Here is a 335,315-nt window from a genome sequence, read left to right on the forward strand (position 1 = left end):
GCCGAAGCGCGGCGAGACCACGACGCGGAAGCCGTAGTTCTGCAGGGCCCACACGGCGTGCTCACGCGACGAGCCGGTGCCGAAGTCGGGCCCGGCGACGAGCACCGAGCCACCGGCGTACGCCGGGTCGTTGAGCACGAACGTCGGGTCGTTGCGCCACGCGGCGAACAGCCCGTCCTCGAACCCGTCGCGCGTGACGCGCTTGAGGTAGACCGCCGGGATGATCTGGTCGGTGTCGACGTTGCTGCGGCGCAGCGGCACGCCGACGCCGGTGTGGCTGGTGAACGCGTCCATCACAGGGCCTCCAAGTCAGCCGGCGAGGAGAGGGTGCCGCGGATGGCGGTGGCCGCCGCGACCGGGATCGAGACCAGGTGGGTGCGACCGCCCTTGCCCTGGCGTCCCTCGAAGTTGCGGTTCGACGTCGAGGCGCTGCGCTCGCCGGGGGCGAGGGTGTCGGGGTTCATGCCCAGGCACATCGAGCAGCCTGCTCCGCGCCACTCGGCGCCGGCGTCCTTGAAGATGACGTCGAGGCCCTCGTCCTCGGCCTGCAGGCGCACCCGCACCGAGCCGGGGACGACGAGCAGCCGGGTGCTCTCGTCGACCTGCCGGCCGCGGACGATCTCGGCGGCGAGCCGGAGGTCCTCGATGCGGCCGTTGGTGCACGAGCCGACGAAGACGGTGTCGACCTTGATCTCGCGCATCGGGGTGCCGGCCTCGAGGGCCATGTACTCCAGGGCCTTCTCGGCGGCGACGCGGTCCTGGTCGTCGTCGAAGTCCTCGGGGCTCGGCACGCTGGCGCCGAGCGGCACGCCCTGGCCGGGGTTGGTGCCCCAGGTGACGAAGGGGGTCATGGTCGAGGCGTCGAGCACGATCTCCTCGTCGAAGACCGCGTCGGGGTCGGTGCGCAGGCCGGTCCAGTGCTCGACGGCGGCGTCCCAGTCGGCGCCCTGCGGCGCCGACGGACGGCCCTGCAGGTAGTCGAACGTGGTCTGGTCGGGCGCGATGAGCCCGGCCTTGGCGCCCCACTCGATCGACATGTTGCAGACCGTCATCCGGCCCTCCATCGACAGCGCCTCGATGGCGGGGCCGCGATACTCCACGATGTAACCCTGGCCGCCGCCGGTGCCGGTGTGGGCGATGAGGGTGAGCACCAGGTCCTTGGCCGTGACGCCGTCGGGCAGGCTGCCCTCGACGGTGACAGCCATCATCTTCGGCCTCGCCTGCGGCAGCGTCTGCGTGGCGAGCACGTGCTCGACCTCGCTGGTGCCGATGCCGAAGGCGAGCGCGCCGAACGCGCCGTGGGTGCTGGTGTGGCTGTCGCCGCACACGATCGTCATGCCCGGCTGGGTCAGCCCCAGCTGCGGCCCGACGACGTGCACGATGCCCTGCTCGATGTCGCCGAGCGGGTGCAGCCGCACACCGAACTCCTCGGCGTTGCGGCGCAGCGTCTCGACCTGCGTGCGCGAGACCGGGTCGGCGATCGGCTTGTCCCAGTCGAGCGTCGGGACGTTGTGGTCCTCGGTGGCGAGGGTGAGGTCGGGACGCCGCACCCGGCGTCCGGCCAGCCGCAGGCCGTCGAAGGCCTGGGGGCTGGTCACCTCGTGCACGAGGTGGAGGTCGATGTAGAGCAGGTCGGGCCCGCCGTCGTCGCCGCCGGGTCGGACGACGTGCTCGTCCCAGACCTTCTCTGCCAGCGTCTTGCCCATCCGACGCGTTCCCTTCCGTGCGGTGGTTGGTCGAGGACACCCTACGTTTGCGTCCCGAGGAATGAGACGGCAGTATTGCCATATGGACAACTCCAGCGGCGTCGGCGTCCTCGACAAGGCGGCTCTCGTGCTCACGGCGCTTGAGTCCGGCCCGGCCACGCTGGCCGGTCTGGTGGCCGGCACCGGGCTGGCGCGGCCCACCGCACACCGCCTCGCGGTGGCCCTGGAGCACCACCGGCTCGTGGCCCGCGACCTGCAGGGCCGCTTCGTGCTGGGGCCCCGGCTGGCCGAGCTGTCGGCCGCCGCCGGCGAGGACCGGCTGCTCGCCACCGCCGGACCCGTGCTGGCCCGGCTGCGCGACATCACCGGCGAGTCCGCGCAGCTGTGGCGCCGTCAGGGCGACCACCGCGTGTGCGTGGCCGCCGCCGAGCGCCCCTCCGGCCTGCGCGACACCATCCCGGTCGGCTCGCAGCTGACCATGCGCGCCGGCTCCGCCGCGCAGGTGCTGCTCGCCTGGGAGGACCCCGAGCGCATGCACCGCGGCCTGCAGAACGCCGCCTTCTCCGCCGCCGCGCTGTCCGGCATCCGCCGCCGCGGCTGGGCGCAGTCGGTCGGCGAGCGCGAGCAGGGCGTCGCCTCCGTCAGCGCCCCCGTCCGCTCCCCCGGCGGCCGCATCGTCGCCGCCGTCTCCGTCTCCGGCCCCCTCGAGCGCCTCTCGCGCCAGCCCGGCCGCATGCACGCCCCCGCCGTCCTCGCCGCCGCCGACCGGCTCTCCGAGTCGCTCCGGCGGGCGGCGGCGGAGTAGTCGGCTCGCTCGTGCGCAGGAGTCACCGGATCACCGGTGACTCCTGACGTTCTCAGCCGTAGCAACGGCCGAGAACGTCAGTAACCGGCTGAGAAGGGTGCCGTCAGGCGGGCTTCCACCCGGCTGCGACCCGTCGCGCCGACTGCTCCCGCAGCACCTGGTTGATCATCGCCGCCGTCTGCGTCGGGCGCTCGAGCTCGGCCCAGATCAGGCGGATGCACCGCCAACCCGTGAGCCGGACGATCAGCTCCTCGCGCCGCTTCTCCCGGACGACGACATCGCTGGAGCGCTCACCCTTGCGCAGCAGCTTCTCGTACTTCACCTTGCCGTCGAACTCGAGGAAGACCCCGAGCTCGGGCCAGGCGAAGTCCACGATCGCGACGACCGCGCCGGTCTCGTCTCGCACCGCGTACTGCGGTTCGGGCATCGGCAGGCTGCCGCGGAAGAACAGGTGCCAACACCGCGACTCCCCGGGCGAGGCGATGCGCGCGTCCGCGAGCGTGAGAACCAGCTGGGTGCGCAAGGTCCCCGGCCAGTCCCGCATGGACGTCGCCCGCGCCGCGAGCGCGTCGGCCGTCGTCAGCTCGTGGTGCAGCAGGTGGTTGACCACGACCAGGCTGGACTCCAGGCCGGCCGCGGTCGTCACCTCCAGCGCTGTGCGCGTCGGACTCATGACCGACAGCCCGTTCAGCTCGACGACGTCGCCGTCCTCGATGAGACCGCAGTGCTGCGCGATGCCTCGCTCTCGGCGCCCGGCGCGGCCGTCGGTGCGCGTCAGGTGGACCTCGGAGAGGTCGAGTCCCCACGTCGGCACGTCGTGCTCGACGGCGGCCGAGAGGTGCGAGACGACGACGTCCGCGTTGGCCTGTCTCACCGCCGCGCGCGTGCGCAGGCCGTGCCGGCCGACATCGTCGAGCGAGGCCCAGGTCGGCCCGTCGACGTAGGCGCCCCACCGCACCCGGGCCAGGTCGCCCGACCCGAGCATGCGGGCGATCGATCGGTCGTTGTGGCCGACGGCCAGCAGCTCGCGTCGGAGCGCGATCGGCGCGTGGCGTGGGTCATCCGCGGCACGGCGCGGCGGTGTCGCGGTCATGCAGCTCGGGGTGCCCGAGGTCGGGCTGGGGACAAACCGGGGCGTCGACGGCCTGTGGACGACGGCCGGCCCGGGGCGGCCGACAGGCGCCGTCCGACCAGACGACGGCCGCGCGAACGTCGACCTTCTCAGCCGGCTCCTATCGTTCTCAGCCGGAGCATCGGCCGAGAACGTCAGGAGTCACCGGATCACCGGTGACTCCTGCCGCCGCCCCCGCGACGTCAGAACAGCGCATCCTGCTCGAGGCCGAGGAGGAGCTGCTTGCGCTCGAGGCCGCCGGCGTAGCCGGTGAGGGTGCCGTTGGCGCCGATGACGCGGTGGCACGGGACGACGATGGGGATCGGGTTGCTGCCGTTGGCCAGGCCGACGGCGCGGGAGGCGGCGTTGGTGCGGCCGAGGCGGTGGGCGACCTCGCCGTAGGTGGCGGTCTCGCCGTAGCCGATCCGACGCAGCTCGTGCCAGACCTGCTGCTGGAACGTCGAGCCGCTGGGGGCGAGCGGCAGGTCGAACTCCTTGAGGTCGCGGGCGAAGTAGGCCCGCAGCTGCCGGGCGGTCTCGACGAGCAGCGGGGCGTCGTCCCGGCGGACGCCGAGCGGGCGGCCGCGGTTGGCGGTGGCGTCGCGGAAGGGAGAGAACTCGATGGCGGTCAGGTGGCCGTCGAGCTCGACGAGGCGCAGCTCGCCGACGGGTGAGTCGATGACGGTCCACATGGTCAGGCTCCGATCGGGTCGGTCGAGGTGGCGGGCATGAGCGTGTTCCACAGGTGCATGAGGGCGTAGGAGCGCCAGGGCCGCCACGCGTCGGTGCGGGTGAGCACCTCGGCGGGGTCGTGACCGAGGTTGCGCAGGGCGTTGCGCACGCCGATGTCGGTGGGCAGGAAGACGTCGGGGTGGGCCAGGGCCCGCATGGCGACGTAGTCGGCGGTCCACGGTCCGATGCCGGGCAGCGCCAGCATCGCCGCGCGCACCTCGTCGCGGTCCGTGCCGCGGTCGAGGACGACGTCGCCGGCCGCCAGCGCGGCGGCGAGTCCCACCAGGGCGCGCCCGCGCGCCCGCGGCATCGGCAGCGTGGTCGGGTCGACCTCGGCGAGCGCGGCCGCGGTCGGGAACAGGTGGGTCAGGCCCGGGACGCCGGTCTCGACCGGTCGGCCGTGCGCGGCGACGACGCGTCCGGTCACGGTGCGGGCCCCCACGACGCTGACCTGCTGGCCGATCACGGTGCGCACCGCCGTCTCGTCGCCGTCGACCTGGCCGGGCAGCCGCAGGCCGGGGGTGCGTCGTCCGAGCGGGCCGAGGATGGGATCGCCCGCGACGTGGTCGGCGACCGCGAGCGGGTCGCAGTCGGCGTCGAGCAGCCGGCGGGTGCGCTCGACGGCGGCGGTGGTGTCGCGCAGGTCGGTGAGCCGGAACGCGGCGGTGACGAACGCCGTCTGGCCGGCCTCGAGCGCGTCGTCGATCTCGAGCCGCACCGTGCCCGGACCGTGGTGCAGGTCGAGGGTGCGGGCGTACCAGCCGTCGCCGGCCAGCTCGACTCCCGGCACCACGTGGTAGGCGAGGAAGTCGAGCAGCGCGCGCCCGGCGAACGGCGTGCGGACGGCGAGCCGCATCGTCACCGCGCCGGGGGTGCGGCGTCCGCCCCGGCGTCCGCGCAGCTCGGTCGGGCTGGCGGCGTAGACCTCGCGCACGGTGTCGTTGAACTGCCGCACGCTGCTGAACCCCGCCGCGAACGCGATCTCGGCGTACCCGAGCTCGGTGGTCTCGATGAGCACCCGGGCGGTCTGCGCGCGCCGCGACCGGGCGAGCGCGAGCGGCCCGGCGCCGAGCTCGGCGGTCAGGATGCGCGTCAGGTGCCGCGGCGTGTAGCCGATGCGGGCCGCCAGGCCTGGAACGCCGTCGCGGTCGACGACGCCGTCGGCGATCAGCCGCATCGCCCGCCCGGCGACGTCGGCGGCGACGTCCCAGTCGGGGCTGCCGGGGACGGCGTCCGGCAGGCACCGCTTGCACGCCCGGTAGCCGGCCGCCTGGGCGGAGGCGGCGGTCGGGTGGAAGGTGACGTTGCCGGGGGCCGGCGTGCGGGCCGGGCACGACGGCCGGCAGTAGATGCCGGTGGTGCGCACCGCGGTGTAGAAGACGCCGTCGAAGCGACGGTCGCGGGCCTTGACGGCCCGGTGGCAGGCCTCGGCGTCGAGCCAGGTGGCGCCCGTGGGGCTCGGGGCGTCGGGGGCGCTGGTGCTCACGACGTCCATCATGACGGCGGTCGGTCGCCGGTTCACGCGGAAAACGGACACCGGGCCGGGCAACCCGCGACCTGCGTCGTTCCGTCTCCCCCCTACCAGGTACCTGAGAGGATGAGGCCCGTGAGCGACCAGTCCCCCAGCGACACCCCTGCGCCGCGCCGGCCGACCACCCGCCGGCACCGGCGCGCGGTGTGGCTGACGATCGTGGCGACCCAGCTCGTCGTCGCGCTCGCGACCGTCAGCGTCGCGTACTTCGTGCACAAGGGCTGGAACGACAACATCGCGCCTGGCGAGACGATCGAGCACAAGGTCGAGAAGACGCTGCCGGCCGGCGTGAGCAAGAAGGCCGAGGACCAGCCGCTCAACATCCTCGTGATGGGCTCCGACACCCGCGTCGGCAAGGGCAACGGCATCGACGGCGAGAACCGCGACGGCAGCCAGCGCTCCGACACCGTCATCCTGCTCCACGTCTCGCAGGACCGCAGCCACGCCTACGGCGTCAGCCTGCCGCGCGACGCGATCATCGACCGGCCCGACTGCAAGATCGACGGCGAGAACGTGCCCGGCGAGGACGGCGTCCGCTTCAACACCGCGTTCCAGGTGGGCGGCGCGCAGTGCACGGTGCAGACCGTCGAGGCCCTCACCGGCGTCTACATCGACCACTTCCTGGTGCTCGACTTCAACGGCTTCAAGGACATGGTCGACGCGGTCGACGGCGTCGAGGTCTGCATCCCGGAGGAGGTCGACGACCCCAAGCACGACATCTACCTCGACGCCGGCACCCAGGTGCTCACCGGCCAGGACGCGCTCAACTACGTGCGCGAGCGCTACGTGCTCTCGGTGACCGGCGACATCGGCCGCATGAAGCGCCAGCAGGCCTTCATCGCCTCGATGATCAACAAGGTGTTCTCGGCCGACGTGCTCAGCCAGCCGGGGAAGGTCAACGCCTTCCTCAACGCCGTGACGTCCTCGATCCAGGTCGACGACAAGCTCGACAGCGTCGGCAAGCTGTTCGACCTCGCGATGGAGTTCCGCGACACCGGGCTCGACAAGATCAAGTTCATCACCGTGCCGATCGCCCCCGACCCGGCCAACCCGATGGTCACGCTGGTGTGGACCGACGCCGCCGACAAGCTGTGGCAGCGCATCATCGACGACGAGCAGCTCGGCAAGGACTTCACCGAGGGCAGCATCGCCGCCGACTCGGGCGTCGGCACCGAGAAGACCGACGACGACGACAAGAAGACCAAGCAGGACGACGCCGCCGATCGCGCCGCCGCCGGCCTCTGCGTCTGAGTTCCCGCCGTCTGCCGGCGCGTCACCCCACGGGTGAGGCCGGACGGATGGCGTGGGCCCTACCGTCCGCGCATGACGCTCCCCACGCGCGCCGCCGCCGGGCTCGCCGCGCTCCTCGCCGCCGTCCTGGCCGTCGCCGCTCTCGTCGCCGTGTCCGCGCCGGCGCAGGCGGCCACGATCCGTATCGACGACCCCGACCGTGACGGCACCCAGGGGCCGCGGCTCGACATCACCTCGGTGCGGGTGGCGAACAACGAGCGGGCGCTGGTCGTCGACGTCTCGATGCGTCGCGTCGTCACCGGCGACCTGGCGATCTGGGTGAAGCCGCAGGGCGCGTCGAAGCGGGAGATCTTCATCATCGCCAGCCAGCACCGGGCGGACGGCGACCGCAACCGGATCATCAGCAGCGACGACCGGCGACCGTGCCGCGCCCTGACGACCGACTGGAACGCGCGCCGCGACGTCGTCCGGGTGCGCCTGCCCTCCCGGTGCCTGCGCGGAGGTGACTACAGCGCCCTGCGGGTCCGCCTGATCACCGAGCGACGCGGCGGGGACGTCGACATCGCGCCGCAGACCGCCCGGGGCGACTGGCCCTGGAGCCGGCTCGTCGCCCGCGGCTGATCCCCGAGTCCGCGGCAGGTCGGCGCGGGTGCGTCAGGCCTCCCCGCGCGGCCGGGCCTCGGCGACCAGGCGGAAGGAGAGCCGTCCATCGGTGGCCGCGGTCTCGGTCAGGCCCAGGCGGCGCAGGACGGCGACGGATCGATGGTTGTCCGGGTCGGCCTGGGCGGTCACCTCGGTCAGACCAAGGACGTCGAAGGCGAGGTCGAGTGCGGCGGACGCCGCCGCGCGGCCGAGACCGTCGCCCCACCGCTCGCGCCCGCCGATCACGAAGCCCAGCTCGCGGCGGCCGGGCTCCTCGCCGTGCAGGTCGACATAGCCGACCAGGACGCCCTCGTGCTCCACCCCGAGCCGCAGCAGCGACGCCGGCGGCTCCGCGATCAGCCGGGCATGGAACTGCTCGAGGTCGGCCACGGTGCGCTCGCTCCCCCAATCGGCCGCACGCCGGAACTCCGGGTCGGCCGCCCACCCGGCGATGGTCACGGCGTCCGCGGCACGCAGCGGTCGCAGCCGGACGTCGGGCCGCGCACGGGTCACACCCCAGTCTGCCGAGGTAGGGCTCGCGTCTGCGTGAGGCCGTCGTCGAGAAGGTTCCCGTGGAGGGCCAGTGGTTTCTACGTCACTCGCTGGGGCTCGCTGCTCGACCACCGGCGGTCGAGCAGGCCGAGCGTCAGCGCGAGGCCGTCGTCGAGACCCCCGGAAGGTCGACGCGAACGTCCGCATCGACCGTCAGGGCCCTTCGACAAGCTCAGGGTGCGTGTGGCTGCGCTCGCCTTCGAAGGCCGGTGGTCGAGCAGGCCGAGCGTCTGCGCGAGGCCGTCGTCGAGACCCTGGGAGGCCAACGCGAACGTCCGCATCGACCGTCTGGGCCCTTCGACAAGCTCAGGGTCCGTGTCGCTGCGCTGGCCTCGGAGGGCCGGTGGTCGAGCAGGCCGAGCGCCTGCGCGAGGCCGTCGTCGAGACCCCGAGAGGTCAACGCGAACGTTCGCATCGACCGTCGGGGCCCTTCGACAAGCTCAGGGTCCGTGCGGCTGGGCTGGCCTCGAGGGCCGGTGGTCGAGCGGGCCGAGCGTCTGCGCGAGGCCGTCGTCGAGACCCCGGGAGGTCGACGCGACCGTCCGCATCGACCGTCGGGGCCATTCGACAAACTGAGGGTCCGTGCGGCTGGGCCGGCCTCGGACAGCCGGCCGTGGGGTCAGCCGACGGGCGAGCGTAGGACCTTCGCCATGGGGCGGCCCTTCGCGATCTCGTCGACGAGCTTGTCGAGGTAGCGGATGCGGCGCATGAGGGGGTCCTCGACCTCCTGGACCTTCACGCCGCACACCGAGCCGGTGATCTGGTCGACGGCGGGGTTGAGGGTGGCGGTATCGAAGAAGTCGGCGAACGTCGTGCCGGCCTCGAGGTGGTGGGTGAGCTGGGCGTCGTCGAAGCCGGTGAGCCACGTGATGGCCTGGTCGACCTCGGCCTGCGTCCGACACTTCCGCTCGGCCTTCGCGACGTAGTGCGGGTAGACCGAGGCCACGCTCGTGGTGAAGATGCGGTGCACCCACGACAGGGTAGTCACCGAGAAAGGTGTGGTACCCCCGACCGGATTCGAACCGGCGCTACCGCCTTGAGAGGGCGGCGTCCTAGGCCACTAGACGACGGGGGCTGGGAACGCACGTGAACCTACAGATCACGTTGGCCGGGCGACAAATCGCCACCCGTTCCGCTGGGATACAAGGACTCGAACCTTGACTAACTGGACCAGAACCAGTCGTGCTGCCAATTACACCATATCCCACTGAATTACTTCAGCATGATCCTCACCGACCGCCCGACGGGGCGGTCCGGAGAACCGACCACAGACGTTACACGCGAGCCACGGGGCCCACCAATTCGGTTCGGACCGCACGGGTCGTGAGGCCCATCGCGCGCGCCGCGCCGACGGCCATGAGCACGAACACCGCGGCCGAGACCACCGAGACGACGACGTCCCAGCCGTCACCACCGGTGGGGTTGAGCGCGGTCGTGATGTCGCCGAAGAACAGCGTCACGAGGAACGCGATCCAGTTGTTCGCGACGTGGAAGGCGATCGCGGCCTCGAGCCCGCCGGTGGCGATGGCGAGGATGCCGGCGGCGACGCCGAACGCCAGGCGGTCGATGAAGACCGGCACGCTCTGGCTGCCGTGGAACAGCGCGAACACGACGGCGGGCACCACGACCGCGACCACCTTCGACACCACCGCGTTCGCGACCAACGTGCCACAGCCCTGCAGCATCAGGCCGCGGAAGACGTACTCCTCGGCCGCGGCCTGCAGCGGCACGAACAGCACGATGACGACCAGGAACGCCACGGTGGTGCGGGTGACGTCGTTCGCCGACGTCGTCTCGGTGGTCGACAGGTCGCCCGCCGGGACGACGGCCGCCAGCACGATCTTGAAGACGAGCGCGGCCACGCCGACCCCGAGCGAGACGAGCAGCCACCGCCAGCGCATCCGCCGGGCCACCGACATCAGCCAGCCCACCGGCAGCCCGATGACGAGGCGGTAGGCCACCATCATGAACGGGATGGCGGCGGTGATGGCCAGCAGCACGAAGGCCAGGCCGGCCGGCGTCAGGGCGTCGGTGTCGAGCAGGGCGTCGAAGGAGTCACGCACGTCGGCGCCGGTGACGGCGTAGTAGACCTGGAAGCCCGTGGCCACCACGAGCTGCGCGACGAGGAACCCGACGACGGCCGCGACGATCGCCAGCACGCCCCAGCCCGGGCCGCTGCGGCCGGCCGTGGGCAGCCGGTGGTACTCGACGCCGTCCGGACCGTCAGGCTCCCCGCCGCTCACGTGCTCACGCCAGCGCACCCGCCAACCGCGCGAGGCCGCGCTCGCGGCCCAGCAGCTCGAGGGACTCGAACAGCGGCGGCGAGACGCGTCGTCCGGTCACCGCGACCCGCACCGGCCCGAATGCCACCCGCGGCTTGAGGCCGCGCTCCTCGACCAGCGCGGTCTGCAGCGCGGTCTGGATGGCGTCGGTCGACCACGTCTCGAGCCCGGCCAGCGCGTCGTGGGCGGCGCGGACGACGTCGCGCCCGGCGCCGTCGTCGGCGTCCAGCAGCTTCTCGACGTCGGCGGGGTCGCGGGTGAAGTCGGCCTCGTCGACGAAGAGGAAGCCGAGCATGTCGACGGCCTCGGTGAGCTTGTTGATGCGCTCGGCCACCAGCGGCATCGCCAGCTCGAGCAGCTGCGCGTCGGCGTCGGAGACCGGGTCGGAGACGACGCCGGCGGCCTTGAGGAACGGCAGCGCCCGGTGGGTGATCTCCTCGGTGGAGAGCAGCCGCATGTGGGCGGCGTTGATGGCGTCGGCCTTCTTGAGGTCGAAGCGCGCCGGGTTGGGGTTCACGTCGGCGATGTCGAAGGCCTCGACCATCTCGGCCATCGTGAACACGTCGCGGTCGGGGGCGATGGCCCAGCCGAGCAGGGCGAGGTAGTTGAGCAGCCCCTCGGGCAGGTAGCCCTGGTCGCGGTAGGCCAGCGCGTGCGCCTCGGGGTCGCGCTTGGAGAGCTTCTTGTTGCCCTGGCCCATCACGTAGGGCAGGTGGCCGTAGATCGGCGGGCCGGTGCCGATGCCGACCTGCTGCAGCGCCTCGAACAAGGGCACCTGGCGCGGGGTGCTCGAGAGCAGGTCCTCGCCGCGCAGCACGTGGGTGATCTCCATCAGCGCGTCGTCGACGGGGTTGACCAGCGTGTAGAGCGGGTCGCCGTTGGCGCGGGCGAGGGCGGGGTCGGGCACGTGGTCGGAGTGGAACGAGACGCGGCCGCGCACGAGGTCGTCGAAGGCGATCTCGCCGTCGGGCATCTTGAACCGGACGACGGGCGCGCGACCCTCGGCCTCGAACGCGGCGACCTGCTCGTCGCTGAGCTCGCGGCAGAACCGGTCGTAGCCCATGTCCTTCGAGCCGGACGCCTGGCGACGCGCGGCGACCTCGTCGGTGGTGCAGTAGCAGCGGTAGGTGTGGCCGCCCTCGGCGAGCCGGGCCAGCGCGTCGCGGTAGATCTCGCCGCGCTCGGACTGGCGGTAGGGCGCGTGCGGGCCGCCGACGTCCGGGCCCTCGTCCCAGTCGAGGCCGAGCCAGCCGAACAGGTCGAACAGGCCGTCGTAGGACTCCTGCGTGTTGCGGGCGACGTCGGTGTCCTCGACGCGCAGCACCAGCTGCCCGCCGTGGTGGCGGGCGAAGGCCCAGTTGAACAGCAGGCTGCGCACCAGGCCGACGTGCGGGCTGCCGGTGGGCGAGGGTGGGAAGCGGACGCGGACGGGGGTCTCAGTCACGGGAGACGACCCTATTCGCGAGCGAGCCGAGCCCCTCGATCGCCACCTCGACCTCGTCGCCGACCTGCATCGGCCCGACGCCCTCGGGCGTGCCGGTGAGGATGACGTCGCCCGGCAGCAGCGTCATCACGCTCGAGACGTGGGCCACCAGCGTCGGGACGTCGAAGATGAGGTCGGAGGTCGAGCCGTCCTGCACGACGTCCCCGTTGAGGAAGGTGCGCACCGACAGGCCGTCGGCGAAGGCCTGCGGGTCGAGGTCGGTCTCGATCCAGGGCCCGAGCGGGCAGAAGGAGTCGAAGCCCTTGGCGCGGGTGAACTGGCCGTCGCTGCGCTGCAGGTCGCGGGCGGTGACGTCGTTGGCGATGGTGTAGCCGTGGATGACGTCGGTGGCCTGCTCGGCCGGGACGTCGCGGCAGATGCGCCCGATCACCACGGCGAGCTCGCCCTCGTAGTGCACCTCGTGGCTCTGCCGCGGGTAGAAGACCGGGTCGCCGGGGCCGACCACGCTGGTGTTGGGCTTGAGGAACATCAGCGGCTCGCTGGGCACCTCGTTGCCCAGCTCGGCGGCGTGGGCGGCGTAGTTGCGGCCGATGCCGACGATCTTGCTGCGCGGCAGGACGGGCGCGAGCAGCCGGACGTCGGCCAGCCGGTGCTCCTCGTCGCGCGGCGTGACGCCGGCGTACAGCGGGTCGCCGGCGATGGCGACGATCCTGGCGTCGTCGTCCGGCTCCCCGTTCTCGTCGAGCTCGCCCGTGACGACGCCGTACTGCGGCTCGCCACCCGTCGTGAACCTCGCGATGCGCACACCGCGAGCCTAGGGCGTGGCCGGTGCGCGGCCCGGCCTCAGGCGGGGACGTCGGCCGGGACGCCGGCGCGGCGCTCGGCCTTCTCGCGGTCCCAGGCGCGGCGGGCCACCTCGGCCACCAAACTGATCCAGACGACGATCAAGGTGGCGTCGAGCCAGCCGGGGAGGTCGCCGACCACGGCGGCGACGACGGTGACGGCGTTGACCAGGATCACCAGGCCGCCGACCATGACGCCCATCGGGGCGTGGGGCAGCCGGCCGGCCAGCTTGGCGGCGAACGGGGCGACCACGACGCCGCCGGCGACCAGGCCGAGCACCGGCAGCCACGGGATGTCCTGGTGGGCGGTGCCGAAGACGAAGCCGAGCGAGACCGAGACCGCGACGACGAACTCGGCGGCGTTGACGGTGCCGACGACGCGCCGGGGCTCGTGCCGGGTGACGGTCATCAGGCTCGGGGTGAGCACGGGGCCCCAGCCACCGCCGCCGGTGGCGTCGACGAAGCCGCCGAGCAGGCCGATGGGCGAGAGCACCTTGGCGCTGTTGCCGCCGGGGATCGCGGGCACGAGGCGCATGCCGGCGCCGAAGCGCACCAGGATCACCAGGCCGAAGAAGATGAGCAGCCCCGCCATCCACGACTTGGCCGACTCGAGGCTGATGTTGGTGAGCACGACCGCACCGAGGAAGCCGCCGACCGCGCCGGGCACCGCGATGCGGAGCAGGATGCGCGGGTCGACGTTGCCCTCACGCCAGTGCGCGAGGCCCGAGATGAGCGTGGTGGGCAGCTTGGCCGCGTGGGTGGCCGCGCTGGCCGCGGCCGGCGCGACGCCGAGCGCGAGCAGCACGGTGGCCGAGGTGACCCCGAACCCCATGCCGAGCGTGCCGTCGACGAGCTGGGCGAGTCCGCCGGCGAGGGCGAAGGCGGCGACGAGCCACATGCGGGGTTCCTCCGTCAGGTCGATGCAGGTGCGTAAGAAGACTAGATCACTATGATAGGCAGAAGTTATCACCTCGATTGCTTCATGTGTCCAGTTCTCGCGACCCCCGGCGCGTCTCGTCGCCAGCGACGCTGACCCGTCAGACATGTCTGACGGGTCAGCGTGCGGGACACCTACGCTGGCGGGCGTGCGCACCGCCGATCCGCTCGCCCCGACCCGCCTGACGCGGGCGGCGTGGCAGGCGCGGCGGACGGCGCACGAGGCGCGGGTCCACGCGCTGGTCGGCGACCACCTGGCCCGGCGACGTGCCGGCGTGAAGCACCCGGTGCACGACTTCCTGTTCGGCTACTACTCCCACCGGCCCGCGCACCTGCGGCGCTGGTCGCCCGGCTTCGGGGTGGTCTGCGAGGGCGACGACGCGCCGGCCGTGGCCTCGCTCGACGACGTCGTCGCGCGACGTCCGCTCGTCGAGGCGACCGCGCGGCTGCTGGCCGCCACGGCGTCCCGGCCGGCGAACCTCGGCTGCTTCGGGCTGCACGAGTGGGCGATGGTCTACCGGCTCGGCGACGACCCCACCCGCCACGCGGCCTGGCCGCTGCGGCTCGGCGCGGCCGGCACCGACGAGGTGGTCGAGGGGCACCGCATCGCCTGCTCGCACTTCGACGCCTACCGCTTCTTCACCGACGCCGCGCGCCCACGCAACGCCCTCTCCCCCGGCCCCGGCGACCGTCCGGCCTTCGAGCAGCCGGGGTGCCTGCACGCCGGCATGGACCTCTACAAGCACGCCTTCCGGCTCGGTCCGTTGGTCGCCTCCGAGCTGGTGGCCGACTGCTTCGAGCTCGCGCGCGACATCCGGGTGCTCGACATGCGCGCCTCGCCCTACGACCTCGCCGACCTCGACGACGGCGCGTTCGCACCGGTGCGCATCGAGACCGCCGACGGCAAGCGCGAGTACGCCGCCGCGCAGGCCGGGTTCGCCGAGCGGGGCGCACCGCTGCGGACGCGGCTGCTCGCGGCCTGCGAGCGGCTGCTCGACGCGGTCGAGACCGCCGACGAGGACATCGCGTGAGCGACATCCCGCTGACCCACCGATTCGTCGCCGACGCCGACTACCGCCGACGCGTCTCGTGGGCCTCGGCGCGCTTCGCCCTGGTCTCGCGCGGCCACCTTCTCTTCTACGCCGCCATCGTCGCGTTCGCGCTGCTCGATCGCGAGCTGACCCGGGGCTGGACCCCGCTCGGCGACGCGATCCGCGGCGTCGCGCTGGTCGTCGTCGTCCTGCTGGCCTTCACCGTCCTGTTCACGGTGGCGGTGGGCTACCGGCAGGCCTACGTCTCGGCCCGCCTGCGCTACCCCGACGACGCCGTCCTCGAGTCGGGCTTCGGCGACGACGAGCTCGTGCTGCGGACGCCGGTCGGCGAGACCCGGGTGGCCTACCGCGACCTGCGCAAGGCCCGCGCCCGCGGCGAGTTCGTCTTCCTGGCCACCGACGGCCTCGGCGGCCAGGCGGTCTTCCCGCGCGCACTGTTCCCCGACGAGGCCGTCGCCCGGATCAACGCCTCCTGAGCCGGGCGGCCTACGACGCGCGGTGTCCGAGATCGCCGATGCGGCCCGGCTCGTCGGTCCGACTCCGAGCGCGCCCCGCGCGACATGGTGGTCGTTCGCTCTCCGGGGGTAGGCCGACCCGTCGCGCTGCCTCGCGAGCTCGTCGGCGCCGGTGACCTCGCCCGAGTCGAGGCCACCGTCGCGGGTCGGCGCTGAGCTACACCGCGACCGGCACCCGCTCCTCGACGGGAGCGGCGACGACCGGCGGGGTCGTCCCGGCCCGCACCGCCCGCAGCGCCAGCGGCGCGAGCGCCGCGGCGGTGACGAGGATCGAGGCGACGACCGCCCAGACCGGCAGCGGCTCGCCGAGCAGGTAGACGAAGGCCGGCACGGTGCAGGTGGTGAACGACATCACCAGCGTCAGCCAGGCGGTCACGGTGGTGAACTGTGCGCGCCCGAGGCCGATGACGACGAAGAACATCGCCCACAGCACGGCCCACTGGAACCACAGCAGCCCGCCCGCGACGTCGTCGAAGCGCACCACGCTGGTCGCGCCGAAGCCGACGGCCATGACCGCCACCCACGCCGAGTACCAGCCGAAGCCCGGGCCGTCGAAGCCGGCGAGGTTGTTGATGCCGATCCAGAGGTAGGTGAAGCCGAACATGAACACGCCGGCCGCCCCGAGCACCGCGTCGGGAGTGTCGGCGGTGGCGATCACGTAGAAGGGGATCGCGGTCTGCAGCGCACCGACGAAGAGGTTGAACACGCCGGCCGTCTTGGCGTCGACGCGGCCGAGCAGCAGCAGACCGTTGACGAACAGCACCGCGCCGACGAAGAGGAGTCCTACCGAAGACATGTGGGGGCTCCTGCTCAGAAGTAGGCGTTGTTGGGGAACGACGCGCCGTTGACGGCGTGGTCGCCGATCGCGGAGGCCTTGAGGAACGTCGGGTTGTGCGTGGACGCCGTCCGCGCGTTGCGCCAGTGCCGGTCGAGGTTGTGGATGCGCTGGGTCGCCGAGGCGCCGCCGACGTCGAACAGCTTGGCCGCGGTGGCGTAGGAGAACCGGTCGATCGCGACCTTGGCCTGGGCGGCGGCGAGCTGCGCGGCCTCGGTGGCCTCGGGGGTGGGGGCACCGTCGACCACGGAGTCGTAGGCGTCCTGGATGACGTCGGCCGCAGCGAGCACGATGGCCTCGGCCGCGAACGCGTCGGCCGAGATCTCGCCGACCACCTGCAGCACCTGGCGGTCCTCGGCGGCCGAGCCGGCGCCGGCGTGTGCGAAGTTGCGGGCGCGGCGCTGCACCCAGGTGACGGCGTCGTTGCGCACGCTGCGCAGGATGCCCGCGGTCACGGCCTGCAGGTACAGCTGCAGGAAGGCGCCGTTGTAGCCGGGGTCGAGCTCGGCCGGGTCGCCGAGGTCGAAGAACTCCTCCTCGCGCACGTGGACGTCGTCCAGGCGGGTCGTGCCGGTGCCGGTGAGGCGCTGGCCGAAGCCGTCCCAGTCGTCCTCGACGGTGACGCCGTCGCGGTCGAGGGGGATGACGGCGCCGGCGATGGTGCCGTCGGGCACCGAGGCCCAGATCTGGGTGTAGTCGGAGTAGAGCGTGCCGGTGGAGTAGAACTTCTCGCCCCGCAGCCGGTAGCCGCCGGCGGGGTCGCGCTCGATCGTGGTGTCGAACGACAGGCCGACCGCGCGGCGGCTCTGCTCGCTGAAGCCGTTGCCGACCAGCTGGTCGGCGGTGATCAGCGCGAGCCCGCGGGCGCGGGCCTCGGGGTCGGTGGCCACGAGCTGCTGCTCGACGAACCAGTAGTGCGTGCGCAGGATGTGCGCGACGTTCGAGTCGGCCTCGGCGAGCTGGATCAGCGTCGCGAACAGCTCGCGGATGCTCGCGCCGGCGCCGCCCTCGGCGACCGGCACGCGCAGGCGGCCGAGCCCGGCCTGCTTGACCCACTCGATCTGCTCGAAGGGCGGGACGCGGTCGCGGTCGCGCACGTCGGCGTCGACCGAGATGCGGTCGAGCAGGGCCCGCAGCTCGGGCGAGCCGGGGCGGACCGGCGAGCCGGCGGAGGTGGAGCTCGGGACGGCGTCGGGCCGAGTCGGGGTGGTGGTCATGCTGCTCCTCTGGAACGGACGGATCATTCACTACCAAGTTAGTAGAGATAGTTGATGTCAACGCCCAGGCGGGTGATCGGTTCGGCCGATCCGGGGCTCGGCCGAACGGGTCATCCCGCACGACCAGCCGCACGATCGGCCGAAACCGGGGCGACGCGGGTCGGGCCGCCGTCCTAGGTTCGCGGGGTGCCCGACCAGCGCGACCCGCTCGACCCCGCCGTCGTCCTCCCCCGCTTCCTCAGCGCCGAGGGCCGGCTCATGGACATCCCCCGCAAGCACGCCAAGCTGCTGGTCGTGCTCGACCGTCTGGCGCAGGAGTTCGAGCTCGGGGTGACGTACCCCGAGCGCGAGGTGGTCGCCCGGCTGACCCGGTTCCACGACGACCACGCCGCGCTGCGCCGCTACCTCGTCGACGAGGGGTTCCTGACCCGCGAGGACGGCGTCTACTGGCGCACCGGCGGCACGGTGCGCCTCGACGACGTGTGAGCCGCGGCGGTCAGCGGCGCACGCGCACCGGGTTCGAGGTGGCCCTCGCGGTGCCGCCGACGCCGCGGGCGGTGACGACGACCGAGACCCGGCGGCCGGCGTCGGCCTTGGTGAGCCGGTAGGTCGCGCGGGTCGCGCCGACGACCGGGCGGCCGTCACGCAGCCAGCGGTAGGCGTACGACGTCGCGGCGGCCCAGGAGCCGGGCCTGGCACGCATCGTGGCGCCAGCCTTCGGCGTGCCGCTGACGGTGGGCCGCGCGACGAGCTCGGGCGCGGGCACGGTGTAGCGGGCGGCCGAGAAGGCCGGGTCGCTCGCGTTCGTCAGCCACACCCGCGGCTGGTGGTCGCAGCGCGACGGATCGGAGGTGGCCCACACGTCGCGGCCCTCCTGCCAGGCCAGCACGCCGCCGTCCGCGGAGAAGGTGGGGCTGCCGAGGCTGGGGTCGTCGCTGGTGGCGCACTTGATGGCCGGCGCGGACGGCGTCCCGCGGGTCGGGTCGGCGGTGAGGTCGTACCAGGCGATGTGGGTGCCGGCGCCGTAGCCGCGCACGGCGGCGTAGAGGCCGGCGGCGGTCGAGACGGCCGGGTCGTAGAGGTCGTCCCCTCCCCCGCCGGTCTCGACGTCGCTGAACCAGCGCACCGGGTCGCTGCCGAGGTCCTGCAGGTTGACCGTCACTCCCCCGCCGCCGCCCTGCACGGTGCGGGTGTCGCTGATCCACGCCGGGGCGTCGTAGTACGACTCGCCGTACTGGGCGGGGTCGGTGAGCCGGTCGGCGCGGGTGAAGCCGGTGACCGAGCGGTAGTAGCAGCCGGCGCCGGGCGCGCAGGAGTGGTGGGCGTAGGTGTAGGCGACGTGGCGGCCGTCGGGCGAGACCGCGGTGTCGGTCAGGTTGGTCTTCAGCGGGTAGCCGGTCGAGTCCTCGATCGCGGGCGGGTCGAGGCGGTTGAGCACGCGGCCGGCGGGCGTCATCCGCACGATGACCGAGCCGCGCGCCGCGACGATGGTGCCGTCGTCGGCCTGGGTCGGGGTGCGGTACGCCGACGACGCGGTGCCGTCGGCGGTGACGGCGCGGGCGCCGGTGCCGTCGGCGCGGGCGATCCACACGTCGTGGTCGCGCACGAACAGCAGGCTGCCGGGCACGGCGGCCGCCTGCACCGACGGGGCTGCCTCAGCGGGGCCGGCAGTGGGCGCCGGGGCGGCGTGCGCCGTCCCGGAGAGGGCACTGGTGGCGGCGAGGGCGACGCCGAGGGCGGAGAGGGCGGCGGGGCGGCGGGCGGGACGGGCGTTCACGGTGGGCTCCTGGCTGGCTGGCGGTCGGTTGCGGCGAGCCGGACGCTAGGGAGCCCGCCGTCCCGGGCCCCAGGGACGACCACCCGCGAGGGCCGGGACTCTGCGGTGGCGGGCGGACACCGAGCGGACCCGTCCGGGCGGGTCGGCATACTGACGCGCATGACCTCGCGGTTCGACCAGCTCGCCGACCAGGTCCTCGCCGGCAAGCCGGCCACCGAGGACGACGCGCTCGCGGTGCTGCGGGCCCACGACGACGAGCTGCTCGACGTCGTCGCGGCCGCCGCCCGGCTGCGGCGCGAGCACTTCGGCAACACCGTCAAGGTCAACTACCTGGTCAACCTGAAGTCGGGCCTGTGCCCGGAGAACTGCAACTACTGCAGCCAGGCGCTGGGCTCGACGGCCGACATCCTGAAGTACAAGTGGCTCTCGACCGAGGAGGCGCTCGAGCAGGCGGCGGCGGGCCTCAAGGGCGGCGCCACCCGCGTGTGCATGGTCTCGAGCGGCCGCGGCCCCACGAACAAGGACGTCGAGCGCGTCGCCGACATGGTCGGCACCCTCAAGACCGAGCACCCCGAGGTCGAGGTGTGCGCCTGCCTCGGGCTGCTCAAGGACGGCCAGGCCGAGCGGCTGCGCGACGCCGGCGTCGACGCCTACAACCACAACATCAACACCGCCGAGAGCCACCACGACCAGATCGTGCAGACCCACACCTACGCCGACCGCGTCGACACCGTCGCCAAGGCCAAGCAGGCCGGCCTGTCGCCGTGCAGCGGCCTGATCGCGGGTCTCGGCGAGACCGACGAGCAGCTGGTCGAGGCGCTGTTCGCGCTGCGCGAGCTCGAGTCGGACTCGATCCCGGTCAACTTCCTGATGCCCTTCGACGGCACCCCGTTCGAGAACACCTGGGAGCTCACGCCCGCGCGGTGCGTGCTGATCCTGGCGATGGCGCGGTTCGTGTGCCCCGACCGCGAGGTGCGCATCGCCGGCGGCCGCGAGATGCACCTGCGCTCGCTGCAGGGCCTGGCGCTGCACGTCGCCAACTCGATCTTCCTCGGCGACTACCTGACCTCGGAGGGCCAGGCCGCGCAGGCCGACCTCGAGCTGATCGCCGACCACGGGTTCGTCGTGCTCGGGTCGCAGGACGACGCCGACGGGGCGCGGGGCTCGGTCGACCCGGCCAAGCGTCGCCGCGGCGCCGGCACCGTGGTCGCGCCCAACGCGTGACCCACCCATGACGCTGCTCGACTACGACCGCGAGCACCTGTGGCACCCCTACGCGTCGATGACCGACCCGGCGCCGGTGCGGGTGGTCACCGGGGCGCGCGGCGTCCACCTCACGCTCGACGACGGGGGTAGGACCCGCGAGGTCGTCGACGGGATGTCGTCGTGGTGGGCGGCGGTGCACGGCTACGGCGTGCCCGAGCTGGACGCCGCGCTGCGGTCGGTCGACTTCGCCCACGTGATGTTCGGCGGGCTGACGCACGCGCCCGCCGTCCGCCTGGCCGAGCGGCTGGTGGCGCTGGCGCCGGCGGGGCTGGAGCGGGTCTTCCTGGCCGACTCGGGCTCGGTGAGCGTGGAGGTCGCGCTCAAGATGGCGCTGCAGGCCCAGCGCGGCCGCGGCCGGGCCGGGCGCACCCGGGTGCTCACGGTGCGCGGCGGCTACCACGGCGACACGTTCGGCGCGATGAGCGTGTGCGACCCCGACGGCGGCATGCACGCGATGTGGACGGGCGTGCTGGCGCAGCAGGTCTTCGCCCCGCGGCCGCCGGCGCCGGGCGGGGACGTCGCGGGCTGGGCCGCCGCGTTCGAGGCGCTCGCGGCCGCCCACGCCGACGAGGTGGCCGCGATCGTCGTCGAGCCGGTGCTGCAGGGCGCGGGCGGCATGTGGGTCTACGACCCGGCGTGCCTGCGAACGCTGCGTGAGACCGCCGACCGGCACGGCTTCCTGCTGGTGCTCGACGAGATCGCCACCGGGTTCGGACGCACCGGCGAGCTGTGGGCCGCCGACCACGCCGGCGTCGTGCCCGACGTGATGTGCGTCGGCAAGGCGCTCGGCGCGGGCTACCTGACGCTGGCGGCGGTGCTGTGCACGGCCGAGGTGGCCGCCGACGTCTCGGCCTCGGAGTCCGGGGCGCTCATGCACGGCCCGACCTTCATGGGCAACGCGCTGGCCTGCACCGTGGCGCTCGCCGGGCTCGACCTGCTCGAGGCGCGCGGCTGGCGCGACGACGTGCGACGCATCGAGCGCGGGCTCGCCGACGGGCTGGCCGGGCTGGCCGGGCTGGCCGGCGTCCGCACCCTCGGCGCGGTGGGCGTGGTGCAGCTCGACCACCCGGTCGACCTCGTCGCGGCGACCGACGCGGCGCTGGCCGAGGGCGTGTGGCTGCGCCCGTTCCGCGACCTCGTCTACACGATGCCGCCCTACGCGTGCAGTGACGACGACGTCGCCCGCATCTGCGCCGGCGTGCGGGCGGCGGTGGCGGCCGGATGACGGGCGCGTCCTGGGACGAGTGGCTGGCCGAGCAGGCCGCGGCGCGCGAGGCGGCGTCGCTGCGGCGGGTGCTGCGGCCGCGACCGCCGGACGACGACGCCGTCGACCTGGCGGGCAACGACTACCTCGGGCTGGCCCGGCACCCCGACGTCGTGGCGGGCGCGGTCGACGCGGCCCGCACCTGGGGCGGCGGGGCGGGCGCCTCGCGGTTGGTGACCGGCACGCTCGCGCTGCACGACGACCTCGAGCGCGAGCTGGCCGCCTACACCGGGCAGCCGACCGCGCTGGTGATGTCGACCGGCTACCACGCCAACCTCGCCGTGGTCACCGCGCTGGCCGACCGCGACACCCTCGTGGTCTCCGACGCCCACGTGCACGCCTCGCTGATCGACGCCGTCCGGCTCGCGCGGGCGAGCGTGACGGTGGTGCCGCACGGCGAGGTCGCCGCGGTGCGGCAGGCGCTCGCCGGGGCCGCCGGACGACGGGCGCTCGTCGTCGTCGAGTCGGTCTACTCCGTGCTCGGCGACGCCGCCCCCCTGCGCGAGCTGGCCGACGCCTGCGCGGCGGCAGGGGCGCTGCTGGTGGTCGACGAGGCGCACGGTCTCGGCGTCCACGGGCCCGGTCTGGTGGCGCGCGAGGGCCTCGCCGGCCGCGACGACGTCGTCGTCACGGCCACGCTGTCGAAGGCGCTCGGCAGCCAGGGCGGCGCGGTGCTGGGCTCGTCCGCGGTGCGCGAGCACCTGGTGAACCGGGCGCGGCCCTTCGTCTTCGACACCGGCCTCGCACCGGCCGCGGCGGGCGCGGCGCTCGCGGCCCTGCGGCTGCTGCGCGACTCCCCCGACCTGCCGGGCCGGGTGCGGCAGCGGGTCGACGACCTCGCCGCCTCGCTGGGCGTCGAGCCGCCGGCGGGCGCGGTGCTGTCGGTGCCGATGCCGTCACCGGACGCCGCCCTGGCGGCCCAGGCGGCCGCGCTCGGCCAGGGCGTGCGCGTCGGCTGCTTCCGCCCGCCGTCGGTGCCCGACGGCGTCTCGCGGCTGCGGGTCACGGTCAACGCCGGCCTGCCGGACGACGCCTGGGCCCGCGCGCTCGACGTGCTGGTCTCGGTGGTCAAGGAGCACGCCGGGGGCGTGGCGTGACGCGGTTCGTCGTGGTCACGGGCACCTCGACCGACGTGGGCAAGACGATCGTGACGGCGGCACTGGCCACCGTGCTGCCGGGACGCGTGCTCGTCGTGAAGCCGGTGCAGACCGGCGCCGCCGACGACCCGGGTGACGCCGCCACCGTCGCCCGGCTCGCCGGCGTCGACGTGCTCACCTTCACCACGCTCGACGAGCCGCTCGCACCCGACACCGCGGCGCGCCGGGCGGGCGTCGACGTCCCGCGCGTGGCGGCCCACGCCGCCCGGGTGCGCGAGGAGGCGGCCGGCTACGACGTGGTGGTCGTCGAGGGAGCGGGCGGGCTGCTGGTGCGGCTCGACGCCGACGGCGGCACCCTGCTCGACCTCGCCGCCGACCTCACGGCCACCCACCCCGACACCTCGGTGGTGCTGGTGTGCGCCGCCGGGCTCGGCACGCTCAACCACAGCGAGCTGACCGTGGGCGCGCTGCGGTCGCGGGGCCTCGACGCCGCCGGCCTGGTCATCGGGTCGTGGCCGGCCGAGCCCGGCCTCGCCGAGCGGTGCAACCGCGACGACCTGCCGCGGGTCACCGGCGTCCCGCTCGTCGGCGTGCTGCCGGCCGGTGCCGGCGTCCTCAGTCCCGCCTCGTTCACCGCGGCCGCGCCGGACTGGCTCGACCTGCCGCGATGAGTCGGGCCGGTCGAGCCGGTCGGAGCGGCATGACCCCCGACCACGTGCGGGCGGCCACGCGCGCCGAGCGCAGCGCCCTGGCCGACCTCGTCGAGACGTTCACGCCGCAGCAGTGGGCCACGCCGTCGCTGTGCGAGGCGTGGACCGTGCGCCACGTCGTCGCCCACCTCACCACCACCACGCGCACCGGCCTCGGCGGGCTGGTCGCGGAGGTCGTCCGCGCCCGCGGCAGCTTCGACCGCATGGAGCAGCGGCTCGCGCAGCGCCTCGTCGACCGCCACGACGACGCCGCGCTGGTCGCGCTGCTGCGCGGCAGCGCCTCGTCTGACCGGCGGGTGCCGATGAGCGGGGTGATGGACCCGCTCATGGACGTCGTCGTGCACGCCCAGGACGTCGCGCGCCCGCTCGGCCTCGTGCACGAGACGCCCCCGGAGGTCGTGGCGGCCTGCCTGGCCCACGTCGCGGGCAACCGGTTCATGGGCGGGCCGGCCCGGCTGGCCGGCGTCCGGCTCGAGTCTGACGACACCGGCTTGACCCACGGCGGCGGCGCGACGCTGCGGGGCCGCGACGTCGACCTGTTGCTGGTCGCGGCCGGACGCCGGGCCGGGCTCGACGCCCTCCGCGGCCCGGGTCGCGCGGTGCTCGGGGCGCGGCTGCCCGCTGCCGCTAGCCCGCCGGGCGGTTGAGGAACCAGCGGTGCCCGAACGGGTCGGTGAACACCGCGACCCGGCCGGCGGGCGGACTGTCCTCGGGCCCCCGCGTCATCGGTGTCCCGGCGGCGACGACGCGGGCGGCGAGGTCGTCGAGCCGGGCGTCGTCGGCCACGGAGAGGTGCAGCGAGACGCAGGCCCCGCGGTCGGGCGGCGGCGCGGCCACGCCGGCCGCGTCGAACTCGTCGCTCATCATCCAGCGGGCGCCGTCGACGGCCAGCTCGCAGTGGCCGACGCGGCCGTCGTCCATCAGGACGGGCGCGTAGACCACCTCGGCGCCGAGCACGTCGACGTACCAGGCGATGGCGGCGTGGGCGTCGGCCACGCAGAGGTAGGGGGTCAGCTCGCTCACGGGGTCTCCTCGTCGGTGGTGTCGAGCGGGTGGTGGAACGACCAGAGGTGGCCCTCGGGGTCGCGGGCGCTGTACTCGCGCACGCCGTACGGCCGGTCGACCGGCGGGTCGTCGATCTCCGCACCGGCGTCGCGCACGCGGGCGTGGTGGGCGTCGACGTCGTCGACCACCACCACGACGGAGGCGGTGACGGTGCCGCCGGTGGCCAGCGGGGAGGCCATCCGCGCCGGCGCCGACTCCGGGTGCAGCCACACGTCGCCGTCGCCGGCGTGGACGACGCCGTGGACGGCGCGGGTCGGGTCGGCCCGGTCGCGGGTGAGGGGGCCGGGCGCCAGCCCGAAGACGTCGACCAGCCAGGCGTGCGCGGCGACCAGGTCTCGGTAGACCAGCAGCGTGACACGGCGGGTCGGCACCGTCTCGTCGCCGCCGAGCCCGGCGAGCAGGTCGAGCAGGGCCTCGTCGGAGGGCCGGTCGCCGCCGAGCAGCCGGTCCTCCACGGCGCGCACCCGCTCGCGCTGGCGGGCCAGGTCGGCGAGGCGGGCGTCGAGGTCGGCGAGATGGCGTCGGGTCAGCGGGGCGAGCTCGGCGGCGTCCGGGTCGACGTCGGCGACCGGCGTCCCGAGCTCGCGGAGCAGCCGGATGCGGTAGAGCCGGTCGAGCGCGGCGCCGTCGTAGCGGCGCCGGCCGCCCGCGTCGCGGTCGGGGGCGAGCAGGCCGAGCTCCTCGTAGTAGCGCAGCGTGCGCTCGGTCAGCCCCGTGCGCCGGGCGACGTCGCCGATCGTCAGGTGCATGCGGCGACGCTAGGACCTCACGTGGCGTCAGGTGCAAGGGCGACGGGGATCCGCCTCGCGCCCCGATGTCTGACTTCGGTCAGCCAATCGCCCCTGGAGCGGATCGCGGCCGGAGCGGATCGCGGTCGGGCGTAGCCTCGGAGACGTGACCGAGACGCTGGAGCCCTCGACGGCCGGCGAGGTCTACCTGCTCGGCCTCGAGCCGCGGCGGCGCCGGCGTCTGGGCCGGTTCGTGGCCGGCGCGCTCGACCTGTGGTGCGCGACGTCCGGCGGCCGGTTCGAGCTGACCGGCGAGGGCGTCGTGGTGGTGCGCCGCCGTGAGGACGGCGTGGCCGAGCTGAGGCTGCCGGTGGGCGACGCCGAGGCGGGCGCAGTGCTGCTCGACCTGATCACCGGTCAGCTCGAGGAACTGGACCCCGAGGAGTTCCGCGGTGCCTGGGGCATCGCCTGACCGCTGGGGGGCGCACCGGCTACCAGACGTCGCCGTCCCGCCAGTCGCAGGCGATCGGGGCGTCGAGGTCGAGGCCGGGTCCGGACGGTCCGTCGAGCACGAAGATCGCGCCGTCGTCGTCCGGCGTCGGCTCGAGGCCGCCGGGAGCCATCACGGACGACGGGCCGCGCCAGAGCCGCCAGCCGCGGGCGGCGTAGAAGCCGGCCGCCCGCTCCGAGGCCGAGAGGGCGAGCAGGTCGTGGCCGGGGGCGAGGTCCTCGACCTCGGTCATGACCCGCGCACCGAGCCCCGTGCCCTGGTGGGCCGGGTCGACCGCGACCGCCTCGACGTAGCCGCAGCGCAGCGAGCGCCCCGACGCCCCGCCGACCAGCAGCCGGCGCTGCACGAGCGAGGCGTGCGCCACGACCCGTCCGTCGTGGACGACGACGGCGTGCAGGCCGCCGAGGGCGTGCGACCAGTCGTGGTCGGTGAAGTCGTCGAAGGCGGCGTCCATCAGGTCGCGGGCGCCGGCGAGCACCTCGGGGGCGAGGTGGGCGGTCGGGGTCACCACCTCCTCACAACCCCGGGGCGCGACGGTCGTGCCAGGACGCCGCCCGCTCGACCTGCGCGGCCAGCGAGACCAGCAGCTCGTCCTCGGCGGGGCGGGCGGCGAGCATGACGCCGACGGGCAGCGGCGGGTGGTCGTCGGTGGCCGGCGTCCAGTGCAGCGGCAGCGAGACTGCGGGCATGCCGGTGACGTTCCAGGCCGACGTCCAGGGCGTGAAGGCCTTCTGGTTCTCGAAGTCGCGGGCCGGGTCGGCGTCGTCGCGGATGGCGCCGACCGGCAGCGGCGGCTGCGCGACGGTCGGGGTGAGCACGGCGTCGTAGGGCGCGAGCGCCCGCAGCGCGGCGGCGGCGTGACGCCGCATCGAGCCGATGGCCAGGCCGAGCCCGGGACCGGTGACGGCGTGGCCGCGCTCGGCGAGCCAGCGGGTCAGCGGACGCAGCAGGTGGGCGCGGTCGGGCGGCACCGGCGACAGGGCGGTGAGCACCGCCCAGCACGTCTCGAAGACCGGCACGGCCTCCGGCGGCAGCGGGACGGCGACGTCGACGACCTCGTGCCCGAGGCTCTCGAGCAGCCGCGAGGCGTTCTCGTAGGCGAGCAGCACCTCGCTGTGGACGAGCTCGCCGCCGTCGGGACGGCTGTCGGTGATGACGGGTTCGATGAACCGCGCGACCCGCAGCCGGCCCGGCTCGCGGTCGCACGCCGACACGAAGCTCGCCGACGGAGGTGGCGCCCACGACGGATCCCCGACCCGATGACCGGCCATGACGTCGAGCAGCGCCGCGGTGTCCGCGACGGTGCGCCCGATGGAGCCGGCCGTGGCGAGCCCCACCGGGTCGCCGTACAGCGGGGCCCCGCTGACGCGACCGCGCGAGGGCTTGAGGCCGACCAGGCCGCAGCACGACGCCGGGATGCGGATCGAGCCGCCGCCGTCGGAGCCCTGCGCCAGCGGCACCAGTCCGGCGGCCACCGCCGCGGCGGCACCGCCCGAGCTGCCGCCGGCCATCCGGGTGCGGTCCCACGGGGTCACCGCGGGCGGCGCGCCCTCGGGCTCGGTGTAGCAGGGCGAGCCGAGCTCGGGCGTGCTGGTCTTGCCCAGGCTGGGCAGGCCGGCGTCCTCGAGCGAGAGCACGACCGCGTCGGAGACGTCGGGCACGTAGCCGTCGTAGACCGGCGAGCCGAACCGAGTGACGACGCCGGCGGTGGCGTTGAGGTCCTTGATCGCGGTCGGGACGCCGTGCAGCGGGCCGACCGGCCGCTCCGCGTCGCGCTCGGCGTCGACCCGGCGGGCGTGCTCGCGGGCGAGGTCGGGCGTCGTGGTCACGAACGCGCCCACGTCGTCGAGCCGGTCGACGCGGTCGAGGTAGTGCTCGACGAGCTCGAGCGAGGAGACCTCGCCGCGCCGGAGCAGGTCTCCCTGCTCCAGCGCGGTCAGGTCGTGCAGGTCGGCCATCGGCCGAACCTAGCCGGTGAGCCGACCGGGCCGACTGGTCCGACTGGTCCGACTGGTCCGACTCGTCCGGTTGGTCCGACTGGTCCGGCTGGGGTCAGGCGGCGACCGGCTGGTGCGCGGCGAGCGCCTGCACCACGCTGAGGAAGCGGTCGATCACCTCGTCGTCGGCGAGCACGTCGACCTCGAGGGCCGACTGCGACACGATGCCGCCGTCGACGGCGACCGCACCGGCGATGCCGGCCGAGCGGACGGCGTCCTCGTGGGCCCACTTGCCGCCGTAGGGGGTCGGGGTGGTGCCGAGCACGCCGAACGGCTTGCGGGTGATGGCGCCCTGGCCGTAGGGCCGCGAGAGCCAGTCGATGGCGTTGTTGAGCACGGCCGGCATGGTGCCGTTGTACTCGGGCGTGACGGCCAGGACGGCGTCGGCGGCGGCGACGGTCTGGCGCAGCCGGGCGGCCGGGGCGGGCACGGTCTCGGCGTCGAGGCGCTCGTCGTAGAACGGCACCTCGGCGAGTCCGTCGACGATCTGGAGGACGACGCCCTCCGGGGCGCGGTCGACGAGCAGCTCGGCGACGCGGCGGTTGAGGGAGTCGGGACGCAGGCTCCCGACGAGGACGGCGATGCGGGTGACAGGCGTGACGGAGTTGTCGGTCATGGCGGTCGAAACGGACCCCGGTCCGTTTCTATTCCCACCCGGACTGACCCGTTCTGGTGGCTACCCTCGCGCCATGGACCCGGTGCGGCTGCTCCCGATGGCCGGGGAGCCAGCGCCCGAGCGGGCCGACGCGGCCCGCAACCGGGAGGCGCTGCTGCGGGCGGCGGCCGAGCTGATCGAGCACTGCTCGGTCGAGAACGTCACCATGGACGCCGTCGCCCAGCGCGCCGGGGTCGGCAAGGGCACCGTCTTCCGCCGCTTCGAGAGCCGCGAGGGCCTGATGGCGGCGCTGCTCGACCACACCGAGACGCTGTGGCAGCGTGGCGTCCTGTCCGGGCCGCCGCCGCTGGGGCCGGGCGCCCCGCCGCTCGATCGGCTGCGCGCCTTCGGCCACTCCCGCATCGACACCGTGCTGACCCACGCGGCGCTCATCCGGGCGGCGGGCCGCGAGGGCGCCCGCTCCTACGCCGCGGCGTCGTTCATCTCGATGCACGTGCGCTACCTGCTCGGCGAGCTCGGCGTCACCGGCGACCTCGGCTACCTGGCCACCGCCCTGCTCGCCCCCCTCGAGATCCCCATCCTCGAGCAGCAGCTCGGCCTCGAGCGGATGCCGCTCACCCAGGTCCGCCACGGCTGGGACGACCTCGTCGACCGCGTCCTGTCCCGCTGACCCCGCCGATCACGCTGACCCGTCAGACATGTCCGACGGGTCGACCCGGGATCCGCGCTGACCCGTCAGACATGTCCGACGGGTCGACCCGTCGCTCGTACGCGACGGGTCAGCCGGTGTGGTGCCGGCGGAGGCCGTAGGTGAGGCCGTCGACGAGGGCCTCCCAGCTGGCCTCGATGACGTTGTGGCCGACGCCGACGGTGACCCACGACGAGGCACCGTCGGTGGTCTCGATGAGCACCCGGGTGACGGCGTCGGTGCCGTGGCCCTGGTCGAGGATGCGCACCTTGTAGTCGATCAGCTCGAACTTGGCGACCTCGGGGAAGGCCTGCGTGATGGCCTCGCGCAGGGCGTGGTCGAGGGCGTTGACGGGTCCGTTGCCCTCACCGGTGACGACGTAGCGGACGCCGGCCGCGCGCAGCTTCACGGTGGCCTCGGAGACCGCCTCCTCGGCGGCCTCGCGGCGGGCGAGGGTCTCGGTGATGACGCGCCACGACTCGACGTCGAAGTAGACCGGGCGACCCTCGGCCTCCTCGACGAGCAGCAGCTCGAAGGAGGCGTCGGCGGCCTCGAAGGTGTAGCCGCGCTGCTCCATCTGCTTGACCCGGTCGGTCAGGCGGCCGACGAGGTCCTTGGTCGCGGGCGTGCCGTCGGAGAGGTCGTAGCCGAGCTCGCGGCCCTTGAGCTCGATCGAGGCGCGTCCGGCCATGTCGCTCACGAGCAGCCGCATGTCGTTGCCGACGCCGACCGGGTCCATGTGCTGGTAGAGGTCGGGGTCGACCTTGATCGCGCTGGCGTGCAGGCCGGCCTTGTGCGTGAACGCCGAGGTGCCGGTGTAGGGCTGGCGCGAGGCGGGCGGGAAGTTCGTGACGTCGGCGACGGCGTGGGCGATGCGGGTGGCCTCGCGCAGCAGCCCGTCGGGCAGCACCTCGCGACCGAGCTTGAGCTGCAGGTTGGCGACGGTGGTGACGAGGTCGGCGTTGCCGGTGCGCTCGCCGTAGCCGTTGAGGCAGCCCTGCACGTGGGTGGCGCCGGCCTCGACGGCGGCGAGGCTGTTGGCCACCGCGCAGCCGGTGTCGTTGTGGGCGTGGATGCCGACCCGCGCACCGGTGGTGGCGACGACGTCGGCCACGACCTCGCCCACCCACGGCGGCAGCATCCCGCCGTTGGTGTCGCACAGCGCGACGACGTCGGCCCCGGCCTCGGCGGCGGTGCGCACCACCTCGAGCGCGTAGGCGCGGTTGCGGCGGTGGCCGTCGAAGAAGTGCTCGGCGTCGAGGAAGACCTGCCGGCCCTCGGCCACCAGGTGCGCCACGGTGTCGCGCACCATGGCGAGGTTCTCCTCCAGCGTGGTGCGCAGCGCCAGCTCGACGTGGCGGTCGTGCGACTTCGCCACCAGCGTCACCGTGCCGGCGCCGCTGTCGCGCAGCGCGGCGACCTGCGGGTCGTCGGCCGCCTTGGTCCCGGCTCGGCGGGTGGAGCCGAACGCGGCGAGCCGGGCGTGGCGCAGGTCGAGCTCGGTCTGCGCCCGGCGGAAGAACTCGGTGTCCTTGGGCACCGCGCCCGGCCAGCCGCCCTCGATGTAGCCGACGCCGAGCCCGTCGATCAGCCGCGCGATGCTCAGCTTGTCGGCGACGGAGAGGTTCAGCCCCTCCTGCTGGGCGCCGTCGCGCAGGGTGGTGTCGTAGACGTGGAAGGCGCCGTGCAGGTCCATCGCGGGTTCCCGGTTCGGTCTCGTCGGTCGGCTGGTCGGTGCTGGCGTGCTCAGGCAACAAAAAACCTCCCGTGGGTGGCGGGAGGTGGCGCATCGAGCGGGGCTCGATGCGCTAGCGAATGATGATCTGGTGCCGGTGCACGCGCCCATCGTGCCACGGACGACGTCCGCGCAGCACCCGTTCCGGCCGGCGGACGGCGCGACGCTAGAGTTGGTTGAGCAACCGCTCAACCCCTCGCTCCCGCCGGAGGACTCGTGACCGACACCCGCACCAAGCTGCTCGCGGCGACCACCGAGTCGCTGCGCCACGACGGCATCGCGGGGCTCTCGGCCCGAGGCGTCGCCGCCCGTGCGGGGGTCAACCAGGCCCTGGTCTTCTACCACTTCGGCAGCGTCGGCGAGCTGGTGCAGGCCGCCGTCCGCACCAGCGTCGACGCCTCGGTCGGCTCCTACCGGGCCCGCTTCGACGAGATCGGCTCGCTCGCCGAGCTGCTCACGGTCGGCCGCGAGCTGCACGAGCGCGAGCGCGCCCTCGGCAACGTCGCCGTCATGGCCCAGCTCATGGCCGGCGCCCAGCAGGACCTCACCCTGGCCGAGGCCGCGCGCTACGCCATGGCGCGGTGGAACGACCAGATCGAGGACGTCGTGCGCCGCGTGCTCGGCGACAACCCGCTCGGCGACCTCGTCGACCCCGGCCGGCTCGCGCAGGCGATCAGCGCGGTCTTCATCGGCCTCGAGCTCTACGACGGCGTCGACCCGGTCGGCAGCTCGGCGGCCATCGAGGCGCTCGAGACGCTGGTGGCGATGCTGCAGGTCGCCGCCGAGCTCGGTCCGGTCTCCTCGCGGGCGCTGCGGGCCAAGCTGCGCCAGGTGAGCGCCCGCGCCGCGGGCTGAGCGGGCTGAGCGGGTGAGCGGGTGAGCGCCGCGTGATCGGCGACCGCTGGGGCGTCACCGACGCCGAGGTGGCGCGCCACTACGCGTGCGACGACGTCGTTCCCGACCCGGCGCTGCAGGCGTGGCGCGGCGTGACCGTGGCGGTCCCGCCCGAGCAGGTCTGGCCGTGGGTCGGGCAGGTGCGGGTGGCGCCGTACTCCTACGACTGGGTCGACAACCTCGGACGCCGCTCCCCCGCGACGCTGCAGGGCCTGCCCGAGCCGGTGCCGGGCGAGCCGTTCACCCGCTGCGCCGGCCGGCCGTTCGGCGAGATCGTCTCGGTGACGCCGGGTGAGCGCCTGACCGGCCGCATCCTGGGCGCGGTGATGTCCTACGAGCTCGTGCTCGACGCCACCGACTTCGCCGCCGACGCCGACGCCGACGGGCAGCCGGGCACGCGGCTGCTGCTCAAGGTCGTCATGGCCCGCCACCGCTGGCTGGCTCCGGCGGTCGCGGTGGGCGACCTGGTGATGGCGCGCCGCCAGCTGCTCAACCTCGCCCGCCTGGCCGAGCGTCACCCGGCCTGACCAGCCCGTGGTCGAAGGCGGTCACCACCGCCGCCGCCCGGTCGCGCAGGCCGAGCTTGGCGAACACGTGGCCGACGTGGGTCTTCACCGTGCCCTCGCCCAGCACCAGCTCGGCGGCGATCTCGCCGTTGCTCAGGCCGCTGCCGATGAGCACCAGCACCTCGCGCTCGCGCGCGGTGAGCACCTCAAGCGCGGTGGACGACGTCGCAGGCCCGGGCGCGCCGGTGCGGTACTGCGCCAGCACGCGCTGGGTCACGGCCGGGTCGAGCCACGCCTCCCCCGCCGCCACCGCGCGCACCGCGCGTTGCAGGTCGTCGGCCGGCACGCCCTTGAGCAGGAACCCGTCGGCGCCGGCCCGCAGCGCGCCGGCGAGCACCTCGTCGTCCTCGAAGGTGGTGAGCACCAGCACGGGCGGCGGGTCGTCGAGCGCGGCGAGCCGGCGGGTGGCCTCGACGCCGTCGACGCCCGGCATCCGCACGTCCATGACGACGACGTCGGGCGTGTGCTCGCGCACCGCCGCGACCACGGCGGCGCCGTCGCCGACCTCGCCGACGACGTCGAAGCCGTGCGAGGCGCGCAGGATGCCGCGCAGCCCGGCGCGGATCAGCTCCTGGTCGTCGACCAGCAGCACCCGCACGGCGCCGCCCTCGGGGTACATGGACATCAGGTCGACCTCCCGGCACCGGGCGCACGTCGACCCACGATCCACCTACCCCGGGGGCTCACGGCAGCACCGCCTCGACGCGCCAGCCAGGGGCGCCGGGGACGCCGTCCGCGGGCGGGCCGGCGGTGAGCCGGCCGCCGAGCGCCTCGGCCCGCTCGCGCATGCCGACCAGCCCGGCGCCGGCGCCGACCGGCTCGCGGGCGGGTGCGGGGGTGTCGACGACGACCCGGGTGCGGCCGGGCGCCACCTCGAGCAGCGCGCTCACGGCGGCGCCGGGGGCGTGGCGGACGGCGTTGGTGAGCGCCTCCTGCACGATGCGGTAGACGGTGAGCCCCTCGATCGCGGTGAGGCCCGCGACGTCGCCGACCACCTGCCAGTCGACGTCGGCGCCGGCCCGTCGGAACGAGGCGACCAGCTCGTCGAGCTGGTCGGCGCCCGGCAGCGGGGCCGAGCCGGCGGCGTCCCGCATGAGGCCGACGACGGCGCGCACCTCGGCCAGGCTCTGCTGGGCCAGGCGCTCGGCCTCGGCGAGCGAGGCGGCGGCCTCGGCGGGGTCCTCGTCGAGCGCGAGGCGGGCGCTGGTGACGTGCAGCAGCGAGACGGTGAGCGCGTGCCCGATGACGTCGTGCAGCTCGTGCGCGATGCGGGCCCGTTCGTCGACCCGCGCCCGGTCGGCGAGCCCGGCCTGCGCCTCGCGCAGCTGCTCGAGCAGGGCGCGCTCCCGGCGGGCCGACCAGCAGGCGGCCCCGGTGAACAGCGTGCCGGCCGTCCAGGCGATCCAGCCGGGGTCGGGGTGCCCGACGGCGCTGACGCCGATCACCACCAGGCTGACCGCGGGCACGACGACTCCGGGCCAGGCCGGCAGCCGCAGCAGCGCCCAGCCGGTGACGACGCAGAGCGCGAACAGTCCGATGTCGGCGGAGAAGGAGTCACAGGCGACCCCCACCAGCACCGCGACGGCCGACAGCAGCCCGACCAGCGGCCAGGCCCCGAACGAGCGCAGCGCGAGCAGGAGCGCCACCGCGACGGCGACGGCGGCCGCCGTCCACGACAGCGTCGCGCCGGTGCCGGTGGCCGCCCCGACCACGGCCAGCAGCGCGACACCGGCAGCCGCCGAGCGCCGCGCCACGTGGTCGTCCACGGGGGCAGCCTCTCAGAGCGAGGTGCGGCGGGCGGCGAAGCCGGCGGCCACCACGGCGATCAGTGCGACGACGGCCAGCGACCCGTCCGGGGTGCCGATGCCCAGCCAGGGCTCGCGGATCGCGTCGATCGCCAGGGTGAGCGGGAGGACGCCGGCGATCGAGCTCATCGCCTCGCCCATCACCTGCGGCGGCGGACCGCCGCCGCCCAGCAGGAACGAAGGGAAGTAGAGCATCAGGCCGACGGCCTGGGCGGCCCGCGCCGTGGGGAGCATCGTGCCGAGCAGCACGCCGATCGAGATGAACGCCAGCGTGGCCGCGGCGACGGCGGCGACGACCCGCACCGGGTCGACCACGGGCGGGAGACCGTAGACCGGCGCGGCCACGGCGAGCAGGGCGACCCCGCCGACGAGCACGGCCGCGACGCCGAGGACGAGCTCGGTGAGCGTGAAGGACCAGCGCGGGAAGCCGGAGGCGGCAAGGCGGCGCAGCACTCCGCGCTCGCGGTAGGTAGCGATGTGCACCGGCAGCATGATCAGCCCGGTCGCGCCGATGACGACGGCGAAGTACGACGCGATGTACCAGTGCGCCGGGTCGACCGGGAACACGTCGTCGGGCGCGCGACCGAACGAACCGCCGATGATGAGCATCGAGATCACCGGGAAGACCACCACGAAGCTGACGGTGAGCGGGTCGCGCAGCAATAGCCGCAGCTCGGCGGTGACCAGTCGCCGGGTGGCCGAGCGCGCGCGGGGCGCCGTCGGCGCGGCCGTGGTCGAGGTGAGGGTCGTGGTGGTCATCAGGCCACCTCCTGTCGGTCGTGGGCGGACGGCGGGGCGGGGGCGTCGAGCAGGGCGATCAGCGCGGCCTCGAGGTCGGGTTGGTCGACGGCGAGGTCGAACGGGACGCCGGCCTCTCCGCCGCGGGCGACGAGCCAGGCGCCCGCATGGGCGATGGCGGGACGGCGTCCGTGCAGCGCGACGGCGTCGCCGCGCCGCTCGACGCGGGTGACGCCGGGCAGCCGGCCGAGGTCGTCGACGTCGGCAGCCGGTCGGCCGGGCGGCAGGCTGAACCGCACCGTCACCTCGCCGCCGTGTCGGGCGACCAGGTCGGCCGGCGTCCCGCTGTCGACCACCCGGCCGTCGCGCATCACCACGACGCGGTCGCACAGCGCCTGGGCGTCCTCGAGCTCGTGGGTCACCAGCAGCACCGTCGTGCCGCCGTCGCGCAGGCGGGCGACCGAGCGCCACACGTCGCGGCGGGCCGCGGGGTCGAGGCCCTGGGTGAGCTCGTCGAGGACGACGAGCCGCGGCCGGTTGAGCAGGGCGAGCACCAGGAAGAGCCGCTGCCGCTCGCCGCCCGACAGCGTGCCGAACGCGAGGCGGCGGCGGTGGCCGAGGCCGAAGGTCTCGAGCAGCGGCCCGGGGTCGCCGGCCTGCGGCCCGGCGAACAGCCGGACGGCCTCCTCGACGCGCAGCCGGTCGGGCAGGCCGGAGTCCTGCAGCTGGCTGCCGACGAGGGCACGCACCCGCTCGGGGTGGCGCACCGGGTCCTCGCCGAGCACCCGCAGCCGGCCGGCGTCGGGGCGGCGCAGGCCCTGCAGGCACTCGACGGTCGTGGTCTTGCCGGCGCCGTTGGCACCGACCAGGCCGACGACCTGCCCGGCGTCGACGCGCAGGTCGACGCCGTCGACGACGGTGCGTCCGGAGTAGGCCTTGCGCAGGCCCTCGACGTGGATGGCGGGCTCGCCCGCTGCGGTGTTCGGCATGCCCCGAGCCTGGTCGAGCGGACGCCGCGTGCCATCGGCCCAGGAGCGGAACCGGGTCTCCCCCCACGGGCAGAGACGCGTGGTCGGGTCTGCGTCGGAGGGCCGGGGGTCTCGAGGCTCGTCGCCAGGGCTCCTCGCACCTCGACCACCGTCAGGGCGGCGTCACGATGGTCGAGGTGCGAGGCCGGCCACGGCCGAGCCTCGAGACCTCGCCGCGACCGCGCCGACCGACGCGGCGGCAGGTCAGCGGGTGGAGAACGGGTGGTCGGCGGCCGGCGTCCACGCCGTGCCGCTCGACTCGACCCACGCGCCGGTGAGCAGCGAGACGGCGAGCAGGAGGCCGACGGCGACGGCCCACGTGCCGACGCCGCGGCTCAGCGGGACGACGACCCGCCCGACCGGTCCGCGCAGCCGGCTGCCACCGGGCCCCCACCACAGGGCGGGGGCGAGCACGAGGCCGGTGACGAACAGCGTGACCGGGATTGGGGCGACCACGGCGTAGCAGACCAGCGCGGCGGCGAGCGCGAGCCCGCCGCCCCAGAGCAGCAGCATCGCCGCGCCGGGCACCGACTGCGCGAGGTGCCAGGGCGCGCGCAGCAGCAGCTGCGGCCCGTCGTGCCAGCGGCGGCCCCGCGCCTGACGCCGGGCGCTCGCCGCGCTGCCGGCCAGCGACCCGCTGCGCAGCAGCCACACGACGACCGTCACCACGGCCAGGGCGACCCACGGGGCGAGTGCGACGGCGGCGCCGACGGCGACCGCGCCCGCGCCGAGCAGGACGCCGCGGCGCACCCGCTCGGCCAGCGGGGCCGGCGGCGGCGCGGGCGGCGGGTAGGGGTAGGGCGGCGCGAACCCGGGGGCGGGCGCCGTCCACGCCGGGGCCGGCGGGTCCTCGGCCAGCACCCGGGTGGGGCGCGCCACCGGGAACGGGATCACCTCCGCGCGACGCTCGGGCTCGGACGCCGGCTCGACCCGGGTCGGCGTGGCGTCGTCGTTCCAATCGGGCGCCGGCGGCGGGACGGCGCGCGCCTGCGCGGCCAGGGCGAGCGGCGCCGCGAACGGGTCGGGCGGCTCGTGCACCGTCGGTGCGGAGTGCAAGGGCGCCGAGGGCACCGACGGGGCCGGACGGACGCCGGGCGCGCCGGGCCCACCGGTCGGCGGGGCCGACAGCAGCGGCGCCGGGCGGGTGGTCTGCGGCCGCAGCCAGGCCAGCACCTCGTCGAGGCTCGGCCGCCGCTCGGGCTCGGGGTCGAGGACGGCGGCCACCACGTCGTGCAGCGCCTGTCCGCCGGCCTCGGCGAGGCCGCGCAGGTCGTGCTCGCCGCGGCGGACGCGGTCCATGATCGCCATCGACGGGCCGCGGCCGAACGGCGCGGCGCCGGTGGCGGCGAAGGCGACCGTGGCGCCCCACGAGTGCAGGTCGGAGGCGGGCGTGGCGTCGTCGCCGTAGAGGATCTCGGGCGCGAGGTAGCCGGGCGTGCCGAGCAGCCAGCCGGTGTGGGTCAGCCGCGGGTCGTCGGCCACGCGGGCGAGGCCGAAGTCGATGAGGATGGGCGTGCGGCCCTCCATGAGCACGTTCGACGGCTTGACGTCGCGGTGCAGGACGCCGGCGGCGTGCACCGAGGCGAGGCCCTCGGCCAGCGCCCCGGCGAACCACAGCAGGTCGCCGCCGGTGACCGGCCCCTCCTCGACCACGTGGTCGTGCAGCGAGAGCCCGGGCACGTAGCGGGTGGCCACGTAGGGCACCGGGGCCCACGGGTCGGCGTCCACGATCTCGGCCACCCAGCGACTGCGGATGCGGCCCAGCGAGCTGACCTCGCGGGCCAGCCGGCGCCGCGCCTCGTCGTCACCGACGATGTGGGGCCGCAGCACCTTGAGCGCCACGCGCACCTCGGACCGGGTCGAGGGCGGTCCGGCGTCGCGGCGGGCGAGGTGCACGACCCCCATGCCGCCCTCGCCGATCTTGGCGAGCAGCGTGTAGGGGCCGACGGTCGCGCGACCGGTCGGCACCTCCCGCTGGCTCGGCTGGCTCGACACAGCGGCAGGCTACCCGCGAGGCGCGCGCCCGGCCGGTTCGCCGGGGCGCGCCACGCGGGCGGGTCGGAGCGTCGGGTGAGCGGTCAGCTCGCCGGGACGGCGCCGGCCAGCGCCTCGACGAAGGTGTCGAGGCTGTAGCCGAGCGACAGCGCGGTGGGCGGCGAGACCGAGGAGACGTTGGCCTCGCCGACGACGCTGGCCACGGTGCCGTCCTGGAACTGCTGCATCTTCTGGTAGGTCGGGTCGCTCGCGACGGCCTCGGCGGCCGCCTCGTCGTTGGAGTAGGACAGCAGCACGTCGGAGGTCAGCTGGTCGACGTTCTCGGTGGAGAGCGTGTAGTAGAAGCCGCCCTCGCCGGAGTCGAGCTCACCGACGCTGGGGGCGACCTCGAAGCCGAGGTCGCTGAGGAACTGCACCCGCGGGTCGGCCTCGGTGTAGACGTAGAACGCGCTGGGGTCGATGGCGACGGCCGCGACCGAGACGCCCTGGAACTCGGGGTGCGCGTCGGCGGCGGCGGCCACCTCGGCGTCGATGTCGGCGAGCACCTGGTCGGCCTTCTCGCTCTCGCCGAGCGCGGTGCCGGTGGTGGTGATGACCTCGCGCCACGGCGTCGACCACGGCTGGTCGGGGTAGGCCACGGTGTCGGCGATCTGGCTCAGCTTCTGGTAGTCGGCCTCGGTGATGCCGGAGTAGGTGGCCAGGATGATGTCGGGGTCGGCGGCGTCGATGGCCTGGAAGTCGGGCGACTCACCGGTCTTCAGCGTCTCGGGCAGCTCGCCGCCGGCGTCCTCGATGGCGGACTCGACCCACGGCATCAGGCCGTTCTCGGTGGCGCCGTAGCTCTGCTCGTCGAGCGCGACCGGGATGACGTCCATCGCGATGGCGGCGTCGGCGCTGCCCCAGCCGAGGGCCACGACGCGCTCGGGGCGCTCGTCGATCTCGGTGCTGCCGAAGGCGTGCTCGATGGTGACCGGCTCGAAGGCGGCCTCCTCGGTGCCGGCCGCGTCGGTCGCACCGTCGGCGCCGTCGGCGCCGTCGCTGGTCTCGCTGCTCTCGCTCGAGCTGTCGGAGCCGCTGTCGCTCTCGTCGTCGCTGAGGGCGCCGCAGGCGCCGAGCGGGAGGACGAGCAGGGTGGCGGTGGCTGCGGCGGCGGCCAGCCGTCGGGGGCGAAGGGACGTCACGTCCGGCTCCTCGGGTTCAGGTGGCCTCGGGACGAGACCGGTCGGGATAAGGCAAGGCTTACCTTAGCGGACGTCGCGCCCGTGCCGTCCGAGGGGCAGGACGAGCGGGCTGCCGCTGACCGGGTCGGCGATCACCCGCGAGGCCATGCCGAACGCCTCGTGCACGCACTCCTCGGTGAGCACCTCGCTCGGCGCGCCCTCCTGGACGACGCGCCCGCGCGCCATCACGACCAGGTGGTGGGCGTAGCGGGCGGCCAGGTTGAGGTCGTGCAGCACCATCACCACGGTGGTGCCGCGGCCCTCGTTGAGCTCGGCGAGCAGGTCGAGCAGGTCGACCTGGTGGGCGATGTCGAGGTAGGTGGTCGGCTCGTCGAGCAGCATCACCTGGGGGTCCTGGGCCAGCATCATCGCGACCCAGACGCGCTGGCGCTGGCCGCCCGAGAGCTCGTCGACGCGGCGTCCGGCCAGCTCGTGGGTGTCGGTGAGGGCGAGCGCGCGGGCCACGGCCTCGTCGTCGGTGGCCTGGTGGCGCCGGAAGGCGCCCTGGTGCGGATGACGCCCGCGGGCCACGAGCGCCGCGACGGTGATGCCCTCGGGTGCGGTCGGCTGCTGCGGCAGCAGCCCGAGCACCCGCGCGACCTGCTTGGGCCGCAGCCGGCGCAGGTCGGTGCCGTCGAGCTCGACCTGACCGTCGACGGGTCGCATGATGCGCCCCAGTCCGCGCAGCAGCGTCGACTTGCCGCAGCCGTTGGCGCCGACGATCGCGGTCACGCGGCCCGGCGGCACGCTGAGGTGCACGCCGTGCACCACGCGCTTGTGGTCGTAGGCCAGGTGGACGCCGCGCGCCACCAGCGAGACGGGCGCGTGCCGCTCCCCCTCGGGGTCGGCGCCGTCGTCCCGGGCGGCCTCGAGGGTCTGCTCGAGCGCGCGCTCGAGGGTGGTCTCGTCACTCATGACGGCTCCGTCCACTCACCATCAGCCAGATCAGGTAGGGCCCGCCGACGATGCCGGTGACGACGCCCACGGGCACCGCGACCGGCACCGGCAGCACGAACTGCGCCAGCGTGTCGGCGCCGACCACGAGGACGACGCCGACCAACGCGGCGGGCAGCAGCGCCAGGCCGCCGTCGCCCAGCAGGCGGCGGGCGACGGGCGCGGCCACCAGCGCGACGAACGCGATGGGGCCGGCAGCGGCGGTGGCGCAGCAGGCCAGCGCGGTGCCGAGCACGATCACCCACACCCGCACCAGCTCGGGCCGCACGCCGAGGGCGGCGGCCTGGTCGTCACCGAGCAGCAGCAGGTCGAGGCGGCGTGCGCTCAGCGCCACCAGCGGCACCAGCACGAGCAGCGCCACCGCGAGCGTGCCGACCAGCGGCCAGGTGTACTGCGACAGGCTGCCCGCGAGCCACTGCAGCGCGGTCTGCGCGCGCTGCACCTCGGCGCGCGTGAGCAGGTAGCCGGTGACGGCGGCGCCCACGTAGGCCACCCCGATGCCGGCGAGCACGAAGCGGTGGCCGGTCATGCCACCCCGCCAGGCGACAGCGTACAGCAGCGCCGCGACCGCCGCTCCCCCGGCGAGCGCCGCGAACGAGACCGGCCAGCCGGTGGCACCCACGCCGAGCACCACGACGACGGCGCCCGCGCTCGCGCCCTGGGCCACACCGATGACGTCGGGGCTGGCCAGCGGGTTGCCGAGCACCGACTGGAACAGCGCACCCGAGAGCGCGAACGCGACGCCGACGAGGATGCCGAGCGCCAGGCGGGGCAGCCGCAGGGTGTTGACGACGAAGTCGGCCTCGCCGGGGTCGGTGCTGAACAGCGCCCGCAGCACCGAGCGGACCGGGTAGCCGGAGTCGAGGGTCAGCGAGGCCACCGCGACCGCGAAGGCCGCGAGGGCCAGCGCCGCGGTGACGACGACCCAGCGCGCGCGCCGGCGGCGCCGGGTGCTGCGCAGGCTCCGGACGGCGACGGCCTGGCGCTCGGCCGCCGGGGCGGTGAGCGTGGCGCCGGCCGTGCTCGCCGTGCTCGACGCGCTCGCCGTGCTCATGACGCCACCGCCTTCGACTGCCGCACGATCAGCAGCAGCACCGGCGCGCCGATGACGGCGACCACCAGGCCGGCCTCGAGCTCGCCCGGCACGAGCAGCCGGCCGACGACGTCGGCGACGAGCAGGACGACGGGGCCTAGCAGCATCGAGAGCGCCACGATCCAGCGGTAGTCGGGCCCGGTCAGCAGCCGCGCCACGTGCGGGACGACGAGGCCGACGAAGGCGATCGGGCCGACCAGCGAGACCGCCGAGCCGCACAGCACGACGACGGCCAGCACGACCAGCAGGCGGCCGCGGGCGACGTCCTGGCCGAGCGAGCGGGCGACGTCGTCACCGAGCGAGAGGGCGTTGAGCACCCGGCCCGAGGCGAGGGCGAGCAGCAGTCCGACCACCACGAAGGGCAGCACGAACGGCACGACCGTGGTGAAGAAGGTAGTGGTGCGGTTGGCGAGCGACCCGACCTGCCAGAACCGGAACTCGTCGAGGGTGTTGGCGTCGCTGAGCAGCACGATGGTGATCAGCGAGGTGGCGGTGGCCGAGAACGCGGCGCCGACCAGGGCGAGCTTGACCGGCGTGACGCCCTCCCAGCCGAGCGACGAGGCGCCGTAGACCACCACCGCGGCGACGGCGGCGCCGAGGAAGGCGAACCAGAGGTAGCCCTGCACCGTGCTGACGCCGAAGCCGGCGATGGCCGTGATGACCCCGAGCGAGGCACCGGAGTTGAGGCCGAGCAGCCCCGGGTCGGCGATGGGGTTGCGGGTGACGCCCTGCATCAGCGCGCCCGCCGCACCCAGCGCGGCACCGCCGATGAGCCCGATGACCGTGCGCGGCAGCCGCTCGTCGCGCACCACCGCATGGTCGTTGTTGCCGGCGACGGGGTCGACGAGGGCGCGCCAGACCTCCGCGGCGGCCACGTCGCGGGCGCCCCACATCAGGCTCGCGACCACGACGACGAGCAGCAGGCCGAGCAGCCCGACGACCACGGCGCTGCGGGAGAGCGCACGGCGCTCGATCCGGGCAGCGGTGATCGTCATGAGGCAAGGCTAACCTCACCCGAGCCCGGGGCCGACTCCGCGCCCGGGTGGAGGCCGACGGCTCAGCAGGGACCCTCCCCCAGGATCCGCAGCCCCTCGAGGTCGCCGTTGCCGAAGGTGGTGAACCGGGTCCCGCTCGGGTGCATCAGCTGGCGCTCGTCGTCGACGTGGTCGAGGCCGACGAGGTGGGCGAGCTCGTGCATCACCACCGCGCGCTGCTGGTCGTCGCGGCCGGCGTCGGCCATGCGGTCGAAGGCGCCGGCGTCGAGGACGACGTCGCCGGTGATGTAGGGCGCGCGGCGTCCGGTCTGCCCGTAGGCCAGCCCGGTCGGGCCGGCGACGCCCACCACGTCGCCCTCCAGGGCCGGCACCTCCTCGGGCGTCGCCCACCCGATGAGCACCGGCAGCGGCCGGGCGCCGTCGAGCCGGTCGTCGAAGGCGCGGTCGTCGGTCGTGCCCCGGTCCTCGAACTCCAGGCCCGAGGCGTCGGTGACCTCGGCCATCGCCTCCGCGAGCGTGCGCCGCCAGCCGTCGGGGGCGCCGTCCGGGTTGACGACGTAGGGGATCGGCTTGCACGAGCTCCACGTCACCGGCTCGCCCGTGCGCGGCTGCACCTCGAGGAAGGCGTGGGACGACGCCGGCCCCCGGTCGGCCTCGCCGCCGAACAGGCCGCGCAGGCCGGCCAGCACCGGCGTCGTGTTCAGCACCAGGACCGTGCCGATCACCGCCAGGGTCAGGACGACGGTGAGCACCGTGCGGCGGCGCTCGGGCGGGCGGGCGCCGGGCTCGCGCTCCTGCCGGCCGCGCCTCGGACGCCGCGGGGGTGGCGGCAGCCGCCGCGGTGCCGGGGACACCGGGCCGCCGTCCGGGGTCTCGCCGTCGTAGGTCGGCAGGGCGTCGAGCTGCTCGGCGAGGGCGCGCTGCCACTCCCGCTCCTCGCGCGACCGTCCGATCCCCACCGCACCATGGTGCCGAACGGGTGGGACCGGACGGGGCGGATCACCCGACGGTCATCCGGGCCGCGGCCCGCTCGGCCGGGTCAGACGACGCGGTGCATCCAGCCGAAGGTGTCGTCGGCCCGGCCGTGCTGCACGTCGACCAGCGCCTGCCGGATGCGCATGGTGAGGTCGGTGCTCGCCGGCGCGGGCGCGCTGCCGCCGTCCCAGCGCAGCTCGCCGACCGGCGTGACGACGGCGGCGGTGCCGCAGGCGAAGACCTCGGTGATGCGGCCCGAGCGGACGCCGTCGCGCCACTCGTCGATCGAGAACGGGCGCTCCTCGACCTGGTGGCCGAGCTTGCCGGCCAGCTCGATGATGCTGGCGCGGGTGATGCCCTCGAGGATCGTGCCGAGGCCGGGGGTGACGATGCGGCCGTCGTCGTGCACGAAGTAGAGGTTCATGCCACCGAGCTCCTCGACGTAGCGGCCCTCCTGGGCGTCGAGGAAGACGACCTGGTCGCAGCCGTGGGCGGTCGCCTCCTGCTGCGCGACCAGCGAGGAGGCGTAGTTGCCGCCGGTCTTGGCCGCACCCATGCCGCCGCGGCCGGCGCGGGTGTACTCCTCGGTGAGCCACAGCGTCACGGGGCGGACGCCGCCCTTGAAGTAGGAGCCGGCCGGGCTGGCGATCACCATGAAGGTCACGTGCTGGGCGGGGCGGACGCCGAGGAAGGCCTCGCTGGCGAACATGAAGGGCCGCACGTAGAGGCTCTTCTCCCCGGCCTCCGAGGCCCCGGGCACCCACCGCTCGTCGGCGGTGACGAGGGCGTCGACGGCCTGCACGAAGTCGGCGGCGGGCAGCACCGGCAGCGCGAGCCGGTGGCTCGAGCGCTCCATGCGGGCGCCGTTCTCCTCGGGCCGGAACGTCCACACCGAGCCGTCGGCGTGGCGGTAGGCCTTCATGCCCTCGAAGGTCTCCTGGGCGTAGTGCAGCACCGCGGTGGCGGGGTCGAGGGTCAGCGGCGCGTAGGGCGTCACGCGGGCGTCGTGCCAGCCGGCGTCCGGCGTCCACTCCACCGTGAGCATGTGGTCGGTGAAGTGGGTGCCGAACCCGGGGTCGGCGTGGATCTCGGCCAGCCGCTCGTCGGAGGTGGGCGTGTCGGTGAGCGTGGTGCTGATGTGCAGTGACGGCGTGGACGGCGTGGACGGCATGGTCGGCAATGTAGTCGGGCTTCCTAGTAGTCGGGAGGGGTCACCACCGCCGTCCCGGTCCTCGTCCCGACGGGACGCGCGGGACTAGGCGAGACGCGCGGCGACGGCGTCGCCGACGGCGGTGGTGGAGCGCTTCGTGGCGGGGTCGCGCTCGGCGAGGTCGGCCAGGACGGCGGCCTCGAGCGCGGCGGCGGCGTCGGCGTGCCCGAGGTGGTCGAGCAGCAGGCCGGCCGAGAGGATGGCGGCGGTCGGGTCGGCGACGCCCTGGCCGGCGATGTCGGGCGCCGAGCCGTGCACGGGCTCGAACATCGACGGTGACGTGCGGTCGGGGTTGACGTTGCCGGACGCCGCGAGACCGATGCCGCCGGTGATGGCGGCGGCGAGGTCGGTGACGATGTCGCCGAAGAGGTTGTCGGTGACGATGACGTCGAAGCGGGTGGGGTCGGTGGCGAGGAAGATCATGGCGGCGTCGACGTGCATGTAGTCGACGGTGACCTCGGGGAACTCCTGCGCGACCTGCTGGGTCAGCCGCCACCACACGGCACCGGCGTTGACCAGCACGTTGGTCTTGTGGACCAGGGTCAGCAACTTGCGCTCGCGGCGCTGGGCGCGGCCGAAGGCGTCGCGCACGACCCGCTCGACGCCGTAGGCGGTGTTGACGGAGACCTCGGTGGCGATCTCGGCCGGGGTGCCGACCCGCAGCGCGCCACCGTTGCCGGTGTAGGGGCCCTCGGTGCCCTCGCGGACGACGACGAAGTCGATCTCGCGACCGCCGGTGACGTGGTCGGCCAGGGGCGTGGTGACGCCCGGGTAGGTGCGCGAGGGACGCAGGTTGACGTAGTGGTCGAGCTCGAACCGCAGTCGCAGCAGCAGCCCTCGCTCGAGGATGCCGGGCGGCAGGTTCGGGTCGCCGGGCTTGCCGCCCACGGCGCCGAGAAGGATCGCGTCGTGACCGCGGATCTCCTCGAGCACCGAGTCGGGCAGCACCTCGCCGGTCGCGAGGTAGCGCTCCGCGCCGAGGTCGTAGCGGGTCTGCTCGACCGTCACCGGCGCCACCGCCTCCAGCACCTTGAGGGCCTCGGCGGTGACCTCGGGCCCGATGCCGTCACCGGGGACGACGGCCAGCCGGATGCTGTTCTCGCTGCTCATGGGGCGAACGCTAGTGCTCTCTGTAGAGGGTGACTGACGAGGTCCGCGCAGACGGACCCTGAGCTCGTCGAAGGGCCCCGAGCCGTCACCACGCGGGATCCGAACCGAGCGCCAGCGAGACCGACCGGAGTGACGCAGGGCCACCCCGCATCGGGGTGCGACGACCCAGCAGGTGGCTGTGGCGGTGCTGAGCCTCAACGCAGCGGAGAACCCCGTTCGCGGCGCGCGACCGTGTGACCGACGAGCACGCAAGGGCGCAGCGAGGTACGAGCGAGCCCTTGCGCAGCGCAGGAGGGCACACGGTCGCCGATGGCGCCGCGAACACGCGCCAAAGCGACGAAGGAGCGGAGGCGCAATCAGGTACCACCGGCTCCTCGCACCTCGACCATCGTGCTCGCCGGCGCCCCGAGCCGAGCCGAGCCGACCACAGGGCGCACGGCGCGGAGGCCGCGCCCGGTGGCTGGGCGCCCGCCCGGCCCGAGCCGGCGGCAGCGAGCCCGCTGGTGGCGGGTGACAGCCACGGCGCGGCCGGAGCGCCCTGAAGACTCAGTTGTCGTCCGGGCGGTCCGTGCTGTCGCGCAGGTCGAGCGCGGTCTGCACCGCGCTGCTCAGGCGGGGGTCGTGCTGCTCGGTGCGGTTCTTGGCGGGGCCCCACTCGGGGTACATGTCGTACATCGGACTGCTCCTAGGGAAGACGAGGTGGTTCGGTCGGGGTGGTGGCCCACTCCGGCTGATGCCGCCGCGGTGGCGGCCCGTGGATCGCACGGGGCCTCGTCGTCTGCGAACGGATCGCGCTCGATGCTGACGGCACTGTCGGCAGGCCGCCGCGAAGGCATCAGCCGGTCGTGGACCGATCGTGAGGCCGAAGGCGCAATCTCAGCGCGCAGCACGTCCGCCGCGGCGAGGTGGCCTCACGCGCAGGTGGTGTCCTGCGGGGCCTCGCCGCGGCAGCCAATAAGTACGCGCCGGGTCAGCATGATGGGATCAGGCTAGGACGCCGACCGGCGTCCCGCACCGGACTTCGACGAAGTGCTCGCATCGCGAGACGATCGTCCCGCGATGAGAGACTCGAGCCCATGAGCGCCCGGCCCGACCTGCCCGACGTCGTGCAGCGCGCCTTCGACGTCTCGCGCCGGGCCGGCTACGTGTCGTTCTGCCGCAACGAGACCGGCCGCCTGCTGGCCACCCTGGCCGCCACCCGCGACGGCACGATGGCCGAGTTCGGCACCGGCTGCGGCGTCGGGACGGCGTGGCTGCGCTCCGGCGTGCGCGGCGAGAAGGCGCACATCGTCACCGCCGAGCTCGACCCCGACCTGGCCCGCGCCGCCGCCGAGATCTTCGTCGACGACCCGCTGGTCGAGGTGGTCGCGGCCGACTGGTCGACCCTGCTCGACAAGGGCCCGTTCTCGCTGCTGTTCCTCGACGCCGGCCAGGCCGACGCCGGCTGGTCGGGCGGCTGGTCGGGCGGCGCCACGGCCGAGGTCGACGTCGACGTCGTCGCCGACCTCGTCGAGGACGGCGGGGTCGTCGTCCTCGACGACTTCGTGCCGTGCGAGTCGTGGCCCCCGGTGGTCGGCGGCCGCGTCGACGTGCTGCGCGAGCGCTGGCTCACCGACGAGCGCTTCACCGCCGTCGAGGTCATGGTCGCCTCCGACGCCAGCACGATCATCGCCACCAAGCGCTGAGCCCAGCGCCGTTCGGTTCCGTTCCGTTCGATCGAACGATCCGTGCGGGCTCCCGGGCCCCACGGCGGTCCGAACCGTTCAATTGAACGGACGGGCGGTGTGGGTGACAGCGCGTGGTGGCCGGCCGCGCGGTGGTCAGGTCTGGTCGGGGCGGCGGACGATGGTCTCGTCGGCGCCCTCGAGGGGGTTGGGCTGGTCGGCCGGGGCCGGCGGCGGGGCGGGGCGGTCGGCCGAGGGGGCGGGCTGGCCGGGGCGGCGCACGACGGTCTGGTCGGCGCCCTCGAGCGGGTTGGCGCCGGCGTCGGGCCGCGGCCGGACGACGGTGGGGCGGTCGATCGGGTTGGCCGGCGGCTGCGCCGGGCCGGGCTCGGGCGGGCGCGGGGCGGTGGGCACCCGGGGCTCCTCCCCCGGCGGCGGCGTCCCGAACGATGGCGCTCCCGGCGGCGTCCCGAACCCGGGCTGCCCCGGCTGGCCGAACCCGCCCGCCGGCTGGCCGTACGGACCCGGCTGGCCCGGCTCGCCGAACTGACCCGGCTCGCCGAACTGACCGGGCTGACCCGGCTGGGGGTACTGCCCGTACTGACCGGGCGGCGCCCAGGCGGCGTCGCCGGGCCCCGGCGGGGGCTTGCGCCTCGACCGCAGCACCAGCACCACGACCACCGCGATCACGAGGACCACGGCGACCGCGATCAGGATCCACACCAGAGTCGACATCTCACACCTCTCCCGGGGTTGCCTTGCGGATGACGATGCGGGTCCAGGCACCGAGGTAGACCCGCTCGTCGGGGCGCACCTCGACCCGCTGGCCCTGCGGGACGGGCGCGCGCGGCAGCACCCCGAGCGCGCCGCCGACGTAGGTGCCGTTGCTGGAGCCGAGGTCCTCGACGAACCAGCGGGTGCCGTCGCCGGTCAGCTGCGCGTGGCGGCGGCTGATGCCGGGGTCGGAGCCGAGGTCGAGGTCGGGCAGGATGCCGCGACTGCGCGAGGCGCGGCCGATGAGCAGCGAGGACTGGCGCAGCGGCACGACCGTCGGCAGCCCCGGCGAGGGCAGTCGGTCGGTGCTCTGCTGGTCGGCGTACCAGTCGGGGTCGATCCACACCTCGGCCACCCACGGCTCGGCGAGCGCCGGCGAGGGGTTGGCGGACGCCGGCACGGGCGGCGGCGTCGTCGCGGCCGGTGACGGGGACGTCGCCCCGGTGGCCGGCGTCGGCGGCGGTACGGACGACGGCGTGCCGGACGGCGGCGACCCGGGCGACGCGGACGGCCCGGGCGGCGCGGACGGCGGTGGCATGACCGGCGTCGGGGGCCGCGGCATCGCACCGGTGGTGAAGTCGTAGCCGCAGTTCTCGCAGAACAGCGCGTCGGCCGGGTTGGCGGTCGAGCAGCTCGGGCAGACGGTGCCGGCCTCGGCGGCGTCGGCGCCCGGCGGGAGCAGCCCGGTGTCGTCGACGTGGGGGTCCTCGGCCGGCGACGGGGCGGCCGGCGGGGACGTCGCCGGCGGGGCGGCGTCCATCGCGACCCCGCAGGTGTCGCAGTAGTCGTCGGCGAGCGAGACGTGCCCGGCGGGGCACGTGCGCGGGGCACCGGTCACGAGCTCACCGCTTGACCCGGGTGGTCTTGGTGGAGGCGGTGTCGAGGGCCATCTCGTCGGCGCGGTCGACGCTGCGCTTGAGCTTCACGGTGCCGTCGCGCTCGCTCTCGACGTCGACCACCTTGCGCAGCTTCGAGGTGGCCTCGTCGTTGCCGGTGGCGGCGGCCAGCTGCACCGCGCGGCCGAGCTTGGTGGTGGCGGTGGCCTCGTCGCCGGCGGCCTTGGCGGCCAGCCCCTCCTGGATCATCGCGGCCAGCTCGGTCTGCCCGGTGTAGTGGGCGACCTGCCGGTCGATGGTGGCGGTCAGCTCGGAGTCGTTCGACCAGGTGGCCTTGACCAGCCCCTGCGCGAGGACGGTGTCGCCGACGACCAGCTGCACGCGCGCGGCCAGCTGCTCCTGCCCGATCGCCTTGGCCGCGACCCGCACCGCCACGTGGTAGTCACGGCTCTCGTCGGCCCAGGCGCCGGTGGGGTAGGCGCCGGTGAGCGGGTTGACCTCGGCGCGGCGCGAGGTGAGGTCCTCGACGGTGGGCGCGACCTGCCGCACGAAGAGCACCTGCGCGCCCTGCGGCGACCACACGCGCAGCTGCGCGTCGGCGACGCCGCGGGCCATCGAGGCGCGCATCATCTCGCGGAACTGGCCCTCCATCTGCTCGGGCGAGGGGATGATGTCGACGGTGCCGAGCAGCGCCTGCGCGATGCGGCGCACCTCCTCGACCTGCCAGTCGGTGCCGGCGCCGCGGCAGTCGCACTGGAAGTAGCCGGTGGCGCGGCCGAGCGCGGTGTCGAGCCGTCCGGCCGCCTCGCGGTTCTCGCCGTCGGTGAGCAGGATGGCGTGGCGCTGCGTGACCGACGGGACCGAGCCGAACAGCTGCACCGCGAGGTCGAGCCAGGTGCTCATCGCGGTGCCGCCGCTGCCGACGAAGCGCGCGACCGCGGCCTGTGCCTCCTGGCGGGTCTGCGGCGACATCGGCACCATGCCGGGCCCGGACTGCACGACCGGGTAGGCGAGCATCGCGCGGTCGGAGCCGGCGATGACGGCGAAGTAGGTGCCGTCGACGATCTCGTCGAGCGCGGTCTGCGCCGCGGCGCGTGCGGCCGCCATCGTCTGCGGGCCCATCGAGCCGGAGGTGTCGACGATGATGATCTCGCCCGCGGAGCCCGCGCCGGTCTGCCCGGCGGTGCCGGCCCCGGAGCAGGTGACGGTGACGATCGCGTTGACGTCGGTGCCACCGTCGGGCAGGAACTCGTTCTGGTAGACGGTCGCGCTGAACTCAGCCATCGGACTCCCTCTCCGGCCCGCGTGCGTGGTCAGGCGCATTGTGCCCCGGCGGCGGGCTCACGCGCGCGAGCGCCACGGTGATGTTGTCGTGCCCGCCGCTGGCGTTGGCGTGGGCCACGAGCGCCAGCGCCACCGCCATCGGGTCGGCGCCGGCGTCGGCGGCCGCCAGGCGCAGCCGCTCGGCGAGCGCCGCGGGCTCGGACAGGTAGTTCCACAGCCCGTCGGAGCAGGCGAGCAGCCAGCCCGGCCGGTCGAGGTCGAGCTCGCACAGTCGTGGCTCGAGGTCGGGGGCGTCGACGCCGAGCCAGCGGGTGATGGCGTGGCCCTGCGGCCCCTCCTCGGCCTCGCGGCGCGTCATCCCGGCCTCGATCTGCAGCTGCGCGACGGAGTCGTCGACGCTCAGCTGGGACGGCGTCCCGGCGTCGGGCAGCCAGTAGACGCGCGAGTCGCCGATGTTGCCGACGACGAGGCGGCCGCCCTCCAGGACGGCGGCCGCGAACGTCGCCGACGGCGGGTGCTCGGAGCCGTCGGGGGTCAGGTCGACGATGGCGGCCTGCGCGGCGTCGACGGCCTGCTGGAACAGCCGGGCGGCGGCGGCCGTGCGGCTCTGCGCGGTGCCGAGCCCGGCCGGGAGCGTGGCGCGCAGCACGTCGCGGGCGGCCCGGGCGCCGGCCAGCGAGGCCAGGTGCGAGTCGTCGGTGTTCGAGACGCCGTCGAGCACGACGAGGACGGCGCGCGGCCCGGCGGCGGTGTCGCCGGCGTGCAGCGCGAGCGCGTCCTCGTTGCGGGCGTGCACCAGGCCGCGGTCGCACACCCCGGCCACCCAGGGCGCCGGCTGCTCACGGAAGTGGTCGCGCTCGTCGGGCTGCTTGGTGCCGCACGAGTCGCAGTAGCCGTCGGGTCCGACCACTCCCCCGCACGCCAGGCACGGCCTCGGGCCGGACGGCGCACGGGCGCTGCCGGCGATGCGGGTCGGGAAGGTCGCGTCGAACGGCGCCGCCTCGCCGGCGACCACCGGCGGCTTCACGCCGCCCGGGCCGCCGGCCAGGTCGGCGTCGGCGGCGCCGACCTGGGCGCCGCACGCCTCGCAGAACGCCGCGGCGTCGGCCAGCTGCTCGCCGCAGGAGGGACAGGGTCGGGTCACGGGGTCGGCTCCTGGCTCGTCGGGGTGCTCACACCAGCGTCCAGGCGCGGACGGCGTTGGCGCGGTTGACCAGCTCGACGCGCTCGCGCACGTCGTCGGTGTCGCGGGCCAGCTGGCGGTAGGCGCGCTCGATGCCCTCGCGCAGCGCCCCCTCGCGGGCGGCGTACGAGCCGACCTGCCCACCGGACGACGGCCCGCCACCGCCGCCGGTGACGATCGCGAGCGCCTGCTCGAGGATGCGCACCGTGTAGCGGCCGACCGTGGCGGTGTCCATGGGCACCGACTCGACCGAGCGCATGGCCTCGTCGAGCAGGCGCACCCGCTCGGCCGGCGGCACCGAGACGGCGTCCGCGCCGAGCAGCACCTCGGCCCGCAGCTGGCGGCTCTCGGGGTAGCCGCGGCTGGTCTTCGGCACCAGGTCGAGCGCGGCCACGGCCCCGGCGGCGTCGCCGCGGGCGGCCCGCACCCGCGCCATGCCGAACGCGGCGGGCGCCACGTAGGCGGCGTCGGTGACGGCGCAGGTGGCGTAGAGGCCCTCGGCGACGCCGGGCAGCCCGCCCCGCTCGCAGGCCACGGCGAGCGCCAGCTTGGGGGCCAGCTCGCCGGGCACCTGCTGGTAGACGGCGTTGAAGGCGGCCTTGGCCTCCTCCCAGTCGTCGCGCGCCATCGCGGCCAGGCCCTCGACCCACAGCGCGCGCCACTCCCACGGGTCGTCGCGCAGCATCTCGGCCGCGACGTCGCCGGCGCGCTCGGCGTCGTCCAGCTCGAGGGCGGCGCGGGCGCGGGCGAGCCGCACCTCGGGCGACTGCTCGGGCGCCTGGTCGGTGAGGACGGCGAGCCGCTCGGCCGGGTCGGTGGTGCCGACGCCGCCGAGCCAGCCCACCTGGGGGTCGCCGGCGTCGACGCGCAGCTGCGGCAGCTGCGACCACTCCAGGACGCCGCGCGAGGTGGTGGGCGCCTCGAACAGCGGCGAGGCGGCCGAGGTGAGCGAGGTGCCGGTGGAGCGGCGGGCGACGGTCTCGCGCAGCACGCCGAGCAGCTGGGTGCGCAGCTCGTCGGCCGAGGCGAAGCGGTCGCTCGGGTCGGGCGCGCAGCACTTGGCGACCAGCCAGTAGAGCGAGTCGTTCTCGGCGAACAGCGGGGTGGCGTCGGGCGGCGGCAGCGAGTGCAGGTAGGTGCCCTGGTAGCCGCGGAACTCCATGCAGAGCACCACGATGGTGCGCCCGATCGTGTAGAGGTCGGAGGCGACCGACGTGCCGACCTCGGCGACCTCGGGCGCCTGGTAGCCGAGCGTGCCGTAGATGGCCGACTCCTGGTCGTCCATGCGGCGCACACCGCCGAGGTCGATCAGCTTGAGCGAGTCGCCGACCTGGATCATGTTGTCGGGCTTGAAGTCGCAGTAGGCCAGCCCGAGGTCGTGCAGGTAGGAGAAGGCCGGCAGCACCTCGAGCACGAAGGCCAGCGCCTGGTCGACCGGCAGCGGGTCGTAGGCGCCGCCGTTGGCCTTCATGCGGGCCTTGAGGATCTGCTTGAGCGACTGGCCGCCGACGTACTCCATGACGATGTAGCCCGCGCCCTCGTGGGTCACGAAGTTGTAGATCTCGACGATCAGCGGGTGCTCGACCTGGGCGAGGAACTGCTGCTCGGCGATGGCGGCGGCGAGCGCGTCGGGGTCACCGGAGTTGAGCAGGCCCTTGAGCACCACCCACCGGTTGCTGACGTTGCGGTCGCGGGCCAGGTAGATCCAGCCCAGACCGCCGTGGGCGATGGCGCCGGCCACCTCGTACTGGCCGGCCACGAGGTCGCCGGGCTGCAGCTTGGGGGTGAACGAGAACGGCTGGCCGCACTGCGGGCAGAACCCCTCGGTGCGTCCGGGTCGGCCGTCGCGCGAGCGGCCGATGTGGGTGCCGCACTTGGAGCAGACCCGCTTGTCCTCGGGCACCTCGGGGTGCGGGTTGATCGCGCCGGCCGGGTCGACCGGCGGCGCCGGCGGCACGCTGGTCAGGCCGGCGCCGAGGCGGGCGGCGCGCAGCCGCTGCGACCCCTCGCGCTGGCGGCGGGTGGCCACCGACTCGCCGCCGACGCGGGCCGAGCCGAAGCGGGCCGACTGCACCCGCGCGGACGACGACGACGTCGAGATGGCGGTCGACGGCGTCCCCCCGCCGATGGGCTCGGACTGACCGGCCGGCCCCGGCCCGGCCGCGGCACCGGTGGTGACGGCCATGCCGCAGGTGTCGCAGTAGCCGTCGGCCGCCGTGCCGCCGCAGCCGGGCTGGCCGCACGGCGTGCCATTGGGGGCGGCGGCACGCGCGGCGGCGACAGGGGCGGCCGGACCGGCGGTGCGCTTGGACGTCGGCGCGTCGCCCACGCCCGCCGGCGCGGCGGAGGCGGCGGCCGGGCTGGGCGCCATGCCGCAGGTGTCGCAGTAGCCGTCGGCGATGGTGCCGGCGCAGCCGGGCTGGGTGCAGGTCACGGCGTCCTCCCGGTGGTCTGGTGGGTCTGGAGCCAGGTCTGGTAAGTGGCGACGAGCTGGCGGCACACCGGCATCGGGGCCGGACGCCGCGCGAGCACGTCGCGCGCGAGCCGCTCGGACGCCGCGAGGTCGGGGTGGGCGGCGAGCCCGACGGCACCGGCCTTGACCACCCAGGCGTCGAGCAGCGCGCCGAGGTCGGCGTGCTCGGCCAGGGCGGCGGCGTAGCGCTCGCGGGCGTGCCCGAGCGCCTGCCCGACGCGGGCGAGCCGCTCGAGGTAGGGGCCGACGGCGGCGGGGTCGGTCTCGGGCACGGGGCCGAGGGCGTCGACGTCCGGGACGGCGTAGCGCGGGGCCGGCTCGACGGTGGCGACGCAGGTGGAGGCGAGCGTGGTCAGCTCGGCCTCGCGCTGCTCGAGCTCGGCGCGCAGGCGGTGCGCCTGCGCCACCTGCTCGCGGGCGTCGCGGCGCCGCTGGTTGCCGACGATGAGGTCGCGCTCGAAGACGGCGGCGTCCTGCTCGACGGGGGCGAGCAGCCCGTCGACGTCGGCGCCGCGTCCGGCCCGGTCGGCGATGTCGTTGGCGCGGGCCATCAGGGCGGCGAGCCGGTCGACCGCGGCGTCGCGGCCGGTGGCGGGCTCGAGGCCGACCTGGTCGCGGATGCGCTCGAGCTGGGCCCGCAGGCGGCGGATGCGGGCGGCCGCGGCGTCGGCGCCCGGCGTCAGGGCGAGTCGGGTGCGCAGCTGCCCGGTGAGGGCGTCGCACAGGCGGCAGGTCTCGGGCAGCGAGGTGCCCGAGCCGTCGAGGCGGGTCCAGATGAGCGAGGCCATCTGCTCGCGGTCCTGGGCGAGCACGCGGCCGCCGTCCCAGACCGTCCACAGCCGGCGGTGGCGCTCCTCGACGCCGTTCCACAGCGAGAGCGCCAGCGCCATGTCGGCGGCGACCTCGGCGCCCCGCCCGGCGGCGAGGGCGGCGTCGTCCAGCTCGTCGAGCTCGCTGCGCCGGGCGCGCAGCCAGACGTCGAGCTCGGCGAGGTAGCGCTGCAGCTCGGCCGGCTCGGGCGCGTGCCCGAGCGACCCCGGCGCGGTGGGCGCCGCGGTGGTGGGCGCGTCGGTGGTGGTCACCGGCCGTAGACCGGCTCCGGCTGGGTGGCCGGTCCGAGCACCTCGGCGAACCAGCGGTCGTAGGACTCCTCCCAGCCTCCGTCGCGGCGCAGGTCCTCCAGCGTGCGGTTGACCAGCTCGACGAGGTCGCGGTTCTCGGCACTGACGCCGATGCCGTAGGGCTCGTCGCTCAGCGGGTCGATCGGCAGGACCCTCGAGTAGGGATCCTGGGCGGCCAGGCCGGCGAGCACGGTGTCGTCGCCCGTGACGGCGTCGGCCTCGCCGTTCTGGAACCGGACCATGCAGGTGGAGTTGTCGGGCGCCGAGACCGGGATCGCCTCGGGGGCGATCTCTTGGATGTTGGCGATGCTGGTGGTCCCCGCGGAGGCGCAGACCCGGCGTCCGGCGAGGTCCGCGACGGAGTCGATGCCCGAGCCGACACCGGTGAGCACGCCCTGGCCGGCGTCGAAGTAGACCTGCGAGAAGGCGATCTGTTCCCAGCGGTCGCACGTGATGGTCATGTTGCGGGCGACGATGTCGATCTCGCCGCTCTGCAGCAGCGGGATGCGCTCGGCGGCGGTGATGACGCGGAAGGTGACCTTGTCCTGCGAGGTGCCGAAGATCTTGGCGGCGATGGCGTTGACCATGTCGATGTCGAAGCCCTGCAGCCGCTGCGGGTTCTGCGGGTCGCGCGAGGAGAGCAGGAAGACGTCGGCCGCCACCCCGGCCACCAGCCGGCCACGCTTGCGGATCGCCTCGACGCCCGGCAGCTGGGTGACGTCGCCCGTCGGCTCGAAGGAGCGCAGCTGGCTGCCGTCGTTCTCGCAGTCGGGCGGGTCGGCGGGGGCCGCGGACGACGCCGCCGGCTCGGGCACGACCGTGGGGTCGTAGCCGCCGCACCCGGCGAGCAGGACGACGAGGGCGGCAGCGCTTGCGGCGAGACGGCGGTTCACGCGTATTCCTTGCGTCGCTGGTCGATGCCCCGGGCGGCGGCACCGGCCGCGCCCAGACCGCCGAGCGCGGTGAGCACGATGAGGACCACCGAGATCGTGCCGCCGCCACGGAACCCGTCGGCGGCCTCGGCGCCCTCGGCCGCGACGACGTCGGCGGCCTGCGCGTCGAAGGCGTCGAGCAGCGCGGTGGCCGAGCCGTCCTGACGGTCGACGGCCAGCTGCACCGCGGCCGCCCACTCCCCGCGGTCGTCGCGCTCGCGCACGGCGTCGTGGGCGGCGACGTACTGCTGCCACAGCCCGAGGGTCTCGGGGGTGGCCAGCTCGTCGACCATCTCGGCCTGGGCGTCCCAGAGCGGCTCGTAGACCGTCGTGCCGGCGCCGCGGTTGATCAGTCCGCGGCTCTCGTTGGCCTTGGCGTCGTTGGCGGCGGTGCGGGCGGTGGCCTCGTCGATGGCGGTGCGGTAGGCACCGTCGCGGGTCTCGCCGTTGCCGATCGACTCGATCAGGGCGTGCGCGGTGGTGACGAGGGTGAGGAAGCCGATCGCGACGGCGGCCGCGGCGAGCCCGAGGTTGACCCGACGGTGGAAGCGCCGGGCAAGCGCACGGTTGAGCAGGTGAAGCGCGAACAGGGCGATCACGCCGACGCCGAGCAGCCACCACGGGTGCTGGCCGTCGAGCTCGCCCTCGGCGCGGTCGGTGTTCGCGTCGACGAGCGCCGCGACGATCGGCTGCGCCGTGCCACGCAACGTGCGGCCGGCGTCGTTGACGTAGGCGATGCCGATCGTCTTGTCCTGGCGGTTCAGCTCGCGGGCCTGGGCCACCGAGGTCGTGTACTGCGAGACGGTGGCGTTGAGGTCGGCCAGCGCCTCGCGGTCGGCGGGCTGCGCCTCGGCGGCGTCGGCGATCAGCCGCAGCACGTCGTCGACGGCCTGGTCGTACTCGGCGCGCGCGTCGGCCGGCTCGAGGCCGCCGGAGAGGTAGGAGTTGGTGGCCACGGCGTCGGCGCGCAGCAGCAGCGACTGGATCTGCTGCACCCGCACGACCTGCTCGGTGTTGTCGGCGGCACGGCCGTTGGCCTGCCACGACAGCACCTGCACCACCACGGCGACCACGGCGAAGGCGAGGCAGACGGCGACGGCGGCGCCCTGCAGCCGGCCGAGCAGCCGCGGGACGTCCTCGGTGAGGTCGCGGCCGTCGTCGGCGGCCGCGCCGGACGAGGAGGTGCGGGCCGGGGTGGTGGCGCGCCGCTTGCCCGGCGGCGAGGCGGGCGGCGCCGGCTGCGGCGCGGTCTGCGTCACGAGGTGGCCTCCTGCGCGGGCACGGGGTCGGGCACGGGGTCGGGCTCTGAGTCGGGCTCTGGGTCGGGCTCTGGGTCAGGCTCTGGGTCGGGCTGGATGTCGACGGTGGGGGGCACGGGGTCGAGGTCGTCGGGCTCGAGGGAGCGCAACTGTGTCACGGTCGGTGCCTCGACGTCGCGCAGCCGCCAGGCCTGGCGTCCGATGGCGGCCTCGAGCAGGTTGCGCACGTGGCGGGCGTTGCCGAACGAGGGCCCGCGCTCGACCCCGCCGAGCAGCGCCCGCAGCCGGTCGAGCACGTCGTCCCCGGCGTCGTAGTCGGCGGCGCCGACCATGCTCGCGAAGATCGCGACCAGCTCGTCGTCGGTGTAGTCGACGAAGTCGAGCATCGTGCGGAACCGGCTCTCGAGGCCGGGGTTCTCGGCGATGAAGTGCGCCATGGGCACGGGGTAGCCGGCGACGATGACGACGAGGTCGTCGCGGCGGTCCTCCATCTCCTTGACCAGCGTGTCGATGGCCTCGCGGCCGTACTGGTCGCCGGCCAGCGAGTAGGCCTCGTCGACGAACAGGACGCCGCCGACCGCCGACTCGACGACCGTGGACGTCTTCTCGGCGGTCTGGCCGAGGTAGCCCGCGACCAGCTCGGAGCGGTCGACCTCGACCAGCTGCCCCCGGCTGAGCAGCCCGAGCGCGCGGTAGATGCCGGCCACGAGCCGGGCCACGGTGGTCTTGCCGGTGCCGGGGTTGCCGTTGAAGACGAGGTGGCGGGTGATGGTCGCGCCCTTGAGCCCGGCCTCGGACCGCAGCTTCTCGACCCGCAGGACGGCGGCCTGCCGGTGCACCTCGTCCTTGACCGCGCGCAGCCCGATCAGCGCATCGAGCTCGGCCAGCAGCTCCTTGACGGTCTTCTCGGGCTCCTCAGGCTGGCGCGCTTCGACAGGCTCAGCGTCCGTCACCTCCGTCGGGAGGCCGACCACGGACCCTGAGCTTGTCGAAGGGCCCTGACCCGACTCCACGGACCCTGAGCCTGCGCCGTCCTGAGCCTGTCGAAGGGTCGAAGGGCCCTGACCCGAGTCCACGAGCTGCGCCCCCGCCACCCGCATCGCGTTGTCCTGGGCGCTCGCGGACGGCGTCCCGAGCAGCGCGGCGGCCAGCGCGACCTCGCGCAGGGCGGTGGCGTAGGACGCGCGGCCGGGGCCGGTGAGCGCGGCCAGCACGGGGGTCGGGGCGGCGCGGAAGACGTTGCCGCGCTTGGCGGCGAGGAAGAACGACTCGGTGGCGGTGGCCGGGCGGCCGGTGGCCGCGCACCACGCCGCGGCCGCGCCGAGGGAGCGCTCGGCGACCGTGGCCGCGAGGGCCTCCCCCTCGAGCCGGGCGACCGAGCCGTCGACGCCGGCGTCCTCGGCGGCGCGCGTCAGCGCGTCGAGCGCGGTGGTCAGCGCGGCGGTCGTCATCGCGTGGTCCTCACGGGGTGCCCAGGGTGAGCTGCGGCCCACCGTCGGCACCGTGCCCGAACTTCGCCTCGAGGAACATCCCGTGGGCGATCAGGGCCTGCGCGTCGGCCCGGTTGGCGGCGTCGGCGATCTTGTCCATCGTCGAGCCGAGCAGCTCGAGCTGCTCGACCAGCACCATCAGCGAGGTCTTGTAGCCGTCGATCGGGCGGGTGTCGGCCCAGTCGCGCGGCAGCCGCAGGTAGGCCGTGACCGCCTCGGGCAGGTAGGTGGTGGCGGTGGCCACGACCGAGTAGCCCTCCTGCGAGCCGAGGCCGAGGTTGCGCAGCCGCGGCAGCGTGTCGTTGATCGAGCGCGCGATGCGCACCACCCGCGCCGTCACCACCGGGGGCGCGTTGGCCTCGGTGAGCATCGCGTTGACCCGGTTGAGCGAGTCGCGCACGTCGGCCTCGGTGGGCGGTGCGGGCACCGGGGCGCGGTCGCCGTCGGCGTCCCCGCGCCGTCGCCGCAGCCACGACCTCAGCCCCACCCCGTCGGTCCCGGCTCAGCCGAGCGGCTGGTTCGACAGGTCGAGCGTGCCGGCGGCGTTGCGGGTGTCGTGGCGCTGCACCCGCTCGAGGTAGGAGCGCGACTTGAGCACCTCGTTCTCGAGGACGCCGATCGTGGTCGACATGCTGTCGAGCGCCTTGACCTTGAAGTCGTCGATGGAGTCCATCGTGGCGTAGATGTTGGCGAAGGCGGCCTGCAGCTGCTCGATGCCGATGGTCGACGAGGCGGCCTGCTCCTGGATGGCGGCGGAGTTGTCGCGCAGCATCTCGGACGTGCGCTGGATCATCCCGGACGTCGTGCTGTTGAGCGCGGTGATCTGGTCGAGCACCAGCTTCTGGTTGCCCAGCGCCTGCGCCACGATGACGGCGGTGCGCAGCGCCGAGACGGTGGTGGTGGTGGCGCGGTCGACGCCCTTGATGAGCTCGACGTTGTTCTTGATGACGACGTCCATGGCCAGGTAGCTCTGGATCGAGACGGCGAGCTGGGTGAGCAGGTCCTGGTGCTTCTGCCGCACGTAGAACAGCACGTCCTGGCTGAGCGCGCGGGCGGCGTCCGGGTCGGTCAGCTCGAGCTCGGCGATGCGCGCGGCCAGCTTGGCGTCGAGCCGCTCGGCGACGTAGACGTACTGGTTGAGCCGCCCCATGACCGCCCAGAGGTTGGTCTTCTCGAGGTTGAGGGCGACGTTGTCGCGCTGCAGCTCGTCCTGGCCGTTGCGCAGGCTGTGCAGGATGCCGTTGAGCTGGCTCTGCGCCGACTGGTACTTGCGGAAATAGTCGGTGATCTTGTCGCCGAACGGCAGGATGTCGAGCCAGCGGCGGGCGCCGGTGGCCTGGCTGGGGTCGAGGTCCTCGACGGTGCGGCGCAGCTCGAGCAGCGTCTTGCCGACCGAGGAGCCCTGGGCGATGCCGCCCTCGCGCAGCGCCCGCACCGGCCGCTCGAGCATCCGGTTGGACGTCTCGGCGGCCTGCCGGATGTCGGCGTCGCCCATCGTGCGCACGTTCTCGGCCTGGGCCGCGAACTCGGGGCTGCCGGCCTGCGTGCTCGTCAGCGCGGCGAGGAAGCCGTCGACCTTGGCGTCGAGCTCGGGCCGCGCCGTCTCGGTGACCTGCGGCGCCATCTTCGGCGCCGCGGTCTCGGCGACGGCGGCGGGCGGGGCGGGGGCGACCAGGGTGAGCACGGGGTCGGGCGGTGCCAGCGGCTGGACGGCGGCCTCGGCACCTGCGGTGGACGGCTGCTCGGGGGTCCCAGCGGTCATGGCGCGCAGTCTGTCACCTGGGCGCGCCTGCGTCGCGCGTCGTCGCGGGCCGTCACCACCACGTCACACCACGTCAGCACCGCGTCAGCACACGTCAGCACCGCGCCACGGCGCTCACGAGTAGCGGTGGCTCTTGGCGGTGTGGCCGGCCTCGCGGGTGCACGTGCGGCCGCCCATGTTGCGGTGACCGCACAGCGCGTCGGTGGCGGCCTCGGCGGCCGGCTCGTCGACGGCGCCCGACGCGGACGCCGGCGTCGCTGCCGGGGCGGGCCGGGCGGGCCGGGCGGTGGGCGGGGCGACCGGTGGCTGCGCCCGGGTCGCGGCACGTCGTCCGGGCGCCGTCGCGCCGCCCGAGGCCTGGTCGCGGGCGTACTTGGCCTCGCGCAGGGCGCGCAGCTGGTCGTTCTTGCTCATCGGCTCGTCACGTCCCCGACCCTAGGCGCGGCCACCGACAACCCGTGGGCGCCCCGCCCGTCGGCACCGCGGGAGTGGGCGTCCGCGCGCCCTGTCCGCGGTTCGGGAGGAGTGGTGGGCGGGGGCGTCAGGGATACCCGGTTCACCGGGTGTCCCCGACGTTCTGGGGCGATGCAACGCCCGAGAAGCGGGAGGAGAAGCCGAGAACCCTCGGCCCGAGCCGGCCGGGCTACCAGGCGACCGAGCCGGTCGCGCGCAGCGACCCCAGCGCCGAGGCCATCGGCAGGTCGAAGTCGACCGAGCGCTCGTGCACCTCGACGACGGGCGGCGGAGTGGCGCCGAGGTCGACGTACCAGGTGTCCTCGCCCTCCTCGGGGCGCGGCGCGAGGTGCAGGTCGAAGGGCTCCCACCAGCCGATCTCGCCGACCTCGCCGCGTCGGTGCTGCTCGGCGAGGTCGTAGCGGCCCCAGCCGGTGTAGCCCGGGACGGCGAGCGCGAGCGTGGTCAGCGCGGTGCTGCCGACCGGCACCGGGTCGGGCGCCTCGACCCGCACCCGCAGCCACGGCAGGGCCGGGTCGTCGTGGTCCTCCTCGGCCTCGCAGGGCAGCGTCAGCACGACCGAGGCCTCCTCGCCGCCGGTGAGGCCAAGCCGCAGCTCGGCGGTCTCGCCGGCCGCCGCGAGGTCGGCCAGCCGCTCGCGGCGCCGCTGCTCGTCGGCCGCCTCGGCCGCCGCGCGCCGGGCCTCCACGTTCTCGGGCCGCGCGGCGGTGACCCGGTCGGCCAGCGAGGTCGGCAGCACGCGCTCGAACGCCGAGGTGGCGGCCTCCTCGCGGGCGGCCCGCTCGGCGTCCTCGGCGCGCACCTCGGCGTCCTCGCGGGTGGTGCGGTCGGTGGTGACCAGCTCGGTGCGCCTGGCCTCCGCCCACGTCGTGGCCTGCTTGGCCAGCTCACGCCAGCCCATCAGCGCTCCACCCGGAACGTGACCGAGCGCGCGGCGCCCTGGCCGTAGACGTTGCGGGCGACGACTGCCGCCGAGCAGGTGGCCCGCCGTACCGACCCGGCGCGCCAGGTCAGCGACCGGGCGCCGGGGCCGACGTCCTTGCGCAGGCGCTCGACGCCACCGCAGCGGACGACGACCCGCTGGCCGCGCACGGGGGTGTCGGGGTTCGTGCCGGCCGCGGTCCACCGGATCGTGCGGGTCGCGGCGGAGCGCTGGCCGCCGACCGTCACCCGGCCCGGTCGGGCCGGCACGGCGTACGGACCGAGCGGCCGGTGCACGAGGACCCGGCTGGCCGGCGCGGGCGGCGCGGTCTCGGACGACGGCTCGTAGGCGACCGTCGCCAGACGGCCGTCGGGCAGCACGTCGACGGTCGCGGCGAACGCGCCCAGTCCGGTGCGCGGGCCGGCCAGCACCGCGGCGGGGGCGACGTCGCCGGTGGTGCCCGGGGCGAAGCGGGCCACGTTGGTGCCGCCCTCCCCGTAGCTGCCGACCCACACGTTGCCGGCCCGGTCGGTCGCCACCCCGGTCGGGTAGTCGATCAGACGCGTCCGCGGCCCGGTGAGGTAGCGCCGCGGGGCCACGTCGCCGTCGGCGCCGGGGGCGAACACCGCCACCCAGGGCCTCGGCCCGTCGCCGTCGACCTGGTAGCCGCCGACGACCAGCCGGCCGAGCTCGTCGGCGTCGACCACCGTGGGCTGCACCAAGCCGGTGCGTCCGCCGCCGGGAAGGCTGCGCACGGGCGTGGTGAGACCGCCGCGGAGGTCGAAGACGTCGATGCCGTTGGTGTTGTTGTCGACCACCGCCACCTCGTCGCCGACCGCAGCCATGGCGTTCGGCTGCTCGAGGCCGAGCTGCTCGGTCGTGAACGACGTCGTGGCCCCGTCGGTACGCACGACCACGACCGTCTCGTCCTGGACACCGTCGTAGATCGCGTCGAACGACTCGCCCCCGAGCACCGTGACCACCCCGTCGTCGGCGGCGGCCAGCAGCAGCCCGGTCTGGCCGACGGGCAGGTCGCGGCTGAGGTCGACGGTGCGCAGCGGCGTCGCGCTCCCCCGCGCACTGCTCGCGTAGACCTTCACCCGGTCGCCGTCGAGCACGTAGAGGCGCCCCGCGGCGTCGACGTCGAGGTCGTCGACCGGCGCGCCCGTGGCGAGCGAGCCCACCGGTGCGCGGTTGGCGACCACCACCGGGTCGGCGGCCGAGGCGGGCGCTCCGCTCAGCAGGGGGAAGGCGAGAACGAGGGGCACGAAGGGCGTGAGGGGCGTGAGGCGCACGGGCTCACGGTAGGAAGCCGAGGACGTCGTCCGCCGGGGTTTGGCCGAACTACTCGGGCTCGGTCGGGGGCCGCCGGCCGACGTCCACCACGAGCCACGGCATGGCGAGCTGGGTCAGCGGGCCGATCGCCAGCGCGAACAGCACCGTGCCGAGCCCGGCGACGCCGCCGAGCAGCAGGCCGAGCAGGACGACGGCCACCTCGATGCCGGTGCGCACCAGCCGGATCGAGAGCCCGGTGCGCCGGGCGAGCCCGGTCATCAGGCCGTCGCGCGGGCCGCGGCCGAGCTGCGCCCCGATGTAGAGCGCGGTGGCGAGCGCGCACAGCACGATGCCGCCGACCATCAGCGCGATCCGCGCGGCGAGGGGGTCGGGACGGTCGAGCAGCCACAGCGTGCCGTCGGCCGCAAACCCGACGACGAGGGCGTTGGCCACCGTCGCCAGGCCCGGCTTCTCGCGCAGCGGCAGCCACAGCAGCAGGACGACGAAGCTCATCACCACCACGGCCTGGCCGAGGGTGAGCGGCACGTGGTGGACGAGGCCGGAGTGCAGCACGTCCCACGGCGCCAGGCCGAGGTCGGCGCGCACCATGAGCGCCAGCGAGGCGCCGTAGAGCACCAGCCCGACCATCAGCCGCACCAGCCGCTCGGGCAGCCGGCCCGCCCGCAGCTGGGCGAGCGGACCGAGGTCGGTCAGGCCCGGCGAGCGGGGCGGGTCGAGCAGCGTCACGCCACCCAGCCTGCGCCAGATTGGCCTCCTCCGGCATAGCCAATCGTGGAACACTGGTCTGCATGCAGCGCACCGTCTCCGCCGCCCGCGTCGCCGTGCTGGTCGGCACGCTCGAACCCGGACGCCGTGGGGGCCGGCCCGCCTACGCCGTCCTCGCCGACCGGCTCACCGAGCTGGTCGGCGACGGCCGCGTCGGGCTCGACGTCCGGCTGCCCAGCGAGCGTGAGCTCACCGAGGCGCTCGGGGTCTCGCGCACCACGGTCACCCGCGCCTACGCGGTGCTGCGCGAGACCGGCTACGCCGTGGCCCGCCAGGGTGCCGGCACGTTCACGAGGGTGCCGGGCGGGCGACGCCGCGCCCACGACCGCGCGCTGCTCCCCCGGCCCGGCGACGGCGACGCCATCGACCTCAACTGCGCGGCGTCGTCGGCTCCCCCGGGCGTGGCCGCCGCCTTCGCCGAGGCCGCCGCCGAGCTGCCCGCGCACCTCGGCGGCCACGGCTACTTCCCGGCCGGGCTGCCGCGGCTTCAGGAGGCCATCGCGGCGACCTACGAGGCCCGCGGCCTGCCCACCGACCCGGGTCAGGTCATGGTGACGCCGGGCGCGCTCACCGCCGCCGCCATCGTCGCCCAGGCCCACACCGGCCCCGGTGACCGCGTGCTCGTCGAGTCGCCGGTCTACCCCAACGCCACGCAGGCGATCCGGCACAGCGGGGCGCGACTGGCCGGCGTCCCGGTCGACCCCGCCGGCTGGGACCTCGACGCCGTCGACCGCGCGCTGCGCGAGGTGCGGCCGGTGCTCTCGTACCTGATCCCCGACTTCCAGAACCCCACCGGGCTGCTGATGAGCGACGACGAGCGCGCGGCCTACGCCCGGCGGCTGCGGCGGTCGGGCACGGTGGCGGTGGTCGACGAGTCGCACCAGGCGCTGGCGCTCGACGGACAGGTCATGCCGCGGCCGTTCGCCGCCTTCGACGACCGCACCATCAGCCTCGGCAGCGCGAGCAAGGCGTTCTGGGGCGGGCTGCGGCTCGGCTGGATCCGCGCGCCCCGCGGCGGTATGGAGCGCCTCACCCGCGCCCGCCTGGGCCTCGACCTCGGCGCCCCGGTGATGGAGCAGCTGGTGCTGACCCGGCTGCTGCACGACGCGGATGACGTCGTCGGCCGCCACCGCGAGCGGCTCGCCGTCCAGCGCGACGCCCTGCTCACCGCGCTCGCCGAACGGCTGCCCGAGTGGCGGGTGCGACGTCCGGGTGGCGGACTGGCGGCGTGGTGCGAGCTGCCGTCGCACGGCTCGGGCACCGCCGTCGCCGAGGAGGCCGAGCGCCGCGGCCTCATCGTCGCCCCCGGCCCCGCGTTCGCCGTCGAAGGCGGCCTCGACCGCTACCTGCGGGTGCCCTGGACCCACCCCGCCGACGAGCTCGAGCTCGCCGTCACCCGCCTCGCCGAGGCCTGGGACGCCGTCGGCCACCGCACCCCCACCACCCCCCGCCCCCCGCGCCGGGTCATGGTCGCCTGACCCGCTGCTTGATTGCACCTCCGCTCCTTCGTCGCTTCGGCGCGTGTTCGCGGCGCCTTCACGCGACCCGGTTCGCTCCTGCGCACGGAGGGCTCGCTCCTCCGTCGCTGCGCCCTCCGTGCTCGTCACTCACCAGGTCGCGCGCCGCGAACGGGCATGACCGGCCGTGCTGCCCAGCACTGCCGTCGTCGCGCCCAGGAGATCGCGCCGTCCGTGCGGGCTGACCCTGCGTCGCTGCGGTCGGTCTCGCTGGCGCTCGGTCCGGAGCCTGCGTGTGGCGGGTCGGTGGTTGCGTCCGGGGCCCTTCGACAGGCTCAGGGTCCGTGCGGCGGGCCACCCTCGGGTCGGGGTCCCTCAGCTCAGGTCGACGGCGCGGGCGGAGGCGGCGTCCATGGCGGTCTCGATGTCCTGGAGGACCTCGGGGGCGATGGCGGAGTCGACCGAGAGCGCGACGAGGGCCTGGCCGCCCTTGGCGTTGCGGGAGACCTGCATGCCGGCGATGTTGACGCCGGCCTCGCCGAGGATGCGGCCGACGGTGCCGACCATGCCGGGGCGGTCGTGGTAGCTGACGAACGCGAGGTGGTCGGTGGGCTCGAGGTCGATGTCGTAGTCGTTGACGGCCACGATGCGCTCGCGCTGTGCGATGCCGACCAGGGTGCCGCTCACCGAGACCTGCGAGCCGTCGGCCAGGGTGCCGCGGATGGTGATCAGGTTGCGGTGGTCGGGGCTGTCGGCCTCGACGACCAGCCGGACGGCGGTGCCGCGCTCGGCGGCGAGCAGCGGCGCGTTGACGTAGGTGACGGCGTCCTCGACGACGTCGGTGAAGACGCCCTTGAGGGCGGCCAGCTGCAGCACCGAGACGTCGTGCTCGGTGATCTCGCCGCGCACCTCGACGTCGATCTGCTGGGCGAGCTCGCCGGCGACGCCGGTGAAGACCCGGCCGAGGCGCTCGGTGAGCGGGATGCCGGGGCGCACGTCCTCGGCGATGAGGCCGCCCTGCACGTTGACCGCGTCGGGCACCAGCTCGCCGGCCAGCGCGAGCCGCACCGAGCGGGCGACGGCGACGCCCGCCTTCTCCTGCGCCTCCTCGGTGGAGGCGCCGAGGTGGGGCGTGGCGACGACGTTCTCGAGGTCGAACAGCGGGCTGTCGGTGCACGGCTCGACGGCGAAGACGTCGAGGCCGGCGGCGGCGACCCGGCCGGACTCGAGCGCGTCGAAGAGCGCCGGCTCGTCGACGATGCCGCCCCGCGCGGCGTTGACCAGCACCAGCCCGGGCTTGACGACGGCGAGCTGCGCGGCGCCGATCAGCCCGACGGTCTCGGGGGTCTTGGGCAGGTGCACGCTCATGAAGTCGCTCTCGGCGAGCAGCGTGTCGAGGTCGACCAGCCGCACCCCGACCTGCGCGGCACGACCGGCCTGCACGTAGGGGTCGTAGGCGATGACGCTCATGCCGAACGCGGCCAGCCGCTGGGCCACCAGGACGCCGATGCGGCCGAGCCCCACGATGCCGACGGTCTTCTCGTACAGCTCGACGCCGGTGTAGCGCGAGCGCGACCACTCCCCCCGCCGCAGCGCGGCGTGGGCCGGCGAGACGTGGCGGGCGGCGGCAAGCATGAGCGCGACCGCGAGCTCGGCCGCCGAGACGATGTTCGACGTCGGGGCGTTGACCACCATCACGCCCGCCGCGGTCGCCGCGCGGACGTCGACGTTGTCGAGCCCGACGCCGGCGCGGGCCACCACCTTGAGCCGCCGGGCCGCGGCGAGCGCCTCGCCGTCGATGCGGGTCGCCGAGCGCACCAGGACGGCGTCCGCGTCGGCGATGGCCTCGAGCAGCGCGACGCGGTCGGCGCCGTCGCAGTGACGCACGTCGAAGTCGGGTCCGAGCGCCTCGACGGTGGCGGGGCTGAGCGGCTCGGCGATCAGCACGACGTCGCGGGTCTGACGGCTCACACGGGTCACGGTCGGCTTCCTCGCGGTGGGGGTGGACGACGGACGGGCGGGGCGCACGACGCTGTGCACGGGTGCGGCGCACGCTACCCCGCGGCGTCCGGTGGAAAAGCGGTCGCCCGGGGGCGCGGACGGCGGGTAGCGTCGCCGGTGTCCCGTCCCCGGCGAACGGCGTGTGTCTTGAAGCTCTGAGGTTGCCCTCACCGACCTCGATCCCGACAGGGAGCTTCCGCATGCCCACGACCCGTCCCACGTCCGCGCCCGTCGTCTCGCTCACGGGCGTCTCCTTCGCCTGGCCTGACGGCACCCCCGCCCTCCGCGGCCTCGACCTGCTCGTGCCGCCCGGTCGCTCCGCGCTGGTCGGCGCCAACGGCGCCGGCAAGTCGACCGTGCTGCGGCTCGTCGCCGGCGAGCTCGCGCCGTCGTCCGGCGTCGTGTCGGTGGCCGGCGAGGTCGGCTACCTGCCGCAGGACCTCACCCTCGACGCCGGCCGCGACGTCGCCGACTTCCTCGGCGTGGCCGCCACCCTCGACGCGCTGCGGGCCGTCGAGGCCGGCTCGGTCGACCCGGCGCACTACGACGCCGTCGGCGACGACTGGGACGTCGAGGAGCGCGCCACCGCGACCCTCGCCCGTCTCGGCCTGCCCGACGGCACGCTCGGACGACGGCTCGGCGAGCTGTCGGGCGGCGAGGTCGTGCAGCTCGGGCTGGCCCGGCTGCTGCTGGCCCGGCCCGAGGTCCTGCTGCTCGACGAGCCCACCAACAACCTCGACGCCGCCGCGCGGGCGCGTCTGTACGACGTCGTCGACGCCTGGGGCGGCGCGCTGCTCGTGGTCAGCCACGACCGCGAGCTGCTCGAGCGGGTCGACCGCGTCGGCGACCTGCACGACGGCGCGGTGCGCTGGTACGGCGGCGGCTACTCGGCCTACGTCGAGCAGGTCGAGGCCGAGCAGGAGGCGGCCGAGCGGGCCGTCACCGCCGCGCGCTCCGACGTGCGCCGCCAGCGCGCCGACCGGCAGGAGGCCGAGCGCCTGCTCGCGCAGCGCAAGCGGCAGGGGGCGCGCAACGCGGCGACGTCCAACATGGGCAAGGGCGCGCAGGACTTCTGGAAGAACCGCTCCGAGAAGCACGCCGCGAAGTACCGGCGCCTGCACGACGACCGGCTCGACGCCGCCCGCGAGCGCCTCGACGACGCCGAGGCCCGGCTGCGCGACGACCGGGTGGTCCGGGTCGACCTGCCGGCCACCGAGGTGCCGCGCGGGCGGGTGGTGCTGACGACGTCGGGGCTGGTGCTGCGCACCGGCGCCGAGGTGGACGACGGCGCCCTCGACGTGCACGGACCCGACCGCATCGCGGTCGTCGGGCCGAACGGGGCGGGCAAGACCACGCTGCTGCACACGGTGGCCGGGCGCCTCGCGCCGGCGGCCGGTGAAGTGTCGCTGCGGGTGCCGGCGGGCCTGCTGCCGCAGCGGCTCGACGTGCTGGACGACGCCCGGTCGGTCTACGAGAACGTGGCCGCGGCGGCGCCCGGGCGCGATCGCACCGAGGTGCGGGCGATGCTGGCGCGGTTCCTGTTCCGCGGCGCCCGGGCCGACGTCGCCGCGGGGGCGCTGTCGGGCGGCGAGCGGCTGCGGGCCACGCTGGCCGCCGTCCTGCTGGCCGACCCGGCGCCGCAGCTGCTGCTGCTCGACGAGCCCACCAACAACCTCGACTTCGCCGCCTACGACGCCCTGGTCTCGGCGCTCGCCGCCTACCGCGGCGCGCTGCTGGTGGTCAGCCACGACCCCGGCTTCCTCGACGACGTCGGCGTCGACCGGGTGCTCGAGCTCGGGTGACGACGGCCGGGGTGGTGGTCCGCGGCCGTTCCACTCGGCTACCTCACCGTCGGCTCCACTGACCCGCCCGTGCACGGGCGGGTCAGTGCACCTCACGGTGAGGCAGTCGCCCGCGGGCCCCACGGCCGCCGCGGGCGGGACCACACGCGGGTGGACGCCGAGCGGACTCGCGGTCCGCGGCCGGCTCACCGCGGCTACCTCACCGTCAATCCCACTCTCCCGCCCGTCTAGGGGCGGGAAGGTCGACGCAACGGTGAGGCAGTCGCCTCCGACCGGCCGCAGCACCAGGCAGTGCGACCGGTCAGCGCGGCGTCTTGGCCCGCTCGAGCACCATCACGACGGTCACCGCCACCACGACGACCACCGCGGGCACCAGCCACTCCCCCGGCGGGCTGTCGGTGCCGGGGAACCACGCGAGCCAGAACCCGGGGCCCCCGCCGAGCAGGACCTTCGCGAGCGGGACGACGCCGGCGGTGAGGCCGACGAAGGCCGCGAGTCCCTGGAGTCCGTCGACGCCTTTGTCCTCAGCCATGCCACCGACGGTGCCGGGCGGGGACGGCGGGCGCATCGGCCGTCGGTCGACGACGATCGCGACCAAGGTCGCGCCCCGGCGTGCGAAGGTTCTGGGGTGCAGACGACGCTGGCCGCGGGCGACCTCCGCGAGGAGGCCGAGGCGGTGCGGCTCGCCGACGGCCGGCTGGCGGTGGCGCCGAGCCCGGCGCTGCTGCGGCGTCTCGACGCCGGCGCCACGCTGCGGGTGGACGACGGCGCCGACGGCGCCGACGGTGCCGACGACGCCACGTGGGCCGTCGTCCGGTCGGGGCGCGCGCACGCCGAGGCGAGCCACCTCCTGCGGGCCGACCTCGGGCCGATCGCCCGTCGCCGCACCCCGCCACCGGACGCCGTCCTGGTCGTGGAGGCCTGACCTCTCAGGCGAACAGCGCCTGGCCGACGTGCTCGCCCTCGCCCACCCCCGGCGGGACGGCGAACAGCGCCGAGCCGGTGGTCTGCAGGTACTCCATGAGCGCGTCGCTGCGGGCCATCGCCATCTGCACCGGCACGAAGTGGGTGTCGGGATCGCGCACGAAGGCGAGGAAGAACAACCCGGCGTCGAGACCGCCGAGCGCGTTGCTGCCGTCGACGAAGTTGTAGCCGCGGCGCAGCATCCGCACGCCGCCGTGGGCGTCGGGGTGCACCACGCGCACGTGCGCGTCGGGCGCGATGGTGGTGACGGTGCCGGTGGCGGCGTTGAAGTCGGGGGCGTCGTGCTCGTCGGTGCCGGTCAGCGGCGCCCCGCTGCCCTTGGCGCGGCCGACGAACGCCTCCTGGTCGGCCAGCGGCTGGCGGTCCCAGGTCTCGATGCGCATCGCGATGCGGCGGGCGACGAGGTAGCTGCCGCCGGCGAGCCACCCGGCCGCGGGGTCGTCGTCCGCGCCGACCCACACGTGGTCGGCGAGCGCGGCGCCGTCCTCGGCCTTGACGTTCTCCGTGCCGTCCTTGAAGCCGAACAGGTTGCGCGGCGTCGACTGGCTGGTGCTGGTCGACGAGGTGCGCCCGAACCCGAGCTGCGACCAGCGCACCGACGCGCGACCGAAGGCGATGCGCGCCAGGTTGCGCACCGCGTGGACGGCGACCTGCGGGTCGTCGGCGCACGCCTGCACGCACAGGTCGCCGTCGCTGGTGGCCGGGTCGAGCGCGTCGGCCGGGAAGTGCGGCAGCCGCCGCAGCACGCCCGGACGGCGGTCGGCGAGGCCGAAGCGGTCGTCGAACAGCGACGGGCCGAACCCGAAGGTGATGGTCAGCCCGGACGGCGGCAGCCCGATCGCCTCGCCCGTGTCGTCGGGCGGCAGCAGCGGGTCGCCCTCGACCGGGCCGACCTCGCCGGCCGACCCGCCCTGCGTCATCCGGTCGGCGGCCTCGGTCCAGTCGCGCAGCAGCGCCACCAGCTCGTCGCGGTCGTCGGTGGTGACGTCGAAGGCGGCGAAGTGCAGCCGGTCCTGCGCGGGCGTGACGATGCCCGCCTGGTGCTCGCCGCGGAAGGCGTAGGACGCCGCCCGCGCGGCCTCGTCCGGCTCGCTCGCCGTGGCGCGACCGGCGGCGAAGGCGCCGGCCGCACCGGCGGCCGCGACGCTGCCGCCGAGCAGGCCGCGGCGCGAGAGACGGGGCTGGGTCATGGCTGGTTCATCGCAGGCTCAGGCCACCGTGGCGGTCAGGCGCGACAGCGGCTCGGAGAGCGCGTTGACGGCGTCGACGAGCGCGCCCACCTCGTCCTTCGACAGCTGGTCGTAGGTCACGAAGCCGTCGCCGGAGCGGTGGGTGTCGAGCAGCGCCTGCAGCTCGTCGAAGCGGGTGGTGAGGGTCTGGGCGAGCTCGGGGTCCTTCTCGGCGAGCACCGGCTGCAGGTTCTCGAAGGCGACGCGGGCGCCGTCCACGTTGGCCTGGAAGTCCCACAGGTCGGTGCGCGACCAGTACTCCTCCTCGCCGGTGACCTTGCCGCTGGCGACCTCCTCGAGCAGGCCGCGCGAGCCGTTGCCGAGGTCGACCACGGTGTAGTCGAGGCCCTGGATCTTCTGGTCGAGCTTCTTGGTGTTCGCGAGCAGGTCGTCGCCGTAGGTGACGCGCTCCTGCGGGGTCAGGGCCCGGTACTTCTCGGCGCGCGCGGGCCAGAGGTCCTTCTCGATGCGGTGCCAGCCGGTCCACTCCTCGCCGGCGACGACGTCGGCCTCGCGGGCGTCCATGAGCGGGTCGAGGTCACCGAACGACTCGGCCACGGTCTCGATGCGCTCCCAGTGCTGGCGGGCCACGGGGTAGAGCGCGCGGGCCTCGTCGTCCTGGTCGCCGGCCTCGTAGAGCTCGACGAAGCGGGTGGTCTGCTCGAGCAGCTGGGCCGACTGGTCGCGCACGTAGAGCTTGTAGGCGGCCAGCGCCTCCTGCACCTTCTGGTCGTCGGTGCCCTCGGCGAGCTGCTCCTTGCCCTCGTCGGACGCGGTGACGGTGAACGCGTTGCGGATGCCGTCGCCCTTCATGCCGGGGCGGCAGGAGGTGTAGTAGGTGCCCGCGGGCGCCTTGACGGTGAGCGTGCTGCTATCGCCCTCGCCGATGTTCTCGACCTCGCCGAGCACCCGCAGGCCGTCGTCGCCGAGCAGGTAGAACTCGGTGACTTCGCTGCCGGCGTTGCTCACCTCGAAGGTGAGCGTGCCCTCGGGCGCCTCGGCGCCCGAGACGTCGCAGGCGTCGTCGCTGGAGGTGACGGTGAGGGCGCGCCCGCCCTCGGCCTGGGCGGTGCTCTCGGTGCCGCAGGCCGACAGGCCGGCGACCAGTCCGAGCGAGGCGGCGGCGGCCAGGCCGGCGCGGCGGGCGCGGGTGGTGGTGCGGTTCACGCGGTGGGCTCCTTCTGCGGCTCGGCCGGGGCCGGGGCGGGGTCGGTGCTGGCGGTGCTGGCGGTGGGACGGGGCGCGGCCGAGCGACGCCGCACGGCCAGGAGGAACAGGGTCATCACGGGCACGAGGTAGGCCAGCCAGACGACGGCCTCGAGGACCGTCGGGGCGGGCGTGAAGTTGAACATCCCGGCGAGCAGCGAGCCGTACCAGGAGTTCACGTCGACGGTGCCGGAGATGTCGAACAGCGTGGTGCCGAGACCCGGCAGGACGTCGATCTCCTGCAGGTCGTGGACGCCGTACGACAGCACGCCGGCGGCCACCACGATGAGCGCGGCGCCGGTCCAGGTGAAGAACCGGCTGAGGTTGATCTGCAGCGCGCCGCGGTAGATGAGGTAGCCGATGACGACGGCGGCGAGGATGCCCAGCACCGCGCCGACGAGCGGCGTCGAGGACAGGACGGCGCCCTCGGGCTTGTCGCGGCCGGTGGCGGTCTGGGTCTTGGCCCAGAGGATCGCCCCGGTCTCCATGCCCTCGCGGCCGACGGCGAGGAAGCCGATCAGCAGCACGCCGAGCCGGCTCTCGGCGGCGGCGTCCAGGCGACCGCGCAGCTCACCGGCGATGGAGCGGGCCGCGCCCGCCATCCAGAAGACCATCCAGGTCACGAAGACCACGGCCACCAGCGACAGGACGCCGCCCAGCAGCTCTTGGGACCGGAAGTCGAGCTTGCGGGACTGCAGGCCGAGTCCGACGGTGAAGCCGGCCGAGACGAGCAGTGCGAGGCCGACGCCGAGCCAGATCCACTTCAGCTGGTCGCGCCGGTCGGACTTGACGAGGTAGGCGACGAGGATGCTGACGACGAGCGCCGCCTCGAGCCCCTCGCGCAGTCCGATGAGGAAGTTGCTGAGCACGAGCGACGAGCGTACGCCCTCAGGTTAGGCATGCCTACCCTGACCCGGTGTGATCTGGTCGGCTGCCGGTGGTCGAGCAGGCCGAGCGCCTGCGCGAGGCCGTCGTCGCGACCCGCACCGACCACGCGAACGTCCCCGTGGAGGGCCGGTGGCTTCGACGACGCTCGTACCTCGCTGCTCAACCACCGGAGTCGCCGTCCACGGTGTCCGAGGCGCGAGGCCGGCCACGGCCGAGCCTCGAGACCAGGCACCGTCCACGCGAACGTGCGCGTGGACGGTGCCGGGGTGACTCGGGGCTCAGCGGGCGGAGGTGCCCTCGACGTAGTCGGAGTCGTGGCTCTTGACCCAGGCCATCAGCTTGCGCAGCTCGCGGCCGGTGGTCTCGATGGGGTGCTTCTCGGACTCCTCGCGGAACCTGGTGAACTCCGGGCTGCCGGCGTCCTGGTCGTCGATGAAGCGCTGGGCGAAGGTGCCGTTCTTGATGTCCTCGAGCACCTCGACCATGTTGGCCTTCACCTGCGGGGTGATCACGCGCGGGCCGGAGACGTAGTCGCCGTACTCGGCGGTGTCGGAGACCGACCAGCGCTGCTTGGCGATACCGCCCTCGTACATGAGGTCGACGATCAGCTTGAGCTCGTGCAGGCACTCGAAGTAGGCGACCTCGGGCTGGTAGCCGGCCTCGGTGAGCACCTCGAAGCCGTACTGCACCAGCTGCGAGGCGCCGCCGCAGAGCACGGCCTGCTCGCCGAACAGGTCGGTCTCGGTCTCCTCGGTGAACGTGGTCTTGATGCCGCCGGCACGCAGGCCGCCGATCGCCTTGGCGTAGCTCAGCGCGAGCGGCCAGGCGTCGCCGGAGGCGTCCTTCTCGACGGCGACGAGCACCGGCACGCCGCGGCCGTCGACGTACTCGCGGCGCACGAGGTGGCCCGGGCCCTTGGGGGCGACCATGAACACGTCGACGCCCTCGGGCGGGGTGATGTAGCCGAAGCGGATGTTGAAGCCGTGGCCGAAGACGAGGGTGTCGCCCTCGGCGAGCTGCGGCTCGATCTCCTCGGCGTACAGCTTCCGCTGGTGCTGGTCGGGGGCGAGGATGACGATGAGGTCGGACTCCTCGGCGGCCTGCGCCGGCGTCACGACCCGCAGGCCCTCGGCCTCGGCCTTGGCGCGGCTCTTCGAGCCGGGCTGCAGACCGATGCGGACGTCGACGCCCGAGTCGCGCAGCGACAGCGCGTGGGCGTGACCCTGGCTGCCGTAGCCGATGACGGCCACGTTCTTGCCCTGGATCAGGGACAGGTCGGCGTCGTCGTCGTAGAACATCTCGGCCACGGGTGGGGCTCCTTCTGGTTCGGGTTCGGGGTTCGGGATCGGGAACGGGTGGGGTCAGGCGCTGACCGGCGGCACCGGCACGGTGACCGGGCGCAGGCTGCGCTCGGAGATCGAGCGCGAGCCGCGGCCGATGGCCACCTGGCCCGACTGCACGAGCTCGCGCACGCCGTAGGGCTCGAGCATGGTGAGGAAGTCGGCGATCTTCGAGGTGTTGCCGACCAGCTGCACGGTGACCGCGTCGGGGGCGACGTCGATGACCTTCGCGCGGAACGCCTGGACGACGTCCAGCACCTGGCCGCGGGTCTCACCGGTGGCGGCGATCTTGGCCAGCACCAGCTCGCGGTTGACCGACGCGTCGGGGTCGAGCTCGACGATCTTGATGACCTCGACCAGCTTGTTGAGCTGCTTGGTGACCTGCTCGAGCGGCGACTCGGCGACGTTGACCACGATCGTCATCCGCGAGATCTCGGCGTGCTCGGTGGGGCCGACAGCCAGCGAGTCGATGTTGAAGCCGCGGCGGCTGAACAGGCTCGCGATGCGGGCCAGGACGCCGGGCTTGTTCTCGACCAGGACGCTCAGGGTGTGGGTGCTCATGAGGGGCGGACCTCCCAGTCGTCCTCGACCTCGAAGTCGGGGGCGAGGTCGCGCGCGTACTTGATGTCGTCGTTGCTGGTGCCGGCGGCGACCATCGGCCACACCATCGCGTCACGGTGCACGCGGAAGTCGACCACGACGGGCACGTCGTTGATCTCCATGGCCTTCTCGATGGTCGCGTCGACGGCGTCCGGGGTCTCGCACGACAGGCCCACGCAGCCGTAGGCGTCGGCGAGCTTGACGAAGTCGGGGATCCGCTTGGAGTGCAGGTCGGTGTTGGAGTAGCGCTCGTTGTAGAACAGCGTCTGCCACTGCCGCACCATGCCGAGCGACTCGTTGTTGATGATCGCGACCTTGATCGGGATGTCGTTGATCGCGCAGGTGGCGAGCTCTTGGTTGGTCATCTGGAAGCAGCCGTCGCCGTCGATGGCCCACACCGTCTTGTCGGGCACGCCGACCTTGGCGCCCATCGCGGCGGGGACGGCGTACCCCATCGTGCCGAGGCCGCCGGAGTTGATCCACGAGTTCGGCTTCTCGTAGCCCACGAAGTGCGCGGCCCACATCTGGTGCTGGCCGACGCCGGAGGTGTAGACGGCGTCGGGGCCGGCGATGGCGCCGAGCCGCTCGATGACGTACTGCGGGGCCAGGCTGCCCTCGGGCTTGTCGTAGCCGAGCGGGTAGCGCGCCCGCAGCGCCGAGAGCTGCGCGACCCAGCCCTCGTAGTCACCGGTGTGGCCGGCGTCCGACTCGGTCTGCAGCGCGGCGGCGAGGTCGAGCAGCACCTCGCGGACGTCGCCCACGATCGGGACGTCGGCGTGGCGGTTCTTGCCGATCTCGGCGGGGTCGATGTCGGCGTGGATGATCTTCGCGCCGGGCGCGAAGGAGTCGAGGTTGCCGGTGACGCGGTCGTCGAAGCGGGCGCCGAGGCTGACGATCAGGTCGCTCTTCTGCAGCGCCGCGACCGCCGCCACCGTGCCGTGCATGCCGGGCATGCCGAGGTGCTGCACGTGGCTGTCGGGGAACGCGCCGCGGGCCATCAGCGTGGTGACGACGGGGATGCCGGTCAGCTCGGCCACCGCCAGCAGCTCGCGCGAGGCGCGGGCCCGGATGACGCCGCCGCCGACGTAGAGCACCGGACGGCGCGACTCGAGCAGCAGCCGGGTGGCCTCGCGGATCTGCTTGGCGTGCGGGCGGGTGACGGGCCGGTAGCCGGGCAGGTGCAGCTCGGTGGGCCACTCGAAGGTCGTCATCGCCTGCTGCGCCGACTTCGCGATGTCGACCAGCACCGGGCCGGGGCGACCCGTCGAGGCGATGTGGAAGGCCTCGGCGATGGTGCGCGGGATGTCGAGCGGGTCGGTGATCAGGTAGTTGTGCTTGGTGATCGGCATCGTGATGCCGCGGATGTCGGCCTCCTGGAAGGCGTCGGTGCCGATCATCGCGGCCGAGACCTGGCCGGTGACGGCCACCAGCGGCACGGAGTCCATGTGGGCGTCGGCGAGCGGCGTCACGAGGTTCGTGGCGCCCGGCCCGGACGTCGCCATGCACACCCCGACCTTGCCGGTGGCGGCCGCGTAGCCCTGGGCCGCGTGGCCCGCGCCCTGCTCGTGGCGCACCAGGATGTGACGGATGCTGGAGTCCATCAGCGGGTCGTAGGACGGCAGGATCGTGCCGCCCGGGATGCCGAAGATGTTCTCGGCGCCGGCCGCCTCCAGCGACCGGACCAGGCTCTGGGCTCCGGTGATCTGCTCGCTCATCGCGCTTCCTCTTCTCCGGCGACTCCGGACCTGCTGGATCCGGGTGCCCCTGTCTCGTGCTCGTGCTGACGGGTGGGCCCACTCATGAAGAAGCCCCTCGGTTGCTCGGCAACGAGGGGCGACGCGTCGGCGGGGCAGCCGGCGCGTCAGGTGAGTACGAGAAGGTGGTGCACGCCGACACCGTAGCCCGTCGTCCCACGATCCGGTACGGCGGTCTCACGGCTCGGTCATCCCACCGTCATGCACGGGGCCCGTCGTTCACCTCACCGTCACGCGCCGTCACGCGCCGTCACGCGCCGGCCCACCGCGCTTGGCCCGGCTCCCGGCCGTCGGCGGTGCACACGCAGACCTGGTTGCCGTGGGCGTCGGCGAGCACCCAGAACGCCGGCGCGTACTCGTCGGTGACGAGCCGGCCGCCGGCCTCGACCGCCGCCCGCACCCGCGGCTCGGCGGCCTCGCGGGCGACGACGATGTCGAGGTGGAAGCGCTGCGGCTGCTCGCCGGTCGCCTCGGGCGCGGTCTGGAACCACAGCGTGTTGTTGCGGCCACCGGGGTCGCGCACCTCGGGGTCGTCGTCGGTGGACTCGTAGCCGAGGACGGCGGCCCAGAACGGCCGCACCTCCTCGGCGTCCGGGACGTCGAGCGCGAGCTCGAGGCGGGAGGTCTCGGCCGGCGCGGCCTCGAGGCCGAGGTCGGCGGCGATGGCGGAGATCTCGCGGGCCAGGGCGAGGTCGCGGCTGGTGACGCCGCCGACGTCGTGGCTGGAGAGGTCGACGTCGACCTGCGGGTAGGTGAGCATCACGTCGGGGTGGTGGTTCGCTGCCTCGGCCGCCTCGGTGATGCGGGTGACGAGCTCGAGGCCCGTCGTGAAGCTGCCGGTGCGGAACCGGGCGTGCAGGCCGTTGAGGAAGTAGCGCCAGTCGTCGAGCCCGGCGGCGACCACCTGCGGGTAGCGCAGCACCTGCTTCGGGTCGGTGGTCTCGCTGGTCTCTCTGGTCTCTCTGGTCTCGCTCGGGTCGCTCATGGCAGCACCTTCTGTCCGATCGGTCCGGGGTTGAACGCGACCTCCCAGCGGAAGCCGTCGGGGTCGGCGAAGTAGCCGGTGTAGCCGCCCCACGCGCGCTCGGTGCCCTCGCCGAGCGCCTCGGCGCCGGCGGCGGCCGCCTCGGCGAGCACCCGGTCGACGTCCTCCGGGGTGGGCACGTTGTGGGCGAGGGTGAAGGGCGGGACGCCGGCGGCGGTCGACGGGGCGGCGATCGCGCCGACCTCCTCCTCGAACTGGTCGCGCGCCCACAGCGACAGCACGAGGTGCTCGCCGGCCATGAGCATCACCACCTCGCCCGGCTCGTCGAGCTCGGCGCGCCAGCCGAGGCCGTCGACGTAGAAGCGGCGGGAGACCTCGAGGTCGGCCACGGCCAGGGTCACGAAGCTGATCCGCTGGTCCACTCCCCCGACCCTGCCACGCCGAGTCGGGCGCTGGCGACCCCCGCCCCGTTCTCGGCCGGCTCCTGTCGTTCTCGGCCGTTGCACCGGCCGAGAACGTCGGGAGTCACCGGATCACCGGTGATTCCTGCCGCCCCTCCCCGGGCGGACGGAGCGGCGCCCGCTGGCGGCCGTCGGAGTCGAAGTTGGCCGGGTCGAGCCAGGCCTCGTGGGCGGCGCGGACGGCGGGCCACTCGGCGTCGGTGACCGAGAACCAGTCGGTGTCGCGGTTGCGGCCCTTGGTGATCATGTGGTGGCGGAACCGGCCCTCGTAGGTGAAGCCCAGCCGCGCGGCGGCGCGGCGCGAGGGCTCGTTGAGGCTGTCGCACTTCCACTCGAAGCGGCGGTAGCCGAGCGTCTCGAAGGCCCAGCGCATCAGCAGGTGCGTGGCCTCGGTGGTGGCCGGCGTCCGCTGCAGGTGGCGGGCGTAGAGCACCCCGGCCACCTCGACCTGCCCGTGCGCCGGCTCGATGCGCATGAACGAGGTGAGGCCCGACGGTCGTCCGCCCGCCGGCACCACGACCCACGTCTCCATGCCCGGGGCGGCGAGGTAGGCCTCGACCCAGGCGGTCATGGCCGGCACGTCGGCGGGCGGGTCGGTCGGACGGTAGGTCCACAGCGGCCGGCTCGCCTCGTCGCACAGCGCGGCGTGCAGGTCGGGCGCGTGGGCGACGTCCAGCGGCTCGAGGACGACGTGGCGCCCGGTCAGCGTGACCGGCGTGGGGTAGGGGCGCGGCGTCCACCCCGGGACGACGTCGCCGACCGGCAGGCCGTGGGCGTTCTGCTCGGGCACCCGACCAGTCAACCGGATCGGGCCCCTCCCGTCGGCACGCCCCGGTGCTTGCCACACGCAGCAGACTGGCCCCATGAGCGACGCCACGCGTGAGTTCCGCCCGGGCATCGACCCGGCCGTCCCGCCCAGCGGCCCCGGCTGTGCCGAGTGCGACGAGGTCGGCGGCTGGTGGGCCCACCTGCGCCGGTGCGCGATGTGCGGCCACGTCGGGTGCTGCGACTCCTCCCCCGCCCAGCACGCCACGGCCCACTTCCGCGAGACCGGCCACCCGATCGTGCAGAGCTTCGAGCCCGGCGAGGACTGGTTCTGGGACTACGGCAGCGAGTCGATGGCCGACGGCCCGCCCCTCGCGCCGCCCACGGCGCACCCCGACGACCAGCCCTCGCCCGGCCCGGCCGGCCGGGTGCCCGACGACTGGCGCTCGAAGCTCAACTGACCGGGTCGGGCACGCGGACGACGGCGGGGCCGGCATGACGCGCGCTCGCGCCTGGCACGCCGTGACCGCCGCGGTGGTGCTGGCGGCCCTGCTGCTCCAGCTGGTGCTGGTGCTGCAGGGCGGCCGCGTGCTCGACGAGCAGGAGGAGCCCGGCCTCGGCGTCCGGCTGGCTCGGCTGGTCGCCTACTTCACCATCCAGAGCAACGTGCTCGTCGCGGTCGCCGCCGTCGCCCTGGCCCGCGACCCGCGCCGCGACGGCCCGGTGTGGCGGGTGGTGCGACTGGCCGGCGTGGTCGGCATCGCGGTCACCGGCCTGGTGCACGTCGTGCTGCTGCGCCCGCTGCTCGACCTCGACGGCGCCGACTGGGTGGCCGACAAGCTGCTGCACGTGGCGGTGCCGCTGCTCGCGGTCGTCGGCTGGGCGGCCTTCGGCCCGCGGCCGCGGGTCACCGGGCGCGTCGTGGCCTGGGCGCTGGCGTGGCCGGTGGCGTGGCTGGCGGTGACGCTGCTGGTCGGCGCCACCAGCGGCTGGTACCCCTATCCGTTCCTCGACCCGGACGAGGACGGCGCGGGCGCGGTCGTCGTGAGCTGCGTCGGCGTCACCGTGCTGTTCCTGCTGCTGTTCGGCCTGGCCACGCTGGTCGACCGGCGCGCGCCGCAGGCCCCTCGTCGCCTCAGCCGCTGAGCCCGTCGAGCACCTCGCGCACGACCTCGAGGCCCCGCTCGACCTCGCCGAACGACGTCGAGAGCGGCGAGAGCCCGAGCCGCAGGCCGCCGGGGTCGCGGTAGTCGGGGATGACGTCGCGCCGCCACAGCTCGGCGGTCACCTCGCGCATCGCGGGGTGGGTGAACGTCACGTGCCCGCCGCGTCGGTCGGGGTCGCGCGGCGAGGCGAGCGCCGCCTCGGGCAGCAGCTCGGCCGCCCGCTCGACGGCGAACCCGGTGAGCACGCGCGACTTGGCGCGCACGGCGTCCATGCCGACGTCCTCGATCAGGTCGAGCATGTCCTGCATGGCCAGCATCCCGACCACCGGCGGCGTGCCCGACAGCATCCGGCGGATGCCCGCGGTGGGCGCGTAGGTGGGCCCCATCAGGAACGGGTCGGCCGCGCCCATCCACCCCTGGATCGGCTGGACGGCGGACCGCTCCCCCTCGAGCAGCCGCGCCGCGACGTAGACGAACGCCGGGGAGCCCGGGCCGCCGTTGAGGTACTTGTAGCTGCAGCCGACGGCGAGGTCGGCGCCCCACGCGTCGAGGGCGACCGGCACCGAGCCCACCGAGTGGGAGAGGTCCCAGAGCACCAGCGCGCCGGCGTCGTGGGCGATGCGCGTCAGCTCGGCCCCGTCGGCGAGGTGCGCCGAGCGGTAGGCGACGTGGCTGAGCGCGACGAGCGCCGTCCGCTCCCCCACCGCCTCGGTCAGCAGCTCGGGCGTCACGCCGGCCGCGGTGTCGACCTCGATCCACCGGAGGGTCAGGCCGCACTCGCGGGCCACGCCGTCGGCGACGTAGCGGTCGGTCGGGAAGTTGTCGCGGTCGATGACGATCTCGGTGCGGCCGGTGCCCTCCTGCAGGGCGGCCGCGGCGCGCATCGCCTTGTAGAGCAGCACGGTGGTCGAGTCGCCGACGGCGACCTGGCCGGGGGCGGCGCCGAGGCAGACCCGGCCGATGCGGTCGCCGAGCACGAGCGGCAGGTCGAACCAGCTCTCGTCCCAACCGCGGATCAGGCGGCCGGCCCACTCGTCGTCCACGAACGCGGCCAGGCGCGAGGCGGTGACCCGCAGCGGCCGGCCGAGCGAGTTGCCGTCGAGGTAGACCAGCGGGCTCTCGCTGCCGACGAAGCGGTCGCGGTGGCGGGCCAGCGGGTCGGCGGCGTCCAGCTCGGCCGCGGTCGGGGTCACGCTCGCGACAGTAGTGGGGCCATGCTGGTCGCATGAGCACCCCCGAGCCTCCGCCGCGACTCGAGCCCCTCGACGAGACCTGGGATCGGATGCTGTGCGTCGTCGCCCACCCCGACGACATGGAGTTCGGCGCGGCGGCCGCCGTCGCTCGCTGGACCGGCCAGGGCAGGACGGTCGGCTACTGCATGGTGACCAGCGGTGAGGCCGGCATCGACGGCCTGCACCCCGACCAGGCGCGCCCGCTGCGCGAGGCCGAGCAGGTCGACTCGGCGCGCATCGTCGGCGTCGAGCACGTCGAGTTCCTGGGCCTGCCCGACGGCGTCCTCGAGTACGGCGTGCCGCTGCGCGCCGCGATCGCCCGCTCGGTGCGCGCGTTCCGCCCCGACGTCGTGGTCACCGGCAACTTCCGCGACACGTGGGGCGGGCGCAGCCTGAACCAGGCCGACCACATCGCGGTCGGCAAGGCGGTGCTGGACGCCGTCCGCGACGCCGGCAACCGGTGGGTCTTCGCCGACCAGCTCACCGCCGGCCCCGACGGCGGGCTCGAGCCGTGGGGCGGGGTGCGCGAGGTGTGGGCCTTCGGCTCGCCCGAGGCCACCCACGGCGTCGACACCACCGAGACCTTCGACGCCGGCGTCGCCTCGCTCGAGGCCCACCGCGCCTACATCGACGGCCTCGGCTGGGAGCACTTCGACCCCCGCGAGATGCTTGAGGGCTTCGCCCGCCCCACCGGGCAGCGGCTCGGCGTCGCGTTCGGCGCGGCCTTCGAGGTCTTCCCGATGGGCTGGGGCGACTGAGTCGTCTGGTCGCTCCGGGGTGGTGGGTGCCGCCCCCTCGCGCCAGTCACGAGGGCTGCCGCTGCCGGCCCCGGCGAGGGGTCCGGCACACGCACCACCCCTTCGCTCCGTGCGCCGTGGGGTCGAGACCGGCTGTGGTCCGTGCGCATGCGACGGGGCACGGGGTGGTGGGTGCCGCCCCCTCGGGCTGCGGGTGACGTCCGTTCCGTTCGATTGAACGGATCACGCGCGCTTGGGGGCCTTCAGGCGGGTCGGACCGTTCAATTGAACAGATCAGGCGAGCTCTAAGGCCGCCCGCGCCGTCGGACCGTTCGATTGAACGGATCAGGCGAGCTCTGGGGCCGCCCGCGCCGTCAGACCGCTCAGTTGAACCGAACAGCACCGTTGACGCCCGCGAGGAGTGTGCCGTCAGCGGTGGGCACGCGCCGGCCGTCAGCGGTCGGGGTCGGGCGGGGGTGGCGCCGTCCGGTCGAGCGAGCCGAGGTTGGCCACGACCGCGGCGGCGGGCGGCAGGACGGCGGCCACGAGCGTCATCACCACCGCGGCGGTGGTGCTCCACAGCCGCACCACGTTCCAGGCCAGCACGATGAGCACCACGCAGGTGCCCATCATCGCGAAGTAGGCCCGCTGGCGGGTCGAGCGCTGCACCCTTCGAGGCTACGTCGGGCGCAGGGCTCCCGAGCCGCCCGCGGGCGCGCTCACCCGGGTGACGCATCAGCCGCGCCCGGACGCGACACGGCCCCCACCGGCCTGACTCGGTGGGGGCCGTGCACGATCAACGCGGTCGTGCAGCGCGGGTCAGAAGTTGATCAGGCCTCGCTGCCAGACGATGAGGTCGGTGACCTTGGCGACCAGCGTCTTGTCCGTCGTGCCCTTGGCGAGGTCGCGGGTCGTCTTGAGCAGCTCGACGGCGCGCTCGTGGCGACCGGCGTCGGCGGCCTCCTCGGCCCGCAGCAGGTACCGGGTCAGCGCGGGTGCGTTGCGCGGCTTCTTCAGGCCGTCGACGATCTCGCGGACCTCGGGGAACGTCACGCAGTTGCCACCGCCCTGCACCACGCCGGCGGTCCACTCGATGCCACCGAGCAGGTGGTCGAGGAACAGCGGGTCGGTGTAGGAGGCCTCGACGTGGCCGGCGCCCTCGTACCAGGAGCGGCCGCCCTCGAAGTTCTGGCACCACGAGATTGGGTGGTCGGCGCCCATCGCGTCGGGCCCGGGCTGGTAGGTCGACTCGTCGAGCGTCAGCAGGACGTGGACGTCCTCGCGCGGGTTGGCGGTGAAGTTGTACCACTCGTCGAAGCGCGACCACTCCTTCGGCAGCATGCGCGTCGAGGGGTGGTCGGGGCTCTCGACCCGCATCGTGGCCTGCTGCTGGGCGGGGTGGCTGCGGAAGCGCGCCGAGCCGCCGGTCAGGCGGCTGAACCACGGCTTGGCGTGCATCTCGTCGGTCGCGGCGTGCAGGCCGACGAAGCCGCCGCCACCGCGGATGTAGCCCTGGAGGGCGGCGAGCTCACGGTCGTCGAGGGTCCGCGGCTTGGCCGGGTCCTGGTTGTTGGTGCCGTCGACCGGCGAGGCGAACATGATGGTCGCGTAGCGCGAGAGCCGCTTGGCCGTGGTGAACGGCGTCTTCTCGAGGCTGATCTCGGGCTGGCCCGGCGAGACGGGCTGACCTGCGGCGTTGAACGTGGGCGGGTCCCACACGTCGACGGTGAAGCCGTTCTCCTCACCGAGCGCGATCACCGCGTTGGTGGTCTCGTCGATGTGGGAGTGGCGGAAGCCGAGGGTCTTGCCGACCACCAGCACCTTGTAGGGCTTGGCCTTCGCGTCGGGCTCGGCGGTGGGCTGGGCGGCCACCGCCGCGACGGCGCCGGCCTGCTGGTCGGCCGGGACGGCCGAGACCGCCGAGACCGGGGCGAGCGTGCTGGCGGTCAGCGCCAGGGACGTCGCCCCCAGGGCGAGGCCGCTGAGGAGCAGCGGGGCACGACGGCCCCGCGAGAGGTGTTGCGTCATCCGAGATTCGTCCAGTCTGTCGCACGGGGGCGACTTTGTCGGGAAGGAGGACAAAGAACACTCGTGACCGTAGTGACCGTCGTCACGCGCGTCAACGCCTGATCGGGCGACCGGTCTGCGACCATCGCGGCGTGACGCGGGAGCCGAGCCCTGACCGGGTCGCGGCCTCCGGCCGCCAGGGGGCGACCCCGTCGTCGGTGCGGCGGCACAACCTCGGCGTGCTGCTCGAGCGGCTCCACCTCGACGGTCCGACCTCGCGCTCGCGGCTCGGGGCGGCGACCGGCCTGACCCGCTCGACCATCGCCGAGCTCGTCGGCGAGCTCGGCGCGCTCGGGCTGGTCACCGAGACCGGCCGCGTGCAGTCGTCCGGCTTCGGGCGGCCGTCGTCGGTCGTCGACGTCGACGCGCCCGGGGCCGTGGTGCTGGCGGTCGAGCTCGCGGTGGAGTCGGTCGCGGTCGCCGTCGTCGGCCTGGGCGGCACGGTTCTCGCGTCCGAGCGGGTCGGCCTGCCGCGCGGCACCCTGACCGCGGCCGGGGCCGTGCGCCGGGTGACCACGATGGCCGGTCCCCTCCTGGCCGCGCACCGCGAGCGGCTCACCGGCGTGGGGGTCGCCGTCCCCGGACTGGTGCGCCGCTCCGACGGCTTCGTGCACGTCGCGCCGAACCTCGGGTGGGACGACGTGCCCCTCGGCCGGCTGCTCGGCGAGGCGCTGCGGGTGCCCGTGCGGATCGAGGTGGCGAACGAGGCCGACCTCGGCGCCCTGGGCGAGCACCGCCGCGGCGCGGGACGCGGCGCCGAGACCATGGTGTTCGTCTCCGGTGACGTCGGCATCGGCGCCGGGCTCGTCGTCGACGGCCGCCCCATGCTCGGCGCCGCCGGCTACGCCGGCGAGGCCGGCCACGTGCTCGTCGACCCCGACGGACGGCCGTGCACCTGCGGGTCGCGCGGCTGCTGGGAGACCGAGGCCGGAGAGGTCGCCCTGCTGCGCGCGGCGGGCCTCGACACCACCCACGGCCACGCCGCGCTGTCGCGGCTGCTCGTGCGCCTCGACTCCGGCGACCAGCAGGCGGCCCTCGCGGTGGCCGGCGTGGCCCGCTGGGTGGGCCTCGGCATCGGCAACCTGGTCAACCTCCTCAACCCCGAGGTGGTCGTGCTCGGCGGGTTCCTGCAGCAGTTCCACCGCCACATGGAGCCCGCCCTCGAGAGCGCCCTCGCCGCCCGGGCGCTGACCCAGCCCCGGCAGGTCGTCCGCGTCGTCCCCGGCAGCCTCGGCCCGCTGGCCCAGCTGCACGGCGCCGCCGAGCTCGCCCTGCGCGACCTCGTCCTCGACCCCTGGGCCGCGGGGGCGGGCTGATCCCTGCGAGGTCTCGAGGCTCGGCCGGCCCCGAAACCACCGGCCCGGTCAGTGGCCCCGGAACGCCTCGGCCAGCCACCACGAGCCGCCGTCGTCGGCGACCTTGGCGTCGACGACCATGACGCCGTGGGGGTCGCGGGCCCAGGCGGCGACGGGGTCGAGGTCGGCCACCGACCGCACCGTGACGCCGAGGGCGCCGTGGCCGCGGGCGAGGGCGGCGAGGTCGGTGTCGGGGAAGGTGACCGCGCCGAGGTCGGCTCCGTCGGTGAAGTGGTGCACCTCGGCGCCGTAGGCGGCGTCGTCGTAGACCACCACCAGCATCGGACGGCCGAGCCGGACGGCGGTGTCGAGCTCGGCCACCGCCATCAGGAACCCACCGTCACCCGTGCCGACGACGGCGAGCCGGTCGGGCTGGGCGAGGGCGGCGCCGATGCCGCTGGGCAGGCCGAGCCCGATCGACTGGAAGGCCTGGGTGAAGACGAAGCCGCGCTCGTCGGGCACCCGCAGGTAGGCGCTGGGGTAGCCCATGAAGTTGCCGGAGTCGACGGCGACGACCCGCTCGGCGGGCAGCAGCCGGTCGAGCGCCCTGCTGAGCTCGCGGGGGTCGACGCGCCCGTGTCCGGCCAGGTCGTCGGTGGGGTGGAGGTTCCACCAGGGGCCGTCGGCGAGCCGTGCGGCGACCTCGTCGGTGCGGTAGCCGCTGCGCGCGGCACCGCCGGGTCCGTCGGGTCCGTCGAGCGCGGCGAGTACGTCGCGGGCGGTGGCGGCGCAGTCGCCGTGGACGCCGAGGTGCACCGGCCGGTGGGCGCCGAGGGCCGCGGGGTCGTCGTCCACCTGCACCACCACCGTCTCGGGTCCGATGAGGGAGCCGTGGCGCATCGTCCACATGTTCAGCGCGCAGCCGAAGCCGACGATCAGGTCGGCGCCGGAGACGAGCTCGGCGGTGAGCGGTGAGGAGAAGCCGCCCGAGATGCCGAGGTCGAACCGGTCGCCGCGGAACAGGCCGTTGGCGACCGCCGAGGTGGCCAGCAGCGCACCCGAGCGTTCGGCGAGCGCCGCGATCTCGGGGCCGGCGCCGCGCCCGCCCCGCCCCGCCACGAACACCGGACGACGCGAGGCCGCGATCCGCCCGGCCAGCGCCTCGACGGCCGCCGGGTCGGGCCGCACCGGACCCGGCGCCGGCGGTGCGGTGACCGTCGGGACGTCGTCCACCCCGGCGGCCTGGACGTCGAGCGGCAGGTTGAGCACCACGGTGCGGCGTCCGTGGACGGCGGTGCGCCACGCGCGGGTGACGTCGGCGACCGCCGTGCCGGGGCCGTGCACGCGCTCCGCGACGGCGCCGACGCTGGCCGCGAGCGCGGCCTGGTCGATGCGGAAGTTCGAGCTCACCGCCCCGGCGGCGGTCTCGGCGGCCAGCACGATCATCGGGGTGCGGCTCTTGGCCGCCTCGGTGATGCCGGTGACGGCGTTGGTGAGCCCGCACCCCTGGTGCACGGTGAGCACGCCGGGCCGGTCGGCGAGCCGGGCGTAGCCGTCGGCCATCGACGCCGCACCGCCCTCGTGGCGTGCGGCGAGGTAGGGCACGCCCCGCTCGCGCAGGGCGTTGGTGACCTCGAAGTTGCCGCTGCCGACGACCCCGAAGGCGTGGCCGACGCCGAGGTCGGCCAGCACCGAGCCGACCAGGCGGGCGACGTTCGTGCTCATGACGGCGCGCGCTCCGCTCAGCGGGGCACGACGGCGAGGACGCGCGCGGGCGAGCCGGTGCCGCCCACGATCGGCAGCGGCGAGGCGATCACCATCGCGCCGGTGGCGGGCAGCCGGTCGAGGTTCTGCAGCTGGGTCAGGCCGTACTTGTCGGCGCCGAGCAGGAAGTAGTGGGTGGGGAACGCCGGGTCCATCCCCCCGGCCTGGCCGGCGTCGATGCCGACGGTCTCGACGCCGAAGCCGGTGATGGGCGACGCGGCGAGCCACTGCGAGCCGGCCACCGAGACGCCGGGCGTGTGCGGGCCGCTCTCGTCGGCGTTGGCGAAAGCGACCGGGTCGCCGCCGTGCCGGCTCCAGCCGGTGCGGAACAGCAGCCAGCAGCCCGCGGGCAGCGGACCGTGCTCGGCCACGTGGGCGTCGAGGTGCGCGGGCTCGAGCAGGAAGTCGGGGTCGGCCTCGGTCTCGGCGGTGAAGTCGAGGACGACGGCCGGCCCGACCAGCCGGCTCGGCGGGATCTGGTCGACCGACCGCCCGTCGCGCCCGGAGGCCCAGTGCACGGGGGCGTCGAGGTGGGTGCCGGTGTGCTCGCCGGTGTGGATGTTGTTCCAGCCCCAGAACGGCCCGTCGTCGTCGAAGTCGCTGACCTTCTCCAGCGACAGCGCGATGGTGTTCGCGAACGGCGGCGGCAGCTGGAGGATCGGCGTCTCGGGCGACAGCGGCGCGGTGAGGTCGAGGATCTCGGCCTCCCCGGTGGCGAGGGCGGCGAGCAGGGTGTCGACGGCGGTCATGACCGGATCCTCCCCGACCCGGGGCGCGGGCGGGTCGGGCGTCCGGGTCGGCGCAGCGGCCCGGGACAGCGAGAGGGCCCGACCAGTGCGGTCGGGCCCTCTCGGCCGTGCTCCCCCGGTTGGACTCGAACCAACAACCCTCCGGTTAACAGCCGAATGCTCTGCCAGTTGAGCTACAGGGGATCGGGTTGTGGTGTGAACCGTAGCAAGGCGTCTCGGGCGGTGGGTAATCAGATCCCTCCCCCGGCCCCCGTTCGGTTCAATCGAACGATCTGTGTGCCCGTCGGCCCCGATCCAGCCCGCGAACCGTTCAATTGAACGGTTCAGCGGTACGTCAGGCCGGGACCAGCCGTCGAACCGTTCGATCGAACGGGACGACGGGCGGCTCAGCCCAGCCCGACCTCGGCCCGCGCGGCGGCGAGGGCCTCGGCGGCGGCGAGGCGGACGGCGGGGTCGTCGGGGTCGACGCCGGCGTCGAACTCGTAGACCCACGCGAGGTCGTCGGGGCCGTCGAGACGGCCGGGGGCGCGGCGGGCGACGACGCGCAGGCCGCGGCGTCCGTCGACCGGCACGTGCCGCACCAGCACGACCGAGGCGGTGACCCGCTCGCGCACCAGCTGCAGCAGCCGGTCGGGGTCGTCGAGCTCGAGCCGGTGCCGGGGCCGCACCTCGCCCCAGCGGCCCACCTCGGTGACGGTGAGGGTGGTGGTGTCGACGTCCCAGTCGGCGGCCTCGACCTGCTCCCACGGCAGACGCTCGGGCAGGTAGAACGCGTCGCGGGTGCCGCCGACGGCGCCGCCGTCGGTGGTGTGCGCCCAGGCGAGCAGCCGCTCCCCCGATCCGACGGGCAGGTCGGGCCGCGGCGGACGCCGGGTGGGCCGCCTCACGTGTCGCCGACCAGGCGGTCGCGCAGCGTGCGGCGGTACTGCTCGAGGGCGGCGAGCTCGCCGAACATGCGGCCGTACTCCTCGGTCTGCTGCGGGTTGCTGCGCTGCATGCGGGCCTTGACCTCGGCGATGCGGCGCAGCGCCGTCAGCTCGAGCAGGCGCCACACGTAGTGCGAGATGTAGGCGGCGTCGGGTTCCTTCATCAGCGGCTCGACGGCGAGCGCGCCCACGGTGGCGACCAGGCCGGGGTGGTCGGTGGCCGACGCGGCCGTGCGCAGCCGCCCGGCCCAGCCGGGGTCGTCGGCGCCGGCCACGGTGCCCCCGGCGTCGGCCACGAGCTGCCAGACCGCGCGGTAGGTGGGGTGGGTGAAGTCGTTGGCGCCGATGTCGGCGGTGGTGCGGCCGATGGCCATGGGGTGCTGCAGCACCAGCTTGAGCGTCTCGCGCTCGATGGCGAAGCGGGGGTCGCGCGGGTCGGGCACCCGGGGCCGCGGCGCGGCCTCGGGGGCGGGCGCCGGCGCGCTGCCGGCCGGACGCCGCGCGGCCCGCTCGACCTCGGTCTGCACGTCGACCGGGTCGACGCCGGTGAGCGCGGCGATCTCGCGGGCGAACGAGCTGCGGGCGACGGCGGCGTCCCGGCTGCTGACCACCAGACCGGCCGCCTCGCGCACCGCGCCGATGCGGCCGTCGGCCCGGTCGAGGTCGTACTTCTCGACCACGTTGCGCAGCACGAAGCGGTAGAGCGGCTCGCGGCTCGCGATGAGGTCGCGGACGGCGACGTCGCCCTCCTTGATGCGCAGGTCGCACGGGTCGAGACCGTCGGGCTGCACGGCCACGTAGGTCTGGGCCACGAAGTTCTGGTCGCCCTTGAACGTCTTCAGGGCGGCCGCCTGGCCGGCGCTGTCGCCGTCGAAGGTGAAGATCACCTCGCCGCGGAACTCGTCGTGGTCCATGAGGAAGCGCCGCAGCACCCGGGTGTGCTCGTCGCCGAAGGCGGTGCCGCACGAGGCCACCGCGGTGGTGACGCCGGCGAGGTGGCAGGCCATGACGTCGGTGTAGCCCTCCACGACGACGGCCTGCGACGACTTGCCGATCGAGACGCGGGCGAGGTCGATGCCGTAGAGCACCTGGCTCTTCTTGTAGAGCGCGGTCTCGCCGGTGTTGAGGTACTTCGCCTCGACGCGGTCGTCGTCGAAGAGCCGGCGGGCGCCGAAGCCGAGCACCGCGCCGCTGGTGTCGCGGATCGGCCACAGCAGCCGCCCCCGGAACGTGTCGTAGGCCGAGCGTCCCGAGGTCTGGCTGGCCTTGACCAGGCCGGCGGCCAGCAGGATGCCGTCGTCGAAGCCGCGGCCGCGCAGGTGCTGGCGCAGCGCCCCGCCGTCACGCGGGGCGAAGCCGATGCCGAAGTGGGCGGCGGAGTCGCGGTCGAAGCCGCGCTCGGCGAGGAACTGCCGCCCCGCGACGGCGTCCGGACCGGCGAGCTGCTCGGCGTAGAACTCCTGCGCGAGCCGGTTGGCCTCGACGAGCCTGCTGCGCGGCGGGCCGGTGGGGCGCTGGGCGGGCTGGCCGTCGTCGTCGACCTTGCGCAGCTGGACGCCGACCCGGTCGGCCAGCCGCTCGATCGCCTCGGTGAACGACAGGCCGTCGATCTTCATCACGAAGGTGACCGCGTCGCCGCTCTCCTGGCAGCCGAAGCAGTGGTAGAGCCCGCGGGAGGGGGTGACATTGAACGAGGGGGACTTCTCGTCGTGGAAGGGGCACAGGCCCTTCATGTTGCCGCCGCCGGCGTTGCGCAGCGTGACCTGCTCGCCGATCACCTCGTCGATGCGGACCTTGTCGCGCACCTCCTGGATGTCGTCCTCGCGGAACCGGCCTGCCACCCGCCGATCCTACGGACCGTCCGGCGGGACGACACCGGCGAGCGGCTCCCCCTGTGCATAGCGCTCCAGCTGCGCCCGGACGACGCGCCGCGCCCGCGGCCACATCGCGCTGCTCGCGCCGCCGACGTGCGGCGTCAGCAGCAGGCCCGGCGCCTCCCACAGCGGGTGGTCGGCGGGCAGCGGCTCGGGGTCGACGACGTCGAGGGCCGCGGTGACGCGGCCGGTGCGCAGCACGGCGAGGAGGTCGTCGGTGACCACGACGGCGCCGCGCGCGACGTTGACCAGCAGGGCGCCGTCCTTCATGCGGGCGAGGAAGTCGGCGTCGACCAGGCCGCGCGTGGCGTCGGTCAGCGGGACGACGAGCACCACCACGTCGGCGGTGGGCAGCAGGTCGGGCAGGTCGTCGAGGGCGTGCACCGAACGGTCACCGCCGCGGGCCGTGCGGGCCACGCGGACGACGTCCACCTCGAACGGCTCGAGCCGGCGCTCGATCGCCCGCCCGATGGCACCGTGCCCGAGCAGCAGCACCCGCTTGTCGGCCAGGGCGGGCCACCACTGCGGCGCCCACTCCCGGCGGTCGGCGGCACGGACGGCGTGCGGGACGCCGCGCAGCCCGGCCAGCGTGAGCGTGAGGGCGAGCTCGGCGGTGGAGGTGTCGTGGATGCCCTCGCCGCGGCAGAGCGTGACGCCGTCGGGCACCGCGTGGGCGATGTTGTCGACGCCGGCGGTGAGTGTCTGCACCACCTCGAGCGCCGTCATCCGCTCCATCGCGGCGGTGACCTCGGGCCCGACGGAGTACGGCGGTACGTAGAACCGGACGTCGGCGACGGAGTCCGGCACCTGCCCGGTGGCGTCGACCACCTCGTAGCGCAGCCCCGCCGGCGCTCCCCCGGCCTCGTCGAGCTCGGCGGGGTCGAACGGCAGCCACACGAGGGGGTCGGGCACGGGTCTCAGGGTAGGCGGGGCGCTCGGCCGGGGTGGGCGGTGCGTCAGCCACAGTCGCGGCGTGGTCCGGGCTGGGCCGCGTGGGCGGTGCGTCAGCCACCGTCGCGGCGTCCGGAACCGTGGCCCACGCACCGCCGACCGGGCTGGGCCGCATGGGCGGTGCGTCAGCCACCGTCACGGCGTCCGGAACCGTGGCCCACGCACCGCCGACCGGGCTGGGCCGCATGGGCGGTGCGTCAGCCACCGTCACGGCGTCCAGGAGCGTGGCCCACGCACCGCCGACCGGGCCGGACTCGGGTCAGCGGTGACCTGGTGACCGTTTCAGCAGCACAAACGGGAACTGACTCACCGCCGCCCCGGTGCCGCCCCGACCAGCGGTGACCCAGTGACCGTTCCGGCCCCACGAACGGGAACTGACTCACCGCCACCCCGCCCGAGCCCCGACCAGCGGTGACCCAGTGACCGTTTCACCATCGCGGACGGGAACTGACCCACCGCCACCCCGACCCGACCCGACCGGGAACGGACCTACCCCACCAGCACCGCGTGCCGCGCGACCGCGCTGGCGTCGGTGAGGGAGGCGACCTGGTCGACCACGACGCGCAGCCGGGCGGCGTCGTCGCCGGCGGCGCGCCAGTCGTCGGCGAAGGGGCGGTCGAGGACGTCGGGGCCGCGGTCGAGCAGGACGGCGACCAGCTCGGTGACGAGGGTGCGCTGCCGCTCGAGCAGCGCGACGCGGTCGGCGGCCTGCATCACGTAGTGGGCGGCCAGCGCCTTGAGCACCGCGATCTCGACGAGCGTGCCGCGCGGGACGACGAGGTCGGCGGCGAACCGCACGAACGGCCCGTCGGCGGCGGCGAAGGTGGCGGCCTGCACGTCGCCGCAGAACCGGCCGATGAGGTCGCTGGTGAGGTTCTTCAGCGCGGCGAGGTGGCGCCGGCTGCCCGCGTAGGGCTCGCTCGGCCAGCCGCCGACGCGGCGCAGCCGGGCCAGCGCGTCGTCCAGCTCGGCGTCGTCGGCGTCGGGCAGGTACCACGACCGCAAGGTCGACCACACCGCCGACGTGTCGAGACGGGTGAGGTCGAGCCGGCCCGCGACGACGCCGTCCTCGACGTCGTGCACCGAGTAGGCGACGTCGTCGGCGAGGTCCATCACCTGCGCCTCGAGGCACTGCCGGCGGCCGGCGCCGGGCGCCCGCAGCCAGTCGAAGACCGGCCGGTCGTCGTCGTAGACGCCGAACTTGCGGCCCACCCGCGACGAGCCGTCGGCATGCACCCCGCCCGCGGACGGCGCCTCGTCGGCCGGCCACGGGTACTTCACGCACGCGTCGAGCGTCGCCCGGGTCAGGTTGAGCCCGGCCGAGGCGCCGTCGTGGCCCGGCGCGAAGGTCTTGGCCTCGAGCCGCGTCAGCAGCCGCAGGGTCTGGGCGTTGCCCTCGAACCCGCCGCACGCCTGGCTCACCGCGTCGAGCGCCCGCTCGCCGTTGTGCCCGAACGGCGGGTGCCCGAGGTCGTGCGCGAGCGCCGCCGTCTCGGCGATGTCGGGCTGGCTGCCGAGCGCCCGCGACAGGTCGCGCGCCACCTGCGCCACCTCGAGGGAGTGCGTCAGCCGGTTGCGCACGAAGTCGTCGGACGCCGGCCCCACGACCTGGGTCTTGGCCGCCAGCCGCCGCGACGACGCGGCGTGGACGACGCGCGCCCGGTCGCGCTCGAAGGCGGTGCGCACCGGCGCCTCGACCCGCTTCGGCGGCTCGAGCACCCGCCGCTCACGGTCGTGCTCGTCGTAGAGGTCCTCGGCGTCCATCGGGTCGGAGGCTAGTGGCCGCGCCCGACGGCTCGAGAGCCCACCGGCCCGCGGCTCAGTAGGTCGTGACGTGGACGTGGTCGTAGTGGTTGGCGGTGACCGACCCGCGGTCGCTCATCGAGCGCCAGCCCTCGCCGGAGCGCTGCACCGACCAGATCTTCTGCGAGTAGATGACGTAGCTGACGCCCAGCTCGGCGTAGTACTTGCGCACGAACTCCGCGACCTGCCAGCCGTAGTCGCCCGAGACCATGATGTCGACCGCGATGCCCTGGCTGTGCTCACCGTCGCTGCGGAAGGTGCCGTAGGTGGTGATGTCGGGGAACTCGGCGCACACCGCGGCGTGCACCTTCTTGATGTTCTCGCTGACGCCGCTCGGCACCGAGGTGCCGTTGGTGCAGTCGCCGCCGAGCGTCATCGGCTCGTCCTCGGAGAGGTAGCCCTCGGTGACCCAGCGGGTCTGGTCGTCCTTCCAGACGATCTCCTGGCGGTCGCCCAGCGTGCGCCCGGTGACGAGCACCTCCTCGCCGGGGGCGACCTCGCCGGTCATCTCGGCGTCGTCGCCCGGGGTCGTCCAGAGGTTGAGCGGCGCGGTGGTCCACAGCTCGGTGTCGGCACCGGCGATGGCCTTCTCGACCGCGGCGGGCTGCAAGGCCTTCTCGAACGGCGAGGGCTGCGCGGTGGGCGCGGCCTGCTTGCTCGAGCTGGCCGGGGTGCGCAGCGTCTCGGCGGTCGCGTCGTCGCCGGTCGAGCCGGCCCCGGGCGTGGCCTCGTCGGACGTCGCGCGCTCGCGGCGCTCGCCGCGGGAGACGGTGACCCGCTCCCGCCCGGCGGCGTCGATGGCGACGGCGGAGGCCTCGCCGGCGGCGGGTCCGGCCGCGAACGGCAGGGCCCCGGGCTGGGTGGTGGCGACGCCGAACGAGACGGCTCCGGCGGTCGCCATCACGGCGAGCGGAGCGGCGACGACGGCCGCCGAGGGACGACGCCCCTTCAACAGACGGGGCAGGCGGGCATTGGTCTCCCGCTTGTGGCGAGCATGGGCCACAGCGCTGAATTCCTTTGCAGTTGCGAACAGGTCGGTGACCGGGTCAGGAGGCAGCCACGACGACGTGGCCCGACCCCCCGGTGACGGGCACGAGCGTCGAGTGAAGCACAGACCGTCGCGCGGCGGGCAAATTCCGAGTCGAGTTGTGGAGTATGAGACGGCTCACCCGCCGGTGGCCTCGCCGGCGTCCTCGCGCACGACCGGCCCGCCGTCGGGCCGGGTGCCGTCGGTGTCGTCGAGCCACCCCTCGGGCAGCACGACCCGCGACCGCGGGCTGCCCTGGCGACCGCGCGGCGTGCCGAGCTCGGCCACCGGGAACGGCTCGTCGTCGTCCAGCTGCGCCAGCAGCGCGTCGAGCTGGTCGAGCCGCTCGACCAGCGCCAGGGCGCGGCGCAGCTCGCCGCCGGCCGCGAAGCCCTTGAGGTACCACGAGACGTGCTTGCGGAACTCCTTGCAGCCGCGCTCCTCGCCGAGGTGGTGGCACAGCAGCTCGGCGTGGCGGCGCATCATCGCGCGCACCTCGCCCAGAGTGGGCAGCGCCCGGCTCGGGGCGCCGGCGAAGGCGTCGGCGAGGTCGCGGAACAGCCACGGCCGGCCCAGGCACCCGCGCCCGACCACCACGCCGGCGGCGCCGGTCTGCTCGACCATGCGGACGGCGTCGGCCGCCTCCCAGATGTCGCCGTTGCCGAGCACCGGGATCGAGACGTGGTCGACGAGCGCGCCGATCGCCGTCCAGTCGGCGGCGCCGCTGTAGGCCTGCGCGACGGTGCGGCCGTGCAGCGCGATCGCCGCGCAGCCGGACTCCTCGGCGATGCGGCCGGCGTCGAGGTAGGTGAGGTGGTCGTCGTCGAGGCCCTTGCGGGTCTTCATCGTCACCGGGACGCCGTAGGGCTCGGCCGCGGCGACCGCCCCGCGCAGGATCTGGCCGAGCAGGGTGCGCTTCCACGGCAGCGCGCCGCCGCCGCCCTTGCGGGTCACCTTGGGCACCGGGCAGCCGAAGTTGAGGTCGACGTGGGCGACGCCGTACTCCTCGCAGAGGATCTGGGTGGCCCGCGCGACGTAGACCGGGTCGGTGCCGTAGAGCTGCACCGAGCGCACGGTCTCGCGCTCGTCGAAGAACAGCATGCGCAGCGTGGTCTCGTCGCGCTCGACCAGGCCGCGCGAGGTGGTCATCTCGCACACGTAGAGGCCGGCGCCCTGCTCGGCGCACAGCCGCCGGAACGCGGCGTTGGTGATGCCGGCCATCGGCGCGAGCACCACCGGCGTGGCGACCTCGAGCGACCCGAGCCGCAGCGGGGGCGCGGCGGTCGTCGTCGTCGCGGTCAGCGTGCTCACCCCTCGATTGTCGAGCCGGGCGGCGTCACGTCCAAACCGCGTCAGCGGTCGCGGCCGCGCCGGGGGCGGTCGGCGTCGGGCGCCCGGTAGGGCGTCACGGCCCCGCGCCACATCAGCGGCTCGACGCCCTCGGGCGGCCGCACGACGACGACGTCGGGCTCGAGGTCGTCGGGCAGCAGGAAGATCAGGCAGGACGTCGTCTCGTCACCGGGCGCGAAGGACTCCGGGAACGTCGAGCCCGGGCAGGGCCGGAACCGGCGGTCGATGCCGGTGGGCGCGACCAACCGGCCGTCGGACCCCACGACGTAGGCCGGCAGCTGCTGCCCGCCGAGATCGGTCTCGCCCAGGTTCGTCACCCGGAACGTCACGAAGTAGGGCGTGCGCCCGCGCACGGCCGAGCCCGCCAGGTCGTAGCCCTTCAGCGTCGCCGCGACGCTGCTGCGCTGGATGCGCCGGGCCTCCACGCGCGCGACGGCGACGACGTCCTGGCGCGGCTGCCAGGCCACGGCGGCGGGCCGCCGCAGCTGCAGCTCGCGGCCCGGCGGCGTCAGCCGGACGCCGTCGGGCACCGGCAGGTAGTCCGTGTCGTCCGCGGCCGGCGTCGCCGCGTCGGTGCCCGACGAGTCGGTCGCGGACGGCTCGCCGGTGGCCGCGACCGACTCGCTGGGCGCGCTGTCGGGCTCGTCGTCGCCGCCGCAGCCCGCGAGCCCGGTGGCTCCCGCGACCAGCGCGGCCACCAGCAGGGCCGTGGGGACCGCGCGGAGCCTCACCTGCGGCACCGGGGACTCAGGCGCCCACGAAGCGCTCGGCCACGTAGGCCGCGACCCGGTCGATGGCGATGCGCTCCTGGCGCATCGTGTCGCGCTCGCGCACCGTGACGGCGTCGTCCTCGAGGGTGTCGAAGTCGACGGTCACGCAGTAGGGCGTGCCGATCTCGTCCTGGCGGCGATAGCGCTTGCCGATCGCGCCGGCGTCGTCGAAGTCGACGTTCCAGCTGCGGCGCAGCGTGGCGGCGAGGTCGCGCGCCTTGGGCGAGAGGTCGGCGTTGCGCGAGAGCGGCAGCACGGCCACCTTGACCGGTGCGAGGCGCGGGTCGAGGCGCAGCACGGTGCGCTTGTCGACGCCGCCCTTGGTGTTGGGGGCCTCGTCCTCCTGGTAGGCGGCGCACAGGAAGGTCATCAGGCTGCGCGAGAGGCCGGCGGCCGGCTCGATGACGTAGGGCGTGTAGCGCTCGTCGCCCGCCTGGTCGAAGTAGCTGAGGTCCTTGCCGGAGGCCTGCGAGTGCGTGGTGAGGTCGAAGTCGGTGCGGTTGGCGATGCCCTCGAGCTCGCCCCACTCCGAGCCGGCGAAGCCGAAGCGGTACTCGATGTCGACGGTGCGCTTGGAGTAGTGGCTGAGCTTCTCCTGCGCGTGCTCGTACAGGCGCAGGTCGTCCTTCGGGACGCCGAGGTCGACGTACCAGCTCATGCGCTCGTCGATCCAGTACTGGTGCCACTGCTCGTCGTCGCCGGGCTTGACGAAGAACTCCATCTCCATCTGCTCGAACTCGCGGGTGCGGAAGATGAAGTTGCCGGGCGTGATCTCGTTGCGGAAGCTCTTGCCGACCTGCGCGATGCCGAACGGCGGCTTCATGCGCTGGCTGGTGACGACGTTGGCGAAGTTGAGGAAGATGCCCTGCGCGGTCTCGGGGCGCAGGTAGTGCAGCCCCTCCTCGTTCTCGATGACGCCGAGGTAGGTCTTGAGCAGGCCGGAGAACTGGCGCGGCTCGGTCCAGGCGCCGCGGGTGCCGCAGTTGGGGCAGGCCAGCGTGGCCAGGTCGATGCTGTCGGGGTCGACGTCCTCGCCGCTCTTCTTCTCCGCCGCCGCCTCCTGCAGGTGGTCGGCTCGGAAACGCTTGTGGCACGACTGGCACTCGGTGAGCGGGTCGGTGAAGGTCTTCTCGTGGCCGCTGGCCACCCACGTCTGGCGCGGCAGGATCACCGAGGAGTCGAGGCCGACGACGTCGTCGCGCGACTGCACCATCGCGCGCCACCACTGGCGCTTGATGTTCTCCTTCAGCTCGACGCCGAGCGGGCCGTAGTCCCAGGCCGAGCGGGTGCCGCCGTAGATCTCCCCGCACGGGTAGACGAAGCCGCGGCGCTTGGCCAGCGAGACGACGTGGTCGACGACGGACGGGGGCGGCTTGGGCACGAGGAGGCTCCGGTCGCTGGGCGCGACGGCTGGCTGCCGACGCGGGGAGCGGTCAGGGTATCGACCGGGCGTCGCGGGTGTTGAGGTCGGTGCCGGGCTCGGCCGCCTCGTAGGCGCTGGGCTCGTCGAGGGCGCGCGAGAGGGTCGGGACGGCGTGCAGCTTGACGTCGTAGGCCGACAGCGCGCGGCGGTAGGCGCCGACGTGCTCCCAGGTGGTCACCAGCACCCACAGCGCCGGGTCGTCGACGTTGCGGCCGAGGTGGCCCGCGAGGTAGCCGGGACGCGCGGCGAGCGCCTCGTGGGCCCGCTGCAGGTCGGCGCGGAACGACGCCGCGGCCTGCGACCCGTCGCCGGCGGGCACGCGGAACCGGTTCACGACGATCACCCCGTCACCCTAGGGTCGGGCGCGTGACCACCGAGCCGGCCGGGCCCGAGGCCCCGCAGCAGGACGTCGAGCACCCCGCCGCCCCCTGGCGGCTGGTGGGGTCGATGTGGGTGACGGCGTTCCGGGTGAGCGACGGCGCCGGTGCCGGGTCGCGCCCCGGCGGCCTCTACCTCGCCGCGTTCGTGCAGTACGCCGAGGGCAGCGTGCTGACCTACTCCGAGCTGCTGGTGGCGCGGGCGCTCGGCCGCTCCCAGGGCAGGGCGGTGACGATCACCGACATCTGGGTCGACTCCCCCGCCTCGATGGCCGGCGGCCGCGAGCTGTGGGCGATCCCCAAGGGCCTGTGCGACTTCGACCTCGACAGCGCCCACCGCGGCCCGGTCTCGACCACCGACTGGACGGCGTCCCGCGCGCGTCATCCGATCGCGGAGGCCTCGTTCCGCGACGTCTCGCGCCTCGCGCCGCGCGTGCCGTTCGCGGGCCGCACCCACCAGCCTCCGCTGCCCGGCGCCGACCCGGACGCCGGCCGCGGCGACCTCGTCACCCGGATGCGGGGCACGGCGCGCGTACTGCCGGCCCGCGCCCGCTGGGACCTCGCGGCCGACGGGCCGCTCGCCTACCTGCGCGACGCGCGGCAGCTGGGCTCGGTGCGCGTGGCCGACTTCCGGCTCGACTTCGGCTGAGCGGACGTCGTCCGGTGGTGCGCGGCCGTCCCGAGCCCGACCCGGCGCTGGTGGCGCGGGTCGGCCGGGTCGCGCTCGCGCTGCCCGAGGCCTACGAGGAGGACGCCTGGACCGGCGTCCGCTGGCGGGTGCGCACGCGCACGTTCGCGCACGTGCTGGTGCTCACCGCCGACCGGGCACGGGAGTACGCCGGCTCGCCCACCCTGGGCGGGCTCGACGCCGTCCCGGTGGTGACGTTCCGGGCGGACGGCGAGGAGCTGCTCGCCCTCGAGGCGGCCGGCTGGCCCTACCTCAAGCCGCCGTGGGCGCCCACGGTGCTCGCCCTGGTGCTCGACGAGCGCACCGACTGGACCGAGGTGCCCGAGCTGGTCACCGAGAGCTACCGCCTGCTCGCGCCGGCGAAGCTGTCACGCCTGCTCTGACGCCGACCCGTCAGACATGTCCGACGGGTCGGCGTCCTGGCCGGCACGACGGGCGGAGTCGCGGATCTCGAAGATCTCGGTGGCCAGGTTGCCGAGCGCGTGGGCGACGTCCCTGACCGCGGTGGTGACGATCGTGGCGACCTCGCCGACCGTGGTGGCGGCCGCCTCCGCGGCCGCCTGGACGCTGTCCTTGTTGATCTCGGCCTTGGAGAGACGGTCGCTGCCGGTGGGCTCGTCGGTCACGAGGCCAGTGTGGCGGACGCCGGGGCGGCGTCCCGCTCGCCCGCGGCACCCTTGCGGGGCGGGAGCGCCATCCGGCAGATCTTGCGGGCCACGCTGCCGAGCTGCTGGCCGAGGCGGCCGGTGTTGTAGGTGAGGCCGTAGCGCTGGCAGATCTCGCGCACCTCCTCGGCGACCTCCGGGTAGCGGCGCGCCGGCAGGTCGGGGAAGAGGTGGTGCTCGATCTGGTGCGACAGGTTGCCCGTCATCAGGTGGAACAGCCTGCCGCCGGTGATGTTGGCCGAGCCGAGCAGCTGGCGGTAGTACCAGTGGCCGCGCGACTCGTCCTCGCACTCCTCCTCGCTGAAGGTGGCGACGCCGGCCGGGAAGTGGCCGCAGAAGATGATGTTGAACGCCCAGACGTTGCGCACCAGGTTCGCGACGGCGTTGCCGGCGAAGGTGAGCGGGAACAGCGGGCCGGTGAGCGCCGGGAAGAGCAGGTAGTCCTTGAGCGCCTGGCGCTTGACCTTGCGCATGATGCCGGCGTGCAGGGCCTTGTTCTGCTCGATCCTGCGGGTGCCGTTGACGATGTTCTCGACCTCGAGGTCGTGCAGCGCCACGCCCCACTCGAAGAAGACCATCAGCAGGAAGGCGTAGAGCGGGTTGCCCAGGTAGTAGGGGTGCCACTTCTGGTCCTCGTCCATGCGGAGGATGCCGTAGCCGATGTCGCGGTCCTTGCCGAGGACGTTGGTGAAGGTGTGGTGGATGTAGTTGTGGCTGTACTTCCACTGGTCGCTGGGGCACACGTTGTCCCACTCGTACATGCGGGAGTTCAGCCCGGGGTCGCCCATCCAGTCGTACTGGCCGTGCATCACGTTGTGGCCGATCTCCATGTTGTCGAGGATCTTCGACACGCTGAGGGCGGCGACGGCCAGCGGCCAGGCGGGCGGCAGGTAGAACAGCGCGCGGCCGGCGATCTCCAGGCCGCGCTGCCACTTGACGACCTTGCGGATGTAGGAGGCGTCCTTCTCGCCGAGGTCGGCGAGCACGCGCTGCCGGATGGCGTCGAGCTCGGCGCCGAACTGCTCGAGCTGTTCGTCGCTCAGCTCGCAGGTGCGGCGCTTGACGGCGGTCTCGTCGATCGACTCGACAGCGCGCTCGACGACGTCCTCGATGGTCTGTGCAGCCATGGCGGTGGGTCCTCTCCTTCGTCAGGCGGGGGGTCAGGCGTGGGGCGGGGTGGGCAGCTCGACGGCGCAGTCGCCCTCGGGGGCGCTGACGCAGATCTGGATGTCCTCCTCGGGCAGCGAGGAGGTGGCGCCGGTGAGCACGTTGCGCACGGTGCCCTCGGTCTTGCGCGAGGTGCAGGAGAAGCAGATGCCCATGCGGCAGCCGAACTCCGGGCGCAGCCCGAGCGCCTCGGCCTGCTCGAGCAGGGTGGCGCCGCTGTTGGCGGCGGTGACGGGCTCGCCCCCCGCGCCGGCGAACGAGACCTCGCCCTCGGCCGAGCCGTCGGTGCCGGACGACGGGCGCGGCGCCTTGAAGAGCTCGGTGCGCAGCCGGGGCGAGCCGTCGTAGGCGGCCACCACCAGCTGGGTGAGGCCGGCCGGCCCGCACACCCAGGTGTCGAGGTCGCGGAAGGTCGGCACCAGGCGGCGCAGCTCGAACTCGGAGAAGACGTGGTCGCCGTAGCGCAGCTGCACGTCGACGTCGTTGTCGCCCGCCGCGATCGCGGCCAGCTCCTCGGCGAAGATCTGGTCGTCCTCGGAGCGGGCGTAGTGCAGGAAGGTGACGCGCCGGCCGGCCCTGCCTTCGTAGCCGTCGCGCAGCAGCGTGCGCAGCATCGACATCGCCGGGGTGATGCCGGAGCCGCCGGTGATGAAGAGCAGGTGGCTGTTGGTGGGCGTCGCGGGGCTCTGGTCGAGCACGAAGTCGCCCTGCGCCTGGCTCAGGTGCAGGATCTGGCCCGGCCGCGCCTCGCGCACCAGGAACGCCGAGACCTGGCCCTCGTCGTGGGCGCGCACGGTGAGCGTGATGCGCTCCCCCGGCACCGAGGCGGCCGAGGAGATCGAGAAGCAGCGGGTCAGGCGCCGCGCCGAGCCGGGCAGGTCGACGCCGACCTGCACGTACTGGCCGGCGCGGTGCCCGCGCCAGGTCGAGGTGGGCTCGAGGGTGAGCGTCGCGACCGGGGCCGAGTCGACGGCGTCCGGGTTCTCGCGGCGGACGTCGACCACGCGGGCTCGCACGTCCTGCGCGGCCCACATGGGGTTGACCAGCTCGAGGTAGCGGTCGACGCCGTGGGGGCTGGCCAACGCGGCCAGGACGCGCGATCGCAGCACCCGGCGGCCGAGAGGAGCGAGCGGGGCGAGCGTGCTCACGAGGTGCCTCCGATGCCGGCTAGTGGGTGAACGTCTGTACACTCAAACCGTCCCAGGACCGGCATGGGACGGTCAAGGGCCCTCGGCCGTGAGGGTGCACACACGTCCACCGCCTAGGATGCTGCGGTGACGGAGACCCGCGTCGAGCGCAAGGAGCGCACCCGGCGCGCCATCCTCGACGCCGCGCTGCAGCTGTGCGACGGCAGCAGCCTGGTCGCCCTCTCGCTGCGGCAGGTGGCCCGTGAGGTCGGCATCGTGCCCACGGCCTTCTACCGCCACTTCGACTCCATCGAGGCCCTCGGGCTCGAGCTCGTCGACGAGTCGTTCGCCTCGCTGCGCTCGATGCTGCGCGACGTGCGCAGCGGCAGCCAGCCCTCCTTCAGCGAGGTCGTCGACCGCTCCGTCGGCACCCTGGTCGAGCACGTCGAGCGACGCGGGCGGCACTTCGCCTTCATCGTGCGCGAGCGGGCCGCGGGCCCCCCGGCGGTGCGCGCCGCCATCCGGCACCAGATCGAGCTGGCCCAGCACGAGCTGGCCACCGACCTCGCCCGGCTGCCCGGCACCGAGGCCTGGTCGCCCGAGGACCTCCGGGTGCTCTCGGCGCTGATCGTCGGCGCGATGGTGGGCACCGCCGAGCAGATCGTGCAGGCCGACGGCCGACCGGACGCCGTCCAGCAGGTCGCCGAGACCGCCCGCACCCAGCTGCGCATGGTGCTCATCGGCGCCCTGCAGTGGCGCTCGACGCCACCCGCCTGACCCCCGGCGGCGCGACTGGTGCGGGCGAGGCGGGGCGGGGCACGCCTCCCTAGGATCGCGCCGTGGACCATGACGAGTACGCCGCCCACGACGCCGTCGGTCTGGCCGACCTGGTGCGCTCCGGCGAGGTGACGCGGGACGAGCTGGTCGCCGCGGCGCGGGCGCGCACCGCCGCCGTGAACGACCGGGTCAACGCCGTGGTCGTCGACGTCGACCCGCCGGCCGCGCGCGCGTCGGCCGAGCTGGCGGACGACGCCCCGTTCGCCGGCGTCCCGTTCCTGCTCAAGGACCTCGCGCAAGAGCTGGTCGGCTACCCGACCAGCGGCGGGTCGCGCTCGCTCAGCACGCTGCCGGCCACCGAGAACGCCGCGGTGGTCGAGCGCTGGCTCGACGCCGGGCTGGTCGTGCTCGGCAAGACCAACACCCCCGAGTTCGGCGCCAAGGGCATCACCGAGCCGCTGCTGTTCGGGCCGGCGCGCAACCCGTGGGACACCGACCGCACCCCCGGCGGCTCGTCGGGCGGCTCGGCCGCGGCGGTGGCCGCCGGCATCGTGCCGTGCGCCGCGGCCAGCGACGGCGGCGGCTCGATCCGCATCCCGGCCTCGGCGTGCGGACTGTTCGGGCTCAAGGCCTCGCGCGGCCTGCTGCCCGGCGGTCCGCAGCGCGGCGAGCCGATCGGCGGCACGGCCACCCACGGCGTCGTCTCGCGCAGCGTGCGCGACACGGCCGCGATGCTCGACGTGCTGATCGGCGCCACCGACGACGCCCCCTACCTGGCCGCGGTGCCCGACGAGTCGTTCGCCGCCCAGGTCGGCCGCGACCCGGGCCGGCTCCGCGTGGCGGTGTGCACGGCCAGCGCCATCAACCCCGAGCCGGACCCCGAGGCCGTCGCCGCCGCCCACGACGCCGGCGAGCTGCTCGCCGGGCTCGGGCACGACGTCGTCCACCTCGACGAGGCGCCGTTCGACGACGCGGCCCTCGCCCGCGACTTCCTCACCACCTGGTTCGTCAGCTGCGCCGCCCAGGTCGAGGAGGCCAAGCGGGCCTCGGGCAGCGGCGACGGCGGCTTCGAGCCCGACACGCTGCTGATGGCGGCGATCGGCCGCGCCACCGCGTCGGTCGACTTCGTGCGCGCGGTCGAGAACCGCCACACCCACCTGCGGCGGCTGGCGGTCTTCCACGAGACCCACGACCTGCTGCTCACCCCGACCACGGCCACGGCACCCCCGCGCATCGGCGCCTTCGAGCAGCCCGCCGCGGTGCAGGTGGCCCAGAAGGCGCTGCTGACCGCGCGCGTCGGCGGCCTGCTGCGCCACCTGCCGGTCGTCGACCGGATGATCACCCAGAACCTCGGCTGGGTGCCCTACACCCAGCTCGCCAACCTCACCGGTCGCCCGGCGATGAGCGTGCCGCTGCACTGGACCCCCGACGGCCTGCCGATCGGCGTCCAGCTCGTCGGCCGCCTGGGGGCCGACGGCCTGCTGCTGCGCCTCGCCGCCCAGCTCGAGCAGGCCCGCCCCTGGTTCGACCGCCGCCCCCCGCTCTGACCCCGCGAGTCTCAGGCACCCCATCAGCCCCAGCCGCCCCACCGTTGTCACTCGGTGTCCACGCCACTACCTCGGTGGTAGGCCACCGAGGCAGTGCACCGGACACCGAGTGACAGCTCCGTGGGCGGTGGGCGGCGGGGGGCGGACGGCGCGGCTCAGGCGCCGGGGCCGGGGCGGACGGTGACGTCGGAGATCGTGGCGTCGCGCGGCAGGTCGAGCACGTGCAGCACGGTCTCGGCCACGGTGCCGGGGTCGGCGAAGCGGGTGGGGTCGTAGTCCTTGCCCTCCTGCTCGTGCACCCTGGCCTGCATGGGCGTGGCGGTGCGGCCGGGGAACACGCTGGTGACGCGGACGCCGTGCCCGGCCGCGGCCTCCTCGGCCCGCAGCGCGTCGGCGAAGCCGCGCAGCCCGAACTTGGTGGCCGCGTAGGCCGACCAGCTCGGGTTGGCGGTCAGCCCGGCCGTCGAGCCGACGAAGACCACCAGCCCACCCGCGCGCCGCAGCGCCGGCAGCGCCAGCCGGGTGAGCACGGCGGGGGCCACGAGGTTGACGTCGACCTGCTCGCGCAGCCGCGCGTCGTCCTGCTCGGCGACCGGGGCGAGGGCGACCACGCCGGCGACGTGGTGCAGCGAGTCGAGCGCGTCGAGGTCGGCCAGCCGCAGCGAGGCGGGGTCGGCCAGGTCGGCCACGAACGTCGTCGCGCCCGGGAACCGCGCGGCGAGCTCGTCGGCGCGCGCGGCGCTGCGGGCGGCGAGCACCAGCTCGTCGCCGCGGGCGTGCAGCCGCTCGGCCAGCGCCGCGCCGATGCCCGAGCCGGCGCCGGTGACCAGGTGCCTCACCGCACGGACCCGCCGCTCACAGCGTGAAGACGATCTTGCCGAACACGTCGCCCTCGGCCATCGCGGCGAACCCGTCGCGCGCCCGGTCGAGCGGCAGGGTGCGGTCGACCAGCGGCCGGACGCCGGTGGCGTCGAGCATCGAGACCAGCGAGGCCAGCTCGTCGCGCGTGCCCATCGTCGAGCCGACCACGCTCAGCTGCAGGAAGAAGATGCGGGTCAGCTCGGCGTCGTCGAGCTTCGGGCCGGACGTCGTCCCCGACGTCACCAGCACCCCGCCCGGTCGCAGCGCGCGGATCGAGTGCGACCAGGTGGCGCGCCCGACGGTCTCCATCACCGCGTCGACCTTCACCGGCAGCCGCGCGCCCGACTCGACGACCTCGTGGGCCCCGATCTCGAGGGCGCGGGCCCGCTTGGCCTCGTCGCGGCTCGTGGCGATGACGCGCAGGCCGGCCGCGCGGCCGAGCATGATGCAGGCGGTGGCCACGCCGCCGCCGGCGCCCTGCACCAGCACGGTGTCGCCGGCCTTCAGGCCGCCGCGGGTGAACAGCATCCGGTAGGCGGTCAGCCACGCCGTCGGCAGGCACGCGGCCTCCTCGAACGACAGCGACGACGGCTTCGGGACGACGTTGCGCCGCGGCACCGCGACCCGCTCGGCCAGCGCCCCCGGGTGCCGCTCCGAGAGCAGCGACCGCCGGGGGTCGAGGGTCTCGTCGCCGCTCCAACCGGGGCTGGCCACCACGGCGTGGACGACGACCTCGTTGCCCTCGTCGTCGACACCGGCCGCGTCGCAGCCGAGCACCATCGGCAGCTGCTCCTCCTTGAGGCCCACCCCGCGCAGCGACCAGAGGTCGTGGTGGTTCAGCGAGGCCGCCTTGACGGTGACCGTCGTCCACCCGTCGGGCACCTCGGGGTCGGGCCGCTCCCCCACCTCCAGGCCCTCGAGCGGGCTGTCGGAGGAGAACGAGGTGACGTAGGCGGCGAGCATGCCGCCGACAGTAGTGACAGGACACGCGGGCGACATGTCGGAGGGCTAGCGTGGTGCCCGTGGACCACCCCACCGTCGTCGTCATCTTCGGCGCCACCGGAGACCTCGCCAAGCGCAAGCTGCTGCCCGCCCTGCTGCGGCTCTTCGAGTCGGGGCTGCTGCCCGACGCACGGGTCGTCGGCACCTCGCTCGAGGACGTCGACGAGGTGGCCTTCGACGCCATCGCCCGGGCCGCGTGCGAGGAGTTCGGCAAGGGCGAGGTGACCGACGAGCGGTGGGCGCCGTTCAGCGAGCGGCTGCACTACGTGCCGACCTCAGAGGGGCCGCACGCCCTCGCCGAGGTGGTCAGGAAGATGGAGGCCGAGCTCGGCGACCCCGCCGACGTGCGGCGGCTGCACTACCTGAGCGTCCCGCCCAAGGCGGCGCTGGACGTCGTCCACGAGCTTGACGCCGCCGGCCTGGTGGAGCGCTCGCGCATCGTGATGGAGAAGCCCTTCGGCACCGACCTCGCGAGCGCGAAGGCGCTCAACGACGAGGTGCACGCGGTCTTCGACGAGGAGCAGGTCTTCCGCATCGACCACTTCCTGGGCAAGGAGGCCGCCCAGAACATCCTGGCGTTCCGCTTCGCCAACGGCCTGTTCGAGCCGATCTGGAACCGCCAGTTCATCGACCACGTGCAGATCGACGTGCCCGAGACGCTGGGCCTCGAGGGCCGCACCGCCTTCTACGAGACCACCGGCGCCTACCGCGACATGGTCGTCACCCACCTGATGCAGGTGCTGGCGTTCATGGCGATGGAGCCGCCGACGTCGCTGGCGCCCGGGCCCATCGGCGAGGAGAAGCTGAAGGTCTTCCGCTCGATGCGGCCCATCGACCCGCACAACGTGGTGCGCGGGCAGTACAACGGCTACCGCGGCAAGGACAAGGTCGCCGACGACTCCGACACCGAGACGTTCGTGGCGCTCAAGGTCGAGATCGACAACTGGCGCTGGGCCGGCGTCCCGTTCTACCTGCGCACCGGCAAGAAGCTCGCCGAGGGCGCGCGGATCATCTCCATCGCCTTCAAGGAGCCGCCGCTGTCGATGTTCCCGTCGGGGTCGAACGCCGGCACGCAGGGCCCCGACCACCTCACCTTCGACCTGGCCGACCAGTCGCGCATGTCGCTGTCGTTCTACGGCAAGCGTCCCGGCCCGGGCATGAAGCTGGAGAAGCTGTCGATGCAGTTCGCCACGGTCGACACCACCGGCTCGGGCTCGGTGCTCGAGGCCTACGAGCGCCTCATCCACGACGCCATGAAGGGCGACCGCACGCTGTTCACCTCGGCCGCCGGCATCGAGACGCTGTGGGCCAAGTCGCAGCCGCTGCTCGACGACCCGCCGCCGGTGCGGGTCTACAGCGAGGGCTCGTGGGGGCCGAACGCCATCCACCAGCTCATCGCGCCGCACGCCTGGCGGCTGCCGTTCGAGCGCACCTGGCGCGACCCCAACCGCGTGGGCGGCTGAGCCCTCAGCGCTCGCGCACGGCAAGCAGGTCGCGCAGTGCCGGCGCCACGTCGTCGCCTGCATCGTCGACGACCGTCACGGTCCGCAGCGACGTCGGCGTGGCGAGGTACACCTGGTCGCGGGTGGCGACGAACCAGGCCTCTGCCTCGCCGTCGACCGGGACCTCCTCGACGTAGGAGCCGGCCCGGGCGTTCGCCACCACGAGGCCGGTCAGGTAGGTCGGACCGGGCTGCTCCTGCACGTGGAGCACCGTCTCGCCCTCGCGGTCGAGATAGGCGCAGCCCAGGCGGCCGGCGCGGTCTCCTTCGTCCTTCGAGACGACCTTCGTCCCGAGCACCCGGCCGACCACGGCGTCGGTCCAGGTCGAGCAGGCGTCGTCGGGAAGGGGCCCGGGGTCGGCCACGTCGGCCGGCAGCTCGCCGGTGACCATCGCCGTCAGGGCGCCGACGGCGAGCGGCTCGTCGGCGTCCGGGCTCCAGGCCACGGGCGAGGCCGTGAAGGACAGGCCGTCGGCGCGCGCGACCAGGCGCGGTGCGGCCGGGACGCCGGCCACCACCTGGCTCACCATCAGCGCCTCGTCGGCGCCGGGCACCTCGACCTCGGTCGTGGTCAGCTCGGCGTCGGGATCGACCGAACCGAAGGGAGCCTTCTCGGCGAGCTGCTCGACCGTCACGTCCTCGCGTCGCACCGAGACCGTGAGCACCTGGCTGGTCGGCCCGTCGGGACCGAGGCCCTGGTAGTTGCACAGCGAGCCGCCCTCGGTGCGCTGCTCCTCACCCCTCGACTCGGCGCCGACCAGGCGTGAGACGTCGTCGTCGGTGAGGCCGCCACAGGCCGGCACCGGCCCGTCGGCGGCCTCGTCGTCACCATCGCCGCAGCCCGCGAGGGCGAGGACGGCGGCGAGGGCGAGGGCGGCGGCCGGACGACGGGCGGCGTGGCGCATGACCGCACCATCCCCCGCAGGCGCGGCCCCGACACCCGCGCGCCTCAGGCGCGGGCGACCCCGTCGGCCCGCGCGGCGGCGGCCACGGCGGCCGCCACTGCCGGCCCCACCCGCGGGTCGAACGGCGAGGGGATGACGTAGTCCTCGGCGAGCGCGTCGCCGACCATGTCGGCCAGCGCCGTCGCCGCGGCCACCTTCATCCCCTCGGTGATGGCACTGGCGTGCACGTCGAAGGCTCCGCGGAAGATGCCCGGGAAGGCCAGCACGTTGTTGATCTGGTTCGGGAAGTCCGACCGGCCGGTCGCGACCACGCGCGCGTAGCGGTGCGCGACCTCGGGGTGCACCTCGGGCGTCGGGTTCGCCATCGCGAAGATCATCGCCTCGGGAGCCATGCGGGCGACGTCGGCCTCGGGCGTCGTGCCGCCCGAGACGCCGAGGTAGGCGTCGGCCCCGTCGAGGACGTCGGCCAGCGAGCCCGCGCGGCCGCTGCGGTCGGCCGTCGCCGCCGCCAGCGCCTGCTTGACCGGCGTCAGGTCGCCGCGCCCGGAGTGCACGACGCCCTTGCGGTCGGTGACGGCGAGGTCCTCCACCCCGGCCGCCAGCAGGATCTTCGCGATCGCGACGCCGGCCGCCCCGGCGCCGGAGATCACCACGCGCGTGGTGGACGGCGTGCGGCCGGTGAGCCGCATCGCGTTGGTGAGCGCCGCGAGCGCGACCACCGCGGTGCCGTGCTGGTCGTCGTGGAAGACCGGGATGTCGAGCCGCGCCTTGAGCCGGTCCTCGATCTCGAAGCACCGCGGCGCCGAGATGTCCTCAAGGTTGACGCCGCCGAAGCTGGGCGCGAGGCGCACCACGGTCTCGACGATCTCGTCGGTGTCGGTGGTGTCGAGGCAGATCGGCACGGCGTCCACGCCCCCGAACTGCTTGAACAGCACCGCCTTGCCCTCCATGACCGGCATCGCGGCCGCCGGCCCGATGTCGCCCAGGCCGAGCACGGCCGTTCCGTCGGTGACCACGGCCACCGTGTTCGGCACCCACGTGTAGTGACGCGTCAGCGACGGGTCGGCCGCGATGGCCTCGCACACCCGCGCGACGCCCGGCGTGTAGGCCAGCGAGAGGTCGTCACGGCCGTCGAGCGCGACCGTCGAGGCCACCGCCATCTTGCCGCCGAGGTGCAGGTCGAAGACGGGGTCGCCCGCCAGCGGGTGGGTCGCGGGCGGGGGCTGCGGGTCGGCGCCGGACATGCTGCGGGATCCTCGCACAACGCCCCGCCCCCCGCCGGACGACGTGACGCAGGTCGCGACGCGCGTCCGAGGGCGGCGTCCGCGCCGCGTCACCCCCCGCGCGGCCGGGCGGCACGTTAGGGTCGCGGTCGTACCGACCCCGACCTCGCACGCAGCGGTGTCGACGACGGCGGGCGCCTGTGAGGGCGGCCGTCTGCGGCACGGCGGAAGGACCACCATGTCAGTGACGTCGCAGTCCAGCGGTGAGCGGACCGATCGCGCCGAGGTCGAGCTGCGGGTGCCGGCCGACAGCGCCTACGCGTCGGTGCTGCGCACCACCACCGCCGGCCTGGCCGCCCGCCTCGACTTCACCATCGACGACATCGAGGACCTGCGCATCGCGGTCGGCGAGGCCAACGCGATGGTGCTCGAGCACGCCGACGCCGGCAGCGACCTGCTGTGCCGCTTCCATCTGGCGCCCGGCCGCATGGTGGTCTCGGTGAGCGTCGCCGCGGCGACCCAGCCCGTGCCCGACCTCGACAGCTTCGCCTGGCAGGTGCTCACCACGCTGGCCTCCGAGGCCGACATCTCGACCGCCGACGGACGGTTCGCCATCGAGATGACCATGACGTCGTCCGCTGCCGGCTTCTGAGATGACCGGCCTCCCCGCACGGGACGACGGGCCGGCCGAGGCGCCGACCGAGGGCCTGACCCGCACCGAGATCACCCGCCGGCGCAGCGCCGAGCTCTTCGGCGAGCTGCGCGGCGACATCGCCTCCGAGGCCGCCCGCACCCATGCCCGCGACGCGCTGGTGCACCTGCACCTGCCGCTCGTCGAGCACTGCGCGCGCCGCTTCCGCAACCGCGGCGAGCCGTTCGAGGACCTCGTCCAGGTCGGCACCATCGGCCTGATCAAGTCGATCGACCGCTTCGACACCGAGCGCGGCGTCGAGTTCTCGACCTACGCCACCCCCACCATCATCGGCGAGATCAAGCGCTACTTCCGTGACAAGGGCTGGGCCATCCGGGTGCCGCGGCGCCTGCAGGAGCTGCGCATGCAGATCGGCTCGGCCACCGCCGAGCTGACGCAGACCCTCGGCCGCTCCCCCACCCCGCGCGAGCTCGCCGAGGCCATCGGCTGCAGCGTGGAGGAGATCGTCGAGGGCCTGGAGTCGAGCAACGCCTACTCGACCCTGTCCCTCGACGCCACCGACGACTCCGACGACGGCGGCTCGAGCATGCTCGACGCGATCGGCATCGACGACGAGGGCCTCGAGCACGTCGAGATCCGCGAGTCGATCAAGCCGCTGCTCGAGAAGCTGCCGCCGCGGGAGAAGAAGATCCTGCTGCTGCGGTTCTTCAAGAACATGACGCAGTCGCAGATCGCGGCCGAGATCGGCGTCTCGCAGATGCACGTCTCGCGGCTGCTGAACCGCACGCTCGAGCAGCTGCGCAGCTCGCTGGAGTCCGCCGAGCCCGAGTGACGGCGGCGGCCGGCCGCCGGGCCGGGCCTGTTACCGAAACCTGGGCACGTCGTGGATCTGCTGTGGATCGATCGTGGCGACGCCGAGCCTAGATTGTCTCTGTCGAATCGATCCGGGGGGATCACCTCGACACCCGGCTCGGCCGGGGGTGACGATCCGGGGGGATCGCTCGCCACCACGAGCAGCTAGGAACGATGACCCGCTCGGCACCTCTGGGGGGAGATGCCTCGAGCGGGTCCGTTTCTTTTTCCGGCCCTTCTCGGCCGGCGCGGGCTACGTCTCCTCGCGCTCCAGCCGGACGCCGAGCGCCTCCAGGCTGCTCGGGCGCAGCACGCACACCCCCACGACCACGGCACTGACCGCGAGCGGCACGGCCAGGCCGGGCTCGGCGCGCACGTTCCAGGCCAGGCCCAGCTGCACCAGCTGCGTCATCAGCACCGGGCCGCGCGACCACGACCTCAGCGTCGCCAGCCCCCACGCGCCGGCGAGCAGCACCGCGCCGTACCCGGCCAGGAACACCGCCACCGACAGCCCCACCTCGAGCCGGTCGGCGACGGTGTCGGACGCGCTCAGGGCGGCCAGGCCCACGAACCCGAGGCCCTGCAGCCCGACGAGCGCCGCCGCCACGGTGAGGGCCGGCGGGCGGACGTCGTCCACGGGCCGGTCGGGCTCGGCGGGCTCGCTCGTGGCATCGGGCACGAGGCGAGGCTACGGGCGAGCGGGGCGTCGACGCGGCCCGGCACGGGCGCTCCAGGTGCCGGTCTGACGCCGCGCCGACCCCGCCAGGTGGCGGGAGACACACCGAGACAGGGGCTTGTGATCCAGGAGACCACGCGAAAGGGTTGATCCCGACCCCGATAGTTGCGACAGTGGGTGAGCGTTCGTGAAATCGTTCACACACGCGCGATGAAGCGCACCCGCAGGCCTGAGCATCCCTGCCTGCACGTACGAGAGATCAAGGATCCACCTGCCATGGATTGGCGCCATCGTTCCGCGTGCCTCGACGAGGACCCGGAGCTGTTCTTCCCGATCGGCAACACCGGCCCGGCCATCCTCCAGATCGAGGAGGCCAAGCAGGTCTGCCGCCGCTGCGACGTGCGCGAGCAGTGCCTGGCCTGGGCGCTCGAGGCGGGGCAGGACCACGGCGTGTGGGGCGGGCTGTCCGAGGACGAGCGCCGCGCCCTGAAGCGCCGCAACGCCCGCGCCCGCGTGCGCACCGCCTGAGAGGCGCCTCGCCCCGTCGGCCACCGAGAGCTCCGTCAGCGCCACCCGATGGGGTGTCCAGGTCGGCCGTAGTCTCGATCACATGATCGGATTCCTGGTTGCCGGCCTCATCATCGGTGTGCTCGCTCGCCTCATCAAGCCCGGCCGCCAGCACCTCGGCTTCGTCGGGACGCTCGGCCTCGGCATCGTGGGCTCGCTGATCGGCGGCACCATCGCCTGGCTGATCAACAGCGGCAGCATCTGGGAGCTCAACGTGCTCGGCTTCATCCTCGCGGTGATCGCCGCGGTGCTGCTGATCGGCGCCGCCGAGGCGGTGATGGGCCGCAAGCCCACCACGTCCGCGCGCCACTGACGCAACAGCACTCCCCTACCGACCCACTGACGGGCGGCGCCCCACGGGCGTCGCCCGTCAGGCCATTTCGAAGCGGACGACGCGGGTCTCGACGTCGGCCTCGGTGAGCCGCACCCGCACGTCCTGGCCGAGCGGGAGCGGCCCGTCGTCCGAGCGCAGCGGCGCCTCGACGCCCACCTCGCGCACGGTCACCCGCCCCTTGCGGTCGTCGTCGCCGTCGGTGCTGGCCACGACGCCGTCGAACTCCTCGCCGACGCGGCCGGCCAGCAGCCCGGCCTCGACGAGGTCGACGACGGCCCGCTCGTAGGCGCCCGCCTGCTGGCTGGAGCGCTGCATCTCGGCCGGCAGGCCGGGCAGGGCCTCGAGCACCCAGCCCGGCACCGGCTCGTCGGCGCACAGTGCCACGCACACCTCGCCGGCGTAGCGGTCGGCCAGGCGACGCAGCGGCGCGGTGACGTGGGCGTACTCCGAGGCGAGCGCCGAGTGCTGCGGGTCGGCCGGCACCTCGCCGTCGAAGGCGACGTAGCCGCTGCCGCGCAGCAGTCGGGCGCTGGCCACCAGCAGGGCGGCGTGCTCGGGCCGGGCGGGGTCGAGGGTGCGCAGGAAGTCGGGGTAGAGCAGCTCGGCCGGCCACTCGACGCCCAGGGCCCGGGCGGTGCGGTGAAGCCGCTGGACGTCGCGGGGGTCGGGCGGCGGCAGGGTGCGCAGCAGCCCCACGCGGGCGTAGACCATGAGCGAGGCCGCCCCGAAGCCGGTGAGCAGCGAGACCTGCGCGTTCCACTGCTCGACCGGCAGCTGCGAGCGGAACTCCAGCCGCCACGGCGTGCCGGGCCGCTCGTCGACGACGACCTCCTGCTCGGGCAGCGGCAGCGAGATGCCGCCGCGCGCCGCCTCGCGCGCCAGCCGCAGCTCGCCGAGCTCGCGCAGCAGCACCAGCGACTCGGGGGCGTCGTCGGCCTCGACCCGGGCCTGCGCCTGCTCGTAGGTGAGCTGGGCGGTCGAGCGCACCCGGGCCCGGCGGACGTCGACGTCGATGCCCTCGCCGGTCTCGTCGACCCGGATCGTCCACAGCAGCGCCGGGCGCACCTGGTCGGGCAGCAGCGAGGCGGCGTCCTCCGAGAGGGACGGCGGGTGCAGCGGCACCTTGGAGTCGGCGCCGTAGAGGGTCTGGCCGCGGCGGTGCGCCTCGAGGTCGACGGGGTCGCCCGGGGTGACGAAGGCCGCCACGTCGGCGATGGCGTAGTGGACGACGAAGCCGCCGGGGCGGTCGGGGTCGCGCTCGAGGTGCAGCGCCTGGTCGAGGTCGCGCGCGCCCGGCGGGTCGATGGTGACCAGAGGCAGGTCGGTGCGGTCGAGGTCGGGCAGCCGGGGCGAGGCGGCGGCCCGGGCGGCCGCCTGCTCGACCTCGTCGGGGAAGTCCGGCGTCACGTCGAGCTCGGCCTGGATCCGCTCGATGCCCGCCCGCAGGCCGGCGACGACGGCGTCGTCGTCGGTGCCGACCCTGACCACCCGACTGCTCGTCATGCCGGTGACCCTAGCCAGTGCAGCCCGACCCGGGGACCCTCCCTACGCTGGCGCGGTGCTCATGCTGCTCCCCCCGAGCGAGGGCAAGACGGCGCCACGGCGCGGGCGACCGCTCGACCTCGCCGGCCTGTCGTCGCCGTCGCTGACCCCGGCGCGCGAGCGCGTGCTCGCGGCGCTGGTCGAGCTGTGCTCGGGTGACCCCTCGACGGCGGCGGAGGTGCTCGACGTCCCCCGCACCCGGACCGACCTCGTCGCGCTGAACGCCGCCCTGGCCGACGCGCCGACGGCGCGCGCGGACGCCGTCTACAGCGGTGTGCTCTACGACGCGCTCGGCCTGGCCACGCTCCCGACGGCGGCCCGGCGCCGGGCGGCGTCCCGGGTCGCGGTGGTCAGCAGCCTGTTCGGGCTGGTGCGGCCCGGCGACCGCATCCCGGCCTACCGGCTCTCGGGCGACGCCACCCTGCCCGGGCTGGGGCCGGTCGCGGCGACGTGGCGCGACGCGCTCGGCCCGGCCGTGCTCGACGCGGTCGGCAGCGGCCTGCTCGTCGACCTCCGCTCGGGCACCTACGCCGCGTTCTGGCGACCGCCGTCCGACCTGGCGCGGCGGGTCGCGACGGTGCGGGTGCTGCAGGAGCGCGACGGACGGCGCTCGGTCGTCAGCCACTTCAACAAGGCCACCAAGGGCCGGCTGGTGCGGGCGCTGCTGGACGACGGCCGCGACGCCCGCACCCCGGCGCGCCTGGCCGCGCTGCTCACCGAGCTCGGCTGGCACGTCGAGGTCGGCGAGCCGACCGCGAAGGGCACGCAGCTGGACGTCGTCGTCACCGAGGTCTGAGCCTTTTCGGTGTCGTTGCCACGTGACGACGGCCCGACTTCAGTATGGTCTTCGTCACAAGTCGGGCAGCATTCGATCGACGACAGGGCAGAAGTCGCGATCGCGCCCGCCCACGCACGAGAGGCGTCGCGATGAGGATCCGCAGCACGGCGGTCATGACCCTGACGACGATCGGGGCCCTGCTCGGGGGCGGCCTCGCGGCGTCCCCGACCGCGGCCCGGTCGGCCACGGAGCCGCCCGCGCCGGCCGTCGCGCCCCCCGCGACGCGCGCGGCCGCCGACGACGGGGGCTGGTTCACCTCGTGGGCGCAGTCGATTCAGCGCCGGTCGGGCCTGACCTTCACCAACCGCACGCTGCGCCAGGTCAGCCGGGTGACCCAGGGCGGCGACCAGGTGCGGCTGCGGCTGGAGAACACCTTCGGCACCGCGCCCATGGTGGTCGACGCGACCACCGTCGGGCTGACCTCGAACGGGCCGAACGTCGTCACGGGCTCGATGCGCTCCGTGGCGTTCGGCGGCCAGTCGAGCGTCTCGATCCCCGCCGGCGGCTGGGTGTGGAGCGACCCGCTGCCGTTCGAGACCCGGGCGCGGCAGGACCTGACGATCTCGCTCTACCTGCGCAACGCCACGGTCACCACGCTGCACGACCGCGCCGGCCGCACCAACTGGTTCGCGCCCGACAACGGCGGCAACCACGCGGCGTCCGAGTCGGGCGCCGCGTTCACCGAGACCCACGGCTGGAACTACGTCGTCGGCGCCGTCGACGTCCGCAACGCCGACCTCGCGGGCACCGTGGTCGCCTACGGCAGCTCGGTCGTCGACGGCACGGGGTCGGAGAGCTGCGGCCCCGGCTGCACCCCGAGCGACCCCTACCTGCGGTGGACCGACCTCCTCGCGCGCCGCGTCGCGGCCGAGCTGCCCGCCGACCAGCAGGTGAGCGTCGTCAACGCCGGCATCGGCGGCACCACCGCCTCGCCGGCCTGCGGCTCGGGCGGCAACGACGGCGTCTCGCGGCTCAGCCGCGACGTGCTCGCCCTCCACGGCGTCACCGCGGTCGTCTACTACTACGGCACCAACGACATCGCGAACCTCGGCAACGGGTGCAACGCTGCCTCCCTGACCTCGAGCATGCGCGCGACCTTCGCCGAGCTGCGGGCGGCGGGCATCGACGTCATCGTCACCCCCATCACGCCCCGCCCCGGCTACAACGCCGCCCAGAACGCCGCGCGCGACGAGGTCAACGCCTTCATCCGCCAGGGCGGCGACTGCAGCGGCACGTGCGACGCGCTCGTCGACTTCGAGGCGGTGCTGCAGGACCCGGCCGACCGCAACCGCATCCGCGCCGAGTACGACGTCGACGGGCTGCACGTGAACACGCTCGGGCAGCGCGCGCTCGCCGACGCCGTCGACCTCGCCCCGCTCGTCGCGGCCGGCGCCGCGAGCTTCACCAGCCCGGCGCCGGGGGTCGCCGAGCTCGGCCAGCCGTACTCCCACACGCTCTCCGCCACCGGTCTGCCCGCCCCGACGTTCTCGGTGAGCGACGGAGCGCTGCCGCCGGGGTTGACCCTCGACCCGCAGACCGGGGTGCTCGCGGGCGTGCCGACCGAGCGCGGCCGGTTCGCGTTCACGCTCGAGGCCCGCAACGGTGCGGGCACCGACGAGCTGCCGGCCGTGGTCGAGGTGCTCGACCGCCCCGCCCTCACCCCGGGCCGTCCACCGGCCGCACGGGTCGGGCAGCCCTACGACTTCACGCTCGCCGCGACCGGCTACCCCGCTCCGACGTACGCGGTCGTCGCCGGCGCGCTGCCGCCGGGCCTGCGCCTCGACGCGAGCACCGGGCGCATCGACGGCGTCCCGACCCGCTCCGGCGCAGGCGAGGTCACGGTGCGGGCCACCAACGGCGTCGGCACCGACGTCACCGCACGCCTCGTGCTGCGTGTCGTGGCCGCCGCCTCGGCCACCGTGCTCAGCGTCGACGAGTCCTCGCTGCGCCACGGCGCCGGCACCAGGGCCCGGGTGCACGTGTTCGCCTCCGGCGTGGTGCCGCGCGGCGTCGTCGTCCTCAAGGCCGGCTCCAGGCGCCTCGGCACCGCGCGGCTGACGCCCGTCCGCGGCGTGCCCGGCTCGTCGAGCGCCACCATCCGGATCGCGCCGCGCTCGCTGCGGCCCGGCCGCTACCTGCTCACCGCCGGCTTCGCCGGCGACGGCCAGGTGCTCGCCTCGCGCGGCACCGCGCGGCTGACGGTCCTCAGGACGTCGGCGCGCTGACGCCGCCCGGCGCCGTCGGCGGCCCCGGGCGGGCTACCAGGTGCCGGCGGTGAACGCGTCGCGGTCGGGCGCCGTGGCGTTGAACAGCCGCAGCGAGGCGCGGCCGTCGGGAAACCAGGCGACGACGGTGACCGAGGCGGGCGTGAGCTCCATGCGGAACAGCGAGTCGAGCGGGGCGCCGAGGGCGTGTGCGACGACCGTCTTGATCGGCGTCACGTGGCTGACGACCACCACCGTGCGACCGGCGTGGTCGGCCAGCACCCGCTCGAGGCCGGCCAGCACGCGGTCCTGCACGACGCGGAACGACTCGCCGCCCTCGGGCGCGACGTCGACCGAGCCGAGCCAGGCCTCCAGCTCGGCGCCGTGACGCTCACGCACCTCGTCGATGCCGAGCCCGTCCCAGTGGCCGAACTCCATCTCGGCGAAGCCCGGCTCCTCGACCAGCGGGACGCCGAGCCGCTCGGCCACGATCTCGCCCGACTCGCGGGTGCGGCGCACCGGCGAGGCGACCACGGCGGCCACCTGGCCGGCCAGCGGCGCCAGCCACTCCGCGGCGCCCCGGATCTGCTCGCGGCCCTCGTCGCTCAACGGCGGGTTGTCGCCGCCGAGGCCACCGGAGAACCGCTTGGCGGTGGTGTGGGTCGTGACGCCGTGGCGCAGCACGACCAGGGTGGTCGGCGTCCCCGAGCCTCCCCAGCCGCGCGCGGGCGTCGGCTGCTGCGTGGCCTCGTCGGCGGTCTCGGGCTCGGTGGCGGCGGGCTCGCTGGTGGGCTCGGCGGCGGGCTCGGTGGCGGGCTCGGTGGCGGGCTCGGCGCCGGCGACGGTCACGCCGTCCCGCGTGCCGTCCAGCGCCTCGTTGGCCAGCCGGTCGGCGTGCTTGTTCCGCTCGCGCGGCACCCAGGTGTAGCGGGTGCCGAACGGCGCGAGGCCGTTGGCCTCGACGGCCAGCGGCCGCATGTCGGGGTGCTTGATCTTCCAGCGGCCCGACATCTGCTCGACGACGAGCTTGGAGTCCATGCGCACCTCGACGTCGGCGTCGGGGGCGTAGGCGGCGGCGAGCCGCAGACCGGCGATCAGGCCGCGGTACTCGGCCACGTTGTTGGTGGCGCGGCCGATCGTCGTCCCGTCCTCGGCGATGACGGCACCGGTGTCGGCGTCCTTGAGCACGGCGCCGTAGGCGGCGGGGCCGGGGTTGCCGCGCGAGCCGCCGTCCGCCTCGATGAGGACGGACCGCGGACCGCTCACAGGCCGCTGTCCTCGACGCGCACCAGGATGCGCTGGCACTCCTCGCAGCGCAGCACCTCGTCGTCGGCGGCAGCGCGGATGACGGCCAGCTCGGCGTTGTCGATGCCGAGCTGGCAGCCGGTGCAGCGGCGCTGGCGCAGCGCGGCGGCGCCCACCCCGCCCTTGCTCGCGCGCAGCCGCTCGTAGAGGGCGGTGAGGTCGTCGGGCAGGCCGGCGGCGACCGGCTCGCGCTCGGCGGCCAGCGTCGTCAGCTCGGCGTCGATGGCGGCGGTCTTCTCGTCGCGGACGGCGGCCAGCTCGGCCAGCCGCTCGTCGGAGCCGGCCACGCGTTGCGTGAGCTCGTCGAGGCGCCCCTGCGCCTCCTCGACCCGCTCCATGATCTCGAGCTCCTCGTCCTCGAGCACGCTGATGCGTCGCTCGAGGGAGCCGAGCTCCTGCTGCATGCGCTCGAGGTCGCGGGGGTTGGTGATCAGGCCCTGGGCCATGCGGTCGGCGTCGCGGGCGCGGCGGGCCTTGACCTGCTCGACGTCGAGGTCGGCCTTGCGCTGGGCGGCGTTGAGGTCGTCGACGACGATCTGCTGGTCGCGGCGCTCGTCGTCGTCACGGCTGCGGCTGGCGGTCAGCGAGGCGATCTCGGCCAGCTCGGCGAGGTGGCTGCGCTGGTAGCGCAGCTGGTCGGCACGCGAGTCGAGCGCCTGGACCTCGAGCAGGGCGGCCTGCGCGGCCGGGTCGGCCTTCACCGCGTCGTCCTCGGGTGGTTCGCGGCTCTCATAGCCGCATTGTCCACGGGTCGGTGTTGCGCTGGCTGACGCGGGTCTCGACGCCGGTGCCGAGCGCGCCCGCCAGCTTGTGCGCGGCCACCGGCAGCCAGGTCGACTCCGCGGCCCAGTGGGCGACGTCGACCAGCGCCGGGCCGCCCCGCTCGACGAACTCGGACGCCGGGTGGTGCCGCAGGTCGCTGGTGACGTAGACGTCGGCGTCGGTGCGCGCGACGGCGTCGAGCAGGAAGTCGCCGGCGCCGCCGCAGACGGCCACGCGACGCACCCGTCGGGCCGGGTCGCCGGCGACGCGGACGCCGTGCGACGTGGGCGGCAGCGCGGTGGCCACGCGGCCGGCGAACTCCTCGAGGGTGCAGGGCTCGACGGTGCCGAGGCGTCCGGTGCCGGTGGTGCCGAGGGGGTCGTCGACGACCTCGACGATCTCGAACGCCGGCTGCTCGTAGGGGTGCGACGAGTGCAGCGCGGCCACGACCTCACGGCGCCGACCCCGCGGCAGCACCACCTCGATGCGGGCCTCCTCGACCTCCTCGATGCGCCCGACGGTGCCGATCATCGGGTCGGCGCCCTCGAGGGGGCGGAAGCGCCCCTGGCCGCGCGAGGTGAACGAGGCGAAGTCGTAGTGGCCGAGGTGGCCGGCGCCGGCCTCGGCGAGCGCGGCGCGCACCACCGAGGCGGCCTCGACCGGCACGTAGACGGTGAGCTTGTCGGTGGGGTCGCCGGCCGCCGGGGCGATCGGCTCCTGGTCGGTCAGGCCGAGGGCGGTGGCCATCGCCTCCGAGACGCCGTCGGCGGCCTGGTCGGCGTTGGTGTGCGCCGTCAGCAGCGCGCACCCGGCGCCGACCAGCGTGGCCAGCGTGCGGCCCTTCGGTGTGGTGGCGGCGAAGCCGTGCACGGGCTTGAGGAACAGCGGGTGGTGGACGACGAGCAGGTCGGCGCCCCACGCGGCCGCCTCGGCCGCGACCTCGGCGGTGGCGTCGACGGCGAGCATCACCTTGGCCACCGAGGCGTCGGGGTCGCCCCAGACCAGCCCCACGGCGTCCCAGCTCTCGGCCGTGTGGGGCGGGTACCACTCGTGCAGCAGGTCGACGACGTCGCGGAGGGCGGGCACGGCGCCAGGGTAGTGAGCCGGTGACCGCGCGGGTGACCCGTGGCCGGGAGACGGCGCCCTAGGGTCGGGTGATGATCTTCATCTGGGGCTGGAAGTCGTACGCCACGCTGGTGGCGAGCGGCAACCTGGTGTGCGCGCAGTGCCACAACCCGGCCGCGCACCGGCTGCACCGGGTGCGCAACAAGTTCACCTTCTTCTGGATCCCGCTGTTCACGACGTCGACCAAGCACCACCTCGACTGCACCTTCTGCGGCCTGCAGACCCGGCTGAGCCAGGACGAGGCCGACCGCTGCGCCGCCGACCTCCGCTCCTCCCACGGCCAGCAGGCCCCGTCGTCCCCCCAGCAGGTTCCACCGCAGCACCCCTGACCGACCCACGGTGGTCGACGTGCGAGGCCGGCCACGGCCGAGCCTCGAGAGCGCGCAAGGACCACGCGAACGTCGCGGACGATCGGCCAGGGCTTTCGACAAGCTCAGGGTCCGTGCAGGGGCATCGGCCTCGGAGGGCCAGGGGTCTCGAGGACTCGACCACCGTCAGCGGCAATCCCGACGATGGTCGAGGTGCGAGGCCGGCCACGGCCGAGCCTCGAGACCGCGCAAGGACCACGCGAACGTCGCGGACGATCGGCCAGGGCTTTCGACAAGCTCAGGGTCCGTGTGCGGACCTCGGCCTCGGCAGGCCAGGGGTCTCGAGGCTCGTCGCTGGCGCTCCTCGCACCTCGACCACCGTCCGCGCCGGTCCCTTCGACAAGCTCAGGGTCCGTGTGCGCACGTCGGCGTTGGAGGGCCGGTGGATTCGACGACGCTCGCTGGGCTCGCTGCTCGACCACCGGCGTGACCGCACGCGGGCGCCCCGACCCCAGCAGCACGGAACCACAGGGCGCACGGAGCGGAGGGTGGGCCCGGGGGGCGGGCGCCCGCCGTGGCCAGGCCGGCGGCAGCCGTCACGGACTGACGGCGGCGACGGCCCCGGCCCGCCCGCAGCGACCCGACGAAGCTAGTTCACCTGGCGGTCGTAGCCCTCCCAGTAGGGCCGGCGCAGCTTGAACTTCTGCAGCTTGCCGGTGGCGGTGCGGGCGAGCTCGTCGCGGAACTCGACCGAGGTGGGGGCCTTGTAGCCGGCGGCCCTGTCCTTGCACCAGGCGATCAGCTCGGCCTCGGTGGCGCTCTCGCCGTCGGTGAGGACGACGAGCGCCTTGATGGTCTCGCCCCACTTCTCGCTGGGGACGCCGATGACCGCGACCTCGGAGACCGCGGGGTGGGAGAACAGCACGTCCTCGACCTCGATCGAGCTGACGTTCTCGCCGCCGGTGATGATCACGTCCTTCTTGCGGTCGGAGATGGTCACGTAGCCGTCGTCGCCGATGGTGGCGCCGTCGCCGGTGTGGAACCAGCCGCCGGCGAGCGCGCGCTCGGTCTCCTCCGGCTGGTCCCAGTAGCCCTCGAGGACGACGTTGGAGCGGGCCAGCAGCTCGCCGCCGCCGACCTCCTCGCCGTCGTCGCCGACCGACGGCTCGCTGAGCGAGAGCCGGACGCCGAGCGCCGGCGCCCCGGCGCGGGTCAGCCGGTGCGCCCGCTCGGACGGCGTGAGGTCGTCCCACTCGGCACGGTTGCGGTTGACCGTGAGCAGCGGCGAGGTCTCGGTGAGGCCGTAGATCTGCACGAACTCCCAGCCGAGCTCGGCCTCGACCCGCTCGACGGTGCGGGTCGGCGGCGGCGCGCCGGCCATGATGATGCGCACCCGGTCGCGGCCAGGGATCTCGCCGTCCCAGTCCTGCGCGGCCTCGAGGACGGCGGCCGCCACCGCCGGGGCGGCACACATGACGGTGACGCCGTGGTCGCGCACGCGGCGCAGGATCTCGGCGCCGTCGACCTTGCGGAGCACGACCTGCGGCACCCCGAGGCCGGTCATCGCGAACGGCATCCCCCAACCGTTGGCGTGGAACATCGGCAGCGTGTGCAGGTAGACGTCGCGGTCGCTGACGCCGGCGTGCAGCGCGAACGTCACCGCGTTGACCCAGATGTTGCGGTGCGTGATCTGCACGCCCTTGGGCCGGGCGGTCGTGCCGGAGGTGTAGTTGATGGTGGCGGTGGCGTTCTCGTCGAGCTGCCACGGCCGCGGCTCGGCGGTGGCGTCGGCGGGGCCGAACAGCGCGTCGTCGTCACCGAGCACGAAGCGGTGCTCGGCGTCGACGTCGGCCAGCGCCTCGTCGAGCTCGGGGTCGACGTAGAGCACGCGGGCGCCGGAGTGCCCGACGATGTAGCGCACCTCGTCGGGTCGCAGCCGGAAGTTCACCGGCACCAGCACCCGCCCCGACCCGGTGACGCCGAAGAACGAGGCGAGCAGCCGCGCGCTGTTGTGGCTGACCACCGCCACCCGGTCGCCGACCTCGAGCCCGAGGGAGTCGAGGTGGGCGGCCTGCCGCCGCGCCAGCCGCCCGAGGTCGGCGTAGCTCACCTCGCCCAAGGACGTCGCGGGCTGGGCGGGCTCGTCGACGACGCCGGTGCGGTCGCCGTAGACCTGCACGGCCCGGTCGATGAAGTCGACGGTGGTCAACGGGACGAGCATCGAGGCCTCCTGCACGGGCTGGGCCGCCCGCTCGGCCCGGACGGCTGCGTGATCGGCCTCACTCTAGGACGCCCGGCTCACCCCGATGAGAGTCCTCTCATCGACGTCTCACCCTCCCCCCACGATGGGGGAGGATGGTCGCCGTCATGTCACCGCTGTGGAAGGTCGTCCTCACGCTGCTGGTCGTGCTGCCCGTGGGCGGCTACGTGGCCGGCACCCTCGTCGGTGGCGGCGACGACGACCCCGGCTCGCGCGAGCCGATCGTGGTCGAGCAGAGCAGCGCCTCGCCCCGCCCCGACCCCTCGCCCTCGTCGGGCAGCGGCGAGCCGTCCGGCCGGCCGAGCAGCGGCGAGCCGACCGACGACAGCTCCGACGGGGAGGACGACGGCGACGACGGGGGCTCCGGCGACGACGACGAGCGCCCGTCGGGTCAGGCCTCGCCCGTCACGCCCTCCCCCGCCGAGGTCGACGACCGTGGCGACGACAGCTCCGGGCGCGGCAGCGGCGACGACGACGATGACGACGACAGCTCGGGTCGCGGTGGCGGCGACGACGAAGACGACCGCGACGACGACGACGACGACGATGACGACGGTGGCGACGACGACTGAGCACCGCACGCCCGACGCCCGGCCGCCGCGGCCGGGCGTCTCGGTGCGCGTGCGGATCACCGCCGCGGTCGCCCTCCTCGTGGCGGCCACGCTCGCGGGCGCCGGCGCGCTCGTCTACGTCATCGAGGTGCAGCGCCTCGACGACCAGACCGCCGGCGAGGTCGAGCAGGAGATCGGCGAGTTCGAGGCGCTCGCGGCCAGCGAGGGCCGCTCCGAGCCCGACCTGGCCGAGCTGTTCCGCACCTTCATGCTGCGCAACGTGCCCGACGACGACGAGCTGCTCGTCGGCTGGGTCGGCGACGGGCCCGTCTTCTACTCCCCCGACGACGACCTGGTGAACGACGAGACGTTCAAGGACCAGGTGCGTCCGCTCGTGGACGACGGCGGCACCGCCCGGTTCGCCACCGCCGACGGCGAGCTGCTGGTCTCGGCGCAGCCCGTGCGGCGCGGCCGCCAGACCGGCGCCCTCGTGGTGGTCAACTACCTCGACGAGGACCGCGCCGAGCTGCGCGACACGATGCGCACCTACGCGATCGTCGGCCTGCTCTCGCTGCTGGTGATCGTCGGCGCGGCGTTCTCGCTGGCCGGGCGGCTGCTGCGACCGCTGCGCGCGGTGCGCGAGACCGCCGACGAGATCACCGAGACCGACCTCTCGCGCCGCCTGCCGCTCAGCGGCAACGACGACGTCACCGCGCTCACCCGCACCTTCAACGGCATGCTCGACCGCCTCGAGGCCGCCTTCGCCGGCCAGCGGCAGCTGCTCGACGACGCCGGCCACGAGCTGCGGACGCCGCTCACCGTGCTGCAGGGCCACCTCGAGCTGCTCGACGCCGACGACCCCGCCGAGGTCGCCGAGACCCGCGAGCTGCTGCTCGACGAGGTCGACCGCATGGCCCGGCTGGTCGACGACCTGATCCTGCTGGCCAAGACCGAGCGACCCGACTTCCTCGACGTCGCCGGCGTCGAGGTGACGGCGCTGGTCGAGTCGGTCGCGGCCAAGGCCGCCGGGCTGGGCGACCGCGCCTGGACGGTCGACGAGACGGTCGACGTCGTCGTCCCGGCCGACGCGCAGCGGCTCACCCAGGCGCTGCTGCAGCTGGCGCACAACGCGGTCAAGCACACCGGCCCGGGCGACGCCGTCGCCTTCGGGGCGGCCTGCGTCGACGGGCTGGTGCTGCTGTGGGTGCGCGACACCGGGCCCGGCGTGGCGCCGGCCGACCGCGAGCGCATCTTCGAGCGCTTCGGCCGCGGCGTCGCGCCCGACGCCGACGGCTTCGGCCTCGGGCTCTCGATCGTCACCGCCATCGCCCAGGCCCACGGCGGCGACGCCTGGCTCGACGCCGACTACCTCGACGGCGCGCGCTTCGTCGTCTCGGTGCCGCTGCCCGAGGGCCACCCCGGCCCGCGGTCCTCCGCCGACGACGAGCGGACGCCGGGCCCACCGGGCCCGCACGCCCCGCCGTCCGCGGTCGACCCCGAGCCCACCCTCCCGCTCGCCGTACGCCAGGAGGTCTGAGATGGCGCGCATCCTCATCGTCGAGGACGAGGCCCGCATCGCCTCGTTCGTGGCCAAGGGCCTGCGGGCCGAGGGCCACGTCGCCACCGTGGTCGGCGACGGCCGCAGCGGTCTCGACCACGCCCGCAGCGGCGAGCACGACCTCGTCATCCTCGACATCGGCCTGCCGGGTCTCGACGGCTACGGCGTCCTCGACGCACTGCGGGCCGAGGGCTCCACGGTGCCGGTCATCGTGCTCACCGCCCGCGACTCGGTGCGCGACACCGTCTCGGCGCTGGAGGGCGGGGCCGACGACTACATGCCCAAGCCGTTCCGCTTCGCCGAGCTGCTCGCCCGCGTGCGGCTGCGGCTGCGGAGCGCCGCCGACACCGGCCCCGCCGGCCGCGGTCGCGAGAGCGTCGAGGCGGGCGGGGTGCGGCTCGACCTGCGCACCCGGCGCGCGACGGTCGAGGGCCGCGAGGTCGACCTCTCGGCCCGTGAGTTCACCCTCGCCGAGACGTTCATGCTCAACGCCGGCAACGTGCTCTCGCGCGAGCAGCTGCTCGACCACGTGTGGGGCCTCGACTTCGACCCCGGCTCGAACGTCGTCGACGTCTACGTCGGCTACCTGCGCCGCAAGTTCGGCGCGGGCGCCATCACCACCGTGCGCGGCATGGGCTACCGGTTCAACACCGCCTGAGGCCGAGCCCGAGACTGGGGGCGTGACCACCTTCGCCGACGTCCTGGCCGCCCGGCTGCGCCGCGACGCCGCCCAGCCCCTGGTGACCTTCTACGACGACGCGAGCGGCGAGCGGGTCGAGCTGTCGGTCACCACCTACGCCAACTGGGTGGCCAAGACGGCGTCCCTGCTGGTCGACGAGCTCGACCTCGAGCGCGGCGGCTCGCTGCGCGTCGACCTGCCGCCCCACTGGCTGGGCGTGGTGCTGCTGGGCGCGGCGTGGAGCGCCGGCCTGGTCGTCACCGACCGCGACGACCCCGACGCCGTCGTCTGCGGCCCCGAGACGCTCGGCGCCTGGGCCGGGCAGACGGGCGAGCGGGTGGTGCTGGCCAGCGCGCTCCTGCCGCTCGGGGTGCGGTTCGCCGACGGCGTCCCGCCCGGCGTGCACGACCTCGGCGTCGAGGTGTGGTCGCAGCCCGACGCGTTCACCGCCTACGACCCGCCGGCCGCCGACGACGCCGCGCACGACCTCGGCGGCGCGCCGGTGACGCACGGCGCGATGTGGACCGCGGCCGCCGCCGGGACGGTCTGTCCCGACGGCGGCCGCCTGGTGTCGGTGGCCAACCCGGCTTCCCCACCGGGGATCGCCACCGTCACCGAGCCGCTGCGAAACCGCGGCTCCCTCGTCCTGGTCGCCCGGGCCGCGCGGGAGCGCCTGGAGGCGATACATGCCTCCGAACGCGCCACCGCCCGCTTCCCTGCCTGAGCGCCCTGGACATCTGCGGGTCTCCTGTCGCCTCTCCCCCGGCTCTCAGTTGACCATGTCGTAGGCCTTGAAGCCCTTGCCGATGACCACCGGCGCCGCGAACGAGCGGGCCGTCGCCTCCACGAGCACGAGGTCTCCGGAGCCCTTGCGGCGCATGACCAGGTCGGTGTGGCCCTTCGGGCCGTTCAGGCCGACGTCGCTGACCCCGACCACCCAGTCGTAGGGGCTGACGTCGAGCTGCGAGAGCATCCGCGAGCCGGTGAGGCCGCCGGGGCCGTTGCCCGGGAAGACCTGCAGCCGCGGGCCGCTGCGCACCAGGACGTCGGGGGCGCCGTCCTGGCCCCAGCGGCCGGCGGGGATCTGGCGCCAGCCCGAGACCCCGCTGTAGGCGACGTAGCTGGGCTTGAGGCCGCGCACGCCGTTGCCGGGGTAGATGCGCATCGCGCCGCCCTTCGGCTGCCCCATCAGGTCGGGCCAGCCGTCTCCGGTCATGTCGCCGACGGCGGCGAGCATGTCGACGCCCTTGAACCCGCGGGCCAGGCGCACGCCGGGGTGGAAGCGTGGCGTGCTCGTGCCGCGTCGCAGGAACAGCGTGCCGTCGGAGGCGCGGCGCTGGATGATGTCGGTGTGGCCGTCGCGGTCCCAGTCGCCGGCCATCATCACCTTGTCGGCGCGGGTCAGGTCGATGTTGGTCCTCATCCGCTTGCCGACGACGTAGTTGCCGGCCTTGTCGGTGTTGATCGGGATGATGAAGGCCGTCTTGGTCGCCTTGTCGCGCACGACCAGGTCGGGCCGCGGCCCCGAGGCCACGCTCGACTCCAGCTCGCGGCCCTGCCAGCCGACCTGCGCCTGGGTGGCCAGGCGGCGGATGTCGGGGATGCGGGCGTAGAGGTACTTGCCGGGACAGGCGGTCGAGGCGGCGTCGCGGTGGCCGTTGATGGCGGCGAAGTCGCGCGAGACGACGTACTGGCGGCGGGAGGACGCGTCGACACCGTGCAGCGAGAGCTTCCAGGCGAACAGCGCGCCGTAGGCCTGCACCATCGCCTCCGAGGGCCGGGTGATGTCGAAGTTGCCGATGGCCGACATCGCGAACGCCTCGTCGTTGTAGCCGAGCGTGTGGGCGCCGACCACCGGACGGTCGATACCGCCGGCGCGGCCCTCCCAGATGCGGCCGAAGCGGTCGACGAGGTAGTTGTAGCCGATGTCGCTCCAGCCCCGTGACTGGGTGTGATAGGCGTAGATGCCCCGCAGGATGGCGGGCACGTCGCCGCGCGAGTAGTCGTTGGCGTTGACCGTGTGGTGCACGAAGCCGGCGTGCACCTCGTAGTAGTGCAGCGAGCCCGGGTCGCGCATGCGCTCGTCGGCGCCCCACTGCTTGCGGGAGTAGATCGTCGGCTTCGGCGTGTAGGCCGCGGCGGCGAGCGCGATGTCGCCGCCCTCGCCCTCGGTGCCCTCGGCCGCCCCGTCGGTGGACGCGCCGTCGGGGGTGGCGAGCGCGGGCTCGGCGGAGCCGGCGCCGGTGTCGAGCGCAGGACGCTCGAGCGCGTTGGCGGTGGGCGTGCCGGGGTCGATGACGGCCAGCTTGAGGTCGGCCGGGACGGCGTCCTCGCTGATCACCTCGACCTGCACCGACTCGACGTCGCCGACGAGCAGCTCGTCGGTGCCGGGACGGGCGCGCTGCCCCTCCTCGCTGTCGGGGTCGGGACCGTGGTCGTCGTGGTAGACCATCGGCGTCCAGTCGGTCCACCGGCCGGCCTCGCGCAGGCGCACCTTGAACCGGATGCGGTCGTCGGGGACGGCGGCGCCGTGCTCCCACGTGACGCCGATGGCGCCGTAGCCGCTCACCGGCTGCGGCTGGCTCAGCACACGCTGGCCGCCGCCGGGGACGACGCGGCTGCGCTGGGTCTTCAGCGCGCCGGGGGCGAGCCGGGCGCCCCGCGGGGCCGTGAGCGAGTACTCCTCGACCACGGGGTCGACCGCCGCGGTCGGGACCACGGAGGCGCGGGCGGTCTCACGCGAGTAGGCCGCCATCGACAGCGGGGGCAGCTGACCGGCCGAGGTGCCGGAGCCGGGGGCGGCCGGGGCGCCCGGCCGCTGGATGTCGAGGGTGATGACACCCAGGGCCGAGGTCATCGCGACGCAGACGACGCCGAGCACCAGCAGCTGCTGGCAGGCCGTCACGAACTTGGGGTGGGAAGACATGGGAAGCACTCCAGAGCGGTGGGGGAAGATTCACGCGCGCCCCAACTTTCACACCCGTCACACGGACTGTGAAGAGGATCTGAGTAACTACAGATCTGTAATTTCCACCCGACACGCCGGTGCGTTCGTAAAATTACACCGGTGTAAGTCAACTCGGGACCGTTGCCAGGGCGCGGCGGGCTCAGCGGCCACCTACTGCACGGCGCCCCCGGCCCTGCTTCCCGAGGACCGTCGCGGGGCTTGCTCGACCTGGCCGGGACCGGCCCGGCGCTCGTCCTACTCAGATGTCGGCGCCGAGCTCGTCTTCCAAGTCGTCCTCGGGCAGCTCGGTGCGGTCGTCGCCGTCGTCGTACTTCAGGAACCGGATGCCCTCGTCGACGTCGCCGTCGAAGGCGACGCGACCCTGGTCGAGCACGATCACGCGGCTGCACATGCGCCGGACCGACCCGGCGGAGTGGCTGACGTAGAACAGCGTGCGACCGCCGTCGCGCACCTGCTCCATGCGCTCGATGCACTTCGCGCGGAACGGCTTGTCGCCGACGGCGAGCACCTCGTCGGCGAGGAAGATGTCGGAGTCGACGTGGATGGCGACCGCGAAGCCGAGGCGCGCGCTCTGGCCCGAGGAGTAGTGCCCCACCTCGGTCTCGAGCAGGCGGGTCTCGATGCCGGCGAAGTCGACGATGGAGTCGTACTTGCGGGCGATCTCGTTCTCGCTCATGCCGAGGATGGCGGCGTTGAGCATGATGTTCTCGCGACCGCTCAGCTGCGGGTGGAACCCGGCTCCGGTGGCGATCAGGCCGGCGATGCGGCCGCGGGTCAGGATGCGTCCCTGGTCGGGGCGCATCACGCCGTTGATCATCTTCAGCAGCGTGCTCTTGCCCGAGCCGTTGAGGCCCATCAGGCCGATTGACTCGCCCTGCTCGACGGTGAAGCTCACGTCGTCGACCGCGATCTTGGTGTCGCTGGTCTTGCGGCCGCGCACCTTGGCCACCGTCACCTGCTTGAAGGTGCGGTGGAACCGGAGCGTGAACGCCTTGGTGACGTTCTCGACCCGGATGGAGTCGACGGCCATCAGATGCGCTCCGGGATCTTGCGCTCGAAGGCCCGGAAGGCCAGCTGGGCCAGGCCCAGCAGCACCACGCACACCCCGACCATGACGAACCCGCGCAGGATCAGGTGGTCGGGCAGGTTCTGGGCGGCGAAGTCGGCCGGCTGGCCCGGGTCGCCCTCGACCGTGCCGGTCCAGAACGCCCGCTGCATCAGCAGCACCGCGTCGGCGATCGGGTTGAGCAGGTAGTACGGCGCGAACGAGCCGAACCGCTCCCCGACCATCGTGTAGCTGTAGATCATCGGGACGCCGAAGCGCACGAAGTTGGTCAGGATGTTGACCATGCTCGAGAAGTCGCGGAAGAAGACGTTGAAGGCGCTGAAGACCAGCGCCAGCGCGGTGCCGAGCAGCATGCTGATCATCAGCGCGAGCACCATCGCGAGGATGCCGACCGGGTCGGGCGTCCAGCCGTAGGCGAGGCTGGCGATGGTGAGGATCACCAGCTGCGGGCCGACGTGGTAGAGCGAGACGGCCATCGAGGCCACCGGGAACATCTCCAGGGGCACCGCCATCTTCCGCACCACCGCCTTGTTGCGCACGATCGAGCGCGTGCCGGCGTTGAAGGTCTCGGTGAAGAAGTGCACCACGACCAGTGCGGCGAAGATGTGGATCGCGAAGTTCGGCACCGAGCGGTGCAGCGCGAAGATCTTGCCGATGATGGCGAAGTAGATGAAGAACTGCGACAGCGGGTTCAGGTACGACCACAGCAGCCCGAGGAACGAGCCGGAGTAGCGCGCGCTGATCTCGCGCCTGACCAGCAGCTTGAGCAGGTAGCGGCGGCGGAAGACCTCCAGCAGACCCGCGCTCGGCGCGGGGTTGACCAGCGGCGGCAGGGTCGCGGCGGAGCGGCCGGTGCCGACGCCGTCCTCGCGGTCGTCGCCCGCGGCCTGCGTCGACGGGCGCGAGGCCATGTCGGTCACGACGAGGCCCCGGGTGCGGCGTCCTGTCCCCCAGCCGTGCCACTCGCGCCGCCCTCGGTCCAGGGCCGGAACGTCTCGTCCCAGGCCTCGGGCGAGGTGATGTGGTCGAGCCGGTCGCGGTACTGCTGCGCCAGCTCGGGCCACTCGCGACGCAGTCGTGCGTGGATGGCGACGGTGCGCTTCATCAGGTCGCGGAACCGGTCGGGGTCGCGCTGGTAGAGCGCGGCGGAGGTGCCGTCGTTCATCGAGACCACGGCCGAGTCGTAGCGGCCGAGGCGGTACCACTTGGCGTCCATCGCCCGGATCTCGGCCTCGGGGTAGGCCTGGGCCAGGGGCCGCGGCTGGCGCAGCTGGCGCAGCGGCATCAGGGCGGCGTTCAGCTTGGTCTCCCAGCGCCGCGGGACGGCGGAGTCGTCACGACCCTTGCGCGGCGGCTTGGTGCGCTTGACCTCGGGGAACGCGTCGCGGTCGGTCTCGAGCCGGGCGTCGGTGAACTGCTTGCGGAAGGCGTTGATCTCGCTGAGCTTGGTCGGCAGCATCGCGTGCAGCGCGTCGGGGCCCTCGAGCACGTCGAGCAGCGCCCGGTGGCGGATCTCGACGGTGGAGTACTGCATCGAGACCAGGTGCGCGATGGCGTGGTTGAGGCTCTCCTGCACCATGCGCCCGCCCTTGGGGTACTGCGAGTGCAGCAGCGCGGCGACGAGCCGGTTGCGGTGGTGGAAGTAGGCCTGCCAGTCGAGGGCGTCGTTCTTGTCGGTCCACGGCACGTGCCACACGGCCGCGCCCGGGAAGCTGACCGTGGGGTAGCCGGCCTGCTTGGCGCGCAGGCCGTACTCGGAGTCGTCCCACTTCAGGAACAGCGGCAGCGACAGCCCGATCTCGGCGATGACCTGCCGCGGGATCAGGCACATGAACCAGCCGTTGAAGTCGACGTCGATGCGCTGGTGCAGCCACCGCGCCGAGCGCAGGTTGCGGGCCGAGAAGTCCCAGTCGGTGAACACGCCGGGGGCCGACTGCCACCAGAAGCGCCACGGGGTGACGATCTCGCCGAGGCTGTGCAGCCGCGACTTGGCGTAGAGGCTGAACATGTGGCCGCCGACGATGGTGGGACGCCGGCACAGGTCGCCGAAGGTGACCGCGCGCAGGATGCCCTCGGGCTCGCAGACGACGTCGTCGTCCATCATCATCGCGTAGGTGGCGGTGCCCTTGCGCAGCGACTCGAGCTGGCCGCGGGCGTAGCCGCCCGAGCCGCCGAGGTTGCCCTGCTCGATCACGCGCAGCCGGTCGCCGAGCGAGGCCTGCGCCTGCGGGAACTCCTCGGAGTCGACGACCTTCTGCGTGCCCTGCTCCATGACGAAGACGGTGTCGAGGTAGGGCGCGAGCACCTCGTCGTCGCCGATCTGCGAGAGCAGCTTGGCGCAGAAGTCGGGCCGGTTCATCGTGGTGATGCAGATGTCGGTGGTGCCGTGCTCGGCGCGGTCGGCCGGCACCTGCGAGGTCCACTCGGCGCCGTGGACGACGGCGTCGACGTCGCCGGCGATGACGTCGTACCAGTACCAGCCGCCGTCGACGAAGGGCTTGAGCGAGAGCTCGAAGTCGAAGGTGGCGCGACCCGAGGCGTCGACCGTGGTGCTGTCGACGCGCTGGGAGCGGCCGTTGGCCATCGACTTGTAGACCGTGACCGTGGTGCCCTCCCCCTCGACGTCGACGCTCAGGGTGACGTCGGAGACCACCGTGTGGCGGCGCCAGTAGCTGGCCGGGAAGGCGTTGAAGTAGGTGCCCAGCGAGAGCCGGTCGCCCGAGACGACGCGCACGGCGGTGCGCGAGAGGATCTGCTCGGGGTGGATCGTGGCGCCGGTGCTGATCGACTGCCGCATGGCGGCGGCGTTCATCTCGCGCGCGTTGCGGTTGGCGCCGACCTCGTACTTGTCGGCGTCGAGGATCGCGGGCTGGGTGTCGACGTAGAGCGGCAGGACGTCGAGGTCGCGGTCGAGCGGCAGCACCTGGCGCTGCAGCAGCCGGGTCGCGGTCGGGGCGGCCGACCCGCTCGTGGACGCCGTCGCGGGCTGGGTCTGGGTCACTCGATGCCTCCGCTGGTCAGCGGCGCGCCCTCGCCGAAGTGCGGGCGCAGCCGGTTCTCGAACATCGACAGCGCGGAGCCGATGGCCATGTGCATGTCGAGGTACTGGTAGGTGCCGAGGCGGCCGCCGAAGAGCACCATCGGCTCGGCCTGGGCGAGCTCGCGGTAGCGCAGCAGCGTGGCGCGGTCCTCGGCGGTGTTGATCGGGTAGTAGGGCTCGTCGCCCTCCTCGGCGAAGCGCGAGTACTCGTGCACGATCACCGTCTTGCCGGGAAGGTGGGTCTTGACCCGCTCGGGGTGGAAGTGCTTGAACTCGATGATGCGGGTGAAGGGCACCTCCTGGTCGTTGTAGTTGACCACGCCGGTGCCCTGGAAGTCGTCGACGTCCTCGACGCTCTCCTCGAGGTCGACGGTGCGCCACGACAGGCGGCCCTCGCGGTGGTCGAAGTACTCGTCGACCGGGCCGGTGTAGACGATCGGGAGGGTGCCCTTAACGGTCTCGGCGCTGTAGTCGTGGCCGGGGGCGAAGAAGTCGGTCTCGAGGCGCACCTCGATGTTGGGGTGCTCGGCCATGCGGGTCAACCAGGCGGTGTAGCCGTCGACCGGAAGGCCCTCGTGGGTGTCGCTGAACCAGCGGTTCTCGAAGGTGTAGCGCACCGGCAGGCGCGTGATGATGTCGGCGCTCAGCTCGGTGGGGTCGGTCTGCCACTGCTTGGCGGTGTAGCCCTTGATGAACGCCTCGTAGAGCGGGCGCCCGATCAGGCTGACCGCCTTCTCCTCGAGGTTGGTGGCGTCCTCCGTGGCGATCTCGCTGGCCTGGCCCGCGATCAGCTCGCGCGCCTCCTGCGGCGTGTGGCTCTTGCCGAAGAACTGGTTGATGAGCCCGAGGTTCATCGGCAGCGAGTAGACCTGGCCCTGGTACTTGCCGAAGACCCGGTGCTTGTAGTCGGTGAAGGCGGTGAAGCGGTTGACGTACTCCCACACCTTCTCGTTGGAGGTGTGGAACAGGTGCGCGCCGTACTTGTGCACCTCGACGCCGGTCTCGGGGTCGACCTCGCTGTAGGCGTTGCCGCCGAGGTGGGAGCGCCGGTCGATGACCACCACGCGCAGGCCGAGCTCGGTGGCGCAGCGCTCGGCGACGGTCAGGCCGAAGAAGCCGGCGCCGACGACGAGCAGGTCGGGCCGTGCGGACGGCGTGGATGCGCCTGCGGTCGGGTCTGAGGATGCGTCGGGCACGATGGGTCAGTCTACGAAGTGGAGGGCGCCGGGGCCGATTCGCCGGGCCGCGGCGCGGCGTCCAGGATGTCGGTCAGGCGCGGCCGGGCGACTAAACTGGCGTGATGCAGCAGCACCTCGACGGCGTCCGCGCCGCCCTCCGGCACAACTTCGGTTATGCCTGGGCGGTCGGCATCGTCATGGCCGTGGTGACCGCGGTGTTCGCCGCCGTCGCCGAGCTGCCGATCCTCGACCCCGACGCCGTGGTCGCGGGCGTGCCCGCCTACGTGCGCATGCCGGCCATCATCCTGGCCGCGATCGCCGTCGACATCGTGCCCCGCGTCGTCTGGCGCGCGCGCCGCGACGGCGGTGGGTTCGCCGCCCGCTGGCGCGAGGTCGTCCACGAGCGCTGGCCGCGCCAGCAGTGGGTCTTCGCCGTCGGCGGCGTCGCCGCCTGGTACCTGACCTACGCGACCTTCCGCAACCTCAAGAGCATGGTGCCGTTCGTCAACGGCAAGACCTGGGACGTCGAGCTGCGCCACCTCGACCAGGTGCTGTGGTTCGGCCACGACCCCGCCGTCGTGATGCACGACCTGTTCGGCACCTCGTGGGCCGCCTACCTGTTCGCGGGCGTCTACTTCGTCTGGATCGTGCTGGTGCCGGCGAGCATCGCCTTCGCGCTCGTCTTCGCCCGCAACCACGCGGTCAGCTCGTGGTACGTGACCGCCGTCGCCTTCGACTGGGCGCTCGGCGCGGCGCTCTACTTCGCGGTCCCCTCGCTCGGCCCGGTCTTCACCGAGGCGCAGCGCGGCCAGTTCGCCGACCTGCCCTACACCTACAACACCTCGCTGGTCGACACGCTGTGGTCGGACCGCACCGCGGTGCTGAACGACGTCTTCGGGGCGCACACGCTGCAGACCATCGCGGCGTTCCCCTCGCTGCACGTCGGCATCATGGTGACGATCTGCCTGGTGGTGCAGTACGGCGGCTTCGCCCGCTGGATGCGCGTCACGGCGTGGGTCTTCCTCGGCCTGACGATCCTGGCCACCATCTACCTCGGCTGGCACTACTTCGTCGACGTCATCGCCGGTGCCGGCGTGGGCTCGCTCACCGTCTGGCTGGCCGCCCTCGCCACCGGCAACCGGGTCGGCCTGCGGCCCGTGCTGCGCTCCTCGCAGGAGCCGGTCACCGTCGCCGACGCGTCGTCGTCGTCCGCCCGCTGAGCCCGGACGACCGGTCAGGCGGGCCGGGCCGGGCGGGCGACGTCCGAGAGCGTGGCCAGGTCGCGTGAGTCGCGGACGGCGCGCCACACGTTGCGCGCCTCGCCGCGCCCGCCGCGCAGCGGGCTGAGCACGACCACGGCGAGCGCCAGCAGCCACGGCTTGAGCCGCACCAGCGCGTTGCGGCCGTGGCGCCGGTGCACCGCGAACAGGTTGCGGTACATGTAGTAGCCCTTCCAGCCGGCCAGGTCGTGCTGCTGGTCGAAGTCGAGCTGCCGCACCAGGACGGCGTCGCGCACCGCCCAGATCGTGTAGCCGGCCTCGCGGGCGCGGATCGCGTAGTCGCAGTCGTCGTAGAAGATGAAGAAGGCCGGGTCGGGCAGGCCGATGCGGTCGATCACCTCGCGGCGCACCAGGAACCCCTCGAAGGCGACGTTCTCGACCGCGACCCGCTCGGGCATCGCCGCGCGGGTGCCGAAGTCGGTCTCGACCATCGAGCGCTTGGGCCGCGCGTGCAGCGGGTTGGCGAGGTCGAAGCGGGTGGCGGCCTTCTCGACCAGCGCGCCGGAGCGGTCCTCGCGCACCGCGGTCACGCACGCCTCGTCCTGCGCCATGAGGACGGCGAGGCAGTCGGGCGCCGGGACGACGTCGTCGTCGATCACCCACACCCGGTCGAAGCCCTGCTCGTGGGCGGCGGCGACACCGGTGTGGAACCCGCCCGCTCCCCCGGTGTTCTCGGTGAGGTGCAGGCGCTGCAGGCCGGGGACCGTGGCGGCGTCGAGGACGTCACGGGTGTGGTCGGTGCTGGCGTTGTCGACCACGACCACGGCGTCCGGCGCGTGCGTCTGGGCCGCGAGGCCGTCGAGCACGCGGGCCAGCAGGTCGGCGCGGTTGAACGTCACCACGACGACGGCGACGGTCTCGCGCGTCGGGCCGGTCATCGCAGGTACCGCCGGTGGCCGGTGAAGTCGCCACGCAGGCCCGCCCAGGCGCCGCGGGCGCTGAGGGCGACCCGGCCCGGGCGGCGGCGGGTGAGCAGGTAGAACCAGACCGTCTTGACCCAGAACATCAGCACGTGCGGCCAGCCGCGGTAGGTGCGCAGGTTGACGGTGTTGTTGCGCGCCATGCAGTAGTGCTTGAGGTCGCTCGGCGTGTGGTTGTAGGTGGTGCGGCCGAACATCATCGGCGTGCCGAGCTCGCCGACGCTGGGGTGGTGCACGCGCGCCCGCGCGACGGTGGCGATGCGGGCGCCCTCCCGCTCGGCGCGCAGCCGGTACTCGTGGTCGTCGCCCCAGATGAAGAACTCCGCGCGGGGCACCCCGATGCGCTCGACGAGCGCGCGGGTCACCAGCACCCCGTTGAACGGGATGACGACCCCGCGCAGCAGACCGTCGTCGGCGGCCCGGTCGACCTCGGCGACGATGTCGACGACCCGGGTGCCGCCCGGCAGCCGGATCGGGAAGACCAGGCGGCTCGGCTCGGCCTCGTCGACCACGACGGGACCCCAGAAGTCGAGGTCGTCGCGCTCGAGCAGCAGGGCGAGGCAGTCGGGCTCGGGCAGGCCGTCGTCGTCCATGAGCCAGACCAGGTCGGCGCCGTCGTCGACGGCCGCCCGCAGGCCGGCGGCGAACCCGCCCGCGCCGCCGGAGTTCTCGGGCAGCGTGAGGGTGCGGACGTCGTCCTGCTGCGCCAGCCAGGCACCGGTGCCGTCGGTCGAGGCGTTGTCGACGACGAGCACGTCGGTGAGCGCGCCGGTGGCGACCACCTCACGCAGCCGCGCGACGAGGCGCTCGAGCAGGGACAGGCGGTCGAACGTCACCACCACCGCCGTCACCCGCACGGCGACAGAGCCTATGGCCCTACGGTGGTCGGGTGGACACCGACGCGGTCACCGCCCTGCTGCGCGACGTCGCCGACGAGGTCGTCCGGCCGCGGTTCCGCTCGCTGGAGGCCGACGAGGTCGACGAGAAGGGGCCCGGCGACCTGGTGACCGTGGCCGACCGCGAGGCCGAGGCGCTCATCACCGAGGCGCTGCGCGGCGCCTACCCCGACGCGGTGGTGCTCGGGGAGGAGGCCAGCGCGGCCGACCCGGCGCTGCTGGAGCGCTACGCCGCCGCCGAGCACGCCTTCACCGTCGACCCGGTCGACGGCACCAAGAACTTCGTGCACGGCTCCCCCGACTACGCCGTGATGGCCGCCGAGCTGCAGCGCGGCGAGGTCGTGCGGTCGTGGATCTGGCAGCCCGAGCACGGCCTGGCCTTCGTCGCCGAGCGCGGCGCGGGCGCCTTCCGCAACGGCGAGCGCCTCGGCGCGCTCACCCCGGACGCCGACCCCGCGCGCTGGCGGGTGCGGGCCTCGCGCCGCTCGTGGGTGGGGCGCTCGTTCCCCGGCCTGCAGCCGATCGAGCTGTCGTGGGTCTCGTGCGGCATCGACTACCCGCAGCTGGTCACCGGGGGCTGCGACGTGCTCGTCTACTGGTCGACCAAGCCGTGGGACCACGCACCCGGCACGCTGCTGGTCACCGAGACCGGCGGCGTCCACGCCACCGGCGGCGGCTCGCCCTACGACCCCCGCCGCGAGGCGGCCGACGGCCTCGTCGCCGCCGTCACGCCCGAGGTGTTCGACGGCGTCCGACAGCGCTGGGACGCCACCGCCGACTGGCGCTGAGCCGGCCCGGCCACCTCACGATGGTCGAGGTGCGAGGCCGGCCACGGCCGAGCCTCGAGACCCCGGACGGTCGACGCGAACGCGGCCACACGGACCCTGAGCTTGTCGAAGGGACGCCGTCCGCTCGCGTTCGCGTGGAGGGCCGGTGGTTTCAACGACGCTCGTTCCTCGCTGCTCAACCACCGGAGTCCACCGGTGGTCGAGCAGGCCGAGCGTCTGCGCGAGGCCGTGGTCGAGACCCCGCGAGGACCACGCGAACGTCCCCGTCAAGGGCCCTTCGACAAGCTCAGGGTCCGTGTGCTCGCGAAGGCGTGGAGGGCCGGTGGTTTCGACGACGCTCGTTCCTCGCTGCTCAACCACCGGTGGTCGAGCAGGCCGAGCGTCTGCGCGAGGCCGTCGTCGAGACCCCGCAAGGACCACGCGAACGTCCCCGTGGAGGGCCCCTCGACAAGCTCAGGGTCCGTGTGCTCGCGAAGGCGTGAAGGGCCGGTGGTTTCGACGACGCTCGTTCCTCGCTGCTCAACCACCGGAGGTCGAGCAGGCCGAGCGTCTGCGCGAGGCCGTCGTCGAGACCCCGCAAGGACCACGCGAACGTCCCCGTGGAGGGCCCTTCGACAAGCTCAGGGTCCGTGGAGGGCCGGAGGTCGGGCCCGGTCAGCAGCTGGCCGAGAGGTCCTCGGCCTGGTTCGCGGCGTAGCCCGTCTTGAGCGAGCCGATGGAGCCGCCGGTGGTGCCGGCGTCCTGCTGCTTCTTCCGCTTCTTGCCCGCGCCGTCGGCGGCGGGGGCGTCGCCCTCGGCGCGGTCGATGGCCTCGGCGACCTTGCGGTGGATGAGCGGGATGTCGGGGTCGGCGGTGTTCACCAGCGGCGGCACGAGCGAGAGCGTGGCGATCTTCTGGCCCTTGGCCTTGAGGGCGAGGTCGAGGAAGCGGTCGACCTCGGAGGCGGGCAGGCTGGTGCTGACCATCTCCGACGAGGCCCGGGCGATGCCCTCGAAGTTGCGCAGCGCGTTGGTGGGGCTGACCTGCTCGAGCAGGGCGTTCATGACGCACTTCTGCCGCGCCATGCGCGAGTAGTCGTCGGAGCCGTAGCGGGCGCGGGCGTACCAGAGCGTCTCGAACCCGTCGAGCTTGCGGGTGCCGGCCTCGATGGTGCCGGTGACCTTGTCGCCGGGCAGGCCGATCGGGATGGGGTCGCGCACGGTGAGGGTGACGCCGCCGACGGCGTCCACGAGGTTCTTGAACCCCTCGAGGTTGACCAGCGCCCAGTAGTTGACCGACAGGCCGGTGATGCCCTCGACGGCCGAGACGGTGGCGTCGATGCCGGGGGTCTTGGTCTTGCCGAACAGCTCGGTGTTGTCCTCGGCCCAGGTCTTGACGCCGTTGAGCATGCAGCCGTCGCAGTCGAACCCGTCGGGGAACTGCTCGGCCATCACCGAGCCCTTGCGGAACGGGAAGCTGCTCATGTTGCGCGGCAGCGCGATCAGCACGGTCTTGCCGGTCTCGGCGTCGACGGAGGCGAGGGTGAGCGAGTCGGGGCGCAGCCCCCAGCGGCCGGCACCGGAGTCGCCGCCCATTAGCAGCACGTTGTAGCGGCCGTGGGTGGCGGCGGTGGCCTCGCCGTCGCCGAAGGTGTCCTGGATGACGCTGCGGGCGACCGCCACGACGTGCGCGCCGGTGAGCAGCGAGCCGGCCACGCCGAGGCAGAGCAGGCCGTTGAAGCCGACCGCGAGCCGGCGGTGGCTCATGCGGTAGCTGAGCGGCTGGCCGATGCGCCAGGCGTCGACGAGCAGCGCGACCCAGGCGAGGGCGAGGGCGGTCAGCGTGAGGTAGAGCCAGAACAGGAACGTGGTGCTGGTCGCCATCCAGAACAGGAACGGCCGGTGCACGACGACGGTGACCGCCATTACCGCGACCAGCCCGAGGAGCCCGAGCCAGGTGCGGAAGGCGATCAGGCCGACCCGCTTGCTGCCCGCCGCGAGCTGCGCGGTGCCGGGCGCGACCAGCGTCATCGCCATGAGCGAGAGGCCACGGCGGAAGCGCACCTGCGCGGCGCGCTCGGAGACCGAGCCGGTGTCGTGGCGTCCCGGGGACGCCGGACGGGAGGGCCGGGCCGGGACGGGTCGGGTCGGGGGGGTGGTCGGCATGGGGCGGTGACTCTCTCTGCTGGGGAAGGAAGCAGAACCTCGCCAGTATCACCAGTCACTGCCGTCACAGGCCCGTGGGCGCGCCGGGCCACCTCGATTCGCCACCGGCCCCACGGACGCCGAGCCGGTCGCAGGGGTCTCCCCCGCCACCGGCCCGCGGAGCGGCGTGGTGGGTGGGCTGGTGGGCGCACGGTAGCGTCGCCGGTCATGACCGACCGTCCCGGCAGCGGCCGGCCCGACGACCCTGCGAACGGCGGGCAGGGCGGCTCGGACCGCCCCGACTTCGGCTGGCTCTACGGCAACCGACCGCCGGACGACGGCCGCGGCGGCGCCGAGGCCCGCCCGGAGCCCCGCCCCGACTCCGGCGACCCCGACCACCAGGCCACTGTCGCGATGCCGGTCCAGCCCCGCGACGACCGTGCGGCGCCGGAGCCGACCCGTCCCACCCAGCAGGCGCCGCGTCCCGAGCCGACCCGGGTTCAGCCGCAGCCGCCGCGCCCGGCGCCGACGCCGCAGCCGGTGCAGCACCAGCCGCCTCCCCCGCCGGCGCCCACCCCGGCCGCCCGCCCGCCCCGACGCGGCGGTGGCGGCTTCTGGGCCCGCCGGGTGCGCAACCCGTTCTTCTGGGTGCGCATGGTCGTGCTGGTGCTCGTGCTCTGGCTGGTCTACACGATCGCCGTGCCGTTCATCGTCTGGCGCAGCGCCGACCAGGTCGCCTACGAGCCGACCGATGGCGACCGCCCCGGCGACCAGGACGGGACGACGTACCTGCTCGTGGGCAGCGACTCGCGCAAGGACCTCACCGAGGAGGAGCGCAAGGAGCTCAGCACCGGCAACCCGTCGTCCGAGCTGACCGACACGATCCTGCTGCTGCACACCGGCAGCGGCCCGAGCGTGCTGCTGTCGATCCCGCGCGACACGATCATCGACCGGCCGTTCTTCTCCGGCAAGATCAACGGCGCCTACGCCCGCGGCGGCGCTCCCTTGCTGACCCGTGTGGTCGAGACCGAGACCGGCATCCGCGTCGACGAGTACGTCGAGATCGGGCTCGGCGGCGTGGCCGACGTCGTCGACGCCGTCGGCGGCATCGAGGTCTGCCCCCGCGAGCGCCTGAAGGACAAGCAGGCCGGCCTCGACATCACCAAGGGCTGCCAGGAGGTCGACGGCACCACGGCGCTGGCCTACTCCCGCTCGCGCAAGGAGTCGACGTTCGGCGACCTCGAGCGGGTGCGACGCCAGCGCGAGGTGATCGGCGCGATCGGCGACAAGGTGCTCTCGCCGTGGTCGGTGATCAACCCGGTCCGCTGGTACCGCCTCAACAGCGCCGTGCCCGACTTCTTCCGCTTCGGCGAGGGCATGAGCGCGATCGGGGCCAGCAAGTGGGCCTACGCGATGACCAAGACCGGCAGCGGCGACAACCGCACCTGCACCGTGCCGGTGACCGACCTGTCGGCCAACAGCTGGAACCGCGAGCTGGCCGACCCGCTGTTCCAGGCGATCGCCGACGACGACACCGAGGCCATCACCGACGAGCAGTGCACGCCGAACGGCATCCCGGTCAACCTCCAGGGCCGTCGGGGCAACGGGTGACCCGGTGAGCTACGAGACCCTCGACTGGGCGGTCGACGACGACGGCGTAGCCACGCTCACGCTCGACCGGCCCGACGCGCTCAACGCCTTCGACCTCACGATGGCGCGCGAGCTGCTCGAGGTCTTCACCACCGAGGCCCGCGACGACGCCGTCCGCGCCGTGGTGGTCACCGGGGCCGGTCGTGCGTTCTGCGCCGGCATGGACCTCTCGGCCGACGGCAACGTCTTCGGTCTCGACGAGACGCTCGAGGTGACGCCCGAGGCGCTGCGCGAGCGGTTCGACGACCCGGCGTACGCCGACGGCGTCCGCGACACCGGTGGCCGGGTGACGCTCGCGATCCACGCGCTGCCCAAGCCGGTGATCGCCGCGATCAACGGCGCCGCCGTCGGCATCGGCGCCACGATGACGCTCGCGATGGACCTGCGGCTCGCCTCGACCCGCGCCCGCATCGGCTTCGTCTTCGGCCGGCTCGGCATCGTGCCCGAGGCGGCGTCCACCTGGTTCCTGCCGCGCATCGTCGGGCTGCAGCAGGCGCTGGAGTGGGTCTACGCCGCCGACATCCTCGACGCGGACGCCGCCCTCGCCGGTCGGCTGGTGCGCTCGGTGCACGAGCCCGACGACCTGCTGCCGGCCGCGCAGGCGCTCGCCCGCTCGTTCGTGGTCGACCGCTCGGCGGTGGCGCTCGGACTGACCAAGCGGCTGATGTACGCCGGCGCCGGGTCCGAGCAGCCGCTCGAGGCGCACCTGGCCGACTCGGTGGCCATGTGGCACGCCTCGGTCGGCGACGGCAAGGAGGGGGTGGCCGCCTTCCTGGAGAAGCGGCCGCCGCACTTCACCGGGCGGGCCTCCGAGCTGCCGCGGGTGCTGCCCCAGTCGTCGTCACAGGCGTCGTCACAGGCGTCGTCCGACCGGCCCTGACTACCGTGGAGGGATGAGCACGACGTCCCCGACCGGCTGGCAGGACCCCGAGTCCGTGCGCTTCATGCTCGACGACTGCGAGACCTGGGCGGTCGTCGGGCTCACCGACAACCCCGCCCGCACGGCGTACTCGATCGCCGAGCTGCTGCAGCAGCGCGGCAAGCGGGTCGTGCCGGTCAACCCCGACGGCGTCGAGGTGCTCGGCGAGACCGGCTACCGCACGCTGGCCGACGTCCCCTTCCCGATCGACGTCGTCGACGTCTTCCGCCGCTCCGAGGCCGCCGGCGAGTTCGCCGACCAGGCCGTCGCGGTGGGTGCGAGGGCGGTGTGGTTCCAGCTCGGCGTGGTCGACGAGGCGGCGTTCGAGCGCACCGTGGCCGCCGGCGTCCCGATGGTCATGGACACCTGCCCGGCCATCGAGTGGCGCGCCCGGGGCTGACGCTCGGTCTCACGACGAGGAACGGCGAGCAACGGCATGGACGACGTGACGGTGCGGCCCGGGCTCGTGGTGACCGACGCCGAGCTGGTCGAGCGGTTCTCGCGCTCGTCCGGGCCGGGCGGTCAGTCGGTGAACACCACCGACAGCCGCGTCGAGCTCGAGCTCGACGTGCTCGCCTCGACGGCCTTCACCGACGCCCAGCGCGCCCGCATCGTCGGCCGCCTCGGCACCCCGGTGGTCGTCGTGGCCTCCGAGCACCGCTCGCAGCACCGCAACCGGGTCGCCGCCCGCGAGCGACTGGCGGACCGCCTGCGCGCAGCCCTCGAGCCCCCGTCTCCCCCACGCCGCGCGACCAAGCCCACCCGCGGCTCCCAGCGCCGCCGTCTCGACGCCAAGAAGCAGCGCGGCCGCACCAAGTCGCTGCGCGGGCGGGTGCGGGACGACTGATCCCGGGCCTCGTCAGGGATACCCGGTTCACCGGGTGTCCCTGACGTTCTCGGGCGTTGCATTGCCCCAGAAGCTCAGGGATACCCGGTCCACCGGGTATTCCTGAGACGGGTGGGGCGGCTGGGACCAGGCCCGGACGCCACGAACGTCGGTGCCGCGACGCCGGTACCTGAGGGCGGCCGACCGGCACCTCAGGCGGAGGAACGGCACCCGCCGCGCGACCTAGCGTCGGTGGCATGACGATCCTGCTGAGCGACCCCGAGGTCGCCGCGGTGCCGGTGCGTGAGAGCGGCGAGCCGCTCGTCCGGCTCGACGCCCGCCTGTCCCCCACCCGCCAGCCGGTGCGCGCCGGCCTGGCCGCCCGGCTCGAGGACGCCGCGGCCGCGCTGCCCGCCGGCGTCTCGCTGCGGGTCGTCGAGGGGCACCGCTCACCGGCCGACCAGCAGGCCGGCATCGACCGCTACTGCGCCGAGCTGCGCGTCGTCCACCCCGGCATCGGGGCGGTCGAGCTGCGCCGGCTGCACAGTCGGTTCGTCTCGCCGATCGAGGTCGCGCCCCACGTGGCCGGCGCCGCCGTCGACCTGACGCTGGTCGACGCGGCCGGCGACGAGCTCGACCTCGGTACCCCCATCGACGCCACCCCCGAGCAGAGCGACGGCCGCTGCTACTTCGCCGCCGACGGCATCGGGGCCGACGCCCGCGCCCACCGCGACCTGCTGGCGCGGGTGCTCGGCGGGGCCGGCCTGGTGAACTACCCCACCGAGTGGTGGCACTGGTCGTACGGCGACCGCTACTGGGCGCTGGTCACCGGCGCCCCTGCCGCGCTCTACGGTCCGCTGGAGCGGGCGGCGTGAGCGCCGTCCTCGCCGCGCCGGTGCCCGTCGTCGGCCCGCGCCTGGCCGTCGACCTCGACGCCGTCGCCGCCAACACCCGCCTGTTCGCCGACCGCACCCCCGGCGCGTTGATGGCCGTCGTCAAGGCCGACGGGTTCGGCCACGGCGCCGCCGCCGTCGCCCGGACGGCGCTCGCGCACGGCGCCGCGTGGCTCGGCGTCACCAGCCTCGCCGAGGCGCTGGCCCTGCGCGCCGAGGGCCTGACGGCGCCGGTGCTCAGCTGGCTCAACCCGGTCGACGCCGACTACACCGCCGCCGTCGGCGCCCGCGTCGACGTCGCCGTGCCGAGCCGCGCGCACCTCGAGGCCGTCACCCGCGCCGGCATCGGCGCCCGGGTGCACCTGCACCTCGACACCGGCATGGCCCGCGACGGCGCCCCGCCGGCCGAGTGGGGCGCGCTGTGCCGCGACGCCCGCCGGGCCGAGCGCGCCGGGCTGCTGCGCGTCGTCGGGGTCATGGGTCACCTCGGCTGCGCCGACGACCCCGCCGACCCCGCCAACGCCGCCGGCCGTGCCGCCTTCGACCACGGCCTCGCCACCGCCCGCGCCACCGGGCTGCGACCGCCGCTGCGCCACCTGGCCGCCACCGCGGCCACCCTCACCGACCCCGCGTCGCTGCACACCATGACCCGCGTCGGCGCCGGCCTGGTCGGCATCGACCCCAGCGGCACCACGCGGCTGCACCCCGCCCTCACCCTCACCGCGCCGGTCGTCGGCGTCCGGCGCGTCGCCGCGGGCACCGCCGTCGGCTACGGCCGCACCTGGACGGCGTCGCGCCCGACCACGCTCGCGCTGCTGCCGCTCGGCTACGCCGACGGGCTGCCGCGTGCGACGTCCGGCCGTGCCGAGGTGCTGCTGCGCGGACGCCGCTGCCGCCTCGTCGGGCGGGTCTCGATGGACCAGGTCGTCGTCGACGCCGGCGACGAGCGGGTGCGACCCGGCGAGGTCGCCACCGTCTTCGGCGCCGGCCGCCACGGCGAGCCCACCACCGCCGAGTGGGCGGTGTGGGCCGACACGATCGAGCACGAGATCGTCACCGGCATCGGCGCCCGGGTGTCGCGGACGGCGTCGTCGTGAGCCGCGTGCGCGTGGCCGTGATCGGGGGCGGCGCCAACTGCGAGCACGAGGTCTCGCTGGCCTCGGCCGCCGCGGTCGCCGACCACCTCGACCCCGCCGCCTACGACGTCGTCCGCCTCACCATCGACCCGCACGGCACCTGGCTCGACCCCGGCGGCCGACCGGTCGGCCTCACCGGCGCCGCGTGCCTGCTGCGCCGCTGCGACGTCGTGCTGCCTGTCGTCCACGGGCCGCACGGCGAGGACGGCACCCTGGCCGCGCTGTGCGAGCTGGCCGGGCTGCCCTACGTCGGCTCCGGCGTCCGCGCCGGGGCGCTGGCCATGGACAAGTGGACGACGAAGCTGGTCGCCGGGGCGGTCGGCGTGGCCACCGCGCCCGGCGTGCTGCTCACCCCCGGCACCCGCGCCGGCCACCGCTGGACCCACCCCGTGGTCGTCAAGCCGGTCGCCGCCGGGTCGAGCCACGGCGTCTCGCTGGTCGAGGACGCCGACGGCCTCGACCCCGCGCTCGAGGCCGCCTTCGCGCTCGACGACCGGGTGCTGGTCGAGGACGTCGTCGTCGGCCGCGAGATCGACGTCGCCGTGCTCGGCCGCCCCGACGGCTCGCGCGTCGTGGCGCCGGCGCTTGAGGTCGTCACCTCGGGCGGGCTGTTCGACCACGACGACAAGTACGGCGGCCACGCCGACCTGCGCGTGCCCGCCGACCTCGACGACGCCGCGGCCAAGGAGCTCGAGGACGCCGCGGTGCGGGTCTACGACGCCCTGGGCTGCGCCGGGGTCGCCCGTGTCGACTTCTTCTGGACCGGGGCCGGCGCCGTCCTCAACGAGGTCAACACCATGCCCGGCTTCACCGAGCACTCGCAGGTGCCGCGCATGTTCGCCGCCGCCGGCCTCGGCTACGCCGACCTGCTCGACGTGCTGGTCCGCGACGCGCTGGCGTGACGACTGGCGTGCCGGGCGGCGGCCGGTCCGGTGAGAGGGTGTGGCCCGTGAGGCGTGACCTGGCCGCGTGGGCGCCCGAGGCCGTGCTCGGCGTCGCGCTGCTGCTCGCCGGGCTGCTGGTCGACCTCGAGCCGTCCCGCGGCACCGACGGGTCGACGCTGCTGGTGCTGCTGGGCACGGTGGCCGCCGCCGTGCTCTGCCGCCAGGTGCCCGCGGCGTCCCTCGCCCTCGTCTGGGTCGTGGGCGCCTACCAGCTCTACACCGCGACGCCGCTGCTCGCGGTGCAGCTCAGCGTGGCGCTCGTCGCCTACGGCTGCGCCCGCTGGGGCGACCGGTGGGTGCTGGTCGCCAGCGCCCTTTCGATCCCGGCGGGCGCCGCGATCGGCCTGACGCTGGTGGCGAGGTTCGACTACTTCCCCTTCGAGGAGGCCAGCCGCACCCGCCGCATCGTCAACCTGCTGCAGGACCTCGGCCTCACCGGCCTGGTGATCGTGCTGGCCGTGCCCGTGCTCGTGCTCGCGGCCCCGTGGTTCCTCGGCCTCGTCGTGCGGCTGGCGTCGCGGGCGCGGGAGTCGCGCGAGTCGCAGCTGCGCGCCGAGGAGGCGACCGTCCGCGCCGAGACCGAGACCGCGCAGGCCCGCGAGATCGCGCGGCTTCGCGACGACCAGACCCGGCTCGCGCGCGACGTCCACGACGTCGTCGGGCACTCCCTGGCGGTGATCCTGGCGCAGGCCGAGTCGGGGCAGTACCTGCCGGACGACGACCCCGCGCGCCTGAAGCAGACCCTGGCGACGATCGCCACCTCGGCGCGCTCGTCGCTGCAGGACGTGCGCCAGGTGCTGTCCTCCCCCGACTCCACGCCCGAGACGCGGCCGCTCGACACGCTGGTGGACGGCGTCCGGGCCGGCGGGCACGAGGTGGTGCTGCGCGAGCTCGGCACCGAGCGGCCGCTGCCGCCCGACCTCGAGGTGACCGCCTACCGGGTGCTGCAGGAGATGCTCACCAACGCCGTCAAGCACGGACGCCGCGACGAGCCGGTCTTCGTCGAGCGGCACTGGCCCGACGACGCCCTGGCCGACGAGCTGCGCATCGAGGTGCGCAACGCGATCGCGCACCTCGACGAGGCCGGCAACGGGCTCGGGCTCGACGGGATGCGGCAGCGCCTCGACGCGGTCGGCGGACGGCTCGACGTCCGCCGGCGCGAGGAGGAGGCGACGTTCACCGTCACCGCCTGGCTACCGTTGGGCCCCCGATGAGCACTCCGGCAGCCGAGACCGACATCCGCGTGCTCCTGGTCGACGACCAGGACCTCTTCCGCGAGGGGGTGCGCGTCATCGTCGACGCCCAGGAGGGCATGAGCGTCGTCGGCGCCGCGGCCGACGGCACCGAGGCGGTGCGGCTGGTCGACGAGCTGGCCCCCGACGTCGTCCTCATGGACATCCGCATGCCCGAGCTGGACGGCGTCGAGGCGACCCGCCAGATCTTCGCGCCGGCCCGCGTGGCGCGGCGCGAGGCGGCCGGCGGACGCCCGACGCGGGTGGTGGTGCTGACGACGTTCAACCTCGACGACCGGGCGGCGACGGCGATCCGCCACGGCGCCAGCGGGTTCCTGCTCAAGGACACCACGCCGGTGCAGCTGCGCGACGCCATCCGCACCGTCTTCGCCGGCAACGCCGTGCTCGCGCCCGGCGACCTCACCACGCTGATGGCCGGCAGCTTCACCGCCCCCACCCCCACCCCCGCCGCCTACCTCGGCCTGACCGAGAAGGAGCGCGAGGTCTTCGCCGCCGTCGCCCGCGGCCTGTCGAACACCGAGATCGCCGCCTCGGTCTTCCTCTCCGAGTCGACGGTCAAGACCCACGTCGGCGCCATCCTCCGCAAGCTCACCCTCCGCGACCGCGTCCAGATCGTCGTCTACGCCCACGAGCACGGCCTCACCTGACGGGTCGACGGCCTCGGACGCCGTCCCTTGGTCGAGCAGCCCGTGACGATGGTCGAGGTGCGAGGAGCCCTGGCGACGAGCCTCGAGACCACCGGCCATCCGAGACCAGCTCGACCCCACGGACCCTCAGCCCGTCGCAGGGCCGGTCTGCCGGTGGTTGAGCAGCGAGCCCCAGCGAGCGTCGTCGAAACCACCGGCCCGTCGAGGCCAGCCCGACCCCACAGACCCTGAGCCTGTCGAAGGGCCCGCACCGGTGGTTGAGCAGCGAGCGTCTGCGCGAGCGTCGTCGAAACCACCGGCCCACCAAGGCCAGCCCGACCACACGGACCCTGAGCTTGTCGAAGGGCACCTCGACGTTCTCCACAGGCCATCGAACACATCAGCGGTTGTCAGTGGACGGCGATAGAATCGGCGCATGTCGACCACCACCAAGACCCCCCGCGTGAGCAGCGACCCGCTGCTCGACGCGGTCGAGTCCGTAGTGGTCGAGCAAGCCCGGATCGACGTCGCCAAGCTCCGCGCCGTGCTCGCCTGGGCAGCCGAGAACGAGGTGGACGACGCCGACTACATCACCGACGCGCTCGCCGAGCCCGGGCTCGAGGTCGCCGGCCCGGGCGCTCCCGTTGTGCTCGAGTGGGCGGCCCTCGACCTCGCTGCGGTCATGGGCGTCTCGACCGACTCCGGACTCCAACACCTCGGCCACGCCCTCGAGCTGCGCCACCGCCTCCCCCGGTTGTTCACCCGCGTGGACGCCGGCGAGGTTCCGGTGTGGCGGGCATTCCGGGTCGCCGAGCACACCGTGGTCCTCAGCAAGGTCGGCGCCGCGTTCGTCGACCAGGCCCTCGCCCCGTTCGCCCACGACCTCTCACTGGCCCAGATCGAGCGGACCACCGCCGCCGCCATCGCCCGGTTCGACCCCGCCGAAGCCGAACGCCGCCGGGTCGAAGCAGCCGAACGCCGCGGTGTCGACATCCGATTGAACGGGTTCGACGTCCCGGTCAACGGCACCGTCGAGATCGCCGCTACGGTGGACGTCGCCGACGCGATCGACCTCGAAGCCGCCGTCCGCGCCGGCGCGCAGCGGCTCGCCGACCTCGGTTCGACCGAGACCCTCGACGTCCGCCGGTCGCAGGCGCTCGGCGAGATGGCCCGAGCTCAGCTCGCGCTCGACCTGGACACAAATGCCGGTCGCGGCGTGACGCTCTACGCCCACCTCGACGGCACCGACGTCGGCGTCCTCGACAACACCCAGACCCCCGTGCTCATCGAGCAGATCAAGCAGTGGTGCGCAGCCGCCGGCACGAAGGTCACCGTGCGACCCGTCGTCGACCTCAATGTCGAGCGAGTCACCGACGCCTACCGCCCGAGCCCCGCCGTTGCCGAGCACGTCCTGCTCCGCGACCGCCACTGCGTCTTCCCACGCTGCACCAGGCGCCGCGTGGACCTCGACCACATCCACCCGTACGAGTCCGGTGGACCGACCTCGACATCCAACCTCGCCCCGCTCTGCCGCAGACACCACCGCGCCAAGACCCACAGCCGCTGGCGTTACCGCATGCTCGAACCCGGCCGCTACGAATGGACCAGCCCCACCGGCCGCACCCACCTCGTCGACCGCCGACGACGACCCTGACCGCCCCACACCCCGCCCCGGCGGGGCTACCGGCGCGCGTTGGGGCCCTTCGACAAGCTCAGGGTCCGTACGGGGCGCGTTCGCGTTGACCGTGCGAGGTCTCGACGCTCGGCCGTGGCCGGCCTCGTCGAAACCACCGGCCCTCCACGCGAACGTTCGCACGGGGTGCCCTTCGACAAGCTCAGGGTCCGTACGGGGACGTTCGCGTTGACCGTGCGAGGTCTCGAGGCCGGCCGCGGCCGGCCTCGAGAGCACCGCAGCGCTCACGCCCGACCCAGCCACGGGGCGGTGAAGAGCCACCACCCGCCGGCGCGGACGAGCACCCGGTGCAGCGCCAGGCTGAGCGCGAGCACCAGCGCGGTCGCGGCGGCCGGGTAGAGCAGCGCTGCGACGACGGACGACGTCGGCAGCCAGCGCTCGGAGGCCAGGTGCAGCAGCGCCACGAGCGGCAGGTGGACGACGTACACCGGCAGCGTCAACCGCCCCAGCCGGGCCAGCGGCGTCCCGACGCGGGTCGGGGCGACCAGCACGGCCACGCCGGCGCCGGCCGCGATGCCGAGCAGGCCCAGGCCGGGGCGGACGTCGAGCCAGCGGTCGGCGTCCAGGCCCTGCCAGGCCACGGTGGCCAGGCCGAACGCGACGACGGCTGCCACCCCCACCCGCCGTCGCGTGAGGGTCCGCGGCAGCGCGGCGACCCGCGTGCCGAGCAGGAACCACACCAGGTTGACCAGCAGTCCCTCGCGGTTGCCCGGGGTCGCGACGAGCCCGGCGCCGGCCACCACCGCGAGGCCGGCCGCCGCGACCAGCGCGACGTGCGGCGCCCGCCGGGTCGCCCGCGCCACCGCCACGTAGGCCGCCAGCGCCAGCAGGTACCAGAGGTTGCCGGGGGTCACGGTGAGCTGCACCAGCAGCTCGCCGGGCGAGCCGGCGACCGCGGTGTCGAAGCCGGGCGTCAGCCGCAGCACCAGCGTGTGCACGAGCGTCCAGAGCACGAACAGGTACAGCAGCGGCGCCACCCGCCGCGCGCCGAGGCGGCCCCACGGCTCGGCGAGGCGCCGGGCGGCGAACAGGCCCGAGATGGCGAAGAACAACGGCATGCGCACCGGCAGCAGCGCCTGCGAGAGCCAGCCCCACGCGCCGGTGACCGGCACGTCGAGGCTCCACGGCAGCGCCAGGTAGTCCTTGCGCGTGACGTGCCACAGCACGACGAGCACGATGCACGCGCCCTTCGCCACGTCGGCCCAGGCCTGCCGAGCGGCGGTGGCCTCGTGCGTCGCGGGTCTGGCGTCGGGGCGTGTGCTCACCCGGCGAGCCTCGCGGCGGAGTCCCTCCTGGCGGATCGGCCGTACGTGCCGCCCGCCTCGTTCGCAGGTGCCGCTAGAACCCCAGACGCCGCGCGCCGGACTCGCCGCGGACGGCGGCGCCCTTGGCGTGGGCGGCCTGGCGCAGGTCGTCCTGGAAGGCCGTCATGCGCTCGCGCAGCGCGGCGTCGGACGCCGCCAGGATGCGCACGGCGAGCAGGCCGGCGTTGCGGGCGCCGCCCACGGCCACGGTGGCCACGGGCACCCCCGAGGGCATCTGCACGATCGAGAGCAGCGAGTCGAGGCCGTCGAGGTGCTTGAGCGGCACCGGGACGCCGATGACCGGCAGCGGCGTGACGGCGGCGAGCATGCCGGGCAGGTGGGCGGCGCCGCCGGCCCCGGCGATGATGACCGACAGCCCGCGCCCGGCCGCGTCGCGTCCGTAGGCGAGCATCTCCTCCGGCATCCGGTGCGCCGAGACGACGTCGGCCTCGTGCGTCACGCCGAACTCCTCGAGCGCGAGGGCGGCGTCCTTCATCACCGGCCAGTCGGAGTCGGAGCCCATCACGATCCCGACGGTGGGCCCGACGGTGGGCCCGGCCGTGGCAGCTGTCTCGCTCATCTCACTCGCTCTCGTCGCCCAGGTCGCCGCTGAACCACGCGGCCGCGTGCCGTGCCCGCTCGAGGCAGTCGTCGAGGTCGTCGCCGTAGGCGTTGACGTGCCCCAGCTTGCGCCCGGGCCGCGGCTCCTTGCCGTACAGGTGCACCCGCAGCCGCGGGTCGCGGGCCATCGCGTGCGGGTAGCCGTCGTGCAGCCGCGTGGTGTGCTCGCTGCCGAGCACGTTGACCATCACGGTCCACCGCTCGCGCGCGGACGGCGCCCCGAGCGGCAGGTCGAGGACGGCGCGCAGGTGGTTCTCGAACTGCGAGGTGACGGCGCCGTCCTGGGTCCAGTGACCGGTGTTGTGCGGGCGCATCGCCAGCTCGTTGACGAGCAGGCGGTGGCGTCGTCCCGAGCCTGTCGAAGGGGCTTGGGTCTCGAACAGCTCGACGGCGAGCACCCCGGTCACGTCGAGCTCGCCCGCCACCCGCAGCGCCAGCTGCTGGGCCTCGACGGCCAGGTCGGGGTCGAGGTCGGGCGCGGGGGCGACGACCTCGTGGCAGATGCCGTCGCGCTGGGTCGACTGCACCACCGGGTAGGCCGCGGCCTGCCCGCTGGGGGCGCGGACGACGAGCGCGCTCAGCTCGCGGCGGAAGTCGACGAGCTCCTCGGCGAGGAGCCGCACGCCGGCGTCGGCCTGCTCGGCGGCCACCCGCAGCGGCTCGTCGGCGTCGGCGGGCTCGCGCACCACCCACACGCCGCGGCCGTCGTAGCCGCCGCGCGTCGTCTTCAGCACGCACGGCAGCCCGAACGCCTCGACGGCGGCGCGGTCGGCGACGATCGCGCTGCGCGGGCCGGGCACGCCGAGGGCCGCCATCCGCTCGCGCATCACGCCCTTATCCTGGGCGTGCACGAGCGCGTCGGGTCCGGGCCGGGTGGGCACGCCGGCCTCGGCCAGCGCCCGCAGGTGCTCGCCGGGCACGTGCTCGTGCTCGACGGTGAGCACGGCGGCGCCGTCGGCGACCCGGCGCAGCGCGTCGAGGTCGGTGTGGTGGCCGACGACGCGGTCGCGCAGCACCTGCGCGGCCGACGAGGCGTCGTCGTCGGTCAGCAGCCGCAGCGGGACGCCGAGCGCGGCGGCCGGCTCGGCGAGCATGCGGGCGAGCTGTCCGCCGCCGACGACGGCGACGACCGGGGCGGGCTGCACGCCCAGCAGGCTAGCGAATGCGGTCGTTCGCCTGACCCTGCAGCCAGGGACTGGCCGCCGTGCGCTCCATGCCGCTGTTCGCGACGGGGGCCGGGCCGGACGGGGCCGACGGGCGCGACCGGCCCGACGGGGGACGCGGCGCGGTGGCCTTGGCGTCGGGCCGGGGCGCGCGCACCGGCGGCTCCAGCTCGAAGCGCAGGCCCTTGCCGCGCACCGTGCTGATCAGGTGCGGGCGGCGGCTGTCGTCGCCGAGCTTGCGGCGCACCCAGCCGAGGTGCACGTCGATGGTCTTGGACGACGTCCAGAACGTGGTGTCCCAGACCTCCCGCATGAGCACCTCACGGCTCACCAGCTCGCCGGCACGCGAGATGAGCGCGAGCAGGAGGTCGAACTCCTTGCGTGAGAAGGCCACCGGCTCACCGGCGACCCAGACCTTGCGGGTGACCGGGTCGACCCGGACGCCCTGCACGTCGTACACGCTGGTCAACCTAGGGGCGCCGCCGCGGCCCGGCAGCCGAAACGGACAGATCTACCGACCCTGTGACACCGCGGTCTAGACCAGAGGGGTCGGACGCCGCTCAGTGGCGCCGGACGGCGACCGGCTCGACGAGTCCGAACCCTCGCACCGGGCGGGCCGGAAGCCGCCGGGTGTCGAAGGTGTCGGGGGGCAGCAGGGCCGCGGTGGCCTCGTCGATGATGATGTGGTTGCGCCGCGCGACGGCGGTCAGCCGGGCGGCCATGTTGACCGGCGGGCCGAAGACGTCGCCGAGCCGCAGGACGACGTCACCGGTGGCCAGGCCGAGCCGCACGTCGGGCATCCGGGCGTCGCGGCCGATGACCGCGATGATCCCCTCGGCGGTGTCGTAGGCGTCGACGGGGTCGTCGTTCACGAACAGCACCGAGTCGCCCAGGCTCTTGATGATGCGCCCGCGGCGCGCGGCGACGACGTCGGCGCAGCGGGACTCGAACAGCTCGACGAGGTCGCCGATGCGCTCGCGGCTGAGGCGGTTGCTCAGGGCGGTGAACCCCACGATGTCGGCGAAGCCCACGCTCAGGCGGGTCAGGTGCCGGTCGTCCTCGTCGAGGGCGGTGACGCGGGCGACCGCGGCGGCCAGGTGGCGCCGCCATGCGTAGACCATGAGGGCCTCGAAGCCCTCCCCCAGCTCGGTGAGCAGCTCGGTCGTCGTGCGCGGGTCGGTGCCGTCGTCGGGGCGGCCGGCGAGCTCCTCGACCCGGCTGACCAGCGCGCCGACCTCCCAGTCGGCCAGCCGCGCCATCGTCTGGCCGAGGGCGCGGGTGACGGTGACGGCGAGGTCGAAGTCGAGCAGGCCCGAGCGCACGGAGGCCACCAGCGTCGAGACCGCGGCGGCGTCGGAGTCGGTGAAGACCGCCGCGCCGTCGGCCTCGGGGAAGCCGAGCGCCCGCCACAGGCGACGGGCCTCGTCGAGGGTGAGCCCGGTCCGCTCGGCGACGTCGGCGGCGGTGTAGGCGGGCTCGGCCCGCAGGATGGCGCGCACGAGCTCGGCCGGGTCGCCCCACGGACGCGCGGCGGCGCCGTCCGGGTCGGGCCCGGGTGGCTCGGGTGACTGGTCGGACAGGGCGATCAGTGACCCTCGTGGTAGCGCGACTCGCCGCGGTGCAGGTCGTGCAGCAGCTGGTTGAGGCGGCGCTGGGTGTCCTCGACGTGCGGGATGTCGTGGATGCGCACCTGGCCGTTGGTGCTGGCGTCGCTGATGACGAGCGTGCCGCAGCCGAGCAGCCGGTCGACGAGGTCGCGCTCGTAGGCGACGTCGCTGATGCGGCTGAGCGGGATGTCGTGGCCGCGGCGGGTGATCACGCCGCTGCGCGTGATGAGCCGCCGGTTGGTGATCGTGTAGGAGCCGGTGAGCCACACCAGCAGCGGCCAGCCGAAGCGCCACAGCGCGAGCACGAGCAGCACGGCCCAGACGACGAGGTCGTCGACGGTGCCGTCGATCCAGTCGCTGGCGAAGCGCTGGAAGGCCACGCCGACGACGAGCAGGAGGAGCAGCGTGAGCAGCGGCAGCAGCAGCGCCTTGGCGTGCGTGCGGGTGCTGACGACGATCTCTTCGCCGGGGTTGAGCAGCTTGGACGAGATGACCACGGCGTCATCATGGCACCGATCACACCCCGCGAGGCGAGGACGCCGGGCAGGCGCGGGTCAGCCGCGGGTCAGGCGGTGCGCACGTGGACGACGTCGCCGGCCGCGACCGGGTGGCGGCGTCCCTCGACCTCGACGACCAGCTGCCCGGCCGGGTCGATCTCGAGGGCGAGGCCCTCAAGCGAGGTGCCGTCGGGCAGGTCGACCTTGACCTGGCGGCCGAGGGTGACGCAGGCGGCGGCGTAGGACTCGTGCACGCGCATGTTGTTGAGGTCGCCGCCGATCTCCCACGCGTCGATGGCCTCGCGGACGGCGTTGAGCACCTCGACGAGCAGGTCGGTGCGGTCGACGGGCTCGCCGGTCTCGAGCTGCAGCGAGGTGGCCTCGGGCACGGGCAGCTCGTCGGCGGTCTGGGAGACGTTGATGCCGATGCCCACGACGGCGGCCGGGCCGTCGGGCGTCTCGAGGCGCTCGACGAGGATGCCGGCCACCTTCTTCTCCCCGATCAGGACGTCGTTCGGCCACTTGACGCCGGCGTCCAGCCCGCGGGCCTTGAGCACCTTGTCGACGGCGTAGCCGGCGATCAGCGGCAGCCACGGCCACGAGCGGGTGGGCGCTTCCGGGCGCAGCAGCATCGAGAAGGTGACCGCGGTGCCGGGCGTGGTCTCCCAGGTGCGGTCGAGACGGCCGCGGCCCGCGCTCTGGTGGTCGGCCACGACGACCAGTCCGTCGGGGGTGCCGGCGGCCTGGGCGCGCTGGGCCACCGCGCGGTTGGTCGACGGCAGCACCTCGACGACCTCGACGGCGAGGTCGGGCATCAGCTCGGGGTTGTCGGCCCCGAGGCGGGCGGTGTCGAGCGGTGGGCGCGCGGCCGAGTCCGTGGTCACGGGTCTAGCCTGTCCTACCGCGTGCCCGAGGGCCAGCACCGCCCCGAGGGGCGGGCGCCGGCGACCGGGCGGCGAGCCGTTCCAGACCAGCCCTGCCCACCAGCCCGGCGAGGAGACACGTGAGCGCACAGCCCGGCGAGGGGACCGACGTCCCCGACGACCTCGACCTGCACACCACGGCCGGCAAGCTGGCCGACCTCGACCGCCGGCTCGACGAGGCCGTGCACGCGGGGTCGGCGAAGGCGGTCGAGAAGCAGCACGCCAAGGGCCGCAAGACGGCCCGCGAGCGCATCGAGGCGCTCTTCGACGAGGGCTCCTTCGTCGAGCTCGACGAGCTGGCGCGGCACCGCTCCACGGCGTTCGGGCTGGAGAGGACCCGGCCCTACGGCGACGGCGTGGTCACCGGCTACGGCACCGTCGACGGCCGCCAGGTGTGCGTCTTCAGCCAGGACTTCACCGTCTTCGGCGGCTCGCTGGGCGAGGTCTACGGCGAGAAGATCACCAAGGTGATGGACCTCGCCATGAAGACCGGGTGCCCCATCATCGGCATCAACGAGGGCGCGGGCGCCCGCATCCAGGAGGGCGTGGTCTCGCTCGGCCTGTACGGCGAGATCTTCCGTCGCAACGTGCACGCCTCGGGCGTCATCCCGCAGCTGAGCCTGATCATGGGCAACTGCGCCGGCGGCCACGTCTACTCCCCCGCCGTCACCGACTTCACCGTGATGGTCGACCAGACCTCCGCGATGTTCATCACCGGCCCCGACGTCATCAAGACCGTCACCGGCGAGGACGTCACGATGGAGGACCTCGGCGGCGCCCGGGCGCACAACACCAAGTCGGGCAACGCCCACTACATGGGCTCCGACGAGGACGACGCCCTCGACTACGTCAAGGCGCTGCTGTCGTACCTGCCGCAGAACAACCTCGACGAGGGCCCGCGCTTCGAGGCGCCCGCCGACCTCGAGGTCGGGGACGACGACCTCGCGCTCGACACGCTGATCCCCGACGGCTCGAACCAGCCCTACGACATGCACGACGTCATCACCGCGGTGGTCGACGACGGCGAGTTCCTCGAGGTGCAGGAGCTGTTCGCCCCGAACATCGTGGTGGGCTTCGGCCGCGTCGAGGGCGCCTCGGTGGGCGTGGTGGCCAACCAGCCGCTGCAGTTCGCCGGCACCCTCGACATCGACGCCTCCGAGAAGGCGGCCCGCTTCGTGCGATTCTGCGACGCCTTCAACATCCCGGTGCTGACCTTCGTCGACGTCCCCGGCTTCCTGCCCGGCACCGACCAGGAGTGGAACGGCATCATCCGCCGCGGCGCGAAGCTGATCTACGCCTACGCCGAGGCCACCGTGCCGCTGGTCACCGTCATCACGCGCAAGGCCTACGGCGGCGCCTACGACGTCATGGGCTCCAAGCACCTCGGCGCCGACATCAACCTGGCGTGGCCGACGGCGCAGATCGCCGTGATGGGCGCCCAGGGCGCCGCCAACATCGTGCACCGCAAGACGCTGGCGCAGGTCGAGAAGGACGGCGGCGACGTCGAGGCCCGGCGCGCCGAGCTGATCGACGAGTACGAGCAGACGCTCGCCAACCCCTACATCGCGGCCGAGCGCGGCTACGTCGACGCCGTCATCACCCCGCACGAGACGCGGGTCGAGGTGGTGCGGGCGCTGCGGCTGCTGCGCACCAAGCGCGAGACGCTGCCCGCCAAGAAGCACGGGAACATCCCCCTGTGAGCGGGGGCAGCGAAGCGCCCCCACGAACAGGGGGATCCGCATCGACCCGTCGGTGGTTGCGGAGGAGCGAAGCGGGGGAGCAACCAGCGACGTGTCGATGCAACGCGTCGAGGACGCAGGGAGCAGACCGGACATGACCGAAGAGCGAGCCGGGGCCGAGCCCACGCCCCCGACGCTCAAGGTCATCAAGGGCGACGCCACCCCCGAGGACATCGCCGCGATCATCGCCGTCCTCGCCGCCACGGGCGCACCCGAGCCGCCGGCACGACGTCCGCGCAGCACGTGGTCGAACCCGGCCCGCCTGCACCGCCACACCCCCGCCCCCGGCCCCGGCGCCTGGCGATCCAGCGCCCTCCCCCGCTGACCCGTCGCTTGTAGGAGACGGGTCGACGAAACTGACGCTGACCCGTCAGACATGTCTGACGGGTCACCGCGCGATCTCGGCTGACCCGTCAGACATGTCCGACGGGTCGGCGGATCGGTAGCGTCGTGGTCGTGCCCCGACTCGTGCTCGCCTCGGCCTCCCCCGCCCGCCTCGCGACGCTGCGCAGCGCCGGGGTCGATCCGGTCGTGGTGGTCTCGGGGGTCGACGAGTCGCAGGTGGACGGCGTCCCGCCCGCCGAGCTGGCGCTGCGGCTGGCCGAGCTGAAGTGCGCGGCGGTGGCCGGGCGCGACGACCTGCGCGCCGAGGCCGGCGCGGACGCGCTCGTGCTGGGCTGCGACTCGGTGCTCGACCTCGACGGCGAGGCGCTCGGCAAGCCGGGCGACCCCGACGAGGCGACCGCCCGGTGGCGGGCGATGCGCGGACGCACCGGCGTGCTGCGCACCGGACACGCGCTCCACGACCTCGCCACCGGCCGCACCGAGAGCCGCTCGGCCGCCACCACCGTGCACTTCGCCGACGTGACCGACGCCGAGATCGCCGCCTACGTCGCCACCGGCGAGCCGCTGCACGTGGCCGGCGCCTTCACCGTCGACGGCCTCGGCGGCGCGTTCGTCACCGGCATCGAGGGCGACCACCACAACGTCGTGGGCGTCTCGCTGCCGCTGCTGCGCGACCTGGTGGGGTCGCTGGGCCACGCGTGGACCGACCTCTGGCAGACGCCGGCCCGACCCTGACGGCTAGCCGGTGAACAGCTGCGAGGCCCGGACGACGGTCTCGACGACGCCGTAGGCCAGCGGCACCGCGACCAGCGTCCACGACGCGATGATCCTCGCCCTCATCTCGTGCTCCTCTCGGGCTCACCGGCGCGCGCCGTCGCGCGGCCGTCGTCCGTGCCGGGCTCGTGGTACTTCTCCGCGACCGGCCGGATCAGCAGGTTGGCCACGAAGCCGACGGCCAGCACGCCGACCATCGTGAGCAGCGCGGGCTGGTAGGCGTCGGCCGTGAGGGTGCCGGGCTCGCCCTGCGCGTCGAGGAACCCGTTGACGATGAACGGTCCCGCGACGCCGGCCGCCGACCACGCCGTCAGCAGCCGGCCGTGGATGGCGCCGACCTGATAGGTGCCGAACAGGTCGCGCAGGTAGGCCGGCACGGTGGCGAACCCGCCGCCGTAGAACGACAGGATCACCGCGGCCAGCAGCACGAACAGCACCGTCGAGGTCGACCCGACGAGGGCGAGCAGCAGGTAGAGCACCAGCCCGACGCCCAGGTAGAGCATGTAGATCGGCTTGCGGCCCACGACGTCGGACGTCGAGGACCACACGAACCGCCCGGCCATGTTGAAGATCGACAGCAGTCCGACGAAGCCGGCGCCGGCCGCCGCGGTGACGGTGGAGGCGTCGCCCTCGCGGAAGAAGTCCTGGATCATCGGCGAGGCCTGCTCGACGATGCCGATGCCCGCGGTCACGTTGCAGAACAGCACCACCCACAGCAGCCAGAACTGCGGCGTGCGGACCGAGGTGGACGCCGAGACCGACGCCGTGGTCACCAGGCTCTTCGCGCGCACCTCCGACGGGTTCCAGCCCTCGGGCTTCCAGTCGTCGGGCGGCACCCGCACCGTGAGCGTGCCGAAGGTCATCAGCACCGCGTAGAAGACGCCGAGCACCAGGAACATCATCGTGATGGCGTGCGCGTCGGCGCTGCTGGTGGTGGCCTTCGCGGGGTCGAAGTCGGAGTCGAAGAAGCTCAGCAGCCGCCCCTCCAGCGGGCCGGCGATGACGGCGCCACCGCCGAAGCCCATGATCGCCATCCCGGTGGCGAGGCCGGGCCGGTCGGGGAACCACTTGATGAGGGTCGAGACCGGCGAGATGTAGCCGATGCCGAGCCCGATGCCGCACACGACGCCGTAGCCGAGGAACAGCAGCCACAGCTGCCCGGTGCTGACACCGAGCGAGGCGATGAGCAGGCCGGAGACGAAGAACACCGTCGAGACCGCCATCGCCGCACGCGGGCCGTTGCGGTCGACCCAGGTGCCGAACGTCATCGACGACAGGCCGAGCATCACGATCGCGAGCGAGAAGATGAACCCGATGGTGGTCTGCTCGACGTCGAAGCGCTCGACCAGCGAGGTCTTGTAGACGCTGGTCGCATAGACCTGCCCGATGCACAGGTGGACGGCGAGCGCTGCGGGCGGGACCAGCCAACGGCTGAACCCCGGCGTGGCCACGATGCGGTCGCGGGCCAGGAACGAGGGAACCACGTCTCACCTCCAAGGTGGCGACAGGCCGGCAGGTGCCGACAGGTGAGGGTCGCCACCCGACGCGCGCCCCCGGCACACCCCGAGGGGGCCGCCGGGTCGGGCGTCGTCCGGACGTCGCCCGCGTCAGGACGCCGCGGCGAGCGGCTCGGGCCCGGGGTCGAGCGGGTCCTTCGGGTCGGTCGCGTCGTCGCGGCCGGCGACCGCCGTGGACGCGTGCGAGCGGCCGGAGTCGGGACCGTCAACCCAGTCGGCGGGCCGGGTGAAGACGAACCGCTTGAACAGCAGGAACCGGGCCCCGAAGGCGAGCACGAGGCCGACCAGGTTGGCCGAGACGTTGTCGGCCAGCGCGTTGTCGAGGCCCAGCACGCGACGGCTGAGCAGCAGGCAGCCCACGGGCAGCGTCATGGCGGCGAGGTTGATGGCCACGTAGGCCGACCAGCCGCCGTCGGCCTGCTGCGGCGGGCGGTGCGGGAAGACCCAGCCGCGGGCGCCCTGGAAGCTGATGACCATGCCCACCAGGTTGGCCGCCACGTAGGCGCTGATCGCCCGGTCGTGCAGCACGGCCTCTCCCACGATCCAGCCGTGCAGCAGCACGTTGAACAGCACGAACGAGACCCACGTGGCCAGCTGCGCGACCGCGAAGAAGCGCCACACCTCACCGAGGATCCGGCGGCGTCGGGCGCTCACCCTCCTAGGGTCGCACAGCGCCGCCCTCGCGGCGGACCGACCCGCGGCGTGGACGGGCGGCAGAGGTCGGTCGGCGAGGACGGCTCAGACGGGCTCGGACGGGCTCAGGCGGGCTCGGGCGGCTTGACCGCGAGCACGGGGCAGGCGGCGTCGAGCAGGATGCGCTGTGCGGCGCTGCCGAGCAGCATCTTGCCGACCGGCGTGCGGCGCCGCATGCCGATCACCAGCAGCGAGGCCTCGACCTCGTGGGCCACCCGCACGACCTCCTCGGCGACGTCCGGCACCAGCGCCTGCCGGACCTCGGTCTCGACGCCGACGCGCGCTCCCTCGTCGGCCAGCCGGCGCTCGAGGTCGGCGCGAGCGTCGGTGGAGAGGTACTTCCGGTCGACGAGGGTGTCGCCGCGGCTCGCGTTGACCACGACGAGCGGCTGGCCCCGCCGCCGCGCCTCGACCAGGCCCGCCTCGAGCGCGACCTCCCCGTACTCGTTGGGCACGTAGCCGACCACGACGGTCATCGCGTCGCCTCCTCACGCTCGTCGGTGGGCTCGGACGGCGCCGTCCGGGAACGGCGGCGCAGGTCGAGCAGCAGCGGCACCACGATCGCGAGCGCCACGATCGCGTAGACGACGAGGGCCAGCGCCTCGTTGAACAGCCCGCTGACCGCGCCGTTGGAGATGTCGAGCGCCTCGCGCATCTTGACCTCCATCAGCGGCCCGATGATGACGCCCAGGATGAGCGGCAGCATCGGGATGCCGAAGCGGCGCACCGCGAACCCGACGGCGCCGAAGGCCAGCAGCAGCCCGATGTCGAAGGGGTTCTGGTCGACGGCGTAGGCGCCCAGCGTGGCGAAGAACAGGATGCCGGCGTACAGCTGCGGCCGCGGGATCTGCAGCAGCTTGGCCCACAACGGCGCCAGCGGCAGGTTGACCACGAGCAGCAGCGCGTTGCCGAGCAGCAGGCTGGCCAGCAGCGTCCAGACGAGCTCGGGCTCGTCGGTCAGCAGCGAGGGCCCCGGCACGATGCCGTAGGTGTTCATCGCGGCCAGCAGGATCGAGGCCGTCGCGGTCACCGGCAGCCCGAGGGCCAGCAGCGGCACGAACATGCCGGCGGCGCTCGCGTTGTTGGCGGCCTCGGGGCCGGCCACGCCCTCGATGGCGCCGTGGCCGAACTCGTCGTGCTTGGCCAGCTTCTTCTCGGTGACGTAGGACAGGAAGGTCGGGGTCTCCGAGCCGCCCGCGGGCAGCGCGCCGAACGGGAAGCCGATGGCGGTGCCGCGCAGCCACGGCCGCCACGAGCGGCGCAGGTCGTCGCGGCTGAGGAACGGCTGGCCCACCGGGATGATGTCGAGCGGCGCCCGGCGCAGGTGGGCCGCGATCCAGGTGGCCTCGCCCACGGCGAACAGCCCGACGGCCACCACGACGATGTCGACGCCGTCGACCAGCTGGGTGATGCCGAGCGTCAGCCGCGCCTGCCCGGTGGAGAGGTCGAGGCCGACCAGGCCGATGGTCAGGCCGATGAACAGCCCGACGAACCCGCGCAGCTTCGAGGAGCCCAGCACGGAGGTCACGAGCACGAGCGAGAGCAGCATGATCGCGAAGTACGACGGTGCGCCGATCTCGACGGCGATGTCGGCGATGATCGGGGCGAAGAAGGCCACCAGCAGCGTGCCGATGGTGCCGGCGATGAACGACCCGATGGCCGCGGTGGCCAGGGCCTGCGCGGCCCGCCCGCGCTTGGCCATCTTGTTGCCCTCGAGGGCGGTCATGACCGAGGCGGACTCGCCGGGGGTGTTGAGCAGGATCGAGGTGGTCGAGCCGCCGTACATCGCGCCGTAGTAGATGCCGGCGAACATGATGAGCGACTGGGTGGGCTCGAGGCCGAAGGTGATGGGCAGCAGCAGCGCCAGCGCCATCGCGGGGCCGATGCCGGGCAGCACCCCGACGAACGTGCCGATCACCACGCCGAGGACGGCGTAGAGCAGGTTGGTCGGGGTGAGGGCGTTGCCGAAGCCGTCGAGCAGCAGGTTGAGGGTGTCCATCAGCGCCTCACAGGATCCCGTCGAGGATCGCCGGCGGCAGCGGCACGTCGAGGACGACGTAGAAGAAGTACCACGAGCCCACCGACAGCACGGCGCCGACGACGACGTCGCGCACCGGTGTGCGGCTGCCCAGCGCCCAGGCGCAGCCGGCGAACAGCGCGGCACCGGTGATCGCCCAGCCGAGCAGGTTGACCAGCAGCATCGCCAGCACCAGGACGCCGACCAGCTTGGCCACCGTCAGCCAGTCGGCGGGCGCGGTGAGGTCGACGTCCTCGCCGCCCTCCGCCTCGGCGACGTCGCCGCGGGCCGTGGCGACCGCGAGGACCACCGACAGCACGACCATCCCGGCGCCGACGGCGTAGGGGAAGACCCGCGGCCCGATCGGGTCGCCGAACCCGACGGTGAGACCGCGGGCGTCGACGATCGTGTAGACGCCGACGACGAGCAGCACCGCGGCCAGCACGTACTGCGCGCGGTCGACCGGGTGCCCGGGTCGGACGTCGTCCTTCCCGGCGGCGCTCACAGCAGCCCCAGGTCGGTGAGGGTGCCCGAGACGCGGTCGTCCTGCTCGCCGAGGAAGGCGTCGAAGTCCTCGCCGGTGCGGAAGTCGTCGGTCCAGCCGTACTGCTCGAGCTGGTCGCGCCACGCCTGGGTGTCGTGCATCTGCTGCAGGTAGCCGATCAGCTCGTCGCGGCGCTCGTCGCTGATGCCGGGCGGCGCCAGGACGCCGCGCCAGTTGAGGAAGACCAGGTCGATGCCGCTCTCGGTGAGCGTCGGCACGTCGGCCAGCGACGCCTGCGGCTGCCGCTCCTCCCCCGAGACGGCGAGCACCTTCAGCGACCCGTCGGCGATCTGTGGCTCGAACTCGCTCAGCCCCGAGAACCCGGCGTCGATCTTGGCGCCGAGCAGCGCGCTGGTCAGTGGCCCGCCGCCGTCGTAGGAGACGTAGTTGACGTCGTTGGGGTCGATGCCGACGGCGTCGGCCAGCTGCATCGGGAAGAGGTAGTCGGGGCCGCCCGGCGACGAGCCCCCGCCGACGGCGATCGAGCCGGGGTCGGCGCTCCAGGCCCGCACCAGGTCGTCGATGGCCGCGAACGGCGAGTCGCCCGGCACGAGCACCCCCTCGGGCTCGCTCATCAGCTGGGCGATCGGCGTCGCGTCGCGCAGCCGCAGGTCGTTGCCGAAGGAGTACAGCGACCCGACGACCCCGAGCCCCACAGTCATCAGCGTGTGCTCGTCGCCGGCGTCGCCGTACATCTCGGTGAAAGCGTTGGTGCCGCCGGCACCCTCGACGTTGTCGACGGTGAAGCTGCCGCCGGTGATGTCGGCATCCTTCATGACCGTGACCGCCGCCCGGCCGGTCTGGTCGTAGCCGCCGCCGGCGGCGTTGGGGATGATCATGAGGATGTCGCGCGAGTCGTCGCCGCGCGTGACCCCGCACCCGGTCGTCGCCGTGGTCGCGGCGCCGCTCAGCAGCGCGATCCCGCCCGCGAGCACGGCGCGGCGGGTCGGTCGGGGCCCCGAGGTGAGGTTCATCACCCCGGAACCTAGCCCTGTTCGCTACTCGACGGGGAGACCCAGACCGCGAGCGATCAGCATCCGCTGAACCTCGGAGGTGCCCTCGCCGACCTCGAGCACCTTGGCGTCGCGGTAGAAGCGGGTGACGGGGTACTCCTCCATGAACCCGTAGCCACCGAAGACCTGGGTGGCGATGCGGGTGGCGGTGACCGCCGACTCGGTGGCGTAGACCTTGGCGACCGCGGCGGCCTGCTTGAAGTCGCGGTAGGGCGCGCCGCCGTCCTTCATGGCCGCGGCGCGGTAGGTCAGCATGCGCGAGGCCTGCAGCATGACCTCGAGGTCGGCGATCTGGAAGGCGACGCCCTGCTTGCGGCCGATGGGGCCGCCGAAGGTCTGGCGCTGGCCGGCGTACTCGACGGCCATGTCGAGGCAGGCCTGGATGCAGCCGACGCTGAGCGCGGAGATCGCGACGCGGCCGTCGTCGAGGGTGGCGAGGAACTGCGCGTAGCCGCGGCCCTGCTCGCCGAGCAGGTTCTCGGCCGGCACCCGGCAGTCCTCGAAGGTCAGCGGGTGGGTGTCGGAGGCGTGCCAGCCGAGCTTGTCGTAGGCCGGCTCGACGGTGAACCCGGGCGTGCCCGCCGGGATCATCAGGGTGCTGATCTCGGCCTTGCCGTTCTCGCGGGTGCCGGTGCGCGCGGTGATGTTGACCAGGCTGGTGATCTCGGAGCCGGAGTTGGTGATGAACTGCTTCGCGCCGTCGACGACCCACTCGTCGCCGACCAGCTCGGCCTTGGTGCGGGTGGCACCGGCGTCGGAGCCGGCGCCCGGCTCGGTGAGCCCGAACCCGGCGAGCGCCTCGCCCGCGACGAGCGCCGGCAGCCAGCGCTCCTTCTGCTCGGTGGTGCCGTAGGTCAGCACGGGGTTGATGCCGAGGCCGACGCCGGCCTGCAGCGTGATGCCCATCGACTGGTCGACGCGCCCGAGCTCCTCGATGGCGACGCAGAGGCTGGTGAAGTCGCCGTCCTCGCCGGCGCCGCCGTACTCCTCGGGCGCGGTGAGCCCGAACAGCCCGAGCTTGCCCATCTGCTGGACGACGTCGACCGGGAAGTGGTGGTCGCGGTCCCACTGGGCGGCGTACGGCGCGATCTCGGACTCGGCGAAGTCGCGGACGCTGCGGCGGAACTCCTCGTGCTCACGGGACAGGTCGAAGCTCATGGCGCCATGCTAGCCCTCCCGGTTAGCGATCGTTAACCTCACGACCTGCACCCCAAGGGGTGGGCATGACGCCGTCCGGCGACGGGAACTGCTGCTCCATGGCCTCCCACCTCTCCCTCGCCGCCATGGCCGCCCTGACCCGCGGCTCCGCGCACCCCGCCGTCCGCGTCGGCAACCGCGCCACCGCGGCCAAGCCTCGCCGCTAGCCGGCGCGCTCACCCCGATGGCCCTCGACGCCTCGCCGCTCGGGCGCGAGCAGTCCGTCGACGAGGACGACGGCCTCCACGGGCTCGCGATCGCGAGCGCCGCACTGGCCGTGGTCATCACCGTCGCGACGTGCCTGGCCCTCCCGGCGACGGCGCTCGCCGCGCTGCAGTACGCCGGCGGAGGCCGCGTCGAGCCGTTCCTCGCGCTGTTCTCCTGGGTGACGGCGGTGGTGGCCGCCGGGGCCCTGCTGCCCGCGTGGATCGTCACCGGTCTGTGGCTGCGGGCCGCGCGCCGCCGCATCGAGCGCCGCGACCAGTGGCACGTCGGCTTCGGCACCACCAGCGGCTTCCTGTGCTGGGTCGTGCCGGTGGTCAACCTCTACTGGCCGCTGCCGATCGTGCGCGAGCTGCACCACACCGCCGTCGACGGCGCTCGCCGGGTCCGGGTCGGCCTGGGCCTGTGGTGGGCCTGCTGGATCGGCGCGTTCATCGCCGGCCGCATCGAGGGTCGCGTCTTCGACGACCAGGGTCGCGGCGACCCCGCCACGGCGACCATCGTGTGGGGCTGCATCGCCACCGCCCTGACGGTGGTGGCGTGCGTGCAGTGGGTCCGCGTCGTGCGCACGACCACCGAGTCCCTCCGCTGACGAGCCGTCGTCCTGCGGGGACGGGTCAGAACATGACCGTCGAGAACCGCGCGGTCTCGACGAACCCGACGCGCTCGTAGGTGCGACGCGCCGGGTGGTTCCACTCGTTGACGTACAGCGAGACCACCGGCGCGATCGTCTCCTGGACGGCGGCCACCACCGCGGCCATGCCGGCCGCGGCCAGGCCCTCGCCCCGCCGGTCGGGCGGCACCCACACGCCCTGGACCTGCGCGGCGCCGGACGACGCGCACGCCACCTCGGCCTTGAAGACCAGGCGGCCGGCGTCGAAGCGGGCGAACGACCAGCCCCGGGCGATGAGCTGGGTGACGCGGGCGCGGTAGAGGTCGGCGCTGCCGCCGGTCTCGGGCGAGACGCCGACCTCCTCGGTGTACATGGCCACGCACGCCGGGTAGACCTCGTCGAGGTCGGCCCGCTCGGTGCGCCGCACCTGCGGGTCGGGCGCGACCTGCGGCGGCCCCGAGATCTCGAGGTGGGGCTGCATCCAGCGGGTCTCGCGCGGTCGGCCCCACGACGCGGCCACGCCGTTCCAGAAGGTGCGCACCGCCTCGTGCGGGCCGACGATCGTGGTGGCCGTGCGGGTGCCCGCCAGCGCCCGCTCGGCGAAGGCGCGGGCGTCGTCCTCGGTGGCCTGCACCGGCACCAGGTTGGCGCCCACGTGGCAGGCGGACACCAGGCGGCCGGCCTCGAAGCGACCCCACATCTCGCCGCCGAGCCAGCGCGGCTCGAGGCGGGTCATGCGGGCCCGGTGCAGGGCGAAGACGTTGACGACGGGGTCGCGCTCGGCCAGTGCGCAGAACTCCTCGAGGTCGGGGACGTCGAGCACCCGGATCCCGTGGCGGCTGGCTGGCACGCCGCCACCCTAGTGCGGTGTCCGCGGCCCCTCGCCGGGCCGGCTCAGCGCACCGGGTGCCCGGCGGTGGCGAGCGCGTCCTTGACCTCGCCGATGCGCAGGGTGCCGAAGTGGAAGACGGTGGCGGCCAGGACGGCGTCGGCGCCCGCCTCGACCGCGGGGGCGAAGTGCTCGGCGGCGCCCGCTCCCCCGCTGGCGATGACCGGGATCGAGACGGCCTCGCGCACGAGCCGGATGACCTCGAGGTCGAAGCCGTCGGCGGTGCCGTCGGCGTCCATGGCGTTGAGCAGGATCTCGCCGGCGCCGAGCTCGGCCGCCCGGGCGGCCCACTCGACCGCGTCGAGGCCGGCGGACTTGCGGCCGCCGTGGGTGGTGACCTCGAAGCCGGAGTCGGTCGCGGCGCCGTCGCGCACGCGGCGGGCGTCGAGGCTGAGCACGAGCACCTGGTTGCCGAACCGGTCGGCGATCTCGGCCACCAGCTCGGGGCGGTGGATGGCGGCGGTGTTGACCGCGACCTTGTCGGCGCCCGCGCGCAGCAGCCGGTCGACGTCCTCGACCGACGAGACGCCCCCGCCCACGCAGAGCGGGATGAAGACCTCCTCGGCGCAGCGCGAGACGACCTCCATCGTGGTGGCGCGGCCCTCGTGGGAGGCGGAGATGTCGAGGAAGGTCAGCTCGTCGGCGCCCTCGGCGTCGTAGGTGCGCGCCAGCTCGACCGGGTCGCCGGCGTCGCGCAGGTCGACGAAGTTGACGCCCTTGACCACCCGCCCCCGGTCGACGTCGAGGCAGGGGATGACGCGGACGGCGAGGCTCACGTCGTCGTCCCCGTGACCTCGCCGCTGCCGCCGCGGGTGAGGGCGAGGGCGTCCTCGAGCGTGAAGCGGCCCTCGTAGAGGGCGGTGCCGGCGATGGCGCCCTCGACGCCGTCGGGCACGAGGTCCATCAGCGCGCGGACGTCGTCGAGCGTGGTGACGCCGCCGGAGGCGACGACGGGGCGGTCGGTGGCGGCGCAGACCTCGCGCAGCAGTGCCAGGTTGGGGCCGGCCAGCATGCCGTCCTTGTTGACGTCGGTGACGACGTAGCGGGCGCAGCCCTCGGCGTCGAGGCGGGCGAGGGTCTCGTAGAGGTCGCCGCCGTCGCGGGTCCAGCCCCGCGCGGCGAGGGTGCGGCCGCGCACGTCGAGGCCGATGGCGATGCGGTCGCCGTGCTCGGCGATGACGCGGGCGCACCACTCGGGCTGCTCGAGCGCGGCGGTGCCGATGTTGACGCGGCGGCAGCCGGTGGCGAGCGCGGCCGCCAGCGACTCGTCGTCGCGGATGCCGCCGCTCATCTCGACGTCGATGTCGAGGGCGCCGACGATCTCGGCCTGCAGGTCGCGGTTGGTGCCGCGGCCGAAGGCGGCGTCGAGGTCGACGAGGTGCAGCCACTCCGCGCCGGCGTCCTGCCAGCGGCGGGCGGCCGCGACCGGGTCGCCGTAGACGCGCTCGGAGCCGGCCACGCCCTGGGCCAGCTGCACGGCGCGGCCCTCGGTGATGTCGACGGCGGGCAGCAGCTGCAGGTAGGGGGTGGTCGGCGTGGCGGTGACGTCATCCATGGAGGGGCCTCTTGCTCATCAGGTGCAGCACGATCGGGGTGGCGAGGAGGCTGAGCAGCAGCACGAGGGCACGGGCGGCCCAGCCGGTGCCGGCCAGCCAGAACATCAGGTTGACGGCGAGCACGAACGCGATCGCCAGTCCGGCGGAGTGACGCCGGCGCGCGGCCAGCGTGCCGCTCTGGCGGGAGTGGGGTCGTGGCAGCCAGCCGGTGAGCCGCTCGACCCGACGGCGACGACGCGCGACCTTCTCGGCCTCGGCGGCCCGGACGGCGGCGGCCGCCGCGGCCTCCCGCTCGCGCTCGGCGCGCCGCCTGGCCCGCTCCCCCGCCGCCATCAGAGGCTCTCCACCCAGTTGCGCAGCAGGGCGGCACCGGCGTCGCCCGACTTCTCGGGGTGGAACTGGGTGGCGGTCAGCGGACCGTTCTCGACGGCCGCCACGAACCGGTCGCCGCCGTGGCTGCTCCAGGTGACCAGTGGGGCGCGGGTGCGGTCGTTGGTCTGCAGGGTCCAGTCGCGCACGCCGTAGGAGTGCACGAAGTAGAACCGCTCGTGCTCGACGCCGGCGAACAGCGCGGTGCCCTCGGGCGCCTCGACGGTGTTCCAGCCCATGTGCGGCACCACGGGCGCCTGCAGGCGCTCGACGACGCCCGGCCACTGGTCGCAGCCGTCGGTCTCGACGCCGTGCTCGACGCCGCGCTCGAACAGCACCTGCATGCCGACGCAGATGCCGAGCACCGGGCGGCCGCCCGCGAGCCGCCGTCCGACCAGCCGGTCGCCCCTGACCGCGCGCAGCCCGGCCATGCAGGCCGCGTAGGCGCCGACGCCCGGCACGACGAGTCCGTCGGCGTCGAGCCCGGCCTGGAAGTCGGCGGTGAGGGTGACCGCGGCGCCGGCGCGCTCGAGGGCGCGCACGGCCGAGCGCAGGTTGCCGGAGCCGTAGTCGAGGACGACGACCGCAGCCGTCACAGAGTTCCCTTGGTCGAGGGCACGCCGGTCTCGCGCGGGTCGAGGGCCACGGCGTCGCGCAGCGCGCGGGCGACGGCCTTGAACTGCGTCTCGACGATGTGGTGCGGCTCGCGGCCGGCCAGCACCCGCACGTGCAGGGCGAGGTGGCCGTGGAAGGCGAGGGTCTCGAGCACGTGGCGGGTCAGCGAGCCGAGGTAGGGCACGCTGCCGGGCGTGCCGCCGCCGATGGCGACGTACTGCTGGCCCTCGGGCTCACCGGTGTGCACGCAGTAGGGCCGGCCCGAGACGTCGACGACGGCCTGCACGAGCGCCTCGTCGAGCGGCACAGTGGCGTCGCCGAACCGGCGGATGCCGGCCTTGTCGCCCAGCGCCTGGCGCAGCGCCTGGCCGATGGCGATGGCGGTGTCCTCGACGGTGTGGTGGGCGTCGATGTGCACGTCGCCCTCGGTGCGGGCGACGAGGTCGATGAGCGAGTGGCGCGACAGCGCGGTGAGCATGTGGTCGTAGAAGCCGACCCCCGTGCTGATGTCGTGGCGGCCGGTGCCGTCGAGGTCGAGCTCGACGAGCACCGTGCTCTCGCTGGTCTGCCGCTCGACGCGGGCGGTGCGGGTCTGCCGGTCGGTGCTGGTCATCGCTGCTCCTCCTTGAGCACCACGAGCAGTGCCTCCTTGAACGACGTCATCTCCTGCGGCGTGCCGATCGAGACCCGCAGCCACCCGTCGGGGCCGGTCTCGCGCACCAGCACGCCGCGGTCGAGCAGGCCCTGCCAGACCGCGTGGCGGTCGGCGAGGCGGCCGAAGAACGCGAAGTTGGCGTCGGAGTCGGCCACCTCGAGCCCCTGGTCGCGCAGCCAGGCCACCGTGTCGTCGCGCTCGGCGCGCAGGGCGTCGACCCGCCCGAGCAGCTCGGGGGCGTGGCGCAGCGCAGCCAGCGCCACGGCCTGCGTGACCGCCGACAGGTGGTAGGGCAGCCGCACGACGCGGACGGCGTCGCAGATCGCCGGGTCGGCGGCCAGGTAGCCCAGCCGCAGGCCGGCCGCGGCGAAGGCCTTGCTCATCGTGCGGGTGACCACGAGGTTGCGGTGCTCGCCGAGCAGGGCGAGGGCGGACGGCGTCCCGGCGCGCCGGAACTCGCCGTAGGCCTCGTCGACCACCACGACGCCGTCGTCGCCGACCGCCTCGCACAGCGCGGTGACCGTGGCCTGCGGCAGCGCCGTGCCCGTCGGGTTGTTGGGCGAGGGCAGCAGCACGACCGAGGGTCGCTCGGCCGCCACCAGGGCGCAGGCGGCGTCGACGTCGACGGAGAACTCGTCGTCACGCCGTCCGGTGACCCAGCGGGTGCTCGTGTCGCGGGCGTACTCGGGGTACATCGAGTACGTCGGCGCGAAGCTGAGCGCGGTGCGGCCCGGTCCGCCGAAGGCCTGCAGCAGCTGCAGCATCACCTCGTTGGAGCCGTTGGCCGCCCACACCTGCTCGGCCGTCACCCGGGCCCCGCCGTCGGCGGTGAGGTAGTCGGCCAGGCGCTCGCGCAGCTCGACGTGCTCGCGGTCGGGGTAGCGGTTCAGCCGCGTCGCCGCCTCGGCAACCGCGGTCGCGACGTCGGCCACCACCGCCTCGGACGGCGCGTACGGGTTCTCGTTGACGTTGAGCTGCACCGGCGCCTGCTGCAGGCTCAGCTGCGGCGCGCCGTAGGGCTCCAGGCCCCGCAGCTCGTCGCGCAGGGGCGGGAAGGTCATCGTGCGGCGTCCGGGAAGCGGGCCCGCACCGCGGCGCCGTGCCCGGGCAGGTCCTCGGCCTCGGCGAGCGCGACGACGTGACCGGCCACCTCGCCGAGCGCCTCGTGCGAGTACTCCACGACGTGCTGGGAACGGATGAAGGCACGCACCGACAGCCCGGAGGAGTGGCAGGCGCAGCCGCCCGTGGGCAGCACGTGGTTCGACCCGGCGCAGTAGTCGCCGAGGCTGACCGGGGTGTGCGGCCCGACGAAGACCGCGCCGGCGTTGCGCACCCGGGCGGCCCAGGCGGCGGCGTCCACGGTCTGGATCTCGAGGTGCTCGGCCGCGTGCGCGTCGACCACCCTCAGGCCCTGCTCGAGGTCGTCGACCAGCACGATGCCCGATTGCACGCCGCCCAGCGAGGTGAGGATGCGCTCGGTGTGCCTGGTGGCGTGCACCTGCTTGTCGAGCTCGCGCTCGACCTCGTCGGCCAGCCGCTCCGACGGCGTCACCAGCACCGACGAGGCCAGCGGGTCGTGCTCGGCCTGGCTCACCAGGTCGGCGGCGACGTGGGCGGCGTCGGCGGTGTCATCGGCCAGGACAGCGATCTCGGTGGGCCCGGCCTCGGAGTCGACGCCGATGCGGCCGCGCAGCAGCCGCTTGGCGGTGGTGACGTAGATGTTGCCGGGACCGGTGACGAGGTCGACCTTCGCGCACGGGCCGACGCCGTAGGCGAACATCGCGATCGCCTGGGCGCCGCCGACGGTGTAGACCTCGTCGACGCCGAGCAGCGCGCACGCGGCGAGGATGCTCGGGTGCGGCAGGCCGCCGTGGTCCTTCTGTGGCGGGCTGGCCAGGGCGATGGCGCCGACGCCGGCGGTCTGCGCCGGGACGGCGTTCATCACGACCGAGCTGAGCAGCGGCGCGAGGCCGCCGGGCACGTAGAGGCCGACACGCTCCATCGGCACCTTGCGGTGCACCACGCGTGCCCCGGGCGCGACGTCGGTGACGACGTCGTGCTCGAGCTCGGCGGCACAGGTCAGGCGCAGCCGGCGGATCGACTCCTCCAGGCCGGCGCGGACGGCGGGGTCGAGCCCGGCCAGGGCGTCGTCCAGCGCCTGCTGCGGCACGCGGACGTCGTCGGAGCGGACGCCGTCGAAGCGCTCGTTGTAGTCGAGCACCGCCTCGAGGCCGCGGGTGCGGACCGCCTCGCAGATCTCATGCACCGCCGGCACCGCCGCCTCGACGTCGAAGTCGGCGCGCGGCACCACCGAGCGGTAGTCGTCGAGCGACTCCAGCTCGGTGCCGCGCAGGTCGATGCGCCGGATCATGTCGCTGATCCTACGAAGGGCCCGCGGCGAGCACCCCATCGCGAGCGCAGCGTGGACGCCGTGCGCCCACCCGACGATCACCCGACGACCACCCGACGACCACCCGACGGCCCGCCCGACGGGTGGTCGGCGGTGGCATAGGTTGGCAGCGTGAGCGAGCAGCTGCCGATGTTCCCCCTGGGCTCGGTGCTCTTCCCCGGCCTCAGCGTGCCGCTGCGGGTCTTCGAGGACCGCTACCGCGCGCTGGTGCACCACCTGCTGCGGGTCGAGGACCCGGCCGAGCGGTTCTTCGGCTCCGTCGGCATCCGCGAGGGCTACGAGGTCGGCGAGCACGGCGCGCAGTCGCTGTTCCGCGTCGGCTGCAAGGTGCTGCTCACCGAGGTCGAGTCGCACGCCGACGGCACCTTCGACGTGGTGGCCGTCGGCGTCAGCCGCATCCAGCTCGACCGCCTCGACACCTCCGGCCCGTTCCCCGTCGGCCACGTCACCGAGCGGCCCGAGCCCGAGGGGCACGTGCCGGACGACGTCCTCGAGCGCGCCCGGGCCGTCTTCACCGCCTACCGCCAGGTGCTCGCCGACATCCGCGCCGACCCCTACGAGGGCACGCTCCCCCGCGACCCCGGCTACCTGTCGTGGACCCTCGCCGCCTGCGCCCCGCTCCCCCTCCACGAGCGGCAGGCGCTGCTCGAGGCCGACGACGCCTCCGAACGCCTCACCCTCGTCACCTCGCTGCTGCGCTCCGAGCTGCGCGCGATGAACGTCATCCCCTCGCTGCCCGCCACCGAGGTCGCCCGCACCCGCTGGTCACCCAACTGAGCTGTCTGGTCGCTGCGGGGCGGCGGGTGCCGCCCCCTCGCGAGCAGCCGCCATCGCTGCCGCCGGTCTGGTCTGGCGAGGGGGCCGACACTCGCGCCGCCCCTCCGCTCCGTGCGCCCTGTGGTCGGGTGCTGCTGTGGTCGGGGCGCCAGCGACGGCGTGGGTCCTGGGCCGACGTCCGCGAGGACGGCTGGAGGTCTCGAGGCTCGTCGCCGGGGCTCCTCGCACCTCGACCATCGTCGGGCCGGCCACACGGTGGTCGAGGTGCGAGGCCGGCCACGGCCGAGCCTCGAGACCTCGTAGGTCAGACGGCGGTGGAGGATGGGGGCGTGGCGAAGAAGAAGGCCGGGGGGACGCCGGCGACGGTGGCGCTGACGCGGGCCGGGGTGGCGTTCGAGCTGCGCGAGTACGACCACGACCCGCGGGCGGAGTCCTACGGGCTGGAGGCGGCGCAGGCGCTGGGGGCCGACCCGGCGCGGGTGTTCAAGACCCTGCTCGCCGAGGTGGACGGCGTCCTGACCGTGGCCGTCGTGCCCGTCACCGGCCAGCTCGACCTCAAGGCCCTCGCGCGCGCCGTCGGCGGCCGCAAGGCGGCGATGGCCGACCCGACCGACGCCGAGCGCGCCACCGGCTACGTGGTCGGCGGCATCAGCCCCCTGGGCCAGCGGCGCCGCCACCCCACCGTCGTCGACGCCGGCGCGCTCGAGTTCGAGACGGTGCTCGTCTCGGGGGGTCGACGCGGGCTCGACCTCGAGCTGCGACCGGCCGACCTGGTCGCGGTCGCCGAGGCGACCACGGCCCGGATCGGCCGGTCGTGAGGGTGTGAAGGTGTTGCGGCGGCTCAGTCGAAGGTGACCCGCAGCCGGCTGTGGGCGACGTCGTCGTCCGACCACACCGACCAGCCCAGCGCGCTCAGCGGCTTGACGTTGTCGATGACCTCCTGGTCGCCCGACTCGGCCACGAGGCGGTCGAGCCAGCCGTCGGCGTCGAAGTCGACGAACAGCACACCGGCGGCGTCGCCGGACTCCTCCACGACGTCCTGGTACTTCTCGGAGTCGCCGAGGTCGCCGTCCTCGAGCAGCTGGGTCACGTAGTCCTCGTTGAAGCCGGCCGCGACGGTGTCGTCGTCGGACTGCACGCTGAGCATGTCCTTGAGCTCGGCCGGGGTGCTCGGGTTGCCGAGCAGCTTGTCGACGACGGCCTCGATGCTGTCGGGGTCGCCCTGCACCTTGATGCCGCCGAGCACGGCGCTCGGGTCGCTGTTCGCCGCCGCGAAGTCGGTGGACCCGTTCAGCGCGAACGCCGCGGAGTCGCCGGCGAGCGTCTCGGCGTCCTCGGGCAGCGACAGGCCGGTCTCGGTCTCGATCTGGGCCAGCGCCTCGTCGATGTCGACCATGCCGCCGCTGAAGCTGGCGACGTAGTCGGTGATCTCGCCGAACCAGCCGTCCTCGAAGCCGAGGCCGAAGGCGATCGCGGTGTCGGAGGGCAGCGTCGAGACGACGTCGTCGCCGCGGTCGGTCGCGTAGAGCTCGCCGAGGCCGCCGAAGTCGACGTTGGACGCCGTCTCGAGCTCGAGCCCGCCGTCCTCGAAGCGCACCGTCATGGCCGCGCCGTCGAAGTCGGCGAACATCTTCTCGACCTGCTCGGTGGTGGCGTCCGTGGCGCTGGTGTCGGGGCCCTCGCAGCCCAGGTCGGACTCGTCGGGCAGCCCGGAGTCGGACTCGCTGCCCGGCGCGGGGGCGGGCTCGATCGTCTCGGCGCAGGCGTAGTCGGTCAGCGAGACGCTGCGGGCGAAGGTGTCGGCGATGAAGGTGCCGGCCTCGGGCGAGGCGTAGGCGTTGACGATGCCCGCGTCGCCGACCGCGTCGGTCCACTTCTGGTAGGCGTCGGTGTCGGAGAGCGGCTCGTCCTCGGCCGCGTCGACGACCTGCTGCGCGAGGTCCTCGGTCTCGGCGACGACGGCCCAGTCGCCCTCGATCACCCAGCCGCCGGCCTCGGACGACGTCGCCGGCTCCTCGGCCGGCGCGTCGGAGCCCTCCGCCTCGGAGGGGCCGCTGGTGGTGACGTCGGGGCCGGCCGCGCAGTCGCGCAGCGCGGCGAGGCCGTCCTCGGCCGCGTCGGCGTCCTTGACCTGGACGACGCCCACCACCGTGGGCACCGGGTTGCCGTCGTCGTCCTTCTCGCCGAGGTCGACGGCCGCGACCCCGAGGCGGTCACCGAGCCACGGCTCGATGTCGTCGCCCCACGAGACGTCGGGGCAGAGGCCGCCGTCGCTCTGGGCCATGTCGAAGACGTACTCGCGGACGTCGTCGTCGGAGCCGAGGTCGACCTGCTCGGCGAAGGCCGGGAACTTGTTGAGGGTGTCGAGGGCCTCGATCTGCTGGTCGCCGCTCGGCTTCAGGTCGATGCTGATGTAGCCGAGTGTGCTGGCCGGCAGGGCCTCGGCCGGCTGCGCGCCGGTGGCGAAGAAGGTGCTGTAGACCGCGAAGGCGCCGCCGGCGAGGGCCGCGACGCCCACGACGGTGCCGCCGGCGAGGATCGCCTTGCGGCGGCCGCCGCCCGTGCCGCCCTGCGTCGGGTGACCCGGCGGCGGCATCGGGCCGCCGGCGCCGCTCTCGAGCACCTCGGGCGGGCGGTAGCCCGGGGGCGGGCCGTAGTTCGGGGCCTGCTGGGGCGAGGTGCCCCACGGGCCGACGGTCTGGTCGGCGCCGGGACCCTGCGCGTGGGGAGGCTGCTGGGGCGGCGGGCCGGGGGGCTGGTTCGGGGGGCCGCTGGGGGGCTGGTTGCTCGACATGGGGTCTCCCGGTGTGGACGGTCTGGGCGAGGCTGGCACCGATCAGCCGACCGCCCGATCGGCCGCGCGGCGCGATCGTACGTTCCAGGCTGTGGTGCTGTTCCTTCGACGCGTCTTTACCCGGCGGGGTTCCGGCTCAACCATCGGCGGTCGTCGCCCTCGAGCCGCTCGAGCTCCTGCTTGCCGGCGTCGACACCGGTGGTCAGCAGGTAGGTCAGGGCGAGGCCGAGCAGCGCACCGAGCGGCCAGACGACCAGGGGCGCGTGGTCGTCGAAGCCGAGCCGGCCGGGCAGCACGGTGAGCGGGTCGGCGGTCGCCGCCAGCTGGTTCGGGTCGGCCGGGCCGAGCGCACCGCCGACCTTCAGGCACACGTAGGCGGCGAGCACGCTGCCCGCCGCGACCGCGACCAGGGTGACGAGCTCGGACCGGCGGCAGGCCAGGGCGGCGAGCGTGCCGAGCAGCACGCCGCCGACCAGGCCGATGACGGCGTACCAGCCGACGATGCCGAAGGACCCGCGCAGGTCGTCGAAGTCGAGGACGAGGAAGTCGCCCTGCACCCGGCCCGACTCGACCCACCGACCGTCGAGGACGGTGCCGTCGGCCGGGTTGGCCAGCCGGTGCCACAGCCACGCGGCACCGACGGCGACCGCGGCGAAGACCAGCAGCACGACGGCCGCCTCGACGAGGGACCCGCGCCAGGGGACCCGGGCGAGGTGCGGGCGGACGGCCGCCCACGAGGGCCGCTGCCGGGCCGCGGCGTGGGCGGTCGTCATCCGGCCAGACAACCCGGTCCGAGCAGCTGCTTCAAGTCGGCGAACAGCGCAGGGCTCGGGGTCACCCGCAGCCGGTCGTCGAGGCGCATCACCTTGGTGGCCTGGCGCGAGAGCAGCCGCAGCCGCACCTCGCTCATGCCGGGGTGGGTGGCGAGCACGTCGCGCAGCTGCTCGATGACCGGCGCGGTGCACCGGGTCGACGGCAGGCTGATCGTCACCGGCCCGCTCGTGCCCGCGCTGAGGTCGGGCACCGAGACCTCCTGGCCGTGGATCTCGGGCTGGTCCTTGCTGCGCGAGAGACGGCCCTTGACGGTGAGGATGGCGTCCTCGACCAGGTGGGGGCTGGCCAGCTGGTAGGAGCTGGGGAACAGCAGGACGTCGATGGCGCCGTCGAGGTCCTCCAGCGTCACCATCGCCCACGCGTCGCCGCGCTTGGTGATCTTGCGCTGCACCGAGGTGACCAGGCCGCTGATGGTGATCGAGGAGCCGTCGGCGCGCTCCTCGTCGAGCATCAGCTGGCCGATGGTGCAGTCGGTGCCGGCCGAGAGCACGTGCTCGAGGCCGAGCAGCGGGTGGTCGGAGACGTAGAGGCCGAGCATGTCGCGCTCGTGGCCCAGGAGCGTCATCTTGTCCCACTCCTCGATGTCGGGGACCTCGACGTGGGTGCCCGCTCCCCCGACGTCGGCGGCGTCGAGCAGGTCGAACATCGAGTCCTGACCGCCCTCGGTGTTCTTCTTCGCGTCGACGAAGCGGTCGACGGCGTCGTCGACGATGGCCACGATCGCGCGCCGGCGGTGCTTCATGTCGTCGAAGGCGCCGGCCCGCGCGAGGGAGTCGATGACCCGCTTGTTGCACGCCTGCAGCGGGACCTTATCCATGAAGTCGTTGAAGTCCTCGTAGCGCCCGCGCTCGGTGCGCGCGGAGACGATGAGGTCGACGACGTTGGCGCCGACGTTGCGCACCGCGGTGAGCCCGAAGCGGATGTCGCGGCCGACGGGCGTGAAGTCGGCGGCCGACTCGTTGACGTCGGGCGGCAGCACCTGGATCTTCATGCGGCGGCACTCGTTGAGGTAGATCGCCGACTTGTCCTTGTCGTCGCGCGTGGAGGTCAGCAGCGCCGCCATGTACTCGGCCGGGTAGTTGGCCTTGAGGTAGGCCGTCCAGTAGGAGACCAGCCCGTAGGCGGCCGAGTGCGCCTTGTTGAAGGCGTAGTCGGAGAACGGCAGCAGGATGTCCCACAGCGTCTTGATCGCGGCCGGTGAGTAGCCGCGCTCGCGCATGCCGCCGGAGAAGCCCTCGTACTGCTTGTCGAGCTCCTCCTTCTTCTTCTTGCCCATCGCGCGACGCAGGATGTCGGCCTGTCCGAGGCTGTAGCCCGCCAGCTTCTGGGCGATGGCCATGACCTGCTCCTGATAGACGATCAGGCCGTAGGTCTCGCCCAGGACGTCGGCCAGCGGCTCGGCCAGCTCGGGGTGGATCGCCTCGACGGGCTCGCGGCCGGTCTTGCGGCGCGCGTACTTGTTGTGCGAGTCGGCGCCCATCGGGCCGGGGCGGTAGAGCGCGCCGACCGCGGAGATGTCCTCGAAGGTGTCGGGGCGCATCGAGCGCAGCAGGGCGCGCATGGGGCCGCCGTCCAGCTGGAAGACGCCGAGCGTGTCGCCGCGCTGCAGCAGCCCGTAGGTGGCCTCGTCGTCGAGCGGCAGCTGTTCGAGGACGACGGTCTCGCCCCGGTTGGCCTCGATGTTGCGCAGCGCGTCGTCGAGGACGGTGAGGTTGCGCAGGCCGAGGAAGTCCATCTTGATCAGGCCGAGGCCCTCACAGGTGGGGTAGTCGAACTGGGTGATCATCGCGCCGTCGGCGGGACGCTTGAGCATCGGGATGATGTCGAGCAGCGGCTCGCTGCTCATGATCACGCCGGCCGCGTGCACGCCCCACTGCCGCTTGAGCCCCTCGATGCCCATGGCGGTGTCGACGACCTTCTTGACGTCGTGGTCGCCGTCGTAGAGCGCACGGAACTCGCCGCCCTCGCCGTAGCGCTTGTGGGCGGGGTCGAAGATGTCGCGCAGCGGGACGTCCTTGCCCATCACCGAGGCCGGCATGGCCTTGGTGATGCGGTCGCCCATCGCGAAGGGGTAGGCCAGGATGCGCGAGGAGTCCTTGACGGCCTGCTTGGCCTTGATGGTGCCGTAGGTGACGATGTAGGAGACCCGGTCGTCGCCGTACTTGTCGGTGACGTAGCGGATGACCTCGCTGCGACGACGCTCGTCGAAGTCGATGTCGAAGTCGGGCATCGAGACGCGGTCGGGGTTGAGGAACCGCTCGAAGATCAGGCCGTGCTCGATCGGGTCGAGGTCGGTGATGCGCATCGCGTAGGCGACCATCGAGCCCGCGCCGGAGCCGCGGCCCGGGCCGACGCGGATGCCGTTGTTCTTGGCCCAGTTGATGAAGTCGGCGACCACGAGGAAGTAGCCGGAGAACCCCATCTTCGTGATGACGCCGATCTCGAAGTCGGCACGCCGGCGGACGTCGTCGGGCACGCCGCCGGGGTAGCGCGCGCGCAGCCCGGTCTCGACCTCCTTGACCAGCCAGGAGTCCTCGTTCTCGCCCTCGGGGCAGGGGAAGCGGGGCATGAAGGTGCCGCTGCCCTCGGTGAAGGAGACGTCGCACCGCTCGGCGATCAGCAGCGTGTTGTCGCAGGCCTCGGGGTGGTCGCGCCAGATGTGGCGCATCTCCTCGGCCGACTTCAGGTAGTAGCCGTCACCGGAGAAGGCGAACCGCTGCCCGGGGCCGTCGCCGGCCGGGATGTCCATCGTCGAGCCGGAGTTGATGCAGAGCAGGTGCTCCTGGGACGGCGCGTCCTCGCGCATCACGTAGTGGCTGTCGTTGGTGGCCAGCAGCGGGATGCGGAGGTCGTCGGCGAGACGCAGCAGCCCGTCGCGCACGCGGCGCTCGATGTCGAGGCCGTGGTCCATCAGCTCGAGGAAGTAGTTCTCGCGGCCGAGGATGTCCTGGAAGTCGCCGGCGGCCTGGCGGGCGGCGGCGTAGTTGCCGTAGCGCAGGTGCACCTGCACCTCGCCCGAGGGGCAGCCGGTGGTGCCGATGAGGCCGCGGGCGTGGGTGGCCAGCAGCTCGCGGTCGGCGCGCGGGTGCTGGAAGAAGCCGTCGCGCCAGGCCCCGGTGGAGAGCCGGAACAGGTTGTGCATGCCCTCGGTGGTCTCGGAGAGCAGCGTCATGTGCGTGTAGGCACCGCGCGAGGAGACGTCGTCGGGGCCGCCGTCGTAGAAGTTCACGCGCTTGCGCTCGAAGCGGCTGATGTTGGGGGCCATGTAGGCCTCGATGCCGATGATCGGCTTGACCCCGGCGGCACGCGCGAGCCGGTAGAACTCGTAGGCGCCGAAGACGTTGCCGTGGTCGGTCATGGCGACCGCCGGCTGCCCGAGCTCGGCGGCCCGCTGGGTCAGCGCCTTGAGCCGAGCCGCCCCGTCGAGCATCGAGTACTCGGTGTGGACGTGCAGGTGGGCGAAGGAGCTGGATCCGGAGCCGTGCGACATCGCTGGTGCGGTCTCCCTCGGGTCGGGTTGCGGACGTGCGGCAGTGGACCCGGCTGCGATGGAGCGGCGGACGGGCGACCTTCTGGGGGAAGGCCGTCAGCCTACGCGAGCCGGTGGCCCGATGGTGGCAGGACGCACTGACAGTCCGCCGACGCCGGCCGGGCCGGGGTCAGGCGGTGGCGCCCGGCCACTCCATGCGGAGGTCGGGCTCGTGCTCCTCGTTCTCGGCGCCGTCGGTGTGCTCGCGCTCGAGGAGGCCGTGGCGGGCGTAGAAGGCGCGGGCGGGGGCGTTGGACTCGAAGACCCACAGGCTGAATCCGGACGGGCGGCGGGCCTTGGCGAGGTCGAGCAGCATCGAGCCGAGCCCCTGGCCGGCGCGGTGCGGGGCGACGTACAGGTCGTCGAGCCAGGTGTCGGTCAGGCGCACGTAGGCGACGACGCCGCCGGGGTCGCCGTCGTCCTCGGCCACCCAGAGCTCCTCGCCGGCCTCGAGCCGCCCGATGAGGAAGGGCAGGTGCTCGCTGTCGTCGTGCACGCTCGGCGGCATCGGGGCCGCGGCCCGGCTCGCGAGGTGCACCCGCGAGACGGCGGGCAGGTCGGCCACGGTGGCGGGCCGCACGACGACCTGTCCGGTGTCGGGGTCGGAACCGGGGTCGGCGTCCGGCTCAGGTGGCCTCACGCACCGCCTCCAGCGAGCGGGCGAGGTCGTCGGGGTAGGGCGACTCGAAGCTCACGTGGGCGCCGGTGTCGGGGTGCTCGAAGCCGAGCCGGACGGCGTGCAGCCACTGCCGCGTGACGCCGAAGCGGCGGGCGATGGTGGGGTCGGCACCGTAGGTGAGGTCGCCGACGCACGGGTGGCGCAGCGCCGACATGTGCACCCGGATCTGGTGGGTGCGACCGGTCTCGAGGTGGATCTCGAGGAGGCTGGCGAACCGGTGCGCCTCGAGGGTCTCGTAGTGCGTGACGCTGGGCCGCCCGCCCTCGCGGACCGCGAAGCGGTGGTCGGCCCCGGGATGCCGGGCGATGGGGGCGTCGACGGTGCCCTCGAGCGGGTCGGGGTGGCCCTGCACGAGCGCGTGGTAGATCTTGTCGACCGTCCGCTCGCGGAAGGCGTCCTTGAGCACCGAGTAGGCGTGCTCGGACTTCGCGATCACCATCACGCCCGACGTGCCGACGTCGAGGCGCTGCACGATGCCCTGCCGCTCGGACGCGCCGCTCGTGGCGATGCGGAAGCCCGCGCCGGCGAGGTGACCGACGACGGTGGGGCCCGACCAGCCCGGCGAGGGGTGGACGGCGACGCCGACCGGCTTGTCGATCACCACGATCGAGTCGTCGTCGTGCAGGATCCCGATGCCCTCGACGACCTCGGGGACGACGTCGAGCGGGTCGGACTCGACCGGGATCGTCACCTCGAGGACGCCGCCCGGCAGCACCCGGTCGCTCTTGCCGACCTCGGCGCCGTCGAGCCGCACGAGGCCGCGCGAGATCAGCTCGGCACTGCGGGTGCGCGAGAGGCCGAGCATGCGGGCCATGGCGGCGTCGACCCGCTCCCCCGCCAGCCCGTCGGGGACGAACAGGGTGCGGTGCTCGCCGACGTCGTGGCTGCTCACGCCTGGCTCACTCCGCCCGCTCCTCGGCCGGGGCGGGCCGGTCGGCCGGGTCGTCGGTGCCGGCCGCCTCGCCGTCGGCGTCGGCCTCGTCGTCGGGCTGCCCCTCGCGGGTGCCGTCGATGCGGACGCCGCGGAAGGCCTGCACGATGATCAGCACGGCGGCGACGTTGATGCACACGTCGGCGATGTTGAAGACCGGCCAGTTCGGCAGCATCAGGAAGTCGACCACGTGGCCGCGGAACGGGCCGGGCTCGCGCAGCAGCCGGTCGGTGAGGTTGCCCGCGACGCCGGCCAGCAGGACGCCGAGCGCGACGGCCCAGAGCGCGCTGCCGACCCGGCGGACGTACCAGAGGACGCCGAGGGTGGCCAGGATCGCGATGACGGTGATGACCGGCGTGATCCCGGTGCCGGTGCTGAACGCCGCGCCGGGGTTGAAGGTCAGGTGCAGCTGCAGCAGCTCGCCGACGACCTGGACGTCGGGCCGCCCGTCGAGGGTGCGCGTGGCGACGACCTTCGAGACCTGGTCGGCGGCGTACGCCACGAGGGCGACGGCCGCGAAGAGCACCAGCAGCCGGCGGGACGTGCCGGGCTGGGCTACCGGCGTTCCTCGCGCTGCTTGCATGTCATGCAGAGTGTGGCACGCGGGAAGGCCATGACCCGCATCTTCCCGATGGGGTCACCGCACGACTCGCAGACCCCGTAGGTGCCGTCGTCGATGCGCGCCAGGGCCCGGTCGATCTGGGCCACCTTGTCGCGCTCGTTGGTGAGCACGGTGAGCTCGTGGTCGCGCTCGAAGGTGGCCGCGCCGAGGTCGGCCTGGTCCTGCCCGGCGCCGTCGCCGGCGTCGCGCAGCAGGCCGGTGAGCTCGTTCTCGATGCCGGTGACGATCTCGCTGCTGTGGGCGCGCTGCTCGTGGAGCTCGGTCAGCACCTCGTCGAGCTCGGCCTTGGTCCAGGCCGTTTCCCCCGCGCCGACGACGAGCGCGCTGGGGGCGGCCTTCCTCGCCGCGGCGGGCGCGGCCTTCTTGGCGGGCGTGGCCTTCTTCGCGGGCGTGGCCTTCGTGGCCGGCGTCGCCTTCTTCGCGGGCGTCGCTTTCTTGGCCGACATCGCCTTCTTGGCCGACGTCACCTTCTTGGCGGACGTCGTCTTCGCAGGCGTGGCCTTCTTGGCCGGTGTCGCCTTCTTGGCCGGCGTCGCCTTCGTGGCCGGTGTCGCCTTCTTCGCCGGCGTCGCCTTCTTCGCCGAGGTGGCCTTCTTCGCGGGCGTCGCCTTCTTCGCCGAGGTCGCCTTCTTCGCCGAAGTGGCCTTCTTCGCCGGCGTCGCCTTCTTCGCCGAAGTGGCCTTCTTGGCCGGCGTCGCCTTCTTCGCGGGCGTCGCCTTCGTCGCCGGCGTCGTCTCGGCCGGGGCCGCCTTCGTGCCCGGGACGGCCTTCTTGGCGGTGGACAGGGCCTTGCGCACGCCCTGGGCGAGCTTGCGGGTGCTGGTGCGGACCATCGGCGCTCGGCCTCCGTCTCCCCGACCACGCCACGGTGCGCGGCTCGGACGGCACGCACGGTAGCGGCTCGGGAGGCCCACGTCGGTGCGGCACCCCGCACGCGTCCCTTCGACAGGCTCAGGGCCCGTCGGGCTGGCTACCCATCGACAGGCTCAGGGCCCGTCGGGCTGGCTGCCCATCGATAGCGTCAGGGTCCGTCGGGCTGGCTGCCCATCGACGGGGTCAGGGTCCGTCGGGCCGCCAGACGCGACGACGGCCACCCCGGGACCGGGGTGGCCGTCGTCGATGGTTCGTGGGGCTGGGGCTCAGCCCTCCTCCTCGCCGAGGATGGAGCGCAGGCGCTTGGGCGCCGCGACCTCCTCGCGGGGCGGCTCGGCGTCGCCGGCGCCGTTGAGCGCCTCGAGCTGCTGGGTGAAGTAGCTCTTGAGCCGCGAGCGGTACTCGCGCTCGAAGGAGCGCAGGTTCTCGACCTCGACGCTGAGCTTGTCGCGCTCCTTCTCGAGGTCGCCGAACAGCTGCGTGCGGCGCTCGGCGGTCTCGGCGTCGAGCATCTGCGCGCGGGTGCGGGCGTCGGACTCGACCCGGTCGGCACGACCCTTGGACTCGACGTCGAGGCGCTCGGCCTTGGTGCGGGCCTCGCCGATGATGCGGTCGGCCTCGTTCTTGGCGTCCTCGACGAGCTCGTCGGCGTTGCGCGTGGCGATCTCGAGCAGACGCGCCGCGGCGTTGGAGGCCTCGGGGACCGTCTCGACGCGGATGGTCTGGATCTCGTTGCCGGCCGACGGGGCCGCCGGGGCGGCGGCCGCGACCGGCACGGGCGCGGTCGGGGGCGGCTCGGGCTTCTCCATCACGGGCGGGGTCGGCTCGGGCTGCGACGGCTGCGAGAAGCCGGACGGCGCGCCCTGGCTCGAGGGACCCGACTGGCCGGACTGGGCCGCGGACAGCTTGGTCCGCAGGTCGTCGTTCTCGCGGGTCAGCCGGGCGAGCTCGGCCTCGACCTCGTCGAGGAACTGGTCGACCTCGCTCATGTCGTAGCCCTCGCGGAGCCGGACGGGCGTGAAGCGCTTGTTGCTCACGTCCTCGGGCGTCAACGGCATGACTTCACTCGATTCTTCGTCAGTTGGTGCGGGTGGCGACTCGGGGGTGCAGACGTGGTGCGCCTGGTGACGCTGATGCGTCCCGAGCACCTTAGCGCCTGACGGGTGGGTCGGGCTCCTCAGCCCTGATCAGGCTCCCGCGAGCTGGCGGCCGACGATCGTGACGACCACGTAGGCGCTGATGAAGACGATCAGGAAGCTGAGGTCGAGGGCGAAGTTGCCCAGGCGCAGCGGCGGGATGACGCGACGCAGCGCCTTGATCGGCGGGTCACAGACGGTGTAGACGCCCTCGAGCACCACCAGCAGCACGCCGTGGGGGCTCCACGACCGAGCGAAGACCTGCACCCAGTCGACGATGAAGCGCACCCACAGGCAGCCGATGAAGACCCACAGCAGTGCGTAGAGGATCTGGAGCGCGACGATGACGGTGTCCTGGGTCTCGGGAACGAACGGTGCGGCCGGTGCGAGCGGTGCGCGCCCGGCGTCCCCGAGGATAGGCGGGCGGACCCAGCCGACCCAACGGCAGCGGGACGACGGCCCGGGGGCCGCGCGGCGCCGGGGTCAGCTCTGGTTGAAGAACCCGCCACCCTCGGCGATGCGCTGCTTGTCCTCGGCGGCGACCGTGACGTTGGCCGGCGAGAGCAGGAAGACCTTGTTGGTGATGCGCTCGATGGTGCCGCGGGTGGCGAAGACCAGGCCGGCGGCGAAGTCGACGAGACGCTTGGCGTCGTTGTCGTCCATCTCGGTGAGGTTCATGATCACCGGGATGCCGTCGCGGAAGTGCTCGCCGACGACGCGGGCCTCGTTGTAGGTGCGCGGGTGCAGCGTGGTGATGCGGGAGAGCTCGGCGACGTCGTGGGCCTGCGGCACCGGGGCGGCGGCGGGGACGGCGGCGACGGGGCCGCGGCGGCGCTCGTCGAGGTGGGCGACCGGGGCGGCCGGACGCTCCTCGCGGCGCTCGCGACGGGTCTCCTTGCGCTCGACGGGCCGCTCGGCCGCACGGCCCACCGGCTCGGTCTCGTGCGTCTGGTGCTGCGGGTCGTCGTAGGCGCGGTCGTAGTCGTCGTACTCGTCGTAGCGACCGGTGTCCTCGAGCAGGCCGAGGTACTCACCGATCCTGCGCATCGCCCCGCTCATGGCACTCCACTCTCCGTTGACTCGTCGCGGTCCGAGACCTGCTGGACCGGTTCGGACACTACTTGACCCGAGGCCTCGAACCGAGGACCGCGGACCCGACGCGCACGTGTGTCGCGCCGCGCTCGACCGCGGCCTCGAGGTCGCCGCTCATGCCGGCCGAGAGCAGGTCGGCGCCGGGGTGCACCGCGAGCAGGTCGCGGTGGATCGCGGCCAGCCGGTCGAAGGCCTCCGCGGGGTCGTGGTCGAGCGGCGCGACGGCCATCAGGCCCCGCAGCCGGAGCATGCCGGCGTCCTCGACGGCGCGCGCGAGCGGCTCGAGGTCGGCGGGCTCGACGCCGCTGCGGTTCTCGGCCTGCTCGGGCGGGTCGAGGCTGACCTGCAGCAGGACGTCGAGCGGGTGCGAGCGCTCGTGCGCGCCGCGCTGCAGGCCGTTCACCAGCTTGACGCGGTCGACCGACTCGACGACGTCGCAGTAACCGGCCACCGCGGCGGCCTTGTTGCTCTGCAGTCCGCCGATGAAGTGCCACGCGAGCCCGAGGTCGGCGCACTCGGCGGCCTTCTCGCTCGCCTCCTGGTGGCGGTTCTCGCCGACGTCGCGGACGCCGAGGTCGGCGAGGATGCGCACGTCGGCGGCCGGGAAGTACTTAGTGACCACCACGAGCGTCACCTCGTCGGGGTCGCGGCCGACGGTGCCGCAGGCGCGGGCGATGCGCCCGCGCACCTCGGCGAGCCGGGCGGCGACCTCCTCGCCGCGCTCGCTCATCGCGCGTCCCCGGCGTCGAGCCAGACCAGCCCGGCGTGCCGCCCGGAGGTGGTGCCGTCGCGCCGGTAGGAGTGCAGCCGGGGCTCCTCGCGGGTGCAGCCGCCGACCTCGCGGACGTCGGTGACGCCGGCCCGGGCGAGCTGGGCGCGCACGCCGGCGCCGATGTCGACCGACGGGGTGCCCCACGACGTCTCGGCCCGGGTCTCGGGCACGGTGGCCGCGACGTCGTCGCGCATCTGCTCGGGCACCTCGTAGCAGGCCCCGCACACGTGCGGACCGACCCAGGCGGTGAGCCGGGCCGGGTCGGCACCGTGCGCGGCCATCGCCTCGACGGTGCGGGTGGTGACGTCGACGACGACCCCGGGGCGGCCGGCGTGGGCGGCCGCGACGACGCCGTCCCCGGCGAGCACGAGGGGCACGCAGTCGGCGGCCCGCACCATCAGGCCGACCCCGGGGGTCGTGGTGAGCAGCGCGTCGCACGACGGCGTGCGGAACGTCGGGTCGGACATCGGCTCCTCGACCTCGACCACCACGTCGCCGTGCACCTGGCTCATGCGCGCGAACCCGACGCCGCACGCCTGCTCGACCGCGGCCAGCGCCCCGGGGAAGCCGGGGCGCAGGCCCTGCAGGTCGAGCTCGGCGTCGGTGAAGGCGACGTGCGCCGGCCGGCCCGGGTGAGCTGGGTCGTGGGACTCGCGGAACCAGAACACCCTGGAAGCGTGCCCTACTTGAGGAAGTCGGGGATGTCGAGGTCGTCGTCGTCGAAGACGACCTGGGTGGCGCGCGCCGGGGCGGGCCGGCTCTCACCGGCCGGCGGGGCCGTGGGGGCCGGGCCGGCGGAGGGGGCGGGCTGAGCCGGCGCGGACTGCGACGACGGCGCCGCTGCCGGAGCGGGGCGACGCTCGGCCACGGCCGGCGCCTCCTGCTGGCGGGTCTGCGGGGCGGGCGCGGTGCGCTGCGCCCGCAGCGAGGCACCCTCCTCGCGACGCTTGGGCTGACCGCCGTCGAAGCCGGCGGCGATGACGGTGACCCGCACCTCGTCGCCGAGGGCGTCGTCGATGGTGGCGCCGAAGATGATGTTGGCGTCGGGGTGCGCGGAGTCGGAGACCAGCGCGGCCGCCTCGTTGATCTCGAACAGGCCGAGGTCGGAGCCACCGGCGATCGAGAGCAGGACGCCGTAGGCGCCGTCGATGCTCGCCTCGAGCAGCGGGCTGCTGACGGCCATCTCGGCGGCGGCCACGGCACGGTCGTCGCCGCGGGCCGAGCCGATGCCCATGAGCGCCGAGCCGGCGTTGGCCATGACCGACTTCACGTCGGCGAAGTCGAGGTTGATCAGGCCGGGGGTGGTGATCAGGTCGGTGATGCCCGAGACGCCCTGCAGCAGCACCTGGTCGGCCTGCTTGAAGGCGTCGAGCACCGAGACGTTGCGGTCGCTGATCGAGAGCAGCCGGTCGTTGGGGATGACGATGAGGGTGTCGACCTCCTCGCGCAGGGCCGCGATGCCCTCGTCGGCGGAGGTGGCGCGACGGCGTCCCTCGAAGGCGAAGGGCCGCGTGACGACGCCGATGGTCAGCGCGCCGAGCGAGCGGGCGATGCGCGCGACGACGGGGGCTCCCCCGGTGCCGGTGCCACCGCCCTCGCCGGCGGTCACGAACACCATGTCGGCGCCCTTGATGACCTCCTCGATCTCCTCGGCGTGGTCCTCGGCGGCCTGCGTGCCGGTGCCGGGGTTGGCGCCGGCGCCGAGGCCACGGGTGAGCTCGCGACCGATGTCGAGCTTGACGTCGGCGTCGCTCATCAGCAGCGCCTGCGCGTCGGTGTTGATGGCGATGAACTCGACGCCCTTCAGACCGACCTCGATCATCCGGTTGACGGCGTTGACGCCGCCGCCGCCGATGCCCACGACCTTGATGATGGCCAGGTAGTTCTGTGCTGCAGCCACGATGGCGTACCTCTCGGGGTCTCTCGGGTGTCTGGGGTGGTGCTGGGAGTCGTGCTGGGGGTGGTCCGCGGTCGCGTCGGGCGAGGGGCCGGTCGGTCGCCGGGGAAGCCGGCCGCTCTGGTGAACACTGACCCTCAGGCTGAGGGTTATAGTTATGTCAACCTCGACGTGCTGACGACACTAGGGACGGCGACGTCCGATCTCGTGGCGACACGCCGCAGCCTCCGCGCGTGGTGTGCGGAGCGGCCCGGGGCGGGGGGGGGCGGTCAGCCGGAGACGGTGGGGGCGCCGGGGACGCTGACGTCGTAGACGCGGCCCTTCTCGCGCAGCAGCACGACGATCACCTCTGCCTTGGACGCCGAGCCCTCCGCGCTCCCCCACCGCACCAGCCGGCCGTCGCGCAGGGAGAGGTCGATCTGGTCGACGCCGCGCAGCTCGAGGTGGTCGACCAGGCCGACGACCTCGGTGGGCAGGCTGGCCACCACGGACGCGGCCTCCTGCAGCTCCTCGGTGCTGGCGGGGTCGTCGGTCTCGATGCGGGGCAGGTCGCGCGGTGCGCGCCGGTAGGAGTTGAAGACCACGCCCTCGGCGTCGACCGCGCGGAACTCGGTGCCGCGGTCGACGACCGCCACGGGCTCGCGCTCCTGGATCTCGATGCGCACCTCGTGCGGCCACTGCCGCGTCACCTCGACGGCGCGGACGACGGCCAGCGAGCCCACGCGGCGCTTGATGGCGTCGAGGTCGACGGTGGCGAGCGGGCCACCGGTGGGCACGTCGGCGACGTCGAGCACCTGCTCGGTGCTGACCGTTCGGGCCCCGACGACCTCGGCGCCCTCGACGTCGAGCGCGGTGGAGAAGTAGACGGTGTAGACGGCGCCCCCGACGAGCAGCACCAGCACGAGGGCGACGATCGCCCACCGCAGCGTGACCCAGCGGCGCGCCCACTGCCGGCGCGCGAAGCGGCGCCGGCTGCGCTCGTCGTCGGCACCGGCACCGCGGCGGCGCAGCCAGCCGGGGCGGCGGAGGCTAGCCACCGGCTCCGCCGAGCAGCGCGAGGAGCCGGGGCCCCACCTGGGTGACCGTGCCGGCGCCGAGGGTGAGGACGAGGTCGCCGGGCCGGGCGCGGCGGGCCAGCTCGGCGGGGGCGTCGTCCAGCGAGGTGGTGGCGACCCGCTCGACGGGCAGCGGCACGGCGCCGGCGACGAGGTCGGCGGTGACGGCGGGGTCGGGCTCCTCGCGCGCGAGGTAGAGGTCGAGGACGACGACCTCGTCGGCCGCGCCGAGCGCCTCGCCCATGGCGGCGCCGAAGAGCCGGGTGCGCGAGACGAGGTGCGGCTGGAAGGCCACGACGAGGCGTCCGTCGCCGGCGAGCACCCGCGCCGACTGCAGGTCGCCGGCGATCTCGGTGGGGTGGTGGGCGTAGCTGTCGTAGACGCGGACGCCGCCCGCCTCGCCCTTGGGCTCCATGCGGCGGCGGGTGCCGGTGTAGGCGGTGATGCCGCGCAGCAGGTCGGCGCGGTCGCGGCCGAGCACCTCGCCCGCGGCGAGGGCGGCGAGGGCGTCGGCGCGGTAGTGGTCGCCGGGCGCCCAGAGGGTGACGCCGTCGAGGGGTCCGGGCTCGCGGGTCGAGACCGTCACCACGCGTCGTCCGGCCCGCTGCTGGCGCGCGGCCAGCGCGGCCGCGCCGGGGTCGTCGACGCAGCAGACCAGCACGCCGTCGGGCGGCAGCCGGTCGGCGAAGCGGTCGAACGCGTCGCGGTAGGCCTCCTCGGTGCCCCACTGGTCGAGGTGGTCGGCCTCGACGTTGACCACGACGGCCACCTCGGGCTCGTAGACCAGGAAGGCGCCGTCGCTCTCGTCGGCCTCGGCGACGAACAGCCCGCCCGGCTCACCGCTGCCGTCGGCGGCGTTGACGCCGGTGGCGGCGAGCTCGCCGCCGATGGCGTAGGCGGGGTCGGCGCCGGCGGCCTGCAGCGCGACGGTGAGCAACGAGGTGGTCGTGGTCTTGCCGTGGGTGCCGGCGACGGCGACCACGCGGCGTCCGGCCATGACGGCGGCGAGCGCGGCCGAGCGCGGCAGCACCCGCAGGCCGCGGCGGGTGGCCTCGACGTACTCGGGGTTGTCGTCGTGGATGGCGGTCGAGACCACGAGGGTGTCGGCGTCGGCCACGTGGGCGGCGTCGTGGCCCACGTGCACGCGGGCGCCGAGGGCGCGCAGCGCGTCGAGGGTCGGCGAGTCGGTGCCGTCGCTGCCGCTGACGGCGACGCCCCGGGCCAGCATGATGCGCGCGATGCCCGACAGGCCCGCGCCTCCGATGCCGACGAAGTGCACCCGGCCGAGCCGCTCGGCGGGCAGCAGGACGTCGGGCACGGGCACCCTCACGACGAGATCACCGGGCCCGCCCGGCCGCCGTCTCGGCCACGATGGCGGCCAGCTTGTCGTCGGCGTCGCGCGGGATGAGGTCGGCCGCGGCCGCGCCCATGGTGGCGAGCCGTGCGGGGTCGGCGGCGAGCGGCACGACGTGCTCGCCGACCCAGGCGGGCGTGACCTCGGCGTCGTCGACGAGCACCGCTCCCCCGGCCTCGACGACCGGCTCGGCGTTGCGGCGCTGCTCACCGTTGCCGTGCGGCAGCGGCACGAAGACGGCGGGCAGACCGGTGGCGGCGGCCTCGGTGACGCTGCTGGCGCCGGCCCGGCAGATGGTGAGGTCGGCCGCGGCGAGGGCGAGGTCCATGCGGTCGACGAAGTCGAGCACGACGTAGGGGACGTCGGTGCGCTCCGGCTCGGCGGCACCGTTCGGCCCGACCACGTGCAGCACCTGGACGCCGGCCGCGGCGAACGCGCGGGCGGCGCCGGCAACGGCCTCGTTGAGCCGGCGGGCGCCCTGCGAGCCGCCCGTGACGAGCACGGTGGGGCGCTCGGCGTCCAGGCCGAAGAACGCGCGCGCCTCGTCGCGCACGGCGGCGCGGTCGAGGGTCGAGATCATGCGGCGGATGGGCAGGCCGACGTACTCGGCGCCGCGCAGCTCGGTGTCGGGGAAGCTGACCGCGACCCGGGCGGCGATGCGCGCGCCGAGCTTGTTCGCGATGCCGGGCAGCGCGTTCTGCTCGTGGACGACGACCGGCACCTTGCGACGGCGGGCCGCGAGGTAGGCCGGCACCGAGACGTAGCCGCCGTAGCCGACGACGACGTCGGGGCGCACCCGGTCGAGCACGGCGCCGGCCTCCTTGACCGCGCCGCGCAGCCGGCCGGGCACGCGCAGCAGGTCGGCGCCGGGACGACGCGGCAGCGGCACCGGCGTCACCAGCTCGAGCGGGTAGCCGGCCTCGGGGACGACGCGGGTCTCGAGGCCGCGCGGCGTGCCGAGGCAGGTGATCTCGGCGTCCGGGTCGCGGCGGCGCAGCGCGTCGGCGGTGGCGAGCAGGGGCGAGGTGTGGCCGGCGGTGCCTCCGCCGGCGAGCAGGATCTTCATCGGGGTCCGAACGTACCGATCGCTCAGCGGCTCGCCGACAGCCCCGCCGACCGCTGCTTGCGCCGCTGGGCGAGGGCGCGGGCGGCGGCGGGCTCGCGGCGTGCGAAGCCGACGAGCAGGCCGAGGGCGGCCAGGGTGGGCAGCAGGCTGGAGCCGCCGTAGGAGACCAGCGGCAGCGGGATGCCGATGACCGGCAGCAGCGCGAGCACCATGCCGACGTTGATCACCATCTGGCCGACCAGCCAGACCACGATGCCGAACGAGGCGTAGCGCACGAACGGGTCGGCGGTGTGGCGGGCGACCCGCAGCGCGGCGAAGGCGAGGGTGAGGAAGAGCCCGACGACCAGCAGTGTGCCGATCAGGCCGAGCTCTTCGCCGATGACGGCGAAGATGAAGTCGGTGTGCGCCTCGGGCAGCGCGCCCCACTTCTGCTGGCTGGCGCCGATGCCCTGGCCGAAGACGCCGCCGGACGACATCGCGTAGAGGCCGTGGGCGGGCTGCCAGCCGGTGCCGTGGAAGTCCTGGAACGGGTCGACGAAGGTGGTGATGCGCTCGAGCCGCTCGGCGTCGGTGGCGGCCATGGTGAGCGCGCCGACGGCGATCATCATGGTCGACATCACGAACAGCCGGGCGGGCGCGCCGACCACCCAGAGCATGCCGATGAGGATGGCGAACAGCACCAGCGCGGTGCCGAGGTCGCGGCCGAAGATCACCAGGCCGGTGGCGAGCAGCATGCCGGGCACGACCGGCACCATGATCTGGTGCAGGCTGCCGAGCCGGCGCTCCTTGTTGGCGTAGATGTGGGCGGCCCACACCACGAGCGAGAGCTTGGCGATCTCCGACGGCTGGATGAGCAGCGGGCCCAGCGGCAGCCAGTTGGTGTTGCCGTTGCGCTCGACACCCATGAACGCGGTGGCCAGCAGCAGCGCCAGCGAGATCGAGAACGCCGGGTAGGCCAGGCGCCGCACCCAGCGGTGCGAGACGCGGCTGGCGACGAAGGCGCAGGGCACGCCGACCACCGCCCAGGTGAGCTGGCGGCGCACGATCGTGTAGGAGTCGCCGGTGGCCTTGAAGGAGAAGACGCTCGAGGCGCTGAGCACCATGACCAGGCCGAGGGTCAGCAGCAGGGCGGCCGAGCCCAGCAGCAGGTAGTAGGTGGTGAGCGGCCGGTCGAGGGCGTCGCGCAGGGCCGCGAACCACGTGGTGGGCCGCGGACGCCGCTCGGCGACCCGGCGCACGCTCGTCGCGCGCGGACGGCTGCGCCACACGCGGCCCGGCAGGTCGCGCACCCCGCGCAGCGAGGGCAGCCGCGGTGTGCGCTCGGGAGTCGCGGTGGTCACCGTGGTCTCCCTCCTCGGGTGCGGCCGACGCTCGTCTAGGTCTGGGTGTGCTCTCGCACGGCCGCCGCGAAGGCGTCGCCGCGCGCCTTGTAGTCGGTGAACTGGTCCTGCGAGGCGCAGGCGGGTGCCAGGAGCACCGTGTCGCCGGGGACGGCCAGGTCGGCGGCCGCCGCGACGACCCGCCGCATCAGGGCCGGCCCGCCGTCTACCCCGCCAGTGTCGTCGGCGTCGACGACGATCACCGGCACATCGGGTGCGTGTCGCGAAAGGGCGGCGGCGACGAGGTCGCGGTCGCGTCCGAGCAGGACGGCGCCGCGCAGGCGGGAGGCCACCGATCGCACCAGCTCGTCGAACGTGGCGCCCTTCGCGAGCCCGCCGGCGACCCACACCACGGGCTCGTAGGCCTGCAGGGACGACTGGGCGGCGTGGGGGTTGGTGGCCTTGGAGTCGTCGATCCAGGTGACGCCGCCGTGGGCGGCGACGACGGCCATGCGGTGGCCGTCCATGCGGAACCCGCGCAGTCCTTGGCCGACCGCGGCCTGGCTGACGCCGTGGGCCCGCGCGAGGGCGGCGGCGGCGAGCGCGTTGGCCACCACGTGCGGGGCCGGCGGGGCGACGTCGAGCCCCGGGCCGTCGTCCGGCAGCAGGTCGGCGAGCGAGCAGAGCTCGGCCGCGCTGGTGGCGCGCTCCTCGATGAAGGCGCGGTCGACGAGGAGGTCCTCGACGACGCCGAGCATGCCGACCGACGGCATGCCGAGGGTGAACCCGACGGCGCGGGCGCCCTCGACGACCTCGGCGTCGCGCACCAGCTGCTCGGTGACGGGGTCGGCGACGTTGTAGACGCAGGCGCGTTGGGCCTGGGAGTAGACGCGGCCCTTGTCGGCGGCGTAGACCGCCATCGGATTAACCGGGTCGGGGCCGTCGGGCCAGCCGCCGTACCAGTCGAGGTGGTCCTCGGCGACGTTGAGGACGGCGGCGGCCTGCGCGCTCATCGAGTGCGTGTAGTGCAGCTGGAAGCTGGACAGCTCGACGGCGAAGACGTCGTAGGGGGCGGGGTCCATGACGGCCTCGACGATCGGCAGCCCGACGTTGCCGGCCGCGACGCTGCGCAGCCCCTCGGCCCGCAGGATGGCGTCGAGCATCTGCACCGTCGTGGTCTTGCCGTTGGTGCCGGTGACGGCCAGCCACGGCGCGGGGTCGCCGGTGGGGCCTGGGCCTCGCAGCCGCCAGGCCAGCTCGACCTCGCCCCACACGGGGACGCCGCGCGCCTGCGCCTGCCGCAGCAGCGGCGCGTCGGGCCGGAACCCGGGCGAGGTGACGACCAGGTCGACATCGCCCCCGGCGACGGTCGGGAGCGCCTGCGTGGCGCCGGGGTGGATGTCGACGCGCGCCCCGAGGATCTCGAGCAGCTCGGCCTTCTCCAGCTGCGCCGCGGTGGCCTGGTCGGCCAGCGCCGTGACGCTCGCCCCCAGGTGGGTCAGGTTGTCGGCGGCCGCGAACCCCGACACCCCGAACCCCAGCACCGCCACCCGCACGCCGTCCCACGACGCCTGCCGGTCGAGTGAAGAAACATCAGGCCGCGTCATCCAGCACCCCCGAAAGTCGAACGCCACGAGAACTCGAGCCCCATCCAGGGCGACCGCCGCGAGCGGGAGCGCCGGCGCGCGCAGGCGCCTGCACGGAGGAGCACGGGGTGCGCAGCGACGAAGGAGCGAGCGCCCCGCGCGCACGGAGGAAGGCGCCTGCATGGGCGCGCCGGTGCGGAGCGAGCCATGAGTAGAGCGCGGAGCGAGCCAATCTCACAGCCTCGCCACCCATTCGGCGTAGAAGATCCCGAGCCCCGTCGCCACGAAGAGGCCGGTGATGATCCAGAACCGGACGACGACGGTGACCTGGTCCCAGCCGAGCATCTCGAAGTGGTGGTGCAGGGGGGCGATCCGGAAGACGCGGTGGCCGGCCTGCACGCGGAAGACGCGTCTGAACAGCCCGCTGGCACGGCTGGCCTTGAAGACCCCGACCTGCAGCATCACCGAGAGCGTGATGACCACGAACAGGCCGCCGAGCACGAGCAGGAGCAGCTCGGTGCGGGTGAGGACGGCGAAGCCGGCGAGCGCGCCGCCGAGGGCGAGGGAGCCGGTGTCGCCCATGAAGATGGCGGCCGGGGAGGCGTTCCACCACAGGAAGCCGAAGCAGGCGCCGGTGATGGCGGCGGCGATGATCGCGAGGTCGAGCGGGTCGCGGGCGGTGTAGCAGGTGGCGCCGGAGACGCCCGAGGCCGGGTCGTCGACGCGCGAGCACAGCTGGGAGTTCTGCCAGATGTTCACCAGCGTGTAGGCGCCGAAGACCATCACGCAGGCGCCGGTGGCGAGGCCGTCGAGCCCGTCGGCGAGGTTCACCGCGTTGCTGGTGCCGGTGACGATGACGACGATCAGCACGATCGCGAGCAGCAGCGGCAGCCGCAGCCAGTCGATGTCGCGCAGGAACGAGATCTTCTCGCTGGCCGGCGACTCGCCGTTGCGCTCGAGGAAGCCCGAGAGCGCGAGCGCGGCGAAGGAGACCGCGATGATCGTCTGCCCGATCATCTTGGCCTTGCTGCGCAGGCCGAGGCTGCGCTGCTTGGAGATCTTGATGAAGTCGTCGAGGAAGCCGACGGCGCCGAGGCCGACGAAGAGGTAGAGCAGCAGCCACGCGGACGCCGACGGCGCGGTCAGGGTGATGACCTTGGCCAGGAAGTAGCCGATGACGCTCGCGGCGATGATGACGACGCCGCCCATGGTCGGCGTCCCCCGCTTGGTGTGGTGCGTGGTGGGGCCGTCGTCGCGGATCTCCTGGCCGTAGCCGAGCCGGGTGAACTGCTTGATGGCGACGCGGGTGCCGAGGAGCGAGATCAGCAGCGCGAAGCCGCCGCCGAGGAGGATCGCTCTCATGTGCTCGCGTCTCCTCCTTCCAGCACCCGGTCGGCGACCCGTTCCAGGGCCGCGGCTCGCGACGCCTTGACGAGGACGACGTCGCCCGGCGCAGCATTCTCCACCACCCAGGCCGAGGCGTCGTCACGCCCCGCCGCGAGTCGGACGTCGGGCACCCCGGCCGCGCGGGCGCCGTCGGCGATGCCGGTGGCCCCGTCGCCGACGACCAGCACCACGTCGACCCCGGCGGCGGCCTCGCCGACCTCGCGGTGGGCGGCGTCGTGCTCGTCGCCGAGCTCCTTCATCTCACCGAGGACGGCGACGGTGCGGCCCGGCCGCTCGCGGCCGAGGGCGCGCAGGGCGTCGAGGGCCGCGCGCATGGAGCCCGGGTTGGCGTTGTAGGCGTCGTTGAGCACGAGCAGGCCGTCGGCGCGCTCGGTGAGCTGCATGCGCCACGGCGAGGCCGCCTCGGCGGTGGTCAGGCCCGCGGCCACCTCGGCGAGGTCGAGCCCGGCGGCCAGCGCCATCGCGGCGGCCGCGGCGGCGTTGGCGACCTGGTGGGCGCCGGTCTGGCGGAGGGTGACGGGCAGCCAGGCGCCGTCGTGGCCGAGCTCGAACACCGGCCGGCCGAGCGCGTCGAGCACGACGTCGCGCCAGGCGACGTCGGCCCCCCGGCCGCCGTCCGCGCCGAAGGTCAGCACCCGGGCGGCGGTGCGGGTGGCCATGGCGGCCACGCGGTGGTCGTCGGCGTTGAGGACGGCGGTGCCGGACGCCGGCAGCGCCTCGACGATCTCGCCCTTGGCGGCCGCGATGGCCTCGACGCCGCCGAACTCGCCGATGTGGGCGCTGCCCACGTTGAGCACGGCCGCCACGGTGGGCGGCGCGATCTGGCAGAGGTAGGCGATGTGGCCGACGCCCCGGGCGCCCATCTCGACGACCAGGCGCTCGGTGGACTCGGTGGCGCGCAGCACGGTGAGAGGGACGCCGATCTCGTTGTTCAGGTTGCCGCGGGTGGCCACGCAGCGTCCGTCGGCGGCGCCGAGGAGGTGCGCGAGGAGGTCCTTGGTGCCGGTCTTGCCCTGCGAGCCGGTGAGCGCGAGCACCGGCGCGTCGAGGCGGCCGGCCGTGACCTCGGCGAGGCGGCCGAGCGCGGCCACGGGGTCCGCGACGACGACGGTGGGCGCCTCGGTGGGCCGCGAGCCGAGGACGGCGTGGGCGCCGGCGGCGTAGTCGTGGCCGTCGACGTGCTCGCCGGCGACGGCCACGAACAGGCCGGCGGGCTCGGGGCTGCGGCTGTCGATGTAGGCGGGGTCGCGCACCTCGACGTCCGCGCCGTGCAGCTCGCCGCGCACGACGCGGGCGATCTCGCTGAGGCGGGTGGCGATCACCGCGCCGCCTCCGCCCGGGCGAGGGCCTCGCGGGCGACCACCCGGTCGTCGAAGTCGTGCACGGTGCCGTCGACCTCCTGGCCGGTCTCGTGGCCCTTGCCGGCGACCAGGACGACGTCGCCGGGCCGTGCCAGCGCGACCGCCCGCTCGATGGCGGCGCGACGGTCGCCGACCTCCTCGACGCGGTCGCGGTGCTCGGGCGCGACGCCCTCGAGCATGGCGGCGCGGATGACGGCGGGCGGCTCGCTGCGCGGGTTGTCGTCGGTGATGACGAGCACGTCGGCCAGGCGGGCGGCGAGGCCGGCCATGATCGGCCGCTTGCCGGGGTCGCGGTCGCCGCCGGCGCCGAGGACGACGAGCAGCCGGCCCCCCGGCGCGACCAGCGGACGCAGCGCGGCGAGGGCCGCCTCCACCGCGTCGGGCTTGTGGGCGTAGTCGACGACGACGAGGAAGTCCTGGCCGGCCTCGACCCGCTCGAGGCGCCCGGGCACGCCGCCCGAGGCGGCGATGGCGGCGGCGACGGCGGCCGGGTCGAACCCGGCCTCGGCCGCCGCGGCCACGGCGGCGAGCGCGTTGGCGACGTTGAAGCGGCCGGGCAGCGGCACCCCGGCGGGCACGCGGACGCCGTCCGGGCCCTCGACGGTGAAGGTCGAGCCCTCGCGCTCGAGCGCGACGTCGACCGCGCGCCAGTCGGCGTCGGGGTCGTCGAGGGCGAAGGTGCGCAGCGGCAGCCCGGCCTCGCGGGTCTCGCCGGCCAGGCGTCGTCCGTGCTCGTCGTCGACGCCGACCAGCGCGAGGCGGGCCCGCTCGGCGGTGAACAGGGAGGCCTTGGCGCGGTAGTAGTCCTCGACGTCGGCGTGGAAGTCGAGGTGGTCGCGGCCGAGGTTGAGGAAGACCGCGACGTCGAAGACCACGCCGTCGACGCGGCCCATGACCAGCGCGTGGCTGCTGACCTCCATGGCGCAGGCCTGCACGCCGCGCTCGCGCATGACGGCGAACAGCGCGTGCAGGTCGGGGGCCTCGGGGGTGGTGAGCGTGGTGCGCACCTCGACGCCGTCAATGCGGGTGCCGACGGTGCCGACGACGGCCGCGGTGGTGCCCGACCCCTGCAGGCCGGCCTCGGCGAGGCGGGTCACGGTGGTCTTGCCCTGGGTGCCGGTGACGCCGATGGTGGCCAGCGCGGCGGCGGGCTCGCCGTACAGGCGCGCGGCCAGGGCGCCCAGGACGGCGCGGGGCCGGGGCGCGACGACGACCGGCAGCCCGGCCGCCGCGGCACGCTCGGCGCCGTCGGGGTCGGTGAGCACGGCGACGGCGCCCGCCCGCGCGGCCTGGTCGGCGTAGTCGGCGCCGTGGGCGCGGGCGCCGGGCAGGGCGGCGTAGAGGTCGCCGGGCCGCACCCGCTGGGTCGAGAGGCTGACGCCGGTGACCTGCGGGTCGGTGGTGGGGTGGCCGTCCGGTCGCCGCAGGTCGGCGTCGAGCCAGCCGGCCACGGTGGTCAGCGGGACGGCCGGCGGGTGGGCCGGTCGGGTGTCGCTCACCGCAGGAGTCTCGCCGATCACCACTCGACGGGCAGCCGGGAGGGCTGCGTGCCGGTGGGCGGGACGCCGTAGCGGCGCAGCGCGTGACCCATGATCTTGCTGAACGCCGGGCCGGCGACCGAGCCGCCGCCGCCGCCGTTGCGCGGGTTCTGCACCACGACGTAGACGGTGAACCGGGGGTCGTCGGCGGGCGCGAAGCCGGCGAAGGAGACGGTGAAGGTGCCGTCGTAGGTGCCGGCCTCCCCCACCCGCTGCGCGGTGCCGGTCTTGCCGGCCACGCGGTAGCCGGGCACGGCCGCGCCGGGCGCGACGCCGGCCTCGGGGTCGATGACGCGCTCCATCATCAGCGTGGTCTGGCGGGCGGCGTCCTCGCTCACCACGCGGCGCGTGGTGGCGGCGCCGGAGCCGACCTCGGTGCCGTCGTCGAGCGTGGCGGTGCCGCGCACCAGGCTGGGGTCGACGCGCACGCCGCCGTTGGCGATGGTGTTGACCGCGGCGGCCATCTGCAGGGCGTTGACCGACAGCGACTGGCCGAAGGCGATGCGGTCGCCGGTCTGGCTGGTCCAGTCGGCGCCGGCGGGCAGGATGCCGTTGGTCTCGCCGGGGACGCCGACGCCGGTGCGGGTGCCGAGGCCGAAGCCCTTGAGGTAGCGGCGCAGCTGGCCGGGGGCGTACTCGTCGGCGGCCATCACGGTGCCGATGTTCGACGACTTGGCCAGGATGCCGGCCATCGTGAGCTTGATGGTGCCGTGCTCGAAGTAGTCGTGGATGGGGCGGTCCTGGCGCAGCAGCACGCCGGGCACCTCGAAGCGGGTGCGGTCGGTGACCAGGCCGGCGTCCACGAGGCCGGCCACGGTGAGCACCTTCTGCACCGAGCCCGGCTCGTAGACGTCGGTGAGGGCGCGCGAGCTGTAGAGGCTCTCGGGAGAGAGGTCGGGCTCGGCGGCGTCGTAGGTCGGGTAGTCGGGCAGGGCCAGCACCTCGCCGGTGCGGCTGTCGAGCACCACGGCGAAGCCGGAGTCGGCGCGCGCGGCCCTGACGGTCTCGGCGAGCACCTGCTGGGCGTACCACTGCAGGTCGGAGTCGATGGTGGTGGTGAGGTCGGTGCCGTCGCGGGCCGGCACCATCACGTTGTCGCCGAGCGGGATGCGGCTGCCGTTCGAGCCCACCTGGTAGCGCGCCTCGCCGTCGGTGCCGGACAGGTAGGTGTTGAAGGAGTCCTCGAACCCGGCGAGCGGGCGGGCGGAGCCGTCCTTGTGCGGGGTGCCGAGGAAGCCGACGAGGTTGGCCGCGATGGTGCGGGCCGGGTAGACCCGCACCGGGTCCTCGCGGGTCTCGAGGCCGACGAAGCCCTTCTCGGCGGCGTCGTCGACGACCTCGCGGGCCTCGGCGGCCGGCACCTCGCGGGCGATGTACTCGAAGCGGGTGGGGGCGCGCAGGTGCTCGAGCGTCTCGAAGTAGTCGACGCCGAGCCGGCGGGTGAGGAAGGTGGCCAGCTGCGGCGCCTTGCCCGAGGTGAGCGAGGGGTCGGCGGCGATCATCAGCCCGTCGATCGAGTCGGCGAGCGGGCGGCCGTTGCGGTCGAGGATGTCGCCGCGCTCGGCGGGCAGCACGACGCTGACCTCGCCCTCGGCGGCGGCCATGGCGGCGTACTGCTGCGGGTCGATGCCCTGGAGCTGCACCAGCCGGGCCCCGAACAGCGAGAGCACCATGGCGATGAGCACGAAGCCGGCGCGCAGCCGGAACGTCGAGGAGCCGCGCAGGCTGCCCCGGGGACGCCGGCGCAGCCGTCCTGGACGGCGGGTGGTCGCGGCCGGGCGGGCGGCGGCGGGCCGGGCGGGACGACGTCCGGGGGCCTTGGCCTTGGCGGGCTTGGCGGGCTTGGCGCTCTTCGCGGTCTTGGTCGTCTTGCTCGCCGTCGCCGGCCTGCTCGGACGCCGGGCCGGCCGGGCGGGCTCGCGGGCCGGCTGGCGGGCGGGGCGGACGGGGCGGTCCCCGGCCGGGCGCCGGCCGCGGCTCCTGGTCACGTCGTCCACTATCGGGCGCACCCCTCGACGTCACGGGCAGCCGCGCCGGGCGCCGGTCGGGCGAGCGTGCCCGCGGGCGTGCGGGTCGCGGGCGTGGGCTTGCCGCTCACCTTGCCCGTGGCGAGGTCGATGAAGGCGGCCGTCGGGCCGGCCACCATGCCGATCGCGCAGGCCTGGCGGGCCAGGCGTGCGGGGTTGCGCAGCTCGTCGACCTCGAGCGCGAGGGCCTGCTCGCGCGCGGAGAGGGAGGCGGCCTGCCGCTCGAGGTCGGCGGCAGCGAAGGAGGCCTGCTGCATCGAGGTGTTGAACAGCAGCAGCCCGACGACGCCGCCGAGCAGCACCAGGCTCACCAGCGTCACGAACGGCACCCGGTGGGCGCGGCGCCGCAGCCGCGGCACGACGCTGAGTCGGGCGCGCCCGGCCGCCGCGCCGGCGCGGGCCAGCTGCGGCGAGAGCCGGGGCAGGGTGCGACGGGGGCTGCTGGTGCGGGCCGGGCTGCTCGAGCTCATCAGGCTGCTCCTTCGTCACGGGTGCTGCGGGTGGGACGGCGGGTGGGGCGCGTCGGGCCCCTCAGGTGTGGGGTGACCCGTTCGACGGCGCGCAGCCGCACCGAGGCGGCACGGGGGTTGGCGGCGACCTCGTCGGGACCGGCCTTCTCGGCGCCGCGGGTCACCAGCCGCAGGGCGGGCTCGCTGCCCTCGGGCACGAACGGCAGGTCGGGCGGCAGGTCGCTGGTGGTGGCGTCGGCGAAGGCACGCTTGACGAGCCGGTCCTCGAGTGAGTGGTAGGACTCCACGACCACGCGTCCGCCGACCCCGACGGCGTCCATGGCCGCGGGGATCGCGCGGCGCAGCACGGCCAGCTCGTCGTTGACCTCCATGCGCAGCGCCTGGAAGGTCCGCTTGGCGGGGTGGCCGCCGGTGCGGCGGGCCGGTGCCGGGATCTCGCGGTAGAGCAGCTCGACGAGCGGGCCGCTGGTGGTGAACGGCTGCTGCTCGCGCTGCCGGACGACGGCGGCGGCGATCTTGCGCGCGAACTTCTCCTCGCCGTACTCGCGCAGCACCCGGGTCAGCCCGGCGGCGTCGTAGGTGTTGAGCACGTCGGCGGCGGTCGGACGCCGGTCGTCGGGGCCGCCGTCCATGCGCATGTCGAGCGGGGCGTCGCTGGCGTAGGCGAACCCGCGCTCGGGCAGGTCGAGCTGCATCGAGGAGACGCCGAGGTCGAACAGGACGGCGTCGACCTCGGCGAGGCCGAGCCGGTCGAGCACGTCGGGCAGCTCGTCGTAGACGGCGTGGACGCCGGTGAACCGGTCGCCGTAGCCGGCGAGGCGCTCGCCGGCGAGCTCGAGGGCGCGCGGGTCGCGGTCGATGCCGACGACGCGGGCGGGCTCGCAGGCCCTCAGCACGGCCTCGGTGTGCCCCCCGAGGCCGAGGGTGGCGTCGACGAGGACGGCGCCCTCACGGGTCAGCGCCGGGGTCAGGAGGGCCACGACCCGGTCGAGGAGGACCGGGTCGTGGGAGGGGGTGCTCACCGTCGCGGCCGTTCAGTTCCCGAGCCGGGTGAGCAGCAGCAGGGCGACGGCGACGGTGATCGAGACGACCGCCGAGAAGGTCATCACCACCGCGGCGTCGCGGGCCTGGTGGCGCACCCGCGGCGTGGGCGGCTCGCCGGCCGGCCCGGTGGCGGGCAGCTGCTGCGTGGCGCTCATCTCGGTCTCGACCCTGGGTGCTCGGCTGGGAAGGTGCTCGGGCTGGGTGGTGCTGGTGCTGGGTGGTGCGGGGTGGTGCTGGTGCTGCTGGGTTCCGTGGGGCCAGGTCCTCGGCCCACCCGCTCCACGCCGGAGTGCCGCGCTCGAGCGGCGGCCACCGGCGTGTAGGGGACGGTCCTCGTTCTGGCACCGGGGAAGGTGCGCCAGACCGAGGTGAGCGGGAGGCCGAAGACCTCGCCCCGCGGAACCGCTGTGCAGTTGTGGTGGTGCCGGTAGTGCTGGTGGTGCCGGGTGGTGCTGGTGCTACTCGTCCTCGTCGAGGTCGGCGAAGCGCTGGATCTCGGCGGCCTGGTAGTCCTCCCAGGCCTGGGGGTTCCAGATCTCGAGGCGGTTGCGCACGCCGATCACCACGACGTCCTTCTCGAGGCCGGCGTAGTCACGCAGCGGCGCCGCGATCGAGATGCGGCCCTGCTTGTCGGGGACGACGTCGTCGCCGCCGGCGAAGAACATGCGGGCGTAGCTGCGGGCGGCCTTGCTGGTCATGGAGCGCTCGGCGGCGCGGTCGGCCTCGGCGTCGAAGACCTCGGGCGGCCAGACGACCAGGCACTTCTCCTGCCCCTGCGTCACCACGACCCCCTCGGCCAGCGCGTTGCGGAACTTGGCGGGCAGGAAGAGCCGGCCCTTCTCGTCGAGCCGGGGTCGGTAGGTGCCCATGAACCGCATCGGGCACCTCCCACCGTTCGACCCACCTCATCCACCGAGCCCCACGGGTCCGGTCGCGTCCACCACTTTCCCCCACCATACGCCACTCTCCCCCACCGTCAACCACATTCGACCCCGTTTCCCCCACCCCGCTCCCCCACGCCCCTCGGCGGCGCGAGCGGCGGCCGGCGGCACCCGGACGGCGGCCCGGACGGCGGCCCGGACGGCGGCCGGTGCGGGCGTCGTCCGCGTCGTGGGGCTGCCGTGGGGCGTGCCGGGGCGGCCGCCACGTGGAGGGAAGTCGGAACGAAACCGTGATCTGCGACGTCGGACGCAGCAGCGACGCAGCGCGTAGGTTGCGGCCGTTGCCTAGGTTGGGTGACGCAGCGCGGGCACCGCGGCCCGCCGGACGAGCACCACGAGCGCACGGAAGGACCCGACGTGGACACAACGCCCCTCGGCGGCAGCGGGAGCGAGCTGGCCGACCTGGAGACGCTGGCCCGGGTGGTCGGGAGGGTCCGTACCAACATCGAGCGGGTCATCGAGGGCAAGCCCGACGTCGTCAGCTCGGCGCTGGTGGTGCTGCTCGCCGAGGGTCACCTGCTCATCGAGGACGTGCCCGGCGTCGGCAAGACGATGCTGAGCAAGGCGCTCGCGCGCAGCATCGACTGCTCGGTGCGACGCATCCAGTTCACGCCCGACCTGCTGCCCTCCGACGTCACCGGCGTCTCGGTGTTCAACCAGAACACCCGCGAGTTCGAGTTCCGCCCCGGCGGCGTCTTCGCCAACATCGTGGTGGGCGACGAGATCAACCGCGCCTCCCCCAAGACGCAGTCGGCGCTGCTGGAGTGCATGGAGGAGCGGCAGGTCACCGTCGACAACACGACCTACCAGCTCGAGTCGCCGTTCATGGTGATCGCGACCCAGAACCCCATCGAGATGGAGGGCACCTACGCCCTCCCCGAGGCGCAGCGCGACCGCTTCATGGCCCGCGTCTCGGTCGGCTACCCCGTCGAGGCCGCCGAGATCGCGATGCTCAACAGCCACACCGAGTCGCGGCCGCTCGACGACCTCGAGGCCGTCACCGACGCCGGCGAGATCCGCAAGCTGAGCGCGATCGTCGGTAAGGTCTACGTCGCCCCGGCCGTGCAGCAGTACGTCGTCGCCCTCACCAGCGCGACCCGCCGCACCGACGACCTCGTGCTGGGCGCCTCCCCGCGCGCCACGCTCCACCTGGTGCGGGCGGCCAAGGCGCACGCGGCCATCGCCGGCCGCGACTACGTGCTGCCCGACGACGTCCAGCTGCTGGCCCGGCCCGTGCTGGCCCACCGCCTGCTGCCCAGTGTCGAGGCCGCGATGGGCGGGCGCACCACCGCCTCGATCCTCGACGGCATCCTGGCCGGCGTCCCGGTGCCCAGCGCGTCGCGCGAGCCCGCCGGCCAGCCCGCCGCGCCAGGTCGTCGTGCGTGAGGCGTTCTCCGGCCTGACCGTCCGCGGACGGGCGTTCCTGGCCGCGGGCGTCACCGCGATCGTGTGCGCGGTGCTGCTCGGCCAGACCGCGCTCACCCGCGTCGGCGTCCTCGTCGTCGCGCTGCCGGTGGCCACCGCGCTCGTCGTCGGGCGCTCGCGCTACCGGCTCGCGTTGGTGCGCACCGTCACCCCGCAGCTGGTCACCGCCGGCCAGCCCGCGCGGGTCAACCTCGCCCTCACCAACGAGGGCCGCACGCCGAGCGGCGTCCTGCTGCTCGAGGACCACGTGCCCTACGTGCTCGGCACCCGGCCGCGCTTCGTGCTCGACGGCATCGGGCACGGCTGGCGCCGGCAGGTCACCTACCAGGTGCGCTCCGACGTGCGCGGCCGCTTCGAGATCGGCCCGATGACGGTGCGCGTGGGCGACGCGTTCGGGCTCGTCGAGCTCGGCCGCGCGTTCCGGATGACGGTGCCGCTCATCGTCACGCCGCGCACCGTGCCGCTGCCCGCGATCCCGCTCGGCGGCGGGTGGACCGGCTCGGGCGACAACCGTCCGCGCGCGTTCGCCACCGGCTCGGCCGAGGACGTCACCGTGCGCGACTACCGCCAGGGCGACGACCTGCGCCGCGTGCACTGGCGCAGCTCGGCGCGCACCGGAGAGCTGATGGTGCGCCGCGAGGAGCAGCCGTGGCAGTCACGGGCCACGGTGCTGGTCGACAACCGGCTCACCGCCCACCGCGGCCAGGGCATCGCCAGCTCGCTCGAGGCGGCGGTCTCGGCGGCGGCGTCCATCGCGGTGCACCTGAGCCAGCGCGGCTACATGGTGCGTCTGGTGACCGCCTCGGGCGAGTCGGAGGGCGGCCACGACACCGGGCAGTGGCACCTGCGCGACGCCGACCTCAACGTGCGCCCGCTGCTCGAGGCGCTGGCCACCGTGCAGCTCGACAACCGCGACCGCATCGACACCTCCTGGCTCGGCGAGCACGCCCACGGCCTCACCGTCGCGGTGCTCGGCTCGGTCGGGCAGGGCGACGCCCCGGCGCTGCGCCAGGTCGTGCACCACACCGCCACCGCGCTGGCCGTGGCGCTCGACGTCGACCTCTGGACGGCGTCGTCGGCCGCCCCGCCGGCCGGCGCCCCGGGCGGCGGCGCGGCGTTCCTGGCCCGCTCCGGATGGCGCGCGGTCGCCCTGCGCCCGCGCGACCGCCTCGAGACCGCCTGGGAAGAGCTCGGCCGCACCGGCGCGCGGGTCGCCGCCGGCGGCGTCCGCGGTGCCCACGGGGCGGCGCCCGGGCCGAGCGGGCCCGACGAGACGCTCGGCGGTCCGGCCGCCGCGTGGGCCGGGGCGGCGCGATGAGCCGCGACCGCGCCGCGCTGGGCGGCCACCTGCGCCTCGCCTTCGCCGGCGCCGCTACCACCTGGGCGGCCATGCTGTCGTGGCGCGGCTTCACCGAGCTCTCGGCCCGCTACCTGTTCGCGCTCGTCGGCGTGGGGGCCGTCATCGCCCTCACCGGTGCGCTCGCCCGGTGGCGCCGGCTGCCCGGCGTCCTGGTGGTGGCCCTGCAGGTCGTGGTGGCCGGGGCGCTGACGTGCGCCTACGTCGCCGACCGGCCGTGGCCCGGCGACCGGTTCTGGGCCGCCATCGGCTCCGCGGTCGACGCCGCCAACACCTACGCCTCGCCCGTGCCCGAGACCGACCTGGTCTCGGTGCAGCCGCTGCTGGTGGTCGGCGGGCTGGTCGCGATGCTGCTGGTCGACCTCTGCGCGGCGACCCTGCGGCGCGTGCCGCTGGCCGGGCTGCCGCTGCTGGTCGTCTACAGCGTGCCCGTGAGCCTGCTCGGCACCGGCCTGTCGTGGTGGGTCTTCGCGGCGACCGCCGCCGGCTTCCTGATGATGCTGTTCCTGCAGGAGGAGGAGCACCTGCGGCGGTGGGGCCGACCGCTCGACGGCACCGGCGAGCCGCTGCGACGCCTGAGCGACAACGTGCGCGGCAGCGCCCTGGCCGTCGGCACGGTGGCCACCGCGACCGCCGTCCTGGTGCCGCTGGCCATCCCGACGTTCAGCTTCTCGGTCTTCGACATCGGCCAGGGCCGCGGTGGCGACGGTGACATCACCGTGACCAACCCGCTCGCCGACCTGCGCCGCGACCTGGTGCGCGGCGAGGACATCGACCTGGTCGAGATCCGCACCGACGACCCCTCGCCCGACCACCTGCGCATCTCGGTGCTCAACCGGTTCTCCGGCGCCGAGTTCAGCGCCGGCGACCGCGAGGTGCCCACCTCCAACCGCGCGCAGGGCACCGTGCCCGCGCTCGAGGGGGTCGACGACTCCGTCGCCCGGGTCACCGACAGCTACGACTACGACGTCTCGATCACCGACGGCTTCGACTCGCGGTGGCTGCCCACCCAGGCGCCCATCGGGTCGATCGAGGCCGCGGGCGACTGGCGCTTCGACGAGAGCACGATGGACTTCATCGCCGGCGACGACGACCTCAGCACCGCCGGCCTCGACTACAGCTTCGAGGCGCTCGACGTGCAGTACGACGACGACGCGCTGCTGCGGCTCGACGGCGTCGCCACCAGCCTCCCCGGTGAGCTGACCGACGTCCCCGACGACCTGTCGCCGGTCGTCGAGTCGCTCTCGCGGCAGGTGACGGCCGGGGCCACGACGAAGTTCGGGCAGGCCGTCGCGCTGCAGCAGTGGTTCCGCGACGACGGCAACTTCACCTACAGCCTCGCGCCCGAGCCGCCGAAGGTCGGCGTCGACGCGCTCGAGGCGTTCCTGACCGAGGGTCCCGGCGGCCGCACCGGCTACTGCGAGCAGTTCGCAGCGGCGATGGCGGTGATGGCGCGCGAGCTCGACATCCCCTCGCGCGTGGCCGTGGGCTTCCTGTCCCCCGACCGCACCGGACCCGATACCTACGTCTACTCCGCGCACGACCTGCACGCCTGGGTCGAGCTGTACTTCCCCGGCGCCGGCTGGGTGCTCTTCGACCCGACGCCGGCCGCGCGCGTCGACACGCCGCTGCCCGACTACACCAACCTCGACGTCGCGCTGCCCGACATCCCGACGGCCACCGGCAGCACCGAGTCGGTCGAGCGGCCGACGCGCTCGGCGACCGCGGAGCCCACGCGGCCCACCCGTCGTCCCGAGCCCACCACGGCCTCGCCCGACCGGCCCAGCGAGGGGGGCTCGTCGTTCCCGTGGCTGGTCGTGCTGCTGGTCGTCGTGGGGGCCGTGCTGCTCGCGCTGCTGGCGCGGCTGCCGGCCGGCGTGCGGGCCCGGCGCCGCGAGCAGCGGCTGGCCGGCGGGCCCGAGGCGGTGTGGGAGGAGCTGCGCGCGACCATGGTCGACCTGCGGCTGCCGTGGCCCGAGACCCGCTCCCCGCGCGAGACCCGCCACCGCGTCGCCGCCTTCCTCGGCCGTCCCGGCGACGAGCGCACCGAGCGGCCGCCGCGCGGCCCCACCGTCGCCCCCGAGGCCGCCGCCGCGCTCGAGCGCATCGCGCTCGCCGTCGAACGCGGCCGCTACGCCCGCCACGCCCCCGTCCCGCCCGGCGCGCTCAAGGACGACGGCGAGACCTGCGTCGCCTCCCTGCTCGCCGGCGCCATGCCCCGCACCCGCCGCCGCGCCCGCTGGTGGCCGCGCTCGCTGTTCCAGCGCCGCCCCGCCACCGCCGTCGACCCCCGCACGGACGCCGACGCCGAGTCCGAGCTGGTCGGGAGCCGGGCCGAGCACCTGTAGGTCTCGGGTGGTCGGGCTCGGGCTCGGCTGGGCCGCCGGCCGGGTCGTGGCTGGATCGTGGCTGGGTCGGGGCGGCGGTGACGTGGTGACCGTTCCGGGGCTGGATTCGGTGACTCACGCACCGCCGGCGCGGGCTGGGCCGGGGGCGGCGGTGACCTGGTTACCGTTCCGCTGCTGGGTTCGGTCACCCACGCACCGCCGGGGCGGGCTGGGTCGGGGCGGTGGTGACCTGGTGACCGTTCCGGGGCTGGATTCGGTGACTCACGCACCGCCGGGGCGGGCGCGGTCGGGGCGGCGGTGACCTGGTGACCGTTCCGCCGCTGCATTCGGGCACCCACGCACCGCCGGGGCGGGCGCGGTCGGGGCGGCGGTGACCTGATGACGGTTCCGCTGCTCTATTCGGTCACTCACGCACCGCTCCCCCGGCCGGCGGTGCACCAGCCACCATCCCGACGCCCAGAACCGTGGCCCACGCGCCGCCCACCCGAGCCGAGCTGGACGGCGGTGCGCCAGCCACCATCACGGCATCCGGAACCGTGGCCCACGCACCGCCCACCCGCACCCAGACCGGACGGCGGCGCACCAGCCACCGTCCCGACGTCCGGAACCGTGACCCACGCACCGCTCCCTGCACCCACCGGCAGGGCCCGGCCTGCGACACGGGCCGGGCATGGAACGACCCCGCCACGGAGGGCGGGGTCGTGGAGGTGGGGTGGGTCAGAAGCCGCCCTGCTCGCGGCGGCGGCGCCACCGCTCCTCCATGCGCTCCATGAAGGAGCCTGAGCTGCGGGGGCGGGAGGTGCGGCCGGCGCGGGGGCGGCGGGTGCGGCGGCCGCCGTCGATGGAGGTGAGGCCGGAGGGGTGCGGGGTGCCGCCGGTGGGCTCGGCGCCGGCGGCCTGGCGGCCGCGCAGCGCGCTGAGCGCGATGGTGGCCGAGCCCAGCATCAGCACGAAGCCGACGATGCCGACGTACCAGGTGGTGAGCACGCCGACGAAGAGCAGCGCGATGCCGAGGGCGAAGACGAAGCCGGCGGCGATGGCGCGCCGACGGGCGCTGGCGCGGAAGGCGGTGCCGCGCAGGGTGGAGGCGAACTTCGGGTCCTCTTCGACGAGGGCGCGCTCCATCTGCTCGAGCAGCTTCAGCTCCTCCTCGGAGAGTGGCACCGGTCCTCCCAGGGTTCTCAGGCGCCGGCGGGCTCGCCGATCGCGTCGTGGTGGCCAATTCTAGGCAGGTGGTCGGCGTCACGGTAGGCGCGACCTCGAAATTCTCCGCCGGTCACCCAGGGGGACTCTCGAGCAGGGACGCCGGGCGCACCGCCGCCGAGCCGAAGCGGCGCGCGGCGAGGTCGACGGCACGGTCGGCCTCCGACCATCCGAGGTCACGCTCGCCGAGCACGCCCTGCCGCTGCACCCGCTCGCGCGGCACCAGCTGCTCGACCCGGACGCCGACCAGCCGCACCCGGCGCCGTCCACGCTCGCGGGCGGCCTCGGCGTCGTAGAGCGCGGTGGCGACCTCGTAGACCTCGCGGGTCACGTCGGTGGGCTCGGGCAGGGTGCGGCTGCGGTTGAGGGTGGTGAAGTCGGCGTAGCGGACGGTGAGCGCGACCGTGCGTGCGGCGAGCCCGGCCGAGCGCAGCCGCCGGGTGACCTTCGCGGTCAGCCGCAGCACCTCGCGCAGCACCGCCTCGCGGTCGCGCACGTCACGCCCGAAGGTCTCCTGGGCGCCCATGCTGCGGTCGGGCTCGCCCTCCCCCGAGCGGGCGCCGTAGCCGAACACGCCGCTGGCGCCCGGCGTGATCTCGCTGCGGTCGGTGCCCCAGGCGAGGCGGTGCAGGTGGGCGCCGAGGTGGCGGCCGACCCGCTCCTGCAGGTCGGGGACGCTCAGCCGGGCGAGGTCGCCGACGGTGACGAGGCCGAGCCGGTGCAGCCGCGCCCGGGTGCGCTCGCCGACGCCGTACAGCTGGCCGACGTCGAGCGGGTGCAGCACCTCGGCGACCCGGTGGGGCTCGATGACGAGCAGGCCGTCGGGCTTGGCCCGCTTGCTGGCCAGCTTGGCCACCGAGATCGACGCGGCGACGCCGACCGAGCACGTGATGCCCTGCTCGTCGTGGACGGCGGCCCGCAGCCACTCCGCGATGGCGACGGGGTCGCCGAGCCGGCGGCGCGCACCGCGCACGTCGAGGAACGCCTCGTCGAACGAGACGGCCTCGACCAGCGGCGTGACCCGGCGGAACAGCTCCATCACCGACGCCGAGACCGCCCCGAAGGCGTCGTAGTCGGGGGCCAGCGAGACCGCCTGCGGGCACAGTCGCCGTGCCTGCGTGCCGCTCATGCCCGACCGGACGCCGTAGGCCCGTGCCGGGTAGTTGGCGGCGAGCACCACGCCCCGGTGGCCGCCACCGACCACCACCGGCTGGTCCTGCAGGTCGGGACGGTCGCGCAGCAGCACGGAGGCGTAGAACGCGTCCATGTCGACGTGCAGCAGCGGTGTCGTGGACGGCGCGTCGCTCACGGCGCCACCCGGGTCGCGCCGTCCACGTCGGCGGCCGGCCGCGCGGGCTCAGGAGGCGAGCAGGTGCAGCTGCGTGGCGAGCGCGAGGTAGTCGGGCAGGCCCGCGACCGCGCGCTCGAGCTCGACCAGGGCGCCGGCCGCGCCGGGCTCGAGGTCGAGCAGCGAGCCGGGCACGAGGTCGGCGAAGACCCGCACGCCGTGGACGGAGTCGACCTCGAAGCCGGCGCCGGCGAGCAGGTCGCGCGCCTCGGGGGCGGTGAACCGGTGGCCGGAGCGACCGCCGTCCTCGCCCTGCAGGACGGCGAGGGCCTGGCCGAAGTGGCCGGCGACGGCGCGGGCGACCACCGCGGCGTGGCGCTGGGCGAGGAGGAGGCTGAGGTGCCCGCCGGGACGCAGCACCTCGCGCAGCGTGGCCAGCGCGGCGGCGGGGTCGTCGACGACCTCGAGGACGCCGTGGCACAGCACCAGGTCGGCCCCGTCGGCCACGGCCGCCCCGCCGACGGCGAGCAGGTCGCCGAGGTCGCCCTGGCGGCCCACCACCTCGACGCCGGCCTCGCGGGCGCGGCGGTCGAGCGCGGCGAGGGCGTCGGGGCTGGGGTCGACGACGGTGACGCGGTGACCGGCGGCCGCGACCCGGACGGCGGAGGTGCCGGTGCCGCCCCCGATGTCGACGACGTCGAGCGGGCGGTCGCCGGCCAGCAGCGGTTCGAGCACGTCCCACACCACGGCGGTGCGGGGCGAGGCCCGGCGCTCGCTGGCGGCCATGGCCTGAACCCTAGGGCGTGGCGCATCCGACCCGGCACCACCCTCCTCGCGCGGCATCGAACGTCTGTTCGATTCACCCCATGCTAGGACGCCGCGCGAGCGCCCGGCAACCGGCGGACCGGGTGACGGCCGGCCTCCGGCCGCCGTGCCGCCGTCCCGCCCGCGGCGCTCACCCGGGCGGCGGCACCGAGCCTCAGCCCCAGATCTCGTCGGCCCACTCGGGGTGGTCGATGAACGGGTTGCGGTTGCCCTGCAGCTCGAAGACGACGTCGTTGCGGTGCTGCTCGAAGGCGCTGGGCGGGTCGGCTGCGTTCCACCCCAGCAGGGTGGAGAGCCGGCCGTGGCGCGGGCCCGAGCCGCCGGTGGCGTCGTCGACCTCGAGGTCGGGCCACCCGTCGTCGCCCTCGTAGCGCATCGACATGTAGAGGATGGCGCGCGCGACGTCGCCCTTGTCGGCGTCGCGCGGCTCCCAGGAGTCGCCGTCGCGGTAGTTGCCGGGCGCCTCGGCGTTCTCGGTGCCGCCCTCGTCGAAGTCGAGGTTGCCGCGCGCGGAGTTGACCGTGACGTCGGTCGGCCGCAGGTGGTGCAGGTCGGTGCCCGGGCCGGGCGAGGTGCCGAAGTCGCCGTGCGACTGCGCCCAGAGGTGCTCGCGGTTCCACTGGTCGACGCCCCCGCCGTGGTCGGACGCCGGGTGCGCGGTGCCCTGGTAGAACAGCACGACGCTCGAGGGGTCGTCGGGGTCGGCGTCGGTCTGCTGCAGGCCGTCCCACACCTCGGAGTAGGTGAGCGTGGTCACCCCGGCGGAGACGATGTCGTGCAGCTCGGCCTCCAGCGCGGCGCCGGTGAGGCCCTCGGCGGAGTCGTAGTAGCCGGCGGGCGGCTCGGCCGAGGCCGGGGACGTCGGACCGGCCGGCGCCAGCGCGAGCACCGGCGCGAGGGCGAGGAGGCCCGCGGCCAGCCGGCGGCGCCCTCGGGGTCGGGGACGGGGACGGTGATGGGGAGTCATGGCGACGACCCTCGCGCGGCGCCGGCTCCGCGGCGACCAGGGAATCCCTTGCGCTCGGTGCGGACCGACGGCGGCCGCCTCACCCCACCCGACGGAACGGCTCGTCGACGGCGTCGGCCGCGGCGTGCGGCACCAGGCCGAGGGTCTGCTCGACGACGGCGAGGAAGCGGTCGGCGTCGCGCACGAGGTCGTCGGCCTCGCGGGCGGTGACGGCGCGGGTGGAGCCGGCCTCGGCGGCGGCGCGCTTGGAGGCGCCGGCGGCGAAGAACGAGGCCCACTCGCCCAGCTCGGGCGCCACCTCGGCGAGCAGCACCCAGGCGTTGCGCTGCGGACGCCGTCGGGCCGGGGCCGGGCGCGCCCGGGCCGCCAGCAGCGCCGCGGCCGCCCGCAGGGCGGCGACGTGGGCGTAGGCGTAGCGCGCGGCCGCCTCGTGGGGCCCGGCGGCGGCGACGGCTTCGCTCAGCGACTCGGCCGCGCGGTCGAGGTAGCTGTGGGTGGTGGCCGGCAGCATCATGGCGTCTCCCTCGACCCGCCTCGTGCTCCCGCGGCCCGGCGGGGCCGGGGTCGAGGCGGCCCCGCCGGGTGTTCGAACACGCGTTCGAACACCACGAACGCTACAGGCCACCACCGACAACGGCTAGGACGAGACGCGCGTCGCCCCCGCGCCGACGTACGCCGCGGTGGCGGGCCGGTAGAGCTGGCGGACGACCAGCGCGTCGACCACGAGGGTCACCACGCCCCCGACGACGACCGCGAGCGGCGGCCCGGTGACCAGCACGGCGACGGTGCCGACGCCGAGCAGCCCGACCGCCGCGGCCAGGCAGTGCCGCGCCCAGTTGTGGCCGTCGAGGACGAACGAGAGCAGCACGAGCAGCAGCGAGACCACCACCACGTAGAGCACCACCGCCACCGGGGCGAGGGAGGGCGGCACCCGGGTGTCGTCGGCCGTCGTGCCGGCGGCGCCGGAGGCGCGCAGCAGCTCGTCGTCGAAGACCACCGCGAGCACGGTGCCCGCCAGCGCCAGCAGCACGAGCAGCCAGACCAGCTGCACCGCGCGCGTGACCGACGTCGGCCGGTCGAGCACGTCATCGCTCCCGCTCACAGCGTCCCTCCCGCCCCTCTCGCCCGCTCGGCCCGGAGGCCGCCTGTCAGCCGGGGTCACTAGGGTCGGGCCATGCCGACCGAGCACCCGTCGATCACCCGGTTCCGAGAGGAGCACGCTCGCCTCGGCGGCACCGGAGAGGTCGTCATTCTGCCCGACTCGGTGCACACCGCGGCACTGGCCGCCGCCGCGCTCGGCTGCGAGCCGGGCGCCATCGCCAACAGCCTGCTCTTCGACGCCGACGGCGACCCCGTGCTCGTGCTCACCTCGGGCGCCCACCGCGTCGACACCACGGCCACCGCGGCGCGCGTCGGCGTCCCCCGGCTGCGGCGCGCGAGCCCCGAGTTCGTGCGCGACCACACCGGCCAGGTCATCGGCGGGGTCTCTCCCCTCGCCCACCCCTCCCCCGTGCCGACCTACCTCGACCCCTGGCTCGAGCGGCACCCCGTCGTCTGGGCCGCCGCCGGCCACCCCGCCGCGGTCTTCTCCACCACCTTCGACGAGCTGCGCGCGCTCACCGGCGCCACCGTCGTCGAGGTCGAGTAGGGCCCGCCGGTGGACTCCCTCGCACTCACCTTCACCAGCGGCTGGGCCAGCGGGGTCAACGCCTACCTCGTCGTCCTGGTGCTGGGCCTCGGCGACCGGCTCGGCGCCGACAGCGTGGTGGGCGAGGTGCCCGACGTCCTCGCCCGCTGGGACGTGCTGGCCGTCGCCGGCCTCCTCTACGTCGTCGAGTTCGTCGCCGACAAGATCCCGCTGGTCGACAGCACGTGGGACGCGATCAGCACCGTCATCCGTCCCACGGCGGGCGCGGTCATCGGCGTCCTGCTCGCCGGCGACGCCGACTCCCTGGGCCAGGCGCTCAACGCCGCGGTCGGCGGGGGCACGGCGCTGGTCTCGCACGTCGTCAAGTCGGGCACCCGGCTGGCCATCAACACCTCGCCCGAGCCGGTCACCAACATCACCGCCAGTGTCGTCGAGGACGTCGTGGTGCTGGTGCTGGTGGCCTTCGCGATCCGGCACCCGGTGGCGGCGGCGTCGGTCGCGGCCGTGCTGCTGGTGCTCGGCCTGGTGCTGCTCGTGCTCAGCATCAAGCTCGTGCGGCGCGGCTGGCGGCGGTTCCGGGCCTGGCGCGAGCGACGCGCAAGCGGTCGCGACGTCGAGCGCCGGTGAGCGTCGACCTCGCCGACCCCACCGCGCGGGCGGACGTCGTCCAGCGGCTCGGTGGGCTCTACGCCGGCCGGCCGGTCGTGCTCGGCCCCGGCGTCCTGGCCGGGTTCACCCCGCTGGTGGCGCGGCTGCGGGCGCTCGGCTGCCCGGTGCTGGTGCTGGCCACCGGGCGGGGCGTCGGCGCGGTGCCGGCGCCGCAGGACTGCACGGTGGTCGACGTCGAGCTGCCGCCCACCTCGTCGATGACCGAGGAGGTGCGGGTGCTCGACCGGGCCACCCGCGACCTGCCCGCGGCGGTGGTCGCCGCGATCGACGCCTTCGACCCCGCGCGCGAGGCGATCTGGCGCACCACGCCGTTCGTGGCCTCCGACGAGCCGCTGTGGGGCCGGTGGGTGACCGGCGGACGGCCGCGCGCATGGCTGGCGCTGGAGGACAAGCTGCTCGCCGACCGGGTCTGGGACGCCGCCGGCGTGGCCCGGGTGCCGTCGCGGGTCTGCGAGGTCTCGGCGGGGCTGGAGGCGCTCGAGGCGGCGACCGCCGAGCTCGCCGGCCCGCTCGGCGCGGTGTGGAGCGGCGACGCCCGCGACGGCCTCAACGGGGGCGGCAACTTCGTGCAGTGGGTCGGCACAGGCGCGGGTGGCGCCGACGGCGCCGACGGCCGCGCCGCCGCGTTCGCGTTCTTCGCACCGCGCTGCGACCGCGTGCGGGTGATGCCGTTCCTCGACGGGGTGCCGTGCTCGGTGCACGGGATCGTGGTGGACGACGGGCCCGGGGGCACCGCGGCCCTGCGGCCCGTCGAGCTCGCGATCCTGCGCCACCCCGGCGAGCGGCGCTTCGTCTACGGCGGGCTGTCGACCTGGTGGGACCCTCCGCCCGCCGACCGCGAGTCGATGCGCGCCGCCGTCCGCCGGGTGGGGGCCCACCTGGCCGAGGCGCACGGCTACCGCGGCGGGTTCGGCATCGACGGCGTGCTCACCGCCGACGGCTTCCGGCCCACCGAGCTGAACTCCCGCTTCAGCGCCGGGCTGACCACGCTGGCCGACGTCGACCCGGCGCTCTTCCAGCTGCTGCAGGACCACCTCGTAGCCGGGCTCGACCCCGGGCTCGGCGCGGCCGATCTCGAGTCGGTCGTGCCCCTGCTCGACGCCGAGCGGGTCGGCGCGCCGCGGGCCGTCGGTCAGGGCGTCTCGCTCGGCGGCGACGTGGAGCACGACGTCGTGCTCGTCGACGGACGGCTCGAGCCCGCGCCCGACGGCGCCGCCACCGGCACCACGCTCGTCGCGGCCGACACCCCCGTGGGCTTCTTCGCCAAGCTCGACCCGTGCGCCCTGCTCACCCCGGGCCAACGGCTCGCCCCGCTGAACGTCGCGCTGCTCGACCTGCTCGACCGCGAGCACGGCACCGGGTTCGGGGCGCTCGAGGCGGCGCCCGACCTGCGCTAGCCGCCCGCTCCGCCGCCCGGCGCCGGGTCGAAGGCGGCCCGCTCGTCGTCGTCCGGCGGCTGCCACCACCGCTCGAAGCCCGCCAGCTCGTCGCGGCCGACCACGACGGCGCCGGGCTCGGCGTTGCGCCGTTCGACCCGGCGCCACCGCTCCTCGAACGGGACGTCGAGCGCGTGCAGCTCGATCGGGACGCCGGCCCGGTGCGCCTCCTCGCGCAGACGGCGGCGGTCGGGGCGGGTCCAGCCGCCCAGCTCGACGACGACCACCAGCCCGCGTCCGGCCAGCCGCAGCGCGTGCCGCCACAGCTCGCGCTCGAACCGCCGCCGGGGGCGGGCGTCGAGGGGGTCGAGGCCGAGCGCGACGAGCCAGTCGTCGGGGCACAGCAGCACTCCCCCGCGCTCGACCTCGAGGCGCCGGGCGAGCGTGGTCTTGCCGGCGCCGGGCAGCCCGCACACGAGCAGCACCCGCCCGCCCCGTGCCGGTCCCGTGCCCACGCGCACACCGTAGGGTCCGGGCGTGGCGCGGGTGGCGGTGGTCGGCGGCGGGTACGGCGGGCTGGCCTGCGCCGTCCGGCTGGCCAAGCTGGGGCACGACGTCGTCCTGCTGGAGGCCTCGGGCGAGCTCGGCGGGGCGCTGACCCGGGTCGAGGCCGAGGGGTACGCCTGGGACGCCGCGGCGACGTCGCTGCTGGTGCCGGCGGTGGTGCGCGACCTGTTCCGCAAGTCGGGCCGGCCGCTGGAGAACGAGCTCGGCGGCGACCTGACGCCGCTCGAGGTGGCCCGCGAGCACCGGTTCGTCGACGGCACGTCGGTGCGGCTGCCGACCTCGCGGCGGGCGCAGGTGGAGGCCTTCGACGCGCTCGCGCCGGGGCTCGGCCGGCAGTGGGACGCCCACGTGGCCGCCTACGCCCCGGTGTGGGACGTGCTGCGCCAGCACTACTTCGAGCAGCCGTGGACGCCGGAGGCGCTGCCCCGCGAGGTCTCGTCGCTGCTCGAGGGTCGCGAGACGCTCCGCAAGCGGCTGCGCAGGGCGTTCCGCGACGACCGGCCGGCCGCGGTCGCCGCGCACCCGTTCGTCGCCGACGGGCACGACCCGCGCGACGTGCCGGCGTGGGCCGGCGTGGTCGCCTGGCTCGAGCAGTGCTTCGGCGTGTGGACGGTGCCCGCGGACGACGGCGGCACCGCCCGGCTGCGCGACCTGCTGGTGACCCGCCTCGGCACCCGCGGGGTCGAGGTGCGGACTGCGACGCCGGTGGCCGACGTCGTGGTGCGCGGTGGCCGCGCGGTGGCCGTGCGGACGGCGTCCGGCGAGGAGGTGCCGGCCGAGGTCGTCGTGTGCGCGGTCGACCCGCGCCGGCTGCCCGCCCTGGCGCCGTTCGTGGAGCGGACCATGCCGGCCATGCCGCCGGTGGTGACCCACCTCGGCCTCACCGCGGGCGCGACGACGCTCGAGCACGAGACGGTGCTGCACGGCGACCCGATGCTGGTGGTGCGTCCCGGCGGGGTCGCCCCCGAGGGCGGCGCGGCCTGGACCGTGCACGGCCGCGGCCGCCTCACCGAGGACCCGCTGCTCGTGCTCGCCCGCGCCGGGCTCGACGTCCGCGAGCGCGTCGCCGTGCGCGTCGACCGCTCGCCGCGCGAGCTGGTGCAGGCGTGGGGCGGCTCGCCCCACGGCGTCCTCTGGCAGGGCCGCGGCACGGTGCGCGCCCGCCTCGGCCCCACCACGCCGATCACCGGCGTCTACGCCGCCGGCGCCCACGCCACCCCCGGCTCGGGCCTCGCTTACGTCGGCCTCTCCGCCGCCCTCGTCGCCTCGGTGGTCGGCTCGGCCCGCTGACCCGTCGTCTATGAGCGACGGGTCGACGAACCCGCCGCTGACCCGTCACTTGTAAGCGACGGGTCAGCCGAGCTCCCAGACGACGGTGACGGTGGCGGTGAGGTCCTCCTCGCCGGGCTCGAGGGCGGCGTCTGTTTTGGCGGCGAGGCCGAGGGGGCCGGGGCCGCCGCCGGTCGACGTCGCGCCCTCGGCGAGCGAGACCACCGAGCCGAGCGCCGTCCCGGCGAGCTCCGCGAGGTGCACGGCGCGCTGGCGGGCGTCGGCGAAGGCGCGCTCGCGGGCGGTGCGGACGTCGTCCTCGGTGGGGACGGCGGCCAGCGTGACGCCGTCGAGGCGCAGGCGGTCCCCCACCTCGTCGGCGAGCTCCTGGACGACGCGCGCGGCGACCTGCGGGTCGGCGCAGCGGATGGCGAGGGTGTGGCGCGCCTCGAAGCCGGGGGTGTCGTGGGCCGGCCACACGTCGAGGCTGCGCGAGGAGACCGCCGCGGCGTCGACGTGCCGGCGGGCGACGTCGACGACGGCCGCCCGGCCCGACTCGGCGCCCGCGAGCGCGTCGGCCAGCGTGCCGGCCTGGTGCGCCGCGCCGACCCGCACCACCGCCGAGGTGCGCGGCAGGGAGACCCGGCCGTGGCCGGTCGTGGTCACGGTGCGCGAGGTGAGCATCCCCCCAGTCTCGCAGGGCGCCGCCCCGCGGCCCGGTGGAGCGGAGCGCTCAGACGGTGATGGCGAGGCGCTCGAAGATCTCGCGCGTCGCCTTCGAGCGGTTCAGCGTGTAGAAGTGCAGGCCCGGCGCCCCCGCCTCGAGCAGCTGCTCGCACATCTCGGAGGACACCGCGATGCCCTCGGCGCGCACGGCGGCCGGGTCGTCGTGCCGCGTGATGCGGCGGACGACGTCGTCGGGCACGTCGGCGCCGATCAGCTCGCCCTGCCGCTTCAGCGCGCTGACGTTCAGGATCGGCATGATGCCCGGCAGGATCGGGATGTCGACGCCACGCTCGCGCACCCGGCGCACCAGGTCGACGTAGTCCTCGACGCGGAAGAACATCTGCGTCACGGCGAACTCGGCGCCCGCACGGGCCTTGGCGACGAGCACGTCGGCGTCGGCGTTCCTCGACGCGGCGTTGGGGTGGCCCTCGGGGAAGGCGGCGACACCGATGCGGAAGTCGCCGCGCGAGCGGGCCAGCTCGACGAGGTCGAGGGCGTAGGTCAGGCCGCCCTCGGTCGGCGTCCACTCGGCTCGCGGGCCGTCGGGCGGGTCGCCGCGCAGCGCCATCAGGTGGTGGACGCCGGCCGCGCGGTAGTCGTCGAGGATGCGCTCGAGCTCGGCGCGGGTGTGGCCGACGCAGGTCAGGTGGGCGACCGGCGTCATCGAGGTCTCGCGGGCGATGCGCCCGGTGATCTCGACGACCTTGCCGCGGTTGCCGCCGCCGGCGCCGTAGGTGACCGAGACGAACGTCGGGCGGTAGGGCTCGAGCTCGGCGATGGTGCGCCACAGCGCCTCGGCGCCGGCCTCGTCCTTGGGCGGCATGAACTCGAAGGAGATCGAGCGTCCGCCCTCGGCGAGCAGCTCGGTCATGCTGCGCCCCGGACCCGTCTCCATGCCCAGAACCCTAGGCGCCTAGGGTCGCGGGGTGGCTATCGGCGACGGTGCGTGGGACGCCGCCGCGTTCCGCGAGCGCGTCGACGCCACGCTCGCCGCGTTCCTCGACGAGCAGGCGCGGGTGCTGGCCCCGCTGGGCCCCGACGCGGCCCGGTTGAACGAGCGGGCGCGCGCCGCGGTGGTCGGCGGCAAGAAGTTCCGCGCCGCGTTCTGCCACTGGGGCTACCGGGCGGTGCGTACCGAGCCGTCGTCGACCGAGCTGGCCGCGCTCGACCGGGCCTGCGCGGCGCTCGAGCTGCTGCACGCGAGCGCGCTGGCCCACGACGACGTCATGGACGCCTCCGACACCCGGCGCGGCCACCCCACCACCCACCGCGCGCTCGAGGCCGAGCACCGGGCGGCGTCGTGGCGCGGCGACCCCGAGCAGTACGGCACCGCGGGCGCCATCCTGCTCGGCGACCTGCTGCAGGGCTGGGCCGACGAGCTGCTGCGCCGCTGCGGCCTCGGCTGGGACGTCGTGGGGCCGGCGCTGCAGGTCTTCGACGCCTGCCGCACCGAGGTGATCGCCGGGCAGTTCCTCGACGTCTCGGTGCAGGCCCGCGGGCACGCCGACGTCGAGGCGGCCATGACGGTGCTGCGCTACAAGTCGGCGAAGTACTCCATCGAGCGGCCGCTGCACGTGGGCGCGGCGCTCGCCGGCGGCGACGCCTCGACGCGCGAGGCGCTCTCGGGGTTCGGGCTGCCGCTGGGCGAGGCGTTCCAGCTGCGCGACGACCTGCTCGGCGTCTTCGGCGACCCCGCCACCACCGGCAAGCCCGCCGGCGACGACCTCGTCGAGGGCAAGCGCACGGTGCTGGTGGCGCTGGCGCTCGACGGGCTGGCGGGCTCCGCCCCCGACGACGCCGCCCTGCTCGACCGCTCGCTCGGCACCGCCCTCACCGAGGCCGACGTCGCCCGCTTGCGCGCGGTGATCGAGGCCAGCGGCGCCCCCGCCCACGTCGAGGCCGCCATCACCGGCCTGGCCGAGCGCGCCCTCGAGGCCCTCGACGCCGCCCCCGTCGACCCCGCGGCCCGCGACGTGCTGCGGGGGCTGGCCTCCGCGGTCACGCAGCGCGCCGTCTGAGCGTGCGGGGCCGTCGTCCAGCCGCCCCACCCGTCGCAGGAGTCACCGGTGGACCGGTGATTCCTGACGTTCTCGGCCGTTGCAACGGCTGAGAACGTCAGGAGTCGCCGGTGATCCGGTGACTCCTGCCGCCGGCCCCGTCGACGTCGACGACGACCACCCGCGCCTCGAGGAGGTCGCGGGCGACGCGGGCGAGGCGGGGGTGGTGGTGGGCGAGGGCGGGCCAGTCGGTCCAGAGCAGCACCCAGTGGCCCTCGAGGCCGTGAAGGCAGTCGGCGAGGGCGTCGAGGTTGCGGCCGTACCAGTCGGGCAGCCCCAGCTCGCGCGCGAGGACGTCGTGCAGCGCGGCCGGGCCGGTGACCGGACCCACGCGGGCCAGCCGCCAGCCGGCGTCCTCGACCCGCTGCCGCAGCCGGCTCACGCCGCGCCCGCGCCGCTCACCGCACCACCTGGTCGAACGAGGCGTAGTGGTCGTCGGTCCAGTACAGCTCGCCCTCCTCGCCGGTCACGATGCGCCGGGCGCCGCGGTCGTCGGAGCCGGGGGTCTCGACGGTGTACTCGCGGTAGAAGCCGCGCTCGCGGTCGGGCAGCAGCCCCTCGTAGTTGCCGAAGACGCCGCCGTCCTCGTCGTAGGGGAACGGCCCGCCGGCGTCGATGAGCGCCACCGTCTCGGCCGCCTCGGGCGGCAGCTGGTCGAGGCGCACGTAGCCGTCGTCGCCGCCCACCACGACGGTGTCGGAGGACCCCTCGGACGGCGGCGGGCTGGTGCCCGTGCCCGGGTCGCGGCCGTTGAGCAGCCAGACCCCCAGCACCGCGACCAGCACGACCACGAAGGCCGCCGCGCCGGTGGTGCGGCCACGGCGTCCGTCGTCGGACGGCGGCAGTCGGTGGAGGGTCACGGGAGCGGGAGCGGGTACGGGAGCGAGGGCGAGGTGGGAGGGGCCGGCCGCGTCAGAAGGCCAGCGCCTGCGCGCGCCGCTTGACCTCGCTGCCGCGGTTCTCGCGCAGCGCGTCGATCGCCCGGCCCGGGAAGTCCTGGTCGAGGAAGAGCCACGCGATGCACTCGCGGTCGTCGAAGCGGTTGTCGTGCAGCACCGTCAGCAGGCCGCCCAGGCCCTTGACCGGGACGCCGTCCTGGATGAAGTCGGCCGGCACCTTCGGCCCCGCGCCGGGGGTCGGGACGGCGGCGGCGAGCTCGTGGTCGCGCACCATCTGGCGCACCTTGCTGCTGGGCACGTCGAGCTGCTCGGCGGCGGCCGCCCAGTCGAGCCACTCGGGCACGAGGGCGGCGAGGTCGTGCTCGGCCAGCGGGCGGTCGGTGGGGATCTCCGCGGTCATGCGGCCATGCTGCCACGCACGGCGCGCCGGGAGCGCCGCAGACGCCGCCCGCCCACCCGCCGACCGTAGGATGGCGCCCTCCGGACCCTTCCCCGTCCGGGGCAGGAGGGTCGAGGTGCACCCACGCACTGACGCACGCACGGACGCCCGCGCGTCGGCACAGCCGCCCGCGCCCGACGACCCGCGCCTGCTCGACGGCCGCTACCTCGTCGGCCCGCGCATCGCGCGCGGCGGCATGGCGAGCGTGCACGAGGCCCTCGACACCCGCCTCGACCGCACCGTGGCGGTCAAGATCATGCACGCCGGGCTGGCCGACTCGGCCGCCGACGTCGCCGACCGGTTCGTGCGCGAGGCCCGCTCGGCCGCGCGCCTCTCGCACCCCCACATCGTCTCGGTCTACGACCAGGGCGACGACGACGGCGCGGTCTTCCTCGTGATGGAGCTGGTGCGCGGCCACACGCTGCGCGACGTCATCAGCGCCGAGAGCCCGATGAGGCCGGCCCGGGCGCTCGCGCTGCTCGAGCCGGTGCTCTCCGCGCTCGCGGCGGCCCACCGCGCCGGCATCGTGCACCGCGACGTCAAGCCCGAGAACGTGCTGATCAGCGACGACCCCGCCGACAGCGGGCCCGGCCGCGTCAAGGTCGCCGACTTCGGCCTGGCCCGCGCCGTCACCGCCGACACCCGCCACACCGCCACCCAGGGCGTGCTGATCGGCACCGTCAGCTACCTCGCCCCCGAGCTGGTCACCGACGGCCGCGCCGACGCGCGTGCCGACGTCTACGCCGCGGGCGTCGTCCTCTGCGAGATGCTCACCGGGGTCAAGCCGCACCAGGGCGAGACGCCGATCCAGGTGGCCTACCGGCACGTGCACCACGACGTGCCGCCGCCGTCGGCGCTGGTGCCGGGGCTGCCGGCCTACGTCGACGCGCTCGTCGCCCGGGCCACCGCCCGCGACCGCGCCCAGCGCCCGGCCGACGCCGGCGTGCTGCTGCACCAGGCCCACCGGGTGCTGCAGGCGCTGCGCGACGGCGTCCGCGACGACCCCGAGCTCACCGTCGACCTCGCGCTGCACACGGCGGCGTCCGACGCGCCCGACCGGCCGGACGACGTCCGCGCCCTCTTCGACGACAGCGCGACGGCGCCCGACCCGGCCGACCGGCTGCGGCGCCTGGACGAGCCGGCCGTGCGGCCCCCGGTGGCCGAGGTACGCACGGTGCGCGAGCAGGTCGCCCACCGCACCACCGCGCTGCCGGTGCGCGAGCCGGGCCCGACGCCGGTGCCGCCGCCCGACGCGCGCCGCCGCCCCCGTCGTCCGGACGAGCCGCCCCGCACCCGCGTGCGCACCGGCCGGCTGCTGCTGCTCGTGGCGCTGGTCATCGCCCTCGCCGTCGGCGCCGGTGCGTTCTGGTTCGGCTCGGCCCGCTACACCGAGACCCCCTCGGTGCTGGGCCAGCAGCGCGACGCCGCCGTCGCCGCCCTCGAGGACGCCGACCTCGACGTCGCCTTCGCCGACCCCGTCTACGACACCGACCGGCCGGCCGGCGTCGTCGTGGCGGCCGACCCGTCGGGCGGCTCCCAGGTGCTGCCCGGCGACACCGTCACGCTGACGCTCTCGCTCGGCGACCTGCGGGTGCCCACCGTGCGCAACCTCGACGAGGACGCCGCCCAGGACGCCCTGCTCGAGCGGCAGCTCGACTTCGGCAAGAGCATCGGCCGCTTCTCGGAGACCAAGCCCGAGGGCACCGTGCTGGCCAGCAAGCCGCCCGCCGGCACCGAGCTCGACCCCGGCGACACCGTCGACCTCGTCGTCAGCCGCGGCCGCGAGCCGATCCCGGTGGGCAGCTGGGTCGGCGACGACGTCGACAGCGTGCGCACCGCCCTCGAGCAGCGCGGCCTCGAGCTCGACGTCACCGAGGAGCGCTTCGACGACGGCCTGCCCGAGGGCGCCGTCATCTCGCAGCAGCCCACCCGCGGCACCCTCTACCGCGGCGACACCGTCACCGTCGTGGTCTCCAAGGGCCCCGAGCTGGTCGAGGTGCCGTCGGTGCGCCTGTCGGGCGTCGAGGTGGCCGAGCAGACCCTGCGCGACGCCGGGTTCGACGTCGACGTCGAGCAGGACGACGTCTACTACGGCCTCGGCTTCGCGGTGCGCACCGACCCCGAGGCCGGGTCGATGGCCCCCAGGGGCAGCACGATCACCGTCTACGTCGTCTGACCCGTCCGCCGCCCCCCACGGCAGTCCCGCACGGCAGACCCCAGGTCACAGGCCCGTAACGAAACGTCACCGCACCTAGGACGCCGTGCCCCGGCCGGTGTCTGATCACCCGGTGCCCGCCGACCCGAGTCCCACCGGGGCGGGTCCCGTGATCGACCTCGACCCGGCCGAGCGGCACGGCGGGCCCCGCGGGGTCGAGGTGCGGTGCGAGGGCGTCGTCCACCTCTACCGCACCTTCGCCGGCCACGACGTCGTCGCGCTCCGCGGCATCGACCTCACCATCGGCGCCGGCGAGCGGGTGGCGTTCCTCGGCCCGTCGGGCTGCGGCAAGTCGACGCTGCTGACCCTGCTGGGCGGCATCCAACGGCCCTCCGCCGGGCGGATCCTGCTCGGCGAGGAGGAGATCTCGCGGATGAGCGAGCGCCGCCTGACCCGCGTGCGCTCGCGGCTGGTGAGCACCATGCTGCAGGGCGCCACCCGCAACCTGCTGGCCTACGCCACCGCCCGGCAGAACCTCGCCTTCGCCCGCCTCGGCGGCGCCGACCGCGACGACGACCACGGCGACGGCCCCGACCTGCCCCACCCCGCCGAGCTGCTCGAGACCGTCGGGCTGGCCGACCAGGCCGACCAGGTGGTCTCGACGATGTCGGGCGGCCAGCGGCAGCGCCTCGCCCTGGCCTGCGCCGTGGCCAACGGGCCGCGCCTGCTGCTGGCCGACGAGCCCACGAGCGCGCTCGGGCACGTCGACCGCGAGCTGGTGGTCGAGCTGCTGCACCGCCTCGCCACCGACCGCGGCACCACGCTGGTCGTGGTGACCCACCAGGCCGAGGTCGCGGCCACCTTCCCGCGCACCATCAGCATGCTCGGCGGCCGCATCGGCTCCGAGGGCCGCGCCGGCTCTCAGTACGCGGTGGTCGGCGAGGAGGGCCTGCTGCACCTGCCCACCGAGCTGGTCGCGCTGTGGCCGGCCGGCACGCTCGTGCGCATCGAGCAGGACGACGAGCGGCTGGTGGTCACGCGCGAGGAGGGCGCCCCGTGAGCGCGGGCCCGACCCTCGAGCTGCGCGGGCTCGGCTTCCGCGTCGGCTCGCGACCGCTGCTCGAGGGCATCGACCTCGACCTGCCGGCCGGTCGGATGACGGCGCTCACCGGCTCGAGCGGATCGGGCAAGACCACGCTGCTCTCGGTGGCCGGCGGGCTGCTCGAGCCGAGCGAGGGCACCGCCACCCTCGACGGGCGGCCCACCTGGCGGGGCACCGGCGACCCCGCGCCCGACATCGCGTTCGTGCTGCAGGTCTACGGCCTGGTGCCGATCCTCTCGGCCCGCGAGAACGTCTCGGTCGCGCTGCGGGCCCGTGGCGTCGCACCCCGCGAGGCCGACGCCCGCGCCGACGCCGCCCTCGCCGAGCTGCACGTCGCCGACCTCGGCGGCCGGCAGGTCGAGGAGCTCTCCGGCGGCCAGCTGCAGCGCGTCGCGATCGCGCGGGCGCTCGTCGTCCGCGCCCCCGTGCTGCTGGCCGACGAGCCCACCAGCGAGCTCGACCCCACCACCCGGGGCCAGGTGATGGCCCTGCTGCGCGCCGAGGCCGAGCGGGGGGCGGTGGTGGTCGTCGCGACCCACGACCCCGACGTCGCCGACGCCTGCGACGAGCACCACGCGATGGCCGAGGGGCGGCTCCTGGCCCGCGGACGCCGCGTGGCCCGCTGAGTCGACGTGAGGTGACCTGAGGTGACGTCGGGGTGACGCGGTGAGAGGCCTGCGGTCGCTCCGCGCCCACGCGGGCGGGTTCGCCGTGCTGACGGCGACGACGGCCGCGCTGGTCGCGGGCGTGGTCGCCGCCGTCACCGTGCTCGACGAGGACGGCGGCCGCCCCGCCGCCGTGCTGCCGCTGCTCGTGCTCGGCCTGGTCATGCTGCCAACGGCGGTCGTCGAGCTCTCCCGCCACCGTCGCGACGAGCTCGCCCTCGCCCGCGTGCGCGGCGCGCACGGCACCTCGCTGGTCGCCGCGGCCGCCGGCCTGGCCGTCCTGGCCGCCGTGCTCGGCGGTGGGCTCGGGGCGCTGCTCGGCACGCTCGGCCCGTCGCTGGTCGTGGCCGACGCGCCGGTCGGGGCCACCGGGCTGACGTGGGCGGCCGCGGTGACCGCGGGCGTCGTCGTCCTCGTCGCCGGGTGCGCGGTGCTGGCGGTGCGCGAGCCGCTGACGCGGGCTCTGCGACGCGAGCCGTGGCGCCCGCTGCGCGGCCTCGCCGGCGGGCTGGTGGCGCCGGCGGCGGCCGTGCTGGTCGGCGTCGCGGCGCTGGTCGTGCTCTACCAGGCGCTCACGGCCGACGCCGACGCCCCGGAGGCCGGCGTCCTGCTGCTCGCCGGGTCGGGGGTGCTCGCCGTCGCCGCGGGTCAGCTGGCCGCGCTCGCCCTGCGGCTGGCCGCGCCGGCCGCCGAGGCCGCCGGCGCCTCCCGCTCGGTCGGGACGACGCTCGGCCTGCGCCGCGCCGTCGCCCACGACCGGACGCCGGTGGTGCGGGCCGTCGTGGCGGCCGCCGTGGTCGCCGTCGCGGCGCTGTCGGCCGCCTCGGCCGCCGACGCCTGGGCGGCCGACTCGACCCGGCTCGAGCAGGGTGCGCCGCTGCGGGCCGACCTGCCCGACGCCGGCGCGCTCGACGCCCTGCTGCTCACCCGCCGGCTCGACCCCGACGGCCGCTGGCTCATGGCCGCCGCGGTCGGCACGACCGGGCCGGCGGCGCGCGAGCGCGTCGCCTGGCTCGACCTCGAGCGCTACGACGCCGTCGCGGGCGCCTACCTCGACGACACCGGCGCCGGCCTCGGCCCGCTGGTCGCGCGGCTGCGCGACGCGCCCGCGGTGCGTCCGGTCGTCGGCGACGCGCTCGTGCTCACCGTCGGCGAGGCCCAGCCGGACGCCGGGCCGGACGCCGGGCCCGACGCCACCGTGAGCCTCGACTACGTCGACGACGACGGCTTCGTGACCACCGCCACCCTCGACGCCGTGCCCGGCGACCGCGTCGAGACGCCCGTCGCCGGCTGCACGAGCGCGTGCGTCGTGGTCGGCCTGAGCGCCACCGGCCGGGTGGCCGTCGACGAGCTGCGGCTCGGTGACGACGACCTGCTCGCCGGCGGCTGGGTGAGCCCCGACTCCCCCGCGTCCGACCCCACCTCTGACCCCGCCTCCGACCCCGCCGACGGCCCGCTCGTGCTGCCCGCCGGCGAGAGCCTGGTGCCGGCCGACGGCGCCGTCGCCGCGCCCGTCGTCACCGCCGGCGCCTTCGAGACCGAGGACGCCGGGCCTGACGGGGACGACGCCGGCCCGCCCCAGGTGACCGGGATCGGCGGCGACCCGCGCGTGGTCGCGCCGGTCGCCGAGCGCGACGCGCTGCCCCTCGTGGTGGGGTCGGGCGTCGTGGGCGACCTGCCGGTCGGCCTGGCGGCGGCCCGCGGCTCGACCACCGACGTCGCGGCCCTCGTGCTGGCCCGCGCCGACACCCCGGACGACGTGCTCGCCGGCCTGGCCGAGGCCGGTGGCGAGGTGACCCCGGCGCCGCCGTCGGTCGAGGCGCTCGGCACCGGCGACGCCGCGCAGGCCCGGGCGCTGCGGCTCGTGGGGCTGGCGGCCGTCGTCCTCGGGCTGCTGGCCCTGCTCGCCGGGGCCGGACGACGTCTCGGTGCGGCCCGGCGTGAGACGGCCGCGCTGCGGCTGGTCGGCGTGCCGCGGCGCGAGCGCGTCCGCGCCGCCCTGGTCGAGTCGGTGGTGCTGGGCGCCACCACGCTCGTCGCGGCGGCGCTCGCGGGATGGCTCACGGTGGGCGTCGTCGTCGACGCCACCGGCCTGGTGCCCACCGGCGCCGACCGGCTGCCGTTCGGCACGGCGCTGGCCCCGGCCCTGCTGCTGGCCGCGGCGCTCGGCGCCGCGCTGCTGGTCGTCGTCCTCGTGCTGGTCGCGGCGCGGGTCGGCGGCGGGCACCGCTCGGCCCCGCGCCGCCTCCTCGCCGACGAGGACGCCGCGTGAGCGCCGGCCGGGCCGCGCTCGCGGGCACCGTCGGCGCGGTGCTGCGCGGGCTGCGCGCCCGCGGCCTGCTCTCGGGCGTGACGCTGGTGATGATGGTGCTGGCGGTGGCGGGCACCGTGGTCGGCCCGGTGCTGCAGCAGGCGGCCACGACGTCGTACACCCTGACCCGTGTCGACGACGCGCCCGACCCGCAGACCGCCCTCACGTGGACCGTCTCGTCCGGGCGGCAGCGCGACCTCGACCGGCTCGTGGACGACGCCGTCGCCGCCACCGGCGAGGCGGTGCCCGACGTGTACGGCGACGCCGAGGTCACCCTGTTCGCCGGCCCGTTCCTGCGCTTCGGCGACGGCGCGCAGTTCACCTACCTGGCCCGCGACGACGCCTGCGAGATCCTCGAGATCGAGGGCGGCTGCCCCACGGGGCCGGGCGAGGTGCTGGTCAACGAGGACGACCTCGGCGCCGCGGCGATCGGCGACACGCTGCGGGTGCCGCGCCTCGGCCGGGTCGAGATCGCCGGCGTCTACCGCACCCCCACCACCGCCGACGACTGGCTCTTCACCGCCCGGCTGACCAGCCGCCCCGCCGGCGTCACCTCGGCCTACCAGCCGGCGCCCTACGTGGTGACCCCCGAGGTGCTGGCCGGCCTGCCACCGCGCTCGTGGGCTCCCACCGTCGACCGCCGGCTCGCCGTCCCGCCCGACCTCGACGACGCCACCTTCGACCGGCTGGCCTCGGAGGCCGAGCGGCTCGCGACGCTCGAGCTGCCGCTGCCCCGCGGGGCGACGGCCACCGGCTCCGCGGCCACCAACACCCTCGGCGCGGTGCTGGTCGACGTCCGCGCGCAGCGGGACGCCGCGGCCTCGGCGGTGGCGCCGGCCGTGGTGTCGCTGGTGCTGGTGGCGCTCGCGATCATCCTGCGCCTGCAGTCGGCGGCGGCCGCGTTGCGCGGGCCCGAGCTGGCGCTCGCCGCGCTGCGCGGGGTCGGCCGACGACGCGCCTGGGCGCTCGGCCTGGCCGAGCCGTGGCTGCTGGTGCTGCTGAGCCTGCCGCTCGGCCTGCTCGCCGGGTGGGGCATCGCGACCGCGCTGGCCCGCGCCTGGCTGCGCCCCGGGACGCCGCTCGTGCTGCCGGCCGCCTCGCTCGTGGCCGCGGCGGCGGTCGTGGTGGCCATCGCGCTCGTCACCGCCCTCGCCGTCGGCCAGGGCATGCGCGAGACCCTCGCCGCCCGGCTGGCCGGGGTGCGGCGTCCGGCCCGCGGGGCGCGCACGGGCCTGCTGGTCGAGCTCGTGGTGGTGGCGCTCGCCGCCGTCCTGCCGCTGACCCGGCTCGGGACCGACCAGCGCGGCCTCGGCGTGGCCGACCTGCTGCTGCCGGTGGTCACCGCCGTGGCCGCCGGGCTGGTCGTCACCCGGCTGGTCGCGGTCGCCGCCGGCTGGTGGACCCGCCGCGGCCCCGAGCGGCCGCTCGCGGTCTTCGTGGCCGCCCGGGCCCTGGCCCGGCGGGCGCAGGGCACGCTCGTGATCCTGCCGGTGGCCGCGGCGATCGCGGTGGCGGTCTTCGCCGCCGGCGTGGACGGCGTCGCGGCGCAGTGGCGCGGGAGCGTCGCCGCCACGCAGGCCCCCGCCGCCGAGGTGTGGGACTCGCCCCTCGGCCCCGACGCGACGCTCCAGCTGACCCGGCGCCTCGACCCCGACGGCGAGTGGCTGATGACGGCCGCGGCCCTGAGCGTGCCCGGCGTCGGCCCGATCGTGCTGGTCGACACCCCGCGGCTCGCCCGGGTCGGCACCTGGCCCGCCGCCTGGCTCGACGGCGCCACCGCGGCCGACGTCGCCGACCTGCTCGCCCCGCCCGCGCCGCTCGTGCGCCTCACCGGCGACGAGATCGCCCTGACCGCCGACGCGCCGGCCGCGGGCGTCACCGTCACGCTCGACGTCGCCACCGCCGACGGCCGGGCCCAGTCGCTCACCCTCGGGCCGTTCGCGGCCGGGTCGTCGACGCAGACGCTCACCTCGCAGTACTGCGCCGCGGGGTGCGACGTGCTCGGCCTGTCGGTGGCCGGACCGGACGACGGCGAGCCGGTGGCGCTCTCCGGCCTGTCCGGCGACGGCGAGCCCGTCACGCCGGCGCTGGCCGAGGGCGGCTGGCGCGACCCCGACGCCCCGGACGCGCCCGCGCTCGACGTCGACGGCGACGCGCTCGTCGCCGCCTCCGGGCAGGACGCCGTCCCGGCACTGGCGCTCACGGCCCTGCCGGTGATCGAGGGACGCGGTGCCGGCGACACCCTCACCCCGGCCCCCGACGGGTCGGCCGACCCGGTCCTGGACCTCGGGCAGGGGGGCGGCGCCGAGCCGCTGCCGGTCGAGGTGCGGGGCACGGCCGAGAGCCTGCCCGTCGTCGGGCCGGCCGGCCTGATGCTCGACCTGACCACGTTCAGCACCCGCTACCGGGCGGCCCCGGCGTTGGTGGAGCCGTTGGTGCTGGTGCGCGACGGTGCGCCGGCGGCGGTGCGGCAGGGCCTGGTCGACAGCGAGGCGACGCTGCGCGCCGACGCCGCCACCACCCGCCGGGTGCTCGACGACAGTGCCTACGCGCAGGCGCTGCGGCTCTACCTCGTGGTCGGTGCGGCCCTGCTACTGATGGCGCTGGGCGGGCTGCTCGTCAGCACCACGGTGCAGCTGGCCGCGCGGCGGCGCGACGCGGCCGCGCTGCGGGTGGTCGGCGTCCCGCCGCGCACGCTCGTGGCCGCCTCGCTGTGGGAGTCGGCGGTGGCGCTGGGGGCGGCGGTCGTCGCGGGCACGGCCGCCGGGGCGCTCGCGCAGGCCGTGCTGCTCCCGTCGCTCTCGCTCGGCGTGGTCGACGACGCCGCCACCCCGCGCGTGCTGCCCGACCTCGACTGGCCGCGGCTGCTGGTCATCGCGGGGGCGGTCGCCGTCGTCCTGCTGCTGGTCTCGCTCGCCTCGTCGGTGACCACCGTGCGGCGGGCGCGCGGCGCGACGCTGCGCGAGGACGTCGGCTGAGACGGCCCGCGGAGGGGCCGACGACGACGTGTAGTCTCGCCGTCGTGGCGCACGAGTATTTCTTCGACGACCTGCCGGGAGCCCCCGCGCAGGCTCGCTCGTAGCGCGCCTGACCGCAACCAACGCCCCGGCTCGTGCCGGGGCGTTCGTCGTCTCCGGGGCGGGTCGGGGCTGACCGAGAACCCCAACCAGAACCGAGGAACAGCCATGGTCGTCGTCATGTCACCCGATGCCACCGACGAGGACGTCGCGCACGTCGTCGAGCGGGTCGAGTCGGTGGGCGGTGAGGCCTTCGTCAGCAGGGGCGTCGTCCGCACCATCATCGGCCTCGTCGGTGACATCGACTCCTTCCACGACCTCAACCTGCGGGCCCTGCGCGGCGTCGCCGACGTGCACCGCATCTCCGACCCCTACAAGCTCGTCAGCCGCCAGCACCACGCCGATCGCTCGACGGTGTGGGTCGGCCAGGCCGGACGCCGCGTGCCGATCGGCCCCGAGACCTTCACCTTCATGGCCGGGCCGTGCGCCGTGGAGTCGGCCGAGCAGACCCTCGAGGCCGCCCGGATGGCGCAGGCGGCCGGCGCGACGATCCTGCGCGGCGGGGCCTACAAGCCCCGCACGTCGCCGTACGCCTTCCAGGGCCTCGGCGTGCGCGGCCTGGAGATCCTGGCCGACGTGCGCGAGGCCACCGGCATGCCGGTGGTCACCGAGATCGTCGACGCCCGCGACGTCGACGTGGTCGCCGAGCACGCCGACATGCTGCAGGTCGGCACCCGCAACATGGCCAACTTCGGCCTGCTGCAGGCCGTCGGCGAGTCGGGCAAGCCGGTGCTGCTCAAGCGCGGCATGACCGCCACGATCGAGGAGTGGCTGATGGCGGCCGAGTACATCGCCCAGCGCGGCAACCTCGACGTCGTCCTGTGCGAGCGCGGCATCCGCACCTTCGAGCCGGCCACCCGCAACACCCTCGACATCAGCGCGGTGCCCGTCGTCCAGGCCACCAGCCACCTGCCGGTGATCATCGACCCCTCGCACGCCGCGGGCCGCAAGGACCTCGTCGTGCCCCTGTCGCGCGCCGGCATCGCCGTCGGCGCCGACGGCGTCATCGTCGACGTGCACCCCGAGCCCGAGAACGCCCTGTGCGACGGGCCGCAGGCGCTGCTCGGCGACGAGCTGCGCGACCTCGCGCAGGCGGTGCGCGACCTCCCGGCGATGGTCGGCCGGGCCGGCTCGGGCGAGCGCACCGGCGGGTCGCGCTAGCCGCTCACGAGCGGCGCGAGGCGGTCGCGGGCGCATACAGTGGCCCGCGACCGGCCCGCCGTTGGCGCCCCCACCTCCAGGAGACCCACGACCCGATGGACGCGACGTCGCGCTGCGAGCGCTGCGGGCACGGCCTCGGCATCGGCCGCTTCTGCGTGAACTGCGGGGCGCCGGTCGACCGCACCGACACCGCCGAGCGGCCCGCCGTGCCGGGCGGTCCCCCGGTGGTGGCCGAGCCCACCGTCACCGCGCCGACGCCGCCGCCGCGACTGCCGACCGAGTCGCCGTGGGGTGCGACCGCCCCGCCGACCGCCCCGCCGACCGCCCCGCCGACCGCCCCGCCGAGCGCCCCGCCGGCGCCCCCGATCGCGCCGCCGCCGGCCTTCGAGACACCGCCGCAGGCCCGCTACCCGCTGTGGGCCGACGAGGTCGCGGCCGGCCCGGCCGGCGGGACCGAGGACGACGGGACCGCCGTCGAGCTGCCGGCCGCGTGGGAGCCGGTGGCCGAGCCGCCGCCGTCACGGCGCGGCGGCCCGGTGCTGCCCGTGGCGCTGGTGCTGCTCGTCGTCCTGCTCGCCGCCGGCGGGGCCTTCCTGCTCCTCGGCGGGGACGACGACGAGCGGGCCGACCCCGCCCGGGCCAGCGACACGGCGTCCGAGCGGTCGTCCTCGAGCCGCCCCTCGGCGAGCGGCCCGACGTCGCCGCCGTCGACGCCGCCCTCGAGCGCGCCGACCACCCGTCCGCCCAAGGCCGGTGAGCCGCGCGACGTCGCCCGCGCCGCCCGGGTCTCGGCGCCGCGCACCGCCCCGCCGAGCCGCGATGTCGACGGCAACGCGGTGCGCTACGACGCCCGCAACATGCTCGACGGCCAGCCCGACACCGCCTGGCGCGCGCCCGGCGACGGCGCCGGCCTGACGATCCGGTTCACGCTCGACGAGCCGACCGAGCTCACCCAGGTCGGCCTGGTCAACGGCTACGCCAAGCGCGCGCCCGGCTACGACGGCTACCGCGCCAACCGCCGCGTCCTCACCGCGGTGTGGACCTTCGCCGACGGCACCGAGGTGCGGCAGACCTTCGACGAGAGCCGCGCGATGCAGTCGGTCGGGGTCGACGTCGTCACCGACGTCGTCGAGCTGCGCATCGTGCGCACCAGCTCGCCCGCCAAGGGCCCGTCCGGCCGCGACTTCACCGCGATCAGCGAGGTCTCGCTCGTCGGCACGCCGATCGGCGGCGGCTGAGCCCGACCCGCGGCCGGGCGCTCAGACCAGGCGCGCCAGCACCGCGGCGGCGCGCTCGGCGTCGTCGCGGCTGACGTCGAGGTGGGTCACCATCCGCACCGTCGTGGGGCCGACGGTGGCCACGCGCACGCCCTCGGCGGCGGCCTTCTCGACCAGCGCGGCGGCGTCGGAGCGCTCGACGACGACGATGTTGGTCTCGACGCCCGCCGGGTCGACGCCGCAGGCCTCGGCCAGCAGCCGCGCGTGGGCGTGGTCGTCGGCGAGGCGCTCGAGGTGGTGGTCGAGGGCGTGCAGCCCGGCGGCGGCGAGCACGCCGACCTGCCGCATCCCGCCGCCGAGCCGCTTGCGCCACACCCGTGCCTCGGCGACGGCGTCGGCCGAGCCGACCATGAGCGAGCCGATGGGGGCGCCGAGGCCCTTCGACAGGCACACCGAGGCGACGTCGACCTGCGCGCCGTAGTCGGCGAGCGGCGTCCCGGTGGCGACGTGGGCGTTCCACAGCCGCGCGCCGTCGAGGTGGACGCCGACCCCCGCGCCGTCGGCCCACTCACGCAGGTCGCGCAGGCGGTCGAGCGGCACCACGGTGCCGCCGGCGAAGTTGTGGGTGTTCTCGACCGAGACGCACGTCGTCCGCACGAAGAACGGGCCCATGTCGGGAGCGTGCATGGCGCGCACGGCGTCGAGGTCGACGTCGCCGCGCGGGTGGCGCCAGGTGCGCATCGTGACGCCGCCGATGGCGCCGTGCGCGCCGAGCTCGGCGCGGGCGATGTGGGCCGAGGCCTCGCACAGCACCTCCTGCCCGGGCGCGACCAGCGAGCGGACGGCGAGCACGTTGCCCATCGAGCCGGTCGGCACGAACAGCGCCGCCTCGTGCCCGAGCAGCCCGGCCACCCGCTCCTCGAGCGCCGCGACCGTCGGGTCCTCGCCGTAGACGTCGTCGCCCACCTCGGCGCGGGCCATCGCGGTCCGCATCGCCTCGGTCGGCCGGGTGACGGTGTCGCTGCGCAGGTCGATCACAGCCCCCATCCTGCCGACCCGTCGGACATGTCCGACGGGTCACCCCGGATCCGACGCTGACCCGTCAGACATGTCTGACGGGTCAGCGTCAGGTACGGGCCCGCAGCATCTCGGCGACGAGGAAGGCGAGCTCGAGGGACTGCACGCGGTTCAGGCGGGGGTCGCAGACGGACTCGTAGCGGGTGGCGAGGTCGTCCTCGAGCAGCTCCTCACCACCGCCGACGCACTCGGTGACGTCGTCGCCGGTCAGCTCGACGTGCACGCCGCCGGGCCAGGTGCCGAGCTGGTGGTGGACGTCGAAGAAGCCCTGCACCTCGGCGATGACGTCGTCGAAGCGGCGGGTCTTGTAGCCCGAGCTGGCCTCGAAGGTGTTGCCGTGCATCGGGTCGCAGACCCACGCGACGGCCAGGCCGGCGGCGGTGACCTTCTCGACGAGGTCGGGCAGGCCGTCACGGATGCGGCCGGCGCCGAAGCGGGTGATGAAGGTGAGCCGGCCGGGCTCGTTGGCCGGGTTGAGCCGCGCGGCGAGCGCGATGGCGTCGTCGGGCGTGGTGGTCGGGCCGAGCTTGACCCCGATCGGGTTGCGCACGTGGCTGAGCAGCTCGACGTGCGCGCCGTCGAGCTGGCGGGTGCGCTCGCCGATCCACACGAAGTGCCCCGACAGGTCGTACGGCGCCCCCGAGCGCGAGTCGTGGCGGGTCAGCGCGTGCTCGTACTCCAGCAGCAGCGCCTCGTGGGAGATGTGGAAGTCGACCTCGTGGAACTCGTCGGGGTCGGCGCCGATCGCGGCCATGAACGACATCGCGCGGTCGACCTCGTTGGCCATCGCCTCGTAGCGCTGGCCGGCCACCGAGTCGGCGACGAAGTCGGTGTTCCAGTGGTGCACCTTGCGCAGGTCGGCGTAGCCGCCGGCGATGAAGGCGCGGATGAGGCTGAGCGTGGTGGCCGAGGTGCGGTGCACCTCGAGCAGCCGCTCGGGGTCGGGCACCCGCGAGCCGGGCGTGAAGTCGAAGCCGTTGACGGCGTCGCCGCGGTAGGCCGGCAGCGTGACCGGCGCGCCGTCGACCTGGCGGGTCTCGGCGTCGGACGAGCGCGGCTTGGCGTACTGGCCGGCGAGCCGGCCGAGCTTGACCACGGGCACGGACGCCGCGTAGGTGAGCACCACCGCCATCTGCAGCAGCACCCGCAGCTTGTTGCGGGTGTTGTCGGCGGTGACGCCGGCGAAGGTCTCGGCGCAGTCGCCCCCCTGCAGCAGGAACGCCTCGCCGCGGGTGACGGCGGCGAGCCGCTCGCGCAGCTGGTCGCACTCGCCGGCGAAGACGAGGGGGCGCGCGCTGCGCAGTCGCGTGACGACGTCGTCGACGGCGACCGGGTCGGGGTAGGCCGGCTGCTGGGCCGGGCCCATGGCGTGGAGCGCGGCAAGGCTGGGGACGTCCACGCACCCAGCCTACGAGGCGCGCGCGGTCACTCCTCGAGGTGCTCGATGTCGCGGAACCCGGTCTTCTTCCCGCGCACGCCGCGGTTGGTCAGCCAGGTGAGCGCCCAGAGCACGACGCCGACCGCCAGCATGCCGCCCGCGACCTTGTACTGCACCCAGTTGTCGCTGTCCTTCGCCCACGGCCCGACGAGGAACAGGCAGGCCACCACACCGATCCAGGGGACGACGGTCGGTGCCTTGAAGCCGTCGGGCCGGGTCGGGTCGCGCCGCAGCACGATGCAGGCGACGTTGACGACCGCGAAGACGGCCAGCAGCAGGGTGGCGGTGGTGCCGGAGAGGATGTCGATGGTCGTCTGCGAGAGCTGGGCGGCCACGACGAGCAGGCCGACGGCGAGCAGCGTCGAGGCGGCGATGCCGACGTACGGCGTGCGGCGTCCGGGCAGCACCTTGCCGAGCACGCGCGGCAGCACGTCCTGGTTGGCCATGCCGTAGAGGAGCCGGCTGGCCATCAGCATGTTGATCAGCGCGGTGTTCGCGACCGCGATGCAGGTCAGGAACGGGAAGATCCGGTCGATGGGCAGGTCGGGGGCGCCGACGCTGACCACGTTGAGCAGCACCTTGCCGCCCTCGGCCACCTCGGAGGCGATCTGCTCCTGGCTCAGCACCGCCACCACCGAGACCGCCACCAGCATGTAGATGATCACCGCGATGCCGAGGCCGGTGAGCATCACGCGCGGGAAGACGCGCTCGGGGTCCTGGGTCTCCTCGACCATGTTGACCGAGTCCTCGAAGCCGACCATGGCGAAGAACGCGATCGACGTCGCCACGGTGATGGCGAGGAACAGGCCGCGGTCGGAGCCGGACTCGAAGGTGGTGATGCGGCTCAGGTCGCCGTCGCCCCGCGCGATGACCACGAAGCCGATGACGATGACGATGGCCAGCGCCAGCAGCTCGATGAGCGTGAGCACCACGTTGAACTTCACGCTCTCGCCGACGCCGCGCAGGTTGATCAGCGCGAGCAGCACCATGAACAGCAGCGAGACGAGCGTGATGGCGAACTTGCCCTCGGCGACGTCGATCCCGTTGGCGTTCAGGCCGGCGAGGAAGTTCTGCGCGAGCAGGTTCGAGGACGTCGAGGCGCTCGTGATGCCCGAGCACACGACCGCGAAGGCGACGATGAAGGTGACGAAGTGGATGCCGAACGCCTTGTGCGCGTAGAGCGCGGCGCCCGCGGCCTGCGGGTACTTGGTGACCAGCTCGAGGTAGGCCAGCGCGGTGAGCGTGGCGACGGCGAAGGCCACCAGGAACGGCAGCCAGACGATGCCGCCGACCTCGCCCGCGATCTGGCCGGTGACGGCGTAGATGCCCGCGCCGAGGATGTCGCCGACGATGAACAGCAGCAGCAGCCGCGGTCCCATCACCCGCTTCAGGTCGGGCGTGTCGGGACCGTTGACGTCGACCTCGGCCGAGCTGACCCGTTCGCTCATGGTGTGTGCCTCCCGGCCTCGATGGCTCGCTGCGCGCCGTGATTCACCCAACACCTCAGCGCGACGCGCCGCCAGAGGCGCTCCGGGGCGAGATCGAGTTGATACATGTCTGTCTCATGTGAGACATTCATGTCTCACCACACGATCCGCAGGACAGGTAGACCCCATGAGCACCCGCGAGGCCATCCTCACCGCCGCCCAACGGCACCTCACCCGCCACCCGGCGGCCTCGATGGCCGACCTTGCCGCCGCGGCGGGCGTCGGCCGCGCCACCGTGCACCGCCACTTCGCCGGCCGCGACGAGCTGCTCGGCGAGCTGGGCGCCCGCTCCCTCGACCGGTGGGAGCACACGCTCGACCACGCCGGCGGCACCGGCGTCGGGCCCGCCGCGACCGCGGACGCCGAGCAGCTGCGCGCCTGCCTCGACGACCTGATGACCCGCTACGTCGCCGACTCCGACGACTTCGGCTTCGCGCTCACCGACACCTTCCTGCTCGGCTCGGCCGAGCACTCCGCCCGCGCCCAGGCCCTCTTCGAGCGCGAGGTCGCCTTCTACGAGGCGGCCCAGCGCGCCGGCGTCCTGCGCGACGACGTCCCGGCGGTCTGGATCGGCCACGCCGTCTACGGCCTGCTGGTCGCCGCCCGCGAGGCGCTGCGGCTGGGCGACGTGCCCCGCCGCGGCCTCGACCGCCTCGTCCTCACCACCGTGCTGCAGGGCGGTGCCGCGTGACCGCCTCGACCAGCCACCTGACCCCGGCCGACGTCGCGCCGCACCCCCGCCGCTGGGCGGGCCTCGCCGTGCTCGCGGCGAGCCTGCTCGTGGTCGTCATGGACATGACGATCCTCAACGTCGCGCTGCCCGACCTCGTCGCCGACCTGCGCCCCGGCGCGGTGGCGCAGCTGTGGATCGTCGACGCCTACGCCCTGGTGCTGGCCGGTCTCATCGTGCCGCTCACGGCCGTGGCCGACCGCTGGGGACGCCGCCGGATGCTGCTGGCCGGGTTCGCCGTCTTCGGCGTCGGCTCGCTCCTGGTGCTCGTGGCCGCCACGCCCGGCGCCGTCATCGGGGTGCGGGCGCTGCTCGGCGTCGGCGGCGCGATGGTGATGCCAGCGACGCTGTCGCTGATCCGCACCCTGTTCCCCGACCCGCGCGAGCGCGCGCTCGCCCTCGGCGTCTGGGCCGCCACCGCCTCCGTCGGCGCGGCCGCCGGCCCGGTGGTTGGTGGCGCGCTGCTCGAGGTGTTCTCCTGGCACGCGGCGTTCCTGGTCAACGTGCCGCTGATGGTCGTGGCGTTCGTCGCCGGGCGCCTGCTGCTGCCCGAGAGCCGCTCCGAGCGGCCGGGGCGCCTCGACCTCGCCGGCGTGCTGCTCTCCTTCGGCGGCATGGTCGCCCTCGTGCACGGCATCAAGGACGTCGGCAAGCACGGCCCCGGCCTGGTCGGGGTCGCGACGCTGGTCGTCGGCGCCTTCCTGCTCGTGATCTTCGTGCGCCGCTGCCTCACCCAGGACGACCCGATGCTCGCGGTGCGGCTGTTCGCCGACCGCGTCTTCCGCGCCGGCGTCCTCACCGCGCTGGCCAGTAGCGCGGTGATGATCGCGCTGCTGCTCGTCGGGTCGCAGTGGCTGCAGGTGGTGCAGGGCTGGACGCCGCTCGTGGCGGGCGTCGCGCTCGTGCCGCTGGCCGTCGGCGGGCTCGTCGGCTCGCCGTTCGCGCCGGCGGTGGCCGCGCGCGTCGGCACCCGCACCGTGCTGGTCGGCGGGCTGCTGCTGACCGCCACCGGCCTGGCCGTGCTGCCGCTGCTCCCCCGCCCGCTGCCCTACGCCGGCGTCGCGGCCGGCTTCCTGCTCGTCGGGCTCGGCACCGCGGCGCTCGGCGTCGGGTCGGCCCTGATCATGGGCCGGGCGCCCGCGCACCAGGCCGGCTCGGCGGCCGCGGTCGAGGAGAGCTCGTACGAGCTCGGCGCCGTGCTCGGCGTCTCGCTCTTCGGCAGCCTCGCCGGACTGGTCTACCGCGCGGGCCTGCCCGACGGCGTCCCCGGCGCGGTGCGCGAGTCCGTGGCCGGGTCGCTCGGCTCACCCGTCGCCGGCGCCGCCTCGGCCGCGTTCACCGACGCGTTCGCGGCCGTGGGGCTGACGGGAGCGCTCGTCGTCCTCGCCGCCGCCGCGGTGGTGTGGCGGTGGCTGCCGGCCGACCTCGACCTCGCCGACCTGGAGCACTAGTTCACGTCGACCCTCGCGTCAGCGTTGACCACCGGAGGGTTTCGACCCGCCGCCGCGGGTTCGTTCCTTACCCGCGCCGCTTGCTCAACCTGGTTGAGCACACGTCGGCCGCTCGTTCCTCGCGGCCGACTGCTCAACCAAAGAACACCTCGGCCTCGGCGTACTCGGCGGGGCTGACGAGCTTGAGCACGGCGGTGCCCTCGGTGAGCGGCACGCGGTCGATGCGGGTGCCGTGCAGCGCCATCATCGTGCCGAACTCGCCGTCGGCGACGGCGTCGATGGCCTGCAGGCCGAAGCGGGTGGCGAGCCAGCGGTCGAAGGCGGTGGGCGTGCCGCCGCGCTGCACGTGACCGAGGACGACGGCGCGTGCCTCCTTGCCGGTGCGCTGCTCGATCTCGGCGGCGATGCGGTCGCCGATGCCGCCGAGGCGGACGTGCCCGAAGGCGTCCTTCTCGCCGGAGACCAGCGTCATGCCGTCCTCGCCCTCGCCGGCCTCGACCGGCACGGCGCCCTCGGAGACCACGATGATCGGCGCGTAGTGCGTCTCGAAGCGGGTCTCGACGTGGCGGCAGAGCGCCTCGATGTCGAAGGGCTGCTCGGGGATGAGCACCGCGCTGGCGCCGCCGGCGATGCCCGCGTGCAGCGCGATCCAACCGGCGTGGCGGCCCATGACCTCGACGACGAGCACGCGGTGGTGCGACTCGGCGGTGGTGTGCAGCCGGTCGATCGCCTCGGTGGCGATGTTGACCGCGGTGTCGAAGCCGAAGGTGAAGTCGGTGCCGGAGAGGTCGTTGTCGATCGTCTTCGGGACGCCGACGACGTTGACGCCGAGCTCGGCCAGCTTGGTGGCCACGCCGAGGGTGTCCTCGCCGCCGATGGCCACGAGCGCGTCGACGCCGGCCTCGGCGAGGTTGGCGCGGATCTGCTCGACGCCGCCCTCGACCTTGAACGGGTTGGTGCGCGAGGAGCCGAGGATCGTGCCGCCGCGCGGCAGGATGCCGCGGCACTGCTCGACGCCCAGCGGCATCGTCAGGCCCTCGAGCGGGCCCTTCCAGCCGTCGCGGTAGCCGACGAACTCGAAGCCGTGGACCTGCACCCCCTTGCGCACCACGGCGCGGATCACCGCATTCAGCCCCGGGCAGTCGCCCCCACCGGTCAGCACCCCGACGCGCATCCGCGCCACTCCTTTGGATCGATCAAACAGGTCGGCACCAGCCAACCACGCCCCGCCGCCCGAGGCGAGGGCGACCGTCGGATCAGCCGAGGAGCGAGACGGCGGTCACACCGAGCACGACCCCGATCACGCCGCCGACCACCAGCGCGGCGAGCAGCGGGAGGTAGCCGCCGACCACGGTGCGGTCGGTGGGCAGCCGCAGCGAGCGCCACCGCGGGTCGCCCGCGATCTCGTGCAGCCGCTGCGGGCCGACCCGGTCGTCGAGGACGGCGACGTCCCGCTCGGTGGGGTGCAGCAGCAGCGCCGCCGGCGTGCCCCGGCCGAGCGCGCCCAGCGTTGTGGGCACCGCGGCGGCCACCCGGCGGGGCGGGCCGCCGTCGTCCGGCAGCGCGGTGAGCACGGTGACGGCGGTCGGTGCCGGACCCGAGCCGCGGCCGGGCAGGAACCACGGCGTCGTCCGGTTCACGCGGCGCCGCACCACCAGGCCGACGGCACCACCGGGGCGGACGTGGCCGGCGAGCACGTCGCGGGAGGCGCGCTCCAGGGTGCGGCGCATCCGCCGCTCGGCCACGCCGAGCACCACCGGGAACACCAGCAGCAGCACCACCTCGACCAGCACCCCGCCCGTGATGAGGGCGAAGGCCGCGCCGCTGCCGGCACCGGCGACGGGTCCGGCGACCATGAGCCCGATCGAGACCCCGAAGCCGACCATCAGCAGCCGGGTGGGCCAGGCGATGTCGTTGAGCACGGGACGAGCGTGCCCGCTCAGACCGTCAGCGACTCCTCGGCGGCGTTGGTGACCCGGGTCGAGGCGCGCGGCAGCACGCGGGCCAGCGCCAGCACCACCAGCGCCCACAGCCCGCACAGCGCGAGCGGGCCGCCCCACGCGGCGAGCGGGCCGGCCGCGAGCAGCGCGGTGTAGGCCAGCGGCGCGAGGGCGCCGGAGAGGTTCCAGCCCAGCTGCACGACCGACATGTAGGTGCCGCGGTGGGCGTCGGGCGCCGCCTCGGCCGACAGCGCCGACAGCACGGGCCCGGCGACCAGCTCGCCGACGGTGTAGACCACCGCGGCGGCCAGGACGACGGCGGTGGCCAGGCCGACCGAGAGCGCGTCGGCGGCGAGCATCATCACGAACGAGGACGCCGTGAAGCCGATCGCGCCGAGCACGACGCGGTAGCGCACCCGGCCGGTCATCGAGCGCACCGCCAGCCCCTGCCCGAGGCCGATCAGCACCGTGTTGACCACGAACACCGCGCCCGGCACCCAGCCCGGCAGCCCCAGCAGGTCGGCGAAGTAGACCGGCATCGTGACGTTGAGGGTCATCTCGACCATCGCGTAGAGGAAGATCGCGAGCACCAGCAGCCGGTAGCCGCGGTCGCGCGCCACCACGGCGAACCCGCTGCGCCGCGGCAGGCTGCCCCGGGCGGGCCGGCCGCCGGCGTCCACCCGGCTCATGAGGGCGAAGGCGAGCAGGTACGACGCCGCGTTGGCCCACACGACGGCGTCGAAGGCGAGCCCGGTGCCGACGGTGAGCGCCACGCTCGAGAGCAGGCCGCCGACGCCGTACCCGGCGTTGCGCAGCGCCTGCACGAACCCGAACCACACCTCGCGCTCGCCCGGAGCCGCGATCTGGGTGACCAGCGGGCCGTTCGCACCCCAGAACATCGTGCGGCCGAGCGTCGCGACGCCGACCGCGACGCCGATCAGGCCGACCGAGTCGCACCAGGGGTAGACGGCGAACGCTCCGGCCTGCAGCAGGTTCGCGGCCTGCAGCACCTGCTTGGCGCCGACGGTGTCGACGAGCCGGCCGACGAGCGGCACCAACGGCATCACGGCGAGGTTGGCGACCGTCATCGCCACGCCCAGCTCGACCAGGCCGACGTCGGTGGTGCGCAGGAAGTACAGCAGCGAGAGCGGCATCCAGATGCCGCTGCCGAGCGCGTCGATCGCCAGCGCCGAGACGAACGCGCGGTGGCGGCCCACCGCGGGGAACCCGAGACGCGTCAGCACCGCGTCATCGTGCGACCTCGAGCGTGGTCGAGGTCAAGCGGGTTCCGGACGCCGCCGTCTCACCCGCCGTCCGACCCGCCCACCCGCCGCGCGAGGCCCTCGTAGTCGACCACCACGCCGTCGGCGTCGACGGTGAGGTCGAAGGCGCCGTGGGTGTCGTCGCGGTAGCGCCAGGCCCGCTCGCCCAGCCGCTCGTAGGTCTGCTCGACGCGGGCCACGGTGAGGGCCGGGACGTCGACCCAGGCCACGGCGAGCGTCGTCCGCTCCCCCACGGCGAGCGCGGCGAGGCCGCTGCCACCGGCGAGGCGGCGGATCGGGAAGGTGTTGGTGAGCGGCGTCGCGGCGACGTCGACGTCGAGGCAGCCGTCGAGGTCGGGGCGGGGGCGGCCGTCGAGGGTCCAGCGCCGGTCGTCGTCGGCACGCAGGGCGAGGATGCGCTCGCCGTCGCCCGCCAGGCAGCGGACGTCGACCTCGCGGGTCAGCCAGCCGTCGTCCAGGCGGACGCGGAACCAGCAGGCGCCCGGCCCGCCGCCCCCGCCGTCGTCGGCGAGCACCTCGACGCCGTGGGCGAGCCAGCCGTCGTCGCCGCGCGCGAGCCGTCCGACGCCGTGCCCGACGGCGTCGTCGGTGCGCTCCCACGCCCGGGGTCGGCTCGTCACGTCACTAGTGTCGCGGCATGACGTTCTCGATCGTGGCCCGCTCCGACGACGGCGAGGCGTGGGGCGTGGCGGTGGCCTCGAAGTTCCTCGCGGTGGGCTCGGTGGTGCCGGCCGCGGTGGCGCAGGTGGGCGCGATCGCGACGCAGGCGCACGCCAACGTGGCCTACAAGGGGCTCGCGCTCTCGCACCTCGACGAGGGCGCCACCGCCGCGATCGCCCTGCAGCGCCTGCTCGAGGAGGACGACGGCCGCGACCACCGCCAGGTCGGCCTGGTCGACGTCGACGGAGGCGCGGCGTCCCACACCGGCTCGGCGTGCATCGACTGGGCCGGCGGCCAGACAGGCGAGGGGTTCGCCGTTCAGGGCAACTGCCTGGCGGGCGAGGAGGTCGTCGAGGCGATGCGCGCGTCGTGGACGGCGGGCGCCGGCGTCCCGTTCTCGCGGCGGCTGCTCGACGCGCTGGCGGCCGGCGACGAGGCGGGGGGCGACAAGCGCGGCCGGCAGTCGGCCGCGATCCTGGTGGTGCGCGACGGCGCCGGCTACGACGGCGGCGACGACATCGAGGTCGACCTGCGCGTCGACGACCACGAGGCGCCGATCCCCGAGCTGGCCCGCCTGCTCGACCTCAACCACCTCTACCTCGTCGCCTCGACCGAGGAGGAGAAGGTGCCGGTCGACGACGCCCTGCGCGACGAGCTCGAGACCTTCGCCCGCGGCCAGGGCCACCCCGACTTCACCACCTGGGTCGGCACCGAGAACTACGAGATGCGCGTCGCCGACGACCTCACCTGGATCGACGAGCGCGTCCTCGGCATCGTCCGCGATCGATAGGTCGCGATAGGTCGGCGGCGGTAGTCCCTGACGACGATCAAGGTTCCGGGCGCGGAATCCTTGATTTCCGTCAGGGACTATCGGGCGGTGGCTGTGCGGTAGTCCCGGACGTTTGAGGGGTCCAGACGCCGTCCGGACCCCTCGAACGTCAGGGACTATCCCCGCCGGCCTACGACGACAGGTTGTCGAGGACGGCGGCCGCGGCGTCCCGGGCGGACGTCGCCTCCTCGAGGGCCTCGGCGGCCTCGCCGACCGCGTCCTCGGCGTCACCGAGGTCGTCGTCGACCTCGTCGTAGGTCTCCTCGAGCGCGGCGATCTTCCGCTTGAGCTCGTCGATCTCCGACTCGATCTGCAGCTGGCGGGCCTTGAGCTGCTCCACCTGTGCGGTGGCCTCGTCGTGGGCCTCGGTGGCCTCGGCCAGCTCGGCCTCGGTCTCCTCGAGCCGCTCCTGCGCGGCGGCGCGCGCCTTCTCGTCGGCGTCCTCGTCGGGGACGACGCGCAGGTCGGGCCGGGCGGGCTCGGCGGCGGTCGTGGGGCGGGCGGCGAAGCCGAGCGCGTCGGGCGTCGCGACCGCCGCGGCGACGTCGACGTCGTCCACCCCGGTCGTGGCGAGCGCGGCCACGAGCAGTCCGCTGCGCACCGCGCGGCCGCAGTCCTCGGAGACCATCGCGGCCGTGAGCGTCGCCTCGACCTGGTCGGCGACGGCCTCGGTGACCCGCAGCCCCTCCTCGCGCGCCAGCGCCCGCGCCCGCGTGGTGACCGCGGCGGTGAGCTGGCGCCGCTGGCGGGTGAGCTCGCGCAGCTCGGCGCCCGACATCCCCTGCTGCGCCTCGCGCAGCGCGGCCCCGACCGCCAGCACCTGCTCGACCTGCGCGGCCTCGCGCCGCACCAGCAGGTTCACGACCCACGCCGCCGTCGACGGCTTCCGCAGCGCCTTGACCGGCGCGGCCAGGTCGGTGCCCTTCAGCGCCTTGGCGCGCGCGTCGCGGGCGGGGGTGAACTCCCCCAGCGGCAGGGCGTACAGCTCGTCGGCGACGTCGAGCAGGCCCGGCTCGTCGTCGCTCACGACGACGAACCTAGCGCCGGGCCCGGCCGCAGCGCCTAGCCTCGCTCCATGACCGACACCACGGTCCCGACGCGACCCGGCGTCCCGACGTCCCTGCGCCGCGTCGACGACGCCCGCCGCCGCTTCGGCGCCTTCGCCGAGACCTACCTCGACGCGATGTGGGACGGCGACCCGCCGGCCGACGCGTTCGTGGCCGACGTCCCGCGGCTCGGCCACGGCCGCGCGATGCGGCTGCTGCGCACCGCCTGCCGCGAGGGCATCGACGCCGTGCCCGACGCGCCCGACTCGCTGCGCGCGCTGTTCGCCCAGCTCGACGACGTCCCCGGCTGGCTCGACGCCGAGCGCATCGACCACGACAGCCGCCACGTCGCGCGCTACACGCGCCAGTCGGGCATCGTGCTGGGCGCGGCGTCGCTGGTCAGCGGCTACGCGAACTCGGCGGCGTCGCGGCCGCTGGAGATGACCGGCCGCTACGTCGAGAACGCCGGCGCCCGCACCATCGAGGTCGCCTCGTGGCTGGCCGCGGTGAGCGGGCCGGGCGGCCTCGACCGCTTCGGCGAGGGGTTCGAGCTGACCGTGCGGGTGCGGGTGATCCACGCCCTGGTGCGCGCCGACCTGCTGCGCCGGCCCGCCTGGGACCTCCCCGCCTGGGGCCTGCCGATCAGCCAGGCCTACCTCGCCTACACGCTGGTCGAGTTCGCGCTCATCCCGATGCGCGGCATGCGCGCGATCGGCGCGCCGTTCCGGCCCCACGAGCGGGCGGCGTCCTACGCCCGCTGGCGCTACCTCGGCCACCTGCTCGGCATCCGCGCCGACCTGCTGCCGGTCGACGAGGCCGACCAGGAGCGGCTGGAGGAGATCTACCTGCTCACCCGCCCACCGGTCGACGAGTTCTGCCGCGAGCTGGTCGCCAGCATCAACCGCGAGTTCCTTGTCGCCGAGATCGAGGGGCTGCTGCCGCCGGCGCTGCGCGGCTCGGTGGGCCGGGGTGCGCCGGCCGTCGTCCACGGGCTCGAGCGGCTGTTCCTCGGCGACGAGATCTCCGACGAGCTGGCCATCCCGCGAACCCGCGTCACCGGAGCGCTGCGGGTGGTCGGGCCGGTGCTGGGCGCCGTCCACGCCGCGCTCGACCGGGTGCCGGCCACCCTGGCCCCGCGGGCCGCCCTCGGACGGCGCTACCAGCGCGTGCAGGAGGAGCGGCTGCGGCGCACCTGGGGCGTCGAGCACGACCTCGTCGACGCCTCGCCCGCGGGCGGCCGCCCGCACCCCGCCCGCGGCGACGCCTGAGCAGCCGGGTCAGGGGCGGCCGGCGGCGTCCCACGCACGGTGCGCGGCGAGCGAGCGCTCGAACAGCGCCGGCAGGTCGCCGGGGTGGTCGCGCTCGACGTCGGCCACGGCGAGGCCGAGGTCGTCGAGGGTCTCGCGCCACGTCGTCCAGTCGGTGAGGTCGTCGCGGTGGACGACGCCCGCCGCGTCGATGCGGCCGCGCACGCACCCGCGCAGCCAGGCCACGCCGTCCGCACGTCGGCGGATCACGACGAGCTTGGTGGTGAAGCGCCCCTCGGGCGGCGTCGCGAGGCCGGCGTGGGCGGCGGCGACGGCGTCGTCGTCGACCGGCAGGTCGCGGGTCTCGACACCGGCGAAGGAGCCCCGCGGGTCGTGCGCGAAGACCCAGCCGTCGTCGCGCACCTCCTCGACGCGGTAGCGCAGCGGACCGTCGTCGTAGGCGCCGGCCCGCAGCGGCAGCGGCTCGAGGAAGCCCTCGCCCAGCCCGACGTCGGCCCACCACGTGCCGGCCGGGTGGGCCGCCGTCGGCAGGCCACCGACGACGAGCGCGAGGTGGTTGAGGTCGGTCGAGGCCCGGTGGGACGGGTCGAGCCAGGCCCGGCCGTGCCGCCGCCCGACGTCGAACCCGAGCGCGGTCAGCACCGCCTCGAGCGTGCCGTTGTGGCCGAAGCAGTAGCCCGCCCGTCCGGTGCGGACGACGTGCGCGAGCGCCCCGTCGGGCGTCACCGCCGGTGGGCGGCCGAGCATGATGTCGAGGTTGTCGTAGGGCAGCGCGAGCAGGTGCGCGCGGTGCACCCGGCGCAGCGTGTCGAGCGTCGGCGGCAGGCCGGCGGGGTCGGCGTCCAGTCCGAGCAGCCGCAGGTATCCGACGACCTCAGCCACCGTCAGTCACCGTCAGTCACCGTCCGTCACCGTCAGTCACCTCGAGGCCCTGCTCGATGACGTAGCGGGTCAGCTCGACGCGGTTGTGCAGCTGCAGCTTGCGCAGCGTGTTCTGCACGTGGTTCTGCACCGTGCGGTGCGAGATCACCAGCTGCTCGGCGATCTGCTTGTACGACATGCCGGTGGCCACCATGCGCAGCACCTCGGTCTCGCGGTCGGTGAGCGCGGGCCGGTCGTCGGCCGGCTCCCCCTCGCCGCTGAGCCGCCGGAACTCCCCCAGCACCAGGCCCGCCAGCCCCGGGGTGAAGACCGAGTCGCCGCGCGCCACCCGCCGCACCGCGTCGAGCAGCTCCTCGCGCGAGGCCGACTTCACCAGGTAGCCGGTGGCGCCCGCCTTGACCGCCGCCAGGACGTCGGCGTGCTCGCCGGACGCCGAGAGGATCAGCACCCGCGCCGACGGGTCGTGCTCGAGCACGGTGCGGGTGACCTCCACGCCGTTCGGCTCGGGGATCTGCAGGTCGAGGACGACGACCTGCGGCCGCGCCGCGCGCGCCCGGGCGATCGCCTGCGCGCCGTCGGCGGCCACGGCGACGACGTCCAGCCCGGCCGCCTGCAGGTCGCGCTCGACCGCGTCGCGCCACATCGGGTGGTCGTCGACCACCATCACCCGGACCGGCGTCTCGCCCTCGCTCACGCCGCGACCCTAGACGGCCCCACGACTACCTCTCCTCGAGCCGCCGGTAGCGCCCGCGGTGGTGCAGCAGCGGCGGGTCGTCGGCGTGGGCCTCGGCCACGTGCGCGGCCTCGACCACGACGGTGGCCAGCAGCGACCAGCCCACCTCGGCCGTCGACTCCACCCGCACCTCGGCCCACGCCGCGGCGTCGGCGAGCCGCGGCCCATACCCGGCGGCGTCCTCGAAGGCCGCCAGCCGGAACGGTCCGCCGGGCGCCGGCGCCACGCCCGCGAACGCGTCGGCGAGGTCGCGGTGCTGCGCCGAGAGCGTGTGGACGACGCCCCGCCCGGTCTCGACGAGCGCGTCGGTGAGGTCGGCGTCCGGGTCGAGCAGCGCGAGCAGCCGCGCGGGCTCGCCGTGGGCGAGCATCACCGAGGTGACGGTGAGCCCGGCGCGGTCGCGGCCGGCGCCCGCCGTCCACAGCGTCACGGCGCCGCCGAGCCGGCCGCGCAGCCGGCGCAGCGGGTCGTCGGGGGTGGCGAAGGGGTGGGAGGTGTGGATGGTCATGCGTCGCCTCCGGGCACGGTGAGGGTCCAGACGGTTCCGGTCGGGCCGGTGGTGAGCGCGGCGGTGCCGCCCAGGTCGGCGGCGCGGCCGCGGATCGACTGGCTGACGCCGAGCCGCCCCTGGGCCGCCGCCTCCTCGAGCCGGCCGTCGGCGATGCCCGGCCCGTCGTCGCGGACGACCACCTCCACCGTCCCACCCCAGGCCTCGAGCAGCACCCAGGCCCGCGCACCGGGGGCGTGGCGGGCGGCGTTGTCGAGCGCCTCGGTGACGACCGCGACCACCTCGGTGGCCCGGCGGGCGGGCAGCGGCACCTCGTGGCCGGGCACCGCCACCTCGACCCCGGGCCGCGAGCCCAGCCGCGTCAGCGCCTCGGCGAGGTCGCGCGTGCCGACCGGCCCGCCGTCCGGGCCGTCCTGGGCGCGGACCAGGCTGCGCAGCGCCTCCTCCTGCTCCCCGGCCAGACGGCCCAGCTCGGCCGCCTCCCCGCCGATCTCGGCCCCACGCCGCTGCACCAGCGCCAGCACCTGCAGCACCCCGTCGTGGACGACGCGCGCCAGCCGCGCCCGCTCGGCCGCCGTCGCGGCGGCGCGCTGCGCCTCGTCGCGCTCGGCGGTCAGCTGCTGCAACGAACCGCACACGTAGCCGACGATCGGCCCGCCGATGAGCAGCAGGAACGCGTTGGCCCAGTTGGCGCCGACGACCGTCTCGCGCAGCAGCAGGTCGGTGCCGGCCAGCAGGACGCCGGCCACCAGCCCGCCGGGGGCGCGGAACCGCACGCCCCACGCCAGCAGCGCCCCCATCACCCAGAACCCCGGGATGGTGGCGGCGTAGCCGTCGCCCTTGACGAGCGGGGTCAGGCCCAGCATCGCCAGCGCGACGGCGAGGTCGGCGACGAGCAGCGCGACGCCGCGGCGCCCGGCGTCGCGGTAGGCCCAGGTGGCGAACGCCGTCCACAGCGTCATCACGCCGAGCAGGACGCCGCCGGCGACCGGGCGGTCCCAGTCGCCGACGCCGCCGTCCGCGACGAGCGAGACCACGACGGCCGCGGCCAGCACGACGACGCGGAGCACCACGAGCGCGGCGAACAGCCGCCCCTCGACGGCCAGGGCGGCGCGGACGGCGGCCGGCCGGTCGGGCCGGGCGGCCAGGCGGGTCGCCAGCCGGGCGGCGCGGCGGCCGGCGCCGTCCGATCCGCCGTCCGATCCGCGGTCCGCCGGGTCGGTCAGGACGCCTTCTTCTGTTCCTCGGCGGTCTCGGCCTCGCTCTCGAGGCGCTTCGCCTCGGCCTCGGCCCGCTTGGCCTCCTCCTTGGCGACCCCGGCGTACTTGTCGACGTACTCCTGGCCGGAGAGCCGCATGATCTCGTACATGATCTCGTCGGTGATCGCGCGCAGGATGTAGCGGTCGTTCTCCATGCCGGCGTAGCGCGAGAAGTCCAGCGGCCTGCCGAAGCGGACGACGGGGCGCGTGAACGAGCCGAACTTCTTGCCCGGCGGCGCCACCACGTCGGTGCCCACGACCGCGGTCGGGATGACGGGCACACCGGTCTCGAGCGCGAGGCGGGCGACGCCGGTGCGGCCGCGGTAGAGGCGGCCGTCGTGGCTGCGGGTGCCCTCGGGGTAGATGCCGAACAGGCCGCCCTCGCCGAGCACCTTCTTCGCCGACATCAGCGCGCCGGCGGCCGCGTCGGCGCCGGAGCGGTCGATGGGCACCTGGCCGGCGCCGGAGAAGAACAGCCGCTGCAGCCGGCCCTTGACGCCCGGGGTCGTGAAGTACTCCGCCTTCGCCACGAACGTCACGCGCCGGGGCAGCGTGAGCGGCATGAACAGCCAGTCCGCGTAGGAGAGGTGGTTGCTCGCCAGGATCGCGGCGCCCTCGTCGGGGACGCTCTCGGATCCCTCGACCTGCGGGCGGAACACGACGCGGAGCAGGGGCCCGAGGGCGATCCACTTGAGGAACCAGTAGAACACCGGTGCAGCGTAGTGCCCCGGGTCGCGGCGCGTGGCCGGTCAGGCCGACGGCTCACCCGTGCGGCCCGCGACGAGGGTGTGCCCGACGCGGTAGCCGAGCCGCTCGTAGACCCGCACCGCGCGCCCGTTGTCGGTGAAGACGCCAAGGGTGGCGACGCCGGTGCCGTGCTCGAGGGCGCGGCGGGTGAGCGCGGCCGAGACCGCCGTGGCCAGTCCGCGACCGGTGTGGCCGGGCAGCGTGGTGATGCCGCGCAGCTGGCCGGTGCCGTCGGGACGCCGCACCAGCGCACCCACCGCGAGCAGGCCGCCGTCCGGGCCCTCGACGCCGAGCCAGGTCTCGACGGCGCTCGCGCCACCGACGAACGACGTGCGTTGCACGGCGTCGAGGACGACGTCGACCTCGGCGGTGCGGCCGGTCACCTCGACGACCTCCACGTCGGCCGCGGCGCCGTCGGGCGCGGGCGGGGTGCGGGTCAGCATCCAGTGCCAGGCGTGGCTCGGCGCGAACCGCCAGGCCGCGGGGACGGCGTCCGCGGAGGTCTGCTCGACCACCAGCCGCCACGGGTCGGCCCCGGCGCCGGCGACGGCGGCCAGCAGCGGGTCGAGGTCGGCGGCCGGGCCGAGACCGAGCAGCGCCAGCGCACCCGGCGGCGAGTCGCCCCACGCCACGGCGTGCTCGACGACGGTGGCGCCACCGGCCGCCCACGCCCGCGTCACCCCCGCGGCGTCGACGTGGTGGCGCAGCATCGGGTCGTCCCGCCCGGCCAGGCCTGCAGCGTCCAGCTCGCGCATACGGCATGATCACCCGGCGTGGTCGACGACCTGCACGCGCCCCTGATCATCCCCGCCCGCTCCGAGCTCACCGGAGGGCGGCGGATCGCCGTCCTGCTGAGCCACGGCTTCACCGGCTCGCCGGTCTCGATGCGGCCCTGGGGCGAGCACCTCGGCGCGCTCGGCTACGGCGTCGTCGTCCCGCGGCTGCCCGGGCACGGCACCAGCTGGGAGGAGCTCAACGACCTGCGCTGGGACGACTGGTACGGCGAGGCCACGCGGGTCTTCGACCAGCTGTGCCTCGACCACGACGCCGTCGTCCTCGGCGGGCTGTCGATGGGCGGGGCGATCGTGCTGCGGCTCGCGGCCGAGCACCCCGACCGCGTCGCCGGCGTCATGGTGGTCAACGCCGCGCTGGCCTCCAAGCGGCTCGACCTCAAGCTGCTGCCGGTGATCAAGCGCCTGGTGCCGTCGCTCAAGGCCATCGGCGACGACATCAAGAAGCCCGGCGTCAGCGAGCACGCCTACCCGCGCACCCCGCTGCGGGCGCTCGACTCCTTCCGCAGCACCTGGCCCGAGGTCATCGCCGCGCTGCCGTCGGTGACGGCGCCGCTGCTGGTCTTCCGCTCGACCGTCGACCACGTCGTCGACGACCGCTCGCACCCGATCATCCTCGACCGCGTCGGATCGACCGACGTGCGCCAGGTGAGCCTGCCCGAGAGCTTCCACGTGGCCACCCTCGACCACGACGCGCCCACCATCTTCGAGGAGAGCGCTGCCTTCGTGGCCCGTGTGGCCGGGTCGTAGTCTCGACCGGGTGGGGCAGCGCGACGAGGACGACGAGGTCTGGCGCGCGATCGTCGACAACTACGGCGACCGTGCCCAGATCGACGCTGACCCGACGCAGTCCACCGCGCCCGAGACGGCCACGCCGTCCGAGCCGTCCGAGCCGTCCCAGCCGTCTGAACCGGCCCAGCCCGTCGTCCGCCGTGACCCCGAGCGCGCCCCCGACGGCCCACCCGACGCCTCCCGCCGCTCGTGGGACGACGAGTTCGTCGACTCCGACTGGACCACCGACCGCTTCGTCCCCCCGCCGCCGCCCCCGCTGCCCACCCCGCCGCACGACCGCATGGCCGCCTGGGCCGGCGTCTTCGGCTCCCCCGCCGTCCTCCTCGGCTGCCTCGTGCTCGGCATCGGCATCCCCGCCCTGCTCGCCTACCTGCTCGTCGCCGCCTTCGTCGGCGGGTTCGTCTACCTCGTCGTCAAGATGGACCGCCAGCCCCGCGACCCCGGCGACGACGGCGCGGTGCTGTAGCTCTCTGGTCGCTCTGCGGGGTGGCCCCGTGCCGCCCCCTCGCGCCAGCCTCCTCCGCTGCCGCGACCTGAGCCGGCGAGGGGTCCGGCACTCCGGGCCACCCCTCCGCTCCGTGCGCCCTGTGGTGCCGTTCCCGTCGGCTCGGGGCGCCCACGTTCGATCGATTCCCGCCACGTGGGTCGGGTCATCCGCCCATAGTCCCTGACGAAAATCAAGGTCCGAGCCCGGATTCTCTTGATTTTCGTCAGGGACTACCGCTGCCGACCTGTCGCGATAGTCCCTGACGTTCGCGGGGTCGAATCGGCCGTTGGACCCCGCAAACGTCCGGGACTATCCCCCGAGGGGGCGGACGAGGAGGGAGGCGCCGACGAGGCCGGCGGCGGGGCCGAGGGCGGCGACGACGAGGGACGGCGGGGTGCGGTGGCCGGTGCCGACGAGACGGCGGGCGAGGGCGGCGCGGGCGGGCTCGAGCAGCCGCTCCCCCGCGGCCGAGACGCCGCCGCCGACGACGACCACCTCGGGGTCGAGGGTGGCGACCACGCCGGCGAGCCCGACGCCGAGCCAGTCGCCCACGGTGGCGAAGGCGCGGCGCGCCACGAGGTCGCCGTCCTCGGCCGCCGCGGAGACCATCGGGCCGGTCAGGCGCTCGGGACGACCGCCGCACAGCTCGAGCAGCATCGTCGGCTCCACCCGCATCCGCTCGCGCGCGAACCGCACCAGCGCGTTGCCCGAGGCGTACTGCTCCCAGCAGCCCGACTGCCCGCACTCGCACGCCCGGCCGCCGGGCACCAGCTGGGAGTGCCCGAACTCGCCGGCCATCCCCTGCTGCCCCCGCCACACCTCGCCGCCGAGCACGATGCCGCCGCCGATGCCGGTGCCCATCGTCACCATCACCGCGGACGACGCCCCGCGCGCCGCCCCGAGGCGGCTCTCGGCGAGCGCGGCGCAGGTGGCGTCGTTGTCGAGCCTCACCGGCACGCCCCAGCGCTGCTCGAGCCGCTCGCGCACCGGGTCGTCGGCCCACGGCAGGTGGGGGGCGAAGCGCACGCGCTCGCCCGCGGCGTCCACGAAGCCGGCCGCGGCGAGCCCGACGCCGTCGACCGAGCGGCCGTCGGAGACCTCGAGCACCGCCTCGGTGAGGGCGTCCTCGACGACGGCCACCTCGACGCGGCGGCCGGGCGTGCGGCGCTCGGCGGTGCGCACCACCGTGCCGTCGGCCGCGACCTCGCCGGCCAGCACCTTCGTGCCGCCGACGTCGACGCCGAGGTAGACCCCCATGCCCGCCCGGTCCCGTCCGCGCGTCAGCGACGGGCCAGGTCGGCGGCGCCGATGACGCCGGCGCGGTTGCCGAGCGAGGCGGCCCGGACGTCGAGCAGCGGGCGGACGCCGCGGCCGATCACCTGCTGCTCGAAGGCCCGGCGCACCGGGTCGAGCAGCAGGTCGCCGGCCTCGCTGACGCCGCCGCCGATGACCACCGAGCCGGGGTCGAGGATGTTGGCGAGCGAGGCCACCGCCTCGCCGAGCCAGGTGCCGAGCTCGCTGACGCGGGAGATCGCGAACGGGTCGCCGTCAGCCGCCGCGGCGGTGATGAGGGGGCCGTCGATGGCGTCGACGTCGCCGCCGGCGCGCGCCAGCAGCGCGGCCGCCTCGGGCTGGTCGGCCAGCGCGCGGGTGCCGCGCACGAGGGCCGAGCCGCTGGCGTACTGCTCCAGGCAGCCGAGGTTGCCGCAACCGCACTGCCGCCCGCCGCGCACGACCCGCATGTGGCCGATCTCGGCGGCGACGCCGAACGCGCCGCGGTAGAGCTCGCCGTTGGCCACGATGCCGCCGCCGACCCCGGTGCCGACGGTGACCATGAGCATGTCGTGGGCGTCGGCCGCGGCGCCGAAGGTGAACTCGCCCCAGGCGGCGGCGTTGGCGTCGTTCTCGACCACCACGGGCAGGTTGACGCGCGCCTCGAGCTCGCCGCCGAGGTCCTCGTCGCGCCAGGCGATGTTCGGCGCGAACATGACCTTGCGGCGTCCGGCGTCGACGTAGCCGGCCGCGCCGACGCCGACCGCGACGATCTCGTGGCGCCGCGCCAGCTCGAGCACGAGCTCGGCGATGGCGTCGTCGATGGCCTGCGCGTCGTTCGCCGGCGAGACCACGCGGTGCTCGTCGACCACCGTGCCCTGCTCGTCGACCACGGCGCCGGCGATCTTGGTGCCGCCGATGTCGATGCCGCAGGTCAGTCCGATCACGTCGCTCCTCTGTCGTGGGGGTGTTCGTGGGGGTGTTCGTCGGGGTCGTCCCCGTCGAGGTCGATCTTCTCGAACCCCGACTCCTCGCCCGCGCCCGCGGGTCGCTCCCGCGTCGGCTGCGGCAGCGAGGCCAGCAGCTCGGACGCCGCCTGCAGCAGCGACGACGCCGCGCTCGTCAGGTGCGTGCGCACCTCGGGGTTCAGCTCGCGCACGGCGTGGACGGCGCGGCACACCGGGCACCAGCGGCACTCCTCGGCGCCGGTGGCGACGTGGTCGCCGAGCTCGGACACCGAGCCCGCCATCGCACCGGCCACCGCGCCGAGGTCGGCGCCGCCGGCGTCGCGCGCCCAGGTCGAGAGCGCGCCGAACAGCTTGGCGGCCTCCTCGCCCACGCTGCCGACGTCGGGGTGCTCGCCGTCGGTGCCGCTCCCGGGGGTCTCGTCGCTCACGCCGTCCCCCTCGCCGTGCCCTGCGCGGGCGCCTCGCGGAACCGCACCCGCAGCTCGCCGTCGTCGACGCCGGCGCCGGCCACGCGCAGCCGCGCCAGCCCGGCGGGCAGCGTCAGCAGCCGACGATAGGACCCGACGGTCACCACCAGCTCGTCGCCGTGCCGGGCCAGGTCGACCTCGTCGCGCGTCACGAGGGGCAGCGCGAGGTGCAAGGTGGCGCCGCTCGTGGTGCGGGTGACCCGGAACGGCCCGTCGCCGGGCGGCACGGCGAGCGGGTCGTCGTCGCCGTAGAGCTCGGCGGCGAGGTCGCGCAGCGCGGTCACGCCCACCGGCTCGGCGGGCAGGTACTCCGAGCGCCACACCGGCACCCCGGCGAACGACTGCGCCACCTCGGCGAGCACGGCGTCCTGCGCCTGCACCCACCGCGCCCGCCACGGGTCGGCGCCCTCGGCCGGGAAGACCCGGTTGGCCACGACGCCGTCGACCCGGTAGCCGAACAGCGAGAGGCTGGTGAGGCTGCGTCGCGCCTCGGCCAGGACGACGCTCTCGGGCGTCAGCACGATGCGCACGCCGGCGTCGGGTCCCGAGAGCAGCGCGTGCACCTCGCCGAGCTCGTGGTGCAGCCGCTCGACGGCCTCGAAGACCCCGCCGCCGGGCATGGGGACGCCGGCGGCGCGGCCGAGCACCGGCCGCAGCGCCCGCATCACCCGCTGCTGGGTCGGGAAGATCCGCTGCATGTACCACCCGAGCGCCTCGGGCAGCGCCAGCAGCCGCAGCGTCTCGGCGGTGGGCGCGCAGTCGACGACGACGACGTCCCACTCCCCCGACAGCGCGTGCAGCCGCAGCTCGAGCAGCGCCAGCACCTCCTCTGCGCCGGGGATGACGGTCAGCTCCTCGGCGGCCACCGGGTCGACCCCGGCGACGTCGAGCACCGAGAGCAGGTAGCCCTGCACCTCGGCCCACGACTGCTCGAAGCGCAGCTGGGCGTCGACCTGCTGCACGTGCAGCCGCTCGGCGACCTCGGTGGGCTCGGAGCCGACGTCGACCCCGAACGCGTCGCCCAGGGAGTGGGCGGCGTCGGTCGACAGCACGAGCGTGCGGTGCCCCGCCGCGGCGGCGAGCGCGGCGGTGCCGGCGGCGACGGTGGACTTGCCCACGCCGCCCTTGCCGGTGAACAGGACGATGCGCACGGGACTGCTCGGTCTGGGTCGGGCCCGGCTCAGCCGAGCGACTCGACGCGCTGCTTGAGCCCCTTGAGGGCGGTGTCGATGAGCACCTTCTCGCCCTTGCGCTTGAGCATGCCGATCAGCGGGATCGAGATGTCGAGCGCGAGCCGGTAGGTGACCTCGGTCGAGCCGCCCCGGTCGACGAGCACGTAGGCGCCGTCGAGCGCGCGCAGCAGCTTGCCCTCGACCAGGGTCCAGGTGACCTCGCGGTCGCCGTGCCAGGTGTAGGACAGCGTGTACTCGTCCTTGATCGGGGTGACGTCGAGGGAGAAGAAGACCTCCTTGGCGCGCCCGTCCTGCTCGGGGCCGTGGCTGGCGCGCACCTCGGCGACCTTCACGCCCTTGGCCCACTGCGGGTAGGCCTCGAAGTCGGCGATCACGGCCATCACCGCAGCCGGTGGGGCGTCGACCACGATCGAGGAGGTGGTCTGCTCGGGCATGGGCGCGAACCTACCGGATCGCCCGCGCCGCGCGGCGGCGTGCCCGAGGACACGGTCCGGGCGGCCCGGGCGGCCCGGGCGGCCCGGGCGACGGCCGGCGCGGGGCCCCGGGCGCTACCTTGCCCGTGTGCGTGAGTACTCCACCCCGCTGACGCTCGACCTGCCCACCGCCGGCAACCTCACCGACGCCGTGGTGCGCAACGCCGAGCGCGCCCCGCAGCGGGTCGCGTTCTCGCGCCGTCCGCCCGCGGCCGCGCCCGACGCCGACTGGGACGACGTCACCGCGGCCGCGTTCCTCGACGAGGTGCGCGGCGTCGCGAAGGGCCTGGTCGCCCTCGGTGTCGGGGCGGGCGACCGCGTGGTGCTGATGTCGAGCACGCGCTACGAGTGGACGCTGCTCGACTACGCCATCTGGTTCGCGGGCGCGGTCACCGTGCCGGTCTACCCCTCCTCCCCCGCCGCCACCGTCGAGCTCGCGCTGGGCGACAGCGGCGCCCGGGCCGCGCTGGTCGAGACGAGCGACCACCTCGCGCTCGTGGACGGCGTCCGCGGCGGCCTCGACGCGCTCGCCCACGTGCTCGCCCTCGACGAGGGCGCGGTCGACGACCTCGTCCGCCGCGGCGCCGACGTCGCCGACGACGTCCTCGAGCAGCGGCGGGCGGCGGCCGGGCCCGACGACCCCGCCACCGTCATCTACACCTCCGGCACCACCGGACGGCCCCGCGGCTGCGTGCTCACCCACGGCAACCTGATGACCGAGGTCGCGGTCACCCTCCACGAGCTCGGCACGCTGTTCGCGCCCGACGCCCAGGAGTCGGACGACGGCGACGGCGGTGGTGCCGACGCCGGCGGCGCCACCGGCGGGGACGACGCGGCCCCGGCCACCCTGCTGTTCCTGCCCCTCGCGCACGTGCTCGCCCGCGTCATCCAGGTCGGCGCGGTGACGGCCGGCGTGCGGCTCGGCCACAGCGCCGGCGCGGTGACCCTCGCCCCGACCCTGCGCTCCTTCCGCCCGACGTTCGTGCTCGCCGTCCCGCGCGTGTTCGAGAAGCTGTTCACCACGGCCTCGCAGCGCGCCACCGCCGACGGCCGCGGTGCCGTCTTCGACCGCGCCGTCACCACCGCCATCGCCTGGTCGCGCGCCCTCGACCGCGGACGCCGCTCGCCGGTGCTGCGGGCGCGCCACGCCGTGATGGAGCGGCTCGTCTACCGCCGCCTGCGCGACGACCTCGGCGGTCGCTGCCGCTTCGCCGTCTCGGGCGGCGCGCCGCTGGGCGACCGGCTCGGCCACTTCTACCGTGGCATCGGCATCCCGGTGCTCGAGGGCTACGGCCTCACCGAGACCACCGCCGCCATCACCACCAACACCCCCGAGGCGCACAAGGTCGGCACCGTCGGCCGGCCGCTGCCCGGCGCCGCCGTGCGGGTCGACGACGACGGCGAGCTGCTGGTGCGCGGCGGCCAGGTCTTCGCCGGCTACTGGGACGACGACGCCGCCACCGCCGAGGTGCTCGACGCCGACGGTTGGCTGCACACCGGCGACGTCGGCGAGGTCGACGACGAGGGCTTCGTGCGCGTCACCGGGCGCAAGAAGGAGATCCTGGTGACCGCGGGCGGCAAGAACGTCGCCCCCGCCGTCCTCGAGGACGGGCTGCGCGCGCACCCCCTGGTCAGCCAGGCGCTGGTCGTCGGCGACCGGCAGCCGTTCGTGGCCGCGCTGGTCACGCTGGACGCCGAGGCGCTGGCGCAGTGGGCGCAGGGCCACGGCAAGCGCGGCGGGCCGGCCGAGCTGGCCCGCGACGACGACCTCGTCGCCGAGGTGCAGCAGGCGGTCGACGCCGCCAACGCGCAGGTCTCCAAGGCCGAGTCGATCCGCCGGTTCGTCGTGCTCGACCGCGACTGGACCGAGGAGGCCGGGCACCTGACGCCGAGCCTGAAGCTGCGCCGCAACGTCGTCGTCCGGGCGTTCCGCGACGAGATCGCCGACCTGTACCGGTGAGCCCCAGGGTGAGACCCAGGTGAGCGCCGGCCCCGGCGGCCCCGCTGGCACCACCGGGCCCGTCGGGCTGCTGCGCGGCGACCGGGCGGCGCAGGCGCCGAGCCCGCAGGCCGCCCGCATCGTGATGGGGGCGCGGCTGCTCGCGCTCGTCGCCATCGGCGCGCCGGTGCTCTGGTACCGCGAGTCGATGACGCTGCTCGCGCTGGTCGCGATCAGCCTGGTGTGGGTGCTGTGCACGCTCGCCGAGCGCAGCGCCGAGCTGGTGCGGGTGGCGGCGCTGCTCGACGCCGCGGCGGTCGGGCTGGCCAGCGGTCAGATCGTGCAGGACACGCAGGCGATCCTGCTGGTGCTGGCGCTGCCGGCGTTCGCGGCCGCCGTCCTCGGGGGCGCCCGGCGCAGCCTGGTGGCGCTGCTGGTCGAGCTGGCGGCGTTCGTGCTGAGCGTGCTCGTGGCCTACCAGGGCTTCACCGCCGACCAGACCCTCGCCACCTTCACCGCCGGCATGGCCGCGCTCGGCCTCGGCCTGATCGGCACTTTCGTGCACGCCGCGCTCGCCCCCACCGACACCGACCACGCGCCCTACCTCGACGCCCAACGGCTGATCCGGCAGCTGCTCGACCTCTCCGACGACCTCAGCTCGGGCCTCGACGTCACGACGCTGGCCGGCGAGGTGGTCGCCGTGGTCGGCGACGCGCTGCCCACCGCCGGCATGGCGCTGTACGTGCCCCGCGGCGAGGTGCTGGTGCCGCTGGTGAGCCGCACCCCCGAGGGGGCCGGCGGACGTGACGACCTGACGGCCGCCGAGGAGCTCGCCGGTGAGGCGTGGGCCCGCTCGCTGCCCCTGTCCGACCGCCGCACCTTCGCCTTCCCCGTGGGCGAGTCGGCGGTCCTCGGCGGCGTCCTGTCGCCGACGGCGGGGCTCAGCGCCGACGAGGTCGCCCGCACCACGCAGCGGCTGCGGGCCGACCTGCGCACCAAGGCGGTGCAGCTCGACACTGCCGTGCTGTTCGCCGACTTCCGCGACACCGCCTCGGCCGACGTCCGGCGCCGGCTCGCCCGCGAGATGCACGACGGCGTCGCGCAGGACATCGCCTCGCTCGGCTACGTCGTCGACGCGCTGGCCGCGCGGCCGGCGTCCGACGAGCAGCGCGCGCAGCTGGAGATGCTGCGCGAGCGCATCAGCCGCATCGTGGCCGAGGTGCGGCAGTCGGTGCTGACGCTGCGCACCAGCATCGGCGAGTCCGAGAGCCTCGGGGCCGCGATCGGCGCGGTGGCGCGGCACCTCAGCGAGGCCTCGCAGATCCCGATCCAGGTGCGGCTCGACGAGCACGCGACGCGGCTGCGGCCCGACGTCGAGTCCGAGCTGTTCCGCATCGCGCAGGAGGCGATGAACAACGCCATCAAGCACGCCGAGTGCACCAGCATCGAGGTCACCTGCACCGTCTACGCGCCCGACGCGCTGATCACGGTCGTCGACGACGGCCGCGGGCTGCAGCAGGCCCGCAGCGACTCGCACGGCATGAAGATCATGCGCGAGCGGGCCCGGCTGGCCGGCGGCCGGCTCACCGTGGAGGACCGTCCGGACGGCGGTCTGACCGTCGCCGTCCAGATCGGCGACCCCCGTCGCGGCACCGCCTGAGGGGCGGGGAGGTTCCCCTGCCGGTCGGGGGGTGCGAGAGTCATCCCATGAGCGACGGCATCCGCCTCCTGCTGGTCGATGACCACGAGCTCATCCGCAGCGGTCTCGGCACGGTCATCGGCATGGAGCCCGACATGGACGTCGTCGGCACGGCCGCCACGGTCGCCGAGGCTCTGGAGCGCATCCGCGAGCTGCGCCCGAACGTGATCGTGGCCGACCTGCAGCTGCAGGACGGCACGGGCCTCGACATCGTGCGCGCGGTGCGCAGCAAGCGCAGCGACGTCGGCGTCATCGTGCTGACGATGCACTCCGGGGACGACCAGATCTTCGCCGCGATGGAGGCCGGCGCCTCCGGGTTCGTCGGCAAGGACGCCCCGTCCTCCGAGGTCGTGAAGGCCGCCCGCCACGCCGCGGTCTCCCCCGGCTCGTTCATCTGCGCCGGCCTGGTCGGGGCGATGATGCGCCGCACCACCGGCGAGTCGGCCTCGCTGACCAAGCGCGAGCACGACGTCCTGCTGCTGCTCGCCGACGGCCTGAGCGCCTCGGCCATCGGCGAGCGGCTCTACCTGAGCGAGTCGACCGCCAAGTCGCACATCACGCGCATCTACCAGAAGCTCGGCGCAACCAACCGCGCCCAGGCCCTCGTCACCGCCATGCGCATCGGCCTGCTCTCCATCGTCCGACCCCGCCCCGCCGGCTCGCCCCGGCGATAGGTCGCGACACGTCGTCGGCGGTAGTCCCTGACGAAGATCAAGGTTCTGAACCCGGAATCCTTGATTGCCGTCAGGGACTACCGGCCGACCGTGTGACACCCGGGTCGGCCAGGAGTTGCCATCCGACCCGGGTGCGGGGGTGACCAGGGGGTCGGGACGAGAGGTCGATCACACGGCGAGGTCGGGGCCAGGATGATGCGGCTCGCGGGGGTCCGTCACTCGGACGGCGGGCCCCACCCCCACAGGCTCGGAGACCCCCATGACCGTCGTCCGCAGGCTGCTCGACGCCGTCCGAACGACCCGTCACCGCCTCGACCGCGGGGCGACCTCGCTGGAGTACGGGCTGCTCGTCGCCGGCATCGTGATCGTGGTGGTGGCCGGAGTGCTGCTGCTCGGCGGGCACCTCGATGCGGCGTTCTCGCAGACCGCGGACTGAGGCCGGGACGCCGGTCCGGCGGGACGCCGGCTAGCGTCCGCCGACCCGCTCGGCCACCGCCACCCGCGTGAGCACACCGGGGTGGGTGCCGAACCACAGCGCCGCCAGGGCCGGCGGCGTCGGGTCGGCGAGGGAGCGCAGCGTCAGCCGGCGCTGCATCGCGACGAACGCGTCGGGGTCGCCGGTGGCGCGCACGGCGTCGACGTCGGCGCGGGTCTCGATCGCGCGGCTGACGGCGTTCTGCGCGGGCGCGGCGAGCAGCGTCGCCACCGCGACGAGCGCCAGGACGACCGGGACGACGGCGGGCTCCCCCGGCCCGGGCGCGCCGCGCCGCCGCAGCCACCCCAGCGCCAGCGCGAGCAACCCGACGCCGGCGGCCGCCCCCGCCGCGCCGAGCACCGTGCCGGTGACGACGTCGCCGTGGCTGGCGTGGGCGAGCTCGTGGGCCACCACCGAGAGCGCCTCGTCGTCGTCCAGCGTCTCGACGAGCGTGTCGTAGACGACGACCCGCCGGGTGCCGCCGAACCCCGAGACGTAGGCGTTGAGCGTGGTGGTGCGCCGCGACGCGTCGGCCACCAGGACGTCGTCGACCCGCACGCCCTCGCGGTCGGCCAGCTCGAGGATGCCCGCGCGCAGCGGACCGTCGGGCAGCGGCTCGAAGTCGTTGAACAGCGGCTCGACGGCCACCGGGTAGACGAACGAGCCGACCACGACGAGCGCGGCCGCCAGTGTGCCGACGACGGCCGGCCACGCCCGGCACCACCGGCGGGCGCAGCCGATGACGACGACGACCCCGATCGAGGCGACGACGACCGCCACCGCCTCGCGCAGCACGACGTCGGTCGCGAACGCCGTCCACGCCTGCCCGGTGAGGCCGCGGTCGAGGCGCAGCCGCTGCAGGCCCACCGCGAACGGCAGCGTCAGCAGCCGGCCGACCACCGTCAGCACGACGACGGCCGCCACCGCCTGCAGCCACCACGGCCCGGGCACCCGCGAGGTCGCGCGGCCGACCAGCCGGCGTCCACGGGCGCTCAGCCCGAGCCAGCACGCCACCGCCAGCGAGACGCCCAGCGACGACCACGACCACACCCGTGCCCAGCGGGAGTAGGCCTCGGCCCGCGCCAGCTGGGCGTCGGTGAACAGCTCGTGGGCCGGCACCGGCTCGACCGGCCCACCCGGGACGGCGTCCCACGGCACCAGCAGCACGCCGAGCACCACCAGGACAACGAGGCCCACCGCCAGCGTGACCAGCGCGACGCGGCGCTCGACCCTCGCGCCGGCCCTCTCAGGCCGCGGCACCGGGCAGCCCGGCCAGGCGGGCCCGCCAGGCCCGCACCAGGTCGGCGACGCTCCAGCCGAACCCGTCGGCCAGCGCCTGCTCGAGGTCGGCGCCGTCGCTGACCCGCGTGTAGAGGCGCTCGAGCGCCTCCCCGTCGCGCCGCTCGGCGAGCGTCACGCACACCAGCCACGCCGCCTCGTAGACGGCGCCGAGGTGCGGGCCGCGGGTGTCGAACTCGGCGGTGCCGGGCAGCGCCGTCGGCAGCCCGTCGGCCCGCACCTGCCCGGCCACCTGGCCCGCGGTCTCGCGCAGCGACAGGTCGACGTCGCGCAGCGCGACGTAGTCGGCGAAGCCCTCCACCAGCCAGGTCGGCGCCTGGCTCAGCGGGGCGTCGGTGGCGACGTGCGTGGCCTCGTGGGTCAGCACCACCTGCCGCCCCACCGGGCCGAGGGTGTCGAAGACGTCGGGGTTGACGAAGACGTGCACCGGCGAGCCCGCGGCCACCGACCCGTCGGCGGTGCCCGCCACCGCCGCTATCTGGCCGTAGCTGCCCTCCTCGGCGTCGAGGGCCCGCTCGAGCGCGGCGCCGTCGGCCGGCACCTCCACGACGAGCCGCGGGCGCCACGTGGTCACGACCGAGGCGACCTCGGGCACGGCCCGCGCCGCCAGCCGGCGGTAGGTCTCGGTCGCGGCACCGGGGTCGGCCACCACCACGAGCAGGTCGCGGGTGCGGACGACGTCCGTCGGCCCGCTCAGCCACACCGGCGTGCGCAGCGACCCGCCGCCCAGGCCCGCCACGAGCGCCGGGGTGCCGGCGCGACCGGACGGCGCGAACCGCACCTGCACCTCGGTGGTCGCGCTCGCGCGGTCGAACCCGGCGTAGCGCCAGCCGACGTCGACCGCGGCGGCCCAGGTGCCGTCGTCGGCGGGCGCCCCCTCCTCGTCGACGTAGCGCATCGTGACGTCGACGACCCGTGCGGCGACGGCGGTGTCGACGACCTCGCCGAGCCGCGTGGCGGCGTCGGCGTCGGCCGGGTCGGCCAGCGCCTCGGCGGCGGCCCGGTCGCCGTCCTCGACCGCCCGGGCCAGGCGCTGCAGCGCGAGGGCCGCCGCCCCGGCATCGACCCGGGCGGTGCCGTCGGTGGGGACGGCGGCGGCGTAGGGCTCGTCGTCCGGGTCGGTCGGCTCGTCGGGGACGACGACCAGCCACGTCACCGTGCCGAGCGCCACCAGCACGAGCAGCGTCAGGCCGACCGGCCACCAGCGCAGGGGGCCGGCCGCACCCGGGGTCGGGTGGTCGGGCTCGCTCAGCGCACGGCCCTCCGGTCGGTCGGTCTCGGCCCGAGACTAGCCGCGGCGCCCCAGCGGCGGGCACCCGTCGTGCGGGGTCAGCCCGGTCGGACGGCGCCGACGAGCGGCATCTCGTTCATCGGGGAGACCTTGACGCCGGCGCCCGGGTTGGCCGCGTGGACGATCATGCCGTTGCCGATGTACATGCCCACGTGGCTGATGGGGCTGTAGTAGAAGACCAGGTCGCCCGGCTGCAGGTCGCTGGTGGAGACGCGGGTGCCGGTGCCGTACTGGGCGGCCGAGGAGTGCGGCAGGCCGATGCCGGCCTGGGCCCACGCCATCATCGTCAGGCCCGAGCAGTCGAAGGCGCTCGGACCGGCGGCGCCGTAGACGTAGGCGTCGCCGACCTGGGCCATCGCGTACTGCACGGCCGCGGCGGCGCGGCCGGAGGCGGGGACGTCGGAGGGCACGCGGGTCGAGCCGCGCGAGAGCAGCGCCTGCCGCTCCTCCTCCTTGAGGTCGGAGAGGAGGTCCTTGGCGTCGGCGAGCTTGTCGTCGATGGTCTGCTTCTCGTCGGCGAGCTGCTCCTCGACGTCGGCGACCTGCTCGAGCCGCTTCTCGGTGGCGTCACGGCGGATGGCCAGCGCCTCGAGGCCGGTGGAGTAGTCGTCGAACATGCCGCGCTGCAGCTGGTCGTAGGACGACATCGTCGACAGCGTCGACAGCAGCGCGCCGGGGTCGCCGGCGGCGGCGAGGTCGTCGACCGCACCGAGGTCGCCCTCGGCGCCGAACTGGCGCAGGATCGCCTGGCGCACCTCGTCGCGGACGCCGCCCAGCGAGCGGGCGGCGCGGCGCTCGTCGGACCGCAGCCCGGCGAGGTCGCGCTTGAGGTCGGTGAGCTCGATCTTGGCGTCGTTGTAGCGCTCGGAGGCCTGCTCGGCCTCGTGGTAGAGCCGGTCGACCCGGTCCTGGACGTCGTCGATGTCGGGGTCCGCCTGGGCCGGTGAGCTCTGCACGAGCCCGAGGGTGGCCACGATGGAGACGGCGGCGGCCATGCTGGCCAGGCGCGCCCGGGGTGAGGTCACGAGATGGAGCGTCCTTCGCGTGTCGTACGCCTACCGGGTGAGCTGACGGATTCGGACACGACCTGCCCTACCCCTGCTCCTCGGACCGCGGGTGCGATCCGGTCTCACAGGGGATTCACCCCAGATACGTACGTGGTTCCCCGGCTCCGGCTCGACGGGCTCTCACCCGCGTCGCCGGACTCAGCGCGGCGTTCGCGCGGACCCGTCGGACCCGCTGGCACGAACACCAGCGGCCACCGTAATGGGTGGTCCCGAGCGCTGCCAACACGGCGTCCACATCCGTCCGACTCCCGCTCAGGCCGACTCGACGACCGGACCGGCGACGGGGACGACGAGCCGCAGCGGCGGCACCAGCCCGCCCTCGGCCAGCACGTCGAGCGCGCGCCTCTCGTCGTCGTCGATGCTCAGCTCGGCCAGCTCGGGCGGTGGCCCGAGCAGCACCGTGACCACGCAGTCGTGGCAGGCCAGGCCGCGCACCACGCAGGTGTCGCAGTCGATTCGTGTGCTCATGCGACGCACTCTGACCGCGACCACCGACAACGCCGTCCGGCCCGGCGTGGCGGACGACGACCAGGGCCGTCGCCACACCCGTCGCATGTGCACCACGAGGCCCGGGTCGGGACTGAGAGAGTGGGGGCGTGGGCTGGACCGACTGGATCGACGTGGCCGCGTCCGCCGTCGGACTCCTCATCGCCCTGACCCCGGTCGTGGTGCTGGTGGCGCGCCGCTCCGACTGGGGACTGCGTCGGGCGGCGTCCTCACGGGTGCGGCTGGGTGCCGCCGCCGTCCGGAGCACGCCCCTCACCGACCGGGTGCAGCGGCACCTGCTCGACCGGGCGGTCGAGGTGGCCCGCCAGAGCCCGACCGAGCCGATCACCTCCGGCCTGCCCGAGCTGCTGCGGGCCCTCGAGCTCGACGCCCCGCCGGTCTCCGGCAGCCGAGCCGTGCCCCGGCCCGCCGAGTGGCCGGCGGTGGCCGAGGCGATGCACGACGTCGCCGTGGAGGCCACCCGGCCGGGCTCGCGCCGCCTGGTGTGGTCGTGGCTGTTCCGCGAGGAGACCGAGCGGGTGCAGGCCTTCCTGGTCGCGCTGGTCGACGCGGTCACCCCGTTCGTCGAGCTGCGTCCCGTGCCGCCCGCCGTGGCCGGCTACACCGACGCGCCCGACTCGTTCGCGTCCTTCGTGCTTGCGCTGACCGGTCACCGGGTGCTCGTCGACGCCGCCGCCAGCAAGGCGCGGTGCGCCGACTCGGTGCTCATGTGGCACTCGGCCACCTACCTCGGCGCGCACGACGACGACGAGACCTTCGACGAGGCCCACCCGCCCGACAAGGCGCCGCACTGCGGCTACGCGCCGCCGGTGGGCTCCTACGACGGGCCGGTGCTGTTCACCCGAGGCGCCTCGCTGGCGGTGCTGCCGCAGCGCGACGGCCTGGTCTTCGTCGTCGAGACCGCACGCAGCTGCTTCGGTCTCAGCGAGGGCGCCGTCGGTCCGCCCGACCCGACGACCCCCGTCACCTGGACCCTCGGCGGCGGGCGGGCCTGCAAGCACCTCGGCAGCGTGACCGACGCCGACGACCCGCGCGCCGCGCCGTACGAGGTCGGGCCCCTCGGCACGCGCATCGCGTCCACGCCGCAGCCGCCGCGCACGTCCAACCTCACCGCCCAGGTGGCGGTGGTGACCCGCGACGGCCACGTGCTCCTGGCCCGTCGCACGGACGTCGTCGACCAGTCGCCGGGCAAGCTGACGGCGTCCGCGGGCGGCGTCCTCGCCCCCACGTTCGACGTCGACGCCGACGGGCTGCCCGACCCGGTCGTGGGCCTCAACCGCGAGACGCTGGAGGAGATCGGGCTCGAGATCCCGCGCGAGCAGCTGAAGCCGCTGTGCGTCTACCAGGTCAACGCCGACGGCCAGCTGGTCACCGCCGTGCTCTACCTCGCCCGCGTCGACCTGACCGCCGACCAGGTGGGCGACCACCAGCGGGTGCGCAGCGACACGGCCCGTGGCGCGTACGAGACCGAGGAGCTGGTGCCGGTCGCGATCGCGAGGCCCCGCGACGTCGCCGAGGCCCTCCTCGGCCACGTCGGGCGCAGTGACGGCCACGCGATGATGGCCGTCCTCTACGCCGCGCTCGCCCTGGGCCGCAACCGCGACCGGGCCGCCGACATCGTCGGCGCGGTGCACGCCGCCGCCGCACGGGCCGAGAGCGAGGGCCGGGGCCACGCGAACCTGCTGTGGTTCGACGAGACCGGGGGCGTGCGGCTGACCCGCAACCCCTACGACCTCGGCGCGAGCGTGCTGCCCGATCAGCTGCCGACCGGCGTCCCGGCGGCGTGGCGTGCGGCCTGGCGCGGGCTGCACGACGAGTCGAGCGCGCGCCGGGCCGCCGCGACCCCCTAGGCCGACCTCACACCCGTCACACCCGCACCACGGGGCCCAGCCCGGGGCCGGGCCGGGCGTGCCTGCACCACTGTGTCGGTGGCCCCGCCTAGCGTGCGGCGACATGACCACCACGGCCGGCCCGGGAGCGCGCTGGGAGGCGCAGCGCAGCCTCGACGAGCTCGGCCGCCCGCTGCGCGACCTCACGTTCTGCGTGGTCGACCTCGAGACCACCGGCGGGTCGGCGCAGGCCGGGTCGATGATCACCGAGATCGGCGCGGTCAAGGTGCGCGGGGGCGAGGTGCTGGGCGAGTTCCAGACGCTGGTGAACCCCCACACCGAGATCCCCGCCTTCATCGCGGTGCTCACCGGCATCACCAACTCGATGGTCAGCGACGCCCCACCGATCGAGTCGGCGCTGCCGGCGTTCCTCGAGTTCGCCGCCGGCTGCGTCCTGGTCGCCCACAACGCCCCCTTCGACGTCGGCTTCCTGCGCCACTTCGCCGAGCGGCAGCAGCGGCCGTGGCCCACCTTCGACGTCGTCGACACCGCCGTCCTCGCCCGCCGCGTGGTCACCCGCGACGAGGCGCCCAACCACAAGCTGTCCTCGCTGGCTCGGGTCTTCCGCTCCGGCACCACCCCCGACCACCGCGCGCTGTCCGACGCCCGCGCCACCGTCGACGTCCTGCACGGGCTGATGGAGCGGGTCGGCTGCCTCGGCGTCCACACGCTCGAAGAGCTGCAGACCTTCTCCACGCGCGTCAGCCCGGCCCAGCGCCGCAAGCGCCACCTCGCCGACGGCCTGCCGCACGCCCCCGGCGTCTACCTGTTCGAGGACGACGCCGAGCGCGTCCTCTACGTCGGCACCTCGCGCGACGTGCGGCGCCGGGTCCGCTCCTACTTCACCGCCTCCGAGACCCGCTCCCGCATGGGCGAGATGGTGCGGCTGGCCTCGCGGGTGCGGGCCATCGAGTGCGCGACGCCGCTCGAGGCCGAGGTGCGCGAGCTGCGGCTCATCGCGCAGCACAAGCCGTCCTACAACCGTCGCTCCCGCCATCCCGAGAAGGTCACCTTCCTCAAGCTCACCCGCGAGGCCTGGCCCCGGCTCTCGCTGGTCAAGCGGGTGCTCGACGACGACGCCGACTACCTCGGCCCGTTCTCCTCCCGCGCCGCCGCCGAGCAGTGCCTCGCCGCGCTGCACGACACCTTCCCGGTGCGCCAGTGCAGCGACCGGCTCGGCCGCGCCCCCAGCCGCACCGCGTGCGTCCTGGCCGAGATGGGCCGGTGCCTGTCCCCGTGCGACGGCAGCGTCGACGACCACACCTACGCCGCCGTCGTCCGGCAGCTGCGCGAGACGCTGCTGCAGCGGCCCGACGACGTCGTCGAGGTCGTCAACGCACGCATGGCCTCGCTGGCCGCCGACGAGCGCTACGAGGAGGCCGGCGTCCACCGGGACCGGCTGGCCTCGTTCGTGCGCGCCGCCGCCCGCACCCAACGGCTCACCTCGCTCACCCACTGCCGTGAGGTGGTCGCCATCCGCCGCGACGACGTCGCCACGCCGGGTGGGTCGAGCAGCGGCACCGCCACGCGCTGGGCCGTCCACGTCGTGCGCTACGGCCGTCTGGCCGCGGCCGGCGTCATCCCGCCCGGGGCCGACGCGCACGCCTACGTCGACCTGCTGCGCGCGGGCGCCGAGACCGTCCCGCCGCCGCCCGCCACGCCGGGTCCGGTGCCCGCGGCCACCGCCGAGGAGACCGAGCGGGTGCTGCGCTGGCTCGAGGCGCCCGGCGTCCGCCTGGTCGACGTCGACGGCGAGTGGACCTGCCCCGTCGCCGGCGCCGGCCGGCACCTCGACCTGCTGGCGGCCCGGCGGCTCGAGCCCGCGGCCTTCACGGCCTCGACGTCGTCTCTAGGCTGAGCCCATGATCACCGCCATCGTGTTCGTGAAGGCCGAGGTCGACCGCATCCCCGAGGTCGCCGAGGCGATCGCGGCGCTCGAGGGCGTCACCGAGGTCTACTCCGTGACCGGCCAGATCGACCTGGTCGCCATGGTGCGCGTGCGGCGTCACGACGACGTCGCCCACGTCGTGGCCGACCAGCTCAACAAGGTCGAGGGCGTGAAGGAGACCGAGACCCACATCGCCTTCCGCGCCTACTCCCGCCACGACCTCGAGTCGGCGTTCTCGCTCGGCCTCGACTAGGCCACCGAGCACCGCCGGCGGGCGGCGGCGCACCCGGCGCGACCTCAAGTCGGCACCGTCGGCTGCCGAAGCCCTCGACACGCCGCGTCCCTCCCGGCGTCGTCGACCCTGGAGACCCCCCACATGCTCCGCCGCCTCCCCACCCTCCTCGCCGGACTCGTGGTCGCCGCGGGCCTCGTCGCCCTCGGCCCCGCCCGGCCCGCCCAGGCCCTCGACTCCCCCAGCGGCCTCGCCGCCACCGACGCCGCCATCCCGGTGCTGTCGTGGACCCGCGTGCCCGGCGCCACCGGCTACGACGTCGAGCTCTCGCGCAGCTCGGAGTTCACCTCCGCCACCCGCATCGGCAGCGTCGTGTCGACGACCAACGTGCGCTACGTGCCCACCGTGCAGCTGCCGACGGACGGCGTGTGGTGGCGGGTCCGCGCGAAGTCGGCCGCCGGCACCGGTGACTACACCTCGAGCTCGTTCGCGCCCGCCGCCACCCGTGCACCCGTCATGGTGCGCCCGCAGCCCGACGCGCACTTCCAGGCCCCGGAGGCGCCGTACTTCACCTGGGAGCCGGTCGCCGGCGCGACGTCGTACGTCGTGCAGACCGGCCGCGACCCGCTCTTCACCGATCCCGGTGGCATCGTCAGCAGCACCCAGCGGACGACGGCCGCCTACCTCACGTCGTACCCGACGACGGGCCAGTACTACTGGCGGGTCCGGGCCGAGCTGAGCTCGGGCTACTGGACCGCCTGGTCTGACTCCCGCCCCTACGTCGTCGACGGCCTGCCCCAGGTCAGGCGCACCGCGCCGGACGACACCTTCGAGACCAGCGTGCGCGACGTCGTCCTCGACTGGGAGCCCGTCGAGGGCGCGGTCACCTACGAGCTGCAGGTCAACACCGACGACGCCTTCGGCACGGCGACCATGAAGGCCTCGCCCACCGGCATCGTGGCGACCCAGTGGTCGGCCGGGTCGACCCTCAACAACGACGAGTACTTCTGGCGGGTCCGCGCGGTCGACGCCAGCGGCAAGGCCTCGCCGTGGCCCGACACCCCGTGGCGGCTGCGCCGGGCGTGGCCCGACCAGCCCACGCTCGTGCACCCACGTGGCGTCGTCGACGGCTCGGCTCCGTTCTTCCTGCAGTGGAACGCGATCGAGCGCGCCAGTCGCTACGAGGTGCTGATGTGGGACGACACCGGCAGGCAGGTGTGCGGTGTGCAGACCGTCCACACCACGTTGGCGGCGTGCGTGCCCAGCAAGGCCGGCGAGTACACGTGGAAGGTCAGGGCCACCGACGGGCCGTCGTCGGTGATCACCGACCTCATCGCCCAGCCGCTCACCGCGTTCACCTACCAGCCGTCCCCGTCGCCCGTCCCTGCTCCGGCGGGCTCCCTCACGACGTCGCAGGTCACCGGGCACGCCGCCGCCATGGACGGGACGTCGACCCTCGTCGGACCGGGGCGGGACGCGTGCACCGCCACGATCCCCGCGACGTGCGTCGACCTGCGCCAGACCCCGGTCCTCAGCTGGGACCCGGTGCCCGGCGCCGTCGGCTACCTGCTGACCCTCGCCCACGACCGCGAGCTGACGAACGTCGTCCCCGGCTTCGACAAGGTCTCGGTGCCGCAGCCGATGTACACCTTCACCAAGACGCTGCCCGACAGCCAGGCCGGGTCCGCCTACTTCTGGGTCGTGCAGCCGTGCGGTCAGACCTGCGCCCCGATCGAGTACCCGAAGACGTCGTTCGCCAAGAAGACCCTCGCGCCCCGCCTGCTCAGCCCGGCGACCGACGCCCTCGTGTCCGACGACGTCACGCTCGACTGGACGCCGTACCTGGACACCCTGCGCGCGCCACGTCCGGCCGACGACACCTCGTCGCTGGCGACCCCGGCGGGCACGGAGGCCCAGACCTACACGGTCGAGACCTCCCTCGACCCCCTCTTCACCAGCCGGATCGAGACCGCGACGGTCGACGAGACGACCTACACCTCCCCGGCCTCCACCTACCCCGAGGGCTACGTCCACTGGCGGGTGCGTGCCAACGACGGCACCGGCAACCCGTCGGTCTGGAGCGAGGCCCGTCGCTTCGAGAAGCGCTCGCCCCGACCGACCCTGCTCACCCCGGGGTCCGGCGGCCCGCTGGGCAGCGACCTGACCTTCAGCTGGGATCCGCTCGCCTTCGCGGGCGCCTACGAGCTCGAGATCATGGCCGGGCCGACGACCGTGGTCAGCCAGAAGCAGATCAAGTACACCTCCTGGGCCCCCACCACCCCGCTGCCTGCGTCCACCGAGCCCTACCGCTGGCGCGTGCGCCGCGTCGACGCCAAGAACCTGGCGGGCGAGTGGACCGACTACCGCACCTTCACCGTCGACGCGCTGCCGGTCGCGACGGCGTCACCGGACGACGGCGCCCTGGTCGAGCCGACCGGCGGACTCTTCAGCTGGCTGCCCGACCCGCGCGCGACGTCCTACCGCTTCGAGCGCCGCAAGCCCGGGGAGACCACCGGCAGCCTGGCCGAGAGCGTGAGCACCCGGGCCACGGCGTGGGCCCCGACCAGCGCCCTGCCGGCCGGGACAGCCCAGTGGCGGGTCGTCGCCATCGACGCGGCCGGCAAGGACCTCGGTGCCTCACCGTGGCGCACCTTCGTGGTCGTCGACCCGCCCGCCGTCGCGACCCCGGTCACGATCAGCGGCAGCGGCAAGGTCGGCACCGAGCTGCGCCTGTCGGCACCCACCTTCGACCCGCCCGCCGAGACCACCACCTACCAGTGGTATCGCGGCACCTCGGTCATCAGCGGGGCGACGGGCGAGACCTACACCGTCACGGCCGCCGACCGCGACAAGGACCTCACGGTCCGCGCGACCGGCGCGCTCACCGGCTACCGCAACGCGTCGTCGACCAGTGACCCGATCCGAGGCGTCGTCGGCGACGCCCTCGTCGCGGCCTACCCCCCAGCCATCGACGGCGATCCCGTCGTGGGCAAGACACTGACGGTCGCCCCCGGCTCGTGGTCGGACGGTCCGCGGCTGACCTACCAGTGGTACCGCGACGGCGTCGCGATCTCGCGCGCCACGAGCACGACCTACCGGCTCGTCTCCGACGACGTCGGCCGGCAGGTGCACGTGGTCGAGAAGGCCACGCTCACCGGCCGCGAGGACGGTTCGGCTGCGAGCGACCCCGTGTCGGTCACGAACGCCGGCGCCCTCGTCGCGCTCGATCGGCCGGTCGTCACCGGTCGCCCGGCGCCCGGCAACACGCTCACGGCCGACCCCGGCACGTGGTCGGGGCCGGCCTCCCTGACCTACCAGTGGTTCCGCAACGGCGTCGCGGTCCCCGGCGCGGTGCGCTCGACCTACGCCGTCACGGCCGTGGACGCCGCCCGGCGGCTGCACGTCGTCGTCACCGCCCGCGCCGCCGACCACGACCCCGGCACCGCGGCCAGCCGCAGCGTGACCGTGAACAAGGTGCGCACCACCACCGCGCTCACCCTCACGCCGTCCCCGGCGACTACGAAGCAGCGCGTGACCGCGACGGCGACGGTCGCCGCGTCGGGCCTGGCGGGCGCCGGCGGCACCGTCACCTTCTACGACGGCACCCGCAAGCTGGCGAAGGTCACGGTGCGCGGCACCACCGCCACGACCCGGCTGCCGCTGCTCAAGGCCGGCAAGCACACCGTCAAGGCGGTCTACTCCGGCGGCGCCCAGGCCACGGCGTCGACGCGCTCGGCGCGGCTCACCGTCACGAAGCGGTAGCGCTCGCCACCCACCGCTCGAGCGTCGCCTGCGCCGCCCCGGAGTCGATCGCCTCGGCCGCGCGCGTCATCCCGGCGGCGAGCGCCTCGAGCACCGGCTCGCCCGGCGCCGCGTGGACGGCGAGCGCCGCCCCGGCGTTGAGGACGACGGCGTCGCGCGCGGGTCCGGCGTCTCCCGCCAGCACCCGGCGCACGACCTCGGCGTTGTAGGCGGCGTCGGCACCGCGCAGGTCCTCGGCGGTGGCCGGCCCGAGGCCGAGCGCGCGCGGGTCGACGGTCACCGGTCCGCTCACCTCTCCCCCGGTGGCCACCCAGACGTGCGAGGTGGTGGTCGTGGTCAGCTCGTCGAGACCGTCGTCGCCGCGGAAGACCCACGCGTCGGCGCCGCGGGCCGCGAAGACGCCCGCCATCACCGGCAGCATCCGCGGGTCGGCGCAGCCGATCGCCTGGGCGGCCGGCCGCACGGGGTTGGCGAGCGGGCCCAGGAAGTTGAACGTCGTCCCGATGCCGAGCTCGCGCCGGGGGCCGGCGGTGTGGCGCATCGCCGGGTTGAACGCGGCGGCGAAGCAGAAGGTGATGCCGGCCTCGACCGCGGCGGCGGCCACCCGCTCGGGGCTGAGGTCGAGGCGGACGCCGAGCTCCTCGAGCACGTCGGCGCTGCCGCACTGCGAGGACGCCGAGCGGTTGCCGTGCTTGACCACGGTCGCGCCCGCGCCGGCGGCGACGATCGCGGCCATCGTGGAGATGTTGACCGAGTTGGAGCGGTCGGCGCCGGTGCCGACGACGTCGAGCAGCCGGCCGGGCACCTCGATCGGCGTCCGGCGGGCGTACATGGCGTCGGCGAGGCCGCCGACCTCCGCGGCCGTCTCGCCCTTGGCCCGCAGCGCGACGGCGAAGCCCGCCACCTGGGCCGGCGTCGCCTCGCCCTCGAGGATCTCGCCCATCGCCCACTGCGCCTGCTCGGCGGTGAGGTCGACGCGCCCGACGAGGGCCCCGAGCACCTCGGGCCACCTGCTCACGAGCCGCTCCGTCCGGGGCTCAGGTCTGGGCGGGCAGGCGCGGCAGCAGCAGGCCCACGACCGCCTCGGCCAGCTGGATCGGGTCGATGGGGTGCGGCACGGCCGCCTCGGCCCGCGACCACGTGGCCAGCCACGCGTCCTGCGGGCGGCCGGTGAGCACGAGCACCGGCGGGCAGCGGAAGATCTCGTCCTTCAGCTGCTTGGCGATGCCCATCCCGCCCGCGGGCACGGCCTCACCGTCGAGGATGGCCAGCGCGATCTGGCCGGAGTCCATCGTGGAGATCACCACCGGCTCGGTGGCCACCTCGACGTACTCGACCTCCGGCAGGTCGGGGTGCGGACGGCGTCCGAGCGCGAGGATGACGCTCTGCCGCACCGTGACGTCGTCGCTGTAGACCAGCACCTTGAGACGGGCCTCCGGGGCCTGCGCGTCAACCACGGCACTCATCGTAGTGAGTACGCGCCGGACCCTCTCACTCCCCCGCGGGCGACCCCGCCGACGACCCCGCGGCCGCGACCTCCGCGCGCTTGGCCTCCCGGGCCTCGAGCAGGTCGAGCCGCCGGTCCTCCCGCCGGGCCTCCGACTGCGAGGAGCGCACCCACTGCACGAACAGGACGACGAAGAACACCAGCCCCACGGCGTCCCCGGAGGCCCACAGCAACCCGCCCGCGAGCTCCTGGTCGGCGAGGGGGTCGGGCAGCCACGAGCCCATGGGGCCGTCGGAGAGCCGCGGGTACCAGTCGCCGCCCAACAGCGTCGTGGCGCCCATGATCGAGACGCCCAGGAAGGCGTGGAACGGCAGCGTCAGCACCGTCAGCAGCACCCGGAACGGGTAGCCGAGCCGGCCCGGCAGCGGGTCGATGCCCATGAGCGGCCAGAAGAACAGCGCCCCGACCGCCACGAGGTGCACGTGCATGGCCTCGTGCACCCACACCGACTCCAGCGAGGCGCGGTACCAGCCGGAGTAGTACAGCGCCCACGGCGAGGCGATGTAGAGCACGAAGGCCAGCGGCGCGAACGAGAGCACCCGGGCCGCGCGCGAGTGCAGGGCGGCGAGCAGCCACCGCCGCGGCGTCCCCGGCAGCGTGCGGAGGGCGAGGGTGACCGGCGCCCCGAGCGCCAGGGCGAGCGGCACGACCATCGACAGCACCATGTGCTGGACCATGTGCACGCTCACCAGCACGGTGTCGTAGGCCGCCAGCCCGGACGACGTCGCGACGTAGAACGAGCCCATGCCCACGACCACGAACGAGAGCGTGCGACCGATCGGCCAGCGGTCGCCGCGCCGGCGCAGCCGGGCCACGCCGAGCAGGTACAGGCCCACCGCCCAGACGGTCAGCACGAGGGGCACCGGGGCCAGCGACCACTGCTCGAAGAAGGCCCCGAACGAGGGCGGCGGGAGGGCCTCGGCGGCGGCCGCGGAGAGGTCCCGCAGGGGTGCCACGACCGCCCCGGTCAGCGGTCCCGACGAGAGATGTCCCACAACCGCCACTGTACGGACGCCGATCACCCGGGGGGCATGCTGCTCCGGGCGGTCGGGCGGTCCATAATGAACTCGTGGCGACCACTGCGACGATCCCCGCCTCCCGCCTGCACGGGCATCACGACCGCCCGAGCATGGTGGCCGTAGGGACCATCATCTGGCTCTCGAGCGAGCTGATGTTCTTCGCCGCGCTCTTCGCGTCGTACTTCACGATCCGCTCGGTCAGCCCCGAGCTGTGGGCGGAGAACACCGAGGCGCTCAACATCCCGTTCGCCTCGGTCAACACCACGATCCTGGTGCTGTCGTCGCTGACCTGCCAGCTCGGCGTCTTCGCGGCCGAGCGCGGTCAGGTGGGCCGCTCGGGCGGACTGCTCGACTTCCGCAAGTGGGGCCTGCGCGAGTGGTTCATCCTCACCTACGTGATGGGCGCCATCTTCATCGGCGGCCAGGCCTTCGAGTACGCCGAGCTGGTCCACGAGGGCATCACGATCGGCTCCTCGGCCTACGGCTCGATGTTCTACCTGACGACCGGCTTCCACGGCCTGCACGTCACCGGCGGACTGATCGCCTTCCTCTTCGTCCTGGGCCGCACCTACCTGGCCCGCAAGTTCACCCACGAGCAGGCGGTCAGCGCGATCGTCGTCTCGTACTACTGGCACTTCGTCGACGTCGTGTGGATCGGGCTGTTCGCCACGATCTACCTGATCCGCTGACCTGAGAGACAGGGACCACATGCGCCTGATCAACCGCTCCGCCGGACGGATCTCGAGGCATCGCCGCGGGCCGCTGGCCGGACTGGTGGTGCTGCTCCTGGCGTTGCTGCTCACCGGCGGCGCCTACTCCCTGCTCTCCCCGGGCGCCACGGCCGACGAGGCCGCCCCGGACGACGAGCAGATCGCGGCCGGCCGCGAGCTGTTCCTCGTGGGCTGCTCGTTCTGCCACGGCCAGAACGGCGAGGGCGTGCTCACCGCGAGCGGCACCCAGTACGGCCCCGCGCTCACCAACGTCGGCGCGGCGTCGGTCGACTTCCAGGTCGGCACCGGCCGCATGCCGATGGTGCAGCCCGGTCAGCAGGCCGAGCGCAAGCCTCCGGTCTACGACCAGGAGCAGATCGACCAGCTCGCCGCCTACGTCGCCTCGCTCGGCACCGGCCCCGCCGTGCCCGACGAGAGCGCCTACACGCTGCCCGACGACCTCACCGACGACGAGCGCGAGGAGGCCATCTCGCGCGGCGGCCAGGTCTTCCTAACCAACTGCACCGCCTGCCACAACTACGACGGCTCCGGCGGCGCGATGCCCCGCGGCGGCTACGCGCCCACCATCCGCGGCGTCCCCGCCCGCTACATCTACGAGGCGCTGCTCACCGGGCCGCAGCAGATGCCGGTCTTCTCCGAGGGCAACATCCCGCCGCAGCAGAAGGCCGAGCTCATCACCTACCTGCAGGAGACCGCCGAGCAGCCCAACTACGGCGGCTTCGGCCTCGGCAGCCTCGGCCCCGTGAGCGAGGGCCTGTTCGCCTGGGTCGTCGGCATCGGCGGCCTCGTCGGGTTCGCGATCTGGATCGCGGCCCACACCACTCGTACCGACCGGAAGAAGCCGGCACCCGGCTCCGAAGGGGGAGCGCAGGCATGACCCAGCTCGACAAGCACCCCGGCGGCGAGCCCGTCCACGGCGAGGGTGACGGGCACGACTCCCACCTCCCGGTCGCCGACGAGCCGATCGCCAACCCGGGCCTGCCCGAGCACACCTGGCGGCCCACCGACGTCGACGAGGACGCCGCCAAGCGCGCCGAGCGGCAGGTCTCCACGCTCTTCGGCCTCTCGGCCGTCTTCACCGTGCTGTTCGTGGTGGCCTACTTCGCCATCGAGATCGGCGACAGCTGGGACACCTTCGGCGGGCTCGGCGCCTCCACGCTGGCGCTCGGCATGTGCCTCGGCATCGCGCTGATCCTCATCGGCGTCGGCATCATCCAGTGGGCCCGCAAGCTCATGGCCGACCACGAGATCGTCGAGATGCGCCACCCCTCGCGCTCCTCCGACGAGGACCGCGCGGCCACCGTCGAGGCGCTCAACACCGGCCTCGAGGAGTCCGGCATCGCGCGGCGTCCGCTCATCCGGCGCTCGCTGCTCGGCGCTGTGGCGATCCTGCCGCTCCCGGCCGTGATCATGCTGCGCGACCTCGGCCCCACCCCGGGCCAGGTGGCGAACGCCGAGGAGGGCACCGGCCTCGAGCACACCCTGTGGGGCGTGCGGCCCGAGGTGCGCGTCGTCCGCGACGTCATCGGCACCCCGATCCGCCCCACCGACATCGAGGTCGGCGACCTCGTCAACGGCATCCCCGACGGCCTGCTCGACCTCGAGGGCGTCGAGCTGCAGGTGGCCAAGGCCAAGGCCGCGGTCATCCTGGTGAAGATGGAGCCCGACGACATCAAGTCCTCGCAGGGTGAGGACTGGATCGTCGACGGTGTGTTGTGCTTCTCCAAGATCTGCAGCCACGTCGGCTGCCCGATCTCGCTCTACGAGCGCACCACCCACCACGTGCTGTGCCCGTGCCACCAGTCCACCTTCGACCTGTCCGACTCGGCCAAGGTCATCTTCGGACCGGCCGGGCGCCCGTTGCCCCAGCTACCACTCAAGCTGGACGACGCGGGTTACCTCGTCGCCCAGAGTGACTTCCAACAGCCCGTCGGGCCCAGTTACTGGAGTCGTGAGAAATGACCGTCGACACGAGCAAGGTGGCCGACAGCAACACCACTGCCGCCACGCTGAAGAAGCCGGGCAAGGCCGGCGCCGTCGCCACGTGGGCCGACGACCGCCTCGGCCTCGGCACGGCCATGAAGAAGAACCTGCGCAAGGTCTTCCCCGACCACTGGTCGTTCATGCTGGGCGAGATCGCGCTGTGGAGCTTCGTCGTCCTGCTGCTCTCGGGCGTGTTCCTGACGCTCTGGTACGTGCCGAGCATGGGCGAGGTCGAGTACCAGGGCTCCTACGACCCGATGCGGGGCGTGGAGATGTCCGAGGCGCTCTCCTCCACCCTGCGGCTCTCGTTCGACGTGCGCGGCGGCCTGCTGATGCGCCAGATGCACCACTGGGCCGCGATGATCTTCATCGCCGCGATGATGATCCACATGCTCCGGGTCTACTTCACCGGAGCGTTCCGCAAGCCGCGTGAGCTCAACTGGGTCATCGGCGTCCTGCTGCTGTTCCTCGGCACGCTCGAGGGCTTCACCGGCTACTCGCTGCCCGACGACCTGCTCTCCGGCACCGGCATCCGCGCCGCCGACGGCTTCCTGAAGGCCACCCCGGTGGTCGGCAGCTACATGTCGTTCTTCCTCTTCGGCGGCGAGTTCCCCGGCGAGTCGATCATCCCGCGGCTCTACATCGTCCACGTGCTGCTGATCCCGGGCCTGCTGCTGGGGCTGATCGCGGCCCACATGCTGCTGCTCGTCTACCACAAGCACACCCAGTGGCCTGGTCCCGGCCGCACCGAGCAGAACGTCGTCGGCTACCCGATGCTGCCGGTGTACGCCGCCAAGGCCGGTGGCTTCTTCTTCATCGTCTTCGGCATCTGCGCCGTCATGGGCGGTCTGCTGACGATCAACCCGGTGTGGAAGTACGGGCCCTACGACCCGACCAAGGTCACCGCCGGCTCCCAGCCCGACTGGTACATGGGCTGGCCCGACGGCCTGCTGCGCATCATCCCCGGCTGGGAGTCGGTGATCGGCGGCTACACGATCTCGTGGAACGTCATGATCCCGATCCTGATCATGCCGCCGCTGATGCTGATGATCGTGCTCCTGCTGCCCTTCATCGAGGGGTGGATCACCAAGGACAAGCGCGACCACCACCTGCTGCAGCGCCCCCGCGACCACCCGACGCGCACCGCGCTGATGGTCTCGCTGATGACGTTCTACGGTCTGGCCTGGGCCGCCGGCGGCAACGACATCATCGCGATCAAGCTGCACCTGTCGATCAACCAGATCACCTACTTCATGCGGGTGATGATCTTCCTCGGCCCGCTGATCGCCTTCATCATCACCCGCCGTTGGTGCATCTCCCTGCAGCGTCACGACAAGGACAAGCTGCTCCACGGCTACGAGACGGGCGTGATCATGCGCTCGCCCGAGGGCGGCTACAGCGAGCGTCACCTGCCGATCAGCAGCACCGAGGCCTACCGCCTCACGGCACGTGACCGCGACGAGGTGTTCACCGCCGACCCCGACCGGGTCGACGCGAACGGCGTGGCTGCGCCCGGGGGCCGTCTCGACGGCGTCCGTGCGAAGCTCTCGACGCTGATGTTCGCCGACAACGTGCAGAAGCCCACCGCGGCCGAGCTCGAGGAGGCACGGCACCACGCCGAGCACGAGCACGCGCTCACCGCCTCGCTCGACGGCCACGCGGCCGACGGGCACCAGTTCGACGGGCACCAGTCGATCGAGGGCAAGCCGCTGCGCGGCGACCACTGATCGAGAGGCACCCCATGTCAGACGCCGAGGTCCAGCTCGGCCTCGACACCTTCGGCGACGTCACGGTCGACCTCGACGGTCGGCGCGTGGCGTCGTCGCAGGTGGTGCGTGACGTCGTCGAGCAGGCCGTCCTGGCCGACGAGGTCGGCGTCGACGCCATCGGGCTCGGCGAGCACCACCGCGACGACTACGCCATCTCGGCGCCCGACGTCGTCCTCGCCGCGATCGCCTCGCGCACCTCGCGCATCCTGCTCGGCACCGCGGTCACCGTGCTCAGCAGCGACGACGCGGTGCGCGTGCACGAGCGCTTCGCCACCCTGGACGCCGTCTCGAACGGACGCGCCGAGGTGACGCTGGGCCGGGGCTCGTTCACCGAGTCCTTCCCGCTGTTCGGCCTCGACCTGGCCGACTACGAGACGTTGTTCTCTGAGCAGCTCGACCTGTTCGCCGCGCTGCGCGACGCCGACGGGCCGGCGTCCTGGCCGGGCGGCCGCACGCGTGCCGCGGTGAGCGACGTCGTCGTCCACCCGCCGTTGGAGCACGGCCCGCTGCGCGCCTGGGTGGGTGTCGGCGGCTCACCCGAGTCGGTCGTGCGCGCCGCCCGCTACCGCATCCCGCTGATGCTCGCCATCATCGGCGGCGACCCGGCCCGCTTCGAGCCCTACGTCGAGCTGTGGCACCGCGCCACCGACGAGCTGCACGACGGCCTGCGGCTGCCGGTCGGCGTCCACTCCCCCGGCTTCGTCGCCGACACCGACGACGAGGCCCGCGAGCTGCTCTGGCCGCACTTCAAGGCCAACCGCGACCGCATCGGCCGCGAGCGCGGCTGGGGCCCCACCTCGCGCGAGCAGTTCGACACCGAGGCCGACCACGGCTCCCTCTACGTCGGCTCCCCCGAGACCGTCGCCCGCCGCATCGCGCGCACCGTCGCCACCCTCGGCCTCGACCGGTTCGACCTCAAGTACTCCAACGGCCCCCAGCCCCACCCCCACCTCCTCCGCTGCATCGAGCTCTACGGCCGCGAGGTCATCCCCCGTGTCCGCAGCCTCCTCGCTGACCCGTCAGACATGTCTGACGGGTCGACCGCGATTCGACGCTGACCCGTCAGACATGTCTGACGGGTCGACCGTGCGCGTGCCACTCGAGGCGTAGCACGAGGTCGAGGGACTGGCGAGGGCCGATGACGTCGGCGCGGCCGGCGACGACGATGTGCCACTGCCTGCGGCCGCGGAGCCAGTCGAGGCGGTCGGCGTCGTGCTCCGCCTCGGTCTCGCCGTGGAACTCCTCGCCGAAGTACTCGACGCCGAAGCGCTCCTCGCGTCGACCGACGTCGACGAAGTAGGGGCCGTCGGGCCCGGCCACCTCGACCTGGCACTCGGGCCACGGCAGGCCGGCATCGTGCCACCGCAGCCGGGTCACGCTCTCCATGGGCGACTCCGCGCGGGCGTCGACGAGCGGAGCGAGCATGCGGGCCTGGATGACGCCTCGGTAGCCCTTGAAGCGATCGAGCTCGAGGACGAGGCGGTCGACCGAGAAGGTGCCGAGACGGGCCAGAGCGTCCATGGTCCCGATCGCCTGGTCACGGTGCAGCAACCGCGCCAGGTCGCACGCGCTGCGCAACGGCGTGGTGACCTGCAACCCCGAGACCTCGGCGACATCGACGTCGGCGAGCTGCCGCTCGCCGCTGGCACTGAGCCCGTTGCGCAGCCGCCGGCCGGGCGGTGCGAAGACCGAGATCCGTGGCACCTGCAGGTGGTCCCCCGGCGCCAGCACCATCTGGGCACCCCAGAGCCACGCGGCGGTCCGGTCGGTGACGACGCAATCGGCCGGCACCACGAGCCTGAGCATCTGCAAGCGCAGGTCGAGGGAGTCCTTCAGCTCGGGCGCGTGGAAGACGCCCGGCACGGCCCGCCGCAGCAGCCCGGCGCCGAGCAGCAGTCGGCGTAGCCGGTTCGGCACACCCAGCGCATCGCTCTCCGACGCGGTGAACGGTCGGTCACGCGGCAACCCGTCGCGGATCTCGAGCAGCTGCCGGTACGTCGTGGGTCTCGCCATGGACGAGATCGTGCCCGGACGGCGTCCGGCCCGCGTTCGTCATCCACAGGCACGCTGACCCGTCAGACATGTCTGACGGGTCAGCGTCAGGCGAGTGCGGAGCCCTGCTCGTAGTTCTTGAAGGAGGCGTTCCAGTCGCCGTAGCCGTTGTCGAGGGTCATGGGCTTGTCGGTGCCGGTGTACTCGACGACGTCGCCGCGGCGGGTCATCTGGTAGAGCCAGGCGGCGTTCTCGGTGCTCATGCCCGTGCAGCCGTGGGAGACGTTGGCGTTGCCCTGGGAGGCGACCGACCACGGGGCGGCGTGGATGAACTCGCCGGAGTAGGTCAGGCGCATCGCGTACTGCACGTTGTCGATGTCGTAGGCCTCGGAACCGGTGATGCCGACGGTCTCGGAGTTCATGCGCTTGGACTCGAACTTCTCGACGATGACCTTCACGCCCGACCGCGTCGTGTAGTCCGGCTCCTCGCCGGTCGTGATCGGGATGGTGCGCAGCAGCTTGCCGTTGGAGAACACCTTCATCTGGTGGGTGTCGGCATCGACCTGGTAGATGTGCGCGTCGCCGGTGGTGAAGTCGATCTCGCGGTCCTCCTGGCCGTAGAGGCCGTTGCCCGCGTCGACGCCGTTGACGTCGACGTCGACGTGCACCTTGGTGCCGGGGCGCCAGTAGGTCTTGGGCCGCCAGTGCGCCTCGTTGTCGCTCAGCCAGTGCCACGAGCCCTGCTGCGCGGGCTCGGAGGTGACCGACATGTTCTTCTCGAACGCCTTGCGGTCGGTGACCGGCAGGTCGAAGGTCACGATGACCGGCATGCCGACGCCGACGGTCTCGCCGTCCAGCGGCGCCACCGAGGGGTAGATCTGCTGGTCGAGGCTCAGGTCGGCGGTCGTGAAGCGCATGCGCTCCTTGGCCTCGCCGCTGTCGTTGTCGGCGACCGAGACGACCTTGTAGGTCGTGCCCGGCTCGAGCCGCTCGGACGCCGTCCAGCTGCTGCCGTCGTCGTTGAGCTCGCCGGCCACCTCGCCCTCGGAGGAGGACACGGTGACCGAGGACAGCGTGCCGCCGTCGACACCGACCTCGACCAGGGTCGAGACGGGGACGTCGCTCGCGCCCTTGCCCACGTTGGTCGAGAACACCGGGCTGGCGGCGTCGTCGCCGCTCGAGCCGTCGTCGTCCACCTGCTGCGAGCCGCCGTCGTCGGCGGCGGTGTCGCCGGAGCCGGAACCCGCGGCGGTGTCGCCGCCGGACCCGCCGTCACCCTGGGGGTCGTCGGAACCGGAGCTGCAGGCCGTCAGGGACAGGCACGAGACGGTGGCGAGCGCGGCGAGGACGGCGGTGGCACGGGCGCGGCCGAGACGACGCACGGACATGGACGACTCCAAAGGACGGTGAGGAAGCGCGTGGGATCGCGTGGGGGTCGGTGATTTCAGGGTAACCGGCCGGAGGTCGGTTCCTGTTATCTACGACGCGACCCGACGCGGTTAAGTTGCAGCCCGCCCGGTGTGACCTGCGTCAAGCGACCAGCGTCAGTGCGCGTGCCCGCCGCGGTAGTACTCGAAGATCAACCCGGAGAGCGCCACGGCCCCCAGCACGCCGCCGATGATCAGCAGCCACCAGGCAGCCGCGGCCACGCCGAAGACCATCAGGCCCAGGGTGGCGGCGCACCACAGCGGCCACCACGAGTAGGGCGGGAAGAAGCCCAGCTCGCCGGCACCGTCGGCGATCTCGGCCTCCTTGCGGTCCTCGGGCCGCGGGTCCATCTTGCGGGCGTGGAAGCCGAGGTAGAGCGTGACCATGAGGGTCAGCAGACCCGTCATGGTCAGCGCCGAGGTGCCGGTCCAGTCGCCGCCGGTGTTGCCGGCGCTGGTGACCAGCCAGTAGGCGGGGGTGACCAGCACCAGGAAGACGGTCGTGACCCCGAAGATCCAGGCCTCGGCCTTCATCGGCGCTCGCCTCCGTCGATGTCGTCGTCACCGGCGTCGGAGCGGCCGGTGTCGGTCTCGGTGTCGGTCTGCATCCGCTCCTTGAGCAGGGTGTCGCGACCCTCCATGTCGGGGGCGTCGGCGAACCGGCCCTCGCGCGCCGCGGCGTTGTCCTCGAGCTCGATGGCCGCGACCTCGGGGTGGTGCAGGTCGAAGGCCGGCGACTCGGAACGGATGCGCGGGATGGAGTGGAAGTTGTGGCGCGGCGGCGGGCTGCTGGTGGCCCACTCGAGCGAGCGGCCCCAGCCCCACGGGTCGTCGGCCTCGACGAGCGGGGCCTTGCGCGAGACGTAGACGTTGTAGAAGAACGGCAGCGTCGAGGCGCCGAGCAGGAAGGCGCCCAGCGTCGAGATCTGGTTCAGCGTGGTGAAGCCGTCGCCGGGCAGGTAGTCGGCGTAGCGCCGCGGCATGCCCTCGACACCGAGCCAGTGCTGCACCAGGAACGTGGTGTGGAAGCCGACGAACAGCATCCAGAAGTGCAGCTTGCCCAGGCGTTCGTCGAGCATCCGTCCGGTCATCTTCGGCCACCAGAAGTAGAAGCCCGCGAACATCGCGAACACCACCGTGCCGAAGACGACGTAGTGGAAGTGCGCCACCACGAAGTAGGAGTCGGAGACGTGGAAGTCGAGCGGCGGGCTGGCCAGGATGATGCCGGTCAGGCCACCGAACAGGAACGTGGTGAGGAAGCCGATCGACCACAGCATCGGGGTGTCGAAGGACAGAGATCCCCCCCACATCGTGCCGATCCAGTTGAAGAACTTCACTCCTGTCGGCACCGCGATCAGGAACGTCATGCCGGAGAAGAAGGCCAGGTTGACCGCGCCGGTGACGAACATGTGGTGCGCCCACACCGCCACCGAGAGGATGGCGATGCCGAGCGTGGCGCCGACCAGGCCGACGTAGCCGAAGATCGGCTTGCGGCTGAAGACCGGCAGGATCTCGGTGACGATGCCGAAGAACGGCAGCGCGATGATGTAGACCTCGGGGTGCCCGAAGAACCAGAACAGGTGCTGCCACAGGATCGCGCCGCCGTGGGCGGTGTCGAAGACGTGGGCGCCGAGCTGGCGGTCGGCCTCGAGCGAGAGCAGCGCGCCGGCGAGCACCGGGAACGCGATCAGCACGAGCAGGCTGGTGACCAGCGTGTTCCAGACGAACAGCGGCATCCGGAACATCGTCATGCCGGGCGCGCGCATGCAGATGATGGTGGTGATGAAGTTGACCGCGCCGAGGATGGTGCCGAGGCCGGCCATCCACAGGCCCATGATCCACAGGTCGCCGCCGACGCCCGGCGAGCGGACGGCGTCCGAGAGCGGCGTGTAGGCGAACCAGCCGAAGCTGGCCGCGCCGCTCGGGGTCAGGAAGCCGGAGACCGTGATCAGGCTGCCGAACAGGAACAGCCAGTAGCTGAACATGTTCAGGCGCGGGAACGCGACGTCGGGCGAGCCGATCTGCAGCGGCATGATCACGTTGGCGAAGCCGAAGAACAGCGGCGTCGCGAACAGCAGCAGCATGATCGTGCCGTGCATCGTGAAGAGCTGGTTGTAGAGCTCTTCGTTGACGACCTGCTGGCCCGGGAAGGCCAGCTCGGAGCGGATGATCATCGCCATCAGGCCGGCCACGATGAACCAGACGAACGACGTCGCCAGGTAGAGCTGGCCGATGACCTTGTGGTCGGTGGTGGTGAGCAGCCGCACGACCTGCGTGCCCAGGGGCTTGCGTGCCGGCGTCGTGGTCACCGGGTTGGGAACGGTGGCGGTCACTGGTCCTCCTCGTCCGTTCCGCAGACCTGGCCGTTGGACTCCTCGAGCCCGACCTGGGTGGTGGTGTAGCTGCCGCCGCAGACGGGCTCCTCGGAGTAGAAGCCGGCGTCGTACTGCGCCTGCAGGTAGTCCTGGAACTCCTGCTCGTCGACGATCCTGACGTTGAACAGCATGCGCGAGTGGTAGACGCCGCACAGCTCGTAGCACTTGCCGGCGTATGTGCCCTCGACCTTGGGCGTCACCGCGAAGGAGTTGTCCTGCGCGGGCATGACGTCCATCTTGATCAGGAAGCCGGGGACGCCGAAGTCGTGGATGACGTCGGGCGTGCGCAGCTCGAAGCGGGTGGTCTCGTCGACCGGCAGGTAGAGGTCCGGGATGTCGTTGCCGGTGCCGGACTCGTAGATGTTGACCTGGACCTGCTCGCCCGTCTCGGAGTCGGTGACCGTCTCCTCGGGGTAGTTGAAGGTCCACGACCACTGCTGGCCCACGACGTAGACCGTGTTCTGGGCCTCGGCGTCGGGGTCGTAGACGGCGTTCTGCGTCTTGATGGTGTGGTCGAAGAAGACGATGACCATCACGATCGGGAAGATCGTGTAGAAGATCTCGAGCGGGAGGTTGTAGCGGGTCTGCACCGGCACCTCGTCGTCGTGACGACGGCGGTAGCGGACCACGACCCAGAAGATCAGGCCCCACACGACGAGGCCGGTGGCCAGCGCCGCGATCCAGGCGCCCTGCCACAGCGCGAGCGTGTGCTCGCCCTCCTCGGTGACGGGTGAGGGCATGGCCAGACGGCCGGCCTCGGTGTCGGAGGAGCACCCGCCCAGGACGAGCGCCGCGCCGAGCAGCACGGCCAGCGTGGCCGCACGACGCACACGCCGGGGTGCGACCCGACGCTCCGGGAGCAACAGAGCCACGAACGAGCCCTTCTCTACGACGGCCAGGAACCTCCTCAGACTATCGCGGTCACGCCCTCAGCCGGGCGGCTGGGTGGGTGATTACGCTCGCAGGGTGGCCACCGGGGACGGCGGGGCGGGGCGCCTCGCCCGACGTCATCTCGACGCGGCGTCGTCCGAGCCCCTGCACCCGGCCGCGCGCGAGACGCTGCTCGCCGCGCTCGACGCCGGCTGGGCCGACCCGCGGCGGCTGCACCACGAGGCCCGCAACGCCCGGCTGCTGCTCGACAACGCCCGCGCCGCGACCGCCGAGGCGCTCGACGTGCGGCCCGACGAGGTCACCTTCGCCGCCTCCGGCACCGAGGCCACCCACCGCGGGCTGCTCGGGCTCGCGCAGGCCCGCCGGCACGTCGGACGCCGGGTGGTGCAATCCGCGGTCGAGCACGCGGCCGTCGTCCACGCGGCGCGGTGGTGGGGCGAGCCCACCGAGGTCGGCGCCGACCCGCTGGGGCGGGTGCGGCTCGACGAGCTGGCCGGGGCGGCGCGCGGCGGCGACGTCGCCGTCGCGGCGCTGCAGAGCGCCAACCACGAGGTCGGCACCGTGCAGGACGTCGACGACCTGCGCCTGCCCGACGGCGTGCCGCTGTTCGTCGACGCCTGCGCCTCGATGGGACGCCGTCCGCTCCCGGCCCGCTGGGACGCCGCCGCCGGGTCGGCGCACAAGTGGGGCGGTCCCGCCGGCGTCGGGGTGCTGCTGGTGCGCCGCTCGGCCGCCTGGGAGTCACCGTTCCCCGACGACGACCGCGCCGACCACCGCGCGAGCGGCTTCGAGAACGTGCCCGCCGCGCTCGCGGCGGCGGCCGCGCTGCAGGCCGTGGTGGCCGAGCGCGACGAGGTCGCGGCGCGACAGCGCGCGCTCGTCGCCCGCGTGCGCGAGGTCGCCGCGTCGCTCGAGGACGTCGACGTGGTCGGCGACCCCGACCGCCGGCTGCCGCACCTGGTGACGTTCTCGGTGCTCTACGTCAGCGGCGACCGCCTGGTGGCCGAGCTCGACCGGCGCGGCCTGGCCGTCGCCAGCGGGTCGGCCTGCACGGCGTCCAGCCTCGAGCCGAGCCGGGTGCTGGCCGCCATGGGCGCGCTCACCCAGGGCAACGTGCGGGTCTCGCTGACCCGCACCACCACCGCCGACGACGTCGAGGTGCTCTGCCGGGCCCTGCCCGAGGTCGTCGCCGAGCTGCGCGCCGACCCCGCCTGAGCAAGCGTTCGCTGGTCGACCTGGCTTGACGACGGCCCCGGCTCCCGTTGGCACGGGTGCACCGGCTGCGGGGGGTCTCGGCACGCCGGTTCACGGGCCTCGCAGGCTCAGCCCGCGACGGCTTGCTCGACCACCGTCGACGAGGGCCCGCGCTCGCGGGCTCGCGCGCCCCTCGTCAGGCCAGGTGCTTGGCCACGTCGGCGCCGGCGTCGACGCCGTAGGACTGCTCGACGCGGGTCACGAACTCCGACGGCGTGAAGGCGTACTCCTGGGTGCCGACCGTCTCGACGACGTAGGCGGCGAGCACGCAGCCGACCTGGCAGGCGCGCTCGAGGTCGAGGCCCCACTCGAGAGCGGCGAGGAAGCCGGCCCGGAAGGCGTCGCCGACCCCGGTGGGCTCGACCGCCACGACGTCGGGCGCCGCCGGGACCTCGATGGTCGGCTCGCCGCGCCGCAGCACGCGCACGCCGTCCTTGCCGAGCGTGGTGACCTGGGTGCCGACACGGTCGAGCACCTCCTCGTCGGACCAGCCGGTCTTCTGGGCGATCATGTGCGACTCGTACTCGTTGGAGAACAGGATCGTGGCGCCGTCGACCAGCGACCGGATCATCTCGCCGTCTCCGAAGGCCAGCTGCTGGCTGGGGTCGGCGATGAAGGGGTAGCCGCGCTGGCGGCACTCCGCGGTGTGGCGCAGCATGCCGTCGGGGTCGTCGGCACCGACGAGCACGTAGTCGGGCTCGCCGACCCGCGCCACGATCGGGGCCAGCTCGACCAGCCGGGCCTCGCTCATCGCGCCCGGGTAGAACGAGGCGATCTGCGCGCCGGTGGGGTCGGTGGTGCACACGAACCGCGCGGTGTGGCGGGTCTCGGAGATGCGCACCGAGCTGCAGTCGACGCCGTTGCGCTCCAGCCAGGAGCGGTAGTCGGCGAAGTCGTCGCCGGCCGCGCCGACCAGCACCGGGCGCAGTCCGAGCCGGCCGAGACCGAAGGCCATGTTGGCCGCAACACCCCCGCGACGGATCTCGAGCTCGTCGACCAGGAAGGAGACCGAGACCTTGTCGAGCTGGTCGACCACGAGCGAGTCGGCGAACCTGCCCCCGAAGGTCATCAGGTGGTCGGTGGCGATGGATCCTGCGATCAGCAGAGGCACGGGCCACCACGCTATAAGCGCGCTGCTTCGCGTACCAATCGGTAGCCAATAGCGTCGAGGGCATGAGCTCCTACGACGACCTCGCCAGCCTCGCCGAGATGGACGCCGACGCCCGCGCCACGCGCGAGCAGCTGCGGCTGCGGCAGGCCGTCGACCGCGTCGTCCGGCCGGCGCCGTCGCTGCACTTCGACGAGCAGCCGGGTGAGCGGGCCAAGCGCGGGCTCGAGGTCAGCGCGGCCGCCGCGGCCCTGGCCGCGGCGATCTACGTCGACTGAGTCTCCAGCACGCACGAGGCCCCGCCGGTTTCCCGGCGGGGCCTCTGTTGCGTCTGCGTGGTCCCTGCGTGGTCTCGACCTGCGAGCTCAGTGGAAGCTGTCGCCGCAGGCGCAGGAGCCGGTGGCGTTGGGGTTGTCGATGGTGAACCCCTGCTTCTCGATGGTGTCGACGAAGTCGATCTCGGCACCGTTGAGGTAGGGGACGCTCATGCGGTCGACCACCACGGCCACGCCGTCGAAGTCGGTGACCACGTCGCCGTCGAGGGTGCGCTCGTCGAAGAACAGCTGGTAGCGCAGGCCGCTGCAGCCGCCCGGCTGCACCGAGATGCGCAGCTGCAGGTCGTCGCGGCCCTCCTGCTCGAGGAGGCTCTTCACCTTGCCCGCCGCCACCGCCGAGAGGTTGATCTGGTCGGTACGACGCTCGGTGGTCTGGGCCTGCTCGGTCATGTCGCGTGACTCCCTGGGTTGGACGCTGGGGGCTTACTGCGACTCAATCGTCGCACACGGCGGGTTATTCCGACGCCGGGCGGGACCACGTGCGGGCCACGCGCGCCGCGAGGTCGGCCAGGGCCCCGGCGGGGTCGGCGAAGGAGCGCTCCTCCCCCACCAGGTCGACCATCGAGTAGGCCGACTCGACCCCCAGCGCCCGCATCTCGCGCGAGCCGACCAGCACCTGCCCGGCCAGCGCGACGCACGGCCGCAGGGCCGCGGCGGCCACCTCGGCGACGCCGTAGGGCACCTTGCCGGAGCGGCTGGAGAAGTCGAAGGCGCCCTCGCCGGTGACGACCAGGTCGGCCGCGGCGGCCCGCTCGGCCAGCCGGACGGCGTCCACCACCAGCGCGATGCCGGGCTCGCGCCGCGCTCCGAGGCACAGCAGCCCGTAGCCCAGCCCGCCCGCCGCGCCGGCGCCCTTCTCGAGCGAGAGGCGGCGGTCGGTGGCGACGGCGAACCGCTCGAGGGCGGCGTCGATCTCGGCGATGCGCTCCTCGCGCACGCCCTTCTGCGGCCCGTAGGTCTTGGTGGCGCCGAACAGGCCGGTGAGCGGGTTGTCGACGTCGCTGGCCAGCACCAGCTCGACGCCGGCCACCCGCTCGCGCGCCGGCGCGAGGTCGACGGTGGTCAGGTGCCCGAAGCCGGCCGGACCCTCGACCAGGACACCGTCGGACGTCGCGCCCAGGGCGGCGAGCAGGCCCGCTCCCCCGTCGTTGGTGGCCGAGCCGCCCAGGCCGACCACGACCCGGGTGGCGCCGCCGTCGACGGCCGCGGCGACGAGCTCGCCGACGCCGGTGGTGCTGGCGACCTCGACACCCCCGGCCTCGAGGTCCTCGACCAGGTGCAGCCCGCAGGCCTGCGCGCTCTCGACGTAGGCGGTGTCGCCGACCCGCAGCACGGTGGCCGGCACCCGCTCGCCGTGCACGGCGGTCACCGTGACGACGTGCACCTCGCCGCCGAGCGCGGTGTGCAGCACGTCGACGAAGCCCGGGCCGCCGTCGGCCATCGGGGCGAGGTCGAGCTCGTCGTCCGGGGCCCGGCGGCGCCACCCCTCGGCGATGGCCTCGGCCGCCTCGACCGCGGTCAGCGTGCCGGCGAACTTGTCGGGCGCCACCAGGACTCGCATGACCGCCATCCTGCCGACTCCTCCCGACTCCTACGGTGGCCGGGTGAGCGAGGTGCTGATCCGGCCGATGCGAGCGGACGACGTGGCGGCGGCCGAGCGGCTGTCGTCGGAGGTCTTCCTCGAGCTCGACCGCCGCGCGCACCCGCGCGACTGGCCCGAGCCCCGGGCGCGCAGCGCCAGCCACGCCGAGCGCTGGACGGCGCGCACCCGCCACCTGGTCGCGACCGACCCGGCCGGCTGCTGGGCCGCCGACGGCCCGGACGGCGCGCTGGTGGGCTTCGCGACCAGCCTGCGCCGCGACGGCACCTGGTGCCTGGCCACCTACGTGGTGCGCGGCGACCAGCAGGGCAGCGGCCTCGGACGGCGGCTGCTCGACGCCGCCCTCGAGCACAGCCGCGGCTGCCTGCGGGGGATGCTGTCGTCGTCGACCGACCCGGGCGCGGTGCGCCGCTACCTGGTCGCCGGGTTCACGATGCACCCGCAGATGCTGCTGCGCGGCCCCGTCGACCGCGGCGCGATCCCGCCCGGCACCGGCGAGAAGGTGCGCGAGGGCACGCCCGCCGACACCGACCTGCTCGAGTCGGTCGACCGCGCCCGCCGTGGCTCGGGGCACGGGCCCGACCACGCCTTCCTGCAGGCCCGCTGCCGGCTGCTGGTCAGCGACACCACCACCGGCACCGGCTACGCGTACGTCGACGACGGCCAGGTGGTGCTGCTCGCGGCGCAGAACCGGCGCACGGCCGCGCGGGTGCTGTGGACGGCGGTCGCCGACGGCCCGGAGGAGCAGACGATCGGCCACGTCACCGCGGCCAACGCGTGGGCGATCGACGTGGGGACGGCGTGCCGCCTGACCCTGCACACCTCGGGCTACCTCGCGCTGCGCGGCATGGACCCGCCGGCGCCCTACCTGCACCACGGGTCGCTGCTCTAGCGGGCCTGCTCGCCGAGGGCGGCCGCGAGCCGCTCGAGCGCCCGGCGCCGCCACGGCCAGCCGGTCAGCCGCAGGTCGCCGTCGGGCCCGGCGAGGACCAGCCGCGGTCGCAGCCCGCCCGCCACCGGGCCGGGGCGGACGGCGTCGCGCGGCACGTCGACGACGCGCGTGGCCGGCGTCCGGCCGACGCCGACGGAGCCGACCGCGAGCGCGAGACCGGCCAGCAGGAGCACCAGCACCTGCGCCGTGCCGGCGAGGAAGACCCCGGTCAGGGCGAGGACGGCGCCCACCGCGACCGGCACGCGGCGGTGCCGGTCGAGCCGCGCCAGCGGGCCGTCGTGGACGACGAGCCGCAGCACCTCGTCGTCGAGGTGCACGTCGGCCGGTCCGTGGCTCGTGCGCAGCAGGCCCACGTGGGAGGCGATCGGGACCGGCCCTGGTTGCACGGCCGTCACCCTCGCACACGCTCGCCCGGGCGGGTCCGCCCACCGACCTCCCTAGGATCGTGACCATGACGACCGTCGACCTCCCGCTGCTGCCGCTCGGCCGCGGCACCGACCGTGGCTCCGAGCGGGGGGTGGAGTGCCCCGGTGACCTGCCGGCCGCCTCCGACCCCGACCTGGTGGCCCGCGCCCGCGCCGCCAAGGAGGCGCTGGGCGAGCGGGTCTTCGTGCTCGGCCACCACTACCAGCGCGACGAGGTCATCCAGTTCGCCGACGTCACCGGCGACTCCTTCAAGCTGGCCCGCGACGCCGCCGGCCGCCCCGACGCCGAGTTCATCGTCTTCTGCGGCGTGCACTTCATGGCCGAGTCGGCCGACATCCTCACCGCGCCGCACCAGCAGGTCGTGCTGCCCGACCTCGCCGCCGGGTGCTCGATGGCCGACATGGCGCGGCTGCCCCAGGTGGAGGCCGCCTGGCGTGCGCTCGCCGACGCCGGCGTCCAGGACGACGTCGTCCCCGTCACCTACATGAACTCCAGCGCCGACATCAAGGCGTTCTGCGGCCGCAACGGTGGCGTCGTCTGCACCTCGTCCAACGCCGAGGTCGCCCTCGAGTGGGCCTTCGAGCAGAAGGGCGCGGGCAGCAAGGTGCTGTTCCTGCCCGACCAGCACCTCGGCCGCAACACCGCCGTGCTGCAGATGGGTCTCTCGCTCGACGACTGCGTCGTGTGGAACCCCCTGCTGCCCGGCGGCGGCCTCACCGAGCAGCAGCTGCGCGACGCCCGGATGATCCTGTGGAAGGGCCACTGCTCGGTGCACGGGCGCTTCTCCCCGGACGTCGTCCACGAGCTGCGCGCGACCATCCCCGACGTGCAGATCCTGGTGCACCCCGAGTGCCGCCACGAGGTCGTGCTCGAGGCCGACCTCGTCGGCTCCACCGAGTTCATCATCAAGACCGTCGAGGCCGCCCCGCCCGGCTCGACCTGGGCCATCGGCACCGAGCTCAACCTGGTGCAGCGCCTCGCCAAGGCCCACCCCGAGCAGCGCATCCTCTTCCTCGACAAGGACGTCTGCTACTGCTCGACGATGAACCGCATCGACCTCCCCCACTTCGTGTGGGCGATGGAGTCGCTGGTCGCCGGCACCGTGCCCAACCGCATCGAGGTGGACCCCGACACCGAGCGCGACGCCCTCGTCGCCCTCCAGCGCATGCTCGACCTCCCGGGCAAGAGCCACAAGGACTGACGGCGTCCTCGGGGTCGCTCCGGCGCGGCCGGTGCCGTGCGCCGTGGGGTCGAGCCCTGCTGTGGTCGGGGCGCCTGAGGGTGTCAGGTTGCGGGTAGATCGTCACCCCATCAACGTCCGGACGGGTTCTGGACGTTGATGGGGTGACGATCTATCCCGAGACGCGGGCGAGGGCGTCCGCGAGGACGACGGCGGCGTCGGCGAGCCCGGGCGGCTCGAGGACGTCGAGGGGCGCGTCGAGGCGGGCGAGGTGGAAGGCCAGCGCGCCGAGGTCGTCGCCGCCGGTGGTGAGCAGCGACCAGCCGGGGACGCCGTCCGGGTCGTCCTCGACCACGCCGACGCCGGGCGGCACGAGCGTGCGGAGGTCCTCGGGCGGGCGGCCGACCCGCACCCGCGCGACGTGGCGGTAGGGCGAGGCCGTCACCGACCGCTGCACGAACGCCGCCGGGTCGGGGTGCTCGCGGTCGCGGAAGCGCCAGGTGGTGGCGACGACGTCGGTCATCCGGTCGAGCCGGAAGGTGCGCCAGTCGTCGCGGTCGACGTCGAAGGCCAGCAGGTACCAGCGGCGTCCGGTGGCCACCAGCCTCACCGGCTCGGCGGTCCGCTCCGTCGGCCCCGTCTGGCGCGCGGCATAGCCGAACCGCACCCGCACCCGGTCACGGCAGGCGCGCGCCAGCCGCATCAGCACGTCGCCGTCGACCGCCGTCGCACCGCCGGTGAGCGTCTCGGTGGCGCCCTGCAGGGTGCGCACCTCCTCGCGCAGCCGCGGCGGCATCACCTGGTCGAGCTTGGCCAGGGTGCGCAGCGCCGCCTCGCTGGCCCCCGAGACCGTGCCGCCCGCGGCCAGCCGCAGCGAGACCGCCGTCGCGATGGCCTCGTCGTCGTCGAGCAGCAGCGGCGGCAGCGCTCTCCCGGCACCGAGCCGGTAGCCGCCACCCACGCCCTGGCTCGCCTCCACGGGGTAGCCGAGCGAGCGGAGCCGCTCGACGTCGCGGCGCACGCAGCGGTCGGTCACGCCCAGCTCGGCGGCCAGCTCGGGCCCGGTCCACCCCGCACGCGAGGTGAGCAGCGAGAGCAGCCGCAGCACGCGCTCGGTCGTCCCGTTCTCGGCCACCCGACCAGCATGCCAGCGATAGCGGAACAGAACGGTCCGGTTTCAGTGCGACGGTGGTGCCATGACGACGGCCACCACCGACTGGAACCGGCGGCTGCGCGGGCAGCTCGACTTCGCGTGGCACGGGCACGTGCGCCCACGCCTCGACGGACTCACCGACGAGGAGTACCTCTGGGAGCCCGTGCCGGGGATGTGGAACGTGCGGCCCCGCGGCACCGGCACCGCGCCGATCCAGGCCGGCGTCGGGGCGATGACCATCGACTTCGAGGTCCCCGAGCCCGACCCGGCGCCGGTCACGACGATCGCATGGCGCCTCGGTCACGTGGTCGTCGGCGTGCTGGCCGTGCGCAACGCCGCCCACTTCGGCCGCGACCCGGTCGACTACGAGAGCTTCGAGTACGCCGCGACCGCCGACGAGGCCCTGGCCCAGCTCGACGCCGAGTACGCCACCTGGATGGACGGCGTCGCCGCGCTCGGCGAGGAGGGCCTCGCGCGGCCGGTCGGTGAGTCGGAGGGCGACCACGCCGAGGACCCGTACCTCGAGCTGGTGCTGCACATCCACCGCGAGGTCATCCACCACCTCGCCGAGGTGTGCCTGCTGCGCGACCTCTACCGCGCCCGGCACACCGACGGGGCGCTCAGGTGAGCGGCTCGGCGGGCCGCGAGGTGCAGGTGACCTTCGACGCCGCCGACCCGCGGGCGCTGTCGGTCTTCTGGTGCGCGGTGCTCGGCTACGAGCTCGACCCGCCGCCCGACGGCTTCGACGACTGGGACGCCGCGCTGGAGGCGTTCGGCGTCCCGCCCGAGCGTCGCAACGACGCCTCGGCCTGCCACGACCCCGCCGGTCGCGGCCCCCGGCTCTTCTTCCAGCGCGTGCCCGAGGGGGCGGCGGCGAGGAACCGCGTGCACCTCGACGTCCGCGCCGCCCCCGGGCAGCAGGCCGAGGAGCGGATGGCGACGCTGGAGGCCGAGTGCGACCGGCTCGTCGCGCTCGGCGGCGTCCGGGTCGAGCGCCACGAGCCGGCGCCGCCCCTGGGCCTGGGCCACGTCGTGATGACCGACCCCGAGGGCAACGTGTTCTGCCTCGACTGAGGCGGGCCGGCTAGCGGGCGAGCCGGCTCAGCGCATGAGGCCGTTCATGTCGTAGCGCAGCAGCACCGTGCCGTCGGCGTCGCGCAGCGTGGCCGTCAGGACGGGCATCGGGTCGTCGGTGTCCTCGACGAACCGCACGACGTAGGTGCCGGTGCCCGGGTCGGGCTCGACGACGCGACCGGACGGCGTCTCGACCTCGACCGAGGCGACCCCCTCGCGCAGCGGCAGCGCGGCGGTGAAGAGTCGGCGCGTGCACCCCGCCGGCCCGTCCTTGGGGCACAGCGTCGCGCTGCCCACCGCGCTCTCGTACGGCGCGTTGTCGAGGCTCGGCGCGGCGCGGTCGAGCGGTCGCGCCGGTGAGACCCCCGGAACCGTCGCCTCGCCGCCGAGGTCGCACTGTCGCCAGCGGTCGCCCTGCGGCGAGACGAAGGTCGCGGTCGACCCGCCGCCCACGGTCGCCTGGGCGTCGAGCCGCCACTCGCCCAGCGGCGGCTCGGCCAGCGCGCGGCAGCGGCCGTCGACCAGGGCGTCCTGCCCGCCGAGCGGCTCGGTCGGCGTCGACGTCGGCGCCGGCGAGGCGGGCGACCCGGACGACGCGGCCGTCGGGTCGCCGCTCGGCGCCACGGACGGCGTCGGGTCGGTCGCGAACCCGCCTGGCCGCTCCCCCGCCTCGCCCGGGCCCGTGACGACCAGCGTGGCCACGACCCCGGCGGTGACGACGGCGGCGAGGGTGCCGGCGGCCGCGAAGCGGCGCCGCCGGCGGGCCTGCCCGCCGCGCACGACGTCGGCGGTGCTGAAGCCCACGGGCCGTCCGGTGTCGTCGGCGACCTCGTCGAGCAGGTCGGTGATGCGGTCGTTCATCGGTGGTCCTCCATCGCGAGGTCGAGTCCGGTCTCGGCGAGCGAGTCGCGCAGCTGGTCGAGCGCCCGCGCGGTCTGGCTCTTGACGGTGCCGTCGTTGATCCCGAGGGCGGCCGCGGTCTCGGCGACGGAGAGGTCGGAGAAGAACCGCAGCACCACGCAGGCCCGCCGTCGGGGCGGCAGCTGCTCGAGGGCGGCGAGGACGGCGAGCCGCCGCTCGGCGCCGCCGACCGGGTCGACGACGTCGGCCGGGCGTTCGGGCAGTGTCTCGGTGGCCTGCTCGCGGCGCCACGGCCGCCGTGACTGGTCGATCACGGCGTTGGTGACCACGCGGTGGGCGTAGGCCACGGCCCGGTCGCGGCGCTGCACGCGCGGCCACGCGACGTACAGCTTGACCAGGGCGTCCTGCGCGGCGTCCTCGGCGCGCTGCCAGTCGCCGCACAGCAGGTAGGCGGCCCGGCGGAGCCGGCGGGTGTGGGCTGCGGCGAACTGCTCGAAGTCGGCGCGTTGGTCCGCTCTCATCGTCTCCCCGTCGGTGGTGGGTGCCCCTCGGGGCACGGTCGAGGAGAACACGTCGGCGACCCCGCCCGGGGTTGCTCGACGGGCACGACCTCGTCGGCGGAGGTCAGTCGGGCAGGTCGAACCACACGGTCGCGCCACCGCCGGGCGTCTCGGAGATGCCGATGGCGCCGCCGTGGGCCTGCACCACGCGTCGCGCGGTGTCGAGGCCGATGCCCGACCCGCCGGCCCGGTCGGCGTCGCGGTCGAGACGCACCCGCGACTCGAAGACCCGGCCACGCTCGGCCTCGGGGATGCCGGGACCGTTGTCGGCCACCGAGACCCGCCAGCCGACCGCGCTGCGCGCCGCGCTGACGACGACGCGGGCGGGCCGGTCGGGGTGGCGGTACTTGGCCGCGTTGTCGAGCAGGTTCTGCAGCACCGCACGCAGCTGGACGGCGTCCGCCTGCACCGCCGGAAGGGGCCCACGCTCGACCTCGACGCCTCGCAGCCGTCCGTCGAGATCGGCGACCGCCTCGTCGAGCACGTCGTCGAGCGCGACCTCCTCGGTCTGCAGCCCGCCACCGAGCGTGGCGAAGGCGAGGACGTCGTCGATCATGGCCGCCATGCGCGCCGAGCCGCGCAGCGCCCGCTCGAGCAACCCCTCGAGCACCGCGGGGTCGGCGCCGTCGGAGAGCTGCTCGCGCACCATCTCGAGCGACATCGACAAGCTGGTGAGCGGGGTCTTGAGGTCGTGGCTGACCCGGCCGGCGAAGGTCTGCAGCCGCTGGTTCGACTCGGCCAGCTGCCGGCTGCGCAGCGAGAGCTCGAGGACGTCGACGATGCGCGCGGCGAGCGTGCCGAGCGCCTCGGTCTGCGCGTCGTCCAGCTCGCGCGGGCGGTCGTCGAAGACGCACAGCGTGCCGATGTCGACCCCGTCACGCGTCGTGAGCTTGTGGGAGGCGTAGAACCGCACGCTGCCGAGCACGCCGGTGACGAACGGGTTGTGCCGGAACCGCTCGTCGAGCGAGGCGTCGGTGACCACGATCGGGGTGTCGGCGTCGAGCACCTGCGCGCACATCGAGTCCTCGCGCCGGCAGATGGCGGCCGGGAAGCCGTAGGCGGCCACCTGGTGCTGCGCGTCGTCGGTGATGATGTTGATGGTCGCCATCGGGGTCACGCAGACCTTCGCGGCCAGCTCGGCGATGGCCTCGAGGTCGGCCCGGGGCGGGCGCTCGAGCACGTCGAGCTCGGCGATGCTCGCCACTCGACGCGCGTCGTCCACGCTGGGCACTCTAGGGGCAGGGACGGCGCTCACAGGCCGGGCGCGCCCCAGATCGCCAGCCAGCGGGAGAGGTCCTGCTCGACCGGCAGCTCGCCGGCCAGCGCGTCGCGCACCTGGATCTCGAGCAGGTTGTCGCGCGCCTGCTGCTCGCCGACCACCGGCGCGAACGGGTAGAAGGTGCCCTGCTTGTAGAGGTAGACCAGGCCGAGACGTCGTCCGCTGCTGTCGGCCAGCGGGACCAGCGAGCACAGCAGCGCCGGGCCGAACCCGGCGTCCTCCAGCGTGGTGTTGACCGCGTGCAGGTCGGTGCACAGCGCGCCGAGGTCGCCCTCGTCGGGGTCGTAGGGCGGGTGGTCGACCTCGAGCCAGGTGAAGCCGAAGCCGTCGGTGGTGACCCGCACCTCGGGGGCGTTCTCGGCGGCGGCGAGCAGGTCGACGACGCCGCTCTGGGTGTCGGCGAAGGCCGGCCCGGCGGCCGCGCGGTAGCAGACCGCGCCGTCGCCGGTGGGCACCAGGCCGAGCCGCGCCTGCAGGGAGATCACGGCGCTCGGCACGGCGAAGAGCGCGTCGAGGTCGGCCTCCTTCGGCTTCGAGCGGCCCAGGATGCTGTCGAGGAAGCCCACCGGTGCCCGCCTCAGCCCTGCGGCCGGTCGAGCTCGGCCTGGATGCGGGCGAGCTGCTCGAGGCGCTGCTCGAGCGAGGGGTGGGTCGAGGTGAGCGTGCGCAGGCCGACCCCCTTGAGGGCCGGGGCGATGCACAGGGCGCTGGCCGCGCTGACCTGGCGCAGGTCGCGGTCGGGGATCTGGTTGATCTCGCCGGTGATCTTCTGCAGCGCGGAGGCGAGGGCGGCCGGCTTGAGGGTCAGCTGGGCGCCCGCGCGGTCGGCGGAGAGCTCGCGGTAGCGCGAGAGCAGGCGCAGCAGCAGGAAGCTGACGGCGTAGACGACGAGGCTGACGACGAGGACGACGAGCCACGCCGGCGCGCCGCCGCCGTTGTTGCGGCGTCCGACCAGGCCGAGGCCGCCGTACTGCGCGCCCTGGGTGATCAGGCCGGCGGCGATACCGGCGGACGACGCCACGGTCATCACCAGCACGTCGCGGTGCGCGACGTGCGCCAGCTCGTGGGCGAGCACGCCCTCGAGCTCCTCGACGGTCAGGCGCTGCAGGATGCCGGTGGTCACGCACACCACGGCCCGGTCGGGCGAGCGGCCGGTGGCGAAGGCGTTGGGGACGTCGGTGTCGGCGACGCCGACCCGCGGCTTGGGCATGTCGGCCAGCGCGCAGAGCCGGTCGATCATGCCGTGCAGCTCGGGCGCCTCCTCCGGCGTCACCTCGCGGGCCCGCATCGCCTGCATGGCGACCTTGTCGGACTTGCTCCACTGGTAGACCGCGATGCCGATGCCGATCACGCCGACGACGACGCCGATGGCGCCCCCGACCGCGAGGGCCACACCGACGACGAGGACGACGAACAGCCCGCCGAGCAGCAGCATGGCGAGGGTCATCCGGGCCGTCAGCCCGGCGTCACCGACGAAGCGCGATCTGGCCATGGGGCCAGTGTGGCGGCCGGGTCAAACCCGGCCGCGGCCGGCGGGGCCGCCGGGGGCCGCCGACGGGGCGGGCGGGCAGCCTACCGACCGGGGACCGGACGAGGGTCAGCCGGGGATGAGGCCGTCGTCGGCGAGCATCGAGCGGACGTCGTCCATCGAGGCGTCGCCCGGCGGGAGGATCAGGTCGGACTCGTCGAAGGTGTCGAGGGCGTGGGTGCCGCCGGCGGTGCGGACCCCCTCGAGCAGGGCCTCGAGCGCGGGACGGAAGGCCGCCTCGTCGCCGGCCTCGATAGCCGCCTCGACGGCAGCGTCGAGCTCGTTGAGCCGGTCGAGGGCGTCGTCGCCGACGTCGTACTGGCCCTCGCCGAGGATGCGGATGATGAGGCCGCTCTTCTCGCTCTCGCTCATCGGGGCGTCTCCCCCTCGGCCTGGGTCTGCTTCGACAGCGGGTCGGCCGCACCGGCGTCGCCGGCGCCGAGCTGACCGGGCGCCTGCGGGGCCGAGATGCCCTTGAGGCGGGCCAGCTCGAGCTCGACGTCGGACTGCGAGCTCATGGCGTCGAGCTCGCGGGAGATGTCGTCGCTCGGACCGGTGCTGGTGACGTCGTCGAGCGCACCGGAGGCGATGAGCTCGTCGATGGCGCCGGCGCGAGCCTGCATCTGCGCGGTCTTGTCCTCGGCCCGCTGGACGGCCATGCCGACGTCGCCCATCTCCTCACCGATGCCGGAGACGGCCTCGTTGATGCGGGTCTGGGCCTCGGCGGCGGTGTAGGTGGCCTTGATGGTCTCCTTGCGGGTGCGGAAGGCCTCGACCTTCGCCTGCAGCCGCTGCTGGGCCAGCACGAGCTTCTCCTCCTCGCCCTGCAGCTGCGCGTGCTGGGTCTGGAGGTCGGCGATCTGCTGGTTGAGCCCGGACTTGCGGGTGAGCGCCTCGCGCGCGAGGTCCTCGCGGTCCATCTGCAGGGCCTTCTCGGCCTGGGTCTGCAGCTTGGCGGCCTGCTGCTCGAGCTGGGTGATCTGCAGCTCGACGCGCTTGCGGCTGGTGGCGACGTCGGCGACGCCGCGACGCACCTTCGAGAGCAGCTCGAGCTGACGCTGGTAGCTGTAGTCGAGGGTCTCGCGCGGATCCTCGGCCCGGTCGAGGGCCTTGTTGGCCTTCGCCCGGAAGATCATGCTCATCCGCTTCATCATGCTCATGGCGCTCACCCTATGCCGCGACGGCAAGACGGTCGACGGCCTCAACGGCCGGTCCCGGCCCGACCCCGCCCGACCCCGTCCGACCCCGCCCGACCCCGCCGGACCGGCCGGCCCGCGCAGCCGCCGCGACGACGCGGGCCCTTCGCGACCCCGCCGATAGGATGAGCGGCGTCATGAAGCTGCGCCGCACGAAGTCCGAGCCCGAGACCGCGTCCACGCCCACCCTGGCCAAGGAGGGTGGCAAGGGCAGGCCCACGCCGACCCGCAAGGAGGCCGAGGCGGCCGCCCGTGAGCGCGCCCGGGTGCCGCGCACCCGCAAGGAGCAGATGGCCAAGCAGCGCGCGCTGCGCGGCGAGGCCGGCGCAAAGGCCCGCGAGGGCATGAAGCGCGGCGAGGAGCGCTACCTGCTGCCGCGCGACAAGGGCCCGGTGCGGCGCTTCATCCGCGACTTCGTCGACAGCCGGTTCTCCTTCGCCGAGGTCGTCATCCCGCTGATGATCGTCTCGCTGTTCGTGCCGGCCCTGGTCTTCCCGCTGTTCCTGGTGCTGCTGGTCGACCTCGTCGTGCTGCGCCTGCGGCTGCGCAAGCAGCTGCGCGAGCGCTTCCCCGAGGAGACCACGAAGGGCACCACGTTCTACGCCCTTACCCGCGCCATGCAGATGAAGTTCATGCGGCTGCCGAAGGCCCAGGTCAAGATCGGCCAGCCGCTGCCCGAGCACTACCGCTGACCCGCGCACCCGGCTGAGACGCCGACGGGGCCGGACGCCGAGCGGCGTCCGGCCCCGTCGCTGTCCAGCGGGCCGTGCGGCGGTCGCTAGGAGTACATCTCCGAGCGGCGCGGCGACTGCGTCTTGGCGGCGTCGCGCTCGACGACGTCGCCCACGACGTCGTCGATGGCCTTCAGCACGTCGGCGTCGAGACGCACGCCGGCGGCCTTGACGTTGTCGGTGACCTGCTCGGGCCGCGAGGCGCCGATGATCGCGGTGGAGACGTTGTCGTTCTGCAGCGTCCAGGCGACGGCGAGCTGGGCCATCGAGAGCCCGGCGTCGTCGGCGATCGGCTGCAGGCGCTGGATGCGCTCGAGGACGTCGTCCTCCAGCCAGCGCTTGATCATGTCGGCGCCACCCTTCTCGTCGGTGGCGCGCGAGCCGGCCGGGTGCTCTTCGCCCGGCTTGTACTTGCCGGTGAGCGCGCCCTGCGCGATGGGCGACCAGACCACCTGCCCCATGCCGAGCTCGTCGCACGTGGGCACGACCTCGGCCTCGATGACGCGCCACAGCATGTTGTACTGCGGCTGGTTCGAGACCAGCGGCACGCCCAGCTCGACGGCGAGCTCGTGGGCCGCGCGGATCTCCTCCGCGCGCCACTCCGAGACGCCGATGTAGAGCGCCTTGCCCGCGCGGACGACGTCGGCGAAGGCCTGCATCGTCTCCTCGAGCGGGGTCTCGTGGTCGTAGCGGTGGGCCTGGTAGAGGTCGACGTGGTCGGTCTGCAGGCGGCGCAGCGACCCGTCGATGGACTCGAGGATGTGCTTGCGCGACAGGCCCGAGTCGTTGGGGCCGCCGGGGCCGGTCGCGAAGAAGACCTTGGTGAAGATCTCCAGGCTCTCGCGACGCTGATCCTTCAGCGCCTTGCCGAGCACGGTCTCGGCCGCGGTGTTGGCGTAGACGTCGGCGGTGTCGAAGGTCGTGATGCCCTCGTCGAGGGCCTGCCGCACGCAGGCGAGCGCGGCGTCCTCCTCGACCTGGGATCCGTGGGTGAGCCAGTTGCCGTACGAGACGGCCGAGACCTTCAGGCCGCTCTTGCCGAGGTTGCGGAACTCCATGCGTTCGACACTAGCCTCGCTGGCGTGACCCCTCGCGACACCCCCTCGGCTGACGTCTCGGTGCGCGTGGCGTGGGCCGACGACGCCGACGCCGTGGCCGCCGTCCAGGTCGCCTCGTGGCGCGAGCAGTACGACGGCCTCGTGCCCGCCGACGTGCTGCCCGGCCCCGAGGCCGTCGCCGCCACCTGGCGCGACGCGCTCGCCCGCCCGAGCGACGCGCGCAACCGGGTGCTGGTGGCCCTGGAGCGCAACCGGGTGGTCGGGTTCGCGGTGCTGACGCCCGCGGCCGACCCCGACTGCGACCCGGTCTCCAACGGCGAGGTGGTCGAGCTGGTGGTCTCCGCCGACGACCGCGGTCTCGGCCACGGCTCGCGGCTGCTGCAGGCCGCGGCCGAGACGCTGCAGGCCGACCGCTTCACCCGCGCCGTCTCCTGGGTCGTCGCCACGGACGACGTCCGCCGCGCCTTCCTCACCGGCGCCGGCTGGGCGCCCGACTCGGCCCACCGCGAGCTCGACCTCGACGGCACCGGCGCGAGCACCGTCAAGCAGGTGCGGCTGCACACCTCGCTGGTCTGACCGCCCGGGCCGGGCCCTTCGACCGCGCTCAGGGTCCGTGGCCGGGTCGGCCTCGGAGGGCCGGTGGTCTCGAGGCTCGTCGCCAGGGCTCCTCGCACCTCGACCATCGTGAGATGACGATGGTCGAGGTGCGAGGCCGGCCACGGCCGAGCCTCGAGACCGCGCCACGACCACGCCGACGCATGGAGAACGGGGCCCGTGCCGGTTCCGTCCGGCACGGACCCCGTTCGCTCAGGGGTGGCTGCGCTCAGCCGACGGCGACCGCGCTCCACGCCGCGGCGACCGCGCTCTGCTCGGCGCTGCCCGCGCCGTACAGGTCACCCGCCGCCTGCACGGTGGCGGTGCGGGCCTGGGCGTAGGTGGTGCCCGAGGTGAAGTAGGTCGTCAGCGCCCGGAACCAGATCTTCTCCGCGGCGTCGCGGCCGATCCCGGTGACGGTCGAGCCGTTGCAGGTCGGCGAGACGTGCTGCTTGCCGCCGATGGTCTTGGTGCCCGAGCCCTCGGCCAGCAGGTAGAAGAAGTGGTTGCCCACGCCCGAGGAGTAGTGCACGTCGGCGTTGCCGATGCCGGCCTGGTAGCAGGAGTACGACGAGCCGTCGCGCTGCGGGTCGTCCATGCGCCGGAAGCCCTCGCCGTTCGCGAGGTCGAACTCCTCGCCGATGTAGTAGTCGGCCGGGTCGTTGGCGTTGGCGGCGTGGAACTCCACCATCGTGCCGAAGATGTCGGACGTCGCCTCGTTCAGGCCGCCGGACTCACCGGAGTAGGTCAGGTTCGCGGTGTTCTCGGTGACGCCGTGGCTCATCTCGTGGCCGGCCACGTCGAGGCTGACCAGCGGGCCGAACGAGCTGCCGTCGCCGTCGCCGTAGGTCATCTTCTCGCCGTCCCAGAAGGCGTTGACGTAGTTCGTGCCGTAGTGCACGCGGCTCGGGGCGCCCGTGCCGTCGCCGAAGATGCCGTCGCGGCCGAGCTCGTCGCGGAAGTACTCGAAGGTCATCGCGCCGCCGTAGTGGGCGTCGACCGCGGCCGACTCGCGGTTGGCGTTGCTGCCGGTGCCGAACGAGGCGTCGGGGCTGGTGAACGCCGAGCCGTTGCTGCAGCTGCCGAGCAGCTGGCACAGCGCGTTGTCCTGCTTGTTCTTCATGTCGGTGGTCACGGCGTTGCCGTGGGCGACGTCGGTGAGGGTGTAGCCGCCGCTGGTCTGGGCGACGGAGAGGTCGACGGTGCCGCTGTAGAGGCCGGTGCCCTCGCCGTCGGCGGTGTGGATGCCCTCGACGCGGCGGATGACGTCGCCGGTGCGCGCGTCGACGTAGGTGGTCAGGCGGCTCGGCGTGCCGTCGTCCTGGCGGCCGAGCGTGAGCACCGCCCAGGCCAGGCGCGGCCGGGCCCCGAGCGCGTCGACGACGAGCTCGGGCGCGGCCTCGGCGGCACGCAGGTCGCTGATGCCGCGCGTGGCCCTCGCCGGGGCCAGCGTGGTGGTGCGGGCGGCGGCGGCCTCGAGGGCCGGGCGCACCGCGAGGGTCAGCGGCGCCCGCAGGGTCTGGCTGACGCCGTCGAGGGCGGCGTCGGGCGCCTGGTGCACGACGACGTCGCCGCCGAGCACCGGCAGGCCGCCGTAGGTGCGGTCGAAGCGCACGTGGGTGGTGCCGTCGGAGTCGACCAGCGTGTCGGTCGGCACGAACTCCTGCTCGACCGGGCCGTCGGCCCGCGGCTCCCGCGCGGCCCGCGGGTGGGCCGCGAGCGCGCCCATGGCCCGCTCGACGAGCGAGTCGGCGCGGGCGGCGCCGAGCACCTTCTCCTGCTCGACCTCCTGCTCGACCTCCTGCTCGACCTCCTGCTCGACCGGGTCCCCGGTCGGCGGCCGGTCGGGGTCACCGGTGGCGCCGGTGGCCGAACCGGCCAGGGCTCCGAGCGAGCCGGTGATGAGCAGGGTCGAGGCGGCGAGCCCGAGAGTCGTGCGCATGTGGTGCCTTCCGTGTCGGTCGTGACGACGTCCGCCCGAGCGGACGTCGTCCTGCCTCCACTGTGGCAACGGCGCCCCCGGAGGGTCGAGTTACCTGTCACACCACGTTTGTGCAACGCACGAACCTGCAGGAACGTGCAGACGCGTCAGCGGCCCGGGCACCTCGACCCCGGCAGCACGCGACCACACGCCGCCCGGAGCGACCCGGTGACTACAGCTCCAGGAGGTGCTCGAGGCCGACGGTCAGGCCGGGCCGGTCGCCGATGGCGCGGACGGCGGCCAGGACGCCGGGCGCGAAGGAGGAGCGGTCGAAGGAGTCGTGCCGGATGGTGAGGGTCTCCCCCGACCCGCCGAGCAGCACCTCCTGGTGGGCGACGAGGCCGCGCAGCCGCACCGCGTGCACGGGGACGCCGTCGACGTCGGCGCCGCGCGCGCCGTCCAGGGCGGTGGAGGTGGCGTCGGGCGCGGGCGGGCTGCCGGCCTCGCGCCGCGCGGCGGCCACCAGCTCGGCGGTGCGGCGCGCGGTGCCCGAGGGGGCGTCGGCCTTGGTGGGGTGGTGCAGCTCGACGATCTCGACCGACTCGTAGTGGGGCGCGGCCTCGGCGGCGAACCGCATCATCAGCAGGGCGCCGATCGAGAAGTTCGGCGCGACCAGGACGCCGACGCCCGGACGCTGCTCCACCTGCGCGCGCAGCGCGGCCAGCCGCGCGTCGTCGAAGCCGGTGGTGCCGACGACGGCGTGGACGCCGTGCGCGAGGCACAGCTCGAGGTGCCCCATGACCGCGTCCGGGTGGGTGAAGTCCACGGCGACGGCCGCGCCGCGCTCGACCAGCAGCCGCGGGTCGTCGTCCTCGTCGACCTCGGCGACCAGCTCGAGGTCGTCGGCCGCGTCGACCGCGGCGCACACCTGCGAGCCCACCTTGCCCCTCGCTCCGAGCACCCCCACCGCGATCCGCTGCGCCACGACGTCACCCTAGAGCCACCCGCGGCGACCTACGTCCACGCGCGGGTCGACGGTTCTGGCAGGCTGAGGCCATGGTGGCGCAGCAGATCCCGGCGCGAATCAAGTGGGCCGTCGACTTCATGGACCCCCAGCCGACCGACCACGTGCTCGAGATCGGCTGCGGGCCCGGTGCCGCGGCCGAGCTCATCTGCTCGCGGCTCGAGACCGGCAAGCTGTTCGCCATCGACCGCTCCGAGTCGGGCGTCGACCGCACCAAGCGGCGCTGCGAGCAGTACGTGAAGGCCGGTCGGCTCACGGTGCGCCAGATCGACCTCGCGACGCTGCGGGTGCCGGTCAAGCGGCTGCACAAGGTCTTCGCCTTCAACGTCAACCTGTTCTGGGTGCGCCGCTGCGACGACGAGGTGGCGCTGCTCCACGAGCGCGTGCTGCCCGGCGGCGCGGTCTACCTGTTCTTCGAGCCGCGGCTGCCCGAGCAGGTGCCGAAGATCCTCAAGCAGGCCTCCGAGGCCCTGACCCGCGGCGGGTTCCGGGTCTCGGTCGTCGACCACCCGCAGCCGCGGGTGCTCGGCATCATCGGCCGCCGCTGACGACGGACGCGCGAGGAACGAGGTCGCGACCGGCGTGTCGAGACCTCGTGAGGTCAACGGCCGCCCGACTGCGGAACCTCGGCCCCAGCGACGTGATGGCCCTTCGACGAACTCAGGGTCCGTCTGTCACGAAGGACCCACGACCGCCAGGATCTCGGGCCGGGTGAACACCTCGGCGGCGACGGTGCGGACGTCGTCCAGGGTGACGGCGTCGATGCGCGCGAGCACCTCGTCGACGTCGAGCAGCTCGTCGTGCACCAGCTCGGCCTTGCCGAGCCGGATCATGCGGGAGGCGGAGTCCTCGAGGCCGAGCACGAGACCGCCGCGCAGCTGGCCCTTGCCGCGCACCAGCTCGTCGTCGGTGATGCCGTCGGCGGCCACCCGCGCCAGCTCGGCGCGCACGGTGGCCAGCACCTCGTCGAGCTTGGCCGGCAGGCAGCCGACCGAGACGCCGACCAGGCCGGCGTCGGCGTGGTGGGAGGAGAAGGAGTAGACCGAGTAGGCCAGGCCGCGCCGCTCGCGGATCTCCTGGAACAGCCGGCTCGACGTCCCGCCGCCGAGGGCGGTGTTGAGGACGCCGAGCGCGAAGCGCCGGTCGTCGTCGCGGGGCAGGCCCGCCATCCCGAGGACGACGTTGACCTGCTCGAAGGGCCGCGTCTCGCTCGCGGCGCCCGGGTGCACGCGCACCCGGCGGGCGCCGCGCCGCGGCTCGGTGGGGGCGTGCTCGACGTCGAGGAAGCCGCCACGGCCGAAGGCCCGGCGCACCTGGGCGACCACGGTGGCGTGGTCGAGGCTGCCGGCGACGGCCACCACCATGCGATGCGGCCGGTAGTGGCGGCGGTAGAAGCGCACGATGCGGGCGCGGTCGAGGCCGGTGATCGACTCGACGGTGCCGGCGATCGGCCGGCCGAGCGGCGAGTCGGCACCCCACGCCTGCGCCGCGAACAGGTTGTGGACGACGTCGTCGGGGTCGTCGTCGTGCATGGCGATCTCGTCGAGGATCACCTCGCGCTCGGCCTCGACGTCGTCGGCGGTGATGACCGAGGAGGTCACCATGTCGCCGATGACGTCGACGGCCAGCGGCAGGTCGTCGTCGAGCACCCGCGCGTGGAAGCAGGTGTACTCCTTGGCGGTGAAGGCGTTGAACTCACCGCCGACCTCGTCGAGGGCCACCGAGATGTCGAGCGCCGAGCGCTCGCCGGTGCCCTTGAACAGCAGGTGCTCGAGGAAGTGGGAGCACCCGTGCAGCGCCGGCGTCTCGTCGCGGGAGCCAACGTCGACCCAGACCCCCACGGTGGCGGAGCGGGCGCCGACCATCTGCTCGGTCACCACCCGCAGCCCGCTGGGCAGCACGGTGCGGCGGACCTGCGAGGTCACCTGCCCCGCGTCGTCCCGAACGGTCGAGAGCGTGCGCGTACGCGTCTTCTGCATGGTCGTGCCCGACGCTGACCCGTCAGACATGTCTGACGGGTCAGCGTGTGGGTCAGTCCTCCTCGGTGGTCTCGGTCGCCTCGGAGCCGGTGGACTCCTCGAGGACCGGGACGAGCGAGAGCTTGCCGCGGTCGTCGACCTCGGCGATCTCGACCTGGATCTTCTGGCCGACCGAGACGACGTCCTCGACGTTCTCGACGCGCTTGCCGCCCACCAGGCCACGCAGCTTGGTGATGTGCAGCAGGCCGTCCTTGCCCGGCAGGAGCGAGACGAAGGCACCGAAGTTGGTGGTCTTCACGATCGTGCCGAGGTAGCGCTCGCCGACCTCGGGCATCGTCGGGTTGGCGATCTGGTTGACCGCGTTGCGCGCCGCCTCGGCGGAGGCGCCGTCGGTGGCCCCGATGTAGATCGTGCCGTCGTCCTCGATGGAGATCGAGGCGCCGGTGTCGTCCTGGATCTGGTTGATGACCTTGCCCTTGGGGCCGATGACCTCGCCGATCTTGTCGACCGGGATGCGCACGGTGATGATGCGCGGCGCGTGCAGCGACATCTCCTCGGGGGCGTCGATGGCCTCGGCCATGACGTCGAGGATGGCCAGGCGGGCGTCCTTGGCCTGGGTCAGCGCGGCGGCGAGCACCTCGGCGGGGATGCCGTCGAGCTTGGTGTCGAGCTGCAGCGCGGTGACGAACTCGCGGGTGCCGGCGACCTTGAAGTCCATGTCGCCCATCGCGTCCTCGGCGCCGAGGATGTCGGTGAGGGCCACGTAGGTGGTCTCGCCGTCGACCTCACCGGAGATCAGGCCCATCGCGATGCCGGCCACGGGGGCCTTGAGCGGCACACCGGCCTGCAGCAGCGACAGCGTCGAGGCGCAGACCGAGCCCATCGAGGTGGAGCCGTTGGAGCCCATGGCCTCCGACAGCTGACGGATGGCGTAGGGGAACTCCTCGCGGCTGGGCAGCACCGGCAGCAGCGCGCGACGCGCGAGCGCGCCGTGGCCGACCTCGCGGCGCTTGGGCGAGCCCACGCGGCCGGTCTCGCCGGTGGAGAACGGCGGGAAGACGTACTTGTGCATGTAGCGGCGGTGCTTCTCGGGGCTCAACGTGTCGAGCTGCTGCTCGAGCTTGAGCATGTTCAGCGTGGTGACGCCCAGGATCTGGGTCTCGCCGCGCTCGAACAGGGCCGAGCCGTGCACCCGCGGGATGACGCCGACCTCGGCGTGCAGCGGCCGGATGTCGGCCAGGCCGCGGCCGTCCATGCGGATCTTGTCGCGCAGCACGCGCTCGCGCATCAGGGCCTTGGTCACCGACTTGAACGCGGCGCCGACCTCCTTCTCGCGACCCTCGAACCGGTCGCCGAGCTGCTCGAGCAGCGAGGCCTTGACCTCGTCGAGCCTCTCGTCGCGCTCCTGCTTGCCGACGATGGCCAGGGCCTCGGTGGTCTGCGCCGAGACCGCGGAGGCGACGGCGTCGTAGACGTCGTCCTCGTAGTCGAGGAAGACGGGGAACTCCTGCACGGGCTTGGCGGCCTGCTTGGCCAGCTCGGCCTGCGCCTCGCACAGCTGCTTGATGAAGGGCTTGGCGGCGTCGAGACCGCCGGCCACGACCTCCTCGGAGGGGGCCTGGCCGCCACCGGCGACGAGCTCGTAGGTGTGCTCGGGGGCCTCGGCCTCGACCATCATGATCGCGACGTCGCCGGTCTCGGTGACGCGGCCGGCCACGACCATGTCGAAGACGGCGCCCTCGAGCTGGCTGTGGCTCGGGAAGGCCACCCAGCGACCGTCGATGAGGGCCATGCGGACGCCGCCGACCGGGCCGGAGAACGGCAGGCCGGAGAGCTGGGTCGACATCGAGGCCGCGTTGATGGCCAGGACGTCGTAGGGCTGGTCGGGGTCGAGCGCCATCACGGTGATGACGACCTGGACCTCGTTGCGCAGACCCTTCTTGAAGGTCGGGCGCAGCGGGCGGTCGATGAGGCGGCAGGTGAGGATCGCGTCCTCGCCCGGGCGGCCCTCGCTGCGGAAGAACGAGCCGGGGATCTGGCCCACGGCGTACATCCGCTCCTCGACGTCGATCGTGAGGGGGAAGAAGTCGAAGTGGTCCTTGGGGTGCTTGCCGGCCGTGGTGGCCGAGAGCAGCATCGTCTCGTCGTCGAGGTAGGCGGTGACCGCACCGGCGGCCTGCCGGGCCAGCAGCCCGGTCTCGAACTTGACGGTGCGGGTGCCGAAGGGACCGTTGTCGAGCACGGTCTCGACGGCGGAGATGACGGGTTCAGTCACGTCGTGTCTTTCTGTTCGCGAGCAGATCTCGCGCGGCCGCGGTGATGGCCGGTCTTCGATCGAGGCCCGCAGGCGGCTCCGGCCGGTCGGCCGTCTCCTGAGAGCCACTACCGAGGACCGCGCCGCGGACGTCGCGGGTCGCTCCTGGTGGTGGGGTGTTCAGTTGTGGTGCGGGTCCGGGGCCCGGGGGCCCAGGACGAGCGAAGGGACCCACCGGCGGTGGGTCCCTTCGGAGTCAGCGGCGCAGACCGAGGCGCTCGACGATCGAGCGGTAGCGCTCGATCTCGGTCTTGCGCAGGTAGTTCAGCAGCCGGCGGCGCTGGCCGACGAGCAGCAGCAGGCCGCGTCGGCTGTGGTGGTCGTGCTTGTGCTGCTTCAGGTGCTCGGTCAGGTGCGCGATGCGGTGGCTCAGCAGCGCGATCTGCACCTCGGGCGAGCCGGTGTCGCCCTCGGTCGTGGCGTACTCGGCGATGATCTTCTTCTTCGTCGCGGCGTCGGTTCCGATCGACATGGCTCTCCTAGGCTCGTTCGCTGCGCGGCGCGCCGGGGCCTGTCCTCCCGGGCACTTCGAATCCGCGGCCGTTGCACGGCAACCGTAGGAATCTAACAACCGCGCGGCGGTGGGCTCAAAACGCCGCGGCCCGCACCACCATCACGTCGGGCAGGTTGGCGACCACCGACGACCAGCTCTCGCCGTCGTCGGTCGAGGCCCAGACGGCGCCGTTGCGGGCGCCGAGGTACAGCCCGGCCCGGTCGTGGTCGTCGGCCGCCATCGCGTCCCGCATCACCGCGACGTAGCACGGGTCGGGCAGGCCGCGCCCGAGCGGCGTCCACGACTGCCCCGCGTCGCGCGAGCGCCACACGCGCGCCCGGCCCTGGGGCGGGTAGCGGCGCTCGCCGCCGCCGATCGGGAAGACGAAGACGGTGTCGGGGTCGTGGGGGTGGACGACGACCGGGAACCCGAAGTCGGCGGGCAACCCCTCGGCGATCGACGTCCACGTCGCGGCGTGGTCGTCGGAGCGGTAGACGCCGCCGTGGTTCTGCAGGAAGAGCCGCTCGGGGCGCGCCGGGTGGCGCGCGACCTTGTGCACGCACTGGCCGAACTCCGGGTGCTGCTGGCCCTCGGGCAGGAACTCGGCGCGGACGCCGGCGTTGCGCGGCGCCCACGACGCCCCACCGTCCGAGGTCTGGTAGACCCCGCCGGTCGAGATCGCGACGGTGACCGAGGCCGGGTCGTCGGGGTGCGGCAGGATCGTGTGGAAGGCCTGGCCGCCGAAGCCCTCACCCCACTGGGCCCGGTGCGGGTGCTCCCACAGCGCCTCGTTGAGCGCGAAGGTGCGGCCGCCGTCGGTCGAGTGCCACACCGCGCCCGGCTCGGTGCCGGCCCACACCTCGTGCCGGCCCGCACCCGGGGCGAGCTGCCAGACCCGCTCGAGGGCGGCGCCGCGGTCGGCGTCGAAGCGGATGCCGCCACCCGGCGTCTCCTGCCAGGTCGCGCCGAGGTCGTCGCTCCACCGCACCTGCGGGCCCAGCCAGGACGACGACGCGCCGGCCAGCAGCCGCGGCGGGCCGCCGTCCGCGGCCGGCCGCGGGTCGACCAGGCAGGAGTAGACCTCCTCCATGTCGTGGTGCGGCCCGGTGAGGTCCCAGGACGCGCGGGCCTCGTCGGACGTGGCCACCCACAGGCCCTTGCGGGTGCCGATCATCAGCACGGTGCGGGTTCGTTCGCTCATCGGGCCCTCCTCGACCTCCGGCGCGGCGCCGGTCGTGCAGGACGACCCGCCGGGCCTCCAGGACTCATCGGTCGAAGACGGCGGGCAGGCGCCGCCGCACCACCTCGCCCAGGGGGACCCACGTCCCGTCGAGGCCCCGCACCGGCGTGCCCGGCGACAGCCGGCCGTCGCTCATCATGTCGGCCAGCCGCCCGACCGGCAGCGGCTGGCACACCACGCCCCGCCACTCGTAGGCCAGCATCGGCCCGCCGTCGAGCCGCAGGCGCCGGACGGCCCGGGCCGTCGCGACCCGCCGTCCGAGGGCGAGCACGCCGCCGGCGCCCACGGCGAGGACGGCGCACCCGGCAGCCGCGCCGAGCGGACCGGCCACCGCCCACCCCACCGTCATGGCGACCGCGGCGAGGACGACGGCCAGCACCGCCTGCAGCAGGCGGGTCGTGTCCTCCTGCACCTGCAGGTCGACGACCGTGTCGTCCGGGTGGTCCGGCTCGACCCAGATCGTCGTCGACCACGACGTCGTCGGCGTGCTCGACGGCGGTGGCGGTGGCTCGGCGGGCAGGACGAACGCCGGGTCGGTCATGCCCGGCATTGTGGGCCCGGGTGGCGCCCACGCGTGGCCGATCGGCCGAGAACCCTGCTCAGACCAGCGACTCGAGCCAGAGGGCGATCTCCTCGCCGGCGAGGACGCCGGTGGCGGTGGTGAGGGCGCCGTCCCAGCCGTGGGACTCCAGGTAGGCGCCGCGCGGCACCAGGGCGTGACGGGCCAGGCGGAGCATGCCCTCGTCGAGCCGCGAGTCGCCGGCCGCGGCGACGACCTCGTCACCGGCCTCACCGGTCTCGAGCAGACGGGTCAGCCCGGCCTCCTTCGTGAGGGTGTCGGGCATCGCGTAGACCTTCGTCTGCTCGTGGGTGAGCCGCCAGCCCTCCTCGTCCGCGACCTGCTCGAGCTCCTCGACCCAGCCGTCGGCGACGGGCTCGCCGTTGAGCAGGAAGTAGCCGAACGCGCCGTCGGCGTCGCGCAGGCCGCGCACGTGCGGCGCGCGCGCCAGGTGCTCGACGCGCGCGGCGAACGCGGCCATCGGCAGCCGCTGAGCGACCAGCGTCTCGGTGTGCGCGGCGTGGGCGGCGTCGGGCTCGCCGTCACGCAGCAGGGCGCCGCCGTTGAGGCAGAGGACGCGGCGGTGCGGGGGCAGCCGCAGCCGCTGCACCTGCGCGGGCGTGCGGGTGGTGCACAGCACCAGGGCGTCGGAGGCCGCCATGCGCTCGAGCGCGGCGTAGGCGTCGCGGGTGACGTAGGCCCAGTCGCGGCCGTCGAGCACCTCGAGGCAGGTCAGGCGCTCGAGCGGGACGTCGCCCACCCGCTTGTGCGACCACAGCAGGGTGCGGTCGATGTCGGAGGCCAGCACGCGCTCAGCTCTCCGTCCGGGCGAAGCGGGGGTGGATCAGGCCCATGCACGAGAAGGCCAGGTCGGCCACCTCCTCGACCGGGACGCCGCGCTGCTCGGCCAGCAGCTCGACGTGGCCGAGCTCGTGGCGCCGGTCGGGGCGCACCAGCACCCGCCACGGCACCCGGCGCAGCAGCACCCGCGTCGTCTCGCCTACGCCGGGCTTGACCAGGTTGACGTCGCCGATGTCGTAGGCCTCGCTGACCGCCTCGACGGCGCGCCAGCCCGACCACGTCGGCGTCCGGTCGCTCGCGAGCAGCCGCTCGGCCTCGGCCCGCGCCTCGTCGGCGACGGCGCCGGGGCCGTCGAAGCAGGCCTCGACGACGTCGACGTAGCGCCGGCTGAGGTCGGCGTCGGCGAGCTCGGCGTAGAACTTGGCGCCGTGGAAGTCGCCCCGCCCGATCAGCCGGTCGTTGAGCACGGTGCGCGAGACCAGGCCGGAGACCGTCGAGTTCAGGCAGGCCGAGGGGATGAGGAAGTCGTCGCGGGTGCCGAAGACCGGCGTGCTGCTCGCGGGGTCGGCGAGCACGGCGAGCTCGGGGTCGAACCGCAGGCCGAGCCGCTCCTCGACGTCGACCGCGCCGGCGGCGAGCTCCTTCGAGATGGCGCCCTTGCCGGTCCAGCCGTCGACGAAGACGACGTCCTCGGGGCGGTGGCGCTCGGCCAGGTGGCGCAGTGCGACCTCGTCGAGGCCACGGCCCCGCACGATCGACATCGTGTAGTGCGGCAGGTCGAGGCCGAGCCGGCGCGCGTAGCGGCGCAGCAGCACCCCGATCGGCGTCCCGGCGCGCGCCAGCGAGACCAGGACGACGTCGCGTCCGCGCAGCGCGACGACCAGGTGCACGAGGGTCGCCGCCGCGAGGGCCACGCGGCGGGCCTGCTCGTCGAGCGCCCGCTCGAACAGCGCCGTGTACTCGGCGCTCGGCTGGTACTCCACCGGCAGCGACTCGGCGTAGTGGGCGCGGCCGGCCTGGATGGCCTCCTCACGCTCCTCGACGGGTGCCTCGAGGGCGGCGTCGCTGAGGTCCTTGAGCAGCCAGGTGACGTCGTCGGCCGGGTAGGAGCCGAAGGCCGGCCCGTGCAGCGGGGTCGCCATCACTCCCCCACCCGTGCGACCACGACGCGCTCGCACAGCCCGGCCAGCGCGGCGCGCAGGTCGGCGGCGCCCCCGTCGGCCGGGGCGGGCGTGGCGGCGTCGACCACCAGCACGATCGTGTCGAAGCGCCCGGGCTCGAGGTTGTAGGCGAACCGCGGTGCGCCGTCGTCGGCGCCGTCGTGCGCGGCGAAGGTGATGCCGTGGCGGACGGCGTAGCCCGGGTCGTCGACGACGACGACGGGCGAGCGGGTGGTCGAGGAGACGGTGACCTCACGGTGGTCCAGGGCCTCGGCGAGGCGGTGCGGCAGGTACATGAGCTCCTCGGTGCCGAGCACGTGCACCGCGTCGCCGACGAGGAGCCCGTCGACCTCGGCGGCGAGCGCGGCGACGGCGGCGTCGAAGGCGGCATCGGCGGCCCGCAGGCCGTGGCGCCCGCCGGTGGGGACGTCGGCGGGCCAGGTGACCGTGGTGGCGACCTCGTCGGCCCGGGGGGCGGGCGGGGGCGGCAGCGCGGTGTCGAGCGCGGCGGCGACGGCGGCGTCGGGCTCGCCACCGACCCGCACCTCACCGCGGGCGAGCGCGACCACCTCGATGCGCGCGCCCAGCTCGGCCGCGGCCTCGTCGACGAGCGCGCGGGCGGCGTCCGGTCGCAGGTCGACGAGCGCGGCGACGACGTAGGCCTCGCGCGGGCACGCCGCGTGCAGCTCGCGCACGGTGTTGAGCAGGGTGCGACCGGTGGTGAGCTCGTCGTCGACCAGCACCAGCGGTCCGGTGGTGCGCAGCCACCCCTCGTCGGCCGGCTGCAGGCGGTGGGTGGTGGCGTGGCTGTGCTCCTCCTCGAAGCTCAGCGCCGACCAGCCCGGGCGACGGGTGGAGTGCAGCACGGGCGCGCCGACGCGGTCGGCGACCAGGTGCCCCAGCCCGGTCGCGGTCTCGGCGTAGCCGAGCACCAGGTCGGGACGGGCGCCGTCGAGCGCCTCGAGCACGAGGTCGCCGAGGCGGTCGGCGGCGGCGCGGGCCGAGGCGGGCGCGACGGGCACGTGCTTGGCGAGCACGTTCGAGACCACCAGCTGCAGCCGGCGCGGGTTGCGGCGCACGGCCAGGCCGACCAAGTCGGGCAGGCCGGCGTCACCGGCGAGCTCGAGCCCCGCGTGCGCGTGCACCCACTCCCCCGTCCAGGTGCCCGCCGACGGCGGGGAGGTCACAGGGGGGCCTCGTCGGTGGCGGCGGCGAGCACGTCGACGAAGGTGACGTCGGGGGCGGCGACGCCGAAGACGTCGGCGCGGCGCAGCAGCTGGCGCGCCCACGCCAGGTGCGGGTTGGCCTCGTTCATCTTGTTGCGGTAGCTCGACCGCGAGACGCCGCCGCCGTCCTCGAAGGCCGACATGACGCCGAGCGCGTCGTCGTACTCCTCGTGGCTGACCACCGACAGGGCGTGGACGACGGGCACGTGGCTGGGGTGGATGACGGTCTTGCCGATCAGGCCGTTGGCGCGGTCGAGCAGCACCTCGCGGATCAGGCCGTCGAGGTCGCGGGCGAGCAGCCGGGCGCGCAGCTCGCGGTCGTCGCGCTGCGCGAACGGCGACTCGCGCAGCTGCGGCTTGAAGAGCCGGTCGGGCGAGGTGAAGTACTCCCACACCGGGCCGGTGATCGCGTGGCCTCCGGGGCGCCCGAGCACGTTGACGACGTCGGCCACCGCGCCGGCGATCAGCCGCACGTCGTAGATCGTCAGGTCGCGCGGACGGCGCAGCGCGAACACCGAGGCCATGTCGGTGGCGCCGATGCGCACCGCGAGCACCCGGTCGGCGTGCTCGGCCAGCAGCGAGCGGATGCCGAGCAGCTCGCCGACCCGGGTCTCGCGGTACATCACCTCGGGGGTCTCGATCACCGGCATGACCAGGTAGCGGCGTCCGACGACCGCCTCGCACCCGGCGACGGCGGCGAGGTACTCGGGCCCGTGGCCGGCGGAGAACTTCGGCAGCACGAAGCCGTCGATGACGGCGGCCGCCTCGCCCATCAGCCCCACGAGCCGGGCGGGCTGGTCGACGCTGCGCACCCGCACGAAGACCAGCGGCAGGTCGTCGCGGCCGGGCTTCTGGTGCAGCTGCGCGAGCTGCTCGGCCACGTGGGTGACGGCGAACTCGACGGCGCTGTCGGGGATGGCGTCCTCGAGGCAGATCACGCAGCTCGTGGCACCGCGCTGCGCCACGCGCAGGACGTCGGCGGCCAGCTCGTCGCGGGTCGCCGGGATGTAGAGCGTCGCGCCGAGCGCGTGGGCCAGCAGCTCGGGCGGGTCGTCGCGGTGGATGTCGAGCGGCTCGCGGAAGAACAGCTGCGCGCGGTCGGCGGGGTCGAGGAAGTGGAACTGGCGCACGGCGTCCCGCCTCTCTGCCTGGCTGGGTGGGGGTTGGACGCGGCTGCCTCGTCCGTGGTCCGGCACAGGATAGGTCGGGCGGGTTTCGGGCACACGGCGGGCCGGTAGCGTGCAAGCACCGCCGGGCCGTCGGCCCGGCGACACGCAGTTGCACGTCAGTCCCACGTCAGTCCCATGTCAGTCCACGTCAGCCCCTCGTCGAAGGAGTCACCCCATGCCCGTCTCACTCTCCAAGGGCGGCAACGTCAACCTGTCCAAGATGGCCCCGTCGCTGCAGTCCGTGCGCGTCGGTCTCGGCTGGGACGCCCGCACCACCGACGGCGCCGACTTCGACCTCGACGCCACCGCGCTGGTCTGCGGCGAGGGCGAGAAGGTGCTCTCCGACCAGCACTTCATCTTCTACAACAACCTCACCTCGCCCGAGGGCACCGTGCGCCACAAGGGCGACGTGCGCGACGGCGCCGCGTCGGGCGACGACGAGACCATCGAGGTCGACCTGTCGAGCCTGACCCCCGAGACCGACAAGGTCGTCTTCTCGGTGACCATCCACGACGCCGACAGCCGCGGCCAGAGCTTCGGCCAGGTCAAGAACGCCTACATCCGCGTCGTCGACACGGCCAACGACGAGGAGCTCGCCCGCTACGACCTCAGCGAGGACGCCTCCACCGAGACCGCCATGGTCTTCGGCGAGCTGTACCGCAACGGCGCCGAGTGGAAGTTCCGCGCCATCGGTCAGGGCTACGCCTCGGGCCTGCAGGGCATCATCAGCAACTACGGTGTCACGCTCTGATCCCGACGGCAGTTTCACCACGTAAGTGGTGAAACTGCCGGTTCTGCGACGAAGGTTCGTCGCACAACCCGCAGTTTCGTCGGCTCGGCCGGCCCCGCCCGGGGCAGGCCGGGCCGGACGCGTCAGAGGCCGCGGAAGCGCTCCACGGCGGCTCGGATGGTCTCCTGCATCCGCTCCGCCTCCTGGGCGGCCGCCCAGTAGTCGGGGTGGACGGCGTCGAAGGCCCTGCGCAGGGCGTCGAGCCGGACGGCGAGCGCGTCGAGCTCGCGGCTGACGCCCTCGCCCCCGGGCTTGCGGTTGTTGGTCACCAGCAGCTGGGCGTCGCGCAGCCGGAAGCGGACCTTGCGCATCAGGTCCTCCGGGTCGGCCTTGATCGCGCGCAGCCGCTGCAGCCGCTCGTGCGGCGCGTCGACACCGGCCTTGGCGACGTCCAGCTGGCCCCGGGCCTCGTCGAGCAGCTGCAGGGGCCGCGACCACTCGGCGTCCGCGGCCACGAGCCGGTCGAACTCGGCCAGGGCGGCGCGGGCGCGGTCGAGGGCGGCGGTGACGGCGTCGTCGGAGTCGTCGAGGTCGCGCCAGTTGCCCATGCTGAACTCGCGGCGCAGGGTGGCGAGGTCGTCGGGCACCTTCGCGGCGCGGGACTCGATGCCCTCGGCGACGGTGCGCAGCGAGGCGCGACGCGTCTGCGCCTTGGCGACGCGCTGCGGGTAGTCGGCGGCGAGGGCCTCGGCCTGCCCGGCGAGCCCGTCGAGCTCGCGCACGGCCTGCTCGAGCACCTCGAAGCCCCGCTCGGGCTCCCACTCGCTGGCGGTGGTCGCGGCGGCGCGGGTGCGGGCGAGCAGGCCGTTGAGCTCGGGCACCTCCAGCCCGCTGGTGCGCAGCGACCCCGCGGCGTCGGCGACCCGCTTGGTGAAGGCGGTGGCGTCGTCCTTGAGGTGCCGGCCGCGCTGCACCTGCTGGCCGATGCGGGTCAGCTCGGCGTCGTAGTCGAGCACCACCTGGTCCATCTCGTCGGCCAGCTTCGCCATCCGCGGACCGACGTCGGCGTAGGCGCGGTGCGCGGCACCGAGGCGGGCGAGGTCCAGGTCGTCGCCGAAGGGGTGCGCGTCGAGGGTGCGCAGGTACTCCCCGATCAGCTCCTCGGCCTGCTGGTCGAGCACCCGGAAGCGAGGCACGAGCCCGGACGACGCCGCCCGGTCGGGCAGGTAGGCCCGGAAGCTGTCGACCATGCCGCGCAGCGCGCGCTGCGAGCTGTCGAGGTGGCGGAAGTCCTCCATGAACTGGTCGAGGGCCCGCTGCGTCGCCTCGCGCTGCGAGGCGGGGACGCGGGACGACACGCGTCTCATGTTACGAGGGTGCCCTCGTGTGCCACGCGCCAGTCGTGCGCCCCCGGGTGACGTCGCCGACGGTCGCCGACGACACCGGCCCGCCGCTCGGGGAGCGACGGCCGGGGTGCGACGGAGCGGACGGGCTAGACGTGGAGCGAGTGGTCCTCGTCGGCGTGCGCGGCGTTGTAGCGCCGGCTCGACCACACCGCCGCGGCGATGAAGCCGACGCCGATCAGGCCGATGACGACCTCGGGGGCGTGGTAGCCCGGCGAGATCAGCAGCAGGAACGCCAGGGCCGCGATGGCCCAGTGGGCGCCGTGCTCGAGGTAGACGTACTCGCTCAGCGTGCCCTGGTGCACCAGGTGGATGGTGATCGAGCGGACGTAGAACGCACCCACGCCCAGACCGATCGCGATGATGATCGGGTCGGAGGTGATCGCGAAGGCGCCGATGACGCCGTCGAAGCTGAACGAGGCGTCGAGCAGCTCGAGGTAGAGGAACAGCGAGAACGCCGCCTTGCCCGTGGCCTTGGCCACCTCGCCCTTGGCGCGGGCGGCCTGCGCCTCCTCGCTGTCGTCGTCGTCGTCGAAGCCGCCGTCGAAGAAGTCGCCCAGGCCGCCGACCACCAGGTACAGGACGATGCCCATGACGCCGGCGTAGAGCATGTCGGCGCGGTACTCCTCGAAGATCGTGCCGAAGATGAACAGCACGATCAGACCGATGGCCGGCGAGATGGCCGGGAACGCGGCGGCCTTCTTGAAGGCCTTCTCGACCGGCGCGATCCAGTGGTGCTCCTTCTCGTCGTCGAAGACGAAGTCGAGGAAGATCATCAACAGGAACATGCCGCCGAAGGCCGCGATGAGGGGGCGTGCCTCCTCGAGGTACCAGCCGTAGGTGCCCTCGACGTGCGGGTCGCCCTTCTCGAGCGCCAGCTGCCACGCCTCGACCGGCGAGAGGCCCGCGGTGACGAAGACGATCACCAGCGGGAAGATCAGGCGCATGCCGAAGACGGCGATGATGATGCCGACGGTCAGGAACATCTTGACCCAGAACTCCGACATCCGCACCAGCACCTTGGCGTTGACCACGGCGTTGTCGAAGGACAGCGAGACCTCGAGGACGATCAGGATGGCGGTGACCGCGAGCCCGGTCGCGCCGCCGTACAGGTAGGCGGCGATGAGGCCGATGATGGTGATCACGAAGGACCACCGCAGGGTCTTGAGCAGCTGCACGCGCGTTGCTTTCTAGGGAGGGGCGGGCCGGCCCGGCGACGCCGGGTCGGGGTCGTCGGGCCGGGCCCGGTGGTTCAGGACAGCGTCAGAGGTTGACGCCGTAGTCACGCACGATGCCCGCGAGGCCGGAGGCGTAGCCCTGGCCGATGGCGCGGAACTTCCACTCCTCGCCGTTGCGGTAGATCTCGCCGAAGACCATCGCGGTCTCGCTGGAGGCGTCCTCGGAGAGGTCGTAGCGGGCGAGCTCGGTGCCGTTGTCGCTGTTGACGACGCGGATGAACGCGCCGGTCACCTGGCCGAAGTTCTGGCCGCGGGCGTCGGCCTGGTCGATCGAGACCACGAAGACGACCTTGTCGACGTCGGCGCCCATGCCGGCGAGGTTCACGTCGACGACCTCGTCGTCGCCCTCGCCCTCGCCGGTGCGGTTGTCGCCCTGGTGGACCACGTTGCCGTCGGGCGAGGTGAGGTTGTTGTAGAAGATGAAGTGCTGGTCGGAGACGACCTTGCCCTCGGTGCCGCACATCAGGCCCGAGGCGTCGAGGTCGAAGTCCTGCCCGGTCGTGGTGCGCACGTCCCACCCGAGACCGACCATGACCTTGTTCAGGCCTGCGGGTCCGGCCTCCTTGGTGAGGGAGACGTTTCCGCCCTTCGACAAGCTGACAACCATCGTGGATCCTCCGGGGGTTCGGGGTTCGGGTCGGTGCGAGCACACCCTACAAAGGACGCACCAGCACTCGGCATCTCCGCACGGCCACGGTCCGGAGTCGGCCGGGGCAGGCCCCCCGGCCAGGGGTGGGCTCGCTCAGGCGACGCCGCAGCCGAGGACGCCGGTCAACCGGGTCCACCCACCCACCCGCACGACGGCCGGGCTGGGGCGGACGACGTCCACGACGAGCCCCGAGCCGGCCAGCAGCTCGCGCCGGGCGAGGGCGAGGTGGCGCAGCGCCGAGGCGTTGGCCCACGCGACCCCAGAGAGGTCGACGCGCACGTGGTCGGCCCCGCCGGCAGCGAGCCGCCGCAGCTCGCGGCACAGGCGCGCGGCGAGGAAGACGTCGAGGTCACCGTCGAGCGCCAGCTCGCGCGTGGTCGCCGGAGCGCCCGGGACGGTAGGAGTGGTGGAGCGGACCTCGCACATGAGGGTCCCGGCCGATCAGCTCGTGGATCCACCGGGGACGAGGCCGCCTTGGTCGGCGGGCTGCGAGGTTCTCCGGCCCCCTCACGCTATGCCGCGGACGGTGTCCGTCCCATGGCCCGACGGAGCCCCCGGGGGCCTGGTCACGCCGGCCCGCTCGGGCGCGCATCCGGGTCAGGCGCCACCCCTTCGGGCTGGCCCGGACGGTCGACGCGCGGGCGGGTCTCAGCCGACGTTGACGCCGTAGTCGCGCGCGATGCCGGCCAGGCCGGAGGCGTAGCCCTGCCCGATGGCGCGGAACTTCCACTCCTCACCGCGGCGGTAGAGCTCGCCGAACAGCATGGCGGTCTCGCTCGAGGCGTCCTCGGTGAGGTCGTAGCGGGCCAGCTCGACGCCGGTGGCCTGGTCGACGACGCGGATGAAGGCGTTGGTGACCTGGCCGAACGACTGCCGCCGGGCGTCGGCGTCGTGGATGGAGACCGGGAAGACGATCTTCTGCACCGACGCGGGCATGCCGGCGAGGTCGACGTTGATCGACTCGTCGTCGCCGTCGCCCTCGCCGGTGAGGTTGTCGCCGGTGTGGACGACGGTGCCGTCGGGCGAGCGCAGGTTGTTGTAGAAGACGAAGTGCTGGTCGTCGACGACGCGGCCGCTCTCGCCGCAGACGAGGGCGCTGGCGTCGAGGTCGAAGTCGGCACCCGAGGTCAACCGCACGTCCCAGCCCAGACCGACGGCGACCGCGGTCAGGCTGGGGGCCATCTTGGTCAGGCTGACATTGCCGCCCTTGTTCAGGGACACCGTCATCGTGGGGGCTCCTCCGTGGTGTGGGGTCGTCGCATCCGGGCCTGCACCCACCCTAGGCGGGACGCTGCAGCCCGCTCCCCCGGGCGGTCAGCCCACGACGCCGCTCACGCGACGGTGACGGGGTGGCGCACCACGGCGTCGAAGAAGTAGCCGCTGTCGTTGTAGGGCGTGACGTCGGGCTGGCGGCGTCCGAGCGCGTCGGTGGCGCGGGCCAGCAGCACGCGCTCCCCCGCGCGCGGCCGGGGCCAGCGCACCGACCAGCGGGTCCAGCCGCCGCGCTTCCACGGGTCACGGCGGTCGGGCCGCAGCCGTGCCGAGCGCCAGGTGTCGCCGCCGTCGAGGCTGACGGCCACCGAGCGGATGGGCGCGGCCCCGCTCCACGACCGACCGGTCAGCGTGACGTCGCGGCCGGCGTCCAGCGCGGCACCCCAGGGCAGCTCCCACGCGGAGCGCACCGGGTTGACCGTGAGGGCGGGCGAGCCCTCGGGGTAGTCGCCGCCGGTCATGCGGTAGAAGGTCGTGTTCCACGGCGAGGTGAGGCGGCCGCGGCTGACCTCGAGCGAGCCGAGCCACTTGATGCTGGCGATGCCCACCCAGCCGGGCAGCACGAGCCGCAGCGGGTAGCCGTGGTCGGGCAGCAGCGGATGGCCGTTGGCGCCCCAGACGAGCAGCGCGTCGTCGAGGGCCTTCGAGACCGGGAAGGGACGGCGCACCCGGCCGTAGTCGACGCCGTCGGACTCGTAGGGGTCGTCGAGGCCGGTGGCCATGACCGTGCCGCCGCGGCGGACGCCGTCGGCCAGGCCGATGCGGCGCAGCACGGTGGCCAGCCGCACGCCCTCCCAGCGGACGGCGCCGACGGCGCCGAGCGTCCACGACGTGCCGCTGACGTCCTGGCCCTGCTGGGTCTCGAAGAACGAGCGGCCGTTGCCGGTGCACTCGTGCACCGTGGTGACCGTGGTGGTCGGCATGGCCTGCAGGTCGCGCAGCGTCAGGCGGACGCCGCGCCCGCGGGTGCGCGGCCGCTCGAGGCCGTCGCCGAAGACCCGCAGCTCGTAGTCGGCGCGGTCGATGCGCGGGGTGGCGGTGTGGTTGCGCACGAACAGGTCGCGCTGGGCCGTGAGGTAGCGCGTCGGGTCGACCGAGCTCCAGCGCATCTCGGCGTTGGTGCCGAAGTCGACGAACCGCCGCGGTGGCAGCGGCTTGAGGATCTCGGGCGCGCCGGCGGGCGCCGGCGGCGCCCCGATCACGGTGACGGCGGTCGCGGCACCGGTGGCCGCCACCGCCCCGCCCACGAGGGCACGACGGGTGAGCTGGGGAGCGTCGGACATGTAGGGGAACGTAACATCATCGACTTGCTCGACATTGCACCCCGGCGGGTCGGCCCGCGCGGTCGGTGGCCGGTGCGGGCTCTCGAGGCTCGGCCGTGGCCGGCCTCGCACCTCGACCACCGTCGGAGGAAGGTCGACGATGACGATGGTCGAGGTACGAGGAGCCCTGGCGACGAGCCCCGAGACCTCCGGGGCGTTCGTCGGGAACGACCGCGGCGCCGGTGCGACACTGGGCCGGTGACCGATGTCCAGGACGGCGCGCGCGAGGCGGCGCCGGCGCCGCCCCGGCGTCGCCGGCGGTGGGCGTTCTGGACCGGGCTCGGGCTGGTGCTGGCCGGGCTCGGGCTGCTCGGGTGGGTGGGCTGGCAGCTCTACGGCACCACCTGGGTGGCCCAGCAGCGGCACGCCGAGACCGTCGAGACGCTCGAGCGGGAGTGGTCGCAGCCGCCCGACCGGGCGCGCGCCGAGGTCGAGACCGACCACGGCACGGCCACCGCGATCCTGCGGGTGCCGGCGTTCGGCGACGACTTCGCGGTGCCGATCCTCGAGGGCGTCTCGGACGACGTCCTCGCCTCCGGCATGGGGCACTTCGCCGACTCCGCTGGGCCCGGCGAGGTCGGCAACTACGCGCTCTCGGGCCACCGCGTCACCCACGGCGAGCCGCTGCGCGACATGCCCGACCTGCAGCCCGGCGACGAGATCGTGGTCGAGACCCGCGACGCGGTCTACACCTACGTGCTCGACACCGGCGGCGACGACCTGCGGGTGCCGTTCACGGCCGGCTGGGTCGTCGGCTCCGACCCGGTCAACCCCGACGGCGGGGTCGGCCCCGCGCCCGACCAGCGACGGCTGATCACGCTCACCACGTGCGCCGAGCTGTTCCACACCGACGACCGGCTGGTCGCCTTCGGGCACCTGCAGGACGTCGTCCGCCGCTGACCCGGCCCGCTCAGGTCGGGGCCGAGGCCTCGGCGTCGCGCAGCGTCAGGTAGACCGCGCGCATGCCGACGGCGCGCTCGAGCTCGTCGGTGACGGCGGCGAAGAACTGGCTGCGGTAGGTGTCGTCGGTGACGGCCGAGACGGTGAAGTACAGGCCCGAGAACGCGGCGAGGAACAGCGAGACCTGCAGCAGCTCGACCGAGGCGTTCGGCAGGAACGGCAGGCTGTCGACACCGCCGGGCACGCCGGTCCAGGCGTCCTGCACGTCACGGGTCATCACGAGCGAGCCGAAGAGCAGGAAGAAGGCGAAGACCGCCACGGCCAGCAGCAGCACCTGACCCACCTGCACCACGAGCAGCACCAGGATCAGGTTGGCGCGGTCGAACCCGGTCACCTGCGCCCGCGCGGCCGGGTCGGCCCCGCGCTCGACGAGGCGGCGGGCCGAGGTGGCCAGCGGTGTGCCCTGCGTGGAGCGCAGCACGAACGCCTCGTCGACGACGTCGTCGACGCGGTCGACCTCCTCGGGCAGCCGCACCATCAGGAAGACCACCGCGAGGCCGGTGATGAGCAGCACCGTGGTCCAGAGGATGCCGGGCTGCAGGTTGGCCGTCATCTGCCAGGCCTCGGCGTTGATGAACAGGAAGGTCACGAAGACCAGCAGCAGCGGCAGCGCGCGGCTGACCATCGGCACCAGCAGCCGCAGGCTGCCGAAGGTGCGCCCGAGCGCCCACACCACGATCGGCCGGGCCTTGAGGGCGGTGAGGGCGTAGACCAGCGCGCCGGCGCCGGCGACGGTGGCCAGCACCGCGGGGGCCGCCGTCCCCTCGCCCACCAGCCAGACGACGAGACCGGCGACCACCACGGCGAGCAGCACCACCAGCAGCATCGGCGGCACGAACCGCCGCGGCGTGAGCCCCTCGCGCACCGAGGCGCGCACCGAGGGCACGAAGTACGACAGCCCGTGGGAGAGGAACCAGCGCTCGGCCTCGGCGACCGCGGCCGGGTTGCGGTAGGGGCCGGACGACGGGTCGGCGCCGTCCGCGACCCCGTCAGCCACCGAGCAGCTCCCGGGCGCGGCGGACGTCGTCGGCCATCTGCACCAGCAGCGCCTCGACGCCGTCGAAGGCCACCATGCCGCGCAGCCGCTCGACGAACTCGACCTCGACCTCGACGCCGTAGAGCTCGAGGTCGTCGCGGTCGAGCACGTAGCTCTCGACGCGTCGCTCGCGCTCACCGTGGAAGGTCGGGTTGGTGCCGACGCTGATCGCGGCGGGGTGCACCTCGCCGGTGTCGAGACGCCGCAGGCGGCCGGCGTAGACGCCGTCGGCCGGCGCGGCCGTCAGCCCGTCGGTGGGCACGTTGGCGGTCGGGTAGCCGAGCTCGCGACCACGCTGGTCGCCGCGGACGACGACGCCACGCACCGCGAACGGCCGGCCCAGGGCCTCGGCGGCGCCGGCGACGTCTCCGGCGGCCAGGCAGGTGCGCACGTAGGTCGACGACCAGACCTGCGGGCCGCCGTCCAGCTCGACGCCCTCGGCCTCGAACCCGGCGACGCGGCCCGCCTCGCGCAGGAAGGCGACGTCGCCCGCGGCGCGGTGGCCGAAGCGGAAGTTGGCGCCGACCACGACGGCCCGGGCGTGCAGCACGGCGACCAGCACCCGGTCGACGAACTCCTGCGGCGTCCACGCGGCGACGTCGAGGTCGAAGGGCACCGCGAGCACGTGGTCGACACCGGCGTCGGCGAGCAGCGCCGCGCGCTCCTCGACCGTGGTCAGCATCGACGGCGCGTGGTCGGGCCGCAGCACCGACATCGGGTGGGGGTCGAAGGTCACCAGCACCAGCGGCAGACCGAGCTCGTCGGCCCGGGCGCGGGCGCGGGCGACCACGACGCGGTGGCCGCGGTGCACGCCGTCGAAGTTGCCCACCGTGACCACCGACGCCCCGAGGTCGGCGGGCACGTCGGCGACGTCGCGCCAGATCTGCACCGTCTGCACCACTCGAGGATAGTGACGCGCTCAGCCCGCCGACGCGCGCCCGGTGGGCACCCGCACGGCGAGCACCGTGCGCACCCGCTCCTGCCGCACCACCACCGTCGCGTCGTGCACCGCCGCCAGCGCCCGGGCGAGGTAGAGACCGACGGTGACGCTCGCGTCGTCCGACTCACGGTCGAAGGGCTCGAAGACCGCTGCCAGCACCGCCTCGTCGACCGGCGGCCCGGTGCGGACGACGCGCAGCTCGACCCACCGCTCCCCCGCGTCGGCCTCGAGCCCGACCCCCTCGGGCCGGGGGCCCACCGTGTGGGCGGTCTGCCACAGGTCGCGCAGCACCCGCGCGAACAGCGCGGGGTCGACCACGAGCCGCACGCCGGCCGTCGCCGCGTCGAGCGTGGGTGCCGGCGAGAGCCCGGCGACGAGCGCGGGCAGGCCGACCGCGCGCGGCGCCGGACGCAGCCGGCCCAGCAGCGCCGCGGTGATCAGCTCGACGTCGTGCGCGGTGGCGTCGAGCCGGCCGAGCGCGTCCTGCAGGTGCCCCGCGACGTCGGCGGACGGCGTCGCCGCGTCACCCAGCAGCTCGACCCACATCTGCGCCATCGCCAGCTGGGCGCGCAGGGCGTGCATGAACGTCGACAGGAACCGGTCGTGCCGCCGCGCCCGGGTGCCCGCCGAGCGCTCGGCGAGCCGGGCGGCGCCGGCCTCGACGAAGGCCCCCACCCACTGGGCGAGACGCGCCTCGTCGACCGCGAGGCGCCGGGCGACGTCGGCGCGCGCGGCGCCGGCGAGCACGTCGAGCACGGCGGCCACCCGGGGGTCGTCGCTCTCGACCGCGCGCCCGAGCGGGTCGTACCCCTCGTCGGGCACGACCGGGCGCCCGGCGTGCGTGTCCCCCATCACGGCTCCCTCCGCGCGAGCGAGCGTAGGGCCACGCGGGCCGCAGCGGGAGACCCCGGAGGTGCTCGGTCCAGACCTGCGCCGGTCGGGCGCTGGTGCGGCCGGGCCTCAGACCAGGACGGCGACCGCGCGCGAGCCCTCGGGGGCGGGACCGTAGAGCGCCAGGAACTCGCCGTCGGGGTCGAAGACGGCGCTGACGGCGTCGAGCGGCCGGGCCAGCCGTCGTCCGTGGCGGACGTCGACGGCCTCGTCGGCGGACAGCTCGACGGCCGGGAAGCAGCGCCGGGCGGCGTCGCCGAGCGGGACGACGCCGAAGTCGTCGGCGAGGTCGTCGAGGGTGCGCGCCTCGGCGTCGAGGAAGGGGCCGACGGCGGTGCGCCGCAGCGCGGTCAGGTGGCCGCCGACGCCGAGCAGGGCCCCGGCGTCGCGGGCGATGGCGCGGATGTAGGTGCCGCTCGAGCAGCGCACCCGCACCCGCACGTCGGGCAGCGCGAGCTCGAGGACGGTGAGCTCGTGCACGGTGACCGTGCGCGGCTCGAGGACGACGTCCTCGCCGTCGCGCACGCGCTGGTAGGCGCGGCGTCCGTCGACCTTGACGGCCGAGACGGCCGAGGGCCGCTGCTGGATCTCGCCGACCTGGGCGGCCAGCGCCTCGCGCACCGCCTCGTCGGTGAGGTGGTCGACCGGGGCGCTCGCGGTGGTCTCGCCCTCGGCGTCGTCGGTGGTCGTGGTCTCACCGAGCCGGATGGTCGCCTCGTAGGCCTTCTCGCTCAGCGTGAGGTGCCCGAGCAGCCGGGTGGCCCGGTCGACGCCGAGCACCAGCACGCCGGTGGCCATCGGGTCGAGCGTGCCGGCGTGACCGACCTTGCGGGTGCCGGCGAGCCGGCGCACCCGCGCGACGACGTCGTGGGACGTCGGCCCGGTCGGCTTGTCGACGACGACGAGGCCCGGCCGCACCGGCGTGGCGCTCACGCCCGGGCCGGGTCGTCCTGCCCGGCGTCGTCGTCGTCGGCGGCGTCGGCGTCGTCGTCGTCGGCGGCGGCGTCGTCGTCGGCGGCGTCGTCGGGCTCGACCTCGCGCGGCTTCTTGTAGGGGTCGGTCTCGCCGGCGTACGCCGCCCCCTCGCGGGCCGCGGCCAGCGCCTCGTCGGCGCGACGGGCGCGCTCGAGCGCGTCGTCGACGACCTTGGCGGTCTCGGGCAGCGCGTCGGGCACGAAGGCCAGCGACGGGGCGTGGCGCATGCCGAGCTGCTTGGCGACCTCGGAGCGCAGCAGCCCCTTGGCCGACTCGAGCGCGGCCGCCGTGCTGGCCCGCTGCGCCTCGTCGTCCAGCACGCCGCCGGCCGCACCGAGGACGGTGTAGAAGATCGTCGCCTGCTGCGCGTCGCCGGTCAGCCGGACGTCGGTGACGGTGATGAACCCGAGGCGCGGGTCCTTGACCCGTCGCTCGAGCATCTCGGCCACGATCACCTGGATCCGGTCGGCGATCTTGCGCACCCGCGGACTGCTCATGCTGTGAACCCTTCCATGACGGCGTCACCGCCGTGAACCGACCCGGCCCGCGGCGCACTAGGACCTGACTGGTGCTCGCGAGGAACGAGCGAGCCCGCCGAACCGCGGGCCGGATCCGCGAGGAACGAGCGCATCCGGCCCGCCTGGTTCGGCGGAACAGAGGAGCGGCGAGCGAAGCGAGCTCGACGCCTTCGGCGGCGTAGCCGCCGGGGCGAAAGCCCCGGCGGCGCAGCCGGAGGGCCGTCAGGCCCGCGGGATCTCGCGCATCTCGAACGCCTCGACGACGTCGCCCTCCTTGATGTCGCTGAAGTTGCGCAGCACCAGACCGCACTCGAAGCCCTCGCGGACCTCGGAAGCGTCGTCCTTCTCGCGCTTGAGCGAGGCGAGGTCGAGGTTGTCGGCCACCACGTTCCCGTCGCGGATCAGGCGCACCTTGGCGTTGCGGCGGATGGTGCCGCTGGTGACCATGCAACCGGCGATGTTGCCGATCTTGGAGCTGCGGAAGATGGCGCGGATCTCGGCCTGGCCGAGGGTCGCCTCCTCGTACTCCGGCTTGAGCATGCCCTTGAGGGCCGCCTCGATCTCGTCGATCACCTGGTAGATGACCGTGTAGTAGCGGATCTCGACGCCCTCGCGCTCGGCGAGCTCGGTGGCCTTGCCCTGCGGGCGCACGTTGAAGCCGATGATGATGGCGTCGGACGCGGCGGCCAGGTCGACGTTGGTCTCGGTGATCGCACCGACACCGCGGTCGATGACGCGGATGCCGATGTTGTCGCCGACGTCGAGCTGGGCGAGAGCGTCCTCGAGGGCCTCCACCGAACCGGACACGTCGCCCTTCAGGATGAGGTTGAGCTCCTGGCTCTCCGCACCCTTCTCCATCGAGGCGAAGACGTCCTCGAGCGTGCGACGGACGCGGCGCTTGGCCTGCATGGCCGCCCGCTCGCGGGCCTCGCGCTTCTCGGCGATCTGGCGCGCCATCCGGTCGTCGTCGACGACCAGGAAGTTCTGGCCGGCGCCGGGGACGGCGGACAGACCGAGCACCATCGCCGGACGGGCCGGGTCGGCCTCGACGATCTCGTTGCCGTACTCGTCGATCATGGCGCGCACCCGGCCGTGGGCCGGGCCGGCGACGATCGAGTCGCCGACGCGCAGCGTGCCGCGCTGCACCAGGATCGTGGCCACGGGGCCGCGGCCGCGGTCGAGGTGCGCCTCGACGACCAGGCCCTGCGCGTCCTGCGAGGCGTTGGCCCGCAGGTCGAGCGAGGCGTCGGCGGTGAGGACGATGGCCTCGAGCAGCCGGTCGAGGTTCAGCTCGGACTTGGCCGAGACGTCGACGAACATCGTGTCGCCGCCGTACTCCTCGGGCACCAGGCCGTACTCGGTGAGCTGGCCGCGCACCTTGGTCGGGTCGGCGTCGGGCTTGTCGATCTTGTTGACCGCCACCACGATCGGCACCTCGGCCGCCTTGGCGTGGTTGAGCGCCTCGACCGTCTGCGGCATCACGCCGTCGTCGGCCGCCACCACGAGCACCGCGATGTCGGAGCTCTTCGAGCCGCGGGCACGCATGGCGGTGAACGCCTCGTGACCCGGGGTGTCGATGAAGGTGATGCGGCGGTCGTCGCCGTCGACGTCGGTGTGGACCTGGTAGGCACCGATGTGCTGGGTGATGCCGCCGGCCTCCTTGTCGACGACGTTGGCGTTGCGCAGCGCGTCGAGGAGCTTGGTCTTTCCGTGGTCGACGTGACCCATGACCGTGACGACCGGGGGCCGGATGGTCAGGTCGGACTCGTCGCCCTCGTCGGAGCCGAACTCGAGGTCGAAGGACTCGAGCAGCTCGCGGTCCTCGTCCTCGGGCGAGACGATCTCGATGTTGTAGTTGAGCTCCTCGCCGAGCAGCTCGAGCGTGGCGTCGTTGACCGACTCGGTCGCCGTCACCATCTCGCCGAGGTGGAACAGCATCTGCACGAGCTGGGCGGCGTCGACGCCGACCTTCTCGGCGAAGTCGGTCAGCGAGGCGCCGCGCGCCAGGCGGACGGTCTCGCCGTTGCCCTTGCGGACGCGCATGCCGCCCAGGGTCGGGGCCTCCATGGCCTCGAACTCCTGACGACGCGCCCGCTTCGACTTGCGGCCACGGCGCGAGGGGCCGCCGGGACGGCCGAACGCACCCTGGGTCTGGCCGCGCTGGCCGGGACGACCGCCGCCGGGGCGACCGCCACCGCTGGGCCCGAAGCCGCCGCCGGGGCGACCGCCACCGGGAGCGCCACCGCGACCGGGAGCACCGGGACGACCCGGGGCGCCACCGCGACCGGGGGCGCCGGGACGACCGGGCGCACCGCCCGGACCACGGCCGAAGGCGGCCGGGGACTTCGGCATCATCGCCGGGTTCGGGCGAGGCATGCCCGGGCGGGGCGGGGCGCCGTCACGGCCGGCCGGCGGCCGCGGCGGACGGTTGTCGCCGCCGTCGGTCTCGGGCTCGGGCCGCGGGGCGGCGGGACGACGTCCCATGCCCTGGCTCGGGGCGAACGGGTTGTTGCCGGGGCGCGGCGCGCCGGGGCGACCGACCGGTCGCGGCGCGGGCGCCTTCGGCGTGGGGCCACCGGCCTGCACGGCCGGCGGCTCGGGCGCGGCCGGGGTGGCCGGCGCGGCGGGCTGGGCGGGCTGGGCGGGGGGCGCGACCGGGGCAAGTCGGAGGCCAAGCGGTCTTAGGA

325 protein-coding genes, 3 tRNA genes and 1 riboswitch (1 of these 329 cut by a window edge) are annotated in these 335,315 nt (G+C 74.3%); of the genes, 103 read left to right on the plus strand and 225 right to left on the minus strand.

Annotated features, from left to right (window positions below):
* Together leuD and leuC are read right to left on the minus strand one after the other, a co-directional pair.
* Window positions 1-294: the 5' portion of a 3-isopropylmalate dehydratase small subunit gene (gene leuD, locus ABEA04_RS13790; protein WP_345459429.1), read on the minus strand. The gene continues 306 nt to the left of window position 1, outside the view; only the first 294 of its 600 coding nucleotides appear in the window; the start codon lies at window positions 292-294; its stop codon lies beyond the left edge, outside the window.
* Window positions 294-1,706 carry a 3-isopropylmalate dehydratase large subunit gene (gene leuC / locus ABEA04_RS13795; protein WP_345459432.1) on the minus strand — a complete coding sequence of 471 codons (1,413 nt, stop codon included), beginning with the start codon at window positions 1,704-1,706 and terminating at the stop codon, window positions 294-296. Before leuC ends, leuD begins: the two co-directional genes overlap by 1 nt.
* An 82-nt stretch (window positions 1,707-1,788) precedes the next feature.
* On the opposite strand from leuC, the gene ABEA04_RS13800 reads away from it, so the two are divergent.
* A complete protein-coding gene (locus ABEA04_RS13800; RefSeq protein ID WP_345459435.1) occupies window positions 1,789-2,511 on the plus strand; it encodes an IclR family transcriptional regulator in 723 nt (240 codons plus the stop codon).
* Window positions 2,512-2,614: 103 nt separating this feature from the next.
* On the opposite strand, the gene ABEA04_RS13805 is transcribed toward ABEA04_RS13800, so the two are convergent.
* The 3 genes from ABEA04_RS13805 to ABEA04_RS13815 form a co-directional block, all read right to left on the minus strand.
* Window positions 2,615-3,604, minus strand: a complete 990-nt coding sequence (locus ABEA04_RS13805) for a hypothetical protein (RefSeq protein WP_345459438.1) — start codon at window positions 3,602-3,604, stop codon at window positions 2,615-2,617.
* 221 nt (window positions 3,605-3,825) lie between these two features.
* Complete coding sequence (locus ABEA04_RS13810) at window positions 3,826-4,314, minus strand: methylated-DNA--[protein]-cysteine S-methyltransferase (protein ID WP_345459441.1); 489 nt, start codon at window positions 4,312-4,314, stop codon at window positions 3,826-3,828.
* A 2-nt stretch (window positions 4,315-4,316) separates the two neighbouring features.
* Window positions 4,317-5,840, minus strand: coding sequence for an AlkA N-terminal domain-containing protein (locus tag ABEA04_RS13815; RefSeq protein ID WP_345459444.1), 1,524 nt, complete (start codon window positions 5,838-5,840; stop codon window positions 4,317-4,319).
* A 120-nt stretch (window positions 5,841-5,960) separates the two neighbouring features.
* Between ABEA04_RS13815 and ABEA04_RS13820 the strand changes: the two genes are divergently transcribed.
* Both ABEA04_RS13820 and ABEA04_RS13825 read left to right on the plus strand, forming a co-directional pair.
* Complete coding sequence (locus tag ABEA04_RS13820) at window positions 5,961-7,136, plus strand: LCP family protein (protein WP_345459447.1); 1,176 nt, start codon at window positions 5,961-5,963, stop codon at window positions 7,134-7,136.
* Window positions 7,137-7,208: 72 nt separating this feature from the next.
* Window positions 7,209-7,757: a hypothetical protein gene (locus ABEA04_RS13825; RefSeq protein WP_345459450.1), complete on the plus strand. Its 549-nt coding sequence runs from the start codon at window positions 7,209-7,211 to the stop codon at window positions 7,755-7,757.
* A 33-nt stretch (window positions 7,758-7,790) separates the two neighbouring features.
* Here ABEA04_RS13825 and ABEA04_RS13830 read toward each other — a convergent pair whose 3' ends face one another.
* The 8 genes from ABEA04_RS13830 to ABEA04_RS13865 form a co-directional block, all read right to left on the minus strand.
* On the minus strand, window positions 7,791-8,291 hold the full coding sequence (locus ABEA04_RS13830; RefSeq protein ID WP_345459454.1) for a GNAT family N-acetyltransferase: 501 nt from the start codon (window positions 8,289-8,291) through the stop codon (window positions 7,791-7,793).
* A gap of 658 nt (window positions 8,292-8,949) precedes the next feature.
* Window positions 8,950-9,300, minus strand: a complete 351-nt coding sequence (locus tag ABEA04_RS13835; RefSeq protein WP_345459457.1) for a DUF2200 domain-containing protein — start codon at window positions 9,298-9,300, stop codon at window positions 8,950-8,952.
* A 29-nt stretch (window positions 9,301-9,329) separates the two neighbouring features.
* Window positions 9,330-9,405, minus strand: a tRNA-Glu gene (locus tag ABEA04_RS13840).
* A gap of 60 nt (window positions 9,406-9,465) precedes the next feature.
* A tRNA-Gln gene (locus ABEA04_RS13845) sits at window positions 9,466-9,537 on the minus strand.
* Window positions 9,538-9,604: 67 nt separating this feature from the next.
* On the minus strand, window positions 9,605-10,573 hold the full coding sequence (locus ABEA04_RS13850) for a CPBP family glutamic-type intramembrane protease (protein ID WP_345459460.1): 969 nt from the start codon (window positions 10,571-10,573) through the stop codon (window positions 9,605-9,607).
* 4 nt (window positions 10,574-10,577) lie between these two features.
* A complete protein-coding gene (gene gltX / locus ABEA04_RS13855; RefSeq protein ID WP_345459463.1) occupies window positions 10,578-12,056 on the minus strand; it encodes a glutamate--tRNA ligase in 1,479 nt (492 codons plus the stop codon).
* Window positions 12,049-12,861, minus strand: coding sequence for a fumarylacetoacetate hydrolase family protein (locus tag ABEA04_RS13860; protein ID WP_345459466.1), 813 nt, complete (start codon window positions 12,859-12,861; stop codon window positions 12,049-12,051). The genes gltX and ABEA04_RS13860 overlap by 8 nt, the downstream gene beginning before the upstream one ends.
* A 38-nt stretch (window positions 12,862-12,899) precedes the next feature.
* Entirely contained in the window at window positions 12,900-13,796 is an 897-nt protein-coding gene (locus ABEA04_RS13865; RefSeq protein ID WP_345459469.1) for a sulfite exporter TauE/SafE family protein, read from the minus strand.
* Window positions 13,797-13,983: 187 nt separating this feature from the next.
* Between ABEA04_RS13865 and ABEA04_RS13870 the strand changes: the two genes are divergently transcribed.
* Together ABEA04_RS13870 and ABEA04_RS13875 are read left to right on the plus strand one after the other, a co-directional pair.
* Window positions 13,984-14,865 carry a 3-methyladenine DNA glycosylase gene (locus ABEA04_RS13870; protein WP_345459472.1) on the plus strand — a complete coding sequence of 294 codons (882 nt, stop codon included), beginning with the start codon at window positions 13,984-13,986 and terminating at the stop codon, window positions 14,863-14,865.
* The gene (locus ABEA04_RS13875) at window positions 14,862-15,362 is read left to right on the plus strand and encodes a hypothetical protein (protein WP_345459475.1); all 501 of its coding nucleotides are present in this window, start codon (window positions 14,862-14,864) and stop codon (window positions 15,360-15,362) included. The genes ABEA04_RS13870 and ABEA04_RS13875 overlap by 4 nt, the downstream gene beginning before the upstream one ends.
* 196 nt (window positions 15,363-15,558) lie before the next feature.
* On the opposite strand, the gene ABEA04_RS13880 is transcribed toward ABEA04_RS13875, so the two are convergent.
* Window positions 15,559-16,197, minus strand: a complete 639-nt coding sequence (locus ABEA04_RS13880) for an AmiS/UreI family transporter (RefSeq protein ID WP_345459478.1) — start codon at window positions 16,195-16,197, stop codon at window positions 15,559-15,561.
* Between the two features lie 14 nt (window positions 16,198-16,211).
* Window positions 16,212-17,453 (minus strand): acyl-CoA dehydrogenase family protein, encoded by a 1,242-nt coding sequence (locus ABEA04_RS13885; protein ID WP_345459481.1) that lies wholly within the window; start codon window positions 17,451-17,453, stop codon window positions 16,212-16,214.
* Window positions 17,454-17,639: 186 nt separating this feature from the next.
* Between ABEA04_RS13885 and ABEA04_RS13890 the strand changes: the two genes are divergently transcribed.
* On the plus strand, window positions 17,640-17,939 hold the full coding sequence (locus ABEA04_RS13890) for a DUF2087 domain-containing protein (protein ID WP_345459484.1): 300 nt from the start codon (window positions 17,640-17,642) through the stop codon (window positions 17,937-17,939).
* A 10-nt stretch (window positions 17,940-17,949) separates the two neighbouring features.
* On the opposite strand, the gene ABEA04_RS13895 is transcribed toward ABEA04_RS13890, so the two are convergent.
* Entirely contained in the window at window positions 17,950-19,230 is a 1,281-nt protein-coding gene (locus ABEA04_RS13895; RefSeq protein ID WP_345459487.1) for a TolB-like translocation protein, read from the minus strand.
* A 159-nt stretch (window positions 19,231-19,389) separates the two neighbouring features.
* Between ABEA04_RS13895 and bioB the strand changes: the two genes are divergently transcribed.
* From bioB to ABEA04_RS13920, 5 genes are read left to right on the plus strand one after another with little or no spacing between them, the layout of a single operon-like run.
* A complete protein-coding gene (bioB, locus tag ABEA04_RS13900) occupies window positions 19,390-20,454 on the plus strand; it encodes a biotin synthase BioB (RefSeq protein WP_345459490.1) in 1,065 nt (354 codons plus the stop codon).
* A gap of 7 nt (window positions 20,455-20,461) precedes the next feature.
* On the plus strand, window positions 20,462-21,721 hold the full coding sequence (locus ABEA04_RS13905; RefSeq protein WP_345459493.1) for an adenosylmethionine--8-amino-7-oxononanoate transaminase: 1,260 nt from the start codon (window positions 20,462-20,464) through the stop codon (window positions 21,719-21,721).
* On the plus strand, window positions 21,718-22,857 hold the full coding sequence (locus tag ABEA04_RS13910; RefSeq protein ID WP_345459496.1) for an 8-amino-7-oxononanoate synthase: 1,140 nt from the start codon (window positions 21,718-21,720) through the stop codon (window positions 22,855-22,857). Before ABEA04_RS13905 ends, ABEA04_RS13910 begins: the two co-directional genes overlap by 4 nt.
* Entirely contained in the window at window positions 22,854-23,528 is a 675-nt protein-coding gene (gene bioD / locus ABEA04_RS13915; protein WP_345459497.1) for a dethiobiotin synthase, read from the plus strand. The genes ABEA04_RS13910 and bioD overlap by 4 nt, the downstream gene beginning before the upstream one ends.
* A 29-nt stretch (window positions 23,529-23,557) precedes the next feature.
* Complete coding sequence (locus ABEA04_RS13920; RefSeq protein WP_345459499.1) at window positions 23,558-24,214, plus strand: maleylpyruvate isomerase family mycothiol-dependent enzyme; 657 nt, start codon at window positions 23,558-23,560, stop codon at window positions 24,212-24,214.
* On the opposite strand, the gene ABEA04_RS13925 is transcribed toward ABEA04_RS13920, so the two are convergent.
* Window positions 24,195-24,590 (minus strand): VOC family protein, encoded by a 396-nt coding sequence (locus ABEA04_RS13925; RefSeq protein ID WP_345459500.1) that lies wholly within the window; start codon window positions 24,588-24,590, stop codon window positions 24,195-24,197. The genes ABEA04_RS13920 and ABEA04_RS13925 overlap by 20 nt on opposite strands.
* Window positions 24,587-25,381, minus strand: a complete 795-nt coding sequence (locus ABEA04_RS13930; protein WP_345459502.1) for a MerR family transcriptional regulator — start codon at window positions 25,379-25,381, stop codon at window positions 24,587-24,589. The genes ABEA04_RS13925 and ABEA04_RS13930 overlap by 4 nt, the downstream gene beginning before the upstream one ends.
* A 145-nt stretch (window positions 25,382-25,526) precedes the next feature.
* On the opposite strand from ABEA04_RS13930, the gene ABEA04_RS13935 reads away from it, so the two are divergent.
* Entirely contained in the window at window positions 25,527-25,832 is a 306-nt protein-coding gene (locus tag ABEA04_RS13935; RefSeq protein WP_345459505.1) for a hypothetical protein, read from the plus strand.
* A gap of 19 nt (window positions 25,833-25,851) precedes the next feature.
* Here the strand turns inward: ABEA04_RS13935 and ABEA04_RS13940 are convergent, their stop codons facing one another.
* From ABEA04_RS13940 to ABEA04_RS13950, 3 genes are all read right to left on the minus strand, one after another.
* Window positions 25,852-26,379: a GNAT family N-acetyltransferase gene (locus ABEA04_RS13940; protein WP_345459507.1), complete on the minus strand. Its 528-nt coding sequence runs from the start codon at window positions 26,377-26,379 to the stop codon at window positions 25,852-25,854.
* Between the two features lie 7 nt (window positions 26,380-26,386).
* A complete protein-coding gene (locus ABEA04_RS13945) occupies window positions 26,387-27,829 on the minus strand; it encodes an amidase (protein ID WP_345459510.1) in 1,443 nt (480 codons plus the stop codon).
* 94 nt (window positions 27,830-27,923) lie between these two features.
* Entirely contained in the window at window positions 27,924-28,484 is a 561-nt protein-coding gene (locus ABEA04_RS13950; protein WP_345459512.1) for an NADPH-dependent FMN reductase, read from the minus strand.
* A 73-nt stretch (window positions 28,485-28,557) separates the two neighbouring features.
* Here ABEA04_RS13950 and ABEA04_RS13955 point away from each other — a divergent pair, with 73 nt between their 5' ends.
* Window positions 28,558-29,154 (plus strand): TetR/AcrR family transcriptional regulator, encoded by a 597-nt coding sequence (locus ABEA04_RS13955; RefSeq protein WP_345459515.1) that lies wholly within the window; start codon window positions 28,558-28,560, stop codon window positions 29,152-29,154.
* A gap of 109 nt (window positions 29,155-29,263) precedes the next feature.
* On the opposite strand, the gene cimA is transcribed toward ABEA04_RS13955, so the two are convergent.
* On the minus strand, window positions 29,264-30,868 hold the full coding sequence (cimA, locus tag ABEA04_RS13960; protein ID WP_345459518.1) for a citramalate synthase: 1,605 nt from the start codon (window positions 30,866-30,868) through the stop codon (window positions 29,264-29,266).
* A gap of 255 nt (window positions 30,869-31,123) precedes the next feature.
* Between cimA and ABEA04_RS13965 the strand changes: the two genes are divergently transcribed.
* Window positions 31,124-31,762, plus strand: a complete 639-nt coding sequence (locus ABEA04_RS13965) for a TetR/AcrR family transcriptional regulator (protein WP_345459521.1) — start codon at window positions 31,124-31,126, stop codon at window positions 31,760-31,762.
* Window positions 31,763-31,794: 32 nt separating this feature from the next.
* Window positions 31,795-32,328 (plus strand): hypothetical protein, encoded by a 534-nt coding sequence (locus tag ABEA04_RS13970; protein ID WP_345459524.1) that lies wholly within the window; start codon window positions 31,795-31,797, stop codon window positions 32,326-32,328.
* Here the strand turns inward: ABEA04_RS13970 and ABEA04_RS13975 are convergent.
* From ABEA04_RS13975 to ABEA04_RS14035, 13 genes are all read right to left on the minus strand, one after another.
* Window positions 32,291-32,992 carry a response regulator gene (locus ABEA04_RS13975; RefSeq protein WP_345459527.1) on the minus strand — a complete coding sequence of 234 codons (702 nt, stop codon included), beginning with the start codon at window positions 32,990-32,992 and terminating at the stop codon, window positions 32,291-32,293. The two genes, ABEA04_RS13970 and ABEA04_RS13975, sit on opposite strands and share 38 nt — an antisense overlap.
* Before the next feature lie 58 nt (window positions 32,993-33,050).
* The gene (locus ABEA04_RS13980; protein ID WP_345459530.1) at window positions 33,051-34,133 is read right to left on the minus strand and encodes a sensor histidine kinase; all 1,083 of its coding nucleotides are present in this window, start codon (window positions 34,131-34,133) and stop codon (window positions 33,051-33,053) included.
* 12 nt (window positions 34,134-34,145) lie between these two features.
* A complete protein-coding gene (locus ABEA04_RS13985; protein ID WP_345459533.1) occupies window positions 34,146-34,931 on the minus strand; it encodes an ABC transporter permease in 786 nt (261 codons plus the stop codon).
* Window positions 34,931-35,899, minus strand: coding sequence for an ABC transporter ATP-binding protein (locus ABEA04_RS13990; protein WP_345459536.1), 969 nt, complete (start codon window positions 35,897-35,899; stop codon window positions 34,931-34,933). The genes ABEA04_RS13985 and ABEA04_RS13990 overlap by 1 nt, the downstream gene beginning before the upstream one ends.
* 243 nt (window positions 35,900-36,142) lie before the next feature.
* Window positions 36,143-37,933: a serine/threonine-protein kinase gene (locus ABEA04_RS13995; protein ID WP_345459539.1), complete on the minus strand. Its 1,791-nt coding sequence runs from the start codon at window positions 37,931-37,933 to the stop codon at window positions 36,143-36,145.
* An 83-nt stretch (window positions 37,934-38,016) separates the two neighbouring features.
* Window positions 38,017-39,114: an ABC transporter substrate-binding protein gene (locus ABEA04_RS14000; RefSeq protein WP_345459542.1), complete on the minus strand. Its 1,098-nt coding sequence runs from the start codon at window positions 39,112-39,114 to the stop codon at window positions 38,017-38,019.
* Between the two features lie 63 nt (window positions 39,115-39,177).
* The gene (locus ABEA04_RS14005) at window positions 39,178-40,068 is read right to left on the minus strand and encodes an ABC transporter ATP-binding protein (RefSeq protein ID WP_345459545.1); all 891 of its coding nucleotides are present in this window, start codon (window positions 40,066-40,068) and stop codon (window positions 39,178-39,180) included.
* The gene (locus tag ABEA04_RS14010) at window positions 40,061-41,161 is read right to left on the minus strand and encodes a FecCD family ABC transporter permease (RefSeq protein ID WP_345459548.1); all 1,101 of its coding nucleotides are present in this window, start codon (window positions 41,159-41,161) and stop codon (window positions 40,061-40,063) included. Before ABEA04_RS14010 ends, ABEA04_RS14005 begins: the two co-directional genes overlap by 8 nt.
* A complete protein-coding gene (locus ABEA04_RS14015; protein WP_345459551.1) occupies window positions 41,158-42,195 on the minus strand; it encodes a FecCD family ABC transporter permease in 1,038 nt (345 codons plus the stop codon). The genes ABEA04_RS14010 and ABEA04_RS14015 overlap by 4 nt, the downstream gene beginning before the upstream one ends.
* Before the next feature lie 62 nt (window positions 42,196-42,257).
* Window positions 42,258-43,154, minus strand: coding sequence for a matrixin family metalloprotease (locus tag ABEA04_RS14020; RefSeq protein WP_345459554.1), 897 nt, complete (start codon window positions 43,152-43,154; stop codon window positions 42,258-42,260).
* Between the two features lie 80 nt (window positions 43,155-43,234).
* A complete protein-coding gene (locus ABEA04_RS14025; RefSeq protein ID WP_345459557.1) occupies window positions 43,235-44,341 on the minus strand; it encodes a branched-chain amino acid aminotransferase in 1,107 nt (368 codons plus the stop codon).
* An 84-nt stretch (window positions 44,342-44,425) separates the two neighbouring features.
* Window positions 44,426-45,490 carry a 3-isopropylmalate dehydrogenase gene (locus ABEA04_RS14030; RefSeq protein WP_345459560.1) on the minus strand — a complete coding sequence of 355 codons (1,065 nt, stop codon included), beginning with the start codon at window positions 45,488-45,490 and terminating at the stop codon, window positions 44,426-44,428.
* A gap of 546 nt (window positions 45,491-46,036) precedes the next feature.
* Window positions 46,037-46,165 (minus strand): hypothetical protein, encoded by a 129-nt coding sequence (locus ABEA04_RS14035; protein ID WP_345459563.1) that lies wholly within the window; start codon window positions 46,163-46,165, stop codon window positions 46,037-46,039.
* Window positions 46,166-46,566: 401 nt separating this feature from the next.
* Between ABEA04_RS14035 and ABEA04_RS14040 the strand changes: the two genes are divergently transcribed.
* The gene (locus ABEA04_RS14040; protein ID WP_345459566.1) at window positions 46,567-47,175 is read left to right on the plus strand and encodes an O-methyltransferase; all 609 of its coding nucleotides are present in this window, start codon (window positions 46,567-46,569) and stop codon (window positions 47,173-47,175) included.
* Window positions 47,176-47,310: 135 nt separating this feature from the next.
* Here the strand turns inward: ABEA04_RS14040 and ABEA04_RS14045 are convergent, their stop codons facing one another.
* The 15 genes from ABEA04_RS14045 to yczE all read right to left on the minus strand — a co-directional run bounded on the left by ABEA04_RS14045 (window position 47,311) and on the right by yczE (window position 63,686).
* Window positions 47,311-47,889 carry a hypothetical protein gene (locus tag ABEA04_RS14045; protein ID WP_345459569.1) on the minus strand — a complete coding sequence of 193 codons (579 nt, stop codon included), beginning with the start codon at window positions 47,887-47,889 and terminating at the stop codon, window positions 47,311-47,313.
* A gap of 1 nt (window position 47,890) precedes the next feature.
* A complete protein-coding gene (locus ABEA04_RS14050) occupies window positions 47,891-48,766 on the minus strand; it encodes an FHA domain-containing protein (RefSeq protein ID WP_345459572.1) in 876 nt (291 codons plus the stop codon).
* A gap of 4 nt (window positions 48,767-48,770) precedes the next feature.
* The gene (locus ABEA04_RS14055; protein WP_345459575.1) at window positions 48,771-50,048 is read right to left on the minus strand and encodes a vWA domain-containing protein; all 1,278 of its coding nucleotides are present in this window, start codon (window positions 50,046-50,048) and stop codon (window positions 48,771-48,773) included.
* On the minus strand, window positions 50,041-51,192 hold the full coding sequence (locus tag ABEA04_RS14060) for a PP2C family protein-serine/threonine phosphatase (RefSeq protein ID WP_345459577.1): 1,152 nt from the start codon (window positions 51,190-51,192) through the stop codon (window positions 50,041-50,043). The genes ABEA04_RS14055 and ABEA04_RS14060 overlap by 8 nt, the downstream gene beginning before the upstream one ends.
* A 28-nt stretch (window positions 51,193-51,220) precedes the next feature.
* A complete protein-coding gene (locus ABEA04_RS14065; protein ID WP_345459580.1) occupies window positions 51,221-53,665 on the minus strand; it encodes a serine/threonine-protein kinase in 2,445 nt (814 codons plus the stop codon).
* A complete protein-coding gene (locus tag ABEA04_RS14070) occupies window positions 53,662-54,786 on the minus strand; it encodes a hypothetical protein (protein WP_345459583.1) in 1,125 nt (374 codons plus the stop codon). Before ABEA04_RS14070 ends, ABEA04_RS14065 begins: the two co-directional genes overlap by 4 nt.
* The gene (locus ABEA04_RS14075) at window positions 54,783-55,718 is read right to left on the minus strand and encodes a glutamate ABC transporter substrate-binding protein (RefSeq protein ID WP_345459585.1); all 936 of its coding nucleotides are present in this window, start codon (window positions 55,716-55,718) and stop codon (window positions 54,783-54,785) included. Before ABEA04_RS14075 ends, ABEA04_RS14070 begins: the two co-directional genes overlap by 4 nt.
* Window positions 55,715-57,016 (minus strand): hypothetical protein, encoded by a 1,302-nt coding sequence (locus ABEA04_RS14080; protein WP_345459588.1) that lies wholly within the window; start codon window positions 57,014-57,016, stop codon window positions 55,715-55,717. The genes ABEA04_RS14075 and ABEA04_RS14080 overlap by 4 nt, the downstream gene beginning before the upstream one ends.
* The gene (locus ABEA04_RS14085) at window positions 57,013-58,467 is read right to left on the minus strand and encodes an AAA family ATPase (RefSeq protein ID WP_345459591.1); all 1,455 of its coding nucleotides are present in this window, start codon (window positions 58,465-58,467) and stop codon (window positions 57,013-57,015) included. Before ABEA04_RS14085 ends, ABEA04_RS14080 begins: the two co-directional genes overlap by 4 nt.
* A 10-nt stretch (window positions 58,468-58,477) precedes the next feature.
* Window positions 58,478-58,933 carry a hypothetical protein gene (locus ABEA04_RS14090; RefSeq protein ID WP_345459593.1) on the minus strand — a complete coding sequence of 152 codons (456 nt, stop codon included), beginning with the start codon at window positions 58,931-58,933 and terminating at the stop codon, window positions 58,478-58,480.
* A gap of 75 nt (window positions 58,934-59,008) precedes the next feature.
* Window positions 59,009-60,268, minus strand: a complete 1,260-nt coding sequence (locus ABEA04_RS14095; RefSeq protein ID WP_345459596.1) for a toxic anion resistance protein — start codon at window positions 60,266-60,268, stop codon at window positions 59,009-59,011.
* Between the two features lie 114 nt (window positions 60,269-60,382).
* Window positions 60,383-60,682 carry a hypothetical protein gene (locus tag ABEA04_RS14100; protein ID WP_345459599.1) on the minus strand — a complete coding sequence of 100 codons (300 nt, stop codon included), beginning with the start codon at window positions 60,680-60,682 and terminating at the stop codon, window positions 60,383-60,385.
* A gap of 229 nt (window positions 60,683-60,911) precedes the next feature.
* On the minus strand, window positions 60,912-61,643 hold the full coding sequence (locus tag ABEA04_RS14105; RefSeq protein ID WP_345459602.1) for a hypothetical protein: 732 nt from the start codon (window positions 61,641-61,643) through the stop codon (window positions 60,912-60,914).
* Entirely contained in the window at window positions 61,643-62,959 is a 1,317-nt protein-coding gene (locus tag ABEA04_RS14110; protein ID WP_345459605.1) for an NHL repeat-containing protein, read from the minus strand. Before ABEA04_RS14110 ends, ABEA04_RS14105 begins: the two co-directional genes overlap by 1 nt.
* Before the next feature lie 49 nt (window positions 62,960-63,008).
* Window positions 63,009-63,686, minus strand: coding sequence for a membrane protein YczE (gene yczE / locus ABEA04_RS14115; protein ID WP_345459607.1), 678 nt, complete (start codon window positions 63,684-63,686; stop codon window positions 63,009-63,011).
* A 62-nt stretch (window positions 63,687-63,748) separates the two neighbouring features.
* On the opposite strand from yczE, the gene yczR reads away from it, so the two are divergent.
* Window positions 63,749-65,203, plus strand: coding sequence for a MocR-like transcription factor YczR (yczR, locus tag ABEA04_RS14120; RefSeq protein WP_345459609.1), 1,455 nt, complete (start codon window positions 63,749-63,751; stop codon window positions 65,201-65,203).
* A 354-nt stretch (window positions 65,204-65,557) separates the two neighbouring features.
* Here the strand turns inward: yczR and serA are convergent, their stop codons facing one another.
* Window positions 65,558-67,162 (minus strand): phosphoglycerate dehydrogenase, encoded by a 1,605-nt coding sequence (gene serA / locus ABEA04_RS14125; protein ID WP_345459612.1) that lies wholly within the window; start codon window positions 67,160-67,162, stop codon window positions 65,558-65,560.
* Window positions 67,163-67,383: 221 nt separating this feature from the next.
* Between serA and ABEA04_RS14130 the strand changes: the two genes are divergently transcribed.
* Window positions 67,384-68,985, plus strand: coding sequence for an ABC-F family ATP-binding cassette domain-containing protein (locus ABEA04_RS14130; RefSeq protein WP_345459615.1), 1,602 nt, complete (start codon window positions 67,384-67,386; stop codon window positions 68,983-68,985).
* Between the two features lie 301 nt (window positions 68,986-69,286).
* Here ABEA04_RS14130 and ABEA04_RS14135 read toward each other — a convergent pair whose 3' ends face one another.
* Complete coding sequence (locus ABEA04_RS14135; protein WP_345459618.1) at window positions 69,287-69,517, minus strand: hypothetical protein; 231 nt, start codon at window positions 69,515-69,517, stop codon at window positions 69,287-69,289.
* A 96-nt stretch (window positions 69,518-69,613) separates the two neighbouring features.
* Here ABEA04_RS14135 and ABEA04_RS14140 point away from each other — a divergent pair, with 96 nt between their 5' ends.
* Entirely contained in the window at window positions 69,614-69,910 is a 297-nt protein-coding gene (locus tag ABEA04_RS14140; protein WP_345459621.1) for a hypothetical protein, read from the plus strand.
* 4 nt (window positions 69,911-69,914) lie between these two features.
* Here ABEA04_RS14140 and efeB read toward each other — a convergent pair whose 3' ends face one another.
* The 9 genes from efeB to ABEA04_RS14185 form a co-directional block, all read right to left on the minus strand.
* Window positions 69,915-71,159, minus strand: coding sequence for an iron uptake transporter deferrochelatase/peroxidase subunit (efeB, locus tag ABEA04_RS14145; protein ID WP_345459624.1), 1,245 nt, complete (start codon window positions 71,157-71,159; stop codon window positions 69,915-69,917).
* Between the two features lie 18 nt (window positions 71,160-71,177).
* The gene (gene efeO, locus ABEA04_RS14150) at window positions 71,178-72,365 is read right to left on the minus strand and encodes an iron uptake system protein EfeO (protein WP_345459627.1); all 1,188 of its coding nucleotides are present in this window, start codon (window positions 72,363-72,365) and stop codon (window positions 71,178-71,180) included.
* Complete coding sequence (gene efeU / locus ABEA04_RS14155) at window positions 72,362-73,273, minus strand: iron uptake transporter permease EfeU (RefSeq protein WP_345459630.1); 912 nt, start codon at window positions 73,271-73,273, stop codon at window positions 72,362-72,364. The genes efeO and efeU overlap by 4 nt, the downstream gene beginning before the upstream one ends.
* Before the next feature lie 297 nt (window positions 73,274-73,570).
* A complete protein-coding gene (gene ilvC / locus ABEA04_RS14160; protein ID WP_345459633.1) occupies window positions 73,571-74,599 on the minus strand; it encodes a ketol-acid reductoisomerase in 1,029 nt (342 codons plus the stop codon).
* A gap of 54 nt (window positions 74,600-74,653) precedes the next feature.
* Complete coding sequence (gene ilvN / locus ABEA04_RS14165; protein ID WP_345459636.1) at window positions 74,654-75,193, minus strand: acetolactate synthase small subunit; 540 nt, start codon at window positions 75,191-75,193, stop codon at window positions 74,654-74,656.
* Window positions 75,190-76,947 carry an acetolactate synthase large subunit gene (locus ABEA04_RS14170; protein ID WP_425577032.1) on the minus strand — a complete coding sequence of 586 codons (1,758 nt, stop codon included), beginning with the start codon at window positions 76,945-76,947 and terminating at the stop codon, window positions 75,190-75,192. Before ABEA04_RS14170 ends, ilvN begins: the two co-directional genes overlap by 4 nt.
* Window positions 76,948-77,236: 289 nt before the next feature.
* Window positions 77,237-77,971: a VOC family protein gene (locus ABEA04_RS14175; RefSeq protein WP_345459639.1), complete on the minus strand. Its 735-nt coding sequence runs from the start codon at window positions 77,969-77,971 to the stop codon at window positions 77,237-77,239.
* A complete protein-coding gene (locus tag ABEA04_RS14180) occupies window positions 77,968-78,393 on the minus strand; it encodes a VOC family protein (protein ID WP_345459642.1) in 426 nt (141 codons plus the stop codon). The genes ABEA04_RS14175 and ABEA04_RS14180 overlap by 4 nt, the downstream gene beginning before the upstream one ends.
* Window positions 78,394-78,496: 103 nt before the next feature.
* Entirely contained in the window at window positions 78,497-79,222 is a 726-nt protein-coding gene (locus ABEA04_RS14185) for a GNAT family N-acetyltransferase (RefSeq protein WP_345459645.1), read from the minus strand.
* A 73-nt stretch (window positions 79,223-79,295) separates the two neighbouring features.
* Here ABEA04_RS14185 and ABEA04_RS14190 point away from each other — a divergent pair, with 73 nt between their 5' ends.
* Together ABEA04_RS14190 and ABEA04_RS14195 are read left to right on the plus strand one after the other, a co-directional pair.
* Window positions 79,296-79,658, plus strand: a complete 363-nt coding sequence (locus tag ABEA04_RS14190; RefSeq protein ID WP_345459648.1) for a UBP-type zinc finger domain-containing protein — start codon at window positions 79,296-79,298, stop codon at window positions 79,656-79,658.
* A gap of 34 nt (window positions 79,659-79,692) precedes the next feature.
* Window positions 79,693-80,343 (plus strand): Pr6Pr family membrane protein, encoded by a 651-nt coding sequence (locus tag ABEA04_RS14195; RefSeq protein ID WP_345459650.1) that lies wholly within the window; start codon window positions 79,693-79,695, stop codon window positions 80,341-80,343.
* Here the strand turns inward: ABEA04_RS14195 and ABEA04_RS14200 are convergent.
* Complete coding sequence (locus ABEA04_RS14200; protein WP_345459653.1) at window positions 80,333-81,556, minus strand: kynureninase; 1,224 nt, start codon at window positions 81,554-81,556, stop codon at window positions 80,333-80,335. The two genes, ABEA04_RS14195 and ABEA04_RS14200, sit on opposite strands and share 11 nt — an antisense overlap.
* 32 nt (window positions 81,557-81,588) lie before the next feature.
* On the opposite strand from ABEA04_RS14200, the gene ABEA04_RS14205 reads away from it, so the two are divergent.
* On the plus strand, window positions 81,589-82,353 hold the full coding sequence (locus ABEA04_RS14205; RefSeq protein WP_345459655.1) for a PIG-L deacetylase family protein: 765 nt from the start codon (window positions 81,589-81,591) through the stop codon (window positions 82,351-82,353).
* Window positions 82,354-82,785: 432 nt separating this feature from the next.
* On the opposite strand, the gene ABEA04_RS14210 is transcribed toward ABEA04_RS14205, so the two are convergent.
* Together ABEA04_RS14210 and ABEA04_RS14215 are read right to left on the minus strand one after the other, a co-directional pair.
* Window positions 82,786-83,001, minus strand: a complete 216-nt coding sequence (locus ABEA04_RS14210) for a DUF3099 domain-containing protein (protein ID WP_345459658.1) — start codon at window positions 82,999-83,001, stop codon at window positions 82,786-82,788.
* A gap of 150 nt (window positions 83,002-83,151) precedes the next feature.
* On the minus strand, window positions 83,152-84,360 hold the full coding sequence (locus tag ABEA04_RS14215; RefSeq protein ID WP_345459661.1) for a ThuA domain-containing protein: 1,209 nt from the start codon (window positions 84,358-84,360) through the stop codon (window positions 83,152-83,154).
* Window positions 84,361-84,491: 131 nt separating this feature from the next.
* On the opposite strand from ABEA04_RS14215, the gene ABEA04_RS14220 reads away from it, so the two are divergent.
* Window positions 84,492-85,715 (plus strand): ROK family protein, encoded by a 1,224-nt coding sequence (locus ABEA04_RS14220; protein WP_345459663.1) that lies wholly within the window; start codon window positions 84,492-84,494, stop codon window positions 85,713-85,715.
* A 48-nt stretch (window positions 85,716-85,763) separates the two neighbouring features.
* Here ABEA04_RS14220 and ABEA04_RS14225 read toward each other — a convergent pair whose 3' ends face one another.
* The 12 genes from ABEA04_RS14225 to ABEA04_RS14280 form a co-directional block, all read right to left on the minus strand.
* Entirely contained in the window at window positions 85,764-87,419 is a 1,656-nt protein-coding gene (locus ABEA04_RS14225; RefSeq protein ID WP_345459666.1) for a thiamine pyrophosphate-binding protein, read from the minus strand.
* 17 nt (window positions 87,420-87,436) lie between these two features.
* Window positions 87,437-88,207 (minus strand): cyclase family protein, encoded by a 771-nt coding sequence (locus ABEA04_RS14230; protein WP_345459669.1) that lies wholly within the window; start codon window positions 88,205-88,207, stop codon window positions 87,437-87,439.
* 110 nt (window positions 88,208-88,317) lie between these two features.
* Window positions 88,318-88,390: transfer RNA gene (locus ABEA04_RS14235), tRNA-Asn, on the minus strand.
* 203 nt (window positions 88,391-88,593) lie between these two features.
* On the minus strand, window positions 88,594-89,094 hold the full coding sequence (locus ABEA04_RS14240) for a hypothetical protein (protein ID WP_345459671.1): 501 nt from the start codon (window positions 89,092-89,094) through the stop codon (window positions 88,594-88,596).
* The gene (gene dnaG, locus ABEA04_RS14245) at window positions 89,091-90,974 is read right to left on the minus strand and encodes a DNA primase (protein ID WP_345459673.1); all 1,884 of its coding nucleotides are present in this window, start codon (window positions 90,972-90,974) and stop codon (window positions 89,091-89,093) included. The genes ABEA04_RS14240 and dnaG overlap by 4 nt, the downstream gene beginning before the upstream one ends.
* A gap of 9 nt (window positions 90,975-90,983) precedes the next feature.
* Window positions 90,984-91,919 (minus strand): 2-hydroxyacid dehydrogenase, encoded by a 936-nt coding sequence (locus tag ABEA04_RS14250; RefSeq protein WP_345459676.1) that lies wholly within the window; start codon window positions 91,917-91,919, stop codon window positions 90,984-90,986.
* Window positions 91,920-92,447: 528 nt separating this feature from the next.
* Complete coding sequence (locus ABEA04_RS14255) at window positions 92,448-93,722, minus strand: deoxyguanosinetriphosphate triphosphohydrolase (protein WP_345459678.1); 1,275 nt, start codon at window positions 93,720-93,722, stop codon at window positions 92,448-92,450.
* Window positions 93,723-93,777: 55 nt separating this feature from the next.
* Entirely contained in the window at window positions 93,778-94,662 is an 885-nt protein-coding gene (locus ABEA04_RS14260) for a VldE C-terminal domain-containing protein (RefSeq protein ID WP_345459681.1), read from the minus strand.
* A gap of 264 nt (window positions 94,663-94,926) precedes the next feature.
* Complete coding sequence (gene dusB, locus ABEA04_RS14265; RefSeq protein WP_425577040.1) at window positions 94,927-96,090, minus strand: tRNA dihydrouridine synthase DusB; 1,164 nt, start codon at window positions 96,088-96,090, stop codon at window positions 94,927-94,929.
* A 50-nt stretch (window positions 96,091-96,140) separates the two neighbouring features.
* A complete protein-coding gene (locus ABEA04_RS14270; protein ID WP_345459687.1) occupies window positions 96,141-96,869 on the minus strand; it encodes a fimbrillin family protein in 729 nt (242 codons plus the stop codon).
* 16 nt (window positions 96,870-96,885) lie between these two features.
* The gene (locus tag ABEA04_RS14275) at window positions 96,886-98,289 is read right to left on the minus strand and encodes a glycine--tRNA ligase (RefSeq protein ID WP_345459689.1); all 1,404 of its coding nucleotides are present in this window, start codon (window positions 98,287-98,289) and stop codon (window positions 96,886-96,888) included.
* Between the two features lie 52 nt (window positions 98,290-98,341).
* The gene (locus ABEA04_RS14280; protein WP_345459691.1) at window positions 98,342-98,674 is read right to left on the minus strand and encodes an antibiotic biosynthesis monooxygenase family protein; all 333 of its coding nucleotides are present in this window, start codon (window positions 98,672-98,674) and stop codon (window positions 98,342-98,344) included.
* 23 nt (window positions 98,675-98,697) lie between these two features.
* Between ABEA04_RS14280 and ABEA04_RS14285 the strand changes: the two genes are divergently transcribed.
* Together ABEA04_RS14285 and ABEA04_RS14290 are read left to right on the plus strand one after the other, a co-directional pair.
* Window positions 98,698-99,357 carry an acetoacetate decarboxylase family protein gene (locus tag ABEA04_RS14285; RefSeq protein WP_345459693.1) on the plus strand — a complete coding sequence of 220 codons (660 nt, stop codon included), beginning with the start codon at window positions 98,698-98,700 and terminating at the stop codon, window positions 99,355-99,357.
* 17 nt (window positions 99,358-99,374) lie between these two features.
* Window positions 99,375-99,779, plus strand: coding sequence for an MmcQ/YjbR family DNA-binding protein (locus ABEA04_RS14290; protein ID WP_345459696.1), 405 nt, complete (start codon window positions 99,375-99,377; stop codon window positions 99,777-99,779).
* On the opposite strand, the gene ABEA04_RS14295 is transcribed toward ABEA04_RS14290, so the two are convergent.
* The 3 genes from ABEA04_RS14295 to ABEA04_RS14305 are packed head-to-tail and all read right to left on the minus strand — an operon-like array spanning window position 99,765 to window position 102,376.
* Window positions 99,765-100,022, minus strand: a complete 258-nt coding sequence (locus tag ABEA04_RS14295; RefSeq protein WP_345459699.1) for a hypothetical protein — start codon at window positions 100,020-100,022, stop codon at window positions 99,765-99,767. The two genes, ABEA04_RS14290 and ABEA04_RS14295, sit on opposite strands and share 15 nt — an antisense overlap.
* Window positions 100,019-101,188 (minus strand): fatty acid desaturase family protein, encoded by a 1,170-nt coding sequence (locus ABEA04_RS14300; RefSeq protein ID WP_345459702.1) that lies wholly within the window; start codon window positions 101,186-101,188, stop codon window positions 100,019-100,021. The genes ABEA04_RS14295 and ABEA04_RS14300 overlap by 4 nt, the downstream gene beginning before the upstream one ends.
* 33 nt (window positions 101,189-101,221) lie before the next feature.
* Window positions 101,222-102,376 carry a flavin reductase family protein gene (locus ABEA04_RS14305; RefSeq protein WP_345459705.1) on the minus strand — a complete coding sequence of 385 codons (1,155 nt, stop codon included), beginning with the start codon at window positions 102,374-102,376 and terminating at the stop codon, window positions 101,222-101,224.
* A gap of 126 nt (window positions 102,377-102,502) precedes the next feature.
* On the opposite strand from ABEA04_RS14305, the gene ABEA04_RS14310 reads away from it, so the two are divergent.
* Both ABEA04_RS14310 and ABEA04_RS14315 read left to right on the plus strand, forming a co-directional pair.
* Window positions 102,503-103,132 carry a TetR family transcriptional regulator gene (locus ABEA04_RS14310; protein WP_345459708.1) on the plus strand — a complete coding sequence of 210 codons (630 nt, stop codon included), beginning with the start codon at window positions 102,503-102,505 and terminating at the stop codon, window positions 103,130-103,132.
* Between the two features lie 62 nt (window positions 103,133-103,194).
* Window positions 103,195-104,679, plus strand: a complete 1,485-nt coding sequence (locus ABEA04_RS14315) for an amidase (RefSeq protein ID WP_345459711.1) — start codon at window positions 103,195-103,197, stop codon at window positions 104,677-104,679.
* Window positions 104,680-104,834: 155 nt separating this feature from the next.
* Here the strand turns inward: ABEA04_RS14315 and ABEA04_RS14320 are convergent, their stop codons facing one another.
* A complete protein-coding gene (locus tag ABEA04_RS14320; RefSeq protein WP_345459714.1) occupies window positions 104,835-105,518 on the minus strand; it encodes an SDR family oxidoreductase in 684 nt (227 codons plus the stop codon).
* A gap of 16 nt (window positions 105,519-105,534) precedes the next feature.
* Window positions 105,535-106,503: a zinc-binding dehydrogenase gene (locus ABEA04_RS14325; protein WP_345459717.1), complete on the minus strand. Its 969-nt coding sequence runs from the start codon at window positions 106,501-106,503 to the stop codon at window positions 105,535-105,537.
* 59 nt (window positions 106,504-106,562) lie between these two features.
* On the opposite strand from ABEA04_RS14325, the gene zwf reads away from it, so the two are divergent.
* Entirely contained in the window at window positions 106,563-108,005 is a 1,443-nt protein-coding gene (zwf, locus tag ABEA04_RS14330; RefSeq protein WP_345459720.1) for a glucose-6-phosphate dehydrogenase, read from the plus strand.
* 4 nt (window positions 108,006-108,009) lie between these two features.
* On the opposite strand, the gene ABEA04_RS14335 is transcribed toward zwf, so the two are convergent.
* The gene (locus ABEA04_RS14335; RefSeq protein WP_345459722.1) at window positions 108,010-108,948 is read right to left on the minus strand and encodes a hypothetical protein; all 939 of its coding nucleotides are present in this window, start codon (window positions 108,946-108,948) and stop codon (window positions 108,010-108,012) included.
* Window positions 108,949-108,992: 44 nt separating this feature from the next.
* Entirely contained in the window at window positions 108,993-110,192 is a 1,200-nt protein-coding gene (locus ABEA04_RS14340) for an NAD(P)-dependent malic enzyme (RefSeq protein ID WP_345459725.1), read from the minus strand.
* Between the two features lie 217 nt (window positions 110,193-110,409).
* Between ABEA04_RS14340 and ABEA04_RS14345 the strand changes: the two genes are divergently transcribed.
* Together ABEA04_RS14345 and ABEA04_RS14350 are read left to right on the plus strand one after the other, a co-directional pair.
* Window positions 110,410-110,823 carry an ATP-binding protein gene (locus ABEA04_RS14345; RefSeq protein WP_345459728.1) on the plus strand — a complete coding sequence of 138 codons (414 nt, stop codon included), beginning with the start codon at window positions 110,410-110,412 and terminating at the stop codon, window positions 110,821-110,823.
* 1 nt (window position 110,824) lies between these two features.
* Window positions 110,825-111,655, plus strand: coding sequence for an RNA polymerase sigma factor SigF (locus tag ABEA04_RS14350; RefSeq protein ID WP_345459731.1), 831 nt, complete (start codon window positions 110,825-110,827; stop codon window positions 111,653-111,655).
* Window positions 111,656-111,928: 273 nt separating this feature from the next.
* Here the strand turns inward: ABEA04_RS14350 and ABEA04_RS14355 are convergent, their stop codons facing one another.
* Window positions 111,929-112,354 (minus strand): hypothetical protein, encoded by a 426-nt coding sequence (locus tag ABEA04_RS14355; RefSeq protein ID WP_345459734.1) that lies wholly within the window; start codon window positions 112,352-112,354, stop codon window positions 111,929-111,931.
* Between the two features lie 273 nt (window positions 112,355-112,627).
* Here ABEA04_RS14355 and ABEA04_RS14360 point away from each other — a divergent pair, with 273 nt between their 5' ends.
* Together ABEA04_RS14360 and ABEA04_RS14365 are read left to right on the plus strand one after the other, a co-directional pair.
* Window positions 112,628-112,879 (plus strand): WhiB family transcriptional regulator, encoded by a 252-nt coding sequence (locus ABEA04_RS14360; RefSeq protein WP_027863177.1) that lies wholly within the window; start codon window positions 112,628-112,630, stop codon window positions 112,877-112,879.
* Window positions 112,880-112,961: 82 nt separating this feature from the next.
* A complete protein-coding gene (locus ABEA04_RS14365) occupies window positions 112,962-113,231 on the plus strand; it encodes a GlsB/YeaQ/YmgE family stress response membrane protein (protein WP_345459737.1) in 270 nt (89 codons plus the stop codon).
* A 57-nt stretch (window positions 113,232-113,288) separates the two neighbouring features.
* Here ABEA04_RS14365 and ABEA04_RS14370 read toward each other — a convergent pair whose 3' ends face one another.
* The gene (locus ABEA04_RS14370) at window positions 113,289-114,755 is read right to left on the minus strand and encodes an RNB domain-containing ribonuclease (protein WP_345459740.1); all 1,467 of its coding nucleotides are present in this window, start codon (window positions 114,753-114,755) and stop codon (window positions 113,289-113,291) included.
* 61 nt (window positions 114,756-114,816) lie between these two features.
* On the opposite strand from ABEA04_RS14370, the gene yaaA reads away from it, so the two are divergent.
* Complete coding sequence (gene yaaA, locus ABEA04_RS14375) at window positions 114,817-115,590, plus strand: peroxide stress protein YaaA (RefSeq protein WP_345460350.1); 774 nt, start codon at window positions 114,817-114,819, stop codon at window positions 115,588-115,590.
* 131 nt (window positions 115,591-115,721) lie between these two features.
* Window positions 115,722-117,857: a putative Ig domain-containing protein gene (locus ABEA04_RS14380; RefSeq protein WP_345459743.1), complete on the plus strand. Its 2,136-nt coding sequence runs from the start codon at window positions 115,722-115,724 to the stop codon at window positions 117,855-117,857.
* A 33-nt stretch (window positions 117,858-117,890) separates the two neighbouring features.
* Here ABEA04_RS14380 and ABEA04_RS14385 read toward each other — a convergent pair whose 3' ends face one another.
* Genes ABEA04_RS14385 through ABEA04_RS14395 form a run of 3 tightly spaced genes read right to left on the minus strand, consistent with a single transcriptional unit; the run spans window position 117,891 to window position 120,989 of the window.
* On the minus strand, window positions 117,891-119,102 hold the full coding sequence (locus tag ABEA04_RS14385; protein WP_345459746.1) for a bifunctional RNase H/acid phosphatase: 1,212 nt from the start codon (window positions 119,100-119,102) through the stop codon (window positions 117,891-117,893).
* Window positions 119,099-119,842 (minus strand): zinc ribbon domain-containing protein, encoded by a 744-nt coding sequence (locus tag ABEA04_RS14390; RefSeq protein ID WP_345459749.1) that lies wholly within the window; start codon window positions 119,840-119,842, stop codon window positions 119,099-119,101. Before ABEA04_RS14390 ends, ABEA04_RS14385 begins: the two co-directional genes overlap by 4 nt.
* Before the next feature lie 28 nt (window positions 119,843-119,870).
* Complete coding sequence (locus tag ABEA04_RS14395; RefSeq protein WP_345459752.1) at window positions 119,871-120,989, minus strand: Nif3-like dinuclear metal center hexameric protein; 1,119 nt, start codon at window positions 120,987-120,989, stop codon at window positions 119,871-119,873.
* Window positions 120,990-121,060: 71 nt separating this feature from the next.
* Here ABEA04_RS14395 and ABEA04_RS14400 point away from each other — a divergent pair, with 71 nt between their 5' ends.
* Window positions 121,061-121,357 (plus strand): zinc-ribbon domain-containing protein, encoded by a 297-nt coding sequence (locus ABEA04_RS14400; protein WP_345459755.1) that lies wholly within the window; start codon window positions 121,061-121,063, stop codon window positions 121,355-121,357.
* Window positions 121,358-121,985: 628 nt separating this feature from the next.
* Here the strand turns inward: ABEA04_RS14400 and ABEA04_RS14405 are convergent.
* Window positions 121,986-123,557, minus strand: coding sequence for an AMP-binding protein (locus ABEA04_RS14405; protein WP_345459758.1), 1,572 nt, complete (start codon window positions 123,555-123,557; stop codon window positions 121,986-121,988).
* A gap of 146 nt (window positions 123,558-123,703) precedes the next feature.
* Here ABEA04_RS14405 and ABEA04_RS14410 point away from each other — a divergent pair, with 146 nt between their 5' ends.
* The 4 genes from ABEA04_RS14410 to ABEA04_RS14425 are packed head-to-tail and all read left to right on the plus strand — an operon-like array spanning window position 123,704 to window position 127,108.
* A complete protein-coding gene (locus ABEA04_RS14410) occupies window positions 123,704-124,168 on the plus strand; it encodes a hypothetical protein (protein ID WP_345459761.1) in 465 nt (154 codons plus the stop codon).
* A complete protein-coding gene (locus ABEA04_RS14415; protein ID WP_345459763.1) occupies window positions 124,143-125,684 on the plus strand; it encodes a sensor histidine kinase in 1,542 nt (513 codons plus the stop codon). The genes ABEA04_RS14410 and ABEA04_RS14415 overlap by 26 nt, the downstream gene beginning before the upstream one ends.
* A gap of 1 nt (window position 125,685) precedes the next feature.
* Window positions 125,686-126,363 carry a response regulator transcription factor gene (locus tag ABEA04_RS14420; RefSeq protein ID WP_345459765.1) on the plus strand — a complete coding sequence of 226 codons (678 nt, stop codon included), beginning with the start codon at window positions 125,686-125,688 and terminating at the stop codon, window positions 126,361-126,363.
* A gap of 22 nt (window positions 126,364-126,385) precedes the next feature.
* Window positions 126,386-127,108, plus strand: coding sequence for a TIGR03089 family protein (locus ABEA04_RS14425; protein WP_345459768.1), 723 nt, complete (start codon window positions 126,386-126,388; stop codon window positions 127,106-127,108).
* A gap of 45 nt (window positions 127,109-127,153) precedes the next feature.
* On the opposite strand, the gene ABEA04_RS14430 is transcribed toward ABEA04_RS14425, so the two are convergent.
* From ABEA04_RS14430 to glf, 5 genes are all read right to left on the minus strand, one after another.
* On the minus strand, window positions 127,154-129,310 hold the full coding sequence (locus ABEA04_RS14430; protein ID WP_345459771.1) for an N-acetylmuramoyl-L-alanine amidase: 2,157 nt from the start codon (window positions 129,308-129,310) through the stop codon (window positions 127,154-127,156).
* 280 nt (window positions 129,311-129,590) lie between these two features.
* Window positions 129,591-130,382 (minus strand): ABC transporter ATP-binding protein, encoded by a 792-nt coding sequence (locus ABEA04_RS14435; RefSeq protein WP_345459774.1) that lies wholly within the window; start codon window positions 130,380-130,382, stop codon window positions 129,591-129,593.
* Complete coding sequence (locus ABEA04_RS14440) at window positions 130,382-131,329, minus strand: ABC transporter permease (protein ID WP_345460353.1); 948 nt, start codon at window positions 131,327-131,329, stop codon at window positions 130,382-130,384. Before ABEA04_RS14440 ends, ABEA04_RS14435 begins: the two co-directional genes overlap by 1 nt.
* A 5-nt stretch (window positions 131,330-131,334) precedes the next feature.
* Window positions 131,335-133,419, minus strand: a complete 2,085-nt coding sequence (locus ABEA04_RS14445) for a glycosyltransferase (protein ID WP_345459777.1) — start codon at window positions 133,417-133,419, stop codon at window positions 131,335-131,337.
* Entirely contained in the window at window positions 133,416-134,654 is a 1,239-nt protein-coding gene (gene glf / locus ABEA04_RS14450) for a UDP-galactopyranose mutase (RefSeq protein WP_345459780.1), read from the minus strand. Before glf ends, ABEA04_RS14445 begins: the two co-directional genes overlap by 4 nt.
* Window positions 134,655-134,758: 104 nt before the next feature.
* Between glf and ABEA04_RS14455 the strand changes: the two genes are divergently transcribed.
* Window positions 134,759-135,856, plus strand: a complete 1,098-nt coding sequence (locus ABEA04_RS14455; protein WP_345459783.1) for a phosphatase PAP2 family protein — start codon at window positions 134,759-134,761, stop codon at window positions 135,854-135,856.
* Between the two features lie 14 nt (window positions 135,857-135,870).
* Here ABEA04_RS14455 and ABEA04_RS14460 read toward each other — a convergent pair whose 3' ends face one another.
* Window positions 135,871-136,794: a glycosyltransferase family 2 protein gene (locus tag ABEA04_RS14460; protein WP_345459786.1), complete on the minus strand. Its 924-nt coding sequence runs from the start codon at window positions 136,792-136,794 to the stop codon at window positions 135,871-135,873.
* A complete protein-coding gene (locus ABEA04_RS14465; protein WP_345459789.1) occupies window positions 136,791-137,693 on the minus strand; it encodes a glycosyltransferase in 903 nt (300 codons plus the stop codon). The genes ABEA04_RS14460 and ABEA04_RS14465 overlap by 4 nt, the downstream gene beginning before the upstream one ends.
* Before the next feature lie 32 nt (window positions 137,694-137,725).
* Here ABEA04_RS14465 and ABEA04_RS14470 point away from each other — a divergent pair, with 32 nt between their 5' ends.
* Window positions 137,726-138,520 (plus strand): inositol monophosphatase family protein, encoded by a 795-nt coding sequence (locus ABEA04_RS14470; RefSeq protein WP_345459792.1) that lies wholly within the window; start codon window positions 137,726-137,728, stop codon window positions 138,518-138,520.
* Window positions 138,521-139,174: 654 nt separating this feature from the next.
* Here ABEA04_RS14470 and ABEA04_RS14475 read toward each other — a convergent pair.
* Window positions 139,175-140,665, minus strand: coding sequence for an LCP family protein (locus ABEA04_RS14475; protein ID WP_345459795.1), 1,491 nt, complete (start codon window positions 140,663-140,665; stop codon window positions 139,175-139,177).
* A 207-nt stretch (window positions 140,666-140,872) separates the two neighbouring features.
* Between ABEA04_RS14475 and ABEA04_RS14480 the strand changes: the two genes are divergently transcribed.
* From ABEA04_RS14480 to ABEA04_RS14525, 10 genes are all read left to right on the plus strand, one after another.
* Window positions 140,873-142,255 carry an LCP family protein gene (locus ABEA04_RS14480; protein WP_345459798.1) on the plus strand — a complete coding sequence of 461 codons (1,383 nt, stop codon included), beginning with the start codon at window positions 140,873-140,875 and terminating at the stop codon, window positions 142,253-142,255.
* Between the two features lie 4 nt (window positions 142,256-142,259).
* On the plus strand, window positions 142,260-143,174 hold the full coding sequence (locus ABEA04_RS14485; protein WP_345459801.1) for a crotonase/enoyl-CoA hydratase family protein: 915 nt from the start codon (window positions 142,260-142,262) through the stop codon (window positions 143,172-143,174).
* Between the two features lie 13 nt (window positions 143,175-143,187).
* Window positions 143,188-143,613, plus strand: coding sequence for a CoA-binding protein (locus ABEA04_RS14490; RefSeq protein ID WP_345459804.1), 426 nt, complete (start codon window positions 143,188-143,190; stop codon window positions 143,611-143,613).
* Between the two features lie 36 nt (window positions 143,614-143,649).
* Entirely contained in the window at window positions 143,650-144,060 is a 411-nt protein-coding gene (gene arfB, locus ABEA04_RS14495) for an alternative ribosome rescue aminoacyl-tRNA hydrolase ArfB (protein WP_345459807.1), read from the plus strand.
* A gap of 236 nt (window positions 144,061-144,296) precedes the next feature.
* On the plus strand, window positions 144,297-144,914 hold the full coding sequence (locus ABEA04_RS14500) for a M15 family metallopeptidase (RefSeq protein ID WP_345459810.1): 618 nt from the start codon (window positions 144,297-144,299) through the stop codon (window positions 144,912-144,914).
* Window positions 144,911-146,029, plus strand: a complete 1,119-nt coding sequence (alr, locus tag ABEA04_RS14505) for an alanine racemase (RefSeq protein WP_345459813.1) — start codon at window positions 144,911-144,913, stop codon at window positions 146,027-146,029. Before ABEA04_RS14500 ends, alr begins: the two co-directional genes overlap by 4 nt.
* Complete coding sequence (locus ABEA04_RS14510; RefSeq protein ID WP_345459815.1) at window positions 146,026-146,970, plus strand: D-alanine--D-alanine ligase family protein; 945 nt, start codon at window positions 146,026-146,028, stop codon at window positions 146,968-146,970. The genes alr and ABEA04_RS14510 overlap by 4 nt, the downstream gene beginning before the upstream one ends.
* A 47-nt stretch (window positions 146,971-147,017) precedes the next feature.
* Window positions 147,018-148,226 carry a sensor histidine kinase gene (locus ABEA04_RS14515; protein ID WP_345459818.1) on the plus strand — a complete coding sequence of 403 codons (1,209 nt, stop codon included), beginning with the start codon at window positions 147,018-147,020 and terminating at the stop codon, window positions 148,224-148,226.
* Window positions 148,223-148,912, plus strand: a complete 690-nt coding sequence (locus ABEA04_RS14520; RefSeq protein WP_345459821.1) for a response regulator — start codon at window positions 148,223-148,225, stop codon at window positions 148,910-148,912. The genes ABEA04_RS14515 and ABEA04_RS14520 overlap by 4 nt, the downstream gene beginning before the upstream one ends.
* A 415-nt stretch (window positions 148,913-149,327) precedes the next feature.
* A complete protein-coding gene (locus ABEA04_RS14525) occupies window positions 149,328-150,545 on the plus strand; it encodes an HNH endonuclease signature motif containing protein (protein ID WP_345459824.1) in 1,218 nt (405 codons plus the stop codon).
* 263 nt (window positions 150,546-150,808) lie between these two features.
* Here ABEA04_RS14525 and ABEA04_RS14530 read toward each other — a convergent pair whose 3' ends face one another.
* The 7 genes from ABEA04_RS14530 to ABEA04_RS14560 all read right to left on the minus strand — a co-directional run bounded on the left by ABEA04_RS14530 (window position 150,809) and on the right by ABEA04_RS14560 (window position 156,660).
* Window positions 150,809-151,849, minus strand: a complete 1,041-nt coding sequence (locus tag ABEA04_RS14530; RefSeq protein ID WP_345459827.1) for an acyltransferase family protein — start codon at window positions 151,847-151,849, stop codon at window positions 150,809-150,811.
* 73 nt (window positions 151,850-151,922) lie between these two features.
* Window positions 151,923-152,468 (minus strand): 5-(carboxyamino)imidazole ribonucleotide mutase, encoded by a 546-nt coding sequence (gene purE, locus ABEA04_RS14535; protein WP_345459830.1) that lies wholly within the window; start codon window positions 152,466-152,468, stop codon window positions 151,923-151,925.
* Between the two features lies 1 nt (window position 152,469).
* Window positions 152,470-153,660, minus strand: a complete 1,191-nt coding sequence (locus ABEA04_RS14540) for a 5-(carboxyamino)imidazole ribonucleotide synthase (protein ID WP_425577041.1) — start codon at window positions 153,658-153,660, stop codon at window positions 152,470-152,472.
* Window positions 153,661-153,664: 4 nt separating this feature from the next.
* On the minus strand, window positions 153,665-154,132 hold the full coding sequence (locus ABEA04_RS14545) for a winged helix-turn-helix domain-containing protein (RefSeq protein ID WP_345459836.1): 468 nt from the start codon (window positions 154,130-154,132) through the stop codon (window positions 153,665-153,667).
* A gap of 100 nt (window positions 154,133-154,232) precedes the next feature.
* Window positions 154,233-155,171: an adenylate/guanylate cyclase domain-containing protein gene (locus tag ABEA04_RS14550; protein WP_345459839.1), complete on the minus strand. Its 939-nt coding sequence runs from the start codon at window positions 155,169-155,171 to the stop codon at window positions 154,233-154,235.
* 86 nt (window positions 155,172-155,257) lie between these two features.
* Window positions 155,258-155,776: a PH domain-containing protein gene (locus ABEA04_RS14555; RefSeq protein ID WP_345459842.1), complete on the minus strand. Its 519-nt coding sequence runs from the start codon at window positions 155,774-155,776 to the stop codon at window positions 155,258-155,260.
* Window positions 155,777-155,844: 68 nt separating this feature from the next.
* The gene (locus ABEA04_RS14560) at window positions 155,845-156,660 is read right to left on the minus strand and encodes a biotin--[acetyl-CoA-carboxylase] ligase (RefSeq protein WP_345459845.1); all 816 of its coding nucleotides are present in this window, start codon (window positions 156,658-156,660) and stop codon (window positions 155,845-155,847) included.
* Between the two features lie 119 nt (window positions 156,661-156,779).
* Between ABEA04_RS14560 and ABEA04_RS14565 the strand changes: the two genes are divergently transcribed.
* From ABEA04_RS14565 to ABEA04_RS14575, 3 genes are all read left to right on the plus strand, one after another.
* A complete protein-coding gene (locus ABEA04_RS14565; RefSeq protein WP_345459848.1) occupies window positions 156,780-158,399 on the plus strand; it encodes an acyl-CoA carboxylase subunit beta in 1,620 nt (539 codons plus the stop codon).
* 133 nt (window positions 158,400-158,532) lie between these two features.
* Window positions 158,533-158,763, plus strand: coding sequence for an acyl-CoA carboxylase subunit epsilon (locus tag ABEA04_RS14570; RefSeq protein ID WP_345459851.1), 231 nt, complete (start codon window positions 158,533-158,535; stop codon window positions 158,761-158,763).
* A gap of 131 nt (window positions 158,764-158,894) precedes the next feature.
* Window positions 158,895-159,518: a Maf family protein gene (locus ABEA04_RS14575; RefSeq protein ID WP_345459854.1), complete on the plus strand. Its 624-nt coding sequence runs from the start codon at window positions 158,895-158,897 to the stop codon at window positions 159,516-159,518.
* A gap of 3 nt (window positions 159,519-159,521) precedes the next feature.
* On the opposite strand, the gene ABEA04_RS23015 is transcribed toward ABEA04_RS14575, so the two are convergent.
* From ABEA04_RS23015 to ABEA04_RS14610, 8 genes are all read right to left on the minus strand, one after another.
* The gene (locus ABEA04_RS23015; RefSeq protein ID WP_425577033.1) at window positions 159,522-159,623 is read right to left on the minus strand and encodes an MFS transporter small subunit; all 102 of its coding nucleotides are present in this window, start codon (window positions 159,621-159,623) and stop codon (window positions 159,522-159,524) included.
* Window positions 159,620-161,041, minus strand: coding sequence for an OFA family MFS transporter (locus tag ABEA04_RS14580; protein ID WP_345459857.1), 1,422 nt, complete (start codon window positions 161,039-161,041; stop codon window positions 159,620-159,622). The genes ABEA04_RS23015 and ABEA04_RS14580 overlap by 4 nt, the downstream gene beginning before the upstream one ends.
* 123 nt (window positions 161,042-161,164) lie before the next feature.
* Complete coding sequence (locus ABEA04_RS14585; RefSeq protein ID WP_345459859.1) at window positions 161,165-161,728, minus strand: GtrA family protein; 564 nt, start codon at window positions 161,726-161,728, stop codon at window positions 161,165-161,167.
* A 104-nt stretch (window positions 161,729-161,832) separates the two neighbouring features.
* Complete coding sequence (locus tag ABEA04_RS14590) at window positions 161,833-162,243, minus strand: universal stress protein (protein ID WP_345459862.1); 411 nt, start codon at window positions 162,241-162,243, stop codon at window positions 161,833-161,835.
* Window positions 162,240-163,766, minus strand: coding sequence for a tripartite tricarboxylate transporter permease (locus ABEA04_RS14595; RefSeq protein WP_345459865.1), 1,527 nt, complete (start codon window positions 163,764-163,766; stop codon window positions 162,240-162,242). The genes ABEA04_RS14590 and ABEA04_RS14595 overlap by 4 nt, the downstream gene beginning before the upstream one ends.
* Before the next feature lie 7 nt (window positions 163,767-163,773).
* Window positions 163,774-164,289, minus strand: a complete 516-nt coding sequence (locus tag ABEA04_RS14600; protein ID WP_345459868.1) for a tripartite tricarboxylate transporter TctB family protein — start codon at window positions 164,287-164,289, stop codon at window positions 163,774-163,776.
* Window positions 164,286-165,302 carry a Bug family tripartite tricarboxylate transporter substrate binding protein gene (locus ABEA04_RS14605; RefSeq protein WP_345459871.1) on the minus strand — a complete coding sequence of 339 codons (1,017 nt, stop codon included), beginning with the start codon at window positions 165,300-165,302 and terminating at the stop codon, window positions 164,286-164,288. The genes ABEA04_RS14600 and ABEA04_RS14605 overlap by 4 nt, the downstream gene beginning before the upstream one ends.
* Before the next feature lie 24 nt (window positions 165,303-165,326).
* Entirely contained in the window at window positions 165,327-166,499 is a 1,173-nt protein-coding gene (locus tag ABEA04_RS14610) for an acyl-CoA dehydrogenase family protein (protein WP_345459874.1), read from the minus strand.
* Window positions 166,500-166,564: 65 nt separating this feature from the next.
* On the opposite strand from ABEA04_RS14610, the gene ABEA04_RS14615 reads away from it, so the two are divergent.
* The gene (locus tag ABEA04_RS14615) at window positions 166,565-166,705 is read left to right on the plus strand and encodes a hypothetical protein (RefSeq protein ID WP_345459877.1); all 141 of its coding nucleotides are present in this window, start codon (window positions 166,565-166,567) and stop codon (window positions 166,703-166,705) included.
* Window positions 166,706-166,722: 17 nt separating this feature from the next.
* The gene (locus tag ABEA04_RS14620) at window positions 166,723-167,352 is read left to right on the plus strand and encodes a DUF4328 domain-containing protein (RefSeq protein ID WP_345459880.1); all 630 of its coding nucleotides are present in this window, start codon (window positions 166,723-166,725) and stop codon (window positions 167,350-167,352) included.
* A gap of 25 nt (window positions 167,353-167,377) precedes the next feature.
* Here ABEA04_RS14620 and ABEA04_RS14625 read toward each other — a convergent pair whose 3' ends face one another.
* From ABEA04_RS14625 to hisD, 8 genes are read right to left on the minus strand one after another with little or no spacing between them, the layout of a single operon-like run.
* On the minus strand, window positions 167,378-168,223 hold the full coding sequence (locus tag ABEA04_RS14625; protein ID WP_345459883.1) for a GNAT family N-acetyltransferase: 846 nt from the start codon (window positions 168,221-168,223) through the stop codon (window positions 167,378-167,380).
* A 44-nt stretch (window positions 168,224-168,267) separates the two neighbouring features.
* The gene (hisF, locus tag ABEA04_RS14630) at window positions 168,268-169,038 is read right to left on the minus strand and encodes an imidazole glycerol phosphate synthase subunit HisF (RefSeq protein ID WP_345459885.1); all 771 of its coding nucleotides are present in this window, start codon (window positions 169,036-169,038) and stop codon (window positions 168,268-168,270) included.
* Complete coding sequence (priA, locus tag ABEA04_RS14635; RefSeq protein ID WP_345459887.1) at window positions 169,035-169,817, minus strand: bifunctional 1-(5-phosphoribosyl)-5-((5-phosphoribosylamino)methylideneamino)imidazole-4-carboxamide isomerase/phosphoribosylanthranilate isomerase PriA; 783 nt, start codon at window positions 169,815-169,817, stop codon at window positions 169,035-169,037. The genes hisF and priA overlap by 4 nt, the downstream gene beginning before the upstream one ends.
* Window positions 169,810-170,151, minus strand: coding sequence for a hypothetical protein (locus ABEA04_RS14640; protein ID WP_345459890.1), 342 nt, complete (start codon window positions 170,149-170,151; stop codon window positions 169,810-169,812). The genes priA and ABEA04_RS14640 overlap by 8 nt, the downstream gene beginning before the upstream one ends.
* The gene (gene hisH, locus ABEA04_RS14645) at window positions 170,151-170,783 is read right to left on the minus strand and encodes an imidazole glycerol phosphate synthase subunit HisH (RefSeq protein WP_345459892.1); all 633 of its coding nucleotides are present in this window, start codon (window positions 170,781-170,783) and stop codon (window positions 170,151-170,153) included. The genes ABEA04_RS14640 and hisH overlap by 1 nt, the downstream gene beginning before the upstream one ends.
* On the minus strand, window positions 170,780-171,415 hold the full coding sequence (gene hisB / locus ABEA04_RS14650; protein WP_345459895.1) for an imidazoleglycerol-phosphate dehydratase HisB: 636 nt from the start codon (window positions 171,413-171,415) through the stop codon (window positions 170,780-170,782). Before hisB ends, hisH begins: the two co-directional genes overlap by 4 nt.
* Window positions 171,412-172,518, minus strand: a complete 1,107-nt coding sequence (locus ABEA04_RS14655) for a histidinol-phosphate transaminase (RefSeq protein ID WP_345459898.1) — start codon at window positions 172,516-172,518, stop codon at window positions 171,412-171,414. Before ABEA04_RS14655 ends, hisB begins: the two co-directional genes overlap by 4 nt.
* Window positions 172,515-173,828: a histidinol dehydrogenase gene (gene hisD / locus ABEA04_RS14660; RefSeq protein WP_345459901.1), complete on the minus strand. Its 1,314-nt coding sequence runs from the start codon at window positions 173,826-173,828 to the stop codon at window positions 172,515-172,517. The genes ABEA04_RS14655 and hisD overlap by 4 nt, the downstream gene beginning before the upstream one ends.
* A gap of 150 nt (window positions 173,829-173,978) precedes the next feature.
* On the opposite strand from hisD, the gene ABEA04_RS14665 reads away from it, so the two are divergent.
* Together ABEA04_RS14665 and ybaK are read left to right on the plus strand one after the other, a co-directional pair.
* Window positions 173,979-174,644: an LON peptidase substrate-binding domain-containing protein gene (locus ABEA04_RS14665; protein ID WP_345459904.1), complete on the plus strand. Its 666-nt coding sequence runs from the start codon at window positions 173,979-173,981 to the stop codon at window positions 174,642-174,644.
* Window positions 174,645-174,973: 329 nt separating this feature from the next.
* A complete protein-coding gene (gene ybaK, locus ABEA04_RS14670; RefSeq protein WP_345459907.1) occupies window positions 174,974-175,462 on the plus strand; it encodes a Cys-tRNA(Pro) deacylase in 489 nt (162 codons plus the stop codon).
* A gap of 23 nt (window positions 175,463-175,485) precedes the next feature.
* Here the strand turns inward: ybaK and ABEA04_RS14675 are convergent, their stop codons facing one another.
* The 26 genes from ABEA04_RS14675 to mraZ form a co-directional block, all read right to left on the minus strand.
* Window positions 175,486-177,438: a DUF3352 domain-containing protein gene (locus ABEA04_RS14675; protein WP_345459910.1), complete on the minus strand. Its 1,953-nt coding sequence runs from the start codon at window positions 177,436-177,438 to the stop codon at window positions 175,486-175,488.
* A gap of 116 nt (window positions 177,439-177,554) precedes the next feature.
* Window positions 177,555-178,211: a hypothetical protein gene (locus ABEA04_RS14680; RefSeq protein WP_345459913.1), complete on the minus strand. Its 657-nt coding sequence runs from the start codon at window positions 178,209-178,211 to the stop codon at window positions 177,555-177,557.
* A complete protein-coding gene (gene dnaE, locus ABEA04_RS14685; protein ID WP_345459916.1) occupies window positions 178,208-181,762 on the minus strand; it encodes a DNA polymerase III subunit alpha in 3,555 nt (1,184 codons plus the stop codon). The genes ABEA04_RS14680 and dnaE overlap by 4 nt, the downstream gene beginning before the upstream one ends.
* Window positions 181,763-181,931: 169 nt before the next feature.
* Window positions 181,932-182,441: a GNAT family N-acetyltransferase gene (locus ABEA04_RS14690; protein WP_345459919.1), complete on the minus strand. Its 510-nt coding sequence runs from the start codon at window positions 182,439-182,441 to the stop codon at window positions 181,932-181,934.
* Window positions 182,428-183,372 (minus strand): RluA family pseudouridine synthase, encoded by a 945-nt coding sequence (locus tag ABEA04_RS14695; protein ID WP_345459922.1) that lies wholly within the window; start codon window positions 183,370-183,372, stop codon window positions 182,428-182,430. Before ABEA04_RS14695 ends, ABEA04_RS14690 begins: the two co-directional genes overlap by 14 nt.
* A 7-nt stretch (window positions 183,373-183,379) precedes the next feature.
* Entirely contained in the window at window positions 183,380-183,994 is a 615-nt protein-coding gene (lspA, locus tag ABEA04_RS14700; protein ID WP_345459925.1) for a signal peptidase II, read from the minus strand.
* Entirely contained in the window at window positions 183,967-184,866 is a 900-nt protein-coding gene (locus ABEA04_RS14705) for a TraR/DksA family transcriptional regulator (RefSeq protein WP_345459928.1), read from the minus strand. Before ABEA04_RS14705 ends, lspA begins: the two co-directional genes overlap by 28 nt.
* A 306-nt stretch (window positions 184,867-185,172) precedes the next feature.
* Window positions 185,173-185,964: a DivIVA domain-containing protein gene (locus ABEA04_RS14710; RefSeq protein WP_345459931.1), complete on the minus strand. Its 792-nt coding sequence runs from the start codon at window positions 185,962-185,964 to the stop codon at window positions 185,173-185,175.
* 129 nt (window positions 185,965-186,093) lie between these two features.
* On the minus strand, window positions 186,094-186,387 hold the full coding sequence (locus tag ABEA04_RS14715; RefSeq protein WP_345460356.1) for a YggT family protein: 294 nt from the start codon (window positions 186,385-186,387) through the stop codon (window positions 186,094-186,096).
* Between the two features lie 138 nt (window positions 186,388-186,525).
* Window positions 186,526-187,101, minus strand: coding sequence for a cell division protein SepF (locus ABEA04_RS14720; RefSeq protein ID WP_345459934.1), 576 nt, complete (start codon window positions 187,099-187,101; stop codon window positions 186,526-186,528).
* Window positions 187,102-187,159: 58 nt separating this feature from the next.
* Entirely contained in the window at window positions 187,160-187,864 is a 705-nt protein-coding gene (locus tag ABEA04_RS14725) for a YggS family pyridoxal phosphate-dependent enzyme (protein WP_345459937.1), read from the minus strand.
* Window positions 187,861-188,574 carry a purine nucleoside phosphorylase YfiH/LACC1 family protein gene (locus tag ABEA04_RS14730; protein WP_345459940.1) on the minus strand — a complete coding sequence of 238 codons (714 nt, stop codon included), beginning with the start codon at window positions 188,572-188,574 and terminating at the stop codon, window positions 187,861-187,863. The genes ABEA04_RS14725 and ABEA04_RS14730 overlap by 4 nt, the downstream gene beginning before the upstream one ends.
* A gap of 14 nt (window positions 188,575-188,588) precedes the next feature.
* Window positions 188,589-189,809: a cell division protein FtsZ gene (gene ftsZ / locus ABEA04_RS14735; protein WP_345460359.1), complete on the minus strand. Its 1,221-nt coding sequence runs from the start codon at window positions 189,807-189,809 to the stop codon at window positions 188,589-188,591.
* Between the two features lie 263 nt (window positions 189,810-190,072).
* Window positions 190,073-190,840: a cell division protein FtsQ/DivIB gene (locus ABEA04_RS14740; RefSeq protein WP_345459943.1), complete on the minus strand. Its 768-nt coding sequence runs from the start codon at window positions 190,838-190,840 to the stop codon at window positions 190,073-190,075.
* On the minus strand, window positions 190,833-192,188 hold the full coding sequence (gene murC / locus ABEA04_RS14745) for a UDP-N-acetylmuramate--L-alanine ligase (RefSeq protein ID WP_345459946.1): 1,356 nt from the start codon (window positions 192,186-192,188) through the stop codon (window positions 190,833-190,835). Before murC ends, ABEA04_RS14740 begins: the two co-directional genes overlap by 8 nt.
* A gap of 7 nt (window positions 192,189-192,195) precedes the next feature.
* Entirely contained in the window at window positions 192,196-193,278 is a 1,083-nt protein-coding gene (murG, locus tag ABEA04_RS14750; RefSeq protein WP_345459950.1) for an undecaprenyldiphospho-muramoylpentapeptide beta-N-acetylglucosaminyltransferase, read from the minus strand.
* 23 nt (window positions 193,279-193,301) lie between these two features.
* Window positions 193,302-194,618, minus strand: coding sequence for a putative lipid II flippase FtsW (gene ftsW / locus ABEA04_RS14755; protein ID WP_345459953.1), 1,317 nt, complete (start codon window positions 194,616-194,618; stop codon window positions 193,302-193,304).
* 35 nt (window positions 194,619-194,653) lie between these two features.
* Window positions 194,654-196,204 (minus strand): UDP-N-acetylmuramoyl-L-alanine--D-glutamate ligase, encoded by a 1,551-nt coding sequence (gene murD, locus ABEA04_RS14760; RefSeq protein WP_345459956.1) that lies wholly within the window; start codon window positions 196,202-196,204, stop codon window positions 194,654-194,656.
* Between the two features lie 213 nt (window positions 196,205-196,417).
* Window positions 196,418-197,545, minus strand: a complete 1,128-nt coding sequence (gene mraY, locus ABEA04_RS14765; RefSeq protein WP_345459959.1) for a phospho-N-acetylmuramoyl-pentapeptide-transferase — start codon at window positions 197,543-197,545, stop codon at window positions 196,418-196,420.
* Window positions 197,542-198,912: a UDP-N-acetylmuramoyl-tripeptide--D-alanyl-D-alanine ligase gene (locus ABEA04_RS14770; RefSeq protein WP_345459962.1), complete on the minus strand. Its 1,371-nt coding sequence runs from the start codon at window positions 198,910-198,912 to the stop codon at window positions 197,542-197,544. Before ABEA04_RS14770 ends, mraY begins: the two co-directional genes overlap by 4 nt.
* Complete coding sequence (locus ABEA04_RS14775) at window positions 198,909-200,450, minus strand: UDP-N-acetylmuramoyl-L-alanyl-D-glutamate--2,6-diaminopimelate ligase (RefSeq protein ID WP_486348278.1); 1,542 nt, start codon at window positions 200,448-200,450, stop codon at window positions 198,909-198,911. The genes ABEA04_RS14770 and ABEA04_RS14775 overlap by 4 nt, the downstream gene beginning before the upstream one ends.
* A 17-nt stretch (window positions 200,451-200,467) precedes the next feature.
* Window positions 200,468-202,477, minus strand: a complete 2,010-nt coding sequence (locus ABEA04_RS14780) for a peptidoglycan D,D-transpeptidase FtsI family protein (protein WP_345459965.1) — start codon at window positions 202,475-202,477, stop codon at window positions 200,468-200,470.
* Window positions 202,478-202,485: 8 nt separating this feature from the next.
* Window positions 202,486-202,986, minus strand: coding sequence for a cell division protein FtsL (gene ftsL, locus ABEA04_RS14785; protein WP_345459968.1), 501 nt, complete (start codon window positions 202,984-202,986; stop codon window positions 202,486-202,488).
* Window positions 202,986-204,008 (minus strand): 16S rRNA (cytosine(1402)-N(4))-methyltransferase RsmH, encoded by a 1,023-nt coding sequence (rsmH, locus tag ABEA04_RS14790; RefSeq protein WP_345459971.1) that lies wholly within the window; start codon window positions 204,006-204,008, stop codon window positions 202,986-202,988. The genes ftsL and rsmH overlap by 1 nt, the downstream gene beginning before the upstream one ends.
* Before the next feature lie 12 nt (window positions 204,009-204,020).
* Complete coding sequence (locus ABEA04_RS14795; RefSeq protein WP_345459974.1) at window positions 204,021-204,185, minus strand: hypothetical protein; 165 nt, start codon at window positions 204,183-204,185, stop codon at window positions 204,021-204,023.
* Window positions 204,186-204,488: 303 nt separating this feature from the next.
* A complete protein-coding gene (mraZ, locus tag ABEA04_RS14800; RefSeq protein ID WP_345459977.1) occupies window positions 204,489-204,899 on the minus strand; it encodes a division/cell wall cluster transcriptional repressor MraZ in 411 nt (136 codons plus the stop codon).
* A gap of 429 nt (window positions 204,900-205,328) precedes the next feature.
* On the opposite strand from mraZ, the gene ABEA04_RS14805 reads away from it, so the two are divergent.
* From ABEA04_RS14805 to ABEA04_RS14815, 3 genes are read left to right on the plus strand one after another with little or no spacing between them, the layout of a single operon-like run.
* Entirely contained in the window at window positions 205,329-206,357 is a 1,029-nt protein-coding gene (locus ABEA04_RS14805) for an AAA family ATPase (protein WP_425577034.1), read from the plus strand.
* Window positions 206,350-207,714, plus strand: a complete 1,365-nt coding sequence (locus tag ABEA04_RS14810) for a DUF58 domain-containing protein (RefSeq protein ID WP_345459980.1) — start codon at window positions 206,350-206,352, stop codon at window positions 207,712-207,714. Before ABEA04_RS14805 ends, ABEA04_RS14810 begins: the two co-directional genes overlap by 8 nt.
* On the plus strand, window positions 207,711-210,101 hold the full coding sequence (locus tag ABEA04_RS14815; protein ID WP_345459983.1) for a transglutaminase TgpA family protein: 2,391 nt from the start codon (window positions 207,711-207,713) through the stop codon (window positions 210,099-210,101). The genes ABEA04_RS14810 and ABEA04_RS14815 overlap by 4 nt, the downstream gene beginning before the upstream one ends.
* A gap of 717 nt (window positions 210,102-210,818) precedes the next feature.
* Here the strand turns inward: ABEA04_RS14815 and ABEA04_RS14820 are convergent.
* From ABEA04_RS14820 to ABEA04_RS14845, 6 genes are all read right to left on the minus strand, one after another.
* Complete coding sequence (locus ABEA04_RS14820) at window positions 210,819-211,265, minus strand: DUF3040 domain-containing protein (RefSeq protein WP_345459985.1); 447 nt, start codon at window positions 211,263-211,265, stop codon at window positions 210,819-210,821.
* A gap of 112 nt (window positions 211,266-211,377) precedes the next feature.
* The gene (gene dinB, locus ABEA04_RS14825; protein ID WP_345459988.1) at window positions 211,378-212,613 is read right to left on the minus strand and encodes a DNA polymerase IV; all 1,236 of its coding nucleotides are present in this window, start codon (window positions 212,611-212,613) and stop codon (window positions 211,378-211,380) included.
* A gap of 48 nt (window positions 212,614-212,661) precedes the next feature.
* Complete coding sequence (locus tag ABEA04_RS14830; RefSeq protein WP_345459991.1) at window positions 212,662-213,378, minus strand: methyltransferase; 717 nt, start codon at window positions 213,376-213,378, stop codon at window positions 212,662-212,664.
* Window positions 213,379-213,571: 193 nt separating this feature from the next.
* Window positions 213,572-214,384 carry an endonuclease I family protein gene (locus ABEA04_RS14835; RefSeq protein WP_345459994.1) on the minus strand — a complete coding sequence of 271 codons (813 nt, stop codon included), beginning with the start codon at window positions 214,382-214,384 and terminating at the stop codon, window positions 213,572-213,574.
* Window positions 214,385-214,463: 79 nt separating this feature from the next.
* The gene (locus tag ABEA04_RS14840; RefSeq protein WP_345459996.1) at window positions 214,464-214,898 is read right to left on the minus strand and encodes an SAV_6107 family HEPN domain-containing protein; all 435 of its coding nucleotides are present in this window, start codon (window positions 214,896-214,898) and stop codon (window positions 214,464-214,466) included.
* A 123-nt stretch (window positions 214,899-215,021) separates the two neighbouring features.
* Complete coding sequence (locus ABEA04_RS14845) at window positions 215,022-215,486, minus strand: hypothetical protein (protein WP_345459999.1); 465 nt, start codon at window positions 215,484-215,486, stop codon at window positions 215,022-215,024.
* 72 nt (window positions 215,487-215,558) lie between these two features.
* Here ABEA04_RS14845 and ABEA04_RS14850 point away from each other — a divergent pair, with 72 nt between their 5' ends.
* Genes ABEA04_RS14850 through ABEA04_RS14860 form a run of 3 tightly spaced genes read left to right on the plus strand, consistent with a single transcriptional unit; the run spans window position 215,559 to window position 218,098 of the window.
* Window positions 215,559-216,032 (plus strand): YbaK/EbsC family protein, encoded by a 474-nt coding sequence (locus ABEA04_RS14850; RefSeq protein ID WP_345460001.1) that lies wholly within the window; start codon window positions 215,559-215,561, stop codon window positions 216,030-216,032.
* Between the two features lie 9 nt (window positions 216,033-216,041).
* Window positions 216,042-216,659, plus strand: a complete 618-nt coding sequence (locus ABEA04_RS14855; RefSeq protein ID WP_345460004.1) for a DUF4126 domain-containing protein — start codon at window positions 216,042-216,044, stop codon at window positions 216,657-216,659.
* Window positions 216,656-218,098, plus strand: a complete 1,443-nt coding sequence (locus ABEA04_RS14860; protein WP_345460006.1) for a hypothetical protein — start codon at window positions 216,656-216,658, stop codon at window positions 218,096-218,098. The genes ABEA04_RS14855 and ABEA04_RS14860 overlap by 4 nt, the downstream gene beginning before the upstream one ends.
* Here ABEA04_RS14860 and ABEA04_RS14865 read toward each other — a convergent pair.
* A complete protein-coding gene (locus tag ABEA04_RS14865; RefSeq protein ID WP_345460009.1) occupies window positions 218,095-218,592 on the minus strand; it encodes a P-loop nucleotide/nucleoside kinase family protein in 498 nt (165 codons plus the stop codon). The two genes, ABEA04_RS14860 and ABEA04_RS14865, sit on opposite strands and share 4 nt — an antisense overlap.
* Before the next feature lie 22 nt (window positions 218,593-218,614).
* Between ABEA04_RS14865 and ABEA04_RS14870 the strand changes: the two genes are divergently transcribed.
* Complete coding sequence (locus ABEA04_RS14870) at window positions 218,615-219,934, plus strand: phytoene desaturase family protein (protein ID WP_345460011.1); 1,320 nt, start codon at window positions 218,615-218,617, stop codon at window positions 219,932-219,934.
* 63 nt (window positions 219,935-219,997) lie between these two features.
* Here the strand turns inward: ABEA04_RS14870 and ABEA04_RS14875 are convergent, their stop codons facing one another.
* Together ABEA04_RS14875 and metF are read right to left on the minus strand one after the other, a co-directional pair.
* On the minus strand, window positions 219,998-220,597 hold the full coding sequence (locus tag ABEA04_RS14875; RefSeq protein WP_345460014.1) for an SIMPL domain-containing protein: 600 nt from the start codon (window positions 220,595-220,597) through the stop codon (window positions 219,998-220,000).
* A gap of 49 nt (window positions 220,598-220,646) precedes the next feature.
* Window positions 220,647-221,534 carry a methylenetetrahydrofolate reductase [NAD(P)H] gene (gene metF / locus ABEA04_RS14880; protein ID WP_345460017.1) on the minus strand — a complete coding sequence of 296 codons (888 nt, stop codon included), beginning with the start codon at window positions 221,532-221,534 and terminating at the stop codon, window positions 220,647-220,649.
* A 31-nt stretch (window positions 221,535-221,565) separates the two neighbouring features.
* On the opposite strand from metF, the gene ABEA04_RS14885 reads away from it, so the two are divergent.
* On the plus strand, window positions 221,566-222,657 hold the full coding sequence (locus tag ABEA04_RS14885; protein WP_345460020.1) for a polyprenyl synthetase family protein: 1,092 nt from the start codon (window positions 221,566-221,568) through the stop codon (window positions 222,655-222,657).
* Window positions 222,658-222,754: 97 nt separating this feature from the next.
* Here ABEA04_RS14885 and ABEA04_RS14890 read toward each other — a convergent pair whose 3' ends face one another.
* The 3 genes from ABEA04_RS14890 to ABEA04_RS14900 are packed head-to-tail and all read right to left on the minus strand — an operon-like array spanning window position 222,755 to window position 223,995.
* Window positions 222,755-223,078, minus strand: coding sequence for a barstar family protein (locus tag ABEA04_RS14890; RefSeq protein WP_345460023.1), 324 nt, complete (start codon window positions 223,076-223,078; stop codon window positions 222,755-222,757).
* A gap of 16 nt (window positions 223,079-223,094) precedes the next feature.
* Window positions 223,095-223,556, minus strand: a complete 462-nt coding sequence (locus ABEA04_RS14895; RefSeq protein WP_345460026.1) for a guanyl-specific ribonuclease — start codon at window positions 223,554-223,556, stop codon at window positions 223,095-223,097.
* A gap of 52 nt (window positions 223,557-223,608) precedes the next feature.
* A complete protein-coding gene (locus tag ABEA04_RS14900; protein ID WP_345460028.1) occupies window positions 223,609-223,995 on the minus strand; it encodes an Rv2175c family DNA-binding protein in 387 nt (128 codons plus the stop codon).
* 115 nt (window positions 223,996-224,110) lie between these two features.
* On the opposite strand from ABEA04_RS14900, the gene ABEA04_RS14905 reads away from it, so the two are divergent.
* The 7 genes from ABEA04_RS14905 to ABEA04_RS14935 all read left to right on the plus strand — a co-directional run bounded on the left by ABEA04_RS14905 (window position 224,111) and on the right by ABEA04_RS14935 (window position 235,743).
* Window positions 224,111-226,210, plus strand: a complete 2,100-nt coding sequence (locus ABEA04_RS14905) for a PASTA domain-containing protein (RefSeq protein WP_345460031.1) — start codon at window positions 224,111-224,113, stop codon at window positions 226,208-226,210.
* Window positions 226,211-226,358: 148 nt separating this feature from the next.
* The gene (locus ABEA04_RS14910) at window positions 226,359-227,249 is read left to right on the plus strand and encodes an ABC transporter ATP-binding protein (protein WP_345460034.1); all 891 of its coding nucleotides are present in this window, start codon (window positions 226,359-226,361) and stop codon (window positions 227,247-227,249) included.
* The gene (locus ABEA04_RS14915; protein WP_345460037.1) at window positions 227,246-227,917 is read left to right on the plus strand and encodes an ABC transporter ATP-binding protein; all 672 of its coding nucleotides are present in this window, start codon (window positions 227,246-227,248) and stop codon (window positions 227,915-227,917) included. The genes ABEA04_RS14910 and ABEA04_RS14915 overlap by 4 nt, the downstream gene beginning before the upstream one ends.
* Window positions 227,918-227,957: 40 nt before the next feature.
* A complete protein-coding gene (locus ABEA04_RS14920) occupies window positions 227,958-230,228 on the plus strand; it encodes a hypothetical protein (RefSeq protein WP_345460040.1) in 2,271 nt (756 codons plus the stop codon).
* Entirely contained in the window at window positions 230,225-233,245 is a 3,021-nt protein-coding gene (locus tag ABEA04_RS14925) for an FtsX-like permease family protein (RefSeq protein WP_345460042.1), read from the plus strand. Before ABEA04_RS14920 ends, ABEA04_RS14925 begins: the two co-directional genes overlap by 4 nt.
* 219 nt (window positions 233,246-233,464) lie before the next feature.
* Window positions 233,465-234,505 carry a 3-deoxy-7-phosphoheptulonate synthase gene (aroF, locus tag ABEA04_RS14930; RefSeq protein WP_345460044.1) on the plus strand — a complete coding sequence of 347 codons (1,041 nt, stop codon included), beginning with the start codon at window positions 233,465-233,467 and terminating at the stop codon, window positions 234,503-234,505.
* A 95-nt stretch (window positions 234,506-234,600) separates the two neighbouring features.
* Entirely contained in the window at window positions 234,601-235,743 is a 1,143-nt protein-coding gene (locus tag ABEA04_RS14935) for a discoidin domain-containing protein (protein ID WP_345460047.1), read from the plus strand.
* A gap of 21 nt (window positions 235,744-235,764) precedes the next feature.
* Here the strand turns inward: ABEA04_RS14935 and ABEA04_RS14940 are convergent, their stop codons facing one another.
* The 3 genes from ABEA04_RS14940 to ABEA04_RS14950 all read right to left on the minus strand — a co-directional run bounded on the left by ABEA04_RS14940 (window position 235,765) and on the right by ABEA04_RS14950 (window position 239,685).
* Window positions 235,765-236,769, minus strand: coding sequence for a threonine aldolase family protein (locus ABEA04_RS14940; RefSeq protein ID WP_345460050.1), 1,005 nt, complete (start codon window positions 236,767-236,769; stop codon window positions 235,765-235,767).
* Window positions 236,770-236,848: 79 nt separating this feature from the next.
* Window positions 236,849-238,165, minus strand: a complete 1,317-nt coding sequence (locus ABEA04_RS14945) for a class II 3-deoxy-7-phosphoheptulonate synthase (RefSeq protein ID WP_345460367.1) — start codon at window positions 238,163-238,165, stop codon at window positions 236,849-236,851.
* A gap of 59 nt (window positions 238,166-238,224) precedes the next feature.
* A complete protein-coding gene (locus ABEA04_RS14950; protein ID WP_345460052.1) occupies window positions 238,225-239,685 on the minus strand; it encodes an APC family permease in 1,461 nt (486 codons plus the stop codon).
* 166 nt (window positions 239,686-239,851) lie between these two features.
* On the opposite strand from ABEA04_RS14950, the gene ABEA04_RS14955 reads away from it, so the two are divergent.
* Together ABEA04_RS14955 and ABEA04_RS14960 are read left to right on the plus strand one after the other, a co-directional pair.
* Window positions 239,852-240,415 (plus strand): TetR/AcrR family transcriptional regulator, encoded by a 564-nt coding sequence (locus ABEA04_RS14955; protein ID WP_345460055.1) that lies wholly within the window; start codon window positions 239,852-239,854, stop codon window positions 240,413-240,415.
* A complete protein-coding gene (locus ABEA04_RS14960; protein ID WP_345460058.1) occupies window positions 240,412-241,905 on the plus strand; it encodes an MFS transporter in 1,494 nt (497 codons plus the stop codon). Before ABEA04_RS14955 ends, ABEA04_RS14960 begins: the two co-directional genes overlap by 4 nt.
* A 133-nt stretch (window positions 241,906-242,038) precedes the next feature.
* On the opposite strand, the gene ABEA04_RS14965 is transcribed toward ABEA04_RS14960, so the two are convergent.
* The 4 genes from ABEA04_RS14965 to ABEA04_RS14980 form a co-directional block, all read right to left on the minus strand.
* On the minus strand, window positions 242,039-243,079 hold the full coding sequence (locus ABEA04_RS14965) for a 6-phosphofructokinase (protein ID WP_345460060.1): 1,041 nt from the start codon (window positions 243,077-243,079) through the stop codon (window positions 242,039-242,041).
* An 82-nt stretch (window positions 243,080-243,161) separates the two neighbouring features.
* Entirely contained in the window at window positions 243,162-243,827 is a 666-nt protein-coding gene (locus ABEA04_RS14970) for a hypothetical protein (RefSeq protein WP_345460063.1), read from the minus strand.
* A 17-nt stretch (window positions 243,828-243,844) separates the two neighbouring features.
* Window positions 243,845-245,089 carry an MFS transporter gene (locus ABEA04_RS14975; protein ID WP_345460066.1) on the minus strand — a complete coding sequence of 415 codons (1,245 nt, stop codon included), beginning with the start codon at window positions 245,087-245,089 and terminating at the stop codon, window positions 243,845-243,847.
* Between the two features lie 59 nt (window positions 245,090-245,148).
* Entirely contained in the window at window positions 245,149-245,748 is a 600-nt protein-coding gene (locus tag ABEA04_RS14980) for a putative glycolipid-binding domain-containing protein (RefSeq protein WP_345460069.1), read from the minus strand.
* Between the two features lie 17 nt (window positions 245,749-245,765).
* On the opposite strand from ABEA04_RS14980, the gene ABEA04_RS14985 reads away from it, so the two are divergent.
* A complete protein-coding gene (locus ABEA04_RS14985) occupies window positions 245,766-246,578 on the plus strand; it encodes a DUF1028 domain-containing protein (protein ID WP_345460072.1) in 813 nt (270 codons plus the stop codon).
* A 169-nt stretch (window positions 246,579-246,747) separates the two neighbouring features.
* Here the strand turns inward: ABEA04_RS14985 and ABEA04_RS14990 are convergent, their stop codons facing one another.
* Window positions 246,748-247,644 (minus strand): hypothetical protein, encoded by an 897-nt coding sequence (locus ABEA04_RS14990; RefSeq protein WP_345460075.1) that lies wholly within the window; start codon window positions 247,642-247,644, stop codon window positions 246,748-246,750.
* A 48-nt stretch (window positions 247,645-247,692) separates the two neighbouring features.
* Between ABEA04_RS14990 and ABEA04_RS14995 the strand changes: the two genes are divergently transcribed.
* Window positions 247,693-248,931 (plus strand): oxygenase MpaB family protein, encoded by a 1,239-nt coding sequence (locus ABEA04_RS14995; protein ID WP_345460077.1) that lies wholly within the window; start codon window positions 247,693-247,695, stop codon window positions 248,929-248,931.
* A gap of 9 nt (window positions 248,932-248,940) precedes the next feature.
* Here the strand turns inward: ABEA04_RS14995 and ABEA04_RS15000 are convergent, their stop codons facing one another.
* From ABEA04_RS15000 to ABEA04_RS15025, 6 genes are all read right to left on the minus strand, one after another.
* Entirely contained in the window at window positions 248,941-249,813 is an 873-nt protein-coding gene (locus ABEA04_RS15000; protein WP_345460080.1) for an arylamine N-acetyltransferase family protein, read from the minus strand.
* A 16-nt stretch (window positions 249,814-249,829) separates the two neighbouring features.
* Window positions 249,830-250,477 carry a response regulator gene (locus ABEA04_RS15005; protein WP_345460370.1) on the minus strand — a complete coding sequence of 216 codons (648 nt, stop codon included), beginning with the start codon at window positions 250,475-250,477 and terminating at the stop codon, window positions 249,830-249,832.
* A 55-nt stretch (window positions 250,478-250,532) separates the two neighbouring features.
* Entirely contained in the window at window positions 250,533-251,054 is a 522-nt protein-coding gene (locus tag ABEA04_RS15010) for a flavin reductase family protein (protein WP_345460083.1), read from the minus strand.
* Window positions 251,051-252,214 carry a MacS family sensor histidine kinase gene (macS, locus tag ABEA04_RS15015; RefSeq protein WP_345460373.1) on the minus strand — a complete coding sequence of 388 codons (1,164 nt, stop codon included), beginning with the start codon at window positions 252,212-252,214 and terminating at the stop codon, window positions 251,051-251,053. The genes ABEA04_RS15010 and macS overlap by 4 nt, the downstream gene beginning before the upstream one ends.
* 62 nt (window positions 252,215-252,276) lie before the next feature.
* On the minus strand, window positions 252,277-253,023 hold the full coding sequence (locus ABEA04_RS15020) for a lysophospholipid acyltransferase family protein (RefSeq protein ID WP_345460086.1): 747 nt from the start codon (window positions 253,021-253,023) through the stop codon (window positions 252,277-252,279).
* 39 nt (window positions 253,024-253,062) lie between these two features.
* Window positions 253,063-253,815, minus strand: a complete 753-nt coding sequence (locus tag ABEA04_RS15025; RefSeq protein ID WP_345460089.1) for a GNAT family N-acetyltransferase — start codon at window positions 253,813-253,815, stop codon at window positions 253,063-253,065.
* An 18-nt stretch (window positions 253,816-253,833) separates the two neighbouring features.
* On the opposite strand from ABEA04_RS15025, the gene ABEA04_RS15030 reads away from it, so the two are divergent.
* Window positions 253,834-254,601, plus strand: coding sequence for an alpha/beta hydrolase (locus tag ABEA04_RS15030; RefSeq protein WP_345460092.1), 768 nt, complete (start codon window positions 253,834-253,836; stop codon window positions 254,599-254,601).
* A gap of 10 nt (window positions 254,602-254,611) precedes the next feature.
* On the plus strand, window positions 254,612-255,109 hold the full coding sequence (locus tag ABEA04_RS15035; protein WP_345460094.1) for a hypothetical protein: 498 nt from the start codon (window positions 254,612-254,614) through the stop codon (window positions 255,107-255,109).
* Window positions 255,110-255,439: 330 nt separating this feature from the next.
* Here ABEA04_RS15035 and ABEA04_RS15040 read toward each other — a convergent pair whose 3' ends face one another.
* The 5 genes from ABEA04_RS15040 to ABEA04_RS15060 are packed head-to-tail and all read right to left on the minus strand — an operon-like array spanning window position 255,440 to window position 259,464.
* Window positions 255,440-256,387, minus strand: a complete 948-nt coding sequence (locus ABEA04_RS15040) for an ROK family protein (protein ID WP_345460096.1) — start codon at window positions 256,385-256,387, stop codon at window positions 255,440-255,442.
* 23 nt (window positions 256,388-256,410) lie between these two features.
* Window positions 256,411-257,349 (minus strand): ROK family glucokinase, encoded by a 939-nt coding sequence (locus ABEA04_RS15045; protein ID WP_345460098.1) that lies wholly within the window; start codon window positions 257,347-257,349, stop codon window positions 256,411-256,413.
* Window positions 257,346-257,798, minus strand: coding sequence for a hypothetical protein (locus ABEA04_RS15050; RefSeq protein ID WP_345460100.1), 453 nt, complete (start codon window positions 257,796-257,798; stop codon window positions 257,346-257,348). Before ABEA04_RS15050 ends, ABEA04_RS15045 begins: the two co-directional genes overlap by 4 nt.
* On the minus strand, window positions 257,795-258,988 hold the full coding sequence (locus ABEA04_RS15055) for an ArsA family ATPase (RefSeq protein ID WP_345460103.1): 1,194 nt from the start codon (window positions 258,986-258,988) through the stop codon (window positions 257,795-257,797). Before ABEA04_RS15055 ends, ABEA04_RS15050 begins: the two co-directional genes overlap by 4 nt.
* Window positions 258,989-259,017: 29 nt before the next feature.
* Entirely contained in the window at window positions 259,018-259,464 is a 447-nt protein-coding gene (locus ABEA04_RS15060) for an SRPBCC family protein (protein ID WP_345460106.1), read from the minus strand.
* A gap of 127 nt (window positions 259,465-259,591) precedes the next feature.
* Here ABEA04_RS15060 and ABEA04_RS15065 point away from each other — a divergent pair, with 127 nt between their 5' ends.
* The 4 genes from ABEA04_RS15065 (at window position 259,592) to ABEA04_RS15080 (ending at window position 264,251) form a co-directional block, all read left to right on the plus strand.
* Window positions 259,592-261,463 (plus strand): AMP-dependent synthetase/ligase, encoded by a 1,872-nt coding sequence (locus tag ABEA04_RS15065; RefSeq protein ID WP_345460109.1) that lies wholly within the window; start codon window positions 259,592-259,594, stop codon window positions 261,461-261,463.
* Window positions 261,464-261,482: 19 nt separating this feature from the next.
* Complete coding sequence (locus ABEA04_RS15070) at window positions 261,483-263,102, plus strand: sensor histidine kinase (RefSeq protein WP_345460112.1); 1,620 nt, start codon at window positions 261,483-261,485, stop codon at window positions 263,100-263,102.
* Window positions 263,103-263,149: 47 nt separating this feature from the next.
* Window positions 263,150-263,815: a response regulator gene (locus tag ABEA04_RS15075; protein ID WP_345460115.1), complete on the plus strand. Its 666-nt coding sequence runs from the start codon at window positions 263,150-263,152 to the stop codon at window positions 263,813-263,815.
* A gap of 259 nt (window positions 263,816-264,074) precedes the next feature.
* Window positions 264,075-264,251 carry a Flp family type IVb pilin gene (locus ABEA04_RS15080; RefSeq protein ID WP_345460118.1) on the plus strand — a complete coding sequence of 59 codons (177 nt, stop codon included), beginning with the start codon at window positions 264,075-264,077 and terminating at the stop codon, window positions 264,249-264,251.
* Window positions 264,252-264,281: 30 nt separating this feature from the next.
* On the opposite strand, the gene ABEA04_RS15085 is transcribed toward ABEA04_RS15080, so the two are convergent.
* From ABEA04_RS15085 to ABEA04_RS15100, 4 genes are all read right to left on the minus strand, one after another.
* Window positions 264,282-265,487, minus strand: coding sequence for a M48 family metalloprotease (locus tag ABEA04_RS15085; RefSeq protein WP_345460121.1), 1,206 nt, complete (start codon window positions 265,485-265,487; stop codon window positions 264,282-264,284).
* A gap of 49 nt (window positions 265,488-265,536) precedes the next feature.
* The gene (locus ABEA04_RS15090; protein ID WP_345460124.1) at window positions 265,537-266,766 is read right to left on the minus strand and encodes a hypothetical protein; all 1,230 of its coding nucleotides are present in this window, start codon (window positions 266,764-266,766) and stop codon (window positions 265,537-265,539) included.
* 152 nt (window positions 266,767-266,918) lie between these two features.
* On the minus strand, window positions 266,919-267,905 hold the full coding sequence (locus tag ABEA04_RS15095; protein WP_345460127.1) for a C40 family peptidase: 987 nt from the start codon (window positions 267,903-267,905) through the stop codon (window positions 266,919-266,921).
* A gap of 11 nt (window positions 267,906-267,916) precedes the next feature.
* A riboswitch (cyclic di-AMP (ydaO/yuaA leader) is annotated at window positions 267,917-268,101 on the minus strand.
* A gap of 98 nt (window positions 268,102-268,199) precedes the next feature.
* Entirely contained in the window at window positions 268,200-268,415 is a 216-nt protein-coding gene (locus ABEA04_RS15100) for a hypothetical protein (RefSeq protein WP_345460130.1), read from the minus strand.
* Window positions 268,416-268,543: 128 nt separating this feature from the next.
* On the opposite strand from ABEA04_RS15100, the gene ABEA04_RS15105 reads away from it, so the two are divergent.
* From ABEA04_RS15105 to ABEA04_RS15120, 4 genes are all read left to right on the plus strand, one after another.
* A complete protein-coding gene (locus ABEA04_RS15105; protein ID WP_345460133.1) occupies window positions 268,544-270,304 on the plus strand; it encodes an NUDIX hydrolase in 1,761 nt (586 codons plus the stop codon).
* A 103-nt stretch (window positions 270,305-270,407) separates the two neighbouring features.
* On the plus strand, window positions 270,408-272,201 hold the full coding sequence (locus tag ABEA04_RS15110) for a DEDD exonuclease domain-containing protein (RefSeq protein ID WP_345460136.1): 1,794 nt from the start codon (window positions 270,408-270,410) through the stop codon (window positions 272,199-272,201).
* Window positions 272,202-272,205: 4 nt separating this feature from the next.
* Window positions 272,206-272,484, plus strand: coding sequence for an Lrp/AsnC family transcriptional regulator (locus ABEA04_RS15115; protein WP_345460139.1), 279 nt, complete (start codon window positions 272,206-272,208; stop codon window positions 272,482-272,484).
* A gap of 123 nt (window positions 272,485-272,607) precedes the next feature.
* The gene (locus tag ABEA04_RS15120; RefSeq protein ID WP_345460142.1) at window positions 272,608-276,225 is read left to right on the plus strand and encodes an Ig-like domain repeat protein; all 3,618 of its coding nucleotides are present in this window, start codon (window positions 272,608-272,610) and stop codon (window positions 276,223-276,225) included.
* Here ABEA04_RS15120 and trpD read toward each other — a convergent pair.
* Genes trpD through ABEA04_RS15135 form a run of 3 tightly spaced genes read right to left on the minus strand, consistent with a single transcriptional unit; the run spans window position 276,212 to window position 278,688 of the window.
* Entirely contained in the window at window positions 276,212-277,243 is a 1,032-nt protein-coding gene (gene trpD, locus ABEA04_RS15125) for an anthranilate phosphoribosyltransferase (protein ID WP_345460144.1), read from the minus strand. The two genes, ABEA04_RS15120 and trpD, sit on opposite strands and share 14 nt — an antisense overlap.
* A 19-nt stretch (window positions 277,244-277,262) precedes the next feature.
* On the minus strand, window positions 277,263-277,691 hold the full coding sequence (locus tag ABEA04_RS15130) for an Rv3143 family two-component system response regulator (protein WP_425577035.1): 429 nt from the start codon (window positions 277,689-277,691) through the stop codon (window positions 277,263-277,265).
* 25 nt (window positions 277,692-277,716) lie between these two features.
* On the minus strand, window positions 277,717-278,688 hold the full coding sequence (locus ABEA04_RS15135) for a cytochrome c oxidase assembly protein (RefSeq protein WP_345460150.1): 972 nt from the start codon (window positions 278,686-278,688) through the stop codon (window positions 277,717-277,719).
* 113 nt (window positions 278,689-278,801) lie between these two features.
* On the opposite strand from ABEA04_RS15135, the gene ctaE reads away from it, so the two are divergent.
* From ctaE to ABEA04_RS15160, 5 genes are read left to right on the plus strand one after another with little or no spacing between them, the layout of a single operon-like run.
* Entirely contained in the window at window positions 278,802-279,440 is a 639-nt protein-coding gene (gene ctaE / locus ABEA04_RS15140; protein ID WP_425577036.1) for an aa3-type cytochrome oxidase subunit III, read from the plus strand.
* Between the two features lie 19 nt (window positions 279,441-279,459).
* Window positions 279,460-280,359 (plus strand): cytochrome bc1 complex diheme cytochrome c subunit, encoded by a 900-nt coding sequence (qcrC, locus tag ABEA04_RS15145; RefSeq protein ID WP_345460153.1) that lies wholly within the window; start codon window positions 279,460-279,462, stop codon window positions 280,357-280,359.
* The gene (qcrA, locus tag ABEA04_RS15150) at window positions 280,356-281,444 is read left to right on the plus strand and encodes a cytochrome bc1 complex Rieske iron-sulfur subunit (protein WP_345460156.1); all 1,089 of its coding nucleotides are present in this window, start codon (window positions 280,356-280,358) and stop codon (window positions 281,442-281,444) included. The genes qcrC and qcrA overlap by 4 nt, the downstream gene beginning before the upstream one ends.
* Complete coding sequence (gene qcrB / locus ABEA04_RS15155) at window positions 281,441-283,192, plus strand: cytochrome bc1 complex cytochrome b subunit (RefSeq protein WP_345460159.1); 1,752 nt, start codon at window positions 281,441-281,443, stop codon at window positions 283,190-283,192. The genes qcrA and qcrB overlap by 4 nt, the downstream gene beginning before the upstream one ends.
* A gap of 14 nt (window positions 283,193-283,206) precedes the next feature.
* Window positions 283,207-284,292, plus strand: coding sequence for an LLM class flavin-dependent oxidoreductase (locus ABEA04_RS15160; protein ID WP_345460162.1), 1,086 nt, complete (start codon window positions 283,207-283,209; stop codon window positions 284,290-284,292).
* Window positions 284,293-284,296: 4 nt separating this feature from the next.
* Here ABEA04_RS15160 and ABEA04_RS15165 read toward each other — a convergent pair whose 3' ends face one another.
* From ABEA04_RS15165 to ctaC, 5 genes are all read right to left on the minus strand, one after another.
* Window positions 284,297-285,247, minus strand: coding sequence for a hypothetical protein (locus ABEA04_RS15165; RefSeq protein WP_345460164.1), 951 nt, complete (start codon window positions 285,245-285,247; stop codon window positions 284,297-284,299).
* A gap of 86 nt (window positions 285,248-285,333) precedes the next feature.
* A complete protein-coding gene (locus tag ABEA04_RS15170; protein WP_345460167.1) occupies window positions 285,334-286,614 on the minus strand; it encodes a L,D-transpeptidase in 1,281 nt (426 codons plus the stop codon).
* Between the two features lie 156 nt (window positions 286,615-286,770).
* On the minus strand, window positions 286,771-287,187 hold the full coding sequence (locus ABEA04_RS15175; protein ID WP_345460170.1) for a cytochrome c oxidase subunit 4: 417 nt from the start codon (window positions 287,185-287,187) through the stop codon (window positions 286,771-286,773).
* Window positions 287,184-288,986 carry an aa3-type cytochrome oxidase subunit I gene (ctaD, locus tag ABEA04_RS15180; RefSeq protein WP_345460173.1) on the minus strand — a complete coding sequence of 601 codons (1,803 nt, stop codon included), beginning with the start codon at window positions 288,984-288,986 and terminating at the stop codon, window positions 287,184-287,186. The genes ABEA04_RS15175 and ctaD overlap by 4 nt, the downstream gene beginning before the upstream one ends.
* Window positions 288,983-289,900, minus strand: coding sequence for an aa3-type cytochrome oxidase subunit II (gene ctaC / locus ABEA04_RS15185; RefSeq protein ID WP_345460176.1), 918 nt, complete (start codon window positions 289,898-289,900; stop codon window positions 288,983-288,985). Before ctaC ends, ctaD begins: the two co-directional genes overlap by 4 nt.
* A gap of 94 nt (window positions 289,901-289,994) precedes the next feature.
* On the opposite strand from ctaC, the gene ABEA04_RS15190 reads away from it, so the two are divergent.
* A complete protein-coding gene (locus tag ABEA04_RS15190; RefSeq protein WP_345460179.1) occupies window positions 289,995-291,134 on the plus strand; it encodes a cysteine desulfurase family protein in 1,140 nt (379 codons plus the stop codon).
* 175 nt (window positions 291,135-291,309) lie between these two features.
* Here ABEA04_RS15190 and ABEA04_RS15195 read toward each other — a convergent pair whose 3' ends face one another.
* Window positions 291,310-292,284, minus strand: coding sequence for a carbohydrate kinase family protein (locus tag ABEA04_RS15195; RefSeq protein WP_345460182.1), 975 nt, complete (start codon window positions 292,282-292,284; stop codon window positions 291,310-291,312).
* A gap of 62 nt (window positions 292,285-292,346) precedes the next feature.
* Between ABEA04_RS15195 and ABEA04_RS15200 the strand changes: the two genes are divergently transcribed.
* Complete coding sequence (locus ABEA04_RS15200; RefSeq protein ID WP_345460184.1) at window positions 292,347-292,559, plus strand: hypothetical protein; 213 nt, start codon at window positions 292,347-292,349, stop codon at window positions 292,557-292,559.
* Window positions 292,560-292,646: 87 nt separating this feature from the next.
* On the opposite strand, the gene erpA is transcribed toward ABEA04_RS15200, so the two are convergent.
* A complete protein-coding gene (gene erpA, locus ABEA04_RS15205; protein ID WP_345460187.1) occupies window positions 292,647-293,006 on the minus strand; it encodes an iron-sulfur cluster insertion protein ErpA in 360 nt (119 codons plus the stop codon).
* Window positions 293,007-293,070: 64 nt separating this feature from the next.
* The gene (locus ABEA04_RS15210) at window positions 293,071-294,177 is read right to left on the minus strand and encodes a glycerate kinase family protein (protein ID WP_345460190.1); all 1,107 of its coding nucleotides are present in this window, start codon (window positions 294,175-294,177) and stop codon (window positions 293,071-293,073) included.
* 43 nt (window positions 294,178-294,220) lie between these two features.
* On the opposite strand from ABEA04_RS15210, the gene ABEA04_RS15215 reads away from it, so the two are divergent.
* Window positions 294,221-295,108: a GNAT family N-acetyltransferase gene (locus ABEA04_RS15215; RefSeq protein ID WP_345460192.1), complete on the plus strand. Its 888-nt coding sequence runs from the start codon at window positions 294,221-294,223 to the stop codon at window positions 295,106-295,108.
* On the opposite strand, the gene ABEA04_RS15220 is transcribed toward ABEA04_RS15215, so the two are convergent.
* The gene (locus tag ABEA04_RS15220; RefSeq protein WP_345460194.1) at window positions 295,105-295,554 is read right to left on the minus strand and encodes a hypothetical protein; all 450 of its coding nucleotides are present in this window, start codon (window positions 295,552-295,554) and stop codon (window positions 295,105-295,107) included. The genes ABEA04_RS15215 and ABEA04_RS15220 overlap by 4 nt on opposite strands.
* 65 nt (window positions 295,555-295,619) lie before the next feature.
* On the opposite strand from ABEA04_RS15220, the gene nadA reads away from it, so the two are divergent.
* Window positions 295,620-296,795: a quinolinate synthase NadA gene (nadA, locus tag ABEA04_RS15225; RefSeq protein WP_345460197.1), complete on the plus strand. Its 1,176-nt coding sequence runs from the start codon at window positions 295,620-295,622 to the stop codon at window positions 296,793-296,795.
* A gap of 151 nt (window positions 296,796-296,946) precedes the next feature.
* Here nadA and ABEA04_RS15230 read toward each other — a convergent pair whose 3' ends face one another.
* Window positions 296,947-297,909 carry a helix-turn-helix transcriptional regulator gene (locus tag ABEA04_RS15230; protein ID WP_345460200.1) on the minus strand — a complete coding sequence of 321 codons (963 nt, stop codon included), beginning with the start codon at window positions 297,907-297,909 and terminating at the stop codon, window positions 296,947-296,949.
* A gap of 61 nt (window positions 297,910-297,970) precedes the next feature.
* Here ABEA04_RS15230 and ABEA04_RS15235 point away from each other — a divergent pair, with 61 nt between their 5' ends.
* Together ABEA04_RS15235 and ABEA04_RS15240 are read left to right on the plus strand one after the other, a co-directional pair.
* Complete coding sequence (locus ABEA04_RS15235; RefSeq protein ID WP_345460202.1) at window positions 297,971-298,555, plus strand: DinB family protein; 585 nt, start codon at window positions 297,971-297,973, stop codon at window positions 298,553-298,555.
* A complete protein-coding gene (locus ABEA04_RS15240) occupies window positions 298,552-299,001 on the plus strand; it encodes a VOC family protein (RefSeq protein ID WP_345460205.1) in 450 nt (149 codons plus the stop codon). Before ABEA04_RS15235 ends, ABEA04_RS15240 begins: the two co-directional genes overlap by 4 nt.
* A gap of 27 nt (window positions 299,002-299,028) precedes the next feature.
* Here ABEA04_RS15240 and ABEA04_RS15245 read toward each other — a convergent pair whose 3' ends face one another.
* The 7 genes from ABEA04_RS15245 to ABEA04_RS15275 form a co-directional block, all read right to left on the minus strand.
* The gene (locus ABEA04_RS15245) at window positions 299,029-299,862 is read right to left on the minus strand and encodes a hypothetical protein (RefSeq protein ID WP_345460208.1); all 834 of its coding nucleotides are present in this window, start codon (window positions 299,860-299,862) and stop codon (window positions 299,029-299,031) included.
* On the minus strand, window positions 299,859-300,383 hold the full coding sequence (locus tag ABEA04_RS15250; protein ID WP_345460211.1) for a SigE family RNA polymerase sigma factor: 525 nt from the start codon (window positions 300,381-300,383) through the stop codon (window positions 299,859-299,861). The genes ABEA04_RS15245 and ABEA04_RS15250 overlap by 4 nt, the downstream gene beginning before the upstream one ends.
* A gap of 103 nt (window positions 300,384-300,486) precedes the next feature.
* The gene (locus tag ABEA04_RS15255; RefSeq protein WP_345460214.1) at window positions 300,487-301,644 is read right to left on the minus strand and encodes a sensor histidine kinase; all 1,158 of its coding nucleotides are present in this window, start codon (window positions 301,642-301,644) and stop codon (window positions 300,487-300,489) included.
* A 29-nt stretch (window positions 301,645-301,673) separates the two neighbouring features.
* Window positions 301,674-302,267: a PspA-associated protein PspAB gene (gene pspAB, locus ABEA04_RS15260; protein WP_345460217.1), complete on the minus strand. Its 594-nt coding sequence runs from the start codon at window positions 302,265-302,267 to the stop codon at window positions 301,674-301,676.
* Window positions 302,268-302,278: 11 nt separating this feature from the next.
* Window positions 302,279-303,193, minus strand: coding sequence for a zinc metalloprotease HtpX (gene htpX, locus ABEA04_RS15265; RefSeq protein ID WP_345460220.1), 915 nt, complete (start codon window positions 303,191-303,193; stop codon window positions 302,279-302,281).
* A 105-nt stretch (window positions 303,194-303,298) separates the two neighbouring features.
* Window positions 303,299-303,601: a PspA-associated protein PspAA gene (gene pspAA, locus ABEA04_RS15270; protein ID WP_345460223.1), complete on the minus strand. Its 303-nt coding sequence runs from the start codon at window positions 303,599-303,601 to the stop codon at window positions 303,299-303,301.
* Entirely contained in the window at window positions 303,598-304,389 is a 792-nt protein-coding gene (locus ABEA04_RS15275) for a PspA/IM30 family protein (RefSeq protein ID WP_345460226.1), read from the minus strand. The genes pspAA and ABEA04_RS15275 overlap by 4 nt, the downstream gene beginning before the upstream one ends.
* A 173-nt stretch (window positions 304,390-304,562) precedes the next feature.
* Here ABEA04_RS15275 and ABEA04_RS15280 point away from each other — a divergent pair, with 173 nt between their 5' ends.
* On the plus strand, window positions 304,563-305,117 hold the full coding sequence (locus ABEA04_RS15280; protein WP_345460229.1) for a DUF3043 domain-containing protein: 555 nt from the start codon (window positions 304,563-304,565) through the stop codon (window positions 305,115-305,117).
* An 86-nt stretch (window positions 305,118-305,203) separates the two neighbouring features.
* On the opposite strand, the gene ABEA04_RS15285 is transcribed toward ABEA04_RS15280, so the two are convergent.
* Window positions 305,204-306,214, minus strand: coding sequence for an aldo/keto reductase family protein (locus ABEA04_RS15285; RefSeq protein ID WP_345460232.1), 1,011 nt, complete (start codon window positions 306,212-306,214; stop codon window positions 305,204-305,206).
* 24 nt (window positions 306,215-306,238) lie between these two features.
* On the opposite strand from ABEA04_RS15285, the gene ABEA04_RS15290 reads away from it, so the two are divergent.
* On the plus strand, window positions 306,239-306,790 hold the full coding sequence (locus ABEA04_RS15290) for a GNAT family N-acetyltransferase (RefSeq protein WP_345460235.1): 552 nt from the start codon (window positions 306,239-306,241) through the stop codon (window positions 306,788-306,790).
* A gap of 247 nt (window positions 306,791-307,037) precedes the next feature.
* Here ABEA04_RS15290 and ABEA04_RS15295 read toward each other — a convergent pair whose 3' ends face one another.
* Window positions 307,038-308,750, minus strand: a complete 1,713-nt coding sequence (locus tag ABEA04_RS15295) for a M4 family metallopeptidase (protein WP_345460238.1) — start codon at window positions 308,748-308,750, stop codon at window positions 307,038-307,040.
* A 211-nt stretch (window positions 308,751-308,961) separates the two neighbouring features.
* Complete coding sequence (dapB, locus tag ABEA04_RS15300; protein WP_345460241.1) at window positions 308,962-309,714, minus strand: 4-hydroxy-tetrahydrodipicolinate reductase; 753 nt, start codon at window positions 309,712-309,714, stop codon at window positions 308,962-308,964.
* A 71-nt stretch (window positions 309,715-309,785) separates the two neighbouring features.
* On the opposite strand from dapB, the gene ABEA04_RS15305 reads away from it, so the two are divergent.
* Window positions 309,786-310,301, plus strand: a complete 516-nt coding sequence (locus ABEA04_RS15305; protein WP_345460244.1) for a class I SAM-dependent methyltransferase — start codon at window positions 309,786-309,788, stop codon at window positions 310,299-310,301.
* A 126-nt stretch (window positions 310,302-310,427) separates the two neighbouring features.
* Here the strand turns inward: ABEA04_RS15305 and ABEA04_RS15310 are convergent, their stop codons facing one another.
* The 9 genes from ABEA04_RS15310 to ABEA04_RS15350 all read right to left on the minus strand — a co-directional run bounded on the left by ABEA04_RS15310 (window position 310,428) and on the right by ABEA04_RS15350 (window position 320,655).
* Entirely contained in the window at window positions 310,428-311,678 is a 1,251-nt protein-coding gene (locus tag ABEA04_RS15310; RefSeq protein ID WP_345460247.1) for a M16 family metallopeptidase, read from the minus strand.
* Between the two features lie 106 nt (window positions 311,679-311,784).
* Window positions 311,785-314,007 carry a polyribonucleotide nucleotidyltransferase gene (locus ABEA04_RS15315; RefSeq protein WP_345460250.1) on the minus strand — a complete coding sequence of 741 codons (2,223 nt, stop codon included), beginning with the start codon at window positions 314,005-314,007 and terminating at the stop codon, window positions 311,785-311,787.
* A gap of 235 nt (window positions 314,008-314,242) precedes the next feature.
* Window positions 314,243-314,518, minus strand: a complete 276-nt coding sequence (gene rpsO / locus ABEA04_RS15320; RefSeq protein WP_345460253.1) for a 30S ribosomal protein S15 — start codon at window positions 314,516-314,518, stop codon at window positions 314,243-314,245.
* A 115-nt stretch (window positions 314,519-314,633) separates the two neighbouring features.
* Entirely contained in the window at window positions 314,634-315,740 is a 1,107-nt protein-coding gene (locus ABEA04_RS15325; RefSeq protein ID WP_345460256.1) for a WD40/YVTN/BNR-like repeat-containing protein, read from the minus strand.
* A gap of 64 nt (window positions 315,741-315,804) precedes the next feature.
* Window positions 315,805-316,320: a hypothetical protein gene (locus ABEA04_RS15330; RefSeq protein WP_345460259.1), complete on the minus strand. Its 516-nt coding sequence runs from the start codon at window positions 316,318-316,320 to the stop codon at window positions 315,805-315,807.
* 58 nt (window positions 316,321-316,378) lie between these two features.
* Window positions 316,379-317,146, minus strand: a complete 768-nt coding sequence (locus tag ABEA04_RS15335) for a Cof-type HAD-IIB family hydrolase (RefSeq protein WP_345460262.1) — start codon at window positions 317,144-317,146, stop codon at window positions 316,379-316,381.
* Window positions 317,147-317,150: 4 nt separating this feature from the next.
* Window positions 317,151-318,281, minus strand: coding sequence for a cysteine protease StiP family protein (locus ABEA04_RS15340; protein WP_345460265.1), 1,131 nt, complete (start codon window positions 318,279-318,281; stop codon window positions 317,151-317,153).
* Window positions 318,281-319,486, minus strand: coding sequence for a phosphoribosyltransferase family protein (locus ABEA04_RS15345; RefSeq protein ID WP_345460268.1), 1,206 nt, complete (start codon window positions 319,484-319,486; stop codon window positions 318,281-318,283). The genes ABEA04_RS15340 and ABEA04_RS15345 overlap by 1 nt, the downstream gene beginning before the upstream one ends.
* Window positions 319,483-320,655 carry an HpcH/HpaI aldolase/citrate lyase family protein gene (locus tag ABEA04_RS15350; protein ID WP_345460270.1) on the minus strand — a complete coding sequence of 391 codons (1,173 nt, stop codon included), beginning with the start codon at window positions 320,653-320,655 and terminating at the stop codon, window positions 319,483-319,485. The genes ABEA04_RS15345 and ABEA04_RS15350 overlap by 4 nt, the downstream gene beginning before the upstream one ends.
* Window positions 320,656-320,869: 214 nt before the next feature.
* On the opposite strand from ABEA04_RS15350, the gene ABEA04_RS15355 reads away from it, so the two are divergent.
* Window positions 320,870-321,445: a TerD family protein gene (locus ABEA04_RS15355; RefSeq protein ID WP_345460273.1), complete on the plus strand. Its 576-nt coding sequence runs from the start codon at window positions 320,870-320,872 to the stop codon at window positions 321,443-321,445.
* 122 nt (window positions 321,446-321,567) lie between these two features.
* On the opposite strand, the gene ABEA04_RS15360 is transcribed toward ABEA04_RS15355, so the two are convergent.
* From ABEA04_RS15360 to ABEA04_RS15385, 6 genes are all read right to left on the minus strand, one after another.
* Entirely contained in the window at window positions 321,568-322,791 is a 1,224-nt protein-coding gene (locus ABEA04_RS15360; protein WP_345460276.1) for a hypothetical protein, read from the minus strand.
* A gap of 125 nt (window positions 322,792-322,916) precedes the next feature.
* Window positions 322,917-324,005 (minus strand): DUF475 domain-containing protein, encoded by a 1,089-nt coding sequence (locus tag ABEA04_RS15365; RefSeq protein ID WP_345460279.1) that lies wholly within the window; start codon window positions 324,003-324,005, stop codon window positions 322,917-322,919.
* An 85-nt stretch (window positions 324,006-324,090) separates the two neighbouring features.
* Window positions 324,091-324,660 (minus strand): TerD family protein, encoded by a 570-nt coding sequence (locus ABEA04_RS15370; protein WP_425577037.1) that lies wholly within the window; start codon window positions 324,658-324,660, stop codon window positions 324,091-324,093.
* A 147-nt stretch (window positions 324,661-324,807) separates the two neighbouring features.
* On the minus strand, window positions 324,808-325,140 hold the full coding sequence (locus tag ABEA04_RS15375; RefSeq protein WP_345460285.1) for an STAS domain-containing protein: 333 nt from the start codon (window positions 325,138-325,140) through the stop codon (window positions 324,808-324,810).
* A 222-nt stretch (window positions 325,141-325,362) separates the two neighbouring features.
* Window positions 325,363-325,941 carry a TerD family protein gene (locus tag ABEA04_RS15380; RefSeq protein ID WP_345460288.1) on the minus strand — a complete coding sequence of 193 codons (579 nt, stop codon included), beginning with the start codon at window positions 325,939-325,941 and terminating at the stop codon, window positions 325,363-325,365.
* A 104-nt stretch (window positions 325,942-326,045) separates the two neighbouring features.
* Window positions 326,046-327,269 carry a molybdopterin-dependent oxidoreductase gene (locus tag ABEA04_RS15385; RefSeq protein ID WP_345460291.1) on the minus strand — a complete coding sequence of 408 codons (1,224 nt, stop codon included), beginning with the start codon at window positions 327,267-327,269 and terminating at the stop codon, window positions 326,046-326,048.
* 237 nt (window positions 327,270-327,506) lie between these two features.
* On the opposite strand from ABEA04_RS15385, the gene ABEA04_RS15390 reads away from it, so the two are divergent.
* Window positions 327,507-328,208, plus strand: a complete 702-nt coding sequence (locus ABEA04_RS15390; RefSeq protein WP_345460294.1) for a class E sortase — start codon at window positions 327,507-327,509, stop codon at window positions 328,206-328,208.
* Between the two features lie 10 nt (window positions 328,209-328,218).
* Here ABEA04_RS15390 and ABEA04_RS15395 read toward each other — a convergent pair whose 3' ends face one another.
* From ABEA04_RS15395 to infB, 6 genes are all read right to left on the minus strand, one after another.
* Window positions 328,219-329,265 carry a hypothetical protein gene (locus tag ABEA04_RS15395; protein ID WP_345460297.1) on the minus strand — a complete coding sequence of 349 codons (1,047 nt, stop codon included), beginning with the start codon at window positions 329,263-329,265 and terminating at the stop codon, window positions 328,219-328,221.
* Window positions 329,258-330,193: a bifunctional riboflavin kinase/FAD synthetase gene (locus ABEA04_RS15400; RefSeq protein WP_345460379.1), complete on the minus strand. Its 936-nt coding sequence runs from the start codon at window positions 330,191-330,193 to the stop codon at window positions 329,258-329,260. The genes ABEA04_RS15395 and ABEA04_RS15400 overlap by 8 nt, the downstream gene beginning before the upstream one ends.
* Before the next feature lie 30 nt (window positions 330,194-330,223).
* Entirely contained in the window at window positions 330,224-331,096 is an 873-nt protein-coding gene (locus ABEA04_RS15405; RefSeq protein ID WP_345460299.1) for an ATP-binding protein, read from the minus strand.
* 108 nt (window positions 331,097-331,204) lie between these two features.
* Entirely contained in the window at window positions 331,205-332,068 is an 864-nt protein-coding gene (gene truB, locus ABEA04_RS15410; protein ID WP_345460302.1) for a tRNA pseudouridine(55) synthase TruB, read from the minus strand.
* Window positions 332,065-332,607, minus strand: coding sequence for a 30S ribosome-binding factor RbfA (rbfA, locus tag ABEA04_RS15415; RefSeq protein WP_345460305.1), 543 nt, complete (start codon window positions 332,605-332,607; stop codon window positions 332,065-332,067). The genes truB and rbfA overlap by 4 nt, the downstream gene beginning before the upstream one ends.
* A 243-nt stretch (window positions 332,608-332,850) precedes the next feature.
* A partial coding sequence (gene infB, locus ABEA04_RS15420; RefSeq protein ID WP_345460308.1) for a translation initiation factor IF-2 occupies window positions 332,851-335,315 on the minus strand: 2,465 nt, incomplete at its 5' end.

Source organism: Nocardioides marinquilinus (assembly GCF_039543705.1).
In the GTDB taxonomy this organism is placed as follows: Bacteria; Actinomycetota; Actinomycetes; order Propionibacteriales; family Nocardioidaceae; genus Nocardioides; species Nocardioides marinquilinus.

Excerpts from the sequence above, each read along its gene's own strand:
- leuC (WP_345459432.1), bottom strand. The coding sequence starts at position 1,706 with ATGGGCAAGACGCTGGCAGAGAAGGTCTGGGACGAGCACGTCGTCCGA.
- ABEA04_RS13800 (WP_345459435.1), top strand. The coding sequence starts at position 1,789 with ATGGACAACTCCAGCGGCGTCGGCGTCCTCGACAAGGCGGCTCTCGTG.
- ABEA04_RS13805 (WP_345459438.1), bottom strand. The coding sequence starts at position 3,604 with ATGACCGCGACACCGCCGCGCCGTGCCGCGGATGACCCACGCCACGCG.
- ABEA04_RS13810 (WP_345459441.1), bottom strand. The coding sequence starts at position 4,314 with ATGTGGACCGTCATCGACTCACCCGTCGGCGAGCTGCGCCTCGTCGAG.
- ABEA04_RS13825 (WP_345459450.1), top strand. The coding sequence starts at position 7,209 with ATGACGCTCCCCACGCGCGCCGCCGCCGGGCTCGCCGCGCTCCTCGCC.
- ABEA04_RS13865 (WP_345459469.1), bottom strand. The coding sequence starts at position 13,796 with ATGTGGCTCGTCGCCGCCTTCGCCCTCGCCGGCGGACTCGCCCAGCTC.
- ABEA04_RS13880 (WP_345459478.1), bottom strand. The coding sequence starts at position 16,197 with ATGTCTTCGGTAGGACTCCTCTTCGTCGGCGCGGTGCTGTTCGTCAAC.
- ABEA04_RS13885 (WP_345459481.1), bottom strand. The coding sequence starts at position 17,453 with ATGACCACCACCCCGACTCGGCCCGACGCCGTCCCGAGCTCCACCTCC.
- bioB (WP_345459490.1), top strand. The coding sequence starts at position 19,390 with ATGACCTCGCGGTTCGACCAGCTCGCCGACCAGGTCCTCGCCGGCAAG.
- ABEA04_RS13905 (WP_345459493.1), top strand. The coding sequence starts at position 20,462 with ATGACGCTGCTCGACTACGACCGCGAGCACCTGTGGCACCCCTACGCG.
- ABEA04_RS13910 (WP_345459496.1), top strand. The coding sequence starts at position 21,718 with ATGACGGGCGCGTCCTGGGACGAGTGGCTGGCCGAGCAGGCCGCGGCG.
- ABEA04_RS13920 (WP_345459499.1), top strand. The coding sequence starts at position 23,558 with ATGACCCCCGACCACGTGCGGGCGGCCACGCGCGCCGAGCGCAGCGCC.
- ABEA04_RS13930 (WP_345459502.1), bottom strand. The coding sequence starts at position 25,381 with ATGCACCTGACGATCGGCGACGTCGCCCGGCGCACGGGGCTGACCGAG.
- ABEA04_RS13945 (WP_345459510.1), bottom strand. The coding sequence starts at position 27,829 with ATGGCCGACCTGCACGACCTGACCGCGCTGGAGCAGGGAGACCTGCTC.
- ABEA04_RS13950 (WP_345459512.1), bottom strand. The coding sequence starts at position 28,484 with ATGACCGACAACTCCGTCACGCCTGTCACCCGCATCGCCGTCCTCGTC.
- ABEA04_RS13955 (WP_345459515.1), top strand. The coding sequence starts at position 28,558 with ATGGACCCGGTGCGGCTGCTCCCGATGGCCGGGGAGCCAGCGCCCGAG.
- cimA (WP_345459518.1), bottom strand. The coding sequence starts at position 30,868 with ATGGACCTGCACGGCGCCTTCCACGTCTACGACACCACCCTGCGCGAC.
- ABEA04_RS13975 (WP_345459527.1), bottom strand. The coding sequence starts at position 32,992 with ATGTCCATGTACCCCGAGGGCGGCGCCGTGCGGGTGCTGCTGGTCGAC.
- ABEA04_RS13985 (WP_345459533.1), bottom strand. The coding sequence starts at position 34,931 with ATGACCACCACGACCCTCACCTCGACCACGGCCGCGCCGACGGCGCCC.
- ABEA04_RS13990 (WP_345459536.1), bottom strand. The coding sequence starts at position 35,899 with ATGCCGAACACCGCAGCGGGCGAGCCCGCCATCCACGTCGAGGGCCTG.
- ABEA04_RS14005 (WP_345459545.1), bottom strand. The coding sequence starts at position 40,068 with ATGAGTGACGAGACCACCCTCGAGCGCGCGCTCGAGCAGACCCTCGAG.
- ABEA04_RS14010 (WP_345459548.1), bottom strand. The coding sequence starts at position 41,161 with ATGAGCACGGCGAGCGCGTCGAGCACGGCGAGCACGGCCGGCGCCACG.
- ABEA04_RS14015 (WP_345459551.1), bottom strand. The coding sequence starts at position 42,195 with ATGACGATCACCGCTGCCCGGATCGAGCGCCGTGCGCTCTCCCGCAGC.
- ABEA04_RS14025 (WP_345459557.1), bottom strand. The coding sequence starts at position 44,341 with ATGCCGTCCACGCCGTCCACGCCGTCACTGCACATCAGCACCACGCTC.
- ABEA04_RS14030 (WP_345459560.1), bottom strand. The coding sequence starts at position 45,490 with ATGAGCAGCGAGAACAGCATCCGGCTGGCCGTCGTCCCCGGTGACGGC.
- ABEA04_RS14035 (WP_345459563.1), bottom strand. The coding sequence starts at position 46,165 with ATGTACGACATGTACCCCGAGTGGGGCCCCGCCAAGAACCGCACCGAG.
- ABEA04_RS14040 (WP_345459566.1), top strand. The coding sequence starts at position 46,567 with ATGAGCGCCCGGCCCGACCTGCCCGACGTCGTGCAGCGCGCCTTCGAC.
- ABEA04_RS14045 (WP_345459569.1), bottom strand. The coding sequence starts at position 47,889 with ATGTCGACTCTGGTGTGGATCCTGATCGCGGTCGCCGTGGTCCTCGTG.
- ABEA04_RS14055 (WP_345459575.1), bottom strand. The coding sequence starts at position 50,048 with ATGGCTGAGTTCAGCGCGACCGTCTACCAGAACGAGTTCCTGCCCGAC.
- ABEA04_RS14085 (WP_345459591.1), bottom strand. The coding sequence starts at position 58,467 with ATGACGACCGCCGCGCTGACCACCGCGCTCGACGCGCTGACGCGCGCC.
- ABEA04_RS14095 (WP_345459596.1), bottom strand. The coding sequence starts at position 60,268 with ATGACCGCTGGGACCCCCGAGCAGCCGTCCACCGCAGGTGCCGAGGCC.
- ABEA04_RS14100 (WP_345459599.1), bottom strand. The coding sequence starts at position 60,682 with ATGAGCAAGAACGACCAGCTGCGCGCCCTGCGCGAGGCCAAGTACGCC.
- ABEA04_RS14105 (WP_345459602.1), bottom strand. The coding sequence starts at position 61,643 with ATGGGCTGGCGTGAGCTGGCCAAGCAGGCCACGACGTGGGCGGAGGCC.
- yczR (WP_345459609.1), top strand. The coding sequence starts at position 63,749 with ATGCAGCGCACCGTCTCCGCCGCCCGCGTCGCCGTGCTGGTCGGCACG.
- ABEA04_RS14130 (WP_345459615.1), top strand. The coding sequence starts at position 67,384 with ATGCCCACGACCCGTCCCACGTCCGCGCCCGTCGTCTCGCTCACGGGC.
- ABEA04_RS14135 (WP_345459618.1), bottom strand. The coding sequence starts at position 69,517 with ATGGCTGAGGACAAAGGCGTCGACGGACTCCAGGGACTCGCGGCCTTC.
- efeB (WP_345459624.1), bottom strand. The coding sequence starts at position 71,159 with ATGACCCAGCCCCGTCTCTCGCGCCGCGGCCTGCTCGGCGGCAGCGTC.
- ilvN (WP_345459636.1), bottom strand. The coding sequence starts at position 75,193 with ATGAGCACCCACACCCTGAGCGTCCTGGTCGAGAACAAGCCCGGCGTC.
- ABEA04_RS14170 (WP_425577032.1), bottom strand. The coding sequence starts at position 76,947 with ATGAGCGAGCAGATCACCGGAGCCCAGAGCCTGGTCCGGTCGCTGGAG.
- ABEA04_RS14175 (WP_345459639.1), bottom strand. The coding sequence starts at position 77,971 with ATGAGCGACCCGAGCGAGACCAGAGAGACCAGAGAGACCAGCGAGACC.
- ABEA04_RS14190 (WP_345459648.1), top strand. The coding sequence starts at position 79,296 with ATGAGCGACGCCACGCGTGAGTTCCGCCCGGGCATCGACCCGGCCGTC.
- ABEA04_RS14195 (WP_345459650.1), top strand. The coding sequence starts at position 79,693 with ATGACGCGCGCTCGCGCCTGGCACGCCGTGACCGCCGCGGTGGTGCTG.
- ABEA04_RS14205 (WP_345459655.1), top strand. The coding sequence starts at position 81,589 with ATGAGCACCCCCGAGCCTCCGCCGCGACTCGAGCCCCTCGACGAGACC.
- ABEA04_RS14215 (WP_345459661.1), bottom strand. The coding sequence starts at position 84,360 with ATGACGCAACACCTCTCGCGGGGCCGTCGTGCCCCGCTGCTCCTCAGC.
- ABEA04_RS14225 (WP_345459666.1), bottom strand. The coding sequence starts at position 87,419 with ATGAGCACGAACGTCGCCCGCCTGGTCGGCTCGGTGCTGGCCGACCTC.
- ABEA04_RS14230 (WP_345459669.1), bottom strand. The coding sequence starts at position 88,207 with ATGACCGCCGTCGACACCCTGCTCGCCGCCCTCGCCACCGGGGAGGCC.
- ABEA04_RS14255 (WP_345459678.1), bottom strand. The coding sequence starts at position 93,722 with ATGGACGCCGAGGACCTCTACGACGAGCACGACCGTGAGCGGCGGGTG.
- ABEA04_RS14260 (WP_345459681.1), bottom strand. The coding sequence starts at position 94,662 with ATGGCGACCGCCGGAGCCGTCTCGTTCGGCGTCGCCACCACCCAGCCC.
- ABEA04_RS14300 (WP_345459702.1), bottom strand. The coding sequence starts at position 101,188 with ATGGCTGCACAGACCATCGAGGACGTCGTCGAGCGCGCTGTCGAGTCG.
- ABEA04_RS14325 (WP_345459717.1), bottom strand. The coding sequence starts at position 106,503 with ATGCTCGCCGCCTACGTCACCTCGTTCTCCTCCGACAGCCCGCTCGAG.
- ABEA04_RS14335 (WP_345459722.1), bottom strand. The coding sequence starts at position 108,948 with ATGCGCCACGCCGCCCGTCGTCCGGCCGCCGCCCTCGCCCTCGCCGCC.
- ABEA04_RS14340 (WP_345459725.1), bottom strand. The coding sequence starts at position 110,192 with ATGTCCGGCGCCGACCCGCAGCCCCCGCCCGCGACCCACCCGCTGGCG.
- ABEA04_RS14345 (WP_345459728.1), top strand. The coding sequence starts at position 110,410 with ATGTCAGTGACGTCGCAGTCCAGCGGTGAGCGGACCGATCGCGCCGAG.
- ABEA04_RS14350 (WP_345459731.1), top strand. The coding sequence starts at position 110,825 with ATGACCGGCCTCCCCGCACGGGACGACGGGCCGGCCGAGGCGCCGACC.
- ABEA04_RS14360 (WP_027863177.1), top strand. The coding sequence starts at position 112,628 with ATGGATTGGCGCCATCGTTCCGCGTGCCTCGACGAGGACCCGGAGCTG.
- ABEA04_RS14365 (WP_345459737.1), top strand. The coding sequence starts at position 112,962 with ATGATCGGATTCCTGGTTGCCGGCCTCATCATCGGTGTGCTCGCTCGC.
- ABEA04_RS14370 (WP_345459740.1), bottom strand. The coding sequence starts at position 114,755 with ATGACGAGCAGTCGGGTGGTCAGGGTCGGCACCGACGACGACGCCGTC.
- yaaA (WP_345460350.1), top strand. The coding sequence starts at position 114,817 with ATGCTGCTCCCCCCGAGCGAGGGCAAGACGGCGCCACGGCGCGGGCGA.
- ABEA04_RS14380 (WP_345459743.1), top strand. The coding sequence starts at position 115,722 with ATGAGGATCCGCAGCACGGCGGTCATGACCCTGACGACGATCGGGGCC.
- ABEA04_RS14400 (WP_345459755.1), top strand. The coding sequence starts at position 121,061 with ATGATCTTCATCTGGGGCTGGAAGTCGTACGCCACGCTGGTGGCGAGC.
- ABEA04_RS14405 (WP_345459758.1), bottom strand. The coding sequence starts at position 123,557 with ATGCTCGTCCCGTTGACCACCGTCGACTTCATCGACCGGGCCGTGCAG.
- ABEA04_RS14410 (WP_345459761.1), top strand. The coding sequence starts at position 123,704 with ATGTCACCGCTGTGGAAGGTCGTCCTCACGCTGCTGGTCGTGCTGCCC.
- ABEA04_RS14415 (WP_345459763.1), top strand. The coding sequence starts at position 124,143 with ATGACGACGGTGGCGACGACGACTGAGCACCGCACGCCCGACGCCCGG.
- ABEA04_RS14420 (WP_345459765.1), top strand. The coding sequence starts at position 125,686 with ATGGCGCGCATCCTCATCGTCGAGGACGAGGCCCGCATCGCCTCGTTC.
- ABEA04_RS14430 (WP_345459771.1), bottom strand. The coding sequence starts at position 129,310 with ATGTCTTCCCACCCCAAGTTCGTGACGGCCTGCCAGCAGCTGCTGGTG.
- ABEA04_RS14435 (WP_345459774.1), bottom strand. The coding sequence starts at position 130,382 with ATGGCCGTCGACTCCATCCGGGTCGAGAACGTCACCAAGGCGTTCACG.
- ABEA04_RS14440 (WP_345460353.1), bottom strand. The coding sequence starts at position 131,329 with ATGGCCTCGCGCCCGTCGACGCAGGCCGCGGGCGACGACCGCGAGGAC.
- ABEA04_RS14455 (WP_345459783.1), top strand. The coding sequence starts at position 134,759 with ATGCAGCAGCACCTCGACGGCGTCCGCGCCGCCCTCCGGCACAACTTC.
- ABEA04_RS14460 (WP_345459786.1), bottom strand. The coding sequence starts at position 136,794 with ATGACCGGCCCGACGCGCGAGACCGTCGCCGTCGTCGTGGTGACGTTC.
- ABEA04_RS14475 (WP_345459795.1), bottom strand. The coding sequence starts at position 140,665 with ATGCCGACCACCCCCCCGACCCGACCCGTCCCGGCCCGGCCCTCCCGT.
- ABEA04_RS14480 (WP_345459798.1), top strand. The coding sequence starts at position 140,873 with ATGACCGACCGTCCCGGCAGCGGCCGGCCCGACGACCCTGCGAACGGC.
- ABEA04_RS14490 (WP_345459804.1), top strand. The coding sequence starts at position 143,188 with ATGAGCACGACGTCCCCGACCGGCTGGCAGGACCCCGAGTCCGTGCGC.
- arfB (WP_345459807.1), top strand. The coding sequence starts at position 143,650 with ATGGACGACGTGACGGTGCGGCCCGGGCTCGTGGTGACCGACGCCGAG.
- ABEA04_RS14500 (WP_345459810.1), top strand. The coding sequence starts at position 144,297 with ATGACGATCCTGCTGAGCGACCCCGAGGTCGCCGCGGTGCCGGTGCGT.
- ABEA04_RS14520 (WP_345459821.1), top strand. The coding sequence starts at position 148,223 with ATGAGCACTCCGGCAGCCGAGACCGACATCCGCGTGCTCCTGGTCGAC.
- ABEA04_RS14525 (WP_345459824.1), top strand. The coding sequence starts at position 149,328 with ATGTCGACCACCACCAAGACCCCCCGCGTGAGCAGCGACCCGCTGCTC.
- purE (WP_345459830.1), bottom strand. The coding sequence starts at position 152,468 with ATGAGCGAGACAGCTGCCACGGCCGGGCCCACCGTCGGGCCCACCGTC.
- ABEA04_RS14570 (WP_345459851.1), top strand. The coding sequence starts at position 158,533 with ATGACCGAAGAGCGAGCCGGGGCCGAGCCCACGCCCCCGACGCTCAAG.
- ABEA04_RS23015 (WP_425577033.1), bottom strand. The coding sequence starts at position 159,623 with ATGAGGGCGAGGATCATCGCGTCGTGGACGCTGGTCGCGGTGCCGCTG.
- ABEA04_RS14590 (WP_345459862.1), bottom strand. The coding sequence starts at position 162,243 with ATGACCGTCGTGGTCGGCTACGTGCCCAACGAGTACGGGGAGGTCGCG.
- ABEA04_RS14595 (WP_345459865.1), bottom strand. The coding sequence starts at position 163,766 with ATGGACACCCTCAACCTGCTGCTCGACGGCTTCGGCAACGCCCTCACC.
- ABEA04_RS14605 (WP_345459871.1), bottom strand. The coding sequence starts at position 165,302 with ATGAACCTCACCTCGGGGCCCCGACCGACCCGCCGCGCCGTGCTCGCG.
- ABEA04_RS14610 (WP_345459874.1), bottom strand. The coding sequence starts at position 166,499 with ATGAGCTTCGACCTGTCCCGTGAGCACGAGGAGTTCCGCCGCAGCGTC.
- ABEA04_RS14615 (WP_345459877.1), top strand. The coding sequence starts at position 166,565 with ATGACGCCGTCCGGCGACGGGAACTGCTGCTCCATGGCCTCCCACCTC.
- ABEA04_RS14620 (WP_345459880.1), top strand. The coding sequence starts at position 166,723 with ATGGCCCTCGACGCCTCGCCGCTCGGGCGCGAGCAGTCCGTCGACGAG.
- priA (WP_345459887.1), bottom strand. The coding sequence starts at position 169,817 with ATGGATGACGTCACCGCCACGCCGACCACCCCCTACCTGCAGCTGCTG.
- ABEA04_RS14640 (WP_345459890.1), bottom strand. The coding sequence starts at position 170,151 with ATGGCGGCGGGGGAGCGGGCCAGGCGGCGCGCCGAGCGCGAGCGGGAG.
- hisB (WP_345459895.1), bottom strand. The coding sequence starts at position 171,415 with ATGACCAGCACCGACCGGCAGACCCGCACCGCCCGCGTCGAGCGGCAG.
- ABEA04_RS14655 (WP_345459898.1), bottom strand. The coding sequence starts at position 172,518 with ATGACCTTCCCGCCCCTGCGCGACGAGCTGCGGGGCCTGGAGCCCTAC.
- hisD (WP_345459901.1), bottom strand. The coding sequence starts at position 173,828 with ATGATCCGGCGCATCGACCTGCGCGGCACCGAGCTGGAGTCGCTCGAC.
- ABEA04_RS14675 (WP_345459910.1), bottom strand. The coding sequence starts at position 177,438 with ATGTCGAGCAACCAGCCCCCCAGCGGCCCCCCGAACCAGCCCCCCGGC.
- ABEA04_RS14680 (WP_345459913.1), bottom strand. The coding sequence starts at position 178,211 with ATGACGACCGCCCACGCCGCGGCCCGGCAGCGGCCCTCGTGGGCGGCC.
- dnaE (WP_345459916.1), bottom strand. The coding sequence starts at position 181,762 with ATGTCGCACGGCTCCGGATCCAGCTCCTTCGCCCACCTGCACGTCCAC.
- lspA (WP_345459925.1), bottom strand. The coding sequence starts at position 183,994 with ATGCAAGCAGCGCGAGGAACGCCGGTAGCCCAGCCCGGCACGTCCCGC.
- ABEA04_RS14705 (WP_345459928.1), bottom strand. The coding sequence starts at position 184,866 with ATGGTCCGCACCAGCACCCGCAAGCTCGCCCAGGGCGTGCGCAAGGCC.
- ABEA04_RS14710 (WP_345459931.1), bottom strand. The coding sequence starts at position 185,964 with ATGCCGTTGACGCCCGAGGACGTGAGCAACAAGCGCTTCACGCCCGTC.
- ABEA04_RS14720 (WP_345459934.1), bottom strand. The coding sequence starts at position 187,101 with ATGAGCGGGGCGATGCGCAGGATCGGTGAGTACCTCGGCCTGCTCGAG.
- ABEA04_RS14725 (WP_345459937.1), bottom strand. The coding sequence starts at position 187,864 with ATGAGCGAGCGCGGCGAGGAGGTCGCCGCCCGGCTCGCCGAGGTGCGC.
- murG (WP_345459950.1), bottom strand. The coding sequence starts at position 193,278 with ATGAAGATCCTGCTCGCCGGCGGAGGCACCGCCGGCCACACCTCGCCC.
- murD (WP_345459956.1), bottom strand. The coding sequence starts at position 196,204 with ATGACGCGGCCTGATGTTTCTTCACTCGACCGGCAGGCGTCGTGGGAC.
- mraY (WP_345459959.1), bottom strand. The coding sequence starts at position 197,545 with ATGAGAGCGATCCTCCTCGGCGGCGGCTTCGCGCTGCTGATCTCGCTC.
- ftsL (WP_345459968.1), bottom strand. The coding sequence starts at position 202,986 with ATGAGCTCGAGCAGCCCGGCCCGCACCAGCAGCCCCCGTCGCACCCTG.
- ABEA04_RS14795 (WP_345459974.1), bottom strand. The coding sequence starts at position 204,185 with ATGAGCGCCACGCAGCAGCTGCCCGCCACCGGGCCGGCCGGCGAGCCG.
- mraZ (WP_345459977.1), bottom strand. The coding sequence starts at position 204,899 with ATGGGCACCTACCGACCCCGGCTCGACGAGAAGGGCCGGCTCTTCCTG.
- ABEA04_RS14815 (WP_345459983.1), top strand. The coding sequence starts at position 207,711 with ATGAGCCGCGACCGCGCCGCGCTGGGCGGCCACCTGCGCCTCGCCTTC.
- ABEA04_RS14830 (WP_345459991.1), bottom strand. The coding sequence starts at position 213,378 with ATGGCCGCCAGCGAGCGCCGGGCCTCGCCCCGCACCGCCGTGGTGTGG.
- ABEA04_RS14835 (WP_345459994.1), bottom strand. The coding sequence starts at position 214,384 with ATGACTCCCCATCACCGTCCCCGTCCCCGACCCCGAGGGCGCCGCCGG.
- ABEA04_RS14840 (WP_345459996.1), bottom strand. The coding sequence starts at position 214,898 with ATGATGCTGCCGGCCACCACCCACAGCTACCTCGACCGCGCGGCCGAG.
- ABEA04_RS14850 (WP_345460001.1), top strand. The coding sequence starts at position 215,559 with ATGCCGACCGAGCACCCGTCGATCACCCGGTTCCGAGAGGAGCACGCT.
- ABEA04_RS14875 (WP_345460014.1), bottom strand. The coding sequence starts at position 220,597 with ATGCTCACCTCGCGCACCGTGACCACGACCGGCCACGGCCGGGTCTCC.
- metF (WP_345460017.1), bottom strand. The coding sequence starts at position 221,534 with ATGGAGACGGGTCCGGGGCGCAGCATGACCGAGCTGCTCGCCGAGGGC.
- ABEA04_RS14900 (WP_345460028.1), bottom strand. The coding sequence starts at position 223,995 with ATGACCGCGGAGATCCCCACCGACCGCCCGCTGGCCGAGCACGACCTC.
- aroF (WP_345460044.1), top strand. The coding sequence starts at position 233,465 with ATGTCACCCGATGCCACCGACGAGGACGTCGCGCACGTCGTCGAGCGG.
- ABEA04_RS14935 (WP_345460047.1), top strand. The coding sequence starts at position 234,601 with ATGGACGCGACGTCGCGCTGCGAGCGCTGCGGGCACGGCCTCGGCATC.
- ABEA04_RS14940 (WP_345460050.1), bottom strand. The coding sequence starts at position 236,769 with ATGGGGGCTGTGATCGACCTGCGCAGCGACACCGTCACCCGGCCGACC.
- ABEA04_RS14945 (WP_345460367.1), bottom strand. The coding sequence starts at position 238,165 with ATGGGCCCGGCCCAGCAGCCGGCCTACCCCGACCCGGTCGCCGTCGAC.
- ABEA04_RS14950 (WP_345460052.1), bottom strand. The coding sequence starts at position 239,685 with ATGAGCGAACGGGTCAGCTCGGCCGAGGTCGACGTCAACGGTCCCGAC.
- ABEA04_RS14955 (WP_345460055.1), top strand. The coding sequence starts at position 239,852 with ATGAGCACCCGCGAGGCCATCCTCACCGCCGCCCAACGGCACCTCACC.
- ABEA04_RS14965 (WP_345460060.1), bottom strand. The coding sequence starts at position 243,079 with ATGCGCGTCGGGGTGCTGACCGGTGGGGGCGACTGCCCGGGGCTGAAT.
- ABEA04_RS14985 (WP_345460072.1), top strand. The coding sequence starts at position 245,766 with ATGACGTTCTCGATCGTGGCCCGCTCCGACGACGGCGAGGCGTGGGGC.
- ABEA04_RS14995 (WP_345460077.1), top strand. The coding sequence starts at position 247,693 with ATGACCGACACCACGGTCCCGACGCGACCCGGCGTCCCGACGTCCCTG.
- ABEA04_RS15005 (WP_345460370.1), bottom strand. The coding sequence starts at position 250,477 with ATGGTGGTCGACGACCACCCGATGTGGCGCGACGCGGTCGAGCGCGAC.
- ABEA04_RS15010 (WP_345460083.1), bottom strand. The coding sequence starts at position 251,054 with ATGACCATCCACACCTCCCACCCCTTCGCCACCCCCGACGACCCGCTG.
- ABEA04_RS15025 (WP_345460089.1), bottom strand. The coding sequence starts at position 253,815 with ATGCGCGAGCTGGACGCTGCAGGCCTGGCCGGGCGGGACGACCCGATG.
- ABEA04_RS15040 (WP_345460096.1), bottom strand. The coding sequence starts at position 256,387 with ATGGGGGTCTACCTCGGCGTCGACGTCGGCGGCACGAAGGTGCTGGCC.
- ABEA04_RS15060 (WP_345460106.1), bottom strand. The coding sequence starts at position 259,464 with ATGCCCGAGCAGACCACCTCCTCGATCGTGGTCGACGCCCCACCGGCT.
- ABEA04_RS15075 (WP_345460115.1), top strand. The coding sequence starts at position 263,150 with ATGAGCGACGGCATCCGCCTCCTGCTGGTCGATGACCACGAGCTCATC.
- ABEA04_RS15080 (WP_345460118.1), top strand. The coding sequence starts at position 264,075 with ATGACCGTCGTCCGCAGGCTGCTCGACGCCGTCCGAACGACCCGTCAC.
- ABEA04_RS15100 (WP_345460130.1), bottom strand. The coding sequence starts at position 268,415 with ATGAGCACACGAATCGACTGCGACACCTGCGTGGTGCGCGGCCTGGCC.
- ABEA04_RS15110 (WP_345460136.1), top strand. The coding sequence starts at position 270,408 with ATGACCACCACGGCCGGCCCGGGAGCGCGCTGGGAGGCGCAGCGCAGC.
- ABEA04_RS15115 (WP_345460139.1), top strand. The coding sequence starts at position 272,206 with ATGATCACCGCCATCGTGTTCGTGAAGGCCGAGGTCGACCGCATCCCC.
- ABEA04_RS15120 (WP_345460142.1), top strand. The coding sequence starts at position 272,608 with ATGCTCCGCCGCCTCCCCACCCTCCTCGCCGGACTCGTGGTCGCCGCG.
- ABEA04_RS15130 (WP_425577035.1), bottom strand. The coding sequence starts at position 277,691 with ATGAGTGCCGTGGTTGACGCGCAGGCCCCGGAGGCCCGTCTCAAGGTG.
- qcrC (WP_345460153.1), top strand. The coding sequence starts at position 279,460 with ATGCGCCTGATCAACCGCTCCGCCGGACGGATCTCGAGGCATCGCCGC.
- qcrA (WP_345460156.1), top strand. The coding sequence starts at position 280,356 with ATGACCCAGCTCGACAAGCACCCCGGCGGCGAGCCCGTCCACGGCGAG.
- qcrB (WP_345460159.1), top strand. The coding sequence starts at position 281,441 with ATGACCGTCGACACGAGCAAGGTGGCCGACAGCAACACCACTGCCGCC.
- ABEA04_RS15160 (WP_345460162.1), top strand. The coding sequence starts at position 283,207 with ATGTCAGACGCCGAGGTCCAGCTCGGCCTCGACACCTTCGGCGACGTC.
- ABEA04_RS15165 (WP_345460164.1), bottom strand. The coding sequence starts at position 285,247 with ATGGCGAGACCCACGACGTACCGGCAGCTGCTCGAGATCCGCGACGGG.
- ABEA04_RS15170 (WP_345460167.1), bottom strand. The coding sequence starts at position 286,614 with ATGTCCGTGCGTCGTCTCGGCCGCGCCCGTGCCACCGCCGTCCTCGCC.
- ABEA04_RS15175 (WP_345460170.1), bottom strand. The coding sequence starts at position 287,187 with ATGAAGGCCGAGGCCTGGATCTTCGGGGTCACGACCGTCTTCCTGGTG.
- ABEA04_RS15200 (WP_345460184.1), top strand. The coding sequence starts at position 292,347 with ATGAGCTCCTACGACGACCTCGCCAGCCTCGCCGAGATGGACGCCGAC.
- erpA (WP_345460187.1), bottom strand. The coding sequence starts at position 293,006 with ATGACCGAGCAGGCCCAGACCACCGAGCGTCGTACCGACCAGATCAAC.
- ABEA04_RS15210 (WP_345460190.1), bottom strand. The coding sequence starts at position 294,177 with ATGCGAGTCCTGGTGGCGCCCGACAAGTTCGCCGGCACGCTGACCGCG.
- nadA (WP_345460197.1), top strand. The coding sequence starts at position 295,620 with ATGACGACCGTCGACCTCCCGCTGCTGCCGCTCGGCCGCGGCACCGAC.
- ABEA04_RS15235 (WP_345460202.1), top strand. The coding sequence starts at position 297,971 with ATGACGACGGCCACCACCGACTGGAACCGGCGGCTGCGCGGGCAGCTC.
- ABEA04_RS15245 (WP_345460208.1), bottom strand. The coding sequence starts at position 299,862 with ATGAACGACCGCATCACCGACCTGCTCGACGAGGTCGCCGACGACACC.
- ABEA04_RS15250 (WP_345460211.1), bottom strand. The coding sequence starts at position 300,383 with ATGAGAGCGGACCAACGCGCCGACTTCGAGCAGTTCGCCGCAGCCCAC.
- htpX (WP_345460220.1), bottom strand. The coding sequence starts at position 303,193 with ATGGCCAGATCGCGCTTCGTCGGTGACGCCGGGCTGACGGCCCGGATG.
- pspAA (WP_345460223.1), bottom strand. The coding sequence starts at position 303,601 with ATGAGCGAGAGCGAGAAGAGCGGCCTCATCATCCGCATCCTCGGCGAG.
- ABEA04_RS15275 (WP_345460226.1), bottom strand. The coding sequence starts at position 304,389 with ATGAGCATGATGAAGCGGATGAGCATGATCTTCCGGGCGAAGGCCAAC.
- ABEA04_RS15280 (WP_345460229.1), top strand. The coding sequence starts at position 304,563 with ATGAAGCTGCGCCGCACGAAGTCCGAGCCCGAGACCGCGTCCACGCCC.
- ABEA04_RS15285 (WP_345460232.1), bottom strand. The coding sequence starts at position 306,214 with ATGGAGTTCCGCAACCTCGGCAAGAGCGGCCTGAAGGTCTCGGCCGTC.
- ABEA04_RS15295 (WP_345460238.1), bottom strand. The coding sequence starts at position 308,750 with ATGCGCACGACTCTCGGGCTCGCCGCCTCGACCCTGCTCATCACCGGC.
- ABEA04_RS15305 (WP_345460244.1), top strand. The coding sequence starts at position 309,786 with ATGGTGGCGCAGCAGATCCCGGCGCGAATCAAGTGGGCCGTCGACTTC.
- rpsO (WP_345460253.1), bottom strand. The coding sequence starts at position 314,518 with ATGTCGATCGGAACCGACGCCGCGACGAAGAAGAAGATCATCGCCGAG.
- ABEA04_RS15325 (WP_345460256.1), bottom strand. The coding sequence starts at position 315,740 with ATGAGCGAACGAACCCGCACCGTGCTGATGATCGGCACCCGCAAGGGC.
- ABEA04_RS15330 (WP_345460259.1), bottom strand. The coding sequence starts at position 316,320 with ATGACCGACCCGGCGTTCGTCCTGCCCGCCGAGCCACCGCCACCGCCG.
- ABEA04_RS15340 (WP_345460265.1), bottom strand. The coding sequence starts at position 318,281 with ATGGCGACCCCGCTGCACGGGCCGGCCTTCGGCTCCTACCCGGCCGAC.
- ABEA04_RS15355 (WP_345460273.1), top strand. The coding sequence starts at position 320,870 with ATGCCCGTCTCACTCTCCAAGGGCGGCAACGTCAACCTGTCCAAGATG.
- ABEA04_RS15360 (WP_345460276.1), bottom strand. The coding sequence starts at position 322,791 with ATGAGACGCGTGTCGTCCCGCGTCCCCGCCTCGCAGCGCGAGGCGACG.
- ABEA04_RS15375 (WP_345460285.1), bottom strand. The coding sequence starts at position 325,140 with ATGTGCGAGGTCCGCTCCACCACTCCTACCGTCCCGGGCGCTCCGGCG.
- ABEA04_RS15380 (WP_345460288.1), bottom strand. The coding sequence starts at position 325,941 with ATGACGGTGTCCCTGAACAAGGGCGGCAATGTCAGCCTGACCAAGATG.
- ABEA04_RS15385 (WP_345460291.1), bottom strand. The coding sequence starts at position 327,269 with ATGTCCGACGCTCCCCAGCTCACCCGTCGTGCCCTCGTGGGCGGGGCG.
- ABEA04_RS15405 (WP_345460299.1), bottom strand. The coding sequence starts at position 331,096 with ATGGGGGACACGCACGCCGGGCGCCCGGTCGTGCCCGACGAGGGGTAC.
- rbfA (WP_345460305.1), bottom strand. The coding sequence starts at position 332,607 with ATGAGCAGTCCGCGGGTGCGCAAGATCGCCGACCGGATCCAGGTGATC.